At 54.1% G+C, this 461373-nt stretch carries 453 protein-coding genes, 10 tRNA genes, 3 rRNA genes, 1 other RNA gene and 1 riboswitch (2 of these 468 only partly in view); of the genes, 190 read left to right on the top strand and 277 right to left on the bottom strand.

Annotation, left to right across the window (positions count from 1 at the left end; all coding sequences use genetic code 11):
- From IR195_RS03085 to IR195_RS03070, 4 genes are all read right to left on the bottom strand, one after another.
- Positions 1-280, bottom strand: partial view of a protein tyrosine phosphatase family protein gene (locus tag IR195_RS03085; protein WP_146944218.1) — the 5' portion only. It extends 149 nt beyond the left edge of the window; only the first 280 of its 429 coding nucleotides appear in the window; its start codon is at positions 278-280; its stop codon lies beyond the left edge, outside the window.
- Between the two features lie 216 nt (positions 281-496).
- A complete protein-coding gene (locus tag IR195_RS03080) occupies positions 497-718 on the bottom strand; it encodes a DUF1653 domain-containing protein (protein WP_206048715.1) in 222 nt (73 codons plus the stop codon).
- On the bottom strand, positions 715-1539 hold the full coding sequence (gene tcdA, locus IR195_RS03075; RefSeq protein WP_206048714.1) for a tRNA cyclic N6-threonylcarbamoyladenosine(37) synthase TcdA: 825 nt from the start codon (positions 1537-1539) through the stop codon (positions 715-717). The genes IR195_RS03080 and tcdA overlap by 4 nt, the downstream gene beginning before the upstream one ends.
- 56 nt (positions 1540-1595) lie before the next feature.
- Positions 1596-2366, bottom strand: a complete 771-nt coding sequence (locus tag IR195_RS03070) for a pseudouridine synthase (RefSeq protein ID WP_206048713.1) — start codon at positions 2364-2366, stop codon at positions 1596-1598.
- Positions 2367-2586: 220 nt separating this feature from the next.
- Here IR195_RS03070 and sodC point away from each other — a divergent pair, with 220 nt between their 5' ends.
- The 6 genes from sodC (at position 2587) to IR195_RS03040 (ending at position 10105) form a co-directional block, all read left to right on the top strand.
- Complete coding sequence (sodC, locus tag IR195_RS03065) at positions 2587-3120, top strand: superoxide dismutase family protein (RefSeq protein ID WP_146944204.1); 534 nt, start codon at positions 2587-2589, stop codon at positions 3118-3120.
- A 247-nt stretch (positions 3121-3367) separates the two neighbouring features.
- Positions 3368-4843 (top strand): carbon starvation CstA family protein, encoded by a 1476-nt coding sequence (locus IR195_RS03060; RefSeq protein WP_125745534.1) that lies wholly within the window; start codon positions 3368-3370, stop codon positions 4841-4843.
- A gap of 248 nt (positions 4844-5091) precedes the next feature.
- The gene (locus IR195_RS03055; protein ID WP_241006787.1) at positions 5092-5889 is read left to right on the top strand and encodes an ATP-binding cassette domain-containing protein; all 798 of its coding nucleotides are present in this window, start codon (positions 5092-5094) and stop codon (positions 5887-5889) included.
- Positions 5890-6744 (top strand): ABC transporter ATP-binding protein, encoded by an 855-nt coding sequence (locus IR195_RS03050; protein WP_206048712.1) that lies wholly within the window; start codon positions 5890-5892, stop codon positions 6742-6744. It begins immediately after the preceding gene.
- Between the two features lie 69 nt (positions 6745-6813).
- The gene (locus tag IR195_RS03045) at positions 6814-8328 is read left to right on the top strand and encodes an ABC transporter substrate-binding protein (protein WP_206048711.1); all 1515 of its coding nucleotides are present in this window, start codon (positions 6814-6816) and stop codon (positions 8326-8328) included.
- A gap of 13 nt (positions 8329-8341) precedes the next feature.
- Positions 8342-10105: an ABC transporter permease subunit gene (locus IR195_RS03040; RefSeq protein ID WP_206048710.1), complete on the top strand. Its 1764-nt coding sequence runs from the start codon at positions 8342-8344 to the stop codon at positions 10103-10105.
- Positions 10106-10221: 116 nt separating this feature from the next.
- Here the strand turns inward: IR195_RS03040 and bfr are convergent, their stop codons facing one another.
- From bfr to lptF, 5 genes are all read right to left on the bottom strand, one after another.
- A complete protein-coding gene (gene bfr, locus IR195_RS03035; protein WP_089039189.1) occupies positions 10222-10707 on the bottom strand; it encodes a bacterioferritin in 486 nt (161 codons plus the stop codon).
- Between the two features lie 154 nt (positions 10708-10861).
- Entirely contained in the window at positions 10862-11068 is a 207-nt protein-coding gene (locus IR195_RS03030) for a (2Fe-2S)-binding protein (protein WP_083001105.1), read from the bottom strand.
- A 158-nt stretch (positions 11069-11226) separates the two neighbouring features.
- Positions 11227-11631, bottom strand: coding sequence for an RDD family protein (locus IR195_RS03025; protein ID WP_240645185.1), 405 nt, complete (start codon positions 11629-11631; stop codon positions 11227-11229).
- Between the two features lie 118 nt (positions 11632-11749).
- The gene (gene lptG / locus IR195_RS03020) at positions 11750-12814 is read right to left on the bottom strand and encodes an LPS export ABC transporter permease LptG (RefSeq protein WP_125745524.1); all 1065 of its coding nucleotides are present in this window, start codon (positions 12812-12814) and stop codon (positions 11750-11752) included.
- Positions 12815-12829: 15 nt separating this feature from the next.
- On the bottom strand, positions 12830-13909 hold the full coding sequence (lptF, locus tag IR195_RS03015; RefSeq protein ID WP_206048709.1) for an LPS export ABC transporter permease LptF: 1080 nt from the start codon (positions 13907-13909) through the stop codon (positions 12830-12832).
- 148 nt (positions 13910-14057) lie between these two features.
- On the opposite strand from lptF, the gene IR195_RS03010 reads away from it, so the two are divergent.
- The 7 genes from IR195_RS03010 (at position 14058) to IR195_RS02980 (ending at position 24688) form a co-directional block, all read left to right on the top strand.
- The gene (locus tag IR195_RS03010) at positions 14058-15578 is read left to right on the top strand and encodes a leucyl aminopeptidase (protein ID WP_206048708.1); all 1521 of its coding nucleotides are present in this window, start codon (positions 14058-14060) and stop codon (positions 15576-15578) included.
- Between the two features lie 152 nt (positions 15579-15730).
- Positions 15731-16852 (top strand): branched-chain amino acid aminotransferase, encoded by a 1122-nt coding sequence (locus IR195_RS03005; RefSeq protein WP_146944192.1) that lies wholly within the window; start codon positions 15731-15733, stop codon positions 16850-16852.
- A 95-nt stretch (positions 16853-16947) separates the two neighbouring features.
- Entirely contained in the window at positions 16948-17385 is a 438-nt protein-coding gene (locus tag IR195_RS03000; protein WP_206048707.1) for a DNA polymerase III subunit chi, read from the top strand.
- Between the two features lie 79 nt (positions 17386-17464).
- The gene (locus tag IR195_RS02995) at positions 17465-18685 is read left to right on the top strand and encodes an MFS transporter (RefSeq protein WP_206048706.1); all 1221 of its coding nucleotides are present in this window, start codon (positions 17465-17467) and stop codon (positions 18683-18685) included.
- A 63-nt stretch (positions 18686-18748) separates the two neighbouring features.
- Positions 18749-21712 carry a valine--tRNA ligase gene (locus IR195_RS02990; protein WP_206048705.1) on the top strand — a complete coding sequence of 988 codons (2964 nt, stop codon included), beginning with the start codon at positions 18749-18751 and terminating at the stop codon, positions 21710-21712.
- A gap of 116 nt (positions 21713-21828) precedes the next feature.
- A complete protein-coding gene (locus IR195_RS02985) occupies positions 21829-23580 on the top strand; it encodes a chloride channel protein (protein ID WP_241006786.1) in 1752 nt (583 codons plus the stop codon).
- Positions 23570-24688: an ABC transporter substrate-binding protein gene (locus IR195_RS02980; RefSeq protein ID WP_240645133.1), complete on the top strand. Its 1119-nt coding sequence runs from the start codon at positions 23570-23572 to the stop codon at positions 24686-24688. The genes IR195_RS02985 and IR195_RS02980 overlap by 11 nt, the downstream gene beginning before the upstream one ends.
- 33 nt (positions 24689-24721) lie before the next feature.
- Here the strand turns inward: IR195_RS02980 and IR195_RS02975 are convergent, their stop codons facing one another.
- Positions 24722-25072 carry a VOC family protein gene (locus IR195_RS02975; RefSeq protein ID WP_125745507.1) on the bottom strand — a complete coding sequence of 117 codons (351 nt, stop codon included), beginning with the start codon at positions 25070-25072 and terminating at the stop codon, positions 24722-24724.
- A gap of 157 nt (positions 25073-25229) precedes the next feature.
- On the opposite strand from IR195_RS02975, the gene IR195_RS02970 reads away from it, so the two are divergent.
- The 8 genes from IR195_RS02970 to IR195_RS02935 all read left to right on the top strand — a co-directional run bounded on the left by IR195_RS02970 (position 25230) and on the right by IR195_RS02935 (position 34544).
- A complete protein-coding gene (locus tag IR195_RS02970; protein ID WP_206048704.1) occupies positions 25230-26264 on the top strand; it encodes a phosphotransferase family protein in 1035 nt (344 codons plus the stop codon).
- A 24-nt stretch (positions 26265-26288) separates the two neighbouring features.
- Entirely contained in the window at positions 26289-27506 is a 1218-nt protein-coding gene (locus IR195_RS02965; protein WP_206048703.1) for an ABC transporter substrate-binding protein, read from the top strand.
- Positions 27507-29189 (top strand): ABC transporter permease, encoded by a 1683-nt coding sequence (locus tag IR195_RS02960; RefSeq protein WP_206048702.1) that lies wholly within the window; start codon positions 27507-27509, stop codon positions 29187-29189.
- Complete coding sequence (locus IR195_RS02955) at positions 29186-29821, top strand: ATP-binding cassette domain-containing protein (RefSeq protein ID WP_206048701.1); 636 nt, start codon at positions 29186-29188, stop codon at positions 29819-29821. The genes IR195_RS02960 and IR195_RS02955 overlap by 4 nt, the downstream gene beginning before the upstream one ends.
- Positions 29822-29840: 19 nt before the next feature.
- On the top strand, positions 29841-30515 hold the full coding sequence (locus tag IR195_RS02950; RefSeq protein ID WP_146944174.1) for a TIGR04283 family arsenosugar biosynthesis glycosyltransferase: 675 nt from the start codon (positions 29841-29843) through the stop codon (positions 30513-30515).
- On the top strand, positions 30505-31137 hold the full coding sequence (locus IR195_RS02945) for a TIGR04282 family arsenosugar biosynthesis glycosyltransferase (RefSeq protein WP_206048700.1): 633 nt from the start codon (positions 30505-30507) through the stop codon (positions 31135-31137). Before IR195_RS02950 ends, IR195_RS02945 begins: the two co-directional genes overlap by 11 nt.
- 76 nt (positions 31138-31213) lie before the next feature.
- Positions 31214-33355, top strand: coding sequence for an FAD-dependent oxidoreductase (locus IR195_RS02940; RefSeq protein WP_206048699.1), 2142 nt, complete (start codon positions 31214-31216; stop codon positions 33353-33355).
- Between the two features lie 10 nt (positions 33356-33365).
- Entirely contained in the window at positions 33366-34544 is a 1179-nt protein-coding gene (locus IR195_RS02935) for an FAD-dependent oxidoreductase (protein ID WP_206048698.1), read from the top strand.
- Between the two features lie 25 nt (positions 34545-34569).
- On the opposite strand, the gene IR195_RS02930 is transcribed toward IR195_RS02935, so the two are convergent.
- From IR195_RS02930 to IR195_RS02920, 3 genes are read right to left on the bottom strand one after another with little or no spacing between them, the layout of a single operon-like run.
- A complete protein-coding gene (locus IR195_RS02930; RefSeq protein WP_206049738.1) occupies positions 34570-35001 on the bottom strand; it encodes an META domain-containing protein in 432 nt (143 codons plus the stop codon).
- A gap of 45 nt (positions 35002-35046) precedes the next feature.
- Positions 35047-35487, bottom strand: coding sequence for a lactoylglutathione lyase (gene gloA, locus IR195_RS02925; protein WP_125745487.1), 441 nt, complete (start codon positions 35485-35487; stop codon positions 35047-35049).
- Positions 35488-35505: 18 nt separating this feature from the next.
- Positions 35506-35955, bottom strand: a complete 450-nt coding sequence (locus IR195_RS02920; RefSeq protein ID WP_125745485.1) for a DUF411 domain-containing protein — start codon at positions 35953-35955, stop codon at positions 35506-35508.
- Positions 35956-36031: 76 nt separating this feature from the next.
- Here IR195_RS02920 and IR195_RS02915 point away from each other — a divergent pair, with 76 nt between their 5' ends.
- On the top strand, positions 36032-37102 hold the full coding sequence (locus IR195_RS02915; RefSeq protein ID WP_125745483.1) for a metal-dependent hydrolase: 1071 nt from the start codon (positions 36032-36034) through the stop codon (positions 37100-37102).
- A 30-nt stretch (positions 37103-37132) separates the two neighbouring features.
- Here IR195_RS02915 and IR195_RS02910 read toward each other — a convergent pair whose 3' ends face one another.
- The 8 genes from IR195_RS02910 to rho form a co-directional block, all read right to left on the bottom strand.
- Positions 37133-37873 carry an MliC family protein gene (locus IR195_RS02910; protein ID WP_206048697.1) on the bottom strand — a complete coding sequence of 247 codons (741 nt, stop codon included), beginning with the start codon at positions 37871-37873 and terminating at the stop codon, positions 37133-37135.
- Between the two features lie 125 nt (positions 37874-37998).
- On the bottom strand, positions 37999-38511 hold the full coding sequence (locus IR195_RS02905; protein WP_125745479.1) for a DUF3087 family protein: 513 nt from the start codon (positions 38509-38511) through the stop codon (positions 37999-38001).
- Between the two features lie 89 nt (positions 38512-38600).
- Positions 38601-39680 carry a 3-deoxy-7-phosphoheptulonate synthase gene (locus tag IR195_RS02900; protein ID WP_146944162.1) on the bottom strand — a complete coding sequence of 360 codons (1080 nt, stop codon included), beginning with the start codon at positions 39678-39680 and terminating at the stop codon, positions 38601-38603.
- Positions 39681-39683: 3 nt separating this feature from the next.
- Positions 39684-39860, bottom strand: coding sequence for a hypothetical protein (locus IR195_RS02895; RefSeq protein ID WP_206048696.1), 177 nt, complete (start codon positions 39858-39860; stop codon positions 39684-39686).
- A gap of 376 nt (positions 39861-40236) precedes the next feature.
- Positions 40237-40365: a hypothetical protein gene (locus tag IR195_RS20520; RefSeq protein ID WP_264298868.1), complete on the bottom strand. Its 129-nt coding sequence runs from the start codon at positions 40363-40365 to the stop codon at positions 40237-40239.
- A 67-nt stretch (positions 40366-40432) separates the two neighbouring features.
- Positions 40433-41212 (bottom strand): NAD(P)H-flavin reductase, encoded by a 780-nt coding sequence (locus IR195_RS02890; RefSeq protein WP_206048695.1) that lies wholly within the window; start codon positions 41210-41212, stop codon positions 40433-40435.
- Positions 41213-41254: 42 nt separating this feature from the next.
- A complete protein-coding gene (gene ubiD, locus IR195_RS02885) occupies positions 41255-42748 on the bottom strand; it encodes a 4-hydroxy-3-polyprenylbenzoate decarboxylase (RefSeq protein ID WP_125745473.1) in 1494 nt (497 codons plus the stop codon).
- Between the two features lie 69 nt (positions 42749-42817).
- Complete coding sequence (gene rho / locus IR195_RS02880) at positions 42818-44077, bottom strand: transcription termination factor Rho (RefSeq protein ID WP_038481222.1); 1260 nt, start codon at positions 44075-44077, stop codon at positions 42818-42820.
- A gap of 464 nt (positions 44078-44541) precedes the next feature.
- Here rho and ppx point away from each other — a divergent pair, with 464 nt between their 5' ends.
- Entirely contained in the window at positions 44542-46077 is a 1536-nt protein-coding gene (gene ppx, locus IR195_RS02875) for an exopolyphosphatase (RefSeq protein ID WP_125745471.1), read from the top strand.
- On the opposite strand, the gene tilS is transcribed toward ppx, so the two are convergent.
- The 18 genes from tilS to rpsB form a co-directional block, all read right to left on the bottom strand.
- A complete protein-coding gene (gene tilS / locus IR195_RS02870) occupies positions 46058-47350 on the bottom strand; it encodes a tRNA lysidine(34) synthetase TilS (RefSeq protein ID WP_206048694.1) in 1293 nt (430 codons plus the stop codon). The two genes, ppx and tilS, sit on opposite strands and share 20 nt — an antisense overlap.
- On the bottom strand, positions 47331-48287 hold the full coding sequence (locus IR195_RS02865) for an acetyl-CoA carboxylase carboxyltransferase subunit alpha (protein WP_038486504.1): 957 nt from the start codon (positions 48285-48287) through the stop codon (positions 47331-47333). Before IR195_RS02865 ends, tilS begins: the two co-directional genes overlap by 20 nt.
- A 173-nt stretch (positions 48288-48460) precedes the next feature.
- Complete coding sequence (gene dnaE, locus IR195_RS02860) at positions 48461-51964, bottom strand: DNA polymerase III subunit alpha (protein WP_125745467.1); 3504 nt, start codon at positions 51962-51964, stop codon at positions 48461-48463.
- 38 nt (positions 51965-52002) lie between these two features.
- Complete coding sequence (gene rnhB / locus IR195_RS02855) at positions 52003-52620, bottom strand: ribonuclease HII (RefSeq protein WP_206048693.1); 618 nt, start codon at positions 52618-52620, stop codon at positions 52003-52005.
- On the bottom strand, positions 52610-53809 hold the full coding sequence (lpxB, locus tag IR195_RS02850; protein WP_206049737.1) for a lipid-A-disaccharide synthase: 1200 nt from the start codon (positions 53807-53809) through the stop codon (positions 52610-52612). Before lpxB ends, rnhB begins: the two co-directional genes overlap by 11 nt.
- Positions 53810-53870: 61 nt before the next feature.
- Positions 53871-54638, bottom strand: a complete 768-nt coding sequence (lpxA, locus tag IR195_RS02845; protein WP_172419864.1) for an acyl-ACP--UDP-N-acetylglucosamine O-acyltransferase — start codon at positions 54636-54638, stop codon at positions 53871-53873.
- The gene (fabZ, locus tag IR195_RS02840; RefSeq protein ID WP_038481200.1) at positions 54635-55078 is read right to left on the bottom strand and encodes a 3-hydroxyacyl-ACP dehydratase FabZ; all 444 of its coding nucleotides are present in this window, start codon (positions 55076-55078) and stop codon (positions 54635-54637) included. Before fabZ ends, lpxA begins: the two co-directional genes overlap by 4 nt.
- A 137-nt stretch (positions 55079-55215) precedes the next feature.
- Positions 55216-56253 carry a UDP-3-O-(3-hydroxymyristoyl)glucosamine N-acyltransferase gene (lpxD, locus tag IR195_RS02835; protein ID WP_125745462.1) on the bottom strand — a complete coding sequence of 346 codons (1038 nt, stop codon included), beginning with the start codon at positions 56251-56253 and terminating at the stop codon, positions 55216-55218.
- Positions 56254-56304: 51 nt separating this feature from the next.
- Positions 56305-56811, bottom strand: a complete 507-nt coding sequence (locus IR195_RS02830; RefSeq protein WP_125745460.1) for an OmpH/Skp family outer membrane protein — start codon at positions 56809-56811, stop codon at positions 56305-56307.
- A gap of 46 nt (positions 56812-56857) precedes the next feature.
- Positions 56858-59209 carry an outer membrane protein assembly factor BamA gene (gene bamA, locus IR195_RS02825; protein ID WP_372373682.1) on the bottom strand — a complete coding sequence of 784 codons (2352 nt, stop codon included), beginning with the start codon at positions 59207-59209 and terminating at the stop codon, positions 56858-56860.
- 100 nt (positions 59210-59309) lie between these two features.
- Positions 59310-60668 carry an RIP metalloprotease RseP gene (gene rseP, locus IR195_RS02820; RefSeq protein WP_206048692.1) on the bottom strand — a complete coding sequence of 453 codons (1359 nt, stop codon included), beginning with the start codon at positions 60666-60668 and terminating at the stop codon, positions 59310-59312.
- 52 nt (positions 60669-60720) lie between these two features.
- Positions 60721-61923 carry a 1-deoxy-D-xylulose-5-phosphate reductoisomerase gene (ispC, locus tag IR195_RS02815; RefSeq protein WP_206048691.1) on the bottom strand — a complete coding sequence of 401 codons (1203 nt, stop codon included), beginning with the start codon at positions 61921-61923 and terminating at the stop codon, positions 60721-60723.
- A complete protein-coding gene (locus tag IR195_RS02810) occupies positions 61920-62741 on the bottom strand; it encodes a phosphatidate cytidylyltransferase (protein ID WP_125745454.1) in 822 nt (273 codons plus the stop codon). The genes ispC and IR195_RS02810 overlap by 4 nt, the downstream gene beginning before the upstream one ends.
- A complete protein-coding gene (gene uppS / locus IR195_RS02805) occupies positions 62734-63519 on the bottom strand; it encodes a polyprenyl diphosphate synthase (protein WP_206048690.1) in 786 nt (261 codons plus the stop codon). The genes IR195_RS02810 and uppS overlap by 8 nt, the downstream gene beginning before the upstream one ends.
- 106 nt (positions 63520-63625) lie before the next feature.
- Complete coding sequence (gene frr / locus IR195_RS02800; RefSeq protein ID WP_125745450.1) at positions 63626-64183, bottom strand: ribosome recycling factor; 558 nt, start codon at positions 64181-64183, stop codon at positions 63626-63628.
- Between the two features lie 4 nt (positions 64184-64187).
- Positions 64188-64961, bottom strand: coding sequence for a UMP kinase (gene pyrH, locus IR195_RS02795; RefSeq protein WP_125745448.1), 774 nt, complete (start codon positions 64959-64961; stop codon positions 64188-64190).
- A gap of 122 nt (positions 64962-65083) precedes the next feature.
- Positions 65084-65953: a translation elongation factor Ts gene (gene tsf / locus IR195_RS02790; protein WP_038481144.1), complete on the bottom strand. Its 870-nt coding sequence runs from the start codon at positions 65951-65953 to the stop codon at positions 65084-65086.
- Positions 65954-66171: 218 nt separating this feature from the next.
- Positions 66172-66921 (bottom strand): 30S ribosomal protein S2, encoded by a 750-nt coding sequence (gene rpsB, locus IR195_RS02785; RefSeq protein ID WP_030070405.1) that lies wholly within the window; start codon positions 66919-66921, stop codon positions 66172-66174.
- 334 nt (positions 66922-67255) lie between these two features.
- Here rpsB and map point away from each other — a divergent pair, with 334 nt between their 5' ends.
- The 7 genes from map to IR195_RS02750 all read left to right on the top strand — a co-directional run bounded on the left by map (position 67256) and on the right by IR195_RS02750 (position 75050).
- Positions 67256-68047, top strand: a complete 792-nt coding sequence (gene map / locus IR195_RS02780; protein ID WP_206048689.1) for a type I methionyl aminopeptidase — start codon at positions 67256-67258, stop codon at positions 68045-68047.
- Positions 68047-70722 carry a [protein-PII] uridylyltransferase gene (locus IR195_RS02775; RefSeq protein WP_125745442.1) on the top strand — a complete coding sequence of 892 codons (2676 nt, stop codon included), beginning with the start codon at positions 68047-68049 and terminating at the stop codon, positions 70720-70722. Before map ends, IR195_RS02775 begins: the two co-directional genes overlap by 1 nt.
- 127 nt (positions 70723-70849) lie before the next feature.
- The gene (gene dapC, locus IR195_RS02770; RefSeq protein ID WP_125745440.1) at positions 70850-72046 is read left to right on the top strand and encodes a succinyldiaminopimelate transaminase; all 1197 of its coding nucleotides are present in this window, start codon (positions 70850-70852) and stop codon (positions 72044-72046) included.
- Positions 72047-72074: 28 nt separating this feature from the next.
- Positions 72075-72422, top strand: coding sequence for a Spx/MgsR family RNA polymerase-binding regulatory protein (locus tag IR195_RS02765; protein ID WP_125745438.1), 348 nt, complete (start codon positions 72075-72077; stop codon positions 72420-72422).
- 57 nt (positions 72423-72479) lie between these two features.
- Complete coding sequence (dapD, locus tag IR195_RS02760; RefSeq protein WP_125745436.1) at positions 72480-73505, top strand: 2,3,4,5-tetrahydropyridine-2,6-dicarboxylate N-succinyltransferase; 1026 nt, start codon at positions 72480-72482, stop codon at positions 73503-73505.
- Entirely contained in the window at positions 73492-74664 is a 1173-nt protein-coding gene (gene dapE, locus IR195_RS02755) for a succinyl-diaminopimelate desuccinylase (protein WP_172419847.1), read from the top strand. The genes dapD and dapE overlap by 14 nt, the downstream gene beginning before the upstream one ends.
- Entirely contained in the window at positions 74661-75050 is a 390-nt protein-coding gene (locus IR195_RS02750) for a hypothetical protein (protein WP_125745432.1), read from the top strand. Before dapE ends, IR195_RS02750 begins: the two co-directional genes overlap by 4 nt.
- Positions 75051-75134: 84 nt before the next feature.
- Here IR195_RS02750 and IR195_RS20515 read toward each other — a convergent pair whose 3' ends face one another.
- Positions 75135-75677, bottom strand: coding sequence for a cold-shock protein (locus IR195_RS20515; RefSeq protein ID WP_125745430.1), 543 nt, complete (start codon positions 75675-75677; stop codon positions 75135-75137).
- A gap of 110 nt (positions 75678-75787) precedes the next feature.
- Here IR195_RS20515 and IR195_RS02740 point away from each other — a divergent pair, with 110 nt between their 5' ends.
- A complete protein-coding gene (locus tag IR195_RS02740; RefSeq protein ID WP_125745428.1) occupies positions 75788-76036 on the top strand; it encodes a SlyX family protein in 249 nt (82 codons plus the stop codon).
- A 52-nt stretch (positions 76037-76088) separates the two neighbouring features.
- On the opposite strand, the gene ald is transcribed toward IR195_RS02740, so the two are convergent.
- The 7 genes from ald to radC form a co-directional block, all read right to left on the bottom strand.
- Entirely contained in the window at positions 76089-77204 is a 1116-nt protein-coding gene (gene ald / locus IR195_RS02735) for an alanine dehydrogenase (protein WP_125745426.1), read from the bottom strand.
- A gap of 277 nt (positions 77205-77481) precedes the next feature.
- On the bottom strand, positions 77482-77916 hold the full coding sequence (locus IR195_RS02730; RefSeq protein WP_125745424.1) for an acyl-CoA thioesterase: 435 nt from the start codon (positions 77914-77916) through the stop codon (positions 77482-77484).
- Between the two features lie 73 nt (positions 77917-77989).
- Complete coding sequence (locus IR195_RS02725) at positions 77990-79180, bottom strand: class I SAM-dependent rRNA methyltransferase (protein ID WP_206048688.1); 1191 nt, start codon at positions 79178-79180, stop codon at positions 77990-77992.
- 81 nt (positions 79181-79261) lie between these two features.
- Positions 79262-80089 (bottom strand): bifunctional DNA-formamidopyrimidine glycosylase/DNA-(apurinic or apyrimidinic site) lyase, encoded by an 828-nt coding sequence (gene mutM / locus IR195_RS02720; RefSeq protein WP_125745420.1) that lies wholly within the window; start codon positions 80087-80089, stop codon positions 79262-79264.
- Positions 80090-80275: 186 nt separating this feature from the next.
- Complete coding sequence (gene rpmG / locus IR195_RS02715; protein WP_009098622.1) at positions 80276-80431, bottom strand: 50S ribosomal protein L33; 156 nt, start codon at positions 80429-80431, stop codon at positions 80276-80278.
- A 25-nt stretch (positions 80432-80456) separates the two neighbouring features.
- Positions 80457-80693: a 50S ribosomal protein L28 gene (rpmB, locus tag IR195_RS02710; protein ID WP_038481085.1), complete on the bottom strand. Its 237-nt coding sequence runs from the start codon at positions 80691-80693 to the stop codon at positions 80457-80459.
- Positions 80694-80956: 263 nt separating this feature from the next.
- The gene (gene radC, locus IR195_RS02705; RefSeq protein ID WP_146944139.1) at positions 80957-81631 is read right to left on the bottom strand and encodes a RadC family protein; all 675 of its coding nucleotides are present in this window, start codon (positions 81629-81631) and stop codon (positions 80957-80959) included.
- Positions 81632-81783: 152 nt separating this feature from the next.
- Between radC and coaBC the strand changes: the two genes are divergently transcribed.
- The 5 genes from coaBC to slmA all read left to right on the top strand — a co-directional run bounded on the left by coaBC (position 81784) and on the right by slmA (position 86723).
- Positions 81784-83160, top strand: coding sequence for a bifunctional phosphopantothenoylcysteine decarboxylase/phosphopantothenate--cysteine ligase CoaBC (coaBC, locus tag IR195_RS02700; protein ID WP_241006784.1), 1377 nt, complete (start codon positions 81784-81786; stop codon positions 83158-83160).
- A complete protein-coding gene (dut, locus tag IR195_RS02695) occupies positions 83157-83618 on the top strand; it encodes a dUTP diphosphatase (protein ID WP_125745414.1) in 462 nt (153 codons plus the stop codon). The genes coaBC and dut overlap by 4 nt, the downstream gene beginning before the upstream one ends.
- A 25-nt stretch (positions 83619-83643) precedes the next feature.
- Positions 83644-85026 carry a phosphomannomutase/phosphoglucomutase gene (locus tag IR195_RS02690; protein WP_125745412.1) on the top strand — a complete coding sequence of 461 codons (1383 nt, stop codon included), beginning with the start codon at positions 83644-83646 and terminating at the stop codon, positions 85024-85026.
- A 167-nt stretch (positions 85027-85193) separates the two neighbouring features.
- Positions 85194-86093, top strand: a complete 900-nt coding sequence (argB, locus tag IR195_RS02685) for an acetylglutamate kinase (protein WP_089039241.1) — start codon at positions 85194-85196, stop codon at positions 86091-86093.
- A 21-nt stretch (positions 86094-86114) separates the two neighbouring features.
- Positions 86115-86723, top strand: coding sequence for a nucleoid occlusion factor SlmA (gene slmA, locus IR195_RS02680; protein WP_125745410.1), 609 nt, complete (start codon positions 86115-86117; stop codon positions 86721-86723).
- Between the two features lie 95 nt (positions 86724-86818).
- On the opposite strand, the gene rpoH is transcribed toward slmA, so the two are convergent.
- The 4 genes from rpoH to ftsY form a co-directional block, all read right to left on the bottom strand.
- Positions 86819-87685, bottom strand: a complete 867-nt coding sequence (rpoH, locus tag IR195_RS02675) for an RNA polymerase sigma factor RpoH (protein WP_125745408.1) — start codon at positions 87683-87685, stop codon at positions 86819-86821.
- A gap of 153 nt (positions 87686-87838) precedes the next feature.
- Positions 87839-88879, bottom strand: coding sequence for a permease-like cell division protein FtsX (gene ftsX / locus IR195_RS02670; RefSeq protein ID WP_125745406.1), 1041 nt, complete (start codon positions 88877-88879; stop codon positions 87839-87841).
- Positions 88876-89544, bottom strand: a complete 669-nt coding sequence (gene ftsE / locus IR195_RS02665; RefSeq protein WP_125745404.1) for a cell division ATP-binding protein FtsE — start codon at positions 89542-89544, stop codon at positions 88876-88878. Before ftsE ends, ftsX begins: the two co-directional genes overlap by 4 nt.
- On the bottom strand, positions 89541-90968 hold the full coding sequence (ftsY, locus tag IR195_RS02660; RefSeq protein WP_206048686.1) for a signal recognition particle-docking protein FtsY: 1428 nt from the start codon (positions 90966-90968) through the stop codon (positions 89541-89543). The genes ftsE and ftsY overlap by 4 nt, the downstream gene beginning before the upstream one ends.
- A 90-nt stretch (positions 90969-91058) precedes the next feature.
- Here ftsY and rsmD point away from each other — a divergent pair, with 90 nt between their 5' ends.
- Both rsmD and zapB read left to right on the top strand, forming a co-directional pair.
- Positions 91059-91685 carry a 16S rRNA (guanine(966)-N(2))-methyltransferase RsmD gene (gene rsmD, locus IR195_RS02655; protein ID WP_125745401.1) on the top strand — a complete coding sequence of 209 codons (627 nt, stop codon included), beginning with the start codon at positions 91059-91061 and terminating at the stop codon, positions 91683-91685.
- Positions 91686-91792: 107 nt separating this feature from the next.
- Entirely contained in the window at positions 91793-91987 is a 195-nt protein-coding gene (gene zapB, locus IR195_RS02650) for a cell division protein ZapB (protein WP_125745399.1), read from the top strand.
- Here zapB and IR195_RS02645 read toward each other — a convergent pair.
- The 5 genes from IR195_RS02645 to IR195_RS02625 all read right to left on the bottom strand — a co-directional run bounded on the left by IR195_RS02645 (position 91984) and on the right by IR195_RS02625 (position 95539).
- Positions 91984-92457 (bottom strand): GNAT family N-acetyltransferase, encoded by a 474-nt coding sequence (locus IR195_RS02645; RefSeq protein ID WP_125745397.1) that lies wholly within the window; start codon positions 92455-92457, stop codon positions 91984-91986. The genes zapB and IR195_RS02645 overlap by 4 nt on opposite strands.
- The gene (locus IR195_RS02640; protein WP_206048685.1) at positions 92454-93311 is read right to left on the bottom strand and encodes a hypothetical protein; all 858 of its coding nucleotides are present in this window, start codon (positions 93309-93311) and stop codon (positions 92454-92456) included. The genes IR195_RS02645 and IR195_RS02640 overlap by 4 nt, the downstream gene beginning before the upstream one ends.
- Positions 93308-93616: a BolA family protein gene (locus IR195_RS02635; RefSeq protein ID WP_125745393.1), complete on the bottom strand. Its 309-nt coding sequence runs from the start codon at positions 93614-93616 to the stop codon at positions 93308-93310. Before IR195_RS02635 ends, IR195_RS02640 begins: the two co-directional genes overlap by 4 nt.
- A 44-nt stretch (positions 93617-93660) precedes the next feature.
- Positions 93661-95064, bottom strand: a complete 1404-nt coding sequence (locus IR195_RS02630; protein ID WP_125745391.1) for an MFS transporter — start codon at positions 95062-95064, stop codon at positions 93661-93663.
- Between the two features lie 88 nt (positions 95065-95152).
- A complete protein-coding gene (locus IR195_RS02625) occupies positions 95153-95539 on the bottom strand; it encodes a hypothetical protein (RefSeq protein WP_125745389.1) in 387 nt (128 codons plus the stop codon).
- A gap of 193 nt (positions 95540-95732) precedes the next feature.
- Here IR195_RS02625 and IR195_RS02620 point away from each other — a divergent pair, with 193 nt between their 5' ends.
- From IR195_RS02620 to IR195_RS02590, 7 genes are all read left to right on the top strand, one after another.
- Positions 95733-96140, top strand: a complete 408-nt coding sequence (locus tag IR195_RS02620; RefSeq protein ID WP_125745387.1) for a DUF2170 family protein — start codon at positions 95733-95735, stop codon at positions 96138-96140.
- A gap of 111 nt (positions 96141-96251) precedes the next feature.
- Positions 96252-96947, top strand: coding sequence for a PspA/IM30 family protein (locus IR195_RS02615; RefSeq protein WP_125745386.1), 696 nt, complete (start codon positions 96252-96254; stop codon positions 96945-96947).
- A 46-nt stretch (positions 96948-96993) separates the two neighbouring features.
- Complete coding sequence (locus IR195_RS02610; protein WP_206048684.1) at positions 96994-98040, top strand: ion channel; 1047 nt, start codon at positions 96994-96996, stop codon at positions 98038-98040.
- 30 nt (positions 98041-98070) lie between these two features.
- The gene (locus tag IR195_RS02605; RefSeq protein ID WP_206048683.1) at positions 98071-98814 is read left to right on the top strand and encodes a DUF2491 family protein; all 744 of its coding nucleotides are present in this window, start codon (positions 98071-98073) and stop codon (positions 98812-98814) included.
- A gap of 95 nt (positions 98815-98909) precedes the next feature.
- The gene (locus tag IR195_RS02600; RefSeq protein WP_009724104.1) at positions 98910-99332 is read left to right on the top strand and encodes a DUF350 domain-containing protein; all 423 of its coding nucleotides are present in this window, start codon (positions 98910-98912) and stop codon (positions 99330-99332) included.
- 12 nt (positions 99333-99344) lie between these two features.
- Positions 99345-99950 carry a DUF1190 domain-containing protein gene (locus tag IR195_RS02595; RefSeq protein WP_206048682.1) on the top strand — a complete coding sequence of 202 codons (606 nt, stop codon included), beginning with the start codon at positions 99345-99347 and terminating at the stop codon, positions 99948-99950.
- A 62-nt stretch (positions 99951-100012) separates the two neighbouring features.
- Positions 100013-101200: a glutathionylspermidine synthase family protein gene (locus IR195_RS02590; RefSeq protein WP_206048681.1), complete on the top strand. Its 1188-nt coding sequence runs from the start codon at positions 100013-100015 to the stop codon at positions 101198-101200.
- A gap of 27 nt (positions 101201-101227) precedes the next feature.
- Here IR195_RS02590 and lysS read toward each other — a convergent pair whose 3' ends face one another.
- The 3 genes from lysS to IR195_RS02575 form a co-directional block, all read right to left on the bottom strand.
- A complete protein-coding gene (gene lysS, locus IR195_RS02585; protein WP_206048680.1) occupies positions 101228-102742 on the bottom strand; it encodes a lysine--tRNA ligase in 1515 nt (504 codons plus the stop codon).
- Between the two features lie 35 nt (positions 102743-102777).
- Positions 102778-103876 (bottom strand): peptide chain release factor 2 gene (gene prfB, locus IR195_RS02580; RefSeq protein ID WP_125745374.1). Its coding sequence is split into 2 segments (ribosomal slippage): positions 102778-103800 and positions 103802-103876, totalling 1098 coding nucleotides; the frame shifts between segments, so codons are not numbered across the junction.
- A gap of 234 nt (positions 103877-104110) precedes the next feature.
- A complete protein-coding gene (locus IR195_RS02575; protein ID WP_146944117.1) occupies positions 104111-105466 on the bottom strand; it encodes an OmpP1/FadL family transporter in 1356 nt (451 codons plus the stop codon).
- Positions 105467-105741: 275 nt separating this feature from the next.
- Between IR195_RS02575 and IR195_RS02570 the strand changes: the two genes are divergently transcribed.
- Positions 105742-106170 carry a MerR family transcriptional regulator gene (locus tag IR195_RS02570; protein ID WP_206049736.1) on the top strand — a complete coding sequence of 143 codons (429 nt, stop codon included), beginning with the start codon at positions 105742-105744 and terminating at the stop codon, positions 106168-106170.
- A complete protein-coding gene (locus IR195_RS02565; RefSeq protein WP_206048679.1) occupies positions 106152-108683 on the top strand; it encodes a heavy metal translocating P-type ATPase in 2532 nt (843 codons plus the stop codon). Before IR195_RS02570 ends, IR195_RS02565 begins: the two co-directional genes overlap by 19 nt.
- 81 nt (positions 108684-108764) lie before the next feature.
- Here the strand turns inward: IR195_RS02565 and IR195_RS02560 are convergent, their stop codons facing one another.
- The 13 genes from IR195_RS02560 to ffh form a co-directional block, all read right to left on the bottom strand.
- Complete coding sequence (locus IR195_RS02560; protein WP_206048678.1) at positions 108765-110231, bottom strand: cytochrome P450; 1467 nt, start codon at positions 110229-110231, stop codon at positions 108765-108767.
- Between the two features lie 169 nt (positions 110232-110400).
- Positions 110401-111015 carry a YitT family protein gene (locus tag IR195_RS02555; RefSeq protein ID WP_146944112.1) on the bottom strand — a complete coding sequence of 205 codons (615 nt, stop codon included), beginning with the start codon at positions 111013-111015 and terminating at the stop codon, positions 110401-110403.
- A 120-nt stretch (positions 111016-111135) separates the two neighbouring features.
- Positions 111136-112371, bottom strand: a complete 1236-nt coding sequence (locus IR195_RS02550) for a glycosyltransferase (RefSeq protein ID WP_206048677.1) — start codon at positions 112369-112371, stop codon at positions 111136-111138.
- A 73-nt stretch (positions 112372-112444) separates the two neighbouring features.
- Positions 112445-114244, bottom strand: a complete 1800-nt coding sequence (locus tag IR195_RS02545) for a single-stranded-DNA-specific exonuclease RecJ (protein WP_206048676.1) — start codon at positions 114242-114244, stop codon at positions 112445-112447.
- A gap of 6 nt (positions 114245-114250) precedes the next feature.
- Positions 114251-115639 (bottom strand): threonine synthase, encoded by a 1389-nt coding sequence (thrC, locus tag IR195_RS02540; protein ID WP_125745359.1) that lies wholly within the window; start codon positions 115637-115639, stop codon positions 114251-114253.
- A gap of 3 nt (positions 115640-115642) precedes the next feature.
- Complete coding sequence (locus IR195_RS02535; RefSeq protein ID WP_125753415.1) at positions 115643-116959, bottom strand: homoserine dehydrogenase; 1317 nt, start codon at positions 116957-116959, stop codon at positions 115643-115645.
- An 86-nt stretch (positions 116960-117045) separates the two neighbouring features.
- A complete protein-coding gene (locus IR195_RS02530; RefSeq protein WP_206048675.1) occupies positions 117046-117837 on the bottom strand; it encodes a DsbC family protein in 792 nt (263 codons plus the stop codon).
- Positions 117812-118693 (bottom strand): site-specific tyrosine recombinase XerD, encoded by an 882-nt coding sequence (gene xerD, locus IR195_RS02525; protein ID WP_125745355.1) that lies wholly within the window; start codon positions 118691-118693, stop codon positions 117812-117814. The genes IR195_RS02530 and xerD overlap by 26 nt, the downstream gene beginning before the upstream one ends.
- Before the next feature lie 142 nt (positions 118694-118835).
- The gene (gene rplS, locus IR195_RS02520) at positions 118836-119192 is read right to left on the bottom strand and encodes a 50S ribosomal protein L19 (RefSeq protein WP_125745353.1); all 357 of its coding nucleotides are present in this window, start codon (positions 119190-119192) and stop codon (positions 118836-118838) included.
- 187 nt (positions 119193-119379) lie between these two features.
- On the bottom strand, positions 119380-120141 hold the full coding sequence (gene trmD / locus IR195_RS02515) for a tRNA (guanosine(37)-N1)-methyltransferase TrmD (RefSeq protein ID WP_206049735.1): 762 nt from the start codon (positions 120139-120141) through the stop codon (positions 119380-119382).
- A gap of 101 nt (positions 120142-120242) precedes the next feature.
- A complete protein-coding gene (gene rimM, locus IR195_RS02510) occupies positions 120243-120788 on the bottom strand; it encodes a ribosome maturation factor RimM (protein ID WP_206048674.1) in 546 nt (181 codons plus the stop codon).
- Between the two features lie 73 nt (positions 120789-120861).
- A complete protein-coding gene (gene rpsP, locus IR195_RS02505) occupies positions 120862-121110 on the bottom strand; it encodes a 30S ribosomal protein S16 (RefSeq protein ID WP_009724081.1) in 249 nt (82 codons plus the stop codon).
- Positions 121111-121400: 290 nt separating this feature from the next.
- A complete protein-coding gene (ffh, locus tag IR195_RS02500) occupies positions 121401-122819 on the bottom strand; it encodes a signal recognition particle protein (RefSeq protein WP_146944104.1) in 1419 nt (472 codons plus the stop codon).
- A gap of 246 nt (positions 122820-123065) precedes the next feature.
- Between ffh and IR195_RS02495 the strand changes: the two genes are divergently transcribed.
- Complete coding sequence (locus IR195_RS02495; protein WP_146944102.1) at positions 123066-123863, top strand: cytochrome C assembly family protein; 798 nt, start codon at positions 123066-123068, stop codon at positions 123861-123863.
- 118 nt (positions 123864-123981) lie between these two features.
- On the top strand, positions 123982-125259 hold the full coding sequence (locus tag IR195_RS02490; protein WP_125745346.1) for an HlyC/CorC family transporter: 1278 nt from the start codon (positions 123982-123984) through the stop codon (positions 125257-125259).
- 11 nt (positions 125260-125270) lie between these two features.
- Here IR195_RS02490 and IR195_RS02485 read toward each other — a convergent pair whose 3' ends face one another.
- Both IR195_RS02485 and IR195_RS02480 read right to left on the bottom strand, forming a co-directional pair.
- The gene (locus tag IR195_RS02485) at positions 125271-125924 is read right to left on the bottom strand and encodes a 1-acyl-sn-glycerol-3-phosphate acyltransferase (RefSeq protein ID WP_213017603.1); all 654 of its coding nucleotides are present in this window, start codon (positions 125922-125924) and stop codon (positions 125271-125273) included.
- Positions 125925-125938: 14 nt separating this feature from the next.
- A complete protein-coding gene (locus IR195_RS02480) occupies positions 125939-126553 on the bottom strand; it encodes a TetR/AcrR family transcriptional regulator (protein WP_125745342.1) in 615 nt (204 codons plus the stop codon).
- Between the two features lie 190 nt (positions 126554-126743).
- Here IR195_RS02480 and IR195_RS02475 point away from each other — a divergent pair, with 190 nt between their 5' ends.
- Both IR195_RS02475 and IR195_RS02470 read left to right on the top strand, forming a co-directional pair.
- Positions 126744-127421 carry an SOS response-associated peptidase gene (locus IR195_RS02475; protein ID WP_206048673.1) on the top strand — a complete coding sequence of 226 codons (678 nt, stop codon included), beginning with the start codon at positions 126744-126746 and terminating at the stop codon, positions 127419-127421.
- 8 nt (positions 127422-127429) lie between these two features.
- Positions 127430-130276, top strand: coding sequence for an insulinase family protein (locus IR195_RS02470; protein WP_206048672.1), 2847 nt, complete (start codon positions 127430-127432; stop codon positions 130274-130276).
- 59 nt (positions 130277-130335) lie between these two features.
- On the opposite strand, the gene sbcB is transcribed toward IR195_RS02470, so the two are convergent.
- From sbcB to minC, 4 genes are all read right to left on the bottom strand, one after another.
- On the bottom strand, positions 130336-131829 hold the full coding sequence (sbcB, locus tag IR195_RS02465) for an exodeoxyribonuclease I (protein ID WP_125745336.1): 1494 nt from the start codon (positions 131827-131829) through the stop codon (positions 130336-130338).
- 159 nt (positions 131830-131988) lie between these two features.
- On the bottom strand, positions 131989-132240 hold the full coding sequence (gene minE, locus IR195_RS02460; RefSeq protein WP_038480946.1) for a cell division topological specificity factor MinE: 252 nt from the start codon (positions 132238-132240) through the stop codon (positions 131989-131991).
- Positions 132237-133055: a septum site-determining protein MinD gene (gene minD, locus IR195_RS02455; RefSeq protein ID WP_089039274.1), complete on the bottom strand. Its 819-nt coding sequence runs from the start codon at positions 133053-133055 to the stop codon at positions 132237-132239. Before minD ends, minE begins: the two co-directional genes overlap by 4 nt.
- Positions 133056-133212: 157 nt before the next feature.
- Entirely contained in the window at positions 133213-133965 is a 753-nt protein-coding gene (gene minC, locus IR195_RS02450; protein ID WP_206048671.1) for a septum site-determining protein MinC, read from the bottom strand.
- A 183-nt stretch (positions 133966-134148) separates the two neighbouring features.
- Here minC and IR195_RS02445 point away from each other — a divergent pair, with 183 nt between their 5' ends.
- Complete coding sequence (locus tag IR195_RS02445) at positions 134149-136956, top strand: DUF349 domain-containing protein (protein ID WP_206048670.1); 2808 nt, start codon at positions 134149-134151, stop codon at positions 136954-136956.
- Between the two features lie 103 nt (positions 136957-137059).
- Here IR195_RS02445 and phbB read toward each other — a convergent pair whose 3' ends face one another.
- Complete coding sequence (phbB, locus tag IR195_RS02440) at positions 137060-137806, bottom strand: acetoacetyl-CoA reductase (protein WP_038480937.1); 747 nt, start codon at positions 137804-137806, stop codon at positions 137060-137062.
- Positions 137807-138082: 276 nt separating this feature from the next.
- On the opposite strand from phbB, the gene IR195_RS02435 reads away from it, so the two are divergent.
- Positions 138083-138159: transfer RNA gene (locus IR195_RS02435), tRNA-Met, on the top strand.
- A 163-nt stretch (positions 138160-138322) separates the two neighbouring features.
- On the opposite strand, the gene IR195_RS02430 is transcribed toward IR195_RS02435, so the two are convergent.
- A complete protein-coding gene (locus tag IR195_RS02430) occupies positions 138323-138538 on the bottom strand; it encodes a helix-turn-helix domain-containing protein (protein WP_206048669.1) in 216 nt (71 codons plus the stop codon).
- Positions 138539-138852: 314 nt separating this feature from the next.
- Between IR195_RS02430 and phnC the strand changes: the two genes are divergently transcribed.
- The 13 genes from phnC to phnP all read left to right on the top strand — a co-directional run bounded on the left by phnC (position 138853) and on the right by phnP (position 149895).
- Positions 138853-139719, top strand: a complete 867-nt coding sequence (gene phnC, locus IR195_RS02425) for a phosphonate ABC transporter ATP-binding protein (protein WP_146944091.1) — start codon at positions 138853-138855, stop codon at positions 139717-139719.
- 71 nt (positions 139720-139790) lie between these two features.
- Complete coding sequence (gene phnD, locus IR195_RS02420) at positions 139791-140813, top strand: phosphonate ABC transporter substrate-binding protein (protein ID WP_206048668.1); 1023 nt, start codon at positions 139791-139793, stop codon at positions 140811-140813.
- Between the two features lie 70 nt (positions 140814-140883).
- Complete coding sequence (gene phnE, locus IR195_RS02415) at positions 140884-141678, top strand: phosphonate ABC transporter, permease protein PhnE (RefSeq protein WP_206048667.1); 795 nt, start codon at positions 140884-140886, stop codon at positions 141676-141678.
- A gap of 119 nt (positions 141679-141797) precedes the next feature.
- Entirely contained in the window at positions 141798-142544 is a 747-nt protein-coding gene (phnF, locus tag IR195_RS02410) for a phosphonate metabolism transcriptional regulator PhnF (protein WP_206048666.1), read from the top strand.
- Between the two features lie 47 nt (positions 142545-142591).
- A complete protein-coding gene (gene phnG, locus IR195_RS02405) occupies positions 142592-143041 on the top strand; it encodes a phosphonate C-P lyase system protein PhnG (RefSeq protein WP_232471381.1) in 450 nt (149 codons plus the stop codon).
- Between the two features lie 2 nt (positions 143042-143043).
- Positions 143044-143763: a phosphonate C-P lyase system protein PhnH gene (phnH, locus tag IR195_RS02400; RefSeq protein ID WP_206048665.1), complete on the top strand. Its 720-nt coding sequence runs from the start codon at positions 143044-143046 to the stop codon at positions 143761-143763.
- Positions 143763-144878, top strand: a complete 1116-nt coding sequence (locus tag IR195_RS02395) for a carbon-phosphorus lyase complex subunit (protein ID WP_206048664.1) — start codon at positions 143763-143765, stop codon at positions 144876-144878. The genes phnH and IR195_RS02395 overlap by 1 nt, the downstream gene beginning before the upstream one ends.
- Positions 144865-145731 carry an alpha-D-ribose 1-methylphosphonate 5-phosphate C-P-lyase PhnJ gene (locus tag IR195_RS02390; protein ID WP_206048663.1) on the top strand — a complete coding sequence of 289 codons (867 nt, stop codon included), beginning with the start codon at positions 144865-144867 and terminating at the stop codon, positions 145729-145731. The genes IR195_RS02395 and IR195_RS02390 overlap by 14 nt, the downstream gene beginning before the upstream one ends.
- Positions 145728-146546, top strand: a complete 819-nt coding sequence (phnK, locus tag IR195_RS02385; protein ID WP_146944077.1) for a phosphonate C-P lyase system protein PhnK — start codon at positions 145728-145730, stop codon at positions 146544-146546. Before IR195_RS02390 ends, phnK begins: the two co-directional genes overlap by 4 nt.
- 40 nt (positions 146547-146586) lie before the next feature.
- Positions 146587-147393, top strand: coding sequence for a phosphonate C-P lyase system protein PhnL (phnL, locus tag IR195_RS02380; RefSeq protein WP_241006783.1), 807 nt, complete (start codon positions 146587-146589; stop codon positions 147391-147393).
- Positions 147393-148541, top strand: a complete 1149-nt coding sequence (locus IR195_RS02375) for an alpha-D-ribose 1-methylphosphonate 5-triphosphate diphosphatase (RefSeq protein ID WP_146944075.1) — start codon at positions 147393-147395, stop codon at positions 148539-148541. Before phnL ends, IR195_RS02375 begins: the two co-directional genes overlap by 1 nt.
- Positions 148541-149101 (top strand): ribose 1,5-bisphosphokinase, encoded by a 561-nt coding sequence (phnN, locus tag IR195_RS02370; RefSeq protein WP_146944073.1) that lies wholly within the window; start codon positions 148541-148543, stop codon positions 149099-149101. Before IR195_RS02375 ends, phnN begins: the two co-directional genes overlap by 1 nt.
- A gap of 32 nt (positions 149102-149133) precedes the next feature.
- Complete coding sequence (phnP, locus tag IR195_RS02365; RefSeq protein ID WP_206048662.1) at positions 149134-149895, top strand: phosphonate metabolism protein PhnP; 762 nt, start codon at positions 149134-149136, stop codon at positions 149893-149895.
- A gap of 367 nt (positions 149896-150262) precedes the next feature.
- On the opposite strand, the gene IR195_RS20510 is transcribed toward phnP, so the two are convergent.
- The 9 genes from IR195_RS20510 to IR195_RS02320 all read right to left on the bottom strand — a co-directional run bounded on the left by IR195_RS20510 (position 150263) and on the right by IR195_RS02320 (position 161339).
- Positions 150263-150397 carry an FAD-binding oxidoreductase gene (locus tag IR195_RS20510; RefSeq protein WP_206048661.1) on the bottom strand — a complete coding sequence of 45 codons (135 nt, stop codon included), beginning with the start codon at positions 150395-150397 and terminating at the stop codon, positions 150263-150265.
- A 293-nt stretch (positions 150398-150690) separates the two neighbouring features.
- Positions 150691-152073: an L-serine ammonia-lyase gene (locus IR195_RS02355; protein ID WP_206048660.1), complete on the bottom strand. Its 1383-nt coding sequence runs from the start codon at positions 152071-152073 to the stop codon at positions 150691-150693.
- A gap of 272 nt (positions 152074-152345) precedes the next feature.
- Complete coding sequence (gene purU, locus IR195_RS02350; RefSeq protein WP_125745293.1) at positions 152346-153212, bottom strand: formyltetrahydrofolate deformylase; 867 nt, start codon at positions 153210-153212, stop codon at positions 152346-152348.
- Positions 153213-153274: 62 nt separating this feature from the next.
- A complete protein-coding gene (locus IR195_RS02345; RefSeq protein ID WP_206048659.1) occupies positions 153275-153910 on the bottom strand; it encodes a sarcosine oxidase subunit gamma in 636 nt (211 codons plus the stop codon).
- A complete protein-coding gene (locus IR195_RS02340; protein WP_206048658.1) occupies positions 153903-156953 on the bottom strand; it encodes a sarcosine oxidase subunit alpha family protein in 3051 nt (1016 codons plus the stop codon). The genes IR195_RS02345 and IR195_RS02340 overlap by 8 nt, the downstream gene beginning before the upstream one ends.
- Positions 156950-157291: a sarcosine oxidase subunit delta gene (locus tag IR195_RS02335; protein ID WP_125745287.1), complete on the bottom strand. Its 342-nt coding sequence runs from the start codon at positions 157289-157291 to the stop codon at positions 156950-156952. The genes IR195_RS02340 and IR195_RS02335 overlap by 4 nt, the downstream gene beginning before the upstream one ends.
- A 25-nt stretch (positions 157292-157316) precedes the next feature.
- Positions 157317-158567 (bottom strand): sarcosine oxidase subunit beta family protein, encoded by a 1251-nt coding sequence (locus tag IR195_RS02330; protein WP_125745285.1) that lies wholly within the window; start codon positions 158565-158567, stop codon positions 157317-157319.
- A gap of 47 nt (positions 158568-158614) precedes the next feature.
- Positions 158615-159928 (bottom strand): serine hydroxymethyltransferase, encoded by a 1314-nt coding sequence (gene glyA / locus IR195_RS02325; protein WP_125745283.1) that lies wholly within the window; start codon positions 159926-159928, stop codon positions 158615-158617.
- Between the two features lie 304 nt (positions 159929-160232).
- Positions 160233-161339 carry an FAD-binding oxidoreductase gene (locus IR195_RS02320; protein WP_206048657.1) on the bottom strand — a complete coding sequence of 369 codons (1107 nt, stop codon included), beginning with the start codon at positions 161337-161339 and terminating at the stop codon, positions 160233-160235.
- Between the two features lie 361 nt (positions 161340-161700).
- Here IR195_RS02320 and IR195_RS02315 point away from each other — a divergent pair, with 361 nt between their 5' ends.
- Together IR195_RS02315 and IR195_RS02310 are read left to right on the top strand one after the other, a co-directional pair.
- Positions 161701-162987, top strand: a complete 1287-nt coding sequence (locus IR195_RS02315) for an aromatic ring-hydroxylating oxygenase subunit alpha (protein ID WP_206048656.1) — start codon at positions 161701-161703, stop codon at positions 162985-162987.
- A gap of 185 nt (positions 162988-163172) precedes the next feature.
- Positions 163173-163799, top strand: coding sequence for a TetR/AcrR family transcriptional regulator (locus IR195_RS02310; protein ID WP_125745277.1), 627 nt, complete (start codon positions 163173-163175; stop codon positions 163797-163799).
- Positions 163800-163936: 137 nt separating this feature from the next.
- Here the strand turns inward: IR195_RS02310 and IR195_RS02305 are convergent, their stop codons facing one another.
- The 9 genes from IR195_RS02305 to IR195_RS02265 form a co-directional block, all read right to left on the bottom strand.
- On the bottom strand, positions 163937-164788 hold the full coding sequence (locus IR195_RS02305) for an ABC transporter permease (RefSeq protein WP_206048655.1): 852 nt from the start codon (positions 164786-164788) through the stop codon (positions 163937-163939).
- A gap of 3 nt (positions 164789-164791) precedes the next feature.
- Complete coding sequence (locus tag IR195_RS02300) at positions 164792-166045, bottom strand: ABC transporter permease (RefSeq protein ID WP_241006782.1); 1254 nt, start codon at positions 166043-166045, stop codon at positions 164792-164794.
- Positions 166046-166135: 90 nt separating this feature from the next.
- The gene (locus IR195_RS02295; RefSeq protein ID WP_125745270.1) at positions 166136-167239 is read right to left on the bottom strand and encodes an extracellular solute-binding protein; all 1104 of its coding nucleotides are present in this window, start codon (positions 167237-167239) and stop codon (positions 166136-166138) included.
- 79 nt (positions 167240-167318) lie between these two features.
- On the bottom strand, positions 167319-168455 hold the full coding sequence (locus tag IR195_RS02290; protein WP_206048654.1) for an ABC transporter ATP-binding protein: 1137 nt from the start codon (positions 168453-168455) through the stop codon (positions 167319-167321).
- A 393-nt stretch (positions 168456-168848) separates the two neighbouring features.
- Positions 168849-169880, bottom strand: a complete 1032-nt coding sequence (locus IR195_RS02285; protein WP_125745267.1) for a 2,5-dihydroxypyridine 5,6-dioxygenase NicX family protein — start codon at positions 169878-169880, stop codon at positions 168849-168851.
- 131 nt (positions 169881-170011) lie between these two features.
- The gene (locus IR195_RS02280; protein WP_125745265.1) at positions 170012-171520 is read right to left on the bottom strand and encodes a sodium:solute symporter family protein; all 1509 of its coding nucleotides are present in this window, start codon (positions 171518-171520) and stop codon (positions 170012-170014) included.
- Complete coding sequence (locus IR195_RS02275; protein ID WP_089039321.1) at positions 171513-171701, bottom strand: hypothetical protein; 189 nt, start codon at positions 171699-171701, stop codon at positions 171513-171515. The genes IR195_RS02280 and IR195_RS02275 overlap by 8 nt, the downstream gene beginning before the upstream one ends.
- A gap of 21 nt (positions 171702-171722) precedes the next feature.
- Positions 171723-174737 (bottom strand): c-type cytochrome, encoded by a 3015-nt coding sequence (locus tag IR195_RS02270; RefSeq protein WP_241006781.1) that lies wholly within the window; start codon positions 174735-174737, stop codon positions 171723-171725.
- Positions 174730-175218 carry a (2Fe-2S)-binding protein gene (locus tag IR195_RS02265; protein WP_146944055.1) on the bottom strand — a complete coding sequence of 163 codons (489 nt, stop codon included), beginning with the start codon at positions 175216-175218 and terminating at the stop codon, positions 174730-174732. Before IR195_RS02265 ends, IR195_RS02270 begins: the two co-directional genes overlap by 8 nt.
- 521 nt (positions 175219-175739) lie before the next feature.
- On the opposite strand from IR195_RS02265, the gene IR195_RS02260 reads away from it, so the two are divergent.
- From IR195_RS02260 to IR195_RS02245, 4 genes are read left to right on the top strand one after another with little or no spacing between them, the layout of a single operon-like run.
- Positions 175740-176900 (top strand): FAD-dependent monooxygenase, encoded by a 1161-nt coding sequence (locus tag IR195_RS02260; RefSeq protein WP_206048653.1) that lies wholly within the window; start codon positions 175740-175742, stop codon positions 176898-176900.
- Positions 176897-177715, top strand: coding sequence for an alpha/beta fold hydrolase (locus IR195_RS02255; RefSeq protein WP_206048652.1), 819 nt, complete (start codon positions 176897-176899; stop codon positions 177713-177715). Before IR195_RS02260 ends, IR195_RS02255 begins: the two co-directional genes overlap by 4 nt.
- A 45-nt stretch (positions 177716-177760) precedes the next feature.
- Positions 177761-178513 (top strand): maleate cis-trans isomerase family protein, encoded by a 753-nt coding sequence (locus IR195_RS02250; protein ID WP_472223920.1) that lies wholly within the window; start codon positions 177761-177763, stop codon positions 178511-178513.
- Between the two features lie 50 nt (positions 178514-178563).
- Entirely contained in the window at positions 178564-179208 is a 645-nt protein-coding gene (locus IR195_RS02245; RefSeq protein ID WP_206048651.1) for an N-carbamoylsarcosine amidohydrolase, read from the top strand.
- Between the two features lie 41 nt (positions 179209-179249).
- On the opposite strand, the gene IR195_RS02240 is transcribed toward IR195_RS02245, so the two are convergent.
- Positions 179250-179732 carry a MarR family winged helix-turn-helix transcriptional regulator gene (locus IR195_RS02240; protein WP_125745253.1) on the bottom strand — a complete coding sequence of 161 codons (483 nt, stop codon included), beginning with the start codon at positions 179730-179732 and terminating at the stop codon, positions 179250-179252.
- 208 nt (positions 179733-179940) lie between these two features.
- Between IR195_RS02240 and IR195_RS02235 the strand changes: the two genes are divergently transcribed.
- From IR195_RS02235 to IR195_RS02225, 3 genes are read left to right on the top strand one after another with little or no spacing between them, the layout of a single operon-like run.
- On the top strand, positions 179941-182211 hold the full coding sequence (locus tag IR195_RS02235) for a xanthine dehydrogenase family protein molybdopterin-binding subunit (RefSeq protein WP_206048650.1): 2271 nt from the start codon (positions 179941-179943) through the stop codon (positions 182209-182211).
- The gene (locus tag IR195_RS02230) at positions 182211-183227 is read left to right on the top strand and encodes an XdhC family protein (protein ID WP_206048649.1); all 1017 of its coding nucleotides are present in this window, start codon (positions 182211-182213) and stop codon (positions 183225-183227) included. The genes IR195_RS02235 and IR195_RS02230 overlap by 1 nt, the downstream gene beginning before the upstream one ends.
- A complete protein-coding gene (locus IR195_RS02225; RefSeq protein ID WP_206048648.1) occupies positions 183217-183819 on the top strand; it encodes a nucleotidyltransferase family protein in 603 nt (200 codons plus the stop codon). The genes IR195_RS02230 and IR195_RS02225 overlap by 11 nt, the downstream gene beginning before the upstream one ends.
- Positions 183820-184065: 246 nt before the next feature.
- On the opposite strand, the gene fdhF is transcribed toward IR195_RS02225, so the two are convergent.
- The 3 genes from fdhF to fdhA all read right to left on the bottom strand — a co-directional run bounded on the left by fdhF (position 184066) and on the right by fdhA (position 190030).
- Entirely contained in the window at positions 184066-186915 is a 2850-nt protein-coding gene (gene fdhF / locus IR195_RS02220; RefSeq protein ID WP_206048647.1) for a formate dehydrogenase subunit alpha, read from the bottom strand.
- 11 nt (positions 186916-186926) lie between these two features.
- Entirely contained in the window at positions 186927-188645 is a 1719-nt protein-coding gene (locus IR195_RS02215) for an NADH-ubiquinone oxidoreductase-F iron-sulfur binding region domain-containing protein (RefSeq protein ID WP_206048646.1), read from the bottom strand.
- Positions 188646-188836: 191 nt separating this feature from the next.
- Complete coding sequence (fdhA, locus tag IR195_RS02210) at positions 188837-190030, bottom strand: formaldehyde dehydrogenase, glutathione-independent (RefSeq protein ID WP_146944037.1); 1194 nt, start codon at positions 190028-190030, stop codon at positions 188837-188839.
- A gap of 244 nt (positions 190031-190274) precedes the next feature.
- Between fdhA and IR195_RS02205 the strand changes: the two genes are divergently transcribed.
- The 3 genes from IR195_RS02205 to IR195_RS02195 all read left to right on the top strand — a co-directional run bounded on the left by IR195_RS02205 (position 190275) and on the right by IR195_RS02195 (position 194828).
- Positions 190275-191855 carry a BCCT family transporter gene (locus IR195_RS02205; protein ID WP_206048645.1) on the top strand — a complete coding sequence of 527 codons (1581 nt, stop codon included), beginning with the start codon at positions 190275-190277 and terminating at the stop codon, positions 191853-191855.
- A gap of 193 nt (positions 191856-192048) precedes the next feature.
- The gene (locus IR195_RS02200) at positions 192049-193806 is read left to right on the top strand and encodes a sodium:solute symporter family protein (protein WP_206048644.1); all 1758 of its coding nucleotides are present in this window, start codon (positions 192049-192051) and stop codon (positions 193804-193806) included.
- A gap of 134 nt (positions 193807-193940) precedes the next feature.
- Positions 193941-194828: a DMT family transporter gene (locus IR195_RS02195; protein ID WP_206048643.1), complete on the top strand. Its 888-nt coding sequence runs from the start codon at positions 193941-193943 to the stop codon at positions 194826-194828.
- Positions 194829-195002: 174 nt separating this feature from the next.
- On the opposite strand, the gene etfB is transcribed toward IR195_RS02195, so the two are convergent.
- The 7 genes from etfB to gbdR all read right to left on the bottom strand — a co-directional run bounded on the left by etfB (position 195003) and on the right by gbdR (position 204411).
- The gene (gene etfB, locus IR195_RS02190; RefSeq protein ID WP_206048642.1) at positions 195003-195845 is read right to left on the bottom strand and encodes an electron transfer flavoprotein subunit beta; all 843 of its coding nucleotides are present in this window, start codon (positions 195843-195845) and stop codon (positions 195003-195005) included.
- On the bottom strand, positions 195835-197118 hold the full coding sequence (etfA, locus tag IR195_RS02185) for an electron transfer flavoprotein subunit alpha (protein ID WP_206048641.1): 1284 nt from the start codon (positions 197116-197118) through the stop codon (positions 195835-195837). Before etfA ends, etfB begins: the two co-directional genes overlap by 11 nt.
- Positions 197115-199145 (bottom strand): (Fe-S)-binding protein, encoded by a 2031-nt coding sequence (locus tag IR195_RS02180; RefSeq protein WP_206048640.1) that lies wholly within the window; start codon positions 199143-199145, stop codon positions 197115-197117. The genes etfA and IR195_RS02180 overlap by 4 nt, the downstream gene beginning before the upstream one ends.
- Before the next feature lie 200 nt (positions 199146-199345).
- Positions 199346-201418, bottom strand: a complete 2073-nt coding sequence (gene dgcA, locus IR195_RS02175; protein ID WP_125745229.1) for a dimethylglycine demethylation protein DgcA — start codon at positions 201416-201418, stop codon at positions 199346-199348.
- 24 nt (positions 201419-201442) lie between these two features.
- Complete coding sequence (locus tag IR195_RS02170; protein ID WP_089040921.1) at positions 201443-201988, bottom strand: 4-vinyl reductase; 546 nt, start codon at positions 201986-201988, stop codon at positions 201443-201445.
- A gap of 81 nt (positions 201989-202069) precedes the next feature.
- Positions 202070-203047, bottom strand: a complete 978-nt coding sequence (locus tag IR195_RS02165; protein ID WP_089039341.1) for a dipeptidase — start codon at positions 203045-203047, stop codon at positions 202070-202072.
- Positions 203048-203265: 218 nt separating this feature from the next.
- Entirely contained in the window at positions 203266-204411 is a 1146-nt protein-coding gene (gbdR, locus tag IR195_RS02160; RefSeq protein WP_125745227.1) for a choline metabolism transcriptional regulator GbdR, read from the bottom strand.
- 361 nt (positions 204412-204772) lie between these two features.
- Here gbdR and IR195_RS02155 point away from each other — a divergent pair, with 361 nt between their 5' ends.
- The gene (locus IR195_RS02155) at positions 204773-205717 is read left to right on the top strand and encodes a co-chaperone YbbN (protein ID WP_206048639.1); all 945 of its coding nucleotides are present in this window, start codon (positions 204773-204775) and stop codon (positions 205715-205717) included.
- Between the two features lie 10 nt (positions 205718-205727).
- On the opposite strand, the gene IR195_RS02150 is transcribed toward IR195_RS02155, so the two are convergent.
- A complete protein-coding gene (locus IR195_RS02150) occupies positions 205728-206891 on the bottom strand; it encodes a MalY/PatB family protein (RefSeq protein ID WP_206048638.1) in 1164 nt (387 codons plus the stop codon).
- 39 nt (positions 206892-206930) lie between these two features.
- Here IR195_RS02150 and IR195_RS02145 point away from each other — a divergent pair, with 39 nt between their 5' ends.
- The 6 genes from IR195_RS02145 (at position 206931) to IR195_RS02120 (ending at position 210229) form a co-directional block, all read left to right on the top strand.
- A complete protein-coding gene (locus IR195_RS02145; RefSeq protein WP_083000801.1) occupies positions 206931-207362 on the top strand; it encodes a hypothetical protein in 432 nt (143 codons plus the stop codon).
- A gap of 90 nt (positions 207363-207452) precedes the next feature.
- On the top strand, positions 207453-208259 hold the full coding sequence (locus IR195_RS02140) for a hypothetical protein (RefSeq protein ID WP_172419735.1): 807 nt from the start codon (positions 207453-207455) through the stop codon (positions 208257-208259).
- A 64-nt stretch (positions 208260-208323) separates the two neighbouring features.
- On the top strand, positions 208324-208731 hold the full coding sequence (locus IR195_RS02135; RefSeq protein WP_125745219.1) for an acyl-CoA thioesterase: 408 nt from the start codon (positions 208324-208326) through the stop codon (positions 208729-208731).
- Between the two features lie 39 nt (positions 208732-208770).
- Positions 208771-209073 carry a hypothetical protein gene (locus IR195_RS02130; protein ID WP_125745217.1) on the top strand — a complete coding sequence of 101 codons (303 nt, stop codon included), beginning with the start codon at positions 208771-208773 and terminating at the stop codon, positions 209071-209073.
- Positions 209074-209085: 12 nt separating this feature from the next.
- Positions 209086-209607: a DUF501 domain-containing protein gene (locus IR195_RS02125; protein ID WP_125745215.1), complete on the top strand. Its 522-nt coding sequence runs from the start codon at positions 209086-209088 to the stop codon at positions 209605-209607.
- 70 nt (positions 209608-209677) lie between these two features.
- On the top strand, positions 209678-210229 hold the full coding sequence (locus tag IR195_RS02120; RefSeq protein ID WP_146944021.1) for an LOG family protein: 552 nt from the start codon (positions 209678-209680) through the stop codon (positions 210227-210229).
- A 109-nt stretch (positions 210230-210338) separates the two neighbouring features.
- Here the strand turns inward: IR195_RS02120 and IR195_RS02115 are convergent, their stop codons facing one another.
- On the bottom strand, positions 210339-210851 hold the full coding sequence (locus tag IR195_RS02115) for a hypothetical protein (RefSeq protein WP_125745211.1): 513 nt from the start codon (positions 210849-210851) through the stop codon (positions 210339-210341).
- Between the two features lie 47 nt (positions 210852-210898).
- Positions 210899-211393 carry a tetratricopeptide repeat protein gene (locus IR195_RS02110; protein WP_038480797.1) on the bottom strand — a complete coding sequence of 165 codons (495 nt, stop codon included), beginning with the start codon at positions 211391-211393 and terminating at the stop codon, positions 210899-210901.
- A 251-nt stretch (positions 211394-211644) separates the two neighbouring features.
- Between IR195_RS02110 and IR195_RS02105 the strand changes: the two genes are divergently transcribed.
- On the top strand, positions 211645-212676 hold the full coding sequence (locus tag IR195_RS02105; RefSeq protein ID WP_206048637.1) for an NADP(H)-dependent aldo-keto reductase: 1032 nt from the start codon (positions 211645-211647) through the stop codon (positions 212674-212676).
- 104 nt (positions 212677-212780) lie between these two features.
- Positions 212781-213563: a peroxide stress protein YaaA gene (gene yaaA, locus IR195_RS02100; RefSeq protein ID WP_206048636.1), complete on the top strand. Its 783-nt coding sequence runs from the start codon at positions 212781-212783 to the stop codon at positions 213561-213563.
- A 9-nt stretch (positions 213564-213572) separates the two neighbouring features.
- Here yaaA and IR195_RS02095 read toward each other — a convergent pair whose 3' ends face one another.
- The gene (locus IR195_RS02095) at positions 213573-214148 is read right to left on the bottom strand and encodes an isochorismatase family protein (protein ID WP_125745205.1); all 576 of its coding nucleotides are present in this window, start codon (positions 214146-214148) and stop codon (positions 213573-213575) included.
- Between the two features lie 144 nt (positions 214149-214292).
- Between IR195_RS02095 and IR195_RS02090 the strand changes: the two genes are divergently transcribed.
- Entirely contained in the window at positions 214293-215144 is an 852-nt protein-coding gene (locus IR195_RS02090; protein ID WP_206048635.1) for a Tim44 domain-containing protein, read from the top strand.
- Positions 215145-215282: 138 nt separating this feature from the next.
- Here the strand turns inward: IR195_RS02090 and IR195_RS02085 are convergent, their stop codons facing one another.
- The 7 genes from IR195_RS02085 to tyrS all read right to left on the bottom strand — a co-directional run bounded on the left by IR195_RS02085 (position 215283) and on the right by tyrS (position 222785).
- Positions 215283-215471 carry a hypothetical protein gene (locus IR195_RS02085; protein ID WP_120385864.1) on the bottom strand — a complete coding sequence of 63 codons (189 nt, stop codon included), beginning with the start codon at positions 215469-215471 and terminating at the stop codon, positions 215283-215285.
- Between the two features lie 341 nt (positions 215472-215812).
- Positions 215813-215928, bottom strand: a 5S ribosomal RNA gene (rrf, locus tag IR195_RS02080).
- 118 nt (positions 215929-216046) lie between these two features.
- Positions 216047-218939, bottom strand: a 23S ribosomal RNA gene (locus IR195_RS02075).
- 227 nt (positions 218940-219166) lie between these two features.
- Positions 219167-219242: transfer RNA gene (locus tag IR195_RS02070), tRNA-Ala, on the bottom strand.
- Between the two features lie 111 nt (positions 219243-219353).
- Positions 219354-219430: transfer RNA gene (locus tag IR195_RS02065), tRNA-Ile, on the bottom strand.
- 87 nt (positions 219431-219517) lie between these two features.
- Positions 219518-221052 (bottom strand): 16S ribosomal RNA (locus IR195_RS02060).
- Together the 16S, 23S and 5S rRNA genes with 2 tRNA genes alongside form the textbook arrangement of a ribosomal RNA operon.
- 533 nt (positions 221053-221585) lie before the next feature.
- Entirely contained in the window at positions 221586-222785 is a 1200-nt protein-coding gene (gene tyrS, locus IR195_RS02055; RefSeq protein ID WP_125745201.1) for a tyrosine--tRNA ligase, read from the bottom strand.
- Positions 222786-222901: 116 nt separating this feature from the next.
- Here tyrS and IR195_RS02050 point away from each other — a divergent pair, with 116 nt between their 5' ends.
- Complete coding sequence (locus IR195_RS02050; protein ID WP_206048634.1) at positions 222902-224044, top strand: anhydro-N-acetylmuramic acid kinase; 1143 nt, start codon at positions 222902-222904, stop codon at positions 224042-224044.
- Between the two features lie 35 nt (positions 224045-224079).
- On the opposite strand, the gene IR195_RS02045 is transcribed toward IR195_RS02050, so the two are convergent.
- Positions 224080-224232 carry a hypothetical protein gene (locus IR195_RS02045; RefSeq protein ID WP_372374330.1) on the bottom strand — a complete coding sequence of 51 codons (153 nt, stop codon included), beginning with the start codon at positions 224230-224232 and terminating at the stop codon, positions 224080-224082.
- Between IR195_RS02045 and IR195_RS02040 the strand changes: the two genes are divergently transcribed.
- From IR195_RS02040 to IR195_RS02015, 6 genes are all read left to right on the top strand, one after another.
- Positions 224222-224938, top strand: coding sequence for a YggS family pyridoxal phosphate-dependent enzyme (locus IR195_RS02040; RefSeq protein WP_206048633.1), 717 nt, complete (start codon positions 224222-224224; stop codon positions 224936-224938). The two genes, IR195_RS02045 and IR195_RS02040, sit on opposite strands and share 11 nt — an antisense overlap.
- Positions 224939-225017: 79 nt before the next feature.
- Positions 225018-225842 (top strand): pyrroline-5-carboxylate reductase, encoded by an 825-nt coding sequence (gene proC / locus IR195_RS02035; RefSeq protein WP_146942874.1) that lies wholly within the window; start codon positions 225018-225020, stop codon positions 225840-225842.
- Positions 225843-225871: 29 nt separating this feature from the next.
- The gene (locus IR195_RS02030) at positions 225872-226465 is read left to right on the top strand and encodes a YggT family protein (protein ID WP_125745193.1); all 594 of its coding nucleotides are present in this window, start codon (positions 225872-225874) and stop codon (positions 226463-226465) included.
- Between the two features lie 64 nt (positions 226466-226529).
- A complete protein-coding gene (metX, locus tag IR195_RS02025; RefSeq protein WP_206048632.1) occupies positions 226530-227726 on the top strand; it encodes a homoserine O-succinyltransferase MetX in 1197 nt (398 codons plus the stop codon).
- The gene (metW, locus tag IR195_RS02020; RefSeq protein ID WP_125745189.1) at positions 227726-228319 is read left to right on the top strand and encodes a methionine biosynthesis protein MetW; all 594 of its coding nucleotides are present in this window, start codon (positions 227726-227728) and stop codon (positions 228317-228319) included. The genes metX and metW overlap by 1 nt, the downstream gene beginning before the upstream one ends.
- 48 nt (positions 228320-228367) lie before the next feature.
- Complete coding sequence (locus IR195_RS02015) at positions 228368-228829, top strand: DUF4426 domain-containing protein (protein WP_125745187.1); 462 nt, start codon at positions 228368-228370, stop codon at positions 228827-228829.
- Here the strand turns inward: IR195_RS02015 and sfsA are convergent.
- Both sfsA and IR195_RS02005 read right to left on the bottom strand, forming a co-directional pair.
- On the bottom strand, positions 228826-229554 hold the full coding sequence (gene sfsA / locus IR195_RS02010) for a DNA/RNA nuclease SfsA (protein WP_206048631.1): 729 nt from the start codon (positions 229552-229554) through the stop codon (positions 228826-228828). The genes IR195_RS02015 and sfsA overlap by 4 nt on opposite strands.
- Entirely contained in the window at positions 229551-230711 is a 1161-nt protein-coding gene (locus IR195_RS02005) for an aminotransferase class I/II-fold pyridoxal phosphate-dependent enzyme (protein ID WP_125745183.1), read from the bottom strand. Before IR195_RS02005 ends, sfsA begins: the two co-directional genes overlap by 4 nt.
- A gap of 186 nt (positions 230712-230897) precedes the next feature.
- On the opposite strand from IR195_RS02005, the gene dksA reads away from it, so the two are divergent.
- From dksA to IR195_RS01950, 11 genes are all read left to right on the top strand, one after another.
- Positions 230898-231335, top strand: coding sequence for an RNA polymerase-binding protein DksA (gene dksA / locus IR195_RS02000; protein WP_009723720.1), 438 nt, complete (start codon positions 230898-230900; stop codon positions 231333-231335).
- A 126-nt stretch (positions 231336-231461) separates the two neighbouring features.
- Positions 231462-232361 (top strand): tRNA glutamyl-Q(34) synthetase GluQRS, encoded by a 900-nt coding sequence (gluQRS, locus tag IR195_RS01995; RefSeq protein WP_125745181.1) that lies wholly within the window; start codon positions 231462-231464, stop codon positions 232359-232361.
- A 1-nt stretch (position 232362) separates the two neighbouring features.
- Positions 232363-232539 carry a hypothetical protein gene (locus IR195_RS01990; RefSeq protein ID WP_009723722.1) on the top strand — a complete coding sequence of 59 codons (177 nt, stop codon included), beginning with the start codon at positions 232363-232365 and terminating at the stop codon, positions 232537-232539.
- The gene (locus tag IR195_RS01985; protein ID WP_146942883.1) at positions 232529-235474 is read left to right on the top strand and encodes an ATP-binding protein; all 2946 of its coding nucleotides are present in this window, start codon (positions 232529-232531) and stop codon (positions 235472-235474) included. The genes IR195_RS01990 and IR195_RS01985 overlap by 11 nt, the downstream gene beginning before the upstream one ends.
- Positions 235452-236837, top strand: coding sequence for a sigma-54-dependent transcriptional regulator (locus tag IR195_RS01980; RefSeq protein WP_125745179.1), 1386 nt, complete (start codon positions 235452-235454; stop codon positions 236835-236837). The genes IR195_RS01985 and IR195_RS01980 overlap by 23 nt, the downstream gene beginning before the upstream one ends.
- An 888-nt stretch (positions 236838-237725) precedes the next feature.
- Positions 237726-239111: a polynucleotide adenylyltransferase PcnB gene (pcnB, locus tag IR195_RS01975; protein WP_146942885.1), complete on the top strand. Its 1386-nt coding sequence runs from the start codon at positions 237726-237728 to the stop codon at positions 239109-239111.
- 7 nt (positions 239112-239118) lie between these two features.
- On the top strand, positions 239119-239640 hold the full coding sequence (gene folK, locus IR195_RS01970; RefSeq protein WP_146942887.1) for a 2-amino-4-hydroxy-6-hydroxymethyldihydropteridine diphosphokinase: 522 nt from the start codon (positions 239119-239121) through the stop codon (positions 239638-239640).
- Positions 239641-239775: 135 nt separating this feature from the next.
- Entirely contained in the window at positions 239776-240567 is a 792-nt protein-coding gene (gene panB, locus IR195_RS01965; RefSeq protein ID WP_206048630.1) for a 3-methyl-2-oxobutanoate hydroxymethyltransferase, read from the top strand.
- 29 nt (positions 240568-240596) lie between these two features.
- Positions 240597-241466 carry a pantoate--beta-alanine ligase gene (gene panC, locus IR195_RS01960; protein WP_206048629.1) on the top strand — a complete coding sequence of 290 codons (870 nt, stop codon included), beginning with the start codon at positions 240597-240599 and terminating at the stop codon, positions 241464-241466.
- A 25-nt stretch (positions 241467-241491) separates the two neighbouring features.
- Positions 241492-241872, top strand: a complete 381-nt coding sequence (panD, locus tag IR195_RS01955) for an aspartate 1-decarboxylase (protein ID WP_125745169.1) — start codon at positions 241492-241494, stop codon at positions 241870-241872.
- Between the two features lie 208 nt (positions 241873-242080).
- Entirely contained in the window at positions 242081-243259 is a 1179-nt protein-coding gene (locus tag IR195_RS01950; RefSeq protein WP_206048628.1) for an acetyl-CoA C-acetyltransferase, read from the top strand.
- A gap of 70 nt (positions 243260-243329) precedes the next feature.
- Here IR195_RS01950 and IR195_RS01945 read toward each other — a convergent pair.
- The 17 genes from IR195_RS01945 to rlmE form a co-directional block, all read right to left on the bottom strand.
- Positions 243330-244690, bottom strand: a protein-coding gene (locus tag IR195_RS01945) for an IS3 family transposase (protein WP_206047697.1) whose coding sequence is annotated in 2 segments (ribosomal slippage) — positions 243330-244234 and positions 244234-244690 — 1362 coding nt in all. Because the reading frame shifts where the segments join, the coding sequence is not laid out codon by codon here.
- A gap of 106 nt (positions 244691-244796) precedes the next feature.
- Complete coding sequence (locus IR195_RS01940; RefSeq protein WP_146942894.1) at positions 244797-245966, bottom strand: MFS transporter; 1170 nt, start codon at positions 245964-245966, stop codon at positions 244797-244799.
- Positions 245967-246049: 83 nt separating this feature from the next.
- A complete protein-coding gene (pnp, locus tag IR195_RS01935; RefSeq protein WP_125745163.1) occupies positions 246050-248212 on the bottom strand; it encodes a polyribonucleotide nucleotidyltransferase in 2163 nt (720 codons plus the stop codon).
- A 138-nt stretch (positions 248213-248350) separates the two neighbouring features.
- Positions 248351-248620, bottom strand: coding sequence for a 30S ribosomal protein S15 (rpsO, locus tag IR195_RS01930; RefSeq protein WP_009723734.1), 270 nt, complete (start codon positions 248618-248620; stop codon positions 248351-248353).
- A 119-nt stretch (positions 248621-248739) separates the two neighbouring features.
- Positions 248740-249660 (bottom strand): tRNA pseudouridine(55) synthase TruB, encoded by a 921-nt coding sequence (gene truB, locus IR195_RS01925; RefSeq protein WP_206048627.1) that lies wholly within the window; start codon positions 249658-249660, stop codon positions 248740-248742.
- On the bottom strand, positions 249660-250076 hold the full coding sequence (gene rbfA, locus IR195_RS01920; RefSeq protein ID WP_125745159.1) for a 30S ribosome-binding factor RbfA: 417 nt from the start codon (positions 250074-250076) through the stop codon (positions 249660-249662). The genes truB and rbfA overlap by 1 nt, the downstream gene beginning before the upstream one ends.
- 17 nt (positions 250077-250093) lie before the next feature.
- A complete protein-coding gene (gene infB / locus IR195_RS01915; RefSeq protein WP_125745157.1) occupies positions 250094-252637 on the bottom strand; it encodes a translation initiation factor IF-2 in 2544 nt (847 codons plus the stop codon).
- A 26-nt stretch (positions 252638-252663) separates the two neighbouring features.
- Positions 252664-254178 carry a transcription termination factor NusA gene (gene nusA, locus IR195_RS01910; protein WP_125745155.1) on the bottom strand — a complete coding sequence of 505 codons (1515 nt, stop codon included), beginning with the start codon at positions 254176-254178 and terminating at the stop codon, positions 252664-252666.
- 70 nt (positions 254179-254248) lie between these two features.
- Positions 254249-254710 (bottom strand): ribosome maturation factor RimP, encoded by a 462-nt coding sequence (rimP, locus tag IR195_RS01905; RefSeq protein WP_030074116.1) that lies wholly within the window; start codon positions 254708-254710, stop codon positions 254249-254251.
- A gap of 295 nt (positions 254711-255005) precedes the next feature.
- A tRNA-Met gene (locus tag IR195_RS01900) sits at positions 255006-255082 on the bottom strand.
- A 165-nt stretch (positions 255083-255247) separates the two neighbouring features.
- Positions 255248-255334 (bottom strand) — tRNA-Leu (locus IR195_RS01895).
- A gap of 34 nt (positions 255335-255368) precedes the next feature.
- On the bottom strand, positions 255369-255728 hold the full coding sequence (secG, locus tag IR195_RS01890) for a preprotein translocase subunit SecG (protein WP_125745153.1): 360 nt from the start codon (positions 255726-255728) through the stop codon (positions 255369-255371).
- A gap of 4 nt (positions 255729-255732) precedes the next feature.
- Entirely contained in the window at positions 255733-256482 is a 750-nt protein-coding gene (gene tpiA / locus IR195_RS01885; RefSeq protein ID WP_125745152.1) for a triose-phosphate isomerase, read from the bottom strand.
- A 126-nt stretch (positions 256483-256608) separates the two neighbouring features.
- Complete coding sequence (gene glmM, locus IR195_RS01880) at positions 256609-257958, bottom strand: phosphoglucosamine mutase (protein ID WP_206048626.1); 1350 nt, start codon at positions 257956-257958, stop codon at positions 256609-256611.
- Positions 257955-258872 carry a dihydropteroate synthase gene (gene folP / locus IR195_RS01875; RefSeq protein ID WP_206048625.1) on the bottom strand — a complete coding sequence of 306 codons (918 nt, stop codon included), beginning with the start codon at positions 258870-258872 and terminating at the stop codon, positions 257955-257957. The genes glmM and folP overlap by 4 nt, the downstream gene beginning before the upstream one ends.
- Before the next feature lie 107 nt (positions 258873-258979).
- Positions 258980-260977: an ATP-dependent zinc metalloprotease FtsH gene (gene ftsH, locus IR195_RS01870; protein WP_125745148.1), complete on the bottom strand. Its 1998-nt coding sequence runs from the start codon at positions 260975-260977 to the stop codon at positions 258980-258982.
- A gap of 243 nt (positions 260978-261220) precedes the next feature.
- Positions 261221-261868, bottom strand: coding sequence for a 23S rRNA (uridine(2552)-2'-O)-methyltransferase RlmE (rlmE, locus tag IR195_RS01865; RefSeq protein WP_206049730.1), 648 nt, complete (start codon positions 261866-261868; stop codon positions 261221-261223).
- Positions 261869-261982: 114 nt separating this feature from the next.
- On the opposite strand from rlmE, the gene yhbY reads away from it, so the two are divergent.
- Positions 261983-262309, top strand: a complete 327-nt coding sequence (gene yhbY / locus IR195_RS01860; RefSeq protein ID WP_125745146.1) for a ribosome assembly RNA-binding protein YhbY — start codon at positions 261983-261985, stop codon at positions 262307-262309.
- 127 nt (positions 262310-262436) lie between these two features.
- On the opposite strand, the gene greA is transcribed toward yhbY, so the two are convergent.
- From greA to carA, 3 genes are all read right to left on the bottom strand, one after another.
- The gene (gene greA / locus IR195_RS01855) at positions 262437-262913 is read right to left on the bottom strand and encodes a transcription elongation factor GreA (RefSeq protein ID WP_125745144.1); all 477 of its coding nucleotides are present in this window, start codon (positions 262911-262913) and stop codon (positions 262437-262439) included.
- Complete coding sequence (gene carB / locus IR195_RS01850) at positions 262910-266140, bottom strand: carbamoyl-phosphate synthase large subunit (RefSeq protein ID WP_125745142.1); 3231 nt, start codon at positions 266138-266140, stop codon at positions 262910-262912. The genes greA and carB overlap by 4 nt, the downstream gene beginning before the upstream one ends.
- A gap of 72 nt (positions 266141-266212) precedes the next feature.
- Positions 266213-267358: a glutamine-hydrolyzing carbamoyl-phosphate synthase small subunit gene (gene carA / locus IR195_RS01845; RefSeq protein WP_206049729.1), complete on the bottom strand. Its 1146-nt coding sequence runs from the start codon at positions 267356-267358 to the stop codon at positions 266213-266215.
- 570 nt (positions 267359-267928) lie between these two features.
- Between carA and IR195_RS01840 the strand changes: the two genes are divergently transcribed.
- The 4 genes from IR195_RS01840 to guaD all read left to right on the top strand — a co-directional run bounded on the left by IR195_RS01840 (position 267929) and on the right by guaD (position 274658).
- Positions 267929-269287 (top strand): NCS2 family permease, encoded by a 1359-nt coding sequence (locus IR195_RS01840; protein ID WP_125745138.1) that lies wholly within the window; start codon positions 267929-267931, stop codon positions 269285-269287.
- Between the two features lie 106 nt (positions 269288-269393).
- A complete protein-coding gene (xdhA, locus tag IR195_RS01835) occupies positions 269394-270878 on the top strand; it encodes a xanthine dehydrogenase small subunit (protein ID WP_206048624.1) in 1485 nt (494 codons plus the stop codon).
- On the top strand, positions 270862-273273 hold the full coding sequence (xdhB, locus tag IR195_RS01830; protein ID WP_206048623.1) for a xanthine dehydrogenase molybdopterin binding subunit: 2412 nt from the start codon (positions 270862-270864) through the stop codon (positions 273271-273273). Before xdhA ends, xdhB begins: the two co-directional genes overlap by 17 nt.
- A 35-nt stretch (positions 273274-273308) precedes the next feature.
- Entirely contained in the window at positions 273309-274658 is a 1350-nt protein-coding gene (guaD, locus tag IR195_RS01825) for a guanine deaminase (protein ID WP_146942915.1), read from the top strand.
- Positions 274659-274793: 135 nt separating this feature from the next.
- Here guaD and dapB read toward each other — a convergent pair whose 3' ends face one another.
- On the bottom strand, positions 274794-275600 hold the full coding sequence (gene dapB, locus IR195_RS01820) for a 4-hydroxy-tetrahydrodipicolinate reductase (RefSeq protein WP_206048622.1): 807 nt from the start codon (positions 275598-275600) through the stop codon (positions 274794-274796).
- Between the two features lie 139 nt (positions 275601-275739).
- Positions 275740-276021: a DUF2218 domain-containing protein gene (locus IR195_RS01815; protein ID WP_206048621.1), complete on the bottom strand. Its 282-nt coding sequence runs from the start codon at positions 276019-276021 to the stop codon at positions 275740-275742.
- 272 nt (positions 276022-276293) lie between these two features.
- On the opposite strand from IR195_RS01815, the gene IR195_RS01810 reads away from it, so the two are divergent.
- From IR195_RS01810 to IR195_RS01800, 3 genes are read left to right on the top strand one after another with little or no spacing between them, the layout of a single operon-like run.
- Positions 276294-277421 carry an ABC transporter substrate-binding protein gene (locus tag IR195_RS01810; RefSeq protein WP_206048620.1) on the top strand — a complete coding sequence of 376 codons (1128 nt, stop codon included), beginning with the start codon at positions 276294-276296 and terminating at the stop codon, positions 277419-277421.
- The gene (locus IR195_RS01805; protein ID WP_171880222.1) at positions 277411-278481 is read left to right on the top strand and encodes a FecCD family ABC transporter permease; all 1071 of its coding nucleotides are present in this window, start codon (positions 277411-277413) and stop codon (positions 278479-278481) included. The genes IR195_RS01810 and IR195_RS01805 overlap by 11 nt, the downstream gene beginning before the upstream one ends.
- Positions 278475-279224 (top strand): ABC transporter ATP-binding protein, encoded by a 750-nt coding sequence (locus IR195_RS01800; RefSeq protein ID WP_193060647.1) that lies wholly within the window; start codon positions 278475-278477, stop codon positions 279222-279224. Before IR195_RS01805 ends, IR195_RS01800 begins: the two co-directional genes overlap by 7 nt.
- On the opposite strand, the gene IR195_RS01795 is transcribed toward IR195_RS01800, so the two are convergent.
- The 4 genes from IR195_RS01795 to grpE form a co-directional block, all read right to left on the bottom strand.
- A complete protein-coding gene (locus IR195_RS01795) occupies positions 279202-280104 on the bottom strand; it encodes a DMT family transporter (protein WP_125745122.1) in 903 nt (300 codons plus the stop codon). The genes IR195_RS01800 and IR195_RS01795 overlap by 23 nt on opposite strands.
- A 202-nt stretch (positions 280105-280306) precedes the next feature.
- Positions 280307-281449, bottom strand: coding sequence for a molecular chaperone DnaJ (gene dnaJ, locus IR195_RS01790; RefSeq protein ID WP_146942919.1), 1143 nt, complete (start codon positions 281447-281449; stop codon positions 280307-280309).
- Positions 281450-281559: 110 nt separating this feature from the next.
- Positions 281560-283494 carry a molecular chaperone DnaK gene (dnaK, locus tag IR195_RS01785; protein ID WP_125745118.1) on the bottom strand — a complete coding sequence of 645 codons (1935 nt, stop codon included), beginning with the start codon at positions 283492-283494 and terminating at the stop codon, positions 281560-281562.
- A gap of 168 nt (positions 283495-283662) precedes the next feature.
- Positions 283663-284292, bottom strand: a complete 630-nt coding sequence (grpE, locus tag IR195_RS01780; protein WP_146942921.1) for a nucleotide exchange factor GrpE — start codon at positions 284290-284292, stop codon at positions 283663-283665.
- 201 nt (positions 284293-284493) lie between these two features.
- Here grpE and recN point away from each other — a divergent pair, with 201 nt between their 5' ends.
- A complete protein-coding gene (gene recN / locus IR195_RS01775; protein WP_206048619.1) occupies positions 284494-286167 on the top strand; it encodes a DNA repair protein RecN in 1674 nt (557 codons plus the stop codon).
- A gap of 125 nt (positions 286168-286292) precedes the next feature.
- On the opposite strand, the gene fur is transcribed toward recN, so the two are convergent.
- A complete protein-coding gene (fur, locus tag IR195_RS01770; RefSeq protein WP_009723762.1) occupies positions 286293-286745 on the bottom strand; it encodes a ferric iron uptake transcriptional regulator in 453 nt (150 codons plus the stop codon).
- Between the two features lie 72 nt (positions 286746-286817).
- On the opposite strand from fur, the gene IR195_RS01765 reads away from it, so the two are divergent.
- Positions 286818-287264 (top strand): outer membrane protein assembly factor BamE, encoded by a 447-nt coding sequence (locus IR195_RS01765; protein ID WP_125745112.1) that lies wholly within the window; start codon positions 286818-286820, stop codon positions 287262-287264.
- A gap of 22 nt (positions 287265-287286) precedes the next feature.
- On the opposite strand, the gene IR195_RS01760 is transcribed toward IR195_RS01765, so the two are convergent.
- Entirely contained in the window at positions 287287-287598 is a 312-nt protein-coding gene (locus IR195_RS01760) for an RnfH family protein (RefSeq protein ID WP_125745110.1), read from the bottom strand.
- Positions 287588-288022 carry a type II toxin-antitoxin system RatA family toxin gene (locus tag IR195_RS01755; protein WP_125745108.1) on the bottom strand — a complete coding sequence of 145 codons (435 nt, stop codon included), beginning with the start codon at positions 288020-288022 and terminating at the stop codon, positions 287588-287590. The genes IR195_RS01760 and IR195_RS01755 overlap by 11 nt, the downstream gene beginning before the upstream one ends.
- A 126-nt stretch (positions 288023-288148) precedes the next feature.
- Here IR195_RS01755 and smpB point away from each other — a divergent pair, with 126 nt between their 5' ends.
- From smpB to IR195_RS01735, 4 genes are all read left to right on the top strand, one after another.
- On the top strand, positions 288149-288640 hold the full coding sequence (gene smpB / locus IR195_RS01750) for an SsrA-binding protein SmpB (protein ID WP_009723766.1): 492 nt from the start codon (positions 288149-288151) through the stop codon (positions 288638-288640).
- Between the two features lie 45 nt (positions 288641-288685).
- Positions 288686-289064: a transfer-messenger RNA gene (ssrA, locus tag IR195_RS01745) on the top strand.
- 203 nt (positions 289065-289267) lie between these two features.
- A complete protein-coding gene (locus IR195_RS01740) occupies positions 289268-289495 on the top strand; it encodes a DUF1654 domain-containing protein (RefSeq protein ID WP_206048618.1) in 228 nt (75 codons plus the stop codon).
- Between the two features lie 4 nt (positions 289496-289499).
- Positions 289500-289787 carry a hypothetical protein gene (locus IR195_RS01735; RefSeq protein WP_206048617.1) on the top strand — a complete coding sequence of 96 codons (288 nt, stop codon included), beginning with the start codon at positions 289500-289502 and terminating at the stop codon, positions 289785-289787.
- A gap of 189 nt (positions 289788-289976) precedes the next feature.
- On the opposite strand, the gene IR195_RS01730 is transcribed toward IR195_RS01735, so the two are convergent.
- From IR195_RS01730 to IR195_RS01695, 8 genes are all read right to left on the bottom strand, one after another.
- Positions 289977-290225, bottom strand: a complete 249-nt coding sequence (locus IR195_RS01730) for a hypothetical protein (RefSeq protein ID WP_206048616.1) — start codon at positions 290223-290225, stop codon at positions 289977-289979.
- Positions 290226-290294: 69 nt separating this feature from the next.
- Positions 290295-290720, bottom strand: coding sequence for a hypothetical protein (locus tag IR195_RS01725; protein WP_206048615.1), 426 nt, complete (start codon positions 290718-290720; stop codon positions 290295-290297).
- The gene (locus IR195_RS01720; protein ID WP_206048614.1) at positions 290704-291027 is read right to left on the bottom strand and encodes a hypothetical protein; all 324 of its coding nucleotides are present in this window, start codon (positions 291025-291027) and stop codon (positions 290704-290706) included. Before IR195_RS01720 ends, IR195_RS01725 begins: the two co-directional genes overlap by 17 nt.
- A gap of 8 nt (positions 291028-291035) precedes the next feature.
- On the bottom strand, positions 291036-291965 hold the full coding sequence (locus IR195_RS01715; protein WP_206048613.1) for a hypothetical protein: 930 nt from the start codon (positions 291963-291965) through the stop codon (positions 291036-291038).
- Entirely contained in the window at positions 291965-292318 is a 354-nt protein-coding gene (locus IR195_RS01710) for a hypothetical protein (RefSeq protein ID WP_206048612.1), read from the bottom strand. The genes IR195_RS01715 and IR195_RS01710 overlap by 1 nt, the downstream gene beginning before the upstream one ends.
- A complete protein-coding gene (locus IR195_RS01705) occupies positions 292308-292667 on the bottom strand; it encodes a hypothetical protein (RefSeq protein ID WP_206048611.1) in 360 nt (119 codons plus the stop codon). Before IR195_RS01705 ends, IR195_RS01710 begins: the two co-directional genes overlap by 11 nt.
- A complete protein-coding gene (locus IR195_RS01700; protein WP_206048610.1) occupies positions 292664-297436 on the bottom strand; it encodes a phage tail tip protein J-related protein in 4773 nt (1590 codons plus the stop codon). The genes IR195_RS01705 and IR195_RS01700 overlap by 4 nt, the downstream gene beginning before the upstream one ends.
- The gene (locus IR195_RS01695; RefSeq protein WP_206048609.1) at positions 297429-297833 is read right to left on the bottom strand and encodes a DUF6950 family protein; all 405 of its coding nucleotides are present in this window, start codon (positions 297831-297833) and stop codon (positions 297429-297431) included. The genes IR195_RS01700 and IR195_RS01695 overlap by 8 nt, the downstream gene beginning before the upstream one ends.
- A gap of 37 nt (positions 297834-297870) precedes the next feature.
- On the opposite strand from IR195_RS01695, the gene IR195_RS01690 reads away from it, so the two are divergent.
- Positions 297871-298044, top strand: coding sequence for a hypothetical protein (locus IR195_RS01690; RefSeq protein WP_206048608.1), 174 nt, complete (start codon positions 297871-297873; stop codon positions 298042-298044).
- Here the strand turns inward: IR195_RS01690 and IR195_RS01685 are convergent.
- The 27 genes from IR195_RS01685 to IR195_RS20595 form a co-directional block, all read right to left on the bottom strand.
- The gene (locus tag IR195_RS01685; RefSeq protein WP_206048607.1) at positions 298031-298624 is read right to left on the bottom strand and encodes a hypothetical protein; all 594 of its coding nucleotides are present in this window, start codon (positions 298622-298624) and stop codon (positions 298031-298033) included. The two genes, IR195_RS01690 and IR195_RS01685, sit on opposite strands and share 14 nt — an antisense overlap.
- A complete protein-coding gene (locus IR195_RS01680; RefSeq protein WP_206048606.1) occupies positions 298624-299211 on the bottom strand; it encodes a hypothetical protein in 588 nt (195 codons plus the stop codon). The genes IR195_RS01685 and IR195_RS01680 overlap by 1 nt, the downstream gene beginning before the upstream one ends.
- Entirely contained in the window at positions 299208-302468 is a 3261-nt protein-coding gene (locus IR195_RS01675; protein WP_206048605.1) for a phage tail tape measure protein, read from the bottom strand. The genes IR195_RS01680 and IR195_RS01675 overlap by 4 nt, the downstream gene beginning before the upstream one ends.
- A gap of 56 nt (positions 302469-302524) precedes the next feature.
- Positions 302525-302965, bottom strand: a complete 441-nt coding sequence (locus IR195_RS01670; protein WP_206048604.1) for a hypothetical protein — start codon at positions 302963-302965, stop codon at positions 302525-302527.
- A gap of 56 nt (positions 302966-303021) precedes the next feature.
- A complete protein-coding gene (locus IR195_RS01665) occupies positions 303022-303312 on the bottom strand; it encodes a phage tail assembly protein T (RefSeq protein ID WP_206048603.1) in 291 nt (96 codons plus the stop codon).
- 26 nt (positions 303313-303338) lie between these two features.
- A complete protein-coding gene (locus IR195_RS01660) occupies positions 303339-303767 on the bottom strand; it encodes a phage tail assembly chaperone (protein WP_206048602.1) in 429 nt (142 codons plus the stop codon).
- 3 nt (positions 303768-303770) lie between these two features.
- The gene (locus tag IR195_RS01655; RefSeq protein ID WP_206048601.1) at positions 303771-304235 is read right to left on the bottom strand and encodes a phage tail protein; all 465 of its coding nucleotides are present in this window, start codon (positions 304233-304235) and stop codon (positions 303771-303773) included.
- 60 nt (positions 304236-304295) lie between these two features.
- Entirely contained in the window at positions 304296-304625 is a 330-nt protein-coding gene (gp17, locus tag IR195_RS01650) for a tail completion protein gp17 (RefSeq protein ID WP_206048600.1), read from the bottom strand.
- The gene (locus tag IR195_RS01645; protein WP_206048599.1) at positions 304622-305038 is read right to left on the bottom strand and encodes an HK97-gp10 family putative phage morphogenesis protein; all 417 of its coding nucleotides are present in this window, start codon (positions 305036-305038) and stop codon (positions 304622-304624) included. The genes gp17 and IR195_RS01645 overlap by 4 nt, the downstream gene beginning before the upstream one ends.
- Positions 305038-305358: a phage head closure protein gene (locus IR195_RS01640; RefSeq protein WP_206048598.1), complete on the bottom strand. Its 321-nt coding sequence runs from the start codon at positions 305356-305358 to the stop codon at positions 305038-305040. The genes IR195_RS01645 and IR195_RS01640 overlap by 1 nt, the downstream gene beginning before the upstream one ends.
- On the bottom strand, positions 305355-305885 hold the full coding sequence (locus IR195_RS01635; RefSeq protein WP_206048597.1) for a head-tail connector protein: 531 nt from the start codon (positions 305883-305885) through the stop codon (positions 305355-305357). The genes IR195_RS01640 and IR195_RS01635 overlap by 4 nt, the downstream gene beginning before the upstream one ends.
- The gene (locus IR195_RS01630) at positions 305882-306268 is read right to left on the bottom strand and encodes a hypothetical protein (protein ID WP_206048596.1); all 387 of its coding nucleotides are present in this window, start codon (positions 306266-306268) and stop codon (positions 305882-305884) included. The genes IR195_RS01635 and IR195_RS01630 overlap by 4 nt, the downstream gene beginning before the upstream one ends.
- 52 nt (positions 306269-306320) lie before the next feature.
- Positions 306321-307568, bottom strand: coding sequence for a phage major capsid protein (locus tag IR195_RS01625; RefSeq protein ID WP_206048595.1), 1248 nt, complete (start codon positions 307566-307568; stop codon positions 306321-306323).
- A gap of 66 nt (positions 307569-307634) precedes the next feature.
- Complete coding sequence (locus IR195_RS01620; RefSeq protein WP_206048594.1) at positions 307635-308345, bottom strand: head maturation protease, ClpP-related; 711 nt, start codon at positions 308343-308345, stop codon at positions 307635-307637.
- Positions 308308-309609: a phage portal protein gene (locus IR195_RS01615; RefSeq protein ID WP_206048593.1), complete on the bottom strand. Its 1302-nt coding sequence runs from the start codon at positions 309607-309609 to the stop codon at positions 308308-308310. Before IR195_RS01615 ends, IR195_RS01620 begins: the two co-directional genes overlap by 38 nt.
- Before the next feature lie 11 nt (positions 309610-309620).
- Complete coding sequence (locus IR195_RS01610) at positions 309621-311342, bottom strand: terminase large subunit (protein WP_206048592.1); 1722 nt, start codon at positions 311340-311342, stop codon at positions 309621-309623.
- Entirely contained in the window at positions 311305-311820 is a 516-nt protein-coding gene (locus IR195_RS01605) for a phage terminase small subunit P27 family (protein ID WP_206048591.1), read from the bottom strand. The genes IR195_RS01610 and IR195_RS01605 overlap by 38 nt, the downstream gene beginning before the upstream one ends.
- A gap of 215 nt (positions 311821-312035) precedes the next feature.
- Complete coding sequence (locus IR195_RS01600; protein WP_206048590.1) at positions 312036-312356, bottom strand: HNH endonuclease; 321 nt, start codon at positions 312354-312356, stop codon at positions 312036-312038.
- Between the two features lie 135 nt (positions 312357-312491).
- Positions 312492-312926, bottom strand: coding sequence for a hypothetical protein (locus tag IR195_RS01595; protein ID WP_206048589.1), 435 nt, complete (start codon positions 312924-312926; stop codon positions 312492-312494).
- Entirely contained in the window at positions 312923-313246 is a 324-nt protein-coding gene (locus IR195_RS01590; protein WP_206048588.1) for a phage holin, lambda family, read from the bottom strand. The genes IR195_RS01595 and IR195_RS01590 overlap by 4 nt, the downstream gene beginning before the upstream one ends.
- Before the next feature lie 25 nt (positions 313247-313271).
- Positions 313272-313850 (bottom strand): N-acetylmuramoyl-L-alanine amidase, encoded by a 579-nt coding sequence (locus IR195_RS01585; RefSeq protein WP_206048587.1) that lies wholly within the window; start codon positions 313848-313850, stop codon positions 313272-313274.
- Between the two features lie 250 nt (positions 313851-314100).
- A complete protein-coding gene (locus tag IR195_RS01580) occupies positions 314101-314478 on the bottom strand; it encodes a hypothetical protein (RefSeq protein ID WP_206048586.1) in 378 nt (125 codons plus the stop codon).
- Positions 314479-314798: 320 nt separating this feature from the next.
- Positions 314799-316520: a DUF5906 domain-containing protein gene (locus IR195_RS01575; protein ID WP_206048585.1), complete on the bottom strand. Its 1722-nt coding sequence runs from the start codon at positions 316518-316520 to the stop codon at positions 314799-314801.
- On the bottom strand, positions 316520-317545 hold the full coding sequence (locus IR195_RS01570; RefSeq protein ID WP_206048584.1) for a PriCT-2 domain-containing protein: 1026 nt from the start codon (positions 317543-317545) through the stop codon (positions 316520-316522). The genes IR195_RS01575 and IR195_RS01570 overlap by 1 nt, the downstream gene beginning before the upstream one ends.
- The gene (locus tag IR195_RS01565) at positions 317545-317751 is read right to left on the bottom strand and encodes a TraR/DksA family transcriptional regulator (RefSeq protein ID WP_206048583.1); all 207 of its coding nucleotides are present in this window, start codon (positions 317749-317751) and stop codon (positions 317545-317547) included. The genes IR195_RS01570 and IR195_RS01565 overlap by 1 nt, the downstream gene beginning before the upstream one ends.
- The gene (locus IR195_RS01560; RefSeq protein WP_206048582.1) at positions 317744-318253 is read right to left on the bottom strand and encodes a phage regulatory CII family protein; all 510 of its coding nucleotides are present in this window, start codon (positions 318251-318253) and stop codon (positions 317744-317746) included. The genes IR195_RS01565 and IR195_RS01560 overlap by 8 nt, the downstream gene beginning before the upstream one ends.
- Before the next feature lie 194 nt (positions 318254-318447).
- On the bottom strand, positions 318448-318636 hold the full coding sequence (locus IR195_RS20595) for a Cro/CI family transcriptional regulator (protein WP_206048581.1): 189 nt from the start codon (positions 318634-318636) through the stop codon (positions 318448-318450).
- Between the two features lie 74 nt (positions 318637-318710).
- Between IR195_RS20595 and IR195_RS01550 the strand changes: the two genes are divergently transcribed.
- The 17 genes from IR195_RS01550 (at position 318711) to IR195_RS01470 (ending at position 329329) form a co-directional block, all read left to right on the top strand.
- On the top strand, positions 318711-319439 hold the full coding sequence (locus IR195_RS01550; protein ID WP_206048580.1) for a S24 family peptidase: 729 nt from the start codon (positions 318711-318713) through the stop codon (positions 319437-319439).
- Positions 319440-319597: 158 nt separating this feature from the next.
- Positions 319598-319795 carry a hypothetical protein gene (locus IR195_RS01545; RefSeq protein ID WP_206048579.1) on the top strand — a complete coding sequence of 66 codons (198 nt, stop codon included), beginning with the start codon at positions 319598-319600 and terminating at the stop codon, positions 319793-319795.
- A complete protein-coding gene (locus IR195_RS01540; protein WP_206048578.1) occupies positions 319792-320124 on the top strand; it encodes a hypothetical protein in 333 nt (110 codons plus the stop codon). The genes IR195_RS01545 and IR195_RS01540 overlap by 4 nt, the downstream gene beginning before the upstream one ends.
- Positions 320121-320441, top strand: coding sequence for a phage antirepressor KilAC domain-containing protein (locus IR195_RS01535; RefSeq protein ID WP_206048577.1), 321 nt, complete (start codon positions 320121-320123; stop codon positions 320439-320441). The genes IR195_RS01540 and IR195_RS01535 overlap by 4 nt, the downstream gene beginning before the upstream one ends.
- The gene (locus IR195_RS01530) at positions 320431-320832 is read left to right on the top strand and encodes a pyocin activator PrtN family protein (protein ID WP_241006780.1); all 402 of its coding nucleotides are present in this window, start codon (positions 320431-320433) and stop codon (positions 320830-320832) included. Before IR195_RS01535 ends, IR195_RS01530 begins: the two co-directional genes overlap by 11 nt.
- A 33-nt stretch (positions 320833-320865) precedes the next feature.
- Entirely contained in the window at positions 320866-321225 is a 360-nt protein-coding gene (locus IR195_RS01525) for a hypothetical protein (RefSeq protein ID WP_206048576.1), read from the top strand.
- Positions 321226-321274: 49 nt separating this feature from the next.
- Complete coding sequence (locus IR195_RS01520) at positions 321275-322075, top strand: DUF2303 family protein (protein WP_206048575.1); 801 nt, start codon at positions 321275-321277, stop codon at positions 322073-322075.
- Positions 322076-322146: 71 nt separating this feature from the next.
- Positions 322147-322797, top strand: coding sequence for a hypothetical protein (locus tag IR195_RS01515; protein ID WP_206048574.1), 651 nt, complete (start codon positions 322147-322149; stop codon positions 322795-322797).
- Positions 322794-323033 carry a hypothetical protein gene (locus IR195_RS01510; RefSeq protein ID WP_206048573.1) on the top strand — a complete coding sequence of 80 codons (240 nt, stop codon included), beginning with the start codon at positions 322794-322796 and terminating at the stop codon, positions 323031-323033. The genes IR195_RS01515 and IR195_RS01510 overlap by 4 nt, the downstream gene beginning before the upstream one ends.
- Positions 323030-323251 (top strand): hypothetical protein, encoded by a 222-nt coding sequence (locus tag IR195_RS01505; protein ID WP_206048572.1) that lies wholly within the window; start codon positions 323030-323032, stop codon positions 323249-323251. The genes IR195_RS01510 and IR195_RS01505 overlap by 4 nt, the downstream gene beginning before the upstream one ends.
- Positions 323248-323601 carry a hypothetical protein gene (locus IR195_RS01500; protein WP_206048571.1) on the top strand — a complete coding sequence of 118 codons (354 nt, stop codon included), beginning with the start codon at positions 323248-323250 and terminating at the stop codon, positions 323599-323601. Before IR195_RS01505 ends, IR195_RS01500 begins: the two co-directional genes overlap by 4 nt.
- Positions 323598-323804, top strand: a complete 207-nt coding sequence (locus IR195_RS01495; RefSeq protein ID WP_206048570.1) for a hypothetical protein — start codon at positions 323598-323600, stop codon at positions 323802-323804. Before IR195_RS01500 ends, IR195_RS01495 begins: the two co-directional genes overlap by 4 nt.
- A complete protein-coding gene (locus tag IR195_RS01490; protein WP_206048569.1) occupies positions 323801-324205 on the top strand; it encodes a hypothetical protein in 405 nt (134 codons plus the stop codon). Before IR195_RS01495 ends, IR195_RS01490 begins: the two co-directional genes overlap by 4 nt.
- Positions 324202-325923 carry a DNA cytosine methyltransferase gene (locus IR195_RS01485; protein ID WP_206048568.1) on the top strand — a complete coding sequence of 574 codons (1722 nt, stop codon included), beginning with the start codon at positions 324202-324204 and terminating at the stop codon, positions 325921-325923. The genes IR195_RS01490 and IR195_RS01485 overlap by 4 nt, the downstream gene beginning before the upstream one ends.
- Before the next feature lie 248 nt (positions 325924-326171).
- Positions 326172-327323: a site-specific integrase gene (locus tag IR195_RS01480; RefSeq protein WP_206048567.1), complete on the top strand. Its 1152-nt coding sequence runs from the start codon at positions 326172-326174 to the stop codon at positions 327321-327323.
- Between the two features lie 71 nt (positions 327324-327394).
- Positions 327395-327682 (top strand): hypothetical protein, encoded by a 288-nt coding sequence (locus tag IR195_RS01475; protein WP_206048566.1) that lies wholly within the window; start codon positions 327395-327397, stop codon positions 327680-327682.
- A 339-nt stretch (positions 327683-328021) separates the two neighbouring features.
- Entirely contained in the window at positions 328022-329329 is a 1308-nt protein-coding gene (locus IR195_RS01470) for a TonB-dependent receptor (protein WP_206048565.1), read from the top strand.
- A gap of 88 nt (positions 329330-329417) precedes the next feature.
- On the opposite strand, the gene IR195_RS01465 is transcribed toward IR195_RS01470, so the two are convergent.
- From IR195_RS01465 to ggt, 4 genes are all read right to left on the bottom strand, one after another.
- The gene (locus tag IR195_RS01465; RefSeq protein ID WP_206048564.1) at positions 329418-330680 is read right to left on the bottom strand and encodes an NAD(P)/FAD-dependent oxidoreductase; all 1263 of its coding nucleotides are present in this window, start codon (positions 330678-330680) and stop codon (positions 329418-329420) included.
- 162 nt (positions 330681-330842) lie between these two features.
- On the bottom strand, positions 330843-332375 hold the full coding sequence (nhaC, locus tag IR195_RS01460; RefSeq protein WP_125745102.1) for a Na+/H+ antiporter NhaC: 1533 nt from the start codon (positions 332373-332375) through the stop codon (positions 330843-330845).
- Positions 332376-332858: 483 nt separating this feature from the next.
- Positions 332859-333800 (bottom strand): sodium-dependent bicarbonate transport family permease, encoded by a 942-nt coding sequence (locus tag IR195_RS01455; RefSeq protein WP_206048563.1) that lies wholly within the window; start codon positions 333798-333800, stop codon positions 332859-332861.
- Positions 333801-334059: 259 nt separating this feature from the next.
- Positions 334060-335799: a gamma-glutamyltransferase gene (ggt, locus tag IR195_RS01450; RefSeq protein ID WP_125745098.1), complete on the bottom strand. Its 1740-nt coding sequence runs from the start codon at positions 335797-335799 to the stop codon at positions 334060-334062.
- Positions 335800-336078: 279 nt separating this feature from the next.
- Between ggt and IR195_RS01445 the strand changes: the two genes are divergently transcribed.
- Both IR195_RS01445 and IR195_RS01440 read left to right on the top strand, forming a co-directional pair.
- A complete protein-coding gene (locus IR195_RS01445; RefSeq protein ID WP_206048562.1) occupies positions 336079-337047 on the top strand; it encodes a LysR family transcriptional regulator in 969 nt (322 codons plus the stop codon).
- A gap of 135 nt (positions 337048-337182) precedes the next feature.
- Positions 337183-337731, top strand: a complete 549-nt coding sequence (locus IR195_RS01440; protein WP_206048561.1) for a hypothetical protein — start codon at positions 337183-337185, stop codon at positions 337729-337731.
- 42 nt (positions 337732-337773) lie between these two features.
- Here IR195_RS01440 and IR195_RS01435 read toward each other — a convergent pair whose 3' ends face one another.
- Both IR195_RS01435 and IR195_RS01430 read right to left on the bottom strand, forming a co-directional pair.
- Positions 337774-339576, bottom strand: a complete 1803-nt coding sequence (locus IR195_RS01435) for a TRAP transporter permease (RefSeq protein ID WP_125745092.1) — start codon at positions 339574-339576, stop codon at positions 337774-337776.
- A gap of 87 nt (positions 339577-339663) precedes the next feature.
- Positions 339664-340641, bottom strand: coding sequence for a TAXI family TRAP transporter solute-binding subunit (locus tag IR195_RS01430; RefSeq protein WP_125745090.1), 978 nt, complete (start codon positions 340639-340641; stop codon positions 339664-339666).
- A gap of 441 nt (positions 340642-341082) precedes the next feature.
- Here IR195_RS01430 and nhaD point away from each other — a divergent pair, with 441 nt between their 5' ends.
- Positions 341083-342561, top strand: coding sequence for a sodium:proton antiporter NhaD (gene nhaD / locus IR195_RS01425; RefSeq protein WP_125745088.1), 1479 nt, complete (start codon positions 341083-341085; stop codon positions 342559-342561).
- Between the two features lie 59 nt (positions 342562-342620).
- Here nhaD and IR195_RS01420 read toward each other — a convergent pair whose 3' ends face one another.
- The 5 genes from IR195_RS01420 to IR195_RS01400 form a co-directional block, all read right to left on the bottom strand.
- A complete protein-coding gene (locus tag IR195_RS01420) occupies positions 342621-345146 on the bottom strand; it encodes an EAL domain-containing protein (protein WP_206049727.1) in 2526 nt (841 codons plus the stop codon).
- A gap of 86 nt (positions 345147-345232) precedes the next feature.
- The gene (locus IR195_RS01415) at positions 345233-345904 is read right to left on the bottom strand and encodes a glutathione S-transferase family protein (protein WP_125745086.1); all 672 of its coding nucleotides are present in this window, start codon (positions 345902-345904) and stop codon (positions 345233-345235) included.
- A gap of 226 nt (positions 345905-346130) precedes the next feature.
- Positions 346131-346709, bottom strand: a complete 579-nt coding sequence (locus IR195_RS01410; RefSeq protein WP_125745084.1) for an antibiotic biosynthesis monooxygenase — start codon at positions 346707-346709, stop codon at positions 346131-346133.
- 146 nt (positions 346710-346855) lie between these two features.
- The gene (locus IR195_RS01405; protein WP_206048560.1) at positions 346856-347236 is read right to left on the bottom strand and encodes a hypothetical protein; all 381 of its coding nucleotides are present in this window, start codon (positions 347234-347236) and stop codon (positions 346856-346858) included.
- An 8-nt stretch (positions 347237-347244) separates the two neighbouring features.
- Positions 347245-347472 (bottom strand): DUF2835 family protein, encoded by a 228-nt coding sequence (locus IR195_RS01400; RefSeq protein WP_172419657.1) that lies wholly within the window; start codon positions 347470-347472, stop codon positions 347245-347247.
- A 117-nt stretch (positions 347473-347589) separates the two neighbouring features.
- Between IR195_RS01400 and IR195_RS01395 the strand changes: the two genes are divergently transcribed.
- Positions 347590-348210 carry a putative metalloprotease CJM1_0395 family protein gene (locus tag IR195_RS01395; protein WP_125745080.1) on the top strand — a complete coding sequence of 207 codons (621 nt, stop codon included), beginning with the start codon at positions 347590-347592 and terminating at the stop codon, positions 348208-348210.
- Positions 348211-348261: 51 nt separating this feature from the next.
- On the opposite strand, the gene IR195_RS01390 is transcribed toward IR195_RS01395, so the two are convergent.
- The 7 genes from IR195_RS01390 to IR195_RS01360 form a co-directional block, all read right to left on the bottom strand.
- Entirely contained in the window at positions 348262-348741 is a 480-nt protein-coding gene (locus IR195_RS01390) for a C40 family peptidase (protein ID WP_206048559.1), read from the bottom strand.
- 127 nt (positions 348742-348868) lie between these two features.
- A complete protein-coding gene (locus IR195_RS01385) occupies positions 348869-349498 on the bottom strand; it encodes a histidine phosphatase family protein (protein ID WP_125745076.1) in 630 nt (209 codons plus the stop codon).
- A gap of 362 nt (positions 349499-349860) precedes the next feature.
- Complete coding sequence (locus IR195_RS01380; protein WP_146942946.1) at positions 349861-351621, bottom strand: bifunctional diguanylate cyclase/phosphodiesterase; 1761 nt, start codon at positions 351619-351621, stop codon at positions 349861-349863.
- A 131-nt stretch (positions 351622-351752) separates the two neighbouring features.
- Positions 351753-353672 carry a metallophosphoesterase family protein gene (locus IR195_RS01375; protein ID WP_206048558.1) on the bottom strand — a complete coding sequence of 640 codons (1920 nt, stop codon included), beginning with the start codon at positions 353670-353672 and terminating at the stop codon, positions 351753-351755.
- Between the two features lie 34 nt (positions 353673-353706).
- Positions 353707-355071 (bottom strand): sensor histidine kinase, encoded by a 1365-nt coding sequence (locus tag IR195_RS01370; RefSeq protein WP_206048557.1) that lies wholly within the window; start codon positions 355069-355071, stop codon positions 353707-353709.
- Positions 355068-355742 carry a winged helix-turn-helix domain-containing protein gene (locus tag IR195_RS01365; protein ID WP_125745068.1) on the bottom strand — a complete coding sequence of 225 codons (675 nt, stop codon included), beginning with the start codon at positions 355740-355742 and terminating at the stop codon, positions 355068-355070. The genes IR195_RS01370 and IR195_RS01365 overlap by 4 nt, the downstream gene beginning before the upstream one ends.
- Positions 355743-355753: 11 nt before the next feature.
- Complete coding sequence (locus tag IR195_RS01360; RefSeq protein WP_408610166.1) at positions 355754-356146, bottom strand: PepSY domain-containing protein; 393 nt, start codon at positions 356144-356146, stop codon at positions 355754-355756.
- A gap of 151 nt (positions 356147-356297) precedes the next feature.
- Here IR195_RS01360 and IR195_RS01355 point away from each other — a divergent pair, with 151 nt between their 5' ends.
- Complete coding sequence (locus IR195_RS01355; RefSeq protein ID WP_206048556.1) at positions 356298-356774, top strand: PepSY domain-containing protein; 477 nt, start codon at positions 356298-356300, stop codon at positions 356772-356774.
- Between the two features lie 206 nt (positions 356775-356980).
- On the top strand, positions 356981-357982 hold the full coding sequence (locus tag IR195_RS01350; RefSeq protein WP_241006779.1) for a DUF1853 family protein: 1002 nt from the start codon (positions 356981-356983) through the stop codon (positions 357980-357982).
- 28 nt (positions 357983-358010) lie between these two features.
- Here the strand turns inward: IR195_RS01350 and proB are convergent, their stop codons facing one another.
- From proB to rplU, 4 genes are all read right to left on the bottom strand, one after another.
- The gene (gene proB / locus IR195_RS01345) at positions 358011-359171 is read right to left on the bottom strand and encodes a glutamate 5-kinase (RefSeq protein WP_213017573.1); all 1161 of its coding nucleotides are present in this window, start codon (positions 359169-359171) and stop codon (positions 358011-358013) included.
- Positions 359172-359232: 61 nt separating this feature from the next.
- The gene (cgtA, locus tag IR195_RS01340) at positions 359233-360426 is read right to left on the bottom strand and encodes an Obg family GTPase CgtA (RefSeq protein WP_146942956.1); all 1194 of its coding nucleotides are present in this window, start codon (positions 360424-360426) and stop codon (positions 359233-359235) included.
- 141 nt (positions 360427-360567) lie between these two features.
- Positions 360568-360825: a 50S ribosomal protein L27 gene (gene rpmA, locus IR195_RS01335; protein ID WP_009097313.1), complete on the bottom strand. Its 258-nt coding sequence runs from the start codon at positions 360823-360825 to the stop codon at positions 360568-360570.
- Between the two features lie 30 nt (positions 360826-360855).
- The gene (rplU, locus tag IR195_RS01330) at positions 360856-361167 is read right to left on the bottom strand and encodes a 50S ribosomal protein L21 (RefSeq protein WP_030071396.1); all 312 of its coding nucleotides are present in this window, start codon (positions 361165-361167) and stop codon (positions 360856-360858) included.
- A 285-nt stretch (positions 361168-361452) separates the two neighbouring features.
- Here rplU and ispB point away from each other — a divergent pair, with 285 nt between their 5' ends.
- Entirely contained in the window at positions 361453-362457 is a 1005-nt protein-coding gene (gene ispB, locus IR195_RS01325) for an octaprenyl diphosphate synthase (protein ID WP_125745058.1), read from the top strand.
- Positions 362458-362559: 102 nt separating this feature from the next.
- Positions 362560-362636 (top strand) — tRNA-Pro (locus IR195_RS01320).
- Positions 362637-362729: 93 nt separating this feature from the next.
- On the opposite strand, the gene IR195_RS01315 is transcribed toward IR195_RS01320, so the two are convergent.
- The 6 genes from IR195_RS01315 to IR195_RS01290 form a co-directional block, all read right to left on the bottom strand.
- Positions 362730-364190, bottom strand: a complete 1461-nt coding sequence (locus IR195_RS01315) for a M14 family zinc carboxypeptidase (protein WP_206048554.1) — start codon at positions 364188-364190, stop codon at positions 362730-362732.
- 514 nt (positions 364191-364704) lie between these two features.
- On the bottom strand, positions 364705-365487 hold the full coding sequence (locus IR195_RS01310) for a sulfite exporter TauE/SafE family protein (protein ID WP_125745052.1): 783 nt from the start codon (positions 365485-365487) through the stop codon (positions 364705-364707).
- Positions 365488-365503: 16 nt separating this feature from the next.
- Positions 365504-367837 (bottom strand): ATP-dependent DNA helicase, encoded by a 2334-nt coding sequence (locus tag IR195_RS01305; protein ID WP_206048553.1) that lies wholly within the window; start codon positions 367835-367837, stop codon positions 365504-365506.
- Complete coding sequence (locus IR195_RS01300) at positions 367834-369591, bottom strand: VRR-NUC domain-containing protein (RefSeq protein WP_206048552.1); 1758 nt, start codon at positions 369589-369591, stop codon at positions 367834-367836. The genes IR195_RS01305 and IR195_RS01300 overlap by 4 nt, the downstream gene beginning before the upstream one ends.
- A gap of 32 nt (positions 369592-369623) precedes the next feature.
- Positions 369624-369971 carry a hypothetical protein gene (locus tag IR195_RS01295; RefSeq protein ID WP_125745046.1) on the bottom strand — a complete coding sequence of 116 codons (348 nt, stop codon included), beginning with the start codon at positions 369969-369971 and terminating at the stop codon, positions 369624-369626.
- 199 nt (positions 369972-370170) lie between these two features.
- Positions 370171-371076 carry a LysR family transcriptional regulator gene (locus tag IR195_RS01290; RefSeq protein ID WP_125745044.1) on the bottom strand — a complete coding sequence of 302 codons (906 nt, stop codon included), beginning with the start codon at positions 371074-371076 and terminating at the stop codon, positions 370171-370173.
- 111 nt (positions 371077-371187) lie between these two features.
- Between IR195_RS01290 and IR195_RS01285 the strand changes: the two genes are divergently transcribed.
- From IR195_RS01285 to IR195_RS01255, 7 genes are all read left to right on the top strand, one after another.
- The gene (locus tag IR195_RS01285) at positions 371188-372546 is read left to right on the top strand and encodes an aminotransferase family protein (protein WP_206048551.1); all 1359 of its coding nucleotides are present in this window, start codon (positions 371188-371190) and stop codon (positions 372544-372546) included.
- Between the two features lie 5 nt (positions 372547-372551).
- Entirely contained in the window at positions 372552-373253 is a 702-nt protein-coding gene (locus IR195_RS01280) for a CoA transferase subunit A (RefSeq protein WP_206048550.1), read from the top strand.
- Complete coding sequence (locus tag IR195_RS01275) at positions 373213-373896, top strand: 3-oxoacid CoA-transferase subunit B (RefSeq protein WP_241006831.1); 684 nt, start codon at positions 373213-373215, stop codon at positions 373894-373896. Before IR195_RS01280 ends, IR195_RS01275 begins: the two co-directional genes overlap by 41 nt.
- Positions 373896-375179 carry an ArgE/DapE family deacylase gene (locus IR195_RS01270; RefSeq protein WP_206048549.1) on the top strand — a complete coding sequence of 428 codons (1284 nt, stop codon included), beginning with the start codon at positions 373896-373898 and terminating at the stop codon, positions 375177-375179. Before IR195_RS01275 ends, IR195_RS01270 begins: the two co-directional genes overlap by 1 nt.
- Complete coding sequence (locus tag IR195_RS01265; RefSeq protein WP_206048548.1) at positions 375176-376363, top strand: acetyl-CoA C-acyltransferase; 1188 nt, start codon at positions 375176-375178, stop codon at positions 376361-376363. The genes IR195_RS01270 and IR195_RS01265 overlap by 4 nt, the downstream gene beginning before the upstream one ends.
- Positions 376364-376425: 62 nt before the next feature.
- Positions 376426-377904: a Na+/H+ antiporter NhaC gene (nhaC, locus tag IR195_RS01260; RefSeq protein ID WP_206048547.1), complete on the top strand. Its 1479-nt coding sequence runs from the start codon at positions 376426-376428 to the stop codon at positions 377902-377904.
- 85 nt (positions 377905-377989) lie between these two features.
- Complete coding sequence (locus IR195_RS01255) at positions 377990-378394, top strand: universal stress protein (protein WP_146942976.1); 405 nt, start codon at positions 377990-377992, stop codon at positions 378392-378394.
- A 26-nt stretch (positions 378395-378420) separates the two neighbouring features.
- On the opposite strand, the gene IR195_RS01250 is transcribed toward IR195_RS01255, so the two are convergent.
- Together IR195_RS01250 and IR195_RS01245 are read right to left on the bottom strand one after the other, a co-directional pair.
- Positions 378421-378720: a GIY-YIG nuclease family protein gene (locus IR195_RS01250; protein WP_125745030.1), complete on the bottom strand. Its 300-nt coding sequence runs from the start codon at positions 378718-378720 to the stop codon at positions 378421-378423.
- Positions 378713-379174, bottom strand: a complete 462-nt coding sequence (locus tag IR195_RS01245; protein ID WP_206048546.1) for a YchJ family protein — start codon at positions 379172-379174, stop codon at positions 378713-378715. The genes IR195_RS01250 and IR195_RS01245 overlap by 8 nt, the downstream gene beginning before the upstream one ends.
- A 154-nt stretch (positions 379175-379328) precedes the next feature.
- Between IR195_RS01245 and IR195_RS01240 the strand changes: the two genes are divergently transcribed.
- Positions 379329-379640 (top strand): hypothetical protein, encoded by a 312-nt coding sequence (locus tag IR195_RS01240; protein ID WP_125745026.1) that lies wholly within the window; start codon positions 379329-379331, stop codon positions 379638-379640.
- Positions 379641-379739: 99 nt separating this feature from the next.
- Here the strand turns inward: IR195_RS01240 and argE are convergent, their stop codons facing one another.
- On the bottom strand, positions 379740-380909 hold the full coding sequence (gene argE / locus IR195_RS01235) for an acetylornithine deacetylase (protein WP_206048545.1): 1170 nt from the start codon (positions 380907-380909) through the stop codon (positions 379740-379742).
- A 201-nt stretch (positions 380910-381110) separates the two neighbouring features.
- Between argE and ugpB the strand changes: the two genes are divergently transcribed.
- The 9 genes from ugpB to IR195_RS01190 all read left to right on the top strand — a co-directional run bounded on the left by ugpB (position 381111) and on the right by IR195_RS01190 (position 388691).
- On the top strand, positions 381111-382436 hold the full coding sequence (gene ugpB / locus IR195_RS01230; protein WP_206048544.1) for a sn-glycerol-3-phosphate ABC transporter substrate-binding protein UgpB: 1326 nt from the start codon (positions 381111-381113) through the stop codon (positions 382434-382436).
- A gap of 90 nt (positions 382437-382526) precedes the next feature.
- On the top strand, positions 382527-383411 hold the full coding sequence (gene ugpA, locus IR195_RS01225; protein WP_206048543.1) for a sn-glycerol-3-phosphate ABC transporter permease UgpA: 885 nt from the start codon (positions 382527-382529) through the stop codon (positions 383409-383411).
- Positions 383412-383429: 18 nt separating this feature from the next.
- Positions 383430-384272, top strand: a complete 843-nt coding sequence (gene ugpE / locus IR195_RS01220; protein WP_206048542.1) for a sn-glycerol-3-phosphate ABC transporter permease UgpE — start codon at positions 383430-383432, stop codon at positions 384270-384272.
- Between the two features lies 1 nt (position 384273).
- On the top strand, positions 384274-385326 hold the full coding sequence (locus IR195_RS01215; protein WP_125745019.1) for a sn-glycerol-3-phosphate import ATP-binding protein UgpC: 1053 nt from the start codon (positions 384274-384276) through the stop codon (positions 385324-385326).
- Positions 385327-385468: 142 nt separating this feature from the next.
- The gene (locus IR195_RS01210) at positions 385469-386695 is read left to right on the top strand and encodes an RNA polymerase sigma factor (RefSeq protein ID WP_193085211.1); all 1227 of its coding nucleotides are present in this window, start codon (positions 385469-385471) and stop codon (positions 386693-386695) included.
- A gap of 97 nt (positions 386696-386792) precedes the next feature.
- The gene (locus IR195_RS01205) at positions 386793-387638 is read left to right on the top strand and encodes a YciI family protein (protein WP_206048541.1); all 846 of its coding nucleotides are present in this window, start codon (positions 386793-386795) and stop codon (positions 387636-387638) included.
- On the top strand, positions 387635-388012 hold the full coding sequence (locus IR195_RS01200) for a YciI family protein (protein ID WP_206048540.1): 378 nt from the start codon (positions 387635-387637) through the stop codon (positions 388010-388012). Before IR195_RS01205 ends, IR195_RS01200 begins: the two co-directional genes overlap by 4 nt.
- A complete protein-coding gene (locus tag IR195_RS01195) occupies positions 388009-388377 on the top strand; it encodes a DUF1428 domain-containing protein (protein WP_206048539.1) in 369 nt (122 codons plus the stop codon). Before IR195_RS01200 ends, IR195_RS01195 begins: the two co-directional genes overlap by 4 nt.
- 173 nt (positions 388378-388550) lie before the next feature.
- Positions 388551-388691 (top strand): hypothetical protein, encoded by a 141-nt coding sequence (locus tag IR195_RS01190; protein WP_167457096.1) that lies wholly within the window; start codon positions 388551-388553, stop codon positions 388689-388691.
- A gap of 142 nt (positions 388692-388833) precedes the next feature.
- On the opposite strand, the gene IR195_RS01185 is transcribed toward IR195_RS01190, so the two are convergent.
- Positions 388834-389835 carry a porin gene (locus IR195_RS01185; protein ID WP_125745009.1) on the bottom strand — a complete coding sequence of 334 codons (1002 nt, stop codon included), beginning with the start codon at positions 389833-389835 and terminating at the stop codon, positions 388834-388836.
- Positions 389836-390329: 494 nt separating this feature from the next.
- Here IR195_RS01185 and IR195_RS01180 point away from each other — a divergent pair, with 494 nt between their 5' ends.
- The 6 genes from IR195_RS01180 (at position 390330) to IR195_RS01155 (ending at position 394876) form a co-directional block, all read left to right on the top strand.
- Positions 390330-391541: a glycosyltransferase family 4 protein gene (locus IR195_RS01180; RefSeq protein ID WP_146942996.1), complete on the top strand. Its 1212-nt coding sequence runs from the start codon at positions 390330-390332 to the stop codon at positions 391539-391541.
- Positions 391504-392043: a phosphatase PAP2 family protein gene (locus IR195_RS01175; protein ID WP_206048538.1), complete on the top strand. Its 540-nt coding sequence runs from the start codon at positions 391504-391506 to the stop codon at positions 392041-392043. The genes IR195_RS01180 and IR195_RS01175 overlap by 38 nt, the downstream gene beginning before the upstream one ends.
- A 959-nt stretch (positions 392044-393002) precedes the next feature.
- Positions 393003-393137, top strand: coding sequence for an entericidin A/B family lipoprotein (locus tag IR195_RS01170; RefSeq protein ID WP_125745002.1), 135 nt, complete (start codon positions 393003-393005; stop codon positions 393135-393137).
- A 5-nt stretch (positions 393138-393142) separates the two neighbouring features.
- Positions 393143-393655 (top strand): YqiA/YcfP family alpha/beta fold hydrolase, encoded by a 513-nt coding sequence (locus IR195_RS01165; RefSeq protein ID WP_125753391.1) that lies wholly within the window; start codon positions 393143-393145, stop codon positions 393653-393655.
- Positions 393656-393835: 180 nt separating this feature from the next.
- Positions 393836-394012, top strand: a complete 177-nt coding sequence (locus tag IR195_RS01160) for a DUF6435 family protein (protein ID WP_125745000.1) — start codon at positions 393836-393838, stop codon at positions 394010-394012.
- 12 nt (positions 394013-394024) lie between these two features.
- The gene (locus tag IR195_RS01155; RefSeq protein WP_125744998.1) at positions 394025-394876 is read left to right on the top strand and encodes a ChaN family lipoprotein; all 852 of its coding nucleotides are present in this window, start codon (positions 394025-394027) and stop codon (positions 394874-394876) included.
- A gap of 94 nt (positions 394877-394970) precedes the next feature.
- On the opposite strand, the gene glnG is transcribed toward IR195_RS01155, so the two are convergent.
- From glnG to glnA, 3 genes are all read right to left on the bottom strand, one after another.
- A complete protein-coding gene (glnG, locus tag IR195_RS01150) occupies positions 394971-396401 on the bottom strand; it encodes a nitrogen regulation protein NR(I) (protein ID WP_125744996.1) in 1431 nt (476 codons plus the stop codon).
- Positions 396398-397456, bottom strand: a complete 1059-nt coding sequence (glnL, locus tag IR195_RS01145) for a nitrogen regulation protein NR(II) (RefSeq protein ID WP_125744994.1) — start codon at positions 397454-397456, stop codon at positions 396398-396400. The genes glnG and glnL overlap by 4 nt, the downstream gene beginning before the upstream one ends.
- 390 nt (positions 397457-397846) lie before the next feature.
- On the bottom strand, positions 397847-399253 hold the full coding sequence (gene glnA, locus IR195_RS01140) for a glutamate--ammonia ligase (protein ID WP_125744992.1): 1407 nt from the start codon (positions 399251-399253) through the stop codon (positions 397847-397849).
- 441 nt (positions 399254-399694) lie between these two features.
- Between glnA and IR195_RS01135 the strand changes: the two genes are divergently transcribed.
- Together IR195_RS01135 and IR195_RS01130 are read left to right on the top strand one after the other, a co-directional pair.
- Positions 399695-400348, top strand: a complete 654-nt coding sequence (locus IR195_RS01135) for a hypothetical protein (protein ID WP_241006778.1) — start codon at positions 399695-399697, stop codon at positions 400346-400348.
- A gap of 364 nt (positions 400349-400712) precedes the next feature.
- A complete protein-coding gene (locus IR195_RS01130) occupies positions 400713-401015 on the top strand; it encodes a hypothetical protein (protein WP_125744988.1) in 303 nt (100 codons plus the stop codon).
- A 99-nt stretch (positions 401016-401114) separates the two neighbouring features.
- Here the strand turns inward: IR195_RS01130 and IR195_RS01125 are convergent, their stop codons facing one another.
- The 3 genes from IR195_RS01125 to IR195_RS20590 form a co-directional block, all read right to left on the bottom strand.
- On the bottom strand, positions 401115-401921 hold the full coding sequence (locus tag IR195_RS01125) for a mechanosensitive ion channel family protein (protein WP_206048537.1): 807 nt from the start codon (positions 401919-401921) through the stop codon (positions 401115-401117).
- A gap of 773 nt (positions 401922-402694) precedes the next feature.
- Positions 402695-403777 (bottom strand): type I restriction endonuclease, encoded by a 1083-nt coding sequence (locus tag IR195_RS01120; protein ID WP_206048536.1) that lies wholly within the window; start codon positions 403775-403777, stop codon positions 402695-402697.
- 63 nt (positions 403778-403840) lie between these two features.
- The gene (locus tag IR195_RS20590; RefSeq protein ID WP_164517050.1) at positions 403841-403999 is read right to left on the bottom strand and encodes a S24 family peptidase; all 159 of its coding nucleotides are present in this window, start codon (positions 403997-403999) and stop codon (positions 403841-403843) included.
- A 64-nt stretch (positions 404000-404063) separates the two neighbouring features.
- Here IR195_RS20590 and IR195_RS01110 point away from each other — a divergent pair, with 64 nt between their 5' ends.
- From IR195_RS01110 to IR195_RS01090, 5 genes are all read left to right on the top strand, one after another.
- Positions 404064-404204 (top strand): hypothetical protein, encoded by a 141-nt coding sequence (locus tag IR195_RS01110; protein WP_206048535.1) that lies wholly within the window; start codon positions 404064-404066, stop codon positions 404202-404204.
- Between the two features lie 453 nt (positions 404205-404657).
- The gene (locus IR195_RS01105) at positions 404658-405392 is read left to right on the top strand and encodes a metal ABC transporter ATP-binding protein (protein ID WP_125744982.1); all 735 of its coding nucleotides are present in this window, start codon (positions 404658-404660) and stop codon (positions 405390-405392) included.
- Positions 405376-406266, top strand: coding sequence for a metal ABC transporter permease (locus IR195_RS01100; RefSeq protein WP_083000483.1), 891 nt, complete (start codon positions 405376-405378; stop codon positions 406264-406266). Before IR195_RS01105 ends, IR195_RS01100 begins: the two co-directional genes overlap by 17 nt.
- A gap of 28 nt (positions 406267-406294) precedes the next feature.
- Positions 406295-407374: a metal ABC transporter solute-binding protein, Zn/Mn family gene (locus IR195_RS01095; protein WP_206048534.1), complete on the top strand. Its 1080-nt coding sequence runs from the start codon at positions 406295-406297 to the stop codon at positions 407372-407374.
- Between the two features lie 122 nt (positions 407375-407496).
- Positions 407497-408189 (top strand): cupin domain-containing protein, encoded by a 693-nt coding sequence (locus IR195_RS01090; protein WP_125744972.1) that lies wholly within the window; start codon positions 407497-407499, stop codon positions 408187-408189.
- A 9-nt stretch (positions 408190-408198) separates the two neighbouring features.
- On the opposite strand, the gene IR195_RS01085 is transcribed toward IR195_RS01090, so the two are convergent.
- On the bottom strand, positions 408199-408564 hold the full coding sequence (locus IR195_RS01085) for a DUF6164 family protein (RefSeq protein ID WP_125744970.1): 366 nt from the start codon (positions 408562-408564) through the stop codon (positions 408199-408201).
- Position 408565: 1 nt separating this feature from the next.
- On the bottom strand, positions 408566-409099 hold the full coding sequence (gloA, locus tag IR195_RS01080; RefSeq protein WP_206048533.1) for a lactoylglutathione lyase: 534 nt from the start codon (positions 409097-409099) through the stop codon (positions 408566-408568).
- A 245-nt stretch (positions 409100-409344) separates the two neighbouring features.
- Between gloA (IR195_RS01080) and IR195_RS01075 the strand changes: the two genes are divergently transcribed.
- The 6 genes from IR195_RS01075 (at position 409345) to IR195_RS01050 (ending at position 413502) form a co-directional block, all read left to right on the top strand.
- Positions 409345-409689 carry a hypothetical protein gene (locus IR195_RS01075; protein WP_125744966.1) on the top strand — a complete coding sequence of 115 codons (345 nt, stop codon included), beginning with the start codon at positions 409345-409347 and terminating at the stop codon, positions 409687-409689.
- Positions 409690-409743: 54 nt separating this feature from the next.
- Positions 409744-409839, top strand: a riboswitch (TPP riboswitch).
- Positions 409840-409863: 24 nt separating this feature from the next.
- The gene (gene thiM, locus IR195_RS01070; protein ID WP_206048532.1) at positions 409864-410673 is read left to right on the top strand and encodes a hydroxyethylthiazole kinase; all 810 of its coding nucleotides are present in this window, start codon (positions 409864-409866) and stop codon (positions 410671-410673) included.
- Positions 410663-411277, top strand: a complete 615-nt coding sequence (gene thiE, locus IR195_RS01065; protein WP_206048531.1) for a thiamine phosphate synthase — start codon at positions 410663-410665, stop codon at positions 411275-411277. Before thiM ends, thiE begins: the two co-directional genes overlap by 11 nt.
- The gene (locus IR195_RS01060; protein ID WP_206048530.1) at positions 411274-412194 is read left to right on the top strand and encodes a LysR family transcriptional regulator; all 921 of its coding nucleotides are present in this window, start codon (positions 411274-411276) and stop codon (positions 412192-412194) included. Before thiE ends, IR195_RS01060 begins: the two co-directional genes overlap by 4 nt.
- Before the next feature lie 91 nt (positions 412195-412285).
- Complete coding sequence (locus IR195_RS01055) at positions 412286-412693, top strand: DoxX family protein (protein ID WP_206048529.1); 408 nt, start codon at positions 412286-412288, stop codon at positions 412691-412693.
- Between the two features lie 71 nt (positions 412694-412764).
- Positions 412765-413502: a DODA-type extradiol aromatic ring-opening family dioxygenase gene (locus tag IR195_RS01050; protein WP_206048528.1), complete on the top strand. Its 738-nt coding sequence runs from the start codon at positions 412765-412767 to the stop codon at positions 413500-413502.
- On the opposite strand, the gene IR195_RS01045 is transcribed toward IR195_RS01050, so the two are convergent.
- From IR195_RS01045 to IR195_RS00810, 48 genes are all read right to left on the bottom strand, one after another.
- Positions 413499-414374, bottom strand: coding sequence for a DMT family transporter (locus IR195_RS01045; RefSeq protein ID WP_241006777.1), 876 nt, complete (start codon positions 414372-414374; stop codon positions 413499-413501). The genes IR195_RS01050 and IR195_RS01045 overlap by 4 nt on opposite strands.
- A gap of 104 nt (positions 414375-414478) precedes the next feature.
- Entirely contained in the window at positions 414479-415903 is a 1425-nt protein-coding gene (locus IR195_RS01040) for a serine hydrolase (RefSeq protein WP_206048527.1), read from the bottom strand.
- 200 nt (positions 415904-416103) lie between these two features.
- Positions 416104-416490, bottom strand: a complete 387-nt coding sequence (gene rplQ / locus IR195_RS01035) for a 50S ribosomal protein L17 (protein WP_125744952.1) — start codon at positions 416488-416490, stop codon at positions 416104-416106.
- 39 nt (positions 416491-416529) lie between these two features.
- Complete coding sequence (locus IR195_RS01030; protein WP_009723881.1) at positions 416530-417525, bottom strand: DNA-directed RNA polymerase subunit alpha; 996 nt, start codon at positions 417523-417525, stop codon at positions 416530-416532.
- A gap of 125 nt (positions 417526-417650) precedes the next feature.
- Positions 417651-418271 carry a 30S ribosomal protein S4 gene (gene rpsD, locus IR195_RS01025; RefSeq protein WP_030074205.1) on the bottom strand — a complete coding sequence of 207 codons (621 nt, stop codon included), beginning with the start codon at positions 418269-418271 and terminating at the stop codon, positions 417651-417653.
- Between the two features lie 12 nt (positions 418272-418283).
- Positions 418284-418670, bottom strand: a complete 387-nt coding sequence (rpsK, locus tag IR195_RS01020) for a 30S ribosomal protein S11 (RefSeq protein ID WP_125744950.1) — start codon at positions 418668-418670, stop codon at positions 418284-418286.
- A 52-nt stretch (positions 418671-418722) separates the two neighbouring features.
- Positions 418723-419079: a 30S ribosomal protein S13 gene (gene rpsM / locus IR195_RS01015; RefSeq protein ID WP_009723884.1), complete on the bottom strand. Its 357-nt coding sequence runs from the start codon at positions 419077-419079 to the stop codon at positions 418723-418725.
- Between the two features lie 123 nt (positions 419080-419202).
- A complete protein-coding gene (gene rpmJ, locus IR195_RS01010; protein WP_009099023.1) occupies positions 419203-419316 on the bottom strand; it encodes a 50S ribosomal protein L36 in 114 nt (37 codons plus the stop codon).
- A gap of 28 nt (positions 419317-419344) precedes the next feature.
- On the bottom strand, positions 419345-420676 hold the full coding sequence (gene secY, locus IR195_RS01005) for a preprotein translocase subunit SecY (protein WP_038480406.1): 1332 nt from the start codon (positions 420674-420676) through the stop codon (positions 419345-419347).
- The gene (gene rplO / locus IR195_RS01000) at positions 420677-421111 is read right to left on the bottom strand and encodes a 50S ribosomal protein L15 (RefSeq protein WP_030074208.1); all 435 of its coding nucleotides are present in this window, start codon (positions 421109-421111) and stop codon (positions 420677-420679) included. It abuts the gene before it with no gap.
- A 3-nt stretch (positions 421112-421114) separates the two neighbouring features.
- Positions 421115-421297, bottom strand: coding sequence for a 50S ribosomal protein L30 (gene rpmD / locus IR195_RS00995; protein WP_009723888.1), 183 nt, complete (start codon positions 421295-421297; stop codon positions 421115-421117).
- A gap of 6 nt (positions 421298-421303) precedes the next feature.
- The gene (gene rpsE / locus IR195_RS00990; RefSeq protein WP_125744948.1) at positions 421304-421804 is read right to left on the bottom strand and encodes a 30S ribosomal protein S5; all 501 of its coding nucleotides are present in this window, start codon (positions 421802-421804) and stop codon (positions 421304-421306) included.
- Positions 421805-421815: 11 nt separating this feature from the next.
- Entirely contained in the window at positions 421816-422166 is a 351-nt protein-coding gene (rplR, locus tag IR195_RS00985; RefSeq protein WP_009723890.1) for a 50S ribosomal protein L18, read from the bottom strand.
- Positions 422167-422175: 9 nt separating this feature from the next.
- On the bottom strand, positions 422176-422706 hold the full coding sequence (rplF, locus tag IR195_RS00980; protein ID WP_038480399.1) for a 50S ribosomal protein L6: 531 nt from the start codon (positions 422704-422706) through the stop codon (positions 422176-422178).
- Positions 422707-422715: 9 nt separating this feature from the next.
- Positions 422716-423108, bottom strand: coding sequence for a 30S ribosomal protein S8 (gene rpsH, locus IR195_RS00975; RefSeq protein ID WP_016915783.1), 393 nt, complete (start codon positions 423106-423108; stop codon positions 422716-422718).
- Positions 423109-423140: 32 nt separating this feature from the next.
- Positions 423141-423446 (bottom strand): 30S ribosomal protein S14, encoded by a 306-nt coding sequence (rpsN, locus tag IR195_RS00970; RefSeq protein ID WP_125744946.1) that lies wholly within the window; start codon positions 423444-423446, stop codon positions 423141-423143.
- A 10-nt stretch (positions 423447-423456) separates the two neighbouring features.
- On the bottom strand, positions 423457-423996 hold the full coding sequence (gene rplE / locus IR195_RS00965; protein WP_009723894.1) for a 50S ribosomal protein L5: 540 nt from the start codon (positions 423994-423996) through the stop codon (positions 423457-423459).
- 18 nt (positions 423997-424014) lie between these two features.
- Positions 424015-424329, bottom strand: a complete 315-nt coding sequence (rplX, locus tag IR195_RS00960) for a 50S ribosomal protein L24 (protein WP_009723895.1) — start codon at positions 424327-424329, stop codon at positions 424015-424017.
- Between the two features lie 14 nt (positions 424330-424343).
- Complete coding sequence (gene rplN / locus IR195_RS00955) at positions 424344-424715, bottom strand: 50S ribosomal protein L14 (protein ID WP_009723896.1); 372 nt, start codon at positions 424713-424715, stop codon at positions 424344-424346.
- 50 nt (positions 424716-424765) lie between these two features.
- Positions 424766-425026 (bottom strand): 30S ribosomal protein S17, encoded by a 261-nt coding sequence (rpsQ, locus tag IR195_RS00950; protein ID WP_009723897.1) that lies wholly within the window; start codon positions 425024-425026, stop codon positions 424766-424768.
- A 1-nt stretch (position 425027) separates the two neighbouring features.
- Positions 425028-425219: a 50S ribosomal protein L29 gene (rpmC, locus tag IR195_RS00945; protein WP_146943038.1), complete on the bottom strand. Its 192-nt coding sequence runs from the start codon at positions 425217-425219 to the stop codon at positions 425028-425030.
- Positions 425219-425632, bottom strand: a complete 414-nt coding sequence (gene rplP, locus IR195_RS00940; RefSeq protein ID WP_007112000.1) for a 50S ribosomal protein L16 — start codon at positions 425630-425632, stop codon at positions 425219-425221. Before rplP ends, rpmC begins: the two co-directional genes overlap by 1 nt.
- Positions 425633-425647: 15 nt before the next feature.
- Positions 425648-426352 carry a 30S ribosomal protein S3 gene (gene rpsC / locus IR195_RS00935; protein WP_038480389.1) on the bottom strand — a complete coding sequence of 235 codons (705 nt, stop codon included), beginning with the start codon at positions 426350-426352 and terminating at the stop codon, positions 425648-425650.
- Positions 426353-426363: 11 nt separating this feature from the next.
- Positions 426364-426696: a 50S ribosomal protein L22 gene (gene rplV / locus IR195_RS00930; protein ID WP_044628831.1), complete on the bottom strand. Its 333-nt coding sequence runs from the start codon at positions 426694-426696 to the stop codon at positions 426364-426366.
- A gap of 18 nt (positions 426697-426714) precedes the next feature.
- On the bottom strand, positions 426715-426990 hold the full coding sequence (gene rpsS, locus IR195_RS00925) for a 30S ribosomal protein S19 (protein ID WP_009098993.1): 276 nt from the start codon (positions 426988-426990) through the stop codon (positions 426715-426717).
- A 33-nt stretch (positions 426991-427023) separates the two neighbouring features.
- Complete coding sequence (rplB, locus tag IR195_RS00920; RefSeq protein ID WP_009723901.1) at positions 427024-427854, bottom strand: 50S ribosomal protein L2; 831 nt, start codon at positions 427852-427854, stop codon at positions 427024-427026.
- Positions 427855-427871: 17 nt separating this feature from the next.
- Entirely contained in the window at positions 427872-428168 is a 297-nt protein-coding gene (gene rplW / locus IR195_RS00915; RefSeq protein WP_009723902.1) for a 50S ribosomal protein L23, read from the bottom strand.
- Positions 428165-428770 (bottom strand): 50S ribosomal protein L4, encoded by a 606-nt coding sequence (gene rplD, locus IR195_RS00910; RefSeq protein WP_038480381.1) that lies wholly within the window; start codon positions 428768-428770, stop codon positions 428165-428167. Before rplD ends, rplW begins: the two co-directional genes overlap by 4 nt.
- 15 nt (positions 428771-428785) lie before the next feature.
- Complete coding sequence (gene rplC / locus IR195_RS00905; RefSeq protein WP_009723904.1) at positions 428786-429424, bottom strand: 50S ribosomal protein L3; 639 nt, start codon at positions 429422-429424, stop codon at positions 428786-428788.
- Between the two features lie 151 nt (positions 429425-429575).
- Positions 429576-429887: a 30S ribosomal protein S10 gene (gene rpsJ / locus IR195_RS00900; RefSeq protein WP_009098983.1), complete on the bottom strand. Its 312-nt coding sequence runs from the start codon at positions 429885-429887 to the stop codon at positions 429576-429578.
- A 159-nt stretch (positions 429888-430046) separates the two neighbouring features.
- Positions 430047-431240: an elongation factor Tu gene (gene tuf / locus IR195_RS00895; protein ID WP_206048526.1), complete on the bottom strand. Its 1194-nt coding sequence runs from the start codon at positions 431238-431240 to the stop codon at positions 430047-430049.
- 29 nt (positions 431241-431269) lie between these two features.
- Entirely contained in the window at positions 431270-433393 is a 2124-nt protein-coding gene (gene fusA / locus IR195_RS00890) for an elongation factor G (protein ID WP_125744940.1), read from the bottom strand.
- A gap of 167 nt (positions 433394-433560) precedes the next feature.
- Positions 433561-434031: a 30S ribosomal protein S7 gene (gene rpsG, locus IR195_RS00885; protein ID WP_009098975.1), complete on the bottom strand. Its 471-nt coding sequence runs from the start codon at positions 434029-434031 to the stop codon at positions 433561-433563.
- A 141-nt stretch (positions 434032-434172) separates the two neighbouring features.
- Positions 434173-434547, bottom strand: a complete 375-nt coding sequence (gene rpsL / locus IR195_RS00880) for a 30S ribosomal protein S12 (protein ID WP_095623214.1) — start codon at positions 434545-434547, stop codon at positions 434173-434175.
- Positions 434548-434745: 198 nt separating this feature from the next.
- A complete protein-coding gene (gene rpoC, locus IR195_RS00875; RefSeq protein WP_125744938.1) occupies positions 434746-438960 on the bottom strand; it encodes a DNA-directed RNA polymerase subunit beta' in 4215 nt (1404 codons plus the stop codon).
- Positions 438961-438970: 10 nt separating this feature from the next.
- The gene (gene rpoB / locus IR195_RS00870) at positions 438971-443047 is read right to left on the bottom strand and encodes a DNA-directed RNA polymerase subunit beta (protein ID WP_206048525.1); all 4077 of its coding nucleotides are present in this window, start codon (positions 443045-443047) and stop codon (positions 438971-438973) included.
- 351 nt (positions 443048-443398) lie between these two features.
- Positions 443399-443770, bottom strand: a complete 372-nt coding sequence (gene rplL / locus IR195_RS00865) for a 50S ribosomal protein L7/L12 (protein ID WP_030074215.1) — start codon at positions 443768-443770, stop codon at positions 443399-443401.
- 112 nt (positions 443771-443882) lie between these two features.
- Positions 443883-444386 (bottom strand): 50S ribosomal protein L10, encoded by a 504-nt coding sequence (rplJ, locus tag IR195_RS00860; RefSeq protein ID WP_125744934.1) that lies wholly within the window; start codon positions 444384-444386, stop codon positions 443883-443885.
- A 298-nt stretch (positions 444387-444684) separates the two neighbouring features.
- Positions 444685-445377, bottom strand: a complete 693-nt coding sequence (rplA, locus tag IR195_RS00855; protein WP_125744932.1) for a 50S ribosomal protein L1 — start codon at positions 445375-445377, stop codon at positions 444685-444687.
- Between the two features lie 2 nt (positions 445378-445379).
- Positions 445380-445811: a 50S ribosomal protein L11 gene (rplK, locus tag IR195_RS00850; protein WP_009098963.1), complete on the bottom strand. Its 432-nt coding sequence runs from the start codon at positions 445809-445811 to the stop codon at positions 445380-445382.
- A gap of 123 nt (positions 445812-445934) precedes the next feature.
- Entirely contained in the window at positions 445935-446468 is a 534-nt protein-coding gene (gene nusG / locus IR195_RS00845; protein ID WP_125744930.1) for a transcription termination/antitermination protein NusG, read from the bottom strand.
- Between the two features lie 8 nt (positions 446469-446476).
- On the bottom strand, positions 446477-446860 hold the full coding sequence (secE, locus tag IR195_RS00840; RefSeq protein ID WP_125744928.1) for a preprotein translocase subunit SecE: 384 nt from the start codon (positions 446858-446860) through the stop codon (positions 446477-446479).
- A gap of 73 nt (positions 446861-446933) precedes the next feature.
- Positions 446934-447009, bottom strand: a tRNA-Trp gene (locus IR195_RS00835).
- Between the two features lie 142 nt (positions 447010-447151).
- Positions 447152-447226: transfer RNA gene (locus IR195_RS00830), tRNA-Thr, on the bottom strand.
- Positions 447227-447242: 16 nt separating this feature from the next.
- Positions 447243-447316, bottom strand: a tRNA-Gly gene (locus IR195_RS00825).
- A gap of 106 nt (positions 447317-447422) precedes the next feature.
- Positions 447423-447506 (bottom strand) — tRNA-Tyr (locus IR195_RS00820).
- A 139-nt stretch (positions 447507-447645) separates the two neighbouring features.
- Complete coding sequence (locus IR195_RS00815) at positions 447646-448485, bottom strand: type III pantothenate kinase (protein WP_125744926.1); 840 nt, start codon at positions 448483-448485, stop codon at positions 447646-447648.
- On the bottom strand, positions 448482-449465 hold the full coding sequence (locus IR195_RS00810; RefSeq protein WP_125744924.1) for a biotin--[acetyl-CoA-carboxylase] ligase: 984 nt from the start codon (positions 449463-449465) through the stop codon (positions 448482-448484). The genes IR195_RS00815 and IR195_RS00810 overlap by 4 nt, the downstream gene beginning before the upstream one ends.
- 163 nt (positions 449466-449628) lie before the next feature.
- Between IR195_RS00810 and typA the strand changes: the two genes are divergently transcribed.
- From typA to IR195_RS00780, 6 genes are all read left to right on the top strand, one after another.
- The gene (gene typA, locus IR195_RS00805; RefSeq protein WP_146943044.1) at positions 449629-451455 is read left to right on the top strand and encodes a translational GTPase TypA; all 1827 of its coding nucleotides are present in this window, start codon (positions 449629-449631) and stop codon (positions 451453-451455) included.
- A 303-nt stretch (positions 451456-451758) separates the two neighbouring features.
- Positions 451759-453192 carry a sodium-dependent transporter gene (locus IR195_RS00800; protein WP_206048524.1) on the top strand — a complete coding sequence of 478 codons (1434 nt, stop codon included), beginning with the start codon at positions 451759-451761 and terminating at the stop codon, positions 453190-453192.
- A gap of 53 nt (positions 453193-453245) precedes the next feature.
- Complete coding sequence (locus IR195_RS00795; protein WP_125744918.1) at positions 453246-454016, top strand: ABC transporter ATP-binding protein; 771 nt, start codon at positions 453246-453248, stop codon at positions 454014-454016.
- A gap of 85 nt (positions 454017-454101) precedes the next feature.
- Complete coding sequence (locus IR195_RS00790; protein WP_125744916.1) at positions 454102-454830, top strand: ABC transporter ATP-binding protein; 729 nt, start codon at positions 454102-454104, stop codon at positions 454828-454830.
- A 16-nt stretch (positions 454831-454846) separates the two neighbouring features.
- Complete coding sequence (locus IR195_RS00785; protein ID WP_125744915.1) at positions 454847-455851, top strand: branched-chain amino acid ABC transporter permease; 1005 nt, start codon at positions 454847-454849, stop codon at positions 455849-455851.
- Positions 455851-457176, top strand: coding sequence for a branched-chain amino acid ABC transporter permease (locus IR195_RS00780; protein WP_206048523.1), 1326 nt, complete (start codon positions 455851-455853; stop codon positions 457174-457176). The genes IR195_RS00785 and IR195_RS00780 overlap by 1 nt, the downstream gene beginning before the upstream one ends.
- Positions 457177-457284: 108 nt before the next feature.
- Here IR195_RS00780 and IR195_RS00775 read toward each other — a convergent pair whose 3' ends face one another.
- The gene (locus IR195_RS00775) at positions 457285-458493 is read right to left on the bottom strand and encodes an ABC transporter substrate-binding protein (protein ID WP_125744911.1); all 1209 of its coding nucleotides are present in this window, start codon (positions 458491-458493) and stop codon (positions 457285-457287) included.
- 97 nt (positions 458494-458590) lie between these two features.
- Positions 458591-458836 (bottom strand): hypothetical protein, encoded by a 246-nt coding sequence (locus tag IR195_RS00770; protein WP_125744909.1) that lies wholly within the window; start codon positions 458834-458836, stop codon positions 458591-458593.
- Positions 458837-458902: 66 nt separating this feature from the next.
- Between IR195_RS00770 and IR195_RS00765 the strand changes: the two genes are divergently transcribed.
- Positions 458903-459706 (top strand): TlpA disulfide reductase family protein, encoded by an 804-nt coding sequence (locus IR195_RS00765; protein ID WP_206048522.1) that lies wholly within the window; start codon positions 458903-458905, stop codon positions 459704-459706.
- A 114-nt stretch (positions 459707-459820) separates the two neighbouring features.
- Positions 459821-461373, top strand: the 5' portion of a protein-coding gene (gene rapA / locus IR195_RS00760) for an RNA polymerase-associated protein RapA (protein WP_206048521.1). It continues 1393 nt past the right edge of the window; 1553 of the gene's 2946 nt are visible here — the first part of the coding sequence; the start codon lies at positions 459821-459823; the stop codon falls past the right edge of the window.

Raw genomic sequence — 461373 nt, 5'->3', positions numbered from 1 at the left:
AAAACGCCAAAATAGGCCGAGGTAGCTGCTGCAACGCCTGAGCAAAAGCAGCGACATCCGCTTGGCTATACTCGCCGGGGGTCACCGGAATGTGTACCCAATGAAGGCCAAGTTCTGCTGCTTTAAAGCGGTAAGCATCCTCTCCAGAAAACTCAGCGCTTTCGCCAGGCTTGCAGTTACAGATCACCGTTTTAAAGCCCTGAGCTTTTACCTGCTCAAGCTCCTCGACCGTGAGCTGTGAAGTAATAGCAACGCCCTTCTCTAGCGATTGTGTTTGCATGCATCTCTCCTAGCGTTTCTCGCTGCCGCTCTCAGCAGCAGCGCATGGCACAACCCCGACAAACAATTGTTATAAACATAGCTCATTTTGGAATATAAGCAATAGCACACAACAAAAACACCCGGGACTTTGTTGAGAAAAGACCCGGGTGGCGCATAAATATCGAAGAGAGAAGCGTAACGCTATTGAGTGGTGTCGCCGTTAGGAAACGCCGGATTAATTAAACGCTTTCTCTAATGCAAAGCGCAGCTGTGGCTGACCATCTCTGTTAACGCTTTCAGTGAACATTGTCAGCGGGCGCACCCACAAGCCGTAGTCGCCGTAAAGCGCACGGTAAACGACTAGCACCTCTTCAGTTTCACTGTGCTGAGCGGTGCCCAGCACTTCGTAAAGGCTACCTTTATAGTGGCGATATATACCGGGAACAGGCGCAGTCATTCACTTTCCTCTTGATGGGTCGTTGATGGCAGGGGCTTAGCGGCTTTTTTAGCCAGCCGTTCGAGCACTTTTGAGGCAGCGACAAAACCAAACGTACCAGTGACAAAGGTGGCCGCGCCAAAGCCTGAGGCGCAGTCTAAACGGGTAGCATCACCGTTACCGGGCTTTTGCAGACAGACTTCGCCGTCAGCGCCAGGGTACACCAGCTGTTCATCAGAATAGACACACTCAACGGAAAAGCGCCGCTTAGGATTACGCGAAAAACCATAATCACGGCGCAGCCGCGAGCGCACCTTGGAAAGCAGTGGATCGTGTTCAGTACGTGTTAAATCTGCCACCTGAATGCGGGTAGGATCCGTCTGACCGCCTGCAGCTCCCGTCACGGTAATCGGCAGTTTACGTCGTTTACACCAAGCGATTAGCGCTGCCTTGGCGATCACGCTATCAATCGCGTCCACCACATGATCGGCATCATCGGGGATACGCTCGGCAAGGTTAGTGGGCGTGACAAAAGCACTGTCGGCTACGACGTTTATCTCCGGGGCAATCAAGCGACAACGCTCGGCCAACACGTCTACCTTTGGCTGGCCAATAGTGCCGTCTAACGCATGGAGTTGACGATTGACGTTGGACACACAGACGTCATCCAAATCAATCAGCGTTAGCTTGCCAATGCCAGAACGCGCCAGCGCTTCTACCGTCCAACTACCCACGCCACCCACACCCACGACCACAACATGGGCATGGCGAAACGCCGTGGCAGCACGTTGGCCATACAAGCGGCGAATGCCGCCAAAGCGAAAGTCATAATCCGAAGACATTACAGGCTCTCTATTTTACAACATGCTATTTGTCAGCACGGTTCGATTCGTCACGACTACCGCTGAAGCGCAGCGGGGGTTGAGATGGTTGGGGTTCGCACGCTATCTAGCGGCAGATACCCAGCCCAGCCGAATTGCTCAAATAGGCTTCTCATGGTCGCGTCGAGTGCGCAGCTTAGTTGGATGCGCTTATCGGTTAAGGGGTGATCAAACGCTAAATAGCTGGCTGCCAGCAGCAAACGGGGAGCATTCAGCTGATCCGCGAAAAAGCGGTTGTGGACACTTTTGCCGTGCTTGGCATCACCAATAATGGGATAACCACGTCGAGAAAGATGGCGACGGATCTGATGTCGACGCCCGGTCATAGGCCGCGCTTCCACTAGCGAATAGCGCGCCACTGGATAGCGGTCTACCTGCACAGGCAATTCAACGCTATCCAGGCGACGAATATCGGTCATCGCGGGCATAGCAGGCATCTCGGCTTTGGGGCGCGTGCCATCTTCTTCCCGTAGTGGGTAATCAAGACGCTCTTGCTCCGGCGCTTTGCCCCTCACTACCGCCAGATAGCGTTTGTCTACCTGCCGTTCGCTAAAGCCTTCACTCAACACGGCTGCCGCTTCAGATGATAAGCCAAATACCATCACGCCGGAGGTGGGTCTATCTAACCGATGCACCGGATACACTCGTTTGCCAATTTGGTCACGCAGGCGTTGAAGCAAAAACTGTGTTTCTCCACGCGCCAGCGCCGAGCGGTGCACCAGTAACCCAGATGGCTTATGCACAGCAACAAGATGCTCATCCTGATAAAGGATGTTCAATGGTAACATGGCACTCCCCGATAGCGGCAATTGAGATAACAAATCGCGGTGATTTGAAGCAGCGCGCTATTGTCGCGGCTTAACGGTTCAATGTCATCCGCTACTAGCGGCATCAGGAAAACGACTAGCCCCAATGACCAATCCATTGGCAGAGCTGCTTCTCGGAAGCTACCTTGAAATGGCAACTCGTCATACGAGTTTCCATGGATAAGGAAAGGAGAATTGCACAATGCGTTACTCACTACCATTAACAGGTATTGCCGCAGGGTTATTGCTGGCAACTACCGCTCAGGCCAATGAAGCGCTCGACGTTGAAATGCACAAGGTCAACGCCGAAGGAATTGAACAGTCTATTGGGACTGTCGCTATTGAGCATACTGAGCACGGTGTGTTGCTTACGCCGTCGTTAACAGGCCTAGAACCCGGCGTATACGGTTTTCATGTCCACCAACATGCCAGCTGCGAGCCTGCTGAAAACGATAGTGGCGAAATGACCGCAGCGCTGTCTGCAGGTGGTCATTACGACCCTGAAGAGACGGGCACCCACCAAGGACCCTACGGCGATGGCCACCTAGGTGACCTCCCGGTGCTCACGGTAAATAAAGATGGCGAAGCCAATTTACCGGTGCTGGCACCACGCTTGAGTATGGAAGATATGCCAGGGCGCAGCCTGATGATCCATGCGGGCGGCGATACGTATTCAGATGATCCCCACTTAGGCGGTGGCGGTGCGCGCATGGCCTGCGGCGTTGTGGAATCGTAACGTTTAAAACCCCATCACTATAACGACATACCGGGCAGCACAGCGCTGCCCTTTTTTTGTGTTGATGATGTCTTGCGTTAATGAAGCCTTATGTTGTTGGTTGCCCTCGTTAGCACCATAGGCCACTAAAGTCTTAAAGCGATTCTCATGATGAGTCGGTACATTCAGCCCGGCTAAATAAGTGTACTGACAAGTAACTCACTAGTATGCACTACCCTATTAATTCCCCTAACACTGAGTGCCCTAAATGATCACCTTCATTGTATCGATACTGCTTCTAGTCGTGGGCTACTTCACCTACGGCAAGTTTGTTGAGCGCGTGTTTGTTACTGACCGCAAGCGTCAAACACCGGCGTTTAGTATGCGTGACAATATTGACTATGTGCCGATGAACACCACGCGCAACTCACTTATTCAACTGCTTAATATTGCCGGTGTCGGCCCGATTTTCGGCCCCATTTTAGGGGCGCTTTATGGTCCAGTGGCTTTTATATGGATTGTGGTTGGCTGCATCTTTGCAGGTGCCGTACATGACTACCTCACCGGTATGATCTCGATTCGCAATCACGGCGCTCATTTGCCTCAGTTAGCGGGTAAATTTCTCGGTAAGACCATGAAGCATGTGGTCAACGGCTTTGCTATTTTGCTGTTATTACTGGTGGGCACGGTTTTTGTAACCTCGCCCGCAGCACTGCTTGCTAATATGACATCACTCTCTTTAACGCTAATTATTTTAGCGATTTTTGCCTACTATCTGGTTGCTACGCTGCTACCGATTGATAAAGTCATTGGCCGTATCTACCCCTACTTTGGTGCTTTGTTGCTGTTCAGCGCCGCAGGTATTGGCATCGGTTTGGTTGTTACCGGCGCACCGATTCCAGAACTCTCTTTCCAGAATATGCATCCGGAAGGAGCGCCCATTTTCCCTCTGCTGTTCTTAACGATCTCCTGTGGTGCTCTTTCAGGTTTCCATGCCACACAAACCCCCATCATTTCGCGTACGACGCAAAACGAAACCAATGGCCGTAAAATCTTTTACGGCATGATGATTGCCGAAGGCGTGATTGCGATGATCTGGGCCGCCGCCGCCATGAGTTTATTCCAAGGCGAACAATCGCTGTCCGCAGTGTTAGCGGCTGGTGGTCCTGCAGCGGTGGTCAGCGAAGTATCTATTAGCATGCTTGGTGCTATTGGCGGAACACTGGCTGTTCTAGGGGTTATTGTGCTGCCGATTACCTCGGGCGATACCGCCTTCCGCAGTGCACGGATGATTATTGCTGACTATCTCAAAATTGAGCAGAAGCCGATTATTAAGCGTATTTTGATCGCCCTGCCACTGTTTGCTGCTTCTTACGCGCTGACTCACATGGACTTTACCCTGCTATGGCGCTACTTCTCCTGGGCCAACCAAACCACGGCAGTGATTGCACTGTGGGTCGGCACCATGTATCTCGTGCTATCACGTAAGCCTTACCTGATCACCTCGATTCCTGCTGTCTTTATGACCATGGCCACCTTTACCTATTTAGCCTACGCACCGATTGGTTTTGGTTTGCCACTGCAAACAAGCTGTATCGTCGCGGCGTTGGGAACGCTGGTCTGTATCGCCCTGTTTATGAAGCGCGTACGCCGCTTAAGCCGCGCGACCTTTGCTGTTGATGAGCATGCTGATGCCTTCGGCGCAGGCGAAGAGGGACAAACACTATCGACTGCTGCTAAGTAAGTTATTGTTTTACTGACCCTGAAGAAAAAAGCGCTGAGTTAATCAGCGCTTTTTTTATGGGCATCTCTTAGCTTCATTTTGACCTCTTTTAGACTCGCTGTTTTGACTCGTTGTTTTAACCGCTGAAACACGCTTTTTAGACGCAGTATTAACGCATAGATTGATGCCCATCCAACCAATGTTATATCATAACCAAAATGTCTTATTGAGCGGTTCAGCAAGCGATGGTTTCAGTGTGCAGCGACCCCGTGTTATCCGTGCGTGATCTGCGCATTAAAATCGGCCAGCAACAGGTCGTCGATGGGCTCTCGTTTGACGTTATGCCCGGCGAGCGAGTTTGCCTATTGGGTGCATCTGGTTCGGGGAAATCATTCACAGCTAAAGCTGTGCTCGGCTTGCTGCCTCCGAGTGCTCAAGTTCAGGGAAGCATACGCATTCAAGGCCAAGAAGCGATTGCGACACCAGCGACACAGCGGCCCAAAAACTCTCGGGTATCAATGGTATTTCAGGATTCCCTTTCGGCGCTTAACCCCTTAGTTTCAATCGGTTCCCAGCTGCGAGAACCCTTTATACGTCATCACGGCCTTTCGCACCCAGCCGCGACTGACGCCGCAGTGGCACTTCTTGGGTCACTAGACCTCCCAGACCCTAAACAGTTAATCAAGCGCACCCCAGCAGAGCTTTCTGGCGGGCAGCGTCAGCGTGTCTGTATTGCCCTGGCTATGGCATGTAAAACGTCGCTAATGGTTGCCGATGAGCCTACCACTGCGCTCGATGTCGTCACTCAATGCCAAGTGTTACGCGCCTTACGTCAACATACTGAAAGCACAGCATCTGCACTGTTATTCATCACCCATGATCTACACGCCGCAGCGCAGCTATGCCAAAGGGCGGTGATCATTGAGCAAGGGACAATGATCGAAAGTGGCGAATTAGATAGCTTAATCACCTCGCCGCAACACCCCTTCACCCAAACGCTAGTCGCGGCGGCACATAATGTGCAAACGCCTGAAGTAGTCCCAACTGACTATTTGAAGAGTGCCTAAATGCAGAGTCAGCCACTTTTTAAGTGCCAGGAAGCCTTTCTCTCAGCAAACGGACTCTATAAAAGCGTCTCTTTACCCCGCACTGTTTTTTGGCGGGCGGGTGAACGCAAACAAGTCATGAATAACATCAACTTAAGACTTTATCCGGGCGAGCGTGTCGGATTAGTCGGCTTGTCAGGATCTGGGAAAACGACGCTACTGCGCTCGCTGTTGGCGATTGAGGCACCCGATACGGGTTCGATTACTTGCTTGCATAAAGCGGTACGTCCCGCCGCCACGGCCAAGCTTAGATGGTACCGTCGGGCTGTTCAGTATATCCCCCAAGACCCCGGCGCCTCTCTTGACCCTCGCATGTGTGTTCAAGCGCTAGTGACCGAGCCATTAATAAGACTAGGCATTGATTGCACTCCAGAAGAGCGTGCCAGAGAAGCGCTGGAGCAAGTTGGCTTGGATGCACGTTTTTTGAACCGTTTGCCTCATGAACTTTCCGGCGGCCAAGCGCAACGGGTCGCCATTGCCCGCGCGATCGCTACCCGCCCGCGCTTTTTGCTTGCCGATGAGCCGCTGAGCGGTCTAGACCTACCGGTTCGCGCGCAGGTAATTAGCGTACTGAAAAAGCTATGCGATGAAAGCGGCACGGGGCTACTGCTGGTGTCCCATGATTTATCGGTGGTTACCCAACTATGCCAACGCACCTTGGTTATGGATGACGGCAACATAGTTGAAGACCGTTCAACGGCAGCGCTATGGCGTGCGCCCCACCATCCGACTACGCGCTCGTTAATCAATGCCGTTACACAGCTTCCTAGTTGCGCGCATCCAAACTGCAATGCAGCTGAGTTAGCAGCACTTTAAGAACGTATCTGTGACTTTTTAATTTTTCTAACCGTTTTTCCTGTCCGTCACGTCAACTGGAGTTTTACAATGTTACCCAGTCCGCTGCGCCTTTCCCTGCCAATTGCCCTTGTCGCCCCGTTATTGCTGGCCGGTTGTTTTGATGAACAGCGTGACACCACATCTGCAGAAGTCGGTGAACGAATTCGCCTGGCGATGCTGCAGCCACCTCGCTCGGGATTAACGCCGCTTTCCGATGATGCTTTTAAGCTATCGCGCTGGAGCACGGCGGAGACACTCGTTCGGCTAGATGCCAGCAGCGACCCACAGCCCTTTCTAGCCACCGAGTGGGAGCAGCTCGATGGCCATACATGGCGGTTTGTGATTCGTGATGGGGTCAACTTTCATGATGGCACGACATTGACCGTTAGCGACGTCGTAAACGCTCTCACTGCAGCCACCCAGGCCGCTCCCAAGCCACGCATCTTAGATGGCGTAAACATGACCATCGAAGCCGATGGTGATAATGCGGTGATTGTACGCACGGAAAACGAGGACCCACTGATCCCCAATCGCCTTTCCAGCCCCCAACTAGCGATTTTAGCCGCCAGCGCCTATGGCGAGGATGGCCGGGTTAATCCCATCAAAGCAGGTACCGGCCCGTTCGTATTAACAGAGATCAACGGTACGAGCAGCGCCCACTTGGATCGCTTTGATGACTACTGGGGCGAATCCGCCAAAGTGGCCGGTATTGATGCTGATTATGTCCCCGATGGCACCGCTCGGGCGGCAGCTTTGAGAACCAGTGCAGCCGATGTGGTTGAAGCGATCCCGGTATCCCAGGTGGCGCTGCTTGACCCAGAGTTAGTCCACGAAGTGCCCATGCCACGCACCAATACGCTTTACCTGAATACCGAGTCAGGCCCAATGACCGACCCCGGCCTTCGCGCAGCCGTTCGTGAAGCAATAGACCGCTCCGCTATTGTGAATACCGTTTACGAAGGGCGTGCAGATATTGCCGAAGGGTTACTCGGCCCGGCACTAGCGTGGGCAAGCGACTACCGCACCCCACTTGAAGATCGCACCGCCCCCAGCGAGCCAAACGGCACTAACATCACCCTGGCAACCTTTACCGACCGCGCCGAGCTGCCCGAAGTGGCTGTACTGCTTGAACAGCAGCTGAGCCGCGCGGGCTTTAACGTTAACCAAGAAGTGCGTGAGTATGCGCATATAGAAGCAGACGCCTTAGCCGGCGAGTTTGACGCCTTTATTCTTTCGCGCGCCACCGTCCTCGATTCAGGCGACCCTGTAGCCTATATGTTCAGCGACTTCGCGTGTGCGGGCTCTTTCAACATTGCCCAGCTATGTGACCCCGCCGTCGATGAGGCGCTGACCAATGCCGCCATGCTGCCCACTGGAGATGAGCGCCGCCAAGCAATTATCGAGGCAGAAGCGGCTATTTTGCGCACCGATGCGGCTATTCCAATGCTCCACGAGCGCGTTATCCAGGGTGAATCGGCACGGGTCTCTAACGCCGAGCGCGATCCCCGCGAGCGTGCGCTGATCACTGAGCAGACAGCCATCGACGTCGACAGTGACTCCTAAAGGTGCGCCTCGTATGACAACCGCAACACCGCTGCGCCCATGGCGCAGCGTGCGTATCACGCCCTTTATTCCGCTACTCTCACGTTTGGTTACACTAGCCAGTGTGGTGGTGCTGGTCGGCCTACTGCCGTGGTTATCCGGCCGCGACCCAGCGCTGAGCATTTTACGGGCACGCTCTGCTGAGCAGGAAGCCACCCCCGAAGCTTTAGCAGCGATTCGTGCTCAGTTAGGCCTGGATCTTGGCCCCGTCGAAAAGCTACAAAGCTGGCTGCTGGGTCTGCTGCATGGCGATGCAGGCAATTCCTGGGTCTCCGGCGCACCGGTACTACCGGGCATGTTAAAGAGCGCCCAGGTATCACTGACGCTAATGGCCTTTGGCATGCTGGTGGCGGTGATTACCGCGACGCTTATCTGCCTGCCCGTGGTACGGCGTGGCTTACGCGGTCAGGTCAGCCACTCTTCAGGTGCTATTGGCGCAGCTCTGACGGCTCTGCCTGAGTTTCTACTCGCCTCACTACTGCTAGTCGTGTTTGCGGCATGGCTAAACTGGCTGCCGCCTTACGGTTGGCGAGGTTTTAGCTATGCCGTATTGCCCGCCTTTGCGCTAGGCCTTCCGGCAGGCGGCCTGCTGGGCCGCTTGTTTAGCGATGGCCTTGCAGCCACCTTCAGCGAGCGCTGGGTCGCTACCTGGAACGTAGCAGGCTTTTCACCCAGCCGAATTGTCATGGCCGCGCTGCGCCGTACCTTACCCAGCCTGATGCCTCAGGTCGGCATGGTGATGGTGGGTCTGACGGGAGGAGCCATTGCCGTCGAACAGGTATTCTCTATTCCAGGCCTGGGGCGAGCAACGCTTGGCGCAGCATCGGCCCAGGACCTGCCTGCGCTACAAACCGGCATTCTGATTCTGCTGATTATCGCTATTATATTAGGCAGTTTGGCCAATATTGGTCGCGTACTGTTACTGGGTCGTGCCTTTCAGCTAGGGGCACTGCCCGTGGCGCATAGCGAGCAACATATTCCACGCAGGGCATGGGTCGTACCCGCCATCGCGATGTTGCTACTCTTTGTGCTAATCGTAGCGGGGATGGGACGTGATCCGTTTAGCTCCGCGTTCATGCGCTTAGAATCCCCAAGCCTTGCGTTACCACTAGGTGCCGACGGCACTGGGCGCGACATTTTGGCGCGAGTAGCTCACGGAGCGCTGTCCACCATGGGCATGGCAACCGTCGTCGTATTCTTTTCGCTAATAATAGGGTTGCTGATTGGACTAGCCCCCAAGCTCGCCACGGGCCCTATTGAAATCACCAAGGCAACGCCCCCCACCATTGCGGGGTTGATTGTCGCTGGGCTAATAGGGCCAAGCGCTAGCGGCGCGATCATTGCGGTAACAGCCGTCGCTTGGGCTCCGCTTGCTGCACACACAGCGGCACTGGTGGCGGAAGTAAAAGCCCAGCCCCACGTGCGTATTACGCCAATGTTAGGCGTGGGTCATTTCCGCTTAATGAGCCGCTACATCTTACCGGCAGTGATTGGCCCAGTGTTTCGCCACGCCATGCTGCGCTTACCTGGCGTGGCGCTGGCCTTGGCAGCACTTGGCTTTCTTGGCCTGGGGCCACGCCCACCTTCGCCAGAGTGGGGGTTAATCCTTGCCGAAGGCATGCCCTATGTTGAGCGAGCGCCTTGGGCGGTGCTGATTCCCGCATTAGCACTGATTTTGCTATCGGTACTGGCGGTGTCACTTTCAAATCTGGTGGGCTTGCGCAAACTATCTCGCTAGCAGTGTCCAAGCACAAAAATAGAAGGCCTAAACAGCCAAAAAAACGGGCAGCCAAGTGGCTGCCCGTTTTGCTGATTGACGCTTTGCTTAACTAATGTCGCTTCAATTAACAAGCGTTACTCTTCGTCAGTTGCCAGCTGCATATGTTTTTGGAGGTAGTTTTGAATACCTACTTTATCGATCAGACCAAGCTGAGTTTCGATATGATCAATATGGCTTTCTTCATCGGCAAGCAGGTCACGCAGTAGATCGCGGGTTACGTAATCCTTAACGCTTTCACAGTAGGTAATTGCTTCGATGTAGTCCTTGCGACCGTCATGCTCGATTTTCAAATCACTTTCGAGCATTTCTTTTACATTCTCACCGATATGCAGTTTGCCTAGATCCTGAAGATTAGGAATGCCTTCAAGGAACAGAATACGTTCGATAAGTTTATCGGCGTGCTGCATCTCCTCAATGGACTCATCATATTCCCACTTAGCAAGCTCTTTAAAGCCCCAGTCTTTGTACATTTTGGCATGCAAGAAATACTGGTTGATGGCTACCAGTTCATTGCCGAGGGCGATATTGAGATGCTGAATAACCTTAGGATCACCTTTCATGACGTCACCTTTCTTAGTGTGCGATTACGCTAACTAGAGAGTATAGGCCATAAACAGGCTTACTCCCAACGATGCTGGGAGTATATAGGAAACAACTAAAAACTCAAAAGAATCATATAGTTGCTAACGATAAATCTAACAATAGTGATTCGCGTCACACAGCGTAAGCGAGACTCATATCCGCTTCGCAACGAGCCTCTTGAACCGCTTCGCGGGTCAGCGATTTAGCAAAACAAGCACACTTTCCGCACTGGGTTCCGCAACCTGTGGCTTCGCGCACTTCTCGCCAGCTGCGCGCGCCATCGCTAACGTGCTGACGAATCTGATGGTCGGTTACTCCCTTGCACACGCAAACGTACATGGCAACACCTCATAAAGATCATGAGATGAATGTAAATGATTCGCATACATCTTTTCAAGTAGAAATGGGTGCTTTTTGGTAGCCATTCGTCTTAATAAAAATGAGCCACATGATAACGTCTTGTCATAGCAATATTTTTAGCAAAACAGACGGTGAAATTATTTTTTCGGTAGCACCACGGTTTGCGTATTAGAGGCAATATCTGGCCAACTTCTACGCTGCCGATCAAACAAGACCCACCAATAACCAATGCCAAAAGCGGCCAGGGAAAGCCAAGCTACCACACAGCGAATTAGGCTTTGCTTAAGTGAAATCGCATAACCATCGGTGGTTTGCACCCGCAGCCGCCATGCTTGCATCCCTAACGTCATGCCACCACGCCGCCATGAATAGACAAAGAACAGCGTGACAAAGAACAGCAACATCAGCCTAAGGCTCCAGATATCAAACGGCGTTGTGCCTATCTCGTCAGCCTGCTGCCCCAATATAAAGCGAAAAAACGCCAGATGAGCGACTGTCACTGCGAGCCAAATGGCTGTCACCAAAAATCCGTCGTACAGCATCGCGCCTAAACGGCGGCTTAACCCAGCAGGCCATACGCTATCTAATTGGGTAAAGCGCCGGGGGGGCGTCAGCTTGCTCGTCACTATGCTCATCCTTATTCACGTATCGCCGCCGCAACTAGCCGTTGCGGTGTAAGAAATAAATACCTACCGCTGCACAGGCAAGGGTTGGCACCAACACCGCCCACACAGGTGAAAAACCAAAAATAGTTGATGCAGGTGCCAGCAGGTCTTGTACATACTTAAAAATAAGACCGGTCACCACGCCATAAAACACCCGCGTACCTGCAGCCACCGTCCGCAATGGGCCAAACACAAAGGAAGCGGCGATTAAGACCAGTGATCCCATCGTTAGCGGCATCAGCACCTTTTGCCAGAAATAGAGCAACGGTTGATCCGCTTGGAGATTTTGGCTTTGCAAAAAGTTAGCGTACGCCCACAGCTCACTAGGCGCTTGGCTCTCGATATCACGCAGCAAACGTTCCAGCTGGGTGGGTGTTAACGCGGTATCCCAACCTGTATGTTGCTGATATTCCGACTCTGTATGGTCATCAAAAATACGCGTAGTGGTAACGTATTCCAGCTGCCATGCGCCCTCTTCCCAATGCGCGCGCTTAGCATGGGTAGCCTCAATTAGCCGGCGCTCATCAAAACGATAACGTGTTAAATCCAGCACCACGTTATCCGCACGAATAGCGCCGAAGCGATACACGCTCTCCCCTTCAAACTGCCAACCACTTCGGCTGGTTAGCACCGCCCCTTCCCCCTGGCGCTGCTCTAAACGCCATGCTTCGGCAAATTGCTCCGTACGGGGAGATACAAATTCGGCAACCAGCAGTACCACCACGACCACTAACAGCACTGGTTTCATGACGCCCCAGACAATCCGCGCAAGCGATCGGCCAGCGGCACGCATCACCGTTAATTCGTTGCTGGATGCCATGCTCCCCATGCCAATCAGCGCGCCAATTAACACCGCCACCGGCGCGTACTGATAAAATCGCCAAGGCAGGCGCATGCCTAGATAAATCAACACATCTAACGCGGTGTAGTTACCTTGGGTGTCACCTAGGTCACCGATATAGGCGATGGTGATGTCCAAGCCAAGCAAGACGAACTGGACGACAATGATGGCCGCCAATACATTACGGGCAATATAACGGTCAAGACGATCAGCAAGCATGAGTTAGCCTCTTCATTAGCGCATTCCTTTTCGTTGCGAATGCCATAGCAGCAGGCAGCCAAGCGTCAAAAACAGCCCGTGTACCGGCCAAACCCCCAGCGCTACTTCCAGCACGCCTTTACCGACCGCATCCACCGAGGCCAACAGCAGGCTTAAATAAGCGACGTAAAGAAAAACCGCAGGCAATAGTTTGGCAAACCGCCCCTGGCGAGGGTTTACTCTGGAAAGTGGCTGGGCTAGCAATGCCAACACAAACACCATTAACGGCAACCCCGCCCGCCACTGAAATTGCGCTTGGGCACGAGGACTGGGGTCGTTCCATAGCTCTGCCGTGGTCGCGTACTCTAAGGCATTCAGCTCTTGTCGATTCCGGCTCAAGCCCAGGCGCAGTGTGTAGCGCTCAAACGTTAACCGCTCGGCAGTTTGTTTGCCTGGCGTTACGCCATAGCGCTCGCCATTTTCAAGCACTAGAAAACGACTGCCGGTTTCAATACTGGTTTCTTGATAACCAGAGCCTGCCCGGGTTACATAGCTATGGGTCTTTTCCGCCCCAGCCACGGGCTGCTCATGAACCAGCACCTCCTGCATTTCAGTGCCATCGCTGCTGAAATCGCTAATATAAGCGGTTCGCCCTCCCCCAAAATCTTGGAAACGCCCTGGCGCCAGCACTGACACATCCAATCGACTACGCTGCTCTTCAAGCGCGGCCTCAGTTTGTAACGCGCCCGCAGGTGTAAGCCACAAACTACACAGCCCTACCAGTATCGCTACGACCGAAGCAGGCAGCAGCGTTACTCGCAACAGCCGCATAGGGCTCATACCACAAGCCACCATCACGGTAATTTCACTGTTCATATAAAGCTGACCATAGGCCAGCAATATTCCTAGGAAAAATGATAGCGGAAGAATCAGCTCCATAAATCCAGGCAGGTGAAAAACCATCAGGCTACCCAAGATAGTGACCGGAATGTCACCCTCTGCCGCATCAGAGAAATAGCGAATAAAACGGCTGCCCATGATGACCAGTAGCAAGATTCCCGCCACCGCTGACATCGTCAGTAATACTTCGCGAGTTAAGTACCGAAATAAAATCAACGCACTCTCCGGCTGGTAGCGCAGGTTGCAATGCAATGCGCCCGTGGCTTGGGTACACTAATCAAACTGTTATCAAAATCGATTATCAAGAATCTAAGTAACGGGGCATTATCCCGAATCACTCGATGCTTGTCTTGTTGGAGACGTCATGGAATTTTCCGTTCAGACCGCGAACCCAGCCAAAGCCGAAACGGCTTGCCTCGTTTTACCTGTCTTTAAAGGTAGCGACTTACTGCCCGCCGTCGCTAAATTAGATGATGCGAGCGAGCGGTTAATTGGCCAGTTGCTTGACCGTGGCGACTTTGATGCCTCGCTGGGCAACGTTCAGCTTGTCCCCTTTGCACCGGGTCTGGGCGCCGAACGCTTATTGCTCGTTGGCCTCGGCGAACGAGCCAAATGCCAGGAAACAGCGTTTATCAAAGCCTTAGACGCCGCTATGGCAACGCTGATCAAGCTGCCAATTGACGAAGCTAGCGCTACGTTTACAGACGTTCCTCTAGAAGATCGCGATACTGCTTGGAAAGCTCGTAAAACACTCGAAGCGGCTGAACGCGCTATTTATCGCTTTGACCAGTTCAAATCATCACCTGCAAAAGCTCCCAGCCTGACCAACCTGAACCTGATTGTCAGCGATGCCGACGAAGCCCCCATGGCCAAACAAGGGGCAGCACTGGGCACCGCCATTGGCCAGGGTATCAACCTCACCCGCACCTTGGGCAACTTGCCTGGCAATATCTGCACACCTCGTTATCTTGCCGAGCAAGCCGAGCAGTTAGGCCGTGACTCCCAAGGTGCCCTTGAGGTTGACATCTTAGATGAAGAGGCGCTGGAAGCGCTGGGCGCTGGCTCGCTGCTGTCTGTTGGGCGCGGTAGTCAAGAGCCGACACGCCTGATCGTGATGAAATATCAGGGTGCGGAAAACCCTGAAGAAGCGCCCCATGTGCTGGTGGGCAAAGGCATTACCTTCGATACCGGTGGTATTTCGCTGAAGCCCGGCGAAGGCATGGACGAAATGAAGTTCGATATGGGCGGTGCGGCGAGCGTATTCGGTACCGTAAAAGCAGTGCTCACCATCAAGCCCAAGCTAAATGTGGTGTTTATTGTTGCCGCTGCTGAAAATATGCCTGACGGTGCGGCCACCAAACCCGGCGACATTATCAAAACCCTGAAAGGCTTGACGGTTGAGGTACTCAACACTGATGCCGAAGGCCGCTTGGTGCTATGCGATGCGCTAACCTACGCAGAGCGTTTTACCCCGGCCAGCGTGGTTGATATTGCCACCCTCACTGGCGCTGTCATTATCGGCCTTGGCCATCACGCAACGGGACTGCTTTCCAACGACGACGATCTGGCTCTTGACCTGTTGGACGCTGGCGAAGCGGCTTGGGATCGTGCTTGGCATTTACCGCTATGGGATGAGTACCAGGAGCAGCTAGATTCCAACTTCGCTGACTTGGCCAATATTGGTGGCCGCCCAGCAGGCACCATTACCGCAGCATGTTTCCTGTCGCGCTTTGCCGATCACTTCCCCTGGGCGCATTTGGATATCGCTGGCACCGCCTGGCACTCTGGCAAGCAGAAAGGCGCTACCGGCCGCCCGGTTGGGCTACTAACCCAGTACTTGCTTGATCGTGAGGCCGATGCACAAGTAGAAAATAGCGACGACTAACATCACAATCAAGCGATCAACGGTTGCCATTCGTTGACGTAAACGTTACATCTAAGGGCATTAGCGTGCGTGCTGCTTTCAGGGCGCGCGCTAGACCAAATAAACACTAACACTTGCCCTTCGGGGCCAGGCTATAGCGGAGAGAATACGCCGTGCCCACAGCTTCAGACACCCAACTTGAATCACATTTTGAAATACTGCCGTCCAACCAACCGATGGCTGATGAGATTCGTGAAAGCATTTTGCAAAACCCTGGTTTTGGCAAACATTTCACTGACCATATGGCCCACATCCGCTGGACAATCGACGCCGATTGGCACGGCCACCAAGTACGTCCCTATGGCCCGCTAACCCTCGATCCTGCGGCCTCGGTGTTGCACTACGGTCAGGAAATTTTCGAAGGCGTAAAAGCGTATCGCCATGCCGATGGCTCCATCTGGACGTTCCGTCCCGAGAAAAACGCCGAGCGTTTCCGCCGTAGCGCTCGGCGTTTGGCACTTCCGGAGCTTTCCGATGAAGATTTCATTGGTTCGCTGAAAGCGCTTCTGGCTAAAGACCATGCCTGGGTTCCCACACCTTCCAGCGATACCGACGAATGCAGCCTCTATCTGCGTCCGTTTATGATTGCTTCGGAAGCTTTTTTAGGCGTACGTGCAGCTCACGAAGTGGATTACTACGTGATTGCCTCCCCTGCCGCGGCCTACTTCAAAGGTGGTCTTAAGCCAGTTTCCATTTGGCTCTCATCCCACTACAAGCGCGCAGCCCCCGGCGGTACCGGCTTTGCCAAGTGTGGCGGTAACTACGCGGCATCGTTGGCAGCGCAACAAGAAGCCACGGCCAACGGTTGCGGCCAGGTCGCGTTTTTGGATGCTGCCGAAAACAAGTGGCTCGAAGAGCTGGGCGGCATGAACCTGTTCTTTGTCTATAAGGATGGGCGTCTGGTAACTCCTCGACTAACCGATACCATTTTGGAAGGCGTTACCCGCAACTCTGTGCTTACCCTGGCAAAAGAGGCTGGCTTAACACCGGAAGAGCGCGCCATCAGCATTGACGAATGGCGCGAAGGCGCAGCGTCTGGCGAGATTACTGAAGTATTCGCCTGCGGTACCGCAGCGGTTATTACCCCGATTGGCGAACTGGTTACTGAAAACGAGCGTATTCGCTTACAGGGCGATGGCAACAACGACATTGCCATGCGCCTGCGCAAAAAACTGCTCGACATACAGTATGGCCACAGCGAAGACAAACACGGCTGGCTCACCCGGTTGGTATAAAACAGCCGGAGTAAATCGGCTGGTATGACCCAGAGCTTCGTCGCCGCACAGCGGAGGCGAAGCTTTTAAGCGTGTTAACACCGCTGGAGCCTTTAATGGCACGTATCGATTTTTATATTCTTCCTGACACTACCCTAGAAGCGCGCCTCCAGTTTGCTTGCAAGCTAGCCGAAACCATCCACCGCAAAGGCTATCGGTTGCATCTGCACTGCGAAGATAAAGCCCTGGCCGAACAGGCCGACGAGGCCCTTTGGCAATTCCGTGAAGATGCCTACCTACCCCACGCGCTGGAAGACAGCGACATGGCCGCCAGCGTGCCGATGCCGATTACGCTTGGTTGGCAGCAACTCCCCGTGCCAACGCAAGCAACCGCACTACTGAACTTGCACCCAGACATTCCCGACGGCGTGGAACACTACGCCCGCATTGCCGAAATCATCAATCAGCACCAGCAAGTACTGGTCGCCAAACGCGCCTGCTGGCAGCGCTATAAAGCATTGGGCCATGAAGTGGTGCCGCATAAGCTGGGGTAATCTTCCGGCCATCTTTGATTAACGTATAGCCACCTACGACAGCGCCTCCAATAACAATCATTCAGCGGAATAGTCACAAATGCGCTTTCCCACTCGGTTTGTTATCCCCCACTCTTCAGGCGCTTTTTTAGCGCGTGCCCCGTTGGCGGTGATTGTCATTGCCCAGCTGTTTGGCACTTCACTGTGGTTCAGCGTTAACGGCGTTGGGCTGGCGCTTCAACAGGCCGTTGGCTTGAGTGATAGCGACTTGGGGCTGCTCACCATTGCGGTGCAAGCAGGCTTTATCACCGGTACGTTGTTGATTGCTACCACCGGCCTTGCCGACCGCGTACGAGCCAGCCACTTGTTCGCTATCTCAGCGATAGCAGGCGCGCTGATTAATGCCGCGTTTATTGGTGTCGCCGAGAGCGTCAGTTTAGCGGTAGCAGCACGCTTTTTGGTCGGGCTGTGTCTTGCCGGTATTTATCCGCTCGGTATGAAATTGGTGGTGAGCTGGACACCCAACAACGCAGGCGCGGCGCTGGGCTGGTTGGTCGGCATGCTAACCCTGGGCATTGCTTCTCCGCATCTACTGCGCGGGTTAACGTTGCACTTGCCATGGCAGTGGCCACTGTTGCTGGCCTCTGCTCTGGCACTGCTTGCCGCACTAATGATTGTTAAACTCGGTGTGGGGCCACATCTGCCCGCCAAAGCCAGCGGCGGACGCCCCTGGGCGGGATTGGCTGCCTTCAAGCAAAAACACTTCCGCGCTGCGGCGCTGGGCTATTTTGGCCACTGCTGGGAGCTATACGCTCTGTGGGCGCTGGTGCCCTTTCTAGTTGCTAGAGAGCTGGAGCGCCTAAGCGCCGCGCAGGGCCTTCAGCCATGGCTAAGTTTTGCGGTGATTGCGTTGGGACTGCCTGGCTGCGTATGGGCTGGCCATTGGAGCCGCCGAGTGGGCAGTGCGCGAGTGGCCTTTGTGGCGCTGGCGACCTCCGGCACACTTTGTTTGCTCTATCCACTATTAGCCAGCACCTCACCCTGGCTACTGCTAGCTCTATTAGGGATCTGGGGCATTAGCGTGATTGCCGATTCCGCGCAGTTTTCCGCATTGGCGTCAGCTGCTGCCCCGCCTGAGCGTCTCGGTGCGGCGCTAGCCATGATGAACGCCATTGGTTTTGGCCTAACGATTCCTTCTATCGCCCTAGTCACTACCCTGTGGGCCAGCCAAGGTTCCTGGGTAATCTGGTGGCTGCTGCCTGGCCCAGTGCTTGGATTAATCGCCATGCGTGGTTTGCATGTTCGTGCCACACACCCCTGACGCCAGGGGGTCGTTCGCGGTATACTTGCTACCATTTTTTTGCAAGCCGTGAGCCGACTCCCCATGGAAAAGACCTACCAACCCGAACAGATCGAAACCCGCTGGTACGAACGCTGGGAAGCCGACAACCGCTTCGCCCCAACAGGCCGTGGTCAGCCGTTTTCGATCATGATTCCGCCGCCTAACGTGACCGGCAGCCTGCACATGGGCCACGCGTTCCAGGACACCATTATGGATACCCTGACACGCTGGAAGCGGATGCAGGGCAACAATACCCTATGGCAGGTAGGCACCGACCACGCCGGTATCGCCACCCAGATGCTGGTTGAGCGTAAAATTGCCGCGGAAGAAGGCAAGAGCCGCCATGACCTGGGCCGCGATGCGTTTATCGACAAGGTGTGGGAGTGGAAAGAAGAGTCTGGCGGTCACATCACTCGCCAGTTGCGCCGCATGGGCGCCAGCGTTGATTGGTCCCGCGAGCGCTTCACTATGGATGACGGCTTCTATAAAGCCGTGCAAGAAGTGTTCGTGCGCTTGCATGAAGAAAACCTGATCTACCGTGGCAAACGCCTGGTTAACTGGGACCCGAAATTCGAGACAGCGATTTCCGACCTAGAAGTAGAAAACAAAGAAATCGATGGCCATATGTGGCACTTCAAGTACCCATTGGCGGGTGGTGAAACATATGAATACATCGAAAAAGATGCTGACGGTAACATCCTCTTCAGCGAACGTCGGGACTACATCTCGATCGCCACCACCCGACCAGAAACGATGTTAGGCGACGGTGCTGTTGCGGTTAACCCCGCCGATGAACGCTATGCTTCGTTAATCGGCAAATTATGCGAAATCCCGGTAGGTCCAAAGGAGCATAGGCGCCTGATTCCTATTATCTCCGACGAATACCCCGATCCCGACTTTGGTTCGGGCGCGGTCAAAATTACCGGCGCTCATGACTTTAACGATTATGAAGTGGCAAAACGCAATGGCATCCCACTTTATAATCTAATGGATCGTAAAGCCCACATGCGCAGCGACGGCCTCTCCTACGAAGAGAGCGCTCGGTTAGCTGCACAGGCTGCTCAGGGAACAGATATCGGTAACGTGGACGATGTTAATCTGGTTCCCCACGAATTACGTGGACTGGATCGCCTTGAGGCCCGCCGCCAAGTGGTAGATGCCATCACGGCTGAAGGCTTAGCCGTGATGACAACCGATGCCGACGGTAATTCTGTCCCGCTTGTTGAAAACAAAAAACTTATGCAGCCTTTTGGCGACCGCTCTGGGGTCGTTATCGAGCCATTCCTTACCGACCAGTGGTTTGTAGCGGTAGAAGAACTGGCTAAGCCCGCCATTGAGGCAGTGGAAAACGGCGACATTCAGTTCGTGCCAAAAAACTACGAAAATATGTACTTCGCCTGGATGCGCAACCTCCAGGACTGGTGTATATCCCGACAGCTGTGGTGGGGCCATCGCATTCCTGCTTGGTATGACGCCGAAGGCAATGTGTACGTTGCCCGCAGCGAACAGGAAGCCCGTGAGAAGCACGGCTTAGCGGCAGAGGTGACACTCACCCAAGACGAAGACGTCCTCGACACTTGGTTCAGCTCGGGCCTATGGACGTTTGGTACGCTCGGCTGGCCGGAAAAAACCCCAGAGCTGGAAACCTTCCACCCTTCCAGCGTACTGGTAACCGGTTTTGACATTATCTTCTTCTGGGTCGCCCGGATGATCATGATGACCCTCAAGTTCACTGGCGAAATACCGTTTAAAACCGTCTACGTGCATGGTTTGGTACGCGACGGTCAGGGTCAGAAAATGTCCAAATCCAAGGGCAATGTACTGGATCCCATTGACCTAATTGACGGTATCAGTCTGGATGCGCTGCTGGAAAAGCGTACTGGCAATCTGATGCAGCCGAAACAGGCCAAGGCCATTGCCAAAGCGACCAAGGACGAGTTTAAAGACGGCATTGAAGCCCACGGTACCGATGCCCTGCGCTTTACGTTCCTTTCCCAGGCAACCACCGGGCGCGATATCAAGTTTGATATGAACCGTCTGGATGGCTATCGCAACTTCTGCAACAAGCTATGGAACGCTTCGCGCTATGTGCTAATGAATGCCGAAGGTGAAGATTGTGGCACAGAGGGCGGTGACGTTGAGCTTTCACTGGCCGACCGCTGGATTATTTCCCAACTGCAGAAAACTGAGGCCCAAGTTACCAAAGCGATGGACGAATACCGCTTCGACCACGCTTCTCAAGCGCTGTATGAGTTTGTCTGGAACGAGTACTGCGACTGGTACCTGGAACTTTCCAAACCGGTCTTGTGGGACGAAAATGCCAGTGAGGAAGCCAAACGTGGTACCCGCCGTACGCTGGTCCGCGTCCTGGAAACCATTCTACGCCTCGCTCACCCGATGATGCCTTACATCTCAGAAGAGATCTGGCAACGCGTTGCGCCACTGGCAGGCACCTTCGTCGGTGATGGCGCTTCTATCATGCTCCAAGCCTGGCCGGAAGCCGACGAAAGCAAAATCGACGAGCAGGCCACGCGCGATATCGAATGGCTGAAAGGCGTGATTATCGCGGTGCGTAACATCCGCGCCGAGATGAATATTGCTCCCGGCAAACCGCTGGATGTACTGCTCACCAAAGGCAAGCCCGAAGACGCGGAACGCTTGGAAAGCAACCGCCACTTCCTCGCTAAGCTGGCCAAGTTGGAAAGCGCCACCTGGCTAGCCAACCCAGACGACGCACCGCTCTGCGCAACGCAGTTAGTGGACGACATGGAAGTGCTGGTACCGATGGCAGATCTAATCGACAAAGACGCCGAACTCAAACGCTTGGCCAAAGAAATTGACAAGCAGGACAAGCTGATCGGCGGCATCGAGAAGAAGCTCGGCAACGAAGGCTTTATCGCCAAAGCCCCGGAAGCCGTGGTGGAAAAAGAGCGTGGCAAACTCGCTGAATTCCAAGCTGCCAAGCAGTTGCTGGAAGAGCAGCGCACGAAAATCTCTGCGCTATAAGCCATCTAGACCAGACAAAAACACCCGCTTAAAGCGGGTGTTTTTTTAGCCGTCAATCGACTGTTCGAGTTTGGCGCTTCCTTGCCCGCTGACCTGGTAGCGCCTATAACTTGACTATGGACTCATTCAGCACTGACAGCGTTTCGACTCGTCACCCCTTAGCGGTGTTGCGTTTCCTCGGTTTGGTAGTGTTGGGAAGCGGCGTTGGAGGAGTGGCGGCGTTGGCCGCCGTTGGCTTCGTTAATACGGTGGTATGGCTTAACGACCTACTGTTGATCTCCCCTCGGGGCCAGATGATGGCTGCGAACACCACCCTAGTGACACTGGCTACACTGCTAGTGCCAACCCTCGGGGGACTGCTCGTTGGTCAACTACATCGCAACCTACCCGAGAGCCGCCCTCATACTCCTGCCGACGTCATCGCTGCCGTCCAGACCCGCAGAGGCTGTCTACCCGCCAAGGCGGGTGCTCTCTCAGCATTAAGCGGTTTAGTGTCGTTAGGTGCGGGTGCCTCGGTCGGCCAGTACGGGCCCCTGGTTCACCTCGGCGCGACGCTGGGCTCTCTCATCACCCGCTTACTTCGCCTGGGACGCTCAGAGGACAATATCACGATCGCTTGCGGGGTAGCTGCCGCCATCGCAGCGGCCTTCAATGCCCCACTGGCAGGCATTGTCTTCGCCCACGAAGTGGTACTACGCCACTATGCCCTGCGCGCCTTCGCTCCAGTGGCTGCCGCCGCCATCGTCGGTTATGTGCTGGCCTCTCAGTTACTGGCTCAAGGAGCGCTGTTTCATATTACTGAACCGGCCATCCCAAAGCCCTGGGAGTTCGCCCTTTTTCTAGCTTTAGGTGGCCTAGGTGCCTTGGTGGCGGGGGCCTATATACATGCCATTCTCGCGATGGGGAAGCTGGCCAAGCGACTACCGCTGCCCACCAGTCTCCGCCCCGCTCTCGCCGGGGCGCTGCTTGGTCTGACCGCCCTTTGGGTACCCGATATCCTCGGCATGGGCCAGGAAACCCTACGCTTCGCCACCTTGCCTGGGGCCTACGGCGGCGGCGAGCTGCTGTTGGTGTTGCTACTCAAGCTGGCCGCTACCGCGTTGTGCTTAGGGCTAGGCTTCGCCGGCGGCGCTTTCAGCCCAGCACTGGTGATCGGCACTCTCTTTGGAGCTCTAGCCGGTACTCTGGTGGCAGAGCTTGGCGGCGGCCAAGAGACCTTCATCTTTTATGCGGTGTGCGGCATGGTGGCAGTAACCGCACCGGTACTTGGTGCCCCTCTCACCACGCTGCTGATTGTCTTCGAACTTACCGGTAGCTATGCCTTGACCACCGCCGCTCTAGCTAGCGTCACGCTAGCCAGCCCTCTGGCCGCCCAGCTGTTCGGCCGTTCATTATTCGATATTCAATTAGCCCGCCGTGGCTTGGATCTTTCCGCGGGCCGCAGTTGCGCGGTACTCCAAGAAGAGCGGTTGACCGAGCTGATTAGCCATGACGCCGTGACCCTACTCCCCGAGACCCCACTGACCACGGCTATCTCACGCCTTAGTCTAGCGGGGCGTAGCGAAGCTTACTTAGTGGATAATCAGGGGGTTTACCACGGTTGCGTGACCCTAGCGAGCCTGGAAGCCCTTCGCGAAGGCAGCGAGTCCCCAACCCTGGCCGACTGCCCTAAAGCTCCTCGCCCAGTGCTAGATCCTCAATCCTCCCTTTGGGAGGCAATGCATCAGCTTCAGAAAATCACCGGCGAGGCCATCGCAGTGGTGGATGAACAGCGGCGCTTCTTGGGAGTGGCCTATGAGTCGAGTATTGCTCAGGCTTTCTTACACCATAGCGACGCCTTACGTCGGGAGGAGCACGGTGCTGGCTAAACGATGGACCCTCGGACTTCTGGCTGGGCTACTCACCCTGGCCCCCTCCATCAGTGCGCAAGAACCCGACGCTTCCGCCTCGCTAACGGTACTGAGCTGGGGCGGTGCCTATGAGCACGCCCAGCGCCGCGCGCTCTTCACGCCCTTCACCGAGGCTCATGGTGTACCGGTGGCAGTAGCCCGCTATAACGGCGGCCTGACAGCACTGCGTCAAGCCGTGGCAGAGAACAACGTCCCCTGGGATGTGCTTGATATGACCCGTAGCGATGCCATGGCAGCCTGTGAGGAGGGCTTGCTGGAACCGCTTCCCCCTGAGCTGGCTGCCCCAGCGCCAGATGGTACTCCCGCAGCCCAAGACTTCCTGCCCGGCGCCCTGGGCCGCTGCTTTATCAGCCACTCAATCTTCGCCACCGTCGTGGCCTATCGCCGCGACGCCTTCCCGGGACGTCGCCCCACTCGCATTGCAGATCTCTTTGATCAACAGCGCTTCCCTGGGCCCCGAGCCCTTCAGCTCACCCCTGCGGCGAACTTAGAATGGGCACTGCTCTCCTACCGAGTTCCCCAGGAAGCGCTTTATCGCTTGCTGAGTACCCGCCGCGGTCTGGATCTAGCCTTCGCCCGGCTGCAAAGCATCGACAATATCCACTGGTGGGAAGCCGGTGATACTCCAGTGCGCCTATTGGAAGAGGGTCAGGTGGTCATGGCCTCCGGCTACAATGGGCGCTTCTTCGCTGCCATGGTAGAGCGCGACCTGCCCATAGAGATCCTCTGGGATGGCCAGTTTCAGGAACACGAAACCTGGGCGATCCCCCGCGGCGCTCCAAACGCTGAGGCGGCGCGAGACTTTATCCGCTTTGCCACCACCAGCGAACGTCAGGCGGAACTGGCTCGCTATATCCCCTATGGCCCAGCGCGTCGCTCTGCTGCCATGCAGGTCACCACCCACCGCGACAGCGGCCTGGACATGCGCTTGCATATTCCCACCCACCCCATCAACGCCCAAGGTGCAGTGGCCAAAGACGAGACATGGTATGCACGTACCCAGGAGCGCATCGAAGCGCTGTTTCGTGAGGCGCTATTTCATAAAACCCTGTCGACACAGCAATGAGCGTCGTGGCAATAAATGGGCGCCCCAGTGTGGTTATTCATGTTGTAAAACATTGATAAGCTTTCCAAATGGGTCACGCACATAAAATCGGCGGACACCCCAAGGCTCGCTTACCGGCCCGTACTCAATCTCAATCTTTGCCGACTTCACTCTCGCCAAGGCAGTCTCTAAGCTATCAACCTCTATCGATAGATCTGGCACTGGCGTAGCTGAGCCACCTTCCGATGCCACACTTAACTGAGCGGTCATTTTCTCGCCCGAGCTATAGGTTCTTATCCAGCCATGATCCATCACGAGCGTGAGACCAAAGATAGTCGCATAGAACTTCTCAGCGTCTTCAAGATGCGTGGCGGCAATGTTAGAGACAATACGCTTTACAATCACCTTACCTCCTACCCACCAGCTCCATGGGATAAGGAATGCTCACCCTATCCCCCTTTTCTCCTTATCTTTCATCTCTTTTTATGCGTAACCATGTAAGGTTAGTACAAGAATAGCCACTAACAGGCATTGCTAAACATACACCAACACGGATGACGCTATGCCAACACCTTTAGCGGCGCGTTTGCAGGCACTGGAAAACACGCTGCAACAGGCGAAGATTGCCTATCAATCGCTTGCGCCGATGGCAGACACTGGGCTTGCCCACGATCATGTGTGGGTGCATCGCGATGGCGGAGATTGGGTCGCACGGCTGCCCAAGCAGAGCCAAATGAATTTGGCTCCTGCCGATAATTTGGCCTATGAAGCCGCCTGCTACGAGCGCGCCAGCCAGGGTGGCCAAGTGCCCCGCCTGCATGGCATCTTGCCCGTGAGCAAAGCCCTGCCACGTGGCGGGCTGCTGGTCGATGCCATTGAGGGTCGTCTGGCGCAGCTACCGCAGGATTTACCACGTATCGCAGAGCCCCTGGCAAGCCTACACCGCTTGCCGCTACCTGAGCATCCCGAACCACTTCTAGCGCCTATCGACTCCTGGCAGGCCATGTGTGAGGAAGTTAGCCGCCAAGCCGAGTGGCTGGAAAAAGCCGCCTTAGAGCCTAATGTTATTGCCCGTGTGCGTGATGAACTGGCGGCTCTGCCAACCGCACTGCCCGATGCCGAGCGCTGTTTGATTAGCTTTGATACCCACCCCGGCAACTTTTTGATAACTGAAGAGGGGAACGCTGTGCTGGTGGACTTAGAGAAGTGCCGCTACGGTCTACCGGGGATCGATCTAGCCCATACCTCGCTTTACACCTCGACCACTTGGGACGTTAACAGCCAGGCAGTGCTTACTGTGGAAGAGGTTGTAGCCTTTTATCAGCACTGGCAGACGTGTATGGATAAATCACCCAGCGCGGAAACGCTGGTTGCCTGCCGACGTGCCACTTGGCTGTGGTCATTAACATGGTGTGCCAAGTGGCGCGCCCAGCATTTGCAACGTAAAGATACCGAGCACCGCGGCCAGGACTGGTCAGCAGAGCTCACCGATGCTGACGTCATTGCCCATGTCCGCGACCGGGTCGAGCACTATTTATCACTGCCGATTATTGAGCATGTCCATAATGAACTTCTCCATCTAAAAGCATCTCTATAACCAACTGATTTTACAAGGTGTACGATGAAACCACGCACCACTCTAACGACCGCTGTCGCCACTACCATGTTGTCACTGGCGCTGCCCGCCATGGCTGCTCCAGATCCCACTAATTGGGATGCCGTACTGCAAGCTGCCGAAGGTCAAACCGTTTACTGGAACGCCTGGGGCGGTGACAGTCGCACCAACCGCTATATCGCTTGGGTGTCCGAACAAATGCAGTCCACCTATGGCGTCGATGTAGAGCATGTAAAGTTAGATGACACAGGTAGCGCCGTTGCTCGTGTACTGGGTGAAAAGCAGGCTGGTAACGTGGATGATGGCCGCATCGACCTGATCTGGATTAACGGCGAAAACTTCGCTGCCATGCGCGAACAAGACCTCTTATTTGGCCCCTTTGCCGAATCTCTGCCTAACTTCGCCTTGATTCACCCAGACGAGAACTCAGAAGTGGTGACCGACTTCACGCTGCCGACTGAAGGCTATGAGTCTCCTTGGGGAAAAGCACAAATCACCTTCTACTACGACAGCGCTCAAACTGAAACACCGCCGCAAAGTATTGCGGATTTGCTGGAGTGGGCCAAAGACAATCCTGGCCAATTCAGCTATCCACGTATTCCCGATTTCACCGGTAGCACCTTTTTAAAACAGGCGTTAATTGAATTATCTAATCAAGATGACGCCCTTTATGCGCCAGTGGTTGAAGCGGAGTTTGCGGAGATCACCGCGCCATTGTGGGATTATCTGGATGAGTTACACCCACACCTGTGGCGCAGCGGCCGCAGTTTCCCGGAATCGGGCCCTAACCTGCGCGCATTGATGAGCGATGGCGAGCTCAGCTTAGCCTTCTCCTTCTACCCGACAGATGCCGCCGTCGCGGTGATGGAGTATGAGCTCCCAGAGAGTGTGCGCAGCTATGTGCTGGAAGACGGCACCCTAGGAAACGTTCACTTTGTCGCTATTCCCTTTAACTCTCCCCATAAAGCAGGCGCGATGGCGCTGGCCAACTTCCTGCTCTCACCTGAAGCCCAAGCCCAAAAGCAGTTGCTTAGTATGTGGGGCGATCGTACCGTATTGGCAATCAGTCGGTTAGATGAAAACGCCAAGGCGCTCTTCGAACAAGGGGAAAGTCATCCATCTGCGCTGCCTGCCGATGCACTTTCCAATACCCTGGCCGAACCTCATCCCAGTTGGATGACGGCGCTACAGGATGCGTGGCTTCAGCGTTATGGCGTTAATTAATTGATCCTGCGGCTAGCCCCTATACTGCTTATTGCGCTTTTGGTTATTCCAGTAAGTGCAGGGCTTGGCATGGTGTTGTTGCCAGCCTTTGGCTATTTACCGGTGCTCGGGGGAAACACGTTTCACCTGGAAGCTTGGCAAACCTTATGGGCGCACGCTGGCCTCCAGCGTTCCGTACTGCTGAGCTACTTTAGCGGTCTGATCACCGCCTTGGTGGCCCTGTTCATCGTGGTGCTGTTTCTGGCGGCTAGCCAAGGCACTTTGCTTGACCGAGCCATTCGGCGCATGGTCTCACCGCTACTGGCCATTCCCCATGCAGCCGTGGCCTTTGGCTTAGCCTTTCTGATTGCGCCCTCTGGGTTGCTGGTGCGCTGGGCCTCCCCTGGGCTTACTGGGTGGGAGCGCCCGCCTGACCTGCTGATCGTCAACGACCCGCTAGGGCTGGCGCTAATGGCGGGGTTGATACTCAAAGAAGTGCCCTTTTTGCTATTGATGAGTCTAGCTGCGCTACCTCAGCTGCGTCCTGAACAACGTGTCACTGCTGCACGCTCGCTGGGCTACGCACCTAGCATTGCTTGGCTGAAATGCGTTTTCCCTGCACTTTACCCACTGATTCGCTTGCCGGTTTATGCCGTGATTGCCTACGCCACTTCGGTGGTGGATATGGCGTTGATTCTTGGCCCCACCCTGCCACCAACGTTGAGCGTTTCGGTGCTCACTTGGTTTAATGACCCCGATTTAAACCGTCGCTTTATGGCGTCTGCCGGTGCCGTACTGCAGTTAGGCGTTACCCTGGCGGCACTACTGACTTGGTGGCTTGGTGAACAAGGGGTCAAACGTCTCTGCCAACGTTGGTTAGCCAACGGTTCGCGGACATCTGGGGCAACGGCGATTGCGTTTGGCGGCCGTGCGTTGCTGCTATCAGTCACTTTGCTAGCGATCAGTGCGCTGGCCGGTTTGGCACTGTTTTCGGTGGCGGGCTTTTGGCGTTTTCCGGATGCGCTGCCGGGTACGTTCACGCTGGATCATTGGCTGCGTATTCTACCCAGCGTGGCAACACCGTTGATCAATACCTTGAGTGTGGGGCTGGCCGCGACGCTTATCGCCGCGGTACTGGTCGTGGCCACATTGGAGCATGCTGCGCGTTATCAGCTGCCTGCATGGCGTGCTCAATGGCTACTTTATTTACCGCTCATTGTGCCGCAAGTGGCCTTTTTGTTCGGCTTAGTAGTGGCCGCTGAAAGCGTTGCCATACGGCCTCAGCACGCGTTAGTGGTAGCCGGCCATCTGCTGTTTGTGGTGCCGTATCTCTATTTATCGTTGTCAGAAGCCTACCGGCGGCTGGACCCACGCTGGGCACAAGTGGCACTGTCACTAGGAGTACCGCCCTGGCGTGCTTTTTGGCAAGTACGTCTGCCACTGTTACTGGCCCCATTATTCACTGCTTGCGCAGTCAGCTTAGCCGTCAGTATCGGCCAGTATTTGCCAACACTGCTGCTGGGAGGTGGTCGCATCTCCACCATCACTACCGAAGCCGTTGCCATGGCATCTGGTGGCAATCGCAGGCTAGTGGCGGTATTGGCACTACTGCAGACGCTGCTGCCCTTTATTGGCTTTAGTCTGGCACTTATGATCCCCCGCCTTGTGTGGGCAAAACGCCGCCAAATGCGAGGAGCTGCATGACACCCAACCGTCAAACCTTGCACATCAAACAGGTGACTATCACGCTAGCAGGCGAGGCACTGCTGGCAATGCACTGTGACATAGCGCCAGGCGAAGTAGTAACTGTCATGGGCCCGTCAGGCTCTGGAAAGTCTACGTTACTGGCCTATCTGGCAGGCTTCTTGTCGCCGGCCTTTCAGGCTCAAGGTGCACTCTATCTGGGCGAGAAACGCTTAGACACCCTGCCCGCCGAACAGCGTGGCATTGGTCTGCTGTTTCAGGACCCGATGTTGTTTCCCCATTTAAGCGTGGCGGGGAATTTGCGCTTTGGCCTGCCACACCATGCCAACAACAAACGCCAACAGGTCGCCCAAGCGCTGGAACAGGTGGGGTTGGCAGGTTTTGAAAATCGCGACCCGGCAACCCTTTCCGGCGGCCAGCAAGCTCGGGTGGCGCTGATGCGCTTGCTGCTTTCACGGCCTCGCGCGGTGCTGCTGGATGAGCCGTTCTCCAAGCTGGACACCACGCTTCGTCAGGAAATGCGTGCGCTAGTGTTCGCCCAGCTTCGCGAAGCTGGCTTACCCACCCTGCTGGTTACTCATGATGAAGCGGATGCCAATGCCGCCGGAGGGCCAATCATTGCCCTTGGTTAACCCTGGCGTGGAATCGCCTATGCTTAGCATTGTGATACCAGTGCTGAATGAGTCTGCAGGGATTACAGAGGCGCTAGCTGCGCTTCAGCCACTGCGAGAGACCGGCACAGAAATCATTGTGGTCGATGGAGGCAGTACCGATGACAGCGTGGCGTTAGCCTCTCCGCTAGCGGATACGCTACTGACGAGTGCCCCTGGTCGGGCACAGCAGATGAACCTGGGCGCAGAACACGCGCGCTCAGCAGCGCTGCTATTTTTACATGCTGACACTCGGCTTCCCGAAGAGGCAAACAAGCTGATCTGCCAAGCGCTGAACACGAATTGCTGGGGGCGGTTTGATATTCACCTTGAGGGAAAAAGCCGCTGGTTGCCGCTCGTTAGCTTGCTGATGAATCTACGCTCACGGCTGAGCGGCGTCGCCACTGGCGACCAAGGCATGTTCCTTCGCCGCGCTACTTTTGAAGCGGTCGGCGGCTTTCCTGCACAACCGCTAATGGAAGATATCGAGTTAAGTAAGCGGCTGAAGGCAGTTTCTCGCCCCACCTGCCTACGTAGCAAAGTGATAAGTTCAGGCAGGCGCTGGGATCAGTTCGGTGCCTGGAAAACGATTTGCCTGATGTGGCGGCTACGTTACCGCTACTGGCGCGGCGTCAGCGCCACTCAACTGGCCAAGGAGTATCGCAATGCCCGTTAAGTCACCTGTGCAACCCCATTTACATCTGCTGGCCAAAGCGCCACTGGCTGGGCAGGCGAAAACGCGCTTAATTCCTTGCCTGGGACCAGAAGGTGCCGCGCAAGCTCATGCCACCATGGTTCGCCACTGCGTCGCCACTGCCTGCCAAGCACTGGGATCGCAATACGTCACGCTATGGACCTCCTTGGAGCATCAGCACCCGTTGTTTGTAGAGCTGCAGTCTCACTACGGCATATCGCTCGCCACCCAACGGCAGGGCGATGTAGGAATGCGCGTCCGGCACGCACTGAATAGCACGCAAGGTCCGTCGATGGTGATGGGGACTGATTGCCCTAGCATCACCGTTGCCATGCTTAAGCAGTGCAGTGCAGCACTTCAAAACGTGCCAGTGGTGATTTTACCTGCCGAAGACGGCGGCTATGGGTTGATCGGCACTCATGACGATCACCCTAGCCTATTTGAGGACATTCCTTGGGGTACCGAGCAAGTGCTTCAGGTCACTCGTCAGCGGCTTGCTGCACTGACGTTAGAGGCCATATTTCCCGATACCATGTGGGATATTGACCGCCCAGAAGACTGGCAGCGCTGGCAACAAACGCTGGAGCGCGCAAACAGTCTGTAAGGATTACGCTCATTGCGTCACTGTTACTAAACGAATGTTCTGCTGCTAACACTACCTCGCCCCAACGGAGCCTGCCATGAACCGTCAGCGCCTGATGATTATCACCCTGCTGCTACTGGCCGTGCTTGGCTTTTATGTGAGCGGTGCCCATACGTTTTTCACCCTGGAAACCCTGCAAACCTATCGCAGCGACTTCCAAGCCGCCTTCCAGCAATCCCCTTGGCAAGTTGCGGGCATTTTCTTTGCGCTGTATGTGGTCATGACGACACTATCGCTACCCGGCGCGACACTCCTCACACTGCTGGGTGGCGCGCTGTTTGGCCTCGGCTGGGGGCTGTTAATTATCTCCTTTGCCAGCACCATCGGCGCAACGCTGGCCTTTTTACTCTCGCGGTTCCTGTTTCGACAGCCGATTGAAAAGCGTTTTCCTCGCCAGTTCAATACGCTCAATCGTGGCGTTGATAAAGACGGCGCTTTTTATCTTTTCACCCTTCGCTTAGTACCGATATTCCCTTTCTTTATGATCAATTTGGTGATGGGCCTAACGCGGCTTAAAACAGTCACCTTTTATTGGGTAAGTCAGCTGGGCATGCTGCCCGGCACGGTGGTTTACGTGAATGCAGGCGGCCAGCTGGGTGAACTTGAAAGCCTGGGCGGAATTATTTCCCCAGGGCTTTTGGCCTCGTTTGCGCTACTGGCAGTATTCCCTTGGATAGCCCGCCGTCTTGCGCTACTGGTGCAAAAGCGCAATGCCTATCGTGGTTTTAAGCGCCCATCCCGCTTTGATTACGACATTGTGGTCATCGGCGGCGGCTCAGCAGGTCTGGTCACTAGCTACATCGGTAGCGCTGTCAAAGCTAAAGTAGCGTTGGTAGAAAAGCACAAAATGGGCGGCGACTGCCTGAATACCGGTTGCGTCCCTTCAAAGGCGCTAATTCGTGCCGCCCGTGCTGCTCACGACATGCGTACAGCACACCGCTTTGGCGTTAACGCTGGCGAGCCGGATATTGATTTTGCCAAGGTGATGGGGCACGTACACCAAGCTATTACGGACATTGAACCCCACGATAGTGTCGAGCGTTACACCAAACTGGGCGTTGAGGTGTATCAGGAACATGCCACCCTGACATCTCCTTGGGAAGTTAAGATCGGTGATAAAACCCTGACCGCCCGCCATATTGTGCTGGCCACTGGCGCACGTCCCCGTGTGCCTTCGCTTCCCGGCATCGAGCATGCCCCACTGCTCACCTCAGAAAACCTGTGGTCACTCACGGAACTGCCTAAACGCCTAGTCATACTCGGCGGCGGGGCAATTGGCTGCGAGCTCAGCCAAAGCTTTGCCCGCCTAGGCAGTCAGGTCACCTTGGTGGAAGGTATTCCGCAGCTGCTAGGCCGAGAAGACCAAGACGTAGGCGAACACGTGGAGCGCACGCTCATCCAGGAAGGCGTTAATGTAATGACCAGCGCCAACGCCTTGGAAGTCCGCCAAGATGGCTCAGCATATCAACTCGCGGTTGAGCACAATGGTCAGCGCATCACTATCGAATTTGATTATTTGCTCGTCAGCGTTGGCCGCCAAGCCAATGTTGAAGGGTTGGGGCTGGAAGCGCTGGGAATCACTACCACCAACACTGGCACGCTGGAACTCAACGAGCGTCTGCAAACTCGGCTGCCCAACATTTGGGCCTGCGGCGACCTAGCAGGCCCCTACCAACTCACGCATGCCGCTGCCCATCAGGCGTGGCACGCAGCCGTCAATGCATTGTTTGGTGAGTTAAAAAGCTTCGCTGTAGACTATCGCTTTATGCCTGCGGTCACCTATATTCAGCCCGAAGTAGCGCGAGTCGGGCTCAACGAAAAAGAGGCCATCGCTAAGGGCGTGGCGTTTGAAGTTACCCGCTATGCCATGAGTGAAAGCGACCGCGCTATTGCCGAAGGCGCTACCGACGGGTTTATCAAAGTGCTTACTGTGCCCGGTAAAGACAAAATCCTTGGCGCGACCATCGTGGCTGAAAACGCCGGAGAATGGTTAGGAGAGTTCACCATCGCCATGAAGTATGGCCTGGGGCTTAACAAGCTATTGGGCACCATTCATCCCTACCCCACGCTTGGCGAAGCTGCCAAGGCCACCGCTGGCGTGTGGAAAAAAGCCCACAAGCCCGAGCGTATTCTCACCCTATTGGAGCGTTATTTCCGCTGGCGGCGTGGTGCGGAATAATGATGTCCCCATGAAAAATCTCGTGCTGATTGGCGCAGGCCATGCCCATGCCTTCGTGCTGGAAGCCTTTGCTCAGCACCCAGATCCGTCAATCGCTATCACCGTGGTTAGCGACAGTGCGCTATCAGCCTATTCTGGCAGCGTGCCAGCGTGGCTAGCAGGAGAATGCACGCTACGCGAAACACAAATTGATGTAGCGGCGCTCTCTCACAGGGCAGGTGCTCGCTTAATCACTTCGCCTGCAGTGGCTCTCGACCCCACTAAGCGCCAGCTAGCGCTAGCGAACGGTGAGGCGATCCATTTCGATGTAGCCTCATTTAACGTGGGCTCCACGTTAAGATTGCCTGAACAACCGTTTCTCGAAAAACATGGCAAACAAACCCCCTATTTGTTGGCGATGCGACCGCTCAGTTCACTGCACCACCGCTGGCAAGCGCTGAGAGAGAAAGTTGACCAGTGTCCACAGGGGTCTACACAGCGGGTAGTAAGCGTAGGCGGTGGCGCGGCAGGTTGTGAGACCTTAATGAGTGTGCTGGCGCAGCTGCGCCAACAACGTTCAGACATTACTTGGCAGGGCACGCTAGTCAGCGCATCAACAACACTGCTACCCGACGTAGGTCGGCTGCCCCGCTGGTTAACCCAACGCGCTCTGCGTCGAGCAGGCGTTACGGTGCTACACGGTGTGCGCGGCCAGGCGCTAATAGCGGGTGGCGTCTACACCTCTGAAGGCGAACTGATTGACGCGGATATCGTGCTGTGGGCTACCGGCGCCGTTGGCCAGTCTTGGCTGCAAGACACCGCTCTGCCGCTGAATAAGCGGGGATTCATCCAGGTGAATAAGACACTTGAGGTAGCCGACCAGCCAGGACTGTTCGCTGCTGGAGACTGTGCAGCGTTCAATCAATCACTGCACTCTTCTCCACGGTCCTCTTTTCCACTACCCAAGGCCGGAGTTTACGCCGTGCGCCAGGGGCCAGTGCTGGCGGAGAACCTGCGCGCCGCCTGCCACAATGGACCGCTGATTAACTGGAAGCCACCAAAACGGGTACTGGCTCTAATTGGCACTGGCGATGGCCATGCGATTGCCAGCCGAGGTGCCATCGGCTTCTCCGGCCGCTGGGTATGGGAATGGAAAAAGCGGATTGATGCGCGCTTTATTGCCCGCTTCAACCCGCCTTTTAAGCACTAGATCACTGCGATCGGATGCTAACGGCTTAGTTAGCTTCGCGCCAGCCGCCTAATACGCGGCTATCTGGTCCAAAAAACACCAGCCGATCATGGTCGATGAGGTAGCGATAGGCCGTATCGAGCATATCGGTTACTCGCTTGGCATCTTCCATATTGGGGCAAGCCATACGTGTCGAGGCGAGCTGGCTAAACTCAATACGCTGGTTTTCTCCCAGACTTACACTGCCGGTAAATCGGTTACAACCATCCGAACCGCTCACGCTGCCGTCGCGTCCAATTTGAAAGAAGGGTGTATTGGGTAACGATACCCGCTCATCGGTACCTACTAGCAGTAAATTCCAACGCTGATCGACCATCGGGCCTGACAGCGACACGTTTTCCGGCGCTGTCGTACTCTCTTGCTCTGGTGTACTGCTACACGCACTGATTAATAGTGCGCTAGCGACACCGGCTAGCATTGCTCCAAATTTGACCGTCACTGTCTCATGCTCCTTATTGACAAATTACCAGCTTCCACTGTTTTCCATTGACGCCCATGGCTCCTGAGGGGGCAACGCATCACCTTTTTGCAGTAGCTCGACAGAAATGCCGTCGGGCGACTTCACGAACGCCATATGCCCATCCCGCGGCGGGCGGTTAATGGTCACGCCATTATCTTGAAGTTTTTTGCATAGCGCATAAATATCGTCAACGCGATAGGCTAAATGCCCGAAGTTTCGCCCGCCTGACACTTCTTCTGGATCCCAGTTATAGGTCAACTCAAGCTCTGGTGCCGTTAACCGCTCTGAGCGCGCTTCATCTTCCGGCGCAGCGAGAAAGACCAGCGTAAAACGGCCCTTCTCATTTTCTTTGCGACGCACTTCTTTCAACCCTAAAAGGTCGCAGTAAAAACTCAGCGATGCATCTAAGTCGCTTACCCTTACCATAGTGTGCAAAAACTGCATGTCACTCTCCCTCCATTATTACTGGGTATATTCGCTAAAGATAGCGGGCATGCTGTCGTTGCTGGTCCAGCTGAGAACGGCGTAATCATCAACCCGGCCAGTTTCCATGCCCGGAGAGCCATGCGGCATACCTGGCACTGTTAACCCGATAACGTTTGGCTGCTCTTCTAACAGCCGCTTAATATCTGCAGCGGGTACATGGCCTTCTATCACGTAACCATCAACGATGGCTGTGTGGCAAGATGCTAGCTCTGCAGGAACGTTATTGGCTACTTTGACTGACCGGAGGTCGCCGTCACGGTGATGGTTCACAGCAAACCCAGCGTCTTCAAGGTGGCTCACCCATGCACCACAGCAGCCACAGTTAGGATCGCTGTGCACATCGACCGTAGGCATTGCCAAAGCACTTAGCGAATAGGCAGCTAGAAAGCTGCCCACCAGACTTTTAATTAGATGATTTCGTGACATTTAAAAACCCTCTTCATAGCTATATAAAATAATACCCAGCTTACTTGGATTACGGGGCTACCCCAAGGAGACATACGTGGATTCAGTCACACAAGCTGCCCTTGGGGCCGCCATAGGTGGTGCAATATTAGGTAAACGATTGGGTCGCAAAGCCATACTGATGGGTGCCCTGCTCGGTACGCTGCCCGACCTAGATGTGATGCTTGATTACGGCGATGCCGTGGCCAATGTGACCGAGCACCGCGGTTTTAGCCACTCCCTATTTGTGCTGACTGGCTTAGCCACGATAGTGGCGCTGCTGTGCCACCGCTTCATACCTGTTCGTGATATCAGCCTGAGTAGGTGGTGGTGTTTTTTCGTTCTCTGTCTGACAACCCACCCGGTACTTGATTCATTTACCACTTACGGCACTCAGCTGTTCTGGCCACTGGATATGCCTCCCGTAGCGTGGCCTATCGTGTTTATTATCGACCCGTTTTATACCTTACCGCTGTTGATTGCGTTAACCATCGCTATTGCCGCCAAAAAAGTACCTAGGGCCTGTACGATCGGATTAGCCGTATCCAGCATGTATTTACTACTGGCAGCAGGCGCAAAATGGAGCGTTGAACAACGCTTAGCCCCTGTACTGGCGGACGCAGGTTTACAGTCAGCGCCGCTACTAACTCAAGCGACGCCATTTAATATTGCCCTGTGGCGCGCAACGGTTATTGACGGAGATCGCTATTTTGAGAGTCTGATCAGCGTATTTGACGATCAGGATGCGCCAACGCTTGAAGCTATAAAGCGCAACGTCGCATTAGAGGAAAGCGTGCTAGCAAGCCCACTTGGCCAACGGCTGACCTGGTTTACTGGCCCTTTTTTGCGCTATGACACGCTGTTGATTGATGGTCAGGAAACGTTAATCGCCACCGATATTCGCCTTGGCTTTCCAGGCTTTCATCCGTTCACTTTTACCCTGGCAACATGGCAAGGCGGCTCTTGGCAGCCTAGCGACATAAGCAAGCAACTAGACATCTCCCAAGAGCCCGGACTAGAAATACTTTCAAGGCTCGCTGCCAGGGCTATGGGTGATAATACCTCACTGTGTGCCAGCGACTTTATTGAAGCTCAATGGCGTGCCGAGCCTTCGCTTTACCGTTGCTGACACATCAGTGGACTCAAAAGACCGTACCAACTAAGGAGCGATGCCCTGACCACAGCCTTTGTACTGCTGCCCGCCGATTGTCAGCGTGACTCGAGCGGGATACGGCTGGCCTTTCATATCATCAAAACAGGCTCCCGACTCAATGCGTACGCGGAAAAACTCCTCGGCGTTGGCATTCTCAATCACCACTCTGCCCGCCTCATTGTCCATGACGCTTACCATATAGGGCATGGTTTGCGTCTCGCTGCCATAGCCGGTTGTCCAAGTCATCACCGGAGCATCATGGGCTAGCTCAATCGTCCAGCCCGGCTCATTGCCACGCCCTAGAAACATCACGCCAGGGTGGTCAGCGCGGGTCGCTGCGACTCGGCGCTGCCCCTGTTGGCATTGCAACTGACCACGCGGTGTTTCAACCTGCGCTTGATCGCCTCGATTCCAGAAGCTGATCTCACCATCTTGATAACGCGCACCGCTTGCCACAATCGCTTGCGGTAAGCGCCAGGCACCATGTAGTGACCAAAGACGCAGGTTATCGTCGTTCACCGCGGTGACCAAGTTTTGGTTGGCGGGCTGACACTCCCAAGCATCAAAATGAGCGGCACTGCCTGGAAACAGTGCAGCAGGCAGCAGCGGTGCACTACTGTGTACGGTTGTTTTAGACACTCCAGTCGCAGAATCAGCAGGCGTTGTCCCAGTATTTGCACAGCCTGCCAATGCCACCGTGGCCGTTAGCGCAATCAAACCAGTTAACCGATTAGATGAGTAAATCATGCATTCTGCTCCCTGTTGTCATCACTGTTGTTACCGCTATCACTATTGTGACCGCTACTGATTTCATGCCTTTTATCATCGTAGGCACTGTCAATGGCGTCTACTTAACGTTCGGCGTCGCTCTGCTAGCGGCGCTTAAATGCTTTCAGGTCCTGCGGGTCAAAACTGTCAACCTGGGCTGGCAACCCCAGCTCTTCACGCTTTAACTTTATCTGCATTTTCTCAGCTAGGCGTTCAGAATCATCATCGGTAGTACGACCGTTAAGTTCCGCGAGCTGCGTCATGCCTTGATGGTAAAACGTCACAATATCCAACGCTATACGATTATCTTCCTCCACGCCGCGGCGCAGTGGTTGCAGGTAGCCACTAATCTGAGAAAGGTGGTTTTTGAGCTGCCATACGTAGCGCATTTCAGCCATCCATGGGCGATCTTTGAGCACCGCAAACAATGCGCTGGTGGCCAACAAACCAAGGAAGACCCCCAATCCATTGAGCCATAAGGTACTGCCAAAAGCGGAAGTTAGCAGCATTGAGAACAGTAACCCAAAGACAATTAATTGCCCTGCCATGGCAATACTGATCATTCGCGCCTTGCGCTGGTAACTACTGGGATTATGCTGCTCAAGGGTGAAAACCATGGCCAACCTCATCATAAAAAGTTGCCTCTTATGATACGGGGCTGGCCAGGGCAAACAAGAGATTATCAAGCTGCAGGGAGATTACTGGGTTAACTCATTCGCTCGGCAGCGGTTTTAAGCAATCGTTCTGTGGTTTCCCAACTTACACAGGCATCGGTCACCGAGACACCGTAGCGCATCGCGTTAGGCGACAGCGCTTGCTTACCTTCAAACAGGTGGCTTTCGAGCATTAGCGCCACCAAGTTGGCATCGCCTGCCTTGCGCTGTGCCAACACGTCGAGCAGCACTTCACTTTGGCGTCGGTGATCTTTTCGTGCATTAGCGTGACTGCAGTCCACCATTAAGCGAGGGTTCTGCCCGGCGTCTCGTAGGGTATTCACCGCTGCACGCACATGATGCGCCTGGTAGTTAGGCTCGCCATGACCACCTCGTAACACCACATGCGTATTGGGGTTACCAGCCGTTTCCTGCATGATCGGGCGTCCTTCATTATCCATGGCGAAACGCTGATGGGAATGAGCCGCTGCCTGCATAGCATCAATGGCAACCTGAACGTCGCCGCTGGTCGCATTTTTGAACCCTACGGCTGCCGCAAGGTCGCTTGCCAGCTCGCGGTGTAACTGCGACTCAGTGGTACGCGCACCAATGGCAACCCAGCTCAGCAGGTCATCTAAGTAGGGGGCTAACATTGGCTGTAATAGCTCTGTGGCCACCGGCAGTCCCCGCGAGGCAACCGCGTGCATAAGCTCACGGGAGAGGGTGATGCCTTTTGCCATATCACCACTGCCATCTAGCCCAGGATCGTATGCCAACCCCTTCCAACCGACGGTGGTACGCGGCTTTTCTACGTAAACCCGCATGACCGGTAATAGTTGCTCACTCACTTCTTCGCTTAGCGCAGCCAACCGATCGGCATACTCTAATGCGGCTTCTGGATCGTGGACGGAACAGGGGCCAACAACGACTAATAAGCGCTTATCTTGACCATTCAGGATACGTTGAACCGCTTGGCGCTGGCTGGCAATTTGCTCACCCAGTTGGCTATTGATAGCGACACTGCGGCGTAGCTCTGCCGGCAAAGGCAATGGCTGCGATGAGCTTGAGGGGCCGTTCGTTAACGACGTTAGGTTTGACAAGGTTGTGCAAGCAGGGCGGACATGGGCATTCATAACTTAACTCTCCGGAAGCGTGTGACATCGTGATAACAACAACTTGCCACCTTGGCTTGCACGGTCGGAGGTGGCAGCTTGCACCGACCGCGCGTCGCTAAATCGCCAGCCATAGCCATAACCGATATAGTTGGCAGTATTGGCGAGCAGATTAGCGAGAGAGTGTGCGCGGTACATCATGATGCAGCTCCTTGATGAAATGTCTGTGAAACCCAAATAGTTAAACCAAATAAACCGTTAAAACGAAAGAAGCCTCGGTTGGGCTACCAACCGAGGCTTCTTTGCATGCGGCAGGCAACCTAGTCGGTGTGCCTGATGGCGCGACGCTACTGGTCGGCCAGGGGCACACCGTGGCTAAACCAATAGGCAGCGTAAAAGAACGCAGCAACGCACGCCCAAGCACTAGCCGCCGATACCGGCATTGCTTGTGTGTGGCAAGTGCATTGTGCTGTGTGCATAGCTACATCCTAATTTATAAGTCTAATTCACGTTGCTCATCGCAAACGATGACATCTAAGTGTTTAATCCTGCCTGCATAGAAGCAAAATGGCAACCTTCAGCCGCCAAACGCTTGTACCCAACCAATCGTTGCCGGCAGTGCGCTCATGCTAACCAGGACCACAACGCCGAGCACAATAGAAAGTAAACCTGATTCGTCTTTGAAGTTGTCGTCATGGTGGGCCATGAAAGCCTCCTTTTTTATCGGTATCGGTTATCAGCACATACCGTGCGTCAGTTATCGGCCAATCATTTTAGTGAGGGCGAGGAGCGTAGGCAAATACATCCGAGAACATTCTCTCACTACTGATGTTTTTTCGCTCGAACACATCAACGCAGGCGTACACCATCCCCGGCGAGCCTGATAGGAAGATATCACAATCGCTGGGCGTTAACTGAGCCCTTGCAAGCTGGCTCTCAAGGGCATCTTCCAGCACGAGGTCAATGCGTCCTTGATGGTGCGCTATTCGTTCACCAACCGCCAACGGCTCGGTAAGCGGAAACTCTGTCACGGCTTGAAAAGCAACGTTGGCATACTGTTGTGCCCATTCACAGGCCAAGTCTTCAGCATAGAGATCGCGGTGTTCGCGGTTTGCCCACCATAGCGAAATAGGCCGAGCAGGTTGCTGCCGCAGCGCCGCCTCTACAATGGCTTTCATCTGTGCAAAACCAGTGCCTGCTGCGACCAGCAGTAGCGGGCGCTGGCTTTCGATGTCCAACACACATTGGCCACTGGGTAAACGTACGGTCAACTGATTGGCTACCTGCAACAGCTCTCGCAGGCGAGCAGAGTTGTCACGCTCAGGCCAGTGCTGAATATGCAATTCGATGATGCCATCGCCACGTTCAGCGCTGGCAATTGAAAACGGCACCCAGGTGTTATCGTCTAGTTGCAGCTCTAAATACTGACCAGGCGCATGCTGCATAGCTTCTGGCCGCCCTTCCAGGGTCACTCCAAAGACATCGGGATTTAAATCCTCAACGGCGGTTACCTGGCAGGTTAACGTCTTGCAAGTTGGCGTGCTTGCGCTCATGAAAGCCTCTTTATGAAGAATCGTCCGACCTGCGCCACTGGGTTAGCCGTGGCGAGGTGTGGGTAACGGGATATCAATGCCCAACTCGTCCCAACGCTCGTCAACGCGAGTCTTTATCGAATCGTCCATCACGATGGGTACCCCCCACTCTCGATCCGTTTCGCCTGGCCATTTATTAGTGGCATCGAGCCCCATTTTAGAGCCCAACCCGGACACCGGAGAGGCAAAATCAAGGTAATCAATGGGGGTATTTTCCACCATCACGGTATCCCGTGCAGGATCCATACGCGTGGTAATTGCCCACATCACGTCTTCCCAGTTACGCGCGTCGACGTCATCATCCAGCACAATGACAAACTTGGTGTACATAAACTGACGCAGAAAGCTCCAAACCCCCATCATGACGCGCTTGGCGTGACCTGGATACTGCTTCTTCATGGTCACAACGGCCATCCGATAGGAGCACCCTTCCGGCGGCAGGTAGAAGTCGACAATTTCCGGGAACTGCTTACACAGGATCGGGACAAACACCTCGTTAAGCGCGACGCCCAGAATAGCTGGTTCATCGGGTGGGCGGCCGGTATACGTGGAGTGATAAATCGCGTCCCGCCGCATAGTCATCCGCGTGACGGTAAAAACGGGGAAGTGATCGACTTCGTTGTAATAACCGGTGTGATCACCAAATGGCCCTTCCGCTGCCATATCGTCGGGGTAAATAAACCCTTCCAGGATGATTTCTGCGGATGCAGGCACTTCCAGATCAGCATGTCCACATTTGACAAGCTCTGTGCGTGAACCGCGAAGAAGCCCAGCGAACGCATACTCGGAGAGAGAGTCGGGTACCGGCGTGACGGCGCCCAAAATCGTTGCCGGATCAGCCCCCAGAGCCACCGCCACGGGAAATGGCTCACCAGGATGTGCTTTTTGAAACTCAAGAAAATCCAGCGCACCGCCGCGATGGGAGAGCCAACGCATAATCAGGCGGTTTTTAGCAATTTTCTGTTGGCGATAAATACCGAGATTTTGACGTTTTTTATGCGGACCTTTGGTAATCACCAATGGCCAAGTCACGAGTGGCGCCGCATCGCCCGGCCAGCAGTGCTGAATCGGCAAACGATCTAAGTCAACCTCATCGCCTTCAAACGATCGCTCTTGTACCGGCGCTCGTTTAACGATTTTTGGCCCCATACTTAGCACTTGCTTGAAAATCGGCAGCTTGTCCCAGGCGTCTTTTAAACCTTTGGGCGGATCAGGCTCTTTTAGAAACGCCAGTAGCTTACCCACTTCGCGCAGCGCCTCTACCGAGTCTTGCCCCATGCCTAGCGCAACCCGTTTTGGTGTACCAAACAGGTTGCCCAGCAACGGCATGTCATGCCCCTTCACATTTTCAAACAGCAGTGCGGGACCACCGGCACGTAATGTCCGGTCGCAAATCTCGGTAATTTCCAGATAAGGATCAACTTCTGCTTTAATTCGCTTAAGCTCACCCTGCGCTTCAAGTGCCGCAATAAAATCGCGCAAGTCGTGGTACTTCAAGGCACTCTCCTCAAGGCACTTCCCGGGCTGTCAGACGTTTATCGCTAGTGCTTGGCCGTAATGCAGCGCCTAGCGGCGCTTCATCGCTTCAAAGAACTCCAGATTCGTCTTGGTATCTTTCAGACGATCAATCAGGAATTCTGTAGCAGCCGTGTCTTCCATCGGGTTGAGCAGCTTGCGAAGGATCCACATGCGCTGCATTTCATCTTCAGACGCTAGTAGATCTTCGCGCCGAGTACCGCTGCGACGGATGTTGATCGCGGGGAACACGCGCTTCTCAGCCAGCTTGCGATCAAGGTGCGCTTCCATGTTGCCGGTGCCCTTGAACTCTTCAAAGATGACTTCGTCCATTTTAGAACCGGTATCAACCAGTGCAGTGGCAATAATCGTCAGGCTACCACCCTCTTCGATATTACGCGCGGCACCGAAGAAACGTTTTGGCTTCTCAAGAGCGTGGGCATCCACACCACCGGTTAGCACTTTGCCAGAGCTGGGCACCACGGTGTTATAGGCACGCGCCAGACGAGTGATAGAGTCGAGTAGAATCACTACGTCCTTCTTATGCTCTACTAAGCGCTTAGCTTTTTCGATAACCATTTCTGCAACCTGCACGTGGCGGGCAGGAGGTTCATCGAAGGTAGAGGCAACCACTTCGCCACGCACAGTGCGTGACATTTCGGTCACTTCTTCAGGACGCTCATCGATCAGCAAGACAATTAGGTGGCACTCAGGGTTATTGCGCGTAATGGATGTCGCAATATTCTGAAGCATCAGTGTCTTACCGGCTTTGGGCGGTGACACCAACAGACCACGCTGGCCTTTACCAATCGGCGCAGTCAGATCAATGATACGCGCGGTAAGATCTTCGGTAGAACCGTTACCGATCTCCATGCGCAGCCGATCATCCGGGAACAGCGGCGTTAAGTTCTCAAAGAGAATCTTATGCTTGGCATTTTCCGGACGATCAAAGTTGATCTGGCTAACTTTGAGCAGGGCGAAGTAGCGCTCACCCTCTTTAGGCGGGCGAATTTTGCCGGAAATGGAGTCGCCTTTGCGCAGATTGAAACGCCGTATCTGAGACGGCGATACATAGATATCGTCCGGTCCAGCGAGGTACGAGCTATCAGCGCTACGCAAGAAGCCGAAGCCATCCTGAAGGATTTCCAGCACACCATCACCATAAATATCCTCTCCACTTTTAGCATGCTTTTTGAGGATGGCGAAAATGATGTCCTGCTTGCGCGAACGGGCTAAGTTGTCGATACCCATCTCGCGGGCGATATCGAGCAGCTCGGGAACGGTTTTTTGCTTGAGTTCAGTGAGATTCATCGGTGTGTTAGAAAGTTGCTCATGAAAGCTAGGCGACAAGCGCCGGGAATAAGACAGGAGGCGTGGCCAAAAGTTGGGCTAAGCGCCGAGTGATGCGTTCAGAACCCTATCTAGGCACACGCTCAGATACTGAAAGCTAGACAGTCTTGAAGCAAATGCCAATAAAGGAGTGACGGCATCAACGACTGTTTAACGTGAGGGTGCTAAAAAACTAGTTAATCTGATCGGCACAGAAAATGCTGTTTCAGCGGGTTATCTGACGACTTGGGCATCTGGCTGATGCCATTGGATACGTACTGCTCGGAATACCCGAGTAATACGCCTGTTTAATAGGCAAACAAGTTAGCTCGGATCAAGCCAGTAGTTCGATGGTAGTCAAGGCCCGCGATAAACGCAAGTCTTTGACAATTGACAATACCAATGAGGCACCGCAACCTTGGCATAGCCACTAGGAAGGAAAGCCCATGCCCAAGGAAATTTCGCTCCCTCTCACCGCGCCGTCGGCTGAACTGGATAACACTGAACCGCAGCGCTTAGCCGCCATCGACCTGGGTTCTAACAGCTTCCACCTGCTGGTCGCTAACTATCAAAACGAGCGCCTTCAAGTCGTCGCCAGGATGGGTGAAAAGGTTCAGTTAGCCGCTGGGCTAGACGAGGACGGCTATTTAAACGAGGCAGCCATGCAGCGCGCGCTGGATTGCCTGGGCCGTTTTGCACCATTTCTCAACGATATTGAGAATGCCAATTTGCGCATTGTCGGTACAAATGCGCTGCGCGATGCCCATAACAGCCAAGCGTTTATCGAGCGTGCCGAAGCACAGCTTGGCCACGCTATCGAAATTATTGCTGGCCGCGAAGAGGCCCGACTTATTTATTTAGGCGCTGCCCACGCGCTAGCCGAAAATGGCCGCCGTTTGATTGTCGATATCGGCGGCGGATCGACGGAATTTATCATTGGCGAAGCCTTCGAGCCCAAAGCACTTGAGAGCTTACGCATGGGCTGCGTCACCTTCAGCAGCCGCTTTTTCCCTGATGGCGAACTTAGCGAAAAGCGTATGCGTCGTGCTGAGCTGTCTGCGTTGTCTGAACTGGCCAATATCCAGCGTCCCTACCTACGCCTTGGCTGGGATGATCCCGTGGGCTCTAGCGGAACGATAAAGGCCGCTGCAAGCGTGCTATATGCTTACGGCGATTCGCCCCAAGAAGGTGTTATCACCCGGAGTGGGTTGAAAAAGCTGCGTGAACGCCTACTAAAATGCAAACAGCTGGAGAAAGTTGAGCTAGAGGGTCTAAAACCTGACCGAGCAAAAGTCTTTCCGGCAGGTATCGCCATTTTAAACGCTATTTTTGAAGCCTTTAATCTTTCCCAAATGCGCTTTGCAGACGGCGCCCTGCGCGAAGGAGTGCTTTATGACATGGCAGGACGAAATAGCGCGGAAGATACCCGTTCTAAAAGCCTAGATGCATTGAAGCGGATTTATGATGTTGATTCTCGGCAGGCAGAAAATGTCGCCGACACGGCTCTTCGCCTATTCAATAGAGTAAAAAAATCCTGGGGATTAACAAAAGAGCAAGGCCACTATCTTGTCTGGGCAAGCCATGTGCATGAAATTGGCCTGGCTATTTCGCATAGTCAATTCCATCGCCACGGCGCCTATTTGCTAGAACACTCCGATCTAGCTGGTTTTTCACGCCCTGAGCAGCGTCTACTGGCGTTTTTAGTGCGCGCCCATCGACGTAAGTTTCCGACTAAAGAGTGGCAGGCACTGCCTGCCTCACACCAGGAAGGTTGTGCCAAACTTGCTCGCCTACTGCGCCTTGCCGTGCTTATTAATCACTCGCGATCTGAAAATCCTCCGCCGCTACCAGAGATCAGCGCAGAGGGTGAAGCACTGCTGATGACGCTACCCTCCAGCGATGAACCGACGCTGTTAAGTACCGATATGGAGCAGGAACAGGCCTATATGACAGCGGCTGGATTTACGTTTTCGGTTGCGTAGATGTAGGGGCAAGCACAACGCCTTCAGCCTGCCACAATACGTTGGCAGGCGGTTGAATCACGCCCAAGCACAACTCATCTTGCATCACCACAATCAAACGCTCGCGCTCCCAGGGCGGCACTCCCTGCTCTTGGAGCAAGCGTTTAACGTCACGCCGTCCACGCTCCTTTAACGTAATCACTTCACCACCGCGTCGCCAACGCAATGTTACGCGGCGCGGCGGCGCCAGCGATACTTCCAACCTGCCCAACGGGGTTAACTGCCCTGGCACGCCTTCCCACTCAACTTCCCACTTAGGCAACGGCTTAAGCGGTGCCATGAGATAGAGACGGCGCCGCCATAGCCGCGCGTTGCACCCCGGCCATACAACCTTCACCTGGGCGTCTTTCGCCGCAGCTAACTGCGCTAGCAGGCTGTCGAGACGTTTTTGCGGAGGGGTTGGGAGCGCTAGCTGTTGACAAAGCGTACGAATGAGCAGTCGTTGGCGCGGTAAAGAGCGTTGGCTAAGCAGGGTGGCATCCATGCAGTGCTCTCCGCGCATCAGCGTTGCTAGCTCTTCCGCGGCATAGGCTGCCAATAGCTGGTCTGCCTCACCGGCATGCTGGGCGCTGTTGGCAAGGGCCCGCGCAGCGCCAGGCCAACGAAGCTGTAATGCTGGCATCACCTGATGACGTAAGCGATTGCGATCAAACGCGATGTCTCGGTTTGTCGGATCTTCGCACCAACTGATTGATAATCCATGCGCTGCATCAGCCAACGTCTGTCTGCTGACACTCAACCAGGGCCGCAGCAGAGTGAGTCCCTGCCATTCACGACGAAAAGGCATGCCCGCCAAGCCACGCACGCCACTACCGCGCAACGCGGCCAGCAGTAATGTCTCGGCTTGGTCATCTTGGTGCTGGGCCAGCCATAGCGTATCGCCAACGGGAATATGCGCCATAAACGCTTGGTAGCGCGCACGCCGCGCTGCGCCCTCTATGCCCTCGCCCTGAACGTCCACAGCCACGTTTGCCGTTACTAGCGATACACCAAGCGTATCGCACAGCGTTTGACAATGCGCTTCAAAGGCTTGGGCTGCGACCTGTAAGCCATGATTGATATGAATCGCCCGCATAGGGCGACGCGCATCTCGACAAACCTGAGCGGCCAACGTTAGCAGCAACGAAGAGTCCAACCCACCGGACAGCGCTATCCAAATAGTACGCCCTGGCGGGGTCTCCGCCAGGGCGTCATTCAGTAAACGTAACAGCGACTTAGGCGGCTGGGGCGCCATAGCTCATTAACCGTTTATAGCGGCGCTCTAGTAGCGCATCGCTGTCAAAGCTTTGCAGACGCTCCAGACTATTAGCTAAAGCCTCTTTAACGCGCTCAGCCGTCGTCAGCGGATGGCGATGAGCACCACCCAACGGCTCTTTAATTAGCTCATCAACAAAGCCAAGCTCTTTAAGGCGCTCAGCAGTGATCCCCATGGCTTGGGCGGCATCAGATGCTTTTTCAGCGCTCTTCCAAAGAATAGACGCACAGCCTTCCGGAGAGATAACCGAATAGGTGGAGTACTGCAGCATATGCAGCTCGTCACACACACCAATCGCCAGCGCGCCACCAGAACCACCCTCCCCCACTACGGTGGAGATAATCGGTGTTTTCAGGCGTGACATCACCGCCAAATTATACGCAATGGCTTCCGACTGACCGCGCTCTTCCGCATCGATCCCTGGGTAAGCCCCAGGCGTATCGATAAACGTTAGAATGGGCATTTTAAAGCGTTCGGCCATTTCCATTAAGCGACAGGCTTTACGGTAGCCTTCTGGGCGCGGCATGCCAAAGTTGCGACGTACTTTCTCTTTAACATCGCGTCCTTTTTGATGCCCAATGACCATCACCGGCTGATCATTCAAACGAGCAACGCCTCCGACAAGGGCGGCATCATCGGCAAAGTTACGGTCGCCGTGAAGCTCATCAAAGTCAGTAAAAATATGCTCAAGATAATCCAGCGTATAAGGGCGCTGCGGATGGCGAGATATCTGGGACACCTGCCAGGGGGTTAAATCCTTGAAGATCGATTCGGTTAACTTACGGCTTTTCTCTTCCAGCCGAGATATCTCATCGGAGAGATTAACCTGGCTATCGGAGCTGACCAAACGCAGCTCCTCAATTTTTGCCTGAAGCTCGGCAATGGGCTGTTCAAAATCGAGATAGTTAGGATTCATCGGCTCTGCCTGTAAGCTGCCTATAAAAAAAGAAGCCTTGTCGAAACGGGCATGTATGGTGGGCATTATCGCACCCTTAACCTGCCACGCAAGGCAGTACTCTTTCAATTAGCGTGCTGCACCGCCATTTAGCACTCAGTTTGACGGTGGCACGCGCATGTTTATAGCATTTGTTAACGATAGCGTAGCTGAACGCCAACCTGCCCCTGCACATCACGTAGGGCCAACAATAAGTCATCGCTGGGAGCTACTTTCCATTCTTCGGCCAGTGCCAGCCAGCCAACCGCTGCTGAGTGGCGATACTGCAGCCGCACCGGCAATCCGTCGGTATCGCGGTATGGCGTCAAACTCTCGCGTAGGCTATCGACCAAACGACCGTTGATCTGTTCAGCATCTAATGCAAGCTCTACTGCTTCGCCATAGCGAATCCGTGCGGTCACCATCGGCGTAACGTCTTTGCCCCGCAAGCGCAAACCGCCGGAGAAGTCATCGTTGGATACCTCACCTTCAACGATAATCACTTGGTCAGATTCGATTTGGCCCCGCAGTTGCTCAAATAGTTCGCCAAACAGAGAGGCTTCGATACGCCCAGTGCGATCGTCCAGCGTGATAAACGCCATGGTATCGCCACGCTTGGACTTCATGGTGCGCATGGCTACCACTAAGCCAGCCACCCGCTGCGGCTCACGAGAGGCCTTCAAATCACTAATGCGAGTAGAGACAAAGCGCTTTAGCTCTCGCTCATATTCATCAATGGGATGGCCGGTCAGATAGAGGCCCAGCGTATCTTTTTCACCTGAAAGCCGCTCACGATCTGTCCATTCACGGGCGCTTCGATACTCAGCATAAGGATCCGTTTCATCCTCTTCCGCAGTAAACGCATCGCCAAACATATCTAGCATACCCAGATTTTGGTTGGCATGGTTTTGAGCAGCAGCTTTCAAGGCATCTTCCATCGCGGCGGCGAGCACCGCCCGATTAGGGCCAAGATTATCCAGTGCGCCAGAGCGTATCAGCGCTTCCAGCGTGCGCTTGTTCATCCGCTTTGGATCAATGCGGCGACAAAAATCGAAAAGATCTTTAAATGGGCCATCGGTGCGACGGGCTTCAACAATCGCACCAATCGGGCCTTCACCGACACCGCGAATGGCACCCAGGCCATAAACGACGCGCCCTTCCGTATCAACGGTGAACTTGTAGCCACCAACATTAACATCCGGCGGTGTGACGGTAAGCTTGAGGTGGCGGCACTCCTCAATTAGCGGCACCACTTTGTCTAGGTTATCCATTTCCGTTGACATAACGGCGGCCATAAACGGGCCAGGATAGTGCGCTTTCAGCCAGGCGGTTTGATAAGACACCAAGGCGTAGGCGGCAGAGTGCGATTTGTTAAAACCATAACCGGCGAATTTCTCAACAAGATCAAAGATATTGCCAGCAAGATCTTTATCAATACCGTTGGCGGCACAGCCTTCCATAAAGCCTGAACGCTGCTTGGCCATCTCTTCGGGCTTTTTCTTACCCATGGCGCGGCGCAGCATGTCTGCCTGCCCCAGTGAATAGCCAGCCATTACCTGAGCAATCTGCATGACCTGCTCTTGGTACAAAATAATGCCGTATGTCGGGCTGAGTACCGGTTTTAACAGGTCATGCTGATAATCTGGGTGTGGGTAAGAAACTTCGGAGCGGCCATGCTTACGATTGATAAAGTCATCAACCATGCCGGACTGTAGCGGACCTGGGCGGAATAGCGCCACCAGGGCGATCATATCGTCGAGGGAGTCTGGCAGCAGGCGCTTAATCAGCTCCTTCATACCACGAGATTCCAACTGGAAAACGGCGGTGGTTTCCGCGCGTTTAAGCATCTCAAAGGTTTTGTTGTCGTCCAGCGGGATAGCGTCAATGTTAAGTGGCGCTTGACCGTTTACCCCTCGCACTTTATCGACCATTTCCAGTGCCCAGTCGATAATCGTCAGCGTCCGCAAGCCCAAAAAGTCGAACTTTACTAGCCCCGCGTCTTCGATGTCGTTTTTATCGAACTGCACCACAAGACCGGAGCCATCTTCATCGCACAACAGCGGCGAGAAATCGGTCAGCTTGGTGGGCGCGATAACAACGCCCCCCGCGTGCTTACCGGTCCCCCGGGTGGTGCCCTCTAGCTTGAGGGCCATTTCCCAGATCTCTTCGGCTTCTTCGTCGTTGCCGATAAACTCTTTCAGTGCCGGCTCTTGCTCTATCGCTTTAGCCAGTGTCATACCCACTTCAAAGGGGATCAGCTTAGAGAGTTTATCGCCCAAAGAGTAAGGCCGCCCTTGGGCGCGCGCCACATCGCGCACCACCGCTTTTGCAGCCATGGTGCCAAAGGTGACAATCTGAGATACCGCATTGCGGCCATAGCGGTTCGCGACGTACTCAATCACTTTGTCGCGCTTTTCCATGCAAAAGTCGACGTCAAAGTCGGGCATGGAGACACGCTCGGGGTTAAGAAAGCGTTCGAACAGCAGATCGTAGCCAATAGGATCAAGATCGGTAATTTTTTGCGCGTAAGCCACTAATGAGCCCGCACCGGAACCACGCCCTGGGCCGACTGGCACGTTGTTATCCTTGGCCCACTGGATAAAGTCCATCACGATCAGGAAGTAACCAGGAAAGCCCATTTGGATAATAACGTTGAGTTCAAACTCAAGCCTGTCACGGTAGCGTTGATCAATTTCTCGGTAGGCATCGCTATCGCGCGGGTACTGTTCAACAGGAAATAGGAAATCTAACCGTTCAGTGAGGCCGTCATGGGAGACTTTGCGGAAAAACTCATCCTGAGTCATCCCTTCGGGAATTTCGAACTCAGGTAGGAAAATTTCGCCCAAGCGTACATCAACGCTACACCGCTCGGCGATCATAACGCTGTTCTCAAGCGCCTCAGGAATGTCCGCAAACAGTGCTGCCATCTCTTCAGGACTTTTTAGATACTGCTCTTCGGTGTAGCGTCGCTCACGGCGCGGATCATCCAAGGCCTTACCTTCACCGATAGCAACGCGGGTTTCGTGCGCCCAAAAGTCCTCGCGCTCTAAAAAGCGCACGTCATTGGTCGCGACCACGGGGATATTCGACTCAATCGCCAACTTCACACTCGCGTGAACGCAATCTTCTTCAAGTGGCCGCCCGGTGCGAATTAACTCCAAGTAAAAACGGTCTGGAAAGGCCTGCTGCCACTCCTCTAACAGCTCTCGGGCTTCGCGCTCATGATCAGACAGTAAGTGGCGACCTATCTCGCCGTCACGTCCGCCTGATAGCGCAATCAGTCCTTCGCTTTGCGCTAGCACCCACTGTTTATCCAGAATAGCGCGCCCTTGGCGCTGGCCATCGGTCCACCCTTTAGAAATCAATTCAGTGAGATTGCGGTAACCAACATCGTTCATCGCTAGCAGCGTAATACGATATGGGTGGGCCTCATCATGGGGGTTATATAACCATAAGTCGCTACCGATGATGGGCTTAAGGCCAGCGCCCTGCGCCGCTTTGTAGAACTTAACCAAACCAAACAAGTTAGCTTCATCGGTTAACGCCAGAGCCGGCATCCCGCGCTCAGCGGTGGTACTGACCAATGACTTGAGTTTTACCAAGCCATCAACCAGGGAGTATTCACTGTGCAAACGTAGATGAACAAACGGAACCGTCATGGGACTCTCAGCAACAAAGCTAGATAAATAGAAAATGCTTACAGCAGCGCTAACTGACGCTGAACCGGCGCAAAGCTCCGGCGGTGTTCGGCAAGCGGCCCGTAGGCAGCCAGTGCCGCTAAATGTTCTTTCGTTGGATAACCTTTATGGCGGGCAAAGCCATAATCAGGATAGCGCAGATCAAGCTCAGTCATCTGAGCATCTCTGGCCACCTTGGCTAAAATTGACGCAGCGGCGATCGCAGGATGGCGGGCATCGCCTTTAACCACCGCTTGCCCAGGAAGCACGTGCCCAGGCAACCGATTACCATCGACCAATAAATATTCAGCCGCGGGTGTTAAAGCATCAATGGCACGCCGCATAGCAAGATGAGTGGCATGGTAGATATTTAGCTGATCAACCTCAGCAGCACTGGCCTCGGCCACAGCAAACGCTAGCACACGTTCGCGAATCAGCGCATCCAACGCTTCGCGCTTTTTAGCGGTGAGCTTTTTTGAGTCCGTCAGCCCCTCAATAGGGCGACTAGGATCAAGAATCACCGCCGATGCCACAACACTGCCAATCAGAGGCCCACGGCCAACTTCGTCAACGCCCGCTAAGAAGTCACCACGATAGTCGATCACTAAGGGGGGATAGTCAGTCGGCTTAACGGCCATGGTCCCCCCCGTTATGGCAAGCTATTGCGTCGCTATCCAATGGCTGGCCCGCTACCAGAGAGGTAATTGCTTGTGCCGCCCGTTGGCTGGCATTGCGCTGTAACGCACAGTGCATATCGGCAAAGCGTGCCTCTAGAGCGTTACGTTCCTGGGCATTATTAAGCATTTCGTCGAGCCGATCAGCGATCGTTGCTGGTGAAGCGGCGTCCTGAATCAACTCAGGCACAACGCCCTCTTGAGCAATCAAATTGGGCAGTGAAATCCATTGTGTTTTCACCAAGCGCTTTGCCAGCCAATGAGTTATCGACGCCATTTTATAAGCCACCAACATTGACCGATGACATAGCATGGCTTCTAGTGCGGCGGTGCCCGAGGCCAGCAACACAGCATCGCTGGCCACCATCGCCTCACGAGCCTGACCTTCCAAGAGCATGATACGTTCGCTTAGCGTCGGGTAGTTTGCCAAAAGCTGGGTGATTTCTTGATAACGCTGATCGGTCGCTGCGGGAATGACCACACGTAACGCCCCATTACGCTGACAGAGCAGTTCAGCAGCGCGTAAAAATGTATCACCAAGAAAGCGTATTTCATTACCCCGCGAACCAGGCAATATTGCCAGAACAGGAGTTTGAGCAGGCAGTGCGAGTGTTTGGCGAGCCGCTTGGCGATCATTTTCAAGCGGTAATTCATCCGCTAATGGATGACCAACAAAAGCAACCGGCACCTGGTGCCGATGGTAAAAGTCAGCCTCAAACGGCAGTAGCGTCAACATGCCATCAACCGCCTTGGCGATCTTTTTCACCCGCCCTTGCCGCCAAGCCCATACCGAAGGGCTGACATAATGGGCGGTCTTTAACCCGGCCGCACGTAGCTGTTTTTCAAGGCCAATATTGAAGTCAGGCGCGTCAATGCCAATCATAATATCCGGCTGCCAAGCGAGCGCTTCTTCGCGCAGCGTGCGACGCACGCGGATCAGCTCTGGCAGGTGCTTGATGACTTCAACAAGCCCCATCACCGATAATGTTTCAAGGGGAAAGCGACTCGTCAGGCCATGCGCTTCCATGCGAGGACCACCCAGCCCACGAAACTCAATGTTTGGGTGACGCAGCTTCAGCTCGTGCATCAACCCTGCCCCGAGGATATCGCCGGAGAGTTCGCCTGCAACAATATAGACGCGCTGAAGTGTCATGATGACGGGAGAAGTAGTGGCATTTGAATCCATCGTTGATGTCAGCTAGACATCAATGTCATTAGCGGACGATACCGCGCGTTGACCGCTCAATAGAGTCGGCAAACGTGGTGACTTCGGGCAGGTCGAATCGGCTGCGCATTTCGCTAACCGCCTGCTCGACAGTTAAGCCCTGGCGGTATACCAGTTTGTAGGCACTGCTTAATGCATTGATCGCATCTCGACTAAAGCCGCGGCGCTTCAAGCCAACAAGATTAAGGCCTCGCGCTTCAGCAGGGTTGCCATTGATCATCACATAGGCGGGCGTGTCTTTGGTAATAATCGACCCGCCTCCGGCCATCGCATGTTCACCAAAGTGACAAAACTGGTGAACAGCCGCAAGGCCACCCAGAATAGCGTGATCACCGAGAACAACATGACCTGCCAACGTGACTTGGTTAGCTAGGATGCAGTCGTTGCCAATCACACAGTCATGACCGACATGAACATACGCCATAAATAGGTTACGCGAGCCGATAGTGGTTTCGCCGCGATCCTGCACGGTACCACGGTGGAGAGTAACGCCTTCACGAATAACGTTATCATCTCCCATCACCAATCGCGTTGGCTCGCCGGCGTATTTTTTGTCTTGGCAGTCTTCTCCTACCGAAGCAAACTGAAAAATTCGCGTACGTTCACCTAGAACGGTAGGCCCTTTAATCACCACGTGGGGGCCTATCACAGAGCCAGCGCCAATCGTGACATCTGGCCCAATAACACTAAACGGGCCAACCTCAACGTCGTCAGCAAGCTGCGCTTTGGGATCAACCAGTGCAGTAGGATGTATCAAGCGACCTTCCTCTCAGCACAAATAATTTCCGCCTCGCAGGCTAATTCACCATTAACCGAGGCGCGACAGGCAAACTTCCAAATACCACGCTTCCCACGGATGACATTGGCTTCCAAGACTAGCTGGTCACCCGGCATTACAGGGCGTTTGAAGCGCACATTATCGCTTCCTACTAAATAGTACACATAGCCGTCAGCAGGCAGTTTATTGACCGTTTTAAACCCTAAAATACCGCATACCTGAGCCAGCGCTTCTAAGACTAAAACGCCGGGCATAATGGGATGATGCGGGAAGTGGCCATTAAAAAACGGCTCATTAATACTGACATTTTTGTACGCAACGATGGATTCACCTACGGTTAATTGCGTTACTCGATCCACCAGCAAAAACGGGTAGCGATGAGGCAAGTATTCGCGAATTTCGTTAATATCCATAACCATCGTAACGACCTCTAAAATGACAAAAGGCCTGAATTAAATCAGGCACGCGCCAACAAATTTGCTGGCTAAAAAGCAGTGAATTATAACCTGCCGCTATGCAGCCTCAAACTAGCTGTATCTATATTGCTGGCAAAATTCTACTTGCTGCGATGGCTTTTCTCTAATCGAGATAAACGCTTAGCTATTTCATCTAGCTGTTTAAATCGCACCGCATTCTTGCGCCATTGGGTATTATTCATGGCGCCAGTACCCGATGAGTAGACACCTGGCTCATGAATCGAATTGGTCACTAGACTCATACCCGTCACCTGCACACCGTCACAAATAGCAAGGTGTCCGGACAGCCCAACGCCCCCGCCGAGCATGCAGTGCTTACCCACTGTCGTGGAGCCAGCAATGCCAACACATCCCGCTAAGGCGCTGTGATCACCGATGGTCACGTTATGTGCAATCTGCACCTGGCTGTCGATTTTTACATCGTTGCCAATAACGGTGTCTCCTAACGCGCCACGGTCAATGCTTGAACAACTACCGACCTCAACATCATCGCCTAGCACAACCCCGCCTAACTGAGCGATTTTGTGCCATCCGGCTCCATCATGGGCAAAGCCGAAACCATCACCACCGATGACACAGCCGCTCTGCAAAATCACTCGTTTGCCCACAACGACACCGTGGCAAACAGTAACATTGGCGTGTAACCGCGTATCATCGCCAATCACACTATCGGCACCAATCACACTGCCAGCACCGACAACCACCCGCTCACCTAACACAACGCCTGCTTCAATTACTGCATGCGCTTGAACACAAACACCGTTGCCCAGCATAGCGCTATCCGCCACAACCGCGGTGGGATGAATACCTGCAACATCCCGAGCTGGTAGCGGATCAAATAGCTGGGAAAGTTTTGCGTAACCTAAGTAAGGATTCGCCATCTCTAAGCGCGGGACAGGACAGTTTTTGCCGTGCTCAGGATGAAGCAGCACCGCCGCTGCTTTTGTGGTTGCGAGATCTTTTAAATACGCACGATTAGCGAGAAATGCGACTTGATCAGACGCTGCCTCTTTAAGCGTTGCAAGACCCCGAATCGGCTGTTCGGCGTCGCCTTCAAAATCGACGTCCAAGTGACGTGCAATATCCGCAAGAGTAAGGTGATGAGGAGCGTGCGTCATGGGAGCCCAGAGAAACATGGGTGCGGACTAGCCGCACCAACAGTTCTAAAATTAGTTTAGCGAATCGAAAATCTGTGTGACTTCATTAGTCACATTAGGCAGGTCAGTTGATGAGTGCAACACCCCTTGAGGCTCTACCAGAACATCAATGTTGTGGCGCTCGAGTACCTGCTCTACCGCTTGTTCCAGCTTGGGCTCAGCGCCTTCGAGGAACCGCTGCTCAGATGCTTGCTGCGCTTGAAGCACTTCACGGCGCAGCTGCTCAAAGCGGCTACCCTTTTGCTGAAGCTCTGCAATGAGTGGATCGCGCTGCGACTGAGACATCGTCTCACCCTCACGCTGCAAACGCTCTTGCAGGCGCTGAAGCTCTTCTCCCAACGCTTGAGCCTCGCGCTGCTGGTTACCAATTTGGCCTTCCAGTTGGCTCAACGATGACTGAGCCGACTGTGTATTCATTAACGCAGCACGCCAATCAAGCACTGCCACTTCAGCGGCAACGGCATAAGCGGGAAGCGTCATGGCGCCGAATAGGCACACAGCTGCTGTCAGTTTACGCATCGTGTTAACTCCTTTTTATTCGGTAGGTACAACGTATCCCACCATGTTAGAACGTTTGGCCCAGCGAGAACTGGAAGAACTGAGTATCGTCACCGCTTTTATCGCTTAACGGCTCTGCCAAGCTGAAGGTCAAGGGGCCTACCGGCGTTAGCCACGAAAGGCCGATACCAACGCTGTAACGCAACTCACCCAAGTCGACTCCAGAGCTGCATTGCTGGCGCCCAACATCTGCTTCCAGCACATCATAGCAAGAACTCAGGAAGGTATTACCCGCGTCGAGGAAGAGCGACGGCTGAATCGCACGCTGATCTTCCACAAAGGGCATTGGGAAAAGCACTTCTGCTGACCCTTCTACCAGGATGTTGCCGCCCAATGTGCGGTCACGACCACCATCTCGAGTCGCAGTGGTACGTTGCCCCAGGGTGTTCGAAGTAAAACCACGCACTGAACCTAAGCCGCCAGCATAAAAGTTCTCATAGAACGGATAAGGATCATTGCTACCCAGCGTGTCGGCATAGCCGAGATTGCCGGTAAACTTCAACGCCCAGGTCTGGTCATCGTTGATCGGGAATAGCTGCTGGGCACGAGCACGCAGCTTGTAGTATTCCGCATCACTACCAGGAGCGCTTGTTTCTAGCGATATACGCTGGTAGTTACCCGCAGTTGGCATAATGCCACGGTTCAAGTTATTACGTGTCCAGCTCGCAGTCAGCTTCAGGCTTTGTGCATTATCGCCTTGATCTTCAACGTAACGAAGGATCTCCGAAGCTGTATCGGAGTAGGTTTTAACCGTAAGTTCCTCGAGACTGGCGCCAAAGTTCAGACGGGAAAGCTCGCTGATGGGGTAACCGAAGTTAATACCGGCACCGTAAGCATCGGTGGAGAACGTCGAAATATCAGAGTCGCCGTAATCAGTTTCCCGATAAAAGAGGTTATAACCGCGCGAAATACCGTCCATTGTCCAGTAGGGATCAGTAAATGCAAAGTTAACACTGGTAAACGTATCACTACGTTGCGCGCCTATGTTGACGCGGTTACCGGTACCTAGAAAGTTATTTTGCGCCAAACCAACGCCATAGATCACCCCTGCGCTTTGCGAGAAGCCGACACTGGCAGATACTGAGCCAGAAGGCTGCTCTTCGACGTTATAAGTTACGTCTAGCAAGTCGGGCTGCCCCGGAACCGGTTGCGTATCAACCTCTACTTGGCTAAAGAAGCCAAGACGCTCCAAGCGTTGACGCGACTGAGTAATCGACTCGGTTGAAGCAGGCGCACCTTCTAACTGAATCATTTCTCGACGCAATACTTCGTCTTGCGTTGTGGTATTGCCGTAAAACTCAATACGACGCACGTAAGTTCGCTGACCTGGGTTGACTGCAATCACTAAATCAACCGTTTCACCATCACCGGCCATTTCAGGGATGCCTTGAACTTCAGCAAACGCAAAGCCTTCCGCCCCAAGACGCTGACGGAGCGCCTCAGTAGACGCGTTAAGATCTCCACGCGAGAACGTATCACCACGGTTAATGGTCAGTAATTCGTTCGCTTCGTTTTCACTGATCTGCAGATCACCTGCAAAACGAATATCGCCTACTTGGAACTGGTTGCCCTCATCAATATTTAACGTGATGAAGATCTCTGACTTATCAGGACCAATGGACACCTGTGTTGAAGTGACATCAAAATTGACGTAACCCCGATCCAAGTAAAAGGAGCGTAGCCGCTCAATATCTCCTGCCAACGCTTCGCGGGAATACTCATCTTTAGAGAACCAACCAAAAACACGCCCTGGCCGATCATTTAGCTCAAATACGCTGCGTAGTGTGTCATCGTCGAACGCTTCATTGCCCACAATGTTGATCTGGCGGATTTTAGCGACTTCGCCTTCATTAACATTGATATTAACCTGAACACGGCCTTCATCAATTTCGTCAACTTCAACGTCAATACCAGCGCTATAGCGCCCCTGAGCCTGATAAACCCCTTCAAGCTCACGCTGAATCTCTTCCAACGTGGACAGTTGGAGCACTTGCCCCTCAGAAAGGCCTGATTCGCGCAGACCGTTGCGCAGATCCTCATCAGAAATCTGCTGATTCCCTTCGATGTTCAAGCGCGCGATCGTCGGCCGCTCAACCACTTGGATAATCAACACATCTCCTTCGCGCGCGAGGGAAACATCTTCAAACAAGCCTGTGGCAAACAAATCTCGCGCAGCGGCGGCAAGCTGCTGTTCGCTAACACGATCATTGGCATTGACGGGAAACGCATTAAAGACCGAGGCGGCAGATACCCGCTGCAGTCCTTCCACACGAATGTCGGAAACATCAAAGGATTGTGCTTGGGCAGTGCTGGTACCTACCAGCAACAATGCCGCCATTCCAAGGGTCTTGATTTTCATGCAGTCAGTTCGCTCGCGTTGGTCTGCCCATCATTCCAGATAGGCACCATATACATTTGTGCAGGCAGATGACAAGGCATCCAGCGCCCTACACGCGTCATTACCACAGGCGCATCAGATCAAAATAGAGAGCCATCAACATTAGGGTGCCTACCATGGCAAGCCCAATACGCAACCCTACTGCTTGCGTTTGCTCAGAGACCGGCCGCCCACGCACGACCTCTATAAAATAATAAAGTAAATGCCCACCATCGAGCACGGGTATTGGCAATAGATTAAGCACGCCAAGGCTGATGGAAAGATACGCTAGAAAGCCTACGAATGCTTCCATCCCTGCGCGAGCCGAGTCGCCTGATATCTGTGCGATCGTAATCGGCCCCGAAAGATTAGACGGTGAAATCAGCCCCACCAACATCTTGCGGATAGCATCTACCGTCAGTAGCGTCATCTCACCTGTACGTGATAATGCTTGACCGACAGCCTCTATCGGTCCATAACGAATTTCACGTTGAAACTCTTCAGGCCATGAGACTTGCTGTGCCCCAGCACCAATGTACCCAACCTCATCGCCACTCTCCAGCGTATTACGGCCCGGCGTTAAAGAGAGGCTGCCTCTATCATCACCGCGCTGATAAACCACCGCTAGAGTTTGCCCCGCGTGCTCCCGGATAACCGAGACAAACTGCATCCAGTCGTCAATTGGCTCGCCATCCAGTGACACAATACGATCGCCCGCTCGTAGGCCGGATTGTGCAGCCGCCTGACCATCAATCACTTGACCCAGCACTGCGGGTACATTCGGACGCCAAGGGGTAATGCCCAAGCTCTGCATTGGCTGGGGTGGGTCTTGGCGAACCATGTAGTCGGCCACGGGAAGCCGATAAACCCGAGCGGCATTGGAGCCTTCCGGCAGCGCCTCAAGCATCAAGTCGCCATTAAAGCCGATCATGGAGACTAACTTTAAATTAATCTCTTCCCAGGAGCGCATAGTATCGCCCTGGATTGAGGTAATCTCGGCTCCGTGAGAAAGCCCAGCCTCTGCTGCCGGAGAGCTAGCGGCAACATCGCCGACGATTGGCGCAACGGTTGTGGTGCCAGCAACAAACAGTGCCCAGTAGGCCACTATCGCGAGTAAAAAATTTGCAATCGGACCAGCAGCAACAATAGCGATCCGCTGCCACACATTCTTACGGTTAAATGCTTGAGCTAATTGATCTTCAGGTACAGGCGCTTCGCGCTCGTCGAGCATCTTTACGTAGCCGCCTAGCGGTATAGCAGCCACCGCAAACTCTGTACCGTGACGATCAACGGTCGACCATAGCGGTTTACCAAAGCCAACTGAAAAACGCAGCACCTTGACACCACAGCGCCGCGCCACCCAAAAATGGCCAAACTCGTGAAAGGTTACCAATAACCCCAATACCACGATCACCGCTAATATGTTCTGTATCAGGCCCACTCTTCGCTCCTTTACACGACTCGCCGATCAACGATGGCTGATACTAAGCGAACTACTGACATACTATTAGCGCTGCCTGTTCCCGTGCCCACTGATCTGCAAATAATATCTGCTCAAGCGTATCGGCACGCCCTTCAAACGGTAGAGCCATCACGTTTGCCACTACCTCAGCAATCGCGCTGAAGCCAAGCCGCCCTTCCAGAAAAGCCTCCACGGCGACCTCATTCGCCGCGTTTAAAATCGCCGGTGCAGCGCCGCCCTTGCACATGGCCTCGCGGGAGAGTGCCAAGCAGGGAAAGAGCGTCTCGTTAGGGGCCTCGAAATCCAGGCGCGCTACCTGAAAAAGATCCAGTGCCTCAACACCTGCATCAATTCGTTCCGGCCATGCCAAACCATAAGCAATCGGCGTACGCATATCAGGATTACCCAACTGCGCGATTACCGAACCATCATCATAGGCAACCATAGAATGAATAACGCTTTGCGGATGAACCACAACCTGTATCTGATCAGGCGTTGCATCAAATAGCCAGCACGCTTCGATAAGCTCTAAGCCTTTATTCATCAACGTCGCACTGTCGACGGAGATTTTTCGCCCCATTGACCAATTAGGATGATGGCAAGCCTGCTCCGGAGTTACCTTGGCAATATCTTCTGCTTGCCAACCGCGAAAAGGGCCGCCAGAGGCGGTGAGCAGCAGCTGGCGAACACCGTGCTGACGCAACCCACCTCTATGCTCGGTAGGTAGACATTGGTAAATAGCATTATGTTCGGAATCAATCGGCAATAACGTTGCACCTGAGCGAGCAATAGCGTCCATAAACAGCGCGCCACTCATCACTAGGGCTTCTTTATTGGCTAACAACACGCGTTTACCTGACTCGGCAGCTGCTAGCGCAGGTAGCAGACCTGCTGCGCCCACAATAGCGGCCATCACGGTATCTACCTGCCTTTCTCGCGCCACCTGGCAAAGCGCCATAGTTCCCGAAAGCACCTTGGTGGAGAGCCCTGACGTTAAAAGTGCTTGCTGCAGCCAGGCTGCATCCTCAGGATCATCTAGCACAGCCACAACGGGGTGATGAACACGACACTGCGCTAAGAGCGCTTCTTTTGAGGTATGAGCCGTTAAGGCATAAACGCGATAGCGGTCTGGATATTGAGCAATGACATCAAGGGTGCTTTTACCAATTGAGCCTGTTGAACCAAGCACTGTAATACTCTGGACAGCAATACGCTGGACAGCGGGTGAACTCATAGGGCGCTCACCTGAAGATGGATAACTTGCAGATAGAACAGCGCAAAAATAGGCACTGCTGCCGTCAGGCTATCGATACGATCCAGTACGCCCCCATGGCCTGGCAAGAGCTGACTTGAATCTTTAATGTCCCGATAGCGCTTAAGCATACTTTCGAGCAGATCGCCAAGCACAGACACCAACGTCACTAAACCGGTAATCACTACGAGTGCGACACCGCCCATAAGGTTAAAAGGCTGCCAAGCAGCGAATACAATCGCTAACAACAGTGTGGCTGCAAGGCCGCCATAAACACCTTCCCAGGACTTACCTGGACTTACTTTTGGCGCAAGCTTGTTTTTCCCCCAACGCCTACCAGCAAAGTAAGCACCAATATCTGCGGTCCAGACCAGCAATAGCACAAACAGCAGCCAGACAGCACCACTATCGCGGAGCACGTTGAATCCTACCCAGCACGGTAGTAGCACCCACACTCCCATGAGCAACCGCCGAGAAGTGGCTTGCCATTGGCTGGCTGTATTAGGGTAGTGGGTCACCCAATAAAGATTAACCACCCACCCTATAGCTGCCAGCCAAAGCGGCCAAGCGGCTAGTGCAGCCCCTCCTAGCCACATCGCCAGCATTAACACTGCCATAACCGCGACCAGGGCAATTCGCGCGCTCTGGCGGGCCACACCGGCCAAGTTGGTCCACTCCCAAGCACCTAGCAGCACAATTAGCGCCGTAAACAGTGCAAAGGCACCACCTTGTAATCCGAACAAGCCAATCAGCGTCAGAGGCGCTAACCAAGCTGCTGTAATCATCCGCTGTTTAAGCACCTTGCGCCTCTACTTGTGCGTCGGTCATACCAAAACGACGGCGACGTAGACAAAAATCGTCCAGCGCCTCATCCAGTGCCGCCCCATTAAAATCTGGCCAGAGCAGTGGCGAAAAATGCAGCTCTGCGTAAGCCAACTGCCATAACATAAAGTTGGACAGCCGCTGCTCTCCGCTGGTGCGAATGCATAAATCTACCGGCGGTACATTGTGCGTATTCATCGCCTCATCAAGGCGCGCCTCATTGATATCAGACGCCGCTAGCTCACCTGCAGCGACCTGCTCCGCCAACTGTCTAGCCGCTCGAGCAAGGTCCCATTGGCCACCATAGTTGGCCGCAATCACCAGGTGCATGCCCGTGTTCTCTGCGGTTAACGACTCGGCACGCTGAATATGCTTCTGGATTGCATGGGAAAAGCCACGCTGCTCGCCAATAATTGACAGGCGAATATTACGCTCATTGAGCTTTTTGACTTCGCGCTTAAGCGCCATCAAAAAAAGCTCCATTAACGCATTCACCTCTGCCGCGGGACGCTTCCAATTTTCACTAGAAAAAGCAAAAAGACTCAGTGTCTGAACGCCGCGCTGCGCAGCGCGTTCAATAACCGCCCGAACGGCTTCGACTCCGGCTCGGTGACCGCGCACTCCGGAAAGCCCACGTGCCCGCGCCCAGCGGTTATTACCATCCATAATAATAGCAACATGGGATGGCGATGCCTCCTCGGGTCGAGAAGGCGGCGTACCATCCTGCTGCGCTTGGGGAAGCTGCGGAGACGTCATGGGTTCTCGCACCAAAGATCAGTCATAGTAAAGCCAAGCGATGTCCCACGGGCAGCCAAGCTCCCCGTGGTTGATTGAAAGCAGGTAGCTATTTTTAGGCTAATAACTATACCTGCATGAGGTCTTGTTCTTTTGCGGCAAGCGCTTTATCAACCTCAGCAATATACTTATCCGTCAGCTTCTGGATTTCGTCTTCACCCTGGCGCTGATCGTCTTCGGTAATTTCTTTATCTTTCAACAAAGACTTAAAATCACCGTTGGCATCACGACGTACGTTACGTACCGCCACGCGCGCCTGCTCAGCTTCGCTACGCGCCTGTTTGATATAGCCCTTGCGCGTTTCTTCGGTCAACATCGGCATCGGTACACGAATGATATTACCGGCGCTGGACGGATTAAGCCCCAGGTCAGAGGTCATAATTGCCTTTTCAACCTTGGGCACCATGCCCTGCTCCCAAGGTGCCACTGTCAATGTACGCGCATCTTCTACGTTAACAGAAGCCACTTGATTTAGCGGTACCTGACCACCGTAATAATCAACGGTAACAGCGTCGAGAATACTGGGATGAGCACGCCCCGTACGGATCTTGTTGAAGTTGCTGTGCAGCGCTTCAACGCTTTTCTTCATGCGAGATTCTGCATCTTTCTTGATGTCATTGATCACGATATTACCCTCTGTCTATCAGCGTGCCTTCCTTGCCCCCTACTACCAAGTTCAGCAGGGCACCAGGCTTATTCATATCAAATACCCGCACCGGCATATTATGGTCACGTACCAGGCAGATTGCGGTCAAATCCATAACGCCCAATTTTTGGTCTAGGGCATCGTCATAGGAGAGCTGGTCGTACTTCACGGCATCGGGATGTTTAACCGGATCTTTATTGTACACGCCATCCACTTTGGTGGCCTTGATCACCACGTCAACATCTACTTCAATACCACGTAAGCAGGCTGCAGAGTCAGTCGTAAAGAACGGATTACCTGTTCCAGCTGAAAATAGCACCACGTCTCCCGACGTTAAGTAGCGGATGGCGGTGCGGCGATCGTAATGCTCCACCACACCACTCATGGGAATCGCTGACATTACTCGCGAGCGAATATTGGAGCGCTCAAGCGCATCTCGCATAGCGAGCGCATTCATTACGGTTGCCAGCATTCCCATGTGGTCACCCGTCACCCGATCCATGCCGGCTTCATTAAGCGCCGCGCCACGAAAGAGGTTTCCACCACCAATCACGATACCCACCTGAACGCCAATACCAACCAATTGGCCGATCTCTAGCGCCATACGATCCAGCACTTTCGGATCAATACCAAAATCGTGCTCCCCCATTAGCGCTTCGCCAGACAACTTCAGCAAAATACGTTTGTATTTTGATTTCGACTTTTCAGCCTTGCTGGCAGCAGCTGCGGGGGCGGACTCTTGAACTTCACGTGACATGGCATCTCTCCTGAGGCAGACCTGAACACAGGCGGGCGAGACGACCCCAGTTTTTCACAGGGGCCGGATACACAAAAGCGTGCGCTCGCGCGCACGCCATCTTCTTTCTGAAACTTCTGACCTTAGCGACGGCCAGCCTGTTCCATAACTTCTTTAGCAAAGTCGACTTCTTCTTTCTCGATGCCTTCGCCAACTTCAAAGCGAGTGAAGCTAACCACTTCGCCACCCGCCGCTTTCACGAACTCGGCAACGGATTGGTTCGGATCTTTAACGAACGGCTGTTCGGTCAAGCTGTTCTCGGCCAAGTACTTTTTCAGACGACCTTGAACCATTTTCTCAGCGATCTGCTCCGGCTTACCGGCCATGTCCGGCTGGGCCAAAATAATCGCTTTTTCTTTATCCAGCTCTTCCTGCGGCATATCTTCTGGGTGCGCAACTGACGGATTGATCGCCGCAACGTGCATAGCAACGTCTTTAGCAGCTTCCGTGTTACCACCTTTCAGAACGGTCAAGACGCCGATACGGCCACCGTGAACGTATTCACCGACAAGACCGCCTTCAACAGCGTTCACAACAACGGCACGACGTACACCGATATTCTCGCCGATTTTCTGCACCAGCTGCTCACGAGTAGACTCGAGGTCGCCAGCCATTACCGCTGCAACGTCTTCATTTTTCGCCGCAAAGAACGCATCAGCGATCTTGTTGGTGAAAGCGATGAAGTTGTCGTCGCGGGCAACGAAGTCGGTTTCAGAGTTAATCTCGACCATCACACCGTAGCTACCGTCTTCTGCTACGCGAGTAACAACGGCACCTTCTGCAGCGGTACGACCCGCTTTTTTCGCGGCTTTAAGGCCAGAGCTTTTACGCAGGTTCTCGATTGCAACTTCGATATCACCGTCGGCTTCAGTAAGTGCTTTTTTACACTCCATCATGCCCAAACCGGTACGTTCGCGCAGTTCCTTAACCTGAGAGGCGCTGATAGCTGCCATGAGTTTTCACCTCGGAAATGGTTCTAGCTGAAAGATAAACGCGCTACAGAGTATAGGCTCGGTAGATGACCGTTGCGTATCACTATGCAGAGCATTCGCCGGCCTTAAGTGTCCGGCATAATCGGCCCGCTAGAGCGAACTCAAAGCGGGAAAAAGGGGGCATAAGGCCCCCTCTTAAACATGATGCGGCTTATCTAGCCGCCGCACCACTGCAACCGTTACTCGGCAGCAGCGTCAGTGTCGGCAGAAGCGGCTTCTTCAGTCACTTCGACAAACTCATCCGGACGACCTTCTTTTGCACGACCACACGCGTCTGCAATAGCTTTCACGTAGATCTGGATAGCGCGAATAGAGTCATCGTTACCCGGAATAACGTAATCAACGCCATCAGGGTTAGAGTTGGTATCAACCACGCCAATAACCGGGATGCCCAGTTTGTTGGCTTCGTTGATCGCGATGCGCTCGTGGTCAACATCGATAACGAACAGCGCGTCCGGCAGGCCGCCCATGTTCTTGATACCACCGATAGAACGCTCAAGCTTCTCTTGCTCGCGAGTTGCCATCAAGACTTCTTTCTTGGTCAGCTTCTCGAACGTGCCGTCTTCGCGCATGGTTTCAAGATCACGCAGACGCTTGATGGACTGGCGAATGGTCTTGAAGTTAGTCAGCATGCCGCCCAACCAGCGATGGTTGACGAAAGGCTGGTTTACGCGGTTTGCTTCTTCTTTGATGATCTTGCTAGCGCTGCGCTTGGTGCCAACAAACAAAATTTTGTTGTTGGATGCCGCCATCTTCTCAACCACGTCGATCGCTTCGTTCAGCGCCGGCAAGGTGTGCTCGAGGTTGATGATATGAATCTTGTTGCGCGCGCCGAAGATGAATTTACCCATCTTCGGATTCCAGTACTTGGTTTGGTGACCGAAGTGAGCACCTGCTTTCAGCAGGTCACGCATATTAACGTGAGACATGATAAAACTCCTGAAACTCGGGTTAGGCCTCCACGCACCCCATGGATCCGACCAGTGGCATCGTCAGACGCTGCCAGCGGCACCCGGGACCATGTGCCGGTGCATGTGTGTTTTCAAGGCTTGCTGTTTAGCAACACAGATTTCTGCATTACGTTTAAATAGCCTTTCTGCAGATGACCAACCGACAAAGAAGCATTGGATGGCGATTGCAGGAAAGCGCGCGGCTTTATACCATAGATCATTACCAAGATGAAGTCACAGCGCATGTAACGGTCGTAATTTACCGCTCACCATTGCCGTTCACCACTTACTTTAGAATCCACATCGAGAATTCATGAACGTTCCTATCAAGACGCCTTCTGAAATCGAGAAAATGCGTGAAGCCGGACGCCAAGCCGCCAGCGTCATTGAAATGATCACCCCCCACATCACAGCGGGGATATCCACGGGTGAAATTGATCGCCTGTGCCACGATTTTATTGTTAATAATTTAGGCTCTTTACCGGCCCCGTTGAACTACCACGGCTTTCCGAAAGCAACCTGTACATCAATTAATCACGTGGTCTGTCATGGCATTCCTGATGATGCCAAAAAGCTGAAGAACGGCGACATCATGAATCTCGACATCACCGTCAGAACGACCGATGGCTACCACGGTGATTCCAGCGTGATGTTTGTCATCGGCGATACGATCCAGGGCGAGCGCTTATGCCGTATCACTCAGGAGTGTCTGTACAAAAGCATTGAGCTAGTTAAGCCTGGCGTACATCTTTCGGAGCTTGCCCGCGTTATTCAACGGCATGCAGAAGCACACGGTTACTCCGTGGTACGCGACTTCTGCGGCCATGGCATTGGCGCTGATTTCCACGAAGACCCTCAGTTTCTCCACTATGATGGCTATGCACCAGACGCTGACATCCCACTGAAAGCTGGCATGTGTTTCACTATCGAACCAATGATTAACGTAGGCGGCTATAAAACCAAGGTGCTACGCGACGGTTGGACAGCGGTCACTAAGGATCGAAGCTTGTCTGCCCAGTGGGAGCATACGCTACTGGTCACAGAAACCGGCGTTGACGTGCTGACTGCACGCAGCGACGAAGACTTCAGTTTTCTAAATCGCTGATGCTTCTTCATCATTACCGGTTCGAGCCGGACACCACGCTGTATGATCTTGCCATGTTTCGCACCGAACTCGCTGGATCACGCTCCCCCATTGCGCCGTTTAAAGCGGCGCTTCGGGAACTACAAGCCAAGTTGGATGAGCAGTTTCGCTGCGGAGCGGACATACGCGACCTAGTCCGCGGGCGAGCGTGGTATCTGGATCAGCTGCTCGCCATCGCCTGGGCGCAGCACGATTGGCCTGACGATGGCGTTGCCCTGGTGGCAGTGGGTGGTTACGGCCGGGGCGAGCTACACCCGCACTCAGACATCGACCTGTTACTGTTACTAGAGCAGGATGATGACACCCCTTATCGCGAGTCGCTAAGCGCTTTCATTACCTTTTTATGGGATATCGGTCTTGAGATCGGCCATAGCGTGCGCTCGCTTAATGACTGTGAGCGGGAAGCTGAAGCTGATGTCACCGTGATGACCAACCTCTTGGAATCACGACTCATTGCTGGCCCCGAGCAGCTTCGTCAAAAGATGCGTGAACGCCTTAGCGCCGAGCATATTTGGCCTGCTGACCGTTTTTTCGAAGCCAAGTGGCAGGAACAAATTGCCCGCCACTATCGCTACAACAACTCGGAATACCACCTAGAGCCAAACCTGAAAAGCTCCCCAGGCGGCCTACGCGATATTCAAATGATTGGCTGGGTAGCTAAACGCCATTTCGACACTGAGCACTATGCCGACATCGTCGCAAATGGCTTTATGAACGATGCCGAACTGCGCATTCTAAGCCAGGGCCAAGCCTTTTTGTGGCAGGTGCGCTATGCCCTGCACATGCTGACAGACCGCGCCGAAGACCGGTTACTATTTGATCACCAACGCACCATTGCCGAAATGTTCGGCTTTCGGGATACCCCTGAACGCTTAGCGGTTGAGCAGTTCATGAAGCGCTACTACCGGCATGTAACCGCCCTAGCCGGGCTTAACGACATGCTGTTACAGCACTTTGATGAGGTTATCCTGCGCGGCAAAGAGGCCTTGGAAACCGTTAAACTGAACGAGCGCTTCGAAACTAAAGGCGGCTACATCCAAGCGCGCTCACGCAACCTGTTTCGGGAGCGCCCCGCTGCCATGCTGGAACTGTTTTTGCTAATGGCAAAGCATCCAGAAATAGAAGGAGTACGCGCCGACACCATTCGCCTGATCCGCGATCATCGCCATCAAATTGATGATCACTACCGCGAGGATCCTTGCCATCAGCGGCTGTTCATGTCCATTTTACGGGCCCCCGGCAATGTCCCTCGCCAATTAAGGCGCATGAACCGCTACGGCATCTTGGGCAAGTATCTTCCAGAGTTTGGTCGCGCGGTCGGGTTGATGCAGCACGACTTGTTCCACATTTACACGGTAGACGCTCACACCCTGCGCTTGCTGAAGTTCTTACACGGCTTTCGCAAACCGGATGCCAAAGACGACTTTCCCGTCGCCGCCACGCTGATTCATCAATTACCTAAGATGGATTTACTATGGATTGCCGGGCTGTTTCATGATGTCGGCAAAGGCCGCGGCGGTGATCATTCTGAGATTGGTGCACGCGATGTTGAGCAATTCTGCCACCGTCACCACGTCTCCCAACACGATACCAATTTACTGCGCTGGCTGGTGGAGCATCACCTGTTGATGTCGATGACCGCCCAGAAGCGCGACATTAGTGATCCCGACGTGATTCGCGACTTCGCTCTAACGGTACGCGACGAGACCCGCTTAGACTATCTCTACGTGCTCACCGTTGCCGACATCAATGCGACCAACCCCACCCTGTGGAACGGTTGGCGTGCATCACTATTGCGCCAGCTACATGCTGAAACCAAGCGAGCACTGAGAAGAGGGCTAAAAAACCCGCCTGACCGAGACGACTGGGTGCGCGAAACCCGTACTGAGGCCCGTTCGTTACTGCAAACAGTCGGCGTAGACAGCGCTCAGATTGACCAACTGTGGGAATCTCTTGGTGAAGACTATTTCCTTCAGTATGCACCCAGTGAAATTGTCTGGCAGACCCAAGGCATCCTTGCCCACCAGCCATCTGTTTTGCCGCTGGTTTTAATTAGCGCACCTACCGCCGATATGGCCGAAGGCGGCACCAAGGTCTTTATCCACACCCGTTCGGTAGACGATCTGTTTGCCGCGACCGCCGCCGCCATGGAGCAGCTAGGTCTATCTATCCATGATGCCCGCATCGCCACCTCGCACAACAACTGGACACTAAATACGTTTATTGTGCTAGATCATTACGGCCAACCTATCCGTGATCCTGAGCATATTGAAGAGATGCGTCGACACCTCGTCGAAGAACTGGACGACCCGGATGACTATCCAGAGATCGTCACGCGCCACACACCGCGTCAGCTTAAGCACTTTAAAGTACCCACCGAGGTAGTGATTGAGCAGGACCCAGCCAACGAACGTACGCTACTTGAGCTAACAGCCCCAGACCGCCCTGGCCTACTGGCTCGTGTCGGGCGTATTTTTATGGAACAGGATATCGCCTTATCGGCTGCGAAAATTGCCACGCTAGGGGAGCGAGTTGAAGACGTTTTCTTTATCACCACGAAAGCCGGTGAGCCGCTTACCGATCCAGAGCGGCAACAGCAGCTTCGCGAGCGGCTTATCGAAGTGTTAGGCGTGTAAGCACTTAAATGAGCGACGCCTTGGTGGTTAAGTTTGAGGTGGCACCAGGGGTTGCCTATAATCGGCGGCTTAGTTGGCCGTTCCCACAGACATCCAGCACCGCCTTTAGGCTATCAACGGACATGCCATGAATCCTGATCTAAATCTTCTGCACCCCTATCCGTTTGAAAAGCTAGCCACCCTAAAGGCAGCGCTTGTGCCGCCGGCGGGGCTTGAGCATATTCCCCTTACCATCGGGGAGCCTCAACACGCTCCTTACGCAGGGGCGTTAGAGGCGCTAGTGGCTCATCAATTAGAGATGGCTCGCTACCCAGCAACCAACGGGCTGCCCGCCCTACGCGACACAATCGCCCGCTGGGCAACCCAACGTTTTTCGCTTGCCGGGTTAGATGCCGAACAGCAAGTACTCCCCGTTAACGGCACCCGCGAAGCAATTTTTGCCTTTGTACAGGCCGCGCTGGATCGCCAGCGCCCCGCCAAGGTGGCGGTCCCCAACCCCTTCTATCAAATTTATGAAGGGGCCACACTATTGGCAGGTGGCGAGCCGCTTTATTTGGATTGCACGGCAGATAACGGTTTTCGCCCCGACTTTTCGGCAGTGAGCCCGGCAACCTGGCGCGATGTGCAAATGGTATTCATCTGCTCACCTGGCAACCCCACAGGGGCCGTCACGCCGCTCTCTGAATTCAAGCAGCTCATCGCCTTAGCCGATGAGCACGACTTTATCATCGCCTCCGATGAGTGTTATTCAGAGCTGTATCTGGATGAAAGCACTCCCCCGCCGGGCCTGTTACAGGCCTGCGCAGAGCTTGGACGCGACGATTATCAACGCTGTGTAGTGTTTCATTCGCTATCTAAGCGCTCTAATTTGCCAGGGCTACGCTCCGGCTTTATCGCGGGTGACGCGAACCTTCTCGCACCGTTTAAGCGCTACCGCACCTATCATGGGTGTGCAATGTCGCTGCCACTTCAGCACGCCTCTATCGCCGCATGGCAGGATGAAGCCCATGTACGCGCCAACCGGGACGCCTACCGCGAAAAATTTAGCGCTGTCACCAGCGTTCTGGCGCCCGTCATGGACTTCCCTACGCCGGAAGCGAGTTTTTACCTGTGGCCTGCAGTGCCCGGTGGCGATGACATCGCCTTTACTCAGCGGCTATTTAGTGAGCAACATGTCAGCGTGTTACCTGGCAGCCTCATGGGCCGCCCAGGAAAAAATGGCTATAACCCCGGCTCGGGTCGACTACGTTTAGCCTTAGTGGCGGAGCTTGCGCCCACCCTTGAAGCAGCTGAGCGACTTCGTCAACTGCTTGAGCGCGGCTAGACACCCCAGACTTATTTAAGGAGGTTATATGCTGACACTCTATATCATCAACACATGCGACACCTGCCGCAAAGCACGCAACGCACTTGAAGAGAAAGGTATTCCCTTCAAGACCCATGACCTGCGCAAGGATGGTCTTTCAGCCAGCTTACTTGAGCACATTCTTAAGCGCGTACCGCTATTAGAAGCGCTGAATAAGCGCAGCAAAACGTGGCGTGACTTGCCCCAGGAAGAAAAAGACAGCCTGGATGCTACGTCTGCCCGTCGGCTATTTCTTGAACAGCCCACGCTACTCAAAAGACCACTGCTAGAAGTTGATGACGATACTATTTTAGTGGGCTACCGCGACGGCGATTACGACTCTCTCAGCGGCTAACACGCCACTGAACCCTAACAACTGATTGTTATTCAAAACTTTAAAGGAAGACGCGTTATGCTGAGCTTCGCGCTTGGAATCGGCACCCAAAACACTCAGGGCAACTGGCTAGAAATCTACTATCCAGCACCACTGTTTAATCCTGCAGACAGCTTGGTAGCCGCAGCTAAAGAGGCGCTCGACGCCCCCGCTGGCAATACGGCGGTCAGTTTCCTGCCCGAAGATTGCACCCGCTTAGCCAAAGCACTGGAGGCTGCTGGCCACCCTGAGCAGGCAGCTCTCGCCGAATCATTTGCCGCCAGCCACCGCCCCCTGGTCGCGATGTTTTTAGAAAGCGATCAGGCACCGCAAACCGTCCCTGAAGTTTACTTAAAGTTGCACTTACTCTCTCACCGCTTAGTGAAGCCCCACGGCTTGGATCTGACGGGAATGTTTGGCCTGCTGCGCAACATCGCCTGGACCAACGAAGGCGCGATTGATATCGAAGAGCTGCCCGCCCGTCGCTTAAAAGCACGCTTAGCGGGTCGCGCGCTATCCGTCGACTGCGTCGATAAATTCCCCAAAATGACCGACTACGTGGTACCCACCGGCATCCGCATTGGCGATACTGCTCGCGTGCGCCTGGGCGCTTACCTAGGGGAAGGCACCACGGTAATGCATGAAGGCTTCGTCAACTTCAACGCAGGCACCGAAGGCCCTGGCATGATCGAAGGGCGCATTTCTGCTGGCGTCATGGTCGGTAAAGGCTCTGACCTGGGCGGCGGCTGTTCCACCATGGGAACACTGTCTGGCGGTGGTAATATCATCATCAAGGTAGGCGAAGGCTGCCTGATTGGCGCTAATGCAGGCATCGGTATTCCGCTAGGTGATCGCTGCACCGTAGAAGCAGGCTTGTATATTACTGCGGGTTCGAAAGTTACTCTGCTCGACGATCAGAAACAAGAAGTTAACACCGTGGCAGCACGTGAGTTAGCAGGCCAAGATGACTTATTGCTGCGTCGCAACTCACAAAATGGCCGTATTGAGTGCCTGACGAATAAAAGCGCCATTGCGCTGAACGAGGCACTGCATGCCCATAACTGAGCCTGAAACGCTGTCGCCCACGTTACAGCTCGCGTTTGAGCTACTTAGCCGGGCGTCGGTAACGCCGGATGACGAAGGCTGCCAGGAACTTATGATCGAGCGCTTAACGGCGCTCGGTTTTCATATCGAGCAACTGCCGTTTGGCGATGTCAAAAACTTCTGGGCAATAAGAGGCCATCACGGCCCCGTATTGGCCTTTGCCGGCCACACTGACGTCGTGCCCAGCGGGCCCCATACGAACTGGGAATTCCCACCGTTTGAGCCGTGTATTGATGAACACGGCATGCTCTGTGGGCGAGGCGCAGCAGACATGAAGGGCAGCCTAGCGGCGATGCTCACCGCTGTTGAGCGTTTTGTGACCACCCATCCAGAGCACGACGGCCGAATAGCGTTTTTAATCACATCCGATGAGGAAGGCCCCGCCATCGATGGCACCAGCGCTGTGGTTGAGCATTTACGCGAACGCAACGAGCGTTTGGACTACTGCATTGTCGGCGAACCCTCATCGACCGCTCGTCTGGGCGATATGATTAAAAACGGACGCCGTGGGTCATTGGGCGGCGTTCTCCATCTCAAAGGGATTCAAGGTCATGTGGCCTACCCACACCTTGCACGCAACCCTATTCACCAAGCGATGCCTGCACTAGATGCACTGGTTAATGAGCACTGGGACGCAGGTAATGACTTTTTCCCAGCCACCAGCTTCCAGATATCTAATTTTCGCGCGGGCACCGGGGCTACTAACGTCATTCCAGGTGAAGTAGAAGTTGTATTTAACTTCCGTTATTCCACGGAAGTTACCCACGAGATGCTAAGAAGCCGCACTGAGTCGATTTTGGATAAGCATGGCCTTGAGTACCACATCGATTGGGCTCTCAATGGCGAACCCTTCCTGACTGCAGAAGGCGAATTAGTCGATGCCGTCATTCGCGGTGTAGAAGCAGTGACCGGCGAGCGCCCTGCGCTGTCGACCAGCGGCGGCACTTCGGATGGTCGCTTCATCGCGACACTTGGCGCTCAGGTGGTCGAGCTTGGCCCGCTGAACGACACTATTCACAAGGTGAATGAGCGCGTGCGCGCCAGTGACTTGGACGAACTAAGCCGCATTTATGAGGCAACACTTCAAGCCTTGTTAACGAACGACGAGGTGAGCGTATGATGGAGCGCTTTCCGGATATCGAGGTATACCTTGCCAGCGTAGCGATAGACAAGCTCGATGCATGGCTAAGCGAAGCTCTCGATGCACCGCCTCTTAGCCCAGCAGGCAAGGGCAAATGGAAGACTCGCGGCCACCATCAAGGCGAAGCTGTGCCCGTACTATTGGTGGACAAAGCAGCCGATGGTTTTGCCAGCTTGTGGTTTGATAGCCACCACACCCCGTGGCACACCGATCAAGAGTGCGCTCAGCACGCTGCCGAAGCCTTACAGACCGAGGTTCGCTGCTCACTAGGTGGCTGGCATCCCGGTGATGACCCTGACCGCTTCTGGCAGGTACTGCCAGGGGGCCACGAAAAAGCCATTGAATGGCCTGACTCAGGTCGCTAAACGCACAAGACCCCGCTTAGCGGGGTCTTGTGCTTCAGCAGTTGACGATGCCAGCGCGACTCAATACAAGCGATGTACTAATAGCTACTCAATAATACTAACGTCATCCGCTTGAAGACCACGGTCATTTTTAATCACGTGATAGCGAACAATCTGACCCTCAGCAAGCATACGCGGGCCACGGCCACGAATGGCACGAAAGTGAACAAACACATCTTCACCATTATCTCGGGTAATAAAGCCGTAACCTTTATTGGTGTTAAACCACTTTACTTCGCCCTCTTCGCGACCATCATTGGGATCGATGATATCTTCCTCTTCATCATCTTCCATTTCAGGTACCGCTTGGGGCTGACGCGGCGCAGATTTAGTTCGAGCAATATCCGCTTTTACTACCATCGGCGGCGCCAGAGCAGCAGCGGCTAACGTACCGATAAATAACGCAATAAAACATCCCAGAGCAGCAGCAATGTACACACTACTTACCCCGCTGATGGCAAGCTCAGCCAGCCACTGCTCAGCAAGCGGTGCATTCGTTAAATGAACAATCCCCGCCAGAAGAAGTGGCGTGGGGGCGGCAAGTAAAACACTGATGAAGAAACAGCGAAAAACAACTTTTGGATTCATAGATGGTAAAAGCTCTCTTGTTGTATGGGTAACAGACGAAGGACAATACTCGGCCAACTAGGCCCATTCCTAACAGTACCGAGCATACTACACAAGGTCACGATGTTATCATGACAAACGAATTATCGCCTGCAGAGCTAACTCAACTTCTTGAATCTTTGGAGAGTCGACTGGCTTACCAAGAGCATTGGTTAGACACCCTTGACCAAGCGGTTGCCCAGCAAGAGCGGCGGCTAGAAAAGCTAGAGCAGTTAAGTACGCTGATGCGTGACCGCTTGCGCGAGCAGTATCAAGCGCTCCAAGCGGATAACTCACAGGGGGACAGCCGCCCAGAAGACGACGTCCCCCCTCACTATTAACAGCTCCTCCAGTATCAGCAGTATCAACTACTACTAATTGACGTAGCGATGATCACGCCACAACGCTCGCTGGGTCGATGCTGTTGAGTCCAAAAGCATCGGCAACAGCCTGATAAGTCACTTGACCATTATGGACATTAAGCCCTGGCAGGAAGTGCGGATCGTCTTTAAGCGCCTGCTGCCAGCCTTTATCAGCCAGCGCCAGAACAAACGGCAAGGTGGCATTAGTAAGACCCAAAGTCGATGTCCGCGCTACCGCGCCAGGCATATTGGCCACGCAGTAATGAACAATGCCATCCACAATATAGGTCGGCTCAGCATGCGTCGTCGGCTTGCTGGTTTCAAAACAGCCGCCCTGGTCGATGGCTACGTCTACCAAGACACTGCCCGGCTTCATATCGGCCAGCATGGTACGGGTAATCAACTTGGGGGCAGCGGCACCGGGAATAAGAACGGCACCGATGATCATATCAGACTCTTTAGCCGCCTGATCAAGGGCGTCCGCCGTTGAATAGACTGTTTTGATGCGCCCCTGGTAACGGTCGTCTAGCACCTCTAGGCGAGCAATAGACTTGTCCAGAATGGTCACCTCAGCCCCCAACCCTAGCGCCATACGGGCAGCGTTTTCGCCGACCACACCACCGCCAATCACGGTAACTTTACCTGGAGCAACGCCTGGCACACCGGGCAATAGCACCCCAGAGCCGCCCTGGGCTTTCTCCAAGCTATGCGCGCCCGCCTGAACTGCCATGCGCCCGGCAACCGTGCTCATTGGCGCAAGCAGCGGCAGCCCACCTCGTGCATCGGTAATGGTTTCATAGGCAATGCAGGTCGCACCGCTGGCCATCAGCCCTTGGGTCAATGTTTGCTCAGCGGCCAAGTGCAAATAAGTGAATAGCGTTTGGTTGGCGGTTAGACGCGCCACTTCCTCGGCCTGAGGTTCTTTTACTTTGAGAATCAGTTCGGCGCTTTGCCACAGCGCATCTACATTAGCTTCCACTCGCGCGCCCGCGGCTTCATAGTCGCTGTCGCTAAACCCGGCGCCTTCGCCAGCGGCTGCTTGCACGCTTACCGAGTGACCTCGCCCTACTAGCTCTCGCGCACCTGTCGGAGTAAGTGCCACCCGGTACTCGTGATTTTTGATCTCTTTGGGGACGGCGATTTTCATTAGCGTTTTCCTTCTCTATTGATTGTTAGTGCTAAATCTCAACTGCTAAGTCTCAACGGCTAGATCGTCAGAGCCTCATCTGTACTACCTATCTCTACCATCTAGCCGTTAGAGCCAGGCCATCAATAAGCGCTATTAAGCAAATTACAGCACAGCTGGCACTAACAACCACCCCAAGCCATAAAAACAAAAAAAACGCCGACCAAGGCGTTTTTTGAGAGAAAAATCTAACGTTTAACGAAAATCAGCAAAAAAATCGACGGCATTTAAGCATTAGCTACTCAGTCACTACCGCACCACCGTAAATGCGCTGATACTCATCAGGCAGCCGAGTGGGCCGACCACTGCTAAGCGTCACACAGGCAAACTTGGTACGTGCATTTAGCAACGTTTTACCACTCCCCACGCGCTTCAGCTGGAATCGGCGGGTCAAACTAAAACGGCCATCGCAGGCAACAATCCAAGTCGCCAACTGCAACTTGTCATCGATAAAGGCGGGCGCCAGGTAGTCCAACTCATGGCGCTGAACGACCATGGCGCGGTCAAGAGACTGATAGCGCGCAAGGGATAGCCCCAAGGCTTCAGAGTGGGCCCAACTTACCTGCTCAACCCAGCGTAAGTACTCGCTGTTATTGACATGCTGGTAGGCATCAATGGCCTCCGGCGTCACTTGAAGATTGATCACAAAAGGATCTGGCAGTGCCCACTCCATCATACAGCTCCTTGTGGTTACTCCTCGGTGCTATTTTTTGCCTTGCCAATGTTCGCCAAACAGCGTTTTTGGCTTAGTCGCGGAATACCCGCACGCCTAGCGCTTTTAGATACGAGGTTTCCGGGATGGCCGGATGAACGGGGTGGTCAGGCCCCTGGTGCCCCTGAAAAATCACCTGGCCATGACGGTCTTGGTGGCGAACCGCGCCACGAACCACATCCACCAAACGCTCAGACGCGAGGTGCATGGAACACGAGGCCGACAATAGCAAGCCATCACGGCCCAGTAGACGCATCGCCTCTCGATTCAGACGAGAGTAAGCGCGCTCACCATTAGGGATATCCTTGCGCTTTTTGATAAACGCAGGCGGATCAAGAATGATCACATCAAACTGTTCGCCATCAGCCTTCAGTGCCGCTAACGCTTCAAAGGCATCGCCTTCGGCTACCGCTACGTGCTCCTGTACACCATTTAGCTCAGCATTGCGAGCCACCTGGTCCAGCGCCGGGGCAGAAGCATCGACACATAGCACTTCCGAGGCCCCGCTCGCAGCCGCCTGAACTCCCCAGCCGCCCACGTAACTGAATACATCCAGCACACGCTTGCCCGCTACTTGGCTGTTCAACCATGCGCGGTTGACACGATGGTCGTAAAACCATCCTGTCTTTTGACCATTCAGCACAGGCACTGCAAAGGTAACGCCATTTTCTTCCAGTAAAACCTCGTCAGGAAGCGTTCCCTTTACCACTTCGACGTGGGCTTCTAGACCTTCCTGACGGCGGCCGCCCGTATCATTACGGAACACAATGGCATTAGGTTTAACGACTTTTTCCAGCGCATCAACAATATCTTCTGCCAACGCTTGCATACCCGCAGTATTCAACTGCACCACCAGCACATCGCCGACGCGGTCAATCACCAAGCCCGGTAACAGGTCACCTTCACCATGAATCAAACGGTAAAAAGGTTTATTGAACAGGCGCTCACGCAGCGCTAGCGCTTGGTTGAAGCGGTGTACGAATAACGAACGATCTAGGCGCATCTCTGGATCACGCGACATCACCCGACCACAAATCAGCGAGTGCGGGTTAATGTAAGCGACGCCAAGGGTTTTGCCATTGGAAGCCTCAACCAACGCAGGCTCACCAGCAGCAAAGTTTTTTAGTGGCGTCTCTTTGATATCTACCTCATTGGAGTAGATCCAAAGATGGCCCGCTTTCAGGCGGCGATCGGCATTTTTATTCAGGCGCAGGCGTTGAGTCACAACAATCTCCAAAAGAACAATCTTGCAAAACACACAGGCTCTGCAAGCATCGGCAAAACAGTTAATATCAAAGAGCGGCCGCTAACGCTGGCAACCAGGGCAAAACACACTGGCCCGCTGGCCTAGCGTGATACGACGCAGCTCAACGCCACAGCGTAGGCAAGGCTGCCCATGACGCCCATATACATTCAGTTGCTGGGCAAAGTAGCCTGGCTCGCCCTGCCCACTGACAAAGTCCCGTAGCGTGGTGCCGCCTTGGGTAATCGCCGCTGCCAGCACCTCTTTAACCGCAGCGGCTAACTGCTGATAGCGGGCCAGAGAAATTTTCCCAGCGGCACGTCGAGGGTCAATACCCGCCATAAATAGCGCTTCAGCGGCGTAAATATTCCCCGCCCCGACCACCACGCGGTTATCCATTAAAAAAGGCTTTACCGCAACGCGTTTATTACGCGATGCGTTATAGAGCCAGCGACCGTTAAACGCGTCATCCAACGGCTCAGGACCAAGGTGCGCAAGGCGCGTATCCAAACTGCCATCGCCCTGCTGCCAGTCAACAAAACCAAAGCGGCGTGGGTCATGGTAGCGCAGCACATACCCCTTGGCCGTCACCACATCAACATGGTCATGCTTTTTAGGCAAATCGCCGACGCTTGCAATCCTTAGGCTGCCCGACATGCCTAGATGCCACAACAGCGTGGCCTCACCTTCGAGAGTCGCCACGGGGATTTGTAGATATTTAGCGCGGCGCTTTAATACGCCAACCCGAGCGCCGACTAGCCGCTCGGCTAAATCCTCAGGTACCGGCACGCGTAATCGGGGCTGTCGCACCAGCACCTCGGTAATCTCTTGCCCCTCTAAGTAGGGGGCAATGCCGCGTCGCGTCGTTTCAACTTCAGGCAATTCGGGCATGATGAAAGTCTATGATGACAGCACCGTGACAACCACTCTGTCGCCTAAGCGGTGCCGAAGCGTAGGGACGGGTACCACTAACCTACCCAGTAAGTGGCTAAATACCGGGCATGCAAAAACCCGGCTTAGGGCCGGGTTTTTCAACAGGCGCTCGCCTGCGGTGAAAGCCGATCATTGTAATCGCGATTACTTGATCTTAGCTTCCTTGTAGATAACGTGCTTACGGACGACCGGGTCGTATTTCTTGAATTCGAACTTATCCGGTGTATTCCGCTTGTTCTTATCCGTGGTGTAGAAGTGGCCAGTACCGGCACTAGACACCAGCTTGATCTTATCGCGCATGGTTTAACTCTCCCAAAATGCTAGCTTAGATGGCATCGCCGCGTTTGCGGATATCAGCCAGAACCGTTTCGATACCTTTCTTGTCGATGATACGCATTCCTTTAGAGGAAACGCGCAGCTTGACGAAGCGGTTTTCAGATTCAACCCAAAAACGATGGGTGTGCAGGTTCGGCAAGAAACGACGACGTGTCTTACGCTGGGAGTGAGAAACGTTATTACCAGTTACCGGACGCTTGCCGGTAACCTGACATACTTTGGACATGAGAGCCTCCAACCGCTTGGCCAGGGTATAAGCCTGAGTGTTCAAAACTGTCGGGCAAACCGGAGCAGGGAGGGAGTCGACGCAGTTAACCGCCTAGCTGTACCCAAATCCGTTATTCAACCCAAGTTTAAAGGTGGCACTTTATACCAGAGCGCCCGGCTACCAGCAAGCAAAAACGCCCCAAAATGCCAAAAAAGGCATCTTTTGGACAATTTACTTAGGTAAACGACGAGATTTTGTCGTCGCACCATTTTCATTAATTGCTATAACCAACCGCGCTCGGCAAACGAAACCACGTTACCGTCCCCCACCACGAAATGATCAAGCACTCGCACATCGAAGAGTGCAAGGGCATCTTTTAGACGTTCAGTAATACGTCTATCAGCATCGCTAGGTTCAGCAACACCCGATGGGTGGTTGTGAGCCAGGATGACAGCACCAGCGTGTAATTCAAGCGCACGCTTGGCTACTTCGCGGGGGTAAACGGATGCGCTGTCTAGGGTACCGCGAAACAGGGATTCATAGCGAATAATTCGATGCTGTGTATCTAAAAAAAGCACCGCAAACTCTTCATGCCCCAGATGACGAAGCTGGGAGCTCAAGTAATGACGCACAAGCGCCGGCGATGTGAGCGCATCGCCACGGGCAAGCTGGCTCGCCATATGGCGTCTGGAAAGCTCCAGGGTCGCCTGAAGCTGGGCAAATTTTGCACTACCAAGCCCTCGAGCCGCACAAAACTGATCCTGATCTGCTTCCAGCAGTTGTCTTAAGCCACCAAAACTGGTCAACAGGTCCCTTGCCAAATCCACCGCAGAGCGTCCCTGAACGCCTACTCGCAAAAAAATGGCCAGTAGCTCAGCATCTGAAAGCGCCTGCACCCCCATGGTCAATAACTTCTCGCGTGGCCGCTCACCTTCCGGCCAGTGATTAATTCCCATCGCCGCCTCCCTGCCCACCCTGATAGCGCTGTCTGCGCTTGCAACTGCGCCCACCCCAACTGACTTTTTCAACCGCTGCTTGAGCATGCCAAAATAACCCGTCAAATGGTATGGTACTCACCTTTAACAAACGCTACATGGGACTACCCATCATGGCCTTATTAACGCCATCCCCGTTAACCTCGCTTGCTGGCAAGCGCCTGCTGCTTGGCATTAGCGCCGGTATTGCGGCTTATAAAAGCGCGCTGATTGTTCGGTTACTCAAGCAAGCGGGCTGTGAGGTTCGCGTGGTAATGACCGAGGGTGCTCAAGCGTTTATCACGCCATTAACGCTCCAGGCACTGTCAGGAGAGCCGGTACGCACCTCGTTGCTTGACCCTGAAGCTGAGGCTGGCATGGGGCATATTGAGCTGGCTCGCTGGGCAGATGCCGTATTGATTGCCCCAGCAACGGCTGATTTGATCGCCCGATTGGTACATGGCATGGCTGATGACTTGCTGACCACTCTCTGTCTAGCCTGTGAAGCCCCCAAGTTGATGGCACCGGCCATGAATCAGGCCATGTGGCGACATCCTGCAACCCAGCGCAATGTCGCGCAGCTAGCCAACGATGGCTGGCAGTTGATCGGACCAGCAGCAGGGGATCAGGCGTGTGGCGACGTCGGCCCAGGGCGAATGAGCGAACCAGAGGTTATTGTTGATTGCTTAGCACAGCATTTTGCTTATGCTGCAAAACCACCAACGCCAACCTCTGCGCCGCACATAGTGATTACTGCGGGCCCCACCCGCGAGGCGCTAGACCCCGTGCGCTATCTATCCAACCACAGCTCAGGAAAAATGGGTTACGCACTGGCCGCTGAAGCTGCCGCCCAGGGAGCCCGAGTAACCCTGATAAGTGGCCCGGTTAATCTCCCCACGCCTCACGGCGTTGAGCGCATTGATGTAGAAAGTGCCGCACAAATGCATCACGAAGCGTTAGCACTCGCCCCCCGTGCAGGCCTATTTATTGGCTGTGCTGCGGTCGCTGATTACCGCGCTGCCAGCGCTGCCGAGCACAAAATCAAAAAAACCGACGACAGCGATACGCTAACGCTTACGCTAGTCAAGAATCCTGACATTATTGCCGATGTCTCCGCGCTGCCTGCTGACCAACGCCCTATTGTGATGGGCTTCGCCGCCGAGACTCAGGATGTCGCACGCTATGCGGAAGACAAATTAACCCGCAAAGGGCTAGATATGATTGTTGCCAATGATGTTTCCCAGCAGGGGCTCGGTTTTGGCAGCGATAACAATGCCGCTCTGCTGCTGTGGCGCTCTGCGGCAGGAACCAAGCAACTGGTAGCCCCGCCTCAGCCTAAAACGCAGCTGGCTGCGCTAATTATTCGTCACGCGCTATCACTGCTGCCTTCTCAGCCAGCTTCTCAACTGCTATCTCAACCACCTTCTCAACCACCTTCTCAACCACCTTCTCAACCACCTTCTCAACCACCTTCTCAATTGTCCTCTCAATCCCCCGGAGAATTATCATGAGCGGTTCTCGCCCACGCTTGCAGTGCAAAGTATTAGATGAACGCCTGCACGACTACCTCCCTTCCTATGCGACAACTGGCTCAGCAGGGATGGATTTGCGAGCACTGCTAGACGAACCGCTGACGCTTGCTCCTGGTGACTGCCAACTGGTACGAACAGGCCTTGCCATTTACATCGAAGATCCTGGCTTGGCAGGCATGATCTTGCCTCGCTCCGGGTTAGGGCATAAGCACGGTATCGTGCTAGGCAACCTCGTCGGCCTCATCGACTCTGATTACCAAGGCGAGCTGATGGTATCCGTGTGGAACCGTGGCCAAAGCAGCTTTACGTTATCGCCCTTTGAGCGTCTCGCTCAGTATGTTGTTGTTCCCGTCGTGCAAGCGGAGCTTACACTTGTCGATGCCTTTGAAGATTCCACTCGCGGCAGCGGTGGTTTTGGCAGCACAGGCAGCCAATAGTTTTAGCGCATATCTAGGAGCGACAATGAACGTACCTGCGTCGATATTTCGTGCTTACGACATTCGCGGCATTGTGGACGATACGCTTAACGAGACCACCACCGAACTCATTGGCCGAGCCATTGGTTCTGAAGCCGCCGCTCGAGGCGAGCAAACGGTCATTGTCGCACGTGATGGACGGCTTTCCGGACCACATCTGCAAGCAGCGCTAATTCGTGGCCTAACAGCCTCAGGACGAGACGTTATAGATATCGGCATGGTACCCACACCCGTGCTTTACTTCGCCACCCACACGCTGCCTGAAAGCTGCTCTGGGGTCATGCTAACCGGCAGTCACAACCCGCCTGACTACAACGGTTTCAAAATCGTCTTAGCGGGTGAGACGCTCTCCGGCGATGCGATCACCGCCCTCTATGAGCGTATCCAAGCAAACGACCTAACCAGCGGTCAAGGCAGCGTTCGCCAGCACGACCTACGCACGGCGTATCTTGAAAGAATTATTAGCGACATCCATCTGGAGCGCCCGCTGAGCGCTGTCGTGGATTGTGGCAACGGAGTCGCCGGAGAACTTGGCCCGCAGCTTATCGAGCGCCTGGGGGTGAAAACCACCCCATTATTTGCCGACATTGATGGGCACTTCCCGAATCATCACCCCGACCCAGGTAAACCTGAAAATCTGCGCGACTTGATCCACAGTGTTAATGAAACAGGTGCTGATATTGGCTTGGCCTTTGACGGCGACGGCGACCGCTTAGGCGTTGTCACACCAAGTGGCCGGATGATTTACCCTGACCATCTACTGATGGTATTTGCAGCTGATATGCTGTCGCGCACCCCCGGTGCCAAGGTGATCTTCGATATCAAGTGCACCGGTCACCTAGCACGAGTTATTAGCGACGCTGGCGGTGAACCTGAAATGTGGCGCACCGGGCATTCACTAATCAAAGCACGCATGCGGGAAACAGGTGCTGAGCTGGGCGGTGAGATGAGCGGGCATATTTTCTTCAAGGAGCGTTGGTACGGATTTGACGACGGCCTTTACGCCGCGGCCCGCTTGCTTGAGATTCTAGCGCGATACAACGGCAGTGCTGACCAATTATTTGATCAATTTCCACAAGATATCAGCACGCCAGAGATTAATATCACGGTTGCTGATGAAGAAAAATTCGCGCTTATCAAGAAGCTTGCTAGAGAAGGCGACTTCGGCGAAGGTATCAAAACCACGATTGATGGCATTCGCGTGGACTATACCGATGGCTGGGGGCTTTGCCGAGCCTCCAACACCACACCTGCGTTAGTACTGCGCTTTGAGGGTAGCGATGTCGCCGCACTGAGCCGAATAAAAGCCCGGTTTGCCAAGGCCCTGGCAGAGATCTCGCCAGCACTGACGATCCCTGAACCACAATAATGTAAGCAAATACGACAGGGTGAACAGAAGAAAAATGATCGCGCCAGGAGAACGCGCGACACAATAAGAATGTTAAACAACACGCCGCATGAAAAAGCCAATGCTCGTGCTGTAATAACGGTCGTGATAAAAAAGTAGCGACGGAAAAAATCAAAAGGGACAACGTCATGAGTTCAACTAGCCGCGACCCCCAGGTCGTTGTAGAGGTATTGTCAGAAGCCCTCCCCTATATCCAGCAATTTTCGGGCAAAACGGTTGTCGTTAAATATGGCGGCAACGCTATGACTGAAGATACCTTGATCGACTCATTCGCGCGCAACATCGTGCTGATGAAAGAGGTCGGTATTAACCCAGTCGTCGTCCATGGGGGCGGGCCACAAATTGGCAGCCTACTGGAAAAACTGAATATCGAATCGCGCTTTGTGAACGGCATGCGAGTGACCGACTCCCAAACCATGGACGTCGTGGAGATGGTGCTAGGGGGGCTGGTCAATAAAAGCATTGTCAACTTGATCAATCAAAGCGGCGGCAAGGCCATTGGCTTAACCGGCAAAGATGGTGCACAAATTCGTGCTCGGCAGCTGAAAGTAGAGCACCAAAGCCCTGAAATGACCGTTCCGGAAATTATCGATATTGGCCACGTAGGCGAAGTGGAGTCTATCTCCACCGATCTTATTGAGATGCTTGCCGCTAGAGATTTCATTCCGGTGATTGCACCGATCGGCGTTGACGGTGAGGGGCACAGCTATAACATCAACGCCGACTTGGTAGCAGGTAAACTGGCCGAGGCACTCAACGCTGAAAAACTGATGCTCTTGACCAACGTCGCGGGCCTGATGAACAGTGAAGGAGAGGTGTTAACGGGTCTAACCACCGCTCAAGTTGACGCCTTAATTGCCGACGGCACGATATACGGTGGTATGCTGCCCAAAATACGCTGTGCGCTAGATGCGGTAAAAGGCGGCGTTAACAGCGCTCACATTATCGACGGCCGTGTTCCCCATGCGGTCTTGCTGGAAATCTTTACCAATGCTGGGGTAGGCACCCTGATTACTGACGCAGGTTAACCGCGACGGAGTGCTAACGTCATGAGTGACGAACAAAAACCTCGCCGCCGCGAGCAAATCCTGCAAGCGTTAGCCGTTATGTTGGAAGAGGATAGCGGCAAGCGCATTACTACCGCTGCGCTTGCCCGCCAGGTTGGCGTCTCAGAAGCAGCGCTGTACCGACATTTCCCCAGCAAAGCACGCATGTTTGAGGGGCTGATCGACTTCATTGAAGAAACCATCTTTGCGCGCATTACCCGCATCCTAGAGGATATCCCCGATGCGGCGTCTCGATGCGGCACTATCTTGGCTTTACTTCTAGGCTTTGCCGAAAAAAATCCTGGGCTTGCCAGGGTACTGGGAGGCGATGTACTAACTGGCGAAACGGCCCGCCTGCGCCAGCGCGTTCACCAGCTGTTTGAACGTATGGAAACCCAGTTAAAGCAGATACTGCGGGAAGCTGAGCTGCGTGAAGGACTACGCACCAGCATATCCGCTTCAGCAGCAGCCAACCTGCTGATCGCCCAGGCTGAAGGGCGTATTTCTCAGTATGTACGCAGTGACTTCAAGCGCTTGCCAACCGAGTACTGGGACGACCAATGGGGGCTGCTATCAAGCCAGCTGCTACGAGCAGCCGTACAGTCGGCTTAGAAGCGTTGACAAAACACCCACGCCAATAAAAAACACCCCGAAGGCAGTGCCTCCGGGGTGTTCATCTAACGTACTTACCCGACATAGGTGCTCGATTAAGCAGCGATGGCTTCGCCCATTTTTTGGCGCAGTTTTTTCATCGCATTCTTTTCGAGCTGACGAATGCGCTCAGCACTGACGCCATAAACATCGGCTAGATCGTGCAGCGTCGCTTTATCATCAGTTAGCCAACGACGTTGCAAGATGTCCCGCGAGCGCTCATCAAGCCCTTTTAAGGCTAGCTGTAAGCGGCGCGTTGAGTCTTCCTCAAAGTTACTATCCTCCAGCAGCGTCGCCGGATCAGCAGAAGCGTCATCTAAAAAATACGCTGGCGCTTGATAGGTGCTCTCTTCGTCATCGCTAGGCGACGCATCAAAACCTGCATCGTAAGCCGACAGACGCCCTTCCATATCGCGCACTACTTCTGGCTTTACGTTGAGGTCTTCCGCAATCGCGTTAACTTCATCGTTGTTTAACCAGGCTAAGCGTTTTTTAGCGCTACGCAGGTTAAAAAACAGCTTGCGCTGAGCTTTCGTGGTGGCAATTTTGACAATACGCCAATTGCGCAGCACAAACTCGTGAATTTCTGCTTTGATCCAATGCACAGCAAATGACACCAAGCGGACACCCTGATTAGGATCGAAACGCTTAACGGCTTTCATTAGACCAACGTTACCTTCTTGAATCAGGTCAGCTTGAGGCAGACCATAACCCGAGTAACTACGAGCAATATGCACCACAAAGCGCAGGTGCGACAGCACCAAGCGGCGTGCGGCTTCCAAGTCACCCTCATCGTGGAGGCGGAATGCAAGCTCACGCTCTTCATCAACGCTTAGTACGGGGATGCCGTTAACCGCTTGAATATAGCCGCCCAGATCGTGACCTGGAGAAAGCTGTCCCACCGGTAGAAGACTAGTGCTCATGTGCAGGTGGTCTCCCTTAAAACCTATCGTGGTTAGTGTTCTGTTAACTCTAAGACCTTAGCCTAAGCATAAGGTTCAAATAACCGATGCATTCACTGCATAAGACACAAAACGGGGTGGAAATTCCCGCTACTGACCGCATAACAAACATAATCAACGCGGACGTATGCTAGAGAGATGGCGCGAGACAGCCAACCAAGCTCCCAGCCAGCCCAATAGTGTACTGCAAGATAGCAGAATTGTAGAGCCTGTCACATCTAACTGCGGCAATACGAAGTTCGCACCGTAACTTGCCGCCAGGGCGGCAACCGGCATCGACAGCCAGTGGTTGCCAAAACCTAATAGCCCCAGCGCCAGCAAACCGCCGCCTACGCCGTACCAAGCCCCACTATAGAGGAAGGGTCGACGGACAAAGGCATGAGTCGCGCCAATAAGCATCACGACCTCGATTTCTCGTCGTCGGCTCTCAACTGAAAGACGGATAGTGTTGCCCACCACCAGCAGCACACCACAGCCAAACAGCACCCCAAGCGCGAGCGCCACCCGTCGCCCAAGATCCGCCAAATGACGCAAACGCTCTACCCACGCCAAGTCCACCCGCACCTCGTCCACCCCAGAGAACGTCTCCAAGCGCTGCGCGAGTTGTGCCATAGCAGCGGGATCAACGCTGTGTGGATAAATTACAATACTGGCTGGCAGTGGATTATCTTTAAGCCCCGCCAAGGAGTCTTCTATCCCCAGCGACTGCTGAAACTCAACCATACCTTGTTCGGCGCTAATGAGACGCGTTGTTGCGACGCCTTCGTCCGCAATAACCGCTTCTTCAATGCGAGCGGACTGCGCAGCGTCTACGATCGTTTCCAAATAAACGGTGAGGGTTGCACTCTCATTCAGCTCTGCATCTAGCAGCTTGGCGCTATCTAAGGTTAACCAAAGCGCCGCTGGCAAGACTAACGCAATGGCGATCGCCAGCATGGTTAGCAAATTACCGACCGGATAGCGTACCAGGCGATAAAGGCTATCTAATGCCATTGCACGATGATGGCGTCCCCAGGCGCGTAAGCGGCTGCTAAAGCGTGTTTGCTGTGAACGTGCGCCACGCCGCTCGGCGGGTGGCTCACTGGGAGTTCGAGCCGTTTGCCGCTTCCCCTTGGGGGCTGCACCTATAGGACGGGGTGTCACGGCACGCTTCATACGCCCCCCTCATCGGCCACCAGACGACCATCCTGCAAACGCAAGATACGATGGCGTAGTCGCGCAATCAGCGCTAAGTCGTGACTGGCAACCATCACGGTGGTGCCAATGCGATTGAAGTCTTCAAACAGCGCCATAATGTCGGCAGAAAGCTGTGGATCAAGATTACCAGTCGGCTCATCAGCAAGCAGCAGAGCTGGCTTATTAACCACTGCGCGGGCAATGCCCACTCGCTGCTGCTCACCGCCGGAAAGCTCTACCGGTAGCGCTTTTTCGCGGTGTAAAAGCCCGACCTTATCCAGTGCCGCACGAACGCGCCGCGCCGTTTCACGAGGCTCTACCCCCTGGATTTCTAGCGGTAGAGATACATTGCGGAACACACTGCGATCAAACAGCAGTTGGTGGTCTTGAAACACCACGCCAATTTGACGACGGTAAAACGGCACTTGGCTGGCGTGGAGTTCGGCAATATCGTGCCCAGCTACCACGACTCGGCCCCGGCTAGGCTTTTCGAGGCGCATAATCAATCGAAGCAACGAGCTTTTACCAGCCCCCGAATGCCCGGTCAGGAACACCATTTCGCCTCTTGCAACGCGAAAGTTAAGGTGTGCCAGCGCCTCAAAGCGCCCTCCATAGCGCTTACCCACATGTTCAAAAGCGATCATGCGCGGCCATCATCCCCTTGCCGATCAAACAGCGCGTTAACAAAGTCATCTGCCTCAAAGGGGCGGAGATCATCCAGCGCTTCGCCCACGCCGATAAAGCGAATCGGTGTTTTTAACTGCTTCGCCAATGCGAAAATAATCCCACCCTTAGCAGTACCATCCAGCTTCGTCAGCGTAATGCCACTGATCGGCACAGCGTCGTTAAATGTGCTGGCCTGGGAAATAGCGTTCTGGCCAGTCCCTGCATCCAGCACCAGCATCACCTCATGGGGAGCAGTGCTATCCAGCTTCTGCATGACCCGATGAACTTTTTTCAACTCTTCCATCAGATGGCTCTTGTTATGCAGCCGCCCTGCCGTGTCGGCAATCAGTACATCCACGCCACGTGATTTGGCAGCCGCCACCGCGTCGTAAATCACTGAAGCGCTATCAGCCCCCGTGTGCTGCGCAATCACCGGCGCGTTGTTACGCTCGCCCCATACTTTAAGCTGCTCAACCGCCGCTGCACGGAAGGTGTCGCCTGCAGCGAGCATGACGCTTTTACCTTCACGCTGAAAACGCTGGGTCAGCTTGCCGATAGTCGTTGTTTTGCCTACGCCATTAACACCTACCACGAGTATGACAAACGGCCCTTCACTCTCTTTTTCAAAGCTTAGCGGTGTTGCTACCGGCGCAAGCATCAATGCCAGCTCTTCTTGCAACCCGCGATAAAGCGCTTCTGGGTTATTCAATTCTTTGCGCGAAACGCGCGCCTCAAGGCGTTCAATAATCTCACTCGTGGCTTCAATGCCCACATCCGCCATCAGCAGCTGGGTCTCAAGGTCTTCCAACAGCTCATCATCGATCTGTTTTTTGCCTAAAAACAGATCGGCAATACCGTCCGTTAGATTGGCGCGGGTTTTGCCTAGCCCTGATTTAATACGAGCGAACCAGCCTCTCTTTTCGCCCTTTTCCGCAACGGGCTTCTCTTGAAGAGCCGGTTTAGATGCAGGCACCATGGCCGGCTCTGGCTCCGGTTCTGGTTCTGGTTCTGGTTCTGGTTCTGGCTCTGGTTCCGGCTCTGGCTCTGGCTCTGGTTCCGGTTCTGGCTCTGGTTCTGGCTCTGGCTCTGGCTCTGGCTCTGGCTCTGGCTCTGGCTCTGGCTCTGGAACAGAGGCTGGCTCAAGCTCTAGTTCTGCTTCACTTGTTTGTACCTTTTCAGCGGTTTCTTCAGCGGATGCCGTGTGTTCCGTCGGCATCGTTTCAGGCACGGGCGCTTCTTGCACAACCCCTTCCGCCGTTGGCGGGGCCTGCTCTGCTTTATGCTCTAGCGCTGGCTCTTGGGCAACCCCTGCTTCGCTGTGCTCCTCTTGAGACAGCGCCTGCTGATCTTGCTGCTCCTGTGGGGAGTCGTGCTTTTTCTTACGTTTGAAAAAACCGAACATAGGTGTCATCCGACTAAATAGGTGAACATTGCGATTATCCTACCACCGCAGACCAAGACTTTGGATAAGTAGCCCGCTACAATCCGCGTTATGAAACGACAACGCTCTTCTCGCCCCTCTACTTCTCGCTCATCGACAGCGCGGCGCGGGCCTGCCAAACCACCAGGTAAGCTACGTATTATCGGCGGCGACTTTCGCCGCCGCCAGTTACCTGTACTCGACCATCCAGGGCTGCGCCCCACCCCTGATCGCGTGCGTGAGACTCTGTTCAACTGGCTAGGCCAACACCTGTTTGGCAGGCAAGTGCTAGACCTCTTTGCTGGCACGGGAGCACTAGGCTTTGAAGCCCTTTCCCGCGGTGCCAGTAACGTGACGTTTATCGAGCGCGACGCCCGAGTAGCCGCGCTAATTAGTGAAAATATTATCACCCTTGGCGCCAGTAATGGCCGAGTGGTATCTACCGATGCGCTCGCTTTTCTCAACCAACCCTGCCAGCAACCTGCGAATATCGTCTTCCTTGATCCACCGTTTCACCAAGGCTTAGCCGATGCCTGCTGTTCAGCATTAGAAACCGGAGACTGGCTTGCAGACGATGCCATGATCTATCTGGAAACTGAAAAGTCTCTATCTCCAAACGTGCCCACTAACTGGCAGCTGTACCGAGAAACCCAGGCAGGCGAAAGCGCGGCTCGCCTCTATCTTCGTAAACCCGTGTAAACTGCGCTTGCCGCAATCTTGCAGCGGCGTTACGCTCGCCTAACTGAATTACATTTTTGTCCCCGCTATGACAGGTAGTGTGCCTGTCGACATTATTGGAGGTAGGCATGAGCCTTGAGTTATTTAACCAGTTGGAACAGAAAATTACCGACACCGTTGAGGCGTTGGAATTGATGAAGCTTGAAAATGAAGAACTTCGCGGCGAAAACGCCCAGCTAAAGCAGGATCGTGAAGAGTGGGAGCGTCGCTTACAGGGCGTACTCAGCAAATTTGAAGATATCGAAAGCAATAGCGTGTCTTAAAGCACGCGCGACATCAGTAGCGCATCTTCCCGCCCGGCTGCCCCCTGCGCAGCCGGGTAGTAGCCTCGGCGCCAACCATCTTGATTAAACTCGTAGCGCTGATAAAGCTTTATCGCCCGTAGGTTACTTGCCCGCACTTCGAGCAGTAAGCGCTCGCTTTGCCACTGCTTGGCACAGGCGACTACTGCACCAAGTAGCTTGCCACCGATCCCCTGCCCCTGCTGCTGTGGAAGCACTCCAATCGCTTGAAGCTCTGCCTCAAATGGCAAACGAACCACGATGGCATAACCAAGCAGCACGTTGCCAACGGATGCATGGCCAGCCAGCGCGAGTGGTTGCCAGCAACCAAGCACCTGTGAATTAGGGTCGTTTAGCGCATCATCGAGATGCTGCGAACTGATACCACTGTTAGCCTGCGCTTCTAACGCCTGTAACCTAGCACTGTCAGCAACGCTTAATGGGCTTATCACTGGGTGACAACCTCAGCACGCCACTGCTGGCCAAGCGACACCAGCGCAGGCCAAAGCTTACGCTTGGCGCTCGCGTGTTCGGCAAGCGTCCTCAACGCAGGGCCTTGCCACACGGGCAACGACAGCGTTTTGCTCTGTTGCTGACTAACAGCCATGACCCGCGCTAAGGGAGAGTCATCGGCTAACTCGTCAGCTCCCCACCACAACAGGCGCTCCAACTGCCAGCCCTGCCTGCCTGCCGCGCCAGCAATAAAGGCAGCTACCCCATCTTGCGCTTCTTCTAGCGGCTCCTGCGGCGTGAATGTGTTAGCCATTGGCGGCCATTTAAAATACGTCACCGCGGGCATTTCACCGTTCAACACCCCCGCTGCCCGTAACATATTAGCCAGCAATTGCTGTTCAATAGGCGTTATTTCCCCCTCATGAAGGCTTAACCAGCGCCCACCCACACAAATACAGGAAAGGCTGAACGTCAGCGGTTCCACTTTGCTAACAGGCGATTTTTCCTGCGTAGAGCTTTCCTGTGCAGCAGTCACGGGGGCGTCGGCTGGCTTATTATCAGGAGCAGGAGGCTGGCCCAGCAGCGCACGCACCGCCGCCGGGGCTGAAGAGGGTGACAATGCCGAGCCAGTGGCAGCGGGAGTGCTATCGCCTTCCGCTGACTGATGACGCGAGCGAGGTGCCGGGGCATCGTCCAATAGCGCGTGAAGCCGCTCTCGCGGTGGAGTCACAGCAGGCGCATCTTCCCATTCGCACGCCTCAGTAGGACGTGCGTTAGGCAGTTGATATCTGGATGCCCAGGCTGTTATACCCATCGCCTCCAAATACTGCCGACGAATAACGTCTGGCGTCACTGGCCGCCGCCCCGACAGTTAGGCGAATTCGGCCGCTCGCCGCCACGTGCCTGCCACTCTTGTGGGGTGTACAGATGCAGTGCCAGTGCATGCACAGGCCCAGATAGTTCATCGGCGAGCAGCGCATAAATCTGTTGATGGCGTTTCACCGGCATGATGCCATCGAAGCTATCGCTTACCAGGGTGACTTTAAAGTGGGTCTCAGCGTTAGCCGGCACGTTGTGCATGTGGCTTTCATTTTCTACGTGCAGCACGTCGGGCGTTAACGCCGCTAACTTCTGCTCAATCTGTGTCTGCATCGCCATGAGTACTTTTCTCCTTCAATCAGCAACCGATTTATTGTACGCCCTTACTTACTAACAGACGATGCCCGCCGCTCAATGAGAGCACGCTGGGCTAATGCTACCCGGGAAAGGCTCGCCACCAACGCTAGCAGCGTGGTGCCAGCCCCCAGCCATAGGGTTACCTGTACAGGTGAACCCAACGCCAAGGCCGCCCCTACCAATGCCACCCCAAGTGATTGCCCAACGGTACGGGTAGTGCTCATCACGCCGGAGACATTAGCGCTTCGCTCTGGCGGAAGACTGCCCATCATTTCGCGGTTGTTAGGAGGCTGAAACAGACCAAAGCCGATGCCACACAAGGCGGTGCGCCACAGGCTGCCTGCCACGCCGGTAGATTCATCCACGAGGGCTAGCGCCACTAACCCCATAATCAGCAGTATCAAGCCTGCGCTTGAAAGAAGACTTGGATTAACCCGGTCAGCTAAACGACCAGCCAAGGGGCCAACCACCATAATTGCTAACGGCCAAGGGGTGAACAACCAAGCTGTCTCCAGCGGCGAGAAATCCATCTGCTCCTGATAAAAAAACGACAGCGCCACGAACGTAAGCCCCTGACCGATAAAGGCCAAGCCCGACGCTGAAACTGCCAACGTAAAGCGTTTTTCAGCAAATATATTCAGCGGTAACAGCGGATAAGGCGCATAGCGTTGGCGTTGAATAAACAGCCCACAAGCCAGCACCGCCAGCACCGCCCAACCACCGCTTTGCCATAATGGTGCGGCATGGCCAACTGCATCCATCGCAAGAAAGAAGCTGGCTAGCATCAACATAGACAACAGCGCACCCAGCACATCAAAGCTGCCCCGGCGTGGTTTATCTCGCGGCAACGCACGACTAGCCAACCATAGTGAACACATACCAAGCGGAACATTAAGTGCAAATAACCAAGGCCAGTCGGCAAACGAGAGGATGACGCCGCTCAACGTTGGGCCTGCTGCATAGCCACCGGCTACCACTAACGCGCTAAGCCCTAAAGCGCTACCCAATAGACGGGACGGAAAAATTGCCCGATACAGCGACGGACCGATAGACAGCGTGGCTGCGGCCCCCAACCCCTGCAGGGCGCGAAATATCAGGAGCGTTTCTAGATTACGCGACAGCGCCGCCCCTAATGCCGCGAAAACGAAGGTGGCCAAACCAAATAAATACAGCCGCCTACGGGTGATCAACTCACTGATGCCTGCGAACACCAATAAGAACGCCGCGCAGACCACTTGGAATAAATTGGTGATCCATACCGCTCTGGAGGCAGGCACATTAAGATCTGCGGCAATCGTCGGGAGGGCCAAATTAATCATGGTGGTATCGACCACCGCCATTAGCGTGCCGGTGACGAGTGCTAGTACGGCAAGCGCACGCGCGGGGCCCGGCAAACCATCGTCACCCGCCCGAGTTTCAAACAATCGCATGGTGGTTCGTTCCTAAACTGCACCATTAAAAACAATAAAACCGGCCTGGGCCGGTTCCACAATACACTTACATTAGGACGGCAATGCGCTAGTCTTGCTCATTATCGAGCAGAAGTGCGTCATCAACCTCTGAAATTTCAAGAGCAGTTTCGTCGTCAAGGTCAATCGCAAGGTAGCTATGCTCAATACGTAAAAAGTCTTGAAACAGTGACCAATCAAGCTTTTCTGGCCATTGGCGCTCATCCTCTTCCCAAGCACGCAGCTCGGTCTCTAGGATTTCTACATGGCGCTCACGGACAAACGTTTCCAGCGCTTCAGGGGTATCCATCTCAGGGATAAGGTACACCGTACTTTCACGTTCGACGTCGTCAAGGGTCAGGTCGTCATCTCCCATGGTGGGTTCGAGCGCATTGATCCAGTCCACGAAGGTCTGGGTCGGCCTGACGCTCAGGGCAGAGCGATTTAGCAGTTTCATGGGATTCTCCTCGCCGTCGAAACGTAGACCATTATGGGTGCTAACGGATTAGTTTGCCATCGGTGCAGACGCAATATCGATTGATTCGGTAAAATGCTGAAGAATTTTTAGCTAACAACACCGTTACTCATTGGCACGACTGTTACAGTCCTCTGTACAGTTGTATGCCGAATAGACCATTAGGATACGCTCAATGAACACACAGACACGACTTGAAGCGGTTAAATATAGCGTCGAACAGAATGAGCTAACCTGGCCTAGAGCTGACATCACTCTTGACCAAGACAACGATTCACTGGTGTTTACGCTCAAGGACTACGGCGACTTACCTGTTACCCTGACCCACTGCGAGCAAGAGTGGTTGGTGATGACCGAAGTAGCTCCCACCAGTGCGGTTGAGAATATCAATGCCTTTAACAATGCTTTGTTACGCTTAGGCATGACCTTACCGCTAGTGAGTGTTGGCATCCACACTTTGGGTGGCGAAGATTACTATGTGGTTTATGGTCAACTGTTTGCAGACTGCAAGCTTGAGGCCATCAGCGCTGAAGTCGAAGCTTGCGCTCAGGCGGCACTGGAAATTGCCGATTTAATCGGTTGATCCGAGTTAACGTGTTCCAGACACCAGCCAAGTATTGCCTGTTGTTAAGGATCACCCTGTTGTAAACCCTACGCGCAAGCGTCGGATTGGTTCGATTTAAGGAGTTACCCGATGTTACTACGCAAAATGTTTACCGCCCTACGCGGCAAAGCCACTGAAACCGGCGAAGCGATTGTCGATAGTCAGGGGATTCGTATCATGGAGCAGGAACTGCGTGACGCTAAAGCAGCAATGAACCAGGCCAATGAAGAACTTACGACCATCATGGCTAGGCGCAACCTTGCGGCCAAGGAAGTAGATACGCTGTCGGATAAAATGGCCGAGTATGAAAAAAGCGCCATGGCAGCCCTTGAAAAAGGCGAGCAGAGCTTAGCTGAAGAAGTCGCTGGGGAAATTGCCCGCCTGGAAGGTGAGCGTGAAGTCGCTCAGGCCAATGTCACCCAGTACGATGGCACTATCGACGCCCTGAAATCGAGCATCGCTAAATCGAAAGGTGAAATTCGCCGCGTTGAACAGCAGATGTCCCACGTCAAGGCCACTGAGGCCGCGCAAAAAGCACAGGCTGCTGTTGCGTCTCAACACGCTGGTCAAAACGCCAGCATGAATAGCGCCGTTGCCTCCCTTGAACGCATTAAAGAGCGCCAAGCCCTACAGGCTGAAAAGCTCAAGATCGGCGAATCCATGCAAGCGCAAGATTCCGGCGCTGATTTGGAAGCACGGCTTGCCCAAGCGGGTATCGGTAAACAGCAAACGTCCGGCAGCGATGTTCTGGCTCGTCTAAAAGCCAAGCAAAATGCTGGCAACTGATTACTAACGTTAATACTACCGCCTGAACGCAAGGAAAACCGACGCCATGCCAGTGCTACAACGGTTACTGAAAGTTCTTAAAGCCTCTACGATTAATGTCAGTTGGACATTCTTACTGTTGCTGGCGCTGGCACATATGGCAACCTCATGGATATTAATGGGCGTCTCCGGCGAAGAGGTTGCCAACTCACTGCCACTGTGGCTGTATTTTTACGTTGTTACGGCTTCCACTGTGGGCTATGGAGACTTCTCACCAAGCTCTACCGCGGGGCAGTTGATCGCTGTGTTCTACCTGATTCCGGGCGGTATTTCGCTATTTGCGGCCCTGATTGGCAAGGCAACCGTCACGGTCAGCAACTTTTGGAGGCAGCAAATGCAAGGAAAAGGCGACTACAGCGATCTAACTGATCACACGGTAGTGCTGGGCTGGCATGGAGAAACCACTGAAAAAATCATTGATATTCTCAAAGCCGATCGGCAACTCCCCGATGAAATCGTGCTGTGTGTCACTAAAGATATCAACAACCCTCGCCCTGGCGACCTAAAGTTCGTTAAGGGCGATAGCTTCGCTAATGTAGAGCTTCTCAAACGCGCCGGTGTTGAAAACGCCAGCCGTATTATTATCTATGATGGCAGTGATGAGCGTGTGGCAACCGTTGCGCTTTCCGCTTACAGCCTGAAATCCCCTAGCTGCCATATCGTTGCCCATTGCGAAAACCCCAATACCGCAGCGATGTTGCGCCGAACATTACCGGGCATCGAATGCACCGAGGCCATGGCATTAGAAATGCTAGTGCGCTCAGCCACCGATGCAGGCATTAGTCGCGTCGTGAACGAGCTGCTTGCCGTCAACCATGGCGCTACTCAATATCAAACTCAGCTGCAAGATATCCCTAAAGGCAGCACATTTGGCCAATTATTTGCTCTCGCCAAGGAAGCGCATAATGCCACCTTACTCGGCGTCACGTCCGTTAGCGCCGAAGCGACGATGCTCAACCCGCCCTCTACCCGCGAGCTGAGTGATGGCGATGTGCTGTATTACATGGCCTATGAACGCCTGACGTCGGCACATTTTTCATCGCTGCTGGCATGATACCCAACTGTTTCATGGAGATTCATCACCATGCTTGGTTCACTTAAATCGCTGTTTCGAGCCAACAGTAAAAGCGTGCAGCAAAAACATGCCAGCGACACCGCCCAACGCTCTAGCGGTCTCCCCGTCGGCATGACCCCAGACGACTTCAACGGTCTTCGGCTTGGCGGTATGGTGTCGCTCAATATGCTGTCGCTAAAAGCGTTCGACAGCCTCAATTTTGATGCCAGCTGGAGTGGCGCAGCACAGGAAATAGCCGCGATTGGCGTCGTCGAACTCGGCCAGGGTGAACAGCTCGCGCGCTTTTATCTGGAAAATGACACTTGGATTCAAGCCTCCATTGCTAATGGCAAAGTGTTCGAATACAAGCTGTTCGACTTTCTGTCGTCACAACATGTTTCTAACCTTGAATTTGATGGTCTGATCAATCAGCCGGATAGTCAGGCACCCGCTCACCCACTCGGCCAGAGCAACTTCACGCTGGAAGCAGGCGACGACACTCCAGACGACCTTAAACGCTTTCAACGCGTATGGGGCGCTAAAAACAGTGCATGGTCAGCCCCGGTAGTGCTTGAGGAAACAGTGACTCGCGCCAATGGCAGCGGAATTTCCCAAGTCACGCACCACTGCATGCTCTATGAGCGCCAAGATCAGGCCTCAGAGCGCTTTGAATATATTCTACTCAGTGCCGAAGCCGATGAACTGGAAGGCAGTTATCAATTAGTCACCAGCTTGGGCATCGATATCAGCGCAGTGATTATTGAAGCGCATTGATGACCACTTGTAAGGCTCGCTGGTCGTTACTCCCAGCCTATGCTCACCACGAACGATTCACCACTCACGCTTGACGACTAAAAAAGGAAACGATAATGGGCAATATCGGCATGTACTTGGCAGGCCTGCCAGCATTTTTCGCCTACTTAATCACCGCCGCCATTCTGCTGGTAGCGTTCATGGTCGCGTACAGTAAGATTACCCCGCATCATGAATGGAAGCTGATCCAGGAAGGCAACGCCGCTGCGGCAACCGCCTTTGGCGGCGCTACCCTAGGTTTTACCATACCGCTCTACAGTGCTATGGCGAACAGCGTGAGCTTCATTGATTTTATCGCCTGGGGCATCATCGCTTTTATCGTGCAGATCGTTACCTTCTTTGCCATCAAGCTGGTGTTGAAAAGCAAAGGCCAGAGCCTTTCCGGACATATTACCGATGGCCACGTGGCATACGGCATTTTCGCGGCAACTATCGCTATTGCGGTTGGCCTGCTCAACGCAGCGTCTATGATCTGGTAAGGGGAGACTTTCATGCAATCATCTAACCAGCCACCGCGCCGCAAGCGCAGCTCGCGGCTAACCCTGGCCTTGATGGGCGCGGCCGGTACAGCCGCGTTAGCCGGCTGTGGTCAGTCATCTCCGCCGCAGGACACGCTATCGGATATTAATTTCTCCGAGCCTAAGGCCTACCAGAACGTCGACGAGTGCGTAGCAGACGAGATTTACACGCGCACTGCCTGTGAAGCAGCGTTTACGGCAGCCGTTGAAGCGGTTCCGCGCTTTGACTCCTTAGAAGCTTGCGAGCAGGTACATGGCGAAGGTGCCTGTGAGCCCCCTCCCCAGTCAGCTCAACAGGGGCAAGGTGGCAGTTGGTTTGGTCCCGCACTGATGGGCTATATGGTTGGCAATATGATGGCCAACCGCAATGGCGCGCGGTTACAAAGCCTGTATCAGGAGCCGGTCTACCGTACCCGTCAGAATCGCGGCGACTGGAACGCTGCGTCGTCTTCGGCTTCTTCACGGGTGGATCAACGTAACAAGGCCTTCCGCTCATCGGTTATGCAGTCCAACCAACGGGCAACCCAACGTTCTGGGTTCGGTTCGCGCTCCAGCGCGCGGGGTGGGTTTGGCTCCTAAGCTAACTACCGTTTGGTTACTATCTTTCGACGCATTCACCTGCGCCAGCAAGGAGCCGTTTTATGTTGCGCGTTGCCATTACTGAACGCCCTCAATGGCGCGAACTGGCGCACCAGCTAGGGTTTCACTTCCATACTATTGAAGGGGAGCCCTACTGGACCGAGGATGCCTATTACCAGTTTACGCTGGCTCAGATCGAGCACGACATCGAGGACCCCACCGAGGCGCTGCACGAGATGTGTATGGATGCCGTTGATCGGGTCTGCCAGTCTGATGCCCTGCTTCACCAGTTAAATATTCCAGAACAAATGTGGGGCGTTATTCGTGCCTCCTGGCACGATGGCCAGCCACACCTCTATGGGCGTATGGATTTTGCCTATAGCGGTAATGGACCTGCCAAACTGCTAGAGCTTAACTACGATACCCCCACCAGCATTTACGAGGCGGGCTTCTTTCAGTGGCTGTGGCTTGAGCAGGTGATCGAACAGCGCCTACTGCCTGCCCACGCCGACCAATTCAATTCGATCCAGGAACGCATGATTGCTGCCCTCGCCCATATCGGGCAGCGCCTTGAGCGCGATCCACCAGCCTCTCCGGCACTGCACTTCGCCTCCATCAAAGCCCATGAAGAGGATCGCGCCACGGTTGCTTACCTGCAGGACTGTGCCTTACAAGCGGGGCTGAATGCGCCCTTTATCCATATCGAAGACATCGGCTATCAACCCAACACCGACCACGGCTGTTTTGTTGATCTGGAAAACCGGCCCATCCGCGCACTGTTTAAGCTCTATCCCTGGGAAGAGATGAGTGATGACCTTTTTGGTGAGCTGCTGCCCATGATGCAGACCCACTGGTTCGAGCCGCCGTGGAAAGCCATTCTCAGCAATAAGGGCATCCTGCCGTTGCTATGGCAATGGCATGAAGGTCACCCCAACCTGTTACCGGCGTATTTTGACACTAGTGATGGCACGTCGCTGACACCTGGCTGGGTGCGCAAACCGTTTTTCTCTCGGGAAGGTAGCAATATTGAGCTGATGACCACGAGTGGCCAGTACGAAGCCGTTGATGGCCCCTATACCGACAACCCGCGTATTTTGCAGGCCTACCACCCACTGCCGCGCTTTGGTGAGCGGCATGCCCTGATCGGCAGTTGGGTAGTCGGTGACAAGGCGTGCGGCATTGGTATTCGTGAAGACGTTGGCAAAATCACCAAGGACTCCAGCTGCTTCGTACCGCACGCCATTGTCTAAAGGCGTCTTTCAGATGTCGAGAAGCCGTTACTCGCTAGCTTCGGGGCGCATCGCTGGGAACAGCAGTACGTCCCGAATAGAGGGGCTATCGGTAAACAGCATCACTAAACGGTCAATACCAATACCCTCACCCGCCGTTGGCGGTAAGCCATACTCCAACGCGCGCACGTAGTCAGCGTCAAAATACATCGCCTCCAGGTCACCGGCATCTTTCTCGGCGGCTTGTTCACGGAAGCGTTCAGCTTGATCTTCGGCGTCATTAAGCTCCGAGAAACCGTTGGCAATTTCTCGGCCACCGACAAAGAACTCAAAACGGTCGGTAACGAAAGGATTAGCATCGTTACGACGCGCCAGCGGGCTAACTTCTGCGGGGTATTCAGTAATAAACGTCGGCTGGTCCAGCTTGTGCTCGGCCACCTCTTCGAAGATCTCGGTCTGAACTTTACCCAGTCCCCAGCTCTCCTTCACTTTAATGCCCAGCTTTTCTGCAACCGCTTGTGCGGCTTCCAGCGTATCCAAATCCGCATCGGTGATGCCATCGCCATGATCAAGAATCGCTTGGCGCAGTGTTAGGCGCTGAAACGGTTTCCCAAAGTCGTAGCTAGCGCCTTGGTACTCGATCATCGTAGTGCCCAGCACTTCTTGGGCCGCCGTGCGCAGCATGGCTTCGGTCATATCGAGCAGGTCACGATAATCCGCGTAGGCCCAATAGAATTCAACCATGGTGAACTCAGGGTTATGTCGTGTCGATAACCCTTCGTTACGGAAATTACGGTTGATTTCAAAAACCTTTTCGAAACCACCTACCACCAGACGCTTGAGATAGAGTTCTGGTGCAATGCGCAGGTACATATCAATGTCCAGCGCATTATGGTGAGTAACAAACGGCCGTGCTGCCGCACCGCCAGGAATCGGCTGTAGCATCGGCGTTTCAACTTCCATAAAACCGCGAGCTTCAAAGAAGCGACGCATGGAGCTGATTACCGCTGCGCGAGTTTCAAATACCTTACGCGACTGCGGGTTCATGATCAGATCTACGTAGCGCTGGCGATAGCGCGCCTCCTGATCGGTCAGGCCGTGAAACTTATCCGGCAGCGGACGCAGGCTCTTGGTCAACAGCTGCGCTTCTACCATCATCACGTAAAGGTCGCCCTTACCCGATTTATGCACGGGACCACGGGCGGCGACGATATCACCGATATCCCACCCTTTGATGTCCTCAAGCACGTCAGCAGGCAAGCCCTTTTTATCTACGTAGAGCTGGATTTGGCCAGCCACATCTTGAATCACGATAAACGGGCCACGCTTACGCATGACGCGACCAGCCACCGACGCTTGATGATCAAGCGTTTCAAGCTCCGCTTTATCCTTTTCGCCTAGCAGGTTGTGTAGCTCAACCGTGAGGCTGTCACGGCGAAAATCGTTCGGGAAAGCGCTTTTACCTTGCTCAGCGGCGCGCTCACGGCGAGCCGCGAGCTTGGCACGGCGCTCAGCGATTAGGTGGTTTTCGTTATCGAGAGAAGACGCGTCTTGGTTAGCCATCGGGCACCCTGTTCAATGTTCAAACGCTAAAAAAATTACAAACCCTGCTTTAGACTGGCGACGATAAACTGATCTAAATCGCCGTCGAGCACTTTGTCGCAGTTGCTAGACTGAACGCCGGTACGCAGGTCTTTAATGCGCTGATCGTCCAGTACATACGAGCGAATTTGGCTACCCCAGCCGATATCGGCTTTAGAGTCTTCCGCTTCCTGCTTGGCCGCATTGCGCTTTTGCATTTCGTGTTCCCACAACTTCGCCTTCAACTGCTTCATGGCGAAGTCACGGTTGGCGTGCTGGCTACGCTGATTCTGACATGCCACCACAATACCGCTCGGCTCGTGGGTAATCCTTACCGCTGAGTCGGTGGTGTTAACGTGCTGACCACCTGCACCACTGGAGCGGTAGGTGTCTACTCGTAGGTCAGAGGGGTTAATCTCAACCTCAAAGCTGTCGTCAATTTCCGGCGACAGAAATACCGATGCAAACGACGTATGACGGCGGCCGCCTGAATCAAACGGGCTTTTACGCACTAAACGGTGAACACCTGTTTCGGTGCGCAACCACCCGAAGGCATAGTCACCTTGAATGTGCAGCGACGCCGATTTAATGCCGGCTACTTCGCCGGCAGAAATTTCGATAATTTCTGCTTTGAAACCGTGGCTCTCTGCCCAGCGTAAGTACATACGCAGCAGAATATTCGCCCAGTCTTGAGCTTCGGTACCGCCCGACCCCGACTGGATATCCAGATAGGCGTTGTTCTCATCCATTTCACCGGAAAACATGCGACGAAACTCGAGCTTTTCCAGTGCCACTTGTAGACCATCGAGCTCTTTGCGCACCTCATCAACGGTGCCTTCATCCTCTTCCATCTCAGCAAGTTCAAGCAGGTCGCGGCTGTCAGCCAGGCCCTGATCAAGCTCATCGATGGTGGCGACAATCGCTTCAAGCGATGCGCGCTCTTTACCCAGCTTCTGGGCATAGTCTGGATCGTTCCAGACATTAGGGTCTTCAAGTTCGCGGGATACTTCTTCTAGCCGATCTTTGCGTTCGGCATAGTCAAAGATACCCCCTAAGAACGTCTGTCCGCTCAGACAGGTCCTTGATCTGGTTATGAATCGGGTTAGTTTCCAACATGGATCGCCTAGCCTTGGTCAGTATCGCACGGTTCAAAAGAGACAGGCGCCGCTGGGGCAGCTAAGCGCTTAGGCTTAAAAATGCCAACGCTAGCCGCCCCAGCGGCGAAATTCTGAGACGCATTGTAACGAAAGCCAACGCTTACCGCACCCACCCTGAAAAACGATCGCCATGCAAAAAAACCCGGCTTACGCCGGGCTTATAGGTAAAGCGAGTCAAACAGTCAGCTTATGATCAGAAGCGATAGGTAAGCTGAGCACCGAAGCCATGGGCTTCGTTTTTGTAGTCGGCCGAGTAGTTAGAGGTAATCGGCGGCGTTTGCTGCCCAGCCACGGTGAAGCTATCGGTTTTGCTTTGATCAACATGGGTGCTGCGCTCGGTCAGGTACGAGTAGGCAACGTCCAAAGTCAGGTCTGGCGTCGGGCTCCAGCCTGCACCAATCGAGAAAATACGGCGGTCGTCAGAGGGAATACGCACGCTGCGCGTGGCATCTTGGGTGGGTGTAAAGTCAAGCGCCACCCCAGCACGCAGTGCTAGCGTTGGCGTTAACTGATACTCACCACCGGTAGAGAACGCCCACGCATTAGAGTAGTTCTGCTGCTCGTTGGTAATCACACCACGCTCGGTGCCGGTAACCAGAATCTGGTCAAAGCGACTCCAGCGCGCCCAGGAAACACCGAACATCAACTTCAGCTTGTCGCTCATTTGCTGAGTCAGCGAGAAATTGACTGTTTCAGGCGTTGTTAAATCCAACGCTGCCGTATCTGTTACTGTGCCGATCCCTAGCTGATCCAACACAGGTGAGTTCGCCGCAAAGCTGCCTTCTAGATTGAAATCTACTTTTGAACGGTACGTTAAACCAAAGGTAGTTTCAGGGACAGGCTGATAGATGACACCCAAGTTATAACCCCAGGCCTCATCATCACCTTCGACACGTGAATCCACTTCAGAAAGACCCATTGGTGTTGCCACTGGCACCTGACGGCGCAGTTCACCCTCTACGCGGTTATAGGTAAGACCCGCACCAACAGACCACTGCTCGTTGAAGCGATAAGAAACCGTCGGCTGAGCCGTCATCACTTTCACTTCAGTGTAATTACCCTGGTTACGCCCCTGAAAGTCATTTTCGTATTCGGTTTTAGAACCAAATGGCGCATAGACGCCAAAACCGAATGCTAGTTGCTCGTTAACAGGGTGTGCATAAAAGGCGAAGGGAACTAATGTACCTGGCACCATATCGCCGTCGTTGGAGCCTGTCACGGGTAGCGTATCTGTTGCGCCGCCTGTCGCCTGCAAGAAAGCAGGGCTGCTCTGAGAGGCACGGACATTAGAAATGTCGCTATTCACGCTTAGGAACGTGCCACCTACTGTAATTTGGGCGCGATCAAGAAACGACATACCCGCCGGGTTACCGTACACAATAGTTGCATCATGCACATTTGAGCTACGCCCTGCATGGCCATACCCCTGCCCGCTGACGCTCTGCTCATTAATTTGATAACCGCCTGCTTGCGCCTGACCGACAAAAGCAACGGATGCGACTGATGCGACTGCGGCCGCCAAGGTGAGCTTTTTAAATTTATTATGCATAGTGGGCCTCTCTTCCCGATGATCCGATGGATACTTCCATCCACCTGCTTTGTTCTAACACCTCAGTTTTCGCCCAATGGCCGCTTGGGATCAAGGGCAAACGAGCGTTTTATTCCAGTTTTGACTTATACATTAGTCGAACGGTTGTTTTAAATCAGTGTTTTAGTCATTTCGACTGAAGGCATCAATATCGCTTGACCTGTGTGTTACCCATAGGTTTTACACTAAAAAAACATCCCAACTTCCATGCCGAGGACGTTATGCAGCCTGGAACGATGAAGGTCGGCGAACTTGCCAAACGCGGTAACGTGACCGCAGAAACGGTTCGTCATTACACCCGTGAGGGGTTGCTGGCACCAACACGCCACCCTGAGAACGGTTACCAGTTATTTTCAACTACTGACTTAGAGCGACTGCACTTTATTCAACGAGCACGCAAGCTCGGCTTTAGTGTAGCTGAGATTCGCGACATCCTGGCTCACGCCGATCAAGGAGACTCGCCATGTCCATTGGTGCGTGACCTACTTGCCCACCGACTGCCACAAATCCGCGCACGCATTGCCGAACTTGAAGCACTCGCCCAGCGCATGGAACAGGCTTTAGAGAGCTGGCAACACATGCCCAATGGCATACCAGACGGTCATAGCCTATGTCGTTTAATTGAGAGTTTTCCCGAGGAGGCATCATGCAGCCACAAACACTGAGTCGTACTGTGCCGGGTATGACCTGCCAGGGCTGCGTTAAGCGCATGCGCGAGGCGGTTCAAGCGATTGATCCTAACGCCTACGTAGAAGGCTTTCCCGCAGAAAAACGCTTGGAAGTTACCAGTACGTTAGCAAACGATGTGCTGGATAGCACATTGAGTGAGGCGGGCTATCCGCCGGGGGCCTCCAGCAGCGAGACTCACCCATCTGCGAAGAGTGATACGGCGCAAGCTGCCGATAAAGGCAATGACATGCAGACGGCTGAACATGAGGCATTGACCAGCGCGCCCCAGCAGCGACTATTGATTAGTGGCATGACCTGCGCAGGCTGTGTGAATAGCGTCGAAAAAGCGTTGGCCAACACTCCAGGCGTTACCAACGCCTCGGTGAACTTTGGCACCCATACCGCCCAAGTAACTGGCAACGTTGAGCGCGAGGCTCTGATTAACGCGGTGGTGGCGGCAGGCTACCACGCCGAGCCCATTGTCGACATGCGCGAGGCCGAACGCATTCGTGAGTCTCAAGAGGCCGCAACCTATCGCCAGCGCCTGCGCGGTAGCATGCTGTCCTTGGCGCTGGCTATTCCGCTCATGCTGAGCATGTTTGTTTACCACCCGCACCCTATGGGAATGGGGCGTCTTTATTGGCTGGTCATTGGCCTACTCACCCTGGCTATTCTGGCATTTCCAGGGCGGCACTTTTTTACCAACGCTTGGAAGCAGTTCAAGCTCCACCAGGCCAATATGGACACGCTCGTGGCCATGGGCACCGGTACCGCTTGGCTGTATTCAATGATGGTTGTGGTGTTTGCTCCTTGGCTGCCCGAGGTCGCTCAAGGCATCTACTTTGAAGCATCAGCCATGGTGGTGGGGCTTATCCTGCTCGGCAACGCCATGGAGCTGCGTGCCCGTGGGCGCACTAGCAGTGCATTAAAGCGCCTGCTAGACCTGCAGGAGAAAACTGCACGGGTGATCCGTAACGGCCAAGAGCAGGAGTTGCCTGTTGACGACGTAGTGATAGGCGATCATATCCGCGTACGCCCCGGCGAACGACTGCCCGTGGATGGCAGCGTACTCGATGGTCAAAGCTATATCGATGAATCCATGCTGACCGGTGAACCGCTGCCCGTTCATAAAAACGCGGATGACGACGTCAGCGCGGGGACTGTTAACGGCAATGGCAGCTTGGTCTATCGCGCCACTCGCGTGGGCAGCGACACTCGCCTGGGCCGTATCACCGAACAGGTCGCCAGCGCACAAAACTCCCGTCCGCCAATTGGTGAACTGGCCGATAAAGTATCGGGGATTTTTGTTCCCAGCGTGATGATCATCGCCATACTAACCGCACTGATCTGGTTTAACATCGGCCCCGCTCCCGTGATGATCCACATGCTGGTGGCCGCCACCACGGTACTAATTATCGCCTGCCCCTGCGCCTTAGGGCTGGCAACCCCCATTTCCACCATGATTGGGGTGGGTAAAGCCGCCGAGCACGGCGTGCTGGTAAGAAGCGGTGAAGCGCTACAGACCGCCAGCCAAATCACCACCTTGGTGGTGGACAAGACCGGCACGCTGACTGAGGGCAAGCCTCAAGTGACCGATGCGACTGTGCTACATAATGACTCTTCGCAAGTGCTCGCCTGGGTAGCCGCACTAGAAAGTCGTTCGGAACATCCGTTAGCCAATGCATTAACAGCTTATGCGCAAGCGCATAATGCCCCCGCTGAAACACTGGATACGTTTGATAGCGTCACCGGTGGCGGCGTGAAAGGTAGCACCCAAGCAGGCGACTCACTGCTGCTGGGCAATGCTCGCCTACTAGAAGAGGCTGGAGTGGACCTAACCCCTGCCGAAGAGAGCGTACGCCAGCTAGAGGCGAAAGCACGCTCATTGGTATACCTAGCAGCCAATGGCAAGCTAGCCGCCCTATTCGGCATCAGTGACCCGTTACGTGCTGACGCGGCCGCCGCAGTGAAACGCTTACAAGAAGATGGCTTAACCGTCGTCATGCTTACCGGAGATAATCAACACACTGCGGCCGCCGTGGCACGGGAAGTAGGCATTAGTGAGTTTAAAGCAGGCATGACGCCAGATGATAAACACGCGGAAATTAAGCGTCGCCAGCAGGCAGGAGAGGTCGTTGGCATGGTGGGAGACGGCATTAATGATGCCCCCGCACTGGCACGTGCCAACGTTGGCTTTGCCATCGGCCAGGGCACCGACATCGCGATGGAGAGCGCTGGAATTACCTTGATGCGCGGTTCGCTGCATGGTGTGGCTACGGCTATCGAATTAAGCCGGGCAACGCTCACCAACATCAAGCAGAACCTAGTCGGGGCCTTTGGCTATAACGTACTGTGCATCCCGATTGCTGCTGGCGTGCTTTACCCCTTCACCGGCATGCTGCTGTCACCCATCATTGCCGGTGCGGCCATGTCACTATCGTCAATCACCGTGGTGAGCAACGCCAACCGCTTAAGGCTTTGGAAACCCGCCCAACAGGAGGCCTTATGAGCCTATTGATCAACCTGGCAGGAATCGGTCTTATCGCCGCTATCGTATGGTGGTTTTGGCTGAGCGCCTAAGTAAGTCATTTCAGCGTGACTGTAGCATCATGGGCAGGCCGCCTTGTGGGCGTAATGTCAGTCGACACTCAATGCTCACCTGGTGGCCTGTCACTAGTTTAGGTGTGAAATGCTGTGCCAATGTTGCCAAGCAGAGAACGCCTTCATAAAGCCCAAAGCGTTTGCCGAGACAAACACGTGGCCCCACGCTAAAGGGCAGATAAGCAAATTTATCTGGACGTGGAGCTTCGGGAAGAAAGCGCTCTGGAACAAAGTGATCGGGCGCTTCCCACAATTTACGGTGCCGATGCAGCAACCAAGGGGATACGAGTAACACGGTTCCTTCGCGCACATCGCGATTGCGCACCTTATCCTCCCCACGCGCTTGTCGGCTCAGCATGGGTACCGGCGGATATAGCCGCATGGCTTCCTCAAATACCGCCATCGTGTAAGGCAGCTTAGCGACATCTTCATAGCAGGGTGTTCTACCACCGAGCACGTCATCAAGTTCATGCTGCAGGCGCGCCATCGCCTGAGGATCATAATCAAGCAGGTACCAGCACCACGCTAATGCATTAGCCGTCGTTTCATGGCCTGCCATAAACATAACAATCGCTTCATTACGCACCGCTTTTCGGCCCATCGGACAGCCACTATCTTCGCCATCTTTCATAGACGTCATAAAGCTCTCAATCAGGCTATGCTGCCCTTGTCCTGGCCTGTGCTCATGGCGATCAATAATACGGTCAATAATTTCATGCACTTGCTTTGCTGAATAGCGCGTACGCGATCGTCGCAGCGGATTACCTAGCAAGCTTAAAAATGGCAATCCCAGCATATTGGCCATGTCTAAATGCTCAGAATGACGCTGATATTCGGTAAAACCAGCCACCACTTGCTCTGCTTCTTCGTCGGTGGTGTCATCCCCAAAAATCGTTCGACCAATGATACGCGCTGTTAAATGAGCCATCTCAGTCAGCATATCAATAGGCGTATCAGAGGGATGCTGGCTCCACCGCTTAGCAGTCTCCTCCGCCGAGGCGGTCATAGTGGTACAGAAACCGGGTAACAGAGCGTTGGTTAGCGATGGCGCGCACTGGCGTCGGCGCTGGCGCCACAAATCGCCATCGCTGACAAACAACCCATCATCAAGCAACGGCTCCAGCGCACGGCGCATTTGCGGACTTTTACGATCATAGTTGTCGTGCTGCTCAAGAAAAACGCGACGAACCGTATCGGGGCTATTACACAAAACATAGTCTTGCTTCATCAGCACCATGCGCGAGGTACGAATTGAGTAATCTTCCTCCCGCCAGACCGAAAGCAAATTATGCTGCGCCAAACGCAGCCGATGCACGATGCCTTTACTGGATGAGACAGGCGTTACATTGACCGGAGGTGCCAAGCCCTTAGCCCGGTTCAATGCCTCTGCAAGCCCCTGTTGGCCATTAACACTGTTGGTTGTTACCGTTTCGCATAAAACACTATCGTGGTGCATTGTCCCCTGCCCTACTTTATATGTTTGGAAACCGACTCTTATTTGCGGGACATACTTTTTAACTAAATGTTACGACGTCGACCTTAACAGTAACAGCCGGCTTGGCGCATCGACGGTTACCTATCCTGCTTGATAAGCCATCTCTAGCGGTCTAAGTCATTAGTTCTATTTAACTAACACCAATATACCGCCCTGGTTTGTGATTCAAGGCAATAATCAAATTCAGCGTCAGCGCTCCCAACACGGAGTAACCCACGCGATCCAGCGGTAGCTGGGTCAGCGCCACCAGCAAAATTAGCCCATCGATACCCAACTGCACATAGCCTGCCCGTAGACCGTGCTTTTCTTGCAAATAGAGCGCCAGAATATTAATTCCTCCAAGGCTGGTGCGATGCCGGAACAACATCAGCAAGCCTATGCCCATTAAAGCGCCCCCCATCAACGCAGCGTACAGCGACGGGACATTGGCGAACTGCACCCAGCCTTGGGTGAGTTCAGAAAACAACGACACTAAGCCAATGGCCGCAAACGTACGCAGCGTAAAACTCCATCCCATGCGCTTAATCGCCAAATAGTAAAAGGGTAAATTGATGGCGAAAAACCAGAAGCCAAATCCCCACCCAGTCACGTAATTCAGCAGTAATGCCAGCCCAGCGGTGCTGCCAGTGATCAATACGGAGTGGGTATAAAATGCCACTCCTAAGGCAACAAACAGCGTGCCAAGCACCATGGCCATCATATCTTCATAGTATTTATGCGGATCTGTAGGCAGATCGTCCCGCATGAGGCTATCCTTTTGTAAAAGTATTCAAGCACTTATTCCAAGAGATTCTGCAACGTCAGTGGCCTAACAGAGAATCGCCGGGCAGGGAAAACGTCGTTCTGGCGCTCAATAGCTCTGATTTCATCTACGCCCCAGAGCTCGCTCTAGTATATCGGCAGCATTGGCTGCCCCGTTTGCTTTCTGCACGGCGCTTGAAAAGCGCTGGGCAGATTGACGAAATACGGGCTCATGCATGAGCCGCTCTAGCTGACGCACCAGTTTATTGGGATTAATTCTACGCGCTGACATCTGCAAGCCGAATTTTTGGCGCACGCCAATTTGGGCATTGAGACGCTGCTCATAGTGAGCGGGCAACGCCAACATTGGCACACCAGCCGCTAAAGACTGATACATACTGCCATTGCCACCGTGATATAGCATTGCTCGGGCATGCGCCAAGAGCTGCGAGCCAGGCGCATAGCGCGTAAAACGGAAATTACTCGGGGCAGCATCCATCACCTCTTCGCTTACCTGACCACCGGTGGTCACCATAAAACGGTAAGGCAGCGCTCCCAACGTGGGATACGTGCTGCGCAGGAAGTGCTCTAACAACCCGGTCGACCCCATGGTGATATAAATATTGGGCGTGCCATCTTGGAGTTCATCAAACCATTCAGGTAACGGGGCCGTTAGATCTGGGCAGATCGGCCCTACCATATGATAATCGCTAAACCGTTTAGGCAAGCTGTAGAGCCCTGGTAAATCAGGCGAAATCATTGGCATGCGATAGAGCATGTCAAAGGCATTTCGGTCTGGCCGCTGATACTTCTGATAAAGTCGCCGTCGGATACCAGACAGCAAATAGCGATCTAAGCCTTTAGCAGCATAGTAGGTCGGTGTTGGCGGCGTTAGCAGTCTCGCGGCATAGCCATTCATGATGCCAGCACACGGGACGCCAGCAATGTACGCAGCGGTACTGGCACTTACCGTGGCATCACCCACCACCAGATCAGGTTTGACCTGTTCGATAGCCTGCAGTTGGGACTCAATAATCTTGGTCAGAGGCGCCCAATAGCGTAGGTGCACCATATCCCAAAAGGAGGCTTTCCAGCCAAGACGTTGAAAGCGTGACCATATATCAGGAAGACTCGGCTCCCGAGCATAGAGCAGAGGAAACCCAGCTTCCTGAACAAGGTTCAAGCGAGAGCTGGGATGGTTAGGATCATCACCTGCGAAAATCACCTCGTGCCCGCGTTGGCGCAGCACCTTGGCTATCTCGATACAGCGTACTGTATGGGCAAGCACCCACCCCAGCGGGAAAAACAGGATACGTGACGGTCTGGCAGCCACATGGCTACCACTAAGCGAGTCTGACATACCAAGTTTCCTGTCTTATTCAACCATCAAACGATGTTGTCCACTGACTAAAATCCGCGAATAGCAACGAGGATTAGACGGGGCTGGCGTGCTCTACCATCAACTGCAATGACTCTCGTCCTCGCCAGCGGTTGCGATTGAGCTTATAGGCGCAGTGCAGCGTGTCGCCCACGCTAAAGGAGGGGAGCTCCCCTGGCGTTAACGCCCGGAACCAAATTGCTTTGCTGGTCACCGCGCCCATGGAAAGCTCCATCATCAGGTGAGCACCTTCAGCGCCGACTGGGCGCAGTGCTTCAACAATAAAGCGCCCTTCAAACAGTGGTGGGTCAAACTCACGCCCATAAGGACCAAGCGCTTCAACTTCGCTTAGCGTTAACAGCGATAGCTGCGACGTAGAGAGCTCGCCATCTGTCCATAGCCGCGGGTAAAGCGGTGTATCGCCCAACTGCTCACCAACCGCCTGCAAAAATGCCGCTTTAAAGGCCGCTAACTGCTCTCTTGGTACGCCGACACCCGCCGCCCCACTGTGGCCACCAAAGCGCGGTAGCGATTCAGGGGCTAGCTCAAAGGTACGCTGCAGCGCATCCCGTAGGTGCAGACCATCAATCGAGCGCCCAGAACCGGTCAACATATTGGGCGCCGCCGCGCGAGTTAGCACCAACGCCGGGCGGCCATAGGCCTGCACTAACCGCGAAGCGACAATACCTTGCACACCAGGGTGGCCATCTTCCAGCAGTACCACCACCGCCGACTCATTAGCCTCCAGCGACGAAACGGCAAGCGCACGCGCTTCTTCGGCCATGTCCGCTTCAATCGCCTTGCGGGATTGGTTGTCTTGATCAAGCACTTCTAGCTGACGATTAGCGACACCATCGCTTTCCGCAAGCATAAAGTGTAACGCCGCATAGGGGTCATCCAGCCGTGAGCGAGCGTTAATTCGTGGACCCATTTGGAACGCCAGCGTTTCAGCGTTAAATGGCACACTGTCTGCCCCAAGCCGCGCCGCCATGGCACGCCAACAGGCAGCGTCCATACGGTTGATCAGCGTTAATCCGTAGTTCACCACTGCGCGGTTAGCCGGACTACCACCCAGCGAAACACAGTCCGCTACGGTGCCCAGCGCGACGTAAGAAAGCCACGGTGAGAGTTTAGGTGTCGCATCAGGCAGTGCCCCCCACTCAATCAATACGCCGCGGGCGAGCGACATCAAAAGCCATGCCACCATGCACCCGGCGATCGTTTTATCGGGATAATCACAATCACTGCGTGTTGGATTAACACAGGCATAGGCAGAAAGCGGTGGGCCTTCCAGCGGCAGTGCGTGGTGGTCGCTGACCACCACATCAATACCAGCAGCTTTCAAGCGTGCGATTCGCGGCTCATCTGAGCTGCCACAGTCGGCAGTAATCACCAGCGAGGGCAGCGGTTTTAAACCAAGCGTGCGCTCCACCAGCGGCAGGCTAATGCCATAGCCATCGTGGATACGGTGGCCAATCAAGCTATGTAACTTGTGTTCGGGTACGCCAAACAGCTCCACTAAGGTGCGCCGAATCACCACGTGGGAGGTGATGCCGTCCACATCGTAATCGGTAAGAATACCGATGGATTCCCCTTCTGCCACTGCCTGGGCAATACGTTCAGCGGCACGGCGGCCATCGGCTAGCTTTTCTGGATGCGCCAAGTAGCGCAAGCTCGGCGCCACCAGTGGTGCGAGCTCGCCCTTATAGCCCGGTAGACGTGAGGCCAATAGCCGCGCCTGTAGCTCGCTTAAGCCTTCCGCTTGGGCACGCACATAGATAGCCTCGTCCAGTGGACGAGGCTCTAAGCGTGGCTGATTGGCGTTCTGCTGGGTGAGTGCTGGTTCGTCGGCCATGACGCCTCAGCGCCGATTGTCAGCGACAAACTGCTGCACGGCACTCAGCTCAGCGGGCAGCACCGTGTAACGCTCTTCGCGCTCAAGCAAATCATCCATATGAGTGGGCAACGGCACACCTTGGAAACCTGCCTTAACCACGGCTTCAGCAAATTTCGCCGGATGCGCGGTAGCAAGCGTAATCACCGGCGTCGTGGTATCCACGCGTGCGCGCTCTGCAGCGCGATAGCCAGTGGCCGTATGGGGGTCTAGGATCTCCCCAGTACGGTGATGAGCCTCACGAATGACTTCCAGAATGGTCGCATCATCAACGCTATGGCTGGCGAATTTTTCGCGCAGCTTGGCCAGCGGTGCATCAGCAAGCGCGGTAGGCGCTTGCTGGAAGCGTTCCAGTAGCGCTGCCACAGCGGCACCATCACGGTCGTACGCATCAAACAGCAAACGCTCAAAGTTTGACGAAACAACGATATCCATTGACGGAGCGAGGGTCGCAGCCAACTCTTTCTTGGAGAAATCATTGGCGGCAAGGGTGCGATGCAGAATGTCGTTAGCATTAGTGGCAATAATGAACTGTTTCACCGGCAGCCCCATCTTAAACGCCATGTAGCCTGCGAAGACGTTACCGAAGTTAGCCGACGGGACGCAGAAGCTCACTTCCCGCTGTGGCGCACCCAATGCAACGCCAGCAGCGATGTAGTAAACGATCTGCGCCATAATGCGCGCCCAGTTGATCGAGTTCACCGCTACCAAGCGCGTGCCGTTCAGGAAATCTTGATTAGCAAAGCTTGCCTTCACCATTGCCTGGGCATCATCAAAATTGCCTTCGATAGCAATATTGAAGACGTTGTTGGCGAGCACCGAGGTCATCTGACGGCGCTGCACTTCAGACACGCGGTTATGCGGGTGGAGAATAAAAATATCGAGGTTATCGCAGTGGCGACAGCCTTCAATGGCCGCGGAACCGGTATCCCCTGAGGTGGCACCCATAATAACGGCACGTTCACCACGCTTTTTCAGGAAATGATCCAACAGCCGCCCTAACAGCTGCAGCGCGACATCTTTAAACGCCAGCGTTGGGCCGTGGAACTGTTCTAGCAAAAAGTGATTGGCATCCAACTGCTTTAACGGCACAACGGCGTCATGATTGAACGTGGCGTAAGCTTCTGTCACCAAGCGACGGAAGGTATCGTCGTCAATTTCACCATTTACAAACGGCTTCATGACCCGAAACGCAATCTCAGCGTAGGAAAGGCCAGCCATGCTGGCCAGCTCTTGCTTAGAAAACTCGGGCAGCGTTTCCGGCACATAAAGTCCGCCGTCGCTGGCCATTCCGGTCAACACGACCTCTTCAAAGGAGAGCGCGGGCGCTTGGCCACGCGTACTGATATAACGCATGAGTTACTCCCCTTCGCTCAGACTTTCAACGCGAATACGGGTAACCGGTCCAGCAATATCCGCCATGGACTCGATTTCACGGATAGCATCGTTCATCTGTTTCTCTTGTGTGCGATGCGTCAGCAAAATGATCGGCACCAACTCACCTTCAGTGGCTTCTTTCTGGATCAGCGCTTCAATAGAGATGCCCTGCTCGGCCAGAATGGTGGCAACACGCGCCAGTACACCCGGCCTATCCACCGCCAACAGACGTAGATAATACGCGGTGGTAATATCTTCCATCGGCATAATCGGCAGTTGGCTGGCATCATCGTCAATGCCACTAAACGCGAGGTAAGGCACCCGGTAGTGGTGATCCGTGGCGATATCGCGGGCAACATCCAGCAGGTCGGCCACAACGGCAGACGCTGTCGGCTCAGCACCGGCGCCAGCGCCGTAGTAAAGTGTTGGGCCAACCGCATCGCCCATCACCGCAATCGCATTTTTAACGCCGTGCACATTGGCCAGCAGGCGCTCTTTAGGAATCAACGTCGGGTGAACCCGGAGCTCTAGCCCTTGATCGGTCCGTTTAGAGATGCCCAAGTGTTTAATCACGTAACCCAGGTTATCGGCCTGTTCGACGTCTTCTGCAGTAATGCGAGAAATACCTTCGGTGAAGGCTTTATCAAACTGTAGCGGCACGCCATAGGCAATAGACGCCAGGATGGTTAATTTATGGGCGGCATCAATACCTTCCACGTCGAAAGTGGGGTCAGACTCCGCATAACCTAGCGCTTGAGCTTCAGCCAACACGTCTTCAAAGGCGCGACCTTCATCACGCATATGGGTAAGAATGTAGTTGCCGGTGCCGTTTATAATGCCCGCCACCCACTCGATACGGTTAGCACCAAGACCTTCGCGGAGCGATTTGATAACCGGAATACCGCCCGCCACAGCCGCCTCAAAGGCAACAATGACGCCTTTCTTATGCGCGGCGCGGAAAATTTCATTACCGTGAACAGCAATCAAGGCCTTGTTGGCCGTCACAACGTGCTTGCCGTTTTCAATCGCCGTTAGCACCAGCTCGCGAGCGAGATCGTAGCCACCAATCAGCTCTACCAGCACATCCACGTTAGGGTTATTAGCCACCTCAAACACGTCAGAGGTCGCATTAATGCCGGTAATATCGCAGTCAGGGTGAATACTGCGGTGGGCAACCTGCTCAATCACAATCGGGCGGCCAGCACGACGGCTAATGTCATCAGCGTTACGTGTTAAGACGTTAAATGTACCGCCACCGACCGTACCTAACCCACAAATGCCTACTCTTACCGGTTTCAAAATACTTCCCCTTTCGTGATGGGCACCCATAGGTGCCGCCTCTTAAATCAGTGTCTCAGCGCTATCGTTCGTCACTACACGTGACGTTATTCGTCTTCCAAGCCTAACATGCTAACGAGCCGGTCGGGGGGTACAAACCCTGGCACCATTTTCCCGTCGGGCAACACAATCGCAGGCGTACCTTGCACGCCCACAGCTTTACCTAATTCGTACTGATCGGCAACGGGGTTATCGCAGCTTGCCGATGCCGCCAGCGTTTGGCCTTGCTTAGCCTGAGTCATGGCCTCGCTACGATTATCCGAACACCATACTTGTTCAAGCGTTGTCGCAGCACCACTGCCCATACCTGCACGCGGAAAGGCCATATAGTGCACTGCAATGCCGCGCTCGTTAAGCTCAGGCACCGTTTCATGTAGGCGCTCGCAGTATGGGCAGGTAGGGTCCGTAAACACAATGACCGTGGCTTTCGGCTCACCCACACCTTGAAACACGACTCGCTCGCTCGCTGGCACGGCAGCCAGCGCAGCCGCCCTTTCCTGGTTGCGTGCCTGCTCGGTTAAGTTAACCAAACCATTATCCGCGTTTTGATAGAGGTCCCCTACCAAAAAGTGACTGCCATCAGTATTGGAGTAGAAAGACTCCCCACTTTCTAGGACGACGTGGTACACCCCGTCCATTGGCGTTGCGCTGACCTGCGCCACGGGCATTGACTGGCCATTAACTTGTAAATTCTCCATCAGATGTTCGGATACGGCATCAGCACTGGCAACAGCGGGCAGTAAGCACCCTGCCAACGCCAGCCAAGAAACATAGGATTTAGCAACTAAAGACATACGTTGATGCATTGTATCTTCAACCTCGCGGATGGTGTTCTGCATGCAGCTGCTCTAGGCGCGCTTGGGCAACATGCGTGTAAATTTGCGTTGTAGATAGGTCGCTATGGCCTAACAACAGCTGTACGACCCGCAAATTAGCACCATGATTCAATAAATGGGTCGCAAATGCGTGGCGTAACGTGTGAGGCGACAAGGGCCGAGTAATACCTGCAGTGATCGCGTGGGCTTTTATACGGTGCCAAAACGTTTGCCGGGTCATGGCTTTATCTGCCCGTCCTGGAAACAGCGCGGGCCGTGTAGGGTCTTGCATCAACGCAGGCCGAGCGGTCTTCATATAACGCGCTACCCACTCGGCGGCTTCTTCCCCCATCGGCACCAGCCGATCTTTATCGCCCTTGCCTCTGACACGGACAACTCCTTGGCGAAGATTAACCGCATCGCCAGTCAAGCCAACCAGCTCCGACACGCGCAGCCCACAAGCATACAGCAGCTCCAGCATGGTGCGGTCGCGAACACCAAGCGAAGTGCCGATATCCGGGGCGAGCAACAGGCGCTCAACCTCTTCCTCTTCCAGGGTATTCGGCAAGCTGGGGCGCACCCGTGGCAGCGACACATTGGCCAGTGGGTCGCTGGTGATATGCCCATAGAGCCGTGCCCAACGGTAAAAACTACGCAGCGACGATAACAGCCGTGCATTACTGCGTAGTTGATAGCCTTGTTCTCGACGTAATTCTAACCACTCGCTAAAACGCTCTGGCGAGGGAGTTAACAGTGTTTCCCCCGCACTTTCGAGCTGCTGTTGCCAAGCAGTTAAATCATGCCGATAGGCCGCTAACGTATGGTCGCTTGCCCCTTGCTCTAACCATAAGGCATCTAGATAGGCATCTATCACGCTCATAGGCTAACGGTCTCTTGACGGTGGTACCACACAAACAAAAACCCCGCCCCGCAAAGCGGTGACGGGGTCTTGGTATCCGAGCGCGACGCATGTCAAAAACTACGCATGTCAAAAACAGCGTGCGCCCGTGAAAAAGTGGCGATTAAGCCAGCTTTTCCTTGATACGCGCCGACTTGCCGCTGCGCTCGCGCAGGTAGTACAGTTTGGCTTGACGAACGTCACCACGACGCTTGACTTCAATAGAGTCAACCAACGGGCTGTAGGTCTGGAAAGTACGCTCAACACCAACACCGTGAGAAATTTTACGTACGGTGAAAGCGGAGTTCAGGCCACGGTTACGCTTACCGATGACCACACCTTCAAACGCCTGCAGACGCTCACGAGAACCTTCCTTTACTTTGACCTGAACGACAATAGTGTCGCCCGGTGCAAAGGCCGGAATCTCTTTGCTCATTTGCTCGGCTTCGATCGCCTGGATCACCTTGTTCTTGCTGCTCATTTTCATACTCCTAAATAACGTAATGGTTTGCCACGCAGTTGTGGAAGGGGCAAACCGTGATCCCGGCGCTCGAAGCGAGCTACACGGGAGTCGTTATGGGTGACGCAGGTGCGTAGGCTAACGGCCTTATAGACTATTGCTCTCTTCGCCCTGCACCGCCGCTCTGTTCTATGCAATTGAAAAACAATCACTTAGTTGACAGAGCGTGTTCCTCGATAAACTCGTCTAGCAGCCGCTGCTGCTCGGCATCAAGCGTACGCCCTGCCAATAAATCAGGACGGCGCTGCCATGTACGGCCTAACGACTGTTTTAACCGCCAACGCTTGATGGCCGCATGATTACCGCTTAACAGCACATCGGGCACTTGTCGCCCGTCGATCATGTCAGGACGGGTATAGTGCGGACAGTCTAACAAGCCATCATTGAACGAGTCTTCGATAGCGGAATCCTGGTGACCCAATACACCGGGTACCAGCCGTGCCGCCGCGTCAATTAGCACCATTGCTGGCAACTCACCACCGCTCAGCACATAGTCACCAATTGACCACTCTTCATCAATGTCACTTTCCACCACGCGCTCATCAATGCCTTCATAGCGCCCAGCAACCACCACAAGAGGGCCTGCTGAGGCGAGCGCTTGAACCCCCTGCTGATCCAGCTTACGCCCTTGGGGCGAGAGATAGATCACTGTCGGCGATTGTCCCGTCGCTTGCTCAGCTCGTTGCCGAGCATCAAAGATAGCAGCCCGCAGGGTGTCTACCTTCATTAGCATGCCGGGGCCGCCGCCATATGGGCGATCGTCCACGCTGCGGTGGCGGTCGGTGGCGTAGTCGCGCGGATTCCAAAACTCCAGGGCAATTCGCTGTTTCTCTACCGCTCGACCGACCACACCCTGTTGGGTAATCGCATCGAACATTTCAGGAAACAGCGATACCACGCCAATCCACATCGCGGGAGCATCTGTTAAATTGCTTTCTTCACCGTTTGCTGCAGTAACCGTTGAGTCAGTTACGGTGAGCTCGCTCGACAACTGCTTACTCAAACCTGTTTTCAAAACTCAGGATCCCAATTCACGACCATACGGCCATCTTCGAGCCTGATTTCAACAATTACATCATCGGGTAAGAAAGGTAACAGCCGCTCGCGTTTATCAATTGCGTCGTTATCACCGCGCACCACCATGACATCGTTCGCGCCGGTTTCAAACAGGTAACTGACCTGCCCTAGCCGCTCGCCTGACTGAGTGAAGACAGTTAAGCCTTCAAGCTCATGCCAGTAATACTCATCATCGGAAAGCGTAGGCAGTGCTTCTTTCGGCATCAAGATGTCCGCTTGCGCCAGCGCTTCGGCTGCCGTTCGGTCATCAACACCTTTTAGCTGCACTACAAGACCTTTGCCTTGCCGACGTCCCTGAATCACGGTCATACGCGTGAGGGATTCCCCTTGGCGCACCCACCATTCTGGGTATTCCATGATGCTGTCTATGGGGTTGGTATAGGAGTACACCTTAAGCCAACCTTTAATCCCGTGAGGGCTAGTTAGCTTACCAAGCACCACATGTGCGTCGTCTGTATGGCTAGTTTCAAAACGCGTCATCGACGACCGCTCCAACAAATTACAACGACAACATCACCGACTATCATTTACTGACAGTCACGCATTAACCGGCTTAAGCCTGTTTACGCGCTTCTTTAACCAGCTCAGCAACACGACCAGACAACTGGGCGCCTTGGCTCTGCCAGTGAGTAACACGCTCAAGATCAACGCGCAGACGCTCTTCCTGACCACGGGCAACCGGGTTGAAGAAGCCGATACGCTCGATGAAACGACCATCACGGGCGTTGCGTGAATCAGTAACAGTCAGGTGATAAAAGGGACGCTTTTTGGCGCCACCACGTGCCAAACGAATGGTAACCATACGATAACTATCCTTCGGTTGAGGTTACGAGAGTGTCCAATAGCGCAAATCGCTAACAGAGCACTCGTCATACTATTTTCTCGGCACTGCAGACTAAAATCAGTGATTTGCTGCGTACCATCAAGTTCTTCACTGGCAGATGGTCAGACGATGCTCGCGCATTTTTGCCAACACCCACGCATGAAGAGGCCGCATTCTACGCAAATGCGCTCTACTTGGAAAGCCTGACAGCCAGAAAACTCTTAAGCCGTCAACCTTACCAAGTACGTTACAAGGTTGCTAACAATAGCTTAACGCCAGGGAAGACCGCCGGGGCCACCCATACCGCCCATGCCACCCGCGCCGCCGGGGCCACCTGGCCCGCCACCGCCCATCATGCCCGACATGCCGCGCATCATTTTTTGCATTCCGCCTTTTTTGCCGGCTTTTTTCATCATTTTTTGCATCTGCTTATGCTGTTTTAGCAGACGATTCAGGTCAGGCACTTGCAGGCCAGCACCCGCGGCGATGCGACGTTTGCGCGACCCATTGATAATATCGGGCTTGCGGCGCTCTTTGGGAGTCATTGAGTTAATCAATGCTTCGAGCTTGCCAAGCTCTTTTTCCGGACCAGGGCCTTGTGCCATTTCAGCCATTTGCCCCATGCCAGGCAATTTGCCAAGCAGCCCTCCCATGCCGCCCATTTTTTTGAGCTGCTGTAGCTGATCACGAAAATCTTCCAGATCAAAACCGTCACCCTTCTTGACCTTACTGGCCAGCTTGGCGGCTTTATCTTTATCTACCGTACGTTCGGCTTCTTCGATCAGCGACAGCATGTCGCCCATACCCAGAATTCGCGATGCTACACGGTCTGGATGGAAAGGCTCTAGGGCGTCTACTTTCTCACCAACCCCCATGAACTTAATGGGCTTACCCGTGACATGGCGTACCGAAAGTGCTGCACCACCCCGGGCATCGCCGTCGGCCTTGGTAAGAATCACCCCGGTCAACGGCAGCGCATCATGAAATGCTTTCGCCGTATTCACCGCATCCTGGCCGGTCATGGCATCGACCACAAACAGCGTTTCTTCCGGTGAGACGGCTTTATGCAGCGCCTGAATTTCGGCCATCATCGCCTCATCGATGGCCAGCCGTCCGGCGGTATCGACTAATACGACATCATGGAACTGAATTTTGGCGTGCTTGATTGCCGCTGTGGCAATATCCACGGGGCTCTGATCGGAACGAGACGGAAAGAAGTCAACCTGAACTTCTTTTGCCAGTGTTTCTAACTGATCAATCGCCGCCGGACGATAGACGTCGGCGGAGACCACCAACACTTTTTTCTTTTCGCGTTCACGTAAGTAACGCGCCAATTTAGCAACAGAGGTGGTTTTACCTGCCCCTTGCAGGCCTGCCATCAACACGACCGCAGGTGAGCCTTTTAGGGATAGGCTTTCATTGGCCTCGCCCATAATCGCTTCCAGCTCTTGCTGGACGATTTTAACGAATTGCTGACCTGGCGAGAGGCTCTTCGAGACTTCCTGGCCAACAGCACGTTCACGAACACGCTCAATAAATGCCTTCACCACCGGCAAGGCGACATCGGCCTCTAACAGTGCTTTACGCACCTCGCGCAGGGTATCTTTAATATTGTCGTCAGTTAGCCGCGCTTGGCCTTTGATCGACTTCAACGTCTGGGAAAGACGCTCACTCAGATTCTGAAACATGGGGCCTCTGCCTCCGTCGTTGTCGCCGGGCGGTTACACCGGACGAATGTAGGAACGATTATACGCGCTAGCCGCGCGAGTCTCCATGGTCGTCAACATTGGTTATCGATGGCTGTGCGACGCCGCCATGATTGGTTATAGTAGGCGAACTGTTCTAGCTTGAACGATTTAACACCGCTGACTTTCGCAGCGCTGATTCAATCACACTGGACTCAACAACGCGCTGCAAGGCGCACGGATAGCATCATGCAGGCGCTCCCTTTCGCCACGATCGCTTTTATACTCTATGTCGCCGCTGCTATTTGGCAGGGCATGGCTCTATTTCGTCGCGTACCACCACGCCAGGGCATGGTGCGCCTACTTAGCGCGCTTGGGCTGCTACTGCATATCCCAGTAGTTGTGGAGCTTGTTAGCTCAGCCCCAGGGCTACTGCCCGGCTTCACTACCAGCGCAACGCTTCTGATGGCCGTGGCCGTAAATGTCGTGCTCGTCGCCAGCCTGTTTAAGCCGGTGCTCAACGCTGGCATTGTGCTATTCCCTCTCGCGGGTATCGCGCTTATTTTTGCCACTTGGCTACCGAGCCAGGGGAGCCAAGGCGGCTTAACGCCCGGCATTTTACTGCATGCCGTCAGCTCTGCGCTGGCGTTTGCCGTCTTGGCCATTGCCGCGATTCAAGCGGTGCTGGTCGGCCTACAGAACCAAGCACTGCGCCATCATCATATTCGTGGCATCGTGCAGTCGCTACCGCCGCTCACCACCATGGAAAGAGTGCTGTTTGAACTGGTATGGTCGGGAGTTGTATTACTGACGCTTTCGATCATCAGCGGGCTGATTTTTCTCGACAATATGTTCGCCCAGCACTTGGTACATAAAACAGTCCTTTCGCTGGGGGCGTGGATTATTTTCACCACGCTGTTAGTGGGCCGATATCGTTTCGGTTGGCGTGGCATGCGCGCTGTGCGCTGGACGCTGGGTGGGTGCATACTGCTTCTGCTTGCTTACTTTGGCAGCAAATTTGTGCTGGAAGTTTTGCTCAATCGCTAAACATATACTCACCGCATTATCAGCACTGATTTAATTTGGCGTTGATAACAGTGGTCTTGACAGGCCACTTCCATACTTCTAAAAATCGAGCCTAATACGCCATAAAGGAACTTTCGACTTGAGCGACGACTTCCCCCTGGGGTTACTGTTCGGCCTGCTAGCTATTTTGATATTGCTGTCTGCCTTTTTCTCCAGCTCTGAGACAGGCATGATGTCGATAAACCGCTATCGACTAAGCCATCAAGCTAACAGCGGTGATCGCCGCGCAAAACGTGTTATGCGGCTATTAACGCGCCCCGATCGACTAATTGGCGTTATTTTAATTGGCAATAACTTCGTCAATAACTTAGCCGCCTCGATTGCGACCATCATTGCCATTCACTTCTTTGGTGACGTCTCAGGCCCCGCTATTTCAACGGCGTTACTGACGATTACCATCCTTATTTTTGCCGAAGTCACACCGAAAACCTACGCAGCCATCAAGCCTGAGCGAATCGCTTATCCTACGTCGCTGGGCCTGGAACCCCTGCTCAAACTGCTTTACCCGCTGGTATGGCTAGTCAACGTCATCTCAAATGGCCTACTACGCTTAATGGGCGTTAAAAGTGTTGAGAATGGTGGAGACAACTTAACTCGCGATGAACTGCGCACTGTCGTTCACGAAGCAGGCACGCTAATTCCCTACCGACACCGCGCCATGCTGCTGTCGATCCTTGATCTTGAGAATGTCACGGTTAACGACATCATGGTGCCCCGACACGAAGTTCTTGGCATCGACCTAGACGACACACTGGAAGATATTCTGACCCAGATCCGCACCAGCCAACATACCCGTTTACCGGTGTATAAAGGCGATATCAACAATATTATTGGCATGCTGCATCTGCGTAATGCAGCGCGCTTTTTATCGCGTAGCGAAGTCACCAAAGCAGCAATTGTTCAAGAAGCACGGGAGCCGTACTTTATTCCCGAATCCACACCGCTACATACACAGCTGCTGAACTTCCAAAAGCAGAAGCGGCGTATTGGTATTGTGGTGGATGAGTACGGCGACGTGGAAGGCTTGGTAACCTTAGAAGATATTCTTGAAGAGATTGTCGGGGAGTTCACCACCGATGTCTCAGAAGATGATGAAATTCATCAGCAAGACGATGGCAGCCATGTCATTGAGGGCACTGCCAATATTCGTGAAATTAACAAAATGCTTGGCTGGCAACTGCCCACTGACGGCCCCAAAACCCTGAATGGCTTAATCCTTGAGCACCTGGAGGCGTTTCCGGAAGGGCCTGCCTGCTTACAGATTGGCAATACGCGGATGGAAATTTTAGAAATCCGCGACAACCTGATCACCTCAGCACGCTGCTGGCAAAAGCTGCGCCTTGCACGCCGAACGTAGCGACTGACCGTCTAACCAATTTGGCGGTGGGTGATTTCGCTATCACCCGCTGCCTTTAGCGCCCTCACGCGAGCCTCTAAATAGCGGCGCAACGCAATACCCTCTACCTCATGAACCAATACCGGCGGTCCGAAGTGCAAGCTGACCGGTGCACGAAAACGTGACGGCCATTTTTTAAGTGCCTTGCCCCCGTAGTGCGATGTCCAAGATCCCCATAACCCTGCTAGACCAGCCGGAATGACGGGCACATCATCGCGGGCAAGAATGGTTTCGAGCCCACGTCTAAAGGCGTGAATCTCACCATCTGGGGTGATACGCCCCTCAGGAAACACCATAACAACATCACCTTCACGAAGCGCGTGACTCACCTCATCCAGGGTTCGACGCAGTGCGCCAGGGCTATGCCGCTCAGACTCAATCGGAATTGCGCCCACGAGCTGGAACCACCACTTTAGCCAGCGGGACTCAAAAATGGGCTGGTCCATCACAAACCGCAGTGGCCTGGGGCTACCGCCGCCTAACACCAACGCATCCATAAAACTGACGTGATTACAGACTACCAAGGCAGCACCGCGCTTAGGTACGTTTTCTTGGCCGTGTACAGAGAACCGATAACACACACGCATAACGACATAAATAACGCGCCGCAGCGCGCAGCGAACCATTCTCAACCACCACGTCACGTCGCCGTCTCCCGGTGACGCAGGCCAGCTAGCACCGTACTCATTAGCTGCTCCAGCAGCTCATCCACCTTCAACTGCTGACCTTGCCAATAGCCTAAGCGCTCGTTTAATCCAAGTTGCACCAAGCCGTGCACGCTCCCCCAAAGGGTGCGCCCAAGACGTCGCGCTTCAAGATCATCCAGTGCTGGCTGATACCGCTTCAACGACGTTTCCACCTGAGTAAACAGCGCTTCAATAAGATCACTCTGGCGCTGATCCAGCTCGCCCTCTTGGGCCAGTGGATAATCAAATAGCAGTTGCCAGCGATAGCAGCCTTGCTCAGCAAAGCGCCAATAAGCAAGCGCTAGCGAGCGTAGCCATGGCTCAGGATCATCTTCTGCCAGGCTAGTAATGGTTTGCTGTAAACGTGCCAACGTTTCAACGTTGACGTGCTGCAATAAGTTATTAAAGCTGCCATATAATTTAAGCAGCGTACTTGGCGCGCAGCCCACCTCTCTGGCCAGGGCACGCAGTGACAAACCATGGACTGGCTGCTTAGCCAACCACTCATCACAAGCGTGCATGACCTGCGCATGGAGGGCATCGGGCGCATGCTGTCTAGGACGGGCCATGGCGATCTCTTAAGGTCAACGGCAAACAGGAAGAATGCCTCATCGCGCTTTAGCGTGAGCAAGGGATACGCTAGGATACCTTACATCGAACACTGTTTTCGACACTAAAACACGACATTTGACCGATTGATGTGTTACCCCGCCATTTTGCACCCTCACACTCCCCCCAATTTCGCATAAGGAGACAGGCATGACGGGACGCCTTCACGTGCAGCGCCTCACGCTATCACGCCTTGTGCCCTCGCTGACGGATACTGAACCACTTATCGAGTCGCCCAACTTAGCGCCCCGCCAGCCTGTATCGGCAATACGACTCGAGCAGGGACGCTTGCGGCTCCAGCGATTATTTTGGGGGCTCACGCCTCCGTGGTTGAAAGTACTCGACCACGCGCCCCATTGCGCTAGAGCAGAAACGCTTAATCAACGCGCCATGTTTAGCGAGGCGTTTGGCGCTCGCCGCTGTGTTATTCCGGTCAGCGGTTTTTATGTCTGGAAAATACAAGCGCACAGCAAGCAACCCTATTTAGTGACTCACGTTAACCGAGGGCCACTACTGCTAGGCGCGTTATGGTGCCGTTACCACACAACGCTCAGCGCATTTACTGACTCGACGGCGCTGATCAGCGTACCCGCCAACGCCTGCCTTTCTTCACTGACGGACCGATTACCTGTCGTCATCCCTCCAGAAACGTTAATGCGCTGGCTGGACCCGACGACCGACCTTGAAACACTCAATGCGCTATTAATGCCTGCGCCATTGGAACTGTTGGGCGCTTTTCCGGTATCAAAACATGTTAATAATCCTGCCTATCAGTCATCATCCTGCGCCCACCCGGTGGGGCCGATGCTGCGCTGGGCTGTGCCATAGGAAGCATAATGTTACGATCTAATGAATCTCTGCCTAACCGTTACGCTGTACGGCAGGCCGTCATCGGCGTCGTGATTGGCGTCACTTGGTGCACGCCTTTTTTCGCCTTCGCTCAAGGCACCCCCGTAAAGGACGCCATCACGCCGATCATCAGCTCCTTTGACGATCGCGATTACCGCATACTGACACTGGAAAATGGCCTTCAAGCGTTGCTTGTTAGCGACCCAGAGGCCGATAAAGCCGCCGCCTCAATGAACGTTCGCGTAGGCAGCGCCCAAGACCCTGACGACCTGCAGGGGCTGGCCCACTTTTTAGAGCATATGCTGTTTTTAGGCACCGAACCCTACCCTCAGTCCGATGCCTATCAGCGCTATATTTCTGATAACGCAGGCTCCCACAACGCGTTTACCGCCCAGCAAGACACCAACTATTTTTTTGATGTTGAGCCTTCGGCTCTCCCAGGCGCGCTGGATCGCTTTAGCGAGTTTTTCCTTTCGCCGCTATTTAACGCCGACCATTTAGAAAGCGAGCGGAATATTGTCCACTCTGAGTACATGGCGCGCATTCGTGATGAGTCCCGCCGTGAAAACGATGTATTGAATCAGCTACTAAATCCTAGCAATCCCACGACGGGCTTTGCAGTAGGCAGCCGTGACACCCTCGCCAACCCAGCCGAGGGTGAAGCCACTCTCCGCGAGCGAGTGATTGATTTTTATCATCGCTACTACGATGCCAACGTCATGAACTTGGCCATTGTTGCTCCTCAGTCACTCGATACTCTTGAGGCATTAGTTGTCGAGCGCTTTGCAAGCCTTCCCGATAATGACCTCAGCGTTCCCACCATTGAAACGTCGCTGGTCGATCCCGACACGCTGCCCCGCTACATTGAGCGTCAGTCGCTACAGGATCGCCGCCAACTACGTTTCTATTTTCCAATTCCTGATCCTACCGATGAATACCGTACCAAGCCGACTCAGCTAATTTCTCACCTACTGGGCGATGAAGGCGACGGCAGCTTACTGGCAGCGCTACGCAAAGAGGGCCTTGCAGATGCACTTTCGGCGGGCGTGGGACGAGGTGACGGCAATGAGGCGCTCTTTACGATCTCGATTAGCTTAACGCCAGCCGGGGCACAGCGACTGGACGATATTGAGGCCACACTATTTGCTGCCATTGAGCAGATACGCGAGGAAGGATTAGCCGAATGGCGCTACGAGGAACAAAAAAAGCTGAATGAACAAGCGTTCCGTTTTCAGCAGCATGGCGCACCACAGCAGGAAGCCACCCGCTTAGCCATGAGCCTTTCTCGTTATCCGGTGGATGATGTGCAGTATGCACCTTACCGGATGGATGGCATGGATAGTGAGCGTCAGCAGCTGTATCTCGATGCACTGACTCCAGACAACATGCTGCGTTTCTACTCTGCGCCAGATGTCGAAAGCGATACCGTTTCACCTTGGTTCAACACCCAGTGGAAAGAGCAGCCACCCACTCAGCCAGGACAGGCGCTAGGAGGCCTAGCGTTACCGGAACCCAACCCCTTTATCGCCAATGACCTTACTCTCAAGACGGGGCAAGATGAGCGCCCTGAAGTGTTGATTGATGCACCGTCGTTTACCGCATGGCACATGCAAGATAGCCGCTTCAATACGCCAAGCGTTGAGTGGCGGGTAAGTCTCCAGCACCCCAGCGCCAGCTATTCAGCTGAAGAAGCGGTGCTCACACGCCTCTTAGCGAGCTGGCTTAATGACAGCCTTAACGAGTCGTTATACCCAGCCTGGTTAGCTGGTCAGTCGTTTAGCGCTTATGCTCACGGGCGTGGCATGACGCTATCGTTTTCAGGCTGGCGCGATGGACAAACGCCACTGATAGAACAGGCAATTGAACAACTTAAGCGCGCCGATATTTCTTCCAGTGCTTTTGAACGTGTGCGCTATCAGCTCCAGCGCGAGTGGCGCAACGCTCCCCAAGCATCGCTTCATGGGCAGGCAAGCCGCGCACTAGGCGAAGCGCTACTGACCCCTCAATGGTCAGCAACTGAATTACTTGATGCCAGCCAGCGGTTAGAGCGCCACCACTTAGAAAACTTCCGCAAACGGTTTTTAGACGCGCTGTACATCGATGCCATGGCCGTTGGCAATTTGGATAAAGAGCTGGCTCGAGAGCAGGCCAATATAATACGCGGCGCGTTATCGCCACGTCTCACTCGTGAGGATATCCCTGCGTTTGAAGCGCTACAGGTGAGCAATCAACCTGAGGTGCTTCACCCACACAGCAGCCGCGAAGAGTCCCTTGTGCTGCGTTATTTACAGGGTCGCGACACGTCAGCTGAAGAGCAGGCTCGCCTCAGCGTACTGGCTCAATGGCTGGATACGCCCTTTTATCAGCAACTACGTACCGAGGAGCAGCTTGGCTATATTGTTAATGCAGGTTACTCCCCGCTGTTAGAAGCGCCGGGGATTGCTTTAGTGGTTCAGTCGCCGGATGTTGAGAGCAGCATGATCGCCGAGCGCATGGACGCTTTTATGGCGTCAGCAGGCGAGCGTCTGGACACATTAACCGAGGAGGCGTTAGCAGCGCATCGTCAAGCCGTTCATTCTCGTTTAACCCAGCGAGACACAAGCCTACAGGGCATGGCAAACCGCTACTGGCAAGCCACAGCACTGGAGGACGTGCACTTTGATCGCCGTGAACAACTCGCCGCATTAGCGCTGGATGTTAGCGTACAAGAACTTCAGGCCCTGTGGCCTACACTTCAGTCGCACCAGTTAGATATTCGCTACAACCCTGGCGACTCACCCAGTGATATCGCCTCCTACCGGGAAGCGCGCGTGCCGTTTAGCGATGCACACTAAGTGCTCACTAACGACACAAATTCGCTTAACTAAGTATTGATTTAGCTAGGCCCACCAGCTCAGGCATCAAACGCCTGAGCTGGCATCATTGACTCAACGTACATCACCAACTCCTCCAACACTTGGCGTTCGCGATCCGACAGGGCCTGCTGGTTGTAACGCTCTATTTCTCGCGCAAATGCTTTCAGCGTAAAACCCGCCAAGGCTGGATCATTAATGCGCATCCAACGAAACGCATCCCACTGCTCCCGCTCTTCGCCCTCAAGCGTGTCTGGATAACTACGCGCACGGTAGCGAAACAGCATTTCTTCGAGGCGAGGATCTTGAAAGGCAAAGCGCTGGCCGACTAAATCCCAGGGATCCATTGCCAATGCTCGCTCCATTTGCTGGCGATCCGCCGCAGAGAAAAAGCTGCCGGAATAGAGCATTAAATCAGGGTCTTGAGGCACATCTTCGTAGGCTGCGTTAAATACCTCAGCTACTTTTTGCGCCACGCCACTGGCCTCGCGCAGCGTTTTCCAATGGCCGCGACAGGCATCAATATCAATCGTTAACCGTTCAATGATCGCGCCGTATTCACCTTTGTGGGGGCCGTCGACATCCTTTAACACCGTCGCAGGAAAGATGACTGGACAGCGATTAATGTGGATCACTTTCAGCGGTATACGCACCTCTCCCTCAGAAAGATCCTGCTGACTAACGAACACACGCTCCCTGATTTGCTCGGCACTCATGGTTAGCAAATCACTAGGATCAACGCTTAAATCGTAAACAATAACGCCATTAGGATTCGTCGGATGCTCAGCCAGTGGCATGACTAATGCACTACAGCCACGGCTGGCAGGATAACGGCGAGAGATGTGCAAAAGCGGTTTAGCGCTGGGCAAGTCTAACTGCTTGGCCACTGCACGCTTGCCGCGCATGCCCAGTAAATAGTCGAATAATTTTGGGTTCCGGGCTTTGAGCAAACGCGCTAATGCAATGGTGGCACGGACATCAGCTACCGCATCATGAGCGCCTTCGTGGGCAATATTGTTGGCCGCGGTTAAGTGCTCAAGTTTGAAGCTAGGCGCACCATCTTCCCGCTGCGGCCACTCAATGCCGTCGGGGCGCAAGGCGTAAAACGCACGCACAACATCAATCAAGTCCCAACGGGAATTGCCGTTTTGCCATTCACGGGAATAAGGGTCAAGCAGGTTGCGATAAAACAAGTGACGGGAGATTTCATCATCAAAACGAAGACTGTTATAGCCCACCACGCAGGTGCCTGGCTCGCTCATAAAGCCTTGAACTTGACGGGCAAACTCTCCTTCAGGCAAGCCTTTCCGCTGCGCCTTTTGCGGTGTAATACCGGTAATCAGACAAGCAGCAGGATGAGGCAGGTAGTCATCAGCAGGTTTGCAGTAGAGCTCTATCGGCTCACCGATTTCATTAAGCTCGGCGTCAGTGCGTAATGCCGCAAACTGAGCTGGCCGATCGCGACGCGGATCAGCACCAAATGTCTCATAGTCATGCCAGAGAAAACTGGCAGGGGCAGCATTAGGTGGCGCCATTGATGAAATCTCCTTGAGCGTAGCTTCCCGCTCGCAAGCCAACCACTTGCCTAAGCGAGCACAAAAGCCCAAGCCTAGCATAACCGCACCACCTATCGCCGCCCCTCTTGGCGAATAGCCATGCTTAACGACTGGCTATGCTGCTTCCATATGGAAACGTCAACCTTTCGGCAGCGTAACGTTTAGCTCCAATACCGAACAATTGTCTTCGCTATCCAGCGAAATTTGGATGGCATCATCATCGACCTGTACATAACGACGAATGACTTCCAACAGCTCGCGCTCGAGCAGCGGCATATAATCTGGCTGACCGCGCTGGCCGCGCTGATGCGCCACGATAATTTGCAAACGCTCCTTAGCCACCGAGGCGGATTTCTTGCGCTCACGCTTCAAGAACTCCAGCAATTTCATCGCCGACCACCCCCGAACATACGATTCAACAATCCCTTACGCTGTACTTCATGAAAGCGCAGAGGCATATCTTCACCTAATAGGCGCGATACCGTATCAGAATACGCCTGGCCTGCATCGCTCGCCGCATCATGAGTGACGGGAACCCCCTGGTTCGATGCGCGCAATACCGCTTCGGATTCTGGGATTAAGCCAAGCAGATCAATAGACAAGATTTCACGAATGTCATCAAGGGTCAGCATATCCCCAGACGTTACCCGAGAGGGGTTATAGCGCGTAATCAGCAGATGCTCTTTAACAGGATCTAAACTTTGTTCCGCGCGCCGCGTCTTGGAGCCGAGTAATCCCAAAATGCGGTCAGAGTCACGCACTGAGGAAACTTCAGGATTCGTGACAACAATCGCCTCATCCGCGAAGTACATAGCCAGTTGCGCCCCCCTCTCGATGCCTGCGGGGGAGTCACACAAGATAAAATCAAAGTCCTGTTTGAGCTGCTCAAGTATTCGCTCTACGCCATCCTGCGTCAGCGCATCTTTATCGCGGGTTTGAGAGGCTGGAAGAATAAATAAGTTTTCAACGCGTTTATCGCGAATCAGCGCCTGATTAAGCCCTGCTTCACCTTGGATAACGTTTACCAAGTCATAAACAACGCGGCGCTCGCAGCCCATGATCAGGTCGAGGTTACGTAGACCAACATCGAAATCAATGACGACTGTTTTTTTACCGCGCAGGGCAAGTCCTGTTGAAATAGCGGCAGCGCTGGTGGTCTTACCAACCCCCCCTTTACCGGAGGTCACTACAATAATTTTGGCCAAGAGTTACTTCCTTCTTGAAGTCGTTCATCGCGAGCGCGTTTAAAGGGTCGCACTGCGCATAACGGGAACATCAATGTCAACAACATGACATACTGTAACGTATAGCGCTTGCAACGTCGCTAGGCATTAAGCACCAACACACGCTCATGCGTTTGAATTAACCCAGCGGCTTAATTTCCAGCTGCTCTTTAGCAAAATGCACCTCGGTAGCACGGCCAAGCAACTGTGAATCAATGTCTTCTAACCGTTTGTAATTACCTGCCACAGAAAGAAGCTCTGCTTCTAATTCTCGACAGTAAATACCCGCCTGGGTATTGCCATGAATACCCGCCAAGGCACGTCCACGAAGCGCTCCGTAGACATGAATACTACCAGCCGCCAGTACCTCAGCGCCTGCATTGACAGCCCCAATCACCACTAAATCACCTTCTGATGCGCTTACCTGCTGGCCAGAGCGCACCGTACCGCGAAATAAACGTGTTGCTACTGCAACCACTTCTTCCTGGTCGGCAGATTCTACCTCTTCTATGGCGTCATCAGAGCCAGCAGTAGCGCTAACGCTCTCTAATAGCTTAGACCGCCCTTCTTCAACAGGGGCGAACCAGCCCAGTCCTAGAGCCCAGGCGGATTGACGCACCGGCTCAGCTCCGCCGCGTACGGCTACCGGCAGCAATTTATGATCGCGACATACCGCGCAAATGCGCTCAAGCGCCAAGTGAGGTTCATCGAGTTTTTCCACGCTCAGCACAACCGGTGTATGCTGAAAGAACGCGGGGGATTGCGACAACTTGCCAGCCAGCTGACTTCGGATATGTTCCGGGTCAGCACTGCTCAATTCCATGACGGTCATTGGCAGCATGCCACCTTTAAAGGTGAAGGCAATGTCGGCACTATTGGCGTTGAGGCTCATGGCCGAACTCCATGTCATGTTCAGGTAAGATAAAGGTAGCGCAATCTCGCGCTGGGTGTTGTGAAGAAGTATTAATCATCACAGCGCCTACAGCAACGCTAAGCGACAGCGCCGTTGACTGCAACTATCAGTCATCGGCAGTTGATTTTTTTTCACGCTACGCACCTCTCTGCAGGATGATCCATGCACGGACTGTTAAGACGCCTGTTCGCTCCTCGGTGGCAGCACCCTGATCCCGAGGTGCGTCTTAAGGCACTCGACCAGCTTGACCCTCAACAACCAGAACAGCAACAAGCGCTAAAGCAATTAGCACAGGATACCGAAAGCAACATCCAGCTTGCTGCCCTACTGGCTCTTGATGACTTAGCGGGGCTTGTCAATGCGCTTCCAGAGCACCGTCAAGACGAAGCTTGGTTTAACGCGGCTTGCCAGCGCTTATGTGGCTCACAGGGCCATACCGACCTGCAAAAACGGCAGGCTATCGTGGCAGAGCTATCGGAGCCTCGGTTGATCAACGCCATTGCACTTCAGGGAGACAATCTTAACCTGAGGCTCACTGCGTTAGAGCAATTAACCGATGAAAGCGATCTTGTTCACCAAGCTTGCCATAACGGCGTGGCAGCAGTTCGCCATCAAGCAGCTCAACGAATTGAAAGTGAAGAGAGCCTCAAAAAACTTTTAAAAGAAGCGCGTCGTGATCGCCAGGTCATTCGTTTGGCACGAGAAAAACTCACCCAACTGCGTAATGATGCTGAGTGGCTAGCAGATCAGCAGGCCCAGCGTGAGCATTTACTCACACAACTAGAACAGCACGCCAGGGCCCCCTGGGAGCCGCTGTATGGTGGTCGTTTCCGTCATTTGGAACGGGAGTGGCAAAGCCTTTCCCACCCACCTAGCGTGACGCAAGAACAGCGTTTTCATCAAGCAGCGCTTAGCTGTCGCAAAACACTGCATCATCATGAGACGCAAGAACAAGCACGTCAGCAGAGCATTGCTCATCGCGAAGAAATTGAACGAACTCGTGAGCAACTGCTTGAAGGCCTTGAGGAAACGCTAGAGGGCCTAACACATGCAGAGCAGCTAACCGTCCAAGATATTGATAGCCTACGGGCACAACGCCAACTACTCGGCCAGCGTTGGCAATCCCTGTCAGATCAACACCCCCCCGGTGAGAGCGCTCAACAACGCTATAGCCAAGCATTGAAACGCTATGAAGTATGCATGGAAGCATGGCAGCGCTGGCAAGCCATCAGTGCAGACCTGGAAACGGCCATTGCCAACCAAGATAACGCGGCCATTGCCAAGTACGTTAAGCAGTGCGCTTGGCCTAAGCACATGACGCCTCCAGAGCTACTCAAACATGCACAAGCGTTAAAAGATGCTGATGTTTCTACCAAACCCACCTCTACCGCGTCACTTAACGCACTTAGCGCCGACGTGGATAACTTCGAACACTTGTTAGAGCGTGGTGCCTTTAAAAGTGCCAGTCGTCTCTATCAACGCCTCAAGCCCTCCATCGATGAACTGATAGGGGAAGAAGCCAAGCCGCTAAAAGCACGCGTAAAGCAGCTAGGCGCACGCTTAGCAGAACTACGCGATTGGCGCGGTTTTGTGGCAGGCCCTAAACGTGAGCAACTCTGCGCTAGCATAGAAGCACTGGCTAACGATCAACACATGGCAGACGTTGCTTTAGATCGTCATCACCGCCAACTGGTAAAAGAGTGGAAATCGCTCGGCGATGCCGCTGCTAACCGCGAACAGTCAGCACGCTTTCGCGCGGCTTCTGATCGCGTCCACGAGCGTTTAGCTCCCTGGCGAGAACAGCTTAATCAAGAGCGTGATGCCAACCTGAAAGGCCGTGAAGCACTCTGCGAACAGCTTGAAACATTGCTTAATCAGCCAGCAGAGGATGCTGACCCCGATGTATTGCGCGAGATCCGTGATAAGGCACGCCACCAGTGGCGCCATTACTCTCCGGTTCCTCGCGACCAATCAGAAGCCGTTGGCCGTCGCTTCGGCGCTATCCGCCACCGCCTACAGGCACTTATTGACCAGCGAGCAGAACAGATCGCCAGCCAAAAACGCATGCTAATCGAGCAAGCTCAAAACTTACAAAATGACACCGAGCTACCCTTAGCCGCCCGTATCACCAGCGCCAAGCAGCTACAGCAACAGTGGCGCGCGCTGGGTCGTGCGCCAAAAGGCGAAGAACAAGCCCTATGGAAGGCTTTTCGTCATAGCTGCGATCAGCTCTTTGCTCAGCGTGACGCCCATAAGCATGAGCAGGCAACTCGCCAACAACAGAAGCTCGATCAGCTGCAAACATTAATTGACGAAATGGATAGCTGGCAGCCGACGCAAGCCGACGAATCTGCCACCCTTGACGCTTATCTTGAAAGCATTAGCCAGCTTGAGCCGTTGCCGCGCAATCGACGCAGTGATGGCATGCAGAAACGCCTTAGCGGCATTGTAAGAGCTAAACGTGAGCGCTTAAGCCGCCTGGAAATTCTTCATACAGTGCAGCAGTGGCACAACGTCTTACCGCTGGTCAATGCGCATATCGCCGCAGACCAACTAGCGCTAGCAGGCGAAGAGCCACAAGCAATTGATGCGAAAGAAGTATTAAGCGAGGGGCTGCCTGCTATTTTTACGGAGGCTCACCAGCAACGCAATCATGCGCGACTCACCACTCCCACTCCCCTCTCAGCCGAAAAACTTGCTGAGCTAGAAGATGGGCTGGCTCGCCTGAGGGTACATTTGTCTTTGCTAGCGTTAGGTAGCGTCAAACAGCGTGATGAACCTCTCCGATTGGCGATTCAAGTAGAGCGGCTAAATGAAGGAATCAATAACGAGCGTAGCCGGCCAGATGAGATTATCGACATATTAGTGGCTCTCATGGCGCTTGGCCCTATGCCCAACCAATTATGGCGCAAGGAAGTAGCAGAGTTTGATAATCTTTTTAGCCGCCTAGCGCGGGTACCGCATCCCTAGCCTCTATATAGGTATTTTATCCCCAGCAATAGCAACGGGAGGCGAATAGCCTCCCGTTTACGCTTTGCCGTTATTAAATAAATCGACTTCTCACGCTGGGCGATTAGCCCATAAACTGACCGCCGTTAATATCAATATTGGCGCCAGTGATAAAGCCTGACTCTTTATCCGCCAAGAACGTTACCAAGCGACCGATCTCCTCCGGTGTACCGTAACGCTTCACTGGAATGGTTTCGCGAATGGCTTCACGCACCTGCTCGGGGATTTTCATGATCATATCGGTGGCAATGTAGCCAGGCGACACGGTATTCACCGTAATCCCTTTGGTTGCCGTTTCCTGCGCCAGCGACATGGTCAACCCATGCATACCTGCTTTGGCAGCCGCATAGTTTACTTGCCCAAACTGGCCTTTACGGCCATTGATAGATGAAATATTGATGATGCGACCGTAGCCCTGCTCCAGCATCATTTCAATAACGCTGCGGCACGTGTTGAAAACGCTATTAAGATTGGTATCGATCACTTGATACCACTGCTCATAGGACATCTTCTTCATGGTGCCATCGCGAGTGATGCCAGCACAGTTAACTAACACGCTGATAGGCCCGTATTTTTCTTGGATTTCGCGAGCACCTTCTAGGCAGGCATTGTGGTCGGAAAGGTCAACACCCGATAACGCGATGTTGTCATAACCGGCGGCTTGCTGGGTTTCCAGCCAGGTTTTGGCTTTCTCAGGATTATGATATCCCGCAACTACCAAATAACCTGCATCCGCCAATGAATGACAAATTGACGTTCCGATTCCACCAGTTCCACCAGTTACCCAGGCGACGGGGGCTTGATTGGCCATTGACTACCTCCCTGATATGACAAACGGCTTGGACGCTAAGCATTATGATGATGTCACAAGCCATTCTTAATAAGCGCCGTAGCGCTTCAGCATTCACAGCACGTCGTATTGTTAGTTGGACGACACACTGACAGTAAGCCTTTTGTTATCCCTATTGGAAGCATAGCTTTACTCTTCCAATGTTGCAGCACGATGAAGGTCGTGCCTAACAATATAAGCGTTTTATGCAGGGGGTTGACTTCGCACTAAAAATGCGTAGAATACGCCACACGTTGATGCGGGGTGGAGCAGTCTGGTAGCTCGTCGGGCTCATAACCCGAAGGTCATCGGTTCAAATCCGGTCCCCGCTACCAATATTTCTAAAGGCAGATCAGTTATTTACTGATCTGCCTTTTTTGTGCTTGTTTATTGACTAACTGCCTGTGACGTATATGTGACACTTTGGCTTTCTCCTCTTCCTTAGACATTTTCCTCTACGGCCTGCAAGCACCTTTCCTCCCTCTCTTCGTGCTTTTTCTATCTTCCCTGATCGTCGTCAAACTTGAACAAATCCCCTACCCCACAGCTGAATAATTTGCATAGCTTATCCGCTACATCCAGCTCAACACGCTGAGCTGTTGATCTGTAAAGCAGCGTGATGGCATTGCGGTTCAACCCCGTTTCACGCGCCATATCAAAACGACCTTCATTTCGTGCTCGCCCACCCAAGCGTGCGGGATGACCACGAGCCATCAAAAATCACTCTGGATAGCTTGCTGTCATTCCAAATGGTAAAGAATCGCTTTCAAATATTTTTGCTATCTGAAATATCACATACGCCCCCCCTTCTCATTAGCGCACCGAAAACAAGATGACACCCCGGTGACATAAGAGTGGCAAAAATATGTCAATTAATTATAAGCTATTGATAAATATATAATTTAAATATTAATTATGACGCAAAGTTAGTCACGAATCGTTAAAAATATCATCAAACTGACATTGTCTAGACAACTGGTGTTCATCTGGCTCGACCAGAATGTTGTTATTCCAAATGGGGGAGCAACATGTCTACTTCTATTATTCACGCTAAAGGCTTAAATAAGACGTTTGGGCATCGTCAGGTGCTTGATGACGTGAGCTTTTGCGTCGCACCTGGTGAAATGGTCGCGCTGATTGGCCCGTCAGGCTCCGGTAAGTCCACACTGCTGCGCCACCTCGTTGGCCTAACCTGCGGAAATCGAAAAAATGGCGGTCACGTGTCTCTTATGGGGCGTGACGTACAGATGAACGGTCGTCTACACCGCGCAGCTCGCATTGAACGTTGTCGAACTGGCTACATTTTTCAGCAATTCAACCTAGTAGGGCGCCTTAGCGTACTCACCAACGTATTGGTCGGGCGGCTGGGTCGTATGTCCAAGTTACGCGCTCTCTTTGGCCGTTTCACCGATCAGGAACGTGAGCGTGCACGAGCTTGCTTGGCTCGGGTGGGGCTTGAAGAACTGATGGATCAGCGCGCTAACACCCTTTCTGGTGGGCAAATGCAGCGCGTGGCAATTGCCAGGGTACTGATGCAAGACGCCGAATTAATTCTGGCTGATGAACCAATTGCTTCACTAGACCCGCGCAGCGCTCGCGAGGTTATGGAAATCCTCAGTCGTATTCACGCCGAAGATGGCCGCACCGTGGTCGTCACACTGCATCAAGTCGATGTTGCTCGCCGCTATTGTCAGCGTGCCGTCGCCCTTAAAGATGGCCGTTTGTACTTCGATGGCCCTATTAGTGAGCTCACTGACGCGCGCCTGCAGGCACTTTACGAAAATGCTGATCTTGATGAGCTACGCACAAGCGAGCTGTCAAGCGACCAAGCATCCCCTGAAAACCGCCAAACTATTTCTGCTCATCACGCAGTAGCAACGCCAATGCCTAGCTAACAGCAGAACGGGCCGCTCTTCACCGATACATCACTCGCAATCGAACACACTATTATCCCGGAGACACACTCATGACGTTTACTTCTTATCGCCGTCTACTTCTACCGCTGGTTGCGGGGATTAGCTTTGCTGCAAGCACTCAGCTGTTGGCCGCCGATACACTTAAGTTCGGCATTATTTCCACTGAATCCAGCCAGAACCAGCGGCCAATGTGGCAACCGTTCCTTGATGATATGTCGGAGGAGCTAGGCATGGAGGTTGAGCCCTTCTTTGCCACTGACTATGCCGCAGTGATTCAGGCGATGCGTTTTGATCAGATCGACTTAGCTTGGTACGGCAACAAATCGGCCATAGAAGCCGTGGATCGTGCAGGTGGCGAGGTTTTCGCTCAGACGATCCCTGCGAATGGTCAACCGGGATACTGGAGTTTGATGATTGTGCATCAGGACAGCGATCTGCACAGCGTCGAAGACGTCTTAGAGAACTCCAGTGACCTCGTGTTTGGTAACGGCGATCCAAATTCGACGTCTGGGTATTTGGTGCCAGGTTACTATGTGTTTGCCCAAAACGACGTCGATGTTGCTACTGCTTTTAAGCGCACTCTGAACTCCAGCCACGAAACCAACGCTTTATCAGTGGCCAATCGCCAAGTTGATGTTGCCACCTTTAATACCGAGAGCATGGAGCGTCTGGAGATCAGCGCACCTGAGAAAGCTGAGCAGCTTCGCGTAGTTTGGACGTCCCCGCTGATTCCATCTGACCCGCTAGTATGGCGCACCAACCTGTCCGAAGAGACCAAGGATGGACTGCGTGAATTCTTCTTCAATTACGGCGATAGCGACGAAGAACAGGCAATTTTAGAGCCACTGCAGTGGAGCCACTTTAAGGCCTCTAACAACGATGGTCTGCTGCCGATTCGCCAGCTTGAGCTATTCAAGCAACGTGCTGATGTGGCCAACAACGAGAGCCTATCAGACGCTGATCGTGAGCAGCAGCTAGCTGAATTAGATGCTCAGCTTGAGGCACTTAACCAACGTCTTCAGGACCTGCAAGGTGCTGAAGCAAACGCCAACACTGTTGCTACCACTGATTAATTTTCAGGCGACAAACCCAGATCATCCATAGCGGGGTGAGCGTAGACCGCTTTCCCCGCTCGGAGAGACCATGAACACCCATACATCTCAAATGACGACATCGCTGTTGCGTCGGCGTAGCTGGTTATCACTGATTGGTTGGTTTGTGCTGCTCAGCGTACTGGCTTGGTCCTGGCAAGGAGCAGAGATACGTCCAAGCATACTGGTTAGCAATGCCGACAACATGGCTACCTTAGCTGGCGATTTCTTTCCGCCCACTTTCGGCAACCTTGGCCACTACATCAACCAGATGCTGGTGACCATCCAAATTGCTATTTGGGGGACGCTACTGGCGATCATCGTGGCGGTACCCTGCAGCCTGCTCTCCTCCGAGAACCTGGTGCCTTGGTGGGTTTACCAACCAATGCGCCGACTGATGGATGCTTGCCGGGCCATCAATGAGCTGGTGTTTGCCATGCTATTCGTAGTGGCCGTAGGACTTGGCCCCTTTGCAGGCACATTGGCGTTGTTTGTACACACCACGGGCGTGCTAGCGAAGCTGTTTTCTGAGGCTGTGGAAGCCAGTGACGCAGGTCCGATGGAAGGTATCCGTGTAACTGGTGCAGGGCGTGTTGAGGAGATTACCTTCGGGCTGATTCCTCAGGTACTACCGCTATGGATTTCGGTAAGCCTTTACCGGTTCGAGTCGAATATTCGCTCTGCCACAGTACTTGGAATGGTTGGTGGGGGTGGTATTGGGGTCGCCTTGTGGGAAACCATGCGTGGTTTTCAGTACGCCGAAACCGCCACCATTATGCTGGTTATTATCGTCGCTGTGACCGTTCTCGATATAGCCTCCCAACGCCTGCGTAAGCACTTCATATAGTCTGGAAAAATTCCATTCTGATTAGTCCAGGCGAACGTCTAATAACAACAAAACCTCCTTTAGACAGGACGAAAAATGACACGCAGCCCCTCGGCAAAGGGGTTATAGCAGGAGTAAAAATGTCTAGACAACTAGCGCACCACAGCCATCAGGAAACCAGAGAACCACGCTATCGCCAGCTAGCCAGAATTCTCGCCCATGAGATTCGAACTCAGCATAGCGCGGGCGACCAGTTATCAAGCGAGCTGGCGCTAGCCAAGCGCTTTGAGGTAAACCGCCATACCGTTCGTCGCGCACTAGATGAACTGGTAGCCGCAGGTATGGTGACTCGTCATCAGGGCTGGGGCACCCAAGTCGTAGATCGGCGACTGGATTACATGGTGAACGCCGAAAGTAAGGTCACCCATAACCTTGCAGAGATGGGTATCAACACAGAGACACGCTGTTTATCTCAAGGCCTGTCACGTCCGCCCGAAGCAATCAGCCAACGCTTCGGTTTGGCTGATGGTGAATGTTTGATCTGCGTTGATACGCTGAGGCTAGTGGATGGCATGCCATTAACGCGTTTACGCCATTGGTTTGATGCCACGCGCGTGCCTGACTGGTGTGAGCGCTACCGTGGAGGATCCACCCGTGCACTGCTTGACCAGCATTACGGTTTGCGTCTTTCCCGTGCCTCAGTGCGCCTGGAAGCGAGCCAAGCCAATCGTGACGATAGCCGCTTACTCCAGTGCCCCCAGCTCGCGCCACTTCTTGTACTTACCAGTGACAATGTCGATGAGTCCCGGCGCCTTGTAGAAGTCTCCGTAAGCTGCGCCAGGGCTGACCGCGTTTCTTATCACTTTGATTTTTTAAATGAACGTTAACACTGACAAATATCTGGTCTACACCAAACTGACAACGATGAGGAATCATGATGACTCCTGAACAACGTCACCGCATTCTTGCGCTGACGCCCACCAAACGCCTTTGTGAGAGCTGGGCTGTGCTCGGCATCCAAGTGCGATACCGCTGCGTTCGAGGCCCGGAAACCGGCATGGTGATGGTGCGTGGTCGCATGGGCGGTTCAGGCAACGCTTTCAACCTTGGGGAAATGACCGTGACACGCGCCAGCGTGGCCCTGGATGACGATACTCCCGGTGGCGGTGGATTAGGCCATGGATGGGTTGCTGGGCGTAGCCATGAACACGCCGAGCTGATCGCTCTGATCGATGCCTGTGCTCGACAACAACACTGGGCTCATCGCATTGATGAAGAGCTGATCGAACCACTTTCCCAGTCGCTGGCTGATGAGCGTATCGAGCGTTCTCAGACCGCCGCCGCAACTCGAGTTGACTTTTTTACAATGGTACGCGGGGAGTAGCCATGCAGCATATTTTAACAAGTGCCGAGCCTCACGATCAGCGATCGCATGATCTAAGGCCGCATGACTGGCCAGCCCTTGATGACGCTGTTCACCATGGCCAACGCTTATTCCGCCAACTGCTAAGCGCTATGGCTGAACCCGGCACCATTGAGGAAGTTAGTCTCTCGCCCCTACCTGAAGGCGTTGGCTTGTCACGCGCTGCCTGGGGAGTACTCCTAGCACTGTGCGACCTGGACTCGCGGATATGGATCTCCAACGAGCTGGATCGTGATGGCATGGCAGAGGCTATCGCTTTCCACACAGGGGCACGCATTGTGACCCAGGCCGACCAGGCCGACTTCGCCCTACTAACACCGCAGAGTTGTCAGGACCTGCCAAGCTTCGCCGAAGGCAGCGACACTCACCCGGACCGCAGCACAACCCTGTTGGTGGTATTGCAGACATTGGCCAACGCCAAAGGACAACCCAGCAATAACACTGGCTGCTGGCGCCTGAGCGGCCCTGGTATTGCCGATACGCGAATGCTCGAGCTAGATGCTTCTGCCGAGGTGTTAATGACACGTTTGAAGGCTAATAGCGGCAGCTTTCCCCGCGGACTAGACACTATTTTGACCTGCTCAGAGCGCCTAGTTGCGATTCCGCGTAGCACTCGTATAGAGCCTCTAGCCGGCATGGCTTCAATGGATCAAGCCGCCGTCTGTGCAGAGGAGAACGCCTAATGTACGTTGCTGTAAAAGGTGGCGAACAGGCCATCGCCAACGCCCATCAGTGGATGGCAGACCGCCGTCGAGGCGACCGAACACAGCCCGAGCTTAGCGTTGACCAGGTTTGTCGTCAGCTCGGACTCGCCGTGGATCGCGTCATGGCTGAGGCTTCACTGCATGACCCTGAACTCGCTGCTTTGGCATTAAAGCAAGCCAGCGGTGATCTGACGGAAGCAGTCTTTCTGCTGCGCGCCTATCGCACTACCTTACCAAGGCTGGCCGATAGCACCCCACTCAAGACAAGTGACATGCAGGTAGAGCGCCGTATCAGTGCCGCTTTTAAGGATGTCCCCGGAGGCCAAGTTCTTGGGCCTACCTACGACTACACCCACCGTCTACTTGACTTCATGCTGCTGGCAGAGGGCGAGATCCCCGACCCAGCGCGCGCCGAGGCTGGGCTAGAAGCCTGCCCGCAAATACTCGATGCCCTTGATGCCGAAGGGTTGATTGAACAAGAGGTTGATGATGGTGCCGTGCCTTACGACATCACTCAGGATCCACCCGACTTCCCAGTTGATCGGGCTACTCGCCTGCAAATGCTGGCGCGCGGCGACGAAGGATATCTACTAGCACTGGGCTATTCGACCCAACGTGGCTACGGCCGCAACCATCCTTTCGCTGGAGAGATTCGTCAAGGCACCGTCGAAGTGGAAATTGAGGTGGAAGGCTTTGATGGCCCCGTCTGTATCGGGGAGATCGTCGTTAGCGAATGCCAGATGATCAATCAGTTTGGCGGCAGCCGTGAAAAGACGCCTCAGTTTACTCGCGGCTATGGTTTGGCCTTTGGCCGTAACGAGCGCAAAACCATGGCCATGGCGCTGGTCGATCGCGCGTTGCGCGCGGAAGAACTGGGTGAGCCGATTCAAGGCCCTGCCCAGCAGGCAGAGTTCGTACTAGCTCACGCCGACAATGTTGAAGCCTCCGGCTTTGTTTCTCACTTGAAACTGCCGCATTACGTCGATTTCCAGTCGGAGTTAGAGCTGCTGCGTCGCCTGCGTCGTGAACACACCACTCAAGAATCTGCAGACTCTCGCCTTCCCAGCAGGAGCGTCCGAAATGAACGCCAGTAATGACAAAGCCGACAATGTTTATAGCGGCTACAACTTCGCCTATCTCGACGAGCAAACTAAACGCATGATCCGCCGCGCGCTGCTCAAGGCAGTCGCGATTCCCGGCTATCAGGTCCCTTTCGGCGGCCGAGAAATGCCAATGCCTTACGGATGGGGTACGGGGGGCATGCAGCTTACCGCTAGCATCCTTGGCGCTGATGATGTGCTTAAAGTGATTGACCAAGGCGCCGACGACACCACCAACGCCGTCAGTATTCGTACTTTTTTCGAGCGTGTGGCTGGGGTCGAGACGACGACCCGAACCGGGGAGGCCAGTGTGATCCAGACCCGCCACAGAATCCCCGAACAAGCCTTGACGAAAGGCCAAATTCTAGTATTCCAGGTGCCCATCCCAGAACCGCTGCGATTTATTGAGCCAAGCGAAGAGGAAACCCGAATAATGCATGGCCTTGAAGAGTATGGCGTGATGCACGTCAAACTCTACGAAGACATTGCCCGTCATGGACATATCGCGACAACTTATGCCTATCCGGTCAAGGTCGCTGATCGCTATGTTATGGACCCCTCACCGATTCCCAAATTTGATAACCCCAAGCTCAACATGAGCGAAGCGCTAATGCTGTTCGGCGCGGGCCGCGAAAAGCGCCTGTATGTCATTCCGCCGTACACACGGGTTAAGAGCTTAGATTTCGAAGATCATCCGTTTGAGGTCCAGACCTGGGGGGAACCGTGCGCTTTGTGCGGGGCTACCGATAGCTACCTTGACGAAGTTATCACCGACGATCAGGGAGGACGGATGTTCGTCTGCTCGGATACGGACTACTGCCAAGATCGCCACGAGGAGGTGGCATGAAGCGCCCACAGCTTACTCGCCCTGCCCTTCTTGAAGCGCGCGACATTACGCGTTTATACGGCCCCAACCAGGGTTGCCAGGACATCGATTTCACCCTGCACCAAGGTGAAGTACTCGGCATCGTCGGTGAATCAGGCTCTGGTAAGTCGACCCTACTGAGGGTGTTATCAGGGCTTGAAAAGCCCGATAACGGTCAAGTGATTTACCACCGCCCGGAGCCATTCGGCACTGCAGCTGTTGAGGCAAAAGATGAGTTTGATCTTTACGCCATTAGTGAGGCTCGGCGTCGGGCACTGTTGCGTCTCGAGTGGGGCCTTGTGCACCAGAACCCTCGTGATGGCTTGCGCCTAGGAGTATCCGCTGGGGCCAACATTAGCGAGCGCCTGATGGCACTGGGGCAACGCCATTACGGTAACCTGCGGGACGCCAGCCAGGACTGGATGGGGCGAGTAGAATTAGACCCACGCCGCATCGATGATGCGCCACAAACGTTCTCGGGAGGCATGCAACAACGCCTGCAGATTGCCCGCACGCTGGTGACCGAACCCCGCCTCGTGTTTATGGATGAGCCCACCGGTGGCCTCGATGTCTCAGTCCAAGCACGCCTTCTCGACATGCTACGCACCTTGACCCGGGAGCTTGGTCTCTCAGTGATTCTGGTTACTCATGACCTAGCGGTTGCACGACTGCTGGCCCACAGACTGATGGTGATGCGCCGTGGACGAGTAGTGGAAGCTGGGCTAACCGACCAGATCCTAGACGACCCACAGCACGATTACACCCAGCTACTCGTGTCATCGGTGCTGACACCATGAACCGTGCCCACTCTCAGGATTTTACGTTGAGGAGCCCGCTATGATGGCGAACAAACAAGCCTTTCTGAGCGCATCGTCGCTCGACAAGTCTTTCATACTACATGCTCAGGGTGGCCAGCAACTTACCGTGATGCGCGGCCTTGAACTAAGCCTAGTACCAGGCGAATGTCTTGTGCTAGCCGGACGTAGCGGTATCGGAAAAAGTACCTTGCTGAAAATGGTTAATGGCAATTATCGCGTCTCCGGTGGCCGATTGACGCTGCACTTCGATGACAGTGAACTGGAACTTTCAGACCTGCCTGCGCATGCGTGGCATGTCTTGCGTCGCGATGTGATTGGCTATGTAAGCCAGTTTCTGCGTGTAGTGCCACGGGTCTCTGCGCGAGAAGTAGTCATGGAGCCTCTACTGTCTAGAGGCTGTGAGGTAAACGAAGCGCGCAGTCGTGCCGAAGCGCTACTAGCCCGGCTCAACCTCCCTGAGCGACTGTGGAGCCTGGCTCCTGGGACCTTTTCAGGGGGCGAGCAACAACGCGTCAACATTGCCCGAGGCTTTATCGCAGAGCATCCGCTGCTGCTGTTGGACGAGCCTACCGCCTCTCTGGATAGCGCTAATCGCGATGTCGTGGTCGAGCTGATTCTGGAAGCCAAAGCTCGCGGCAGTGCAATGCTGGGTATCTTTCACGACGAAGATGTTCGCGATCGCGTCGCCGACCGTCTGCTGCCATTGGAAAACCATATGTTGCGTTCAAGTGACACTCTGTTCTCAGACGCTGACTCGGGTCAAGCATCAGCTAGCGCCTTTGCTACATCGCTGGCAGGGAAAAGTGATACCAAGGAGGCGCTGTGATGGGTGCCAATAACCAGATTCTGACCAACGCTCGCCTAGTACTCGAAGATGACATAGTCCATGGCAGCCTTGTCATCAAGGACGGGATGATCATGGCCGTTGAACGTGGGCTTAGTACACTGCCAGGTGCTATCGATTGCGCAGGCGACCTGCTGATCCCCGGGTTGATCGAGCTGCACACTGATAATATGGAAAAATACTTTCAGCCACGGCCTAAAGTATCGTGGCCACCGCGATCAGCGGCCTTGGCCCACGATGCACAGATGGCAGCGAGCGGGATCACCACGGTATTTGATGCGGTGTCCATTGGTGACGTGGATGACCACAGCATGCGTCAGAATGCGTTGCATCAGATGGTTGAGGCCCTGACCGAGATCAACCGCAACGGCATGGCCCGCGTAGACCACCGTTTACATCTACGCTGCGAGGTTTGCCACCCAGATACGCTGGCACGCTTTCAGTCCCTTGCGGACACTCCTGAGCTTGGCTTGGTATCTTTGATGGATCACTCGCCAGGGCAACGTCAGTTTGCCAGCTTCGACGCCTACCGAGTGTACTACAAGGGCAAGCACGGCTTCGATGATGCCAGCCTCGATGCGTTCATCGAGCGTCAACAGGGCTTTAGCACTCAATATTCAAGCGCCTACCGTAAAGCAATTTCTCAAGCCTGCCATGAGCGTGGTCTAGCGCTTGCCAGCCACGACGATGCCACTGTAGAGCATGTGGCCGAAAGCCTTGAGTACGGCACTAAAGTAGCGGAATTTCCGACTACCCTGGAAGCTGCCAAAGCCTCACATAAGAACGGTATGGCAGTGATGATGGGTGCGCCTAATGTGGTACGTGGGGGCTCCCATTCCGGCAATATTGCCGCCAGTGAGCTAGTGCGCCATGGCGTGCTTGATATTCTTTCTTCGGACTACTACCCGGCTGCGCTTCTAGACGCAGTCTTCCAGATTGCCGCTATGGAGGGAGGCTATGACCTACCCCGTGCTGTGGCCTGCGCTTCGCGTAATCCTGCCAAAGCGGTCGGGTTTGATGACCGTGGCCGCATCAGTGAGGGGCTGCGTGCGGACTTGATTCGGGTGCGAGAAGTAGACGGCCATCCGCTGGTACAGCGGGTATGGTGCGCTGGAAAACAGGTGCACTAATGGGACGACTGGTCTATTTGATCGGTGCTAGCGGCGTGGGCAAGGACAGCTTGCTACAGGCCGCACGCCGCGCTCACCCCGAGTGGGTCGTTGCCCACCGCTATCTCACTCGGGAAAGTGGCATGGATGAAGACTGCGTGTCACTCAGCAATGCCGAATTCGCGGTGCGTCGCGAATCTGGCCTACTGTGCCTCGACTGGCATGCTCACAACTTAAATTATGGCGTTGGCGTGGAGGTTGAGTCGTGGCTTGCCAAAAATGCCATCGTGCTACTTAACGGTAGCCGCCGAGCCTTACCGAAGGCGTACGATCGTTTCGGTGAGGCGCTGCTTCCAGTAGTGATCACTGCGCCTGCCGAAGTGCTGCGTCGTCGGCTAATTGAACGTGGACGAGAATCGCCCTGCGAAGTCGAACACCGGCTCAGACGCCACCACGCAATGGAGCGCGAACTGGCCGAGTCTTTTCCTGAGATCGCCCGAGTCGACAATGGCGGAAAGCTTTCAGATAGCCTCGCGGCACTGACAGCGGTGATCGAGGGACGCTTTTCGTCCAAGTTATAGAATCCAGGGAAGCTATAGCAGGGGAACTATCGATGGAGTTTCGATTTAATGGTACCGGCGACAGCGCTCAGGTACCACGCTTTGGATGCAACTGTGTGGCCTGTAACCGAGCCAGGGTGTTTACCAGCTTACAGCGCAGCCCCTGCTCGGCGGAGGTCAGGGTCGACGGCAAGCGTTACTTGCTTGACGCCGGACGTATGGATCTGGCACTTAGCTGCGAGATGGAACGACCTGCGGCATTCTTAATCACGCATTATCATGCCGACCATGTTCAAGGCCTTTTTCATTTGCGCTGGGGTTGCGGAGAGCCGATTCCGGTTTATGGACCCAAAGACGCCCAAGGCTGCGCCGATTTGCATCGAAATTCTGGGATACTGGACTTTCAGCCTGGGCTCAAACCATTCAGAACGATCAAGTTCGATAGCCTGACAGTGACGCCTGTGCCGCTCAAACACTCCAAGCCAACACTGGGCTATTGTCTTGATGATGGCGGTACAAGGCTTGCGTATCTCACCGACACTTTCGGCCTACCGGTAGAAACGGAGCGCTTTCTAAACAGCTGGCAACCTGACGTGGTAATACTGGATGCCTGCCACCCAGCTTCCTACGCGACACCTCGAAATCACAACACAATTACTCAAGCGCTAGATATTATCACTCGGCTAAATCCACCTCGGGCCTACCTCACTCATATCAGCCATGAGCTTGACGCTGAGCGCCTGCTGAAACCTGTGGATCTACCACTCAAAGTGCGCATTGCTCAAGATGGAGATACGCTCGATAATTGGCCATAAACACCCTAATAATAATTTATCTAAAAAGTATTCGAGAGCAGCATTAAGGTATGCACGTTAACTTTATTATCCGGTTAACGCGTTGGCGTTCTGATTGGTTTTGCTCCTATCAAACACGCTCTTCTTGGAAACTATCAGTCGAGCTAAGCTCTCTACTTACTGGGAGCTCATCGGCACTGCTTTATCGGGAGAAAACCCCAGAGCCGGACGCATCGGTAGTACACGCCATGTTTCGATATACATTATGTGCTGAAGATTGCACTGAAGGTGACAACGCGGCTTAAAAGATTTAGGAAAGGAGAGAGGCTATCAAAAAGGAAATCTGATCTGACACTAATATTAATATAGTGTCAGACCAGGTTTAAGATTACTCGAAACGGTCTACTCGGAAAGGCGCCAAATTAATATCGGAAGGACGCCCAGCCAGTTGATCGGCGATCAGTTCGGCGGTAATCGCCGCCTGAGTCACCCCTAGATGTTGATGGCCAAACGCAAACTGCACTTGCGGGTATTTACCAGTAACCCCTACCGCTCCGAGTGGCGTGAGCCCAACGAGAACACGAGAGGCCTGATGCGTTAGTACTTCCCCTGAGGAACGAACTTACGGCAGGCCACTGCCAGATGGTGAAAGGTAGTCAAACCAACTGAATCCCCTCCCCCGAAAACGGCTCGTCTATTGGGCACCAGTGCAGGTGTTCTGGGGATATACTCAGATGCCTTGGATATCGCAAGTAGCGTTAAAACAACGCACTCAAACAACAGTTGATTTAACGACCCTGCCAGATACATTAGCGATTAACATTCAATAGCATTAACGGCCAATCCGCCTTTGGAAGTTTCCTTATATTTATCAAGCATATCTCTCCCCGTATCGCGCATAGTGCGGATTACCTTATCCAGCGATATAAAGTGAGTACCATCACCGTGCAACGCCATTTGCGCTGCATTAATGGCTTTTACGGTGGCAATCGCATTGCGTTCGATACAAGGCACCTGAACCAGACCTCCCACCGGGTCGCAGGTTAACCCTAAATTGTGTTCCAGGCCGATTTCGGCCGCATGCTCAACTTGCTCAGGCGTTCCGCCCATCACATCCGCTAAGCCAGCTGCCGCCATGGCGCACGCCGAGCCGACTTCCCCTTGGCAGCCTACTTCCGCCCCCGATATCGACGCGTTCTTCTTGCAGAGAATGCCAATGGCACCTGCCGCTAGCAGGAAATCCACGACGTTTTTCTCGCAGGCGTTGGGCTGAAATTTCATATAGTAGTGCAGCACGGCGGGAATAATGCCTGCAGCGCCGTTGGTGGGCGCCGTTACCATGCGTCCTCCTGCGGCATTCTCTTCATTAACCGCGAGCGCAAAAATATTGACCCACTCCATCGCGGAAAACGTCGATGCGATTAGGCAATCATTCTGCTCAGCGGCTAAAAGCCGCTGATGCAACAGCTTAGCCCTGCGTTTAACGTTTAACCCGCCCGGCAATACTCCTTCATGGGTTAACCCATTGTCGATGCACTCACACATGACTTGCCAGATTCGCCACAACTCATTTCTGACCTCGTCTTCTGTCCGCCATACTTTCTCATTCTCTAGCATTAAACGGCTAATACTTAGCTGCTCTTTTTTACATAATGCTAGCAGCTCTTCAGCCGTATCGAAGTTATAGGGAATAGTTGCCTCATCAAAGTCCTCTAACGGCATATCCATCTGGGCTTGTTCAACAACAAAACCGCCCCCCACCGAATAGTAGATATTTTCATACAGTAATTCGCCTTGATGTGTAAAGGCAGCAAGCCGCATGGCATTAGGGTGATGAGGCAAACTCTCCTCATGGAAATAAATATCGCGATTCCAGTCAAAAGCGATTGTTTTTTGGCATCCAAGCTCTAATAACTGACTCTCTTTAAGCGACGCAATAGACGGCCCAATAATCAAAGGATCAATCGTGTCGGGGCGCTCACCCATCAGCCCCATAATAATTGCGTGATCCGTTGCGTGCCCTACCCCCGTCGCGGACAATGAACCATAAAGATGAACGTCTAGATGGGCCACTTGATCAAGAAGATCGGCTTCGCGTAGTGATGTAACATACTTAAAAGCGGCCTGCATGGGCCCGACGGTATGAGAACTGGAGGGGCCTACTCCAATCTTAAAAAGGTCGAAAACACTGATAGGCATTGGAGCACCTCTTGACGTATAAACAGGGGAAACTCAGGCGGCGCCTGAAAGTTTTAATAATTTATTGATGTAATTAAAAACAAAACCAAACTATCTTTTATAGATAAATTTTTATTTTTATAAACCGAAATACTTAAGCACGCATTTTCATTTTATACATAACCAAGGGCTACCTAGCGAACTAAAAAACGCTTAGCGCTGACAGTAGCCCAGTTATAAAAAGCGCGCTCGAACTGTGTGTGTTTGTCGCTAATAGCGATAAGCCAAAAACCTTAGTTACCAAACACCACTGTACGCCCAGAATAAAAGAACACACGACGCTCTAAATGATAGCTAATCGCTCTAGCCAGCGTCAGGCACTCGATATCCCTTCCCTTGGCAACCAGATCCTCTGGGTAGTGGGTGTGATCCACTGGCTCGACCCCTTGAGCAATAATTGGCCCTTCATCAAGATCATTATTAATATAATGCGCCGTTGCACCCACCAACTTAACGCCTTTTTCGTACGCCTGGTGATAAGGCTTAGCGCCTTTAAAACCGGGCAGTAGTGAGTGATGGATATTGATGGCTCGTCCGGCTAATAATTCACACATTGAGGGCGAAAGCACCTGCATATATCTTGCCAGCACTACTAGCTCAGCGTCAGTATCCGCGATGATTTTGCGTACCTGCGCTTCCTGCTCCAGTTTAGTCTCAGGGCTAATGGGTAGGTAGTGATACGGCAGGCCGTGCCATGCTGCCAACGGCTCCAGATCAGGATGGTTGGAAATCACCGCTTTGATATCTAACGGAAGCTGGCCCGTCCGATAACGGTAGAGCAGATCATTCAAGCAGTGATCGGCCTTGGAAACCATAATCACGGTGCCTGTGCGTTTACCCGGCGCCGTCAGCTCAAACTGCATATCGAATTCGCCTGCCCGTGCGGCAAAATCGGCGTGGAAGCGCTCGTCATGGAAGTCGTCTCGCTCTGGACGAAACTCGGCACGAATAAAAAAGCGCCCGCCCAGCCGGTCATCGAAAGAGTTAAGTTCAGTGATATAGCACTGCTGCTCTTTTAAAAAGCGCGTGACGACGTCTACCGTTCCCAAACGGCTTGGACATTGGGCGGCAAGTATCCAGGTATCACTCATTCGGCTCATAGCGCATGTATCTCTGTTAGCGGCAGAAGATAGCGGCCGAAGCAACGCTTCGGCCAGCCTGATTATTGTTTTACGTTCACGCCATACTCTGCTGCTGAATCCAGTAGCCAGCGGTAGCAGTAGTCGGCAAAACTGCGCCGCACGACTAACTCCCAACGCTCCTCACTGGGCCGACGAAGGATGGTCGTGGCCTTGGCGAAAACGGTAGTAACGCCTTTGCCCACTGGAAAGTGGCGGGGGTGAACATCGTAGACCACCGCTTTCATCAACAGCTCGCGGGCCGCTTCTCCGGTAATCTCTAACACCGTTTGCCCACCACTGACATCGCTGATGGCATAATGGGAATCTCCTAAACGCTCCCGCAATTGCATCTCTAGAGGGAACTCCTCACCGCCAGGCACAATCACCAGCCACTCGTCAGGGGAAAGCCACTGAATAGAGCGTTCGCCGCTAGCATCCTGCACCAGCGCTTGGGGCTTACCAGGCAAGCTAATCCCCAGCACGTCGCGCACCGCTTCATCGAGAACGATAGCACCGCCTCGTAAGATCAGATGCCCTAGCATTGCCCGCTCGCGTAGCTGAACTCGACTTGAACTACCAGCACGAGGAGCACCACTATGGCGGTAGCTAAAGGCTAACGGGGACTCTACCGGGATAGCGGTATCAGTACGGGTATCGAAAGTGGCCGCATTAGACATTTTGGCGCTCTCCCTTGGGGTCATAAAAAACGGTGCTGACGATTTCAGCTTCGTGAACTTGGCCGTCTGCCATAGGCAAATAGACGGTTTCGCCCATTTTCTTGAGACCGCCCTTAACTACCGCTAAGGCAAATCCAGAGTCCAGAGTTGGGCTGTAGTAGCTGGAGGTCACATGCCCTGCCATAGGCATCGGGATCGCATGCTTGGGATCAAACACAATCTGCGCGCCCTCCTCTAGCACTACCGTTGGATCCTTTGGTTTTAGCCCTACTAGCTGTTTGCGGTTTTCGCGCTTGGTATCTTCTCGCGTCAGGGCTCGCTTACCAATCCATGAGAAAGGCTTGTCGTAACCCACACACCACTGCATGCCCAGGTCTTCCGGCGTCACGGAACCGTCAGTTTCCTGGCCAACGATAATAAAGCCTTTTTCAGCACGCAGGACGTGCATGGTCTCTGTGCCATAGGGCGTCAAGCCATACTTCTCACCATGCTTGAACAGGGTCTGCCACACGTGCATGGCGTAGTTGGCTTGAACGTTAATCTCAAAGGTCAACTCACCGGTAAAGGAGATGCGATAGACACGTGCAGGCACCCCAGCCACTTTGCCAGCACGCCACTCCATAAACTTGAAGCTATCACGGTCGAGATCGATATCCGTCATCTCAGCCAGCAGCTTGCGGGCTTCGGGACCGGTAACCGTCATGGTGGCCCAGTGGTCCGTTACTGAAGAGAAGTAGACATCCAGTTCTGGCCACTCGGTCTGATGCCATAACTCCAACCATTCCAATATCGCTGCTGCACCACCGGTGGTGGTGGTCATCAAAAAGTGATTTTCAGCCAGACAACTGGTCACGCCGTCATCGGTGACCATGCCATCATCTTTACACATCAGGCCGTAGCGGCACTTACCAACCGCTAGCTTCTCCCACTTGTTGGTATAAACACGCGCCAGGAATTCACGCGCATCCGGCCCTTGAATGTCGATTTTGCCAAGCGTCGAAGCATCGAGAATCCCCACTTTCTCGCGCACCGCTGAGCATTCCCGAGCGACCGCTTCGTGCATAGTCTCGGTCTTGCCATTCACTTTCTGTGGGTAGTACCAAGGACGCTTCCACTGACCGACATCCTCAAACTCGGCGCCGCGCTCAACGTGCCACTGATGAAGGGCGGTATAACGCTCGGGATCGAACAGATCACGGCAGTGGCGACCCACGATAGCGCCAAAAGTCACCGGCGTATAATTAGGCCGAAATACCGTGGTGCCCACCTCAGGGATGGAGCGATTCAGGCAACGAGCGGCAATGGCCATACCATTAATGTTACCCAGCTTGCCTTGGTCGGTGCCGAATCCCATCGCGGTATAGCGCTTAATATGCTCGATAGACTCAAAGCCTTCCCGGGTCGCCAGTTCGATACCCGCTGCGGTGACGTCGTTCTGCAGGTCGACGAATTGCTTAGGTCCGCGCAGCGTGGATTTCTCATGGGGAACCTGAAAAAGTGCCACTGCTGGTCCCTGCTGAAGGCGTTCAACGCTAGGCAGATTAACCGGCTGAGCTGCGTGGCCGGTGGCAGCGGCTGCTTTAATACCCGCTTCAATACCCTCAGCAAGTACGTCTCCCAACGCATAAGTGCCATTAGCGCCGCCGCAGGCATGAACGCCCTTCACAAGCCCTGGCACAAAACCAAGAATATCGTCACGCCAAGTAGGCCGCGAGCCGGTATGGGAAGCCAAGTGAATGACCGGACTATAGCCCCCCGAACTAGCAATAGTGTCGCAGACCAATTCCTGAACCGGACCGCTCACTCGGTAAGCACCAATATCGATCTTGGCCACCCGTGCGGCAGTGACTCGATTGCCGCCTTTCGCTTCGATAACGGCACTGCCGGTGATGATTTTGATACCTTGGGCACGGGCGGCATCGACCCAGTCCCCTGCAGGTGCTTCGCGGGCATCAACAACCGCCACCACCTCGCAGCCTGCTTCCTTCCAGTCTAAGGCGGCGCGATAGCCATCATCGTTACTGGTGGAAAGCACCAGTTGGCGGCCCGGTACGACACCATAGCGTCGAATGTAGGTAGAAACAGCACTTGCCAGGAGGTTGCCTGGAACATCATTTCCCGCATACACCAATGGCCGTTCGTGAGCGCCTGTGGCTAGGATCACCTGGCCAGCACGAACTCGATGCATACGGGAACGTACCAGGCGATGGCCATTGACGACAGGCGCTGTTTCGCCCAGATGCTCGGTACGCCGTTCGTGCAGCGTCACAAAATTGTGGTCGTGATAACCGTTAGCCGTGGTGCGCGATAGCAATGTGACGTTGTCACATTCAGCTAGCTCTTCAAGCACTCGAGCAACCCACTGGTCTGCTGGCTTGCCATCCAGCGTTTCGCGGCTACCCAACAGTGAACCGCCCATTTCCTCTTGCTCATCGGCAACGATCACCCGCGCACCACCACGGGCAGCAGCCAATGCTGCAGACAAGCCGGCAGCGCCAGCGCCAACGACCAACACATCGCAGTGTTGATGAAGGTGGTCATAGCTGTCTGGATCGGCTTCCATCGGGCTGCGGCCCAAGCCTGCCGCCTTACGAATGTACTTTTCGTAGGTCAGCCACATCGATGCCGGTGCCATAAACGTCTTGTAGTAGAAGCCCGGCGGCATAAATTGCCCACCTAACTTGCCTACCAAGCCCATCAAGTCGCGCTGTACATTAGGCCAACCGTTGGTGCTACAGGCGGCTAATCCATCAAACAGTGCTTGCTGGGTAGCACGAACATTGGGCACCTGTGCTGCTTCGGTACTGCCTAATTGCACAATGGCATTGGGCTCTTCCGCGCCTGCGGCGACGATGCCTCTGGGGCGCGAGTACTTAAAGCTGCGGTTAACGATATCCACACCGTTAGCCAGCAGCGCCGAAGCCAGGGTATCTCCAGGGTGCCCTTGGTAACGCTGACCGTTAAAGGTAAAGCTCAACGTACGAGAGCGATCGATTCGGCCGCCAGTCGTTAGGCGGAACACTTGTTGCTTAGACTGGCTCATGCCCGCACTCCTTCTGGATGGCTTACCGCTGCCGCTTCGCGTGGCTGCTTTTGGCTGTCGGCAGTTATCGTCGGCTGCTCGCCCATTTTGTAGGTTTCGAGAATCTCGTAGCTCACCGTGTGGCGGGTCACGTTGAAGAACTTGCGGCAACCTACCGCATGCACCCACATTTCGTGATGCACCCCTCTGGGGTTATTGCGGAAGAAAAGGTAGTCACCCCACTCTTCATCGCTACACGCCTCGGGCTCTTTGGGTCGCTCAATATGCGCCTGGCCCTTGGGGTGGAACTCCTCTTCCTCACGGTGCTCGCCGCAGTAGGGGCAATAGATATAAAACATGTCGGATACTCCTCTCGTATGAACCCTAGTGGGCCACGCCGGCGGCGCCGTGCTCATCAATCAGCGCACCGCTATGGAAGCGGAACATGGAGAACGGCTCAGCAATGGGGTGCATCTCACCCTTAGCCAAGCTAGCGGCAAACACATGGCCCGATCCAGGAGTAGCTTTAAAGCCACCTGTGCCCCAACCACAGTTGAAGAACAACCCCTTCACCGGTGTTTTAGAGATAATCGGACAGGCATCCGGACAGGTATCGACAATACCGCCCCACTGACGATTCATACGCACCCGGGAGAAGATCGGGAACATCTCGACGATCGCCTGAAGGGTATGCTCTACAGTGGGATAGCTACCGCGCTGGCCATAGCCGTTATAGCCATCAATGCCGGCGCCAATGACGAGGTCACCTTTATCAGACTGGCTGATATAGCCATGCACGTGATTAGACATCACCACGGTATCGAGAATCGGTTTGATCGGCTCAGAGACCAGGGCCTGTAGCGGATGGGACTCTAGGGGCAACTTAAAGCCGCCCATGTTAGCCAACACGCCAGAATTACCAGCGGTGACACAGCCCACTGTCTTGGCCTCGATATCGCCACGGTTGGTGTGCACACCGTAGATCCTGCCGTCTCGGATCTTGAAGCCGGTAACTTCGGTCTGCTGGAGGATATCCACCCCGTGAGCATCAGCACCGCGCGCATAGCCCCAGGCCACAGCGTCGTGCCGCGCTACTCCAGCGCGCGGCTGCCAGGAAGCGCCCATCACCGGGTAGCGAGCGTTCTTAGAGCAGTCCATGATCGGCACCAGCGCCTGCACACCCTTGGTGTCGAGCACTTCGCCATCAATGCCGTTTAGGCGGTTCGCGTTGACCCGACGCTGAATATCGCGCATATCCTGCAGGGTATGCCCCAGATTGAGCACCCCACGCTGGGAGAACATGACGTTGTAGTTAAGATCTTGGGAAAGCCCTTCCCACAGCTTCATAGCATGTTCGTAAAGGGCAGCCGACTCGTCCCATAAGTAGTTCGAACGCACGATGGTCGTATTACGGGCGGTATTACCACCGCCCAACCAGCCCTTCTCGATCACCGCGACATTCTTGACACCGAACTCTTTGGCCAAGTAGTAAGCCGTGGCCAAACCGTGGCCACCACCACCGACGATGATCACATCGTACTGCTTTTTAGGCGTGGGATTGCGCCATTGGCGCTCCCAGTTTTCATGGTGGCTCAGCGCGTGCTTGACCAGGCCGAAGCCGGAATAGCGTTGCATAGTGGTCTCCTTAGTTCAGCCGCGCCGGGCCTTGCCGGCAAGCCGATTCAAGCAATAGATTCGACGGCTTCAGCGACAGCTTCAGCATAGACAGGGTGCCGGGCACACACGTCACTCACTTTAGCCAGCACCTCGGCCTCAATGGCAGCGGTGTCACGTCCAGCAGCTAATACATCGAGGATGTCACAAATCCAGCCAGCCAATTCGCCACACTCTTGGGCATTGAAGCCGCGCGTGGTGACCGCTGGGGTACCAATACGTAGGCCCGATGTCACAAAGGGGCTCTGGGGGTCGTTGGGCACCGTGTTCTTGTTAACAGTAATGTGCGCGCGGCCCAGTGCAGCATCCGCATCCTTACCCGTGACGCCCTGCTGGATAAGCGAGACCAAGAAAAGATGATCTTCGGTACCACCCGACACGACATCATAGCCGCGCTCCATGAAGACGCTGGCCATGGCTTGGGCGTTATCGATCACCTGCTGCTGGTAACGCACAAACTCCTGGCTCATGGCTTCCTTGAACGCCACCGCCTTCGCCGCGATAACATGCATTAATGGGCCACCTTGCTGGCCTGGGAAGACTGCACCATTAAGCTTTTTATAAAGCGCCTCGTCGCCATCCGCAGACAGAATCAGGCCGCCGCGGGGGCCACGCAATGTTTTGTGGGTAGTCGTGGTGACGACGTGGGCATGAGGCAACGGGCTCGGATAAAGGTTAGCTGCCACCAAGCCTGCAACGTGAGCCATGTCGACCATTAAGTAAGCACCCACTTCATCAGCGATCGTGCGGAAACGGCGCCAATCCACCACGCGAGAGTAGGCAGAGAAACCGGCAATGATCATTTTTGGCTGATGCTCGCGAGCCAAACGCTCAACTTCTTCGTAATCGATCTCACCCGTTTCCGGCTTGAGACCGTACTGAACGGCGTTGTAGTGCTTGCCCGAGAAGTTAGGGGCGGCACCGTGGGTTAAATGGCCGCCGTGGGCAAGGCTCATACCTAGAATCGTATCGCCAGGTTTGACCAGCGCCATAAACACTGCGGCATTGGCCTGAGCACCGGAATGCGGCTGCACATTGGCATAATTGGCACTAAATAAGTTACAAGCACGCTCAATGGCTAAGGCCTCAACCTTGTCGACGAACTCACAACCGCCGTAGTAGCGACGACCTGGATAGCCTTCCGCATACTTGTTAGTCAGTTGGGTGCCCTGCGCTTCCATGACAAGCTGGCTGGTGTAATTTTCGGAGGCGATTAGCTCAATATGCGCTTCTTGGCGTACCGTTTCTTCAGCAATTGCTTCTGCAAGCAAACTGTCGTAACTGGCCAAACGTGCTTTGGGGGAAAAATTACTTTGAAGCATTGTCGCCTCCTGATGAGTGACTTTTTTATTAAGTGCTGGACGCTCTCTTTAACGCTGGCAAACCAAGGCTTCTATCAACCAGAGTTGTTATCAACCAAAATTCCTGCCAACGCTTTCTTACCGCGATACTATCGTTGGTTTCCTGGCCCAAGATACTTGTTGACGTCACCACTCGATGCATTTGCGACATCGACATAAATTAGCCTAGCTGCGCAGATAGACGATCATTGATTACCCATAAAAAAGCGCCCCAAACGGCAGAAAACCTTAAGGGGCGCTTTACTGAAAGTATTAAACAAAGGGGTTAAAAATCGACGACGAGATCCCCTTTAGGGCGACTGCAGCAAGATAGAATGTAGCCATCTGCGACATCCTCATCCGTAATGCCCCCGTTATGCTCCATATCCACCTCCCCCGACTTGAGCTCTACGCGGCAAGTTCCGCATATGCCCATACCGCATGCTTTGGGGATATGCAGACCCAACTTCGCCGCTGCTGCATGCACCGTTTCGCCAGGCTGAATGCGCACACTTTTGCCAGTTGAGGCGAACTCGATGCTGTGCAAGTCCTTGCTATCAATATTTTCAGCTTCGACTTCTGCTTGCTCGGCCAGCTCACGTACATCATCACGAACGTCGACAGGCGTGGCACCAAACGACTCTTCGTGATAATGGCTCATATCAAAGTTATGGTGCCGCAAAATACGTTTAATGGCGTTCATATAGGGAGTAGGGCCGCAACAAAAGATTTCTCTCTCCATAAAGTCCGGCACCATTAACTCAAACAGCGGCTCGGTGAGATAACCACGGTAGCCAGCCCATGCCTCACCAATATCTTCCTTGCTCTCACAGATAATGTGCAGTTTGAATTCGGGGATACGCGAAAACATATGCACCAATTCACGATGATAAATGACATCGCGGGGTGCTCGAGCGCTATGTATAAATTCAACATCAACAGCGGCATTAGTATCAAAAAGCCAGCGTGTCATAGACATTAAAGGGGTAATACCAACGCCGCCAGAAAGAAACAGCACTTTCTCGGCAGGAAAGTCGATCGAGTTAAAGTTCCCGACCGGCCCATGTACCACCAGCTCATCGCCCACCTTTAAATTGGCATGCAGCCAATTGGACACAACGCCCCCCGGCACCTGCTTAACAGTAATCGAAAAACTGTAAGGAATAGAGGGTGAACTAGAGATTGTATAGGATCGCATGATCGGCTGATTATCGATCTCAAGCTCTAGGGTCACAAACTGGCCAGGCTTGAAGAAGAACAGTACCGGTTGCTCCGCCATAAAACAGAACGTGCGTACATCCTGGGTTTCTTGGATCACCTTAACGCAACGTACTTGGTGGCGGCCGTTAGTCCAGGTTTGGGTCGTGACCGGGTTAAAGAAATTAGTTGTCATTATCGCCTCTGCCTGACCAGCCTTCATCGCTATGCATTACCGAACTATATTGGCTATAGCCCAGCACCGTTGGTATGCATTTTGGGGACGCTCCTCTTAGCCGACTTACCTGACAACGACGCGCACTTACCTCGTGCCACTCTTAATTGCTTAGAAACCTCTTCTTTAGTCGCCGTTACGCCACCTGATGTCGCGGGCAGATAATTGGTAGGCGTTAGCCTGAAACACAATCAGACAATGTCATCAGGCTCCACTCGACTACAACGCCAGGTTACGCAACAGAACAACAAGATAAGCAATCTTGACCAACGGCCGCCACGCAGCCCTTGAGGGGAAAGCGGAGGTTTACGAGGATACTGGTATGGAAAAAAGCGTTTCTAATTGGATGGACGACCCACTCGCTGCGGCTCGTGAATCAACGGCCCAGATGCTGCAAGAAAGGGCACGTACCTTTTCACTTCCGCAGCCGTTTTATAACGATGCCCGTCTGTTTGCTATTGATATGCAAGAGATTTTTGAAAAAGAGTGGTTATTCGCAGGCATGACCTGCGAGATCCCCACCAAGGGTAACTTCATCACCTTGGATATTGGTGACAACCCCATCGTTATTGTGCGCGGTAGTGAAGGCGTTATTCATGCGTTTCACAATGTGTGCCGCCACCGTGGTTCGCGTCTGTGCGTAAAAGATAAGGGCAAAGTAGCGAAACTCGTCTGCCCGTATCACCAGTGGACGTACGAGCTTGATGGCCGCTTGCTGTTTGCCGGTAGCGACATGGGCACTGACTTCGACCTCAACCAGTTTGGCCTCAAGCCAGTCAACGCCCAAACCGCTGGCGGCTTCATCTTTATCAACCTGAGCGAAGAGCCACCTGCAATTGACGATTTTCTGACAACGCTTGAGCATTATCTTGAGCCATACCAGATGGATAACGTCAAGGTTGCCACCGAATCCAGCATCGTTGAGCAAGCCAACTGGAAGCTTGTGATCGAAAATAATCGCGAGTGCTACCACTGTAACGGCGCGCACCCTGAACTGCTTAATTCGTTGCAAGAGTTTGATGATACCGACGACCCCCGCGCAACACCCGCCTACAAAGCGCTGGTGGCACGTAAACAAGCAGACTGGGACGCAGAGCAGGTACCTTACCAATTGAAACGGTTTGGTAAACGCAATCGCCTGACGCGTACGCCGCTACTGGATGGCATTGTCTCCATGACAATGGATGGTAAGCCCGGCAGCAAGAAACTGATGGGACGTTTATCAAGCCCCGATATGGGCTCACTACGCATCCTTCATCTGCCCAACTCATGGAACCATTTCATGGGCGATCACGCGGTGGTATTTCGCGTATTGCCAATTGGTCCGCAGCAAACCGTGGTAACCACTAAGTGGCTTGTCCACAAGGATGCCGTGGAGGGAGTCGACTACGACCCAGAACAGCTTCGCCGAGTATGGGATGCCACCAACGACCAGGATCGCCAGCTCGCCGAAGAGAACCAGCGCGGCATCAACTCAAAGGCTTATCAGCCTGGACCTTATTCTGAAACCTATGAGTTCGGTGTTATCGATTTTGTCAATTGGTACGCTGCTCGCATGCTTGAGAATCTAGGCCACGAGGCTCCCACGTTACAGCTAGCCCAAGGCTAGCGACGTCATTCAACACAAGACATACAATTCACTGGCCCGCTGATGCGGGCCAGGCTTGTTTGTGCGGCACGCATAGGAACATTGATCATCAACCGTCACTAGGATCCAGCCATAAGCGCTAACCATGTGTACAGGCAAAAGACACATGTGTACACTATATCGCAACTCTCCTAAAGGTTAGCCCAATGCCCTCCTCTCATACGTCCACCACCAAAGGCTCCCAAGACGTCTGGCTTGATGCGGCGTTTGAGACGCTACTAGAATCAGGCATCGATAGCGTACGTATTCAGCCCCTGGCCAAGCGTCTAAAGCTTTCTCGAACCAGTTTCTACTGGTTCTTTAAAGACCGTGAGTCACTGCTCGAAGCACTGATCGCGCGCTGGCGTGAAAAGAACACCCAAGGGCTGGTGCATCAGACGGAAGCTTATGCCGAGAACATCGTCGAGGCGATGCTTAATGTCTTTGACTGCTGGTTGAACCCTGACTTATTCGACTCTCCGCTAGAGTTCGCCATGCGCAGTTGGGCGCTACAATCGGCGCCGGTGGTAAGTGAAATCGAGGCTGCCGATGCCACACGCATCGAAGCCCTTACACGCATGTTCCAGCGCTACGGTTATGATTCATTGGCGGCTAACGTCCGTGGCCGCACGATCTACCTAACCCAGATCGGTTATATCTCGATGAAGACTCAAGAGCCGCTCAAAGTGCGCATGCAGCGCATCCCCGCCTATGTCGAAATATTCACCGGCCAGCCTCCTGGCGTCAGGGAACTGCAACGCTTCCATGCCCGCCATGGGTATGTAGCAGAATAGTAAGCCGATGCCGTCGAGTCGCGTAACACCCAAGCAACCCTCTATGACGCACTCAGGTTAGCCAAAAATCTGCCATATAAAGTGCTGATCCTCACCGTTCCCGATGAGAACCGACACAGCATCAGCTCTGCTTGGACTCAGTCGGGAGAGAGTCCCCGTAGACGCTCACTACGCCGACGTAGCAGCTCAAGCGTGGTAAGCAGCAGCATCGAGAGCAGCACCAGCAGGGTCGCAACCGCAAGGATTGTCGGGCTAATCTGCTCGCGAATGCCCGACCACATTTGAATCGGCATGGTACGTTGCTCGGGTCCAGCAATGAATAGCACCACCACCACCTCGTCGAAGGACGTAATGAAAGCAAACAGCGCTCCTGATACCACTCCCGGTGTCACCAGAGGCAGTACCACCTTAAAGAAGGTTCGTGTCGGGTTAGCACCGAGACTATGCGCCGCGCGGATCAGCGTAGTATCGAAGCTCGATAGCGTAGCGGTCACGGTGATGACCACAAAGGGAATGCCGAGCGCCGTATGCGCGAGGATGACGCCAACGTAGGTCTGGGCGAGATTGACCTTGGAAAAGAAGAAGAACATCGCCGCCGCAGAGATGAGCAACGGCACGATCATCGGCGAGATCAACAGCGCCATGATCGCGCCACGCGCAGGCATATGCCGACTCGATAACCCTAGCGCCGCTACCGTCCCTAGCACTGTGGCTAGCAGCGTGGAGGCAATACCGATGATAAAGCTGTTTTTGATGGCATTGAGCCACTCGCTCGATGTGAAAAAATCCTGATACCAGCGCAACGAATAACCGGCCGGGTCGAGCGTCAGCATTTCCTTGCTGAAGGTGAAGTAAGGTTGCGCATTGAATGACAACGGTATGATCACCAATAGCGGTCCGATCAGAAACAGGAACACCAGTCCACATATAGCCAGAAAGATGTAATGCCAAATGCGCTCGCCACGGGTGGCATAGGAAGGAATAGCCATCGTTTACCCCAGCTTGACCTTGTCGACGCCGATCAGACGATTGAATACCAGATAACAGACAATCACTACGAACAGTAGAATGGAGGCAATCGCAGCCGCCAGTCCCCAGTTGAGCGAGGTCTGCATGTGGTAGGCGATGTAATTAGTGATAAAGCGACCCGACTGCCCACCCACCAACGCCGGTGTAATGTAGTAGCCAATCGATAGTATGAATACCAAGATGCCACCGGCGGCGATGCCTGGGATCGTCAACGGGAAATAGACCCGACGAAAACTGAGAAATGGCTTGCCTCCCAACGAGCGCGCGGCGCGCATATAGCTGGGTGGAATGGTTTTCATCACCGAGTAAAGCGGGAGAATCATAAAAGGCAGCAGGATATGCGTCATGGCGATGATCGTGCCCATCTTGTTGTGGATCATCTGCCACCGCGCCTCATCGGCGATCACGCCGAGGGCCACCATCACATCATTGAGCACCCCCTGTGACTGCAGGATGGCAATCCAAGTGGTGGTGCGTACCAGCAACGAGGTCCAGAACGGCAGCAGTACCAGGATCATCAGCAGGTTAGAGTGACGCATCGGCAGATTCGCCAGCAAAAAGGCCACCGGAAAACCGAGCGCTAGCGTCAGCCCCGTGATGACAGCGCTCATCCATAGCGTTCGCCAAAACAGAGTGGCATGGATCTGCATATGTTCCGGCACTTTGACGATGTCGCCGTCGGGGCTCAACTGGCGATCTACCGCCGCCAGATAATACGACATCGTATAAGGAGACGCTTCGCGCTGGATCAACTTCCAGGTATCAAGCTCTCCCCAGGTATCGTTAACCTCGATCAGCGACTCGCGATACGGCGGCTCCAATCCACCAACGCGGCGTGCCGTTCGGCTAATGGTCGAACGCATGCCCGACTTTTCATAGTTCAGCCGACTGGACAACAGCCCCAGGTTGCGTTCCTGCTGACCGACGCGAAGGTCCTCAGCCAAGGCGGCAAAGGCGACTTCATCGGGTAATGACTGCCCATTCCAGTCTTCCAGCGCCGCAACGGTTCGTGACAGATGGGTGGACACTTCAGGGTTATCGACACTACGCCACAGCATTTCGAACAAGGGCATCAGAAAGGCGATCAACAGAAATGCCAGTAGCGGCGCAACCAGCAACAGCGCCTTGATTTTAGAGCGTCGCACGGTGCGACGCAGGCTAACCTTGAGGGGCACGCCATCGGCCGTTGTCAGAGGAGCTGCAGACGGTTCGGACACGTAGATCTCTCCATCAGGCAAAAGAAGTGATCAGCAACGATCAGCTATCGACATGCCGCCGCCCGACTGTCAACGGACGGCGGCAATGCCTTACTGGGCTAGCCAGGCATTGAAGCGCTGAGTCAGCTCATCGTTGTAGTCCGCCCAAAACAGATCATCTTTTTGCAGTGCCGTTGCAAAGTTCGGCTCGTGGGTTGGCATGTGCGGCGTCATATCGATGCCAGTTTCGGCGTGGGTGGACACCAGCTCAGAAGAAGAAAGGCGTGCTGGGCCATAGGAAATGTACTGAGCCTGATCGGCGAGTCGCTGGGTGTCGGTAGCGAAGTAGAGATAATCCTTCACCTTGTCGAGCTTGCCGGTGGGCACCACCCAGCCATCCAGTTCGAACACCTGCGCATCCCAAATAATTTCGAAAGGTTGGTCTTCAGTGACCATGGCATTAAAGATCCGACCATTGTAGGCGGAGGCAAAGGCGACTTCCTGATCGGCCAACAGCTGAGGTGGCTGGGCGCCCTCTTCCCACCAGATAACCTCATCTTTGATGGTATCTAGCTTGTCGAAGGCTCGCTGCACGCCCTCTTCAGTCTCAAGCATGGCGTAGACGTCATCACGATCGACACCATCGGCGATCAAGGCCCATTCCATATTGTTAATCGGCTTGCGCAGCAGAGCTCGCTTGCCGGGGTAGTTTTCCAGGTCGAAGACATCCTCAATGGTGCTGGGCTGAGCGTCCTCTGGGAACATCTCGCTATTGAAGGCGACAATATTGGAGTAGACGATGGACGCCACAAAGCAGTCACCCAAGCCCCCTTCGACGAAATCCTCGCTTGGCGGTGTACCATCCGGGGCGTCGGCCAGCAGTTCATCGTGGTCGAGAGGCTCGATAAGCCCTTCGTCGCAAGCAATCATGGCATCGGCGGGCAGCATGTCGACTAAATCCCAGGTCACGTTGCCAGCCTGAGATTGAGCGCGCAGCCCCGCCAAAGCGTTACCACTGCGGTCGATATTGACAATCTCGTCGCCAGTCTTCTCTATCCACGGCTTATCGTAAGCCTCGTGCTGGCTCATGCTGTAAGCACCGCCCCAAGAAACAATATTCAGCGTCTGCTGGGCATGGGCACTAACCGCCACGGCAAGTGCCGATATCCCCACGGCAGCGATACTTGTCTTAGCAACGCGATTGCTGATTTTCATAGAGACTCTCCGTTTGCTGTTGTCATCGCCGCCGGCACCATCGGATACCGAGAAACGGCGCACTTGACTGCCGTCCGGCTCATGCATCTAACGCGCGGCAATCGGCACTCGACCAGCCAACCTGAATGTGTTGGCCGGGGCGCATCACCCCACCCCCTTGGGCATTGGGCGTTTTCAAAATAAAGTCATCATTACCGCACACCGACACCCGCGTGCGTAGATGGTCGCCAAGGTAGATAACCTCCTGCACCGTTGCGCTGAACTGGTTGTCGAACTGCGCGCCGTCGGTATCATCCGGCAGGATGCTGACCCGCTCGGGCCTCAGGGACAGCGTTGTACGCGAGCCTACGTCGCCCACCGCCACCGCTTTGGCAATTACCATATCGCCGCTATCCAGGCGCACCTTGCAGTCACTACCGAGGTGCTCGATAACGTCACCCACCAAGCGGTTGTTCTCGCCGATGAAATACGCCACAAAGGCATTTTCCGGCCGTTCGTAGAGTTCGTCCGGAGAGGCTAACTGCTGCACAATGCCATCGTTGAAGACGGCAATGCGGTCAGACATAGTCAGTGCTTCGGTCTGGTCGTGGGTGACGTAGATCATGGTTACCCCAAGACGGGCGTGAATGCGCTTGATCTCGTACTGCATCTCTTCGCGAAGATTCTTGTCCAGCGCGCCCAGCGGTTCGTCCATCAGCACCAGATCAGGCTCAAAGACCAGCGCGCGGGCCAATGCTACTCGTTGCTGCTGGCCGCCAGAGAGCTGCGCCGGGCGGCGATCACCAAACTCTTCCAGGCGTACCATGGCCAGTGCTTTAGCCACTTTCTGCTTAATCTCCGCTTTGCTGAGATGACGAACCTCAAGCGGAAAAGCTAGATTCTCGGCCACCGTCATGTGCGGGAATAACGCATAGTTCTGAAAGACCATGCCAATGCCACGTTTGTGCGGCGGCAAGCCGCTAATTGGCTTGTCGTTCAGCAGAATCTCACCATGGGTGGGGGTTTCGAAGCCTGCCATCATCATCAGACAGGTGGTCTTTCCAGAGCCCGAAGGGCCCAGCAGAGTGACGAATTCGCCCTTGCGGATATCAAGATTGAAGTCCTTGACGACCAGTTCAACACCGTCATAGCTCTTTTGGACATTGACGAAGCGAGCAAAACTCGACGGCACTTCTGCCGCCGTCGTCCCCCCAGCATCTGCAAGGGTCTCATTCATGCACATCCCCCGTTAAAAGCTCTGTTGCGCAAAGGTAAGTGCATGATTCAACACATGCCTCCACACATCCCCAGGCTCCCTATTGGTTTATATTTTTTCCTAATACTTATTAATGACCATAAGGTGAGTCTGTGGCGCATTACAATTTCTGGGGGGATAATTAGCGTTGAAAATCAACCTATCACAGGCATAGCAAAGTCAACTACGGGGGGAGATGTTTTCTAGCATCGAGACACGGCAATGCCCATGGAGGATTCCCCCATGGACAGGAGCGGCGCTATCGGTTAGGTCATATTCGAGCGGCAAGCGGCATACTTAAACACACAATGACATCGTTGCATTCATCTTCGCACTATTCTTTGCCTATTCTTTGCACTATGTATTGCTTGCCTGTCAGTTTCTGTCCATCTGTAGCTCTTTTACGACAATATCACCATCAATCACGATAGGGTTATCATCAAGAAACAGTGAGCAATTACGCATCGGGATATCCAAGTGGCAGGCGGTATCATTTGTGCCACCTAGCTCGCTGTTCGGGCCGGTGGAGAACATCACGTTGCCATAAAAACTGCGCGGTTCCATCCCCATGCCACCCGGGAACTCCCCCGGCACCATGCGGTGCCACTTGGCATTAGGGTTCATGCCCCAGCCCACATGACTCATGCCCATGCCGCGCGGGTCGTTAAAGCTATCCATGTAGGATTTCACTAGCTCCGCATCGAGCCCACCGCGTATATCGGTAATCCAGCCCTTTTCAATGGTGTAGGTAATCGGCTCTCTGACATACATGTTCTGAGGTAGCAAAATATCGCCCGGCGCCACCACAATAGTGCCATCAACGCCATCGTCATCCCCTCCGGTAAACACAAAGCCAGAGGGCCAGTGATCCCAACGCCCCGGTTCGTCGGTACAGGCATACTCAGCAACCGTCTCATAAGTATTCAGTTGGTAGGTGACATCAGTGCCATGGTGCGAGGTGATGCGCATCACTTTGGCTTTTTCCAGCAGCGCGGCGGCTAGCTCAACCTTTTCCCTTAGCTCCTTAGTAGGCAGCATTCTGGCCAGTAGTTCAGGCGGTTCAACCGCCGTCAATATGCGCGTACCCGCAGCTTGGATCGCCATTTGCTCGGGAGAGAACAGCAGGAAAATACAGTCGATCAACATGTCGCAGTTCTTAAGCGCTTCTACCGCATCGGGCATACCAGCAAGCCCCGTCGCTCCCACAGCCCAGCCCCCTGTAGGTAACGGCGCGGGTAACCGCATGTGGTACATATTGGCACCTAAACGCTGCCCCGCCGCCATAAAGGCATCCGCATAATTAAGGCGTTCGCTTCCTTGGGTCAGTACAACGAGTTTTTCGCCTTCATGTACGCCGGACATTTTTAGCTGATGAAGGCAAATTTCGACAAAGCTTGAGTGATCCATAAAGTCTCCTAACTCCCCAAACGGAAGCACCGCTATGCTGTGTACCGGGAAGTGTTAACTGAGAGCGCTCGTGCTCACCTTTGGGCACACCAAGCGCTCTATGGTGTTATCGGTTCAAAGCTGAACGTCAATTAGGCAGCCGCTTCTTTCGTCGCTTGATCGGTGGTAGTACGGCGCTTTTTACCCAGCTCTTCCGCGATGGCGGTAAAGAAAGCGTCCGAAGAGGCTTGATGAGGCTTAGTCATAAGGCTAACGCCAACAAACAGCACACTAGCGACCACAATTCCCCAAACGCCCGCGGGCAGACCCAACAGCGAATTGCCAGTGGCATACATCAACAGCACAAAGGCGCTGGTGCCCACTACGCTTACCAGCGCACCGACGCCAGTACCGCGCTTCCAATAGAAGGCACCGATAAGTGCCGGGACCATGGCTACCAGACCGGAGGAAGCAGCTACCGACAGCACTGCAATCAGGTCAAGCTGGAGCTCGGCAAAGGCCAGCGCCATCAGTGCGATTACCGGCACCACGAACTTACCTACCAGCAGTTGGCGCTTTTCACTGACGTTCGGTTTAACGTTCGCATAGACGTCGCGGGAGACCATAGATGCCAGCGTCAGCATGATCGAATCGATGGTGGAGACGGCGGCGGCCATGATGCCGATCATGACGATGACGCCAAGTACTGGCGGCACAAACTCCGAGGCCAGCAGCGTGGGCGTAGCTAAATCTGCACTTGCAAGACTTGGGAAAGCGGCTAAAGCAGAGAAGCCCCAAAGCACAGAGACCATGGTGTAGATAAAACCAAATACCAGGAAGCCAATCAGCATGTGGCGCATGGAGCGCAGCGAGGAAGGCATAAACAGGCGTTGACTGACCTGCGGGTTGGAAATACTAAAGAAGAACCAGGGAATAGTTAGCCCCAGGAAAGTGACAAAGCTGAACAAGCCAGGGCCGGGCACCGTCAGCGACTGTGGGTGTTCCGTTGCCAGCGTATCGAATAGTGCGCCGAAACCACCCAGGCCTTGGATCACCAAGAAGGCCACCAGGGTTGAGGCAACAATCATCATGATGGCCTGGAGCGAGTCGGTCCACATCACCGAACGAATACCCGCGATATAGGAGAAGAAGATGGCAATGGCAGTGGCCAGCACCACCCCAGTCGTAAAAGTAATCGCGCCATCAGTAATCCCCTGTAACAGGTAACCGACACCTGCGAGCTGAACGGCTGAATAGGGAATCAGGAAGATACAACTGGCAATCGAGACAGCCATGGCCACATGTTTGCTGTTGTAGCGGTGGCCCAACATCTCGCTGGGGGTTACAAAACCAAACTTCTTGCCCACCGCCCAGAATTTTGGCCCGAAGATAGCCACAAGCGACACACCGGCGAAATAGATAATTTCAAAACCGAGCGCTCCCACGCCGCCGGCATAGGTAAGACCTGCCAAGCCCACCATCATAAAAGCACTGTAGGTAGTGGCACTGTAACTCAGCGCCGAGACAAAGCCGTTCATTTGTCGGTTACCCAGGAAGTATCCCGACATACTTTCGGAAGGACCTTGGCGAGACATAATCGCAATGCCAATAGCGATCAATAAGTAGATGGCAATCGACCACCAGATGAGTGACTCAGTCATTGCTGTGCTCCTCAAAATCTTTAGTGATAAACACATTCAGCGCAATGATGATCAGCCCTGCCAACATCCAAAACAGGAAGCTGCCGTACCAGAACGCGACCCCGCTCAAGAGGGTGTAAGGCACTAGGTAGCTAAGCAGGACGACTGCCCATACTAGCCATATCCATTTACTGCGTTTCATAATCCACCTCGTTTTATTACGTCAGGGAGTAGAGTGAGTGTTGTTGTAGTGAGGCTGGCGTAACTCTGTGATACGTTGTTTTACTTGTTGCCAAGGTGCTTTCTCTGGGGCAAAGCGCGCTCGGAGATAGGTCGTCAAATCAGCGACCTGGGTATTACTAAAGCTGTCGGCAAAGCCTGGCATGCTACCGATACCGGGAACGTGTTCGGCATGAACACCGCCCAAAATTGACTGAATAACGTTATCGGGATGGTCGCTGTGCAAATTGGTATTCAGCGCCAGATTAGTGCTCGCCCTCGAAAAGCTAGGAACGCCAGAATCGACATGGCACGCCGCACAAGCGCCCTCGAAAAGCCGCTCCCCTGCCTCCAGCCCTGTTGAGCTAACGGCTGCACTGGTCACGCGCTGCGTAGCATCCGCCACCGCTGCATCGCTATTCCCGCTTGGTGCCTGCATTTGGGCGGCCACATAGTGAGCAATCGCCCGCACATCGTATTCAGGTAGCTCCGCCAGCCCCGCTACCACCGGGGCCATAGGGCCAGAGGCAACGCCGTGAAGCTCAGATTCACCGTGGCGCAGATAGTCGTAAAGCGATGTTTCACTCCACGGGATGGGCGCACGCGACAGCCTATTAAGCGGTGGCGCTTCCCAACCATCTACAAAGGCACCGGCAAAATACGCCTCGCCGTTTTTCTCAGCCCCCATGGCATTGCGGGGGCTATGACAGGCGCTGCAGTGGCCCAACCCTTCGGCGAGATAGGCTCCCCGGTTATACAGCTCGCTTTGCATGGGATCAGGCTGGAAAGGAGTGGCATCGTGATAAAGCGTATTCCAGCCTGCCATTAAGCTACGCACGCTGAAGGGGAACGCGAGCGCATTGGCGTTTTTTTCAGTCGCGACAGGAGGCTGAGCCATTAAGTAGGCGTAAAGCGCCTGTAAATCGGCATCACTGGTCTTGGCAAATGCCGTATAGGGGAACGCGGGATACAGGTGGCTGCCATCACGGCTAATGCCATGGCGCATAGCGCGTTCAAAGGCTGCGTAAGACCACTGACCAATCCCCGTCGCCTCATCCGGGGTAATGTTAGTGCTGTAGAGCGTCCCGAAAGGAGTTTCAAATTCGCGTCCACCGGCATTGGTCACGCCACCTCCGGTGGTATGACATGCGGCGCAGTCGCCTGCCGCTGCGACGAGCCGCCCGCGCTCAATGGTCTCGGCGGAATAGAGATTGGCGGCTGGCCGAGAAACAGGCGCAATGGCGCCTTTCCACGGCCAGGCCACGGCTGCAGTGCCCGCAATAGTGGTGAACGCTGCCGCGGCTAACCATCGACGCTTCGGGGATCGCGACTGTTTAAATTTTTTAATTGGGAGTCTAGTTTCTTCTGCAGAAGAGGCTTCAAGTGCCTGACGAACGCGTTTGGCGGTAAACGGTGGTTGGCGAAAACGTAGGCCGGTGGCATCAAAAAGTGCATTGGCGATTACCGCAACACCTGGCGATAGCTCCGCACCGCTTAACACATCTTCGCTGACGCTATGATTAACACCCTCCTCAGCAGGGCTTAGCGAAGAAGCACTGGCTGGTAAGCCCGCTGAATAGTCACTTTTCGCTAGCGTACGACTGCCGTCACCCCACTCGTCGAAACTGGGCGCTTGCCCCAAAAGGGGACGCGCTTCGCCCAGTACTCGGGCCTGTAGCGTTTGCTGCAGGCGATCAGTATCCACGTCAGGGCCAGCATCCTGCCCCACCACCAAACGGGTAAGCTGAACATCGCCGGTGACAAGATTGACCTCCACGTCGGCAATCCAGGCCGAGCGCACTCCCGATTCCACGCGCTGATTCCGATCGGGCAGCTGAGAATAGGCAAAGCCCCGCCCGCGCAGTAGATCCTGGGGTAAAGCGTCCGCTGATGGATTGGACGCCCTGTGCCAATCGGCCCGTTTAGCCACGGACTCAATCAGCTCTATGCCACGTGCATCGTCAAGATGGCGAAGTCGCAGCGCGATAGGGTCTTGGCCGCTCTCGCGGGCAACCTCATCTAAAAAGGATTCCCGCGCAAACGTCTGCTGTATCCCCATCAAGGTGGAATTGGTGGAGAGCGAAGCTGGCTGGGAGCGTGCAGCAAGGTATTGATCGCGAAATATATAGGGCGAAAATGGCGTTGTGTCTTGCTCACCGGTGGTGGCCTCAGCGCTAGCGGTGGCTATCGCGGCCCTACCGCTTAACAGCAACCCTATGCCAGCCACCTCACCCGTGAGGTTGGCCTGCTGATAGTGATAACGGGCTATCTCACCACTACTGGCAATGTCTGCGTTTAGGCTAATTCGCTGCGCTTGGCCTAATGCCTGAGCATCCTTGGCGTAGTGGGCATCGAGCCAAACGGCTACCGGGCCACCCACCGTGCGCGACATCAACGCCGCATCCACGGCGGCATCGTCACCGCAATGGCGGCCCAGCCCTGAGACCTGGTTTGATGCGTGCTTATCATCAGCGCTGTAAAGCTCAATCTGGCTAATATCCAGCGCGGTTAACCGGCTTAGGTCCTGTTTAAGCGCCGCTGGGGTGACGGTTTGCCCCCACACACTCAATTGTTGGTCGCGACAATCGGCAATTACCCAACTGGGGTGATTGCCCCAGCGCATGCGACTCGGCCAGCCATACTCATGGTTCGAATGCATGTTCGACTGGCTAGGCTTTACAACAGGCGACTCAGAGGGCTCTTGACCTCTTTCAGGCACTTTTTCGGATGCTTGTTGAACGGCCTGCCACTCAATCTTCAGCTGTTTCGCGGCATCGGTCGCCAAGGCCAAACTATCGGCAACCACCGCCACAAAATTCCCATCCACCACGACTTCAATAGAGCCAGAGAGTGAGGCAATGCTATTGTGATCGACGCCAACTAAGCGATCACTCTCAAAACGCTCGCCATTCCACCGATAGTAAGGTGGACGCACCACGACACCAAAACGTGCCTTCGCTAGCAGCGCGGGGATGTCAGCCTGCTTTTGCTGGCCATGGCGCATCGCCCCTTCACTCATGAGAAGCCTCCTGCAACGCGGCCGCATTAATAACTACGGCACGCTCCGCTGCCTGGAGAATTTCAACATGGGTGCCACATCGGCAGAGGTTATGCTCTAAAGCGGTGCGAATCTGATGTGCAGAGGGTTGGGCATTATGATTTAGCAACGCTCGAATAGTGATGATCATGCCGTTCAAACAGTAGCCACACTGGGCTGCCTGAGCATCGATAAAGGCTTGCTGAACAGGGTCAAGCTCTTCGCCATGGGAAAGACCATCAAGGGTGGTTACCTCATGACCAACAGCAGCAGACACGGGCAGCACGCAGGTGCGTGCGGCCATGCCATCAATCAATACACTGCATGCCCCACACTCACCCAAACCACAGCCATACTTAGGTCCATTGAGCGCCAAGTCGTTACGCAACACATTGAGCAATGGTGTCTGTGGCGGCACGGCCAACTCGTGTTCGTGCCCATTGATAGTTAGCTTTAGCGTCATAGGGGGTCATCATCGTTATTGTTAAGCCCGCCCTCTTGCTCTGAATAGGGCTTGGGTATGACTTAGATACTACTAATAAATACTGCCTGCCAAACACGCTTCGTAGCGTCTTCAACCAGCCTATTTTCAGCTCCCATTCACATACGGCCAATCGACTTGCACCAACCGAATGCAGAGCGAACACCCATCGAGCATTAAAGGTGCATACACCACAAAAACAAGCCTAATAAACGTATAGCACTCAATGCATGCGCTTTTCAAGTTTTGATAAAAAATCAAAAAAACAGCCATTAACACATTAAATTCATACCCTTAAACAAAAACATCACCTTATTTTCGTTGAAAAATAATTTCAAAACTAATTCTTGACCAAAAAATAAATGGTGTATACGTTGTTTTATAGCATTCAAAAACACCTTCCAAGGAAGTCAACCATGTCAGCCCTCTGAGGCGTTGCGTGAAAACAGGTGTTGGGTGAAGAAACGAGTGATAGGCGAATAAAACAGCGAGGAAACCAGAATATGAACAATAAACCCACCATAGCCGTTATTGGCGCGGGTCTTGGCGGCGCCGCTGCAGGCGCGCTACTACAGAAAGCGGGCTACCCCACCAAGGTGTACGAACAGGCACCCGCGTTTGCGCGCCTTGGGGCAGGCATTCACCTTGGCCCCAACGTGATGAAAGTAATGCGCCGCATTGGTATTGAAGAGCAGCTCAATACCATGGGCTCACACCCCGATTACTGGTTCAGCCGCAACGGCATGACCGGCGAGTACCAGTCTCGTATCCCGCTAGGCGAGTTTGCGCGCGAAAACTATGGCGCAGCCTATATCACCGTACATCGTGGCGATCTGCACGAGTTGATGGTCAGCACGCTCGACCAGGACAACCTCTACTTCGATAAGCGCCTGGTCGATGTCGACGATAGCGGCGACAAGGTCGTCATGACCTTCGCTGACGGTACCACGGAAGAGGCCGACTTAGTGATCGGCGCCGACGGGGTCAATTCGCGGCTGCGCGAGAAGCTGCTGGGCCCAGAGGCGCCGATCTATAGCGGCTGGGTCGCTCACCGAGCCATCATCTCTGCCGAAAAACTCAAGGCATACGACCTGGATTTCGAAGCCTGCGTGAAGTGGTGGTCAGAAGACCGACACATGATGGTGTACTTCGTGACCGGCGACGAGAAAGAGTATTACTACGTGACCGGTGTGCCGGAGCCCGATTGGAACCACGGCACGTCCTTCGTCGACAGCTCCCGGGAAGAGATGCGCAAAGCATTCGAAGGTTACCACCCCACCGTACAAGCACTGATTGACTGTACCGAAACCGTCACCAAATGGCCCTTGCTGGAGCGCAACCCGCTGCCACTGTGGCATGAAAATCGACTGGTGCTGCTGGGCGATGCCTGCCATCCGATGAAGCCCCATATGGCCCAGGGTGCTGCCATGGCCATCGAAGACGCAGCCATGCTGGTACGCTGCCTGGAAGAAGTAGGCGCCGAGCACTACCAACAGGCCTTCGAGCTTTACCGCACCAACCGTTTTGAACGCGCTTCGCGGGTTCAGAAGGTCTCTCACGACAATACCTGGTTACGTGAAGACGAAGACCCGGCCTGGGTATTCGCCTACGACCCTTTTGAAGTACCGCTCAAGCAACCCACCAGCCAAGGGAGCCCGGCATGAGCAGCACCTATCTCTATGGCGCCAATGTGCACGCCAATGGCATTCGTCAGCACTACCTACGCTTTGGTGACAGCGTCGAGACAGCACGCCAACCGCTGGTGCTAATCCCCGGCATCACCAGCCCGGCGATCACCTGGAGCTTTGTGGCCGAGCGGCTAGGCAAGCACTTCGACACCTATGTGCTGGATGTCCGAGGGCGCGGTTTGTCGTCCTCCGGCCCCGACCTCGCCTATGACACCGACACCTGCGCCGACGACGTGATCGCTTTTATCGATGCGCTCGGTCTAAGCAATGTCATTCTGGCTGGCCATTCCATGGGCGCGCGCTTTGCGCTGCGCGCCATGAGTCGCGGCGCCAAGGACATCGATAAACTGGTACTTATCGACCCGCCGGTTTCAGGACCAGGGCGCCGTGAGTACCCCAGCAAGTTGCCCTGGTACGTGGACTCGATTCGTGACTGCACCCGGGGCGCAGACATCGACACCATGCGCCACTACTGCCCCACCTGGAGTGACGAGCAGCTGCGGTTACGCGCCGAGTGGTTACACACTTGCTTTGAGCCCGCCATTGTTCAGGCATTTGAAGAGTTCCACAGCGTCGATATCCACCAGGATTTCCCCGCTATCAAAGTGCCCACGCTGCTGATGTGTGCAGGCAAGGGCGGGGTTATCCAGGATGAAGATCGCGCTGAGATTCTCGACCAGCTGCCGACCATTCGCATCACAACCGCAGCACAGGCGGGCCATATGATTCCTTGGGATGACTTCGACGGTTTTTTCGCCGCGTTTGAAGACTTCCTGGGCACACAACTCTAACCAAGGCCAATGACCATGACGCACAGCACCATGTCTAACAACTCCATGACCAAGACATACCGTATCGGCCAGATCGTCCCCAGCTCCAATATCACCATGGAGACTGAGATACCTGCCATGCTTACTGCACGGCAGTTGATTCGTCCGGAACGCTTTACTTTTCACTCCAGCCGCATGCGCATGAAAACCGTCAGCAAGGACGAGCTGGCCGCGATGGATGCGGAGTCTGACCGCTGTGCCTTGGAACTCTCCGATGCAGCAGTAGATGTGATGGGGTATGCCTGCCTGGTTGCCATTATGGCGATGGGACCCGGCTACCACCGAGCCTCGCAAAAGCGTTTGCGCAGCCGCACCGAAGAGAATGGCTGCGACACGCCGGTGGTCACCAGCGCCGGCGCGCTGGTCGATGCCCTGGGTGTGATGAAAGCCAAACGTGTAGTGGTAGTGGCGCCTTACATGAAGCCGCTAACCGAAATGGTGGTCGACTACATCCGCCAGGAAGGCATTGAGGTGCTCGACTACCGGGCACTTGAGATCCCCAACAACCTGGATGTCGCTCGCCACGATCCCGCCAATCTCCCCGAAATCGTCGCCAGCCTCGATTTAAGTAACGTGGACGCGATCATCTTATCAGCCTGTGTGCAAATGCCCTCGCTACCGGCCGTCGCCAAGGTTGAAGCCCTGACCGGTAAGCCGGTGGTGACCGCAGCTATCGCGACCACCTACGCCATGCTCAAGGCACTCGACCTAGAACCCATCGTACCGGGCGCGGGTGCTCTCTTGTCAGGGGCTTACTAACGAGATCAGGTGCTGATTAACGATTTAGAGTGCTGATTAAGGAGACAAGCATGTCGCAGCACAATACTGATAATACGGCCTCGGACAACTACAAGGGCGTGTGGGATGGACGCATTGGCTTTGGCAAAAGGCCCGCACTGCTGGTGGTTGATTTTATGCAAGGCTACACCACCCCAGGCTCGCCGCTATTTGCCCAGGGCGTGGTGGATGCGGTGGCCAATATGCCACCACTGCTCAATACCGCGCGGCGTACGGGCACACCCGTTATCCACACCAACATCCTTTATCACGCCCCGGATCAAATCGATGGTGGCATTTGGGTTAAGAAAGCGCCGGTAATGCGAGCCATGGTGGCGGGCAACCCTTACGCCGAGTTCTGTCCTGAGGTGACGCCTAACGACGATGAACTGGTGATGACCAAGCAGTATGCCAGCGCCTTCTTTGGCACTTCGCTTGCTTCCACGCTGGTCGCCATGGGCGTCGATACGCTGATCATTACCGGCTGTTCCACCAGCGGCTGCATTCGCGCTACCGCAGTGGATGGCCTACAGCACGGTTTTCGGGTGATGGTAGTACGTGACTGCGTGGGCGACCGCCACCCCGCGCCCCATGAAGCTAACCTGTTTGATATCAATAGCAAATATGGGGATGTGATTGGACTGGACGAAGCACTGGGGTACTTAATGAAACGCTAAGAGTGCCCAAAAACGCAGCTGAAATGGGCACCACTGGTGTGTCATTCGTCCGCGTTCATTTTTTTCAGCAGATGCATCAAAGCGATCCGCTCTGCCGGGTTGAGATTTTTCATGGTCTGATCACTGATCTGCTTGGCACTGGGCACCATGCCCTCAACCAATGCCGCACCAGACTCAGTGATCACCACCATAACTTTACGCTGATCATTAGGATCGGTGGTAAGCGAGATCCACTCACGTGCTTTAAGGCGTTTAATAACACCACGGATGGTGGCTGGATCAATCGCCGTGACGTTAACGATATCAGTTAACGAACTGGGACCTCGCTCCATCACCGTGCACAGCGTGACAAACTGAATGGCCGTAAGCTGTTTATCGCTGCTGTAACGCTGAAAAATAGCCGTGTGCCGCTGGTAGGCTTTACGCAGTAGATGGCCTACTTGCTCAGAAAAATCATACCCCTGCTCTGAAGGCGTGGGGTGCTCGCCGGAAGACGAGTGTTTGAGCGCACTATCCGTTGTCATTCCATCTCCTTAATCATTAGCGACGACGTGTATCGAGTATGGCACTGGTTAACAAAATGATGCATCAACGTATTAAATACTGCTTGCGCTGGATCAATTCACCATGCTTTTATGGCGTACACGCTATAATTTTACCTTAATTATTGCTCGTTGATCACCTCAAATTCATCTGCATTGATTACTTAAAACGCTAGCGTGGGAGGCAAGCATGGCCGATAAATCAGACTATACAAGAGAGTCACTGCTGTATGGGTCTGATGTTCTGGTGATCTATCGCGACCCAGTTACACCCCCTAAGCCCGCGCCCGGACAGCCAGGTACACACTCAAACTTCACTCCCCATGAGCCTGAGATATTCATTGCCGTGCTGAGCGATAGCCGCATCGTGGCTTTCAACGGCCACGTAGACTTGGGCACAGGGATACGCACGGCGCTCGCTCAAATTGTTGCGGAAGAGCTTAGCGTCGCGTTCGACAGCGTCACCATGGTGCTGGGCAACTCTGTTGAAGCTCCCAACCAAGGCCCCACCATTGCCAGTGCGTCGATTCAAATCACTGCCGAACCTCTACGCCGTGCGGCGGCTCAAGCGCGGGAGTATCTATTAACACTGGCAGCAAAGCACTTTGACACTGAGCGCTCACTACTTAGCTGCCAAAACGGCGCTATTATGCCCAGTGATGATAACCACTCATCCGTGAGCTTTGGAGCGTTGCTGCGGGGCACCCGTCATGCATTAAAGCTTGCCGATGAGGTACCGCTTAAGCCGGTCAGCCACTATACCCTGGTCGGCCAATCGACCTCTCGCGTGGATATACCCGCCAAGGCCACCGGGCAATTGACCTTTATCCACGACCTACGCCTGCCCGATATGCTGCATGGGCGAGTGATTCGCCCGCCTTATGTAGGCCATGATAACGGCGACTTTATTGGTAACAGTTTAATCGCGGTTGATGAAAGCTCTGTGGCACATTTGCCGGGCATAGTAAGCGTCGTGGTGGTCGGTGACTTTGTTGGTGTGGTGGCCGAGCGTGAAGAGCAGGCTGCTGCCGCAGCCAGACAGCTAAAGGTCCAGTGGCGACCCATCGAAGGCTTACCTCAGTTGGACAACATAGAGCAAGCACTGCTCGACCTACCCAGCAAGCAGCGCATACTCCTCGATGAAGGCGGCCTCGACAATGCGCTAACCGCCGCGCAATATCCGCTCAATCGTCACTATGTGTGGCCTTTCCAGCTGCACGGCTCCATTGGCCCTTCGTGCTCCGTTGCCGATGCCAATGAAAGTGGTCTTCACGTATGGTCGGGCACCCAAAATCCACATAGCCTGCGCGCCGATCTCGCCCGCCTTACCGGTTTGGATGAAGGCGCAATCACCATTACCCGCATGGAAACCTCGGGTTGCTATGGTCGCAATTGCGCCGACGACGTTGGCGCGGATGCGGTGCTGCTTTCCCAGGCGGTAGGCCGCCCCGTCCGTGTGCAACTCACCCGCGAGCAGGAGCATACCTGGGAGCCTAAAGGGGCTGCTCAGTATATGGCGATCCAGGGCGGCTTAAATGCAGATGGCAGCCCGGCAGGCTATCGCTTTAATACGCGCTACCCCTCTAACAGTGCGCCTACCCTGGCACTACTGCTAACCGGTGCTGCCTCACCAATTGATATCCCCTTTGAGATGGGAGATCGAACGTCGGTGCCGCCCTACCGCTACCCTCATCGCCAAATAGTCTGCGACGACGTGCCGACTCTGGTTCGCGCCTCCTGGCTGCGTGGTGTCTCGGCGCTGCCCAGCACCTTTGCCCATGAAAGCTATATTGATGAGCTTGCCTATTTGGCAAATGAAGATCCGGTCACCTACCGGTTGCGCTATTTAGCCGATAATCGCGCTTGCGAACTTGTCGAAGCATTAGCCGAACGTGCGAACTGGAAGCCTTGCGTCGCTAACACCAACCCAACAAGCGAGGGTGAGTGGCGCTACGGCAGAGGCTTCGCTTACGCCCAGTACGTGCATAGCAAATTTCCCGGCTTTGGCGCCGCGCTCGCCGCCTGGGTAATTGAGCTTAAAGTCAATGTGAAGAGTGGACGGATTGTCGTCGAGAATTTATATGTAGGTCAGGATGCGGGCTTAATGGTCAACCCCGCTGGCGTTCGCCATCAGGTGCATGGCAATGTGATCCAGATGCTCAGCCGCACGTTAAAGGAGCGGGTGACCTTTGAGGATGGTTTACCAACCAGCAAAGAGTGGGGCGGCTACCCTATTCTGCGTTTCTCGGAGCTTCCTCCCATCAACGTCATGCTGCTTGATCGCCCTGACTTGCCCCCACTCGGCGTTGGAGAGTCCGCCTCACTACCCGGCGCTCCTGCAATTGCCAACGCGCTTTTTGATGCCACGGGGGTACGCTTTACCCATCCCCCTTTTACCCCTGACACCATTCGCGACTCACTGAAGGCCACCCATCGACTCCCCATGGAGGCGGCTAGTTAATGCAACACCTTGATCTACAGGTTATCGAACGCGCGCTGAAATGGGCCAACCAGGGGCGAACTATTTGGTTGTGTACGGTGCTAAAAACCTTTGGCTCGGCCCCCCGAGAGCCAGGTGCCATGCTAGTAGCATGTTCGACAGGCGACTATCTGGGATCACTGTCGGGCGGCTGTGTCGAAGAAGACTTTATCGCCAGGCTTCAGGCGGGAGAGTTTAACGAGCCGGTTCAACGGGTTCATTATGGCGGTGGCGGTGGCGGTGGCGGTGACGGTGACGGTGACGGTGACGGTGACGGTGACGCTGGTTCAGCGAATATTCGTTTACCCTGCGGTGGTAGCCTTGAAGTGCTGATTGAACGGCTAGCGCCCAACACCGCAAACCTTACTCACTTAGAAGTGGTACATGCCACGCTACTGGGTCGCCAACCGCTAACCCGCTGTATCAAACTGGATGGCAGCGGCAAGCGCTTTAACCCCTCGAAAAACACCGAGCCCACCGTTATTGTTGATACCGCTAGCGTCAATATTCGCATAGGCCCTGCGCTACGGCTGATTATCGCGGGAATCTCTTCAATCTCTTCACCCTGTGCGCTGTTTGCCCAAACGCTGGGGTTTGAGGTGATTGTCTGTGACCCCAGAGACGAGGCTAGGCGAAATTTTGCGGTCGCGGGAGTGGAAGTACAGGCAGTTCTACCCTCGGTGTTTATTTCATCAGGTGGCTGTCATGCCAATACCGCCGTTGTGGCCTTGACCCACGACCCACGTATCGATGATTTAGCAATGATCGAAGCTGTCCGAACGGAAGCCTTTTATATTGGCGTTATGGGCTCCCAGCAAACCTCACAGCAGCGCGCAGAGCGGCTGCTGCGTTCTGGCGGCTTAACAAGTGCCCAAGTAGCACGCATTCACATGCCCATTGGGCTTAATTTAGGCAGCAAAACACCGGCTGAAATTGCGTTAGCCGTCATGGCCGATATTCATCGTATTTATCGTGGAAAAACACGTCATGAGCTGTAGTGATATCATCGTGATTGTCATGGCAGCCGGCCAGTCTCGTCGTTTTGGTAGCGATAAAAGAATTGCTCAATTAAGCAATGGAAAGACACTACTGACCTCCACGTTGTTAACCATTCAGCAACACTTTCCAAACATTACCGTTGTGCTTAAAGAAGGTGATAAGGCTCAATCACTCGGTCTTTCTCCAATCACGCCAACGTTGGTTAGCCAGCGCAGTCATTTAGGGCTTGGATACAGCATTAGCGATGCTTTCAAATATCTATGTTCAGACGAAAAATTTAATCATTACCGATCCGCGGCGGTTTGGCTTGCCGATCTCCCCTGGGTGACTCAAGAAACGTGTAAGTTATTAGCAGACATGTCTAGCGCAGAAAATATCGTTCAACCAACACACCTACAGGTTCCTGGCCACCCGGTTATTTTTGGTAGACAATTTTGGAAACATATCGCTGATTTACGTCATCCCAGCGGCGCATCGGCTATTCTCCAGCGGTATAGTGATCATATTGTAAAAATCTCACTCAATGATCCTGGCGTATGCTATGACGTTGATACTCCAGACAGTTTATCTCCCCCCCTTCTGACATACTAACTATGACGATATTATAAAAAGAGACCGTCAACTAAGACGGCCTCCCTTTCCACTATTGAAGCTGATCTAACCGTCATAACAATGGCTTTTCACACCATATTTAAGCGCTCGTAGATCTTTACTGGCTCTAAAATTGCGAGGCAAACAACGCTACAACCTGGCCCAACCGATCATTTCGGGTCGCTGGTTGATAGGCGATCTTGAGTGCGCGCCTGATCAATCGCTACTTCCTCCAGTAAATGCTGACTAACTAACTCGCTTTATATGGGGTTCCGAGCGGCTCAAACGGCAAGCGGCGTACTTGAACTCTGGAATTTTTCCATACGGATCCAGCGCCGGATTGGTAAGTAGATTCGCTGCCGCTTCTTCATAACAGAAAGGCACGAAAACCATTCCCTCGGGCATGCCCGGATCCGTCCTGACCTTGAGGGTGATGGCCCCTCGCCGGGTGGTGATTGTCAGGTCATCGCCTGGCGCCAATCCCAGCCGGATAAGCTCAGCGGGCGCCAAGCTCGCCACGGCTTCCGGCTCCAAGTCATCGAGCACTTTGGCACGGCGGGTCATTGATCCGGTATGCCAGTGTTCTAACTGGCGGCCAGTGGTCAACACCGTCGGGTAGTCGTTATCGACTGGCTCATCCGGTGGCAGCGGGCGCGTAGGCGCGAACTTCGCCCGACCACTGACGGTTGGGAAGGCCTCGCTGAAGACTACGTCTTGTCCCGGTACATCCTCCGCTGGACAAGGGTAGGTTACCGACTGCTCGCGCTCCAAACGCTCCCAGGAAATATGGTCGAGAGAGGCCATACCTTGTTTCATCTCGGCGAAAACATCCTGCGGATGCTGATAATTCCAGTTCAAGCCGAAGCGTCTGGCCATTTCCTGGATAATCCACCAGTCCGGCTTGGTCTGGCCCGGCAGCGGCAAGGCCGCACGCCCCATCTGTACTTGTCGATTGGTGTTGGTGACGGTGCCATCTTTCTCAGGCCAGGCAGAGGCCGGCAAGATAACATCGGCGAACTGGGCGGTCTCAGTGACAAAAAGATCCTGTACCACTAGGTGTTCCAGCTTGGCCAACGCCGCCCGGGCATGGGCCAGATCCGGGTCGGACATCGCCGGGTTTTCCCCCAGAATATACATACCGCGAATGGTGCCCGCAGCGATAGCGTCCATAATTTCCACCACGGTGAGCCCCGGCGCGGGATCCAGCTTGGTATTCCACAGCTCTTCGAAAGCACTGCGTACCTGGGCATCGCTGACCGGCTGGTAGTCCGGCATTACCATGGGAATCAGGCCAGCATCAGATGCCCCTTGAACGTTGTTTTGTCCACGCAGGGGATGCAGACCAGTTCCAGGGCGACCGGTCTGGCCGCAAGCCAGCGCCAGCGAGATCAAACAGCGGGCGTTGTCGGTCCCATGAGTATGCTGGGAAATACCCATACCCCAGAAAATCATTGCCCGCTCGGCGTTCGCATACAGCCTGGCCACTTCGCGAATGGTCTCTGGTTCAACACCGCACAGGCCGCTCATCGCTTCGGGGGTCATATCCACCGTATGCGTTTTCAGTGCTTCAAAGCCCTCGGTATGCTCGGCGATATAGGCCGTGTCATAAAGCTCTTCGCTAATAATCACATTGAGCATGGCGTTAAACAGCGCCACATCAGCACCCAGTGAAAAGCGAACACTGCGATAAGCGTAGGCATCTAACGCCTGACCACGGGGGTCGAGTATCACTATTTTGGTACCGCGCTTGGCAGCCTGTTTAAAGAAGGTGGCCGCCACCGGGTGATTTACCGCGGGATTACAGCCGGTAAGAATTACTACATCGGCTTGACTGGCCTGCATAAAAGAAGCCGTCACTGAACCTGAGCCAATACACTCCATTAGCGCTGCCACCGAGCTGGCGTGACACAAGCGGGTACAGTGATCCACATGGTTGGAGCCAAAGCCGGTACGCACCAGCTTCTGGAATAACCACGCTTCTTCGTTGGAGCACTTGGCACTGCCAAACCCCGCCAAGGCATCAGGGCCGTGATTCAGTTTAAGGTTCACAAGCCCGCTGGCAGCCACCTCAAGGGCTTCGTCCCAGCTCGCCTCGCGGAAGTGCGTTAGTGGCTTGGCAGGGTCGAAATCTGGGTCGATTCCCTTTGCGACACCCGCGCGTCGAATCAGCGGAGTAACAAGCCGAGATGGATGGCGCGGATAGTCATAGCCGAAGCGACCTTTAACACAGAGTCGGTTCTCGTTAGAGGGGCCGTCGCGGCCCTCCACATAGAGGATCCTATCGTCCTTGATATGGTAGGTCAGCTGGCAGCCAACCCCGCAGTAGGGACACACTGAGTCAACCTTACGCTCAGCCACAGCAGAGTCTCCGTGCCCTTGCTCATCCACCAGGGTGGCTGGCATTAAAGCTCCCGTGGGGCAGGCTTGAACACACTCGCCACAAGCAACACAGGTGCTGTCTCCCATGGGGTCGTCGAAATCAAATACGATCTTGGCTGCCGCACCTCGATGCGCCAGACCGATAACATCGTTGACCTGCACTTCACGACAGGCGCGCACACATAGATTGCACTCAATGCAGGCATCTAGATTAACGCGCATGGCTGAATGGCTGCTGTCTTGCTCCAGGCTACCCGTCCTAGGCGCCACATGATGCACGGTAGCCGTCTTACGCTCTTCGCGCTTGGGCAGCTTGCGGCGCACTGCCGTGGCATCAATGGCTAACTGGTCAGCCATGGCCCAGAAATGGCTTGAGCGGTCGGGGCTCTCTTCGCGCTCAGGCTGGTCGACCAGCAGCATTTCCATGACCATCTTGCGGGCCGTGTGTGCGCGTTCAGAGCTGGCACTATTAACCACCATACCGGGCGCCGCTTCGCGCAGACAGCTTGCGGCCAAGGTGCGTTCGCCCTCGATTTCCACCATACAAGCACGGCAGTTGCCGTCGGCGCGATAGCCGCTGGCATCCTTGAAACACAGATGCGGAATGGTCTCGCCTGCACGCTTGGCGACTTGCCAGAGGGTTTCACCGGGGTAAGCGCTGACGTCAACGCCGTCCAGGGTCAGGGTAAAGCTTTGGTTTAAGCTCTGTTCACTCATGCTGATCTCCCTTATCCCTTGACGATAACGTTCTGGGCAGCCAGTTCACTGCGAAAATCCTTGAGCAAGCCCAATACTGGGTTAGGAGCCGCCTGTCCCAGCCCGCAAATAGAGGCATCTATCATCACTTGGGAGAGTTGCGTCATAAGCCCAGCATCCCATTCATTACGCTCAAGCAGGGTGAGCATTTTTTCGGTTCCCACCCGACACGGCGTGCATTGGCCACAAGACTCATCGGCAAAGAAAGCCAGCAAGTTGGTCGCAACACGGCGTAAATCATCCTGATCAGAAAGCACGATCACTGCGGCCGAGCCGATAAAACAACCGTGCTCCTGGAGGGTGTCGAAGTCGAGAGGAATATTGGCTTTAGTGGCGGGCAGAATGCCGCCAGAGGCGCCACCAGGCAGATAAGCCGCCAAACGGTGACCTTCCGCCATGCCGCCACAATACTCGTCAATTAACTCGCTTAGCGTGATGCCAGCAGGCGCCAGATAAACGCCAGGCTGCTTAACTCGCCCCGACACCGAGAAACTGCGCAGCCCCAAGCGGCCATGGCGACCCTGACTGGAAAAAGCCTCAGCGCCACGCTGCCAGATCATCGGAATCCAGTAGACGGTCTCGACGTTATTGACCAGCGTTGGGCGGTCAAAGAGCCCTTTCTGAGCCACAAACGGAGGACGATGGCGGGGCTTCCCCGGCTTGCCTTCCAGGGACTCAATCATCGCCGACTCTTCGCCGCAGATGTAAGCACCCGCCCCGCGGCGTAGCACGATATATCCCGGCGCCACTAGGCCAGCGGCCTCAAGCTCGCCAATCGCCTCGCGCAGCACGACATGTAACGCTGGATACTCATCGCGTAGGTAGATATACAGCGCCTCGGCGTCGACCGCCCAAGCACTGACCAAGGCTCCTTCAAGAAACTGGTGCGGCGAACGCTCCAGATAATAACGATCTTTAAAGGTGCCGGGTTCGCCCTCGTCGGCATTAATGGCACAGTAGCGGGGACCAACCTCCTGACGCACAAACTGCCATTTCTTAAAAGTAGGAAAACCCGCGCCCCCTAAACCGCGCAGGTTGGCCTGCTGCATCGCTTCCATCAGTGCTTCGACCGTTACTTCCCCATTGCGGCAGGCCTGGAGCAGTGCAAAACCACCCTTGCTGCGATAGCTATCAAGTCGTTGCCAATCGATAGGTTCGGGGTGAGTGTCGTCGCCATCGATAGCTGCCTGAACTTGAGCCGCGTCGGCTCGACCCAAGTGGCGATGGCCGACCTCCACAACGGGCGCAGTGTCGCAGCGCCCCATGCATGGCGCACGCAACACCCGCACCTGCTCGATATCGACATTTGCCTCCAACTGCGCTTTAAGCGCCTCAGCGCCAGCTAACTGGCAAGCCAGAGAGTCGCAAACGCGGATGGTCAATGCCGGGGGCACTTCCTGGTCATCATGGATAACATCGAAGTGGGCATAAAAGGTCGCTGTCTCATAGACCGCTGCCATAGGCAGGTTCATATACGTTGCCAGGGCACGCAGATCTGCCAGCAATAAATGCCCTCGGGTATCCTGAAGAGCATGCAGGTGTTCGATCAATAAATCGCGTCGGCGCAATGCGGCGTCGTTGCGTTCATCGCCCAGCAGGTCACGCAATCCCTCAAGACAGACGGGATCGAGCTCACGGCCGCGGGGCTTGCCGCGAAAGCGGCGCTTGGGGGTCACGGTCTGGACGGTCATGGGTCACTCATTATTATTTTGATTGGCGTGATGCCGAAAAACGAAGACGGCACCCCGCGGGGTGCCGTCTAGGGTCTTGCTATCTATCCTGGACCATCTATACCAAACTATCTATATCGAATTATCTATTTCTGACTATCTATTTCGGGCTATCTATCTGTCTCCCCTGCGAGTGGGCAGGTACTTCCAGCTTATGCAGGCACGCTGCCGTGGGGGTCAATGACAAATTTCTTTGCGGCTCCGCCATCAAAGTCGGCATATCCCTGCGGCGCCTGATCTAAGGTGATCATCTGTACATTTACCGCATCGGCGATCTTAACTTTACCGAATAGAATCGCCTGCATCAGCGGGCGGTGGTACTTCATTACCGGGCACTGTCCGGTATGAAAACTGTGGGATTTGGCCCAACCGAGGCCAAAGCGCATGCTCAAAGCACCTTGCTTGGCGGCATCGTCAGCGGCACCGGGGTCTTCGGTCACATACAGACCAGGAATACCGATTTGGCCGCCCGCGCGAGTTAGCGACATCGCCGAGTTCAGCACGGTCGCAGGTGCTTCTTTACCATGGTTGCAGCCGCAGGCGTGGGCCTCGAAACCAACACAGTCGACAAAGGCATCGACTTCACGCTCACCGAGAATCACCTCAATCTTGTCGGCCATGTCGCCGTCTTGAGTCAGGTCAATGGTCTCACAGCCAAAGCTACGCGCCTGGGCTAAACGGTCTTCGACCATATCGCCAACAATCACACAAGCCGCGCCAAGCAGTTGAGCAGAAACTGCCGCTGCCAGGCCCACAGGGCCAGCACCAGCAATATAAACCGTACTGCCAGGGCCAACTCCAGCCGTAACGCAGCCGTGGAAGCCGGTGGGGAAGATATCGGAAAGTAGCGTTAAATCCTTGATCTTCTCCATCGCTTGATCGGCATCCGGGAACTTCAGCAGATTAAAGTCTGCGTAGGGCACCATGACATATTCGGTCTGGCCACCCACCCAGCCGCCCATATCGACATAGCCATAAGCAGCCCCTGGACGAGAGGGATTCACATTCAGGCAGATGCCGGTACGGCCTTCTTTACAGTTACGGCAGCGACCGCAGGCAATATTGAACGGCACAGAGACGAGATCGCCGGGCCGGATAAACTCGACGTCGCGACCACACTCGACCACCAAACCCGTAATTTCGTGACCCAGCACCAAACCGGATGGCGCAGTGGTGCGGCCGCGCACCATATGCTGGTCGCTACCACAGATATTGGTGGTGACGACTTTAAGAATCACGCCGTGATCGCACTTGCGATTACCGATGGCGAGCTCAGGGTAGGCAATAGATTCGACGGCGACTTCACCCGGCCCTTTATAGACCACTCCGCGGTTGGCTGCATTCATGGCTAGCTCCTGTTGTTCATTGTTATGCGCTTGATGGTGGATTGCGCTTTCCCACCCTATCCCCTCCGTGCCTAAGGACTTACCCCACAAAGGCACTCACATATCTATTCAAGACATGCCAGCCAAGATGAATAGATGAAGGTCGTTTTCACGACACTCCTTCTCCAAAACAGACCCAACAATTCCTAGCGTCGGCGATCGTGACGCATATCCGACACCTAACAAGAACCACCAAGGAAAGCCAATGAAGAACAATGACGACCCGGTTCTGTCGCCCGGACAGGACAACACTCAGATAATGGGGTTAGATTTTCATAACCCCGTCTTCCCACTCTCTGCTCTCGCCATTCTGCTATTCATTCTTTACGCACTGGTTTACCCAGATGCCGCTAATACGCACCTAGGGCTTGCCAAGAACTGGTCAATTGAACACTTTGACTGGCTGTTTATGATTGCAGGCAATACCTTTGTGGTGTTCTGCCTTGTACTGATCTGCTTGCCGCTCGGGCGAATTCGTTTGGGCGGCAGTGATGCCAAGCCGGAGTACTCGCGTACTTCCTGGTTCGCCATGCTATTTGCGGCGGGTATGGGTATCGGCCTAATGTTCTGGAGCGTTGCTGAGCCCGTGGCCTATTACACCGACTGGTATGGTACGCCCCTCAACGCCCCCGCAGGCACACCGGAAGGCGCCAGCGCCGCCATGGGGGCGACCATGTTTCATTGGGGGCTACACCCCTGGGCAATCTACGCAGTCGTCGCACTCTCGCTGGCGTTCTTTGCCTACAATAAGGGCTTGCCACTCACGCTTCGCTCCGCCTTTTATCCACTGCTAGGTGAGCGTACCCGCGGCTGGGCAGGTCATATCATCGATATTCTTGCCGTACTCGCCACCATTTTCGGCCTAGCTACCTCGCTTGGCTTTGGTGCTACCCAAGCAGCCGGTGGACTCGCCTACCTGTTCGGTATTCCCAACACCATCGGTACTCAGTTGGCGATTATCCTAGTGGTCACGGTGATTGCACTATTCTCGGTATGGCGGGGTATCGACGGTGGGGTAAAGCTATTCTCAAACATTAATATGATCATCGCGGCGATACTGCTGCTATTCGTTGTGATAGCAGGTCCGACGCTGATGATATTGGCCGGGATTGGCACCACAACATTAGACTATATAAGCCACCTTTTGCCGCTGTCGAACTGGATTGGCCGCGACGATGACACTTGGTATCACGGCTGGACCATCTTTTACTGGGCGTGGTGGATCTCCTGGTCTCCGTTTGTCGGCATGTTTATCGCTCGCGTATCACGTGGACGCACCGTTCGGGAGTTTCTCATTGCCGTACTGCTGGTACCAACGCTAGTCACGCTGGTTTGGATGAGTGCCTTCGGCGGTACAGCGCTTTTTCAAGCAACTAACGGCATAGGCGAACTGGCCAACGGCATTGGTGATGTCTCGCTTGCCATGTTCCATATGCTGGAACAGTTGCCTCTCACCAGCATAACGTCAACACTAGCCATTGTTCTGGTGCTGGTTTTCTTCATCACTTCATCAGACTCCGGCTCGTTGGTAATCGATAACATCACGGCCGGTGGCAAAACCGATGCACCTAAGGGCCAGCGTGTTTTCTGGGCCGCACTTGAAGGTGTGATTGCTGGAGTACTGCTGTATGGCGGCGGTAGCACCGCGCTCAGTGCGCTTCAGGCCGGCGCAGTAGCCACCGGGCTGCCCTTCACTATCGTGCTCCTGCTGATGTGTTTCAGTCTCTATAAAGGGCTTCACAAGGAGTGGCAGCAGATCAACGCAATGCCCAAAATCGCTAGCTAAACAACTCAAGCATCCGTTGTTTTCGGGGGCGCCAATGCCATGGCGCCCCCTTTTTTTGGTTAGTAGATATCGTGTTTTGGTTAGTGGATATCGTGTCGTGATTCCAGCACTGTGTGCCGCTAATGGCAATGAGAAACCGGACAAAACGTGCACTATAGCTAATATAACATCAACAACACTAACGGCTATTTCAATGATCTACACCATCGCAATACTACTGAGTCTGGTAGGCTATTTCGTGATCGGCCATCTGGCCGGACGGCGCGTCAAGGGGCTGGACGACTACCTGGTCGCTGGCCGCAATGCGCCCACCTTCTTTATCCTCGGCACCCTAGTGGCCAGCTACCTGAGCACCAGCGCCTTTCTGGGCGAAACGGGATTTGCCTACCAGGGCTACCCCTTCGTCATGCTGATCTTTGCCGCGGTAAGCACCTCGGGCTGCCTGCTGGGGGCGCTGGTGTTCGGCCGCTACCTGCGCCGCAGCGGTGCGCGTACCGTGCCGGAGTTCTTCGGCAAGCGCTTTGCCTCACATCGCGTGCAGGCCATTGCCGGGCTAACCACGATCATCGGTCTGGGGGCTTACCTGCTGGGCGTGATGCAGGGGGCGGGCATCATGTTTGCAGAATTGACCGGCATGCCCTACTGGGTAGGCCTGGTACTGGTGTGGGCGACCTACACCGGCTTCATTCTCTACTCCGGCTCACCGGGGGTGATGCTCACCGACACCATCATGTTCGTGATCTTCTCGCTGGCCGCCGTGGGCGGGTCGCTCTACGTGATCCACGACCTCGGGGGCTGGAGCGGCGTCGTCGAAGGGCTGTTGATGCAGACTGACAAACCCGGCATCGCCCTGTGGCATGGGGTGATCGAAGGGCCCACGGCCAGTTTCTCGTCGCCAACCGAAGCGCTGGTGTGGGGCCTCACCCTGGGGCTCGTGTGGGCCGCAGTGCTGGCGGCAAGCCCCTGGCAATCCAGCCGCTACCTGATGGCCCGCAACGAACATGTGGTGATGCGTTCGGCCATGCTCACCGCGGTGGCGCTGGCCGTTTTCTACGCGCTGATGATGATGACCGGCGCCGCGATCAACCTTTACGACGCGACGCTCGACCCAGAGCGTTCGATGGTCTGGGTGGCGCTCAACGTGCTGCCGACCTGGCTGGGGGTGGTCATTCTGACCGGGGTATTCGCGGCCGGGCTCTCCTCCTGCTCGACCTTTCTGTCGATCATTGGCTTCAGCCTCTCCAACGACATCCTGCCCGCCTCCACGGATGAGCGATCGGCGATGCGTAAGAGCCGCATCGCGGTGCTGGCGGCCGGGTTGATCGCGCTGCTGCTGGCCCTGTTTCAGCCTCCCGCCGTCATGTCGGTGGTCTGGTTTGCAGCGACCCTGTTTGCCTCCTCCTGGGGGCCGGTGGCGCTGATGAGCATCTGGAGTCGCAAGATCACCGCGGCGGGGGCAAGCTGGGGGCTCGTCGTGGGTTTTGCCGGTAACGTTGCCCTCTCGTTGATGGTGCAGGCCGAGTGGCTTAGCCTGCCCGTCTACCTGCATCCGGTGCTGCTCAGCACGCTGTTGGCGCTGGTGGCCATTACGCTGGCCTCACGAGTGACCCAGGTGAGCCCGGCCGAGTCGGCGTACCGGGCCTTTCTGCATGAGTTCGATGCCAGCGCGGTGAGCGGCTGGGTATCCGGCACCCGCTGGATCGCCCTGTGCACGATGCTCTCTGGGGCTGCCATCGGTCTATTCCTGTGGCAGCAGTATGCGACAACACTGGCGGGATTCGCCGAGCGCTTCGCGCTCCCCGCCGGTGCGGTTCAGGGCGCTTATCTACTGGCGATCGGGTGCGGCAGTATGCTGCTGATTGCCGGTGCTGTGGGTTACTGGATGGTGCGTCCCCACTACGAGAAAACCACAACGACTGCGCGTTCTATGGCCAGCAGCCGTCGTACCTAAGACACCAAGACATGGCCGGCGACCAGCGGCCTGAATGACCTGCATCGCCCGCCTGCTCGGCGGGCGGCGCGTTTTATAGCGATTTTTATAACGGTCTTGATAACGATTTTTACAACAACAAAGGAGATAGGATTATGCAACTCAGTACTTATCAACGCGGCTTGCTCATTGTGGTGCTCGGTGTCGTTTTTCTCAGCTTCGACGGCCTGCTGATCCGGCTGGCCGCTACCGACGGCTGGACCGTCATCTTTTGGCGCGGCCTCTTTATGTTCTGCGTGCTGGGGTTAATTTGCTGTGTCGGCCAGCGGCTGACGGCCTTGAAACGGCACCCCATTGCCTCACTGGTCTCGACCGTGCTACTGGCGCTGATCTCCAGCCTGTTCGTGCTGGCGGTGATGAATGCGAGCGTCGCCAACGTGGTGGTGATTCTGAGCACCTCGCCGCTGTTCGCCGCCGTGTTCTCGCGGATTTTTCTGGGGGAAAAGGTCGCCCGGCGTACGCTGGTGGCTATCGTGGCCTGCATGCTGGGCATGAGCCTGGTCTTCATGGGCCACGGTGCCCACGGCATGCTGTTGGGGAACCTATACGCCCTGGCAGCCTCCGCGGCTATCGGTGGCAACCTAACGCTACTGCGCCGCTTCCCAGGCGTGGATACCATGACGGTGGTCGCCGGAGGTGGGGTGCTATCAGCCATGGTGGCCATCTCTATGGCCACGCCCCTGACCCTGGATGCCCAGCGCTACGGCGTATTGGCCTTGATGGGACTGGTGCAAATGCCCCTGGCCACGGTACTGATCAATAGCGCCACCCGCTACCTGCCGTCTACCGAGGTGGCACTGTTTTACCTAGTGGAAACCGCACTGGGCACACTATGGGTTTGGTGGCTATTAGGCGAGACGCCAACGGCATCAACACTACTGGGCGGGGCCATCGTCATCACGGTGCTAGTGCTACACGCCTGGATGGGATTACAGCGAGAAAGGCAGCGCCTGCGGCTTTATCCTGGCTTTGCTGACAAATAGGTCATAACAGCATTGCAGAAGATAACGACAGAGAACGTAAAGCCTTAGCAGATTAAGATTTATGACACCAAGACGATTTATAAAACAAAGACTCAGCGATTAAAAAATAGCTAATAAGAAACCCGCCACAAAGGGCGGGCTTTAAGATTACGAACATGCCGTGATCAAAAGGCTTCAGCGTAGCACGTCCTCTTCCTTGAGCAGCTTGTAAATCGCCTCTGCACCTTGCTCGGGGCTAACATCGGTAAGCACTTGCCCGCCTTTGCCCTCGGCTTTGGAAGCCGCCGCTTTAAAGCGGTCTCTTGCTGAGGCGGCTTTGATGATTTTCAGACGCTTAGGCCGTTTTCGTGCGGGTCCCAAGTGCCACTGGGCCAACTCACCGTCGGCTTCAGAGCTAGTGGGTACTAGCGAGAAGGTGGCTCGACGAGCTGGGCCGAAAGCGCTCTGACGCGCCGCCGGCGCTGCTTCATCCACGCTGATGATAGCGGGTAGGCGCACCTTGAGACGACGGCGCTGGCCCCGCGGCAACGCTTGAAGCAGCGTTACCACGCCATTTTCCACCGTTTCTATGGACGCTAAGCTATTTACTAACGGCCAACCGAGGTGTTCTGCCAATGCATAGGGCAAAAGCCCAGAGCCTTCCCCGCGCTCAGCTCGGGCACCGGTGATCACTAGCTGAGGTGAGGTAGCGGCCAAATGTTCCACCAGAGGCAAAATAGCATCGCTGCCTTCAGGCTGTTCCAGCAAGGTCATGGACTCAAGCCCCATGCCAACGCCCGTGGCCATCCCTAAGTAACCGCGTAGAGCGGCCTCGCTGTCGACATCCTTAGAACCCGCGTGCAGCAGGTCAATCTGGCTACCCGGCAGCTCTGCTGCTACGGCTAGCGCAAGTTCCAGACCGCGGGCATCCTGCTCGGCGCGCCTAGCACGACCGGTGGTGGGGTGACGACCGATGGAGACCAGCACCGCTACGTTGATACCTGTTTTTTGTTGTGTTTGCTGTTGTTCAGGCCGCATCGCGCTGCCCTCCTCGCTGCTGCTCTACCATCGCCACTAACGCAGCAAGAATTTGCGTGCTGTCGCCTATCACTGCCAGGTCGGCCCGCTTGATCATATCGCAGCCCGGATCGACGTTGATCGCCACCACCTTATCGCAGCGCTGAATGCCCTGCAGGTGCTGGATCGCGCCTGAGATACCGACGGCCATGTACACCCGGGCCGTGACCCAGGTACCGGTCGCCCCCACCTGACGGTCGCGGGCCATAAAGCCATCGTCCACCGCCACCCGGGACGCGCCTTCGGTAGCACCGAGCACTTTGGCGGCGTGGTGGAAAGTATCCCACTGTTTGACACCGTTGCCACCAGAGAGAATGAACTCCGCCTCAGCCAGCGCCACGCCCGCCGGATCCACCGCCACCTGGCCCAGATCCTCGATCCGCGATAGCGTGGTGGGAATCGACGCCGCCAGGCTCACAGGCTCCGCCGCGTGGCGCGTTTCGTCCACTGGCTCGGCGCACTCGGCCAGTGCCAGGGCAACTCGCGGCAGAGGACGCTGGATATCCAGGCTCCCAGCGGCACCACGGGCAGTACAGCGCCACCCCAAAGAGGCCTCATTATCAGCTTCCACCTGCCATACCCCTGTGGCAGCCCGCTCCCCCAGCCGCAAGGCAAGCCGCCGCCCCAGATCAGCCCCGCCTAGAGGCGAGTCCGGCAACAGCCAGAAGCGCGGTGCCATTTCACGTTCGACGGCACCTAGCACCGCTAGCCGTGCCTCAGGAGCAAACCCAGCGTAAAGCTCATCATCAAGATGCACGATGCGATCGATTCCGGCTTCGCCAAGCGCCTCCTCCTTATGCTCGCCGAATAAGATCGCTACCACAGCGCCAGGCTGTTCGGCATCAGCATCTGCCACACGTCGGGCTAGTCCCAACAGATCCTTGTCATGGCTTGAAAGGCGCCCACCGGTCAGGTCGGGTACCACGGCGACCATAAAGGCAGGCTGATCAATGGTCACCCTGCGGCGGCTATCACGAGCCGCCGTGGTGGTCGCGGAGGCCTGCCCTCCTTGCTGGAGGCCGCTACGATCAATCCGTTTGACGCCATTGGGGCCGATAAAGCCAATGGCGCGAGGATTTTTACGCACCACGCCGTTGGGGCCCAGCCACTCACTAGCTGCACCGCCGCCCTCACTGTTGACACCAAGAGCGGCGAGCACACTGGCGTGGTCTGGATGAAGACGGTTCCGGGCGATCCACTCGCGGCGCGGATCGCGGCGAATAATCTCACTCATAAGGCCACCTCTTCAGCAGTTGTCACTGCAGTGTTTCGACGGGATACACCAGACACATCGCCAGCAGGACGCTCTACCAGAGCATCAGCTACCAGCTCAGCGATATCACGCACTTCGGCGCTAGCATCCACCACGCCTTCCAACATGGCAGTGCACTGTGGGCAACCCACCGCCACCAGCTCGGCGCCGCTCTCTTTAACGTCATTCATGCGCATATCAGGAATACGGCGCTCACCAGGAATATCCGTGATTGGCGCCCCTCCACCACCGCCACAGCAGCGCGAACGGAACCCTGAGCGCTCCATCTCGGCAACTTGGATACCCAGCGCTTTAAGCACTCGCCGAGGGGCTTCGTATTCACCGTTATAGCGCCCCAAGTAACATGGGTCATGATAAGTAACGCTGCCACCTTTCCAGGGAGCGAAGTTCAGCCGCCCGGCGTCATACAATTCAGCAATAAAGGTACTGTGGTGGCGCACCTCGTAGTTGGCCTTTGAATCGCTGCCATTTTGCCCTTCTTGAAGAAAGTCGCCGTACTCATTGCTCAGCACATGAAAACTATGCGGATCACAGGTGACAATCTGCTGGAAGCGATACTTGGCCAGGGTGGCAATATTGCGCTTAGCCAAGGATTGGAACGTCGCTTCATCGCCCAGGCGCCGTGCTACGTCGCCGCTGTCGCGCTCTTCATTCCCTAACACGGCGAAGTCTACTTCAGCAGCACGCAGCACTTTCACCAGGGCACGTAGGGTTCGCTGGTTACGCATATCAAAGGCGCCATCCCCTAACCACAACAGCACATCAACCTGCTGTAGGTCGGCCATTAACGGTAGGTTTAGATCTGCCGCCCAGTTAAGCCGTGAGCCTGGGTCGAAGCCGCCAGGATTGTCGGTGGCAATCAGGTTGTCGAGTACCTCAGCTCCTTTATTGGGCGTCTTGCCTCGCTCCAAGGTAAGGTGGCGACGCATATCGACAATCGCATCCACATGCTCAATCATCATTGGGCACTCTTCGACACAAGCGCGGCAGGTGGTGCACGACCAGAGGGTTTCAGCGTCAACCAACGCCTTGCCCTCTTTCATGACAACCGGCGCGACGATAGGCGAATGGGGAGCGCCCTGGTGTTCTCCCACTGGCTTACCAGGATAAGGAGAACCTGCATAGCTAGCATCGCTACCGCCGGCAAATCCCACTACCATGTCTTGAATCAGCTTTTTAGGATTGAGCGGTTGGCCGGCGGCAAACGCAGGGCAAACCGCCTCGCAGCGGCCGCACTGCACGCAGGCATCGAAGCCCAGCAGTTGATTCCAGGTAAAGTCAGCAGGCTTTTCTACGCCCAGAGGCGCTGTCTCATCCTCCAGGTTCAGCGCTTTGAGCCCCGTTGACCGGCCACCACCAAAGCGCTCCGCACGACGGTGAAAGGCGAGATGTAAGGCGCCAGCGAAGGCGTGCTTCATTGGGCCTCCCCAGGTCATACCAAAGAACATTTCGCCCAGCCCCCAAACCACGACGCCCGCTAATACCAGCGCCAGAAGCCAGCTACTGCTACCTGCGACTACGCCTTCGGGCAATAGCCCCACCGTGGGCAGTGTGATCAGGAAGACGCCTATCGAAAACGCCATCAGGCTCTTTGGCAGGCGCATCCAAGGGCCTTTAGAGAGCCGTGCAGGTGGGTTAAGCCGCCGACGCGCTACGAACAGGCTACCGACGAACATGGATGCACTAGCCAGTAACAGCAACCCGCCTAGCAATGGATTGGCGATACCAAGACCATGCACCACAATCATCAGCACGGCGGCAGCAACGAATCCCCCGGCGGTGGCCACGTGGGTATTGGAGATCATTTTGTCGCGCCCCACGACATGGTGCAGATCCACCAAGTAGCGGCGCGGCAGAGCCATTAACCCCTTGAACAGGTTCACCTGTGAGGGGCGACCCTGACGCCACAGGCGTATGCGGCGTACAGCACCGATGACTGCCAGCGCCAGGGCAGTAAAAATCAGTATCGGCAAGAGCGTATCGAGCATGGTACTCACCTCATCTGTCGCGGCGGGACTGCTCCGGCGGCAGACCGCTGCAAGGGCGCTGCAACCCTATTCCTGGGCGCTACCTTTGCCATCTAGCCGCCACGGATGGCGGAAATGCCGTAAACGTATGGAGCTGTTTTACGGCCATGGCAAATGACCCTCACTACGGTCTTCCACCGGCGTCCCGGCTCTCGCTCAGGTCAAAAGTCCTTGCAGATTCGCAGGGCGTCGTAGATGGCCGCGTGGGTGTTACGCGGAGCTGTACAGTCGCCCAGACGGAATAGCAGGAAGCCATCTCCCTCTTCGCTCAGACAGGGCTGCGGCTGAATCGCATAGAGCGCTTCAAGATCCACCTGCCCTTTGTTGCGGGACTGCTCTTTAAGGGCGTAATAAAGCGCTTCGTCAGGGCGCACGCCATTTTCTACGACCACCTGATCAACCACGCGCTCTTCCAAGGCACCGGTATACTCATTTTCGAGTACTGCTACTAGGCCGTCGCCCTCGCGGTAGACCTTATGCAGCATCAAGTCAGAGGACATGATCACTTCTTTCTCGTATAGGCTGCGGTAATAAGTGGGAAAAGTGGTGCCCCCCACCGCTGCACCAGGTTTGATATCGTCAGTAACGATCTCGACCTTGGCGCCCTTATCCGCCAGATAGTCGGCCGCCGAGACGCCAGAGAATTCGCAGATGGCGTCGTAAATCAGCACGTTTTTACCGGGTGCCACCTTGCCTGAGAGAATATCCCAAGTGCTGACCACCAGACTCTCCTCAGCATTCTCCGAATAGCCCCATTCCGGGTGCTGGCTAAGGAAGGGTTGGCCACCGGTGGCGAGCACCACGATATCGGGACGCAGATCAAGCAAGGTTGCCTCATCAGCACGAGTCGCTAGTCGCAGATCGACTTTTAGGCGTGCCAGCTCCAACTGATACCAACGAGTGATACCGGCGATTTGGTCGCGCTGCGGCGCCTGAGCAGCGATAGTGATCTGTCCACCCAGGGCATCAGCGGCCTCAAACAGAGTGACATCATGACCACGCTCAGCGGCAACCCGAGCCGCCTCCATACCGCCGGGACCACCGCCTACTACCACGACTTTGCGCTTGGCGCCCTCGGTCTTTTCAATGATATGCGGCAGACCCATGTATTCCCGCGATGTGGCAGCGTTTTGAATACACAGTACGTCCAGGCCCTGGTATTGGCGGTCGATGCAGTAGTTTGCCCCTACGCACTGCTTAATCTGATCGATCTGTCCCATCTTGATCTTGGCAATCAGGTGAGGATCAGCAATATGCGCCCGGGTCATGCCTACCAGATCCACGTAGCCCCCTTCGAGAATACGCTGGGCCTGATTGGGGTCTTTAATATTCTGGGCGTGGATCACCGGCACATTCACCACTTCCTTGATCCCCGCCGCCAGATGTAGAAAAGGCTCCGGTGGAAAAGACATATTGGGAATAACGTTGGCCAGTGTGTTGTGGGTGTCGCAGCCAGAGCCAATGACGCCGAAAAAGTCGACCATTTTAGTGGCATCGTAATAAGCGGCGATCTGTTTCATGTCTTCATGCGAAAGGCCATCCGGGTGGAATTCGTCACCACAAATGCGCATCCCTACCACAAAGTCATCGCCCACTTCGGCACGTACCGCTTTGAGTACTTCCATGCCGAAGCGCATGCGATTTTCGAAACTACCGCCCCACTCGTCGGTACGCTTGTTGACCCTAGGGCTCCAGAACTGGTCGATCAGGTGCTGGTGCACGGCGGACAGTTCGACACCGTCGAGCCCGCCCTCTTTGGCCCGTCGCGCGGCCTGGGCGAAGTCACCGATAATCCGCCAAATCTCTTCCACCTCGATAGTCTTGCAAGTGGAGCGGTGTACCGGTTCGCGAATGCCAGAGGGGGATACCAGCGTCGACCAATCGAAGCCATCCCAGCGTGAGCGGCGACCCATATGGGTAATCTGGATCATGATCTTGCCACCATGCTTGTGCACGGCGTCCGCCAGGTTCTGAAAGTGTGGAATGATGCGGTCGGTAGAAAGGTTCACCGAGCTCCACCAGCCCTGAGGGCTATCAATGGACACCACTGATGAGCCACCGCAGATACACAGGCCACAGCCACCCTTGGATTTTTCTTCGTAGTACCTGACGTAGCGCTCAGTCGTCATACCACCGTCAGTGGCATGCACCTCGGCATGGGCGGTACTGACCACACGGTTGCGAATGGTCAGCTTGCCGATCTCGATGGGCTCAAAGATTGCGTCAAATGCCATGGTTATCTCTCCTCACACCCAGGGTTAGTGGGCAGCATCGGGCAGCGGTTTGACAGCGAAGACGCCGACATCACAGCCGGGTTCGGCAGCGCTCTGCGTCTGCTCAGCAACGGTGCGCAGCGAACTACCCCGTGCAGCGAGAATTTGATTCATGGCCCCAGCAAACCAGCCAGTGAACATGTACTCGACCTTGCGCCCAACCTTACCCAGTTGGTAAACGAAGGCGCTATGTTCTAGCCGCACCTGAGCCGTGCCAGCGTCAAGATCAATCTGTTCAGTGATGAAGTGGCCCCAGCCACGCTGAGAGAGACGCAGCATGTAGTGCTCAAAAACGGCCTCACCTTCGAGGCCATGGCACTCGGCTTCTTTCTCACACCAGTGCCAGGCACTCTTATAGCCAGCGTGATAGAGGATTTCAGCGTACTTTTCAGCACCTAGCGCCTCTTCAACGGCCACATGGTTGTTGATAAAAAAGTGCCGTGGTACATAGAGCATCGGCAGCGCATCAGTCGTCCAGACGCCGGTTTCACTATCGACTTCGATAGGCAGTGCGGGGGCCAGTTTGGTCACGGGTATCATCCTCTACATCATTATTCTTGGCTAAGGAGCAGGCTTATCCCATCGCTCCTATCAATCTTATGGAGCAAGCGTTTAGGCGCCCCAGACATCCTTGAGGACGCGTACCCAGTTCTCACCCATGACCTTCCTGACCTGAGTTTCACTAAAGCCGCGCTTAAGGAGCGCCTCGGTGAGATTAGGGAACTCTCCGATGGTGCGAATGCCTTTGGGATTAATGATCTTGCCAAAGTCTGTCAAACGACGGGCATAGCCCTTGTCATGAGTCAGCCACTCGAAGAACTCTTGACCGTGTCCTTGGGTGAAATCAGTACCGATGCCGATAGCATCTTCACCAACGATATTCATGACGTACTCGATCGCTTCACAGTAGTCTTCGATGGTGGAGTCGATGCCCTTTTTGAGGAAAGGTGCGAACATGGTGACACCGACGAAACCGCCGTGATCAGCAATGAACTTGAGCTCTTGATCGGATTTGTTGCGCGGGTGCTCTTTGAGCCCGGAGGGCAGGCAGTGGGAGTAGCAAACCGGCTTTTTGGATTCGAGAATCACCTCTTCAGAGGTTTTCGCACCGACATGAGAGAGGTCACACATAATGCCGACACGGTTCATTTCAGCGACGATTTCACGCCCAAAGCCAGACAGGCCGCCGTCACGCTCGTAGCAGCCGGTTCCCACTAGATTCTGGGTGTTGTAGCACATCTGTACAATGCCCACGCCCAGCTGCTTGAAGATCTCTACATAGCCAATCTGATCCTCAAACGCATGCGCATTCTGGAAACCAAAGATGATTCCAGTTTTGCCCTCTTCTTTCGCACGCGTGATATCAGCGGTGGTGCGTACCGGGCGTACCAGGTCACTACACTCGGCCATCAGCTGGTTTGACTTGACGATATTATCGACCGTGGCCTGAAACCCTTCCCACACCGAAACAGTGCAGTTAGCCGCCGTCAAACCACCGCGACGCATGTCCTCAAGCAGCTCACGATTCCATTTGGCGATAATCAAGCCATCGATGACGATAGCGTCATCGTGCAGTTCTGAGGGTGTCATAGCTAAGCTCCAACATTGATTTATGTAGCGAGCATAGCGCTGACGTTGGCTTGGGCTGCTCTTGGAAACGACGACGGAAATTCCAAAAACGTCATTGTGTCGTGAACACGACAGCTACTTGGGATCTTTTGATATTTGCAGCAGCGTGGTAGCAATATAAAAAAACGTGCTACCCGACGCTGGGTAGCACGTTCTCATCGTTGGCTGCGTAGGCAATATCAGCTCAGCAGCGTCACGCTGGCAAACGTAGGCTCTCCCTGAGCACATGCAAGTGCTTGCTGAGCGCTTGAGAAAGGCTCATTGGCATTGGGCTCGCTCCCCCACCGTTTGATCAGCGGTGGCGACTTGGCGTGATTATTTGCTTGTCGATCATGCACCCCGAGGCGCTCATTTCTTGGCGGTACGCCAAAGTATTCACGGTAGCACTTAGAAAAATGGGGCGTAGAAACGAAGCCACAAACGGAAGCAATCTCGATAATCGATAAAGGCGTTTGCTTAAGCAATTGTCTAGCACGCACTAAGCGCAGCTTGAGATAATAACGCGATGGCGAGCAGAGCAGATAGCGTTGGAATAGGCGCTCTAACTGGCGACGCGAAACATTGACATAACGAGCGAGTTCGTCGAGTTCGATCGGTTCCTCAAGGTTGGATTCCATCAAAGCGACGATCTCCAACAGCTTGGGCTGGGTAGTGCCCAGCACATGTTTAAGCGGCACGCGCTGCTGGTCCTGCTCGTTACGCACACGCTCATAGATAAACATCTCGGAGATGCCTGCCGACAGCTCACGTCCATGGTCATGAGCAATCAGGTTAAGCATCATATCGAGCGGTGCTGTGCCGCCAGACGCGGTGAATCGATCCCGGTCAATCGAAAACAGAAAGGTCGTCAGAATGACATTCGGGAAAGCTTCCTGCATAGAAGCCAAACACTCCCAATGGATGCTGGTCTCATAGTGATCAAGCAGCCCTGCTTGGCCTAGCGCCCAGCTTCCCGTACATACCGAACCTAAACGTTTGAGTTGACGCGACTGCGACTGAAGCCAACGCACATGCTCACGAGTAACACTATGCTGAGGCCCCACTCCTCCGCACACAACGACCCACTCTAGCGATAAGGGGGCGTGCATAGAAGCATCCGGCGTTACCTGCAACCCATCACTGGCACGCACCGGCAAACCGTCTTGGGTTAGGGTGTACCAGCGGTATAGTTCGCGGCCAGATAATTGATTAGCCATCCGCAAAGGCTCAATGGCTGAAGCTAGGGAAATTAACGTGAAATTATCCAGCAGGAGAAAACCAAGGGTTTGCGGTTCACCCGCACGATGGAGATTTGCTGTCTGGTCTTTTGCTTTGTCTGATGTCATCGATTTACCCTCCGTCACCTTAGATCATCAGTTTTTCTTTTTATTAGTATAGGTGGCGCTGGCGTTTCTTAGTTTCCCATTACTGCAGTGAACACTCACTCGTGCCGGGGTGGCATTACTCATGAGTCGCATTTTGGCACGAATACGCCGAATAGCGACAAAACCATCTTACAAACCAAGTGGTACGTCGCAAATGCAACAGTAGAGGTCGTTCTTAAAACGCCTGACAAGTCACTCTGATTTCGATTCTTGAGCAGCCCTTTTTGTGATAGGTACTTTATTTACCGCTGTTTCCTTGAATCCGTCCCCGATTGCCTGCATATCATAACGTAATCCACTTCAAGCGATGCAGAGCCTAGCCATGTCCATTATTGATCCCCGTACCGGCAATCCGTTGACCGCGGAACCTGCTAATATCAACAACGAAGAAGCGGGCACAGCTCGTCCTTCCGTGACAGCTGAAGAAGTTATTATTGAGCTTGACGCTGGCAATATTCAGCAAGTACTTGAAGCATCGATGCAGGTGCCAGTGCTACTGGGCTGTCATTCACCTTCCAACGCCAGCGGCAACGCTCTGCTATCGGTATTAGAAAAGTTAGCCGTTGAGTACGCGGGCGCCTTCCTGCTTGGCAAGCTGGATGTTGAAGCTAACCCAGAAATCGCTAGCCAGTTAGGTGTTCGCTCGACCCCCGATGTTAAGCTCGTTAGCCAAGGAGGCTTGGTCGATAGTTTCCAAGGCGTACTACCTGAGAAGGAAGTGCGCGAGTGGCTAAACCGCTACTTCCCAGCCCCAGGCGATGCACCGCCCAGTCCAGAAGATCAAGCCGAAGAGGCATTAGCAGCGGGCGATGCAGCAGGCGCACGCGAAATTTATCAAACCCTGATTAGCCAGTATCCAGAGCACTACGCCTACCAAATCAGCCTTGCAAGGGCACTGGTGGCTGAAAAGCGTGGAGATGAAGCTCGCAGTGTGCTCGACAACTTACCCCCCGAAGAGCGCGATGCCGCACCTGCCCGCGGCGTGCGAGCCAGTATCGAATTTAGCGAGCAGGCTCTTTCTGTCGAAGACGTCGCCGCGCTGGGTGATCGCAACGACAGTGAAGCGCGCTACCAGCGTGCACTGCGCCATGTTGCCGATGGCCAATACGAAACAGGCCTTGAGGGGCTGCTTGGTTTAATGAAAGATGACCGCGCCTATAACGACGACGCGGCCCGCAAAACCTTATTGCAAGTATTCGACGCTTTGGGTGCCGACCACCCGCTAACCGTTACCTATCGGCGCAAACTATTTGCTCTGTTGTATTAATTAGTTCTGATCAGGCTTTCAGCAATTCATCCATTCTTGCTAACGCCGCTTCCAATTGCGAAGCGGTAGTACCAAAATTAAGCCGCACAAACCCAGGGCAGCCAAACGCAGCCCCATCAGACAGCGCTACGCCCGCCCTTTCCAGTAATGCCTTGGCGGGCGAATCGCCTAACCCCGCCTCGCGCATATCCAGCCACGCAAGATAAGTGGACTCCGGCTCGCTCATGGTCACTCCCGGCCATAACGCTACCCGAGCCTGCAGCGTAGCGCGGTGATCACGCAGTACCGCTAACAGCGCTTGGCGCCAGGGTTCACCTTCGCGATAAGCCGCTTCAGCAGCAACCAGCCCCAGCACATTGCCATCAGGTAAAAAGCCTTTTGTGGCCTCAGCAAAACGCTTTCGCAGCGCAGCATCAGGGATAATGGCACAGGCACTGGTCAGCCCCGCAAGGTTGAACGTTTTTGACGGCGCCCATAGCGTGATCGTGCGTTTAGCCAGTGCCGGGATCATAGCAGCCAAGGGGCGATGTTGTGCCCCCTCGTCTAGCAGTAGATCACAGTGCAACTCATCAGAGACCACCCATAAATCATGCCGCTCAACGACGGCGGCCAACTTGGTAAGCTCCTGGTCACTCCATACACGCCCTGTTGGATTGTGCGGGTGGCACCACAGCAGTAGGCGGGTTTGCGGTGTTATCGCGGCTTCTAGCGCGTCAATATCCAACTGCCAAGGCTCGCCAGGGGACTCTGGCTCAGCTAACATCGCTTGCTGGGCCAGCCGTCCTGTGCGCTCTGCAACGGCCAGGAAAGGTGGATAAATAGGGGCAATTGTAAGCACCCCGTCACCAGGCTTGGTGAGCGCCATCGCCGCAAAATGCAACGCGGGCACAACCCCAGGCAACCACTGCTGCCAATCAGGCTGAATCGACCAATCGTAATGATGGGCGCTCCACTGGCAGAGGGCTTCGGTTAACGTATCGGGCACCTCGCCATAGCCATAGACACCGTGCTCCACCCGGGCACGTAGCGCCTCAATCACGGCGGGCGGTGAGCAAAAATCCATATCTGCCACCCACAACGGCAGTACGTTTGCATCATAGCGATGCCATTTTTGTGAGGCGTACCTCCCTTCGGGAGAGCGTCGTTCGACGGGCGTGACAAAATCAAACGCCATAATTAATCTCACTTATGTTCTTGGGAGTAACTATTGAGCATGCCGCAAGATGACTTTTATACCAAGATGCGCGCGGGACTATCGGCGTTGTTGCGGCAGTGGCGTTCACTTGGCCAAGCCGATACAGATCAACTGGCACTCATTTTGGCTGAAACAGCGCGAGTTGCAAAACTGGGCACACCCGATGAGACGCCAAGTGGCGCCACACTTGAGCAGTGGAGCCATGAAGAACATGGTGAAATACCACTCTGGGCCCCTCGCACCGCGGTATTTTTACTCAACCAAATGCCCGCCCGTCCCACTCCACAAAGTGATGCGGAGGCCTGCGCCTGGGCTTACTGCTGGCTGCGCAACCGATCATTTGATTCGCTGCAAGCCGCTCATGATGCATTGCCGCCCCACTTAAAAGTGCCGCTCGAAAATGCCTTAGAGGCCGCTTGGCGCGATCAACAGGGCCTCCGTCTGGTATAGCTAGCGAACATTTCTACTAACGAGGTGTGTAACTAACGGCGTTTGCGCACCCGCGACTTTATGATTTGATAACAACAAGGAAAACACCGCATGATAGAGGTTCCTCTCACTTGGCAACTGGCAAAACTAGGCCTCTCAATTGGCATGGTGCTCGGGCTTGGCGCCGTTGCGGTGCGTGCCAGCCCCCGTATAGCGGGGCTACTGGCGGGTTACCCACTAGGCACCGCGTTAGCGCTGTTTTTTATTGGTTTAGAAATCTCCCCGCTTTTTGCAACTCAAAGCGCGGTACATACACTGGCAGGCTTCACCGCCACAATGGCTTTCGTCGCAGGCTATGTAGTGGCAGGTCGTCAGCCAGGATTCAAAGGCATTGCAGGTGGCTTAGCAGGCGGCTTTATTGCATGGTTCGCGGTTAGCACTGTGCTTGCCCAGTTCAACTTTACGCGACTTAGCGGTACGCTGCTCACACTCGGCGCTATCGTTGTATTTAGCCTATTATTTCGCAGTATTCCTGATGTAAAAAGCCCCGCCAGTCGTGCCTTTTCACTTACCGCACTTGCCGCGCGAGCATGCTTGGCTACCGCCATCGTTTTTGTGATTACCTGGCTTGCTCATTGGTTGCCCCCCGCCTGGGCGGGTACGCTAGCGGCTTTTCCAGTCACCATGCTGCCTTTTCTGCTCATCCTGCATTTAAACTATGGGTTCGCGCCAGCAGCAACCGTGATCAAACACTACCCCATGGGGCTTGGCTCATTGCTGAGCTATACGCTATGCGTTTCTTTAACTTACAGCACGTTAGGCCTTTTCTGGGGAACATTAGCGGGGTTTGCAACCGCCACACTGTGGCTACTTGGCTGGATGCAGTTCACCGCCTGGTATCAACGTCGCGCCACTTGACCAAGCGCTCGCTAGGGGTAATTCTGGTTAGCCTGAATTGCTGACAACTAATAAGGATCTCCTGATGTTCACCCGTATGATTGAGCCAGCTTTTTACGATACCGATGCACTAGGCCATATTAATAATACCCGTCTGCCAGCTTGGTTTGAGCTAGCACGTAACGATTTATTCAGGCTGTTTACGCCAGACCTCAACCCTAAACAGTGGCGTTTGATTATGGCGCGAATGGAAGTTGATTACCGTGCTGAACTGTTCTACGGCCACGACATCGAATTACGTACCTATTTGACACGTTTAGGTACCAGCTCGTTTACAGTGACTCAGGAGGCGCGCCAAGATGGCACGCTGACTAATGTGGGGCATACCGTACTGGTGCAATACGACCATCAAGAAAAACGTGCGGTACCTATTGAAGGTGACTTGCGTGATGCGCTATCCGCACACTTACACAGCGCGCCAACGCCAGCTTAATTCACTCCCCTCCGCTCGGTGGGGCCCAGGGAAATTCCCATGGCAATCCGTTATAATCTTTGGATCGATCCGGATAATACGGCGCAGCATCGCGCCGTTGAAGCCGACCTTGAGCGCTATTTTATGGAGCGCTTTGCTGACTACCCGCATATCCGCTTGTTCGGCGCAGACCCTTACGATTATGATGCCCCGTTCAATCGACTTTACGATGTATTAATGGCGCGAGCCGCAGAATATTGCGAAGAGAAGTGGTGCTATGTCGCCACACCTGAACAGCTTAATCGCTGTTTTTTCCGCGCCGTTGGTCGCTCAAATAAGTTTATTCAAGATGACCGAAAGTGAGACATCAACGCAATGGTAATCCGTACCGACCAAGCGCCCGATGAGCGCCAGCTAGCTATTATCACGCAACAGCTCGGGCGTGCTCCTCGCGGTATTGAAGCCGTTGCGGCTACCGATGCCCACGGCACTCCGCTGGTGCTGCGTATGGCGCCAATTGTCGATGGCAAACCGTTTCCCACCCTTTACTGGCTATGCTCCGACCTACTCAAAATTGAGATCTCACGAATTGAAGCCGTAGGTGTCATTAAGTCGCTGGAGCAGCGCCTTCAGGAAGAGCCTGAGTTTCTGGATGCTTACCAACAAAGCCATCACGATTACGTTAAGGCACGTTGGGCGTATATGAGCGATGCCCAACGCGATGAAGTCGCTAAGCTTGGCTATAGCGATGTTCTCACCGAACGAGGTGTGGGCGGCATTAGCAACTGGCAACAGGTACGCTGCTTGCACACTCAGTATGCCCACCATTTATGCGGTAATAACGTGATCGGGCAATGGATGGATGAGCACTACAACGTTCAGCGCTGCCTACGCTAACGGGCACATTCATGGCTTGATAACTCACCACCCATTTATCAGCAGCTGACCTGTCATAAGGACGCTTACCATGGCACGAATTTGTGTATATCTCGGCTCGCGTGAAGGGAACACCCCCGCTTTTCGCCAGGCCGCCAACGCACTTGGCACCGCCATTGCCGACCACGGGCACACGCTAGTTTATGGCGGTGCACGTATTGGTTTGATGGGGGCGCTCGCCAATGCGGCGCTAGAGGCAGGCGGTAAAGTGATCGGCGTGATGCCCGATCACCTTGTTGATCGCGAGCAGGCACACTTTGGCTTGACTGAGCTGATACGCGTGCCAAATATGCATGAGCGCAAAGCGACCATGGCCGCCAATGCTGATGCCTTTATTGCCCTACCTGGCGGCATAGGCACCTTTGAAGAGCTGTTTGAAATCTGGACCTGGGGCTATTTAGGACTTCACGAAAAGCCCATGGGTCTACTCGATACCGATGGCTTTTATGCCCCACTGCTTACCTTTTTGGATAGTACCGTCAGCCACGGTTTTTTAGCCCAAACAACACGCGATATGTTGATGGATGCGCCTACGCCCAACCAACTACTGGCTGCATTAGAAACACAGCTTGGCTCAGCGTAAGCCGATAGTGTTAAAGAGATAGAGTGATTAAGGGCAGTGATTAAGGGCAGTCATTAAGAGTAGCGTTTACAACCAGCACTGATGGCCCGTCCTAAGAACACTCCCGGTATCAGCGTTTAGTGCCTTCAGCTAGTAGATAGGTACGCTGATAAGTGAGCTGTAACAGACGAGCATCCTCGCCCGCGCGGTGACGGTGTATACCACGCTCGGCGATAACAGCTTCCTTTGTGTTGCTCCACAGAGCTTGCTGCTCTTCGCTGAGCAAAATCCGCAATGCTTCTAAACGGAAACGCGGCAGCATTCCCGCATGGTGAAACAGCAGCGACAACCAGGTGTTATCGTATCCCCAGCTATCACTATAAGCCTTGCCTATCTCACGCAGTTCGTCGTTTAGCCACTGCGCCACTTGACGTACAGGGTAGCCTTCTCGCTGTAACCGAGCTCGGGAGATTCCGTGTAAAAGTTCAGCTTTGGAGTCCCAATGCGTCCACTCCGCCAACGGCTGAATGAGAAACGCGCAGCAGCTTCCGTCAGCACGCGCAATGCCAACTTCAATAGGATAGCTGCCGCGCCCAAATCCGGACGCTTCAATATCTAGCACTGTCGGTAGCGTCTCGGACACTGATTTCCTCATTCACTGATCTCAGCGGCCAAACCACTGACTTTCTTCTAGGCGGCCGCCATTTCCGTCGTTGACTGACGATCAGCCAAGCGTTGCCAGTAGGCCGCTTGCTCGCCGTCTACAGCCAAGCCTAGCTCACCTAGCCGATAGGCGCGCGCTAATCGCTCTGCGGCCAAATAATGGCCTGACTGAGCAGCTCGGGCATACCACGTTACCGCGTAATCCTCGCGCCGCGGATACTGAACACACCCATGCTCATGAATTTGCGCTGCTTGATACTGTGATCTTATATCGCCAGCCTGAGCCGCTTCTAGCACATAACGTGCGCCACGCGCCTTATCCTGCGGCGACAAGCTGCGATGAAACAGCATGTGGCCGTAGATCGACTGCGCGTCCGGATGCCCCGCTTCTGCACAGCGTTTAAACAAGCGCATCGTCAGCCGCTGGGTGCGCGGTGAACGCGGCAATAACCAGCGAGTATGAAACAGCTGTTCGGCTAGGCGAAACTCTAACCGGGTAAACAAAGTTGATGCCTGCGGCATGGCAAACCACCCTGCCTATCTGTTGAGATCCTCGGCTAGCCATCACTGCTACGATCTGACCGCTAACCATACGATTAACCAGCGCTAGGCTGGTCGATGGGCTGGCAAGCATACGCCTGCCTTTGCGCTTACTCAACCCTATTGATTTGCTGCTTTTGTAGCGCCTCGCTAACATGCCTGTCACGCGCCGTTATTTACGGCGTTTATCACCGAATATCCTGAGGCAATTTCGCTTCATTGAGGAGACGATAATGCAAACGCGCCCACTGGGTAGAACCGGGATGGAGGTCAGCCGACTTTGCTTAGGCACCATGACCTTCGGCGAACAAAATAGTGAATCAGAAGCCCACGAGCAGCTTGATCGCGCTGTCGCTTTTGGCATCAATTTTATTGATACCGCTGAAATGTACCCGGTTCCACCAAAGGCTGAAACGCAAGGGCTTACAGAGTCTTATATTGGCAGTTGGCTGAAAGCCCGCAGTGCCAGAGACGATGTCATTATTGCTACCAAAGCCGCTGGCCCTGGCTTAGACCATATTCGTGGTGGTCCAAGAATGACTCGCGACCATCTACATCAAGCTGTTGAAACCAGCCTTGCACGTCTCAACACTGACTATATCGATCTCTACCAATTGCACTGGCCAGACCGAAAAACCAACTTTTTTGGCCAGCTGGGTTATACCCATGAAGAGCAAGAAGACGCAACGCCGCTAGAAGAAACACTGTCAGCACTAAAAGAACTTGTTGATGCTGGAAAAGTGCGCGCCATTGGCCTTTCTAATGAAACGCCATGGGGAGTTATGCGCATGCTGCAGTTATCTGAGCAGTTGGGGCTGCCACGGGTCGCATCTATTCAAAACCCCTATAACTTGCTTAACCGCTCGTTTGAAGTCGGCCTCGCTGAGATCGCTCACCGTGAAGACGTGGGCTTACTTGCTTACTCGCCACTGGGCTTTGGTGTGCTGTCGGGTAAGTACCTCGATGGTGCGCAGCCGCCGAAAGGGCGCTTGACGCTTTATGAGCGGTTTAAACGCTATACCTCGCCAGAAGCAGAAGCGGCAACGCGGGCCTACGTTCAACTGGCCAGGGCGCATGACTTGGATCCTGCCCAAATGGCGCTGGCATTTGTAAACTCTCGCCATTTCCTGACCAGCAATATTATTGGCGCCACCACGATGGATCAGCTTGAAAGCAACCTCGACAGCGAGAGCCTTAAGCTGGATGAAGAAGTGCTCACCGCGATCGACGACATCCATCGTCGGATGCCTAACCCCTGCCCCTAATCACGTTTTCACTATCAAACCGATAGCCTCGGCCATCGCCGAGGCTTGGTATAATCGCATCAGTCACTTCTTCCTCTTTTCTGTCACGGCATAAGGAGCACGCCATGCTGAGCGTTATTTCCCCCGCCAAAACGCTAGACTTTGAAACACCCTCAACAACCGATAAGGTCACCCAGCCCGACTTTCTCGACCATAGCCAACCATTAATTGAGATTCTGCGCGATTATTCACCACAACAACTCAGCGATTTAATGGGCATCAGCGATAAATTGGCGGGCCTTAACGCTGCACGCTTCGCTGACTGGCAACCGCCGTTTACCTTGGATAATGCCAAGCCAGCGGTTCAGGCTTTCCAAGGAGATGTCTACACAGGGTTAGAAGCCAACACCTTTAGCGATGACGACAACCTTTTTGCTCAGCAACACCTACGCATTCTATCGGGGCTATACGGCTTGCTGCGTCCACTGGACCTAATCCAGGCCTATCGGCTGGAGATGGGCACCAAACTGCCCAACGACGCTGGCAAGGACCTTTACGCTTACTGGAAGCCAACGTTAACGCAAGCGCTTAATAACGCCATTGCAGAAAGTGGCTCAAACGTACTGGTCAACCTTGCCTCTAACGAATACTTCAAGGCGATCGATACGAAAAAGCTAGCCGCTCGGATCATCACCCCCGTTTTCAAAGATGAGAAAAACGGCTCGTTCAAAATCATTAGTTTTTATGCAAAAAAAGCCCGCGGCTTGATGAGCGCATGGATTATCCAACAACAAATCAACGATCCCGAGCAACTCACTGCTTTTGACGTGGCTGGGTATCGGTTTGATCCTGCGGCCTCTCAAGGTGACACCTTAGTGTTCACCCGTAACGAAAATGCTCGTCAATAAACGCACTCATTAGAAGAAAGTCACAGCGCGCGCCGAGCGCGGTTTTAGAAAGCGTTGATGGACATCTTTGAACAGTGGCGTATCACAGCGATATAGCCATTCATAGGCCACCATGTCTGCTGTCACCGCCACCGCTCCGTTAGCACAAGCGCGCTCCCGAGCAAGGCGGGCCTCATCACTGCGACGGCTCGCCGTCGCTTCGCTCAGCCAAAACACTTGATACCCCGCTTCTAACAAGCCAAGCGCACTTTGCAAAACGCAGATATGAGCTTCCGTGCCGCAAAGAATCACTTGTTTGGCCCCATGTTCGGCAAGTGCTTCAGCAAACGCAGCCTCTTCCATTGCGCTGAAATGATGCTTTTGCCAAATGCGATGATCGCCGAGTGCATTTAATAACGCTGGAGCAGTACCACCGAGCCTCTCTGGATACTGCTCAGTTAGCCAAACAGGGACGTTTACTGCATTAGCAACACCAGCCAACCAAGCAGCTTCTTCAATCGCTGATTGGCCTCCATCAATCACGGGCAAGAGCCCCGCTTGAAAGTCGACAATGAGTAACAAACTTTGAGCTTGATGTAAGCGCACTTTCTTAACCTCTTTTTGTCTTTATACACAACAACACCTTAACCCGTTTCCCCACTTACACGGTAAACTTATCACTGCTTATTCCCGATACGCCTCTCCCGAGGTGGATCACCTTACTTTCTGCATCTCTCATGGAGAATAAAAATGTTACGACAGTTGTTTGCCATGTTCCTGGTCAGCGTGATGGGCATAAGTGCCGCCGTTGACTATGCCGAAGCGCGACGCTTAGGCGGCGGTAGCAGTATGGGTAGTGTTTCTCGCTCGGCGGATAAGCCCGCCAGCACTCCAACACAACAGCAGACACAGGGCACCCAGCAACAGAGCGCAGGCGCGGCGACCACTCCTCGTCGTGGCGGCATGGGCGGAATGATGGGAGGCTTACTCGCCGGTGGCTTGCTGGCCGCCCTCTTCTTCGGCGGCGCGTTTGATGAGCTGCGCCTTATGGACATACTGCTAATGGCTGGAATTGTTGCCTTAGCAATCTTCGCTTTCCGCGCCTTTATGCAACAGCGACGGCCAGCATCAGCCACGGCGGCAGGCTATCAACGTGAACGCCAGGAGACTCAGCACACACCGAGCAGCTTTACCGCAGCACCTGGCAGTTTGGCGAGCAGCTTACAAAGCACGCCGGCCTGGTTCGATAAAGAGCGTTTTTTGGGCAGTGCCAAAGAGCACTTCATGAAGCTCCAGCGCGCTTGGGATAATAACGACTTTAGCCAAATCCAAGAGTACGTCACGCCGGAACTCTATAATCTACTGCGCCAGGAGCGTGCTGAGCAGCCTGCCAACAACCGTACCGAGGTGGTGCGCCTGTTTGCTGAACTAGGTGATATCAAAGAGTACGATGCCCATGCCGAAGTCAGCGTTATTTTCCACGGTATTTTGGAAGAGAACAGTGAGCAAACTGAGTTCAACGAAACATGGCACCTAACGCGTAGTCTGCGCGACCAAGCGCCCTGGTACCTACAAGGTATTGAGCAAAACCCAAGCTCATAGCCATTAAAGGCAGCCAGTATGTACGCATCTGATAAGTAGCATAACTGCCTTAGAACGCAAAACAGCCGCTTTTTAGCGGCTGTTTTTGTATCGGTAACGTAACGATACGCTACCGATACGCGGTGGAGAGGCGCTCGTTTACTCCTCAGCAGACTCTTCAATATTCTCGCCCATCTCTTCTAGGCTTTCGCCCGCATCTTCCATGCTCTCATCAATGTTTTCACCAGCTTCTTCAGCAGGCCCCTGATTATCACAGGCAGCTAGGCCACCCATCATCATGGCCATCAGTAGCGCAACTGCAAGCTTCTTCATCAACGGGGTACTCATATCGCTTCTCCTCCTGAGATGCTGCTTGAATGATAGGTACTTGCTCATACTAGTTGCTAGGTAGCACTTACGCCACCACGGACCAGTAACTCCTTGTTATTTAATTTATTAAAACGGTTGCTTTAAGGAAGTTCTATGCACTTCTCCGCGCCGCCCTTGTCATTCCCGCAGGCCCTTAGCGGGAATCCATGTTGGGCTGGGGTTTCGGGCTGCTGCAGGACAAGGACAAGGTGGATTCCCGATCACCCCACTCGGGAATGACGGTGCGGAGGCTTGGGAACGATTTTCTTCCGCGCAAACAAAAAACCCAGCCGGTTGGCTGGGTTCTTTGTTAAATAAGTGCCTGACGATGACCTACTCTCGCATGGGGAGACCCCACACTACCATCGGCGCTAAGCGGTTTCACTTCTGAGTTCGGCATGGGATCAGGTGGTTCACGCGTGCTATGGTCGTCAGGCGTAACTTGTAATGCATATCATGCTGAGGTGTTTTGTGGCGTCTCTCGTTTCCTGTCACCGACAGGAAGCGCGTATCCGGTTTTCGTTATCACTGCGACCAGACCCCTTGGGTGTTATAGGGTCAAGCCTCACGGGCCATTAGTACACGTTAGCTCAACGCCTTGCAGCGCTTCCACACCGTGCCTATCAACCAGCTGGTCTCGCTGGGCCCTTCAGGAGGCTCTAGGCCTCAGGGATGTCTCATCTTGAAGGGGGCTTCCCGCTTAGATGCTTTCAGCGGTTATCCCGTCCGCACATAGCTACCCGGCAATGCCACTGGCGTGACAACCGGAACACCAGAGGTGCGTCCACTCCGGTCCTCTCGTACTAGGAGCAGCCCTTCTCAAACATCCAACGCCCACGGCAGATAGGGACCGAACTGTCTCACGACGTTCTAAACCCAGCTCGCGTACCACTTTAAATGGCGAACAGCCATACCCTTGGGACCGACTTCAGCCCCAGGATGTGATGAGCCGACATCGAGGTGCCAAACACCGCCGTCGATGTGAACTCTTGGGCGGTATCAGCCTGTTATCCCCGGAGTACCTTTTATCCGTTGAGCGATGGCCCTTCCATACAGAACCACCGGATCACTAGAACCTGCTTTCGCACCTGCTCGACGTGTCTGTCTCGCAGTCAAGCACCCTTATGCTCTTGCACTCATTGCACGATGTCCGACCGTGCTGAGGGTACCTTCGTGCTCCTCCGTTACTCTTTGGGAGGAGACCGCCCCAGTCAAACTACCCACCACACACTGTCCTCGATCCGGATAACGGACCTGAGTGAGAACGCCAATGATGCCAGGCTGGTATTTCAAGGTTGGCTCCCCTCGAACTGGCGTCCGAGATTCAAAGCCTCCCAGCTATCCTACACAGGCAACATCAGCGTCCAGTGTGAAGCTATAGTAAAGGTTCACGGGGTCTTTCCGTCTAGCCGCGGGTACACCGCATCTTCACGGCGATTTCAATTTCACTGAGTCTCGGGTGGAGACAGCGTGGCCATCATTACGCCATTCGTGCAGGTCGGAACTTACCCGACAAGGAATTTCGCTACCTTAGGACCGTTATAGTTACGGCCGCCGTTTACCGGGGCTTCAATCAAGAGCTTCGGACGAATCCTAACACCATCATTTAACCTTCCGGCACCGGGCAGGCGTCACACCCTATACGTCCGCTTGCGCGTTAGCAGAGTGCTGTGTTTTTACTAAACAGTTGCAGCCACCTGGTATCTTCGACCGGTTCGGGCTTAGAGAGCAAGTCTCATCACCCTACGCCGGCGTGCCTTCTCCCGAAGTTACGGCACCATTTTGCCTAGTTCCTTCACCCGAGTTCTCTCAAGCGCCTTGGGATTCTCACCCTGACCACCTGTGTCGGTTTGGGGTACGGTCGCACATGATCTGAAGCTTAGAGGCTTTTCCTGGAAGCGTGGCATCAATGACTTCCTGACCGTAGTCAGTTCGTTTCGTGTCTCGGCCTTGAAGGGTCCCGGATTTACCTAAGACCCAAGCCTACTCACTTTCACCAGGACAACCAACGCCTGGCTCACCTAGCCTTCTCCGTCCCCCCATCGCAATCATGTCCGGTACGGGAATATTGACCCGTTTCCCATCGACTACGCCTTTCGGCCTCGCCTTAGGGGCCGACTCACTCTGCTCCGATTAGCGTCGAACAGAAACCCTTGGTCTTCCGGCGGGGGAGTTTTTCACTCCCCTTATCGTTACTCATGTCAGCATTCGCACTCGTGATACCTCCAGCGAACTTCTCAATTCACCTTCATCGGCTTACACGACGCTCCTCTACCGCTCACACATAGTGTGAACCCGTAGCTTCGGTACCTGGTTTAGCCCCGTTACATCTTCCGCGCAGGCCGACTCGACTAGTGAGCTATTACGCTTTCTTTAAAGGATGGCTGCTTCTAAGCCAACCTCCTAGCTGTCTGAGCCTTCCCACATCGTTTCCCACTTAACCAGGATTTCGGGACCTTAGCTGACGGTCTGGGTTGTTTCCCTTTTCACGACGGACGTTAGCACCCGCCGTGTGTCTCCCACGCTTGCACTCACCGGTATTCGGAGTTTGCCTCGGGTTGGTAAGTCGGGATGACCCCCTAGCCGAAACAGTGCTCTACCCCCGGCGGTGATACGTGAGGCGCTACCTAAATAGCTTTCGAGGAGAACCAGCTATCTCCGAGCTTGATTAGCCTTTCACTCCGATCCACAAGTCATCCAAATCTTTTTCAACAGATCCTGGTTCGGGCCTCCAGTTGATGTTACTCAACCTTCACCCTGCTCATGGATAGATCGCTCGGTTTCGGGTCTATATCCAGCGACTGTGTCGCCCAGTTAAGACTCGGTTTCCCTACGGCTCCCCTAAACGGTTAACCTCGCCACTGAATATAAGTCGCTGACCCATTATACAAAAGGTACGCAGTCACAGAACAAGTCTGCTCCTACTGCTTGTACGCACACGGTTTCAGGGTCTATTTCACTCCCCTCTCCGGGGTTCTTTTCGCCTTTCCCTCACGGTACTGGTTCACTATCGGTCAGCCAGGAGTATTTAGCCTTGGAGGATGGTCCCCCCGTCTTCAGTCAAGGTTTCTCGTGCCCCGACCTACTCGATTTCACATGATCAGATTTTCGACTACGGGGCTATCACCCACTACGGCCGCGCTTCCCAGCGCATTCGTCTAATCAGTCACATGCTTAAGGGCTGGTCCCCGTTCGCTCGCCGCTACTAGGGGAATCTCGGTTGATTTCTTTTCCTCAGGGTACTTAGATGTTTCAGTTCCCCTGGTTCGCCTCTTACGCCTATATATTCAGCGCAAGATACTCATCTTATGATGAGTGGGTTTCCCCATTCAGAGATGCCCGGGTCACAGGTTGTTTGCCACCTCGCCGAGCCTTATCGCAGGCTTCCACGTCTTTCATCGCCTCTGGCTGCCTAGGCATCCACCGTGTGCGCTTCATTGCTTGACCCTATAACCCGAAGGAGTCTGGTGTCTCGCAATGATAACGATTGCCGGATACGCTTGAGACGTATCACAAAACAATTACGTATAAACGTTTTAAAACGTTTATGTCAGCATGATATACATTGTTAAAGAGCGACTGTTCGATGAACAGTGATAAGGCAACGCAGTCTTAGCGTTTAACTTATCAGTGGTCACAAAACATCAACAAACGGTTGGTAACGTACAACTTAATGGTGGAGCCAAGCGGGATCGAACCGCTGACCTCCTGCGTGCAAGGCAGGCGCTCTCCCAGCTGAGCTATGGCCCCATTGTTTTTGCTGACCTAACCTCTTGCCATTAATTTCTGTGAGACAAGGCAAAATGCAACGACGTATAGACTGCTATACGAGGAGCATTGTAACGTAGCATCACAGGAATTTGGTGGGTCTGGGCAGACTTGAACTGCCGACCTCACCCTTATCAGGGGTGCGCTCTAACCAACTGAGCTACAGACCCAAGAGGGGATCGTGCTTAAACCGTTTGCTCTATTATCTGATCAGGTAATTCATTGTGAGCGCTTACCGCGAGGGATGATGCATCGTTTAAGGAGGTGATCCAGCCGCAGGTTCCCCTACGGCTACCTTGTTACGACTTCACCCCAGTCATGAACCACACCGTGGTGATCGCTTTCCCGAAGGTTAAGCTAACCACTTCTGGTGCAGTCCACTCCCATGGTGTGACGGGCGGTGTGTACAAGGCCCGGGAACGTATTCACCGTGACATTCTGATTCACGATTACTAGCGATTCCGACTTCACGGAGTCGAGTTGCAGACTCCGATCCGGACTGAGACCGGCTTTTCGGGATTAGCTGACTCTCGCGAGCTCGCAACCCTTTGTACCGGCCATTGTAGCACGTGTGTAGCCCTACTCGTAAGGGCCATGATGACTTGACGTCGTCCCCACCTTCCTCCGGTTTGTCACCGGCAGTCTCCTTAGAGTTCCCGCCATTACGCGCTGGCAAATAAGGACAAGGGTTGCGCTCGTTACGGGACTTAACCCAACATTTCACAACACGAGCTGACGACAGCCATGCAGCACCTGTCTCTGCGTTCCCGAAGGCACCAAGTGATCTCTCACAAGTTCGCAGGATGTCAAGAGTAGGTAAGGTTCTTCGCGTTGCATCGAATTAAACCACATGCTCCACCGCTTGTGCGGGCCCCCGTCAATTCATTTGAGTTTTAACCTTGCGGCCGTACTCCCCAGGCGGTCGACTTATCGCGTTAACTTCGCCACAAAGTGCGCTAGGCACCCAACGGCTGGTCGACATCGTTTACGGCGTGGACTACCAGGGTATCTAATCCTGTTTGCTACCCACGCTTTCGCACCTCAGTGTCAGTGTCAGTCCAGAAGGCCGCCTTCGCCACTGGTATTCCTCCCGATCTCTACGCATTTCACCGCTACACCGGGAATTCTACCTTCCTCTCCTGCACTCTAGCTTGACAGTTCCGGATGCCGTTCCCAGGTTGAGCCCGGGGCTTTCACAACCGGCTTATCAAGCCACCTACGCGCGCTTTACGCCCAGTAATTCCGATTAACGCTTGCACCCTCCGTATTACCGCGGCTGCTGGCACGGAGTTAGCCGGTGCTTCTTCTGCGAGTGATGTCTTTCCTAATGGGTATTAACCACTAGGCGTTCTTCCTCGCTGAAAGTGCTTTACAACCCGAGGGCCTTCTTCACACACGCGGCATGGCTGGATCAGGCTTTCGCCCATTGTCCAATATTCCCCACTGCTGCCTCCCGTAGGAGTTCGGGCCGTGTCTCAGTCCCGATGTGGCTGATCATCCTCTCAGACCAGCTACGGATCGTCGCCTTGGTGAGCCTTTACCTCACCAACTAGCTAATCCGACATAGGCTCATCCAATAGCGGGAGCCGGAGCCCCCTTTCTCCCGTAGGACGTATGCGGTATTAGCCTGGGTTTCCCCAGGTTATCCCCCACTATCGGGCAGATTCCTACGCATTACTCACCCGTCCGCCGCTCGTCAGCGGGTAGCAAGCTACCCCTGTTACCGCTCGACTTGCATGTGTTAGGCCTGCCGCCAGCGTTCAATCTGAGCCATGATCAAACTCTTCAGTTTAAAATCATTGTGATGCTTACTCGTTACCCGAAGACAACAAAAGCGCATCAAACTTGGCTCAAGGTTCAAACGAATTCATTCAAACTTTCGTTCTCATGACCGCTTGCCTTGATATTTGGTGATTTATCACCCTCATCGGCAAGCGCCCACATGAATTACCTGATCAAATTGTTAAAGAGCTGTTTTCGCTGCTGAACTTCCGAAGAAGTCACTGGCTAACCGATGAACTGGCTTGCCTCAGCGAGGAAGGCGTATTCTACGCATTTCCTAGTGTTTGTCAATCACTGTTTTAAGTGAGTGAAGCGAGTGAGCGAAGAAAGCGAGATAACGATGCTTTCTGGCGTGGCTCGTTTCAAAAAGCGCCGGAAGACATCGAAGCATATTACTGCTGAGTTCTTCTAACTCTCTGACAAACCGAAGGTTTTCACCTTCAATCACCGCTGGTAACGCTGTGCGTCCCCGGCAGCGGATGCGTACTTTACGGATTCGCTGCCGTCTTGGCAAGTAGTTTTTTGAGAAAATTATCAAAAACGTTAGCTAAGTGTCACACGAGCATAACGCTTCTTACCCGCCTGGATAACGTAGGCACTCCCCGTAGCCAGCATCGTGTCTTGGGCAACAACATTTCCATCGACTTTCACACTGCCGTTTTTCAACATGTCTTTGGCTTGCGCACTGTTCTTGGTCAGGCCAGAGCGATTGAGTACTGCTGCGATAGGCGCCTGCTCATTACCTTCGAAATCTACTGCTACTTCAGGCAGGTCTTCCGGTAACTCACCTTCCGCGAGTTGATTACCCGCCGACTTGTGCGCATTAGCGGCCGCTTCATCGCCGTGGTAACGGGCAATCAGCTCACGGGCTAGCTCCATTTTCACGTCACGCGGGTTAGCCCCCGCCTCTACGCTCTGCTTAAGCGCATCGATCTCTTCGTTGGATTTCAAAGAGAGCAGCTCAAAGTAACGCCACATTAAGCTATCGGGCATAGAGACGAGCTTATTGAACATAGAGCCCGGCGCTTCATCGACACCAACATAGTTACCCAATGACTTGGACATTTTCTGCACGCCGTCCAGCCCTTCGAGCAGTGGCATGGTGATCACGACCTGAGGCTCTTGGCCGAAGTGCTTTTGAATTTCTCGGCCCATCAGCAGGTTAAATTTCTGATCGGTCCCGCCTAACTCAACATCCGCCTCAAGCGCGACTGAGTCGTAACCCTGGACAAGGGGGTAGAGAAACTCGTGGATCGCGATAGATTGGTTAGCTTTATAACGCTTTTCAAAATCATCACGCTCAAGCATCCGCGCGACCGTGCTTTGCGCTGCCAACTCAATCATTTTAGCGGCGCTTAATTCACCAAACCATTCGGCGTTAAAGCGCACCTCGGTCTTTTCGGGGTCGAGGATTTTAAACACCTGCTCTTTATAGGTTTCAGCGTTGGCTTTTACGTCGGCCTCGGTGAGCGGTTTACGAGTAACGTTTTTGCCAGTGGGGTCACCGATACGACCAGTGAAATCCCCGATCAAGAAAATAACGGTATGCCCGAGATCCTGGAACTGGCGCATTTTCGTCAGCAGCACACTATGCCCAAGGTGCAAATCAGGTGCTGTCGGATCAAACCCTGCTTTAATACGCAGCTTACGGCCAGACGCCAGCTTTTTCTTTAGCTCATCCTCTACCAGGATTTCATGCGTGCCTCGCGACAGTAGCGCTAACGCCTGATCCACCTCACTCATTGCCTCTCTCCATGTAATATGTGCCATATATAGGCGTCAGATATTGAATAACCGGCGATGTTACCATGCCCTCTCGCCTTGGTTGAGCCTTCACTACGTTTTGGATGAGCTGCTTTATGAAAACGCCCCACCCTACCTTACCGTCGTATTATGTTGGCTTAATGTCGGGCACCAGCCTGGACGGCATCGATGCGGCGTTGGTCGCTATAACGCCGCACTCGCCACCGGAGCTCATTGCTACGCATGCGTCGCCCATGCCTCAGTCGCTTCATAACCTGCTGCTGAACTTGTGTCATGCCGAGCAAGTGAGCTTTGCTGAGCTGGCAGCGGCCGAAACCGAATTTTGCCAGCTACAGGCAAACGCCGTGAAAGCACTGCTGACTCAGCAGCAGATCTCAGCAGCGCAAATTAATGCTATTGGTAGCCATGGACAAACAATCGAGCACGCTCCCAGCGGTCATCACGGCGGCCCTGCCTATACACTGCAACTTGATAACCCCAGCCTGTTGGCCGAATTAACCGGCTGCACGGTGGTGGCTGATTTTCGCCGACGCGACTTAGCCGCTGGTGGTCAAGCCGCGCCGCTTGCACCAGCATTTCATCAAGCCCTGTTTGGTCGCCAGACAAGCGAGCAGCTTGTTTTAAACCTAGGAGGCTTTGCGAATCTGACGTGGCTACCCAGCGATACCAGCATTCCCGCCATTGGCTTTGATACAGGACCCGCTAATGTGTTGTTAGATGCCTGGTTCTCTAAGCATCACGACGGTCGCTTTGATCAAAATGGCACCTGGGCCTCTCGCGGGCAAGTCGATCAAGCGCTATTAAAACGCCTGCTAAGCGAGCCGTTTTTTCACCAGCCGCCGCCGCGCAGCACCGGACGCGAACTCTTTCACTTGGCTTGGCTAGAAAACAAGCTAACGGGCAATGAAACGGCTTGCGATGTGCAAACCACATTAGCGGAACTGACCGCAATAAGCGTTGCACAGGGCATTCAGCAACTGTCCGCGACCCACAACAGCATGACGTTAATTGCATGCGGCGGCGGAGCACATAACAGTTATTTAATGGCAAGACTCGCGGCGCATTTGCCCCATGCGACCTTTAAGTCTCCCGCAGACTTGGGCTGGCCAGAAGACTGGATTGAAGCAGGCGCTTTTGCTTGGCTCGCCCACCAACGTTTACATGGTCTGCCCGGCAACTTACCTTCCGTCACCGGTGCTAGCGGCTGGAGAGTTCTGGGTGGCATTTACGCCTGCTGATTGACATCAGCGCCCCCCATGGCAGCTAGATTAAGTCAACGGTTAGCACCAGTAACACGTATCATAGGTGGATGCTTGGCAAAAAAGTGACGATCAGATGCGTTCTGCTTTGCCGAGAATGCCAGCAGTTCGGTAATATCCATTTCTCTTTTCCCAGCAGCGGTAAGGTGCTTGAGTATGACAGACATCGCGCTTCCCGAGTCACTCGCCCAGGCCAGCGAACGCCTGAGTAACGCATTAAAAAAGGCTGAACGCCCACTCGATAGCGCAACGCTGCTAGCCGTTAGTAAAACAAAACCCGCTTCCATGATTCGCCAAGCCTGGCAGCATGGACAGCGTGAATTCGGCGAAAACTATCTGCAAGAAGCACTGGAAAAACAAGTCGAACTGGCCGACCTAGACGGTATTGTGTGGCATTTTATTGGCCCACTACAGTCCAACAAAACCCGCGCAGTGGCAGAAAGCTTCGCTTGGGTACATAGCGTTGACCGCTTAAAAATAGCCAGACGGCTTAGCGAACAACGCCCGGAACACTTACCGCCACTCAACATTTGTTTGCAGGTCAATATTAGCCACGAAGTTTCGAAGTCGGGCGTCATGCCCAATGAAGTGGTGGCACTAGCGAAAGAAGTGGCCGCTTTGCCACGTCTAAGTCTACGTGGGCTCATGGCGATTCCGGCCCCGGCTAACAACCTTGCAGAACAGCGGGCGCCGTTTGCGGCCTTGCGACAACTTTTGGAAACCCTTCAGACAGCGCTTCCGGATGCTCCTCTGGATACGCTATCGATGGGGATGAGCGACGATTTAGAAGCCGCTGTTTTAGAGGGCGCAACGCTGGTACGTTTAGGAACGGCGATTTTTGGCGCACGCACCACTCAACACGCGGCTCAGTAGCACTGCTAATCGAAGAGCGTAAAGACGACTGACCTCCATGCTGCCCAATGCAGCTTTTTTACCCAATAAGGATACCCACATGGCGAGCAAGATTACCTTCATTGGCGCAGGCAATATGGCCAGCGCCATTATCGGCGGCCTCATCGATAGTGGTGTGTCTCCTAGCGACATCACTGCCACCGCACCTAATGAAAGCGAGTTAACGCCTTTAGCAGCGCGCTTAGGAATTAACACAAACACCGATAATAACGCCGCCGTAGAAGACGCCGACGTGGTCGTACTCGCCGTAAAGCCCCAGATTATGCGCAGCGTATGTGAAGCGATGCGGGATAACGTACAACAGCAATCACCGCTGATCATTTCTATTGCAGCAGGTCTGGACGCAGCCACCATTGACCAATGGCTAGGCGGTAATAATGCGCTGGTTCGTTGCATGCCCAACACGCCTGCATTGGTCGGCATCGGTGCCAGCGGCTTATATGCCAATAGCGCGGTGAGTGAGGAGCAACGCACGCTAGCAACGCAGCTTATGGAAGCGGTTGGCATTGTGGAGTGGGTTGCAGAAGAGAGCCTGCTTGATGCGGTAACCGCGGTATCAGGCAGTGCGCCAGCTTACTTCTTTCTGATGTTTGAGGCGATGGAAGAGGCCGCTGTCAAACTTGGCTTGCCTGCCGCCACAGCGCGACGCTTGGCTATTCAAACAGCGCTAGGCGCCGCCACTATGGCCCAGCGCAGTGACAAAGACCCGGCCACACTTAAACAAAATGTTATGTCGCCAGGCGGCACGACAGAACGTGCTATTCAGCACATGGAAGATGCGCAACTACGCGCCACCATCGCCGACGCCATGCAGGCCTGTGCCCAGCGCGCAGAAGCAATGTCCAAGGAACTTAGCGCTAACTAAATACACAACTTTGCAACGGAGAGGCCGCAATGGGTAGTCAAGTGGGCAGTGCCGGGTTAATGCTCGTTAACTCGTTAATCAATATTTATTTATTCTTACTGATGTTGCGCTTTTTGCTGCAAGCATCGCGGGCGGATTATTACAACCCGCTTAGCCAATCAGTAGTTAAAATCACTCAGCCTGTTGTCGGGCTATTTCAGGGCTTCTTAGGCCCCGTCGCTGGGCGCTTTGACCTTGCCACGTTGGCCGCGGGTTTTGTGTTGAAAGTGGTTAGCATGGTGGCCATTTTCATGGTGATTGGCGTTGGTATGCCGCCCATCCCAGGACTACTGATTGCTGGCATTGCGGCACTGGCTAACGCCATATTAAAGATCTATTTCTTTGCCATGATTGTGATGATTATCCTGAGCTGGGTCGCCCCTAATGCTAGCCACCCAGGCGCGCTGTTGGTGATGCAGCTAGTCGAGCCCATTATGGCTCCTGTTCGGAAAGTCATTCCGCCGCTGGGCATGATCGATTTATCACCCATCGTGGTGTTTATTGCGATTAATTTGGTGGATGGCTTAGTAGTGGGGTCCTTGATTCGCGCTGCGGGTATCTCTGGCGCACTGGTTGGGCTGTAACTGCGCAATATTCCCCAGGGCCTCTTTTTAGCAGGATTTATTTTTTGCAGGACTAGCGCTTTCGATGCCTGATTCAGACACTCTCACTTTCGTTGACCGGCCGGCGGACTCCGTTGGCCTTGTCACCCCTAATGTAGCGAAATTTGACACGCCACTCCCGCTTGCTTGTGGCAAGGTGCTGCCTGAGTACGAGCTTATCTACGAAACCTACGGCACGCTAAATGCTGAGCGTAGTAATGCTGTGCTAATCTGCCATGCGCTATCAGGACACCACCATGCAGCGGGCTATCACGGCGACGAAGACCGTAAACCTGGCTGGTGGGATGCTCATATCGGCCCTGGAAAATCTATCGATACCAACCGTTTTTTTGTGGTATCGCTAAACAATCTGGGCGGCTGCCATGGCAGCACAGGCCCTGTTAGCCACAACCCTGAAACCGGCCGCCAGTGGGGCCCTGATTTCCCCATGGTCACTGTCAGTGACTGGGTAGCCAGCCAAGCGCGCCTGGCCGACCAACTAGGCATTGAGCGTTGGGCTGCAGCAGTGGGCGGAAGCCTGGGTGGTATGCAGGTGCTTCAGTGGACAATGACTTACCCTGAACGTGTCGCCAATGCGGTAGTGATTGCTGCCACCCCTCGGCTTTCCGCCCAGAATATTGCCTTTAACGAAGTGGCTCGTCAGGCGATCCGTTCTGACCCTGAGTTTTTCGGCGGCTGGTATGCAGAGCACGATACGGTCCCCAAACGGGGCTTGAAACTGGCACGCATGGTGGGCCATATCACCTACCTTTCCGAAGATGCAATGGGCAGTAAATTTGGCCGCGACCTGCGCAGCAACGATTTGAACTTTGGGTTTGATGTCGAGTTCCAGGTTGAGTCTTATCTACGCTATCAGGGCGATACATTCTCCACCGCCTTTGACGCTAACACCTACCTGTTAATGACCAAGGCTCTTGACTACTTCGACCCAGCAGCCAATCAAGCAGGCGACCTAGCCAGCGCTCTAGCACCAGCCAAGTGCCCTTTTCTGGTCGTTAGTTTTACGACTGACTGGCGCTTCCCACCTTCTCGCTCTCGAGAACTCGTCGACGCACTCATCCGCGCAGGCAAATCGGTTAGCTATGCCAATATTGACTCTCCTCACGGGCATGATGCCTTCTTACTGCCCGAGCCACGCTACCACGCTCTGTTCAGCGCATTTATGACGCGCATCGCCCGAGAGCTGAATATCGAAGAAACAGCCAGGGAGGAGACCCTGTAATGCGTGCGGACCTTGAACTGATTTACGACTGGGTGCCCCAGGGGGCTCACGTGCTGGATTTAGCCTGCGGTGATGGTGCTCTACTTGAGCGCCTAGCACAGGAGAAAAATGTTACCGGCTATGGTTTAGAGATCGACCCCGACGGGATTACCCAGTGCGTTTTCAGGGGCGTGAACGTTATTGAGCACAACCTGGATGATGGCTTGGGTAGTTTCAGCGACAACAGCTATGATCAAGTCATTATGACTCAAGCGCTTCAGGCACTACGCCGTCCGGATAAAATGCTTGATGAAATGTTACGCGTCGCCGAGGAAGGCATTATCACTTTTCCTAACTTTGCTTATTGGCGGCACCGAATTCATCTTGGCCTACGTGGCTATATGCCGGTCTCTAAATCGCTACCTCATGCCTGGTATGACACACCCAACATCCACCTTTCGACCTTTAACGACTTCGAGCACCTGTGTCGTGAAAAAGGGTTGGTGATTGTTGATCGCGCGGTAGGGGTTGGCGACCACAAAGGACACTGGACATCAAAGTGGTGGCCCAACTTATTCGGTGAAATTGCTATTTTCAGAGTGCGCCGTCGCTAATTAATTTTATGTTAACTCGCCATATCGCCCCATAAGAGGAGACCAACCATGGTTTATCGAGCGTTACGCAGAACGACCCTGCTTACTACGCTGCTTTGCTCACTGCTCCTCGCCACACAAGCGGTAGCTGAGCAGCTAGTACGGATAGGCGACTATGAGATTCATTACAGTGCCGTGGCCACCAGCTTCCTCACCCCAGAAGTTGCCCAAGCGCACGGCATTCAGCGCAGCGCAGGTCACGGACTGGTTAATGTGAGCGTACGCGAACGCCAAGAGGACGGCAGCACCCGTGCTGTTAACGCCAGCGTACAAGGCCACGTAACGGGGCTCACCGATGCACAAGAAACGCTAAACTTCCGCACTGTGCACGATGGTGATGCCACTTATCACTTGGCCACCTTTGCCTTGCGCCACGACGAGCCCACACGTTTTAACTTGGACGTTCGCTACGACCGCAATGCCAGTCCGGAGCGGGTCAGCTTTATTCAGCGTTTTTATATCGAACGTTAAATTCGCACCGGTAGCGGTCGTGTTAATCGCACCGCTACCGGCGCTCCTGCCTGCCAATCTAGCGTAATACCGTAAGCTAACACCTCAACCCCAGCCTCTACCGCTGCGGCTAACGCCGCCGCATAGATAGGATCGATATGGGCCGCCGGGGCTACATCGTGAATACCTTCATGGGCGACACAAAACAACAGCACGGCCCTTTCGCCCTGTTCAACAAGCGTGGTTAAGGTCTGCAAATGCTTGGTGCCCCTCGTGCTGACCGAATCAGGAAAGTAACCATGCCCATCGGCTTCTTTAAGGGTGACCTGCTTAACTTCAACAAAAACGTCGCCCTTATCAGGATCACTCAACCGAAAATCGAGCCTTGCGTCACTGACTTTCGCTTCCCGTTTGAGTGTTTGATAACCTGCCAATGGACCAATATCACCGGCTAAAATGGCCTCCTCCACGATGCGGTTGGCACGGCCAGTGTGGACAGAAGCCAGCGCGCAGGCACCATCTGGCTCCGGCAACTCAATCCATTCCCACGTCCAGGCCAGCTTGCGCTTGGGATTATCACTCCGTGACAGCCATACGCGACAACCGGGCACATTCACCGCCTTCATCGAGCCCGTGTTGGGGCAATGGGCGACGACTTCCTCGCCACTCTCCAACCTTACATCGGCTAAAAAGCGTTTATAACGACGCAGCAACACCCCAGGCACCAACTCAGCATAGGTCGTCATAGTCGCCCCACGAAACGGCCAATGCGTTCTACGGCCTCCTGTAACCGTTCAACGCTGTTAGTAAAGGCGATGCGTACATGGTGTTCGCCACCCTCGAGCGCAAAATCAATGCCCGGAGTAATTGCTACGTTCTCCTCGACCAGCAACCGCTCACAGAATGCCTGGCTATCTCGGCTGTAATGGGAAATATCCAACCATAGATAAAACGCCCCTTGAGGTGGCAAGTCTGGGGCAAGCCCCAACTGCGCCAGCCCGTCCAGCAACACTTGGCGTCGCTGTTTGAGCGTCGACCTACGCGCTTCCAAAATGTCGCGACACTCTGGAGTGAAGGCGGCCAACGCCGCATGCTGGGAAGGGGTCGGCGCGGCAAGGAAGACATTTTGCGCCAGCCTAGTAAGCGGCTCGACGGCGTGTTCAGGCGCCACCAACCAGCCCAAGCGCCAGCCTGTCATACCGAAATATTTAGAGAAGCTATTGACCACGAAGGCCTGGTCGGAAAGCGATGTCGCCGATAGCGGTGCATCGTCATAATTCAAGCCTTGGTAAATCTCATCGACAATCACGTCACCGCCTTTCGCAGCTACGGTGTTGATGACTGCAGTTAGCGCCTCAGCGCCTAACGTATGTCCTGTAGGGTTAGACGGGGAAGCTAGCATGGCTAAACTCGTTTTAGCTTGCCAGTGTTGCTCAATCAGCGGTGCCGTTAACTGCCAACCGCTTTGGCGACCCACGGGAATGGCATCAATTTCTGCGCCAGCTAGGGCCATAAAGTGACGGTTACACGGATAATTGGGATCGGCCATCAACACACGGTCACCTGTTTCGACCAGTAATTGGCTAGCCAGCAACAGTGCTCCAGAGGCTCCTGGAGTCACCAAAATACGTGAAGGGTCAACGGTGGCATTAAAATGCTCAGCGTAATTTCTGGAAATGGCTTCCCGCAGCGATGCTAGGCCTGCCGCAGGTGTATAGCGCGTTTTTCCTGTCGCCAGCGCTTGCTGGCCTGCTGCTACAATCGGTGCCGGCGTCGCGAAGTCAGGCTCACCGACTTCTAGGTGAATCACATCGTGGCCGTCGGCCTCTCGAGCCTGGGCCATTTCCAATAGATGCATCACGCGAAAAGGTGCAACGTGATTTACACGTGAATTCCAAGCCATAACGGTTCCTTCACTAAATGGTTGAGAAATCATGACGCAGGTCGTTGAAGAGGCAAGACCATGGTCGAAAATGCGCTATTATGCTTGCATAGCGCGCATTTTTCAGCTAAACAAGCATCCCTTTGGCGTGAGATCGTGACATACACTCATGGTCGATCAGCAGTCACATACGTAAGGGGCACTCCCATGCCAGTAGCGGAAAAGAAACCGGAAGCGTCCAAGTCCTTCACCCCGTATGAGCCAGCACCGGGCGAAGAGTATATGAACGAGAAGCAGCTCGCGCACTTCCGCCAGCTCCTTCTAGACTGGAAACAAGATCTCATGGAAGAGGTGGATCGTACCGTACGCCACCTGCAGGAAGACGCTAATAACTACGCTGACCCCGCTGACCGCGCTACTCAAGAAGAGGGCTTCAGCTTGGAACTGCGCACTCGAGATCGCGAACGCAAGTTGCTGAAAAAGATCAACGAAACCATCGAGAAAATCGATGAAGACGACTACGGCTTCTGTGAAGCCTGCGGCGTTGAAATCGGCATTCGTCGCCTTGAAGCCCGCCCCACGGCAACGCTGTGCGTAGACTGTAAAACGCTGGCAGAGCTTAAAGAGAAACAGCTCGGTGGCTAACCATCGGCGCGAATACGCTATAAGCTGCTAGTTTGTTACAAGCTAAAGCGTCCAACGGGCACCCTTGAGGTGCCCGTTTTTGTTTGTCATCTTGTGGCGCTATTTGGACAATTGATTCGGGCTGTCATGACCCATACCACGCATTACCGGGGACGTTTCGCTCCCACACCGTCAGGGCCACTGCACCTTGGCTCGCTAGTGGCCGCCCTAGGCAGCTACTTAGACGCCCGCGCTGTTGGCGGGCAGTGGCTGGTACGCATTGAAGATATCGACCCGCCCCGCTGCCCTGAAGGCGCAGCTGATACCATTCTGCGTCAGCTTGACGCCTTCGGGCTTCATTGGGATGAAACGGTGCGCTGGCAACATCACCGCCATACGGCTTATCAGCAGGCGCTCGATCAACTAGCAGACCAAGGCTTGGCGTATCCGTGTAGCTGTTCGAGAAAGCAGTGGCAAGCGTTTTCAATCTATCCCGGCTGGTGCCGCAAAAGCGTTCGTGATACTACAAAGCCGGTTGCCTGGCGGCTGCGCAGCGACCTAGCAAAGCGCCCTATTACTTGGCAAGATCGGCTTTTTGGTTTTCAACAGTTCGACCCTGACGTTTTGGGCGATGTTGTGCTTAAACGCAAAGATCAGCTTTGGGCTTATCAGCTTGCCGTTGTAGTCGATGATGCGGACCAAGGCATTACCGATATTGTGCGCGGTTACGACCTGCTGGATAACACGCCCTGGCAAGGCCAATTGCAGCAAGCGCTAGGCTTATCAACTCCCCGCTATCTGCATTTACCGCTCGTCGTTACTCAAGATGGTCAAAAGCTCTCTAAGCAAAACCTGGCCCCTGCACTAGCCAAAAACGCCGACGGCATTCGCCAACAGCTGTTTCAGGCACTGCAGTTACTCGATCAGGCCCCACCACGCACACTGGTTCAAGAGCCACCCGAAACGCAACTAAACTGGGCAATAGCACATTGGTCTGTTGAAAAGCTTGTTGCTACCACCCACCGCCGCTATCAATCAGAGTTTTAATATGTACGTTTATCGCATACTGCTGTTCTTGGTGTTTGGCGGCTATTTGCTTTCGCCGTTACTAATGGACGGCTGGGGAGATCCAAGCGTTGCCTGGTATCGCCCATTTGCTATTTGGGGCGGTCTGATCGCGCTAACGCTATGGCTTGAGCAAAAAAGGAAGTTAGATGAGCGTTGAGCTTTTTGGAGTAGTGCTGCTGGGCTTAGGCTATCTTGCCTTACTGTTTGCCTGCGGCATGGCCGTAGAGCGGGGCTGGGTACCAGTGCGCATTACGCGCCACCCGATTGTGTATACCCTGGCGCTGGGCGTATACGCCAGCGCCTGGGCAATCTATGGCAGCGTGGAACTTGCGGCGCAAGCAGGCTTTGGCTACTTGGCATATTACCTCGGTGCAGCCGGGGCCTTTCTGCTGGCTCCCGTACTGCTTGTGCCCATACAACGCATTACCCGCACCTACCAGCTCTCTTCACTGGCGGATCTATTTGCGTTTCGCTATCGGTCCCGTTGGGCGGGTACCCTGGTAACACTGATCAGCCTGCTAGCCGTGATGCCACTGCTGGGTATCCAGGTGCAAACCTTAAGCGATGCCGTCTACCTGCTCACTGGCAGCCGCTATAGCGCAGCGGCTACCCTGCTATTTTGTGGAGTGATCGCAGGCTGCGCGGTATTGTTTGGCGCACGCCACAGCCACCGACATCGGCACGATACGCTACTCAGCGTGATTGCTTTTGAATCGATCATTAAGCTACTGGCGATGCTTGGGCTAGGAGCCATTGCACTGTGGTGGGTATTTGATGGGGCTCACGGATTACAGCAGTGGCTAGAAGGGCCAGGAGCCGCGGCCCAAGCCGCAACACCACAACTTGAAGCCCCACAATGGCGCACCCTGCTACTGCTGTTCTTTGCGGCCGCTTTTATGATGCCGCACCTGTTTCAGATTACCTTCGCCGAAAGTCTTTCCCGCCATACCCTGCTTCAAGCCAGTTGGACATTACCGCTATTTTTGCTGCTGATGGCACTTCCAGTGCCTTTAATCTGGTGGGCGGCACAATCAACAAACGAGACGGTTCCCGTCGCTGCCTACGCCGCCTTCTTGATGTCAGAACACTGGTGGGTAGGCGCGCTAGCTTTTATCGGCGGCCTTGCCGCCGCCAGCGGTACGATGATGATGATTGCACTGGCTCTATCAGGCATGGTGCTAAACCACGTAGTGCTAGTAGCTCGCCCGCCCGAGGCGCGTAGCGATTTATACGGCTGGCTGCTCTGGCTACGCCGCGGCTTAGTCGTCGCTGCGATTGCTGGCGGGTGGCTATTTGCTGAAAGCGTTGGTCGCTACCATTCGCTAACAAACTTAGGGCTCGCTGCATTTGTAGGCATGGCACAGTGCCTGCCTGGCATGCTGGCGCTATTGTACTGGCCCGGCGCGAACCGTAAGGGCATGATCGCCGGGCTAATGAGCGGCATTATTATTTGGCTGTGGGGCCTATGGTTGCCGCTTTTGCTTGATCTCCCTATGCTCTCGCTGCCTTTCATCCCCTTGATGTCTGCCGATGCCCCCATTTGGTATAACGTTACGCTTGTTTCCTTAGCGGTTAATATTCTACTGCTGCTTATAGTGTCGCTATTTACCCGCATCTCAGAAGGAGAACGCTCGGCAGCCGAAGCATGTTCCGTAGATGCGGTCATTCGTTCAAAACGTTTACCACTGGAAGCCGCTACGGCGGGAGACTTTCCCACTTATCTTGCCCAAGCGTTGGGCGATGAAGCTGCCAGCCGTGAAGTGGACCGCGCACTGGCAGCGCTAAACCTGACGCCTCAGGAGCGCCGCCCCTATGCACTGCGCCGCCTGCGCGACCGAATCCAGGCTAACCTATCCGGTTTAATGGGGCCTTCCGTTGCGCGAGATATTGTTGACCGTTACCTGCCCTACCGCCACGACGACGCACCGGTTACTGACGATATTCATTTTGTTGAAAGCCGCCTTGAAGCTTACCGCTCTAGGCTCACTGGCCTGGCTCGGGAACTGGATGGCTTGCGCCGTCATCATCGACAAACGCTAGCCTACTTGCCGGTAGGCTTGTGCGTGTTAGGCGACGATGATGAGCTGTTAATGTGGAATGAGGCGCTTTCATCACTGTCCGGGATTAGCGGTGATAGCGTGATTGGCTCACGCCGCGATAGCCTGCCCCCACCCTGGCCCAATTTGCTCGGTAGCGTACTCAACGCCAGCCATACACCGCTGTATAAACAAGCAGTATCGCTCCATGGCAAGGATTACTTCCTCACCCTTCACAAAGCGGTGTTAAGCGGACACGACAGCCGTGGCGGCAGCGTGATTTTGGTAGAAGACCATACTGAAATGAAGTGGCTAGAAGAAGAGCTTGTCCACGCTGCACGCTTGGCATCCATAGGGCAACTTGCAGCAGGCGTGGCACATGAAATAGGCAACCCTATCACGGGCATTTCATCACTGGCTCAAAACTTGCGCTACGACACCGATGATCCTGCGCTACTGGAAACAGCTGATCAAATTCAACAGTTAACCCAGCGAGTCACCAAGATTGTGAACTCGCTGGTCGGTTTTGCTCACGGTGGCCGTCAGACTCTGCCACTGCCGACATCTCCTGCTTCACTCTTTAGCGTTAGCGAAGACGCGTTGCACTTGATTCATTTAGTGCGCTCGGGGGAGGATGTAAGCTTTACCAATGACTGTCCGGATGACATCGTAGTGCGTGGCGATGCTCAGCGATTAACCCAGGTCATGGTCAACTTACTGAGCAATGCCAAAGATGCTTGCGACGCTCAGGGCACGGTTCATATTGAAGCGGGCAAACAGGCAAGCCATGCTTGGTGGCGAGTCACCGATGATGGCCACGGCATTGACCCAAGCGTGAAGCATCGCCTTTTCGAGCCGTTCACCACGACCAAGCCTGCCGGCCAAGGCACTGGACTCGGGCTCTCGCTGGCCTACCAAATTATCAATGAGCACCAAGGCAAAATAGAGGTTGCGTCACCGCCTCCAGGAAAGCCTCGCGGCACTGCCATCACGCTTTGGCTACCGCTTTACCAACAGGATGATCACCTACCTCATGCCCAGGATACTGATTGTTGAAGATGAAGCGATTATTCGCAGCGCTTTAAAGCGTTTACTCGAACGTCATAGCTATACCGTCAGCGAAGCGGGCAGCGCAGAAGAAGCACGCGATTTGGCTCCTAGCGAGTTTGATCTAGTGATTAGTGATCTGCGACTGCCAGGTGACCCTGGTACCGCCCTCATTGAGGCCGCAGCACCTGCGCCGGTATTAATAATGACCAGCTATGCGAGCATGCGTTCAGCAGTTGACGCGCTAAAACAAGGGGCTGTGGACTATGTTGCTAAACCATTTGATCACACCGAGCTTTTAGAAACCGTCGAACGCATTCTGCATAAACAGTCGATGCAGCAAGGCACGCCTCCAGATATCACCGATGAAGGTGGTAGTCGCCAAACCATGATCGGCAATTGCACGGCCATGCAACAGGTTTATACGCGTATCCGTAAGACAGCCCCAGCAGACGTTACCGTGCTGATTCAAGGAGAATCTGGTACAGGCAAAGAGCTCGTTGCTCGGGCCATTCATCAACAAAGCAAACGCGCTAATGCATCGCTAATTTGTGTGAACTGCGCGGCAATACCGGAGACGCTGATCGAGTCAGAGCTTTTTGGACATGAGAAAGGTGCATTTACCGGCGCTAGCGCTTCCCGAACCGGGTTAGTGGAAGCCGCCGACGGCGGCACTCTATTCCTGGATGAAATCGGCGAGTTGCCGCTGGATGCCCAAGCGCGACTGTTACGCGTGCTGCAGGAAGGTGAAATCCGCAAGATTGGTTCCGTCGAAACACGCCATGTGGACGTTCGCCTGATCGCCGCCACCCATAGGGACTTGCGCGCTCTGTCAAAAAGCGGCGAATTCCGACTAGATCTCTACTACCGTCTCAACGTTATGCAGATTGAACTGCCACCGCTGCGTGACCGTGAAGAAGACGTATTGAAAATAGCCGATATCCTGTTAGACAAAGCCTGCCAACGTCATGATCGCCAAGGGCTTCGTTTATCACGGGCTTCCCGTCAGGTGCTACGCGACTACCCTTGGCCTGGTAACGTACGCGAGCTCGAAAATGCCCTGGAGAGGGGCGTAATTCTCGCGGAGGGGCATTTAATTCACCCTGACGACCTAGGCCTTGGCCCTGTTACCAACCGCCCTATTTCATCTTCAGGTAACAGCTCCTCATTAACCAATGACTCCTCAGCGCCGAGTGGGGATGACGATGACCTCTCCCTTGAGGACTATTTTCAGCATTTTGTGCTGGAACATCAGGATCAAATGAGTGAAACCGAGTTAGCCCAAAAATTGGGAATTAGCCGTAAAAATTTATGGGAGCGGCGCCAGCGCTTAGGCATTCCACGTAAAAAAACCGCACGCCGCCCCAATTAGGCGCGGCAGTACTTATACTCAACCACTCATATACACCCTCTAAGACTAACGTCTAATAGATTGATTTCCATAAGAAATATCCAAAACCCACCCATACGTTACTGTTACCTTCCCACACAACACGCTCTCAAAATCTCTTAAAAACGGGTAACACTATGCGCTGCGATTAGTTCCCTGGCATAGCCAATAAATTACAAGCTACTGAAAATAAAAGAATAAAAAATGGGTGGCACAGCAAGTGCAATATTACTGGGCAAGAAGAACAAAATGGGCAGCGCGGACGTCGCTAACAAAAACAACATGACACCGCCCCGACCTGAGCCAAAACAAAAACAACAGGGCCAGGCAGAGATCACAGTACTAACAAGAACAACAGGCTTGAGTCTCACGACTTGCTAGCGCTAAGCAGAATAGGCGCAGCGAACAATAACAACAGTTAGCAAGTGCCCAAAAAAGGACGCGACGTACACAAAGAATCTGCTTCCAAACAAAAACAACAGCAGCATGTGTGTACACCCCGGAAACAATAACAACACGCCGGGAGAAAAAGTTCGCAGTTGGATTATTGTTTTGAATACGAGGCGGTCGGAATCAGACTGGTTCTCACGCCTACCGACTGCGGTGCGTATTCAGAGCGATGTGCCATCATGAAGAAAAACAGCAGCATGGACGCTGATTGTCTGCTTTACAGGGGAGGCTTTTATAGCCTCCCCTTTCCGCGTTTAAGGGCAGTCATCTTTTACAAACCCTGCTCGAGTGCTTTGCAAGCCTCAAGGGGTCGGCTACACTCAGCAACTTACCGCTAACCTTGCGGTCATTTTATCGCTACGTTCTCGATACCGTTTTCGATAATACTGTTTTCGATACCCTGCGAGTCGATATCGCCGCATGTTTAAAGGATTTACCCGTTTATTACATAGCCCGGGAGAGCACTTGAAATCCCTGCTCGATTCCCCAGAGAGCGCCGCAGACGCGCTCAGTCCCCGTATTATTCCACGCTCCGAGCACCCTGTTTCTCGTCAGCAAATCAGTGAGGCTGCGTTAAAGGTACTCTATCGCCTCAATGGCGCAGGTTTTGATGCCTATCTGGTTGGCGGCTGCATTCGTGATGCATTGCTAGGCAAGGTGCCGAAAGATTTCGACGTTGCCACGAATGCAACGCCGGAGCAGGTGCGCGATCTGTTTCGCAACTCGCGGCTGATTGGTCGGCGTTTTCGCATTGTGCATGTGCGCTTTGGCCGCGAAGTCATTGAAGTTACCACTTTCCGCGGCAAGCCTCAGGACGAGCACGGCGACCATATTGCCCAGCAGTCTGACGATGGCCTGCTATTGCGAGATAATGTGTGGGGCAACATCGAAGAAGATGCTCTACGGCGCGACTTCACCGTGAATGCGCTTTACTACAATATTGCTGACTTCACGATTCATGACTTTGCCGATGGCGCACGTGATATTGAGTCGCGTACGCTGCGACTGATTGGCGACCCCGCTACCCGCTATAGGGAAGACCCCGTGCGCATGCTGCGGGCGGTGCGCTTTGCGGCCAAGCTTGATTTCACCATCGAGCCAGCCACTGAAGAGCCGATGTACGATCTGGCGCCGCTGCTGCTGCAAATCCCTCCCGCCCGTTTATTTGATGAAGTCCTCAAGCTATTCATGTCAGGGCATGGCTTAATTACTTTCCGCTTACTGAGCCATTACAACTTGTTTGGCATGCTATTCCCCGAAGCGGAAGAAGCGATGGCGGATGCCGCCTGGGCCGAAGAGCTGATTGAGCAAGCGCTCACTAACACCGATAAGCGCATTGCAGAAGGTCGACCAGTCACGCCAGCTTTCCTGTTAGCCGCCTTTTTGTGGGCGCCCGTAGCACATCGCCAAGCCGAGCTTGAGCGTGAGGGCATGCCCGCAATTCCAGCGCTGCAAACTGCCGCACAGCAGGTAGTCACTCGTCAGTTACAGCATATTTCGATCCCCAAGCGCTTTGGCATGCCCATGCGCGATATTTGGGAGCTACAGGCGCGCCTTCCCCTACGCCGCGGCAAGCGGGCATTTCAAACTCGCGAACATCCACGTTTCCGAGCCGCCTACGATTTGCTGCTGTTGCGTGAACAAGCAGGTGAAATACCGCGTGGCTTAGGCGATTGGTGGAGTGCCTTCCAGCAAGGTGATGAACACGAGCAGCTTCGGCTGTTACAGAAAGTGGGAAGTGATCCGGCAAGCCAAGGGGATCGGCGACGTAAAAAACGGCGCAAACCGCGTAAAACAGAGCAGTGAGAACACAATGCCACTTGCTTATATTGGTCTAGGTAGCAATCTGGATGATCCTGTCAGCCATATTCGCCAAGCCCTACGAGAACTGGACAAGCTGCCTCTTTGCCAACTTGTGGCTCAGTCGTCCTTATACGCTACACGACCAATAGGGCCACAAGATCAGCCAGACTTCATTAACGCCGTAGCTGCCCTTGAAACTACGTTTTCACCGTTGGCACTGCTAGATCAGCTTCAAGGGCTGGAACAACGCCACCGCCGCCGGCGACTGCGTCACTGGGGGCCACGCACGCTGGATTTAGATCTGCTGCTTTATGATCAAGACACGATCGTGCGCCCTAGGCTTCAGGTGCCTCATCCCCATATGCATAAACGCGCCTTTGTCCTAGCGCCTCTTGAAGAACTGGTGTCTGCCGCTCAATCAGAGCCAATAGTGCTTTATCAACAGCCGCTTGCAGAGTGGCTGAAGCAGCTTGAGCAAAGCGGAATACAACGGTTAGACAACCTAAATGCTACCGTGACTGCTACCGTCTGACACAAATCTCGACACCAAGCCCCCATTCAGGTAACAATTGCCAGTTACGCCACTTCACGCTTGCAAGGATGCAACGTTAATAATGGTCGGCTGCCCACGTTGCATCGGCCCACTTAGAAACTACGAGAGCACGCCATGAAAACCGTCACCCTGAGCACTCTGCAGGCGTATAAGCGCGCCGGCGAAACGTTCAGTTGCCTGACCGCTTACGATGCCTCTTTTGCCCATGCTGCCAGCGCTGCAGGCGTTGATGTTCTGCTAGTCGGCGACTCCCTAGGCATGGTCTTACAAGGGCACACTAGTACGCTTCCCGTGACTATTGAAGATATTTGCTACCACACACGCTGCACAGCCCGTGGCAAAGGCCATAGCCTGTTGATGGTGGACTTACCGTTTATGAGCAACGCCACCACGGAACGCATGTTAGAGGATGCCGCCGCATTGATGCGTGCTGGCGCCGAACTGGTAAAAGTCGAAGGCGAAGCATGGATGGCCGACGGTATCCGTGAGATGACCCGCCGTGGCGTCCCGGTATGCGCTCACCTCGGGTTAACACCGCAAACGGTCTACCAGTTAGGTGGTTATAAAGTGCAAGGCCGCGGAGCCGCCCAGGCCGAACAAATTATCCATGATGCCAAAGTGCTCGTTGAGGCAGGTGCTTCCGTGATCTTGCTGGAGTGTGTGCCAGCAAGCCTGGGTAAAGCGGTCACTGAAGCCTTAGACGTCCCAGTGATTGGCATCGGCGCAGGCCCTGATACCGATGGCCAAATTTTAGTCATGCACGACGTATTAGGCGTCACTCATGGCCGCACACCGCGCTTCGTCAAAAACTTCATGGCTGACGCGGAAAGCATTCAAAGCGCATTTGCAAACTACCATGAAGCGGTTAAAACCCGTACTTTCCCAGCCGCTGAGCACTGTTTTTAAGCGCCACCTGGAACGACGACGACCCCTTTATGCGCACTTTACGAGATATCAACGAATTACGCAGCACGCTCCGTGAATACCGTCAGCGCGGCCAACGCATTGCCTTAGTGCCTACGATGGGAAATCTGCATCAAGGCCACTTGGCGCTTGTGGCCAACGCTCGCCAGCACGCTGACGTCGTTATTTCAAGCCTGTTCGTGAACCCCATGCAGTTCGGCCCCGGTGAAGACCTGGACGCCTACCCACGCACGTTCGAGGCCGACCAAGCGAAGCTGACCGATGCTGGCTGCGATATTCTCTTCGCCCCCACCGTCAGTGCGCTTTATCCCAATGGCCTGACGGCCCAGACCCTCGTGCATGTCCCCATCGTAGGCGAAGGATTGTGCGGAGGCTCGCGCCCTGGGCACTTTGATGGCGTTTCGACCGTGGTCAGCATGCTATTTAATCTGGTGCAGCCGGATGTAGCTTGCTTCGGTGAAAAGGATTATCAGCAACTTGCGGTCATTCGTAAGCTGGTGCGTGATCTTCACATGCCTATCGAGATTATCGGCGTGCCGATTGTGCGCGCCGATGATGGCCTAGCGCTCTCCTCTCGGAATGGTTATTTAAGTGAGCTTGAGCGCGCAACAGCCCCTATGCTATATCGCACTCTATGCGAGCTACGCGATGCATTAGAGCGCGGCACCTCCATCGAAGAGGTACTACAACAGGGTAAAACAGCACTGTATGATGCTGGCTTTACGCCTGACTACCTTGAGCTACGTGACGCAAAGCTTGCTCCTGTGAGCAGCTCGACACGCAGTGCCGTGCTACTAGCAGCCGCTAAGCTAGGGCCCGCTCGGCTTATTGACAACATCAGCGTGCAGCTCCCAGACGCTGCCACTGACACTAGCTCGTAGCTAGTTTCGCTATTTAGGAGTTTCTATGCACACGATTATGCTTAAAGCCAAGCTGCATATGGCTCGCGTTACCCACGCGGTACTCAATTATGAAGGTTCCTGCGCTATCGACGGGGAATTGCTGGATATGGCCGGTATTCGTGAAAACGAGCAAATCCAGATCTATAACGTGGAAAACGGCGAGCGTTTCACCACCTACGCGATTCGTGGAGAAGAAGGCTCTCGGCTAATTTCTATCAATGGTGCAGCCGCGCATTTAGCCTCACCGGGACACCGGATCATTATTTGTAGTTACGCGCACTACTCCGAAGCAGAGCTTGAAAGCCATCAGCCTGCGCTTGTCTATCTGCAAGAAGGCAATCACGTTAGCCACACCAGCAATGCGATTCCTGTCCAATTAGCGTAAGCCAAGCAAGTGAGTAATCAGCTATTTAACGGGCCGTTTTACGGCCCGTTTTTATTTGCCTAAAAAAGCGTATTGCCGCAATGCACAACCTTCCCCTATGCTGATAGGTAAGTTCGACACAACATGCTAACAACAATGGAGAGTCCGCTTCCCCTGAAGTCGCTGTCCTCACTCAGAACGTTGCGTTACTTACCCAAGGAGTCATCATATGCAAGACGTGGTTATTGTCGCCGCTCGCCGCACCGCCGTAGGAAGCTTTGGTGGATCACTCGCTGGCATTCCTGCTAGCGATTTAGGTGCATTGGTTATTAAAGACATCCTCGCCTCTACCGGCGTTGCCCCAGAGCAAATTGATGAAGTGTTGCTAGGCCAAGTGCTGACAGCCGGTGTAGGCCAAAACCCTGCGCGCCAGGCAGCTATCAAAGCTGGTCTGCCTGATGCTGTTCCAGCCATGACGATCAACAAGGTATGCGGCTCAGGCCTCAAGGCCTTGCACCTGGCGACCCAAGCCATCCGTTGCGGTGACGCCAGCGTTGTTCTGGCCGGTGGACAGGAAAACATGTCGGCATCCCCCCACATCCTGCCTAACTCGCGTAACGGCCAGCGCATGGGCGACTGGAAAGCGATTGATTCCATGGTTCACGATGGCCTGTGGGATGCATTCAACAACTATCACATGGGTATTACTGCAGAAAACCTGGCAGAAAAATACAGTATCACTCGCGAAGCGATGGATGAATTCGCGGCAGCCTCTCAGCAAAAAGCCGCACAAGCCATCAAAGATGGCAAGTTCAAAGGCCAGATCGTGCCCGTGGAAATTCCACAGCGTAAAGGCGATCCAGTGGTATTTGATACAGATGAAAACCCACGAGAAGTTACCGCTGAGAAGCTAGCGGGTATGCGTCCTGCGTTCAAGAAAGACGGCACCGTTACCGCCGGTAACGCCTCATCCTTAAACGATGGCGCCGCCGTGGTGATGCTTTGCTCAGCAGAAAAAGCCAAAGAACTTGGCTTAGAGCCACTGGCGCGTATTGCCGCTTACTCTAACGCTGGCGTTGACCCTGCCATTATGGGCATTGGCCCAGCCCCGGCCACCCGCCGCTGCCTCGAAAAAGCGGGCTGGAGCCTGGACGACCTTGACCTTGTAGAAGCTAACGAAGCATTCGCTGCTCAAGCACTTTCAGTCAACAAAGAGCTGGGCTGGGATGTCAGCAAAGTGAACGTTAATGGCGGTGCGATTGCCCTAGGCCATCCGATCGGCGCTTCTGGCTGTCGTATTTTGGTTAGCTTGCTGCATGAAATGATTGCGCGTGATGCGAAGAAAGGCTTAGCCACGCTGTGTATCGGCGGCGGCCAAGGCGTTGCACTGGCGATTGAGCGCCCTTAACTACTCTTCAATACGCTTAAACGCCATGCCCCCGCTAAATGAACTGACCCCCAATAGTTGGACGGTTCATTTAGCCGGCGCCCAAGGCCTGAGTCCTGTACTGCACAGGGCTCAGGCCTTTTAGTTTTAGCTTGATCCGGTGATGGTTGTAATAGTAGATGTAGTCAGCAATACCGCGCTGCAACTGCTCAACGGTATCGAACCGATTCAGGTGAAAATACTCAGCCTTCAGAGTGCCGAAGAAGCTCTCCATCGCCGCATTATCCAAGCAGTTACCCTTGCGCGACATGCTACGAAGTACCCGCTGCTCCACCACCAAGTGGCGATAGCTAGGATGTCGATAATGCCAACCTTGATCCGAATGGAGCAGCGGCCGATCCCCTGGCATCAGCCTGTCAAAGGCTTTCTTCAACATCCCCTTCACTAGATCGAATACCGGGCGTCGCCCTGTCTGGAAGGCAATGATCTCTCCGTTATACAGGTCCATGACCGGTGACAGGTAGAGCTTCTGGTCATTGACCTTGAACTCGGTAATGTCCGTCACCCATCGCTGATGGGGGTGCTGAGCCTGGAACCGGCGCCGCAAGGTGTTAGGAGCCGCGTGGCCCTCCGCTCCCCGGTAGGCACGATAGCGCTTGGGGCGAACCAGGGACTTCAAGCCCAGCTGTCCCATCAGCCGCTGAACGGTCTTGTGGTTGATCGTCTCTCCTGCCTGCCGCAGAACAGCGGTGATACGCCGGTAGCCATAGCGCCCTTGGTGGCGGTCGTAGATCGCCTGGATATGCTCCTTCAGAGAGGCATACCGATCGACAGTGCCCAAGGCCTGTATCTGGTAGTAAAACGTGCTGCGAGGCAGCTCAGCGGCACGCAGCAGCAGAGCCAGCGAATGTTCATGCCTCAACCCTTGGACGCTCCGGGCTTTTTGCCCCGCGTCGCTTCCTCTTTTTCCCGGATCAAGGCATCGAGCTTTTTTAAGTAGGCATTCTCGGCGCGCAAGTAAGCCAACTCTTCGAGCAGGTCCTCTTGGGAGCGCTCACCATCAGGCGGGATTGGTGTGGAGGATGGCTTCTTAGTCATCGGGCGGCGTCCTTTGGGTTTTGGCTCTAGTGCAGTCAGACCACTACTATGGTACTGACGCGCCCATCTGCCAATAGCGCCCATCTCGCGGATATTGAAGAAGGCCTGCGCCTGACGCTGTGACAAGCCATCTCGCCACATCGTCTCAAGCACCTTCCGCTTAAAAGCCGCGCTGTAGTGCTTATACTGCTTGCGCAGACCTGCTACGCCGTGCTGACGGTATCTCTCGCGCCACGTCCGTACCAGAGAATGATCCAGGCCATGCTGGCGAGCCACCTCCCTCAAGCTGGTGTTATCGTGCAGACACTGCTGCACCACCCGCAGCTTGAAGTCCTCATTGTATCGACTGCTCATAAAAACACCCCGACGGTTGGGTTGGGTGTCCAACTTTCGGGGTGCAGTTCAAAAAGCGGGGGCATTTTTTTAATGGCTTATTCTTCATGGTTTATGTTGCAACGTCCTAGCGGCGTTTCTCTCCCACAATACTTGAAGGTGTTCGCCATACTAACAACGCCCCCAGCAAGAATAGTCCCGATGCCGCCCACATCGCAATCGGCAGGCTAGTGGCATCGACGATACGTCCGCCAAACATAGCCCCTAAGCCAATCGACATATTAAAGGTAAATGCCATCAGCGCGGTGGCTGCCTCGGTATTAGGCGCAGTACGTATAATCCAGGTTTGAATACTCACTGACACGCTGCCAAAAACAGCCCCCCATACCATTAGCAGCAGTACGCCGCTGATAGGCTGAACCCCAAGCAGCGGGAAAATAGCCACTACTAACAGTAACAGGCTAGGAATGGCCAGCACCGCTCGATAAGGGTGACGCCCAGCAAAGATACCTGCCGCGATATTACCCATAATCCCGGCCGCCCCATATAGCAACAGCAAGCTGCCAACATGGCGCTGAGCCACGCCACTAATCTCCTGAAGAATGGGGCTAATGAAGGTATAAGCAGCAAAGTGTCCAATAACGACAAAGCCAGTAGTTAACACCGCGACACGCACACCACGACTGCTAAACTGCTGCACTAACATACGTAATCGCACCGGCTCTCTTGGCGGCAGTGGCGGTAGCCAACACCATAGTGCAACGGCGGTTAATAGACTCAGTCCGCCTAGCGCGCCAAATGCCACCCGCCAGTTGCTCAAGTCGCCAAGCAGCGTGCCCAACGGCACCCCCAATACCGACGCAGCAGCCACACCACTGAAAATAATCGTCATGGCCTTGGCAACCTGATCGCTGGGCACCAGCCTTGGAGCAATACTGCCCGCAATGGCCCAAAACCCGCCGATACTAATGCCCACCAACACCCGGGCTGCCAGTAGTAAGCCAAAGTTGCTGGCCACTGCTGAAAGCGCGCTGCCAATCACCATCACAATCATCATCACCGTGAGCATGATACGTCGATCTAGACGGCCTACCGCTACTGGCAACAGCGGCGCAGAGAAAGCGGCAACCACTCCCGGCACAGTCACCATAAGCCCCGCCAAGCCTGGCGTGACCCCCATTGACGACGCCACCTGGGATAATAACCCTATAGGCAGCTGCTCTGCTGTCACCAATAAAAAAATGCCGATCATCACGGCCACTACCGCCCGCCAACGCGGCGCTTGCTCCTTCTCCATGTTCTCTTTTCCTTTACTGCCTATAAAACGACACCGCCCCCGCAACTGAAAGCTGCGGGGGCGGCCGTTACGTCTACATCGCTTTAGTTAGCGACGTCCGCTTCGGCAGCGGCAAAAGCTGCTTTCTCTTCCTCAGTGATCTCTTTGATTGAGAGCTTCACACGATTGCGGTTGTCGATATCCAATACCTTCACAATCACATCATCGCCTTCATTTAAGAAGTCGCGCACGTTGTTAACGCGCTCGGCAACAATTTGTGAGATATGCACCAAGCCGTCGGTACCCGGCATGATATTAACGAAAGCACCAAAGTCAGCAATGCGAACTACTTTACCGTTATACAGCTTACCAATTTCCGCTTCTGCGGTAATTGCCAGCACGGTATCAATAGCTTTTTTGGCGGCTGCTTTATCTTCGGCGTAGATACGCACGGTGCCATCATCATCCAGATCAATAGAGGCACCGGTGTCTTCGCAAATTTTACGAATCGTTGCGCCACCTTTACCAATCACATCACGGATCTTGTCCGGATCGATTTTAATCGTCGCCATGGACGGCGCATTTTCCGATACATCCGTACGACTTTGACTGATCACGTCGTTCATCTGAGCGAGGATACTAAGGCGAGCATCATGGGCTTGCTGCAGCGCTTTCTCCATGATCTCTTCATTGATGCCCTCAATCTTAATGTCCATCTGCAGAGCAGTAACGCCCTCTTCAGAACCGGCAACTTTGAAGTCCATATCGCCCAGGTGGTCTTCGTCACCCAGGATATCAGTCAATACCGCATAGCCGTCTTCATCTTTCACTAAGCCCATGGCAATGCCTGCCACCGGGGCTTTTAATGGTACACCGGCATCCATCAGTGCGAGCGAGGAGCCACACACTGACGCCATGGAGCTAGAACCGTTAGATTCAGTGATTTCCGATACTACACGGATGGTATAGGGGAACACGTCTTCTGACGGCAGCATCGCTTGAACGCCACGGCGTGCTAAACGGCCATGACCGATTTCACGACGCTTCGGCCCGCCCATAAAACCTGCTTCGCCGACACAGTAAGGAGGGAAGTTGTAGTGCAGCATAAAGCGGTCTTTACGCTCGCCTTCCAGGGATTCGATCAGCTGTGAGTCGCGCAGGGTGCCCAGGGTCGCAACGGCAATAGCCTGGGTCTCGCCACGGGTAAACACCGCCGAACCGTGTGTCTTAGGCAGGACACCCACCTCAATCGCTAGAGGACGTACAGTGGCATTGTCGCGCCCATCAATACGCGGCTCGCCTTTTACCACACGAGAGCGTACAACGCGCTTCTCAAGGCCCGCAAACGCACCTTTCACGTCATCTTGGCTGAATTTACCTTCTACTTCTTCGCCTTCAGCAGCAGCCAACTGGGCAACCGCTTCCTCTTTCAGCGCTGACAGCGCATCTTGGCGAGCCATTTTGTCCGTAATGCGATAAGCATCACCTACCTTGGCTTCAAAAGCATCGGCCATGGCTGTTTTCAGTGCGATATTCTCTTGAGCGGGCTGCCAATCCCAACGCGGTTTGCCAGCGTCAGCGACCAGCTCTTTAATCGCGCTGACAGCTACCTGCATTTCCTGGTGACCGAACAGCACGGCACCAAGCATTTCATCTTCAAGCAGTTCCTGAGCTTCCGACTCCACCATCAATACGGCGTTTTCGGTACCGGCAACAACCATGTCTAGTTCTGAGGTAGCCAGCTCTTCGACGGTTGGGTTTAGGAAGTAGCCCTGCTCTTCATTAAAGCCCACACGTGCCGCGCCAATCGGGCCATTGAATGGCACACCGGCAATACCCAGCGCTGCTGAGGTGCCCAGCAGGGCTGCGATATCGGGGTCATGATTACGATCAGTCGATAGAACAGTACAGATAACCTGCACTTCGTTCATAAACCCTTTCGGAAATAGCGGACGAATCGGACGATCAATCAGACGAGAGGTAAGGGTTTCTTTCTCGGTAGGACGCCCTTCGCGCTTAAAGAAGCCGCCGGGGATCTTGCCCACTGCGTAGGTTTTCTCTTGATAGTGTACCGAGAGTGGGAAGAAAGACTGGCTGGGGTTCGCTTCTTTTTTGGCCACCACCGTACACAGTACGACGGTTTCATCCATGGTCACCATAACGGCGCCAGTGGCTTGGCGAGCAATACGCCCAGTTTCTAGGGTGACGGTGCTACGACCGTATTGAAACGTTTTTTTTACCGGATTCACGGCGACTTCCTTTAACATTAATATCTACTTGTCTTTTCGCTTGGGTCGTTTTGACTCGCCACCATTCTAGGCGCTGTGGCGCCATACGGCTACCAGAAACAAAAAAACGGGCAGCCCACAAGGGGGCTGCCCGTTTTTGATCGTTGCCGTTAACGCTTAACGACGCAGACCTAAACGCTGAATCAGAGACTGATAGCGTTCAAAATCTTTACGCTTCAGGTAATCCAACAGCTTACGACGCTGGTTTACCATGCGGATCAGACCACGACGAGAGTGGTGATCCTGCTTGTTGGTTTTGAAGTGGTCCTGCAGGCCATTAATGTTGGCGCTCAGCAGTGCAACCTGAACTTCAGGGGAACCGGTATCGTTATCGCCGCGGCCGTATTCGTTGACGATCTCGGCCTTCTTCTCAGCGGTTAATGCCATCTGTCTCTCCAGTAAGCAATATGCCTAAAATTGAATGGGTGAGACCACGCATATTTGCAGTCTCATGCAACTATCTTCACGTACAATTTTCGCGCAAATCGCTACGTCCTTGCAACGCTTTACGAGATAGCGACGGTACTTAACAGTCGCTTGGGAGCTACTTCCTGCGCCCCTTTTACAACGCCAAGGCCGATAAACGTCTCAGCGTAATAAAGTCTTGCCAGCGCGTCAGGCTCAAGCACACCCACGGCTAAGCTCGCCGATTGACCGTGTGCAAGACGCCCATACGCTGCTTCATCTACCGTCAGTGACGGCAAATGATCAACCAGCACATCCGCAGGCATTAGTTCGGCCTCGCGGGCGGCTTGATCTGCCAGCGCTTCAAGGTCTTCCAGTGTCCACATTGCATCGCTGGCAAAGGGCCCTGTTTTGAGCCTTCTCAGCTGGCTTATGTGGGCACCACAGCCCAACGCATGACCAATATCTTCAGCCAAGGTGCGAATATACGTGCCTTTGCTGCAGCTGACTTCCATTTCAAAGGCGGTGCCCTCAAAAGCAAGCAGCCGCGCATCATACACGCTTACTCGCCGCGCTGCACGCTCAACGTGCTTACCCTCACGAGCAAGCTCATAAAGCTTTTTGCCTTGATGCTTTAATGCCGAATACATTGGCGGCACTTGGTCAATCTCGCCGTGAAAGCGAGCTAGGGCTGACTCGACATCCTCAGCCGCTAAACAGGGAATCTCGCGCCGCTCAATGGCCGTGCCTTCAGCATCACCGGTGTCTGTAATCACGCCCAGCTCTACCCGGGTGCGGTACATCTTGTCGGCTTCTAACAGGTGCGCGGAAAACTTAGTAGCCTCCCCAAGGCAAATCGGTAACAACCCCGTTGCCATAGGGTCCAGCGTACCGGTATGACCGGCTTTTTGCGCCTCAAATAGACGACGCACACGCTGCAGCGCATGGTTGCTGGAAATGCCCTTAGGCTTATCCAGCAGCAATACGCCATTAACCGGCAATCCGCGACGGCGACGTGCCATTAGCGCGTCTCCTCACCACTGTCATTATCGCTACCCTCTTCATCATCCTGTTGACGTGCGCGGTCAGTTGAAACCGCTTCGTCGATCAGCGATGAGAGGTGCTGGCCGCGCACCACGCTTTCATCGTAATGAAAGCGCAGCTCAGGTACATGACGTAGCTTAATGCGTTTGGCAATTTGGCTTCTTAGAAAGCCTCCAGCGCGCTTGAGCACCTGTAGGTTTTCTTTGATACGCGCGGGATCTTGCTCACCCAATAAGGTGACATAGATATCGGCGTAGCCAAGATCACGGCTAACGGTAACACCACTGACCGTCACCATGCCCAAACGCGGGTCTTTCACTTCGCGCTGGATCAGTACTGCCAGCTCCTTTTGGAGCTGGTCAGCGACTCGGTCGGTACGCTTAAATTCGCGCATGATTGCTCCTCGCGGCCTTACAGGCTGCGCTCGACCTTCACTTGGTCAAAGACTTCGATCTTATCGTTGACCTGAACATCGTTGTAGTTCTTCACGCCGATGCCGCATTCCATGCCATTACGCACTTCCTGAACGTCATCTTTGAAGCGGCGCAGCGACTCGAGTTCGCCTTCGTAAATCACAACGTTGTCACGCAGTACACGGATACGCTTGCTGCGCGATACGGTGCCTTCGACAACCATACAGCCAGCCACTGCACCAATTTTTGGTGCGCGGAACACATCGCGTACTTCGGCCACACCCACGATCTCTTCTTTCCACTCGGGGGCAAGCATACCGCTCATCGCCTGCTTAACCTCATCGATCAGCTGGTAAATAACGCTGTAGTAGCGCAGATCCAGACCTTCACGTTCGATGATTTCACGAGCAGCCGCATCAGCACGGACGTTGAAACCGACGACGATAGCCTCAGAAGCAAGCGCCAAGTTGGCATCGGTACCGGTGATACCGCCAACACCCGAGGAGACCACGGCAACTTCAACTTCACCGGTGGAAAGCTCTTCCAGGGCACCTTTGATAGCTTCCAGCGAGCCTTGAACGTCGGCTTTCAGAACGATATTGACCTTGGCCACTTCGTCTTGGCCCATCTGGCTGAACATGTTCTCCAGCTTGGCCTTCTGCTGACGTGCTAGGCGCACTTCGCGGTATTTGCCTTGACGGAAGTTGGCCACTTCACGGGCTTTCTTCTCATCGGCAACGACCATGAAGTCATCACCAGCATCCGGCGTGCCATCCAACCCTTGGATTTCGACCGGCATAGCAGGACCAGCGGTGTCCACTTGCTTGCCTAGCTCATTGGTAAGCGCACGAACGCGGCCGTAATGCAGACCGGCAAGAACGATATCGCCTTTCTTCAGCGTGCCGTTTTGCACCAGAACGGTGGCTACCGGACCGCGACCTTTATCAAGGCGCGATTCAACCACAACGCCTTTACCAGGTGCGGAAGGTACAGCCGTCAATTCAAGCACTTCTGACACAAGCTGAATGGCTTCCAACAGCTCTTCGATGCCATCGCCAGTCTTCGCAGAAACGTGAACAAACTGGGTGTCACCACCCCATTCCTCTGAAATCACGCCATGCTGCGCGAGCTCATTACGGATGCGATCCAGATCGATGCCCTGCTTATCGATCTTGTTCACCGCTACCACCATGGGTACTTCAGCAGCTTTGGAGTGTTCGATCGCTTCAATCGTCTGAGGCATCACGCCATCGTCAGCAGCAACAACCAGGATAACGACGTCAGTCGCTTTGGCACCACGGGCACGCATCGCGGTAAATGCCGCGTGGCCAGGAGTATCCAGGAAGGTAACCCCGCCGTGATTGTCTTCCACGTGGTAAGCACCGATGTGCTGGGTAATACCGCCTGCTTCGCCAGTGGCGACTTTCGCGCGACGGATATAATCCAACAGCGATGTTTTACCGTGGTCAACGTGGCCCATAACAGTGACCACCGGTGAACGAGTGATCTCTTCGCCTTCATAGGAGATGCCTTCCAGCATTTCCGTTTCCAGCGCATCGTCCTTCACCAGCTTGACTTTGTGGCCCATCTCTTCCACAACGATAGCCGCTGTATCTTGGTCAATCGTTTGGTTGATGGTCACGGCCGCGCCCATGTTGAACATGGCCTTGATCACTTCATTGGCTTTGATCGACATTTTGTCGGCCAACTCAGCAACGCTGATCGACTCAGGAATCGAGACTTCACGAACGATCGGCTGAGTCGGCTTTTGGAAAGCATGCTTGCCGTTGCCACTCTGGCTGGCACCACCACGACGACCGCCGCGACGCTCGGCACGTTTTACTTTCTTACCGCCACCACCGCGCTTACGCTCTTCGCGGTCGCCACGATCCTCATCATCATTACGGCCTTTTTTCTTCGCCGCTGCCTTTTTAGGCGGTGCTGTACGACGATCCGTGCGGCCTTCTTTCGGCGGCGCAGGCGGCAAATCATCAGATGCCGGGGTATCGTCGATTTGCAGCTCAGGCACAGCGATTTCGGGTACTTCAGCTGCTTTTGCCTTGGCTTTCTCTTCCTCGGCTTTACGTGCAGCATCTTCTGCAGCTTTCGCTTTAGCCGCTGCAGCCTTTTCTTCAGCTTCACGGATATCGCGAGCTTTACGCTCGGCTTCCGCTTCCGCCATATCACCTACCAACTGACGCGGGCCAGAATGCTTAGGCTCAGGCGCTTTCGGCTTATCTTCTTCGGCGCTCTTAACGTACGTTTTTTTCTTACGCACCTGCACTTCAATCGTTTTGCCACGCTCACCCGTTTTAATACGGCTACGGGTTTTACGCGTCAACGTAATGCGGTTTTTGCTAGCATCGCTGTCACCGCCGCCATGGCTTTTTTTCAAAAAGCTGAGCAGCGTTTGCTTATCGTCTTCAGACACGGCGTCGCTTTCTGACGCATGTTTTAAACCGGCTTCTTTCATTTGTTCCAATAGGCGGGGCACATCACGGCCCACCTTTACTGCAAAATCTTTAACTGTCATATCCGACATAGTGACCCTCCTCAGCCCGTGACCTTTTACTGTGTGTTCGAATCCGATACGCCATCGTCTTCAAACCAGGGCGCACGGGCAGTCATGATCAGTGCCGCTGCGCGCGCTTCGTCCAACTCCTCGATATCGACCAGATCGTCGACAGACTGCTCGGCGAGATCTTCCATGGTGACGATGCCTCGGCTAGCCAGAATGAAGGCCAGGTGGCGCTCCATGCCGTCCATTCCCAGCAGATCATCTGCCGGTTGGGCACCGTCTAGCGCTTCTTCCGAGGCAATGGCCATCGTCAGCAGCTCGTCTTTCGCTCGTGCGCGCAGCTCTTCCACCAAATCTTCATCGAACTCTTCGATTTCGAGCATTTCTTCAAGCGGCACGTAGGCAACTTCTTCCAGGGTGGTAAACCCTTCTTCCACTAATAGGCGGGCAACGTCTTCGTCCACTTCCAGATGCTGAACAAAGGAGTCCACCAGGCTATCAATTTCCTGCTCACGTTTTGACTCAGCTTCATCTTCGGTCATCACGTTAATACGCCAGCCGGTTAGCTCAGAAGCTAAACGCACGTTCTGGCCGCTACGACCAATGGCCTGAGCCAGATTGTCTTGGGCAACGGCCACATCCATGGCGTGAGCATCTTCGTCAACCAGGATAGATGCCACATCAGCAGGTGCCATGGCATTTATCACCAGCTGCGCAGGGTTGTCGTCCCACAGCACAATATCGACACGCTCATTTTGCAGCTCTGACGACACTGCCTGTACACGAGAACCACGCATACCAACGCACGCCCCAACAGGATCAATACGGCGGTCGTTGGTTTTAACGGCAATTTTGGCCCGCGAGCCAGGGTCGCGCGCCGCACCTTTGATTTCAATCAGCTGCTCAGCAATTTCCGGCACTTCAATTTTAAACAGCTCAATGATGAACTCAGGACAGGTGCGCGACAGCTGTAGCTGCGCCCCACGTGCGTCTGGATCAACTTTTACTAGCAAGGCGCGTACCCGCTCATTCATGCGGTAGCGCTCACCGTGGATCATTTCGTTACGCGGTAAGAACGCTTCAGCGTTTTCACCCAGGTCGATAATCAATCCATCACGCGTGGTTTTCTTGACAATGCCTGCCACCAACTCGCCTTCGCGGTCAGCGTACTGACGAACCACTTCAGCGCGTTCGGCTTCACGTACCTTCTGCACGATAACCTGCTTGGCAGTTTGCGCAGCGATACGCCCAAACACGGCATTTTCAATCTTTGTCTCAACTACATCGCCTAGTTTAAGCGGCGGATCACGCTGCTCAGCGATGGTCTGTTTAATTTCATAATCAGGTGTTTCAAATTCGTCATCTTCGACAACGGTCCAGTAGCGGAACGTATCGTAGTCGCCCGTGCGGCGGTCGATATGAACGCGCACATTGGCTTCTTCCTGATCAAAACGCTTGCGTGACGCGCTAGCTAGCGCGGCCTCAACCGCCTCAAAAATAACATCGCGGGGGACGCCTTTTTCGTTAGAGATCGCGTCCACGACCATTAAAATTTCTTTACTCATGCGTTTGCCTCGCCAGAAAACCTGTCCTTTTGTGCATCATCCCGGCAGCCTGCCGGAAGCCGCCACCCGTTTATTCGTCGAATTGCGGGACGACGTGCGCAGAATCGATGCTTTCGATTGGAAAACAGTACTCTTCGCCATCCAGCTGTAGCAGAACCTCGTCGCCTTCGACACCAGCGAGAAGGCCTTGATATTTACGCCGTCCATCAAAAGCCACGCGCAACTTGAGCGCAACGTGGTGGCCTTGATAACGAATAAATTGATCCAGGGTATATAAGGGACGTGCCATACCAGGCGACGAGACTTCCAAGCGGTATTCGCCAGGAATGGGATCTTCCACATCCATAACGGCACTGACTTGGCGACTAATATCAGCGCAGTCTTCCACGCTGACGCCACTTTCGCGTTCGATATAAATCACCAGCCGCGAATGCTTGCCCTGGGAAAGATGGTCGATACCCCATAGCTCAAAACCCATGGCGGCTACGACAGGTTCGATCAGCGCGTGAAGCGCAGCGTGTTTTGTGGCCACAGACAAAGCTCCTATAGCCGTTGCATCAGGCACCTGGCCAGGAGTTGAATGAAAAGCTAGGTGGCTGATTGGCGTTACCCGGAAATGTGTCTCTGGCAATTCGGAAGACATCCGCTGTGGAGACACTCTTGGCTCTCGAAAAGCTACTAACAAAAAGCCCCTTCACAGGAAGGGGCTTTTCGAAAGAAACCTGTAATACCATCTAATAACATGACTTGGCTTTTGCCCTTACCCAACCAGCATCAAGACTAACTAACATCAAGATTTTTCAGGCAATTAACATGTTACTAGTAAATGGTAGCGGGGACCGGATTTGAACCGATGACCTTCGGGTTATGAGCCCGACGAGCTACCAGACTGCTCCACCCCGCATCAATCTAGGTCGACGATAATAGACACTTGAACCACTTTCGTCAACCTTTCTTTTCAAGTGCATTTTTCGTCTTAGGTGCCAATCCCTACTCTTTTGACAATAGCTTTCTAATCAAGCCTATTTGACAAAATAACTCTGGGAAGCTGGTAAACCAGCAAAACAGATGGTGCCGAAGGCGGGACTTGAACCCGCACGACCATACGGTCACTACCCCCTCAAGATAGCGTGTCTACCAATTCCACCACTTCGGCAACAGGGGAGGCTAAAAAAAGCAGTATCAATACGTTACTCGCTGCTTTCCTCTAGCACTGGCGCGGTATTATCCATACTTGCAGGGCTATCGTCAAGCGTTGGGATGTTGCGCTGCTGTTCAATTAGCCGAGAGTCGGGAATGCCGGCTTCAGGCGCTTGCCCTGCCTGGGTCGCAAAGTAAGCCAATGCCATTGAGGTAACGAAAAAACCGGCCGCTAAAAGCCCCGTTGCACGAGACAAAAAGTTACCGCTACCCCGTGAACCAAACACAGTTTGCGATGCCCCTCCACCAAAGGAGGCACCCGCTTCGGCACCTTTACCCTGCTGAAGCAGGATGAGCACAACCAAGGCGATCGCAATCACCACGTGAACCATAAGAATTGCAACTTGCATGGGATTATCCTGCTGACTGACAAATGGCGTAGAAATCGTCGGTTTTGAGCGAAGCACCCCCCACTAAACCGCCGTCGATATCCGGCTGAGCGAGCAGCTCAGCCGCATTGCTTGCATTCATGCTACCGCCGTAAAGCAGCTTAAGCTGCTCAGCTAGCGTTTTATCAAACCCGGCCTGGTAAGCACGAATACCGGCCATTACTTCCTGAGCCTGTTCCGGCGTTGCTGTGCGGCCTGTCCCAATTGCCCAGACGGGCTCATAGGCAATCACAACCTTAAGGCGCTGTGCCGGCTCTAAACGCGCCATTGCATAGCCAACTTGGCGCAATACAACATCCATCGTGCTACCGGAGTCGCGCTCTTCCAGGGTTTCACCAACACAAAGAATCGGCGTGATGCCGACATCAAGTGCAGCTACCAAACGGTCAAACACCTGCTCATCACCTTCTTTGTATAGCTGGCGACGCTCAGAGTGACCAACCAACACATAGGCCACATCAAACTCTTTAAGCATACGCCCGCTAATCTCACCCGTATGCGCACCTGAGTGCTGTGGATTGAGCGTCTGCGCCCCTAACTGTAACGGCGTATTTTGGAAAGCACTTCGCGCCGCTTCCAAATAAGGAAACGGCGGAATAACTACAACGTCGATATCATTAGGCAGTTTGGACGCGGTGAAGGCGTCTCCAAACGCTTGAACCAACGCCGTGGAGCCGTTCATTTTCCAGTTACCGGCAATTAATGGCGTACGCATCGATTATCCTCACTCAAGGTGGAGCGAAATGGTATAGGAGCGGCCTTGTCAAGACAACCGCTGTTATACAGGTTAGTTAGTTGAGGGGGTGGCAAGCATGCTCGTCTATCAAACACATTGACCAAGCTAGCCGAGCAACGCCAGGACCTGATCGGCAAGTTTATGCGCTAGACGGTCAACGTCCAGGTGAGCCCGCCCTTCCACCATCACTCGGATTAGCGGCTCAGTGCCCGACGGCCGCAGCAACACTCTACCTTGGTCACCCAGCTCAGCCTCAAGGGCAGCCACCGCTTCAAGTAGCGGCTTTGCCGTCATGACATCTTTTGCGTTGGTGTCCCCAGGCAGCCTGACGTTAACCAGCGACTGAGGCACCTTTTCCAACCCCTTCAAGAGAGACAGCAGCGGCTTTTGTTCTCGCACCATCAACGCTAACACTTGCAACGCTGAAACAATCCCATCGCCTGTGGTTTGAACATGGCCACATACAATATGACCTGATGATTCGCCACCCAGCTCCCAGCCGTTGGCAGCCATCACTTCCATGACAAAGCGATCACCCACTTTTGCGCGCTGAAAAGGAATTCCCAGCCGCTCCAGCGCCATAGCAAGCCCAAAGTTACTCATCAGGGTGCCTACTACGCCGCCCTCAAGAAGCCCCCGCTCGTGACGGTCTCGGGCAATTAGATAAAGAATATCGTCGCCATCCACCTCACGGCCATCGGCATCTACCAGCAGTACTCGATCTCCATCACCATCAAAGGCAATGCCTAAATCAGCGCCTTGCTGGATCACCGCCGCACGCAGCGCTGCGGGATGGGTAGACCCCACGTGGTGATTAATATTCAACCCATCAGGGGAGGAGCCAATCACACTCACATCAGCGCCTAGCTCACGAAACACGTTTGGTGCAATGTGGTAGGTCGCCCCATGAGCACAATCCAGTACCACTTTTAGACCATGCAAGCTGAGACGATCAGGTAGCGTCGATTTACAGAATTCGATATAGCGCCCCGCAGCATCGTCAATACGCGTCGCTTTACCCAACTGAGCCGCGCTCGCCGTTGTCAGAGGCGCATCAAGCATCGTCTCAATACGATCTTCAATCTCGTCGGGCAGCTTTTTACCTTCGGCAGAGAAAAACTTAATGCCGTTATCGTCAAACGGGTTATGAGACGCGGAAATCACAATCCCAGCGTCAGCGCGGAAGGTACGAGTTAGATAAGCGATCCCCGGCGTAGGCATTGGCCCCAGCAACGCAACATCGACACCTGCGGCAGATAGCCCCGCTTCCAGGGCTGATTCAAACATATAGCCAGAGATGCGCGTATCTTTGCCAATTAATACGCGAGTACGGCCTTTTTCACGGCGCAGCACCTGCCCCACCGCCCAGCCTAACTTGAGCATAAAATCGGCAGTAATAGGCGCTTGCCCGACCGTGCCGCGAATTCCATCGGTACCAAAATAACGTCGCGTCATGGCGTCATCTCCTTATTTAGCGGCAACTCGCAACCCTCCTGGAGTACCGCCCATGCCATATTAACGGCATCTACCGTGGGCCCTACATCATGCACACGCAAAATATTGGCGCCCCGCTCAACCGCCATGGCTGCTAACGCCAAGCCGCCGGCCAAACGCTCCTCCACCGGGCGACCCAGCACTTTACCAATCATGCTTTTCCGCGACATCCCGACTAGCAGCGGCAACTCCAGCGCCTGAAGCTCATCCATATACTTCAGCAAGCGCAGGTTATGTTCAATGGTTTTGCCAAAACCAAAACCCGGATCGACCAACAGACGGCTTCGGCGAATTCCAGCGGCTTCACACGCGGCTATCCGCTCAGCCAGATAGTCGGCAACCACTCGCTCAACTGGCTGACCGTAATATGGCGACTGCTGCATATCCTGAGGCTCGCCCTGGCGATGCATTAAACACACTGGCAAGCCCGTGCTTGCTGCAGCGCCCAACGCACCCTCACGCTCTAGCGCTCGCACATCGTTAATCATACCGGCACCAAGCGCACTTACTTCTCGCATAACGGCAGGGCTACTGGTATCCACTGACACCAGCGCATCTAGCTCGTGCACTAATGCTTCAACCACAGGTGCTACTCGGTCTAACTCTTCTTGCTCTGATACGGGGCTAGCCCCTGGCCTTGTCGACTCCCCGCCCACGTCAATCATCGCAGCACCTTCCGCCAACATTTGTTCAGCACGGTGCAGCGCGCTATCTAGGCCAATGTGTTGCCCGCCATCAGAGAAGGAGTCCGGCGTAACATTCAAAATCCCCATTATTCGGGGAAACGAAAGATCTAATGCATGGCGTCCACAGCGCAGGTGATATGCGCTATCCGCTGCCCGTAAAGGCGATGAAGAGTCAACTATCGGTTTCATGCTGCGGCCTACTAAAAGAAAAAACGTGTTTGCAATTGCGTCACAGCATAACAAAAAGGCGCCCCGTTATGGGGCGCCTTTGCTAACATCGCTAACACTCGAACACGTTAAGGACCTGCGGGGCCGCCTAACGGATCAGAAGGGCGACGGCGCGGCTCGTCGTCATCTTCTTCACCATCGTCGCCAGACACATCGTCAGTCTTTTCCCCAGCCTTCTCTTCGGGCTTGTCGTCACTTACACGCGTGCCGCCGCCAGATGAGTCACCGTCGTTCCAGCCTTCGGGCGGACGCGGATCACGCCCCTCCATAATATCTTTAAGCTGATCAGAATCGATGGTTTCGTACTTCATCAGCGCTTCGGCCATCGCGTCTAGCTTGTCGCGATTATCTTCCAGAATCTGACGCGCCTGCTCGTAACACTCGTCAATAATCTTGCGTACTTCTTTATCGAGACGAGACGTTGTTTCGCCAGATTTTAGCTTACCGCCCCCCTGACCAGGGCCACCAAGGAACTGGTGAGACTCATCCTCGTCGTACATGATCGGGCCCATTTCATTCGACAGCCCCCACTTAGCGACCATGTTATGGGCAAGCTCGGTGGCACGTTTGATATCGTTTGAGGCACCCGTTGTCACACCGTTAGCCCCCAGCGTCATCTCTTCGGCAATACGTCCACCAAACAGCGAGCAAATCTGACTGAGAATCTGCTGGCGAGACAGGCTGTAGCGATCCTCTTCCGGCAAGAACATCGTAACACCTAGCGCACGGCCACGCGGGATGATTGTCACTTTATAAACAGGATCATGCTCAGGCGCGATCAAGCCAATAATAGCGTGACCTGATTCGTGATAGGCCGTATTGAGCTTCTCTTTATCGGTCATAACCATCGATTTGCGCTCAGCGCCCATCATGATTTTGTCTTTAGCAAGCTCCAACTCTTCCATGGAAACCAAGCGCTTGTTACGGCGGGCTGCAAACAGCGCAGCCTCATTCACCAAGTTCGCAAGGTCCGCACCAGAGAAGCCTGGCGTACCACGTGCAATCAGCTGCGGCTTGACGTCATCAGCCAGCGGTACTTTACGCAAGTGAACACCCAGAATGTGTTCACGGCCACGAATATCCGGCAGCCCAACCGTCACTTGGCGGTCGAAACGCCCCGGACGCAGCAGCGCAGGGTCAAGAACGTCAGGGCGGTTAGTGGCCGCAATAACGATGACACCTTCATTAGCTTCAAAGCCATCCATCTCTACCAGTAACTGGTTGAGTGTCTGCTCACGCTCATCATTGCCGCCACCCATGCCAGCACCGCGCGAACGGCCAACGGCATCGATTTCATCAATAAAGATAATGCAGGGCGCTTGCTTCTTGGCTTGCTCAAACATGTCACGAACGCGTGAGGCACCAACGCCGACAAACATTTCAACAAAGTCTGAACCGGAGATAGAGAAAAACGGTACTTTGGCTTCGCCGGCGATGGATTTGGCCAGCAGCGTTTTACCAGTTCCCGGCGGCCCCACCATCAATACACCGCGCGGGATTGTGCCACCCAAGCGCTGGAATTTAGTAGGATCACGCAAGAAGTCTACAAGCTCTTCAACTTCTTCTTTCGCTTCATCGCAGCCAGCAACATCAGCAAATGTTGTCTTGATCTGATCTTGGGAAAGCAGTTTGGCTTTCGACTTACCAAAGCTCATTGGGCCGCCTTTACCGCCACCGGCCCCACCCTGCATCTGGCGCATAAAGAACATAAAGATGGCCAGAATGAGCAGAATCGGGAAACTCGCAATCAGCAAGCGCGTCCAGATGCTTTGTTGCTCCGGCTCTTTACCCACAACAGTCACGTTGTTGCTGAGCAGATCATCCATCAGCTTAGGATCTTCCGCCGATGGGCGGATGGTCTGGAACTGGGAACCGTCCGTACGCTCACCAATGATGGTATAGCCATCAATCGTGACACTACGTACCTGCTGATTTTGCACCTGCTGCACAAACTGAGAGTAGTTGGTGGTTTGCGGTGCGCTTTCCGTACTGAAATTGTTGAACACTGTCAGTAGAACGGCCGCGATGACCAACCACAGAATCAGGTTCTTCGCCATATCGTTCAAGGGGCTACCCTCATTACAAGAATCCGTCAGTTAACCGTCAATACTCAGACCTTACACTAGAGCTTAACGTTCAACCATTGCCAAAGCACATTTTGCTTTGGGCCATCTGTGTCACGCTCGTCCAATGTGCATAATGTGACACAATTTACGCCTGCCTGTCTGGCAATCGTGGTGATAAATCTTTGCTATTACTCACAGCTTCTACACGCTCGCACTTACCAACGAGCACAGGGCCACGTCTCGCTAGCCTCGAAATCCTTCCGCTAAAAAATAGACTTCCCGCGAGCGCGCCCTCGAAGCATCCGGCTTGCGAGTCACAACACGATCAAAGCTACTTCGGAGCTCTTTCAAATAGATATCAAATCCTTCGCCTTGAAATACCTTAGCCAGAAAACGACCGCCAGGCGGTAGTGTTTCTCGCGCAAGCTCCAAAGCGAGTTCAACGAGGTACATTGCCTGTGGCTGATCAATAGCCGCCATACCACTCATATTGGGGGCCATATCAGACATCACAAGGTCTACCTGACGATTTCCTAGGCGCTCAAGAATCGCGTTAAGCACGCTCTCTTCAGTAAAATCGCCCTGGATGAAATCAACGCCAGCTAGGGCATCCATCTCTAATATGTCTGACGCTATCACGACACCCTCAGGCCCTACCTTTTCTGCGGCAATTTGACTCCACCCCCCTGGGGCGGCGCCAAGATCAATAACCGTCATGCCTGGGCGAAACAGTTTATCCTTTTCATCAAGTTCAAGCAGCTTATAGCTAGCACGGGAGCGGTAGCCATCTTGCCAGCGCTGCTTTACATACTGATCGTCGAAATGTTCTTTCTTCCAGTTGTTGCTGGTCTTGCTTACTGAGTGTTTACGGCTTGGGGGCTTTTGCTGCATGTGGGAATCTAACGCTGGAATAAGAGATGGGCGCATTCAAGCGATTGCTTTCACTTAACGGCATTTCACCGTAAGATGGAGCGTTAAGCGCTAACCGGGATACCGCAAGATACCATGAGCTTGTCACAGGCACAAAAGAAAGCATTTCGTAGCATTGGCCACCACCTCAATCCAGTGGTCACCGTTTCTGAGAACGGCGTCTCCGAAAATTTGCTCGCAGAACTCAGCCGCGCGCTCAACGATCACGAGCTCATCAAAGTGAAGCTCGCTATTCCAGAGCGGGAAGACCGCGTCGCGGCGCTCAATGAGCTAGTCGCCGACAGTAACGCCGAGCTAGTACAAACCATTGGCAAAATGGCGCTACTCTATCGCCGCAACCCGAAGGTAAACCCCAAACTTTCCAACATCACGCGGTTTGAAAACCACCACGGACGGCATTAATCCCCACGTGGTTCGTTAAACAACGTGAGATGTAAAAAGGCCCGCGACGCCACCGTCACGGGCCTTTTTTTTGTGTGCCTGGATGACAGGCGCCATTAAGACGCCTGCCCCGCGTCACAGCGGTAAATCAGAGATGCTCAACACTCTCAATTTCGTACTCAACATCGCCGCCAGGTGTTTTCACCACCACTACATCGCCCTCTTCTTTGCCGATCAACGCTCGGGCGATAGGCGAGGTCACAGAAATGCGTCCCTCTTTAATATTGGCCTCGTCTTCACCAACAATGCGGTAGGTAACGTTGGCGTCGCTATCCAGGTTCAGCAACGATACGGTAACCCCAAAAATCACCTTGCCAGTTTTTGGCAGTTTAGTTACGTCGATTACCTGCGCGCCTGAGAGCTTGCTTTCAATTTCCTGGATACGACCTTCAATAAATCCTTGCTGCTCACGAGCGGCGTGATACTCAGCGTTCTCCTTGAGATCGCCATGCTCACGCGCTTCAGCAATAGCAGCAATAACTTGAGGGCGGGCTTCGCCCTTCAAGTGATTCAGCTCTTCGCGAAGACTTTTTTCTCCCGCTACCGTCATCGGGACCTTGTTCATTGACTTGCTCCTGCATGCAGATCCTGAAGGCGCCGCACCGTAATCTCCCTACCGTACTCAAGCGCCATGCAAACAGCATTAGCGCCCGCCAAGGTGGTCGCATAGGGCACCTTGCGCGCGAGAGCAGTACGGCGAATTATTGAAGAGTCGTTAATAGCCTGACGACCTTCAGTCGTGTTAACGATGTAGGCGATTTCGTCGTTCTTCAGCAGATCGACGATATGGGGACGGCCTTCGTAGACTTTATTGACGTGCTCCACGTCCAGTCCAGCTGCTTCAAGCGCCGCTGCTGTACCGCGCGTTGCACATAGTGTGAAGCCTAATGTTAGCAGAGAACGTGCCACTTCGATAATCCCCTGCTTGTCAGGCTCGCGCACCGAGAGGAATGCTTTACGGTCGCCATCCAATGCTGGAATGGCTTCGCCAGCGCCCAACTGCGCTTTAAAGAACGCTTCTGCAAAGGTCTCGCCAGAGCCCATTACCTCGCCTGTCGACTTCATCTCGGGCGACAGAATCGGGTCAACACCCTGGAACTTGTTGAACGGGAAGACCGCCTCTTTCACGCTATAGAAGTGCGGGATAATTTCGCGCTCAAAGCCCTGCTCGGCCAGAGTTTTACCCGCCATGCAGCGCGCAGCGATCTGCGCCAACGAAGTGCCGATGCATTTAGACACAAACGGCACGGTACGCGACGCACGAGGATTAACCTCAATGACATAAATCTCGCCATCCTGCCATGCCAGCTGCACGTTCATCAGGCCTTTAACGCCCAGCTCAACGGCCATTTTCTTGACCTGCTCGCGCATTTCATCCTGCACGTCGGCAGGCAGCGAGTAAGGCGGCAGCGCACAGGCGGAATCACCAGAGTGAACGCCCGCTTGCTCAACGTGCTGCATAATACCGCCGATCACCACCTGCTGACCGTCCGATACAGCGTCGATATCAATCTCGATCGCAGCACTCAAGAAGTGGTCAAGCAGAACAGGTGAGTCGTTAGACACCTTCACTGCATTGGTCATGTAGTTTTCAAGTTCGGAGGCATCATAAACGATCTCCATCGCCCGCCCACCTAGCACGTAACTAGGACGCACCACTAACGGGTAGCCAATGGCCTCCGCCTTGGAAAACGCCTCTTCAAAGCTGCGGGCAGTGGCATTGGGCGGCTGCTTCAGACCTAGCTTGTCGATCATCACCTGGAAGCGCTCGCGGTCTTCAGCGCGATCAATAGCGTCCGGCGTGGTACCGATAATCGGCACGCCTGCTGCCTCTAGCTCACGGGCAAGCTTCAGCGGGGTTTGACCACCGAACTGGACAATCACGCCCACCGGCTTCTCTTTGTCGGCAATTTCCAACACATCTTCCAGCGTTACCGGCTCGAAATAGAGGCGATCAGAGGTGTCGTAGTCGGTAGAAACCGTTTCTGGGTTACAGTTGACCATGATCGTTTCATAGCCATCATCACGCATGGCGAAGGCGGCATGAACACAGCAGTAATCGAACTCGATGCCTTGACCAATGCGGTTCGGACCACCACCAAGCACCATAATTTTCTGGCGATCCGAGACATCTGCCTCACACTCCTCTTCATAGGTGGAGTACATATAAGCAGTGTCTGAAGCAAATTCCGCAGCACAGGTGTCGACACGCTTATAAACCGGACGAATACCCGCTGCCTGGCGCGTTTTACGAAACTCTTTTTCAGATACACCCAACAGCTTGGCTAAACGTGCATCACCAAAGCCTTTGCGCTTAAGCTGATAAAGCTCGCGAGCAGAAAAATCGGCCAGAGCGCGCTTGGCGACGGCATTTTCCGTCAACACTAGATCTTCCAACTGAACCAGGAACCAAGGGTCGATGTTGGTAAGCGCAAAGACGTCATCAATGCTCATTCCAGAGCGCATGGCGTCAGCCACATAAAAAATACGCTCGGCACCGGCAGCCTGCAGCTCGCCCTGAATAATCGCCATATTGTCTGGCGTGAAATCAGTGATAATCGGATCAAGGCCATCGTTACCGGTTTCCAGGCCGCGCAGCGCTTTCTGCAGCGACTCTTGGAACGTACGACCAATCGCCATCACCTCGCCCACCGACTTCATCTGGGTGGTCAGGCGGTCGTTTGCCTGCGGGAATTTCTCGAAGGTAAAACGCGGAATCTTAGTGACGACATAGTCAATTGATGGCTCGAACGATGCAGGAGTGCGGCCACCGGTAATGTCGTTTTGCAGCTCATCTAAGGTGTAACCCACCGCCAGTTTTGCGGCGATTTTGGCAATCGGGAAACCTGTGGCCTTAGATGCCAGCGCCGATGAACGCGATACCCGTGGGTTCATCTCGATAACCACCAGGCGGCCGGTTTTCGGGTCCATGCCAAACTGCACGTTGGAACCGCCGGTTTCCACACCAATCTCGCGCAGTACTGCGAGGCTGGCGTCACGCATGATTTGGTACTCTTTGTCGGTCAGCGTTTGCGCTGGCGCAACAGTAATCGAGTCGCCGGTGTGAACCCCCATCGGATCGAAGTTCTCAATCGCACAGACAATGATGCAGTTGTCATTCTTATCCCGCACCACTTCCATTTCGTACTCTTTCCAACCCAGCAGCGATTCGTCGATCAATAGCTCGTGGTTATTGGAAAGCTCGAAACCGCGGGTACAGATCTCTTCGAACTCTTCTTTGTTATACGCCACACCGCCGCCGGAGCCGCCCATGGTGTAAGAAGGACGAATAATGGTCGGGAAACCAAGCTCCGCCTGAATTTCCCAGGCCTCGTCCATGGTGTGCGCCACTTTCGCTTTCGGGCACTCCAAACCGATGCGCTTCATGGCTTGATCGAACAGATCACGATCTTCAGCCATATTAATCGCATCGGCATTGGCACCAATCATCTCGACGCTGTACTTCTCTAGTACGCCATGCTTTTCCAAGTCAAGGGCACAGTTGAGCGCTGTCTGACCACCCATGGTGGGTAGGATCGCGTCCGGGCGCTCGGCCTCAATAATTTTTTCAACCGCTTGCCAGGTAATCGGCTCGATGTAGGTAGCATCGGCCATGGCCGGGTCAGTCATGATGGTGGCCGGGTTGGAGTTAACCAAAATAACCCGGAACCCCTCTTCACGCAGCGCTTTACACGCCTGGGCGCCAGAGTAGTCGAATTCGCAGGCCTGGCCGATGACAATCGGGCCAGCGCCAATGATAAGAATGCTGTTGATATCGGTACGCTTAGGCATAACGGTTCCCGCAAAATAGGTGACGATGAGCGACAAAAAAACGGCGTTACATGGCGGCGATCAAGGGCAGCGTTAGCGACGCGCCTGCATCATGGCAATAAAGCGATCAAACAGCGGCGCCACATCACGCGGGCCGGGGCTGGCTTCCGGGTGACCTTGGAAGCTAAACGCCGGGCGGTCAGTGCGCTCGATTCCTTGCAGCGTGCCATCGAACAGCGAACGGTGCGTGGCACGCACGTTGGCTGGAAGGGTCGCTTCATCGGCAGCAAAGCCGTGGTTTTGGCTGGTAATCATTACCGTGCCGGTGTCTAAATCCTGCACCGGATGGTTAGCACCGTGGTGGCCGTGGCCCATCTTGATGGTTTTGGCACCCGAGGCCAGCGCCAGCAACTGGTGGCCAAGGCAAATGCCAAATACCGGCGTATTGGTTTCCAATACGTCCTGAATCGCCTTGATGGCGTAATCACAAGGCTCGGGATCACCAGGGCCGTTAGCCAAAAAGATCCCATCCGGATTCATCGCCAACACGTCAGCAGCAGGTGTCTGTGCCGGCACGACCGTCAACCGGCAGCCGCGCTCGGCCAACATACGCAGGATGTTAAATTTCACACCGAAGTCATACGCCACCACATGGTAAGGACGCTCACCTTTGGTAGTATCAGCGTAGCCCTCGCCCAACGCCCACTCGCCTTGTGTCCATTCGTAAGCCTCTTTGCACGAGACTTCCTTGGCCAGATCCATGCCCTTCAACCCAGGAAATGCCTTCGCTGCCGCCAGCGCCCGCTCTACCGCATCATCGCCCTCTGCTTCTGCACCCGCCAGAATCGCACCGTTTTGCGCGCCTTTATCACGCAGAATGCGCGTTAAACGGCGAGTATCGATATCCGCAATGCCCAGCACATTTTGGCTTTTTAGATAGTCAGACAGACTTTGCTCTGAACGGAAACTGCTGGCTAGCAGAGGTAAATCACGAATTACCAGGCCCGCTGCGGCAATCGATGCAGATTCCACATCTTCCGAATTAATGCCGGTATTGCCGATATGTGGATAGGTTAGCGTGACGATTTGGCGGGTGTAAGAAGGGTCAGTGAGGATTTCCTGGTAGCCGGTCATGGCTGTATTGAACACCACCTCACCGCTTGTGACGCCATCTGCGCCAATGGCAATTCCATGAAACACGCTGCCATCTTCCAGGGCTAATATCGCGGGTTTGCTCAATGCGGGGTTATTCAAGACAAGTTCTCCCATGCTGGTGGGAGCCTGTGGGCGCAGGCTCGGCGATCCGGTTTGTCGGCGTTTGCGTGCAAACGTCGGGTCGTAAAAAAGCGGGACGAAGCCGATAGTAAAAAAAATCGGTTTCATCCCGCTTGTTGTTCTCTTCCGTGGCGAATGGCCATGGCGCAGCATTAGCTGACTGTTTTTAACCTAAGGCCAGTGCAACAAGCGCGGTGCTTACCCTGCAGAAATTCGTTCGCTGCAGATATTTTGCTGCTTTTTGCAGCCACTGGGCCAAAATTTTTGGAATGTTACAGGATTTATCGACCTTAGGCTAGCCCTAAAACTACCAATAACTTTACATGCCCAGTTTTAATCATGCAATCAATATGCCACAGCCTTAGGGCTATCGGTAAATGAGGAAGATAGAAGTCGCCCAATTTTTTTTGTGTACGTAATTAATATATTTGGTTGCCTTTCGGATGTTTTTTTGTCTACTCTTTCCCAAGCTTGACCAAATGGTCAAACTCGCTTTTCGATAGCTCACCCAACAAATACAAAGAGAATATCGTCATGCCACAAAGTCCTACGCCGTATTCCGGTTCCCCACCCGTCCAGCCAACGAGCACCCTGGATAATTACTTTAATGTCAGCCGCCGCGGCTCCTCGGTGAAGACCGAAGTGCTTGCAGGCATCGCGACGTTTCTAGCTGGGATGTATATCATCGTGGTCAACCCAGCCATCTTATCTGATGCGGGCATTCCCTTCTCTGCTGCGCTCTCTGCCACCGTGGTCATCAGCTTTTTGAGTAGCTTGGCCATGGGCTTGTATGCCCGCAATCCAATTTTGGTTGCTCCCGGAATGGGCATGAATGCGTTGTTTACCTACACCCTGGTGCTTGGTGCAGGGTTATCGTGGGAAGTTGCTCTAGGCTGCGTATTCTGGTCAGGAGTACTGTTCGCTGTTTTGGCTCTGTTTAACGTTCGCGAAGCCATCATCGAGGCCATTCCAGCCTCATTGCGCTATGCCATTACTTGCGGAATAGGCCTATTCATTACGTTTATTGGGCTCAAAAATGCCGGGTTCATCGTAGCCAACCCAGCGACCCTTGTTAGCCTTGGTGATCTAAACGCAAGCCTAATAACCTTCTTTATTGGCCTAATAGTAACTGCGATATTGGTCATTCGCGGCTTCAATGGCGCTTTGATCCTAGGCATCGCCCTAACCACTCTGCTGGCAGCCCCTATGGGGCGGCTGTGGAGTGACGACGTATTGGTCGCTTGGCAAGGCCTAGCCGCCTGGCCGGATTTCTCGGCAGTAATGAAGGTCGATATTCTAGGCGCCCTCAAGGTCGCTTACCTGCCGTTCATTTTCGTGATGCTATTTACGAACTTCTTCGACTCACTGTCTTGCTTTATGGCGCTATCCGAGTCTGCTGACCTTAAGGATGCTAACGGTAATCCACGCAACCTCAAGCGCTCCATGACGGTGGATGCTTTCGCATCGATGATCGCGGCTCCCCTCGGCACCAGTGCGGCGCAAACCTTTATCGAATCCGGTGCTGGCGTTGCCCAGGGCGGCCGCACAGGACTCACGGCAGTCGTTATTGGCGTGTTATTTTTGCCTTTTCTGTTTCTCTCGCCGTTGCTGTCCCTAGTTCCCAGCATCGCAACTGCTCCAGCTCTTGTTTTGGTGGGGCTGTTCATGATGGCACCGATTGGAAAAATTGGCTGGAACCGTCTCGATGAAGCTTTCCCCGCATTTCTGGCCATCATTTTAATGCCGCTGACCTACTCCATCACCCTGGGTATCGCCTTCGGCTTTATCAGCTTTGTACTCATCCGGCTTGCTACCGGCAAACTGAATGAGATTAAGCCTGCTATGTGGGTCTCCGCCCTGTTAGCGGTGGTGATGCTGCTGACAGCACAATAGACGACTCCTCTCATGTTGAGTCATCAAGAAATACCCCGTTTCTCACGCACCACTTGACCGATCGGACAGCAACTAAGCAACCAATAACAACATAACGGGTAGGACTATGATTACATTTCACCTCAATGGGCAACCGCATCGCGTTACAGCGGATGTTCACCTTAGTGTTCTGGAACTGCTAAGAGAACAACTACACCTGACCGGCACCAAGGAAGGTTGCGCATCGGGTGATTGTGGCGCTTGCACGGTAGCCATCGGAGCACCCGACGCCAATGGCGAGCTACGCTACCACAGCGCCAATGCCTGCATCATGCCCGCTCATCAGCTCCAAGGCCGCCACTTAGTCACCGTCGAAGGTCTCGCTGACGACCAGCAATACCTGCATCCCGCCCAAGCAGCCATGGTTGAATGCCATGGCAGCCAATGCGGCTTTTGCACGCCGGGCATTGTGATGTCACTGTTCACACTGCACGAAGAGCAACACACTAATCCGCTTGCCACGCCCTTTAGCCCTGAGCGCCTTGAAGCCGCACTTGGCGGCAACCTGTGTCGCTGCACTGGCTATCGCCCCATTCGCGATGCGGCATTAGCCATGAACAGTATCGATGGTCATCGCCCTATCTGGTTAGATGCCACACTGAATGATGCGCAAGATAATCAGCACGAGGCCAACCCGGACGAAACCAACAGCCGTTTCCATCAACCTCGTCAGTTGAATGACCTAGTACGCTTACGCGCAGCCCATCCAGAAGCACGCTTGGTTGCGGGCGCCACTGACCTTTGGCTTGAAGTCACCCAACAACTGAAGGACTTACCACGACTTATCGATACCACTCGCGTAAGTGAGCTGCAGCAAATTGAACAGGGCCAGGATGCGAGCGGGCGCCCCGGTTGGTGGATCGGAGCAGCCGTCACCTATGCACGCCTGGAGCCTCTACTCGAGAGTCAATATCCAACCTTTGCCCATCTTCTGCACCGCCTAGGCTCGGCACAAGTACGCAACCGTGGCACCTTGGGCGGCAACGTTGCCAATGCATCCCCCATCGGCGATACCCCGCCGGTGCTGCTGGCTCTTGATGCACAGCTTCGCCTTGTAGGCCCTAACGGCTCCCGCGAGATTGCCGCTAGCAACTTCTTCATCGACTACAAAAAAACCGACCTGGCTGACAATGAGGTGTTAAGCGCGGTTTTCATCCCGGCCCCACAAGCAGGCCATCAGTTGAAAGTATGGAAACTCTCGAAGCGGCGCGAAGATGACATTTCTGCCGTGCTGGGTGCCTTTGCCTGGCATCTGGAGGATGGGTGTTTACGCGATGTACGCCTGGCCTTCGGTGGCATGGCCGGCATACCTGCCCGAGCCCGCGGGGCCGAAGCGGCTCTCGAAGGAAATCCCCCCTCACCAAGCGTCTTCGAGGCTGCACGCCAAGCGCTCGCGAATGACTTTTCACCGATGAGCGATGTCCGGGGTAGCGCCGACTACCGTACGCGCTCAGCGAGTGCGCTACTTGAACGCCTGCGCCTGGTCATCGAATCGTCTAACCACGCTCAACCACACACTCAGGAGGTGATGCTCCATGCGTACGCTCACTGATCTGCCAGCACCACAGCCTGAGCAGAAAGCATTTCAGCCAGCACAACATACCGGCCGTTTTTTTTCTGGCACCTCGGCCAATCACGAAAGTGCCATCAAGCATGTCACTGGGCGTGCGGCTTATATTGATGACCTAGCCCTTCCGGCCAATGCCCTCCACCTAGCCGCAGGCCTGTCATCTGTCGCCCACGGCCGCATTACCCGCATGGACCTGGAAGCAGTCAGGTCGGCGCCGGGCGTGGTCGATGTTATTAGCGTGGCAGACGTGCCAGGCCATACCGATATTGGCCCCGTTTTCCCAGGGGATCCCATCATGGCCGACGGCGAAGTGCTCTACGCGGGCCAGGTGCTATTCGCCGTGGCGGCCGACAGCCACCGTGCGGCTCGTCAAGCAGTCGAAAAGGCAATTATCGAGATCGAGGAGCGCCCTGCAAGCCTCGACCCCGTTGCTGCCGCCAACGCGGGCGATCTGGTACGCCCTACTCATCAACAGATCAGTGGAGACTGGGAAAAAGCCTTTGCCGACGCTGCCATTGTCGTTGCTGGCAAACAGTTTGTCGGTGGCCAGGAACACTTCTACTTGGAAGGGCAAGCCTGCGTCGCTCATCCCAGCGAAGACGAAGGCGTTATGATTCATACCTCCAACCAGCATCCTAGCGAGACGCAGAAACTGGTTGCCGAGGTGCTCGGCATTCCCTTCCATGCCGTTACCGTCGAGACTCGCCGCATGGGGGGCGGATTCGGCGGCAAGGAAACACAGGCTTCTCCCTGGGCTTGCCTGGCCGCCTTAATCGCCCGGCGAACCGGGCGCAGTTGCCGTTTCCGCTTACCGCGAGTCGATGACATGCGCGTCACCGGAAAGCGCCACCCTTTTCATAACGACTACCGTCTTGGCGTCGATGCTCAGGGCGTGATTCTGGGTGGCGATATCAATGTAATCGGCGACTGTGGCTATTCACCCGACCTTTCCGACGCCATTGTTGATCGCGCTATGTTCCACTCGGATAACGCCTATTCGCTGGGTGACGTCCGCGTTACAGGATATCGAGCGCGCACCCATACGGCCTCTAACACAGCTTTCCGCGGCTTCGGCGGCCCCCAAGGTATGATGGTTATCGAGGCGGCAATGGAGGATATCGCTCGCCGTCTGGGCGAAGATCCGTTGACGATACGCAAGCGCAACTTTTACCGCGACGGCCGCAACACGACGCATTACGGCCAGACGGTAGATCAGACCGTTCTACTGCATGAGCTGGTTGAGCAACTCGAAACCTCTAGCGACTACTGGCAGCGGCGCCGAGCGATCCGAGAGTTCAACGCCAAGAGCCCCGTCATTCGCAAAGGCTTAGCGTTGACCCCGGTAAAATTCGGCATTTCCTTCACCGCCCAGCACCTCAACCAAGCGGGCGCGCTTCTTCACGTCTATACCGACGGCAGCGTCATGATCAACCATGGCGGCACCGAGATGGGCCAGGGGCTGCACACCAAGATTTGCCAAGTAGTTGCGCGTGAGCTGGGGCTGGATCTTGATAGCGTGCGCATCACCGCCACGCGTACCGACAAGGTGCCCAACACCTCTCCCACCGCCGCCTCCAGCGGTGCCGATCTCAATGGCCAGGCGGCGCGCGATGCGGCACTCAAACTAAAAACACGACTTTATGACTTTGCCGCCGAGCACTACCATCTCGATCGAGAAACCATCCACATTAAAGAGGGTTATTTAATAGCCGGCTTTGGCGAAAGTGAACGCCGCATCGCTTGGGGAGAGCTGGTTCAAGCCGCTTATCTATCGCGCATCTCACTCTCGGAAAAAGGCTTTTACGCTACCCCATTGATCCATTATGACCGCGCCACCGGCAATGGACGCCCTTTTTACTACTATGCCTTTGGTGCGGCGGTGGCCGAAGTCTCAATCGATACCTTGAGCGGCGAGTACCTGGTAGATCGTGTCGATATTCTCCACGACGTGGGTGACTCACTGAATCCGACTATCGATATCGGCCAGGTCGAAGGTGGTTTTATTCAGGGGATGGGCTGGTTAACCAGTGAAGAACTGAAATGGAATAATAAAGGCCAACTGATTTCCAATGGCCCCGCGACCTACAAGATTCCCACTTACGGCGACCTACCCGCCACTTTCAATACCTCCTTAATGGAAGGCCACCCCAACTCCATGGCCAGCATCTATCGTTCCAAGGCCGTGGGTGAACCCCCGTTCATGCTTGGTATGTCGGTATGGGCGGCACTGCGTGACGGCTTGGCCAGCCTAAACGGATACACTCAGGCGATACCTCTGGACACCCCAGCCACACCGGAGCGAGTCATGGCGGCAGCCGAAGCCGCACGCGCCAAACTTGCCCCTGACGCTGACAAACGGCACAGCAATGGCCATTAAGCCTTCCCTCTCTAACTATCTTCAGGAGCAACAGTATGAATGAAGAGCAAGGACCATGCCTGAAACAAGAGCAGGGGCAAGCCTGGTTAATACGTGCACGGGTCTTGAGTTTCGATGCCGACCCCGGCGATGGTGACACGCCCCGAGAGGGTAGCGTTGTCTACCACCAAGACGGTGCTCTATGGTGGGCCGACGGTCGCATTCAGGGCGTCGGCGACTATCGCACTCTGGCCCCTCAGCTACCCGCCGATATCAGCGTCATCGACCAGCGCGACAAGCTGGTCATGCCAGGCTTTATTGACAGTCATGTCCACTATGTTCAGCTCGATATCATGGCCTCTTATGGCCGCCAACTGCTGGACTGGTTGAATGACTACACCTTTCCTGAAGAGTGCCGTTTCGCCCAGCGTGCACATGCCGACAACATGGCCGACGCTTTTCTCAAAGAGTTGATGCGAGTCGGGACCACCACCGCCCAAGTGTTCTGCTCAAGCCATCCCAATTCGGTAGATGCCTTCTTCAGTGCTGCCCAACGCCGCGGCCTATGTATGCTTGCGGGCAAGGTACTAATGGATCGCCACGCCCCTGAAACACTGACTGATAAGACCCTCGGCGGCATTCGTGATACCGAGCGCTTAATCAGCGACTGGCATGGCACCGATCGCCTTGGCTATAGCGTTACGCCGCGCTTTGCTCCCACGTCCACACGCACCCAGCTTGATGCCGCTGGCGGCCTGCTGCGCAACGATGAAAGCCTCTGGCTACAGACTCACTTATCGGAAAACCTCGGCGAGCTGGACTGGGTAGCCGAGCTATTTCCAGAAAGCCGTGACTATCTTGAGGTTTACGAGCAGTCTGGTTTGGTTGGACCACGCAGCACCTTTGCCCATGGCATTCATCTGGACAATGGTATGCGCAAGCGGCTTGCTGATCGCAGTGCCAATATCGCTTTTTGCCCCAGCTCTAACCTCTTCCTTGGTAGCGGCTTGTTCGACCGCCACGCCGCTCATGAAAATGGGTTAAATCTCACCCTGGCCAGCGATATTGGCGCTGGCACCGATCTTTCCGGGTTAGCGACTCTCAAGGCGGGCTATCAAGTAGGACAACTGCTCGGCCAGCCGCTGACGGCTTGGGCAGGCTTTCACGCCCTGACCAGAGGCAATGCCGTATCCCTATCGCTAGATGACCGCATCGGCCGTTTCGCACCCGGCATGGATGCCGACTTCGTCGTTATCGACCTGTCAGCCTCACCGCTGATGGCACGCCGTATGGCACGGTGCGAAAGCCTGGCAGAGGAGTTGTTCACTCTCATGATGCTAGGCGACGACCGCGCTATCTTCGAAACCTGGGCCGGGGGACGCCTACAGCACCGACGTCAAAATTAAGCAGAAAATCGATTAGGAGGGGGCCAAAAGCAACAAAGCCCCCTCACCCTGTTAGCAGGTTCGGAGGCCATCAAAAAAGCCATGCTCAGCAGCCAACAAAGTGCATACCGAGACGCGACCTGTTGAGCTAAAACATTACTCTAAACCTAATACATCCTGCATATCGTAACGGCCATGCGCTTTATCAGCGACCCAGCGAGCAGCGCGAACCGCACCTTTAGCAAAGGTCATACGGCTGGAGGCTTTATGGGTAATTTCGATACGCTCACCTTCAGTGGCAAACATCACCGTGTGCTCGCCAACAATGTCGCCAGCGCGTACGGTGGCAAAACCAATCTCTTTGTCGGTGCGCGGACCACACTGGCCTACCCGCTCATAGACCCCGTGCTCTTTTAACGTGCGGCCGATACTCTCCGCAACCACTTCTCCCATCTTAATCGCCGTGCCAGAAGGCGCATCCACTTTATGACGATGATGCGCTTCAATGACTTCAATATCGTAGCCTTCGTCACCGAGGGCTTTTGCAGCGGTCTCAAGCAACTTGAGGGTTAGGTTAACGCCGACACTCATATTAGGCGCAAACACCATGGCCACTTTATCGCGGTAGCTATCCAGTTCGGCCAGTTCGTCATCGCTCATGCCGGTGGTGCCAATCACAATGCGCTTACCGTGCTCAGCGCAGAATGCCAAATTTGCCAAGGTGACTTGCGGCGCAGTGAAGTCGATTAGAACATCGAAGTCGTCCGCAATTGCAGCGAGAGAATCGACGGCCACCACACCGCGTTTGCCAACACCTGCCAGCTCGCCAATATCCGCCCCCGCCAAGGAACTACCTGGCTCAACGATACCACCTGCAAGTGAGGCACCTGCCTGCTGCTCTACCGCATTTACTAACGTGCGGCCCATACGGCCAGCGACGCCTACAATGGCAATTCGGGTCATGAGAACTCCTGCGCATGCGCCGTTCGGCACCAAGCTTAGTATAAGAAAAACAAGGATAAAAAAGTGGCCGAAATTATAACAGACCCCTGCCAATGATGCGGTGCTTGCTTAGGGCAGCGCGCACGCTGCCTCGAACGAATTAATTCTCCCAAACAATTTCCAGCGGCTCGTCTTTTGCCATGCGTATGAGATGACTTTCCACCACGCCCTCCAACTGATCCAGATGCTCCTCTTCCAAGGTTTCGAGGGACACAATCAAGCGATCCGCTTCGACATGCATCAGGCAGGTGCCATTGGCAAATGTGATTTTGGCCGTCTGGTCATTCTGCTCAACCTCAAGCTTATGTGCCCAGTGCTTGCATAAGCGGTTTATCAAGCGCTCACCAGAAGGCGTTACGATTTCGGCACGGGATAAAGGCATGCTGTTTTCTCCAAAGATAGCGAGTGAACTCCTACTAGCGTAATGCCCACAACGAAAAGCGCCAAGCGGCGAATAATAATGCCTTGCAACAACACGTTCCAAAGGCGCCTCCTTAGCAGCGTACCTCGACAAACAAGCCTGTTTTCGTAATAATGCCCAGCTCAGTGAATACGAATTACACGCATAATCAATTTCCCCTTAGCGTTACCTCTCAATCGTCGCGCTGGCGACCCTCGGTTAGTTTCACTTACCAACTGGTGATCAATATAGTTATGTCTTCCCACGCTTTCCGGGCGCTACTTAGCGCACTAACCGCCTTAACGTTCACCGCAGCCAATGCAGATAGCATCACCGTCACCGATGTTGCAGGCCGTCAAGTCTCCTTAGATGCGCCTGCCGAGCGAGTTATCTTAGGCGAAGGAAGGCAAATTTATCTGCTTGGCCTACTAGAGCCAGAAACGCCTTTTACCCATGTAGTTGGCTGGCGGGAAGACTTTTCTCAGGCGGATCCCGACAATTACGCTCGCTATCTGGAACGCTTCCCCGACATTGAAGCAATCCCCACCTTTGGTGGCTTCAAAGATGGCACCTTTGATGTTGAGCAGGCAGCGGCGCTTAACCCTGACGTCATCCTGATGAATATTGAGGCGAAAGCAGCCACTGAAGACGCCGCCTATGACGATAAGTTAGCCGAGCTGGATATCCCTATTGTCTATGTGGATTTCCGTGAAGACCCCATCGCACACACCATTCCCTCGATGCGGATTATTGGCCAGTTGATGGGAGATGAAGCCGCTGCCGAGGAATTTATCGCTTTTGCTGAAGAACAGATGGCGCGGGTTACTGATGTTATTGAGGACGCCAACCCAGAGCGCCCTAGCGTGTTTATTGACCGGGCAGGCGGGTATTCAGATGAATGCTGCATGAGCTTTGGCCCTGGTAACTTTGGCGAGTATGTCACCCTGGCTGGCGGTAGTAACATTGCCGAAGGCATTATTCCTAACAGCTTCGGCAATTTGAATCCTGAACAAATTATTGCCGCCAACCCCGAACACGTCGTTGTCACCGGCGGTAATTGGGATGCTTACGTTCCCGGTGGCGCCTGGGTGGGCGTAGGACCAGGCGCAAACATGGATCACGCTCGCGAGAAACTCGAAGCCCTCACCGAGCGCACTGCCATGACCGGTATTGAAGCGGTCGACACTGGCAACTTCCACGCCATTTGGCATCAGTTCTATAACAGCCCTTACTATTTTGTTGCTGTTCAGCAACTGGCGAAATGGCTGCACCCCGAACTGTTTGTCGATCTCGACCCTGAAGCAACAATGCGCGAGCTGCACGATCGCTTTTTGCCTATCGATTATGCACCCGGTTATTGGATATCGTTAAATGACGACTGACAGCACTGCAATGAATAGCGTTTCCCACGGGCGCGCCTTCTACCGCACCCAGGTATTTCGCCGCCAAATGATCTTGGCGGCGCTGGTCATAGCACTGTTCTTAAGCCTGTGTATTGACCTTGCACTCGGCCCTGCACGTTACAGTCTTGGCGAAGTCGTTGCGGCCCTGTTTACCCCAGAGGCTGTTAGCCAGCAGGCACGTGTCATTTTGTGGGAAATTCGCATGCCCGTAGCGCTGATGGCGTTAGTGGTGGGTGCCAGCCTCTCGGTGGCAGGGGCGCAGATGCAAACGATCCTAAGCAATCCGCTGGCCAGCCCGTTTACGTTAGGCATTTCGGCCGGCGCTAGCTTTGGCGCCGCCCTGGGCTTGGCTTTTGGCGTTGCGATCATTCCTGCGGCCATTGAGTATGTCGTTCCTATCAATGCATTCCTGATGGCAATGGTGACCGCTTTTTTAATCCACGCACTCAGCCTTAAGCGCGGCGTCACCGTGGAAACGATCGTACTGCTAGGCATTGCGATGGTGTTTATTTTCAACTCATTAATGGCATTGATTCAGTTTTTTGCCAGCCAACAGGCTGTCGCCGCTGTTGTCTTCTGGACCATGGGCAGTCTAACCAAGGCAACCTGGCCAAAGTTTTGGATTGCACTCGGTGTACTGGCAGCCGTTATGCCGTTACTGGCGCGCCACGGCTGGGCGCTAACCGCTATGCGCCTAGGGGATACCAAGGCCGAAAGCATGGGTGTCAACCCACGCGCACTGCGCTTAGAAGTTTTAGTGCTGGTGTCGCTGCTGGCAGCGATTGCCGTCGCTTTTGTCGGCACCATTGGTTTTATCGGCCTAGTAGGGCCACACATTGCACGCATTCTGCTGGGTGAGGATCAGCGCTTCTTCCTGCCCGGCTCTGCTTTATGCGGCGCGCTGATCCTTTCGGTTGGCTCAGTGATTTCCAAAATCATTATCCCTGGCACCATTATTCCCATTGGCATTATCACATCACTCGTGGGCATTCCCTTCTTCCTATTTTTGGTACTCAACCATAAGAAGGCATCATGGTAACCCTACAACTCAATCACGTTTCTGCTCGCTATGGGCGTCGTCCGATTATTCAGGACATAACCACGCCGCGCTTTCAGGGTGGCCAGGTTGTCGCCCTGCTTGGCCCTAACGCTGCGGGTAAATCAACCCTGTTTCGCCGTATTCTAGGCCTGCTAAAAGGGGATGGTGAGGTGATTGTCAGTGGCACCAGTGCCGAACGCCCAGTGGCGTATATGCCTCAAGATACGGGGGCAAAAGCAGTGCTAACGGTGTACGAATCAGTGCTGCTGGCACGTATGCAAGGGCGCAGCCTAAAAGTGCAGCCTGAAGACCTTACCCAGGTCGACCGAGCGCTTGAAGAACTCAATATCAGCGCACTTGGCGAACGCGATATCGGTGATCTGAGCGGCGGGCAGCGCCAATTGGTGAGTGCCGCCCAGGCGCTGGTTCAAGAGCCTGAAATTTTAATGCTGGATGAGCCTACCTCAGCGCTTGACCTTAACCGCCAAATCAACCTGCTAAGCGTACTGCGGCGCCTTGCCGATGAGCGCAACATGCTCATTCTGGTTGCCCTTCACGACCTCGGGCATGCGTTGCGCTTCACTGATGCAGCCATGGTGTTAGAGAACGGCCGTTTAATCGCCTGCGGTTCAACCGAGGAGGTAATCTCACCTGAGTTACTGCGCCAAGTTTACAAAGTGACGGCGCGTATTGAGCCATGCTCAAAGGGCCGCCCTCAGCTTATTGTCGAAGAAGCCGTTTAATCCGGCGGCCTTCTAGTGTGGCCAGCCCGACCCCGCTAAGTAGCAACGGCAGTGCCAGCAAAAAGCCGCTGGAAACCGGCAGGCCAAACAGCAGCCAATCTGCCAACACAGGCCACACCAACGCAATGTATTCAAAAGGCGCTAGGCGTGACGCTTCGGCGTAACGCAGCGCCAGTGTCATCGCAATATGGGCCGAGCCGCCAAACAAGCCAGACAGCACTAACAACCACACCACGTCCCCCTTAAGTGGTGCCCAGCCCAAGGGCAGCGTTGCCAACCCCGCCAGTGCAGAGACCAGAATAAAGTAGAAGGCAATGGAACCGGCTGTTTCGGTACGTGAAATACGCCGTACGGTTAGCAGCGCTCCAGCAGTTAACAGTGCGCTCAGCGCGCCTAGTGCATAGCCAGCCAGCTGCCCTTGCTCGCGACTGGCCTCAAGCCCTGGCAGCACCAGCACCGCCACCCCGGCTAACGCCAACGCAATAGCGCCCGCCCGATAAAGCGAGAAGCGCTCCCCCAGCAGCAAGACACCACCCAATGCCATAAACACGGGCGTCAGCTGGGCTAACAACGTAGTTTCCGCGACAGGCAACAAGGCCACCGCCGCGAACGACGCGAACATTGCCGCTGCCCCAAGCCCCGAGCGCAACGCATGCCCCAGTGGACGACGCGTCGCCAATCCCTGCGGAAATTCGCGACGTAGCATCAAAAACACAACAATCGGCAACAGCGCAAATAACGAGCGGAAAAACACCGACTGCCCTACCGGAACCTCGTCACTCACCGCTTTAATACACACCAACATGCCGGTGAACAGCACGCCGGAAAGCACTCGCAGTCCAATGCCCAACCCAGGGCGAGACTCTTCATCCGCTAGCATTTGCCCTCGTCCTTATGTGCAAATAAGTTATGTGCAAATAATCCACGCTTTAAAGGGTATCGGTTAGCGATTAAGCGATAAGCCCATCAGACCCACTATTTTACACTATGCAACACAATGAATTAGCAATAACTAGTTAACAAAAAAACGCCCCGATACTTGAAAGTGCCGGGGCGCTGATGTGCGGTGAAGTGAATCGCCGTTACGGCTTCATCTCTTCAAAAAACTTCTTCACACTGTCGAAGAAACCAGTTTTCTTCGGCGAGTGGCTGTGGCTATTGCTGCCGTCAAAGCTCTCTTGCAACTGACGAAGCAGGTCTTTCTGCTCGTCATTGAGATTGACCGGCGTCTCCAGGACCACTTTACAAAGCAAGTCGCCAGGTGCGCCGCCACGTACCGGCTTCACGCCTTTACCGCGCAGTCTGAAGAGCTTACCGGTTTGAGTTTCCGGTGGAATCTTCAGCTTCACACGGCCATCCAGCGTGGGCACTTCCAGCTCCCCACCCAATGCAGCGTCAACAAAGTTAATTGGCACGTCACACTGCAGGTGTTTGCCATCGCGCTGGAAGATGTGGTGTGGCTTAATCGATACCTGAACATACAGGTCACCGGGCGGGCCACCGTTAATACCACTTTCACCTTCGCCATTCAGGCGAATGCGGTCACCCGTATCCACTCCCGGCGGAATCTTCACCGACAGCGTGCGCGTTTCCCGTACGCGGCCTTCACCGTTACATTTGTGGCACGGCACTTTAATGTGCTGGCCACTGCCGTGACAGGTCGGACAGGTTTGCTGAACCGCGAAGAAGCCTTGCTGCATACGCACTTGGCCGTGGCCATGGCACGTGGGGCAGGTTTCTTTGCTAGAACCAGGCTCAGCACCTTCACCATCGCAGCGGTCACATTCGATATGGCGTGGCACGCGGATATCAACGGTCGTGCCGGAAACGGCATTCTCCAGATCCAGCTCTAAGTTGTAGCGCAGATCACTGCCACGCGCGGGGGCGTTAGGTCCACGACGACGGCCACCACCGCCACCGAAGATATCGCCAAACACATCACCGAAGATGTCGCTAAAGTCGCCAGCGCCACCACCACCGAACCCACCACCGCCTTGGCCATCAACACCGGCATGGCCAAATTGGTCATACGCCGCGCGCTTTTCGCCATCGCTTAAGACTTCGTATGCTTCTGACACTTCACGAAATTTTTCCGCTGCAGTGTTATCGTCCGGGTTTCGATCAGGGTGGAATTTCTGCGCCAAGCGGCGGTAGGCCTTTTTGATCTCTTTCTGATCAGCCCCTTTTTCGACACCCAGGACTTCATAATAATCGCGTTTGGACATGGGTCCTACGCCTCCTGGTTAGCTACGCACTTAATTAGGCGTCTGCTTCGGAAACAGCAACGCGGGAGTTGTCTCCCGCGCCACCGCATTCCTTAGCAGATAGAGGTGATTTACTGTTTCTTTTTGTCGTCGTTGACTTCTTCGTACTCGGCGTCAACTACGTCATCCTCTGGCTTGGCGCTGGCATTTTCAGCACCTTCACCGTCCGCCTGCTGAGCAGCTTCCGCCTGCTCGGCGTACATCTTCTGCGCCAATTGGCCAGACACTTCGGTCAGCGCGTCCAGCTTCTGCTGGATGTTGTCCTGATCGTCAGTCTTCACGGCTTCTTCAAGCTCGCTGATCGCGGTCTCGATGGCTTGCTTCTCGTCATCGCTCGCTTTATCACCGGCTTCCTGCACGGTTTTACGAGTGGCGTGAATCATGCCATCTGCTTGGTTACGCAGCTGCACTAGCGCTTCGAACTTTTTGTCTTCGTCGGCGTGAGCTTCCGCATCGCGTACCATTTGCTCGATCTCTTCATCGGTGAGACCGCTGGACGCTTTAATGACGATAGACTGCTCTTTATTGGTCGCCTTATCTTTGGCCGATACGTTCAGAATGCCGTTGGCATCCAGGTCGAAGGCCACTTCAATCTGCGGCACACCACGCGGTGCGGGCGGAATGTCGGCAAGATCAAAACGACCCAGCGATTTATTCTGCGAGACCTGCTTACGCTCACCCTGAACGACGTGAATCGTCACAGCCGTTTGGTTGTCATCCGCCGTGGAGAAGGTTTGCGTCTTCTTCGTGGGGATGGTGGTGTTTTTGTCGATCAGCGGCGTCATTACGCCACCCAGGGTTTCAATACCCAGGGTCAACGGCGTCACGTCCAGCAGCAGTACGTCTTTTACGTCGCCGCCAAGAACACCGCCCTGAATCGCCGCGCCCACAGCAACCGCTTCATCTGGGTTGACGTCTTTACGCGCTTCTTTGCCGAAGAAATCAGCGGCTTTCTTCTGCACCATCGGCATACGCGTCTGGCCACCGACCAGAATCACTTCGTCGATTTCAGAGGCAGACAAACCAGCATCTTTCAGCGCCATTTTGCACGGATCGAGCGAACGCTGTACCAGATCTTCAACCAGCGACTCCAGCTTGGCACGTGTCACCTTCACGTTAAGGTGTTTCGGGCCAGTGTTGTCAGCGGTGATGTACGGCAGATTAACGTCTGTCTGCTGGGCACTTGAAAGCTCAATTTTAGCCTTCTCAGCCGCTTCTTTCAGGCGCTGCATAGCGAGGTTGTCGCCAGACAGATCCATACCGCTGTCCGCTTTGAACTGGTCAACTAAGTAGTTGATCAGCGCCAAGTCGAAGTCTTCGCCGCCCAGGAAGGTGTCGCCGTTGGTGGCTAACACTTCAAACTGGGTTTCGCCGTCAACGTCAGCTACTTCGATAATAGAGATATCGAAAGTACCGCCGCCCAGGTCATATACCGCGATGGTTTTATCACCACGGGATTTGTCCATACCGTAGGCCAGTGCAGCAGCGGTCGGCTCGTTAATGATGCGTTTAACATCAAGACCGGCGATACGGCCCGCATCTTTCGTGGCCTGGCGCTGGCTGTCGTTAAAGTACGCCGGTACGGTGATGACCGCTTCAGTTACCGCTTCACCGAGGTAGTCTTCGGCGGTTTTCTTCATTTTCTTCAGCACTTCCGCACTTACCTGCGGCGGCGCCATTTTTTTGCCTTTTACTTCAACCCAAGCATCACCGTTGTCAGCTTCGGCGATTTTGTAAGGCACCATTTTGATGTCTTTTTGTACGACATCATCTTTAAAGCGACGGCCAATCAGGCGCTTGATCGCGTAAAGGGTGTTCTCAGGGTTGGTGACGGCCTGACGTTTTGCCGCTTGGCCTACCAGCGTCTCACCATCGTCGGTGTAAGCAATGATGGAAGGCGTAGTGCGGCCGCCTTCGGCGTTTTCAATGACTTTAGCGCTGTCACCATCGAGCACTGCCACACAAGAGTTGGTGGTGCCCAGGTCGATACCAATAATGCGTCCCATAGCAAAAACCTCGAATTCGGTTGTTACAAAACTGATGTTTGAAAGCTGATGTCAAAAATCTGCTTTTTGAAATTTAAAGCGTTTGCGGGTTTTCCCGCGGGTTGCCCTTTATTTGGGGGCCGCTTGCAGCATTTCAAGGGGCTTTTTTTGCTTTGCGTCAGCCAATGCTTAATTGGCTTTTTGGCTAACCACCACCATCGCGGGGCGAACTAGGCGGCCGTTAAGCAAATAACCCTTCTGCATCACGTCCATGACGGTATTGGGTTCAAGCTCGGGATTCGGCACCATCGCCATCGCTTCGTGAACTTGGGGGTCAAAGGGTTCACCCTGGGGTTCAACGCTTTCCACGCCAAATTTATTCAATACGCCTAACTGCATTTTGAGGGTCATGGAAACGCCCTCACGATGTACGTCAGAGGCCCCGTCTTCCATGCTCTCTAGGGCTTTTTCCAGACTATCAACAACGGGCAATAGCTCTTTAACAAATTTTTCTAAAGCGAACTTGCGTGCTTTTTCAGCTTCTTGCTCAGCTCGGCGACGCACGTTTTGAGCTTCAGCAGCGGCCCGTAGCGCTTGGTCTTTAGCTTCCGCCAAGCTCTGCTCAAGCTCTTCCACCTGAGCGGCTAGCATATCGGCTTCCGGGTTTCCCACGCCGTCCTCTAACACAGCGTCGTCCTCGATTAAGCCTTCCAGCTCACCCTCGACCAGGCGCTCTTCAGCCGCTTGCTCGGTGACTTCCGCCTCTTGCTCTTGGCGGGCCAGCTCATCTTCTAATGGGGTTTGCGGTTCTTTTGCCATGCCTAGCTCCTGAAAAGTATGCAGCGGTGGCATTAACGGCCACCTCGGTTAAGTCACGAGTATTAACCACGTATGGACGCTATATGGGGGTTATAAAAGCCATCTCAAGAGTGGCATTGAAGTGAGTTACAGACTACTGTATAAAACAACAATTATTGGATAAGTATCCAGCTTCTGTGCCGCACCGCCTCAGGAGGCCTTATGCTCACGCAGCTAGCAATCCAAGATTACGCTATTGTTGACCGCCTTGAACTCGATCTAACCCGTGGTATGACGGCGATTACCGGGGAAACCGGGGCAGGCAAATCGATTTTACTCGGCGCCCTTGGCCTATGTTTGGGTGAGCGTGCCGATGCCGGCAGCGTCCGCCATGGGCGTGAACGCACCGACCTTTCCGCGCGTTTTGATATTCAACATCTACCCGCTGCCACACAGTGGTTGACTGCTCGTGAGCTGCCTGCTGAAGAGTGCTTACTGCGCCGTGTGGTTACCGCCAGCGGTCGCTCCAAAGCGTGGATCAATGGCCACCCTGCCACCATCGCCGACCTAAAATCGCTGGGCGAACAGTTGATTCAAATCCATGGACAGCATGCTCATCAAGCACTCATGCGTGAAGAAACCCACCTCGCCCTGCTGGATGATTATGCCGGGCTGCGTGAACGCAGTCAGCAGCTGGCTGAAACCTTCCGCGAGTGGCGCAGTGCCCGGCGGCGATTAAAAAAACTCAGCGAAGAAGGCAGTGAAGTTGAGGCAAAGCGGCAACTGCTGCGCTACCAAGTAGAAGAATTAGATCAACTGGCACTGGCAGAGGGTGAGCTGCAAACGCTAGAAGAGGAGCAACACACCCTCGCCCATGCGGAAGAGACACTACGTGAAACCCAGTTTGCCGCCGACTGCTGCGCAAGCGACGAGGGCGGTGCTCTATCGCTGTTAAATCAAGCCTATGCCCATTTAAGCGCGCTACCCGGCAGTGATAAAGGCACGCTGGCCAACACTTTGGCTATGCTTAGCGATGCGCGCATTCAAGTCGAGGAAGCGTCAAGCGAACTCAATCGCCTTGCCAGCACTACCGAACTAGACCCGGAGCGCTTAGCCTGGGTAGAAGAACGGCTTGGCGATATCCACCGTATTGCCCGTAAACACCACGTTGCCCCGGAAGAGATTTGCGCACTGCACTCACAGCTCAGCCAGGAAGTCGAACTACTAGAAGCCAGCGACGACGATCTGGAGTCGTTAAGCAACCAAGTTTCAGAATACCGCGAGCGCTATCGCAGCGATGCCAAACAATTAAGCGAGGCGCGACAAAAAGCCGCCGTTCGCTTAGGCAAAGAAGTGCAACAACAGCTAGGTTTTTTGGCCATGGGTAAAGCACGCTTTGAGGTGGACGTTACCCCGCGTGAAACGCCTACGCCGGAAGGCCTGGATCACGTCCAATTCCTGATTAGCGCGAACCCGGGCCAGCCCGCTAGGCCGTTAACCAAAGTGGCCTCGGGCGGCGAACTATCGCGTATCAGCCTTGCCATTCAAGTGGTGGCCGCCTCCCACTCCACTATTCCCAGTTTGGTCTTCGATGAAGTGGACGTGGGTATCTCAGGAGCGACAGCCGAAATTGTCGGTCAACTACTACGCAAGCTCGGTGAAAACGGCCAAGTAATGACCGTCACTCACCTGCCTCAGGTCGCCGCCCAGGCGCATCAGCACCTACATATTGAAAAACGCGCCAAACGAGATAGCACGCTGACCCATATGGCGCTACTGGACGAACAGGGGCGCATCAGCGAGCTCGCCCGCATGCTGGGCGGTGTAACGCTATCTGACCAAACACTCGCCCACGCCCGCGAAATGCTGCACGCTAGCCAACGACCACCGCACTAAGCACTTTTTACTAAGCACTTTTTTCAAGCGGCAACGCGCTAGCAAACGCCACAAACCATAAAAAAACGCCCCCAGGGCGCGAATGAGTCATCACTCGCACCCTGGGGGCGTTTTATTTAGCGCGACTATTTTTTATTTGTGGGGCCGCTGTCCTGTCGTGTTACGTCCGACCCACGGGGGCGTACGTAAAGCACCAGGGCATGGTCCACAAGTTCATAGCCGTGCTCTTCGGCGATCTCTTGCTGACGACGCTCGATGATTTCATCGACAAACTCAATGATTTCACCACTTTCTAAACACACCATATGGTCGTGGTGGTCTTCTTGAGTCATCTCGAACACCGCGTGGCCACCGTCAAAATTATGACGAATCACCAAGCCTGCTGATTCAAACTGAGTCAGCACGCGGTAAACGGTAGCCAAGCCAACATCCTCGCCCGCATCAATCAGTGTTTTGTACACTTCTTCTGCGCTAAGGTGGTGTTGACCCGAAGCATTTTCGAGAATCTGCAGGATCTTGACGCGCGGCAGGGTCACTTTCAGCCCGGCTTTGCGTAGTTCATGGTTCTGATCGGCCATGGTTGCTCTTCGCAGTAACAGGTTAGGTCGGGTATGATCGACCGAAACCACGATAGTGAAGAATAGGCTCAAATGCAAAAATTGACTCGTATCATTACTCTTTCAGTGGCCCTAACCGTTGTTAGCGGCTGCAGCTACGTTGGCGTTTACAAGCGCGACATCCCTCAGGGCAACTTGGTGACCGAAGAAATGGTCAGCCAACTACAGCCAGGAATGACGCGTGAACAAGTCACTTATGTGATGGGTCGCCCGTTGCTGGAAGCGCCGTTTGACACGCGGGAGTGGGATTACGTTTATCGGATTGATAAGGCGTACGCAGGTGTTGAGCAACGGCGTGTCACCCTCACATTCGATAATATGGGGCGTTTGGTGAACATTGAGCAGCAAGGTGATTTCTCTAATGATCTACCGATCAGTGCAGATACCGGCGTAGGCCCTGCAACAGAAACAACAGATCCAATCACCGGTATCAACACGCCTATTCAACGCGTGCCTTCGTCAGAAGCCACAGCGCCATAGCCAATGATGCCTTACGCGTAAATTACCCGCCTCTGGCTTGACGCTTTGCCCGTTCCAGGCGGGCAGCTTTGGGGTCTATCTCTAATGGACGATACACCTCAACGCGGTCGCCTGGACGCAGCGCCTCTTGTTCGGGCTGGCGCAGCGCTTTGCCAAAAATTCCCAGCGGTGCCTGTTCAAAGGTGTCACTGGGAATCTCGGGAAACAGGCTGGGTAGATCTGCCATCATTACCGCTTGGCGTGCAGTCGTGCCCTTACGCACCTGTAAGGCCACTAGGCGCTGTTTGCGCGGCAAGGCAAAGGCAACCTCTACCGCGAACGTATCAACGGCCATAGCGCTCGTCAGCACGTTTTGTGAAGGCATCGACAAGCTGCCCCGCAATTTGCTGAAATAGTTTCCCAAACGCCATGCTAAGCAAGCGATTGGCAAATACAAACTCCATTTCCAAGCTCACCTTGCAGGCGTCGTCTCCCATCGGGATAAATAGCCAACGCCCTTTAAGCTGCTTGAATGGCCCTTTTACTAACGACAGTTCAATCCGCTCGGGGGCATATAAATCATTTCGAGTCGTGATTGTTTGCTCCACACCCGCACGACCAAGGGTCATCTCGCCAATCAAATGTGCCTCGTCACGCTCTAGCAGGCGCGCACGGCGACACCCCGGCAGGAACTCGGGATAGCGTTCGAAGTCATTAACCAGATCGAACATTTGTTGGGGGGTGTGCCGCACCAAGGCGGTACGATTAACGGTTGGCATTGACCTCTCCGCTGACTTCACAGTGCCCAAAGCGTATCATGGGAAACATTTTTGTAGACCTTAAATGGTATCACGCCTCCCGTCATAACGAAGGGGGTGCTACTGACAGATCAACGATGAGGTTCCATGGCCACTAAGAAAGGTAACAGTAAGGGCCCTAGCAGCAGCGTTATTGCCCAAAACAAGAAGGCTCGGTTTGAGTACCATATCAACGAAACCTTAGAAGCAGGTTTGGTACTCGCGGGCTGGGAAGTTAAAAGCCTGCGCGCTGGTAAAGCACAGCTTACCGACACCTATATTTTGGTTCGTAATGGCGAGGCTTTTTTACTAGGCAGCCATATCATGCCGCTTAATACAGCAAGCACCCACGAGATTGCTGATCCGACGCGCACGCGCAAGTTGCTTCTGCACCGCAAGGAAATTGCCAAAATTTTCTCGGTGACCCAGGACAAAGGCCACACGTGCGTACCGCTCAAGCTCTATTGGAAACGCAACAAGGTGAAGTGTGAGCTGGCATTGGTGACCGGCAAACAGCTGCATGACAAGCGTGCCACCGAGAAAGATCGCGACTGGAGCCGTCAGAAAGGTCGGATAATGCGGGAACATAACAAGGCATAACTGGTCAATTCGGTGTGAGCACGTTAGAATGCTCATCTGTGATCAGGGGGCGACATGGTTTCGACGCCGGTGACAACCCTTGCGGTGCATGCCGAGAGCGTGATGTATCTCGTAAATCCCACATCACGAAAAATAGTCGCAAATGACGAAAACTACGCTCAAGGCGCGCTAGCAGCCTAAACACTGTTAGCTTCTTGTCTGGCCCAAAGGTGATGTGCCTATTCATCACTGATGGGATACGAGCTAAAGCTGATAGGACCGCGGTTGGTGGTGTCTTCTCATCAATCGTTAAACTTAGAAGGCTCGCGTGACTGAATCCTGATCGTCGGAGTCAGTTGCGTTAAAGCAAATGACGAAATCTAAGCATGTAGAGCCAATAGGCGCGTGCTGGCGGACGCGGGTTCAATTCCCGCCGCCTCCACCAGACACCCCTACAAATCAAGCACCTACGGGTGCTTTTTTTGTACCTGTGGGCTGAAAAGGGCCTGTTTAGGCATAGTTATGTCAACATTTGAGTCAACATTTATTGCCCCTACCTTCCACAAATACTCCCTAGCTTTCGATAACTTCACTGGCTATACTCGCACTAAAATACTGTATATATATTCAGATAAAAAGAAGGCGCTTATGTCAAAATCATACGAGCAGTTAGTCCAGCGAGTGCAGCGAAAGATCAACAGCCCCCGTGCACAGTCTGAGCATTGTACTGAGCTGCAGCGTCAGCCAGAGGATAGTGCAGAGGATTGGGCACGCATGCTTGACGAGCTGGGTACTGTTGAAAATGTAACGCTAACCCCTCTTGATGACACGGCAGAGCTTGTGCAAATTCGGTGGAACCCTGCCGAAGCGATGTAATGTCATGAATGCACGTTACCGCGCGACGCTCTGGCGCAAGGCAATGGAGCGGAAAGGCTGGAGGCGTATTTCATCTATCAGCTTGCCGCGCTGTGTGATTGAGTTTCACATCATTCAGCACGGCAAGCTTTATAGCGGGCGTTGGCATGGAAAGAGTTTTGACCCAATGGATGCGTTAACACCCGGCACGGCAGCACATTTAATAACGCGGCGGGACCTGATGACAGAGGGCGTGTGGCGGCGGGCTAACGATCAAAGCGCAGAATGGGGCGTGGTCTACCGTCCTTTTTAAACCACGCCCCTCGTCCCTGTGCAACGCATCCGGCATGCTATAAGCGGCGATCCCTCGGCGTCACACTTTCACAGTAGCGGTTAAAGCTGCTGTTGAATGTAGGAAATCGACGACAGTTTTTGTAAGAGATCACTTACGACAGACACAAAAAACCGCAACTAAGCGGATGACTTGTGCCGGTCGAACGCTCTACTTAATCAGCTTAACCTGCCCATACCCCACTCGCCGCTCAACTCCAGACTCAACGTTCTTAACCAGCACCTGGCCGCTTGAATACTTCGGATACTCCTGCACTTCGTAACGCCCCACAAACTCCGGGCCTGATTTAATAGCCACCTCAGCCCCCGGCGGCAGTTCTTTCTGTAACGCGGCGTCCATTTTTTCACGCGCAGTGCGGGCGGCATCGTTCAGCTTGTCGATGTTGGGAAATTCAGACATTAGGGAATCCTCTTTTTTAGGCACAAAAAAACCGCTTTCGCGGCCGTTGGTCTGTTACTTTTTTAAGCCCTACCAGCTGATAGCGTTCACATCGTCTACCACCGTCGCAGCACGCACAGCTTTAACTAGCCGCTGCCTACGCCCGGTGAGTTTCTGAAACTGGGTGAACATTTCCGCATTCCCAATAACAGCTGCGCAAAGCTCAGTCAGTGTCTCCGTTCCATCTTCACCGTTACGGCCTAATAGAATAGCGTCTAGTACAGGCGTTGATGGCTGCTCACCCTGCAGATCTTCTAGCCATGCCAGGTAAGCCCGCGCTTCGTAGTTCTGGCTTGGCCACGTCGATTGCTCGACCTCTGGGTAATCTTTAATTAGTGGTTCAGCCTGGGCAGTGTAAGCCGCGTTGATCTCAGCGATCCGCTTTGCTTGTGCGTCTGCTAATAGCTCTGATCGAGATTTAGGTAGCGTTACTTCTGCATCATTTAACCAGCTCATCGACAGGCTCCTCTTCAACAATGTCGTAAACAGGCAGCTCAATATCGCCGTTATGGTTTTCCAATATAATCGGCTGCGGGAACCGCGTTGCTTCTTGCGCGTTCGGCCCATGGCCCAAGCGAATCGTGCATTCGTACTCATCGCCGTTGCGGGTCACTTCCCCTAACTCTGAGTGTTGTGCAATAGCCCCGTCAGGTAGTTCGGACAAGTCGTAGTCCGTGCCGTTAACTGTTAGCACTGTGCCAGCAATGCTGGCTGAAGTTTCGGCTAAGCCCGAACAAGGCGATAGATTAATCTTTAGCTTCATACTTACTCCTAATACCAACGCCCGGCTGCATAAAGGGCAATTGTTGTTAATTCACCTGGGGCAGAGGTTGCAGGGGCTGTAGCAACAACACACGTCGATGACCAATCGGGTCTATTTAAAACACCACTTCCTCGCCTAGTTTTTACGAGTAACCCAGAAGCCCTTATTTGAATAGACTGAGAGCCTAGTAAACTCGCTGAAGCATACTCTGCGATTCCGTTGACAAACGTGGCAGGAAAGTCAAAGGAGACTCCTACACTACGAAATAAAGAATCTGACGCCTCTGTAGCCTGTACTTCCAGATTGACTATTCGCGTACATTCCAATGTCCCGTCAGCGAACTTAACGTAGCTACCGTTTGCGTTACTTCCTCGCTCAATAATCGCCCCTGTAGGAATGCCCTCAGATTGTGAGACTGTGCCGAGTATGTTTTTATCGTGGTACACGAGGAAATCGGTAACTGTGTCTGTCCCTTCCCACCCCCGAAACCTCATGTACTCATTGCTGAACATCAGCCTAGCTCCCCGATCACTAGAGGCTCGATAGAGGTCAATGCCAGGCCAATATGCTGCCCCTCCGTGGTCACCCGTCGCAGAAGAGCCCGCGCCAATGTAAAATTCGTTGCGCTCTGGGGGGGCGTCAAAATTGGATAACATATATCCCTGTCCGCCCAGGCCATAAGCCCCATTGGCCAACAAATCACCAGCACCGCCAATAACCCCACGCCCTGCCACTGCATCAACCTGCAGCGATTGCTGTAGTGCAGATAAATTACCAATGGGGGATTCACTCAGCGTGTCGATCAGCGCGAGATTGCCTAGCGTGCCGCTTTGCCCAACGTCGATACCGCCTTTCAGAATATTGATAAGATCTTGTACGCGGCGGTCGACTTCGGCGAGCCATTCGTTTGTTTGATCATAGTTCGTTGGTGCTGCCATTATCCGGCCCTCAGCATTTTAACGATTGCGTGCATCTGCGCCGCTGTCTGAGATGCGCGTATGTCGGCCTTAGCTTTCACGCGCTTAACTTCTACGTCAGCCCACGCCTGCTCTGTTGCAGCCTGGGCCGTTTTCACGCGCTCACACAGATCTGATTTTTCAATGCGTAGCGCTTCGGCTTCGGCATTCAGCAAAGGGCCGCCGCCTGCGTTAGCTTCCTGCGCTTTGCGCCGATAGATGGCCTCTTGCGCCGGATCGATTTGCCGCGTTTCCGATGCCCATAAATCACAAAGGCCCAAATAATGGGCCTCTGCGGTGTCACGGGTTCTGAATGTGTTTGCGCTAAGGATCACCAACGGTCACCTCCAAATTCTCGTCCAGGTATTCGATGAGCCCACAGAGGCGTATTTCGTACGTGCCGGGGACGTCGTAATTGATAGTGAGTGGTTCGCCGTCTGTAATAGTTTCAACGTCGTTGGTAGTCACTGTTAGCTCGGCGGGCAAGTCTGTTAGCGTGACGACTAAGCTGTCTACGCTTAGCTGTGGTTCCAGCGATCGCTTTTGCTTAACTTCTAGCGTGTCGACATCAACGTAATGCGTGGCGTCGCTCACAGTGTCGTCGCACTCGATGTACCCATGGGGCGTCGTGAGTGTGCGCACAATTGCGCCGTCAGTCGTGTGGACTGCGTAAACTCTACTCATCGTTTAAGCTCCAATGATCTAATGTAACGTGACCCCGCAGTTAACAACACTCGCGGGGTAAGTCCGTTACCCGACCAAGCCATGTTTGCAGAAGCCCTTACTTGGAGTGTGAGGGTGTGAGTTCCTGCGCCCATGTTTATAGTCGATGGAACAACTACGGGTAGATCCCATAAGTTCGTGTTGGCATCTGGTGATGGGGTTAAGGTGGTTAGTGTAAAAAACGCACTCCCATTCCTTAACAAGCGGACTTGAGGAGCGCCCGTGGCCGTACCATCATTGTTGGTGGAATCAGTTCTCACTCTGACACTAAACAGTAAATCGTGGGGGCTGCCTGAGCTGTCAACGTCCAGCTCTTGAACGGTGTACCAAGGGCTGTCGTCACCAAACAGTATTTGCCGTTGGAACTGACCTGCTGTATTAGCTACAAACGTCGCAGATACCGCCTCCCCCGCAATCCTCAGAGTATCTACTTCAGCCACACCAATCTTGGCGGTAGTGATCGCAGCATTCTCTATCTTAGCTGTATTGACAGAGGCATTCTCTATCTTAGCGTTGTTGATAGCGCCGTTAGCAATCTTGGCGTTTGTGATCGACGCATTCCGAACAAGCGCATCTGGGATAACTACGCGCCCATCAGATACCACAAACGCGGTAACCAGCTCGTCATTGACGGGGTTAAGTATTGCGAATTGATTCGCGATGCCAATGATCTGTGCTTGCTCGCCCTGTACTTGTATGCCGATAACGCCGCGCACGCCGTTAACATTCACAGTTGTTACAGCTTGCGCGACTGCGCCGGTATTGGGGTCATAAACGGCAGACACCTCTTGGCGCACGGATGCCAGTTCGCCATTAACCTCGACTTCGTAGTCGTCTAGTCGCCCAGCAGTGGCCGACTGTGCATTGCTCAGTGATAGCAGGGTTGTATTAACGCTCGATTTATTGTCTTCGAACTCTGTTTCGAGTGAAGAGACATTTTGAGCAATCGACTGTTGCTCGTCAGTCAGTGCGGCAAGTGACGATCCCACGCTCGCCGCGTTGTCCTCGAACTCAGTACGCAGCGCCTGATTCGCTGTCGCTAACGCATCGGTCTCTGTTGCCCGCGTCGTTTCTTCCGTTGTTATCCGAGCGTTGGCATTATCGAGCGCAGACTCCAACTGCGATGCCGTGCCCGCCAAAGCCTGGGTCTCACTAGAAAGTACCGTGATGCTGTTCTCAGCGCTCGCTAGCCGTCCATTAGCCTCCGTTTTGTACTCATTAACGTCAGTGACGATTGCCTGCTGGCCATCCGACAGTGCGGCTAAATCGTTATTCACACTAGCTGAGTTGTCGTCAAAATCCGTGCGCAACTCTTGGTTAGCCGTCGCCAGCGCTTGCGTTTCTGTTGCCCGCGTCGTTTCTTCTGCTGTTATCCGTGCATTGGCATCATCGAGTGACGACTGAAGAGTCGAGGTTGTCGTGGCCAGCGCTTGCGTTTCATCAGACAGCAGCGTAATGCGCTGCTCGAAATCAGCAGTGGAGGTATCAAACGCCGTCGATAGCGCCGTTAGGGACTCGCCGATTGCCTGCGTTTGATTACTCAGCACCGTGATGTTTTGAGCAAACTCACTAGTGCTGTCGTCGTACTCTGTACGCAATAATGTGAGCGACTCAGAAAGCGCTTGGTTGGCATCAGTCAGCGCTGTTAGTCGTTGCTGAACTGTCGCGCTGTTGTCGTTAAACGTTGCGGTCAGTTCTATGATTCGCTGAGAAAGCGACTGCTCGGCGTCGACGCGAACCACGTTTTCGACGTCCAAGATCGAGTTGCCGAGCGCGTTTTTAACGTGCATCGTGGCGTTGTAGATGGCTTGAGCGATCTCGCTTAGCGCTAAGGTTTGGCGGTTCGTTTCAATCCCCGCCGTATTTCCATCTACGCCAGAACGCAACCCCTCGGTTGTCTCCGCAAGCGCTTGCTGGCCATCCGACAGTGCCGTTAACTCATTGCTAACCGAGGCGGCGTTGCCCTCAAACTCGGTACGCAACTCTTGATTAGCCGTCGCCAGTGCCTGAGTTTCGTTGCTGAGTGTCGCTAACGTCTGGTTAATAGATGCAATCGAGCTATCGAAATCCGTCCGCAGGCTAGTGACGCTCTCGCCAACTGACTGAACAGTATCTGATAGTAACGTTACCTGCTGCTCAAACTCAGCGCTGGTATCGTCAAACTCCGTACGCAGGATAGCAACTGAATCGGCAATGGATTGCGTCGTGCTCGCCAGTAGCGTGATGCGCTCAGACAGCGAGGCAGCAGCGGTATCGAACTCGGCGCGCATGCTAACGATGCGTTCAGACAACGCGAACTCAGCGCCCACGCGAACGCTGTGCTCGACATCCATGACCGCATTTGCAAGTGCAATCTGAGCTTGCAACGTCGACGTGTCGATCTGCTGCTGCAGAGAAACAAGATCGATGTTAGTCAGCGCCTTTTGAGCGCGTGCGATTGCATCGCTAGCGGACTGTTGCGCATCGGATGCACGCTGACGCGCATCGTCTGCCGTTTCTTTGGCGTCAGTAATCCCCGCTTCGGCATTTCTGGCGGTGTCCAGCGCCTCTTGAGCTTCTGCCAGCGCAGTGGCCGCGCCACCTTCAGCGTTGCTGGCAGCTTCGACGGCAGCCTGGGCTTCTTGCAATGCTGTATTTGCGGCTTGCTGAGCGCTATCGACTGCGTTTGATACGCTATCGACTGTCTCGCTGAGCTGATTGACCTCGTTCTCAAACTGATCAACGATGCCACCGGGCTTGCGTAGCTGCTCGTCAATCCACGCGAACTCCTCGTCGAAATCAAGCGTGGTTTCTACTTCGACGCGTAGGAACGGGCTAGATCCATAGGCATTCACAGACTGAACGTAGTAGTAATACGTCTGTAGCGGTGCCAGGCCGGTATGTGTGAACGTCAGGCCTTCTCCCAGCAGCTCGCTCTGAGCCTGCGTATAGCTCGGCTCGGTCGTAAAAAAGTAGCGGTAGTGGCCGCCATTGAGCGACGCCCCCGGCGCGATATGCGGGATCAGCGTAATTTCGCGGTTGCCGATCTGAAGACTCACGCGCTCAGGCATCGGCGGTGCGTTGATGCCGAATGTAATCGTAGCGGGGCCAGACAGTCCGAGTCGGCCACGCGCGCGCACTTCGGCAGTGTAGTCGCCGGATTCCAGCCCACCTACATCGCATCGTTCAATGCCTGCAGGCACTTGGGCAGACTGCACTGCAACGCCGTCTCGTTTGATCACAACGTTGTAATGCAGCGCGGCGTCTACCGGGTTCCATATCAAGCGCCCCTGAACTACTTCCCCGATATTAACCAGCACGTACTGCAGCCCTGTTGGCGAGCCGATGCCGCCGGTGGGTAGCTGGATAAAGCCGAACGGGTCGAACGGCTGGCCTACTGCATCGTCGTAGATCTCCGGCTGCTCTTGCTGCAGCGTGACTTTACAGCCGTTCTCGCCGCTGAAATCCCAGTCAACGACTCTGAACTCGCCGTCAATGTTGAGCGTGGGCAGATTGACCCGTACGACGCGACCGGGGCGACAGGCATACCCACGAAAATTTAGCGGTAGCTCAAGCACTCCTCCCGCACGCTTGCGACGTAGGGCGATGTTAGCAAGGCGCTGCGCTTGGTACGGGCTGCTGACAAAGCGCAGGTCGAGCGTGTCTTCGATCTCTTCACCGTCTTCGACGATCCACTCTGCGACGCTCACTGCTGGGTAGTCAGTTTCTGTCCAGCGCTGTTCCGGAGAGACGAATTTACCGCGCATGGTGTTGACGGCATCCGCGCGTGACACCTCGGTTTGCCCGGTAACGGTACCGATCACCATGTCTTCATCGATCGTTAATTCGCAAGGGCCGTAGTAGGCCCCCACCTGAAGGCCGAACTTGCCGCCCACACGAATCAGCGAACCCGCACAGGCAGCTTCTAGGTCTGCTAATACACGGTCTTTGCGCTCATCCGCTTTAAAACCTCCGGACACGGTATAACGGCGCTCGGTGCTGCCTGTAGGCGTTGTGATGATTTCATCGCACACGTTGGCGGCATCGATGAACGTATCCCATAGGATTTCATCATCAGGCACATGCAAGCGATTCCGGATGTACCAGAGAATCACTAACGCGGCGTTATCACTGTAACCACTGGTTTCAGTACGAGGGTCGTAAATATCGTTACGCCCACGGTATTCAAACAGCATATCCGGGATGCCGCTGGCGAAATACTCAGGGTCATATTTGAGCGTCACGCGCACCCATGTGACGCCACGGCCGATTTGGCTATCCCGCCAGTCCGGCGAGTGCTCCAGCAGGTAAGCACTGGGTGCCGTCGCATCACTATGTAGTTCATAGTCGATCAGCTCAGCGGCGGCTTGCGAGTTAATCGACTCTTGGTCTACATAGATCTCATCAAGCCCGGCAATGGCTCCCTCTGTCAGCACATACACCAGGTGCAGCTTTTCGCCTTTCTCGCCCTCCCCTTCTTCATTTTCGTCCGCTTGAACGCCCGGTTCCTCCTGCGCCCACGCGAGCAATGCGCCGGTACCGGCACGGCCAAACACGTAGCGAGCAGGCTCTTTTGATGAGCGGATGACTTGCTTAAGTTCGGACTGCGTTGGTGTGCCAATGCTAGGAGGCTTCGCGAGCTGGCGTGACAATAAGCTGCCAGCAACCGCTACACCCGCCCAAGGGCCAGCCACGAAACCAACGGCGACACCAATCGCAATAGCACCGACCGCTTTAACCGCCTTACTCATGGCCTACTCTCCAACATATCAGCGGTTCTGCCTGCACTCGGTGCACGCCTGTTTCAGTTACTGCCCAAATAGCGCTCGCCCAAACAATTCCAACACAGCGGCCAAAATCACTATCGAACAACACCACATCACCACGCTGTCGCATGGTTACCGGTACGCGCTTAAATGCTGCATCCCAGGCAGCTTCCAGGCTGCCGTGGGTGGTGCGAAGCACGCGTTTAGCCCCCAGTTCTGTGTGGTATCGGCCCCGGTATTTAGCTGCTGGATCAACGCCGCAAATGGCGATACAGCAATCAGCAGCGAACAAGCAGCAGTCAAACTCGCCCCACAAAAAAGGCCGCTCGGAAGCGGCCTTAATGGTTTGCTGTAATCGGGTAGTCCAGTCTCTGTAGCGCATGTGGTAAGTTCTCTATTCCATCCAGCACGGAGTTTCCATGAACGAATATGAAGTTTTTTATATAGGCGAACGTAAAAAGGGCTCAGTACATGTCCAAGCTGAAAGTAAACACTCAGCAAAACAAATGGCTAGGCCAAAGATCAATGATTTAGCTGGAAGGTCAGCACATATCACTGACGCAATTAATAAAGGCCCTGTCATCGATAACTAAAACTGGGCGCATCACGCTTGGCACCCCAATAGATGGGCCAGTCAGATAACTGCGCAACAGCAAAGAAGAAGCGATCATCTTGATGGCGAGCGCGGTGGTTTTCATCGGTCCAACGTTCAGTACCGCCGCGCTGCCAATCGATCATTCTGTCAGTAATCGTGACGCTAATGGCGTTGTCGTCTTCGCTGCCGCCGTAGCTCATGGCGGCAGCGTCCATCTTGCCGCTAAATAGAATATCGGCGGCGTAGTTTCCGGCGTCATCGTAGGCCACCAACATCAATTTGCCCTCTCGCCCTCTGCACCGATCCTGAAGGGTAGACGCCACTAGGGGCGCATCTAACCCTGATAGAGAAAGCGTCACCGACATAGGCGACGCGCTGTTCAATTGCTCCTGAGCGCCACTGACACCACCAAACGCACCAATGCCTTCATAGGTATGGCCTGCGATGACAAGCGGCCCAGTGCCCGTATGGGCACGCGCTACACCATCTCTGAAATCCAGCTCGGCGGCATACACCATGCGCACCGTGGGCTTCCCCAGCATTTCAACAACTGAGTCACTAAACGGGAATACCTGCATTAGAACGCCTCTCTACATTCCAGTGTGCCGCCAGCGATAAGAGCTTGAACAGACAACGAAACATCATCACGCGCTAAGCGCATGATGGCGTAAGGCGAGCGATAGTTGACCGCCGAACCGTTCGCCGGAGGCACTCGCAGCCAAGGGGAGACTGGCACCACGGCAATGCCCTGCGCGTTGCTGGTCACATCGTCCAGCACTTCCAGCAGTTGGTCTGAGATGGTGATGTAGTCGCCACGACGAAGCACCACGGTATTCGCGTTCCAGTTGCGCGTCACCACCTGGGCACCGGCCTGCCCTCCACCATCCACCACGGCATTACCCACGAACGGCCCCGGCGGGCGCGTCCAAGGGCGTAGGCGAAACGTGCCCGCCATGCCATGCAGTGAGCCGATGAACGTACTCAACACCCGCTCTTTCGGCCGCTTCAAGTTGCGAAACGTGAGCGAGCATTTCCAGTAAGCGCCCGGATGGGTACGGATCTGCTGAGACTGTGTGAACGGGCTGGTGAACGCGTAGGAATTGAACACTCGCCCCCACTCCATGGTGGCGGGCTGCAGCTCGCTGGGCCAATCAACTATGCTCATACGCTTAACGCCCTTCTGATTTTTCCGTTACGCAGCGCATCATTCAGCACGCGACGATAGGCGTTTTCCTCAGCTTGCTCGATACGGCGGATCACATCGTTATCCACTTGCCCAGTGATATGGTACGTATTGCCCGCCCTGGGAATAGCGCCACTCTCCTGACGGCTAGGCAGCGCCGGCACTACACGCTGCCCCACAGCACCGCCATTGGCGTACCCGGTAAAGTTCTTACGCAGCGATTCGACCACGCTCAAACCGCCCGCCCGCGCTACGTCCTCTTGACTCCACACCACTTCGCCTCGGTGCACGATGCCAGCCGGTTCGTACTTACCACCGGGGCCTGTGTAGCCACCGCCAGAAAAGCCTATTTGAGACATAAAGCCGCCCGCAATGGCACTACCACCACCACCAAGCATGCCAAACAGCCCTAACGCCTGCTGCCGGATTGCTATGCGAATCATGTCGTTAATCACACTATCCGCCAGATCACGAAAGCTCAGCTTTCCCGTTTTCGCGAACTCCGTCAGCGCATCTTCAGTGCGTTGCAAAGCATTGCTCATTGCCTGCTCTGATTGCGTGGCAACATCACGCGCTTGGTTCATATAGCTTTCTAGGCCACGATTAGCACCGTTGTGCCAGCTCTCCTCAGCCGCCCGCTTGCGGGCAGCGGCTGATTCGACTAGGCCAACTTCTTCATCCATGAGCTGCTGCAGCAGTGCCCGCCGCTCCTCATAAGCCGCTTCGCTAATTCGCGTGCTGTCGTCTTCCTGACGCTGGTGGAGCTCACGCATTTCATCGGCGTAGCGCTGGCGAACGGTGGCGATCTCGCGCATCACTTCGATGGCCTGATCACTACGGCCCACGGCGATAATGTCTATCTCCATATCCTGCGCACGAGCTGCTAAGCGGGCGCGCTCGGCCATCTCAAAGCGCATCAGCTCTTGGGCTTCAACGGCTTGCTTAGCCAGCTCTTCGCGAGTCGTTAGCTCCTGCTCAAGTTGCTGTAAGTGCTTAGCGTGAGCCTGGCTAATTTCACGAAGACTCCCGTGCTCAAGGTCGTATGCTAGTGCAGCAGCTCGGCTGTTATCGCCATGCAGGGCGATCTGGCGTTGGAGTGAAGCGGCCTGTTGTTCGTAGGCCTGCCTAATCCTCTCAGCATTGCGACGCCCTTCCTGCGCGGCTGAACGGGCTGCGGAACGGGCTTCATCGGCGGCTTTTTTGCGGGCGACGGCGCTGGCTTGTTCTTGCTCGGCAGTGGCAGAAAGCCATAGCGTATAGCCACGCATCACATCGCTAACCCCCGGCCCCATAGCATCCAGACGACGGTTGGTTTGCCCTAGTGCCGATGGATCTCGATGATTAGCGATCTGATCGCGCAGTTGGTCGTTGTACCGCTGCCACGCTTGCAGGGTTGCTGAACTGGGGGCGTTGTTGTTTGCAGCGTTACCCGCAGACTCAACCGCACCTGCAGCGTCATTTGCTACAGGGATCAACTCTTCAAAGCGCGTTGTAAGCTCACCAACACCTCGGTTACGGCTCGCCACATCTGCCATTGCATCTAACATACGGCGGCGCAGGCTTTCCGTTACTCCCTCGGTCTCTTGAATGCGCTCATTAACCGCCAGCCAATCTACATCCATGCCTTGAGCCGCTTCACTGGCAGCTCGGTTAATATCCGCAAATAAACTATTCAGTTCAGGGCTAGTTGTGCGGTTTCCACGTGCACCGTAAAGCGCCTGGGAAACGTCATCACGCATCTTAATCGCCGCCGCGACAGCCGCTTCTCTTTCTTGGTCTATCTGCTCAGATAAACGAGTCAGCTCCCGCTCACGCTCAATGCCAGACAGCTTTTTGAAATCTTCAATCACCTTATCTAAAGGTTGGCTCAGGTCGGATAGCGACGACTTAACGTCATCCGCACTATCGCGGAACAAATAAAGGCTTGCAGCCGCCCCGCCAGCTAGCGCTACAAGGCCAGCAGGGCCACCTAATAATCCCAACACACCTGCACCGGCGCGCCGCGCTAAGTTCGTTGCCGCTGATAACCGTGAATTTGCAGCCGCCAGTGCATTCGTATTTGCCGTTTCAAGTTTGACAGCCTCCGCCAGAACACGGCTATTTGCAGATAGCTGCCGACGAATTCGCACCCTTTCGCTTTCCGTAGTCGCCAGCTTCAATTGAGAAACCAACGAGCGTTGCGCGGCTTGCGCATTGGCCCGGTTCGCCGCTAACTGAACACCACTGGCCTTCGCTGCATCTACTTGAGCTTTCGCCAACGACACTTGAGCTGTATGTGTCTGCCAAGTATCCACCGCCCACTTCTTAGTATCTGCACTAAGCTGAGCGATATAGCGACTGACGCCCGCCGCCACAAACACACCTGCAACTGCTGTTACACGATCTAAGACCACACCAGCACCGCCCATCTCATCCACCCAACGAGTAGCGGATTGCAAGCCCTCTGTTAGCGAGGGCACCAGTTCAGTCAAAAATGCCTGGCTAACCCCCTTGGCCATAAAACCAAATCGCGCCATTTCAGCATTAAAGCCCGCCATTGCTGATGCAGTCCCTTGGCTAATCGTCAGACCGTAGCGGTCAGCTTCTGCCCGTTGCGTCGCGATAGCTTCAGTGCCTTGGTTAACGATACGTAGCAGCTTAACGCCTTCGCTATCCCAAATCTTTTGGGCGAGTGCCACGCGCTGCCCCTGGTTGGCAACACCTTGCATGGCTTCTGCAATTGCTTCGAATTGGTCTTCAGGGCGAAGCTGTGCTAACTGCCGTGCATCCAGGCCCAAGGTCTTTATTGCCGCACTGGCTTCGCCTGTTCCGTTTGCAGCTTCGGCAATACGGCGGGTTTGCCGTTGCCACGCGGTACCAAGTTGATCAATCTGCACACCTGATAGCGCCCCTACATAATTATATTGGCTTAACGCCTCAACACTGGCGCCAATCTGGGTACTCATATCCGCTAGATTATTGGCGTAGTTGATCTGCGCCCGCAGGCTTTGGGCAGCGAACACTCCCGCGAGCACACCGGTTAAACGCAAGGCGGTATTACGGATCACCAACATCTGTTGGTTCATTGCTTTTAGCGATTCGCTTTGCCGCATCGCTGCAGCCTCTTGCCGCCGAGCGCCGCCTTCCATGGTGCGGTAGTAGTCAGTACCCATACGCGAAGCGCGAGCCATTTCGCGCTGATAAACGCTGGAGTCAGCGCTAATACGCACAATCAATTCACGAAGGGATGCGGCGGCCATACTTTTCTCCAGGCGTAAAAAAACCCGCCGAAGCGGGTTTCTAATCCAGTATATTACTAGAGAGTGTTAAGAAATTTTTGAAGGTCGTTCCTGAGAGCATTGTTATCACGCATGGATTGGATCTGATTCTGCCCCATCGCCATTTGTGTCTCTACGTGAGGCTGCGCAACAACCCTTACATTTTCTCCCATAGTGGCAATAATGAATGCAACTACGACCTCAGGAGTGGTTGAGTAAGAGTTTCCAATCAACATTTGGGTTAGTACTGCGCTCCCCCCTTCCATAGTAGTAGTACATACCACTTTTGAGTCACTTGACTCCCTTATCGTATGACCTCTGTTAATACATGCATTAATAATTTCCTGACTAACTTCTGATTGACTTTTAGCTTGAATGGTCTTTTCTGCAAATCCTGATTGGGTATGCTGCATTACTTCCTGTTGAGCACAACCAGACAAACCGATCATCAGGCCCGCCATTAATAATATTTTTTTCATTCTTTAGTTCCCTGTCAGATTCCCAGGAAGAACTTACCGCACTCCGCTAAGTTTGACTAGCTCCCCGCCAACGCCGCAAACAGCGTCTCCAGGGCATCGTCATCTTCAACGCCTTCGGTGGTGTCGCTGCCTCCCCAGTCGATCAGTACGTCTTCAAAATCGACCTTCGCGCCTTGTGACTGATAGACCGCCGTGGCGATCTGGGCGGCGTGCACGTCGCTTCGGCGGTCACTGATGGGTGATAGCTGATCAAACGCCATCCACTGGATTAATTCTCGCGCCGTCATCGGCGCATGGTGGCCTGCCAGCTCAGCTAACGTCTTACCCAACCGAAGCGCCAGGGTCATCTGGAACATCAAACCTGGCTGGTCAGTTAGTTTTTTTTTGCTTCCTCTGCGGGCTTGGCAACGTCGATGCCTGCTAGCTCAAACGCGGCATTGAGGTAACGTCCGTAAACAGGGCCCCAACTGGTGGCCACCATGCCTACATCGTCATCTTCGAACACTCGCTCATAAGTGTCAGCGTTCAACAGCACGCGCACTAGTAGCGTGGCTTCAGGTGTGTGATCGTTGGTTTCATTAATGCGTACCGCAACTTCATCGGCGTTCTCTTCGCTGACCTCTTCGCCTGCAACTTCCTGCAGCTGGGCTTGCCATATTAGCCAGTCATCCCCACTAGGCTCACGCACAATCACTTTCTTAGTGCTGGTAGGGATGGGCATGACTTTATGGCGGTACCCCGCGAGGGGCTGTAGTAGAGCCTCACGAGGGTCTAGGGCGGCGGGTTGTTTTTTAGCGGCCATGGATTAACCCCCTGTTTGCGCAGGTTCGTAAACGGGCTTGCCAATTACGCGCAGATTAAACGTACCGCTGGCCACGCCGTTTTGCGCGATGCTCCAGCTATCTTGGCGAACCTGGTTTAAAAGCCGCACTTTGTTGCCGGTCTTGAATTCGATTTCAAGCAAGCGCAGTGAGTCATCTGCATCCGCTGCCCGCAAACTATCCTGCCCTTCGTCTTCGGGCTTCCAGTTCCCACTAATCGTGAGCTCGCCCATACCGCGCAGGCCGTTCTCCATCTCCTGCTCATCGCTTTCCAACACGGTCATATCGAGGTCTGACTTTTGCCCGCCGGTGTAGCTGATTTCTTTGGCCGTGGTGGAGATTTTCTTCCAGCCGTCCTCGGCAATCGTTGCATCGATCGAATTAACGGCTTCAGCACTAACGCGCACTATGGTGCCGGCGGTTAATTGGTATTTCGCTTTACGTGCCATGGTGGCCTCCTGGGCATAAAAAACCCGCCGGCGGCGGGGAGAGTGTGACTAGGGTTAGGCTTAATGCCAGATCGTTAACTCTGCCGTAGCTCGGTAGAGTCCCGTTTCCTTTTCGTAATCCTGCAGTTGCATAAGATCCCCAGGGTTTAGCGGATCTAATACGTCGATCGCGCCCTCCAGCAGTTGATCTGCTTCAAGCTGTGAATCTGCGTAGGCATCTAGCTGCACGCGGCAGCGAATAGCCCCCATGCCAGCCATCGCGTCATCACTGGTGCGGCTGGGCAGCGAGTGCACCAGGTACGGTACTGCGGTGCCTTGTGGTGCCACCAGGGCGTGAACTCGCCCTTCTGCCAGCGCTTCAATGGCTTGGTAGATTTCAGTTTGGATCATTTCATCAGCACCTTATCGAGCGCTTCCAGCACCTTGGCGATCGCTGCATCACCCGCTTGCTGCTCGGTGGCATCGAACGCTGGGCGGATAAACGGCGCAGGCGGCAGCTTGGAAGTACCCAGCTCAACAAACTTCCAATAAAACGCATTGCTTGGATCGCTAGCCTTGCCCCGCTCGCGCACACGAACGCCCGCCGTGGCGCGGCTGTTCTCAGTGACGCGAGCCGTTACCGCCACGATGTTTTTAGACAGCTTGCCGCTGCGCTTTGGGGCACGGCGACGGGCTTCATCGCGAACCACGCCAGCCCCTGCCCTTGCTCCCTGACGGCGTACACGGTCGTTTTCGGCGCGGGTCAGCAACTTGAGATCTTCTTCAATACTGGCGAGGCCTGAAAAATCGAGTTTGGTATGCATTATCGCTTCACCCCTTCACTGCACATGCAGAGCAGTTGACGGCGCTTCGGGTCGGGTAACGGCGTGACAATGGTGTAGACCTCATCACCTCGCACCAGACGCATACGGGCTTTTACATCGGGCCTATAGCGCATGAGAATCTCGCACGTTATCTCTGTTTGTTCGGCACTGGCCGAGAGAAAGGCGCGGCCGCTCAGGCCACTCACTTCAGCCCACACACCATCCACATCGAACCATTCCTTTCGGGTACCGCCGATGGCGTCTTTCACTTCGCCATAGCCCTGCAGGGTTAGGCGGTCTCTTAAGCGTCCGGCTCTCATGTTGGCGGCACCATGTAGTAATCCAGCAATCCGTCCAGGAAGTCATGCTTTGATGTAATCGTCCCAGTCACTGCGAGCTCACGGTGTTCATATAAACTGGCTGCAGTTACCAGTATCCATTGGCGTATCGGTGCTGGTACCGCCTCGCCTTCAACACCGTAGCCCGCCTTATACAACACGGTAACCACGCCTTGAAAACGACCTACAGGCTCAACGATAGGGAAATCCCCGACCTGTGCTGTCCAGTCACTTTCAGGCAGCTCACCCCGATCATCACTAACGCTGAGCACCTCCAGCACTGGCCAGCGGCGTAGCTCAAAACCACCGCCGTTAGAGTGACCCCGCTGACGCCAGGTCTGAGTAATAAAAGCCCGTCCGGTTTTCTGTTCAGCCTCTTCCCGGGCGGCCATGATAAGCAAAGCTACCATCTCGTCATGCTCATCGTGTTCGATGATGGACTGCACCTTGGCCTCAGCCACACTGACCGGCTCGACCGCTGGCGGCTCAACCAGTGTGGAGCGCATCATTCGATCACCGTTTCTTCATTAGCCCCACTGTTGCGCGCCTTACGGGCGGCGGCGATGGCTTTATGGTTGATGTCGCCTGCCTTGCGAGCCACCAGCGCTTCAACCTCAGCACCCGGTAGCTTTGGGGTATCGCCGGGGCGGTAGTCTTTGCCGCCAATGGTTTCATCCCGAAGTATGAGCACCGTTAGCTCGGGCAACGGCTGCTCATGCTCATCATCGGCAGGTGGCGGTGGTTCGGGCGTTGCTGGGGTGGTACCGGTATCGGCCGCTGTTGCGGTTTCGGCACCGGCGCTGGTTGACTCGGGGGCGGCCCCTTCATCTTTGGTTGCTTCATCAGCATGGGTCTTTAACTCCTCAGGCTGAGTAGTTTTCTTCGTAGACATGATGTGCTCCTAGCAGTGACAGGTCAGCGGGGCACGGGGCCCCGCGATGGGTTTAGGAGGCAGCGCACTGGAAGTGCTTAACCGCTCCACCAATATCCATTAAACGGCCACCAGCACGCATAAAGGCGAGGAAACCGACCTGGCCTTTTTCGGTGTACTTGGAGTCCGTCATGCGGAACAGCTGCACTTGCATCACGTCGCGAATGATGTACTTCTGGAAGTCACCGAACAGAACTGGCTTATTTTCAGCACCCAACTTAGGCATGTGCTGGTTGATGGCATAGCCATAACCCGCCAACGTGTCTGGCTCTTTAGTGGCCACACCGGGCACCCAGATCGGGCGGTCATCCGCGTCTTTAAGCTTCTTCAAGTCGCGAAGCGTGTGGTCGTGGAACATCCAGCGGCAAGTAGACATGCGGTAAGCCGGGTCTACGCTGTGTTCAGTGTCCACCAAGTCGTCATAGGTGATGGCCGATGTTTGGCCCGTTGGCGCAATCTTGCCGCTTTGTGAACCGGTAAGAATCCCGTGAGGCTGGCCGACGCCGGTACCCACAGTAAACATGCGGTTCGTGATGCGACCTAGGCGCTGGTTCAGCAAATCGCGGATGTAGGCCTCAATGTCGATCTCGCTGTCCTGCAGTAACTCAAACGGTATGGCGATCGACTTGGAGCTGAACTTGTAGGTGTTATGCGGCAGCGTGCCGAAGCTTGGATCAGCACCGGTCACCTGCTGGTTCTCACCAACGATTTCACCTTCTTCCGTGGTGGCATCGGTGGTAGGCCAGTTGATCCCCACACCACTAGCTGTCTGGATGACCTTAGACACTTCACGCATACCACCAAACGCTTTCAGCGCCTGCAGTAGCTCGCCACTAAACTGATCGGGCGCAAGGTAACCACCTTCGCTACCCGTACCGGTACTCATGGAGTTCTGCATCATCTGCTGACGCAGCTGGTGCACGTGTTGACGCTCTTCTTGATCCAAGCCGTCCAAGCCATTGCGCATCCAGTTACGAAAGATTTTCTGCTCTTTCTGCTTTACGTGGTTAGCTTCGTCGATTGAGATGCCGTCACGGTTGGCCCGATCTTCAATGCGGTGCTTATCTTCCGCTTCACGATCCAACAAGGTTTCGTGGCGCTTGATCTCAGCATCGTAGTTGTCGATGTTGCCAACCAGGTTGTCGTACTCTTTCTGCTGGTCGTCACCCCACTTATCACCGGGGTGCTTATCCAGCAGCTCTCGGCACGCTTTAGCCGCTTTGGTGCGCTGCTCCCGCAGATCTTGAATGCTCTTGGGCATGGTGTTTCTCCTAGGCAAAAAAATACCGCCCTTAGGCGGCTTGGTGAATTGGCTAGCGGGAGCCCGCTATTGCCGTTCTAACAGTGCTAGGCGGCGCTCCGCCTGCTCACGGTTATAGTGATCTTCAACTGCCGGTGGCTTGGTCAGCGCTGCCGGCGCGTTGGCATAGGCCGCTAGGTTCCATGCGGCGCGGTTCGATTTGCGGTCAGTCTCTGTAATGGAATCAACGAAGCCGTTCTCTTTCGCTTCCTCAGCAGTGAACCAGGTTTCCGCTTCCATCCAGGCAATTAGCTGCTCACGGCTTGCCCCGGTGCGTTTTTCGTAATCCGCCAGAATGCTGTCATCGACCTTGGCGAGCAGATCAATTTGCTTTTGGTGATCGCCTTTGTTGCCCATAGTGAGCGTCCAGGCTTCGTGAACCATGAAGAAACCACCAGGCGTGATCTCCACTTCATCGCAGGCACCGGCCACATAAGTGGCAGCGGATGCCGCCAAACCTTCGATATGGCAAATGGTTTTAGCTTTTACCTGGGCTAACGCGGTGGCCATGGCGCGACCTTCAAAGACATCCCCGCCGGGGCAGTTCATCCGAAGGTGAATAGTGCTGACATCTAGCCCGCGAAGCTCTTGCACGAACTCGGCAGCGCTTACGCCGTACCAATCGCCTATGGCGTCATAGAGATAGATCTCGGCTTCATCGCCATCCACAGCCACTTTGAAGTCGCGCGGGCGATTAACGTTATCTATAAACAGCTGGAGCAGCTTGGGCATCGGCATTGGATTTCCCCTCGGGTTTGTAGAGCTTTTCGCCACCGTCGATGGGTGGCAGGTTTTCTTTGGCCCGCACTTCGTTCGGGGTCATGAAGCCGGGGTTTTGCGTACCCCCTAACGCCGCCTTGTAGTAGTCGGAGCGCGTCTTGGCATCGCCACGTAACAGCGCTGACACGTTGAATTCTGCGAAGTAGCGACGATCACGGAACAGCTTGCGGTTGAGTTCCTGCACCGCCCGCGTCAGGATGGGCTGCATGGTGTAGATGATGAATCCAAGGCCCATCTGTTCCAGCCCGCTACCCCAACTGGTGGATTTCTCATTGGCGTTGATCATCCACCCAGGTAAACCAAAGGCGCGGGCGATATCGGTCACCTGAAACTGTCGAGCTTCCATCAGTTGTGCATCTTCAGAACTCATAGTGATTTGATGCACTTGGGCGCCTCCTACCAACATACCCGGCAAATGCGCGTTGGCTGTGCCGGTGTGGCGCTTCAGCCAGTTATCGCGGATGCGGTCGATCTGCTCTTGGGTAGGTGTCTTGTCCATCGTAATAACGTGGTCTGGCCGTGCACCGTTTGAGAAGAACCGAGCACTGTATTCTTCGGCTGCCAGCGCTAATCCAATGCCCTGCTTGGCGGCCAGACCGATGACCGACGGGCTGCAGATACCGTTAAACCCGACGTTGGGCAGATGAAATACGTCATCCTGATCCAGCCCCTTGTAACCCGGCCCTGCGGAGGAGGTGCTATCCAGCTGGGCGTGGTAGCGCAGGCGGCCATCTTTTTTCTCAATGATGGTCTGGTTGCGGGCCAGTGGCTCAATCTCGATCACTTCGCCAAGGCGGTTGCGCTTGAACCAGCCCAGGCCATCGCCACGTAGCAGCATGGAGGCGATCAGAAACTCCCACATGGACGCGGCGGTAAAGCCGGGGCTGGCCTCCTGGTTCAGCAGCCACCAGATATCATGATCAACACGGCGCTTGCCGGTGGATGTGCGCTCATAGATATGCACCGGCATCGTGCCCACGGAACCGGCCAGAATGCGCACACTGGCGTAAACCGCCGTCACTCGCATGGCGGTTTCAGGCGTGACCACCGGGCCTGCAAAGCTGGGGTTAACTTGGAACAGTTCCATCATGCCGTTGTAGTCGGAACTGCTAACCGCAGATTCTCCCCCTGTGGCATTGTTTAGTTGAGGCGTGACGGTTGGCTCTTCGCGCACCGCAGGCCCGCCATTGTTGCCTGTTAGTCGGTTCAGTAAGTTGCGCACGGCATCTCCAGTCACAGCAAAATAAAGTCAGGGTCGCCACCGTCGTCTTCGAGCACGCCGAGCGTTAGTGACGTGGCCATCACGGCCGCAACAATGCCGTCCACACGGCCAGTGGATTTCTTCTTATCAATCTTGCGATTGCCCGCAGGGTCTTCGTTATAAATCGCGTTTGCAGCGCACCAGGTCAACACTGGGTGGCCGGTGTGCCACATCGTGCCGTTGATTAATCGCGTTTCAAATTCATCCACTGCGGGGGCCATTGTTTGGAACCCTTGGCGAACAGGTTCAATCGGTGGCAGCGTGACGGCTTCGTCATCAATCAACGCTATGAGATCTTCTATACGCCACTGGTCGTAGCCAATACACTGCAGGTCGTACATGGCGGCGATCTCGGAGAGCTGATGCAGCACATGCCGTTTGTTGATCGCTTTGCCCGGTGTGGTCAGCAGGTGGCCGCGCTCCTTCCAGAGCGTATAGGGCACGCGGTCTTTTTCGGCCTTACGCGCCAAGCCTTCTTCCGGCAGCCAGAAGTAAGGGATCATTCGCCATACCGGGTCATCCGGTACCGGCTCAAACAGCAGTACCAAGGCGGTTAAATCCTGGGTGCTAGATAGGTCTAGGCCCGCGTAACAGCGGCGGCCTAGTAGGCTATCGTGATCAAACTCTTTGTCTTGCGTGGCTAACCAGGCATCGCGGCTGATTGCAGGGTTGTCGGCCTGCACCCACAGGCAAAAATTGAGGCGCTTCACCGTGGCTTCTTTACTCGGCATGCCCCGCGCCTGGGTCACCTGCTCACGTAGGTACTTCAAGCCGGGGATGCCATACGCCAACGATGGGTTGGCCTTGTACCAGCACTCTTCGCTTTCAAACGGATCGTCGGTTTCATCCAGGCAGCAGACGAAACCAAAGAAGCTGTCATCTTCCAGTGCGCCGCTGGCCACCTTCAACGCGTAGTCGTGATAGTCCCAGCACACCGACAGCCGATCGGTACCGGAGTTGGTGATCATGAAGATCAACGCTTGCTCGCGGCTCTTGGTGCCTGCCCGCATCATCTCGACGACCAGCGGCGTTTTGTGTTCGTGAATCTCATCCAGCAGCGCGACGTGTGGCCGTGGGCCTGATTGCCCATCGTCAGCCGCCACCGTGCGAAAGAAACTGCTCGTTTTGTGGAAGGCTAGGTTGTACTCCTTGCCCACCGCGCCTGACTTGACGATGCGCGTAGCGAGCAGCGGCGACTGATCGACCATGGCCACCGCGTCACGGAACAGGATTTGCGCCTGGTCTTTCTTCGTCGCTGCCGCGTAGACTTCAGCGCGTTCTTCGCCGTCAGCTACTAAGCCATACAGCCCAACGCCTGCAGCGAGTGGTGACTTTCCTGAGCCCTTTGCCGTTTCGACGTAAGCCACGCGAAAGCGCCGCCAGCCGTCCTCTGACTTCCAGCCATATAGGCAGCCAACAATGAACGCCTGCCACGGCAAAAGATGAAACGGTTCGCCCTCAAATCGTCCCCCGTTTAATCGCAGAACGTCTTCGAAGAATCCGATCGCATGGTTGGCCGCTTCGAGATCCCAATACAGCCCGCGGGCTTCGCCTTCTTCCAGATCCCGCAGATGGCGTGCGCAGGCATCGCGCACTTGGGGTCCCGCAATCAGTTCACTATCCGCTACCGCCTGAGCAAACGCCGTCGCCCGGTCATCACAGACCGTACTTTGCGGCGGTTTCTTTTTGCTCATTGGGGAACAGCTCTCCTTGTCCTACGGTGCCGGGGCCAAGTTTGGCGCGTGCGCTGGGGTTCAAGCCGAACGAATCGCCCGCTTTTCGCATGCGTTCTTCAGCGCGGTTGGCTAGTTGCATCCAGGCGCTCATCTGCTTGTAGCCACTTGGGGTGGTTTCAACCATTCCCCGGTCTTCCATCTCTGTGATTTTCTCGCGTGCTACTTTCCAATCACCCCATGCTTGGCAGTAAACAGCCAGTTCAGCGCGGTCGACCTTCGTGATTAGCCCCAGGATTTCGAGGTCTTTTACGATCCGCCGCCACTCTGCCTTGGCGTCTTTGGTCAAAAACGCGGGGCATGGCGGTGCCTCAACTTTCAACTGGGGCGCGTTGCCAGCATCTTGCAGATCATGCGCCCCCTTCTTACTTGGGTTGCCGCGTAACATGTGGACGTTCCCAGGCAGCGGGCGGCGTCCGGAGTTCTTATTGCCAGCCATGGGAACCTCCAGAATTTGAAATTTGTCGGCATTAAACCGATGAAATGCTAGGCTTCAGATACCCCCACACCGATATACCCCCCTCCCATTTTTCCCGCTTGCACAAGAAAAGGGGGCGTATCGGTCTAGAGCCGAAAAGCCCTGAACTTTTGACCCGCCCCTTCCTAGAAATGAGAAAAGCTATCATTTCGATCAATTCAGGCCAAAAATAGGCTTTAAGCCCAGTGATGGTGCGGGTCGAGGGGCTGACCGTCTGCATCGCAGCCCGGTAACGCGCCGCCCTTCTCTAACCGTTGCTTGTCGATGTCGTGGCACGGCTTACAAAGGCCTTGCCAGTTCGACCGTCGCCAGAACAGCTTCAGGTCACCTCTATGCGGTTTGATGTGGTCGACAACCGTTGCCGCCGTTACCCGCCCGCGCCGCTGACAGAACACGCACAACGGATGTTCACGCAGATACTCTTCACGCGCCTTCTGCCACTTGTAGCCATACCCACGCTGAGTAGAAGAACCGCGCTGCTTGTCATAGTTACTCACTGATCACCCGCCGACCCAGGCTTTAGCAACAGTTGATAGACAGATGCACGATCAGCATTGGCGCGTCTGCGCAGCGATTCATAGTCAGCCAACAGCTGTAGCAGATCGCGGTTGTGCGATATACGGCGCTGAGGTTCACTCAGTGGCGTTACCAGATGCCGTGGCACTTCCGGCGTTACTATCACCGGCACCGTCACTGCCTTCGTTGGGGAGGTCACGCACCCACTTGCCAACAGCAGAAGGCAGAGGCTGCCCAGCCCAATCACTAGTCGTTGCATCGTCTCTCTCCAGTTGCTGGGCCGTCTTGCGCATCATGTCTACTAGCTCAGTGTCACGCTGCAGCTGCTCATCACGTGCTGATAGCACCGCGCTCAGTGTGTCAATCTGCTCACGCTGCCAGCGCTGGTGTTCCTGCAGGATCGCCACCTGATCGCGAGATCGAGCCAGCTCGTTCTCGGTTGCCGACAGTTGCAACGCATACTGCCGCGCCTGCATGCCCGCAAAGATGGTGATGCCCAACAGCGCGGCAATCATCCAGCCAGATAGATTCCCCAGAATGCGCTTGATCATTTCAGCCACCTGCCAAGAAGCTTTTCGTAGAGTTCGTCTATGCGCTTGCCAAACCACTCTGTGCCTTTGAAGGCAATACCGGCACCCAGTGACGCAGCAATGGCCCCTGGTAGCCCGGCGTAATGTAAGACCGGAAACAAAGCAAACGTTAAGCAACTACAAAGAATGGCTTCAAGCCACGACTGACGCGCTTTATTGCCCGCATGGAATCCCCGTACTAATGCCACCACAAATGCCAATCCAGCGGCATACAACTGAGGCCAAACCAGAGCGATGTACGTCAGCACTTGCTGCCATAGATTGGGGTCACGTCCCGGCATGAGAAGACTCTTTATTGAATGAATGTCACGCCGCCCGCGCCGCGTCCGCGATCACGCCTGCCACCGCATCAACCAGCGCGTCGTAATGCTGTTTGAACTGGTACAGATCGTTAGCGTTAGATAAGAAGAACAACTCATGGATGATGCCACCACCATCACTCACAAACGCCAAGCGCTCGTGATACCCAGCGTTCTCAGGCTTAGCACCACGGTTAGCAATGCCCAACAGGTCAGCGGTCACACGGCAGAGCTCAGCGCCTAGCGGCTTGTTATGGGCACGGGATAACGTCTCCACACCAGTGGCACCAGGGCCGCCACCGTTGGTGTGAAACTCAATCGCAATGTCAGCCGCGTTAGCGATCGGCACTGCATCACGCAGCGGCAGGTTCTCCCCCGGCTCGCCGTCTAACACATGGCGTATACCCAGGCTGGCTAACCGCACGCTAACGTCATCACGGAACAGCTGAACGATATCGGCCTCTTTATAGCCGTTCGCCACGATCCCCGGCACCGTGTCGCTATGCCCTGCTGAAAGCATCACTGTGTTGCGTTGAGGTGGCCGTTGGGGCACCGCGCCAACGTGATCAATCCACCGCATGCCCATTGGCCTACCTCCTAAAATAAAATGCCCCGAACCGGAAAACCGGAACGAGGCACCGCCCACCACGGACGGGAGCACTGGTTGTCTAGCGCCCAACAAAAAGCCCCAGCACGGTGACTGGGGCTTCTAGGTGGCGCAATTACTAGACGGTAGCTGAATCTTGAACCTCGACTGCAATGGCATCAAGGGGTCGGTAATGCCAATCCCGCAATGTAACGGGTTCACCCCGGCGTCATACCGACATAAGTGGGCTTCATGCTCTACGTATTTGCTTGCTACGCCCCCTCAGCACCTCTCTAAGCTCGATATGCAACCGATCGAGGCGGTTATAGTAAGTACGCTCAGTCAGCCCCAGGCGCTGCGCTTTATGTTCGTTGTAGCCTTCCCAGTGGTAGTGCTCCCAAGCCAGCACCTGCAGTTCATTACTCAGGCAGCCAATGCCCTCATACACTTCCCAGGCCAGATCATCGATCACGCCATGCCCAAGCGGGTCGCGACTGCCCTTGGGGCCGCCGTCAGGCACCACGCCCTTGAGCTCTATCAGCTTGCCCAGCGGGCTGCACTGGCGCATGGCACGGCACTTCCATTGATCGGCCCAATGTTTCAATAATTCATCCATCGCTTTAATCATTGGTTTGCTCCGTGGTGGTGGCACTTCTCAACCCTAGATCAAATCGCCCAAACCCTAGACATACCATAGACACTTAAAATCTTATTAATAACAGCTATTTATTTAATACTGTCTAGGGTGTCTAGGGTGTCTAGGGTGTTTCCTTTATAGGGATAAATTTAAAAGGTGTTGTGGATAACTGCTCATATAGTCGCGCACGTGTGCGCGCGCGGGCGCGTAAAACCCTAGACACCCTAGACAGGCATGAATAACCATTTGTTTTTTATTGGTTTTCATTGTCTACCCTTGTCAATAGATACCCTAGATACACCCTAGCAACCCTAGACATCATCAAGAGGAGAGCCCCCATAAGGCTTGATCCAACCCTGGCACTTGTCCCAGCTCGCCGGGTTCCAGCCTGCCTCTAATGCCTGGTCCCTAAACGCCTTAACCAGTGCACCCAGCTTCCTACCATCGCCCAGGTCTACCCCATCAGGAGGGTTGGGGAGGAAGAAGATGGATCGCTTGCGGTTGTTATCCATGTCGTACCACCAAAACTGCTTATCCGTCTTAGGCACCTGAGTGCTAACGAACAAAGAGAACTTCGTCTCACTCATGGTGTGTTCACGGTTCTTGCTGCACCACTCCAGATACAGATCGTGCACGTCTTGCGTTCTGGCCACTGTAAAGGGCACGCCTAAGATACCCTCACGCCATGCCACTAGGAAGTTTTCCCAACTTGCACGGCTCAGTGCCACCAGCCGCTCACGTGCAGGGGTTTTCGGCGGCCGCGTGCGTTCGTCAAAGCTTCCGGTGTCATAGCTGAGCAGGTAGTGATAAAACGCCTCAACACCACCATTTACCAGTTCTTTTCCTATCGCCTTGCTAGCATTTGGCGGCAGCGTCTTCTCCGGCCATATCACCAGCATACGTCGGTCATGTTCACTGATCGGCCATGGCATAATCTCATTAGATAGAAACGCCGCGTTCATATAGTTTGCCTGTTCCCAGCCGTTCATGAACTTAGCTTCAACACGCATCGTCTTTCCAGTCACCATGTGTTTGATTTTGCCCACCTGGTTATATCGCTGGTCGCGGCTTACCACTTCTTCAAACACACCGTAAAGCTTACTTTCTTGCCACTGGTTCCAATTCATCTCCAACTGGGCTTGGCCAACCGTAGCTGAGTAAATGCCATAGATCGCTCCCATTACATCCGAAAGCAATAAAGACTTACCCGAGCCTTCGATCGTTGAGTGCGCCAATACTGCAGTATCCAGTTTCGCGCCCAAGTTCTGCAGCGGATACGCCAGCCAGCAAGTTAACCAATGTGTGGCAGCCTCATCATTACTGCATAACCATTGGATTAAATACTGAATAGATTTACACCGCTCAGGCGCATCCACCGGCTCAAGGGGCAGGCCCTCAAACGTATTGATGTACTCACCAGGGCTTTGGGTCATACGCGGGTCGAATATCAAACAGTCATGGGGAATCTGCCGCCGCTCAGTCGAGTTGATCCAAAGCGACCAAGCATCGCCAAGCGCTAATTGCACAGCACGGGCAGGCAATCGCTGTTTTAACTGGCGATCCCATATCTCCTGGGTACCGTCTAAATACACGTAACGGTCAGTGGGGGCCATGCCCAGCTTCCCTTGCCCTGCTTTTTGCTTCCCTGCCAGCTTAGCTTCTGCAACATGCTGCCGCGCCTGATCAGGATCAATCAATTTCTTATCGTGTCGATCTACCCACGCCTTAGCTAAAGGTTTGGAGACAAAGGCCTCAAATGCCCCCCATTTAATCAGTCGCCTCTTTACTAAATCAAAGACTTGCTTTTCACCCTCCAGCAGCGCAAAACGCCGATGCACACTTTCTTCTGTCCATTCTTGGCCCTCCCCCACGCCCCCCGAAGGTGCAGCAGCCATCGGCGGTGCCGGGGGCTGCCATTCGGAGGGGGCCGGGGGGAGTTCCGCGTCATTCGCCGCGTCGGCTAATTGCGCGTTAATTTGCTCACGCACAGCCGAAAGGCCACGTGCAACGTGAAGATCATTCCAATCAGGCATCAGGCCACCTCGCCAAGCTCAGCGAATACCGCACGGCAACCGTATTCAAACGCCAGTGCCTCAGCCTTAGTTCTGCCAGGATTACCTTCCGTATCCACGTCATCATCACCGCAGATTACTAACTCAGCGTGCGGATAAAGGTCCCGCAGTTGAGGCACCACCCGTGCCAGGTTTCCTGCATCCAGGGCAACAGCCATTGGCCAACTCATCGCCTCATGAACGCTGGCCCCCGTAGCGTACCCCTCCACCACTCCAATCACAGCAGGCTGCTCTTGCCAAGCCATCCTGTGCCAGCAACCACTCTTACGACCAAACTTTGGAAACAGCTTCGTACCCTTCCCGTTGATCACTTGCAGCGACCACAGCACACCGCCGCCATCGTACAGCGGCAATACCACGTCGCCTACGCGTAGCTGAAACAAATGCAAATGGTCTGGGCGCGGGCTAGGCAGTTGATCAAAGAAATCCTTCACTTCACTGCCAGCCCACACGCTAGCCGCTTCCACGTTGGCATCAATGCTCACCAGCACCGCCCGCTTCACGAACAGCACACCATGAGCACCCACGCCTTTGGTTTCCAGGTACGCTGCGGAACCTTCCACCGTTAAATGGCGTTCCACCACCTGCTGGCAAGCCCGCGATACTGCTTGTTGCATGCGGGCCAACTTCGCTTGGTCAGTTTCCACTTGCGCCGCCGCCTTCAGGCGCCGTTCTTCCTGCTCGGCCTTCATGCGCTTACGATCTTCAGCAGTCATTTCCTTACGTTCACGCTTCCAGCCATTGTCAGTTGCTAACTTGATGATGGTGCCCAGCCGCACATGACCAACCTTCAAGCTACGCCACACGCTTTGTGCATCTTTGGCGTTGTAGGTCTCGCCGCCTTGGCTCCATTCATCCCAGGCAAAAAAGCCGTCATCACCGTATTCGGTTTTGACGGCGTTGCCGATGTTCACCCAGGTATCACGGTCATCGGCGGGGATATGAGTCAATGCCAAGCGCAGCTCATCAATAGAGAGTAAATCCATCACCGCTTCTCCCTTCTGGTCTGGCACGGCACACACGTAGCAACCCCTGGCAAGCGCTCACGCCGAGCAGCGGGGATCTCCTCGCCGCAGTCCTCACACTCAGTTACCTCAGTACCGCCTAACGGCTGGACTGCTTGTTGGCGAGCCTTCAGCACCTGCTCTAACCGCCATTCCATATAGTCGTTAGCAATATCGGCCTTATCCATGGCTCATCTCCCCATCAAACCGCTGGGCGCTCACTAGCAGCGCCTGTACTGCACCAAACAACTGTCCTTTCAGCTTTTCCAACTCAGCTCGCTCATGGTCGCGATAAACACCATCGCGCCGATGCTCGCTAATGCGCGTCAGCAGCTCAGACACCTGGCTGGAGAGGTTCGCCACCGAGTTCAACAGCTGCTGTTCGCTGCAGTCGTTCGTCGCTTCCTGATACTCAAACCAGTGGGCGCCCGGCACTAGCGCCAATAACGAATCAAGAATACGAGGATCGCGGGTCGCCTCAAGCACATACTCCAGATCGTCAAGCGACAGCTTATGCGCCTCTGCGTTGGGGTTCAGGCTATGCTGAAGGGTCGTAGCAGGCACCCCATAAATAGCGGCAATCGCCTTGCCACCGCCGGGGTAATCACGCGCCGCATGATAGAGGGAGAGATTAAGGGGCAGGATTTCGCGCTCAGCGCGGTCTTTTGATGTAGGCCAGCGTTTAGACATGGCATTACTCCCGTTCGCATGCCATGCGCAACAGCTCCCCAGTGGTGTATGATGGGAACTGTAGCGCAAGGGGCTTTATTGGTTTGCTCTCTTGCGTTGCAAAAAGTCCAGCGAGGGCTCGTCTGTGGTGGGCAGACCCTCATTGGCACCCGCCGGACGGGATTGCAGTCCCGTCCGGCATCTCAAAAAAATATTTACGCTGACACTTTCGTAGGCCGCTCTCTTTGTGCCTTCAACTTCCCCTCCGTCAGCACATCAATTTGCCACTGACGGTTCCTAGGAACAGTCTCAGGCCACATGCTTACGGCTTGTGATGTCAGCTCCAGTGCGTTTGCAACTGCCTTAACGCTTCCAAAATATTCAATCACATCTGATTTACGCATATCGCTTACCTAGTAAATGCATTTACCCACTTTAGCGGAAACATATTACCGCCACAAGGGGTAAGATTATTTACATGAGCGATCAAGCAGAAAGAATTAAATCCCGACGTACCCAACTCAGGCTGACACAGCGTGAGGTAGCTACGCGCGTAGGTGTTACACGCGAATCAATCTCACAATGGGAAAAAAACTCAAACCAACAGCTTGGCTCTCATAACTTAGAGCGCTTGGCAAAAGTATTACAGACGACTACAGCATGGATACTGACTGGAAAGCGTGAAAAGGTAACCCCTGGAAGCAATGTCGTACCAATGCACAACAAAAACATGGAGTCGACTCTAATGGAGCCGCTACTCAACTACCATGCCGAGAAAGGTAGCAGTACAGCTGATTATCGCATCCCAATACTCGCTGTCACAGCCAGTGCTGGCCATGGAGCTGTAGTTCTTTCTGAGGAAACTACGGCTTATATGGAAGTCCCCAGGGCTGTGCTTAGAGCCATTGGAATTGAGCCTTCGCCTCATCTAAGGATTATAAGCACTAGGGGTGATTCAATGCTTGGCACCCTTAGCCACGGCGACTTTGCCATCATTGATGTTTCCATTCGCGAAATGCAGGACGACGGTGTATATATCTTTCAACTAGATGGCCAAGTTCATGTAAAACGTCTCCAACATTTACCCGGGAACCGAATTAGAGTCATATCGGATAATCCTTTATACCCCAGCTACGAAATGGATGAGACAGATAATTTTCAAATATGTGCTCGTTTTCTAGGACGCTGGGCCTTTGGAAGAATGTAGACATACCTGTTAACTGAAGCCGGCTGCGTGCCGGCTTAATTTTACCAGCAATAGTAAATAAACCTCACTAGTTGACTCGAAAGGTAAATACATTTACCTTCAGATAACGACGTCTGCAAACGTCAGCTGTAACCACCACAGCTCTGGAGTCATCAACAATGCAAACCAATGCCCAACCATGCCGGGTGATCATGCACCCGGCCGCAGGTAACAGTCACATCGCCATCGCGGCAATGCAACACGTCACAGGACGCGTTGCCGCCCGCTTGGCTGGCAAACAATCCCGCACTATCTATCTGCTCACCCCACAAGAAGCAGCCCGCTACCAGCGCGCAACGCAAGGTGGTGCAGCATGAGCAACGTTACTCCCATCCAGTCAGCTGGTCTGTTGCCCCAGGCCCACCGCGACGCGATGGCCTACATCCAAAATCTAGCCATCACGATCAGCCAGCGCGGCGTACATGCCGTTAACGCAGAGTACTGCGGCCAGATCCATCAATTCAGCGTTTGCGTGCTCCGGTTCAGCGAAATCGCTGAAGGGCGATTTAAAGCGGATGTATCCATGCGAATACAAATGCCTAGTCACACCCGCTTCGCAACCAATAACGCCCTTGAAGAGCTACAAGCTATTGCCCGCGAGCTAGAAGCGCTCCTCATCCCACCCACTGGAGGAACCGCCGCATGAACGCCCCCCAACACCCACAGCCCGCCCGCGTGCTTGGCAAGCGCTACACGCTCAAGGAAACCGCCGCATTACTCGGCACCGGCCACATCACCCTATGCAAGCAGCTACGCGCGATCGGCATGCTGGATGCTCACAACCTTGGCACCCGCCCACACACCAGCGCGGGCCGCCTGTGCGTTGAGCTTAAAACGTTTGAGCATAGCGGCTTAGGCACTGAACGCCCCTACGGCAAAACCTTAGTGACGGAACGCGGACTGCTCTACATCGCCAATCGTCTGAATATCAAAATCCAGCGCGAGGCAGCCAATGATGAGTGAGCCGATGCCGGAATGGGGTGAAGCGCTGCCAGACACCAGTACCGTGGGGCTGCTATATGAGCAGTTCGGCAACGTGCTGATCCCACTTGATGACGTGCGCAAGGCCTACTTTCGCAATTTGAATGCTGAATCCTTTAAGCGGGCATTGCGCAGCTATCGGGTACCGCTGCCGGTGGTCACGCTGGATGACTCCGAAAAGGCCACACCCTACATCTGCATTTACCAGCTTGCCGCGCTGATCGAGCATCGCGCCGTGGCATCTGCCCGCCAGCGACGCGTGATATTCACCACCTCGCACAGCGAAGCACAGCTACGCCAAAGCATGATCGACGCGGTACCCATTACCCAGTTTCGCGATGTTGCAGAAGCAACACCGAAAACTACGGCCTAACGGCCACCACCACGTAGATAGAGGAAACCAATCATGGCTAACGAACCTACCTCAACAGACATCAACGCACTGCTAGACGACCTAGACGCGGGCATCTTCCGCGAAAAGCTTGGCCGCACATTAAGCGAGGTGGCGGCTGGCATTATCGCCACCGGTAAGCAAGGTAAGGTCACCGTCACTTTCACCATGAAACAGATTGACGATGCTCGCCAAGTCAGCATGAGCCACGAGGTCAGTAAGATCGAACCCACCGCCAAGGGTAAGAGAACAGAGATAAACACCACCTCTACCCCGCTCCATGTCGGCCGGGGCGGCAAGCTCACGCTATTCCCTGAGAACCAGGGCAAGTTCGACTTCCAGCCGGAAGGCCAAAGCAGCACCCAGCGCGCCTAACCAGCGCTAACACCCACCAACGCAAACCAATGCACTAAGGAACAACACAATGGACCACCAAGCCATCGAAAAGATTGAAGCTCTTGTTCACGCCGCGACTATCGGCAACCCAGGCACGTTTGAACCCACCCTGCTAGTGCCTGAAGGCTACAAACTGCAATCCCTAGAGCCGTTCATGGATGCGCCTACCCGCTTCCGTGGCGCCTTTGCAACAAGCTCGATTGAAGACTACGCGAACTACGTAAACGCCGAAGATGAAGCCCGTGTATTCGTTGACATCGACGCCATGCGCGCCAAGGCCTTTTTTGATCTAGGCAACCCAGCAACACCAGGCCACGGCGACCACACCGCCAGCCTACGTTTAGAGAAAACCGGCGCATATGAAGCCTGCCTGCAAGCAAGCGGCTCAAGCTTCGCTCAAAAAGAGCTAGCTCACTGGATCGAGGACTGGCACCACTGCATCACCGGGATCGACAGCAACGGCGAAGACCTAACCGCTAAGCAGCTCGCCAACGCCGTGCGCAAAATCGAGATCAAAGCCACGCAAGAACGCAGCCATGAAGAAGGCGACTGGAACACCAAGCGCTCAGGCATGGACGCATTAGACGCCACCGCTGGAACCGCCACGCCGGACATCATCCGCTTCCACTGCCTGCCTTATGAAGGGTTGACCTACCGCACGTTTGAGATGCGCGTTTCTATCCTGACCGACGACATCAAGCCCAAGCTGAAGCTGCGAATAATCGGGCTGGAAACCGCGCAAGAGGAAATGGCGAAAGAGTTCAAGGAAGTGCTGCAGAACGAACTTGAAGAAAACGCCACCTTATTACTGGGCTCATTCAGCAAGTAACCACCAACCGCACGACCACCCCGCCGCCACCCACCACGGGCGGCGGGGTTCCACCACCGGAGAGCAAACCAATGCACGCACATCAGATTTTTGAGCACCCGTATTTTGAAGAACGGCCGGTTAAAGACATTCTGGAGCCGTTTGGATTTGATGTTTACCTCAACACCCACGAACTACCCATTGATGCACTCGATACAGACGAAGATTGCTCACTCTACTCAACCGATCCTAGTGCCTATATCGACCAGCTGGAGAACACCGCTCCCAGTGGCTACAAAGAGATTGCCCTCTTCGAAAACGAAGATGGGATTCTTATCGTTTCCGTTCTCCCCAAAACACTTTTCGCCATGTACTTGTTAGGCGCCGATCCTCTCTACAGAGGCCCCTATACAGGCTCCTACGCCTCTTATACCGAGGTTTACCAAGAACGGATGCGGCAAATCTCCAACGAAGGTTTTAGCAGTGAGCATGACGGCCATCACATGAAAGGGGAGCTGGCCAGAGCAGCAGGCGCTTACGCCTCGATTGCAGGCAACGCCATTGAACGAGATGCATCCGATACGAGCAACATGCTAACAACCGATTGGCCGTTTGAGCGCACCTGGTGGAAACCCACCACTCCCCGCCGCGACCTGATCAAAGCAGCCGCGCTAATCCTCGCAGAACTCGAACGCTTAGACCGCGCCGCCGCCTATGCGAAAGCCGGGGAGGACGCAGCATGAGCGCTCCACAGCCCCAGGCATGCCCACAGTACCCCCAATTCCGCTTCGTCGAGTTCAACAAGCGCCGCCAAATGCGCGGCGCTGAGTGCGCACGTATCGAGATCATCTATAGCGAGGGTGATGTAGATTGGATCTGGATGTCTGCTGGCGATCTGCACGGCAACATCCGCCAGTTTGGAGAGCATGAAGCGCTCACCGAAGCCCTAAAGGCCTACGGCCAAGGAGGCCGTGGATGAAAGCACTCATCAAAGCCGCTCGGATTCAACAGCTCAAGAACCGAGCTCGCCGCCTCTATATCGCCTATGTGGGAGCACACGACCACCTCGGGTGCGGCCACCGCCTAGCGGATCACATAACCGGCGGGCGCCGTAAGCGGCTGGCGAAAGCGTTCAACGCCACTCTAGATCGGTTAGAAACCCTTGGCGAAAACCCACCCAAGGAGCGTCTGTTATGAGTTATGAAGCCTGGCGTATCACTTTTCAAAACAGCGAGGAGGCCGCTAAAGCGGCCTATGAAGAAGCTCAGCGCTGGGAGCGAATGTTTACCATGGCGATCAATAGCGTTGTTGAGCTAACTGAAGCCGCTGGCATCCGCAAAGAAGACCAGCTCACAGGCGGTACCGTCCAGGCGTTGGCCGCAATTGAGAAGCTGAAACAACGCCGCGAGAAATGGAAATGCCGAGCCCTGGCAGCGGAGCAGTGGAACCATGAAATGGTTGCCAAGACAGCCAGCAATATGGCCAGCGGCCCCAGCTCCACCGCCTGCGATGATCAATACCAAGCGCAACCGGAGGCAGACCAATGAATGCCGTGCTTATAGCTGCGATCGGCATCATCGGCGGTGCCTATATTACGTCACTGATTGTAGATGAGCGCAGCCCGATACTGCACGACCGACTTGTCACTGCAGGCATTGGGGCATTTATAGGCCTGATCAGCGTTGCCGTCATTGCTGGCGGCTGGCACCTCACCTCAATGGTGCTCGCCATGATGGAGGGCGCCCAATGAAATTCTCAATGAATGGCTTCCGCCGCCAGTTTAGCGGGGATGTTCAAGAGCTCCGCTTTATCATCAAAAACGTAATTAACGATGAGCGGTATAGCAAGGAAGAGCTAGCCGAGGCGTTGAACGCTGTTATCCAGCATAGCAATGTATTGAACTGCATCTATTCATCCACCGATCCCGACTTCACAGACATGAGCGATCTGGAAGTTGAGCACCTTGAGCTGGATGAAGAACACCAGGATGAAGAAGCGCACCAAGAATCAACACTATGCTCAGAATGCGATGGAGATGGTGCTGTTTTTGGTGTTGAGTGCTGTATCTGCGATGGCAAAGGGAGGTTAACTGCTGAAGAAGCAACACAGTTCTACAACGAGCGTAGCCAAGTCGAAGGGGAGCCCCAATGAAACGACAGCCTCCCCACTGGCGCACCCAGTACGCCCTCGACTACGAAGGCGAAATCAACGTCGATCTCTTCGCCGGCGGTGGCGGTGCTAGCACAGGTTTAGAGATGGGTCTAAAGCGCCCCGTGCACGTCGCCATCAACCACGATCCCGACGCCATTAGCATGCACACCGCCAACCACCCTGGCGCGGTACACTACCAAAGCGACGTGTACGAAGTTGACCCCATCGTCGCCACACGCGGGCAGCCTGTCGGCTGGCTGCACGCTAGCCCCGACTGCACCCATCACAGCCAAGCCCGGGGCGGTCAGCCGCGCAAACGTGCCATCAGATCACTGAGCTGGGTAGTCCACAAATGGGCCGGCCTAGTGCGCCCCCGCGTTATCTCGCTGGAGAACGTCGAGCAGATATTGCAGTGGGGCCCACTCATCGCCAAACGCTGCAAAGATACTGGCCGTGTTATGAAAATCGACGGCAGCGTAGCCGCTCCCGGTGAACGAACGCCGATCAGTGAGCAGTTCCTGGTGCCCTGCAAAAAGCGATGCAGCCAAAACTGGCGGCACTTTATTAGCGGCCTTCGCACCCTAGGTTATGCTGTCGAGTGGCGCGCCATTGCTGCATGCGACTTTGGCGCCCCCACAACACGCAAGCGCTTATATCTGATCGCCCGCCGCGATGGCCAGCCCATCGTCTGGCCGACACCGACTCACGCCCGCAAACCCACCAAGGGTCAAAAGCGCTATGCATCGGCGGCATCGTGCATTGACTGGTCGGATCTCGGCAAAAGCATTTTTAACCGCCCACGCCCACTCGCAGAGAACACGCTGAAGCGCATCGCAAAGGGCATTGATAAGTTCGTGATCAATGCCGCCGCGCCCTTCATTGTGCCCATCGCCAACTACGGTACCGGTGAAGTTGTTCAACCTATCAATGAGCCACTACGCACTATCACCGCATGGCCTAAAGGCGGCAGCTTTGCGGTGGCTTCACCCTGCTTAGTCCAGCTAGCCCACGGCCAGGGTAAACCTGGTGGCGTACAACGCTGGGGAATCGGCAGCCGCGACATTGAAGAGCCGATGAACACCATTACCGCCAGCAGTGGAATGGCGGTGGCCACCGCGTTCATGGCACAGATGAATGGCGGCTTTTATGAAGGCGCTGGCAGATCCGCCGATGACCCACTAAGCACCATCACCGGTCGCGGTACCCAACAACAGATCGTCACCGCCCACCTGATGGTTCAACGCCGCAACCAGCACGGCGCCGACGTAACCGAACCGCTGCACACCATCACTGCTGGGGCCAACCACCACGGCCTAGTGCATTGCACGCTCTCGCAGCAAGTAGAAGAAAGCGCCCTGCGTGTGTCCGCGTTCCTAATGCGCTATCACAGCACCGGCGGCCAATGGGCAGACCTGCAAGAGCCGATGACCACCATCACCACCAAAGACCGGCTAGCGTTGGTGACCGTCTACATCAAAGGCACGCCCTACGTCATCGTGGATATTTGCCTGCGCATGCTCAAACCCCGCGAGCTCTACCGCGCCCAGGGTTTCCCTGACACCTACATCATCGATCGCGGCCACGATGGCAAACCGTTCACCATCACCGCGCAAACCCGCATGTGCGGCAACAGCGTCAGCCCCCTGCCCATGGCAGCACTCGCCGCCGCCAATGATCACCAAGTAGTAGAGCTCAATCACATGGAGGGCGTGGCATGAAGACACTAGGAGTTGGCATTAAGCCCGAAACGATGCCAAGCCAAAGCTCACCCGTTGAATGCACACTATTGGTAGGAGGCGGCAATGCTCCCGATTGATCACGTCACCATCGAAAGATTCAGCGAGCTCACAGGCTACAGCGAGTTTGCCATTCGATCGAAGATAAAGCGGAGCGACTGGAGACAAGGCGAGCAGTTTTTCAAAGCCCCTGATGGGCGAATTTTAATGTCATTGGAGGGGTACGCGCGGTGGGTAACCAAGGGAGTCACTACGAAGGGGTCAGGGTCGGGTCTGCGAGTAGCATCAACATCGACTTCATCTATAAAGCCGTCCGTTGCCGCGAACGGCTCAAGCTCAAGCCCACCCCCGCTAACTTAAAGAAAGCGGCGCAGCATCGCGCCGCTATCATGTCAGCGATCGACGCGGGCACATTCGATTATCAAGTGACTTTCCCGCGCAGCAAGAACGCAAGAAAATTTCTCCGCAAGGATCGGCTGGATAACTACCTGCGCAATTGGCTCAAAGCCAAAAAGCCAACCATAAAAGCCAGCACCTATAAGGATTACCGAAAAACGATTGAAGGCCAGTTGATACCCCAATTTGGCCACCTGATGCTTCAAGAAATCAAACGTGGCCACGTGCGTGACTGGGCGGCCACTCTCACCTGCTCAAACAAGCGAATTGCCAACATCATCAGCCCGCTACGCGCTGCGCTGGATGATGCCATGCACGACGAACTGATTCAGCATAACCCGTTGGCAGGCTGGCACTATCGAAAGATTGAGCCACCCAAAGAAGTCGATGACATTGATCCGTTCACAGCGGAAGAACAAGCCGCGATCCTTGCGGCACTTCCAAAAGAGGGTGTGCCACTGATTCAGTTCGCACTCTGGAGCGGACTACGCACATCAGAGCTGGTAGCGCTTGAATGGGGCGATATCGACTGGCGGCAAAAGCGCTGCAGGATTACTCGAGCTATCACCCAGGCATCAAAGGGAGAGGCAGAAACGACGAAAACAACCGCAGGGACACGAACGATCGACCTGCTACCCCGGGCGCTGGAAGCCCTCAAAGCACAAAAAGCCATGAGTTACCTGCACCTCAGCGGTCGGATATTCCTTAACCCGCGCAACGGCGAGCCATGGACTGGCGATCAAGCAATACGCAAAACACTATGGGCACACGCACTGAAACGCGCCGGCGTTCGATACCGCCGCCCTTACCAAACCCGCCACACCTACGCATCAATGATGGTCAGCGCGGGCGAGCCGCTGGCCTGGGTATCAAAACAGATGGGGCATACCAGCGTAGTGACTACCGCCAGGATCTACGCGGGATGGATACCGACGACAAACAGCCAGGCAGGTATGTTGGCTGACCAACAGTTCTCAAGCCGCTAGGCATACACTTATTTGCGCGCTTACAAATTATAAATTATGGTTAGGAAGGATAATAACTAAGGATATCTTCCATGGCTAAGTATGATGTTGCACATATTCGCGAACAGGGACAGGATATGGTCATAATTCCCGTCGATGCCGCTTTTACTAGAAAATCCGCTTCTGATCAGGATGACATCCATAACTCTTTACAGTACGCGGCTAGCGACGCTGGTCTAAAAGGGAATGTTGTCTTAATTTGGAACACTGGCAGTCAGGTTGGCTTTCGAGCCCCAAGACAATGGCACCCTTTCTTTAAAAGCCCAGGGATATGGCAGCTGGTCATGAGAAATATCAACAGAACTCTCACGATTACTTAGGTTATCACTCTAACGATCTTGTTGCGGCTTCTAGTCATTATTTAGCCAACAAATACACATAACCTTATGATATTTAAACAAAGGTCGCGGGTTCAATTCCCGCCGCCTCCACCAGACACCCCTACAAATCAAGCACCTACGGGTGCTTTTTTTGTGCCCGCGGTCTGAAAAGGGTCTGTTTAGACATCGCGGGGGCAACATTTCGGTCAGCTTTTCTTAAACGCCCAGCTCCTTCGAAACTAATCATGTACAGCGGCAGAATTCAGCACAATTGCATTATTGATACAATATAACATATCCTTTTATGCGCTTAATTCTAACGTTTAAGGGAATACATCTGTGTCACGCTCTTTATTTCTGCTTACACCGCTTGCCGCTGCTCTGCTTATTAGCTCCTCTGCCTATGCAGATGATCACCATCATGGGCACGACCACGCCCATGATCATACTAGCCATAGCCATGATCATACTGGCCATGATCATGAGCATGACGACACTGAAAATAGCATCAACGTTTCCTTAGTTGTGGAAGGCATTTACCACAATCGCTTTTCAGGAGATGAGAACTCGCCTGCTGGCTTCAGCCATGGGCACGAAGGCGGTCACGATCATGAAGGAGGGCATGACCACAGTGGCCATAGCCATGATCTCGACAATGGATTTAACCTGGGACACTCTGAAGTAGCCATCGAAGGACAAACCGCCCACTTTGAAGGCAAAGCCGTTGTTTCGCTAACAGAAGACGATATCACGCTGGAAGAGGCTTTTATTGCGACGCGTACGCTGCCTAACGGGCTGCGCTTACAAGCCGGTAAATTTCTTTCCGATATAGGCTATATCAACAGCCGACATCCTCACGCTTGGGATTTTGTTGAGCGCCCACTGGTCAATGAGTATTTGTTTGGAGAGCACGGCCTTCTGGATACCGGTCTACAGCTAACCTGGTCTCCAAACAGCACCTGGACGCTGGGTAGCGAGCTGTTTCAAGGTGAGGGAGAAGGCTTCAGCCGCTTTGATGAAGGGGGCTATGAGGATCGTGCCAGCGGCCCTCGCGTGGGCACAATTTTCGCTAAATACCGCCCAAACATCGGTGCGAATAAGCAGCTAACGCTGGGAACGTCTGCAGGTATGAACAGCCAGTATGTGCGTGTCGATGACCATGGCCACCATGCCCATACCGCTGAAGGCGATAACTGGTTCGCAGGCTTAGATGCGCGGTTTAACTACGATGCGGAAAAGCCCGGTTACCAAGGCAACTGGCAATTAGGTGCGGAATACTTCTATAGCGAACGTGACTTGCAAGAACATGTGCAACACCATGATCACTTTCATGCACACGATCACTACACTGAGCAACAAGATGGTGCTTACATCGACGCTATTTACGGTATCGCGCCACGCTGGGAAGTTGGTCTGCGGGCAGAAGCCTTAGGGTTAACCAATAAAGTGATGGGAACCCACCCTACCACGATCGTTTCAGAAGACACGTCCTGGCGGCAAAGCGCACAGCTTACTTGGCATGTGCGCGATAACATGTTCGTGCGCACGCAACTGACCCGCGAAGACTTTGCAGGGCATGATGAGCAGTGGGTCGGAATGGTTCAGTTCAACGCAACGTTTGGCAGTCATGCAGGACATAATCACTAAGTGCGCTAAATCGTAGATAGTGCAGATAAACAGCCCGTCTCCTAGCCAAGAGACGGGCCCTCCCCTTTGCTTGCCCCCGTGTCGGAAATCAGCCACCAGTCATGGTAAAACGTGTTGCATTGAAAGGACTGAGATCCACCTGACTCTCACGCCCTTGTAGCATGTCAGCTACCAACCGCCCCGTCGTGGCACCTAGAGTCAGCCCCAGTTGGCCATGGCCAAAAGCCATCGCCACGTTTTCAAGCAGTGGTGATTTATCAATCACCGGCTTGGTGTCGGGCAACAAAGGCCGCCAGCCAGCGCCAAACTCCATACCAGCCGTATTCAATGATGGCAGTATCGTTTTGGCTTTTTCTAGAATTATCTCCGCACGCTTGAAGTTCGGTTTAGCATGCTTGCCAGCAAACTCAATCGTGCCACCGATCTGTAGCCCTCGCTCCATAGGAATCAGACCAAACCCGCCGTCAGCATAAAAAGTGGCGTGGGTTAAGTCGACACCAGGGTTGGGTAGCAATACCTGATAGCCACCGACCTTAATCAACGGCACCTTAATGCCTAATGTTTCGAAAAACACCGAACTGCCATTGCCTGCGGCGACCACCAGTTGCTCGGCTGGCAGCCTCTCACCGCTAGCCAGAGTTACACCAACGGCACGCCCTCTCTGGCTTTCAATACGCGACACACTATCCTGAACAAGCTTGCCGCCCTGCTCTACAAAACTGTCAGCGAGCTCGGTTAGAAAGGTTTCGGTATCGCACACTGTGCGCCAATCCGACAATAACAGGCCGTAAGAAAAACGCCCCGCAAGCGCTGGCTCCATCGCAGCAATCTGTTCTGCATTCAGCGTTTCGGAAGCAAACCCTTGCGCGCGACGCAGCTCTGCATAAGTTTGCTCATGGGCCAACCCAGCCGCATCGTCAAATAGTTCAAGGGTTGGTTGGTGACCAATCAGATCGTCACGACGGCACTGCGCAAGCAGGGGTTCATAATCCTGGAAAGCACAGCGCGTTAAGGTCGCTAGCTCATGAGCAATAGCATCAATGCGCGAACGCCGCGCATGGGTGATAAAACGCAGCATCCAGGGTAATAGCCCTGGTAATGCTGATGGCCGCAGCGCCAGCGGTCCTGTTTGATCCAACAGCCACCCAGGCACTTTTTTGATAATACCAGGCTTGGACTGAGGAATAATTTCACTTACCGCAATCTGCCCGCAGCTCCACTTAGCGGTACTATCGCCAGGCATAGCGGGCTCTACGAGCGTTACATCGAGCCCCTCTTTTTGCAGATATAACGCGCAGCAAATACCCACGATGCCACCACCAATGACCACGGTTGAATGCGTTGTAGTCATTACTCTCCTCCTGGTTTCATTCAGGCGTGCGTGCGTGCAAGCAAGCCCAAGTTGCAGCAATTCAGTTGTCGGCAAACAATGCTTATTTCAAAAGACAAACACCCCGCCTTTGGCAAGCCGGGGTGCTGTCTTATCGGTAAAATACGTAACGACTAGTGACGATCAACTCGAGCTTGGAGCTGGCGTCGGGCTAGTAACGGCTGCGTCAGCAGCAGCTCCCAATGCTTCGGAAGAGGCAATCGCTTCTCCCTGTTTTTCCCACATGGCACGCTCTGCATCGGTTGCCTTGGGCGAGAACCAGCCCATCTGTGCGTATAGAATACCGATTAAGGGCGATAACCAGCAGGCAAAGGCCAACGGTATATAGAGCAGGTTCTCAACGCTACCTTCGCCAATGCCTAGCCCTAATACACTAATGACAAAAGCGCCACCAGCATTCCAAGGAATAAGTGGCGACATCAATGTTCCACCTTCCTCAACCCCCCGTGACAGGTTCAGGGTCGAGTAGCCCAGGCCACGATAAGTCGGCGCGTACATGCGTCCCGGTAACGCAACAGATAGGTAGGGGTCGCCTGCCACTAGGTTAGTTGCAAAGGAAGTAGCAATTGCCGAGGTTTGAACACCTTTGAACGAGCGCACCTTGGACATAATGGCCTTGATGATAGTCTCCAGGCAGCCCGTTTTTTCCAACGCCCCGCCAAAACCCAAAGCGATTAGGATCAACGAAATGGTCCACATCATCGATTGGATACCACCGCGGTTCAGCAGGCTATCCATGGCTTCCACCCCCGTTTCGATGGAGTAACCATAGTTGGCATAAGTGACGATGTCGTGGAGACCAACACCTTGAACTAGCATGGCAGTTATCGCACCGGCCACTACGCCAGCAAACAGGGAAGGAATCGGCGGCATTTTCTTAACAGCCAACCCGATAACCAACAGCGCTGGCAACAGTAGCCAGACAGAAATAGTAAAGTGCTCATCTAATGATGCAGTAATAGCGTCGATACGCTCAAACGATGCCACCTGATCATCAATCATGGTGAACCCCACCACCAGATAAATAACTAACGCAATCAGCATGGCTGGAATCGTCGTCGGCATCATGTTTTTGATATGCGAGAACACATCATTGCCGGTCACCGCAGAGGCCAGATTAGTGGTATCTGACAGTGGCGAAATCTTGTCGCCAAAGAAGGCGCCGGAAACAACCGCGCCAGCGGTCCAGTAAAGCGGAATTTCAAACCCGGCACCAATACCAACAAGGGCTAGACCCACCGTCCCCACGGTGCCCCATGAGGTTCCCAAAGAAACCGATACCACCGCACAGATCAGCATCGCCGCGGCAAGGAAGAAAGCAGGAGACAACAGCAGTAGACCGTAATAGATCAGACTGGGCACGGTGCCGCTAGCAATCCAGACGCCAATAATCATGCCCACTAAGATCAACACCGAAACCGATGGTAAGGATACGTTGATAACGTGAAATACACCGTCTTCTATGCGCTTCCAGCGGAAGCCAAGTTTGACTCCAACCAGCGAGGTAATGGCTAGACCAATGGCCAGCGGGATATGTGGAGTGAAGTCACCAAAATAGAAAATTTGCACCCCGATGGCGACCAGTGTCAGCACAACGGGCACAAGCGCAAGCCCGAGACTGGGTTTTTGACGAACCCTTTTTGGTTTATCTTCCATCTTATAGACCTCGTTATTATTGAGTTTTTAATAGGTTTATCAGCAGCGATGTTGTTCGTTCAGCAGGAGTTTTTTAGATTTATCATCTAAGGCGTTGGCAATAGAAATACTTTCTAGAAGTACACCACCCTTTCATCTATACCAGCTAATTAATCACAATGCGTCATCGCACTTTCAACACTTCAACAGCATTGCGATCACATCACTGTTACAAAAGAATACGAGGGTAACGATGACTTAACGTGTCTATTCCTCGGCTTTTCGTGCTGCTTCCAGGGGAAATCCCCATGGTTCGGCCAATAATGCTTCTGAGCTAGCTGCGTTAAGAAACTATTAAAATTTATCTATAAGACCTATCAGAAACGAAAAATAAACTAAAAAACGCCAGCCTCATCAGCAAGAAACTGGCGTAAAAATTCAATTAAACAATAAGTTATTCCAATAACAGGGGAGTCAAATTGAGGCGATAGCCCAACCTATTAGTTAGTTAACTAAGTACTCCAGTAGTCTATGGTAAAGTGGAATCCCAAGCATTACGTTGAGAGGAAAAGTAATGCCGAGTGACGCTAACATCGCAAGGCCAATGTTTGCTTGCGGGATAGCTGCACGCATTGCGGCCGGCGCCGCTATATAGGAAGCACTGGCAGCCAATGCGGCAAGAATCACCACTGACCCCACTGGCAAACCAACTAGCGTACCTACCAGAATCCCCAGCAGTGACAACAGCAGTGGTGTGACCAGCGCAAAGGTCACTAAGCGCCAATGATACCAGGGCATTGGGCGTAGCGTCTGCGCGGCGGTCAACCCCATTTCTAGCAGAAATAACGCCAGTACGCCTTTAAAAGCCCCAGTAAACAGTGCAGTGACTTCTTCTCCTTGTAATGGCCCATATAGCGTGCCGATTGCAACCCCACCAGCTAATAAGATAACGCCCCTATTGGTTAAAGTTTCATGCCATAATTTGCTGGTACTCTCTTTAACAGCGGCGCCTTGATAGCGCCTAAATAGAGCTATCGCCACCATAATCGCGGGCAGCTCCATAGCAACTAAATAGAGCGTTACTTCACTACCCACCGCTAACTGACGTGCCTCTACATACGCCAGAGCGACCGCAAACGTACCAGCACTGACCGAGCCATAGTGAGCAGCAATGCTAGCGCTGTCGGCGGCGGAAAGACGCACCCAGCGGCGCAACACCGGCATCAGCATAAGCGGTATAAACGCTGACAACAGCGCTACGCCGGTAAGTTCTGGCATCAATCCCCAATGGATATTGCCATGCAGCGCCATTCCCCCTTTTAAGCCAATGGTGAGCATTAATAACAGGCTTAAGGTGTCGTAAGTCGCTTTAGGTACCTGAAGATCCGACTTTACTGCTCCGGCGACTAGCCCCAATAAAAAAAACATCACCACAATATCTGGCATCACCACTGCTCCTCAGGATCAAAAGAGACTGCATTCTGCGAGCGATGGCACTAGATAACTAATAATATATTAAAAGAAATACATAGATAATCATCTATACATCTAACATTACCTCATCGCTACTCATTAATAAGCAGTGGTGATAGCTAATAGCTAGTGGTGATAATTTAACTAAGGACCTAACAGAGCCGCTAGGCACGATGCCGGAAAGACCCCGCCCTGAGAATTCAGGGCGGAGTGCTCAACGTTTAACGTAACCTTATAGGCCAATAGCAGATGAGGTGGAACGGCGAGGATCGGCGCCACCAAAGAACATCCCGTCTTTGATCATGATTGACTGAGCAGCCCCCATGGCGGACTGCTGACTGATCGTGTGACCACGCTCTTCCAGCAAGTTAAGCGTATCTGGGCTAAAGCCTGCCTCAACGCGAATCTCATCAGGCAGCCACTGGTGGTGCATGCGTGGTGCGCTAACCGCTGATTGGATATTCATATCATGATCAATCACGTTCATTAACACCTGTAGCGTTGTGGTGATAATACGTGAACCGCCGGGGCTGCCAGTCACCAGGAAGTTTTTGCCGTCTTGCTTGACGATAGTGGGCGTCATAGACGAAAGCATTCGTTTGCCAGGTTCGACCTTATTGGCTTCGCCGCCAATCAACCCATAGGCGTTGGGCACACCGGGCTTGGCTGAAAAATCATCCATTTCGTTGTTGAGCAAGAAGCCCGCGCCATCCACGACGATGCCAGAACCATAGCTGAAGTTGATGGTGTACGTGTTTGAAACTGCCAGACCACCGTCATCTACGATGGAAAAGTGAGTGGTTTCATTGGATTCGTAGTCGTTCGGATTACCAGGCGCAATGTCTGCACTAGGGGTCGCTTGGTCGCCAATCTGGCTACGCAATTCGGCTGCATACTCCTTTGAGGTGATGCCGGCCAAAGGCACATCGACAAAGTCAGTATCGCCCAGGAACTCCGAGCGGTCAGCGTAAGCACGCTTCATGGCTTCAGCCATTAGGTGCATGCTTTCAGCAGAGCCAAAGCCAAGTTCACCAATGGGGTATTCTTCGAGAATATTCAGCATCTGCACAATATGAGCACCACCGGAAGAAGGAGGACTCATGGCGTAAATATCGTAGCCGCGATAAGTACCGTGACTGGGCTCACGGATGATGGGAGCGTAACTAGCCATGTCTTCCATGGTAATCAGCCCATCGTGACGCTCCATTTCGGCAACAATCAGCTCCGCCGTTTCTCCTTCATAAAACTCGCGCGCCCCTTGTTCAGCAATGCGCCTGAGTGTCGCGGCTAGATCTGGTTGCTTGAAAATATCGCCAACTTCGTAGGCGCTACCGTCCTCCTTGAAGAACTTGGCCATGCTCGCATCCCAGGGTTCAAAACGTTCTCTGGTCTCTTGTAGCCCTTGAACAAAGCGTGGAGGTACGGCGAAGCCATCTTCAGCAAGACGAATAGCGGGTTCCAGCGCTTCAGCAAGACTTAACGTACCGTACTCTTCCAGGGCCAGAGCTAGCCCCGCAACGGTGCCGGGAACACCCGCGGCTAAGTGAGTAAAGCGGGATCGCTCGGTCACTGCATCGCCATTTTCATCTTGGAACATAGCTTCAAAGGCAGCGGCAGGGGCCATCTCGCGGTAGTCGATGGCAATGACTTCATCGCTTGTTTCATCCGAGATCAGCATAAAACCACCGCCACCGATATTACCGGAACGGGGCTGGGTCACCGCTAGCGCAAAGCCGGCCACTACGGCAGCATCAACGGCATTGCCTCCTTCAGCAAGCACATCACGGGCAACCTCTGAGGCGAGAAAGTGGCTGGTAGCAACCATGCCATGGCTACTCTCTTGGGGATGAAAGCGCTCACCTTCCAAGATCGCTTGCTGAGAGAATGCCTGTGGAGAGACTAACAACCCGCCGATGCATAAACTGGCCGTCAGCGTTTTAAGCGGACGCGAAGTTAAAAAGGGAATCATCATAGGTGGAATTCCTTATAGTTATTAGCTTAAAAACATTTCAAATATAACAGCATACTTTTCTGCAACGCTATTCAAAGCCATGTTCTTAGCCTTGAGAGCAACCCAACGTGCGCCACCTTAGTGTAATGTGGTTTAAACTCTTTTGTCTTCACCTGTCCATTAACGGGAAAGAATAGCTAGCTTTTCCATAATGGCTTGCTGGGTATTCGTTGATAAAGCTGATCGACACCACGACCCAATAATGATGCATTAAGAGACGCCCCAGGAGTTTCGGTTGCTATGAATATTCGCCATCTGACCTTTAGGTTGCTCCAGGTATACGTAACCGTCGTTAGATGTGGCTCCATCAGCGAAGCCGCAAGACAGCTTCACCTTACCCAGCCAACCGTCTCACAGCAGTTGAAACGCCTCCGAGAAGCGGTAGGCAGCCCGTTGTTAGAACAGCATGCCCAACAGCTGACGATGACCGCCACAGGGCAAGCCCTTTATCAGGCAAGTCGGGATGTGTTGGGGCGCTTTGACGACTTCGCAGATCAGCTCAGTGACTTACAGTATGGCAGCAAGGGGCGATTTAGTATTGCGCTCGTGAATACTGCACAGTACGTTTTACCACGCCTCTTAGGACCTTTTAGCCAGGCGTTCCCTGATGTCGATGTCACTGTGCATATCGGTAATCGTCGACAGGTATTGGCGCGTTTTGAGCGTCAGGAAGATGATCTTTACGTCTTTAGCCATCCACCTGCGCTTGCTCACGCGGTCGCGTCACGCTTTATGCGCAACCCCTTAGTTGCCATTGCCGCCGCCGACCACTCCCTGGCTCAACAGGAAACCGTGACGATGGAGCAGCTACTAAGTGAGCGCTTACTGCTACGTGAGCCAGGCTCTGCCACACGTATGCTATTAGACAGCTGGCTGCAAGAGCACGGACTGACCATGCAAAAAACATTACAGATGGCCAGCAACGAGGCCATACGAGTAAGCGTGGCCGCCAATATGGGCGTTGCAGTGTTATCTGAACACGTGTTGCCTAATGAGCATCCTGACCTCGTGGTGTTACCCGTTCAGGGGCTACCTATTGAGAGCCACTGGCAATTTATCGTGCGTAATGATCAGCGCCTTCCGCAGTCAGCACAACGCTTTCTTCACTACGCTCACGAGCACCTGACACTGTGGATTGAACCGCGCTTTGTATGCAATGAACTAGACACCCTGCTGAATGCCTACCCGACGTTTCCCTTGCGTGGCTAGGGCTTCGATTAATTAACTTGCAGACGCAACAACGCCCGTTAATGCTTAAAAGTTAGATGACGTTTCTCACAATGCGTTGCTGAGTGGCTCCCTACTACCTTGCGGTCAACATAACTATTTTCGAAGGAATTCGCTGTGCAAATTGCCACCCTCGGCCCTAGCGGCAACAATCATGAATTAATTGCTCTGCGCTATTTAGCAAAGCATGCTCAGCCATCCACCAACCTGCATCTTTTCGAACAGTTTGAAGAGGCGTTTGAAGCGCTGATTGAGGGGCGAGTAAGCCACCTGCTCCAGTGCACTGCTCACTTTGCCCACAGCGATTGTGTAGGCCGCTATATGCACCGCGCCTATCCGGTCGATGCCTTTATTGCAGGCAGCAAGCCTTTAGCATTAGTTGCTCAACGCGGCATTGCCACCCCTCGCCATGTGGCTATTCAGCCAGCTACCCGCCATTACACAGATTTAAGCAGCTTTGGCGATATTATCGAAGCACCCACGACGATTGCCGTGGCTGAAGGCTTGCTAGCGGGTACCTTTGAGGCCGGGATTTGCGCTGAAGAGGTCATGAGTCAAGCGCCTGAGCAACTTAAGCTGGTGGCGTCGCTGGGGCCTGCACTAGATACCTGGGTGGTGTATGCCACCACCCCGTTACCGTCCACGTCACCGCTGCTTTTAAGCTAGCGACCTTTTAACCAAGTGCTGTTTGCTATTAAGCAAATACCCTTAAACGATAAAGATAACAGCCGCGCCCGCCACCACGAGCATTATCCGCAGCCAAATGGCTTTACGGGCGATGACACCAAACGAAATAGCCGTTAAACCAGCGGCTATTTTTAAACCATCGAGCAAAGCACCCGCTGGATTAAAAGCAAGCTGAATAACGTCAGGGTTCGCGACCATCGCTAATGGAATGATGTACAGCCCTATGCCCAAAGCCATGGCCTTAAGCGCTACTTTCAGCCAGTTTTCACCTACCATTCCCGCCGCGATAAACACTCCTCCACAGACAGGCGGCGTAATCGTCGAAAGCAGCGCATACCAAAATACAAACAGGTGCGCCAACAACGGCTCTAATCCGAGCGATATAAGCGCGGGTCCAGCCACCGACACACAAATGACATAGGCTGCTGTTGTTGGCACCTCCATCCCCAAGATCAGGCAGGCCAGTGCGGTTAACAATAGCGCAGGCCATAGCAGGTCATTTGAGAGCGATAAGATACCCGACGTAATCTTTACGCCAAGACCTGTCAACGAGAGCACACCAATCACTAGAGAGGCGCACAAAATAATCGCGCCAATAGTGGCAATTTGACGCCCCGCGGTCACCACCGCATCCGCTAAGCGATTTGCAAACCCAGCAATTGAGAAGCGCAGCGTAACATCAACCAGCAGCAGCGCTGCACCGGCAAATATCGCAATACTGGCGGCATATTGAGGTGTGTACCCGCCGTTAAAAATACGCTCTAACAATAGTACAAACGGCACCGCAAAAAAGAGTGACGTGATCAGCACTTCTTTGGCGGCTGGCTGCTCGCTGGCATCAATCGGCTGCAAGTCATGGCGCGTTGCGTAGGCATTAATGCCCATCCATACCGTCAGAAAATAGAGCACAGCGGGTAGCGTTGCTGCGGCCATGATTTGTGTATAGGGCGTGCCGGTTAGCTCTACCATGACGAATGCTCCCGCCCCCATCAGCGGTGGCATTATTTGCCCGCCTGAAGACGCTACCGCTTCTACCGCGCCCGCAAACGAACGCGGATAGCGCAAACGTACCATAGAGGGAATCGTAATCGCCCCAGTAGAAGCAACGTTCGCTGAGGCTGAGCCTGAAATGGATCCCATCAACGCCGATGAAATTACCGATACTTTGGCTGCACCACCGGTTAAGCGCCCAGCAACGGCACTCGCTAAATTCATGAAACCTTGGCCAGCTTCGCCAGCATTCAGTACCGCACCAAAGATCACAAAGATAGCTACGACACCAACACTAACCCCTGTTAGCGAGCCCCATAGCCCCCCTTCTGCAATCGTCAATGACCCCACCATGCTTTGCAGCGGCAACCCCGGGTGGCCAAATGCGCCAGGCACATACTGGCCAAAAGCGCCGTAAAGTAGTGCCATTAACGCCACCAACGGCAGCGGCCAACCAATCGCACGCCTAGCGGCCTCCAGGGCCAGTACAATTAAGAAAAGCCCAATCGCCATCTGCAGATGGGTATCAATAAAGCCATACTGATTCGCCAGTGAGGCTTCATTAAGCGCGATGTAGCCGCAAGCGGCTACCCCCAATAGCGTCAGCCCCCACCCACTAATGCGCTGAAAAGGGGTTTTCGCCATATAGATCAACACCCAAGGCAGCAGTAACGCCATATGCAATGGCCTGCTCACCAGGGCGGGCGTTAAACCATAAAAAATAAGTCCTAAGTGAAACCCAACGCTAATGACACCTAGCGCAATCCAACCAGGGGACGCCACCGCATTCGGTGTGGCGTTATCAGCCGTCTGAGACGAAAAAAGAGCATGCATGCCGAGTTGCCTATCCCTATAAAACAACGCAACGGCCTACAGACCGTTGCGTATTATCAGTGCAAAAAAATGCTGCTAAGACAGCCTCTATCGAAGAGCGTCAGGCACATCGACTCCCGCTTCTTCATAATAACGCAGCGCACCGGGGTGCAGCGTACCGGCCATATTACTCAGCATATCGGGCGAGATACTGCTCCACCAAGCCGTTTCTTCAGCCATGGCATCGCGACGTTCCCAGAAGGTTTTTGTCAGGGCATACGCGGTATCGTCATCCATTTGTGTGGTCGTGTAAGCGATAACCGGTAGTGACGTGGTTTGCACATCCTCGTCCACGCCTGGGTACGTGCCACCAGGAATCGTCTGACGAGCAGCGCCTGTTTGCGCTATCTGCTCATCGCTAAAGCTAACCAGAGTGATTGGCATGCTGGCAGCCGTTTCAATAACATTCGGGGTTGGGAAGGAGCTGGCCGTCACAAAGGCATCAATCTGACCATTTTTTAACGCATCTGGCCCACTTCCAATAGAAGCGTCAGCAACACGCACTTTCTCTTCCAGCCCAAACAGCTCTAAATACCGAGTAGCTTCCCGAGCGCCAAAAGTTCCTCGGCCGATTAAGATGTGCTTATCTTCAAGCGCAGCCATATCGGTCACACCGCCATCGCCTGCGATCACAAAATGCATGGTGATAGAGGGAATCGGAAACAGGCCGCGAATTTCTTGGAAACGAGGGTGCTGACGTTCGGCAAACGCCCCTTCCCCAGCCATAGCCTGTTCAACTAAGGCTGGCGGCGTAGTGAAGACATAGTTTCCTTGCCGAGCCATCACCTCCATCACATTCTGCACCGAACCCTGGCTTTCTTCTAACGTCAGGATAATGGCATCGTCAGTGCCTTGGCGCACTGCCTCAGAGAGTTCAACACCCATCTGGTAATAGGCGGTGCCCGCCGATGCTGATTTATAGGTAACCCGTGTTTCTGCTTGTGCTGTCATGGCAGCAGCGGCCAGGGCAAGCGTGGCGGCCGAGACGCCTAACGTGCGATAAAGGGAGCGGAGTGAGTGGTGCATATAAGTTCCTTAACGTGTCCAACGGCCAGCTGTGTGGCCTCGTTTTTATTGACTAAAAGTGACGACAAAAGCTAAATTGCAAGCCTTTAGACGCAGCATAATGATCAACCATACCAACGCAGCCATCAATATGGTCGCGCATGTTGCTCAATTTTATTACAGCCTGAAGAGCGACCTACAGGCAGCCAATAGACTTACAAAGCAACGGAGACCAATAAATATCGTCACTCTATTATGTTTATCTGATTTATGATTAAACTCTTTACATTTATTTTGCCATATTACTATTAGCTAAACGGATAATTTCCAAAAAAAAGACGTAATTACTTGCTTATCAAAGCATTTCATTCGGTTTAATTCCGTATTGCAATGCAATATAACTTGTTAAACTAACGGCGCTTATTCCCCCTACCTTTTAACCAATATAAGGATAAACACGCCATGCCGACGTTACATAATGACCCAGGCCAGCTTCGAGTTTCTCGTTGCTGGCCTTTTTTGTTAGCAGCCTTATTATTATGCATGAGTCCTTCCGCTTTTGCAGTGACTGGAGATATCGACTTAACCTCATCAAGCGTCGGATTTTTTGCCGTAGCAATCTTCGTGCTTGCCTATGCCTTAGTAATGGCAGAAGAAAAGATCCACATGCGTAAGTCTAAACCGGTGCTGGTTGCTGCCGGTATTATTTGGGGACTCATTGGCTGGGTGTACGTCCAAAACGGCATGTCCGATACGTCAGAGCATGCGTTTCGTGTGACACTTTTGGAGTTCACCGAGCTAATGCTGTTCCTGCTGGTTGCCATGACGTATATCAACGCCATGGAGGAGCGCCGTGTATTTGATGCTCTGCGCTCGTGGATGCTGCGCAAAGGCTTTAGCTACCGCCAGCTGTTCTGGCTAACGGGCGGCCTTGCCTTTGTACTATCTCCCATTGCCGATAACTTAACCACAGCGCTACTAATGTGTGCCGTTATCACCAAGGTTGCTGAAGGGGATAAACGCTTCATTAATCTTGCCTGTATCAACGTTGTTGTAGCCGCCAATGCCGGCGGTGCCTTTAGCCCCTTTGGCGACATCACCACGCTGATGGTCTGGCAAGCAGGTATTATCCAGTTCCAGGAGTTTTTCATCCTCTTCCTACCTGCCTTGGTCAATTTCCTGATTCCTGCTGTCATCATGAGTATATTTATTAAGGATCAGAAGCCCAGCAGCGTGTATGAAGATGTATGGCTCAAACGCGGCGCACGGCGAATCATTGCGCTGTTTTTGATTACTATTGCCACTGCTGTACTGTGCCATACGCTGCTGCACTTGCCGCCTGTACTCGGCATGATGACCGGGCTTGGCTACCTACAGTTCTTCGGCTATTACCTACGTCGCAGCCTGCCTCGCTCGTTGGAACGCAAACGTGAACGCTACAGCCGCCAAGGCGATAATAAAAAGCTTGAGCAGTTGGGTGGCGTGGTGCCGTTTGATGTTTTCAATCGTGTCGCCCGCGCCGAGTGGGACACACTGCTGTTCTTCTACGGGGTGGTTATGTGCGTAGGGGGCCTTGGCTTTATGGGCTACCTTGGACTGCTTTCCGAAGCGCTTTACACCGGCTGGAACGCCACCTGGGCCAATATTATCTTGGGGGTTGTGTCAGCGGTAGTCGATAACATTCCGGTAATGTTCGCAGTTCTAACCATGGAACCGGAAATGTCCCACGGGCACTGGCTACTGATTACGTTGACGGCCGGTGTAGGGGGAAGCTTGCTCTCCATTGGCTCCGCAGCTGGGGTTGCCGTGATGGGGCAAGCGCGTGGCGCTTATACCTTTATGGGCCACCTACGCTGGGCACCGGCTATTTTTCTAGGCTACGTCGCCAGTATCATTGTGCATATGTGGCTTAACGCCAATAGCTTCGCCGTCTTTGGTTAACGAGCTGTTAACAGCAGTTCAAGCCCGCGTCACGCGCTAACAAGCGCTACGCGGGCTTTTTAGTACGCCTCAAATAAATACTCAATTGGCGTCGGGCGACCAAATAAATAGCCCTGATAGCGATAACAGCCATGCCCTTTAAGCCAATCAAACTGCTCTTTTTTCTCGACGCCTTCAGCCACTACGTTTAAACCGAGGCTGACCGCTAAAAGAATCGTGGTGTCCACAATCGCGGCATCGGTTTTGTCCGTCAACAATTCACGAATAAACGACTGATCAATCTTTAGCTCATCCAATGGTAAGCGTTTCAGATAGCTCAGCGACGAGTAGCCCGTGCCAAAATCATCCAGCGCGAAGCGAATACCTTGGGAGCGAAGCTTTAACATGGTGCTGCGTACTCGCGTGGGTTCGCTCATCAATAGACTCTCAGTCACTTCCAACACTAAACGACTAGGCGGTGCCTGGGTTTGTGCTAACAAGCTTTCTACATCTCGTACAAACCCAGGCTGCTGGAACTGCACCGAACTCACGTTAACTGAGATAGTGAGCGCCTCATAAGCAGGCTGCTGCGCCCATTTTGCTAACTGCTCACAGGCTGATTTCAACACCCAGTGCCCAATAGGCAGAATCAGCCCGTTTTCTTCCGCAAGGGGAATAAAGGTGGCTGGTGATACCCAGCCCCGCTGTGGGTGATACCAGCGTAATAAGGCCTCAACGCCAGTAGTAACGCCTTGATGATTAACCTGCACTTGGTAATGTAGCGACAGCTCATTGTGCTCTAAGGCTTGATGCAGATCCCCCTCTAGCTTAGCCCTCTCCAGCACGCTGGTTTGCATCTCCATATTAAAAAAGCGTAACGAATTTCCGCCAGCCGCTTTGGCTTGCTGTAGTGCCATATCGGCTTGTTGTAAAACACTGTTCACACTCAAATCCAAACACTTAAACAGTGAAATACCAATGCTGGCGGTAATCGGCATAGCCCTGTCGTTACGCAGCTTAGCAACCGCCTCTAAGAGCTGCCTTGCAAGGCGCTCAGCATTGTGTGTTGCTTTACCTTGCTGTTCACCTAATGTATTTAACAGTACGACAAACTCATCGCTACTAAAGCGGGCAACGGTTGCCTCCTGAGGCAAATGTATTTGCAAACTTTGGGCGACATTAATCAGTAATTGATCGCCACTCTCGTGGCCCTGGATATCATTCACCAATCTGAAACTATCTAAATCAACAATAAAGATTGCGCTGAAGTTTTTTGTGCAATTATTTTTATCCGTGACATCGGCTAATAATTCCATAAGGCGACGACGGTTCGGAAGGCCAGTCAATGCATCATAAAACGCCAAATGGTGGGTTTTAGATTGCATCTCCAGATACTCAGTTAATTCAGTGGAGATACCGCATAAGCAAGGCGCTTCACCTGGCGCCATTGTCAATGGCATCTTAATTGATAGAAAAGTACGCACATGCTCCTCACCTTGTAGCATATGACGCTCTTCAATCGTTACTTTCCTTCCTGATTCTAAAATATTTTTATCAATTTCTTTTATTTCCTCAGCGCTTTTGGCACTAAAAAAATCATCATCATACTTTCCAACAATATCCTCTATTGGCCGCTTAAAAAGTTCACTTATTCGACGATTGACGTAACGATACTTTAGCGAGGAAGACTTTATATAGATATATGCATCTACACTATCTAAAATCGTCGTCAATAGTGCCTCATGGGTATTTAACTGTTCTCGATTAATCTTCATACGGCGTTTAAGCATTATATTGCCTAAAAGCGCTACAACAAGCAGTAACACTAGCAAGCTAATACCACACCATGCCCAGGCGGGAATTAGCTGGGATGGTCCTGGCGTAGCCCGCCATGCACTTAGCGTTTCATAATAAGCAGAGCCTTTATCCTGCTTCCATCGACGTAGAACATCATCAATACGACTCAATACCTCATCAGGAAGTTGTGGGGATGCAGCATAGAACAGCCTTGCTGGCTGAAAAATAACAGGTGTGTCACTCAACCCATAATCGTGAGCCCGCCAGCCGCCAAATAGATGGTCGGCGGCCACAAGGTTTGCATCTCCATCCGCCACTGCCTGAAACCCTTCAGAGAAACTACTTACGGGCAGCCAAGTGACGTTGATATCAAAACGCTCGGTTACCGTCTCCAAATAGCGTTGCTGAACGGAGCCTGATACTACAGCTACACGCTGCTGCTCAAGATCAAAAATAGCGCCGATCTTGGCCCCTTCGTGCTGATAAAGCTGCGACCAACTATGCATCACCGGCTCTTCATGAAACGCGATACGCTGGGCACGCTCCTCACTCCAGGCAACATCAGGGAGTAAGTCAATGTCCCCTTGCTCTAATAGCGCAAGACACTGCTGAAAGTCACATTGAAGGCTTTCAAGCTGCCATTGCTCTTCTTCGGCAATCGCTTGCAAAAGGTCGCCTAGCACGCCTCGTAGGCGACCTTCATCGTCAGCGAAGAGTTTTGGCGGATTATGGTACACACCAACGGTCAGTGTCTCAGCCGATACGCGAGTTGTTGCTAAACATCCAGCTAGCAGTAATGTTCCCGACATAACGTGGGCTAGCACGCACAATGCCCCCTTTTGAGTAGCAGAGGAGCGAGGTCCGCAACAGCTCAACGTCTGGAACATAGATAAACCTACGCACCCGGCATGGTAAGGGGGCCAGCGCGCTCAACTACACGTTGCCAGGCAGGATCACTTTCAATACGTGCCACAAACGCAGCAATAGCCGGATACTTTGCCAACGATTGTGTCGCGGCGATGGCCTGTAACGGAAAGCTCATTTGTATATCGGCCCCGCTCGGCCAGTCACCCGCAAAATTACTTCGTTTGCCTAGGTGAGACTCAATTATGCTTAGATGTTGTTTTAGTTGGGGTTGAATAAACCGCTGCTGCACCGTTGAACTAATTCCTTTTGCTAACGGTTTAATCAGCCACGGAGACTGCTTAGGCAATTGGCTAAAGACCAGCCCCATCACAAGCAGCGGCATTAATGAACCTTCAGCATAGTGGAGCCAGTAACGATAATTTACCCACTCATTACGGTCTTCTTCAAAGAGCTGACCTTTGGTATTACCGTAGCTGTTGACGAGATAATCAATAATTGCCCCAGACTCTGCTATGGTCAGCTCACCGTCGGTAATCACCGGCGACTTACCCAGCGGGTGAATTTTTTTAAGTGATTCAGGGGCTAGCTGAGTTTTAGGATCGCGCTGATAAACCTCAATATCGTAATCAAGGCCAAGTGTTTCCAGAAGCCATAAAATACGGTGCGAGCGGGATTTTTCGAGATGGTGAACGCGGATCATAACGACTCCATGGGGCGACTTGGTACGCTAGTGCACCAACGTCAGTTACTCTTTTACTGCAAGCGTATTTAGCTTAGCACTATTGCAGCGTTGAACCCCATGAAGTTTAGCAATTATTCACGTTGTTAAAGAAACCCAAAGAGCATGGCTTAAGATGTTATTAGATAAAATTAAGCCCATGTTTTAACTCATTTTAATATACAGGCACACTCTCACCCATTCTGCACTACGTTCTATGCTCATGACGCCAACGAGACAATATATCTAATGGCGACCATTTCCCTTCCAGCCAAGGTGCCAGTAAGCGCGTAGAAAGTGGAATAAATAAAAACACCATGACAGGCGTCAACATCATCGTACTGACCAGAACACGAGGCACCATGGGCCAGTCCGCTAAGATACTGCCAAATACCCAGTTAAACAGCAGTGAAATGGGGAAAAAAGCTAACCATACGGCGATGGCTTGTTTCCAACGCGGAGGCGTCGTACCCGAACTGGACTGAAACCAAGCATCTAAACCGGTGGCACGGTGCTCATGCGGAGCGTCATACAACCCCTTACCTCGCTGTAGCCATGCATTCCGCGAAGCCGAGTGCTCCCAGGCTGTTAACGTGTCACTGCTACTAAAGCGGAAGATAATTTGATATTCGTCATCGCTATTGGGTGGTGCCAAAACACCGGACCCCAAATAACCGGGAAAGTCAGCCGCCAAGTCGCGGCCTTCGTTCAACCAACGGTTAAAATCATGGTAACGGCCGCTCGCCACTCGACGGGCTACCATTAACGTGACAGGTGAGGCAGACATGATATATCTCCTAATGTGATCACAGCGAATTGCCGGGTAGGCAAGCTGTTTGTCTTCAGGTGGGTAATCCCAAAAACAGTGCTCGCATTATACAGGCAAAGATGATGCCATGTGGTGATATTGGAGTGGTGACAGGGGGGTAACTACTAGCCAGGTAGTGGCTGACGACGTTCGCCACGCTGAAAAGACCTAACGTGTAAGTAAATATCAATGGCGCTGCGAATTGCATCGGCCTCTAGGGCATCAGGTACCACGATAGGCCCTTTCACCTCCCCTCCTGAGCGCAAAACCCTATCCACATCAGCACGATAGCGTTCCAAAAGGTGTTCTATGTTGATACGCACACGATGCACTTCTAGCGAGAAAGCATGTCTTTGTTCGTTACGCTTAACGACATCCAATGGATTTTCTGCCACTTCGATTAGGCTCTCCAGGGTATTGAGCACTAATTTTTCGGCTCTATTTAGATTGGGTATAACGGCATAAATGAGTTCATGGAGCGTTAGATTTGCATCGCTATGGTGCATATGCCAAGTCAACTCGTTGAGAGAGGCTGAATGTTGATAAAACGCCCCTGGTCAGAAAACTCCAATCGATAAACGCCATGAATCCCCTCTTGTCCTACTATGCGGCGCAGCGCTTCAGCAGGAAAAATGACCCAGCGACCATCGACACTACGCGTTCGTACGTTCGAGTAGCGTCCTTCGTAATGTGCTAGGCACTCACTTTTCGATAGATGAATAACAACATCAATGATTGGCATGTGAATGATTAACCAAACAATAGCTAAGCGGTCGTTTTAGGCACAACGATTACGTGCTGCGATTTCTACATAGATGCTCTATGCTAACGCAAACAGCTTATCCTTCGGTAATTGCTTATGGATCTTTCTACCCTAACCCCCTTTGTTTCTTCATATGCGTTACCGCAGCCTAAGGTAAGCGACCCACAGGCTGAGCGAATGCCGTCGGAAGAACAGAAAGCCCGCGCCTCTGAAACTACACCAGCAAGTGAAGAGACGGACTCATCCGCCAGTCGCGAAACGACCGGTCCTACGCGCCCAGACGGTACGCCGCTAGCACCGGAAGAGGTCCAGCTTTTAGAACAACTTAAGCAAACTGACCGGGAAGTTCGCCAGCATGAAATGGCCCACCAGACAGTAGGTGGCCCCTACACCGGCGGTGCCAGCTATGAGTACGAAGTTGGGCCAGATGGCAAACGCTATGCAGTGGCAGGCGAAGTTCCCATTGACTACGGCCCCGTACCAGGTAACCCCACGGCGACTATTGACAAGATGCAAACGGTCATCGCGGCAGCGTTGGCGCCGGCAGAACCATCTTCTAAAGATATACAGGTAGCCGCTCAGGCAAGACAGTATTTATTGGAAGCCAAACTGGAAGCCGCTCGCGAGCAGAGCGAAATGAATGCTGCGCGAAGTGCTGGGGAGGCTACTACAGATACAGAAGAAGTGACCACAACAGCTGATGAGCAGGCAGCCTGATCGGTTGGCTTTCCTACATTGGATTGCAATTGCTCCCCCTATTAATGTCGCCTAGGGTGCTGGCGAAGCAGCGCCTAAAAAGCGCTGATTCCAGTAATCGATATCCAGTGGCACGCTGACCACGCTTCGACCGCTACCAGGGGCATGTATCATCTGCCGATTCCCGCCATAAATGCCAACGTGCGTGGCTTTGGCGCCGTCCCCAAAGAACAGTAAATCACCAGGGCGCGGCGTATCTACCTGCGGCAGCGCGCGGAACTGGTCGTCAGCAGTGCGGGGCACGCGGATGCCTGCGGCGCGATAAGTCATTTCCACAAGTCCCGAACAATCCAGCCCCTCCGGCGTGTTACCGCCAAAGCGGTACGGTGTGCCAATCGCTTGCTGGGCATGAGAGAGAATCAGCGCACGCTCCATCGACATACCCGCTTGATCACCGGCGCCGGGGGCAGTCGTGATCTCCTTGCTGGCACATCCTGCTAATAACAACAGCGTGAATAGCGTTAACAGTGAGGACAGACGGATAAACGGCATACATCGCTCCGACTCAGCATGTTAGCAATACTTATATCATGGCCTATACGCAGCTTACCCGCTACTGATTCGTAGGCTGTTATTACTAATACACTATGAATAACGCACTATGACTAACACCCTGTGACTAACGCCCTATCCACTCAACAAATGTGCTTTCGCCCAGCGCATGGCGCTCGTGGCGCAAGCGGCTCATTGCAGCATAAGGTAAATCCATCACTAACCCGTTACCAAGCGGCTGTCCCAGCACTTGGCGCAGCAGCGCATTGCAGACAAATAGATGTGCAATCACCAACACGTGCTTACCGGGCGGATTAGCCAACAGTCGCTGCCAGGATTCACTAACCCGAGCATCCAGCGCTGCCAATGTTTCTCCTTCTGGGGGCGCGACTTGGCAGGGGTTAAACCAAAACGCGCTCATTGGCTCACTGCCCTCATCGGCAAATACCTGGGCATGCGTTTTGCCTTCCCAGCGCCCCAAGTGAAGTTCAGCCAAGTCGTCATCAACTTGTACAGGCACATCAAACTCCTCGCCCAGCCACAGCGCAAATTCGCGGCAACGTAGTAGTGGCGAACTGACAATCGCATCATAAGGTGGCCTGCCGTCTACCGTGTGGCGCATAACGGCATCACTCACTTGCTTCCAGCCCTTTTCACTCAGCGGGTGGTCGGTACTGCCACGTAACATGCGCCCGCCGACTGGCTCCCCATGGCGCATAATATCGATGGTGGTGATGTCTGCATTTGGAAAACGCATGGTTTCTGTTCCTCAACAAGCTGACTCGATGATCGCGTAGCGCGCACAGGCATAGAGCCACTCGGGCATCAGCACCGTGGCAAAAATCATCACATAGATAACGCTAACTGGATTACAGGTGAGGCTGTTAATTGAGGCACTGAGCTACAAGCCAATACCATCATTGCCGGTAATGCTAATCACTGACGAATCACGTAGATTGATAGGCCAGTCGATACGTTGAAAGGCCAATTAATCGCGGCATCACCTGAGCGGGTTATTTAGCAATGCCGCTATGGTGGTGGCCAACCATGACAGCGAAGAGACACTAAAATGACAAACGCATGACCGCTCAGCGACAGTTCAGTGGGTAAAACTCACTGTTACCTACTCCACGTTGGCGCCACACAGCATCCTCGACGCTCTACGAATAAACTGTTACCCACTATTTTTTTTGCTTGGTGCTTTAACTCAGAAAGTTGGGCAGCAATGTCTAACGCCTTGCAGCGAGTGGTATCAGTGACCGGTTTAACAGCAATAGAAACACTTACAAAAGGAATAAACGCCACCGCTCCTTGGCGGTTTTCTATATGAACTCCCCCTTGCTGGCGGTCTGCATCCTCATAAAACCCTGGGGCCATCACTTCAAAAGAGTGCAATATTTGCTGGCAAACGCCCTCCCACTGCTCTAGGGGAAGCAGCATCATAAAATCGTCACCGCCAATATGGCCGATAAATCCGCCAGCGCTCTCTACTTGCGCCTGAAGTAAACGCGATAAGGAAATAATTACGTGATCGCCACGGGCATAGCCATAAGCATCGTTAAAGGCTTTGAAATTATCTAAATCAACATAGGCGGCCGCAAACCCTTCGTGCTGGTCGAGATAAGTAACCAGCGTTTCGTTTATCAGAATATTACCCGGCAACCCGGTAAGCGGGTTGGCATGGCGAGCCTGACGCACCTGAATGGCGGTAATTTCGCGCAATAGGTCCACTATCGTCCCCATTCCCAAATAGCAACCGCGACTATCTACAATCACGAAATCTTCCTGCTCAATATCGCGGCTATCGGTTAGCTGCTGGCTAAGCGCCTCAAGAGACAAATCGGCGTCGGCCACTAGCATTTTAGGATCGGCAATCTCTAGCACCCGGCGCTTTGCGTACAACGCGTGGCTATAGGGGTTGGTAAATAGCGTTAAAAACGCATTACGACGCACCACGGCTATCGGCACGCCATCTTCTACCACCGCCACGCAGCGTAGGCTTGTCACATCACGAAAGCGCTCAGCAAGCTCTGGCACGGAGCAGGCTGGCGACACAGCGCTTATCGAACGTAAAATAGAGTGAGCGGTTCGTCCCGCCGGACCGGTTAACTGTGTCGTGGCCGGTAGCAGTATGTGTAGCTGCAAGGGCGGGTGAAGGCTTGGTCGTGCAAAGTAAAACCCTTGAAGCAACGTCAACCCTCGGTCTAGCTCCCACAGACAGAGGTGCTCGGCGGCAGTCTCAATCCCCTCAGCAATTAGCTGGCAGTCTAAGCTGCGCGCTACATCGAGAATCGAGCGTAAGAACTCACGTTTGGCCGGCTCTTGATCAATACCAGAAATAAAGTGGCGATCTAGTTTGACGAAATCAGGACGTAGCTCAGACCAATGGCGCAAACTGGAATGGCCAGCGCCTAAGTCATCTAACGCCACTTGAAAGCCCATGTCGCGATAGTGGGCCACTGCTTGACGCATCAGCTCGTAATCATGAATAGGCACATGTTCAGTAAGCTCAATGACTACCCGCTCTGGCGGCAGGCCACTATCTTGGATGAAGCTCAGCGTTAAGCCTTCACGGAAGTCACGCTCAACAATCGTCAGCGGCATCACGTTCAGAAACAGCAGTCCGGGCAGTTCAAGTTCTGCAAAACGGTAAATCGCTAGCTGTCGACACAGTAAATCCAAATCGACTAACAAGCCTGCCTGAGTCGCCACCTCAAACAGGCGTAACGGTGAGTGAAGTGGTGATGTTTGCGGGCCACGAATAAGCGCTTCATAGCCATAAATAGCTTGCTGATTGGCATTCACAATGGGTTGAAACAACACCTGCAGATCTTCTGTTGCAATAATCTGATTCAACCACTGTGCTTCTTGTGCGGTCATATACCTGCGGCCCTATCAAACGTCGCCCGTTCCTTTGACTCTAGCTCCAGCTGATTCTAAAGCGCCATCAGGAAAGCATTCGGATAGCAATCGTGCGACATTTCCATGTCGTTTGTATGACAGGCCGCAGACTAAGAACGCGGGAGCTCAGACGGAGGAAACACCACATCACCGCCATCGACATCTAGCTGGCGAATATCCGTTGGGTGGCCCTGCTCATCCAGACTGACCAGCCCAATCCCGCTGGCATTCCATAGCCGCTCTCCAGCGCTGGCCCGGTCTGGATCGCGGGGATGAATACTCAACTTGCGGCGCTTGGTGAACCAGTTGAGCGGTGAAAACGGCGCATAGAGCCAACGGTTCAAGCGGTCAAACGTGTTCAACAGCTGTTGGGGAAACGTATTTTTGATCCCACTAGAGGTGATTTGCCAAAGATGCGGCGCCTGCTTTTGCCGACGTACAACAATATCGTAGGCAAATGAGTAGTGGACGTCGCCAGATAAAATCACGTAGTTACCCGGCGTTTTAGAGTGTCGCCAAATATGCAGTAGCACATTGGCAGCCCCGCGATGCGCCATCCAGTTTTCAGCGTCCACCACTAACGGCTTGCCCACCAAGGTAAACAGCTTTTGAATGATCTCGATGAGCTTGACCCCGAACATCGGAGCTGGCGAGACGATAACAGCGCTTTTAGTCCCCAGTAACGCCTGCTGCATTTCCATCAGCGCCTCCCAGTCCATTAAACCCGAGGGACGGTTGGGATTTCTTTCGCTGCGCCAGCGGCGAGTACGCGTATCCAGCACGATAAGAGCAGGCGTGCCAGGCACCTGGTACTCCCAGCCCTGAAAGCGCAGCAACCGCTCGATGAAATTATCCTGGATACTCGCGTTAAGCGAGCCACCTTCTTCAAATAACGTTGAGGCTTGAAGCAACAGCGGATTAAGCTTATCCGGTGCATTGCCCCATCCCTGGCACACTAAATAAGCCACTAACGCATTGCCGATAATACGCTTGGAAAACGGATGGCCGTAGGCACAACGCTCCCAGTCAGCCGTCAGGTTCCAGTCATCGGTGACATCGTGATCATCAAAGATCATCAGGCTGGGAACGTGGGCCATTAGCCGCGCGCACCGGGGCAGCCCAGCCACAAAGTCGTCAATCACCGCCTGCTCTTGCTGGTAAGCGTCAGTTTCTTTATCGCCCAACTCTGGCGGTTTAACGGCAATGAGCTGCCAGGGTGTTGGGGACCATACCAAGCAGTACATGGCAAGCATTTCTGCCAGTGTCACTAAGTGGTTTTGCGCATTTGCAGAGGTAAACACGGGCTTTTTAACACCACCAAAGAAACGCTCACGCAGTGCAGCGTTACTGGTCACATCCGGCAACAGCGCTTCACGGTGATAATAGCTTTCGGGGGCCGCGTAAAGCGCTTGACTGTCATCTACCGTGGCTCCCTCCAACTGCTCGTCTACCAATCCCAAACGCTCAATGAGTGCGTGTACCGCACGCAGCATCGGGCCAGCAACATCATCAACATAGACTTGGTCACCGGTCATCAGCAGCCAAGCTGGCCACTCGTGCGGGTCTGACTGACGTTCAGCTAACCAAGTATCAGCCCGTACCAAGCCGTCGGCGCTGTTATGATGGGGTTTACGGCACGAACCGTGCATCAATCGGTGATGCCGAGAGGCCAGCACAAAGCCTGGATACGCTTGGCCCTCATGACATAACCAGGGCGCCCAGTCCGGCAGGCGTTGCCAGTTACCTTGGGTGTCCTGTACCTGCAGATCGTAGTCAATCCGCTCATCGGTGGGCAGTGCGGCCGGCAAGCTCAGGTCAATAAAATGAATATAGGCGTGCTGGCCAATCGCCAGGCATTGATGCGACTTATCCAATGAGTGCGTCTGGGCACCCTTTTGCTCAGGGCAAAGCACCAGCTGCATGGTTAGTGGGCGCGAAGCAACTAGCCACAGCACTAGCCGCGAAGGCGAAAGGCGACGCAACAGTGGCCCCACCAGTACGTCCGGCAATGTCTTGGCGATTTGCGTCATGTCATTGTCTCTTGGTTTAGGTCATGCATAGTAACTACCGAGCCACCACAGGTAACTCAATAACCACCTCTAATCCACCCGCCTGGGCACGTTGCAGGTGCATTTGCCCTTGATACAGCGCGACAAGGTCGGTCACGATGGCCAGCCCCAGTCCACTACCAGAACGTTGTTCATCAAGACGTTTCCCGCGCTGCACAGCAGCTTGGCACTCCTGGGCGGACATACCTGGGCCATCATCGCTCACTCGCAGCGACAGTCGTTGGCCATCGGTTTGCAGACGAATGCTCACCTCGCTGGTCGCCCAGCGAAGTGCGTTGTCCAACAGGTTACCGACGATTTCCTGAAGATCCTGCCCATCCATATGGACGCGCACGCTGCTGTCTATGTGTTGCTGCAGTTGAATATGGCGGCGCCGCGCCAAACGTGTCAGCCCAGTGATCAACGCTGCTAACGTATCCTGTACGGCAATTGGAGCAAAACGCGCGCCCTCGCCAACAGCAGATGCCCGCGCTAAGTGGTGACGCACCGCATTGTCGATGCGCGAAAGCTCAACGTCCCAATGAGCGCGGCTTTCACTAGGCAATTGCTTAACCAGTAAGCGCATGACGCTTAGCGGGGTTTTTAGCGCATGGGCAAGGTTACCTGCGGTGTGGCGGCTTCGCTCAATTAAACGCTGGTCGCGAATAAGTACGGCATTCATTGACGCCGCTAGTATAGCCAGCTCACCGGGCAGGTGGGTGTCGAGCTGTTCAGCCTGCCCTTGCTCAACGTCCCGGAGATTGGCATTCATGCGTCGTAAGGGTGCCAACCCCCAGCGCACCTGCAGCGCCAGGACACCTAATAGCAGCGCCCCCAGGCCCACCAGCCCCAGCCATAAAGCTTGTTGAAACTGTTGAATATCTTCTCGCAACGCATCATCGCGGGCGGCAACACTAACATGCAGCGGGGTTTCCAACGGGGCAAGGTAAATATCTCGCTCGACAACTCGCAACTGCTGACCTCGCGGGCCGCCCAGTGTGCGAGCCGCTAGGTTTTTATTATCGATAACCGGAAGACGCTGATCCCACAGTGAGCGCGACGTTGCCGAAAGGTGGTCACGATCGGTAATTTGCCAATACCAGCCGGAGTAAACCTGTTCAAAACGCGGGTCACCCAGCGATCGATCGTAACTGATCTGCTGGGCGACCGGATCAAAGGTCACCCCCGCAATGATCACGTTCAGCGTTGTCTCCAAGCGTTCATCAAAAGCATGAATTGCTGAGGTACGATAATGGTGAGTAAGCAGCCAACCCGCCACTGGCAACGCTAGCAACACCATTAACAGTGCCGCGAGTAGAAGACGCAACGTAATCGAACGGGTCGACCACCGCTGAGCCCAACGGGTAATAGCTGGCTTCATGCGTCGGAAGGCTCTTCAGCGAGTAAGCGATACCCCTGACCACGTAGCGTGGCAATCCGCCATGCGCCTAATTTACGCCGCAACCGGCTCACTTGAACATCAATTACGTTGGAATCGGGTTCATGATCACGGTCATAGACATGCTCTGACAGCTCGCTGCGGCTAACCACCCGAGGGGCAGCATGCATTAAGTAACTGAGCAGGCGTGTTTCCTGAGCGGTTATGCTAACCGGCCTGCCCGCCAGCGTGACATGCTGGGTATGGGTATCCAAGCGTAACTCACCCACTTTTAAAACGGGATGAGCATGACCATGACTACGGCGCACCAGGGCACGCAGCCGAAACATAACCTCGGCAGGTTCAAAGGGTTTTGTTACATAGTCATCGGCCCCTGCGGTAAAGCCCGCCGCTTTATCAGCCCAGCGCTCGCGAGCCGTTAGAATCAGCACTGGCAGATCAATACCGTCTTCACGCCACGCAGAGAGCCAGCGTGTGCCTTCACCATCGGGCAGTCCCACATCAAGGATGACCGTGTCATAGGCTTCCGTGCGCACTAGAAAATCGGCTTCCTGGCCATTTTCCGCATGCTCTACCAGCCAATCTCCCTCCCGCAACGCTTGAATAAGCTCACGGGCGAGCGCCTGGTCGTCCTCTACCAGTAAACACTTCATGAATAGCTACCTTATTGGCGGCGCATCTCGTTAATACGCACACCTTCTATTTTCATTAACTGTCCACTATGGCCATCAAACTCAAACTCAACCACTTGATTCTGAGCGCCCAGTAGTTTGATCTCATACTCTACATGACCATCCTCACGCTCGATCTCTACTTCTATTACCTCGCCGATATAATTAGCCTCCAGCCAGTCCAAAATGGACTCTAAGGGCACGACATCGCCTCGCTGCACTTCACTGTGCAACGCTTCCCAGGGCTGATCACCAATGGCACTACCAGCCAGTGCACTAGCAAACACCGCGACAACGACGTTAACAGACATCGCTTTGCGCAAGCGCATGCGTGTCAGGCGCTGCCAATAGCGTGAAATGGTTAGCGTGAGGGGCATCTTGTTCATCGTACTAGCATGCCAAAAGCAACATGAACGTTAGATGAATGGCTTTGTCAGCTTACGGAAAGAACCGCGCTGTTATAACTGTTTTGCCTTATGACGAATGCTGTCTCATTCAACAGATGACGTCATTTAACAAACCAAGAAGGAATTTGATATGAACGCTATGAAGAAAATGTTGCTGATCCCGACCTCTGCACTGCTGTTAACTGCGGCTGCAGGTAGCGTGCAAGCTGATACATTGCCGGTTGATCAGATTGACAGTGTGCTAACCCATGCCACTGATTATGGGTTCACCCATTATGAAGAGGTCAGCATTAAGAGCCGTGGCCGTGCCGAGGTTGAAGGCTGGCTTGATGACGAATGGTACGCTGACATTGAGTTTTCAATCGATAGCGGCGAAACACTGCAAGAAGAGCGAGAGCGCCTAATCACCAGTGCCTGGGGCATGAGTGAAGATGATATTCGCCAAGCACTCGAGGTAGCAAGCCAAGAGGGCATGATCGAATTTGAAGATATCGACATTGATAAAGGCGGCATGATTGATGTGGAAGGCCGCGATGAAAATGGTCGTGAAATAGAAGTCAGTCTACGCCAAGACTCCTTCCAAGTGAGCAACGTTGACCGCGACTAACGGGATAGCACAACCCCACATTAACTCACGCAAACTATTATGCGGGCCACTTAGGCCCGCTTTTGTTGCTAGTTCATAATGTTTGATACGCTAAATAAGTGCCGTCAGTTACTTTTTTAATTAGCCAGTGGGACATTACTAGCCACGCGTTGTAATGTGGTACGCATCACCAATAGTCATTGACTGCGCACTTCTAGGAGATGCCTTTGACGCTACCCGCCACCGCAGAAGGCGTAAGCGACCGCCTAGCGCATTCGGTATTGCGTGATCTTGCGTGGTTACTCGTCACGCCTGACTTGATTGAGCTAACGGAGCCGCCTACTTACCCAGGTAGGCCAACACGCCAGGAGCTTGGCTTAGTAGATTCAATTGATGACTGGTTGGCGAACCTTTCGTCACTAGTGAGTGCGCTAGATGGCCAACTGGCGACGCGCATGGGGCACTACCATGAGCGGCTGTGGCACCTGATGTTAGATAACGCGCCCAACACACGGCTGCTCGCCAAAAACCTGCGTATTACCCAGCGGCGCAACACCCTGGGCGAACTGGATATGCTCTATCGAACACGGGACAACCCCACCCCCATCCATTTGGAAGTGGCGATAAAGTTCTATCTTGGCCTACCAGAAGGGCCTGGCGATGCCACCTGCCAAAGCCGTTGGATTGGCCCCGGCGGGCTGGATAGCCTAGCGCTGAAATGTAGCCACCTTCGCCATCATCAGTTGCCAATTTCGCGCACTGCCACCGCGCAAGCGATCATCGCCCACTGGCTAGCACCCAGAGATATAGGCCCCGCTCCACCACTCCACCATCCACTGACGCAGCGCCTTGCGATGCCCGGCGTACTGTTTTATCCCTGGCACGCAACGTTACCGCCGCCCAGCGGTGCAACGGTCGATCATCGACGTGGTAAGTGGTGTTATTTAAGGGATTGGCCGCAATTCGCAGCCCAGCGAGGCGAGACACTGAAAATGGCTTGGCTAGAGAAGCCTCACTGGCTAGCACCGCCGCCATTGGCTGAGTTCTCCTCTGCCAAGAAACATATGGCAGACGTGACACCACTTATCCATCGCTACGGGCCGCAGCAAGTAGTGCTATACGACCCGCAGGCAAAAGCATTAACTGGGGAAAAGCCGCTGGAGCGGCTAGTCATCGTGCCTGATGACTGGCCACGCCAAATACCGCTACCACCCCGTACTCGCGATTAAACAATCAGCTCGTTAAACAACCAGCTCGTTAAACAACCACCAAGTTATCGCGATGGATCAGCTCGTGAGCCTCCACGTAACCCAGAATTGCTTCAATCTGGTGGCTTGGCTGGCCCGCTAACTGACGGGCTTCATCAGCGCCGTAGTTCACCAATCCTTTAGCCACGCGAGCGCCCTGTTCATCCACGCACAGCACCATATCACCGCGCTTAAAGCTGCCCTGCACTTCACGTACGCCCACCGCCAACAGGCTAGAGCCTTTGCCACGCAGCACATTGACAGCCCCAGCATCCAGTACCAAGGTACCACGCACCTGCAACTGACCTGCCAGCCAGCGCTTGCGCGCAGCGATTGGTGCTTGAGCTGGGCGCAACAGAGTACCCAGTGCCTCGCCTGCCATGATGCGGGCAATAACGTCCGGCTGGCGGCCACTCGCAATCACGGTGACCGCGCCGGAACGGGCAGCCAATTGTGCAGCGCGAACCTTAGTACTCATACCACCACGCCCCAAGGCGCCTCCACTACCAGCAACAGCGGCTAAGCGCGGGTCGTCGGCACGGCCTTCAGCAATCATCTGAGCATTGGGGTCATGGCGAGGGTCAGCGTCAAACAGCCCCTCCTGATCGGTGAGCAGCAACAGTGCATCCGCTTCTAACAGGTTGGCCACCAGCGCACCAAGCGTATCGTTATCGCCAAAGCGAATCTCGTCGGTGACCACGGTATCGTTTTCGTTGATCACCGGCACCACACGCATCTCAACCAAGGTACGCAGCGCTGACAACGCATTGAGATAGCGCTTGCGGTTGGAAAGGTCATCGTGGGTGAGCAGAATCTGAGCCGTTAACATACCGTGGCGAGCAAAATGCTGCTCGTAGCACTGGGTGAGGCCGTTTTGGCCTACCGCAGCGGCCGCCTGCAGCTCATGAACGGCACTGGGGCGCGCCTGCCACCCCAAGCGCACCATGCCCGCCGCTACTGCCCCGGAGGATACCAGCACAACCTCTTTGCCCTGCTGATGCAGCGTGGCAATCTGGTCGACCCAGCCGCCAATAGCCGGCTCATCCAAGCCTCGGCCATCGTTGGTGAGCAGCGCGCTACCAATTTTAACCACCACCCGGCGGGCGCTGCTTAACGCCTCACGGCCGGGCAACTGCTCATTGCTTTCCACGTCGCGACTCTCCCAAGCCATTCCGCTCACGCGTTTGATTCCGCTAACCCTGCTGACGTCACCCATTCAACCGACGGATCGGTTATGGGGCGTACTCTACCTCGACATCGTAATCATCATCGTCAAAGTCGTCGTCATCTTCATCGTCGTCATCACGCTTACGGCGACGGCCAAGACGCGCTTCCGTACGGGCCACTGATTCTTCTTCCATGCGGCGGCGCATTTCCTGCTCGCGGGCATGGGCTTCTTCATCTTCATTTTCCAGGCGCTGCTGCTCAGTCAGCCAGCGATACGCCGCCTGTACTAGCTTATCAGTGCCATCGCTGCTGATTGCCGAGATACGGAATACCGGGCCATCCCAGTTCAGTGCTTGGATAATTGCCTCGGCACGGGCTTCGCGCTCATCTTCTGGCAGCAGATCAAACTTGTTCAGCACTAACCAACGCGGCCGCTCAGAAAGCGCCGGCGAGAACTGGCCTAGCTCGTGAATAATCGCCTGCGCCGCCTCCACCGGATCGGAGTCGTCAAACGGCGCCACATCCACCACATGGAACAGCAGACGTGTACGGGTCAGGTGCTTCAAGAAACGCAGACCCAAGCCCGCGCCATCAGAGGCACCCTCAATCAGACCTGGTACATCGGCCATCACAAAGTGCTCGTGCATACCCAGCTTCACAACACCCAGGTTAGGCACCAGGGTAGTGAACGGATAGTTCGCCACTTTGGGTTTAGCCGCGGATACCGAACGGATCAGCGTGGACTTACCCGCATTCGGCATGCCCAGCAGGCCGACGTCGGCCATTACCTTCATTTCCAGGCGCAGGTTACGGCGGTCGCCTTCGGTGCCCGGCGTGGTGCGACGTGGCGCACGGTTGGTCGAAGATTTAAAGTGAATATTGCCCAACCCACGGCGACCACCTTCGGCCACCAGTACCACCTGGCCGATATCCGTGACATCGGCGATCACCTCAAGGGTGTCCTCATCGATCACCGTGGTGCCCACCGGCACTTTCACATGCAGGTCTTCACCGGCTTTACCGCTCATCTGGCGGCCCATGCCACCCTGACCGTTTTCCGCTTTGTAAAAACGCTGAAACTTGAAATCAATCAAGGTATTCAGTGAATCGTCACCAATCAGGTAGACACTGCCACCATGGCCACCATCGCCACCATCAGGGCCACCTTTGGGCACATATTTTTCGCGGCGAAAGCTCAGACAGCCATTGCCGCCTTTACCTGCCTCAACAATAATCGAGGCTTCATCGACGAACTGCATTGGATTCTCCCGGCCGCTTCCGCCGCCCTAACTGCAATATCCCGCCCATTACTAACAGGCAAAAGGGATCGAAAAGACAAAAAAGCCCCGCCATGGCGGGGCTTTTATTTCGTCATCTTCGTTCTGCGCAACAGCTGTTGCTTAGGCAGAAACGATGCTAACGAATTTACGGTTGTTCGGACCTTTGGTCTCGAACTTCACGAAGCCGTCGTTCAAAGCGAACAGCGTGTGATCACGGCCCAGGCCAACGCCAGTGCCTGCGTGGAAACGAGTGCCACGCTGACGAACGATGATGCTACCCGCGCTGGCTGCTTGGCCACCGAAGAGTTTCACACCTAAGCGTTTGGACTCGGAATCGCGACCGTTACGCGTGGAGCCGGCTGCCTTTTTATGTGCCATTGCAAAATCCTCCTAAAGGGAATCGACTGCTTACGCAGAAATTCCGGTAATTTTGACTTCAGTGAACCACTGACGGTGGCCCTGACGCTTCATGTGATGCTTCCGGCGACGGAACTTGATGATCGTTACTTTATCGCCACGGCCGTGGGAAACGATTTCAGCGGATACTTTGGCGCCGCTTACTAAAGGCGCGCCAACGTTGACATCATCGCCGTCTGCAACCAACAGCACTTCATCAAACTCAATCGTTTCGCCGGTAGCGACTTCGATTTTTTCGAGCTTGAGGGTTTGACCTTCTTGAACGCGGTACTGTTTGCCACCGCTTTTAATAACTGCGTACATGTCGCTCTCCGGACTTGTCGTTAATGCCGGTTACGCCTCGCGTAACCAACGCTCATCGCCTTCCGCTCTTATCGACCTGCTGCGAGTGGCGCCCCTTTTGGCAGCCATCTGACAGGGAGCATGATGAGTGGGTCGCGAATTATAGCGATTATCGCGGTTTACCACAAGACCACCGGGCATTGTCAATCATACACCGCACCACGAACGTCTAACGCTACCTTGACGCCTCACAGACAGCCCCATAGCATGGCTCCAACTATCCCACCCCCGCGATGAACGGAACCCATGACAGCCAACGTCTCTCAACCCCCGCTTGCCAGCCCAACGCCTTCACCGCTGCACGCCGTGGTGGCCGATGACTTTGACGCCGTAAACCGGACCATTGTCGCGCAGCTGAATTCCAAGGTGCCGCTGGTCGAAACCATCGGCCAATATATTATTGAAAGCGGCGGCAAACGCCTGCGTCCCTTACTCGTGCTGCTAGCTGCCCGGGCGCTAGACTATGAGGGCGACAAGCACATCACCCTAGCCACGCTAATCGAATTTATGCACACCTCCACGTTGCTGCACGATGACGTGGTCGATGAATCGCATATGCGGCGTGGCAAAAAAACCGCCAACGATGCCTGGGGCAATGCGCCATCTGTACTGGTGGGTGACTTTCTCTATTCGCGTTCGTTTCAAATGATGGTGGACGTAGGGTCGATGCGCATTATGGCAATTCTTTCCGGCGCGACCTGCGTGATTGCCGAAGGCGAAGTCCTACAGCTCACCAATATCGGTAACCCCAGCATTTCTGAAGCGGATTACTTTGAAACCATTCAAGGTAAAACAGCAATGCTGTTTGAAGCCGCCTCACACAGCGGTGCTGTGCTTGCCGACGCCACACCGGAGCAAGAGCGTGCACTGCAGTACTACGGCCGCTATTTAGGCCTGGCTTTCCAGCTCATCGACGACTTGCTGGATTACCAAGGCGATGCCGAAGCCATGGGCAAAAATGTCGGCGACGACCTAGCAGAAGGTAAACCGACCCTACCGCTAATTCATGCCATGGAACGCGGCACACCGGAACAGGCAAAGCTAATCCGCCAAGTGATTCGCAAAGGCGGACTAGAACAGCTCGACGAGGTGCTTGAGATCATCAATGCCACCGGCGCACTGGAATATACCCGCGCACGAGCCGTTGAGATGGCCGATAAAGCCCTAGCCGAACTTGATGCTCTGCCACCCAGCCCTTATCGAGATAGCATGGCTAACATCGCTCGGTTAGCGGTTGATCGCAAAGCATAAAGTCTGCGCAACAAAGCAACACAGCGCGTAAAAAGGGACTTGAAAAAAAACCTTCGCCTGCGTATGATTCGCTCCGTTGTTGAGCGCTGCTGCGACAATATTCGGAATATAGCTCAGCTTGGTAGAGCGCTGCCTTCGGGAGGCAGAGGTCGTAGGTTCGAATCCTGCTATTCCGACCAAGAACACTATGAAAAACGGCCACTTAGCTCTGAGAGCTAAGTGGCCGTTTTTGCTAATGACTGCTAGGCCTTTCCGTGAACAACCTAGTGGGTTTACCCAACTAGACCATCCTCCAGACCTTGCGACACTCCAGCCAGAAAGGCCTCCTCAAAGCCTCCTGCCTCTTCAGCAATATTCGCGACAGCCGCATCGTCACTATACAGGTCAGCAAAGTCGACATATTCAGAGCGTTCAGCTATCTGCTGTGCAATAGCCGGGTCCAGAGAGTCGAACTCCCCCGATGCCATGAACTCGATCACACCTATCATGCTGAGCCACCCTTCCAGAGTCAGAGCTGCAGCTAATGCGCTATAATCTAGGTCAAGACCTTGAGCAAGCTGATCCATCTCCTGGAGTCCACGCTGCTCGATCAACAACGTGGGCGTACCATCAAGTGCAAAGCCGTTGCGGCTGATAGCCGGGTTATCACTACCAGGGAACAGGGTCAGGCTGTCATGCTCGAAGTCTTCCAAGGCTTCCTTGATGGCAACCACAGCGCGCTGCCCCGATTCCATCAAGGCAGGCTCCACTTCATCGCTGGTCGCCCAGAGCACCGACATGCTATCCAGCGTCTCATCCTCAGACCGGTAGTTGTTCTGGTGATGGTAATCGAGGTATAAGTCGGGCCGATACTCCTTGACGACTTCTCTTACCGCCGCCGACTCCGGAGCCTGCTCAGGATTCTGCTCCTCGTTGGGGTCATAAGTACGATTGAGATCGATGTCATTCGAGTTACGACGCGGGTCGAGCACATCTTCAGCTCCTGCAACCTGCTGCTCCCAGCGGGCAAAGCCGTCCGGGTTGACTCGAGGCATGACCACTACGGTTACCTCTTCTCGCAATGCTTTAGCTTCGACACTATCTCCTGCCAGATATTCCAGCAGGTACAAAGCCGCCTCGGTTCCCAGCGGCTCGTCCCCATGCTGCTGAGTAGCAATCATCAGCGTCTTGGGTCCACTACCGACTACCGCTTTGTAAAGCGGGTTACCTTCCACGGACTCTCCAACCTGAGAAAGGTCCATGGATTGGTACTCAGTATCCAGGCGCTGCAATTCAGCATATAGCTGTTCATTACTGTGAAGGCTCTCCATGACCAGAGACTGCTCGGCACTGTAATTCTCTGCTGATACGTTCTGGCTATAATAGTCGGCAACCGCCAGCTTGGCATTCAAAGCCTCTGTATCAGTGTCTGCCGCGGCCTGTATCACAGCCCCGCGGAGTTCTGCACGACTTAGCTCACCGGCTTCTAACTTGCCAGCCCAGAAGTCATGGCCTTCCGTGTCCGCCGCTCTAGCAAACAGCTGCTCATAGAGGTCAGCAACATATTCGCTATCAGATGCCTCTTGCATGTACGTCTGAGCTTCCTTCGAGCTCGCAATTTCAGACAATACGGCCTGAAGTCCATCGCTTTCCAGCCGCTCCTGCCAGAAACCAAACCCCTCCGGGTCTGCCGCACGACCAAGTAGAGAAAAGTAGATTGATTGTACTATTTTACCGCTATCCTGAAGCTCCATAATCATTATTCCTTTAACGGGTCCGGGGCCTTTGTCCACTACCCTATCCAATATGGGAAGATATCTTGAAGGCTACTCACCCTAGCCTAACTTATTGTTTTAGAAACCTTCTAATGAGATTTCTAATATACCACTTATTTACTTTAGTACTCTTGCTCAAAAACTGCCAACGGGTTCAGGGCATAAGGAAAACACGGCATAAATCCTGCCGCAGCTGCCTGATCCGCTCTGGTGGAGTAAAATCTAGGTTTTGTCCGAAAAGTCGGGGGTACTAACGGTACCAAAGGCGTGGGGTTTGGGCTGTGCTTCTTTCCTTTGACTTCTTTACCAGTCGACCTAAGGTACGGGTAGTTAGGCTGGCAGTCGTTTTAGCCATTGAGGTCACCTTTTTCTAGGTTCCAAATAGGTTCCAGAGGTTGTAGGTTCGAATCCTGCTATTCCGACCAAGAACACCATAAAAAACGGCCACTTAGCTAACACAGCAAGTGGCCGTTTTTGTTGTTTGCTTCTCCCCCTACCCTGGTGGGTGAATCAGCCCTATCACGCTGACCAAGATCAGCACGGCTCCCAGCACGCGGAAGAACAGCCCGGTGTCTGCTTTTAGCATGTAGCGGTGGGCTTTTTCGCCTAGCAAATGGCCGATAAATGCGCAGGGCAGCAGCCATAGTTGATGAATTAGCTGGAGGTCGACGCCGGCGATGATAAACGACGCCATTTTGATCATCACCAGAATAAACCACAGCACAAACATGGTGTCGCGCAGTTGCTCTTTGGCGACGTGGGTGGCGAACACCGCGACAATCAGCGGCGCGCCAATCAACGAGGTGCCGCTGACATAGCCGCCGAGAGCAAGCAGCACGATATCGACGTATTTGTTGTTACTTCTAAACGGTTTGTTCAGCACATAGCCAATGGCATAAATGATCACAATGCCGAAAATAATGTTGGTCATGATCTGAGAAGGCAGCGTCAACAGCCCCACCACCCCGACCAACTTAGGCACGATCATGATTTTCAGGGCTTTGGTTAAATAGCCCCAGTCGATATTACTTTCCGGCGACGTACCTCCCACACCCGCTTTCTGCACTTGACGATGGCCGTTCCAGGCAATCCAACTGGAAAAAATCAGCAGATGAATGGCCACAATCGGTAGGAAGACCAGCGGTTCGTTGACCACCAGCAGCAGAAAAGGCAGCGCCAGCACGGCTCCACCAAAACCAAGGCTGGTGCGAACAAAGCCACTCCAGGCAAAAATAAGCCCGATGAGAAGGTACTGGTACCAGAGTAAATCTGTCATTGCGCGTGCATGGCCTCTAAGAAGATGAGTGGTTGTCTAGCCCCCACCAGCGTGGCAGCAAAGCGCGCACTTTAGCCTGGGCAAAACGGTCGTCCATTAATATCACAACCCCTTCATCTTCGGGGCTGCGAATCACCCTTCCAGCGGCTTGCACCACTTTGATCATGCCGGGTATGCGGTAGGTGTAATCGTCGCCCTGGCCGAAGCGGGTGTTCAGGCGCGCTTTCAGCGCTTCGTTAAAGTCGTTAAACGGTGGCAGGCCTAAGGTGGCAATAAATGCGCCGATTAGGCGCTCGCCAGGCAGGTCGATGCCTTCGCCGAAAGCACCGCCTAGCACGGCAAAGCCGATGCCCTGCCCCCCCGGGGTAAAGCGCGCCAGAAAGGCGTCGCGCTCAGCTTCCTGCATTCCACGGGTTTGGGCAAACATTGGCACGCTAGGATGTGCGTGCTGAAAATGCGCCATCACCTGCTCCAGATAAGCAAAGCTACTAAAAAACGCCAGATAGTGGCCAGGTTGACGCTGATACTGGTCGGCCAGGACTTCCACAATAGGCGCCACAGAGGCCTCACGGTGATGATAGCGAGTGGAAATATCGGCGCGAATACGTACGTCTAACTGGCGGGCGGCAAACGGTGAGGCCACTTCCCGCCACACACTGTTGTGCGGCAATCCGAGTAAATCGCGGTAGTAGTGAAACGGGGTCAATGTGGCCGAAAACAACACAGCGCTGCTGGCAGCCTTGAAGCGTGCCGCTAGAAAATCCCCAGGAATGACATTGCGCAGCCCTAGCACTGCGTCGCCTCGGCCATAACTGGCAAGGTCGCAAAGTGAGTGGTCACCAAACTGCTCCGCCAAACGGCAGAAGGCCAATGCGTCAAACAGCAGCTCTTGAAGTTCAATGCTTGAGGCGTCGGGGTGCTCAACCAAATAATCGGTGATCGCGCCAGCCAAGGTTTGCATTGCGGCCACCAGCTTGTTGGGCAGCGCCTCAAGTAAATGGTAACGCTGTGACGCCGCTGCATCGGGGTTCACGGCCTTCGTTAGTGCCTGCCACTGCCTGCCGACACGAGCCAGCGGTTTAGCAAGCGCGGGAGGAGAGCGGCGACGCAGACGGCTCAAGCGCTGTTGGGAAAGCTCGGCGCTGTACATGCCCCGCGCGCGCTCAACTAAGTTGTGCGCTTCATCTATCAACAGGCCTACCCGCCAGTCGTTGGCTTGGGCTAAACCATGCAGCAGCGCATGGCTATCAAACCAGTGATTCACATCGCCCACGACGACGTCTGCCCAGCGGGCTAGCTCTTGGCCTAAATAATACGGGCACACACTGTGGGAAAGGGCCACCTCACGCAATCCGACACGATCTAGCCAGCGACGTGCCACCGCGGCTTGGCGAGCGGCAGGCAAGCGGTCATAAAAACCCGCTGCTAACGGGCAGGCATCGCCTTGGCAAGCGGTACCTGGGTATTCGCAGGCTTTTTGCCTAGCCACCAGTTCCAACACCCGCAGCGGCGATGCGAGTGCAGACGCTGTGGAGGAAGATAAAGTAGAGGGTGATGAAGCAGGATGTGATGAGCTGGGGGTAGCAAGACGCGCCAGCGCATCCAGCGCTACACGGCGGCCCGGGGTTTTCATGGTCAGAAAGGCCAGCCTATCCAGCTGCTGACGGGGCATTGCAGTCAGCATCGGAAACAGCGTGCCAAGGGTTTTGCCAATACCGGTAGTGGCTTGGGCCAGTAGGCAGCGACCGGTGCTGGCTGCTTTATAGACATCTTCCGCCAACGCCCGCTGCCCAGGGCGAAAATCAGGATAGGGAAACGCCAGCGTCGCCAGCCACTCATCGCGGCGTTGGCGATGGGCAGACTCCTGCTCTGCCCAGGCCAAAAAGCGTTGGCATTGAGCGGTAAAAAACGCCTGCAGATCAGTGGCACTGGCTTCGTGGGCCAGCAACGTTTCCTGACCGCTGCTAATCTCCAGATACACTAACGCCAGCGTGACCCGCTCAAGGCCGCGCTCAGCACACAGCAGCGCACCGTATATTTTCACCTGGGCCCAATGCAACGCACGCTGATTAGCTGCCATGCGATCTAGATTGCCACGATAGGTTTTGACCTCTTCCAAACGCTTAGCGCTGGGATCAAAACCGTCAGCGCGACCTGCCACGCGAAGCCCCTGATACTCACCGGAAAGCGGCAATTCGGCTAGGTAATCCTCGCCTCGGTGGCTAGCCACTAACCTATGCCCTTCGATACCTTCCTGAGCGCTGGGTGCTGGCGTAAAGCGGTGATCAAGGTCGCCTTCCCGTGCGGTGAAATCACATAGCGTGCGCACCGCTACCCGGTAACGGCTCATTCGGTATCTTCTCGCTCAGACTTTTCTCGCTCAGGTCCTTCTCGTTCACCCCCGTCTGCTTCAGATGCTGGTTGCCAGCGCACATGACATACTTCAACGGGCATGCCGTGGCGGCAAAAGAAGCCGATCCAGCGGCGTTGGTTATCTTGTAGACGATCCCCCGGCCCTTTCACTTCTATCATTTTGTAGCGTGGTTCGCCGGGCGGTGCGTCCGGCATCAACTGAATCAGGTCAGGTAGGCCTGCACGGTTATGTTTAAGGTCGTCTAATAGCCGCATAAAACAGGCCCGCAAATGGTCAGGCGGCAAGCACTTAAGCGCAAGCGTTAACAGCTCTTCACTGACAACTCCCCAGTGAACAAAGGGCGAGGCGATGCCCTGCTTGGCGTGCCAAGTGCGCAGTATCGTGTCCTGATAGCGGCCGTCATCCAACTGGGCCAGGCAGGCGGTGATTTCGACTTGCCGCTGAGCGACAAAATCCTCGCGGTATAAATCCGCAGGTCCGCTGTGAAACGGGTGAAAAAACGCCCCTGGTAGGGGTTTAAAAATGGCCGGCCAGAGCAGCAAGCCAAATAGCCCCGTCAGCAGGCTATTTTCAACGTAATACACCGGCGCGTTAGGGGTCGCCATGTCGTCAGCAACGGCACGCTCAACTGGCTGAGGACCAGGTAAATGAAGCACATAGGTAGGCGCCTGGACCGCTTGTTGATCAGACCCAGTCGAGCGCTCAACCTGCTGGGGTAATTTGCGTGCTAAACGCGGCAGCAGCCGCATAAGCGCTTGGCTTTCGGCCTCGTTTGGTTGCGCGTCCAGCGCGCTGATCGTGAGTTCATAAGCGTCTGAATAACGACCCAGACGCTCTAACACGCGCAATCTGCGAATACGCGCATCACTGTTATTGGCGTCAGCGTAAAGTGTTAACGCTAACTCTGCGTCACCGCCGCGCTCGGCCTCGCGCCCCATGGCAAGCAGCAACCGCGCCCGCCGAGAGGCTAACCAACGGTTGCTAGAAGCTGGAGGCACTTCGATGGAAAGTGCTTGCGGCAGCTCGCCGTCGTCCAAGCGTTCGCGCAAGCGGTGCAGCGTTAAGTAAGTAGTTACGTCATCGCGGCTTTGGAAGGCGCGTGATTCCGCGCTAAACGGTACTTGCTCAAAGCGCTGCAGACCCAGCTCCGTTAGCACGAACTCTGCCCAGTCCTGGCGCAAATTGCCGAAAAACATCAGCCGAAGTCGATCACAAAGCGCCATCACCGTTAGCCGCACAATCTGCGTCGTTGCCGTTGGCCACCACTGCTGAAGGGGGGCAGACGCTTCTAGCAACTCTGCAAGTGCTGCTTGAAGCGCAGCTTTTGTGCTGTTGCGGGGCAAACCTGCGCTGGCCATCTCGCCAGCCAATGCTTGGCGCAGTTCACTCAGTCGCAACAGGCGAAATAGCTCACGGCTGCTTAACAGTGGGGCATTGTCTACCCAGCCAAGCACCACCAACGGCGCCAAGGCCTGCTTGGCGTCACCGATTTCCGCATAGCTCAGTTTATCCAGACGAAATAATTCCCCTTTACGCATCACCATGCGCACCAATAGTGCTTGGGAAGCCTGGGGTAACATTTCAAAATGACTAATAGCGTCGCGCTCAGCAGCACTTAATAGATCGTAGTGGCGGGCTTCTACCCACGCCAACACGTAACGAAAGTTCGTCAGATAGTAGAAAGGGTCATCTAAAGAGGCGGTCGCTGATGCGATAGGAGCACTGTTCATTTATCCATTGTAACAGTGCTTGATGAAGCAGGTTAACCCACCCGATGCTGATAAAGTGCATCCAGCGCATCGTCATCAGTAGCAGAGGATGACGCCTCCGACTGGGCAACGGGCTGGCGGCTCCCCACCAGCACATACCATTCCGCTTCGGTCAGATAATGCTGGCACCAGCGGCTTAAGCTAGCGGCCACATCATCGCGAATTCGTTCACCACTACGGAAAACCTGGGCGAGATGCAGCAAGTCCTGGCGAGCAGTGCGGGCACGGGCGTTGCCGCCGTGCACTTTGGAAAGCGGGCAGCGTCGATCATAGGCCGCGTTGGTTAATGCATTTAACCAACGTTCCAATTCATGTGCCTGAATACCGCCGTAAACTGCCACACTGCACTCCATGCTGAATGATGATTGAAATTTAATGAGCTTGGCCCATTAGCACTGGCGAAAAAGGGCGTTAGATTGCCCGATTCTAGTGCAACTGTCACCTTCGGCCTATTCCTGGCCCTCAGGCATGGCCGAAGCCAAGACGTAACGCTCTATATCTGTACTATACCTGCTAATCGAACAAAATGATTTTTAAACGTTAGTAATTCATTAGTGTCTCTTTCGCTTTGCGCTTAAGCGACGCCAGCACTTTAGACTCATGCCACTCCGGGCGATAAACAATGCCAAAACCAAACGACAACGCTGGCCTAAAAGGCAGCACCTTGACATGGTCGTGGCGCGAGAGCTGATCTTGTGCAGTAATCGGGTTCATTACCGTGACACCGACCTCATTAGCTACCAAGGCGCTAATCGTGCCGATATTAGCTTCCGTTTTACCTGAGATTTTAACACCGTGCTCGGCGACAAGTTCCAGTAGTGGATTCGTGCTGACACTTGGCTGGTTACTGATCACTAAATGTTGACCACGCAAATCACTGACTTCAACCACCTCACGCGTGGCTAATTCAAGCTTGTCAGGCACCAGCGCCACGGCTTCTGTCACCAGCAGTGTTTCTGTTAAGAGTTGGGGAGACGTCGCTGGCAATGTGATAAAGCCAATATCCGCATGGCTTGATTCCACCGCTGTTTGTACATCGTGGCTCGACATCATGTCCAAACTAATACTTATCCGGCTATTTTCAGCTAGTAGCGCAGCGACGACCTGGGGCACAAAGCCAAAACATAGCCCGGGAATAGCGGCAATTCTCAAGCGTGATGTGCCGAACTCCTTAAGCGCCAACACGCTATGGCGTAGCTCTTCAATATTGCCCATCAGCCTGAGAATCTCATCGTACAGCTCGCGTGCCTCAGGCGTTGCGAGCAAGCGGTTTTTTTCACGTAGAAAGAGCTGAATCCCCAGGTTCTCTTCAAGCTGCGCCAGCGAACGACTGACCCCCGACTGCGTCATGCCAAGCAGGCGTGCCGTCCCTGAAGCGCTACCCACTTCATACAGCGTCTTAAAAGTTGCTAATGCTTTCAACGAGTTAATGGTAACTTCAGGCATGACTTTTACTCATTGATATTCGAAAAACGATCATATATTGAAATATATTAACAAGCCTACCTAGACTGCAAGGGAGATTTTTCACCACACCATAAAAAAACGGAAAACGTGATGACCGACTCCCCGCTGTTCTACCAGGCAGGTCCTGCCCTGCCGGAAGTCAGCCACGCTGATGGCGTTATGCTCTGGGATACCCAGGGCAAGGATTATCTGGATGGCTGCTCCGGGGCTATTTCCTGCAACCTTGGTCATGGTCGACAGGATATTCGTGACGCCATGCTTGCCCAGATGGATAAGGTGGCCTTCACCTATCGCACCCAGTTTGAAAGCGCCCCCGCCGTTGCGCTTGGTCATCGGCTGGTCGAGCTATTTGAAGGTGAACTTGGCAAGGTGTTTTTCATTTCCAGCGGTTCCGAGGCAGTGGAGTCGGCCCTCAAGCTGGCGAGGCAGTACTTTTTCGCCCTTGGCCAGCCTCAGCGCCAGCGCTTTGTATCGCTGCGCCCCTCTTATCATGGCAGCACCATGGGGGCACTGGGCATGACCGGCTATCAGCCACTGGAAGCGCCCTTCACCAGCATGACCCATGCGTCCATCAAGGTGCCGGGGCCGGATTTCTATCGTCATCAGGCGTGTGATGATGACACCCACGTTGACCACATCCTGGCAGAGACCCGCGCCGCCATGGAAGCCGCTGGCCCTGAATCACTAATAGGCTTTGTCATCGAACCCATCGGCGGTGCCAGTACCGGTGCACGGCTGTTAGGCAAACGCTACCTGCAAGGCATTCGTGCCTTATGCGATGAATTCGGCTGCTTGCTGATTGCCGATGAAGTACTCACCGGCGTGGGTCGAACTGGCACTTGGTTTGCCTGCCAGCATTACGATGTGGTGCCGGACATCCTGGTCACCGCTAAGGGGCTGGGCGCGGGTTACTACCCCATTGGCGCGCTGCTCGCCCGCAGCGCTATCGTCGAAACGGTTATGGCCAGCGGCGGCTTCCAGCACGGCCACACCTATGCAGGCAACCCACTGGCCTGCGCCACCGGCCTAGCCGTGCTTGAGGCCATTGTGCGCGAAGATTTGCTGGAAAATACCCGCCAACGTGGCGCGCAGCTGGAAGCTGGGTTGCGCAAGCTTGCCGAGCGCTACGACTGGGTCGGTCATGTGCGCGGCGCGGGCCTGTTATGGGGCGTCGAACTGGTTGCTGATGGCGAATCGCGTCAGCCTTTCCCGGCCGAGCAAAACCGCTTCGCCCAGATCACCGCACTAGCCAAGCAGGAGGGCCTGCTGATCTACCCTCGCCGCACTTTGGATGGCGTGGCCGGTGATCATTTCCTGGTCTGCCCGCCGCTGACTATTCAGCCCGAGGAAGTCGACACTCTGCTGGAACGCTTAGCGCGTGCCATGGCGCGTTTTGATCAAGCGCTTAGCGCCGCTGATTTGCACCCACAACTCTCCCGGGAGCGCTAAACACCATGACGCTGCTAAACCAAAAATGCTGTGATATTGACGCGGCTATCGCCGAGATTGCTGATGGTGCGACCATCATGGTCGGCGGCTTTGGCTCGCCGGGCACGCCCTTTGCGTTGCTCGACGCCCTGCTCGCCAGCGGACAACGCAACCTGACGCTGATTAAAAACGATGCCAATGAACCTGGGATCGGTATCGGCAAGCTCATTGAGGCAGGCCGTGTAAAGCGCTTGATTACCTCTCACTTAGGCCTCAATCGAACAGCCATTGACGCTATGAATGCTGGCGAGATGGAGGTCATTTTTCATCCGCAGGGGCTGCTGGCTGAAAAAATTCGCTGTGCAGGCGTTGGCCATGGCGGCTTTCTTACCGATATCGGCATCGGTACGGAAATTGCCCAAGGCCGTCAGGAAATCAGTGTGGAAGGTTGCACCTGGGCGATTGAGCCAGCCTTACAGGCTGATGTTGCGCTAATTCATGCCGAGCGAGCCGACCGCTACGGCAACCTGATCTATCGCGCCACAGCCAGCAATTTCAACTCCTTAATGGCCATGGCCGCCGAGCGAGTGATTGCCCAAACCTACCGTATCGACCAACCCGGCGACCTGCCTATCGACACCATTCATACGCCTTGCGCCTTTGTCAGTCATGTGGTGCAGGTTGCCCGTGCCTCCAGCCAGCAAGGAGTTCGCCCCCATGCTCTCTGATCAGCAGCGTATGTTGACCCGCGCCGCCCGTGAAGTCATCGACGGCCAGATCGTCAACCTGGGGATCGGGCTGCCGACACGGCTGTTCCACTACCTGCCCGATGACATGAATGTCCTGGTGCATTCCGAAAACGGCGTGCTGGGCTGCCGCCCCCGCCAAGAAGGTGAAGCGCCCGATATCGACATGATTGACTCCGGCGGCGCGTATATCACCACCCGCGCGGGGGCTAGCGTGTTCGATAGCGCCACGTCCTTTGCAATGATCCGCCGCAGTCGTGTGGACGTTACTTTTATGGGCGCCTTCGAGGTGGATCAGGAAGGCAACCTAGCCAACTGGAAGATCCCCGGCAAATTCTCGCCGGGCATTGGCGGTGCTATGGAGCTGGCCCAGAAAGTCGCCCGACTGGTGGTGCTGTGCTCCCACAACGATAAGCACGGCAACCCCAAGATCCTCACCCGCTGCCAGTTACCGCTGACCGCCAGTCGCTGTATTTCCCGCATTATCACCGAGAAAGCCGTGATGGATGTGACTCCGGAAGGACTTGAGGTAGTAGAAATCGCCGAAGGGCTGAGCGTTGAAGCGCTGCGCGAAGCTACCGACGCCCCTCTGCTGATTGATGAATCACGTTTAGGGAGATTCTGATGCTCGACGCCACCGAACAACGCATCATTGCCTGCTGCAATGCCTTGATGGACGACACCCTGGAACTGACCAGTGATCTGGTGCGGGGCTATAGCGTCCTTGGCCAGGAACAGGGTGCACTGGATACCATGGAGCGCCATCTGGAACGCCTGGGTCTGCCGGTCACCCGCGTCCCCCTGGATGCCCCCGGCTTTGAGGAGCACCCCCATCGTGCCCCCACCGAATGGCCCAGCACCGGCCGTTACAATGTTATTTCAGACCTTAACCCCGGCGCTCCAGGGCCACATTTAGTGTTCAACGGTCATCTCGATGTGGTACCTGCCGAACCCATCGATATGTGGACCCGCCCACCCTGGGAGCCATGGCAAAAAGATGGTTGGCTGTATGGCCGTGGCGCGGGTGATATGAAGGCGGGGATTGCCGCCATGGTGATGGCGGTTGAGGCCATACGCCAGGCAGGGGTAGAGATCAACTTCCCGCTCACCCTGCAAACCGTCATTGAAGAAGAGTGCACCGGCAACGGCGCACTGGCCTGCCTGCATCAAGGCTTTAGCGGCGATTTCGTACTGATACCGGAACCTTTCGGCGCTCAGATCTACGCTGGCCAAGTGGGGGTACTTTGGTTTCGAATGCGCCTGGATGGCGTGCCCGCCCATGTGCTTGACCCAAGCGCCGGGCGCAATGCGATTGAAGCCCTACAGGACTACCTACCCGCACTGAAAGCCCTGGAAGCGGAAATGAATGAGCTGCCACGGCCTGCGCTGTACGTCGACCACCCTCATCCGTTCAACCTTAGCGTTGGCCGCGTAGATGCGGGCAACTGGGCTTCCAGCGTACCGGCCCACGCTATTCTGGAAGGGCGTGTTGGCTTTCCGCCGGGCATGTCACCCGAGGAGGCCATGCAGCGGGTCCGCAACACCCTGATGACCCGCCATGCCGAGCTTGACGACGCCACACCACCCCCCAAGGTCAGCTTCCATGGCTTTCGTTCCGAAGGGCATGTGGTCGATCTCGATACCCCAGGCATCCGTCTTCTCTCGGAGTGCCACGAAGCGCTGCTCGGCGAACCACCTGCCCACTACCTGTCCACCTGCACCACTGACCTGAGGGCCTTTCACGTTTCCGGCGAGATCAACGGCACCTGCTACGGCCCGGTTGCTCAGCGCATTCACGGCGTAGACGAGTGCGTCAACATCGACTCGATCCGCCACGTGCTAACCACCTATGCGCTGTTCATCCATCGTTGGGCGCGCATGGCAGACAATCAGGAGACTCCCTCATGAGAGACGTGTATCTCGCCGACTATGCGCGCAGCGCCTTCAGCCGCGCGCATCCCCGCAAACCCGAGGTCGATGTCTGGGCCGATACCCGCAGCGATGCCCTGCTGGCCAGCGTGCTCGATGGCTTATTAGCACGTAGCGGCGTTGACGGCGCGGTGGTGGAAGATCTAAGCATTGGCTGCGCCTTGCCAGTAAAAGAGCAGTGGAGCTTTGGTGGGCGCTACCCGCTGTGGCTTGCCGAGCGACTGGGAGCACATGGCCAGAGCTGCGCTACTCGCCAGATCGATCAGCAATGTGGCTCGGGACTTGCCGCGCTGCGCAGCACCGCACGGGAGATTCAGGCGGGCGCGGTTGAGGTTGGCATGGCCGGCGGCGTGGAAAACATGACCCGTGTACCCATGGGCCCGGCACTGTTCAAAGAAGGCGTGCTGACCAGCCCTCAAACGCTGCAAACAGCCGACTGGCTGGCACTCGACGTGGTGCTCAACATGGGGCTGACCGCCGAACGATTGGCCAAGGCTGCCGGTATTTCGCGGGAGGCGATGGACGCACTCGCCCTCAGTTCCCACCAGCGCGCCGCCAAGGCCAACGCAGCAGGTCACTTTGACGCTGAGCGCTTAACCCTGAACAACGCGGCAGGCGAACCGGTCAGCGCGGACAGCAACATCCGCGCGGATACCAGCGCGGAGCGCCTAGCGGGGCTGGACCCGGTGTTTATGCAAGGCGGCGTAGTGACTGCGGGCAACAGCTCACCGCTGACCTCTGGTGCCGCTGCCACGCTGCTGATGTCTGAATCTGCCCTGCGCCAGCACGGCATTAACCCCTTGGCACGCGTTGTGGCCATCGCCGACTGCGGCGTCAAGCCGGAGGAGATGGGCGCCGGTGCCGCCGCCGCCATTCGTCGTGCGCTGAAACAGGCCCAGCTGACACCGCAGGATATCGGCGTATGGGAAATCAACGAAGCCTTCGCCGCGGTGCCGCTGCATGCCATGGGAGAGCTTTCGATTGACCCTGAGAGCGTCAATATCTGGGGTGGCGCCATGGCGCTGGGGCATCCGTTAGGCGCGACCGGCATCCGCCTCGCTGGCACGCTTAGCCGACTTCTTCACTCCCGCCAGCAACGCTATGGCTGCGCGGCGGCCTGCATCGGCGGTGGGCAAGGCATTGCCATCATTTTAGAGCGCTAAAGCAACGAGAAGCCGTTTAACCAAGCGGCAAATAACACTAACTCCTTATAAGGAGAACAATAATGTCGACAACAACGTCAACAATAACCAACGACGAAAACAAGCGGCCCTCGTTTTGGGGCGCCATCATTGGCATCGGTTTCTTATGCTTTATGATGTTTGCGCAGATCTTTTTACTGGGTGAAGACTGGGTCACCCATATCTCGCTGATCTTTGCCATTGTGGTCTGCGCCATCATCGCGCTGTATTCGGGCTTCAGTTGGCAGGATGTTCAGAAAGGCATTTTGTATGGCTGCGAAATTGCCATGCTGCCGATGCTGATTTTAATGATGGTCGGTGTGTTAGTCGCCAGCTGGATTGCCTCCGGCACAATTCCCTCGCTGATCTATTATGGTCTTCAACTGATAAACCCCTCCTATTTCCTGGTCACGGCCGTCATCGTGTGTGCCGTTGCATCACTGGTCACCGGCAGCTCATGGACCACCGCCGCCACCTTCGGCGTAGCTTTTATCGGCATCGGCAGCGGTCTGGATATTTCTCCGGCGATGACCGCGGGCGCGGTTATTTCCGGCGCCATCTTCGGTGACAAGATTTCACCAGTATCAGACTCCACCAACCTCGCTGCCGGGGTTGCCGAGGCCAACCTGTTCGACCATATCCGTTCGATGTTCTATACCACCGGCCCAGCACTGATCATTACCATTATTCTGTTCTTCTTTATCGGCATGCAGTTTGACGGCGAAGGCGCTGATATTTCCCGCACTGCCGAACTACTGTCAGGCATTAGCGATAATTTCTCAGTGGGTCTGCTCGCCTTCCTGCCCCCATTAGTGGTGGTTGTTTTGGCCTATCGGCGCATCAATGCCCTGGCTGTCATGGTTATTGGCAGCCTATTGGGAGCGGGGCTTGCCGTCGCCACTCAAGGGGTCGGGCTGGGCAGCATGATGAATTACATGAACTACGGCTATGTCTCGGAAACTGGTGTTGAAGCCGTTGATAGCTTACTTAGCCGTGGCGGTTTGCAAGGCATGATGTGGACCATCTCGCTGGGCTTTATCGGACTTAGCCTGGGTGGCCTGCTGGAGAAGACCCGCATGCTCGAAGTGTTATTGGAAAAGATAGGCAAACTGGTCAGTAATTCACGCGGGCTCATCGTGACCCATGTGTTCTCGTCATTAGCCACCAACCTGTTCTCGGCTAGCCAGTATATTGCCATTATTATTCCGGGCCGCATGTTCGTACCCGCCTACCGCAAACTCAACATTCTGCCATCGGTATGTTCGCGCACCTGTGAGGACTCGGCCACGGTTACTTCGCCGCTCGTTCCTTGGGGACTAGGCGGTGCTTACTACATGGGCGTGCTGGATGTCTCTGCGTGGGACTACATGGGTTGGACCTTCCTCGCCATTATCACCCCCGTGATTGCCATTGTGTACGGCCTATTCAATATCTGCATTTGGCGTGAAGGCGAGCGTAACGACGTCAACACCTATAACCAGACACCCAGCGAAAATCTGCCGCAAGCCGAGCTAGCCAAGTAGATCGCCAACTATCAGACCAACACGTGGTTAGAGGCGGCCGAGTTGTCGCCTCGCACCACCGCCTATCAACCTGAGGGCACTTCTTATGTATAAGAATATTCTAATCACAACGGCGGCAGACAATAACTCCAATATCCTGCAAAAAATCGAAGTGGCACGTAAGCTGGCAGACAACGACAGCACCATACAGATCATTTCGGTAATGGAGCGTATTCCCCCTTATATCGCACCATCACTGCCCAGTGATTACCGCGAAACCACCGCGCAACGCATTAAGGACGGTATTCGTAAGAAAATTGGCGACGAGCACTACGAGATTCATATTGTGGAAGGCAATGCCGCCCATCAGGTGGTCAAGTTTGCCAAACGCAACGGCGTCGATTGCATCATTATTTCCTCGAATCGCCCCGGCTTTCCCGACCACTTTATGGGCTCCACCGCCCTCAATGTTGTACGCCAGGCAGCGTGTACCGTGACGGTGGTTCGGTAGACCGGTCATTCGATCAGCGGCGCAAGTTACCTATCCAACGCCGAGCCGGAAAAATCGCTAACCGGCCACTGAGTGGCCCATTGACGTTTTCGGCTTGGCGTTTGGCGCTTCAGCGCATATTCAGCGCGGCTGGCCTCGGCGCGATCTGCAAAAGGTTGCGCGCCGAGCAGTGCTATCGGTGGATTCGCTCGGGTATAGCGGGCGCCTTTACCGTCGCAGTGTGCTTGGTAACGTTTCGCTAGGTTATTGGTAATCCCCACGTAGGTGCCGCGTTTGCACTCAAGTAAGTAGAGGAACCATTGGGCATCGGTATTGATACTACTCACAGCAACAACTCTTTATTTTTCGACCACTACCACATAGACAGCGCTCGTTTCGCCGGGGTTTGAGGCGTTCAATGGTCGGCATGCCATCCACATACCACCAGCGCCCGTCTTCAAACACAAACCGTGAGTTTTCCTCCAGCACATGCCAGCGGTTTTGTTCACGGAAATAGGCTAAAAAATGTACGCTGCCCTGCCTCTCATTTGAGGGCGGTGCCGTCACAATCGTAAGCGCTTTCCACTGGGTGTCTGGGTCGGGCAGTAGCTGTATTGGCCGCGTTGATACGTGCCAAGTGGCGAGTAGGTAATCACAGCTATTCAACGCGAATGCCGTATAACGCGAACGCATTAGTATTTCCGGCGTAGGTGGCGTTGCACCTTGGTGATAAGGCTGGCAACACTCCGCAAATGCAGCACCACTGCCACATGGGCAAATGACAGGCGTTGAAAGCGTCATATTAAAGGCTCAGTATTGTTTGGGCTATAGATTAGGTATACGTTTTGTTTCGGTATTGGTACAGAGTTAGATATAGTACCAGAGCTACATTATTAGACAGACGGAGTACGACACACGACCAAGCATTCTTTCCAAACCCAGTGGAGGTTCTCCTATGAAGGTTTACAAACCCGAGTGGCAGTGCACGTTTAGCGTAAACGAAGGCGCGGTAGAATCAGCAACCTGGAAAGAGCGAATCGCCTGGCGGCTTAGACAAATCGCCGATCGACTAGAAGGCAGTGGCCGTACGGTAAAAATCGACTATAACGTCTCTCCCCACGTTAGCCGAGACGAAGTTGATACCTGTTTGGGAAAAGGGTTTGAGGTGACTCAGCGGCTGCTGACCCAACTTGCCCGCCAGCAGGCCTGCGAAGATGTGATGCGCCATGCGAAAGCAGAGCTTTACGAAGAGCAGCATCAGCACTAACAGCCAGTCCGTAAGCGTCTCAAGAAAACACCCGCCTAGTTTATATTGGCGGGTGTTTTTTATTGTGGGCTATTTATATTGCGGGCTAATTAGCAACCATCATCCCGAATGGGGTGTTTCTAGCGCCTGCCCTAATCGCTGCATAAACGCCGTACACTCATGCAACTGCGCCGTCTCAATATACTCATCGGGTTGATGCGCTTGGGCGATGCTGCCAGGGCCAAGAATGATTGTCTGCAAGCCCTGGCCTTGGAACTGCCCGGCCTCGGTGGCATAAGCGACCGCATGATTACAGCAGGCGTGTGGCAGATGATCTTTGGCTAAACGAAGTACCTGGTCGTTTGCGCGGTCGGCCAAGCCCGGCACTGTCACGTTTAGCGGCTCGGTGGTGATTTCAACGTGCTTGCCTTTAGCCTGCAGCTCAGCGCTTAGCTGGGCGCAATAGGCATCAAAGCGCGCGTATATTTCATCGAAGGTGTCCGTGGGCAGATGGCGAATTTCCCACTCAAACTGACACTCCCGCGCCATAATATTGATTGCCGTGCCGCCTTTTATTTTGCCAACGTGCAGGCTGGTATGAGGCACATTAAAGGCCTCATCAACGCGGCCCTCTTCCACCAATGCCGCCATGGTGTCTTCAATGAACGTGACGAGCCTTGCCGCAACATGGATAGCTGAGGTGCCTTGATTCACTTGGCTACTGTGGGCCTCCTGGCCAATCACGCTAGTGCGCAGATTAGTTGCGCCTTTTTGCGCGACCACCGGCTGCATGCTGGTAGGCTCACCAACAATGACGTGGGCGGTGCTGGAGTAGTGCTCGTAAAAGCGTTTAATAAGACTCGGCGCGCCCACACAGCCAATTTCTTCGTCGTAAGAAAATCCGAAATAGATGGGCTGCTTCAGCGGCGCATTGACCCAGGTAGGCACCATGGCTAACGCACAGGCAATAAAGCCTTTCATATCACAGGTACCACGCCCATACAGGCGCCCATCGCCACCATCACGCAGGGTAAACGGATCACTCGACCATGGTTGACCGGCCACCGGTACGACGTCGGTATGCCCAGAAAGCATCACTCCGCCAGGGGCGTCAGGGCCTACGCGGGCAATCAGGTTGGCTTTGCTGCCACACGGGCTCATCACCCGCTCTGAAGCCACACCATAATCGGCTAGATAGTGCTCAACGAATTCAATTAGGGCCAAATTAGATTCACTGGAAGTGGTATCGAACGATACTAGCTTCGCCAGTAATGTGGTCGCGTCAGTCATACTGCTCTCGTCAGTTAGGCTCTTCACATCACCCTATCACCGCCTCTCTCCTTTGCCTACTAAGCAGGCCGACGCACAGCCAAACGTTGACTGTCACGTCGAGTTCATCGTGCATTCATGAAAACGTCATCTACACTTTCTACTGTTCAGTGCACCCAAAAACTTAATAAACGTACTGCGAACGACCCACAAGGAGCCGTTATGTCTCGTTTCACATTGCACGCGCTTGCCCTAGGGGTGGCTACGGCCACGTTTAGCCTTTCTGCCCATTCTGCGACCGAAGTGACTTGGTGGCACGCCATGGGAGGCCAGCTTGGTGAAATCCTTGAAGAAATGACGGAGGAGTTTAACGCTTCTCAGGACGACTACCACGTCACACCCAGCTACCGCGGCAATTATACCGAAACGATGACCGGCGCCATTGCGGCGTTCCGTGCGGGCGAGCAGCCGCATATTCTGCAGGTTTTTGAAGTCGGCACCGGCACCATGATGAACGCCAAAGGCGCCATCTACCCAGTGTACGAGTTGATGGAAGAGCATGGCCGCGCGTTTGATCGCGAAGCCTTCCTGCCCGCCGTGGTTGGTTATTACACCGACACCAACGGCAACATGCTGTCGTTCCCGTTCAACTCTTCTACGCCGATTATGTACTACAACCGCGACATGTTTGAGGAAGCGGGCCTAGACCCTGATCAGCCGCCACAAACCTGGTCTGAAGTGGCCGATTTTTCACGCCAAATCGTCGATTCTGGGGCGGCCAACTGTGGTTTCACTACCTCATGGCCAAGTTGGGTGATGCTGGAAAACTTCTCTGCTATGCATAACTCGCCGCTAGGAACATTAGAGAACGGCTTTGGCGGCCTGGAAACCGAGCTTAATTTCAACAACGAACTGGTTGCCCGACACTGGGACAACTTGAAGGCCTGGCAGGATGCGGATGTCTTTAAGTGGGGCGGCCCCGGTTCTGGCCCTGACTCAGAGCCGCTGTTCTATTCACAAGACTGCGCAATTTTCTTCGGCTCTTCTGCTTCCCGTGCGGATGTCGCTGCTAACTCTGACTTTGAAGTCGGTTTCGGTATGCAGCCCTACTATGACGACGTAGATGGCGCGCCACAGAACTCCATCATTGGCGGTGCCACCCTGTGGGCACTACAAGGCCACACCGATGACGAGTATGAAGCCGTTGCCGCCTTCTTTGAGTACCTCTCACAGCCTGAGGTACAAGCCGAGTGGCACCAGCAAACCGGTTACCTGCCCATCACTCAAGCAGCGTGGGACTTGAGCAAAGAGCAGGGCTACTACGATGAGAACCCTGGCGCCGATATTTCACTGAAGCAGATGACGCTAAACGAACCGACCGAGAACTCGAAGGGCCTGCGGTTTGGTAACTTTGTACAGATTCGCGACATTATCTCCGAAGAGATGGAAGCCGTGATGACCGGTGGCAAATCGGGCCAGGAAGCAGCTGACGACGCAGTGGCACGTGGCAATGATTTACTCCGTGACTTTGAAGCCGCCAACCAGTAAATAAGTACTCACTTCGCCGCTTACCCTGCTGGGTAGGCGGCGATTTCGTTTGTCGATGCTTATATTTACTAACCATTTGCAGAGCTGCCCATGCAAACTAAACGCATGACCTACCCTGGTCGTTTTTTGCCCTACGCGCTGCTGGCACCCCAGGTGATTGTGACGCTGATTTTCTTTATCTGGCCTGCTGGCCAAGCGTTGTATCAGTCGCTATTGCGCGAAGACGCCTTTGGGCTGCGCTCGACGTTTGTGGGCTTGGAAAACTTCGCTCGCCTGTTTCGCGATGGCGCTTATCTTAACTCGCTCTCCGTGACAGCGGTATTTGCCGTCGGTACCACACTCCTTTCAATGACGGTGGCTCTATTATTGGCCAGCACCGTCAACCGGATGATTCGCTCACGTAGTACCTACACCACACTGCTGGTGTGGCCCTACGCGATTGCTCCCGCCCTTGCGGGCGTTTTGTGGTGGTTTATCTTCAACCCCTCCATCGGCATTGTTCCCTATATGCTAGAAATGGTGGGTTATCAGTGGAACCACCGCAACTCGGGAAGTGACGCCATGCTGCTGGTGATTTTTGCCGCCGCCTGGAAGCAGATCTCCTATAACTTTCTATTTTTTCTAGCGGGCCTACAGTCAATCCCACAATCGCTGATTGAAGCCGCCTCCATTGATGGCGCCAGCCCGACTAAGCGCTTCTGGACGATTATTTTTCCGCTACTCACGCCAACCACCTTCTTCTTGATGGTGGTTAACGTGGTGTACGCCATGTTCGATACCTTCGCGATTATTCATGCCACCACCGCGGGCGGTCCGGCCCAGTCGACCAATATCTTGGTTTACAAAGTGTATGCCGACGGATTTGTGGGACTCAACCTGGGTTCCTCGGCAGCTCAGTCGGTGATTCTGATGGTTATTGTGGTGGCATTAACGATGATCCAGTTCCGCTTTATTGAGCGCCGAGTCAACTACTAAGCCTTTGGGAGAACGTTAATGGTTGAAAACCGCCCTTGGGCAAACCTAATTGCCCACGTTATTTTGATCTCTGGTGTCGCGCTGGTGGTTTTTCCGGTGTATGTCGCTATTGTTGCCTCTACCCACTCCCTGTCGGGTTTGCTACAGGGCACGTTGCCGCTGCTGCCCGGCGGTCACGGAATCGAAAACTATACGCGGATGTGGCAGTCGGGCGTCTCTAATGCCGGTGCGCCGCCCGCCGCTCTGATGCTCTGGAACAGTTTTGTAATGGCCATAGCGATCACGGTAGGTAAGCTGTCTATTTCGCTGCTTTCCGCCTTTGCCATCGTCTACTTCCGCTTCCGCTTTCGGATGTTCTTTTTCTGGGTGATCTTTGTCACCTTGATGCTCCCAGTGGAGGTACGCATTATTCCGACGTTTCAAGTCGTTGCGGATCTCAACATGCTCAATAGCTTTGCCGGGCTGTCGATTCCGCTGATTGCCTCGGCTACCGCAACGTTCCTGTTCCGCCAGTTCTTTATGACCATTCCCGAAGAAATGCTCGAAGCCGCTCGCGTCGACGGCGCCGGGCCACTGAAGTTTTTTAAAGACATCTTGATGCCGCTGTCAGTGACCAATATCGCTGCGCTGTTTGTGATCATGTTTATCTACGGTTGGAACCAGTATCTCTGGCCGCTACTAATCACCACCGACCCTGACTACTACACCATTGTGATGGGTATCCAGCGCATGACTTCGGAAGAGAATCCCCAGTGGCAACTGGTCATGGCTGCCGTGGTAATGGCCGCCCTGCCGCCGGTACTGGTGATTCTGTTTATGCAACGCCTATTTGTGAAAGGCCTGACCGAGACGGAGAAATAAGATGGCCAGTATTACCTTGGAAGGGCTGAAGAAAACCTATACCGGCGATGTTCACGCCGTCAAAGGCATCGACTTACAGATTGAAGATGGCGAATTTGTAGTACTCGTCGGGCCATCCGGTTGTGGCAAATCGACCCTGCTACGCATGGTCGCGGGGCTTGAAACCATTACCGAAGGCACGCTCAAAATCGGCGACCGGGTAGTCAATAAGTTAGAGCCCGCTGAGCGCGATATCGCCATGGTGTTCCAAAACTACGCGCTTTATCCGCACATGACCGTCTACAACAACCTCGCTTATGGCTTAAAGAACCGCGGTTTCAAAAAAGATGACATCGATAAACGCGTGCGCTTAGCGGCCAAGATGCTGGAGATTGAAGACTTCCTGGAGCGCAAACCGCGCAAGCTTTCCGGCGGCCAGCGCCAGCGGGTAGCCATGGGCCGAGCGCTGGTGCGCGAGCCTTCAGCCTTCTTGTTTGATGAACCGCTTTCCAACCTGGATGCCAAGCTGCGCGTGCAAATGCGGGTGGAGATTAAACAGCTACAGCGTCGCCTAAAAACCACCAGCCTGTATGTCACCCACGATCAGCTGGAAGCCATGACCCTGGGCGACCGTTTGGTCGTGCTAAATGCCGGGCAAATTGAGCAGGTTGGCACCCCGATGGAGATCTACGCCCGCCCGGCCACCATGTTCGTTGCGGAATTTATTGGCTCTCCGGCAATGAACATGTTGCCGCTGGATTATCTGCGTACTCAAAACAGCAGCATGCTGGAACACCTCCCCGAAGGCACCGATACCCTCGGCATTCGCCCAGATGACATGCACCTCACCGCGCCCGATGCGCCACACCTAGCCATCGACGCAACACTCATGCTCTTTGAGGCGGCAGGTGCGGAAAGCCATCTGTACGTTAATCTCGCCGACAGCGAGCAACCCACGGTGATTCGCACCGCGGGCCAGCCAGCCGTTCGTGAAGGTGAAGCACTACGTTTCTACGTGCCCCGCGATGCTCTTCATCCTTTTAACAGCACCACTCAAAAGCGCACCGATGGTTGACAGCGCGACTTAAGAAAAATTTGCATAAGAAAAGCACATCATCGGAGACTTCATGCGCTACGTTTGAGCTAATAACAATAACTCGCTGCTCAGCTATTTTTGCCGGTAGTAGCGTATGGATCTCTATGATGAATACTGGTCTATGAAGACAGAATGTAATGACCTCGACAGCTTATACCGCGATCATTCCCGGCGCGTACAGGCGACTCTGATTCGCTTGCTAGGGGATTTTGAGCTTGCCGAAGAAGCAATGCAGGATGCGTTTGTGGCAGCGGTTCAGCAATGGCCAATTAACGGTTCACCCGACAACCCTCAAGCCTGGTTAATTCGTACCGGCTACCACTGTGGGGTTAATCAAATTCGCCAACGCAGCACGGCACGCCGCCGAGCTCATTTGCTGTTACCCGCCGAAGAGACACTGGATCTAGAACCAGCGACGATTCAAGACGATGCACTGCGCCTGTTGTTCACCTGTTGTCACCCAAGCCTGAGCATGGAAGCCCGCGTGGCATTAACCCTGCGGGAAATGTGCGGCCTCACTACCGAACAGGTGGCGAGTGCGTTACTTATGAAACCCACTACGCTGGCGCAACGCATCGTACGCGCTAAACGCAAAATTCGCGATGCCCGCATCCCCTACGCAGTACCTGACAGCGAAGCACTTCCCGAACGCTTGCCGGATGTACTCCAGGTGATCTATTTAGTGTTCAACGAAGGCTACTCACGCAGCATGGGCAGCCAGGTCGTTGATGTTAGCTTGACGAAGGTAGCCATGCGCCTCGGTGAGGCGTTAGCAAGGCTGCTACCCAGTGGCGAGGTGTTCGGGTTGATGGCACTGATGCGGCTTAATGATGCTCGTCGCGATGCACGCCAAGACAGCGCGGGTGACTTAGTCACCCTGGACGAACAAAACAGAGATTTGTGGCACCAAGAGGATATTAATAGTGGTATCGAATGGCTTGAGCAGGCACTAGCGCTCACTCCAACCGGCTACTACACCCTACAGGCATCAATTGCCGCGGAACACTCACAGGCTAGCAGCGCCGAACAGACCGACTGGGGAAGAATCGTGCGGCTCTACAATGCGCTATGCCGCCACAATGCCTCGCCCATTCTGGCACTCAATCGTGCAGTGGCCATCGCCATGAATGGCGCGCTGGCAACCGGCTTGCAGCTTCTCGATGAGTTAGTCCATCACCCACAAATGAGCCGCTACCACTTATTATACGCGGCACAAGCGGATTTACTGCGCCGCCAAGGCCAATATGATGCAGCGCGCAGTGCCTATCAGCAGGCGCTCGTGCTGGCGACGCTTGATCCAGAGAAGCGCTTTTTGCGCAGGCGGCTGTCTGAGCTAAAACAGCATTGATAAAAAACGTGATAAAAAAATAGTCCGACCATGTCGATTTCCGCTCGCCCCAAACGATTAGTAAGAGTACCCCCTCGGATCATCCAGGAGACTCTCAATGAAATTCATGCTAATTCGCCGTGCCGATACCAATACCGAAAACGGCGTTATGCCCTCCCAAGAACTGCTTGCCGACATGGCCGCTTATAACCAGCGTTTAACTGAGGCTGGTGTATTTTTAGGCGGTGATGGCTTACGTCCAACCAGCGATGGCTGCCTGATCCGCTTCGATAAGGGTACTCCCAGCGTTATCCCAGGACCTTTTTCGCCCCCCAGTGAGCGCATTGCTGGCTACAGCGTACTAGAAGCGCCAACGCTGGAAGAGGCCATTCATTGGGCTCAGCAGTGGCCCACCCAAGATGCCGATGGCAACGTGACACTTGAGCTGCGGCGCTACTTCTCGCTGGAGGATTTTGAGCCCGGTGCCGGCATTGAGCAGCACCGTAACCTTGCTCGTGTGCCGGATGCCATGAACGTGCATGTCGCTTTTCCCGGCACCTGCCGTGAAGCCATGCAGTTCTATGCCGATGTCACTGGTGGCCAGTTGGAATGCCTTCTGACTTACGCTGAAACACCCGCCGCTGAACACATGCCCCCCGCCCTTCACGACCGCATCATCCATGCCTCGCTGAACCTACGTGGGCGCCGCTTGATGGGTGCCGATATGGCGGCTGACTGTTATACACCGCCACAAGGGGTAGAGGTTCAACTGGAGTATCGGGATATCGAGCAGGCCGCACACACTTTTGCTCAGCTAGCGGAGGGCGGAAAGATTGTCATGCCTTTCGAAGCCACCTTCTGGTCGCCTGGGTTCGGTATGGTAACCGACCGCTTTGGCGTCGGCTGGATGGTTAACGTTTCGTCAGAAAACTGCCCCTTGGCCACCGAAGGAGACGCTCCATGAAGTACGTTGCGCTAGTGTATTACCAAGAGCAAATCATCAATGCCATGAGCGAACAGGAGTGGCACGATCTCAACCAGGAGTGTATTGCAGGGGTCGAGCGCCTGAGCGCCAGCGGCAACTACCTCGCCGGGCAGCCGTTACAGCCAACGGAAACCGCAACCACTGTGCGCGTGCGTGATGGCGAGACACTGATCTCCGATGGCCCCTTTGCCGAAACCAAAGAGCAACTGGCTGGTTTCTACCTACTAGAAGCTCACGATTTGAATGAGGCGCTGCAATTGGCGAGCCGCATCCCGCCAGCTCGGCTTGGCAGCATTGAAGTACGCCCCGCCCGAGAACTGCCACCCAAAGCAACCCCAGGAGATACCGCATGAAGACTAACGCCACACCCTATGTCGATGGCTTCATCGCTGCGGTGCCGACCGCGAATAAATCTCAGTATATTGAGCACGCCCGTGCCGCCGCAGAAGTGTTCAAAGAGTTTGGCGCACTACGGGTGGTCGAGTGCTGGGAAGACGATGTTCCTGAAGGCGAAGTCACCTCGTTCTCCCTGGCGGTTAAGCGAAAAGATGGCGAAAGTATGGTTTTTTCATGGATAGAGTGGCCTTCCAAAGCGATACGCGATGTCGCTATGCCAAAAGTCATGGAAGATCCACGCTTACAAAGCGACGTTAACCCCATGCCATTTGACGGCAAGCGCCTTATTTATGGAGGCTTTGAAAGCATCATGGCTATGTGAGTACGCCGAGCCGTTTCAATCCATAGAAACGGCTCGCAAGCCCTTCCGCTTGGTTAGTGACTTCCCCTAGCGCACCCCCATAGTGACTAAAGCGTATCTTAATGGCTCCTTTCATATTGATGTCATCGTTCATCGTTAGCGTGCTAGAAAGGCCTGACAATGTGGTGATATCAATGACAAACCAACCGCGCAAACCACTCAGCGACGAAGAAATCGCCTACTTAGAGGAGCTGGCTAACGGCAACGCATTAGCCAAGCAGCGCCGCCGCGAGAAAAAGCGCCAAACGCCAGCGACAAAGAAGCCCTTAGACTAACCACACATTACCAAGGCGTATGCCTTACCAGGAATGTTGGTTATTTTAATAAAACGCATAACGCAAAAAGCCGATGTGCTTTTAGCACATCGGCAAAACGATCTTAATAAGTGACTAAAGCGCTAAGGAAGCTATTTATCATTTAGAAGTGGTAGCGGGCACCCACTGCATAATAAAGATCATCTTCGAAGTTATCATTGGCATCTTTATTAGCGTCATTTAGCTCAACAAACACATCAAAATTGTTAGAAACATCGTAATGCGCCGCAGCTGCCCAAGCGTCACGATCCTTATCAGCATTCTCTAGGTCAATGTTGTAATAATCGAGATAGAAGGTCCAAGCGCCGGTAGCAAAGCTACCACCTAGGCCTACTGTGTCGAAACCGCCTCCACGCTTATCGTTATCACCACGGGTTTCATAACCTAAACGCGCAGAGAAAGCGTCATTGATCTCGTACTCGGCCGTGGTACCAAAACGTGTTTCACCATTGCCACCGCCACGTACGGAATCTTCTACATAGCCAAGCGCGAAACGTAAGGGGCCAGTCGAGTAAACGACACCACCCTGGGTGGCGATAACGCTACCTTCGTTAGACTGCTGCGCTTCTGTGAGACCACGCTCAGAAAAATGTTTTGCGGAGAAAACAGCCTGGAAACCATTGATTTCAGGCGTTTTATAGCCCAGAGAGTCGCCACGCGCCTGAAGACCACCGCCGGCAAATTCATAGCCACGCTCTACATAAACATCGAACGGTGTCATCACGTAGTTATCGTAGTAACTGTTATAGTTACCCGCCATGAAGGTACCGTACTGCTTGCTTTCAAGACCCAGATAGCTATTACGCACCTCGTCAAAGCCCGGGCGGCTGCGTTCATCCCCAGTAAAACGCCACTCTACCCGTGCAAACGCGCGCAGGTCTGCGTTGATTTGATGGCCTGCCGTAAAGCGCAAACGAGAACCGAAATTACGGAACTCTTCTCCATTATCAACGCCATTTTTTTCGCCACCGCCTTCAAAACCCATGGCGATGCGGCCGTAGATATCTAGCGTCGTGCCGTCTTGGTCATAAACCACTGCCGCTTGAGCCGCAGAGGCACCCAACAAACCACTAATAGCTAGAGCAAGTGTCGCCTTTTTAAACATGATTGATCCCATTAAAGTAGTTAGCGCTTGTTACCAGCACTTTTAGTTGCAAGAAAATTCAGACACTGAAGTCTTCTAACTTAATTTCTACTTAACCCAAAACGCGTCAGAAAAGGGTCATCATAAAAATCGAAAAATTATGTTTAAGCTGTCTACTGAGCTTTTAATTGTGCATTGCGAAGGCACAATCGAGGATATGTTTACCTCGTCGTCAGTCACCTTAAAACCGATATATGTCATTCTTCTTAAAGTTTTATTTTTTTAGCGTTTTTTTGACAACCATAAAAGTGCAACCTGACCGACATCTTGATCTGCTAAGGCATCACTATTCACTAGGGGGCTTCACCATTCACTAGAGAGCTTCACCATTAAAAATGGCGGCCTGTCATCCTATGTTCACTAGGCTGTCTTGGCAGTGTCACTGTCACTACGCATAGTCAATGAAACAGTGCATACAATAGTGAGTAAAAACGTGATAAAGGGATGGATCGCCCATGCGACTCTGTATCGTTAGCGAAACATGGTCACCAGAAATAAATGGTGTTGCGCATACCTTAAATAGGCTATGTCGTGAACTCACTCGGTTGGGGGTAACAGTGGATGTTATTCGCCCTAAACCAAGCATGGCTGCCAGTGCCGTCAATGCTGCTCAAGGGCTTTCTCAGGAGCCGTATCAAGAACCATATCAAAAACCATCCCAAGAGCTTCAGGTTCGGCGATTAGCGCTGCCTGGGTATAACGCTGTGCAGATTGGCCTTGCCAGACCGTCCACACTGCGCCGTTTCTGGCAGAAGCAGCGCCCCGACTCTATTTATCTAGCAACCCAAGGCCCTCTCGGCTGGGCAGCTCGGCAGGCTGCACGCCAACTGAACATACCTCTAGTGGCTGGCTGGCATACGAATTTCGATCACTACTGCCATGACTATGGGGTGCCGTGGCTAGCGGCCGCCACGCGTCGATATTTACGCTACTTCCATAACGGCTGCGACCTTACCCTTGTGCCTACGCAGCAACAGGCGGATGCTCTGCGCGCTCAGGATATCCGCGGTGTAAAGGTGCTCTCACGCGGCATTGATGGCGATATATTTTCCCCAGCCCACCGCGACAACACCCTACGCGCACAGTGGGGAGTCAGCGAACATCAACCTGTCGCGCTGCATGTGGGCCGCTTAGCCCCGGAAAAAAACCTCGCATTGCTGCAAGAAACGTTGCAGGCCATGAGTGACGTGCGCCCCGATATGGCACACGTCATTGTTGGCGATGGTCCAGGCCGCGCTCAGTTACAGAAAGCGCTACCTGATGCTCACTTCACCGGTTTTATAAATAAACAGGCACTAGCACGCCACTATGCCAGTGCCGATATTTTTATTTTCCCTTCTCAGTCAGAAACATGGGGAAATGTGGTGACTGAGGCCATGGCTAGCGGGCTGGCCGTCGTGGCCTATCATCACGCTGCCAGCGCTGAGCTGATTCAAAGCAGGCACAACGGCATCACCGTGCCCCCTGGCGATACGCTTGCCTTTCAACAGGCTGCCGTCGCGTTATGCCAGCACCCTGCCGACTACGCCCGCCTAGGTAGAACCGCACGCCTACGTGCACTAGAGCAAAGCTGGCCGGGAATCGCAGAGCAGTTCTTACGCTATTTACAAAATGCCCAGGAGACTCACCATGCGTCCGCGTCCGCTTGTCGTATTCGATCGTCTTGATGTCTTTGAATGGCAGCTTTGCCAACGGGTAACACAGCTAACGCTTTATCGCCCCTGGCGGCTAACGCTGCAGACGGCAAGCAAGCTGGGAGACTGGCCTGTCTGGGTCTTATTAATTGCAGCACAGCCCTGGTTACAGCCTAACGGCGTTTGGCGAATCATGCAGTACAGCGTCATCGCACTGTTCGCAGTCGCTATTTATAAGCTGGTAAAAACGCGGCTCTGTCGCGAACGCCCGTTTATCACTTACCTAGGTGGCGTCCACTGCGGCGAACCTGCCCGAGACAAATACAGCTTCCCCAGCGGCCACACCATGCATGCGGTGATGTTCAGCGTATTGGTGGCCGCCCATACCCCCTGGTTGCTACCTATTGTGATCCCCCTTAGTTTACTGATTGCCATTTCGCGGGTGGGGCTTGGGCTGCACTATGTCAGTGATGTCATTGCCGGCGCAGCCATGGGCTATGGTTTTGCGCTACTGAGCCTTTACTGGATGGGGTAACTCGGTCACCGGTTACTCAACGGCGTATCAATAAAAGCAAAAAGCCACCAACGTAGACGCAGGTGGCTTTTGGTGTGATCAATTAATGGCCTATCGTTTTAATTATCTACATATCGGGAGGCATATCGTCACGGTCCTCTATTGTGGTCATAAATGATGTTTTGAACATCATGTAAAGACCGACTCCCGAAAACCCTAGAAACAGCACAAACATGCATACCATCAATACCATCGCCATAGCGCTTGTCCCTGGAAGTGTGCGGCTGCTACGTTGACGTCTTCTAACCGCTAAATTTTGGTTTACACCAGAGGATAGACCAAAATGTCACACTTATTGATACAAAAGTTGTTCAAAAAGTCTTTACAAGTTAAATATCCAGAAGAATCAAAGTGTTAAAAAAAATTAAATAACGCAAAAAAACCACCTCGCTCTCACGAGATGGTGATTTTGCATCGATGCTATTCCCTGGCAGTGATGATCAGCGTTTCCTTACGCTGATAAGGGTGAGCAGGCTAAATGTCCTTTCACGTCCTTTTGCTAATATGGCTCCATGCCTTCCCTAATTACCTATTAGCCTGCTCACGCTTTTTTTACCCATAATGGCTAACTATCAATGGTGGCTGACGCTACTGCGAAGCGCTTTTGGCGGTTAGTCCTCAGCTAAAAGTTTGAGTAACAAGCTTACGACTGTAGTCAGGTTGTTGCAGACAATAGGCCAAATGCCATTTTAAACAAAAAAACATATAAATAACAAACACTTGAAATATTTTACCAGCACCTAACCTAGCACGAAACGCAGCGATTTTATGGTTAAAACTGACACATGCGACAAAATCGCACGGCCAGCCAGCACGCAAACGACGGGAAATTGATGGCATCAGCTGCCCGCAGCGATTATTTTTAATAACAGCGTACCTAAAACCGCTCTACAAGCACTCAGCTAATGAGGATTCTTTCGATGAAGCGTGCAATAGCGATCAGTGTATTGATGATGGTGACACTTCTACTGATTAGTGGCTGCAACACCATTCGCGGCGCAGGCGAAGATATTGAACGAGGCGGCGAAGCTATTCAGCGCTCCGCAGGTAGCTAATGACCATGGTGACGATTTACCTTTCACACGGCCTGGAAAGCGGGCCTGGTGCCCTGAAAGTACAAGCGCTAAAAGGGGTTGCTGAGAAATTTGAGAACTGCGAACCGGTCGTCATGGACTACCGTGGCTTAAAAGAGCCGCAGAAGCGTTTAGAGCATTTACTTAGCGTGATTGATCAGCGAAACGACACGCTGGCTAACTGTGTTTTAGCGGGTTCCAGTCTCGGCGGGTGGTTAAGTGCAGCGGTGAGTGCCCAGGAACCCGTGCTCGGTTGCTTTTTATTAGCCCCCGCGCTTGGTTTGCCAGACTACCCGCAAACCTCACTCACACTGCAAGCACAGCACACGCATATCATTCATGGCTGGCGAGACGATGTCGTACCGCCAGGCCCCGTCATTGAGCATGCCCGCTGTCAGCGACTTTCACTACGCATGATTGACGATGACCATCGCCTGCAGAACAGTCTCGATACCATACTTGCCGATTTCGAGCGGTTTTTAGCGCTGTGTCTTCAATAGCGATTTCTTTAAAAACTATCTCTTTAAAAACCATGCCTTTGAAAATAACGCTCTTAAAGCCGCGCTATTTAGCTCAACATGGAGCGCAAACGTACTTTGGCTAACGAAGTGTTACAACAAATAGTCGACATACGCCAAACAAAGCTATACAAGTAATGTACAAACTACAGAGGAATGCTCATGTTTGGTCTATTCAAACGCGATCCTAAGAAAAAACTCCAGCAAGATTACGAGCGTAAATTACAGGCCGCAATGCAAGCTTCGCGTAATGGTGACATGAGAGCTAACGCCACATTGACGGAAGAAGCAGAAGCTATTCTGACTGAGATCAATCGCCTTAAAGCAGAAGCACGCTAGGACTCTATGCTCATGCGCCATCCTTTCATTGCTGCCATGGCTCTAAGCTGGCTACCTTTAGCGGCTCATGCTAGTAGTTGCCCTCTTCCTGGCCAGTGGTGGCAATCGCAACATGTTGTTGCTAATAGCGCTATTTTAGCCCAAGCGGTACAGCATCAGGTCGTCCTATTGGGCGAGCAGCATGATGCCATTGACCACCACCGCTGGCAGTTACATACCCTCGCGGGGCTTTACGCGCTGCGTGACGATATGGTCATTGGGCTAGAAATGCTGCCCCGGGAAGCGCAACCCGTGCTTGATAACTGGGTTGCGGGCTTGTTATCCGAAGAAGAGCTGCTGGAGCAGTCCCGCTGGGGGGAGCACTGGGGGTTCGATGCTGACCTTTACTTACCCATTCTCCATTTCGCGCGTGTTCAACGGATTCCCTTGGTCGCCCTAAACATTACGCCCGAACTGCGTCAGCGCTTAGCTCGTGACGGCTTCAGCAGTGTGCCTATCGACCAGCGACACTATATACCTGCACCGTTACCGCCAAGCGCTGGCTATGAAATGCGCTTAAAAGACGTATTTGACCAGCATGCAATGGGTGACGACGACCCCGCGATGATGAAGCGCTTTTTACAGGCCCAACTTAGCTGGGATGTCGCGATGGCCGAAGGGCTGGCTGACGCCGCCTTAGAGGGTAAATTGGCCGTTGGCTTAATGGGTTTAGGCCATGTAATTTACCAAGATGGTGTGCCCCACCAACTTGATGGGCTGGGGGTAGATCACACCTTCAGCTTACTCCCCTGGTCAACAGAAACCTGTGAGCCACCCGATCCTGCATTAGCAGACGCTGTATTTGTACTGCCAGCGGCAGAGTAACCGCTGACAGGTTGGTTGCGAATAGGTTGGTTGAGAATAGATTGGTTGCGAATAGATTGGCCACTAACAGGCTGTTTGTTAAATGAAGGGGCGGTTAGGCATCATCTGCCAGCGCAGGCAGCAGCGTTTTTAATTTACGGGTCAGTGTATTGCGCCCCCAGCCGAGTAATTCGGCGGCTTCTCCTTTGCGCCCGCCGGTATGTTTTAGCGCCGTTTCAATCAGAATGCGCTCAAAATCCGGCACGGCTTCTTCCAACAGGTGGGTGTGGCCTTCCGCCAACGCGTGGTCAGCCCAGTCCCTGAACGCGGAACGCCAATCGCCATAAACACTGCCTTCCGAAGCGCTGAGCGAGCGCAATTCTGGGGGCAAGTCCTCAATGAGAATTTCGCGGCCAGAGGCCATTACCGTTAGCCAACGACAAATATTTTCTAATTGACGCACATTGCCCGGCCACGGCAAGCGGGTAAGATGCGCTTCCGCTTCGGGCGTTAACACCTTGATATCGGTGGCCAGCTCTTTGGCTGCTTCCGCTAAGAAATGGCGGGTTAAACGCGGAATATCTTCCCGACGTTCGGCAAGCCGCGGCAGATGAACGCGAATCACGTTTAAGCGGTGGAACAAGTCTTCCCGAAACCGCCCATCGTCAACTAACGATTCCAGATTCTGATGGGTAGCGGCAATAATACGCACATCGACTTTTACAGGCGTATGGCCGCCCACGCGATAGAATTCACCATCGGCTAACACACGCAGCAAGCGCGTTTGAGTTTCAGCGGGCATGTCACCAATTTCATCGAGAAACAGCGTTCCACCGTTAGCCTGTTCAAAGCGGCCTTGGCGCTGTTGCGCTGCCCCGGTAAACGCGCCCTTCTCATGGCCGAATAGTTCAGACTCAATCAAGTCGCGGGGAATTGCCGCCATGTTCAGCGCAATAAACGGCTTGCCTGCGCGTGGGCTATGTTGGTGCAGCGCCTGAGCAACACGCTCTTTACCGGTGCCAGACTCACCGTTAATTAACACCGTGATGTGGGAGTGGGAAAGCCGCCCAATGGCGCGAAACACTTCCTGCATAGCAGGCGCTTCACCAATAATCTCAGCACTTAACCCTTCCGGCACGCTGACCGGGCGTTGGCGCTCTCTTGCATGAGCGACCGCACGGCGCACCAGCGCCAGCGCTTCGTCCACATCAAAGGGTTTAGGCAGATACTCAAAGGCGCCCCCTTGGTAAGATGCCACGGCACTGTCGAGGTCCGAATGCGCGGTCATCACAATCACCGGCAGGTCAGGGTGTGCGTCACGCACCCGGGACATTAAATCCAGCCCATCAATGCCGGGCATTCGAATGTCAGTTACCAGCACATCCGGTGGATTTTCTAACAATCGCTCCAACGCGGTATCGGCGCGTTCAATACACTCGATATCCAGATCTGGCTGCGCTAAGGCCCGCTCTAATACCCAACGGATGGCGCGGTCATCATCGACAATAACCACTCGTGCCACATCGGTTTGTGTCGCCTCAGTCATGACGCTTCTCCGGTGAAATTAACAACCAATGGAATCAGTAAACGAAATTCGGTATGTCCAGGGCGTGAGTCGCATTCGATCAATCCTTGATGTTGGTGCAAAATCGATTGAGCAATTGATAGCCCAAGGCCGCTACCTTCTGCGCGCCCAGAAACCATGGGATAGAAAAGCGTTTCACGTAACGTTTCAGGTATGCCGGGGCCATTATCAATAACCCCCACTTCACTAACTAAACGATGGCGTTCAGCGCCCAGCGTAAATTGGCGCCGGGCGCGGGTGCGCAACGTAAGCTCCGGTGAGGGCGTTGCTGCATCACTCATGGCCTGTACCGCGTTACGTGCCACATTCAGCACCGCTTGGATCATCTGAGACTCATCACCAGAAAGATCCGGTAAACTCGGGTCATAATCACGACGGATTTCAACATGCGGATGCTCGGCAATCAGCAGGGCTCGCACCCGCTCTAACACTTTATGGATATTGACCGGCTCATGTTTGACGATGCGATTGGGGCCCAACATGGAGTCGACCAAATCTCGCAGCCGGTCCACCTCTTCCACAATAATATGGGTGAATTCACGTAGTGCAGGATCGTCCAGATCGCGCTCCAATAACTGGGCAGCACCGCGAATCCCGCCTAAGGGGTTTTTAACTTCATGAGCCAAGCCCCGCGCCAACACTTTGATTGTCTCTTGCCGAGTGGTCAGCGCTTCTTCCCGGGAAATCTGCATCAGCCGATCACGGGGCTCTACTTCAAGTAACAATTCATCGGCTGAAAGCGGGGTCACGGTGTAGTCCACCGTTAATGGCTCGCTGTTTTGCGGCGTAATACGTGCTTCGCGTTGGGTATAGGGATGAAAGGCATCTCGCGCTTTAGCGAGGACATCATCAATACTCTCATCGCCCCCTAACAGCGTGTCTAAACTAATGCCCTGCACACGGCTAAAACTCACCGCTAGCAACGCTTCCGCTGCCGGGTTCATCCAACGAACACGGAGTTCACCATCTAGCAGTAAGACTGCAGTGGTGAGGTGTTCAAGTAAGCGCTGGTACATGGCGTATCCTGAAGCGTCGCTGTAAAAAATAGCGTTAATCGAGCGTATAAAAGAGAAACTGCAAAAAGCGCGCCAATTGACCGTTTGCACGGCTAATGAGCAGGAGACAGGGGCGTAGCGAGCTGTTATGGCACAGCCCGTGCTGTCAGCCGCCTACCTATTGCACCATTATAGTGCACGCGACCCATCAACAATAAAAATAATCACCCCATCAGTGCGGCACTGCAGACAACACTTTCCCCGCCAACAGGCCTCTTCGACTCACTATTCTGTGGTATAAAAAAACCTGTGGTATAAAAAAACCTGTGGTATAAAAAAACCCCGCCGAAGCGGGGTTTTAGGCCAATCACACCCTGGGGTGGTACTAGCAGATACGTTTAGCTATCGCTCTTAACAGCTGTAGTACATATCGAACTCAATCGGGTGAGTGGTCATGCGAATGCGCTCCACTTCTTCCATCTTGAGGTCGATGTATGCATCGATCATGTCATCAGTAAACACGCCGCCTTCGGTCAAGAACGCACGGTCTGCGTCGAGCGCTTCCAATGCTTGGTCCAGGCTGTTAGCAACGGTCGGTACTGACTTACCTTCTTCTGGCGGCAGGTCGTACAAGTTTTTATCCATGGCATCGCCAGGATGGATCTTGTTCTTAATACCGTCGATACCCGCCATCAGCAGCGCCGCGAACGACAGGTAGGGGTTGGCGGTCGGGTCAGGGAAACGTGTTTCAACACGCTTACCTTTCGGGCTAGCGGTGTATGGGATACGGATAGACGCAGAACGGTTGCGAGCGCTGTAAGCCAACATCACCGGCGCTTCAAAGCCAGGCACCAAACGCTTGTACGAGTTAGTAGAGGCGTTCGTGAAGGCGTTCAGAGCACGGGCGTGCTTGATCACACCGCCAATGTAGTAAAGCGCCATTTCGGAAAGCCCAGCGTACTCATCACCCGCGAACTGATTCTGACCATCTTTCCAGAACGACTGGTGTACGTGCATACCAGACCCGTTGTCACCAACAAGCGGCTTCGGCATGAACGTCGCGGTTTTGCCGTAAGCGTGGGCCACGTTGTGGATCACGTATTTCATTTCCTGAACTTCGTCAGCTTTCTTCACCAGCGTGTTGAATTTAACGCCGATTTCGTTCTGACCCGCGTTAGCAACCTCGTGGTGGTGAACCTCAACGGTCTGGCCAATCGCTTCCAGGGTGTTACACATTGCACCACGGATGTCATGGAAACTATCAACCGGGGGAACCGGGAAGTAGCCGCCTTTAACGCGCGGACGGTGCCCTAAGTTACCGCCTTCCACCTGATTACTGGTCGCCCAAGCGCCTTCATCAGAGGTAATTTTGTACATGGAACCCTGAATATCGGATTTCCAATGAACTTCGTCGAAAATGAAGAACTCAGGCTCAGGGCCAAAGAAGGCGGTGTCGCCCAGGCCGGTGGACTGCAGGTAAGCTTCTGCGCGCTTGGCAATAGAACGCGGGTCACGGTCATAGCCCTGCATAGTGGCAGGCTCAATGATATCGCAACGCAGGATCAGGGTAGCGTCTTCGGTGAAGGGGTCGAGGAAACCAGTACCATCTTCAGGGCGAAGAATCATGTCGGATTCGTTGATGCCTTTCCAGCCCTCGATAGAGGAACCATCGAACATCTGACCATTTTCGAAAAACTCTTCGTCCACGTCCCGTGCCGGTACGGTGACGTGCTGCTCTTTACCGCGCGTGTCGGTGAAACGCAGATCTACCCATTTAACATCATGCTCTTCGATTAGCGCGAGAGTCTTGGCTGACATAGTGTCCTCCGGTAGGAACGTGGCTTAAGCTTGTGACAGTAAGCTACCGATTAAAGAGTTATTAAACAAACCGGCTATCGTTGTAGCACGCCGAGAGGCATCTGCCTACGACCCGCTAGCCGCTGGCTAACACTAAGCACAGAGCATGCCAACCCTGCACCAACATAGCATACATTAACCCTAAGGTCTTATTTTTAAAAGACTAAAAAATAAGGCATCGTGCTTCTTCATGTAGCATAACACTGCCTACAATAACGAGCTCGGCCTAAAATAGTCATTTAACTCAGAAAAACGCACCAATAAAGAACAAACAGAGACTGGAAGGCACCAATGTGGTGCACGCCAAACATCGACTATTTTCCTCATCACTTTAAACTTTAGCTTGATACCAAAAGAAACTCACGCCTACAATTGATTACAAACAGATAGATTTAATAACAAATGGTTTTCACAACACAGGAAGCCACTCGCATGGGCACGGTCTGCTTTATTGTTGATGCGTCGGTCACAGGTGCCCTTTTACCACGTCACCTGCGCACTATTCGCCAAACAGGCTTTGCAGACCACACACTTCCCATTATCGTGACCAGCGCCACTCCCGACCCACGCATGCAGGACATTGAGCAACGTTACCATGCTCACTTCCTTGTCACCCCTTCCCAGCCATTAGGCGCAAGGATCAATCATGCAGCGTATCTCAGCCAAGCGGACTGGTTGCTAATTGCAATGCAACAACAGACGCCGGTAGCCAAATTATGGTGTTTACTTTACCCCCAGCTAGACACGTACACGCTGGATGCTTTTTTGATTGGCAGCGAGCCACCCCGCTTATCCGAACGCTTACTCCAATGCTTTTTAGGCGCAAGCGTCGCTATTCCTCCCTACATAGCCATCAGGCGCACGTGGTTCGAGCGCTTGGGAGGCTTAGACCCAGAGTTAGATGAAGCAGCGCTAGCTGATTTACTTCAGCGCCTTTATGCATGCCCTACCCGTTTACAAACCTTCAGCATAGACGCATCAGGGGTTACACGCGGCTCGCTATCAAGGAGTAACAAACCCTACCGACCTCCTCCCAGCTCGCATACGGATACTTAACATCACTTATAGCTTAGGACTTCCTGCTGGATAGACGCTCAAATGTTTACCAATGAGCACTCCCATCGCTGTCATAGTGTTAACCATATTATTCACCACGAATAAGCCAATACCATTGGCAAGAATCGGTTAATGCACTAACCAAGCTATAAACAGCACAAAGAAAGGCACTACCTAGACTGCTTTTAAACACAAGCTCTTTTAAGGACAAGTTCTTCGGAACACCAGACTAATCAACCAGCGAATGCGCGTACAACGGGCCTAAACACCTTAATGCCTCAGCAGTCATTGGCTCTATCGCACCAACGCACACTACACTTAAACATCACGCTACCTAATACCGCTCAACAAAAGGACACTGACAATGCACCAGCATATCGAATGGGATGAACCTGGCAGTGCAAGCGTTGTAGAGTTTTTTAAAAATGACCCCGACCACAATCCGCCCTACCCAGGCGCCATGCTCTCCGCCCGTTATCTAGGCCGCATTGTGCGGGTAAAAGTAGAAGCCTATCGTGATGAAGATGCCGTCAGCATCGGCACCGTTGCCGCTATTCTTGACCGTCACGGGCACCACCACGATTCCCACCACGAACTTAACGTAGGCGACATCGTCCGGCTTCCCGATGACAAACGCGCGATGGAACACTGGGACGAGGACGATTAAGAGTAACCGTCATCAAAAACGACAAAAGCAAGGCGCGCCCCTTTAAAGGGGCGCGCCTTTAAAGGGGCGCGCCTTGCCAAACCGAATCAACGGAAACATTTACCCCGCTTTCTGAATTTCCACCGAATGCGGATAAGGTATCGAAACACCTTGCTTATCAAAGGCTTCTTTGACGGCTTTCGTCATATCAAATTTCACATCCCAATAGTCCCCGGCATCGACCCAAAGCCGCACACTAAGATCCACACTACTGGCTCCCAGGTTAGTGACTTTTACCCAAGGTGCAGGATCACCATGGATACGGCTGTCAGCCTCCGCCAAGCCGCTGATGATCGCCATGGCCAGATCAGCATCATCGTCATAGCCAATCCCGAACACCAGATCGACACGGCGTGTCGAGTGATGAGAGAAGTTAGTGATGATAGCCCCCCAAGCCTGCCCATTAGGCACAATAATTTGCACGTTGTCAGGCGTCACTAATTCCGTCACAAACAGGTTGAGATCTTTTACCGTACCGGACGTGCCCCCAATATCCACAAACTGACCCAGTTTGTAAGGACGAAACACAATCAGCATAAACCCCGCCGCTAAATCACTCAGCGTGCCCTGCAACGCCAGGCCAATAGCCAGCGTGGCTGCGCCCAACACAGCAACTAGCGAAGTAGCCTGAATACCAAACAGACCCAGTACCGTAATAAATACAACCAGTAGAATGCCCCACTTCACCAAGGCTGCAAGGAAATTACCCAGAGTAGGGTCGATACGCGGTATCGCATTCACCCGCTTACGCACTAAGCTGCTGACGATCCCAGCAGCCATCCAGCCCACAATCAACACCAACAATGCTTTCACGGCATTGATAATCAAAGGAACGTAAGCTCCAAATTGCTCAAGAAAGTTTTCCACGACGTAATATCCTCTAGATGGCAGTTACCGAAACACACCCCAATCATTATGTTAAAGCAGTTTTATTTTTGAACACTCTCTTCCTCACCATATTTAACAATTAAAGCACCATTGTGTTGATGACGCCGAAACTGAGAGAGCATTCACACCGACTAAACACTGAACTGCCTGGGCGGCAACACCTAACCTACTAATTAATGAAGGTAATGCACATTTCGAGTAGCGCGGCGTAAGCGTTAGCGCACCCGCGAAAGGAACTTGGCAGGTGTATATTGGCGGTAAGCGCTTTGAAGTTGCGCTGCTCAATCTCGCAAAACAGTAGGACATGGACACTGTAATGAACCTGGCCAGATTGTTCTGTGATTACGGCATAAGTGTTGTGCAGGCTGATCGTGATCAGCCTGATCTTAATGTAGGCCATGGAATCACGGTGTGCTTACGACGGGGGAGTTAGGCGATGGTGTTCATGCCACACTGCCTTGGCGGCGATAGTGAACCGTTTCTTAAGGAATAAGCAGGTAGGTAGTGCAGAATTTGTACCACTCAGGCGAGCCGAGATGCGGGCTGGCGATGTGGCTATTTTCAGCGGTCGGATGCATGTACACCCGACAGGACATTGGTTTGCATTTGTTGACCCCAGTCTGAAGTGGTTACAGCTGACGTTTGCAGACGTCGCAAAACACAAGGTAAATATGCTTACCTTATGAGCCAATTTGTAAGCTTTATTTACTTTGCCAGGCGAAAACAAGCCGGCACAAGGCCGGCTTTAGGGATCATTCGTAGCTTTTTACAACGGCTATCAGAGCGTCTCTGTGATTGAAGATATCCGTCAGTGCGTTTAGATCGTGCTTAACTGATTCATTATCTTGACGAATTTCAATTCTTTTAAAGAATTTGGAATTGAAATGAAGGCGACAGATCGGCTTACGATTGTTGTCATCAAGCAGCACGGCGCAATACGACTTTGCATCTCGCATAAAAACCCTTTCAGGAGCTACTTCGCTGGCAACTATAGCCCGAACCATGTTGTAACCATCGATCTCCTCCTGAGTCGTGACTATCTCATCATCTGTATTTTGAGAAGGTTCTTCGGAGTCCATCTGAATGGACTGTAAGTTAACAGCACCTGACTCATCGCCACTTGTCGTAGCTAATGCCTGTTTAAGCCTTAGAGAAACCTGCTCTTTGATATGTTGAGCCATTGCATCGCGAATAATCGGTGTGAATTCATCAAGAACTTGCTGAGTCATCCGTCCATCAAAGAAATCTTGAGCGATGAATTTGATGAATTCGCGGGGCGGTTCTTTAAGCATCTTGCTAAATGATGCCATCGCAAGATTGGTGTATTTCAGCCGATTTGCGGTACTAAGAATGGTATCGACGTTAAAAACAGGCTTAGCAAATTTCTTCAGTTCTTCGATATCTCTTTCGTTATAGTCCGTCAGACGAAAGGTGAAAAATGGTCTGTTATCTAGCTTGTTTGTGTCATCAAGGTCTGAGTAAAAGCGGTACTCAATACCATTGGTTAAAATCGCAAACTTTGCTTCCGTGCAATTGAAATAGCGGTAGAGCTGGCTGAATTGTGCATCTGCAAGGTCTGTCGTACGGGGCTTACATTCGATGAGGATTGAAAGCACGCCATCATTTTTGATGGCGTAGTCGACCTTCTCGCCTTTCTTCAAGCCAACGTCAGCCGTAAATTCAGGCAGTACCTCGGTCGGATTGAAAACGTCATACCCTAAGCTTTGTATAAATGGCATAACCATCGCATTTTTCGTCGCTTCTTCATTGACAATGTGGTCAAGCTGCTCTTTGGCACGGCTCGCCAGTGTTGCGATTTTTTGTGCTATCTCCATGTTCCCTGCCTTTTTAGTTGGTTTGCTACATCCTCCCAAATGCCCAACGCCCTAAAAAAGAGCTCAAATTTGGAAGCTATTTGTTTCGTCCATTTCGTAGCTGGGATACAGCGTATTGTCAGATATAACTCTAATTCGGTTTCCAGGTAAATGCTGAAGACGCTTAACGTGTACTTGGCCGTCTAATTGAAAAAGAACCCCATCTAACCACTCTTTACCCAACCTCGCTATTGACCTTAGTCATACTTAGCCCACACCGATTCCACGCCAACGCCTTAGGCGCAGCGTGCTACGCTTCGCGTTACTTTTTGTATTTGGGGCGATTCGCTTGTTGCTTGTGTTGGCGGCTCCTGAGCTGGTGTTGCTCATGCTGTCTACGCAAACCCAGGTCTACCGTCTGCTGGCTGGGCGGCTTACGATGAACTGAAGATTGGGATGCAACCCAACCAGCTTCTAACGCGATTTGCTGTTTTCAAGCTGCTCGTTTCGCGGTTGAGCTTGTTACTTTGAACGGTGAGTACGCCCAGCTTGTCTCATCCCAGCAAGTTATTGCTGCTTGACGCTATTAGCTGTGTCGTAGTCGCTGTATGCCACGGTTGTATTAAAGCGGCGCGATTTAATATTGTCAGTGCAATAGGTTTGTCAGCACGCAAGGAGCGCGTAAAATATTGGCCTCTTTATTGGTTTCATCAGCTGTTATGTTATAACTTATTTATTGGTAGCGAGGACACTCAATGAGTGAGCATATGCATCGCCACAACAAGGAAGGTCCTTGTCATTTTTCGCTGATGTCGTTATCTGCCGCGAAGCGGTTGGGTCTAGTGGCGCTGCCGCTGCTGGGATTATGGGGTTTAGTCTTGTGGGCAAGCGGGTGGCCGCTATGAGTGAGCGTTCACTTTCACGCCTGCAACTACATGACTTGCACCTTGCCCAAGGCGGTCGCACGGTACTTGAGCATATCGATGGCGATATAAAACCCGGCGCCATTACCGCGCTCATCGGCGCTAATGGGGCGGGTAAAAGTACGTTGATCCAGGCGATTATGGGTGAACTGCGGCCTATTAGCGGCAAAGTGATTTGCACCGTTGATAAAGCACGCCGCGCATGGTTACCACAACAACTGGCGCTGGATCTTACCTTTCCGATGAGCGTGGAAGAGTTGGTGATGACCGGCAGTTGGCCAAGCCATGGGGCGCTGAAAGGCTACTGTGCGGCGCATTATCGCAAGGGACGCGACATCATGGCGCGCTTGGGCATTTCTCATTTGGCCCACCGCCCTTTGGGTGAGCTTTCCGGTGGCCAGCGCCAGCGGGCGTTGATTGGCCGTACGTTGATGCAGGAAGCGGAGCTTTTGTTACTGGATGAGCCGTTTGCCAACGTGGACAGCGATACGGTGGATATTTTGATTCGCATCTTGCGCCAAATGGCCGATGAAGGCGTGACCATCATTATTGTGCTGCACGACATGGATCACCTGAGCTGCCTAGCTGATGAGGTATTGATGCTAAATGGTGGCCATGGTCGCTGGATAGCGCCTAGCGCGCTTAACCACCAACATGCATCGGCCAAGGTCGTGCCGTTTGCTTTGGGAGGTCGTCATGCTGGCACTGCTTGATGCATGGTTTGTTGCGCCTTTCGATTATGGCTTTATGCGGCGTGCGGTCGTGGGTGGCTTGGCACTTTCGCTTGCTGCTCCTCCGCTGGGCGTGTTTTTGGTGCTACGGGGCATGAGCCTGATTGGCGATGCGATGGCTCACGCTATTTTGCCTGGAGTGGCGCTGGGCTTTTTACTCGCCGGGTTCTCTCTGCCGGTGATGAGTGCCGGTGGCGTTTTGTTCGGCGTAATGGTGGCGTTACTTGCCGGTGCCGTGTCGAAAATGGGCGGCCAGCGGGAAGATGCCGCCATGGCGAGTTTTTTTATTATCTCGCTGGCAGCCGGGGTATTGCTCATTTCTATGGGTGGCAGCAGCGTGGACTTAACCCATGTGCTGTTCGGCTCAATTTTGGCGATTAATTCCACAGCACTTCTGCTCATTGCCTCTATCAGCACGCTGATTGTGGTTATTCTGGCGATCATTTTCCGCGCGTTGGTCGTGGAGTGTTTAGATCCGCTGTTTTTACGCGGGCAAAGCCGCCGTAGCAGCTGGGTACATAGCGTTTTTTTAGGGCTATTAGTGCTGAATTTAACCGCGGGCTTCCAAACCTTGGGCACGTTAATGGCGGTGGGCTTAATGATGCTGCCTGCCACAGCAGCACGGTTTTGGAGTAAGCGGCTGGAAGGCTTGATAGGTATTGCCGTGGTATTGGCCATGATCGCCAGTACCGGCGGGCTGTTGATTTCATTTCATCTTGATACCCCGTCAGGGCCGAGCATTATTTTGCTGGCTGGGGTGGGCTATCTACTGTCGGCACTGTTCGGCCGCTATCACAGCTTAGCCGCTAAGCTGCGGCGTAAGACAACGCCGCTGGCGCTTGAACAGTCGTCATAACTCTTTGTTATTTTTGAAGGAGCGCTGTATGTCGCTTTTCTCTTCATCGCGCTGGTGGGTGGGTGTTTCGGCCATGCTGGCGTTGCCTGCGGCAATGGCTGACGACCGTGTTCAGGTGGTTACCAGCTTCTCTATCTTGGCCGACATGGTCGAAAACGTCGGCGGCGAGCATGTTGACGTGACGTCGCTTGTCGGCCCTGATGGCGATGCCCATGTTTATTCGCCAAGCCCTGGCGATGCCCGCGCGCTGGCCAGCGCAGATATGGTGGTCTTTAACGGACTGCTGTTTGAGGGCTGGATGGAGCGTTTGATTGAGTCGAGCGACTATACCGGTGCCCTGGTCACCGCAACCAACGGCATTCAACCCCGTGCTTTTGCCAAACACGATCATCAAGAACACAGTCATGACGATCATGGCCACGACGACCATGGCCACGACGACCATGGCCACGACGATCATGACCACGGACATGACGAGCACGATCACAGTGAACATGACCATGGTGATGACGACCCTCACGCTTGGCAGGATCTACAGCAGGCAAAGGTCTACGTTACCAATATTCGCGATGGCTTAATCGAAGCAGACAGCGCCAATGCTGAAAGTTATCAAGCGAATGCCGAGCGCTATTTAGCAGCAATAGACGAGGCTGATCGTGAGATTCGTGATTTGCTGAGCGATATTCCCGCTTCCGCCAGCGTGATTACCGGCCACGATTCGTTTGGTTATTTCTCACATGCTTATGGGGTGAACTTTCTTTCCCCTGTCGGCCTGTCTACCGAAGCTGACCCCAGCGGCGCCAGCATGGCCGCGCTGGTGGATGTCATCGAACAGGAAAACGTGCAGGCACTGTTCCACGAGAACATGACCAACCAAGCAATCATTAATCAGCTGGCCGAAGAAACTGGCCTGCCGATTGCTGGCACACTGTATGCCGATGCGCTGGCGAGTGAGGGTGAAGCCAACACTTACTTAGGCATGATGCGTCATAACGCGAACGTGCTGCACTCAGCATTAGCTGAACCGGGTCATGACAACCACGACCACGACCACGACCACGACCACGACCACGACCACGACCACGACCATCATGGTCATGATCATTAAGCCCAAAAGTTAACTATTGAATACCGCCGCCGGGCGGTATTTTTTTGCGTTGCATTTTGTCCCAGGGATGGGGAGACTTGCACTACTGCTGCAAATTTTCACCCTTGCAAAGAGCCAACACCATGCGCCTGAACGCCGATTTTAGCCACTTTGCCAGTGTCACGCCGGATCAGTACCGTTGGGTGGACTCCCCCAGCGCTGGTGTAAAGCGCATGATGCTAGACCGCATTGGCGACGAAGTCGCCAGAGCCACCAGCTTGGTACGCTACGCGCCCAACAGCCAGTTCAATCGCCATACTCATGGTGGTGGTGAAGAAATTTTAGTGCTGGAAGGTGTCTTTGCCGATGAGCATGGTCGCTACCCGGCAGGCAGCTACTTACGCAATCCGATTGGCACTGGCCATACCCCACAAATAGGCGAAGAAGGCGCACTTATTCTGGTGAAGTTACACCAGTTTGATGAAAACGATATTTTGCAACTGGCCGTGCCTGCCCATCGGCTTCCCTGGCAGCCCGACCGACGGCCAGGCATTACTTACAAAATGCTGCACACCTACAGTTCAGAACAGTATGGCCCAGAGCGGGTCAGCCTAGAGCGTTGGGAAGCCGATACACTGGTGTCTTATCCACCGCTTGCCGGTGGTTTAGAGCTGTTTGTACTGGAAGGCTCTCTGCTCTGTGATGGGCAGGAATACGCTACCGGTAGCTGGTGCCGCTACCCAGTAGGTGCGGCGCCTCAGTTACGCGCAGGTAATGAAGGCGTGCAGTTTTACCTAAAACGCGGGCATTTAGCTGCCGTCAATCTACCAAATTAATCTGCCAATTTAGCCCACTAGGCCAATAAACGGCAGCAACGTTAATAGGGCGATTAGCACCACCGCGGCCATTACCAATACGACTTGCACGGGGTGGGCAAGGAAGCGTCGCCATAGTGTTGGCGCACTGCCACTGGCAACTGCTTCTGCGTGCTCTCGGCGTGCGTTTGCTTGGCGCTTTTGCTGATACGCCGCCAATGCTGCTTCAGCGGCCTCACGCTGAGCGGTGTTACGCAGCCAAATGGCATCGACCCCCAGGCGAAAAAAGCCCGCCTGGGTTTCATACACATCAAAGCCCTGCTCATCGAGCAACTGGCGTACTTCCAACGCTTCTTCATCAGTCACGTGGCGTAGCCGAAACAGCAAGTGGGCCATATTAGTCGCCCACGGCTGCCATACGGTCTGCCTGAATCACTTCGATCCAGTAGCCATCTGCATCTTTGACAAAGATAACGTCTTTCATATTGCCTTGGTCCGCGCGCTTGATAAACGTTACTTCATGCTCATCAAACCAAGCTTGAGCAGCTTCTAAATCAGGCACACTAAAGCAGATATGACCGAAGCCTTGGGGCTCAGCGTTACCGTCGTGATAGGCAAAATCCTGCTGATCTTCGGTGCCCCAGTTATGTGTCAACTCCAGCAAGCCTTTCTGACTGAAGGTCCAGGCAGTACGTGCTTGAGCATCTTCTGGCACGCTATCACTGCTTTCGAGATTGGCGAGGAAGTAGAGCGAAAACTGCATCTCTTCGAAATCCAACCGGCGCAGTACCTGCATTCCAAATACCTTGGAGTAGAACGCTAGCGCGCGTTCGGGATCTTTCACCCGCAACATTGTGTGATTTAAGCGAAACCCTTGAGTTTGTGGCGCGACGGGCGCAATACCGGGATGTTGTTCGCCTTGAAAACTCATTTTGCTCTCCTGTTGCTAATACTGATCATTGAATCCATTGAGCCTCACTTACCGCTTACCATGAGGGCTTTAGCGCCATAATACCAGCCCTTACAAGCATGTAGGATTCGCTAGCGCAGTGTCGCAGTCAGCGCACTGGCAATGCTAAACAAAAATCCTACACTTATTATTCATAAGCTTTACAAAAAAGCAGGCTCTGCAACATAAGCGATGCCTCACCGTTGAGACGTCCATAGGAGTTTTCCATGACCGCGATTGATATGACCCTCGGCGCCCACCTAACCCTGAAGCAGTTAGCCCGCGCCATACACAATGGCTTTTCACCGATTGTGGAAGTCGAGTCGATGGATGGTATTTATAAGGTTCGCTTCCATCACGCTAACGGCGTCTCCGATTTAACCAATGCCGATGGCCATGTCAGTACTTTTTTGGGTACTGGTGAAATTCGCGACACCCTTGGCCAGCTGGGTCTTACGCATGGGGTGCTTACGTTTGCCGACCAGTGTGGCGATGAAATGATTGGTGTTGAGGGTAAAGCGATAACGCCTGATGAGATGCTCACCTACGGAACCCGCATCTCGTTTCGTTGATATACGCGCTTCGGTTGCTCAGGCTTTACAGATTGATCTAAGCCAAGGATAGTACCATCACGACAGGGGCGCCCTTGCTTAACGGGCTGAGAAGCACCCTTTGAACCTGAACCGGATAACACCGGCGTAGGGAGTCGTGGTGCAATTGCATCACCTCCCAGCCGGGAGGATATTATGCCTTCACGCCCACTCGGCGATTATCTCCGCGACCTGCGCGCTACCACACCGCTGGTACATTGCATGACTAACTATGTGGCGATGAATAGCACCGCTAATTTGTTATTGGCGACAGGCGCTTCCCCCGCCATGCTGCATGCTCAAGAAGAAGTGGCAGAGTTCACAGCGATTGCTGGCGCGCTATCGATTAATATTGGCACCCTCTCTTCCCCTTGGGCTGACGCCATGGTCATGGCCGCGCGCGCTGCTCATGAAAATCACATCCCGTGGGTGCTTGATCCTGTGGCTGTTGGTGCGACCACATTTCGCCAGCGTGTTTGCGAGACGTTGCTGGCTTATCAGCCTAACGTTATTCGTGGCAATGCCTCAGAAATACAAGCACTTAACGGATTAGCCAACCAGGGGCGTGGGGTTGATGCGACGGCTAGCACCCAAGAAGCGGCAACTGCTGCCATTGCGCTGGCACAGCAACATCGCTGTGTGGTGGCGGTGACTGGCGAGAGCGATTTCATTACCGATGGCACTGACCATTATCGTCTTACAGGCGGGCATGCGCTGATGCCCCGTGTGACGACCTTGGGCTGCGGCTTGAGTGCACTGGTGGCAAGCTTTGTGGCCGCAAACCGCGAGCAGCCGTTGGAGGCCAGCCTAGCGGCTTTGGCGTGTTTTAGCATCGCTGGAAGCCGTGCAGGAGAGCACGCTCAAGGTCCGGGCAGCTTTCAGGTAGCGCTATTGGACGCGCTGTATCAGTTATCCCCTGACGACCTTTCGACTCTTGCTCAATTGGAGGCGGTGCATGCCGTTTGATCTTTCACTCTATTTAGTCACCGATGCGGGTCTTTGTGCTGGCATGGGTCTGGAAAAAACGGTTGAAGCTGCTGTGCAGGGCGGCGTTACCATGGTGCAATTGCGCGATAAGCACGCTAGTGACGAACACATGATCACCCAGGCCAAACGTCTCAAGGCGATGTTGGCTGGTAGTGGCGTCCCTCTGATCATTAATGATCGCCTTAAGGTGGCGCTCGCCAGCCAAGCGGATGGCTTACATGTTGGGCAGAGCGACACGGCTGTTCAGGAAGCGCGCAACACACTTGGCCAGCACGCCATTATCGGGCTTTCAATTAACACGTTTGACCAACTTCTGGCGGCTCCCGTCGAACTGCTTAATTACGTCGGTTTAGGGCCGGTGTTTGCAACCGGTAGTAAACAAGATCACGCTCAGCCAATTGGCTTTGATGGGCTGGCTCGGCTTGCCAGTGCTTGCCAACTGCCCAGCGTCGCGATTGGCGGGCTAAAAGCTGAACACGTTGCTCAAGTGAAAGCCGCAGGGGCAAACGGTGTTGCGGTTATTTCTGCTATTTGTGGCCAACCAGACCCTCGACTGGCGGCCCAGGCGTTCAACGCGCAATGACCCAGCTCGAGCATATCGCGGCGTTTGTAAAGGTCGCTGAGCTGGGCAGTTATACCCGCGCAGCCGAGGCGCTAGACCTTTCCCGCACGCGGGTGTCCCGCCAAGTGATGGCACTTGAAGCGGCATTGGGTGCTCGGCTTATTCAGCGCACCACGCGGCGGCTGCACCTCACGGAAGCAGGCGAACGCTATCTCGTTCGTGCGCAAAGCATTTTGATCGCTTTGGACGAGGCAGCAGCAGAAATCGGCAGTGGCACCAGCACGGTGAACGGGCGGCTGCGTATCAATGGCCCGATGAGCTTCGGCACACGTTATCTTTCGCCGCTGGTTGCACAGTTTATGCAAACGCACCCGGGGCTTGAGGTGCGTTTGGATTTAAACGACCGCCGCGTTGATTTGCTGGAGGAAGGTTACGATATCGCCATTCGCATTGGCACCCTGCCCGACTCTAGCTTAGTGGCGCGACGGCTCACTCAGTGCCGGATGCTGTTTTGCGCATCACCTGATTACCTCGCCCAGCACGGTACGCCTCTAAAGAGTGAAGATTTGGCATCTCACCGTTGCCTTCGCTACCGAAGCGGCCAAAACAGTGGCGATTGGCGGATTGGTCGGCAACTACTTAGTGTTTCTGGCCCCTTAGAGAGCAACAATGGCGATATGCTGACGCATGCAGCTGAAGCGGGCTTAGGAATAGCGCAGCAGCCCAGCTTTTTAGTCACTGACAGCATTGCGAGCGGACGTTTAGTACCGATTTTGCAGAACTTACCGCCGACGTTGCTAGACATCCATGCGCTTTACCCAGCCCGACGCTATTTACCTGCCAAAGTAGAGCGCTTTATTGAGTTATTGGCGGCAGCATGGGGCGACCCGCCAATCTGGGAAGTCGAGCTAGGATTATCGCCTTTATCGCAACAGTGAAGTGCAGGAACAGTGGATTATCTCCCTAGCTATCATCTGTAAAGTGGCACTATCGCATCCAAGGTGATGCTCGCGACTAAGAGAGACCGCTATGACCACTACCAATACTTCACCACTCGCCCTCCATGCCACCGCCTTGCTACGTATCAGCTTGGGCGTGATGGTCTTAGCTCACGGCTTGCTTAAGGTGTTTGTCTTCACCCTGCCAGGCACTGTCAGCTACTTTGAATCCCTGGGCTTGCCGGGTGCTCTTGCTTACTTAACCATTGCTGCCGAAGTAGGTGGTGGCCTAGCACTGCTACTAGGCCTTTATACTCGCTGGGTAAGCCTTGCTCTCGTCCCCGTGCTGCTAGGGGCGGCTTCGGTACACTTGGGTAATGGCTGGCTGTTCTCGAACCCGGGTGGTGGCTGGGAATTCCCTATTTTTTGGACGATTGCCCTGGTGGTACAGGCAGGCCTAGGTGGCGGTAGCGCTGTTGTCAGCCGTAAATTCGCCTAACCACTCTGCCCGCATTGGCTTCGGCTTGTGCGGGCATTATTAGCCTTCTATAGGCTAACGGAGGTACTAAAATGCTACCCAGCCTGTTTATTTCCCATGGTTCCCCCATGCTGGCACTGAATAAAACGCCGGCCCACGCTTATCTTCGTGAACTGGGGGAGCGCTTTTCCCCGCGTGCGGTGGTCGTCGTATCAGCCCACTGGGAGAGCCTTACACTCAAGGTCAGCACTAGCGCACAACCAGAAACAATCCATGATTTTGGTGGGTTTCCACAAGCTCTTTTCGAGTGCCAGTATCCAGCGCCTGGCCACCCTGAACTGGCTGAACAAATTGCGCTGTTATTGGCTGCCGAACGCGTAGAGCGCGGCCTTGACCACGGCGCTTGGGTACCACTTTCACTGATGTTTCCAGAGGCCAATGTACCGGTCGTTTCCCTGTCGCTACCTGTGCGCTGGGAAAATGACGCGCTAATCACGCTAGGCGAACGCCTATCAGCATTGCGAAAAGAAGGGGTTCTGATTATTGGCTCAGGCAGCCTGACTCATAACTTATATGAAACTCTGCCCCAGGGCAGCCCTGCTCCCGTCTGGGTGGATGAGTTTGCCCAGTGGGTCAGCAAGCACATTGCAGCCAATGATCGCCAGGCATTACGCCACTGGGAGCGTGCTCCAAAAGCGCTGGAAAACCACCCAACTCCTGAACACTTCCAGCCCTTGCTGGTGGCCATGGGCGCGGGCGGTGATGCAACTCAGTTACACCACAGCGTTGAACATGGCGTACTGGCGATGGATATCTATCAGTTCGCTTAAGCTGTTGGCCGGGGTTTCAACGTGGTGCGGCGGTCATAGTAGGCAATAGCCAGCCCGCTGCCCATAATCAGCACACTGCCTACCCATACCCACAGATCCGGCAGCTCTCCCCAGAACCACCAACCAAGTAGTACCGCCCACAGCATCGCTGTGTAATCAAATGGGGCGGCAATCGCAGCAGGGGCAAAGCGGAACGCCAGGGTAATAAAGGCCGTCGCACCAATACCAAAAACACCCGAGACCAAAAAGCCAAGCCAGTGCCAGGGCTCTGGGGTTTGCCAAACCCAAGGCAAACTTAGAGCAGTGACAATAAAGGGCACTAACGTCATATAGAACACCATTGCCCACAGGTGCTCTCTAGCGCCATAGCGCCGCGCAGTAATCATCATCAGAGCATAAAAGAAAGCCGCGGCCAAGAGGATTAGCGTGCCAAGCTGGAATGCATCACCACCGGGGCGAACCACAATCAGCACGCCAGCAAAGCCAACTAACGACGCCATGAATACGGGTGGATCGATCCGCTCGCCAAGCAATGGCACTGATAGCAAGGTGACAAACAAAGGCGCCACAAAGGCGATTGCCGTGGCCTCTGCGAGAGGTAACAGGGTTAGCCCCCAGACAAAGCACACCATCGTAGCGGTATAAATCAATCCTCTCAGAAGGTGGATACGTGGGCGCCTGGTGTGTAACTTGCGCAACCCTCCGGCAAAATGGGCCAACAGGGCAATGAGCGGCAGTGACACCAGCGTACGAAAGAAAATAATCTGCAGCGGTGAATGCACTTCGCCTAGCCACTTCGATACCGCGTCACCAAGGGCCAAGAACAGAACCCCTAAGCACATGCACAGGATACCCTTTAACGACGTTGTCACGACGCTCTCCTTTTACCCTAAGGACACTTTATCAATCGGCATTAAACAACTAATAAAAAACCCCGCCAATGTGTCACTGGCGGGGTTGTGGAGCTAGCGTGGTTTTACAAACTTGCGTTAACCACCATGCACTCCATTCCCTGCGCCTGAAGCGTTCTACAGGCGCGTCTAGCGCGCGCTTCGTCCAACGCGACAACACGGGCGCGGAATACCGGCGTTTGACCAGCTAGGGTGTCAATAGCCACCCGCCCTCCTACTTCATGAGGCAGGCGCTGAGCAGCTTGACGTGCCAACTGCTCTGCTCGTGCTACTTGGCTAAATGCACCTACCTGAATCCCCCAATTACCCGCAGTCACAGACCGTTGGGGCGTAGTAGCCAACTCGCGTTCACGTTCAATAAACGTATTCACCGGATCGGGTGTATGGGCGGCAGGTCTTTCTGCCGGTGTTTCCATGGAGCGTGCGAGACGATCTTCAATTTCAACAATAGGTGTAGACGCTGGCGAAGGAGACAGTGTTGTCGCTGCCAAATTATTCGCGGGCGCTGAATTATTCGAAATCGTTACATTACTAGCCATAACAGGGCGATTCGAGACTGGCGGTACCGACATCGGGCGTTGGCTAGGAGTGCCAGAGCCAGAGAAAGCCATAAACTCACTAGAGAAAGTCGTATTTGCCAGCCATGTTTGCTGGTCACGCAACGCTGCACGAGCAAAACTGCGATCTAACAAGTTCGCCATATGAGAATCACGAGATGCCCCACTAAAGCCACCCATGACAACGCCCACCATGCGCCGATCTCCGTGGACGGCTGTTGTCGCGACATTGAAACCGGATGCACGAATAAAGCCGGTTTTAAGGCCATCTGCACCGGGGTAGTTTTTCACTAAGCGATTATGGCTGGTGTGCCGGGTACCACGATAGGTGAACTCTTGGAGTCCAAAGTAGTGGTAGTACTGTGGGAAGTCCTGCATCACGCGCACAGAGAGCGTCACCATATCCCGTGCCGTGGTGACCTGTTGGTCATCAGGCAGGCCCGAAGCATTGCGGAATGTGGTGGCATTCATGCCAAGCTCGCGAGCTTTTGCGGTCATCAACTGGGCAAAACGCTGCTCACTACCGCCTAACGCTTCAGCCACCACGACGGCAACATCATTAGCAGAGCGCACTGCTAACGCACGAATCGCAGAATCAACGGGGATAGTGCTGCCCGCAGACAGCCATAGTTTTACAGCAGGCATAGCGGCAGCTTGAGCAGACACAGGAAGCGGCTGATTAAGACTGAGCCGACCACTCTCCAATGCTTCAAATGTAAGGTACAACGTCATCATTTTGGTTAACGATGCGGGGTAGCGACGCTCATCGGCATTCTCGGCGTACAGTACCTCTCCGTTTTCTAAATCCACCACAATCCCAGCATAACGCGGATTTGCATGAGCACTCGATATGGCGCTTAGCAGCAATACCATTAACGACAGTGGAAGCCACCAACGCGCGACTATCGTTGCGCATATTCCCCTTGTTGCCATACATGCCCCTTTCTTGTTTTGCTGTAATGTCACACTACCAACTATTAATCTACTTGCCACACTAAGAAATCTAAGACTAGCACGGTAACTCTTCAAGTAAATTAAGAAAGCAGTATAAAAGTTGAAAACGCAATGAATAGAACAAAAAAAACCGACCCTAAGGGGTCGGCTTTCATTTTGTTGAACAACAACGCAGAGACTTACTCTTCTGCAGCTGCTTCTTCAACAACCGGACGGTCAACTAGCTCAACGAACGCCATAGGCGCGTTGTCGCCTGTGCGGTAACCGCACTTGAGGATGCGGATGTAACCACCCGGACGCTCGGCATAACGCGGACCTAGCTCGTTAAACAGTTTACCGACGGCTTCTTTGGAGCGCGTGCGGGAAAACGCCAAACGACGGTTTGCAACGCTGTCCTGCTTAGCTAGGGTAATTAGCGGCTCGATAACGCGACGCAATTCCTTGGCCTTAGGCAGGGTTGTCTTGATGACTTCATGTTCGACCAGCGAGACAGACATGTTCTTGAACATGGCCTGACGATGCGAGCTGGTACGATTCAGATGACGACCACTCTTACGATGACGCATGGTTGTAATTCCTTACCAAACTGGGACTCAAGTCGACACTCACGCGGAGGCCTTGTCGTCCTTCAGGCTAGCGGGTGGCCAATTTTCCAACCGCATACCGAGGGACAAGCCGCGCGCTGCCAATACGTCTTTGATTTCATTCAAAGACTTTTTACCAAGATTCGGTGTCTTCAGCAGCTCAACTTCAGTGCGCTGAATAAGATCACCAATGTAGTAAATATTCTCGGCTTTTAGGCAGTTAGCGCTGCGAACTGTCAACTCAAGATCGTCTACGGGGCGCAATAGGATAGGATCAACAAGATCCTCTTCCTCTTCGACTTCCTGCTCTTTATCAGCTTCCAGGTCGACGAAGGCGGCCAGCTGCTCTTGCAGAATGGTCGCACTGCGACGGATAGCCTCTTCCGGATCCAGTGTACCGTCGGTTTCCAGATCGATAATTAACTTATCGAGGTCGGTGCGCTGCTCAACACGAGCGGCCTCAACCGAATAGGAAACACGGCGAACAGGGCTGAAGGTGGCATCCAGCTGCAGGCGGCCAATTGCACGTGTCTCTTCATCAGAGCCACGAGCGTCAGCCGGTTCGTAACCACGACCCAGCGCTACCTTAAGCTGAATTTTCAGCTCGGCACCTTCATTGACATGAGCAATGACGTGATCCGGGTTGACGATTTCGACGCTATGATCAAGCGCAATGTCGCCAGCGGTGACGACAGCTGGGCCCTGCTTGTTCAGCGAGAGCACCGCCTCATCGCGGCTGTGCATCTTGATCGCAACATCTTTCAAGTTCAGGAGGATTTCGATGACATCTTCCTGCACCCCTTCGAGCGCACTGTATTCGTGCTCTACACCGGCAATTTCAGCCTCTACCACGGCAGCGCCGGGCATGGACGAAAGCAGAATGCGACGAAGTGCATTCCCCAGGGTGTGGCCAAAGCCGCGCTCGAACGGTTCGAGAACGATTTTGGCATGATGTGCGCTGATTTCTTCGACCTTGATGTCACGAGGACGAAGAAACTCTGTCACTGAACGCTGCATATGAACACCTTTCAGGCTGCCAAACGGATACTGAGTACTCTAGAGCACACTACTCAAGAGCATCTGGGCGGTTAGCTTTGCTACCCCGCCCAGGTCTCAAGAAGCAGAAATGTAAATCAAACTGCTTACTTGGAGTACAGCTCGACGATCAGGTTTTCGTTGATGTCGGCAGTCAGGTCACCGCGTTCAGGCAGAGCCTTGAAAGTGCCTTCCATCTTCTTGGCGTCGATTTCGATCCAAGCGATATCGCCACGGTTGGCCGCAATGGTCAACGAGTGTTGAATACGAGCTTGGTTCTTCGCCTTTTCGCGAACAGCAACAACGTCACCGGGCTTCACTTGGTAGGAAGCAACGTTAACAGTGCGGCCGTTCACGGAAATCGCCTTGTGGCTGACCAGCTGACGCGCTTCAGAGCGAGTCGAGCCAAAGCCCATGCGGTAGACGACGTTATCCAGTCGGGATTCAAGCAACTGCAACAATACTTCACCAGTCGCACCTTTCAGGCGAGCGGCTTCTTTGTAGTAGTTGCGGAACTGCTTTTCGAGTACGCCATACATACGGCGTACTTTCTGCTTCTCACGAAGCTGCAAGCCGTAGTCGGAAAGACGCTGACGACGCTGGCCGTGTACACCCGGGATCTGCTCGGATTTACACTTTTTCTCGAAGGGAGTAACACCGCTCTTTAAAAAGAGGTCGGTGCCTTCACGACGAGACAGTTTGCACTTCGGTCCAATATAACGAGCCATGAATCTGTCTCCTTAAACGCGGCGTTTCTTAGGCGGACGGCAGCCATTATGGGGAATGGGCGTCGCGTCAGTGATGCTTTGCACGCGGAAGCCGGCGGCATTGAGAGCGCGCACAGCGGATTCACGGCCGGGACCGGGGCCTTTGACCAGCACGTCTACGTTTTTCACACCATACTCGGCTGCAACAGTTGCTGCACGCTCACTTGCTACTTGAGCAGCGAACGGGGTGCTCTTGCGAGAACCACGAAAACCCGAACCACCGGCTGTCGCCCAAGAAAGAGCGTTGCCCTGGCGGTCTGTGATCGTCACGATCGTGTTGTTAAAAGAGGCGTGGATATGCGCTACGGCGTCCACTACCTGCTTTTTAACCTTTTTACGGTTACTACGCGGGTTAGCCATGTTGATGTCTATTCCTGTCTTAACGTCAGCTCTCTATTAAAGAGCCTGCGTGTTATTTGCGGATCGGCTTACGCGGGCCCTTACGGGTACGCGCGTTAGTCTTAGTCCGCTGACCACGCAGCGGAAGACTACGACGATGACGCAGACCACGGTAGCAGCCTAAGTCCATGAGACGCTTAATGTTAAGCGTTACATCACGACGAAGGTCGCCTTCTACGGTGTACTTACCAACTTCAGAACGCAGGGTATCCAGCTCATCGCTAGACAGATCCTGGATCTTGGTAGTAGGCGCGATACCGGCAGCAGCACAAACGTGCTGAGCGCGGGTACGGCCAATCCCGAAGATATAGGTCAGCGAGATCGCCGCATGCTTGTTGTCCGGGATATTGACGCCTGCAATACGGGCCATCAGCTTACTCCGAAATTTGAGCGGCTTGCTCGTTTATTCATCTACAAAAGGCGCAACAGCATACCCCTTTATAAGCCTTATGGCAAGGGGTATGCCGGCACCCGCTTAAAAACAACCCAGGTATTAACCCTGGCGCTGTTTGTGCCGCGGTTCGATACAAATGACGCGAACAGCGCCATTGCGTCGAATGATCTTACAATTACGGCACATCTTCTTTACGGAAGCTCGAACTTTCATCGTTCTCTCCAAATCGCAACGGCGCGCCTCAGCGCATAATGCCGCCGCTACCGTAGCCTTTCAGGTTGGACTTCTTCATCACCGAGTCATATTGATGCGACATGAGATGCGACTGCACCTGGGCCATGAAGTCCATGATGACCACAACCACGATCAGAAGCGAAGTGCCACCGAAGAAAAACGGTACGTTCCACGCAACGATCAAGAACTGGGGCATCAAGGAAACCGCAGTGATATACAAGGCACCGAACAAAGTAAGACGAGTCATTACTTTATCGATATAGCGAGCGGTCTGCTCGCCGGGGCGAATGCCCGGCAGGAAGGCGCCTGACTTTTTAAGATTGTCAGCCACATCCTTGGGGTTGAAGACCAGCGCTGTGTAAAAGAAGCAGAAGAATACCACTGCCGCCGCGAAAAGCAAGATGTAAAGCGGTTGGCCGGGGCCTAACGCTTGTGATGCACGCTGCAACCACTCCATTCCTTCACCAGCACCCACCCACTGACCAATAGAGGCCGGGAAGAGCAAAATACTGGAAGCGAAGATTGCTGGAATAACACCAGCCATATTCACTTTTAAAGGCAGGTAGCTGCTTTGGCCTGCATACATCTTATTGCCAACCTGGCGCCTGGGGTAGTTCACTTTCAAGCGGCGTTGGCCGCGCTCAATGAATACCACAAACGCAACGGTAGCAATACCTAGCACTGACAGCGCTAACAGCGGAAGAACATTCCAGGCACCTTCATTACGAGCAAGCTCAAATGCTTGCCCAACGGCACTGGGCAGCCCAGCGACAATCCCCGCGAAGATCAGCAGCGAAATACCGTTGCCGATGCCCTTCTCGGTGATCTGCTCACCTAGCCACATCATAAACACCGCACCTGATACAAATGTAATCACGGCGGTGAAAAAGAAGCTGAAGTCAGCGCTGTATGCGATGCCTTGGCTAGCCAGACCAACGGACATACCGGTAGCCTGGACGAAAGCCAGTATCACAGTGCCGTAGCGCGTGTACTGGCTAATCTTGCGGCGGCCAGCCTCACCCTCTTTCTTGAGTTGTTCAAGATGAGGGGAGACCGCAGTCATGAGCTGCATGATAATCGACGCCGAAATGTAGGGCATGATGCCCAAGGCGAGGACGCTCATACGCTCCAGGGCGCCACCCGAGAACATGTTAAACATGCCTAGGATGGTGCCCTGTTGCTCCCTAAACAAGGCAGCAAGCTGGTCAGGATTGATACCGGGAACGGGAATGTGGGCACCAATACGGTACACCACGATGGCGAGGAGCACGAAGCGCAAACGCGCCCACAGTTCACTCAGACCGCTGCCCATCGCCGGCATATTTCCTGACTTGGCCATTTAGTCCTCTACCTTGCCGCCAGCGGCTTCGATCGCTTCACGGGCACCTTTGGTGACCTTGATACCACGAACGGTAACCGCCTTGTTCAGTTCGCCAGAAAGGATGATCTTCGCATGAAGCGTTGCATCCTTTAGCACGTTGGCTTGCTTCAGAGTTTCCATAGTGACTTCGTCACCGGCAACCTTAGCAAGTTCAGCCAGACGTACTTCTTCAGATACCAATGACTTAGCAGACGTAAAGCCAAACTTCGGCAAACGACGCTGTAATGGCATCTGACCGCCTTCGAAACCAGGCTTGACGCTGCCGCCACTGCGAGATTTCTGACCTTTGTGGCCGCGGCCGCCGGTCTTACCAAGACCGGAGCCGATACCACGACCAACGCGCTTTTCAGCGTGTTTGGAGCCCGGTGCCGGGCTCAGGGTATTGAGTTTCATGGATTACTCTCCCTCAACGCGCACAAGGTAGTTAACCTTGTGGATCATGCCGCGTACGGCAGGGGTGTCTTCCAGCTCAACCGTATGACCGATGCGACGCAGACCCAGGCCCTTCATAGTAGCCTTGTGCTTGGGCAAAACGCCGATGGTGCTGCGGATCTGGGTAACCTTGATCGTTGCTGCCATGGTGCCTTACCCCGTGATCGCTTCGACAGACAGACCGCGTTTAGCGGCGATGTCTTCCGGTGCTTGCATGGCAGAGAGACCTTTAACAGTCGCTCGTACCACGTTAACCGGGTTGGTGGAACCGTAGCACTTGGCCAGTACATCATGGACACCAGCGAGCTCTAGTACAGAGCGCATGGCACCGCCAGCGATGATACCGGTACCTTCAGAAGCCGGCTGCATGTACACCTTAGAAGCACCGTGACGGGCTTTTATCGGGTACTGAAGCGTATGGCCTGCAAGGTTAACCTTGACCATGTTGCGACGAGCTTGATCCATCGCTTTCTGAATCGCAACAGGCACTTCACGTGCCTTGCCACGACCAAAACCGACACGACCTTTACCATCACCAACGACGGTCAGTGCGGTGAAGCCGAAAATACGACCACCTTTGACCACCTTGGCGACGCGGTTGACCTGCACTAACTTCTCTTGCAGATCACCGCTTTGCTGTTCGTTCTTCGCCATCGTAAAACCCTTTAGAATTCCAGGCCGCCTTCACGAGCGGCGTCGGCCAGAGCCTTAACGCGACCGTGATACTTAAAGCCAGCACGATCGAAGGCCACCTGGGTGATGCCTGCTTCTTTAGCGCGTTCAGCAATCAGAGCGCCAACCTTAGAGGCGGCTTCTGCGTTGCCAGTCGCACCCTCGCGCAGTGCTTTGTCCAGCGTAGAAGCACTGGCTAGCACTTTGCCACCATCCGGCGAGATAATCTGCGCATAGATGTGACGCGGGGTACGGTTGACGCACAGGCGATACACGCCCAGCTCGCGGATCTTTGCGCGAGCGCGGCGGGCACGACGGAGACGAGATTCTTTCTTCGCGTTCATAACCCTGCCTTACTTCTTCTTGGCTTCTTTGCGACGCACCTGCTCGTCGGCGTACCGAACACCCTTGCCTTTATACGGCTCAGGGGGACGGAAGGCGCGGATTTCCGCGGCGCACTGGCCGAGCATCTGCTTGTCCGCGCTCTTCAGCACGATCACGGTGTTCTTCGGCGTTTCCGCTGAGACACCCTTAGGCAGTTCATAGTCGACCGGGTGCGAGAAGCCCAGTGAAAGATTGAGCGTCTGGCCCTTAGCTTGGGCACGATAACCGACGCCTACAATTTCGAGAGTTTTTGTGAAACCCTCGGATACGCCCGTTACCAGGTTCTGAACCAAGGCGCGGGTAGTACCGGCCATTGCCCAGCTCTTGGCAGACTCACTCGGGGCGAAGGTCAGCTGGCCATCTTCTTGACCAATCACCACGTCTTGGTGAATGGGCATAGATAGCGTGCCCTGGCCGCCTTTAGCGGTCAGCTGGCCAGCGTCGATTTTAATCTCGACACCAGCAGGCACTTTAACCGGATATTTCGCTATGCGGGACATTCCAGCCTCCTAGAATACGGTGCAGATGACTTCGCCACCGACGCCTGCTTGGCGCGCGGCACGATCGGTCATGACACCATTAGAGGTGGTGACAATCGCGATACCCAGACCATCGGCGACCTTGGGCAGGTTGTCCTTGCCCTTGTACTGGCGCAGAGACGGCTTGGAAACCCGCTGAATGTGCTCAATAACCGGCTTACCCTCAAAGTACTTGAGAGTAACGGTCAGCTCGGGTTTAACGCCTTCAGCCACCGCAAAGTCGGTAATGTAGCCTTCTTCCTTTAACACGCGGGCCACTTCCACTTTCAGCTTGGAGGACGGCATGGTAGCCGTCTCCTTGGTGGCCATCTGCGCATTGCGGATACGGGTAAACATATCCGCTAGAGTGTCTTGCATGCTCATTTAATGTGCGCTCCTGATGATTCGACGTGACGTTACCAGCTGGACTTTTTCAGGCCAGGGACGTCGCCACGCATGGCGGCTTCACGCAGCTTGTTACGGCCAAGGCCGAACTTGTTGTAAAAACCGTGCGGACGGCCAGTCACGCGGCAGCGGTTACGCTGACGCACCGGGCTTGAGTCGCGCGGCAGTTGCTGCAGCTTCAGCGTCGCCTCGAAACGTTCTTCTTCAGAAGCGTTCACGTCCGAGATGATTTTCTTGAGCTCTGCGCGCTTAGCCGCAAACTTCTCGACTAGCTGAGTACGCTTGAGCTCGCGCTCTACCATACTTTTCTTAGCCATGATCCAACCCTTATTTCTTAAACGGGAAGTTCAGTGCTGCTAATAGCGCACGACCTTCCTCGTCGGTGTTGGCGGTAGTAGTGATAGTGACGTCCAGCCCCCGGATGCGATCGATCTTATCATACTCGATCTCTGGGAAGATGATCTGCTCACGCACACCCATTGAGTAATTGCCGCGACCGTCAAAAGACTTCGGATTGAGACCACGGAAGTCACGCACGCGGGGAATCGCAATGTTCACCAGGCGGTCCAGGAAGTCCCACATACGCGCTGAGCGTAGTGTAACTTTGACACCGATCGGCCAACCTTCGCGCACCTTGAAGCCCGCGATGGACTTGCGTGCCTTGGTCACCAACGGCTTTTGACCAGAGAGTTTCTCCAGGTCACCGATGGCATTGTCGATCAGTTTTTTATCACTGACCGCTTCGCCGATACCCATGTTCAGAGTCACTTTCGTGATCCGGGGTACCTGCATTACGTTGGCGTAGCTGAACTGCTCTTTGAGCTGGGCTACAACCTCGTTTTGATAACGTTCTTTCAAGTTCGCCATTTTGCTACCCGACTCGCGTTAGGCGTCGATCTGCGTCTGCGTCGACTTGTAGATACGTACCTTGGTACCGTCTTCCTTAACTTGGAAGCCGACGCGATCCGCCTTACCGGTCTCCGAATTGAAGATGGCTACGTTGGACGCGTGAATCGGAGCCTCACGCTCGACGATACCGCCCTGATTTCCCGCCATGGGATTAGGCTTGGTGTGACGTTTAATCATATTCACACCGGACACCACGAAGCGGTTTTCTAGTACCCGCTTAACAGTGCCACGTTTGCCTTTATCCTTCCCGGCGATGACGATGACTTCATCGTCACGTTTGATCTTTTGCATATCCGCCTCGCTCCTTACAGCACTTCAGGCGCTAGGGAAATGATCTTCATGAACTTCTCATTACGAAGCTCACGAGTTACCGGCCCGAAGATACGCGTGCCGATCGGCTGTTCGTTGGTGTTATTCAACAAAACCGCCGCATTTCCATCGAAACGGATCAGCGAACCGTCACTACGACGGACGCCACTACGGGTGCGAACGACTACCGCTTTCAGCACTTGGCCTTTTTTGACCTTACCGCGCGGAATCGCTTCCTTCACCGTTACCTTAATGACGTCACCAACGCGAGCGTAGCGACGGTGTGAACCGCCCAACACCTTGATGCATTGCACCCGGCGCGCTCCGCTGTTGTCGGCGACATCCAGCATTGTCTGAGTCTGAATCATCGGTTTTCTCCAAACCTAATCTGACTGCACTGATCGGCAGACTTTAGGTATTACCCCTTAGCCTGCTCAACCACCTCGACCAGCGTCCAAGCTTTCTTCTTGGAAAGCGGACGGCACTCCTGAATGGAAACCGTATCGCCTGCCTTAGCCTGGTTCGCCTCATCATGGGCGTGCAGCTTGGTGGAGCGCTTGACGTATTTTCCGTAGATCGGGTGACGCTCACGACGCTCGATCATAACGACGATGGATTTATCCATCTTATCGCTCACCACCTTGCCGGTGAGCGTACGTGTTTTTTTCTCTTCGGCCATCTTATTCACCTGCCTTCTCGTTGAGCAAAGTCTTCACACGGGCGATATCCCGGCGGACCTGCTTGAGCAGATGAGTCTGGCTCAGTTGGCCAGTGGCCTTCTGCATGCGCAGGTTAAACTGCTCGCGGAGTAGCTCGAGGAGTTGCTCTTGCAGCTCTCCTGCGGACTTTTCACGAATTTCCTGGGCTTTCATCACATCACCGTCCGTTTAGCAAAGGTGGTGGACAAGGGCATCTTCTGTGCGGCCAATTCAAATGCTTCACGGGCCAGCTCTTCGGATACACCTTCAATTTCGTACAGGACCCGACCCGGTTGGATCTGGGCTACCCAGTACTCAACGGAACCTTTACCTTTACCCATACGAACTTCGAGCGGCTTCTTGGAGATCGGCTTATCAGGGAAGACGCGGATCCAAATCTTACCGCCACGTTTAACGTGACGTGTGATCGCACGACGGCCTGCTTCGATCTGGCGCGCAGTGATGCGGCCACGACCGGTTGCTTTGAGACCGTACTCCCCGAAGCTGATTTTGCTTCCGCGATGCGCCAGGCCACGGTTGCGGCCTTTCATCATCTTACGGAATTTCATACGCTTGGGCTGTAACATCGACTCGCTCTCCCCTTACCTGGAACCTTTCTTCTTGGGCGCGTTGCCGGCAGGCTGCTGTTGCTTAGCCTTGGCACGTACTTCCTCAATACCACCGAGGATTTCACCCTTGAAGATCCACACTTTGACGCCGATGACGCCGTAGGTGGTGTGAGCTTCGTAAGTGGCGTAGTCGATATCCGCACGCAACGTGTGCAACGGAACGCGACCTTCGCGGTACCATTCGGTACGTGCGATTTCGGCACCACCCAGACGACCTGACAGCTGAATCTTAATGCCGCCAGCGCCAAGACGCATTGCGTTCTGTACCGCGCGCTTCATAGCACGACGGAACATTACGCGACGCTCAAGCTGACCCGCTACGTTAGCAGCGACTAGCTTGGCATCCAGCTCCGGCTTGCGAACTTCTTCGATGTTCACATGAACCGGAACACCCATCATCTCGGTTAGATCGCGACGTAAACGGTCGACATCTTCACCTTTTTTGCCAATCACGATACCCGGACGGGCAGTGTGAATGGTGATGCGGGCATTGTTAGCCGGACGCTCGATGTGAATGCGGCTTACGGAAGCGTTCTTCAAACGCTGATCCAGGAAGCTGCGCACTTCGAGATCATTATTGAGCTTATCGGCATAGGCGCCGCGCTCGGCATACCAGACAGAAGCATGGTCTTTGACGATGCCCAGTCGAATGCCTGTTGGATTGACTTTCTGACCCATCTGGTCGACTCCTACTTCTCGGCTACCTTGACGGTGATGTGGCAGGTGCGCTTCAAGATACGATCCGCGCGGCCTTTGGCGCGCGGCTTGATACGCTTGAGCGTCATGCCCTCATCGACGCAGATGGTCGAGACACGCAGCTCGTCGATGTCCATGCCGTTATTTTCTTCCGCATTCGCGATGGCGGACTGAAGCACTTTCTTGACCAGTTTGGCAGCCTTCTTCGGTGAGAAGGTCAGCAGGTCAAGAGCTTCGGCGACCGGTTTACCGCGCACCTGGTCAGCCACCAAACGGGCCTTCTGTGCGGATAAAGCAGCGCCACTCAGCTTAGCTGTGACTTCCATCTCTTAATCCTCTCTGGCTTACCGTTTGGCTTTCTTGTCCGCAGCATGCCCGCGATATGTGCGAGTAGCAGCGAATTCGCCAAGTTTATGACCCACCATTTCCTCGGAGACGTGCACCGGGACATGCTGGCGTCCGTTATGGACCGCAATAGTCAGACCTACCATGTTGGGCAGGATCATCGAACGACGCGACCAAGTCTTGATTGGTTTGCGATCGTTCTTCTCCACTGCAGCCTCTACCTTCTTCAAAAGATGAAGGTCAATGAAGGGACCTTTCTTTAGTGAACGTGGCACAGCCGTTACCTCTTAAGTTCTTGGCAATTTCGATTAACGCGTCTTGTTACGACGACGGATAATCAGCTTGTCGGTGCGCTTGTTCTTACGCGTCTTGTGACCCTTAGTCGGCACACCCCATGGGGATACCGGGTGACGACCACCACTGGTGCGGCCTTCACCACCACCGTGTGGGTGATCCACCGGGTTCATCGCGACACCGCGAACAGTCGGACGCACGCCTCTCCAGCGCTTCGCACCGGCCTTGCCAAGTTGACGCAGGCTGTGCTCGGAGTTGCTCACTTCGCCCAGAGTTGCGCGGCACTCAGCCAACACTTTACGCATTTCGCCAGAGCGAAGACGTAAGGTGGCGTAGTTACCTTCACGAGCAACCAGCTGAGCGCTAGTACCGGCACTGCGAGCAATCTGCGCGCCTTTACCCGGCTTCAGTTCGATACCGTGAACGGTAGAACCAAGCGGGATATTGCGCAGCGGCAAAGCGTTGCCTTTTTTGATGGGCGCGTTAACACCAGATTCCAGCACGTCACCCGCGCTGACACCTTTCGGTGCAATGATGTAACGACGCTCACCATCTGCATATTTCAGTAGTGCAATATGCGCACTACGGTTCGGATCGTGCTCAAGACGCTCAACGGTGGCTGGAATGCCATCTTTGGTGCGTTTGAAGTCGATCAACCGGTAGTGTTGACGGTGACCACCGCCCACGTGGCGGGTGGTGATGCGACCGTAGTTGTTACGGCCACCGGACTTGGACTGCTTTTCCAAAAGCGGTGCATAAGCACGGCCTTTGTACAGTTCCTCACCAACGATCTTAACGACGTGGCGACGACCGGCGGATGTGGGTTTGGTCTTGACGATTGCCATTATCCGTACTCCTGCCCTTATTCGGCGCCAGAGAAGTCTTCGAGCGTTTCACCCGCAGCCAGGGTCACATACGCTTTGCGGTAACCCTTACGCAGGCCAACGCCGTGAGCAGTACGCTTAGTTTTCCCCTTCACGTTCAGTACTTGAACGCTACCGACCTTCTTGCCGAACAGTGCTTCAACGGCTTTCTTGATCTCGGGTTTGGTAGCATCAGATGCCACCTTGAAAACGTACTGGTTGCGCTCGGCTGCCATCGCGGCCTTTTCGGTCACGTGCGGTCCAAGCAGAACCTTAAATACGCGCTCCTGGTTCATGCCAGCTTCTCCTCGAATTTACGCAGGGCGGAGACGGTGACCAGAACCTTATCAAAGGCTACTAGGCTCACCGGATCAGCTGCAGCGACATCCACCACGTCAACGTGGGGAAGGTTGCGTGCGGCCAGATAGAGCTTCTCGTCAATCTCTTCGGTGACGATCAACACTTTCTCAAGGTTGAGCTCTTTCAGCTTGGCAGCTACCTGCTTGGTCTTCGGCGCTTCAACGCTGAACTCTTCAACAGCGACAAGACGCTCTTGACGGACTAGTTCAGACAGGATGGAACGCATCGCCGCACGGTACATTTTGCGGTTTACTTTCTGGCTATGGTCCTGAGGACGCGCCGCAAAAGTCACACCGCCGCTGCGCCATAGCGGAGAGCGGATTGTACCGGCACGTGCACGACCGGTACCCTTCTGACGCCAAGGCTTCTTACCACCACCACGTACGTCGGAACGGTTCTTTTGAGCGCGGGTACCTTGACGGCCACCAGCCAAATAGGCGGTTACCACCTGGTGAACCAGCGCTTCGTTGAATTCTTTGCCAAAAGTGGCATCGGCTACTTCAACGGTACCCGTGCCTGCAGCAAGATTCAGATTCATTGGTAATTATCCCCTTCAGCGAGCTTTCACGGCGCTGCGAACGATAACATCGCTACCGGTCGCGCCCGGAACAGCACCTTTGATCAGCAGCAGGTTACGCTCGGCGTCGACACGGACGATTTCAAGGCTCTGCACGGTGCAACGGGCATTGCCCATCTGACCGGCCATTTTCTTGCCTTTAAATACGCGACCCGGAGTCTGACACATGCCGATAGAACCCGGCGCGCGGTGCGACAGGGAGTTACCATGCGTGTTGTCTTGGGTACGGAAATTCCAGCGCTTAACAGCACCCTGGAAGCCTTTACCCTTAGAGGTGCCGGTCACGTCAATCATTTGACCAGCTTCGAAGAGGGATACGGTGAGTTCGCCACCCACTTCCGGAGACTCTTCGCCTTCTGCAAGACGAAACTCCATCAGTGAACGACCAGCCTCAACACCCGCCTTGGCAAACTGACCAGCTTGCGCTTTGGTGAGGTGCTTGGCTTTGCGAGAACCTGTGGTGACCTGAACCGCTGCGTAACCGTCAGACTCGAGAGTCTTAACGCGCGTTACACGGTTAGGATCAACTTCAATAACGGTCACGGGCACGGAAGCGCCATCTTCGGTAAAGACACGGGTCATCCCGGCCTTTTTACCGACTAAACCGATAGTCATACTCAGTCTCCTATAGTGTACGGGGCTATCACCCGCTATGGCTGCCCTTTCCAGAGCATTCCACTAGCACATTGTGTGGCGCCTCACGGCGCGGCGGCTGCTGCTCATTCTAAAAAATTAATGAGCGCTGGGCCGCGAGTGTCTAGTGTAATTAGTCGAGCTTGATTTGCACGTCTACGCCAGCGGCGAGATCGAGCTTCATCAATGCATCAACAGTTTTCTCGGTTGGCTCAACAATATCGAGCACACGCTTGTGCGTACGAATCTCATACTGGTCACGCGCATCTTTGTTTACGTGCGGTGAAATCAGGATGGTGTAACGCTCGCGGTTGGTCGGTAGCGGGATCGGACCACGAACCTGAGCACCAGTACGCTTAGCGGTTTCAACGATTTCCGCTGTGGACTGGTCAATCAGGCGATGGTCGAACGCTTTCAACCGAATGCGAATCTTTTGGTTCTGCATTTGCCCTAAACTCCAATGGATGTCGACGGCGCGAGCCGTCTACCCACGCATTCAAAGGATGCGCATTATAGGCACGCCAAAAGCCCATGTCAAACATTTGCTATTGGTGCGCAGAAAAGGGGGCTCGCAAGAGCCCCCTTGATCAATCATCAAGCAAGCTTACTTGACGATTTTTGCAACAACGCCAGCACCAACGGTACGACCGCCTTCGCGGATTGCGAAGCGCAGACCTTCGTCCATAGCGATTGGAGCAATCAGGGTAACAACCATCTTAACGTTGTCGCCCGGCATTACCATTTCAACACCTTCCGGCAGTTCACAAGTACCTGTTACGTCAGTGGTACGGAAGTAGAACTGGGGACGGTAGCCCTTGAAGAAAGGCGTGTGACGACCACCCTCTTCTTTGGACAGTACGTAAACTTCTGCTTCGAAGGTAGTGTGCGGGTTGATGGTGCCCGGCTTAGCCAGAACCTGGCCACGCTCGACGTCATCACGCTTAGTACCACGCAGCAGGGCGCCAACGTTCTCACCTGCACGACCTTCGTCGAGCAGCTTACGGAACATTTCAACACCGGTAACGATGGTTTTGGTGGTGTCGCGGATACCCACGATTTCCACTTCTTCGCCTGCTTTAACGATACCGCGCTCTACACGACCGGTAACAACAGTACCGCGACCAGAGATAGAGAACACGTCTTCGATCGGCATCAGGAACGGCTGGTCGATAGCACGCTCCGGCTCAGGGATGTACTCATCCAGAGCTTTGATCAGATTCGCAACAGCAGTTGTACCCATGCCGTTCTCATCTTCACCGTTCAGAGCCATCAGCGCAGAACCAGTGATGATCGGAGTGTCGTCACCCGGGAAGTCGTACTCGTCGAGGAGTTCGCGAACTTCCATCTCAACCAGCTCAAGCAGCTCTTCGTCATCGACCATGTCCGCTTTGTTCAGGAACACAACGATGAACGGAACGCCAACCTGACGAGACAGCAGGATGTGCTCACGCGTCTGCGGCATCGGGCCGTCAGCAGCAGAACATACCAGGATTGCGCCGTCCATCTGCGCAGCACCGGTGATCATGTTCTTGACGTAGTCAGCGTGTCCTGGGCAGTCAACGTGCGCGTAGTGGCGCTCTTCAGACTGATATTCAACGTGAGACGTAGCGATGGTGATACCGCGCTCGCGCTCTTCAGGAGCGTTATCGATGGTATCAAACTCACGCCAGTCGCCGCCGAAAACTTCAGCAGACACACGAGTCAGAGCCGCTGTCAGGGTCGTTTTACCGTGGTCGACGTGACCGATGGTGCCGACGTTGACGTGCGGTTTGGAACGTTCAAATTTTTCCTTAGCCACTGCTATAACCTCTTTACGTTAGCTAACGGTTAACCGTTTTGGTTGATGACGGCTTCTACGACGCTGGAGGGCGCCTCGTCGTACTTCGCGAACTCCATAGAGTAGCTCGCACGGCCCTGGGTCTGAGAGCGCAGATCGGTTGCGTAACCGAACATCTCACCCAGCGGCACCGTTGCGCGGATGACTTTGCCGGAGCTGGAGTCATCCATGCCCTGCACCAGACCGCGACGACGGTTCAGGTCACCCATGACGTCACCCATGAAATCTTCGGGGGTCACGACCTCGACCTTCATCACCGGTTCCAGCAGCACGGCCTTGGCCTTCCTGGCACCTTCTTTAACCGCCATGGAAGAAGCAATCTTAAACGCAGTCTCGTTAGAGTCCACGTCATGGTAAGAACCATCGTACAGCGTGACTTTAACGTCGATCATCGGGTAACCCGCGATGACACCGTTCTTCAGCTGTTCGTAGGCACCTTTTTCTACTGCAGGGATGTATTCCTTAGGAACCACACCACCAACAATTTCGTTGACGAATTTGAAGAAGATTTCTTCATCACCTTCGCCCTTCTCTTCAGCAGTCAGCGGCTCAATGCGCAGATGCACGTGGCCGTACTGTCCACGACCACCCGACTGGCGCACAAACTTGCCTTCTTGCTCAATGCTGCCACGGATGGTTTCGCGGTAAGCAACCTGCGGCTTACCGATATTGGCTTCAACCTTAAACTCGCGACGCATACGGTCGACAAGAATATCCAGGTGCAGCTCACCCATACCAGAAATAATAGTCTGGCCGGTTTCTTCGTCAGTCTTCACCTGGAAGGAAGGATCTTCCTGGGCCAATTTACCCAGTGCAACACCCATTTTTTCCTGGTCAGCTTTCGACTTAGGCTCTACGGCAACAGAGATAACCGGATCCGGGAACTCCATGCGCTCGAGTACGATCTTGTGATCGATATCACACAGGGTGTCACCTGTAGTCACATCTTTCAGACCAATACACGCTGCAATATCGCCCGCTAGTACTTCTTTAATCTCTTCACGAGTATTGGCGTGCATCTGAACGATACGACCAACACGCTCTTTCTTCTGCTTAACGGAGTTATAAACACCGTCACCAGACTTAAGAACGCCTGAGTAAACGCGAATAAAGGTCAAGGTACCAACGAAGGGGTCGGTAGCGATCTTAAACGCCAACGCCGCAAACGGAGCACTGTCGTCCGCTTCGCGGGTCGCTACGGTACCATCTTTGTCGTCCAGCTCACCTTCGATTGCTTTAACTTCTGTCGGTGAGGGCAGGTACTCAACAACCGCATCCAGGACTGCTTGAACACCCTTATTCTTAAAGGCAGAACCACAGGTCACTAGAACGATCTCGCTAGCCAGCGTGCGCGCACGAAGACCTGCTTTGATTTCTTCAATGGTCAGTTCCCCACCTTCGAGGTACTTGTCCATCAATTCATCAGAGCCTTCAGCTGCGGCTTCGACCATTTGCTCGCGATATTTTTCGGCAGTCTCTTGTAGCTCAGCAGGAATATCGACAAGCTCATACGAAGTGCCTAAGTCTGCCTCATTCCAGAGGATAGCCTTCATCTCGATCAGGTCGATAACGCCTTTAAAGTCTTCCTCTGTACCCCAGTTAATCTGGATTGGCACAGCGTTAGCACCTAAGCGTTCCTTCAACTGGTCAACAACCATGAAGAAGTCTGCACCTGTACGGTCCATCTTATTGACGAAGACCATACGCGGAACTTCATACTTATTGGCCTGGCGCCATACGGTTTCGGTCTGCGGCTGAACGCCGGAAGAACCGCACAGTACAACAACAGCACCATCAAGAACACGCAAAGAACGCTCAACTTCGATAGTGAAGTCAACGTGCCCAGGGGTGTCGATGATATTAATGCGGTGCTCATCAAACTGGTGATTCATACCTTTCCAGAAGGTAGTAACAGCAGCCGAGGTGATAGTAATACCACGCTCCTGCTCTTGCTCCATCCAGTCAGTAGTCGAAGCACCTTCATGGGTTTCGCCCAGCTTGTGGTTTACGCCAGTGTAAAACAAAACACGTTCTGTCGTGGTTGTCTTACCTGCATCAACGTGGGCAACAATACCCAAGTTGCGATAGCGATTAAGCGGTGTTTTGCGTGCCACGGTGAAGCTCCCGTTAGTTGGCAATGCTCGTTAATTCAGCAGTGTTCGTTTTGCGTATCCCACCGCCGCCACCCACAAAGATAGCGGCAGTGTGTTGCAGCATGGCGAAAAAACTCTTTAGCGCAGCACAACCAGCAAAATCAAACACAAACTCAGAAACGCCGAGTTTAGAAACGATAGTGAGAGAAGGCCTTGTTGGCTTCTGCCATACGGTGCACATCTTCACGCTTCTTAACAGCCGAGCCTTTGCCTTCAGCGGCATCCAGCATTTCACCTGCCAGGCGCTGAACCATCGTTTTCTCACCGCGGCGACGCGCTGCGTCTACCAACCAGCGCATTGCTAGGGCTTGGCGACGCGAAGGACGAACTTCGACTGGCACCTGATAGGTCGCACCACCAACACGGCGCGACTTTACTTCGACCATCGGCTGGATGGTTTCCAGCGCTTTGTCGAAGATTTCCAGCGGCTCTTCATTACTACGCTCGGCAACCTTGTCCAACGCACCGTATACGATGCGCTCAGCTATGGACTTCTTGCCGCTGACCATCAGGTGGTTCATGAACTTCGCCAGACGCTCACTTCCGAACTTAGGATCCGGCAGGATTTCGCGTTTAGCTACAACTCTTCTTCTAGGCATGATAAGCCCTCAATTAAGGATCCTTCAGGTAAACCCGGAACTAATTGCGCTAATAGCGCCGCCCGACCTTACTCTTATCAGACCGTCATATTCGTATTAAGGTAACAACGCCAGCGTCTTAAGACGCTGCAACAAGACGTCTTAGGACTTCGGACGCTTGGTACCGTACTTAGAACGACCCTGCTTACGGTTCTGTACGCCAGAGGTGTCAAGGGCGCCACGAACGGTGTGATAACGCACACCTGGCAAATCCTTTACACGACCGCCGCGAATCAGAACAACAGAGTGCTCTTGCAGGTTGTGACCTTCACCACCGATATAAGAAGACACTTCGAAACCGTTGGTAAGGCGCACACGGCAAACCTTACGCAGGGCCGAGTTCGGCTTCTTAGGGGTAGTAGTGTAAACGCGCGTACAAACGCCACGTTTCTGCGGGCATGCCTGTAGCGCAGGTACGTCACTCTTAGCGACGGGGCGCTTACGCGGCTTGCGCACTAGCTGATTAATCGTTGCCATGGTGTTTAGCTGACTCCAATGGTTGCCTGGCCTTTCAACAAATACTAGCAGTAGGTGCGGGCGCACCCACCCCACTGTTAAAGGCTGCGCATTCTAAAGGCTGACCCTAGGTGGCGTCAAGTCTTGCTGGCGGTTTAACCAGCAAGACTGCACCATAAGGGCCAGCGACTCGTTGTTACTCGTTTTCCTTACCGTCGATTACAGCTCGTCGTCTGAATCAAGGGCGGTTAACTGAGCACCAAGCTCCTGCTCAACTTCGGTAGCCGAGGGGTTGAACAGACGCTCAACGTCTTCGCGTTTGCGACGACGCTCTGCGTGGTGAGTCAGACCGGTACCTGCCGGAATCAGACGTCCAACCACCACGTTTTCTTTCAGGCCGCGTAGATAATCGCGCTTGCCGGTTACCGCTGCTTCGGTCAATACACGTGTCGTTTCCTGGAACGACGCCGCAGAAATGAACGACTCAGTGGCCAAGCTGGCCTTAGTGATACCCAACAGCAAGCGTTGATACTTGGCCGGGAATTTACCTTCTTTCTCAAGACGCGCATTTTGCTCTAGTACGCGTACCAGTTCAGCTTGATCGCCAGTAATAAAGTCAGAGTCACCTGAATCGGAGATCTCTACCTTACGCAGCATCTGGCGAACAATGACTTCGATATGCTTATCGTTGATGCCTACACCCTGCAGACGGTAAACATCTTGTACTTCGGCAGTGATGTACTTGGCCAGCTCTGCCACGCCCAGTAAGCGCAGGATATCGTGAGGGTTGCTCGGACCATCCGAAATCACTTCACCCTTCTCGACGCTTTCACCTTCGAAGACAGCGATTTGACGCCATTTCGGGATCAGCGCTTCAAACGGGTCGCCAGATTCCGGCGTAATCGTCAAACGACGCTTACCCTTGGTCTCTTTACCGAAGCTGACCACACCACTGATTTCAGCCAAGATTGACGACTCTTTCGGCTTACGTGCCTCAAACAAGTCGGCAACACGTGGCAGACCACCGGTAATATCTTTGTTACCAGACGCTTCTACCGGGATACGTGCAACGACTTCACCGACACCAATGGTAGAGCCATCATCAACGGAGATAATCGAGTTGCCTGGCAGCAGATACTGTACCGGCGTATTCGATCCTGACACCGACACATACTCGCCAGCAGCATCTTTCAGCATCACCATCGGGCGCTTATCGCGACCTGCCATCGGGCGGGCTGCCGACTCGATAACCTCAATAGAGGACAGACCGGTCATTTCGTCGACGCTGCGGTGCATGGTGACACCTTCGTCAAGGTCGACAAACTGCGCCTTACCTTCTACTTCGGCAATGATCGGATGCGTGTGCGGATCCCACTTGGCGACAATCGCACCGCCATCAACCACGTCACCGTCACGTACAGACAGCTCGGCACCGTAAGGCAGCTTGTAGTACTCACGCTCACGGCCATGGTCATCAGCAACAGCAAGTGCGCTGGAGCGAGAGACAACCACCAGCTTGCCGTCGGCACGCTCTACATGCTTGATGTTGTGCAGACGTACTTTACCGCCGTGCTTGACCTGAACGCTATCCACTGCCGATGAGCGCGATGCCGCACCACCGATGTGGAACGTACGCATGGTCAGCTGGGTACCCGGCTCACCGATGGACTGTGCAGCGATAACGCCGACAGACTCACCAATGTTGACCTGATGGCCGCGCGCCAAGTCACGTCCGTAACAGGAGGCACAGACACCGTGAGCAGTGTCACATGTAATGGTAGAACGAACGATAATCTCGTCGACACCCATGGTGTCTAGCGACGCACACCACTTTTCGTCAAGCAATGTGCCGCGCGGAATAAGCACTTCATCATTACTTGGATCAATAACATCAATCGCAACGACACGACCAAGGACGCGCTGAGACAGCGGTACGATGATGTCGCCACCTTCAATGATCGGGTGCAGCGTCAGGCCATTTTCAGTGCCACAATCGGTCTCAGTGATAACCAAGTCCTGGGCAACGTCAACCAGACGACGGGTCAGGTAACCGGAGTTAGCCGTTTTCAGAGCCGTATCCGCAAGACCTTTACGTGCACCGTGGGTCGAGATGAAGTACTGAAGTACGTTCAGACCCTCACGGAAGTTGGCAACGATCGGCGTTTCGATGATCGAGCCATCCGGCTTAGCCATCAAGCCACGCATACCCGCCAGCTGGCGAATCTGGGCGGCAGAACCACGCGCACCAGAGTCAGCCATGATGAAGACGCTGTTGAACGAGTCTTGCTCAACTTCGTTGCCTTCACGATCGATGACGGTCTCTTTGGAGATACCAACCATCATCGCCTTAGCGACTTTATCGTTGGCTTTCGACCAGATATCGATAACCTTGTTGTACTTCTCGCCAGCAGTTACCAAGCCAGAAGAGAACTGATCTTCGATCTCTTTAACTTCTGCTTCTGCAGCGTCGACAATCTCGGTTTTCGCATCAGGAATAACGAAGTCGTTAACACCGATTGAAGCGCCCGACCATGTTGCCAAACGGAAGCCGGTGTACATCAGCTGGTCAGCAAAGATAACCGTAGGCTTCAAGCCAGCACGACGGTACACCTCATTGATCAAGCTAGAAATCGCCTTTTTCTTCATTGGCTGGTCGATCAAGGAGAACGGCACACCTTCCGGCAAAATGCGGAACAGTAGTGCACGACCCACCGTCGTGTCGTAGATGCGGCGATGGAAACTACGCTCGCCGGTCTCTTCTTCGACGTCGACTTCGTCCAGGCGCACTTTCACGCGAGCATGCAGCGATACCGACTGCGTTCCGAAGGCGCGCTCGACCTCATGGAGGTCAGAGAACACCATACCTTCGCCTTTGGCATTGATCTTTTCGCGGGTCATGTAATACAGACCCAGAACAACGTCTTGCGACGGTACGATAATCGGTTCACCGTTGGCGGGCGACAGCACGTTATTGGTGGCCATCATCAGCGCACGCGCTTCAAGCTGAGCTTCCAGGGTCAGCGGTACGTGTACCGCCATCTGGTCACCGTCAAAGTCGGCGTTGTAGGCGGCACATACCAGCGGGTGCAGCTGGATCGCTTTACCTTCGATCAACAGCGGCTCAAACGCTTGGATACCCAGACGGTGTAGCGTCGGTGCGCGGTTAAGCAGTACCGGGTGCTCACGGATAACATCGGCAAGGATGTCCCACACCTCGGGCAGTTCGCGCTCAACCATCTTCTTGGCAGCTTTGATCGTTGAGGCGTAGCCCAGCGACTGCAGCTTGGAGTAGATAAACGGTTTGAACAGCTCAAGCGCCATTTTCTTAGGCAGACCACACTGGTGCAAACGCAGTGTCGGACCAACCGTGATTACCGAACGGCCAGAGTAATCGACGCGCTTACCTAGCAAGTTCTGACGGAAACGCCCCTGCTTACCTTTGATCATATCGGCAAGGGATTTCAGCGGACGCTTGTTAGAGCCCGTAATGGCGCGACCGCGACGGCCGTTATCCAACAACGCATCAACCGCTTCTTGCAGCATACGCTTCTCGTTACGCACGATAATATCCGGCGCATTGAGGTCAAGCAGACGCTTCAGGCGGTTGTTACGGTTGATAACGCGACGATAAAGGTCGTTCAGATCTGAGGTCGCGAAGCGGCCGCCGTCCAGCGGTACCAACGGACGAAGATCCGGCGGCAGCACGGGCAGCACTTCCATGACCATCCACGCCGGCGCGTTGCCGGAGTGGTAGAACGCTTCAAGCAGCTTCAAGCGCTTTGAAAGCTTCTTAATCTTAGTTTCAGAGTTAGTCTGCGGAATTTCTTCACGCAGGTGATTAATCTCTTCTTCCAGATCAATATCTTTCAGCAGCTCTTGGACAGCTTCGGCACCCATACGGGCGTCGAAGTCATCACCGAACTCTTCTAGCGCTTCAAAGTACTGTTCATCGTTGAGTAACTGACCACGCTCCAGCGTGGTCATACCCGGATCAATGACGACAAAGCTTTCGAAGTACAGCACGCGCTCGATATCACGCAGGGTCATATCGAGGAACATGCCGATACGCGACGGCAGTGACTTCAAAAACCAAATGTGAGCCACTGGCGATGCCAGTTCGATGTGGCCCATGCGCTCACGGCGCACGGCAGCCTTGGTGACTTCAACGCCACACTTCTCACAAATGATGCCGCGGTGCTTCATGCGCTTATACTTACCGCACAAACACTCGTAGTCTTTGACTGGGCCGAAAATCTTGGCGCAGAACAGACCATCCCGTTCCGGTTTAAAGGTACGGTAGTTGATGGTCTCGGGCTTCTTCACCTCGCCAAACGACCAGGAGCGAATCATGTCCGGCGACGCCAGGGTAATCTTGATCGCGTCAAACTCTTCGGACTGAGATTGCGATTTGAGTACTTTCACCAAATCTTTCATGGGACGGCTCCTAGCTCTCTAACTCGATATCGATGCCCAGCGAGCGGATTTCCTTCACGAGTACGTTGAAGGATTCCGGCATGCCTGCCTGCATGGTGTGGTCGCCATCCACGATGTTTTTATACATCTTGGTGCGGCCTTCGACGTCGTCCGACTTGACGGTGAGCATCTCTTGCAGCGTATACGCGGCACCGTAAGCTTCCAGCGCCCATACTTCCATCTCACCAAAGCGCTGACCACCGAACTGCGCCTTACCACCCAGCGGCTGCTGAGTCACTAGCGAGTAAGAACCGGTAGAGCGCGCGTGCATCTTGTCGTCTACCAAGTGGTTCAGCTTGAGCATATACATGTAGCCAACGGTCACCGAGCGGTCAAACGCATCGCCAGTACGGCCATCGTACAGCGTCATCTGGCCAGACTCAGGAATGTCAGCAAGCTTCAGCAGATGTTTGATCTCGTGCTCTTTAGCACCATCGAACACCGGCGTTGCCATAGGTACACCGCCTTTGAGGTTTTTCGCTAGCGCAATGATTTCTTCATCGCTTAACGAATCGATATCCTCAACACGGGTTCCCGGCGTGTTATATATCTGGCCCAGGAAGTCACGAATTTCAGCAACTTGCTGACCACGAGCATCACGTAACAGCGCGTCAATCTTGACACCCAAACCACGGGCAGCCATACCCAAGTGCGTTTCGAGGATCTGACCAACGTTCATCCGCGACGGTACACCCAGCGGGTTCAACACCACATCAACCGGCTCGCCCTTCTCGTCGAACGGCATATCTTCGATGGGCATGATCGCCGAGATAACACCTTTGTTACCGTGACGACCGGCCATCTTGTCGCCAGGCTGAATGCGACGCTTAACCGCCATGTAAACCTTGACGATTTTAAGCACGCCCGGCGCGAGGTCATCACCCTGGGTCAGCTTGCGCTTCTTGTCTTCAAAGCGCTCGTCCATCTCTTTACGACGATTTTCGAGCTGCTCATCGGCCTGGGCCAACAGCTCGTTGTAGGCTTCATCCTGCATACGCAGCTTGAACCACTGCTGACGCGGCAGCTCGTCGAGGTAATCCTCGTCAAGCACATCGCCTTTCTTCAGGTTCGGACCGCCATTAACAGCCTGACCTTCCAGCGTGCGCTTCAGGCGCTCAAAGGTAGCGTCTTCAGCGATACGGTAGGTTTCCTGAAGATCTTTACGCACTTCGTCCAGCTGCATCTGTTCGATAGCAAGCGCACGAGAGTCTTTTTCAACGCCGTCACGGGTAAATACCTGAACGTCGATGACAGTACCCTTCATGCCGGTCGGCGCACGCAGCGAGGTATCTTTAACGTCAGATGCTTTCTCACCGAAAATAGCGCGTAGCAGCTTCTCTTCCGGCGTCAGCTGGGTTTCACCCTTCGGCGTTACCTTACCGACCAGGATGTCGCCAGGGCCAACTTCAGCACCAATGTAAACAACACCAGCTTCGTCCAACTTACCCAGCGCGGACTCGCCCACGTTGGGAATATCGGCAGTGATCTCTTCCGGCCCTAACTTGGTATCGCGAGATACACAGGTCAGTTCCTGAATATGAATCGTGGTAAAGCGGTCTTCTTGAACCACCCGCTCAGACAGCAGGATAGAGTCCTCGAAGTTGTAACCATTCCAGGGCATGAACGCGATGCGCATGTTCTGGCCTAGCGCCAAATCACCCATATCAACAGACGGGCCGTCGGCCAGGATATCGCCACGGGCTACGCTGTCACCAGGACGCACGATAGGGCGCTGGTTCATACAGGTGTTCTGGTTTGAACGGGTGTATTTGGTCAGGTTGTAGATATCAACACCAGCTTCACCACCGATGATCTCATCTTCGTGTACCCGTACCACGACACGACGTGCGTCAACGGAGTCGATTACACCGCCACGACGCGCCACGGCACAAACACCGGAGTCACGCGCAACGAAGCGCTCCATACCAGTACCTACTAGCGGCTTGTCAGCACGCAAAGTCGGTACCGCCTGACGCTGCATGTTCGCCCCCATCAAGGCGCGGTTAGCATCATCGTGCTCCAGGAACGGAATCAGCGCGGCCGCGACCGAAACAACCTGGCGTGGTGAAACGTCCATTAGCGTGACTTGCTCAGGACGCATAAACGTGGTTTCACCACGATGACGTACCTGAACCAAGTCGTCACTCAGCCTGTTGGACTCATCCACAGCAGCAGACGCCTGGGCAATAACGAAATCACCCTCTTCGATCGCCGACAGGTGAACGATGTCGTCGGTCACTTGGCAGGCATTGACCTTACGGTATGGCGTTTCAAGGAAGCCGTAGCTGTTGGTGTGACTGTACGTCGCCAACGAGTTGATCAGACCGATGTTCGGACCTTCCGGCGTTTCGATCGGGCACAAGCGGCCATAGTGCGTAGCATGTACGTCGCGCACTTCGAAACCAGCACGCTCACGGGTCAAACCACCTGGGCCGAGTGCCGACACACGACGCTTGTGGGTAACCTCAGAAAGCGGGTTGTTCTGATCCATAAACTGGGACAGCTGGCTAGAACCGAAGAACTCTTTCACCGCTGCCGCTACCGGCTTAGCGTTGATTAGATCTTGCGGCATCAGGCCTTCGCTCTCCGCCATGGAAAGACGCTCTTTCACTGCGCGCTCTACGCGCACTAAGCCGACGCGGAACTGGTTTTCAGCCATTTCGCCAACACAGCGAATACGGCGGTTACCCAGGTGATCGATATCGTCAACGTCGCCAAAGCCGTTACGGATATTGATCAGCTCGCGCAGAACATCGAGGATGTCTTTGCGATCCAGCACACCAGAGCCCGTGTCGGTATCACGACGCAGACGACGGTTGAACTTCATGCGACCGACGCCGGAAAGGTCGTAGCGATCTTCGCTGAAGAACAAGTTATTAAACAGCGTCTCAGCAGCTTCTTTGGTCGGCGGTTCGCCAGGGCGCATCATGCGATAAATTTCGACCAACGCCTCAAGCGCGGAGCCGGTGGCATCCAACTTAAGCGTATCGGAAATAAACGAACCACAGTCGAGATCGTTAGTGTAGAGCGTTTCGATCTGGGTAATGCCACCCTGCGCCATACGCTCAAGCACTTCTGGCGTAATTTCGCTGTTACACGGGCAGATCAGCTCACCAGTTTTAGTGTCGATCTGATCTTTGGCCAACGTTTTACCAAACAGGTACTCCATCGGTACTTCCAGACGCGACAAACCGGCTTTTTCAAGCTGACGGATGTGCTTCTGGGTAATACGACGTCCCTCTTCAACAATGACGTTGCCTTCGCCATCTTTAATATCGAAGGTCGCGGTTTCACCGCGCAGGCGTGACGGTACCAGCTCTACGAAGAAGCCAGTTTTTTCAATGCTAAACTTGCTGGTTTCGAAAAACTCTTCAAGGATCTCTTCGGTGCTCATTCCCAGCGCACGCATCAACACTGACGCTGGCAGTTTCCTGCGACGGTCAATACGTACGAAGACGTTGTCTTTAGGATCGAACTCGAAGTCCAACCAGGAACCACGATAAGGAATCACTCGGGCAGAATAGAGCAGCTTGCCAGAGGAGTGGCTCTTGCCTTTATCATGATCGAAGAACACACCGGGCGAACGGTGGAGCTGAGAAACGATAACCCGCTCAGTACCATTGATAACAAAAGTACCATTCTCGGTCATCAGGGGGATTTCCCCCATGTAGACTTCCTGCTCTTTAATATCCTTGATTGCCTTGTTCGAGGAGTCGCGATCATAGATGATCAAGCGAACCTTGACGCGCAGCGGGGCGGAATAGGTCACGCCACGCAGCTGACACTCCTTAACATCGAACGCCGGCGTGCCGAAACGGTAGCTGACATACTCCAGCGCCGCATTCCCAGAGAAGCTTTCAATCGGAAACACGGACTTAAACGCCGCGTGCAGACCAATCTCGTGGCGCTCGTCGGGCGAACGATCCTGCTGGAGAAAGTCGTAGTAGGAATCAAGCTGGATGGCCAGCAAGTAAGGCACATCCATCACTTGGGGCAGTTTGCCGAAATCCTTGCGGATGCGTTTTTTCTCAGTATATGAGTAAGCCATCTGTATTCCCCAGCTTGTTCACCATGGGTGACCGATGCGTGGTCATCTGCCCCGCGGGCGTTTCAGACGCAGACAGCAAGCTCCTAAATCGGTAGCTCGCCGTCAAAAATCTTGATAGATAACAGTGTTACAGTAGTGCTGCTAGCGCTTCGTTATCACTCGCGCTTCACAACTTACGCTTCACAACTTACGCTTCACAACAACGGTCTTACTGTTTTGCTGCTTCTTACCGCAGCTTTCCTGCTGTAATGCTGCCAAGCAACATGATACAACAGAAAAAGGCCGGCAGCGGGATAAGCCCGCCGCCAGCCGTGGAAGCTTACGCAGCGCGTAAAGCCGTCAGCACAAGAATTACTTGAGCTCGACGCTTGCGCCCGCTTCTTCCAGCTTGGTCTTAGCTGCTTCAGCGTCTTCTTTAGACATTGCTTCTTTGATGGTAGCCGGCGCGCCATCAACTGCACCTTTGGCTTCTTTCAGGCCAAGACCAGTGATTTCACGAACTGCTTTGATGACGTTAACTTTCTTGTCACCAGCAGAGGTCAGTACCAGGTCAAATTCAGTCTGCTCTTCAGCAGCTGCTTCGCCGCCTGCAGCGGGGCCAGCCATTACGGCTGCTGCTGCAGAAACGCCGAATTTCTCTTCCATTGCTTCGATCAGCTCGACAACTTCCATTACGGACATGTCGGCTACAGCATTGATGATATCGTCTTTGGTCAGTGCCATTGTCTCATTCCTAACTTTGCGGGAGCCTCGGTCTACCGAGTGCTCAGGATTCATTGCATGGTTCAAGCAGTGCCCTGCTTATGCAGCGCGGTCTGCTTGCAAAAAGACCTGCTTATGCAGCTTCTTCTTGCTTCTGGTCGCGCAGGGCGGCCAGGGTACGAACCAGCTTGCCAGCGGAGGCTTCTTTCATTACCGACATCAACTTGGCAATTGCTTCGTCGTAAGTCGGTAGGCTTGCCAGACGATCGATGTCAGCAGCCGGAATCAGCTCACCATCATAGGCCAACGCCTTCACTTCGAAGTTCTGATCTTGCTTTGCGAACTCTTTGAACAAACGAGCGGCAGCGCCCGGGTGCTCGGTAGAGAAAGCCAGCAGAGTAGGACCAACAAAGCTCTCGTTCAGACACTCCCATTGGGTGCCTTCGAGGGCGCGGCGTGCCAGGGTGTTGCGAACAACACGCAGCTGGACGCCATTCTCACGTGCTTGCTTGCGCAAGTCGGTCATTTTACCGACCGTAACACCGCGAGAATCGGCAACTACGACGGAGAGTGCGCCCTTGGCCGCTTCACTGACCTCGGCAACAATCGCTTTCTTGCCTTCAAGTGCTAGTGGCACAGTGATCACTCCTTCGTGCCGGAACCCACAACAGGCTCCGGTGGTTACCATCTCTCCCAGACGATAAATAAATAACGCTGGAAGCCTTGGGGGATGGTGCTCACCAGAAAGCGGTTTGGCTAAAAACCTCAACCAACTGGCGGCCACACCATCTGCGCAGGCGCTGTTAAGGCGATTAAGCCGCACCCTTAAAAGATGCGGCACCTGCGGTCTTTGACGATGCCCTGCCTAACTGACGCATTAACAGGGGACCGCAAAGTTCTTGCTCGGTTCTTACGTAAAACGTACGACTACCTGCTTATACCAATGCAGAGTGGTCGATAGTCAGACCTGGGCCCATAGTAGTGGACAGGGTGACTTTCTTAAAGTAGATACCTTTAGAAGAGCTCGGCTTGAGCCTCTTAAGGTCAGCAACCAGCGCTTCCAGGTTACCCAGAACAGCGGATGCTTCAAAATCAGCTTTACCCAGCGTTGTGTGGATAATGCCGTTTTTGTCGGTACGGAAACGCACCTGGCCTGCCTTAGCATTTTTAACCGCAGTGGCAACGTCAGGAGTAACGGTACCAACTTTCGGGTTAGGCATCAGGCCACGCGGACCAAGAATCTGACCCAGCTGACCGACAACGCGCATAGCATCGGGAGAGGCAATCACGACGTCAAAATCCATGACGCCCTTTTTGACTTGCTCAGCCAAATCGTCCATACCCACGATATCAGCGCCTGCTTCTTTAGCAGCATCGGCGTTAGCACCCTGGGTGAAGACCGCTACGCGCACGTCTTTGCCAGTACCGTTAGGCATGACAGTAGCGCCACGTACCACTTGGTCAGATTTACGCGGATCAACACCCAGGTTAATCGCTACATCCAAGGACTCCTTGAATTTAACGGTGGACAGCTCAGCGAGCAGCGCAACCGCTTCTTCAAGAGAGTAGGTTTTGTTCGAGTCTACTTTCTCGCGAATAATTTTCGCACGCTTAGTTAGCTTAGCCATGATCAGAGACCCTCCACGTTTAGGCCCATGCTACGAGCGCTGCCAGCAATGGTGCGCACCGCGGCATCGAGATCAGAAGCCGTCATATCTGGCTCTTTCGTTTTAGCGATCTCTTCAAGCTGCTCACGCGTAACGGTACCAACCTTCTTCTTGTTCGGCTCACCAGAACCGGACTTGATACCCGCTGCTTTTTTCAGCAACACGGCAGCAGGCGGCGTCTTGGTAACGAACGTGAAGCTACGGTCAGAGTAAACTGTGATCACGACAGGCGTCGGCAGACCAGGCTCAATTTCTTGAGTCGCTGCGTTGAACGCCTTACAGAATTCCATGATGTTCACACCGTGCTGACCCAGCGCGGGGCCGACGGGCGGACTAGGATTGGCTTTACCTGCAGCAACCTGCAGTTTGATATAAGCCTGTACTTTCTTGGCCATGCTAAATACTCCAGTTGGGTGATAGCGCCTTACGGCTCCCCGGTACATATAAAGCAGCACATAGCTGCTTCACACAATGCAGGGATGGCGTGCAATGCACACCACCCCGCCAATTAATCTAACTTACTCTTTTTCTACCTGAGAGAACTCAAGTTCCACAGGCGTGGCCCGCCCGAAAATCAGCACGCTAACCTGCAAACGGCTTTTCTCGTAGTTCACTTCTTCAACAACACCGTTGAAGTCAGCAAACGGACCGTCAATAACACGAACTGACTGACCCGGCTCAAACATAGTTTTGGGACGCGGCTTATCAGTACCGTCTTTCACACGACGCAAGATAGCATCTGCCTCGCGCGAGGTAATAGGCGCTGGCTTCTCTTTTGTGCCGCCAATAAACCCCATTACACGTGGGGTTTCATTGACGAGATGCCAGGTTTCGTCGGCCATTTCCATCTCGACCAGCACGTAGCCGGGGTAGAACTTGCGCTCACTCTTACGACGCTTTCCGTCACGTACTTCAACGACTTCTTCCGTCGGCACGAGAATTTCGCCAAAGCGATCTTCCATGCCATACATTTTCACGCGCTCGATAAGCGAGCGCATGACATGCTTTTCAAAGCCGGAATAAGCGTGGACGACATACCAACGTTTGGACATGAAAGCTCCTAACCAATGACGCCGGACATCGCCCAGCCAAGAAGAGTATCAATCAACCACAGCATCAAACCCACCACCACAACAGCCGCCAGCACAATGGCCGTGGTCTGAATAGTTTCGGGGCGAGTCGGCCATACAACGCGCTGTATCTCTTTCTTGGCGCTGACGGCAAGCTCTACTAAATCGCGACCTTTAGCGGTGGTCAGCGCGATCAAACCCGCAATCACACACAACACCACCACACCTAATACGCGGTAGAGCAGGCCAATATCAGCGAAATAGGTATTACCAACAACTGCAACAACAAGCAGCGCCACAACCGCCGCCCACTTGAGCCCGTCATGGCGCGACTGTTGCACCTCTTCGCCATGTTTTACGGAACTAGGCTTCATAAAAACGAGACTCCCAAGGGTGCAGCGAGCGACAAAGGAATTCTAGAAAAAGACATACCAACCTGGGGAAGGCTGGCAGGCCAGGAGGGAATCGAACCCCCAACCTGCGGTTTTGGAGACCGCTGCTCTGCCAATTGAGCTACTGGCCTGTATCATCACGTGCGCAAACAAACTGCCTACGCAACAGCGGGCGCCATATTAGCGGATAACTTTCCGCCTGACAACCCTCAACACTCATCAAACTGACAAGTGAAAACAAAAAAAGCGAGCTTAGCTCGCCTTTATGCAATATGGAGCTCATGGACGGAATTGAACCGTCGACCTCACCCTTACCAAGGGTGTGCTCTACCCCTGAGCTACATGAGCTAAATACATCCAAAACTGGAGCGGGCGGCGGGAATCGAACCCGCACCATCAGCTTGGAAGGCTGAGGTTCTACCATTGAACTACGCCCGCCGAACTTGCCTATGGAATGACAACCCGTTGCACGAGATACAGTAGCTAAGCCCGCTTACCGGCCTTTCATTCCCAAGCAACGACCTAGCCATTGCTTGATAAAACTTGGTGGAGAGGGAAGGATTCGAACCTTCGAAGCTTTCGCGGCAGATTTACAGTCTGCTCCCTTTGGCCACTCGGGAACCTCTCCAGCTGTGGCGGCACATTATGCCAACCTCCAAGACTATGTCAAGCTTACAAACTCTTTATTTATCAAAGCTTGTGAACTTACCAGCACTTGCACATTGATAACTAACGTGTGCTTGTGCCTTGGAACGCGCTGCATTCTGTCAAAGCAGCATCGAGAATGCAAGACCTGCGCGAATTTTTTCTAGCGAAACAGGTTCAGGCACTCCAGGTGCGCCCGACATTTTTCCAGCACGCTCTGCAAAGGTCAGCGGAAAACTGGCTTCCAAGCCCCCATAAACCATATCCGGCCATACCGCATGGGGCACTTGAACACCGCGTGAAATCACTCTGGCATCGCCACCCGTCAATAGCACTGGCAATGCAACCCCCTGTTGATCGCACACCTCACTGTAAATTCTGTTAATCGCACTGACTGCCGCCATATAGATACCGTGGTTGACAGCATCTACCGTGCGTCTCCCCGGCTCCAATAACGCATCAGCCTCACTTTCTGGATCAATTGCCACATTGCGGGTGCCCAATTTGAGACTCTCTTTCATTAATCGCAACCCAGGTACGATAAAGCCTCCGAGATGGACACCCCCTGGCAATACAAAATCAATGGTGATCGCACTACCACAATCGACTGCACAGCAACCGCCAGCCAGTTGGTAGCCTGCCAGCGCTCCTAGCCAGCGATCTACGCCCAGTCGCCCAGGCTCCTCATACCCGTTGACAACGCCCAGGGCTTCAGGGGTTGAGCGCGCAACATACACTTGGCGCACTTGGCGACGCAGCAAAGCAACGGTCTCTTCCAGCACGGCCGCTCTAGCAACACTGGAAATACGCACCGCCTCTACTACATCAAGATTCGGAATATCTGCCCCTGGCCGCCACTCTTCCCGAGTCCACACAGCACCTCGTGAACGAATCTCACTACTTTCGGCATCTTTTAAACGCCATTTCGATAGCGTATTGCCGATATCCAAATCCAAAATCATAGGCGCCTGCGTACACTGATCTCACCGCCCGACAGGCGTCGCGAGTGATCATTTTCGGTAACCCAAAGATTACCACTCTCATCTACCTCTCTAGCCACTGCATCGCTTGAGCGCTCACCCTGAATAATACGGATCGGCAACCCTGCATAGGCATGGCGACTATTCCACTCATCTTGCCAAGGGGTAAACCCTTCGCTTTCGAAGCCTGCCAGCATATCCAATAACCCAGACAGCATATCCGCAGCTAGCTGATTGCGCGAAATACCCGCTTTTGCATCAAACAGTGCCGCCACAGGCTGATCAATAGTGGCACGCAGGCTATCGGGTAGCGACAGATTCATACCAATTCCAATGACCACTTCACAGGGGCCCGCTGCATCTCCGGTGACCTCAATCAAAATACCAGCCAGCTTGCCAAGCTCCCCATCTTTCTCTGCCAGCAATATATCGTTAGGCCACTTTAATTTTGGTGAAACTCCGTACCGCTCCAGCACTTGAGCAACCACCACGCCAACCGCAAGACTCAACCCTTCCAGGACGTTAACTCCTGACTCAAAGCGCCAGCCAAGCGAGAGCATCAAACTTTGCCCCCAAGGCGTAGACCATACGCGCCCGCGACGGCCACGACCTGCGGTTTGCAGCTCAGCGAAGCATACCTCACCGTGCCCAGCTCCCTGCGTAAAGCGCTCGCGCACATATTGATTGCTTGATGGCAGCTGATCTTCGATGAATAGCCTGGTTAAGAGATGGCGAGCACTAGCGGGCAAACGCTCTACAATTTTTGCCCCATCGAGCGGTTCTAGCGGATAGGCAAGTCGATACCCTCGACCTTTCACAGCCACCAGTTCAACGCCCAGTGCGTCTAATTTTTTTAGTTGTTTCCATACGGCGGCTCGGGAAACGCCCAGCGCTTCACCTAATTGTTCACCGGAATGAACTTCGCCATCGCTCAACAAACGCATCAGGTTACCGATGGTCATGTGCTTGCCCCAACTGGGAAAACGCCTATCTTAACGGAAGCACCGCTGGAGCGAAAACTGCCATGTTTAGGTTATTGACTTGCACCTTTATTTAAGACAGCACTAGTAGTGGACCGCGCCCAGACCCTATAATGCCGCCCTATTTTTCTAGCAGGATCGCGTCGTGATCGAGAATCTTCGCAACATTGCCATCATAGCCCACGTTGACCATGGTAAAACTACCTTGGTAGACAAGCTGTTAAGCCAGTCCGGAACGCTCGACCGCAAGGCCGAAGGCCAAGAGCGCATCATGGACTCCAATGACCAGGAAAAAGAGCGCGGTATTACCATCCTGGCTAAAAACACTGCTATTCAGTGGCAAGATGGCAATGGTAAGGATTACCACATCAACATCGTGGACACCCCTGGACACGCCGACTTTGGTGGCGAAGTTGAGCGGGTTATGTCCATGGTGGACTCGGTACTGCTGCTAGTAGATGCCGTTGACGGTCCAATGCCACAGACTCGCTTCGTTACCCAGAAAGCATTTGCCCAGGGCCTGAAGCCGATTGTCGTCGTCAATAAAATTGACCGCCCTGGCGCACGCCCAGACTGGGTTATCGATCAGATCTTTGATCTGTTTGACAACCTGGGGGCGTCTGATGACCAACTCGATTTCCCGATCATCTACTGCTCGGCGCTAAACGGCATTGCCGGCATGGACCCTGAAGAGCTGGCCGACAACATGGACCCCATGTTCCAGGCAATCGTCGATATCGTTGAGCCGCCTGCGGTTGAGATCGATGGCCCCTTCCAGATGCAAATCTCCGCACTGGATTACAACAGCTACGTCGGCGTTATCGGCCTTGGCCGTATCAAGCGTGGCTCGGTGAAGCCTAACCAGCAAATCTCGGTCATCAGCGTTGATGGCTCTACCCGCAAGGGTAAGATCGGCCAGGTCATGACCCATATGGGTCTTGAGCGTGTCCAAACGACAGAAGCGACAGCTGGCGACATCGTCTGCGTTACAGGCATTGAAGATTTATCAATTTCTGACACGCTGTGCGATCCAAGCGCCGTTGAAGCGCTACCGCCGCTGTCTGTTGACGAACCGACTGTTTCGATGACGTTCCAGGTCAATGACTCACCGTTCGCGGGCAAAGAAGGCAAGTTCGTCACCAGCCGGAATATTAAAGACCGCCTGGAACAAGAGCTTATCCACAACGTGGCGCTACGCGTTGAACAGGGCGATACCCCCGAGAAGTTCAAAGTTTCTGGCCGTGGTGAGCTTCACTTATCAGTGTTGATTGAAACCATGCGTCGTGAAGGCTTCGAATTGGCAGTTGGCCGCCCTGAAGTCATCATTAAAGAGATCGACGGCGTTAAGCAAGAGCCCTACGAAGAAGTCATCATCGACTGTGAAGAGCAGCACCAAGGCTCGATCATGGAAGAGCTTGGCTATCGCAAGGGTGAAATGACCAATATGAACCCCGATGGTAAGGGTCGTGTACGTCTCGACTTTATCATCCCGGCGCGCGGCTTGATTGGTTTCCGTGGTCAATTCTTAACCTTGACCTCCGGCACCGGTATCCTGACCAGCCGCTTTGATCACTACGGCCCGCTGAAGCCCGATGCTTCCATCGAGCGTCGCAATGGCGTATTGGTCTCAATGGTTGGCGGCAAAGCCCTAGCTTATGCACTCTACGCTCTGCAAGAGCGTGGCAAGCTGATTATTGATCACGCCACTGAAGTATACGAAGGTATGCTGATTGGTATTAATAATCGTGCCAATGATATGGTCGTTAACCCGACCAAAGGTAAAAAACTCGACAACATGCGCTCAACGGGTAACGATGAAAACATCGTTCTGACGCCGCCGATCAGATTTACTCTTGAACAGGCTATCGAGTTCCTGGATTCCGATGAACTGGTTGAAGTTACTCCCAGCCATATTCGTCTACGCAAGAAGCACCTGACAGAAAACGAGCGCAAGCGTGCTAGCAAGAAGTAAGCTTGCGCCAGTCAATGCCCGATAGTCAGTATCCCAAAGCCCGCCATGTGCGGGCTTCTTTCTAGTTTCAGTTAACGACCCCCTCGCTTATTTCCCGTCTCTGTATCACCCCACACGCCCTGCCTCCTGCGCCAAGTGGCTTCATAAACGCAGCCTTAACGCTAGCAGACTGGTAAGCGCAGGCGTTCTATCGCAAAGTAACGCTACTATCAGTGTGTCCCTGGACCACTGACAATCTACAATTCATACAAGTGTTTGGACAGTTACCCTCATCCTTCCACTACCATACGGACACCCCTCCATATGAGCGGTCATAACGTCTGGACCCACAAAGGTACCTTTTTACTGGCAGCGGTAGGGTCAGCCGTCGGTTTGGGCAATCTTTGGCGCTTCCCCTATCTCACCGGGGAAAATGGTGGCGGCGCGTTTATTTTAATTTATGCACTGACCATTTTTGCTGTCGGCATCCCCATTTTCATTGCCGAAACAATGCTTGGACGTACCAGTCGCCAAAGCCCAATTATGGGGATGCGCCACTTAACTAAAACACACAAGACCTCCCGAGCCTGGGAATCCATTGGCTGGTTAGGTGCGGCTGCCGCTTTTTTAATTTTGAGTTTCTATTCCGTCATTGCTGGCTGGGCACTGCACTATACCTGGCTGATGCTAACCGGCTCATTGGTCGGTGCCGATGCAACCACAATTAGTGCTGGCTTTGTTGCGTTGCTGGCATCTCCGGGCCTGATGACGCTTTATCACACGCTGTTTATCGCCTTCTCGGCATTAATTGTCGGCTTGGGGATTCATAAAGGGATAGAGTCAGGGCTGCGCATCATGATGCCCGCGCTGTTTGCTATTCTCATCGTGGTGCTTATCTACGGCGTCATCAATGGCGACGTTGGAGCAGCAGCCAATTTCCTCTTTACGTTCAACATTGCCGATCTCAGCTTAGAAGGCTGGTTACAAGCGATGGGGCAATCCTTCTTCACTCTGAGCCTTGGAATGGGCGCCATCATGGCCTACGGCGCTTATATGTCCAGCGAAGCCTCTCTAACCCGTACCGCTATCGCCGTGGCATTTGTAGATACTGCAATTGCCATGGTGGCAGGGCTCGCAATTTTCTCGCTGGTATTTGGTGCGGGGCTCGAAACCGACCAAGGCCCGGGGCTGATGTTTGTTACTCTGCCGCTAGCATTCGCTGATATGCCGTTTGGTGCTTTGGTAGGCGGGGTCTTTTTTATTCTGGTGCTTGGGGCCGCAATCAGCTCGTCTATTTCATTGATAGAGCCAGTCGCCGCCTTTCTGGTTGAGCGCTTTGATATGACCCGCCCTCAAGCAGTCACCATCATGGTCGTCGCAGCTTGGGCAATGGGCTTACTGACAGTGGTGAGCTTCAATGTATGGGCCGAAGGAACGATTTTCCACGCACTCTTTGAACGCAGTGCTTTTGAATTCATTGAGCTGTTGACCAATATCTTTATGCCGCTGGGCGGGCTAATGATCGCTCTATTCGCTGGCTGGGCGCTGACGCAAAGCGAAGTCATGAAAGAGCTTGGTACCAACATCACTTGGTTTAAAACTTGGCGGTTACTGGTGCGCTTTGTTGGCCCTGCCGCAGTGTCGTTTGTATTTTTACGCACTATTCCACAGGTGGAAGGCTACGTTGTCCCAACCCTCGGCGCACTGCTCATTGTGGGTGTATTTGCCTTGAGTCAGCGGCTACGTAAGTCTGCTTAATATAATTCTAATAACGCGGGTGGATAAAAGTCGCCTGCGGCGCGAGGACAACGATGACTCCCCTTATTGAGGTACAACACGTCAACAAAGCCTTCGGCGGGCTGCACGTTATCAATGACTGCTCAATTAAGGTTGAAAAGGGTTCGATTACCGGCATGATCGGCCCCAATGGGGCAGGTAAGTCGACGCTTTTCAATTTAATTGCGGGCGCACTGACGCCAGATAGTGGCCGCATTCTGTTAGACGGTGAAGACATTACGTCGCTAAGTGCCGATCAACGTTTTCACAAAGGGTTACTGCGCACCTTCCAAATCGCCCATGAGTTCAGCCAAATGAGCGCGCTGGAAAACTTGATGATGGTGCCACCCAACCAAGCAGGGGAGCGTCTATTTAACACCTGGTTCAAGCCTGCTCTGGTCCGCAGCCAGGAGGCAGAGGTGCGCAGCCGCGCACTGGAAGTCATTGAGTTTGTTGGTTTGCATCATGTACGCAACGAGCTTGCGGGCAACTTATCGGGTGGTCAGAAAAAATTGCTAGAGCTTGGCCGCACGATGATGACCGATGCCAAAGTCGTGCTGCTAGACGAAATCGCCGCCGGCGTAAACCGCACACTACTCGGCGACTTAATGGGCAACATCGAACGTTTAAATCGCGAAATGGGTTATACCTTTCTGGTGATTGAGCACGATATGGATATGATTTCGCGGCTCTGCGATCCAGTGATTGTCCTGGCGCAAGGCAGCGTTATGGTTGAGGGCTCAATTGAAGAAATACAAAACAATCCGGCGGTTATAGAGGCCTATTTCGGTACTGATGCCGCTTGATAGCGCTGAGTTTGTCACCTAAACAATAGCCACAACAACATGGCCGCCATTGTTCACCGCAGTGCGGCCCAGCTGAGACGCGTTTATGCCATCCACACCGTCATCCCCACAGCCACTGCTCGAAGCACGCGATGTGCACGGCGGCTATGGCAGTATGAATATCCTTAACGGGGTCAATATGACCCTGTACGCCGATGAAGTCGGTGTCATTGTTGGCCCTAACGGAGCTGGCAAATCCACTATGCTAAAAGCAGTATTTGGGCTGCTGAACGTTAACCAAGGCGAGATTTTGCTTAACGGCCAGCCAATCCATAACTTGGCGCCGAATCAGTTGGTTGAGCGTGGCATGGGGTTTGTCCCCCAGGAGAAAAACGTTTTCCCCAGCCTGACGGTGAAAGAAAACCTGGAAATGGGTGCCTATCTAAAACCGCAAAACGTAAAGCGCATGCTGGAGCAAGTTTACGACTTCTTCCCCCCTCTCGTGGAGAAGCGTCACCAGCCCGCGGGGGAACTTTCCGGTGGTCAGCGCCAAATGGTCGCCATGGGTCGTGCGCTAATGGCTGAACCCAGTCTGCTGCTGCTGGATGAGCCAACCGCTGGCTTGTCGCCCCTTTACATGAACGAAATTTTTGACCGGGTCAAAAAAATTAACGCTGCCGGCGTGGGCATTTTGATGGTGGAACAGAACGCCAAACAGGCCTTAGCCATTGCCGATAAAGGCTTTGTGCTGGCGGCGGGACAAAACCGTTTTACCGACACGGGGGCTGCGTTACTGGCTGACCCTGACGTCGCCAAAAGCTTTTTGGGCGGCTAGCCCGGGGGAGAAACGCGTGAACGAACTGGTCTTTTTTATCAACAACGTAGTGATTGCCGGTAGCGTTACTGGCTCTATCTATGCCATTGGCGCCATTGGCGTCACGCTCATTTTTAGCATTATGCGCTTTGCCCACTTTGCCCATGCCGACATAATGACGTTTGGTGCCTTCATGGTGCTGCTCCTGACTACCGCCTTCCCAGCGGTAGGCGCCAGTATCGGAATACCTACAGCGCTCATCATGCTGCCGTTAGCGATGCTGCTTACTGCAGCGCTGGCCGTGGGCATTGATAAAGCGTTTTATAAGCCGCTACGCGCCCATGGCGTCAAGCCTATCGTGATGGTGATTGGCTCGCTGGGTGTGACACTTATGCTCCAAGGGCTTATCCGGCTATTTTCCGGGACCGGCGGCCAAAGCTTGTACGTCGATGACCGCAAAGAAATTTTCCGCATCGCGTTACCTTTCGAGGGAGTTCGGGCCCCCATCGTGATTACCGAGCCCCAGATCTATCTGTTTGTGATTACGCTTGTGGCAGTGGTCGCCCTGCACCTATTCCTCAATCGCTCACGACTTGGCAAAGCCATGCGCGCCATGTCAGACAACCCCGAACTTGCTCAGGCATCGGGTATTAATACCAACACCATCGTGGCCGTTACTTGGGTGATTGCAGGCGCACTGGCGGCAATTGCGGGTACCCTGTTGTCACTAGACGTCACATTTAAACCCGACCTTAGTTTCTTCCTACTACTGCCTATTTTCGCGGCGGCTATTGTCGGAGGCGTAGGTCACCCCTACGGTGCCATTGCTGGAGGATTTGTCGTCGGCTTTGCGGAAACCCTGGCCGTATTTAACTGGAATGTTCTCTTACGTCCTTTCCGCGACAGCCTACCTACCTGGCTAGAACTCCCCTCCAACCTCGCCTTTGTAGGCACTGAGTACAAAATTGTGGTGCCGTTCTTTATTTTGGTGGCCATCTTAGTGTGGCGTCCTACCGGCCTGTTCAAAGGCAAGGTGATCTAATGAGCCATTCCACAAAAAACCGTAACCCTGCTTACACACCTAAAGATGCCACTCCTGAACAACGCTTTCCGTTGCGCGAGCTGGTGCTATTTGGCGCTCTATTAGCTGCCGTGCTAGCGGTCTACGCCATCATGGGCGCAGCGTACAGCACCCGCATGCTGGTAGAAGCTGCTTGTTATGCCATTCTTGCCCTAGGCCTAACGATTCAATGGGGCTATGCCGGTCAGTTTAACGCTGGCGTTATGGGCTTTGTCGCGCTCGGCGGTTTCTGTGCCATGCTGTTTAGCGTCCCGGTGAATGACGCATTCTGGGGTACTGAACTACCGGGAGAACTCGGCCAAGTTCTGTTGTATGGCATGGCGGCAACCTTGATCGTCGTCGGTGTGACAAAGCTTGATCGATTCGGTGTGCCGAAAAGACTACGCACCGTGCTCGCCATCGTGATCGGGATCGTACTCTACTTGATAGTTATCAGCCTGCTGCGCGAAGTGACCAGCCAAATACAGTCTCAAGCGGGCTTTATTGGCGGTTTTGACTTACCGGCCTGGGTAGGCTGGATTGTGGGTGGCGCGCTGGCGGGCGGCGTTGGCTACTTTATTGGCCACGTTTGCCTTGGCCTACGCAGTGACTACCTCGCCATTGCCACCCTGGGTATCGCCGAAATCATCAAAGCTTTTTTGAAAAATTCCGACTGGCTAACGCGCGGCACGGCCACAGTATCACCTCTCCCCTGGCCGACCCCCGGCCCGGCCGAGCTCGGCTTTACGCTTTCCCGAGCGATCTATCTTTCAGTCACGGCTGTCGTGATCGCAGTCATTTTCTTTTTACTCCACCGGGCTTACCACGCTCCCTGGGGCAGAATGATTCGGGCGATTCGCGATAACGAAGTCTCGTCAGCGGCCATGGGTAAAGATATCAATAAGCGGCGCTTGGAGATTTTCGTATTAGGCTGCATTTTAATGGGCCTTGGTGGTGGCATGCTGGGCACCTTTAACAGCCTGTTTGACCCTCAGGGCTACTTGCCTCTAAATCACACCTTCCTAGTGCTGGTTATGGTGATTTTAGGCGGTCCCGGTAATAACCTTGGCACCATTTTTGGGGCGGTCGCGGTTTATATCATTTGGATTATGTCAGAACCGCTGGCGTTATTTTTAATGCAACTAGCGGTAACACTGGGGGAAAACGCCTTCGGTTGGGAAGCGCCTAGCAATATGGATAGCCGGGCGCTGCAGGCGCGGGTTCTAGTAATCGGTATGTTGATTACCTTGGTGCTGCGCTTTGCTCCGAAAGGTCTGTTGCCAGAGAAAATTAAAACCCTTGGTTAACGTCCTCACAGTGCTAAAAACTTACTGTGTTAAAAACTTACCGTGCTAAAAAAACGCCCCAGGCGAGCCTGGGGCGTTTCGGTTATTGCTTCAACAGCGTCATTTTGACTAGAGGTCAACCAAGCCCTTGCCGGTGAACGAGCCGTCTTCTACCACCATTTCCACAACAACCCCAGGCACGTCGCCGTTTTCATCAAATTCATGAGAGCCAGAGGCACCTTCGTAGTTGATTTCGGTACCCGCTGCAATCAACTCAAGCGCTTTTTCCCACTCACCCGGCAGTATCACTTCGCCAGGCGCACTGGAAACACTGCGTAGCGCTTCAGAAAGCCCTTCACGCTCGGCACTGCCATTTTGCTCAATAGCCAACGCCACTAGGAAGGCCGCGTCATAAGCCTGGGCAGCAAACACGGCGCTAGGATCAATGTCTGCCGCGGTAGCCGCTTCATTAAAGATGTCCGTGCCGGGGAGATCAGGGCTACCAGGCCGTGTGGCGATCATGCCGTCTAGCACATCTGCGCCAATCGCTTCTATTAAGCTATCCCCCACCATGCCATCGGCACCCACATACTGGGTGAACATGCCGCTTTCGTAAGCTTGGCGTAGCACCGTCTGGCCCGAGGTATCGGCATAGGCCAGCACGACCAACGTGTCTGCGCCACTCGAAGAAAGCGAGCCAAGCTCAGAGCGGTAGTCAGCACGGTTATCTTCGTGTGCGAGGTTTTCGGCTATTTCGCCACCGCCCGCTTCAAAGGCGCCACTGAAGGCATCCGATAAGCCACGGCCATAGTCGTTGTTAACGTAGGTCACGGCAACAAAGTCGATACCTTTATCAAGCAGTAACTTAGCAAGCATTTCGCCCTGGAAAGCATCCGATGGCACGGTACGGAAAACTAAGTCGTTGTCGTCTAACCCAGAAACAGCGGGCGCCGTTGACGCAGGTGAGACCATCAACACACCACCGGGAACCGCAGCGTTATTAGCGGCGGCAACCGTCGCCCCAGTACATAAAGCGCCGACAATCGCGGTGACTTGTTCAGAGTTCACCATCCGATCAGCGGCGTTAGACGCAGCCGATGCATCCGAACAGGTGGTATCCCCGGAAGGCATCTCCAGTGTTTGCCCACCCAAGATACCGCCCTGCTCATTTATCTGCGCAACGGCAAGCTGAGCACCTGCAAAAATGGGTGGCGTCAGGCTTTCAATTCCCCCGGTAAAACCGCCCAAGAAGCCAACTTTGACCTCCGCCTGGGCCATACCAGCTAACGCGAGTGATGAGGCTGCAACGGCGGTGGCTAATGCGCGCTTATTAATCATATTATTGGTCGCTCCCAGTATATTAAGTGCCCCGACTGTCCAGCGCGGGACTTCTCTTAATCTGGAACCGTAACGCCAAAAACACAAGCAACGCTTTCTAACGCTCCTCTTCTTCATCCGCATTTTGGCGACGCTCAGCCATCTGTTTTTGGTAACGCTTATTTTGGTACAGTCGAACTAGCGCAATCGTAAGCGCCGACGCGACCATAATAACCAGCACACATCCTTGCCAGGGGCGCGCAGCATCGCCCATGACGGTTTCCAACGTAATAATCAGCATCAAACCCAGCGCCTGCGACCCAATGGCCAGCGCCCGCAGCATGTCGAAAGCGGGTTGTGGCATAGACATCTCCGTAATGTTTAACGTGCGTGGTATGGTTCACCAGTGTACCTGCTTAACGGAAAAATCATGAATGCGATTGCCATTGGACCACTGCTGATCTCCACCCCTAGGCTATATGCGCTAGGCTGCGCGCTACTCCTGTTGCTGGCTAGCCGCTATCTATTGGGATTAACGTCTTCTCAGCATGGGCGCTGGTTCAACGGGCTATTGGTGATCTGGCTGCTCGCGGCCCGCACTGTTTTTGTCGTGCTTAACTGGGAAAGCTACAGCGCAGAGCCGTTCGAGGCGCTCAAGCTGTGGCAGCCTGGTTACAACGCGCTGGGAGGTCTGATCGCGGGGTTAATTTGGACAGCCTGGGCACTGCGCAAACGGCTGCTGTCGCTTATCGGCGGCCTTGCCATGTTGATTGGCACGACAAGCCTGTGGTTGGTCTTGGTAACGCTCGCCCCTTTAGGCAATGAATTTGCTATTGACGCGTTGCCGGAGATTACTTTAGACGATGTTGACGGCAACGCAGTGCACCTACCTTCGCTGGCTGAGAGCGGTGACCTTATTATCGTTAACCTATGGGCTACTTGGTGCCCGCCCTGTCTGCGGGAGATGCCGCTGCTTGAAGAGGCAGCCAAGCGTGACGATGTCAGTGTGGTAATCGCGAACCAAGGCGAGGACTTACTGCCGATAGTGCGCTATTTAGATGAGCAGGGGCTGGATTTTCGCTACGCGCTGCGAGACCCGAGCCAAACGCTAATGGCGCAATTTCAAGCACCTGGACTGCCCACCACTGTCCTATTTGATCGCCAAGGCAACACGCTGGATGTCCACGTTGGCGAGCTAACCCGTGCCCAGCTGGAAGGCTGGTTAAAAGATTGACCACGATAGACCTTAATCCCCCCGCCGCTTTGCGTTAGAATCCCCCGCCCTGTTGCCACCGGAAACCTGCCCCGGTGGCGTACAACCTGTTTCTGTAGACTTCCTCGAGGCATCATGAGCGATTTTTCTCCCGGCCAGCGTTGGATTAGCGACGGCGAGGCTGAGCTTGGACTCGGCACCGTGCTTAACTGCGACGCCCGTAGCGTTACCATTTTGTTCAGTGCCAGCCAGGAAACCCGTACCTACAACACCCGCCAAGCCCCCTTAACCCGCGTCATGTTCGGCGGTGGCGACCGTGTGATTTCTGCTGATGGTTGGCAGATGATCGTAGACGATAGCAAAGAGACCCGCGGCTTAATCACTTACATTGGCGAAGATAGCGACGGTAATCCTCGTGAGTTATCCGAGGCAAAGCTCGCCGATACCATGCAGTTTGATCAGGCGCGCGATCGGCTGTTGACTGGCCAAGTTGATCGCAATGATTGGTTTGATCTGCGCTTTCGCACGTTGCACCACTATCAGCGCATCGAACAGCACAGTGCTCTGGGTTTTGCTGGTCCGCGTATCGACCTGATCCCCCACCAGCTTTATATCGCTGACGAAGTGGCAGGCCGCCATGCGCCACGTGTGTTGCTAGCGGACGAAGTTGGTCTGGGTAAAACGATCGAGGCTGGGTTGGTTCTGCACCGCCTACTACTGGCTGGTCGCGTAGAACGCGCATTAATTTTGGTGCCTGACAGCCTTACCCACCAATGGCTAGTAGAGCTGTTACGCCGTTTCTCTCTCAAGGTAAGCTTACTAGATGAGCAGCAAAGTCTCGCCCACGGTAGCGCTAACCCATTTGAAAGCGCCCAAATAGTCCTAGCTAGTCAAGGTTGGCTATTTGCCAATACACACCGTCAAGAACAGGCTTTGGCGAGCCACTTTGACTTGCTTATTGTCGATGAAGCCCATCACCTCGACTGGAGCCCTGATAGTAGCGGCCCAGGCTATCAGTGCGTTGAACAGCTTGCCGCTGATATTCCTGGCTTATTGCTGTTAACGGCGACACCAGAGCAGATGGGGGTGGAGAGCCATTTTGCTCGCCTGCGCTTGCTAGATGCCGAGCGTTACCACGACATCGAACGCTTTAAAGACGAAGAGCATCATTATATCGCTGTCGCTCAAGCTATTGATGCCCTGGATGAGCTACCCAATACCGTCGAGGCACGTGAGCAGGTCGATAGTGTCGCGGACGACCGCGACAGTCAGGCGCTGTTAGCAACGCTCTGTAACCCTGAAGCAAGTACCGAACAGCAGGATGCTGCTCGCGCTCAGCTACGCGAAGCGCTACTGGATCGTCACGGTACCGGACGCGTCATGTTCCGCAACAGTCGCCGTCATGTGGGAGGGTTCCCAGAACGTCGCCTGCATCTCGCCCAATTGGAACTCCCCTCGGCCTATCGCCGCGTGCTACGTCGCTTAGAACGCGACGATGACTACCTGGATGAGCTGCTGATTGAAACGGGCATGGATCACCCAGACGTGTTGATCTACCCAGACACGATGTATCGCGAGCTCAGCAACGACCCACTTAACACCGAATCCTGGTGGCATATCGACCCACGGGTAAACTGGCTGCTGGAAAAACTTAGCGACGATAGCGATAGCGGCTTTGCCAATGACAA

It is taken from the genome of Vreelandella venusta (genome assembly GCF_015689495.1).
GTDB lineage: Bacteria > Pseudomonadota > Gammaproteobacteria > Pseudomonadales > Halomonadaceae > Vreelandella > Vreelandella venusta.
This window is presented reverse-complemented; position numbering and strand designations above follow the sequence as displayed.

Coding starts and splice junctions, on each gene's coding strand:
- phnL (WP_241006783.1), top strand. CDS start 146,587: ATGATGGCGAACAAACAAGCCTTTCTGAGCGCATCGTCGCTCGACAAG.
- cgtA (WP_146942956.1), bottom strand. CDS start 360,426: ATGCAGTTCGTCGATGAAGCCTCGATTATTGTTGAGGCAGGTAAAGGC.
- IR195_RS01195 (WP_206048539.1), top strand. CDS start 388,009: ATGAAGACTAACGCCACACCCTATGTCGATGGCTTCATCGCTGCGGTG.
- dut (WP_125745414.1), top strand. CDS start 83,157: ATGAGCGGTTCTCGCCCACGCTTGCAGTGCAAAGTATTAGATGAACGC.
- etfA (WP_206048641.1), bottom strand. CDS start 197,118: ATGAGTGAGATTATTCGCCGCGATCCGCGCCGCGAGTGGATCGCCCGG.
- rpsC (WP_038480389.1), bottom strand. CDS start 426,352: ATGGGTCAGAAAGTCAATCCAACAGGCATTCGACTGGGCATCGTCAAA.
- rplA (WP_125744932.1), bottom strand. CDS start 445,377: ATGGCTAAGCTAACTAAGCGTGCGAAAATTATTCGCGAGAAAGTAGAC.
- IR195_RS01610 (WP_206048592.1), bottom strand. CDS start 311,342: ATGAGCAAAAAGAAACCGCCGCAAAGTACGGTCTGTGATGACCGGGCG.
- IR195_RS02605 (WP_206048683.1), top strand. CDS start 98,071: ATGCTTGGTTCACTTAAATCGCTGTTTCGAGCCAACAGTAAAAGCGTG.
- rplS (WP_125745353.1), bottom strand. CDS start 119,192: ATGAGCAGCAAGAACAAGGTGATCCAGGCGATCGAAGCCGAGCAAATG.
- IR195_RS02910 (WP_206048697.1), bottom strand. CDS start 37,873: ATGATTTACTCATCTAATCGGTTAACTGGTTTGATTGCGCTAACGGCC.
- IR195_RS02245 (WP_206048651.1), top strand. CDS start 178,564: ATGTCGCAGCACAATACTGATAATACGGCCTCGGACAACTACAAGGGC.
- IR195_RS02830 (WP_125745460.1), bottom strand. CDS start 56,811: ATGCGTAAACTGACAGCAGCTGTGTGCCTATTCGGCGCCATGACGCTT.
- IR195_RS01705 (WP_206048611.1), bottom strand. CDS start 292,667: ATGAGTAGAGTTTACGCAGTCCACACGACTGACGGCGCAATTGTGCGC.
- IR195_RS20520 (WP_264298868.1), bottom strand. CDS start 40,365: ATGGCCCACCATGACGACAACTTCAAAGACGAATCAGGTTTACTTTCT.
- IR195_RS01690 (WP_206048608.1), top strand. CDS start 297,871: ATGAACGAATATGAAGTTTTTTATATAGGCGAACGTAAAAAGGGCTCA.
- IR195_RS02950 (WP_146944174.1), top strand. CDS start 29,841: ATGCTTAGCATTGTGATACCAGTGCTGAATGAGTCTGCAGGGATTACA.
- IR195_RS02085 (WP_120385864.1), bottom strand. CDS start 215,471: ATGAGTACCCCGTTGATGAAGAAGCTTGCAGTTGCGCTACTGATGGCC.
- IR195_RS01245 (WP_206048546.1), bottom strand. CDS start 379,174: ATGACGCTTTCAACGCCTGTCATTTGCCCATGTGGCAGTGGTGCTGCA.
- IR195_RS01950 (WP_206048628.1), top strand. CDS start 242,081: ATGCAAGACGTGGTTATTGTCGCCGCTCGCCGCACCGCCGTAGGAAGC.
- IR195_RS02120 (WP_146944021.1), top strand. CDS start 209,678: ATGGCACGAATTTGTGTATATCTCGGCTCGCGTGAAGGGAACACCCCC.
- IR195_RS02895 (WP_206048696.1), bottom strand. CDS start 39,860: ATGATGTACCGCGCACACTCTCTCGCTAATCTGCTCGCCAATACTGCC.
- panC (WP_206048629.1), top strand. CDS start 240,597: ATGCGCACTTTACGAGATATCAACGAATTACGCAGCACGCTCCGTGAA.
- IR195_RS01505 (WP_206048572.1), top strand. CDS start 323,030: ATGAAAGCACTCATCAAAGCCGCTCGGATTCAACAGCTCAAGAACCGA.
- glmM (WP_206048626.1), bottom strand. CDS start 257,958: ATGACGCGACGTTATTTTGGTACCGATGGAATTCGCGGCACGGTCGGG.
- IR195_RS02690 (WP_125745412.1), top strand. CDS start 83,644: ATGAACGTACCTGCGTCGATATTTCGTGCTTACGACATTCGCGGCATT.
- bfr (WP_089039189.1), bottom strand. CDS start 10,707: ATGAAAGGTGATCCTAAGGTTATTCAGCATCTCAATATCGCCCTCGGC.
- IR195_RS02250 (WP_472223920.1), top strand. CDS start 177,761: ATGACCAAGACATACCGTATCGGCCAGATCGTCCCCAGCTCCAATATC.
- IR195_RS02225 (WP_206048648.1), top strand. CDS start 183,217: ATGAGCTGTAGTGATATCATCGTGATTGTCATGGCAGCCGGCCAGTCT.
- IR195_RS02995 (WP_206048706.1), top strand. CDS start 17,465: ATGCGCTTTCCCACTCGGTTTGTTATCCCCCACTCTTCAGGCGCTTTT.
- IR195_RS01565 (WP_206048583.1), bottom strand. CDS start 317,751: ATGGATAAGGCCGATATTGCTAACGACTATATGGAATGGCGGTTAGAG.
- IR195_RS01985 (WP_146942883.1), top strand. CDS start 232,529: ATGAGCGTTGAGCTTTTTGGAGTAGTGCTGCTGGGCTTAGGCTATCTT.
- IR195_RS01575 (WP_206048585.1), bottom strand. CDS start 316,520: ATGCCTGATTGGAATGATCTTCACGTTGCACGTGGCCTTTCGGCTGTG.
- fdhA (WP_146944037.1), bottom strand. CDS start 190,030: ATGAATGCAGCCAACCGCGGAGTGGTCTATAAAGGGCCGGGTGAAGTC.
- IR195_RS02045 (WP_372374330.1), bottom strand. CDS start 224,232: ATGTCTGTCATACTCAAGCACCTTACCGCTGCTGGGAAAAGAGAAATG.
- IR195_RS01525 (WP_206048576.1), top strand. CDS start 320,866: ATGGCTAACGAACCTACCTCAACAGACATCAACGCACTGCTAGACGAC.
- IR195_RS02940 (WP_206048699.1), top strand. CDS start 31,214: ATGAACCGTCAGCGCCTGATGATTATCACCCTGCTGCTACTGGCCGTG.
- IR195_RS01485 (WP_206048568.1), top strand. CDS start 324,202: ATGAAACGACAGCCTCCCCACTGGCGCACCCAGTACGCCCTCGACTAC.
- thiM (WP_206048532.1), top strand. CDS start 409,864: ATGCCTTCACGCCCACTCGGCGATTATCTCCGCGACCTGCGCGCTACC.
- IR195_RS01535 (WP_206048577.1), top strand. CDS start 320,121: ATGAACGCCCCCCAACACCCACAGCCCGCCCGCGTGCTTGGCAAGCGC.
- radC (WP_146944139.1), bottom strand. CDS start 81,631: ATGGGAATTAATCACTGGCCGGAAGGTGAGCGGCCACGCGAGAAGTTA.
- IR195_RS02285 (WP_125745267.1), bottom strand. CDS start 169,880: ATGGATCACTCAAGCTTTGTCGAAATTTGCCTTCATCAGCTAAAAATG.
- IR195_RS01120 (WP_206048536.1), bottom strand. CDS start 403,777: ATGGAGATAGCACAAAAAATCGCAACACTGGCGAGCCGTGCCAAAGAG.
- IR195_RS01420 (WP_206049727.1), bottom strand. CDS start 345,146: ATGTCGGGAACATTACTGCTAGCTGGATGTTTAGCAACAACTCGCGTA.
- IR195_RS01415 (WP_125745086.1), bottom strand. CDS start 345,904: ATGATCCGCGTTCACCATCTCGAAAAATCCCGCTCGCACCGTATTTTA.
- IR195_RS02140 (WP_172419735.1), top strand. CDS start 207,453: ATGATAGAGGTTCCTCTCACTTGGCAACTGGCAAAACTAGGCCTCTCA.
- IR195_RS01390 (WP_206048559.1), bottom strand. CDS start 348,741: ATGCCGTTTATCCGTCTGTCCTCACTGTTAACGCTATTCACGCTGTTG.
- IR195_RS01715 (WP_206048613.1), bottom strand. CDS start 291,965: ATGGCAGCACCAACGAACTATGATCAAACAAACGAATGGCTCGCCGAA.
- IR195_RS02740 (WP_125745428.1), top strand. CDS start 75,788: ATGACAAACGAATTATCGCCTGCAGAGCTAACTCAACTTCTTGAATCT.
- phnH (WP_206048665.1), top strand. CDS start 143,044: ATGCAGCATATTTTAACAAGTGCCGAGCCTCACGATCAGCGATCGCAT.
- dgcA (WP_125745229.1), bottom strand. CDS start 201,418: ATGGCATTTGACGCAATCTTTGAGCCCATCGAGATCGGCAAGCTGACC.
- rplC (WP_009723904.1), bottom strand. CDS start 429,424: ATGACTATCGGTTTAGTCGGTAAAAAGGCCGGGATGACCCGTGTCTTT.
- bamA (WP_372373682.1), bottom strand. CDS start 59,209: ATGAAAATCAAGACCCTTGGAATGGCGGCATTGTTGCTGGTAGGTACC.
- IR195_RS01570 (WP_206048584.1), bottom strand. CDS start 317,545: ATGGATTTACTCTCTATTGATGAGCTGCGCTTGGCATTGACTCATATC.
- xdhA (WP_206048624.1), top strand. CDS start 269,394: ATGATTACATTTCACCTCAATGGGCAACCGCATCGCGTTACAGCGGAT.
- gloA (WP_206048533.1), bottom strand. CDS start 409,099: ATGAGTTTTCAAGGCGAACAACATCCCGGTATTGCGCCCGTCGCGCCA.
- dapE (WP_172419847.1), top strand. CDS start 73,492: ATGCCCATAACTGAGCCTGAAACGCTGTCGCCCACGTTACAGCTCGCG.
- smpB (WP_009723766.1), top strand. CDS start 288,149: ATGGCCACTAAGAAAGGTAACAGTAAGGGCCCTAGCAGCAGCGTTATT.
- IR195_RS01100 (WP_083000483.1), top strand. CDS start 405,376: ATGCTGGCACTGCTTGATGCATGGTTTGTTGCGCCTTTCGATTATGGC.
- IR195_RS03050 (WP_206048712.1), top strand. CDS start 5,890: ATGCAGAGTCAGCCACTTTTTAAGTGCCAGGAAGCCTTTCTCTCAGCA.
- rpoH (WP_125745408.1), bottom strand. CDS start 87,685: ATGAGCACTAGTCTTCTACCGGTGGGACAGCTTTCTCCAGGTCACGAT.
- IR195_RS02280 (WP_125745265.1), bottom strand. CDS start 171,520: ATGACTGAGTCACTCATCTGGTGGTCGATTGCCATCTACTTATTGATC.
- IR195_RS01625 (WP_206048595.1), bottom strand. CDS start 307,568: ATGCCCAAGAGCATTCAAGATCTGCGGGAGCAGCGCACCAAAGCGGCT.
- IR195_RS02135 (WP_125745219.1), top strand. CDS start 208,324: ATGTTCACCCGTATGATTGAGCCAGCTTTTTACGATACCGATGCACTA.
- IR195_RS02040 (WP_206048633.1), top strand. CDS start 224,222: ATGACAGACATCGCGCTTCCCGAGTCACTCGCCCAGGCCAGCGAACGC.
- IR195_RS01385 (WP_125745076.1), bottom strand. CDS start 349,498: ATGCGTTTTCCAAATGCAGACATCACCACCATCGATATTATGCGCCAT.
- IR195_RS01410 (WP_125745084.1), bottom strand. CDS start 346,709: ATGTCTGCCTCACCTGTCACGTTAATGGTAGCCCGTCGAGTGGCGAGC.
- rplD (WP_038480381.1), bottom strand. CDS start 428,770: ATGAATCTGAATCTTGCTGCAGGCACGGGTACCGTTGAAGTAGCCGAT.
- IR195_RS02930 (WP_206049738.1), bottom strand. CDS start 35,001: ATGCTAGCCGGTGTCGCTAGCGCACTATTAATCAGTGCGTGTAGCAGT.
- IR195_RS02445 (WP_206048670.1), top strand. CDS start 134,149: ATGCACGGACTGTTAAGACGCCTGTTCGCTCCTCGGTGGCAGCACCCT.
- IR195_RS01675 (WP_206048605.1), bottom strand. CDS start 302,468: ATGGCCGCCGCATCCCTTCGTGAATTGATTGTGCGTATTAGCGCTGAC.
- rplB (WP_009723901.1), bottom strand. CDS start 427,854: ATGGCAATCGTCAAGACCAAACCCACATCCGCCGGTCGTCGCCACGTC.
- rplQ (WP_125744952.1), bottom strand. CDS start 416,490: ATGCGTCATCGTAAGAGTGGTCGTCATCTGAATCGTACCAGCTCGCAT.
- lpxD (WP_125745462.1), bottom strand. CDS start 56,253: ATGACGCACGCTCCTCATCACCTTACTCTTGCGGATATTGCACGTCAC.
- panB (WP_206048630.1), top strand. CDS start 239,776: ATGAAAACCGTCACCCTGAGCACTCTGCAGGCGTATAAGCGCGCCGGC.
- secY (WP_038480406.1), bottom strand. CDS start 420,676: ATGGCCAAGTCAGGAAATATGCCGGCGATGGGCAGCGGTCTGAGTGAA.
- IR195_RS01160 (WP_125745000.1), top strand. CDS start 393,836: ATGTTTGGTCTATTCAAACGCGATCCTAAGAAAAAACTCCAGCAAGAT.
- IR195_RS20595 (WP_206048581.1), bottom strand. CDS start 318,636: ATGCGTAAATCAGATGTGATTGAATATTTTGGAAGCGTTAAGGCAGTT.
- sbcB (WP_125745336.1), bottom strand. CDS start 131,829: ATGGCGCCACCTAATGCTGCCCCTGCCAGTTTTCTCTGGCATGACTAT.
- IR195_RS01645 (WP_206048599.1), bottom strand. CDS start 305,038: ATGCATACCAAACTCGATTTTTCAGGCCTCGCCAGTATTGAAGAAGAT.
- proC (WP_146942874.1), top strand. CDS start 225,018: ATGGCGAGCAAGATTACCTTCATTGGCGCAGGCAATATGGCCAGCGCC.
- rsmD (WP_125745401.1), top strand. CDS start 91,059: ATGAAACGACAACGCTCTTCTCGCCCCTCTACTTCTCGCTCATCGACA.
- IR195_RS01285 (WP_206048551.1), top strand. CDS start 371,188: ATGACCGACTCCCCGCTGTTCTACCAGGCAGGTCCTGCCCTGCCGGAA.
- IR195_RS01280 (WP_206048550.1), top strand. CDS start 372,552: ATGACGCTGCTAAACCAAAAATGCTGTGATATTGACGCGGCTATCGCC.
- mutM (WP_125745420.1), bottom strand. CDS start 80,089: ATGCCCGAATTGCCTGAAGTTGAAACGACGCGACGCGGCATTGCCCCC.
- rpsP (WP_009724081.1), bottom strand. CDS start 121,110: ATGGTTACCATTCGTTTGGCACGTGGTGGCGCCAAAAAGCGTCCCTTT.
- IR195_RS01980 (WP_125745179.1), top strand. CDS start 235,452: ATGCCCAGGATACTGATTGTTGAAGATGAAGCGATTATTCGCAGCGCT.
- IR195_RS01185 (WP_125745009.1), bottom strand. CDS start 389,835: ATGTTTAAAAAGGCGACACTTGCTCTAGCTATTAGTGGTTTGTTGGGT.
- rplE (WP_009723894.1), bottom strand. CDS start 423,996: ATGGCGAACTTGAAAGAACGTTATCAAAACGAGGTTGTAGCCCAGCTC.
- IR195_RS01795 (WP_125745122.1), bottom strand. CDS start 280,104: ATGCTAGCGGATGAAGAGTCTCGCCCTGGGTTGGGCATTGGACTGCGA.
- phnD (WP_206048668.1), top strand. CDS start 139,791: ATGACGTTTACTTCTTATCGCCGTCTACTTCTACCGCTGGTTGCGGGG.
- slmA (WP_125745410.1), top strand. CDS start 86,115: ATGAGTGACGAACAAAAACCTCGCCGCCGCGAGCAAATCCTGCAAGCG.
- phnF (WP_206048666.1), top strand. CDS start 141,798: ATGTCTAGACAACTAGCGCACCACAGCCATCAGGAAACCAGAGAACCA.
- rpoC (WP_125744938.1), bottom strand. CDS start 438,960: ATGAAAGATTTGGTGAAAGTACTCAAATCGCAATCTCAGTCCGAAGAG.
- IR195_RS02560 (WP_206048678.1), bottom strand. CDS start 110,231: ATGCACCACGATAGTGTTTTATGCGAAACGGTAACAACCAACAGTGTT.
- IR195_RS01720 (WP_206048614.1), bottom strand. CDS start 291,027: ATGAAGCTAAAGATTAATCTATCGCCTTGTTCGGGCTTAGCCGAAACT.
- IR195_RS02565 (WP_206048679.1), top strand. CDS start 106,152: ATGCAGCCACAAACACTGAGTCGTACTGTGCCGGGTATGACCTGCCAG.
- IR195_RS01040 (WP_206048527.1), bottom strand. CDS start 415,903: ATGGCAACAAGGGGAATATGCGCAACGATAGTCGCGCGTTGGTGGCTT.
- IR195_RS01465 (WP_206048564.1), bottom strand. CDS start 330,680: ATGACTACAACGCATTCAACCGTGGTCATTGGTGGTGGCATCGTGGGT.
- IR195_RS01765 (WP_125745112.1), top strand. CDS start 286,818: ATGCAAAAATTGACTCGTATCATTACTCTTTCAGTGGCCCTAACCGTT.
- phnG (WP_232471381.1), top strand. CDS start 142,592: ATGATGACTCCTGAACAACGTCACCGCATTCTTGCGCTGACGCCCACC.
- infB (WP_125745157.1), bottom strand. CDS start 252,637: ATGTCGGATATGACAGTTAAAGATTTTGCAGTAAAGGTGGGCCGTGAT.
- IR195_RS03060 (WP_125745534.1), top strand. CDS start 3,368: ATGATCACCTTCATTGTATCGATACTGCTTCTAGTCGTGGGCTACTTC.
- glnA (WP_125744992.1), bottom strand. CDS start 399,253: ATGTCAGCCAAGACTCTCGCGCTAATCGAAGAGCATGATGTTAAATGG.
- IR195_RS03000 (WP_206048707.1), top strand. CDS start 16,948: ATGGCACGTATCGATTTTTATATTCTTCCTGACACTACCCTAGAAGCG.
- IR195_RS01495 (WP_206048570.1), top strand. CDS start 323,598: ATGAATGCCGTGCTTATAGCTGCGATCGGCATCATCGGCGGTGCCTAT.
- rpmG (WP_009098622.1), bottom strand. CDS start 80,431: ATGCGCGATAAGATCAAGCTGGTGTCTAGTGCCGGTACTGGCCACTTC.
- yaaA (WP_206048636.1), top strand. CDS start 212,781: ATGCTGAGCGTTATTTCCCCCGCCAAAACGCTAGACTTTGAAACACCC.
- IR195_RS01655 (WP_206048601.1), bottom strand. CDS start 304,235: ATGGCACGTAAAGCGAAATACCAATTAACCGCCGGCACCATAGTGCGC.
- IR195_RS01170 (WP_125745002.1), top strand. CDS start 393,003: ATGAAGCGTGCAATAGCGATCAGTGTATTGATGATGGTGACACTTCTA.
- dapC (WP_125745440.1), top strand. CDS start 70,850: ATGAATCCTGATCTAAATCTTCTGCACCCCTATCCGTTTGAAAAGCTA.
- nhaC (WP_206048547.1), top strand. CDS start 376,426: ATGTCGACAACAACGTCAACAATAACCAACGACGAAAACAAGCGGCCC.
- IR195_RS01475 (WP_206048566.1), top strand. CDS start 327,395: ATGGCTAAGTATGATGTTGCACATATTCGCGAACAGGGACAGGATATG.
- fabZ (WP_038481200.1), bottom strand. CDS start 55,078: ATGGTTATGGATATTAACGAAATTCGCGAATACTTGCCTCATCGCTAC.
- dnaJ (WP_146942919.1), bottom strand. CDS start 281,449: ATGTCCAAACGCGATTATTATGAAGTCCTGGGTGTCGAAAAAGGGGCT.
- IR195_RS01370 (WP_206048557.1), bottom strand. CDS start 355,071: ATGAAGCCAGCTATTACCCGTTGGGCTCAGCGGTGGTCGACCCGTTCG.
- IR195_RS01165 (WP_125753391.1), top strand. CDS start 393,143: ATGGTGACGATTTACCTTTCACACGGCCTGGAAAGCGGGCCTGGTGCC.
- IR195_RS03010 (WP_206048708.1), top strand. CDS start 14,058: ATGGAATTTTCCGTTCAGACCGCGAACCCAGCCAAAGCCGAAACGGCT.
- IR195_RS02750 (WP_125745432.1), top strand. CDS start 74,661: ATGATGGAGCGCTTTCCGGATATCGAGGTATACCTTGCCAGCGTAGCG.
- IR195_RS01730 (WP_206048616.1), bottom strand. CDS start 290,225: ATGTCTGAATTTCCCAACATCGACAAGCTGAACGATGCCGCCCGCACT.
- rplO (WP_030074208.1), bottom strand. CDS start 421,111: ATGAAACTCAATACCCTGAGCCCGGCACCGGGCTCCAAACACGCTGAA.
- IR195_RS03070 (WP_206048713.1), bottom strand. CDS start 2,366: ATGTTACCATTGAACATCCTTTATCAGGATGAGCATCTTGTTGCTGTG.
- xerD (WP_125745355.1), bottom strand. CDS start 118,693: ATGAGCGTGATAGATGCCTATCTAGATGCCTTATGGTTAGAGCAAGGG.
- folK (WP_146942887.1), top strand. CDS start 239,119: ATGCCACTTGCTTATATTGGTCTAGGTAGCAATCTGGATGATCCTGTC.
- IR195_RS01805 (WP_171880222.1), top strand. CDS start 277,411: ATGACGACTGACAGCACTGCAATGAATAGCGTTTCCCACGGGCGCGCC.
- ffh (WP_146944104.1), bottom strand. CDS start 122,819: ATGTTTCAGAATCTGAGTGAGCGTCTTTCCCAGACGTTGAAGTCGATC.
- IR195_RS00770 (WP_125744909.1), bottom strand. CDS start 458,836: ATGCCACAACCCGCTTTCGACATGCTGCGGGCGCTGGCCATTGGGTCG.
- IR195_RS02105 (WP_206048637.1), top strand. CDS start 211,645: ATGCAAACGCGCCCACTGGGTAGAACCGGGATGGAGGTCAGCCGACTT.
- IR195_RS02355 (WP_206048660.1), bottom strand. CDS start 152,073: ATGCCTATCAGTGTTTTCGACCTTTTTAAGATTGGAGTAGGCCCCTCC.
- IR195_RS01670 (WP_206048604.1), bottom strand. CDS start 302,965: ATGAAAAAAATATTATTAATGGCGGGCCTGATGATCGGTTTGTCTGGT.
- IR195_RS00775 (WP_125744911.1), bottom strand. CDS start 458,493: ATGATTAATAAGCGCGCATTAGCCACCGCCGTTGCAGCCTCATCACTC.
- IR195_RS01255 (WP_146942976.1), top strand. CDS start 377,990: ATGTATAAGAATATTCTAATCACAACGGCGGCAGACAATAACTCCAAT.
- IR195_RS01640 (WP_206048598.1), bottom strand. CDS start 305,358: ATGAGAGCCGGACGCTTAAGAGACCGCCTAACCCTGCAGGGCTATGGC.
- IR195_RS01685 (WP_206048607.1), bottom strand. CDS start 298,624: ATGCAGGTATTCCCGTTTAGTGACTCAGTTGTTGAAATGCTGGGGAAG.
- phnN (WP_146944073.1), top strand. CDS start 148,541: ATGGGACGACTGGTCTATTTGATCGGTGCTAGCGGCGTGGGCAAGGAC.
- IR195_RS02590 (WP_206048681.1), top strand. CDS start 100,013: ATGTTGCGCGTTGCCATTACTGAACGCCCTCAATGGCGCGAACTGGCG.
- IR195_RS02625 (WP_125745389.1), bottom strand. CDS start 95,539: ATGAAACTGCTAAATCGCTCTGCCCTGAGCGTCAGGCCGACCCAGACC.
- IR195_RS01305 (WP_206048553.1), bottom strand. CDS start 367,837: ATGAGCCGTTACCGGGTAGCGGTGCGCACGCTATGTGATTTCACCGCA.
- IR195_RS02110 (WP_038480797.1), bottom strand. CDS start 211,393: ATGCCGCAGGCATCAACTTTGTTTACCCGGTTAGAGTTTCGCCTAGCC.
- IR195_RS01290 (WP_125745044.1), bottom strand. CDS start 371,076: ATGCCTGAAGTTACCATTAACTCGTTGAAAGCATTAGCAACTTTTAAG.
- IR195_RS01455 (WP_206048563.1), bottom strand. CDS start 333,800: ATGCCAGATATTGTGGTGATGTTTTTTTTATTGGGGCTAGTCGCCGGA.
- IR195_RS02030 (WP_125745193.1), top strand. CDS start 225,872: ATGGGTAGTCAAGTGGGCAGTGCCGGGTTAATGCTCGTTAACTCGTTA.
- IR195_RS01500 (WP_206048571.1), top strand. CDS start 323,248: ATGAGTTATGAAGCCTGGCGTATCACTTTTCAAAACAGCGAGGAGGCC.
- IR195_RS02230 (WP_206048649.1), top strand. CDS start 182,211: ATGCAACACCTTGATCTACAGGTTATCGAACGCGCGCTGAAATGGGCC.
- IR195_RS01050 (WP_206048528.1), top strand. CDS start 412,765: ATGCTACCCAGCCTGTTTATTTCCCATGGTTCCCCCATGCTGGCACTG.
- IR195_RS02345 (WP_206048659.1), bottom strand. CDS start 153,910: ATGTCTAATGCGGCCACTTTCGATACCCGTACTGATACCGCTATCCCG.
- proB (WP_213017573.1), bottom strand. CDS start 359,171: ATGGCTTGGGAGAGTCGCGACGTGGAAAGCAATGAGCAGTTGCCCGGC.
- IR195_RS02550 (WP_206048677.1), bottom strand. CDS start 112,371: ATGTCAGACTCGCTTAGTGGTAGCCATGTGGCTGCCAGACCGTCACGT.
- IR195_RS02395 (WP_206048664.1), top strand. CDS start 143,763: ATGTACGTTGCTGTAAAAGGTGGCGAACAGGCCATCGCCAACGCCCAT.
- IR195_RS03080 (WP_206048715.1), bottom strand. CDS start 718: ATGACTGCGCCTGTTCCCGGTATATATCGCCACTATAAAGGTAGCCTT.
- IR195_RS00795 (WP_125744918.1), top strand. CDS start 453,246: ATGACTCCCCTTATTGAGGTACAACACGTCAACAAAGCCTTCGGCGGG.
- IR195_RS02890 (WP_206048695.1), bottom strand. CDS start 41,212: ATGAGCGCAAGCACGCCAACTTGCAAGACGTTAACCTGCCAGGTAACC.
- IR195_RS01090 (WP_125744972.1), top strand. CDS start 407,497: ATGCGCCTGAACGCCGATTTTAGCCACTTTGCCAGTGTCACGCCGGAT.
- rpmB (WP_038481085.1), bottom strand. CDS start 80,693: ATGTCCAAAGTATGTCAGGTTACCGGCAAGCGTCCGGTAACTGGTAAT.
- IR195_RS03025 (WP_240645185.1), bottom strand. CDS start 11,631: ATGCTGTACGACGGATTTTTGGTGACAGCCATTTGGCTCGCAGTGACA.
- carB (WP_125745142.1), bottom strand. CDS start 266,140: ATGCCTAAGCGTACCGATATCAACAGCATTCTTATCATTGGCGCTGGC.
- IR195_RS01380 (WP_146942946.1), bottom strand. CDS start 351,621: ATGACCGCACAAGAAGCACAGTGGTTGAATCAGATTATTGCAACAGAA.
- IR195_RS01300 (WP_206048552.1), bottom strand. CDS start 369,591: ATGAACAGTGCTCCTATCGCATCAGCGACCGCCTCTTTAGATGACCCT.
- ppx (WP_125745471.1), top strand. CDS start 44,542: ATGCCCAAGGAAATTTCGCTCCCTCTCACCGCGCCGTCGGCTGAACTG.
- nusG (WP_125744930.1), bottom strand. CDS start 446,468: ATGTCCAAACGTTGGTATGTCGTCCACGCTTATTCCGGCTTTGAAAAG.
- IR195_RS02495 (WP_146944102.1), top strand. CDS start 123,066: ATGCAGGCGCTCCCTTTCGCCACGATCGCTTTTATACTCTATGTCGCC.
- ugpA (WP_206048543.1), top strand. CDS start 382,527: ATGCAAACTAAACGCATGACCTACCCTGGTCGTTTTTTGCCCTACGCG.
- recN (WP_206048619.1), top strand. CDS start 284,494: ATGCTCACGCAGCTAGCAATCCAAGATTACGCTATTGTTGACCGCCTT.
- ispB (WP_125745058.1), top strand. CDS start 361,453: ATGACAGCCAACGTCTCTCAACCCCCGCTTGCCAGCCCAACGCCTTCA.
- ugpB (WP_206048544.1), top strand. CDS start 381,111: ATGTCTCGTTTCACATTGCACGCGCTTGCCCTAGGGGTGGCTACGGCC.
- rpsB (WP_030070405.1), bottom strand. CDS start 66,921: ATGTCTCACGTTAATATGCGTGACCTGCTGAAAGCAGGTGCTCACTTC.
- IR195_RS02305 (WP_206048655.1), bottom strand. CDS start 164,788: ATGGCTATTCCTTCCTATGCCACCCGTGGCGAGCGCATTTGGCATTAC.
- rplX (WP_009723895.1), bottom strand. CDS start 424,329: ATGCAAAAGATCAAACGTGACGATGAAGTCATCGTCATCGCCGGGAAG.
- phbB (WP_038480937.1), bottom strand. CDS start 137,806: ATGGCCAATCAAGCCCCCGTCGCCTGGGTAACTGGTGGAACTGGTGGA.
- ald (WP_125745426.1), bottom strand. CDS start 77,204: ATGAAAATCGCCGTCCCCAAAGAGATCAAAAATCACGAGTACCGGGTG.
- IR195_RS01360 (WP_408610166.1), bottom strand. CDS start 356,146: ATGAACAAGATGCCCCTCACGCTAACCATTTCACGCTATTGGCAGCGC.
- rpsD (WP_030074205.1), bottom strand. CDS start 418,271: ATGGCTCGTTATATTGGACCGAAGTGCAAACTGTCTCGTCGTGAAGGC.
- IR195_RS01605 (WP_206048591.1), bottom strand. CDS start 311,820: ATGGCTGGCAATAAGAACTCCGGACGCCGCCCGCTGCCTGGGAACGTC.
- IR195_RS02270 (WP_241006781.1), bottom strand. CDS start 174,737: ATGAGTGAAGGGGCGATGCGCCATGGCCAGCAAAAGCAGGCTGACATC.
- IR195_RS01405 (WP_206048560.1), bottom strand. CDS start 347,236: ATGCACCATAGCGATGCAAATCTAACGCTCCATGAACTCATTTATGCC.
- IR195_RS01175 (WP_206048538.1), top strand. CDS start 391,504: ATGCGTCCGCGTCCGCTTGTCGTATTCGATCGTCTTGATGTCTTTGAA.
- rplW (WP_009723902.1), bottom strand. CDS start 428,168: ATGAACCAGGAGCGCGTATTTAAGGTTCTGCTTGGACCGCACGTGACC.
- thiE (WP_206048531.1), top strand. CDS start 410,663: ATGCCGTTTGATCTTTCACTCTATTTAGTCACCGATGCGGGTCTTTGT.
- IR195_RS02570 (WP_206049736.1), top strand. CDS start 105,742: ATGAAGGTCGGCGAACTTGCCAAACGCGGTAACGTGACCGCAGAAACG.
- IR195_RS01630 (WP_206048596.1), bottom strand. CDS start 306,268: ATGTCTACGAAGAAAACTACTCAGCCTGAGGAGTTAAAGACCCATGCT.
- IR195_RS01315 (WP_206048554.1), bottom strand. CDS start 364,190: ATGGAGCTTCAGGATAGCGGTAAAATAGTACAATCAATCTACTTTTCT.
- IR195_RS01810 (WP_206048620.1), top strand. CDS start 276,294: ATGTCTTCCCACGCTTTCCGGGCGCTACTTAGCGCACTAACCGCCTTA.
- IR195_RS01365 (WP_125745068.1), bottom strand. CDS start 355,742: ATGAAGTGTTTACTGGTAGAGGACGACCAGGCGCTCGCCCGTGAGCTT.
- IR195_RS02775 (WP_125745442.1), top strand. CDS start 68,047: ATGCTTCTTCATCATTACCGGTTCGAGCCGGACACCACGCTGTATGAT.
- argB (WP_089039241.1), top strand. CDS start 85,194: ATGAGTTCAACTAGCCGCGACCCCCAGGTCGTTGTAGAGGTATTGTCA.
- IR195_RS03040 (WP_206048710.1), top strand. CDS start 8,342: ATGACAACCGCAACACCGCTGCGCCCATGGCGCAGCGTGCGTATCACG.
- IR195_RS02265 (WP_146944055.1), bottom strand. CDS start 175,218: ATGACGCTAAAGCTAACTATCAATGGGCACGAACACGAGTTGGCCGTG.
- lptG (WP_125745524.1), bottom strand. CDS start 12,814: ATGCTTGCTGATCGTCTTGACCGTTATATTGCCCGTAATGTATTGGCG.
- guaD (WP_146942915.1), top strand. CDS start 273,309: ATGAATGAAGAGCAAGGACCATGCCTGAAACAAGAGCAGGGGCAAGCC.
- rplV (WP_044628831.1), bottom strand. CDS start 426,696: ATGGAAGTCACAGCTAAGCTGAGTGGCGCTGCTTTATCCGCACAGAAG.
- IR195_RS01270 (WP_206048549.1), top strand. CDS start 373,896: ATGCTCGACGCCACCGAACAACGCATCATTGCCTGCTGCAATGCCTTG.
- panD (WP_125745169.1), top strand. CDS start 241,492: ATGCACACGATTATGCTTAAAGCCAAGCTGCATATGGCTCGCGTTACC.
- rpsE (WP_125744948.1), bottom strand. CDS start 421,804: ATGGCGAAGAACGAACAGCAAAGCGGTGATCTGCAAGAGAAGTTAGTG.
- IR195_RS02050 (WP_206048634.1), top strand. CDS start 222,902: ATGAAAACGCCCCACCCTACCTTACCGTCGTATTATGTTGGCTTAATG.
- IR195_RS01680 (WP_206048606.1), bottom strand. CDS start 299,211: ATGAGCATAGTTGATTGGCCCAGCGAGCTGCAGCCCGCCACCATGGAG.
- IR195_RS02485 (WP_213017603.1), bottom strand. CDS start 125,924: ATGGTTCGCTGCGCGCTGCGGCGCGTTATTTATGTCGTTATGCGTGTG.
- IR195_RS02215 (WP_206048646.1), bottom strand. CDS start 188,645: ATGACCGTCCAGACCGTGACCCCCAAGCGCCGCTTTCGCGGCAAGCCC.
- IR195_RS02335 (WP_125745287.1), bottom strand. CDS start 157,291: ATGTTTTATATCTATTGCCCCTACTGCGGCGAGCACCGTGAGGAAGAG.
- IR195_RS02480 (WP_125745342.1), bottom strand. CDS start 126,553: ATGGCCCGTCCTAGACAGCATGCGCCCGATGCCCTCCATGCGCAGGTC.
- IR195_RS01660 (WP_206048602.1), bottom strand. CDS start 303,767: ATGGCCGCTAAAAAACAACCCGCCGCCCTAGACCCTCGTGAGGCTCTA.
- IR195_RS01665 (WP_206048603.1), bottom strand. CDS start 303,312: ATGACCCTGGCGCTTCGGTTGGGTAAGACGTTAGCTGAGCTGGCAGGC.
- IR195_RS02340 (WP_206048658.1), bottom strand. CDS start 156,953: ATGAGCCAGTCTAAGCAACAAGTGTTCCGCCTAACGACTGGCGGCCGA.
- IR195_RS01180 (WP_146942996.1), top strand. CDS start 390,330: ATGCGACTCTGTATCGTTAGCGAAACATGGTCACCAGAAATAAATGGT.
- purU (WP_125745293.1), bottom strand. CDS start 153,212: ATGAGCCGAATGAGTGATACCTGGATACTTGCCGCCCAATGTCCAAGC.
- grpE (WP_146942921.1), bottom strand. CDS start 284,292: ATGGCAAAAGAACCGCAAACCCCATTAGAAGATGAGCTGGCCCGCCAA.
- IR195_RS02200 (WP_206048644.1), top strand. CDS start 192,049: ATGATCTACACCATCGCAATACTACTGAGTCTGGTAGGCTATTTCGTG.
- IR195_RS01190 (WP_167457096.1), top strand. CDS start 388,551: ATGACAAACCAACCGCGCAAACCACTCAGCGACGAAGAAATCGCCTAC.
- ftsE (WP_125745404.1), bottom strand. CDS start 89,544: ATGATCGCTTTTGAACATGTGGGTAAGCGCTATGGAGGGCGCTTTGAG.
- IR195_RS02255 (WP_206048652.1), top strand. CDS start 176,897: ATGAGCAGCACCTATCTCTATGGCGCCAATGTGCACGCCAATGGCATT.
- rpmC (WP_146943038.1), bottom strand. CDS start 425,219: ATGAAAGCCCAGGAAATTCGTGAAAAGTCCGCAGGAGAGCTGCAAGAG.
- tcdA (WP_206048714.1), bottom strand. CDS start 1,539: ATGTCTTCGGATTATGACTTTCGCTTTGGCGGCATTCGCCGCTTGTAT.
- yhbY (WP_125745146.1), top strand. CDS start 261,983: ATGAGCTTGTCACAGGCACAAAAGAAAGCATTTCGTAGCATTGGCCAC.
- IR195_RS02295 (WP_125745270.1), bottom strand. CDS start 167,239: ATGAAAATCAGCAATCGCGTTGCTAAGACAAGTATCGCTGCCGTGGGG.
- IR195_RS01520 (WP_206048575.1), top strand. CDS start 321,275: ATGGACCACCAAGCCATCGAAAAGATTGAAGCTCTTGTTCACGCCGCG.
- phnP (WP_206048662.1), top strand. CDS start 149,134: ATGGAGTTTCGATTTAATGGTACCGGCGACAGCGCTCAGGTACCACGC.
- IR195_RS02130 (WP_125745217.1), top strand. CDS start 208,771: ATGGCAATCCGTTATAATCTTTGGATCGATCCGGATAATACGGCGCAG.
- IR195_RS03030 (WP_083001105.1), bottom strand. CDS start 11,068: ATGTACGTTTGCGTGTGCAAGGGAGTAACCGACCATCAGATTCGTCAG.
- IR195_RS01355 (WP_206048556.1), top strand. CDS start 356,298: ATGAACGCTATGAAGAAAATGTTGCTGATCCCGACCTCTGCACTGCTG.
- IR195_RS02900 (WP_146944162.1), bottom strand. CDS start 39,680: ATGAATGCCCATGTCCGCCCTGCTTGCACAACCTTGTCAAACCTAACG.
- dapB (WP_206048622.1), bottom strand. CDS start 275,600: ATGACCCGAATTGCCATTGTAGGCGTCGCTGGCCGTATGGGCCGCACG.
- tsf (WP_038481144.1), bottom strand. CDS start 65,953: ATGGCAGCTATCAGCGCCTCTCAGGTTAAGGAACTGCGCGAACGTACC.
- IR195_RS01135 (WP_241006778.1), top strand. CDS start 399,695: ATGGTTTTCACAACACAGGAAGCCACTCGCATGGGCACGGTCTGCTTT.
- IR195_RS01725 (WP_206048615.1), bottom strand. CDS start 290,720: ATGAGCTGGTTAAATGATGCAGAAGTAACGCTACCTAAATCTCGATCA.
- IR195_RS01695 (WP_206048609.1), bottom strand. CDS start 297,833: ATGCGCTACAGAGACTGGACTACCCGATTACAGCAAACCATTAAGGCC.
- IR195_RS02005 (WP_125745183.1), bottom strand. CDS start 230,711: ATGGCTTGGAATTCACGTGTAAATCACGTTGCACCTTTTCGCGTGATG.
- IR195_RS02865 (WP_038486504.1), bottom strand. CDS start 48,287: ATGAATCCTAACTATCTCGATTTTGAACAGCCCATTGCCGAGCTTCAG.
- rplF (WP_038480399.1), bottom strand. CDS start 422,706: ATGTCCCGCATAGCGAAATATCCGGTTAAAGTGCCTGCTGGTGTCGAG.
- truB (WP_206048627.1), bottom strand. CDS start 249,660: ATGGCACGTCGCCGTCGCGGATTGCCGGTTAATGGCGTATTGCTGCTG.
- secG (WP_125745153.1), bottom strand. CDS start 255,728: ATGCAAGTTGCAATTCTTATGGTTCACGTGGTGATTGCGATCGCCTTG.
- IR195_RS01700 (WP_206048610.1), bottom strand. CDS start 297,436: ATGAGTAAGGCGGTTAAAGCGGTCGGTGCTATTGCGATTGGTGTCGCC.
- IR195_RS02955 (WP_206048701.1), top strand. CDS start 29,186: ATGACACCCAACCGTCAAACCTTGCACATCAAACAGGTGACTATCACG.
- IR195_RS00790 (WP_125744916.1), top strand. CDS start 454,102: ATGCCATCCACACCGTCATCCCCACAGCCACTGCTCGAAGCACGCGAT.
- IR195_RS01530 (WP_241006780.1), top strand. CDS start 320,431: ATGATGAGTGAGCCGATGCCGGAATGGGGTGAAGCGCTGCCAGACACC.
- IR195_RS01490 (WP_206048569.1), top strand. CDS start 323,801: ATGAAATTCTCAATGAATGGCTTCCGCCGCCAGTTTAGCGGGGATGTT.
- IR195_RS02315 (WP_206048656.1), top strand. CDS start 161,701: ATGGAAAAAAGCGTTTCTAATTGGATGGACGACCCACTCGCTGCGGCT.
- lysS (WP_206048680.1), bottom strand. CDS start 102,742: ATGGCTAACCAAGACGCGTCTTCTCTCGATAACGAAAACCACCTAATC.
- IR195_RS02165 (WP_089039341.1), bottom strand. CDS start 203,047: ATGACACCCTCAGAACTGCACGATGACGCTATCGTCATCGATGGCTTG.
- IR195_RS01800 (WP_193060647.1), top strand. CDS start 278,475: ATGGTAACCCTACAACTCAATCACGTTTCTGCTCGCTATGGGCGTCGT.
- IR195_RS02765 (WP_125745438.1), top strand. CDS start 72,075: ATGCTGACACTCTATATCATCAACACATGCGACACCTGCCGCAAAGCA.
- IR195_RS01085 (WP_125744970.1), bottom strand. CDS start 408,564: ATGGCCCACTTGCTGTTTCGGCTACGCCACGTGACTGATGAAGAAGCG.
- IR195_RS00800 (WP_206048524.1), top strand. CDS start 451,759: ATGAGCGGTCATAACGTCTGGACCCACAAAGGTACCTTTTTACTGGCA.
- rplL (WP_030074215.1), bottom strand. CDS start 443,770: ATGGCACTGACCAAAGACGATATCATCAATGCTGTAGCCGACATGTCC.
- rpsN (WP_125744946.1), bottom strand. CDS start 423,446: ATGGCTAAGAAAAGTATGGTAGAGCGCGAGCTCAAGCGTACTCAGCTA.
- ggt (WP_125745098.1), bottom strand. CDS start 335,799: ATGATGATTCCCTTTTTAACTTCGCGTCCGCTTAAAACGCTGACGGCC.
- secE (WP_125744928.1), bottom strand. CDS start 446,860: ATGAAGCCTAGTTCCGTAAAACATGGCGAAGAGGTGCAACAGTCGCGC.
- IR195_RS02470 (WP_206048672.1), top strand. CDS start 127,430: ATGTTACGATCTAATGAATCTCTGCCTAACCGTTACGCTGTACGGCAG.
- IR195_RS01265 (WP_206048548.1), top strand. CDS start 375,176: ATGAGAGACGTGTATCTCGCCGACTATGCGCGCAGCGCCTTCAGCCGC.
- IR195_RS02905 (WP_125745479.1), bottom strand. CDS start 38,511: ATGGTTTTCACCCTTGAGCAGCATAATCCCAGTAGTTACCAGCGCAAG.
- lpxB (WP_206049737.1), bottom strand. CDS start 53,809: ATGACACTTCAGCGCGTCTATATTGTTGCAGGCGAACTCTCCGGCGAT.
- IR195_RS02320 (WP_206048657.1), bottom strand. CDS start 161,339: ATGACAACTAATTTCTTTAACCCGGTCACGACCCAAACCTGGACTAAC.
- IR195_RS01105 (WP_125744982.1), top strand. CDS start 404,658: ATGAGTGAGCGTTCACTTTCACGCCTGCAACTACATGACTTGCACCTT.
- glnL (WP_125744994.1), bottom strand. CDS start 397,456: ATGTACCAGCGCTTACTTGAACACCTCACCACTGCAGTCTTACTGCTA.
- rlmE (WP_206049730.1), bottom strand. CDS start 261,868: ATGCAGCAAAAGCCCCCAAGCCGTAAACACTCAGTAAGCAAGACCAGC.
- tilS (WP_206048694.1), bottom strand. CDS start 47,350: ATGGCGCCCCAGCCGCCTAAGTCGCTGTTACGTTTACTGAATGACGCC.
- IR195_RS01055 (WP_206048529.1), top strand. CDS start 412,286: ATGACCACTACCAATACTTCACCACTCGCCCTCCATGCCACCGCCTTG.
- IR195_RS01580 (WP_206048586.1), bottom strand. CDS start 314,478: ATGATTAAAGCGATGGATGAATTATTGAAACATTGGGCCGATCAATGG.
- rpoB (WP_206048525.1), bottom strand. CDS start 443,047: ATGGCTTACTCATATACTGAGAAAAAACGCATCCGCAAGGATTTCGGC.
- IR195_RS02935 (WP_206048698.1), top strand. CDS start 33,366: ATGAAAAATCTCGTGCTGATTGGCGCAGGCCATGCCCATGCCTTCGTG.
- IR195_RS02330 (WP_125745285.1), bottom strand. CDS start 158,567: ATGCAACGCTATTCCGGCTTCGGCCTGGTCAAGCACGCGCTGAGCCAC.
- IR195_RS02595 (WP_206048682.1), top strand. CDS start 99,345: ATGCAATCATCTAACCAGCCACCGCGCCGCAAGCGCAGCTCGCGGCTA.
- IR195_RS02920 (WP_125745485.1), bottom strand. CDS start 35,955: ATGTCACGAAATCATCTAATTAAAAGTCTGGTGGGCAGCTTTCTAGCT.
- IR195_RS01200 (WP_206048540.1), top strand. CDS start 387,635: ATGAAGTACGTTGCGCTAGTGTATTACCAAGAGCAAATCATCAATGCC.
- rho (WP_038481222.1), bottom strand. CDS start 44,077: ATGAATCTCACTGAACTCAAGCAAAAAACCGTTCCCGAGCTGCTCGAT.
- IR195_RS01560 (WP_206048582.1), bottom strand. CDS start 318,253: ATGTCTAAACGCTGGCCTACATCAAAAGACCGCGCTGAGCGCGAAATC.
- sodC (WP_146944204.1), top strand. CDS start 2,587: ATGCGTTACTCACTACCATTAACAGGTATTGCCGCAGGGTTATTGCTG.
- IR195_RS02150 (WP_206048638.1), bottom strand. CDS start 206,891: ATGGCGTTTGATTTTGTCACGCCCGTCGAACGACGCTCTCCCGAAGGG.
- IR195_RS01375 (WP_206048558.1), bottom strand. CDS start 353,672: ATGACGCAAATCGCCAAGACATTGCCGGACGTACTGGTGGGGCCACTG.
- IR195_RS01620 (WP_206048594.1), bottom strand. CDS start 308,345: ATGCCGATGCCCAAGCTGCTCCAGCTGTTTATAGATAACGTTAATCGC.
- pnp (WP_125745163.1), bottom strand. CDS start 248,212: ATGTTAAAGGAAGTCGCCGTGAATCCGGTAAAAAAAACGTTTCAATAC.
- rpmJ (WP_009099023.1), bottom strand. CDS start 419,316: ATGAAAGTTCGAGCTTCCGTAAAGAAGATGTGCCGTAATTGTAAGATC.
- IR195_RS01400 (WP_172419657.1), bottom strand. CDS start 347,472: ATGCCAATCATTGATGTTGTTATTCATCTATCGAAAAGTGAGTGCCTA.
- ispC (WP_206048691.1), bottom strand. CDS start 61,923: ATGAGTTCACCCGCTGTCCAGCGTATTGCTGTCCAGAGTATTACAGTG.
- IR195_RS00780 (WP_206048523.1), top strand. CDS start 455,851: ATGAGCCATTCCACAAAAAACCGTAACCCTGCTTACACACCTAAAGAT.
- IR195_RS01595 (WP_206048589.1), bottom strand. CDS start 312,926: ATGATCAAGCGCATTCTGGGGAATCTATCTGGCTGGATGATTGCCGCG.
- IR195_RS01735 (WP_206048617.1), top strand. CDS start 289,500: ATGAATGCACGTTACCGCGCGACGCTCTGGCGCAAGGCAATGGAGCGG.
- IR195_RS01095 (WP_206048534.1), top strand. CDS start 406,295: ATGTCGCTTTTCTCTTCATCGCGCTGGTGGGTGGGTGTTTCGGCCATG.
- IR195_RS02965 (WP_206048703.1), top strand. CDS start 26,289: ATGAAACCACGCACCACTCTAACGACCGCTGTCGCCACTACCATGTTG.
- dapD (WP_125745436.1), top strand. CDS start 72,480: ATGCTGAGCTTCGCGCTTGGAATCGGCACCCAAAACACTCAGGGCAAC.
- IR195_RS00815 (WP_125744926.1), bottom strand. CDS start 448,485: ATGATTTTGGATTTGGATATCGGCAATACGCTATCGAAATGGCGTTTA.
- pcnB (WP_146942885.1), top strand. CDS start 237,726: ATGTTTAAAGGATTTACCCGTTTATTACATAGCCCGGGAGAGCACTTG.
- trmD (WP_206049735.1), bottom strand. CDS start 120,141: ATGTGGATTGGCGTGGTATCGCTGTTTCCTGAAATGTTCGATGCGATT.
- IR195_RS01755 (WP_125745108.1), bottom strand. CDS start 288,022: ATGCCAACCGTTAATCGTACCGCCTTGGTGCGGCACACCCCCCAACAA.
- IR195_RS02260 (WP_206048653.1), top strand. CDS start 175,740: ATGAACAATAAACCCACCATAGCCGTTATTGGCGCGGGTCTTGGCGGC.
- IR195_RS01215 (WP_125745019.1), top strand. CDS start 384,274: ATGGCCAGTATTACCTTGGAAGGGCTGAAGAAAACCTATACCGGCGAT.
- etfB (WP_206048642.1), bottom strand. CDS start 195,845: ATGCGGCCTGAACAACAGCAAACACAACAAAAAACAGGTATCAACGTA.
- phnK (WP_146944077.1), top strand. CDS start 145,728: ATGAAGCGCCCACAGCTTACTCGCCCTGCCCTTCTTGAAGCGCGCGAC.
- IR195_RS01545 (WP_206048579.1), top strand. CDS start 319,598: ATGCAAACCAATGCCCAACCATGCCGGGTGATCATGCACCCGGCCGCA.
- IR195_RS03045 (WP_206048711.1), top strand. CDS start 6,814: ATGTTACCCAGTCCGCTGCGCCTTTCCCTGCCAATTGCCCTTGTCGCC.
- zapB (WP_125745399.1), top strand. CDS start 91,793: ATGAGCCTTGAGTTATTTAACCAGTTGGAACAGAAAATTACCGACACC.
- IR195_RS02090 (WP_206048635.1), top strand. CDS start 214,293: ATGTTACGACAGTTGTTTGCCATGTTCCTGGTCAGCGTGATGGGCATA.
- glyA (WP_125745283.1), bottom strand. CDS start 159,928: ATGCTTCAAAGTAATTTTTCCCCCAAAGCACGTTTGGCCAGTTACGAC.
- IR195_RS01445 (WP_206048562.1), top strand. CDS start 336,079: ATGAATATTCGCCATCTGACCTTTAGGTTGCTCCAGGTATACGTAACC.
- rpsL (WP_095623214.1), bottom strand. CDS start 434,547: ATGGCAACGATTAATCAGCTAGTGCGCAAGCCGCGTAAGCGCCCCGTC.
- thrC (WP_125745359.1), bottom strand. CDS start 115,639: ATGCGTTATATCAGTACGCGTGGCCAAGCGCCCGCGCTCTCCTTTGAA.
- IR195_RS01310 (WP_125745052.1), bottom strand. CDS start 365,487: ATGACAGATTTACTCTGGTACCAGTACCTTCTCATCGGGCTTATTTTT.
- nhaD (WP_125745088.1), top strand. CDS start 341,083: ATGCCGACGTTACATAATGACCCAGGCCAGCTTCGAGTTTCTCGTTGC.
- IR195_RS02575 (WP_146944117.1), bottom strand. CDS start 105,466: ATGCATAATAAATTTAAAAAGCTCACCTTGGCGGCCGCAGTCGCATCA.
- IR195_RS02530 (WP_206048675.1), bottom strand. CDS start 117,837: ATGCAGAACACCATCCGCGAGGTTGAAGATACAATGCATCAACGTATG.
- minE (WP_038480946.1), bottom strand. CDS start 132,240: ATGAAATTGCTGGAGTTCTTGAAGCGTGAGCGCAAGAAATCCGCCTCG.
- dnaK (WP_125745118.1), bottom strand. CDS start 283,494: ATGGGACGCATTATTGGTATCGACCTGGGCACCACCAACTCTTGTGTG.
- rplU (WP_030071396.1), bottom strand. CDS start 361,167: ATGTACGCAGTTATTAAAAGCGGTGGCAAACAGTACCGCGTTCAAGAA.
- rpsQ (WP_009723897.1), bottom strand. CDS start 425,026: ATGGCCGAAGAGAAAAAAACACGTACGCTCACCGGCAAGGTGGTGAGC.
- IR195_RS01815 (WP_206048621.1), bottom strand. CDS start 276,021: ATGCCTTTATCCCGTGCCGAAATCGTAACGCCTTCTGGTGAGCGCTTG.
- IR195_RS02635 (WP_125745393.1), bottom strand. CDS start 93,616: ATGGCGATGCAGACACAGATTGAGCAGAAGTTAGCGGCGTTAACGCCC.
- gluQRS (WP_125745181.1), top strand. CDS start 231,462: ATGACCCATACCACGCATTACCGGGGACGTTTCGCTCCCACACCGTCA.
- metW (WP_125745189.1), top strand. CDS start 227,726: ATGCGTGCGGACCTTGAACTGATTTACGACTGGGTGCCCCAGGGGGCT.
- rimM (WP_206048674.1), bottom strand. CDS start 120,788: ATGACGCGTTTTGAAACTAGCCATACAGACGACGCACATGTGGTGCTT.
- rpsM (WP_009723884.1), bottom strand. CDS start 419,079: ATGGCCCGTATTGCAGGCGTCAATATCCCGGACAACAAGCATGCGGCG.
- IR195_RS02125 (WP_125745215.1), top strand. CDS start 209,086: ATGGTAATCCGTACCGACCAAGCGCCCGATGAGCGCCAGCTAGCTATT.
- IR195_RS01760 (WP_125745110.1), bottom strand. CDS start 287,598: ATGGCCGTTGATACGTTCGCGGTAGAGGTTGCCTTTGCCTTGCCGCGC.
- rbfA (WP_125745159.1), bottom strand. CDS start 250,076: ATGCGCGAATTTAAGCGTACCGACCGAGTCGCTGACCAGCTCCAAAAG.
- IR195_RS01515 (WP_206048574.1), top strand. CDS start 322,147: ATGCACGCACATCAGATTTTTGAGCACCCGTATTTTGAAGAACGGCCG.
- IR195_RS01060 (WP_206048530.1), top strand. CDS start 411,274: ATGACCCAGCTCGAGCATATCGCGGCGTTTGTAAAGGTCGCTGAGCTG.
- IR195_RS01585 (WP_206048587.1), bottom strand. CDS start 313,850: ATGGGCATGCGGTGGATTGATCACGTTGGCGCGGTGCCCCAACGGCCA.
- uppS (WP_206048690.1), bottom strand. CDS start 63,519: ATGACGTCTCCGCAGCTTCCCCAAGCGCAGCAGGATGGTACGCCGCCT.
- IR195_RS02545 (WP_206048676.1), bottom strand. CDS start 114,244: ATGGCCGACGAACCAGCACTCACCCAGCAGAACGCCAATCAGCCACGC.
- ugpE (WP_206048542.1), top strand. CDS start 383,430: ATGGTTGAAAACCGCCCTTGGGCAAACCTAATTGCCCACGTTATTTTG.
- rplN (WP_009723896.1), bottom strand. CDS start 424,715: ATGATTCAGACTCAGACAATGCTGGATGTCGCCGACAACAGCGGAGCG.
- IR195_RS02180 (WP_206048640.1), bottom strand. CDS start 199,145: ATGCTCGATACGCTCTTGCCGATACTGATTTTTACTGCCCTGGCGCTG.
- IR195_RS02630 (WP_125745391.1), bottom strand. CDS start 95,064: ATGCGATTGTTTGAAACTCGGGCGGGTGACGATGGTTTGCCGGGCCCC.
- IR195_RS01430 (WP_125745090.1), bottom strand. CDS start 340,641: ATGCACCACTCACTCCGCTCCCTTTATCGCACGTTAGGCGTCTCGGCC.
- IR195_RS02970 (WP_206048704.1), top strand. CDS start 25,230: ATGCCAACACCTTTAGCGGCGCGTTTGCAGGCACTGGAAAACACGCTG.
- IR195_RS02945 (WP_206048700.1), top strand. CDS start 30,505: ATGCCCGTTAAGTCACCTGTGCAACCCCATTTACATCTGCTGGCCAAA.
- IR195_RS02620 (WP_125745387.1), top strand. CDS start 95,733: ATGAACACACAGACACGACTTGAAGCGGTTAAATATAGCGTCGAACAG.
- IR195_RS02730 (WP_125745424.1), bottom strand. CDS start 77,916: ATGGAGTGGGCACTGCCAGATCCTTTTGTGATCAATCTTCAAGTGACG.
- IR195_RS01210 (WP_193085211.1), top strand. CDS start 385,469: ATGAAGACAGAATGTAATGACCTCGACAGCTTATACCGCGATCATTCC.
- ftsY (WP_206048686.1), bottom strand. CDS start 90,968: ATGTTCGGTTTTTTCAAACGTAAGAAAAAGCACGACTCCCCACAGGAG.
- sfsA (WP_206048631.1), bottom strand. CDS start 229,554: ATGACGACCTATGCTGAGTTGGTGCCTGGGGTGTTGCTGCGTCGTTAT.
- IR195_RS02275 (WP_089039321.1), bottom strand. CDS start 171,701: ATGAAACGCAGTAAATGGATATGGCTAGTATGGGCAGTCGTCCTGCTT.
- IR195_RS01205 (WP_206048541.1), top strand. CDS start 386,793: ATGAAATTCATGCTAATTCGCCGTGCCGATACCAATACCGAAAACGGC.
- coaBC (WP_241006784.1), top strand. CDS start 81,784: ATGGCCTTATTAACGCCATCCCCGTTAACCTCGCTTGCTGGCAAGCGC.
- IR195_RS01990 (WP_009723722.1), top strand. CDS start 232,363: ATGTACGTTTATCGCATACTGCTGTTCTTGGTGTTTGGCGGCTATTTG.
- IR195_RS01155 (WP_125744998.1), top strand. CDS start 394,025: ATGCGCCATCCTTTCATTGCTGCCATGGCTCTAAGCTGGCTACCTTTA.
- IR195_RS01740 (WP_206048618.1), top strand. CDS start 289,268: ATGTCAAAATCATACGAGCAGTTAGTCCAGCGAGTGCAGCGAAAGATC.
- IR195_RS01840 (WP_125745138.1), top strand. CDS start 267,929: ATGCCACAAAGTCCTACGCCGTATTCCGGTTCCCCACCCGTCCAGCCA.
- IR195_RS01635 (WP_206048597.1), bottom strand. CDS start 305,885: ATGATGCGCTCCACACTGGTTGAGCCGCCAGCGGTCGAGCCGGTCAGT.
- IR195_RS02015 (WP_125745187.1), top strand. CDS start 228,368: ATGGTTTATCGAGCGTTACGCAGAACGACCCTGCTTACTACGCTGCTT.
- IR195_RS02430 (WP_206048669.1), bottom strand. CDS start 138,538: ATGGCTCGTGGTCATCCCGCACGCTTGGGTGGGCGAGCACGAAATGAA.
- nhaC (WP_125745102.1), bottom strand. CDS start 332,375: ATGGAAGATAAACCAAAAAGGGTTCGTCAAAAACCCAGTCTCGGGCTT.
- rpmD (WP_009723888.1), bottom strand. CDS start 421,297: ATGGCAGCAACGATCAAGGTTACCCAGATCCGCAGCACCATCGGCGTT.
- fdhF (WP_206048647.1), bottom strand. CDS start 186,915: ATGAGTGAACAGAGCTTAAACCAAAGCTTTACCCTGACCCTGGACGGC.
- IR195_RS01130 (WP_125744988.1), top strand. CDS start 400,713: ATGCACCAGCATATCGAATGGGATGAACCTGGCAGTGCAAGCGTTGTA.
- ftsX (WP_125745406.1), bottom strand. CDS start 88,879: ATGAAGCGTGCCGTGACACCCCGTCCTATAGGTGCAGCCCCCAAGGGG.
- IR195_RS02195 (WP_206048643.1), top strand. CDS start 193,941: ATGCAACTCAGTACTTATCAACGCGGCTTGCTCATTGTGGTGCTCGGT.
- IR195_RS02205 (WP_206048645.1), top strand. CDS start 190,275: ATGAAGAACAATGACGACCCGGTTCTGTCGCCCGGACAGGACAACACT.
- IR195_RS01030 (WP_009723881.1), bottom strand. CDS start 417,525: ATGCAGCGTTCAGTGACAGAGTTTCTTCGTCCTCGTGACATCAAGGTC.
- xdhB (WP_206048623.1), top strand. CDS start 270,862: ATGCGTACGCTCACTGATCTGCCAGCACCACAGCCTGAGCAGAAAGCA.
- IR195_RS01240 (WP_125745026.1), top strand. CDS start 379,329: ATGAAGGTTTACAAACCCGAGTGGCAGTGCACGTTTAGCGTAAACGAA.
- fur (WP_009723762.1), bottom strand. CDS start 286,745: ATGGCCGATCAGAACCATGAACTACGCAAAGCCGGGCTGAAAGTGACC.
- rplR (WP_009723890.1), bottom strand. CDS start 422,166: ATGAACGCGAAGAAAGAATCTCGTCTCCGTCGTGCCCGCCGCGCTCGC.
- IR195_RS02375 (WP_146944075.1), top strand. CDS start 147,393: ATGGGTGCCAATAACCAGATTCTGACCAACGCTCGCCTAGTACTCGAA.
- phnC (WP_146944091.1), top strand. CDS start 138,853: ATGTCTACTTCTATTATTCACGCTAAAGGCTTAAATAAGACGTTTGGG.
- IR195_RS02390 (WP_206048663.1), top strand. CDS start 144,865: ATGAACGCCAGTAATGACAAAGCCGACAATGTTTATAGCGGCTACAAC.
- gloA (WP_125745487.1), bottom strand. CDS start 35,487: ATGCAGTTTTTGCACACTATGGTAAGGGTAAGCGACTTAGATGCATCG.
- IR195_RS02235 (WP_206048650.1), top strand. CDS start 179,941: ATGGCCGATAAATCAGACTATACAAGAGAGTCACTGCTGTATGGGTCT.
- dnaE (WP_125745467.1), bottom strand. CDS start 51,964: ATGACGGTTCCGTTTGTTCATCTACGTTTGCACAGTGAATACTCCCTG.
- IR195_RS01940 (WP_146942894.1), bottom strand. CDS start 245,966: ATGGAGAAGGAGCAAGCGCCGCGTTGGCGGGCGGTAGTGGCCGTGATG.
- IR195_RS02145 (WP_083000801.1), top strand. CDS start 206,931: ATGCCGCAAGATGACTTTTATACCAAGATGCGCGCGGGACTATCGGCG.
- nusA (WP_125745155.1), bottom strand. CDS start 254,178: ATGAGTAAAGAAATTTTAATGGTCGTGGACGCGATCTCTAACGAAAAA.
- IR195_RS01395 (WP_125745080.1), top strand. CDS start 347,590: ATGGATCTTTCTACCCTAACCCCCTTTGTTTCTTCATATGCGTTACCG.
- IR195_RS02555 (WP_146944112.1), bottom strand. CDS start 111,015: ATGCGGGACGATCTGCCTACAGATCCGCATAAATACTATGAAGATATG.
- rpsG (WP_009098975.1), bottom strand. CDS start 434,031: ATGCCTAGAAGAAGAGTTGTAGCTAAACGCGAAATCCTGCCGGATCCT.
- folP (WP_206048625.1), bottom strand. CDS start 258,872: ATGAAACCGATAGTTGACTCTTCATCGCCTTTACGGGCAGCGGATAGC.
- IR195_RS02155 (WP_206048639.1), top strand. CDS start 204,773: ATGTCCATTATTGATCCCCGTACCGGCAATCCGTTGACCGCGGAACCT.
- IR195_RS02310 (WP_125745277.1), top strand. CDS start 163,173: ATGCCCTCCTCTCATACGTCCACCACCAAAGGCTCCCAAGACGTCTGG.
- IR195_RS01540 (WP_206048578.1), top strand. CDS start 319,792: ATGAGCAACGTTACTCCCATCCAGTCAGCTGGTCTGTTGCCCCAGGCC.
- IR195_RS00765 (WP_206048522.1), top strand. CDS start 458,903: ATGAATGCGATTGCCATTGGACCACTGCTGATCTCCACCCCTAGGCTA.
- glnG (WP_125744996.1), bottom strand. CDS start 396,401: ATGACTGAGGCGACACAAACCGATGTGGCACGAGTGGTTATTGTCGAT.
- IR195_RS02615 (WP_125745386.1), top strand. CDS start 96,252: ATGTTACTACGCAAAATGTTTACCGCCCTACGCGGCAAAGCCACTGAA.
- argE (WP_206048545.1), bottom strand. CDS start 380,909: ATGACTGACGCGACCACATTACTGGCGAAGCTAGTATCGTTCGATACC.
- IR195_RS02990 (WP_206048705.1), top strand. CDS start 18,749: ATGGAAAAGACCTACCAACCCGAACAGATCGAAACCCGCTGGTACGAA.
- IR195_RS01550 (WP_206048580.1), top strand. CDS start 318,711: ATGAGCGATCAAGCAGAAAGAATTAAATCCCGACGTACCCAACTCAGG.
- IR195_RS00810 (WP_125744924.1), bottom strand. CDS start 449,465: ATGACCATCGGTAACCTGATGCGTTTGTTGAGCGATGGCGAAGTTCAT.
- phnE (WP_206048667.1), top strand. CDS start 140,884: ATGAACACCCATACATCTCAAATGACGACATCGCTGTTGCGTCGGCGT.
- IR195_RS02600 (WP_009724104.1), top strand. CDS start 98,910: ATGGGCAATATCGGCATGTACTTGGCAGGCCTGCCAGCATTTTTCGCC.
- IR195_RS01075 (WP_125744966.1), top strand. CDS start 409,345: ATGACCGCGATTGATATGACCCTCGGCGCCCACCTAACCCTGAAGCAG.
- minC (WP_206048671.1), bottom strand. CDS start 133,965: ATGAGCCTCAACGCCAATAGTGCCGACATTGCCTTCACCTTTAAAGGT.
- metX (WP_206048632.1), top strand. CDS start 226,530: ATGCCTGATTCAGACACTCTCACTTTCGTTGACCGGCCGGCGGACTCC.
- rpsK (WP_125744950.1), bottom strand. CDS start 418,670: ATGGCTAACCCGCGTAGTAACCGTAAAAAGGTTAAAAAGCAGGTAGTG.
- gbdR (WP_125745227.1), bottom strand. CDS start 204,411: ATGACATCAGACAAAGCAAAAGACCAGACAGCAAATCTCCATCGTGCG.
- greA (WP_125745144.1), bottom strand. CDS start 262,913: ATGAACAAGGTCCCGATGACGGTAGCGGGAGAAAAAAGTCTTCGCGAA.
- rnhB (WP_206048693.1), bottom strand. CDS start 52,620: ATGGCCGTTAAGCCGACTGACTATCCCCCCTTAGTGATCGACTATCGT.
- IR195_RS02475 (WP_206048673.1), top strand. CDS start 126,744: ATGACGGGACGCCTTCACGTGCAGCGCCTCACGCTATCACGCCTTGTG.
- map (WP_206048689.1), top strand. CDS start 67,256: ATGAACGTTCCTATCAAGACGCCTTCTGAAATCGAGAAAATGCGTGAA.
- rpsJ (WP_009098983.1), bottom strand. CDS start 429,887: ATGCAGAACCAAAAGATTCGCATTCGGTTGAAAGCGTTCGACCATCGC.
- rpmA (WP_009097313.1), bottom strand. CDS start 360,825: ATGGCACATAAAAAGGCAGCCGGCTCCACGCGTAACGGTCGCGATTCC.
- rpsH (WP_016915783.1), bottom strand. CDS start 423,108: ATGAGCATGCAAGACACTCTAGCGGATATGTTTACCCGTATCCGCAAT.
- rplK (WP_009098963.1), bottom strand. CDS start 445,811: ATGGCCAAGAAAGTACAGGCTTATATCAAACTGCAGGTTGCTGCAGGT.
- IR195_RS02290 (WP_206048654.1), bottom strand. CDS start 168,455: ATGAATGAGACCCTTGCAGATGCTGGGGGGACGACGGCGGCAGAAGTG.
- dksA (WP_009723720.1), top strand. CDS start 230,898: ATGCCAGTAGCGGAAAAGAAACCGGAAGCGTCCAAGTCCTTCACCCCG.
- IR195_RS01510 (WP_206048573.1), top strand. CDS start 322,794: ATGAGCGCTCCACAGCCCCAGGCATGCCCACAGTACCCCCAATTCCGC.
- IR195_RS01435 (WP_125745092.1), bottom strand. CDS start 339,576: ATGCATGCTCTTTTTTCGTCTCAGACGGCTGATAACGCCACACCGAAT.
- gp17 (WP_206048600.1), bottom strand. CDS start 304,625: ATGATCCAAACTGAAATCTACCAAGCCATTGAAGCGCTGGCAGAAGGG.
- IR195_RS02610 (WP_206048684.1), top strand. CDS start 96,994: ATGCCAGTGCTACAACGGTTACTGAAAGTTCTTAAAGCCTCTACGATT.
- rpsO (WP_009723734.1), bottom strand. CDS start 248,620: ATGGCATTAACCGCTGAGAAGAAGGCCGAGATCGTCAACGAATACGGC.
- IR195_RS02240 (WP_125745253.1), bottom strand. CDS start 179,732: ATGACAACGGATAGTGCGCTCAAACACTCGTCTTCCGGCGAGCACCCC.
- rplP (WP_007112000.1), bottom strand. CDS start 425,632: ATGTTACAGCCCAAGCGTATGAAATTCCGTAAGATGATGAAAGGCCGC.
- tpiA (WP_125745152.1), bottom strand. CDS start 256,482: ATGCGTACGCCATTAATTGCCGGTAACTGGAAAATGAACGGCTCCACG.
- IR195_RS02985 (WP_241006786.1), top strand. CDS start 21,829: ATGGACTCATTCAGCACTGACAGCGTTTCGACTCGTCACCCCTTAGCG.
- IR195_RS01590 (WP_206048588.1), bottom strand. CDS start 313,246: ATGCCGGGACGTGACCCCAATCTATGGCAGCAAGTGCTGACGTACATC.
- IR195_RS20515 (WP_125745430.1), bottom strand. CDS start 75,677: ATGAATCCAAAAGTTGTTTTTCGCTGTTTCTTCATCAGTGTTTTACTT.
- pyrH (WP_125745448.1), bottom strand. CDS start 64,961: ATGTCACGTGAAGTTCAAGAGTCCGCCCCCGCAGCTGCTGCCAGCAAG.
- tyrS (WP_125745201.1), bottom strand. CDS start 222,785: ATGAGTGAGGTGGATCAGGCGTTAGCGCTACTGTCGCGAGGCACGCAT.